Annotated in this window: 376 protein-coding genes, 4 tRNA genes, 36 pseudogenes and 3 riboswitches (2 of these 419 only partly in view); of the genes and pseudogenes, 192 read left to right on the top strand and 224 right to left on the bottom strand. The window is 76.2% G+C overall.

All coding sequences use genetic code 11. The features are described from left to right. The 6 genes and pseudogenes from GC089_RS06805 to GC089_RS06780 form a co-directional block, all read right to left on the bottom strand. Positions 1–574, bottom strand: a pseudogene (locus GC089_RS06805) (LLM class F420-dependent oxidoreductase); it reaches 202 nt to the left of the window's first position. Positions 575–800: 226 nt separating this feature from the next. Continuing rightward, positions 801–1,994 (bottom strand): hypothetical protein, encoded by a 1,194-nt coding sequence (locus GC089_RS06800; RefSeq protein ID WP_155376984.1) that lies wholly within the window; start codon positions 1,992–1,994, stop codon positions 801–803. 149 nt (positions 1,995–2,143) lie between these two features. Then, the gene (locus GC089_RS06795) at positions 2,144–3,376 is read right to left on the bottom strand and encodes a 26S protease regulatory subunit (RefSeq protein WP_155376983.1); all 1,233 of its coding nucleotides are present in this window, start codon (positions 3,374–3,376) and stop codon (positions 2,144–2,146) included. Between the two features lie 138 nt (positions 3,377–3,514). Further along, positions 3,515–3,634: pseudogene (locus tag GC089_RS06790) on the bottom strand (LLM class F420-dependent oxidoreductase); the annotation flags it as partial. Positions 3,635–3,727: 93 nt separating this feature from the next. Beyond that, complete coding sequence (locus GC089_RS06785) at positions 3,728–4,564, bottom strand: aldo/keto reductase (protein ID WP_155376982.1); 837 nt, start codon at positions 4,562–4,564, stop codon at positions 3,728–3,730. A 54-nt stretch (positions 4,565–4,618) separates the two neighbouring features. Then, a complete protein-coding gene (locus tag GC089_RS06780; protein WP_155376981.1) occupies positions 4,619–6,457 on the bottom strand; it encodes a hypothetical protein in 1,839 nt (612 codons plus the stop codon). 242 nt (positions 6,458–6,699) lie between these two features. Between GC089_RS06780 and GC089_RS06775 the strand changes: the two genes are divergently transcribed. From GC089_RS06775 to GC089_RS06745, 10 genes and pseudogenes are all read left to right on the top strand, one after another. After that, positions 6,700–7,719: a glutathione S-transferase family protein gene (locus tag GC089_RS06775; RefSeq protein ID WP_155378997.1), complete on the top strand. Its 1,020-nt coding sequence runs from the start codon at positions 6,700–6,702 to the stop codon at positions 7,717–7,719. Beyond that, entirely contained in the window at positions 7,716–8,636 is a 921-nt protein-coding gene (locus GC089_RS06770) for a CHAD domain-containing protein (protein ID WP_196250849.1), read from the top strand. Before GC089_RS06775 ends, GC089_RS06770 begins: the two co-directional genes overlap by 4 nt. Before the next feature lie 63 nt (positions 8,637–8,699). Continuing rightward, the gene (locus GC089_RS06765) at positions 8,700–9,059 is read left to right on the top strand and encodes a hypothetical protein (protein ID WP_196250848.1); all 360 of its coding nucleotides are present in this window, start codon (positions 8,700–8,702) and stop codon (positions 9,057–9,059) included. Positions 9,060–9,156: 97 nt separating this feature from the next. Beyond that, positions 9,157–9,279, top strand: a riboswitch (TPP riboswitch). Between the two features lie 135 nt (positions 9,280–9,414). After that, the gene (locus GC089_RS06760; protein ID WP_155376979.1) at positions 9,415–10,113 is read left to right on the top strand and encodes a YkoF family thiamine/hydroxymethylpyrimidine-binding protein; all 699 of its coding nucleotides are present in this window, start codon (positions 9,415–9,417) and stop codon (positions 10,111–10,113) included. Then, positions 10,110–10,808 (top strand): ECF transporter S component, encoded by a 699-nt coding sequence (locus tag GC089_RS06755; RefSeq protein ID WP_230685120.1) that lies wholly within the window; start codon positions 10,110–10,112, stop codon positions 10,806–10,808. Before GC089_RS06760 ends, GC089_RS06755 begins: the two co-directional genes overlap by 4 nt. Beyond that, positions 10,730–11,797: pseudogene (locus tag GC089_RS06750) on the top strand (ATP-binding cassette domain-containing protein); the annotation flags it as partial. The gene GC089_RS06755 and the pseudogene GC089_RS06750, both read left to right, overlap by 79 nt. An 80-nt stretch (positions 11,798–11,877) precedes the next feature. Beyond that, positions 11,878–12,060, top strand: a pseudogene (locus tag GC089_RS19980) (ABC transporter ATP-binding protein); the annotation flags it as partial. Between the two features lie 15 nt (positions 12,061–12,075). Next, on the top strand, positions 12,076–12,204 hold the full coding sequence (locus GC089_RS19615; RefSeq protein ID WP_255449046.1) for a hypothetical protein: 129 nt from the start codon (positions 12,076–12,078) through the stop codon (positions 12,202–12,204). Then, on the top strand, positions 12,201–12,446 hold the full coding sequence (locus GC089_RS18965) for a hypothetical protein (protein ID WP_230685119.1): 246 nt from the start codon (positions 12,201–12,203) through the stop codon (positions 12,444–12,446). Before GC089_RS19615 ends, GC089_RS18965 begins: the two co-directional genes overlap by 4 nt. Beyond that, positions 12,443–13,279: an energy-coupling factor transporter transmembrane protein EcfT gene (locus tag GC089_RS06745; RefSeq protein ID WP_155376978.1), complete on the top strand. Its 837-nt coding sequence runs from the start codon at positions 12,443–12,445 to the stop codon at positions 13,277–13,279. Before GC089_RS18965 ends, GC089_RS06745 begins: the two co-directional genes overlap by 4 nt. 43 nt (positions 13,280–13,322) lie before the next feature. Here GC089_RS06745 and GC089_RS06740 read toward each other — a convergent pair whose 3' ends face one another. Both GC089_RS06740 and GC089_RS06735 read right to left on the bottom strand, forming a co-directional pair. Continuing rightward, positions 13,323–14,279 (bottom strand): VOC family protein, encoded by a 957-nt coding sequence (locus GC089_RS06740; RefSeq protein WP_155376977.1) that lies wholly within the window; start codon positions 14,277–14,279, stop codon positions 13,323–13,325. Between the two features lie 52 nt (positions 14,280–14,331). After that, complete coding sequence (locus tag GC089_RS06735) at positions 14,332–14,967, bottom strand: hypothetical protein (RefSeq protein ID WP_155376976.1); 636 nt, start codon at positions 14,965–14,967, stop codon at positions 14,332–14,334. 333 nt (positions 14,968–15,300) lie between these two features. Between GC089_RS06735 and GC089_RS06730 the strand changes: the two genes are divergently transcribed. Then, positions 15,301–17,352: a polysaccharide lyase family 1 protein gene (locus GC089_RS06730; RefSeq protein WP_155376975.1), complete on the top strand. Its 2,052-nt coding sequence runs from the start codon at positions 15,301–15,303 to the stop codon at positions 17,350–17,352. A 140-nt stretch (positions 17,353–17,492) separates the two neighbouring features. Here the strand turns inward: GC089_RS06730 and GC089_RS06725 are convergent, their stop codons facing one another. Then, complete coding sequence (locus GC089_RS06725; protein WP_230685118.1) at positions 17,493–18,620, bottom strand: sigma-70 family RNA polymerase sigma factor; 1,128 nt, start codon at positions 18,618–18,620, stop codon at positions 17,493–17,495. Positions 18,621–18,810: 190 nt separating this feature from the next. Here GC089_RS06725 and GC089_RS06720 point away from each other — a divergent pair, with 190 nt between their 5' ends. From GC089_RS06720 to GC089_RS19975, 3 genes and pseudogenes are all read left to right on the top strand, one after another. Then, positions 18,811–19,200, top strand: coding sequence for a VOC family protein (locus GC089_RS06720; RefSeq protein WP_155378989.1), 390 nt, complete (start codon positions 18,811–18,813; stop codon positions 19,198–19,200). Between the two features lie 37 nt (positions 19,201–19,237). Continuing rightward, a complete protein-coding gene (locus tag GC089_RS06715) occupies positions 19,238–19,753 on the top strand; it encodes an NUDIX domain-containing protein (protein ID WP_155376974.1) in 516 nt (171 codons plus the stop codon). A 59-nt stretch (positions 19,754–19,812) separates the two neighbouring features. Then, a pseudogene (locus GC089_RS19975) lies at positions 19,813–20,964 on the top strand (AAA family ATPase); the annotation flags it as partial. A 440-nt stretch (positions 20,965–21,404) separates the two neighbouring features. On the opposite strand, the gene GC089_RS06705 reads toward GC089_RS19975, so the two are convergent. Both GC089_RS06705 and GC089_RS06700 read right to left on the bottom strand, forming a co-directional pair. Beyond that, entirely contained in the window at positions 21,405–24,080 is a 2,676-nt protein-coding gene (locus GC089_RS06705) for a phosphoenolpyruvate carboxylase (protein WP_155376973.1), read from the bottom strand. 79 nt (positions 24,081–24,159) lie between these two features. Continuing rightward, a complete protein-coding gene (locus GC089_RS06700) occupies positions 24,160–25,704 on the bottom strand; it encodes a threonine/serine exporter ThrE family protein (protein WP_155376972.1) in 1,545 nt (514 codons plus the stop codon). Positions 25,705–25,832: 128 nt separating this feature from the next. On the opposite strand from GC089_RS06700, the gene GC089_RS06695 reads away from it, so the two are divergent. From GC089_RS06695 to GC089_RS06685, 3 genes are all read left to right on the top strand, one after another. After that, positions 25,833–27,533: a BCCT family transporter gene (locus GC089_RS06695; RefSeq protein WP_370514082.1), complete on the top strand. Its 1,701-nt coding sequence runs from the start codon at positions 25,833–25,835 to the stop codon at positions 27,531–27,533. Positions 27,534–27,695: 162 nt separating this feature from the next. Further along, positions 27,696–29,090 carry a chromate efflux transporter gene (gene chrA, locus GC089_RS06690; protein WP_155376971.1) on the top strand — a complete coding sequence of 465 codons (1,395 nt, stop codon included), beginning with the start codon at positions 27,696–27,698 and terminating at the stop codon, positions 29,088–29,090. Positions 29,091–29,174: 84 nt separating this feature from the next. Then, positions 29,175–29,813 carry a hypothetical protein gene (locus GC089_RS06685; RefSeq protein WP_155376970.1) on the top strand — a complete coding sequence of 213 codons (639 nt, stop codon included), beginning with the start codon at positions 29,175–29,177 and terminating at the stop codon, positions 29,811–29,813. 12 nt (positions 29,814–29,825) lie between these two features. On the opposite strand, the gene GC089_RS06680 is transcribed toward GC089_RS06685, so the two are convergent. Further along, on the bottom strand, positions 29,826–30,311 hold the full coding sequence (locus tag GC089_RS06680) for a GNAT family N-acetyltransferase (RefSeq protein ID WP_196250847.1): 486 nt from the start codon (positions 30,309–30,311) through the stop codon (positions 29,826–29,828). A 149-nt stretch (positions 30,312–30,460) separates the two neighbouring features. Here GC089_RS06680 and GC089_RS06675 point away from each other — a divergent pair, with 149 nt between their 5' ends. Then, on the top strand, positions 30,461–31,240 hold the full coding sequence (locus GC089_RS06675) for a GNAT family N-acetyltransferase (protein WP_155376968.1): 780 nt from the start codon (positions 30,461–30,463) through the stop codon (positions 31,238–31,240). A 36-nt stretch (positions 31,241–31,276) separates the two neighbouring features. On the opposite strand, the gene GC089_RS06670 is transcribed toward GC089_RS06675, so the two are convergent. Next, a complete protein-coding gene (locus GC089_RS06670; protein WP_155376967.1) occupies positions 31,277–31,687 on the bottom strand; it encodes a hypothetical protein in 411 nt (136 codons plus the stop codon). Between the two features lie 221 nt (positions 31,688–31,908). Here GC089_RS06670 and GC089_RS19970 point away from each other — a divergent pair. Both GC089_RS19970 and GC089_RS19965 read left to right on the top strand, forming a co-directional pair. Then, positions 31,909–32,160, top strand: a pseudogene (locus tag GC089_RS19970) (FAD-dependent monooxygenase); the annotation flags it as partial. 134 nt (positions 32,161–32,294) lie between these two features. Continuing rightward, on the top strand, positions 32,295–33,110 hold the full coding sequence (locus GC089_RS19965) for an FAD-dependent monooxygenase (protein WP_370514104.1): 816 nt from the start codon (positions 32,295–32,297) through the stop codon (positions 33,108–33,110). Between the two features lie 21 nt (positions 33,111–33,131). On the opposite strand, the gene GC089_RS06660 is transcribed toward GC089_RS19965, so the two are convergent. The 5 genes from GC089_RS06660 to GC089_RS06640 all read right to left on the bottom strand — a co-directional run bounded on the left by GC089_RS06660 (position 33,132) and on the right by GC089_RS06640 (position 42,566). After that, positions 33,132–35,003 carry a BCCT family transporter gene (locus GC089_RS06660; RefSeq protein WP_230685116.1) on the bottom strand — a complete coding sequence of 624 codons (1,872 nt, stop codon included), beginning with the start codon at positions 35,001–35,003 and terminating at the stop codon, positions 33,132–33,134. Positions 35,004–35,306: 303 nt separating this feature from the next. Continuing rightward, positions 35,307–36,383: a glycosyltransferase family 2 protein gene (locus GC089_RS06655; protein WP_155376966.1), complete on the bottom strand. Its 1,077-nt coding sequence runs from the start codon at positions 36,381–36,383 to the stop codon at positions 35,307–35,309. After that, positions 36,380–37,009 (bottom strand): hypothetical protein, encoded by a 630-nt coding sequence (locus GC089_RS06650; protein WP_155376965.1) that lies wholly within the window; start codon positions 37,007–37,009, stop codon positions 36,380–36,382. The genes GC089_RS06655 and GC089_RS06650 overlap by 4 nt, the downstream gene beginning before the upstream one ends. A gap of 48 nt (positions 37,010–37,057) precedes the next feature. Further along, entirely contained in the window at positions 37,058–39,499 is a 2,442-nt protein-coding gene (locus tag GC089_RS06645) for a glycoside hydrolase family 3 C-terminal domain-containing protein (RefSeq protein ID WP_155376964.1), read from the bottom strand. A 112-nt stretch (positions 39,500–39,611) separates the two neighbouring features. After that, a complete protein-coding gene (locus GC089_RS06640; RefSeq protein WP_230685115.1) occupies positions 39,612–42,566 on the bottom strand; it encodes a glycoside hydrolase family 3 C-terminal domain-containing protein in 2,955 nt (984 codons plus the stop codon). A 314-nt stretch (positions 42,567–42,880) separates the two neighbouring features. On the opposite strand from GC089_RS06640, the gene glf reads away from it, so the two are divergent. Continuing rightward, entirely contained in the window at positions 42,881–44,044 is a 1,164-nt protein-coding gene (gene glf / locus GC089_RS06635) for a UDP-galactopyranose mutase (protein ID WP_155376963.1), read from the top strand. A 14-nt stretch (positions 44,045–44,058) separates the two neighbouring features. Here glf and GC089_RS06630 read toward each other — a convergent pair whose 3' ends face one another. Both GC089_RS06630 and GC089_RS06625 read right to left on the bottom strand, forming a co-directional pair. Next, a complete protein-coding gene (locus tag GC089_RS06630; RefSeq protein ID WP_155376962.1) occupies positions 44,059–45,393 on the bottom strand; it encodes an ATP-binding protein in 1,335 nt (444 codons plus the stop codon). Next, on the bottom strand, positions 45,390–46,106 hold the full coding sequence (locus GC089_RS06625) for a LytTR family DNA-binding domain-containing protein (protein ID WP_155376961.1): 717 nt from the start codon (positions 46,104–46,106) through the stop codon (positions 45,390–45,392). The genes GC089_RS06630 and GC089_RS06625 overlap by 4 nt, the downstream gene beginning before the upstream one ends. A gap of 228 nt (positions 46,107–46,334) precedes the next feature. On the opposite strand from GC089_RS06625, the gene GC089_RS06620 reads away from it, so the two are divergent. Beyond that, entirely contained in the window at positions 46,335–46,718 is a 384-nt protein-coding gene (locus GC089_RS06620) for an MmcQ/YjbR family DNA-binding protein (RefSeq protein ID WP_155376960.1), read from the top strand. A gap of 106 nt (positions 46,719–46,824) precedes the next feature. Here GC089_RS06620 and poxB read toward each other — a convergent pair whose 3' ends face one another. Continuing rightward, positions 46,825–48,552, bottom strand: a complete 1,728-nt coding sequence (gene poxB / locus GC089_RS06615; RefSeq protein ID WP_230685114.1) for a ubiquinone-dependent pyruvate dehydrogenase — start codon at positions 48,550–48,552, stop codon at positions 46,825–46,827. Between the two features lie 126 nt (positions 48,553–48,678). On the opposite strand from poxB, the gene GC089_RS06610 reads away from it, so the two are divergent. Together GC089_RS06610 and GC089_RS06605 are read left to right on the top strand one after the other, a co-directional pair. Then, the gene (locus tag GC089_RS06610; RefSeq protein WP_155376959.1) at positions 48,679–49,392 is read left to right on the top strand and encodes an HAD family phosphatase; all 714 of its coding nucleotides are present in this window, start codon (positions 48,679–48,681) and stop codon (positions 49,390–49,392) included. Next, positions 49,389–51,893 (top strand): glycoside hydrolase family 65 protein, encoded by a 2,505-nt coding sequence (locus GC089_RS06605; protein ID WP_155376958.1) that lies wholly within the window; start codon positions 49,389–49,391, stop codon positions 51,891–51,893. The genes GC089_RS06610 and GC089_RS06605 overlap by 4 nt, the downstream gene beginning before the upstream one ends. A 96-nt stretch (positions 51,894–51,989) precedes the next feature. On the opposite strand, the gene GC089_RS06600 is transcribed toward GC089_RS06605, so the two are convergent. Further along, positions 51,990–52,829 (bottom strand): DeoR/GlpR family DNA-binding transcription regulator, encoded by an 840-nt coding sequence (locus GC089_RS06600; RefSeq protein WP_196250846.1) that lies wholly within the window; start codon positions 52,827–52,829, stop codon positions 51,990–51,992. Positions 52,830–53,028: 199 nt separating this feature from the next. Here GC089_RS06600 and GC089_RS06595 point away from each other — a divergent pair, with 199 nt between their 5' ends. Together GC089_RS06595 and GC089_RS06590 are read left to right on the top strand one after the other, a co-directional pair. Further along, positions 53,029–54,384, top strand: a complete 1,356-nt coding sequence (locus GC089_RS06595; RefSeq protein WP_155376956.1) for an MFS transporter — start codon at positions 53,029–53,031, stop codon at positions 54,382–54,384. A gap of 20 nt (positions 54,385–54,404) precedes the next feature. Continuing rightward, positions 54,405–55,901, top strand: a complete 1,497-nt coding sequence (locus GC089_RS06590; RefSeq protein ID WP_155376955.1) for a mannitol dehydrogenase family protein — start codon at positions 54,405–54,407, stop codon at positions 55,899–55,901. Positions 55,902–56,074: 173 nt separating this feature from the next. Here the strand turns inward: GC089_RS06590 and GC089_RS06585 are convergent, their stop codons facing one another. Continuing rightward, entirely contained in the window at positions 56,075–58,213 is a 2,139-nt protein-coding gene (locus tag GC089_RS06585; RefSeq protein ID WP_155376954.1) for a SpoIIE family protein phosphatase, read from the bottom strand. Positions 58,214–58,531: 318 nt separating this feature from the next. On the opposite strand from GC089_RS06585, the gene GC089_RS06580 reads away from it, so the two are divergent. Then, positions 58,532–58,900 carry a YciI family protein gene (locus GC089_RS06580; RefSeq protein WP_155376953.1) on the top strand — a complete coding sequence of 123 codons (369 nt, stop codon included), beginning with the start codon at positions 58,532–58,534 and terminating at the stop codon, positions 58,898–58,900. Continuing rightward, the gene (locus GC089_RS06575; RefSeq protein WP_155376952.1) at positions 58,897–60,162 is read left to right on the top strand and encodes an RNA polymerase sigma factor; all 1,266 of its coding nucleotides are present in this window, start codon (positions 58,897–58,899) and stop codon (positions 60,160–60,162) included. Before GC089_RS06580 ends, GC089_RS06575 begins: the two co-directional genes overlap by 4 nt. 202 nt (positions 60,163–60,364) lie before the next feature. Here GC089_RS06575 and GC089_RS06570 read toward each other — a convergent pair whose 3' ends face one another. Together GC089_RS06570 and GC089_RS06565 are read right to left on the bottom strand one after the other, a co-directional pair. Further along, positions 60,365–60,733, bottom strand: a complete 369-nt coding sequence (locus GC089_RS06570; RefSeq protein ID WP_155376951.1) for a VOC family protein — start codon at positions 60,731–60,733, stop codon at positions 60,365–60,367. Between the two features lie 340 nt (positions 60,734–61,073). Next, on the bottom strand, positions 61,074–62,036 hold the full coding sequence (locus tag GC089_RS06565) for a phosphatase PAP2 family protein (protein ID WP_230685113.1): 963 nt from the start codon (positions 62,034–62,036) through the stop codon (positions 61,074–61,076). A gap of 459 nt (positions 62,037–62,495) precedes the next feature. Here GC089_RS06565 and GC089_RS06560 point away from each other — a divergent pair, with 459 nt between their 5' ends. The 5 genes from GC089_RS06560 (at position 62,496) to GC089_RS06540 (ending at position 65,657) form a co-directional block, all read left to right on the top strand. Further along, positions 62,496–62,642, top strand: coding sequence for a hypothetical protein (locus tag GC089_RS06560; RefSeq protein WP_155376950.1), 147 nt, complete (start codon positions 62,496–62,498; stop codon positions 62,640–62,642). After that, the gene (locus GC089_RS06555; protein ID WP_155376949.1) at positions 62,639–63,211 is read left to right on the top strand and encodes a MarR family winged helix-turn-helix transcriptional regulator; all 573 of its coding nucleotides are present in this window, start codon (positions 62,639–62,641) and stop codon (positions 63,209–63,211) included. Before GC089_RS06560 ends, GC089_RS06555 begins: the two co-directional genes overlap by 4 nt. A gap of 48 nt (positions 63,212–63,259) precedes the next feature. After that, positions 63,260–63,709, top strand: a complete 450-nt coding sequence (locus GC089_RS06550; RefSeq protein WP_155376948.1) for a DoxX family protein — start codon at positions 63,260–63,262, stop codon at positions 63,707–63,709. Positions 63,710–63,732: 23 nt separating this feature from the next. Beyond that, a complete protein-coding gene (locus GC089_RS06545; RefSeq protein ID WP_155376947.1) occupies positions 63,733–64,728 on the top strand; it encodes a VOC family protein in 996 nt (331 codons plus the stop codon). 77 nt (positions 64,729–64,805) lie between these two features. Further along, the gene (locus tag GC089_RS06540; RefSeq protein ID WP_155376946.1) at positions 64,806–65,657 is read left to right on the top strand and encodes an SDR family oxidoreductase; all 852 of its coding nucleotides are present in this window, start codon (positions 64,806–64,808) and stop codon (positions 65,655–65,657) included. Positions 65,658–65,788: 131 nt separating this feature from the next. On the opposite strand, the gene GC089_RS06535 is transcribed toward GC089_RS06540, so the two are convergent. The 4 genes and pseudogenes from GC089_RS06535 to GC089_RS06520 all read right to left on the bottom strand — a co-directional run bounded on the left by GC089_RS06535 (position 65,789) and on the right by GC089_RS06520 (position 70,748). After that, complete coding sequence (locus tag GC089_RS06535) at positions 65,789–67,942, bottom strand: biotin/lipoyl-binding protein (RefSeq protein WP_155376945.1); 2,154 nt, start codon at positions 67,940–67,942, stop codon at positions 65,789–65,791. Then, positions 67,935–68,855: a hypothetical protein gene (locus GC089_RS06530; RefSeq protein WP_155376944.1), complete on the bottom strand. Its 921-nt coding sequence runs from the start codon at positions 68,853–68,855 to the stop codon at positions 67,935–67,937. Before GC089_RS06530 ends, GC089_RS06535 begins: the two co-directional genes overlap by 8 nt. Before the next feature lie 56 nt (positions 68,856–68,911). Further along, positions 68,912–70,144, bottom strand: a complete 1,233-nt coding sequence (locus GC089_RS06525) for an ABC transporter permease (protein WP_155376943.1) — start codon at positions 70,142–70,144, stop codon at positions 68,912–68,914. Continuing rightward, positions 70,141–70,748: pseudogene (locus GC089_RS06520) on the bottom strand (ABC transporter ATP-binding protein). The gene GC089_RS06525 and the pseudogene GC089_RS06520 overlap by 4 nt, the downstream one beginning before the upstream one ends. Between GC089_RS06520 and GC089_RS19960 the strand changes: the two are divergent. After that, a complete protein-coding gene (locus GC089_RS19960) occupies positions 70,657–70,860 on the top strand; it encodes a hypothetical protein (RefSeq protein WP_370514123.1) in 204 nt (67 codons plus the stop codon). The pseudogene GC089_RS06520 and the gene GC089_RS19960 overlap by 92 nt on opposite strands. Positions 70,861–70,875: 15 nt before the next feature. On the opposite strand, the gene GC089_RS06515 is transcribed toward GC089_RS19960, so the two are convergent. From GC089_RS06515 to GC089_RS06500, 4 genes are all read right to left on the bottom strand, one after another. After that, entirely contained in the window at positions 70,876–72,120 is a 1,245-nt protein-coding gene (locus tag GC089_RS06515) for an efflux RND transporter periplasmic adaptor subunit (RefSeq protein WP_155376942.1), read from the bottom strand. Positions 72,121–72,345: 225 nt separating this feature from the next. After that, a complete protein-coding gene (locus GC089_RS06510; RefSeq protein WP_155376941.1) occupies positions 72,346–72,780 on the bottom strand; it encodes a hypothetical protein in 435 nt (144 codons plus the stop codon). A gap of 293 nt (positions 72,781–73,073) precedes the next feature. Then, the gene (locus tag GC089_RS06505; protein ID WP_230685112.1) at positions 73,074–74,576 is read right to left on the bottom strand and encodes a cell wall metabolism sensor histidine kinase WalK; all 1,503 of its coding nucleotides are present in this window, start codon (positions 74,574–74,576) and stop codon (positions 73,074–73,076) included. After that, positions 74,573–75,343 carry a response regulator transcription factor gene (locus tag GC089_RS06500; protein ID WP_155376940.1) on the bottom strand — a complete coding sequence of 257 codons (771 nt, stop codon included), beginning with the start codon at positions 75,341–75,343 and terminating at the stop codon, positions 74,573–74,575. Before GC089_RS06500 ends, GC089_RS06505 begins: the two co-directional genes overlap by 4 nt. Positions 75,344–75,518: 175 nt before the next feature. Here GC089_RS06500 and GC089_RS06495 point away from each other — a divergent pair, with 175 nt between their 5' ends. Further along, positions 75,519–76,871, top strand: coding sequence for a DUF3500 domain-containing protein (locus tag GC089_RS06495; protein ID WP_155376939.1), 1,353 nt, complete (start codon positions 75,519–75,521; stop codon positions 76,869–76,871). Between the two features lie 119 nt (positions 76,872–76,990). Here GC089_RS06495 and GC089_RS06490 read toward each other — a convergent pair whose 3' ends face one another. The 13 genes from GC089_RS06490 to GC089_RS06435 form a co-directional block, all read right to left on the bottom strand. Next, on the bottom strand, positions 76,991–79,144 hold the full coding sequence (locus GC089_RS06490; RefSeq protein ID WP_155376938.1) for a hypothetical protein: 2,154 nt from the start codon (positions 79,142–79,144) through the stop codon (positions 76,991–76,993). Positions 79,145–79,586: 442 nt separating this feature from the next. Continuing rightward, a tRNA-Ala gene (locus GC089_RS06485) sits at positions 79,587–79,659 on the bottom strand. Between the two features lie 69 nt (positions 79,660–79,728). Further along, positions 79,729–80,445 (bottom strand): histidine phosphatase family protein, encoded by a 717-nt coding sequence (locus GC089_RS06480; RefSeq protein ID WP_155376937.1) that lies wholly within the window; start codon positions 80,443–80,445, stop codon positions 79,729–79,731. Further along, complete coding sequence (rsfS, locus tag GC089_RS06475) at positions 80,442–80,828, bottom strand: ribosome silencing factor (RefSeq protein ID WP_155376936.1); 387 nt, start codon at positions 80,826–80,828, stop codon at positions 80,442–80,444. The genes GC089_RS06480 and rsfS overlap by 4 nt, the downstream gene beginning before the upstream one ends. 70 nt (positions 80,829–80,898) lie before the next feature. Further along, positions 80,899–81,159 (bottom strand): hypothetical protein, encoded by a 261-nt coding sequence (locus GC089_RS06470; protein WP_155376935.1) that lies wholly within the window; start codon positions 81,157–81,159, stop codon positions 80,899–80,901. Between the two features lie 952 nt (positions 81,160–82,111). Next, entirely contained in the window at positions 82,112–82,723 is a 612-nt protein-coding gene (gene nadD, locus GC089_RS06465; protein WP_155378977.1) for a nicotinate-nucleotide adenylyltransferase, read from the bottom strand. Between the two features lie 5 nt (positions 82,724–82,728). Next, positions 82,729–82,884 carry a hypothetical protein gene (locus tag GC089_RS18380; protein ID WP_196250845.1) on the bottom strand — a complete coding sequence of 52 codons (156 nt, stop codon included), beginning with the start codon at positions 82,882–82,884 and terminating at the stop codon, positions 82,729–82,731. 105 nt (positions 82,885–82,989) lie between these two features. Beyond that, positions 82,990–84,324, bottom strand: coding sequence for a glutamate-5-semialdehyde dehydrogenase (locus tag GC089_RS06460; RefSeq protein WP_155376934.1), 1,335 nt, complete (start codon positions 84,322–84,324; stop codon positions 82,990–82,992). A gap of 56 nt (positions 84,325–84,380) precedes the next feature. Beyond that, complete coding sequence (gene proB, locus GC089_RS06455) at positions 84,381–85,520, bottom strand: glutamate 5-kinase (protein WP_155376933.1); 1,140 nt, start codon at positions 85,518–85,520, stop codon at positions 84,381–84,383. 68 nt (positions 85,521–85,588) lie between these two features. Beyond that, positions 85,589–87,103: a GTPase ObgE gene (obgE, locus tag GC089_RS06450; protein ID WP_155376932.1), complete on the bottom strand. Its 1,515-nt coding sequence runs from the start codon at positions 87,101–87,103 to the stop codon at positions 85,589–85,591. A 180-nt stretch (positions 87,104–87,283) separates the two neighbouring features. After that, a complete protein-coding gene (rpmA, locus tag GC089_RS06445; protein ID WP_136519493.1) occupies positions 87,284–87,538 on the bottom strand; it encodes a 50S ribosomal protein L27 in 255 nt (84 codons plus the stop codon). 56 nt (positions 87,539–87,594) lie between these two features. Next, the gene (rplU, locus tag GC089_RS06440; RefSeq protein WP_230685207.1) at positions 87,595–87,903 is read right to left on the bottom strand and encodes a 50S ribosomal protein L21; all 309 of its coding nucleotides are present in this window, start codon (positions 87,901–87,903) and stop codon (positions 87,595–87,597) included. A gap of 217 nt (positions 87,904–88,120) precedes the next feature. Continuing rightward, positions 88,121–91,834 carry an Rne/Rng family ribonuclease gene (locus tag GC089_RS06435; RefSeq protein WP_230685110.1) on the bottom strand — a complete coding sequence of 1,238 codons (3,714 nt, stop codon included), beginning with the start codon at positions 91,832–91,834 and terminating at the stop codon, positions 88,121–88,123. 452 nt (positions 91,835–92,286) lie between these two features. Between GC089_RS06435 and GC089_RS06430 the strand changes: the two genes are divergently transcribed. From GC089_RS06430 to GC089_RS06410, 5 genes are all read left to right on the top strand, one after another. Continuing rightward, positions 92,287–93,813: a cytochrome ubiquinol oxidase subunit I gene (locus tag GC089_RS06430; protein WP_155376930.1), complete on the top strand. Its 1,527-nt coding sequence runs from the start codon at positions 92,287–92,289 to the stop codon at positions 93,811–93,813. 11 nt (positions 93,814–93,824) lie between these two features. Continuing rightward, entirely contained in the window at positions 93,825–94,871 is a 1,047-nt protein-coding gene (gene cydB, locus GC089_RS06425; RefSeq protein ID WP_155376929.1) for a cytochrome d ubiquinol oxidase subunit II, read from the top strand. A gap of 60 nt (positions 94,872–94,931) precedes the next feature. Next, positions 94,932–96,596 carry a thiol reductant ABC exporter subunit CydD gene (gene cydD / locus GC089_RS06420; protein WP_155376928.1) on the top strand — a complete coding sequence of 555 codons (1,665 nt, stop codon included), beginning with the start codon at positions 94,932–94,934 and terminating at the stop codon, positions 96,594–96,596. A gap of 101 nt (positions 96,597–96,697) precedes the next feature. Beyond that, a complete protein-coding gene (cydC, locus tag GC089_RS06415) occupies positions 96,698–98,485 on the top strand; it encodes a thiol reductant ABC exporter subunit CydC (RefSeq protein ID WP_230685109.1) in 1,788 nt (595 codons plus the stop codon). Continuing rightward, on the top strand, positions 98,482–100,254 hold the full coding sequence (locus tag GC089_RS06410; protein ID WP_155376926.1) for a GAF domain-containing protein: 1,773 nt from the start codon (positions 98,482–98,484) through the stop codon (positions 100,252–100,254). The genes cydC and GC089_RS06410 overlap by 4 nt, the downstream gene beginning before the upstream one ends. Before the next feature lie 71 nt (positions 100,255–100,325). On the opposite strand, the gene GC089_RS06405 is transcribed toward GC089_RS06410, so the two are convergent. After that, complete coding sequence (locus GC089_RS06405; RefSeq protein ID WP_155378975.1) at positions 100,326–100,952, bottom strand: response regulator transcription factor; 627 nt, start codon at positions 100,950–100,952, stop codon at positions 100,326–100,328. On the opposite strand from GC089_RS06405, the pseudogene GC089_RS06400 reads away from it, so the two are divergent. Further along, a pseudogene (locus GC089_RS06400) lies at positions 100,885–101,975 on the top strand (NAD(P)-dependent oxidoreductase). The gene GC089_RS06405 and the pseudogene GC089_RS06400 sit on opposite strands and share 68 nt — an antisense overlap. Positions 101,976–101,987: 12 nt before the next feature. On the opposite strand, the pseudogene mutM reads toward GC089_RS06400, so the two are convergent. The 6 genes and pseudogenes from mutM to coaD form a co-directional block, all read right to left on the bottom strand. Continuing rightward, positions 101,988–102,973: pseudogene (mutM, locus tag GC089_RS06395) on the bottom strand (bifunctional DNA-formamidopyrimidine glycosylase/DNA-(apurinic or apyrimidinic site) lyase). 4 nt (positions 102,974–102,977) lie between these two features. Then, positions 102,978–103,754, bottom strand: a complete 777-nt coding sequence (gene rnc / locus GC089_RS06390) for a ribonuclease III (protein ID WP_155376925.1) — start codon at positions 103,752–103,754, stop codon at positions 102,978–102,980. Between the two features lie 13 nt (positions 103,755–103,767). Next, positions 103,768–103,965: a 50S ribosomal protein L32 gene (gene rpmF, locus GC089_RS06385; RefSeq protein WP_155376924.1), complete on the bottom strand. Its 198-nt coding sequence runs from the start codon at positions 103,963–103,965 to the stop codon at positions 103,768–103,770. 2 nt (positions 103,966–103,967) lie between these two features. Then, a complete protein-coding gene (locus GC089_RS06380) occupies positions 103,968–104,543 on the bottom strand; it encodes a DUF177 domain-containing protein (protein WP_155376923.1) in 576 nt (191 codons plus the stop codon). 222 nt (positions 104,544–104,765) lie between these two features. Continuing rightward, positions 104,766–105,281: a hypothetical protein gene (locus tag GC089_RS06375; protein WP_155376922.1), complete on the bottom strand. Its 516-nt coding sequence runs from the start codon at positions 105,279–105,281 to the stop codon at positions 104,766–104,768. After that, positions 105,278–105,781 (bottom strand): pantetheine-phosphate adenylyltransferase, encoded by a 504-nt coding sequence (gene coaD / locus GC089_RS06370; protein WP_155376921.1) that lies wholly within the window; start codon positions 105,779–105,781, stop codon positions 105,278–105,280. Before coaD ends, GC089_RS06375 begins: the two co-directional genes overlap by 4 nt. Before the next feature lie 112 nt (positions 105,782–105,893). On the opposite strand from coaD, the gene GC089_RS06365 reads away from it, so the two are divergent. Then, positions 105,894–106,532, top strand: coding sequence for a GNAT family N-acetyltransferase (locus tag GC089_RS06365; protein WP_155376920.1), 639 nt, complete (start codon positions 105,894–105,896; stop codon positions 106,530–106,532). Positions 106,533–106,554: 22 nt separating this feature from the next. Here GC089_RS06365 and rsmD read toward each other — a convergent pair whose 3' ends face one another. The 5 genes and pseudogenes from rsmD to GC089_RS06340 all read right to left on the bottom strand — a co-directional run bounded on the left by rsmD (position 106,555) and on the right by GC089_RS06340 (position 113,500). Next, entirely contained in the window at positions 106,555–107,127 is a 573-nt protein-coding gene (gene rsmD, locus GC089_RS06360; RefSeq protein ID WP_155376919.1) for a 16S rRNA (guanine(966)-N(2))-methyltransferase RsmD, read from the bottom strand. After that, entirely contained in the window at positions 107,124–108,044 is a 921-nt protein-coding gene (locus GC089_RS18955) for a DUF6297 family protein (RefSeq protein WP_370514081.1), read from the bottom strand. The genes rsmD and GC089_RS18955 overlap by 4 nt, the downstream gene beginning before the upstream one ends. An 857-nt stretch (positions 108,045–108,901) precedes the next feature. Then, positions 108,902–109,432, bottom strand: a pseudogene (locus GC089_RS06350) (ATP-binding cassette domain-containing protein); the annotation flags it as partial. 74 nt (positions 109,433–109,506) lie between these two features. Then, the gene (locus tag GC089_RS06345) at positions 109,507–111,768 is read right to left on the bottom strand and encodes an ATP-dependent DNA helicase RecG (protein ID WP_155376918.1); all 2,262 of its coding nucleotides are present in this window, start codon (positions 111,766–111,768) and stop codon (positions 109,507–109,509) included. 55 nt (positions 111,769–111,823) lie between these two features. Further along, positions 111,824–113,500, bottom strand: a complete 1,677-nt coding sequence (locus GC089_RS06340; RefSeq protein ID WP_155376917.1) for a DAK2 domain-containing protein — start codon at positions 113,498–113,500, stop codon at positions 111,824–111,826. Between the two features lie 324 nt (positions 113,501–113,824). Between GC089_RS06340 and rpmB the strand changes: the two genes are divergently transcribed. Next, a complete protein-coding gene (gene rpmB, locus GC089_RS06335) occupies positions 113,825–114,016 on the top strand; it encodes a 50S ribosomal protein L28 (protein WP_135974635.1) in 192 nt (63 codons plus the stop codon). 143 nt (positions 114,017–114,159) lie between these two features. Next, on the top strand, positions 114,160–114,684 hold the full coding sequence (locus tag GC089_RS06330; RefSeq protein ID WP_155376916.1) for a GNAT family N-acetyltransferase: 525 nt from the start codon (positions 114,160–114,162) through the stop codon (positions 114,682–114,684). Between the two features lie 25 nt (positions 114,685–114,709). On the opposite strand, the gene GC089_RS06325 is transcribed toward GC089_RS06330, so the two are convergent. Beyond that, positions 114,710–115,687 carry a thiamine-phosphate kinase gene (locus tag GC089_RS06325; protein ID WP_155376915.1) on the bottom strand — a complete coding sequence of 326 codons (978 nt, stop codon included), beginning with the start codon at positions 115,685–115,687 and terminating at the stop codon, positions 114,710–114,712. Positions 115,688–115,764: 77 nt separating this feature from the next. Here GC089_RS06325 and GC089_RS06320 point away from each other — a divergent pair, with 77 nt between their 5' ends. Next, positions 115,765–116,232, top strand: coding sequence for a DUF3515 family protein (locus GC089_RS06320; RefSeq protein ID WP_155376914.1), 468 nt, complete (start codon positions 115,765–115,767; stop codon positions 116,230–116,232). A 42-nt stretch (positions 116,233–116,274) separates the two neighbouring features. Here the strand turns inward: GC089_RS06320 and GC089_RS06315 are convergent, their stop codons facing one another. Beyond that, positions 116,275–117,441 (bottom strand): D-alanine--D-alanine ligase family protein, encoded by a 1,167-nt coding sequence (locus GC089_RS06315; RefSeq protein ID WP_155376913.1) that lies wholly within the window; start codon positions 117,439–117,441, stop codon positions 116,275–116,277. Between the two features lie 61 nt (positions 117,442–117,502). Here GC089_RS06315 and GC089_RS06310 point away from each other — a divergent pair, with 61 nt between their 5' ends. After that, positions 117,503–118,735 (top strand): PLP-dependent aspartate aminotransferase family protein, encoded by a 1,233-nt coding sequence (locus tag GC089_RS06310; RefSeq protein WP_155376912.1) that lies wholly within the window; start codon positions 117,503–117,505, stop codon positions 118,733–118,735. Between the two features lie 30 nt (positions 118,736–118,765). Here GC089_RS06310 and GC089_RS06305 read toward each other — a convergent pair whose 3' ends face one another. From GC089_RS06305 to leuC, 5 genes and pseudogenes are all read right to left on the bottom strand, one after another. Then, positions 118,766–119,785: an NAD(P)H-dependent glycerol-3-phosphate dehydrogenase gene (locus tag GC089_RS06305; protein ID WP_155376911.1), complete on the bottom strand. Its 1,020-nt coding sequence runs from the start codon at positions 119,783–119,785 to the stop codon at positions 118,766–118,768. 28 nt (positions 119,786–119,813) lie between these two features. Then, positions 119,814–120,521: pseudogene (locus GC089_RS06300) on the bottom strand (lysophospholipid acyltransferase family protein); the annotation flags it as partial. A gap of 77 nt (positions 120,522–120,598) precedes the next feature. Beyond that, positions 120,599–121,930 carry a UDP-N-acetylglucosamine 1-carboxyvinyltransferase gene (murA, locus tag GC089_RS06295; RefSeq protein WP_155376910.1) on the bottom strand — a complete coding sequence of 444 codons (1,332 nt, stop codon included), beginning with the start codon at positions 121,928–121,930 and terminating at the stop codon, positions 120,599–120,601. Positions 121,931–122,125: 195 nt separating this feature from the next. Next, complete coding sequence (gene leuD / locus GC089_RS06290) at positions 122,126–122,794, bottom strand: 3-isopropylmalate dehydratase small subunit (protein WP_155376909.1); 669 nt, start codon at positions 122,792–122,794, stop codon at positions 122,126–122,128. Positions 122,795–122,824: 30 nt separating this feature from the next. After that, positions 122,825–124,288, bottom strand: a complete 1,464-nt coding sequence (leuC, locus tag GC089_RS06285; RefSeq protein WP_155376908.1) for a 3-isopropylmalate dehydratase large subunit — start codon at positions 124,286–124,288, stop codon at positions 122,825–122,827. A 116-nt stretch (positions 124,289–124,404) separates the two neighbouring features. Between leuC and GC089_RS06280 the strand changes: the two genes are divergently transcribed. After that, the gene (locus tag GC089_RS06280) at positions 124,405–125,124 is read left to right on the top strand and encodes an IclR family transcriptional regulator (RefSeq protein ID WP_155376907.1); all 720 of its coding nucleotides are present in this window, start codon (positions 124,405–124,407) and stop codon (positions 125,122–125,124) included. A 284-nt stretch (positions 125,125–125,408) separates the two neighbouring features. On the opposite strand, the gene GC089_RS06275 is transcribed toward GC089_RS06280, so the two are convergent. From GC089_RS06275 to GC089_RS06255, 6 genes are all read right to left on the bottom strand, one after another. After that, positions 125,409–125,481: transfer RNA gene (locus tag GC089_RS06275), tRNA-Glu, on the bottom strand. Between the two features lie 139 nt (positions 125,482–125,620). After that, positions 125,621–125,692, bottom strand: a tRNA-Gln gene (locus GC089_RS06270). A gap of 194 nt (positions 125,693–125,886) precedes the next feature. After that, positions 125,887–126,345: a hypothetical protein gene (locus tag GC089_RS06265; protein ID WP_155376906.1), complete on the bottom strand. Its 459-nt coding sequence runs from the start codon at positions 126,343–126,345 to the stop codon at positions 125,887–125,889. Positions 126,346–126,369: 24 nt separating this feature from the next. After that, positions 126,370–127,377: a hypothetical protein gene (locus GC089_RS06260; protein WP_230685107.1), complete on the bottom strand. Its 1,008-nt coding sequence runs from the start codon at positions 127,375–127,377 to the stop codon at positions 126,370–126,372. Between the two features lie 225 nt (positions 127,378–127,602). After that, positions 127,603–127,749: a hypothetical protein gene (locus GC089_RS19955; protein WP_370514080.1), complete on the bottom strand. Its 147-nt coding sequence runs from the start codon at positions 127,747–127,749 to the stop codon at positions 127,603–127,605. Further along, entirely contained in the window at positions 127,746–128,282 is a 537-nt protein-coding gene (locus GC089_RS06255) for a hypothetical protein (RefSeq protein WP_370514079.1), read from the bottom strand. Before GC089_RS06255 ends, GC089_RS19955 begins: the two co-directional genes overlap by 4 nt. Positions 128,283–128,458: 176 nt before the next feature. Here GC089_RS06255 and GC089_RS06250 point away from each other — a divergent pair, with 176 nt between their 5' ends. Next, positions 128,459–128,686 carry a helix-turn-helix domain-containing protein gene (locus GC089_RS06250; protein ID WP_155376905.1) on the top strand — a complete coding sequence of 76 codons (228 nt, stop codon included), beginning with the start codon at positions 128,459–128,461 and terminating at the stop codon, positions 128,684–128,686. 27 nt (positions 128,687–128,713) lie between these two features. Here GC089_RS06250 and GC089_RS06245 read toward each other — a convergent pair whose 3' ends face one another. After that, positions 128,714–129,238 carry a hypothetical protein gene (locus GC089_RS06245; protein ID WP_155376904.1) on the bottom strand — a complete coding sequence of 175 codons (525 nt, stop codon included), beginning with the start codon at positions 129,236–129,238 and terminating at the stop codon, positions 128,714–128,716. A gap of 267 nt (positions 129,239–129,505) precedes the next feature. Between GC089_RS06245 and GC089_RS06240 the strand changes: the two genes are divergently transcribed. The 4 genes and pseudogenes from GC089_RS06240 to GC089_RS18945 all read left to right on the top strand — a co-directional run bounded on the left by GC089_RS06240 (position 129,506) and on the right by GC089_RS18945 (position 132,859). Continuing rightward, the gene (locus GC089_RS06240) at positions 129,506–130,354 is read left to right on the top strand and encodes a LysM domain-containing protein (protein WP_196250843.1); all 849 of its coding nucleotides are present in this window, start codon (positions 129,506–129,508) and stop codon (positions 130,352–130,354) included. Further along, positions 130,351–131,004, top strand: a complete 654-nt coding sequence (locus GC089_RS06235; protein ID WP_155376902.1) for an Rv3235 family protein — start codon at positions 130,351–130,353, stop codon at positions 131,002–131,004. Before GC089_RS06240 ends, GC089_RS06235 begins: the two co-directional genes overlap by 4 nt. 170 nt (positions 131,005–131,174) lie before the next feature. Next, a pseudogene (locus tag GC089_RS18950) lies at positions 131,175–131,789 on the top strand (GAF domain-containing protein); the annotation flags it as partial. Next, positions 131,717–132,859, top strand: a complete 1,143-nt coding sequence (locus GC089_RS18945) for a methyl-accepting chemotaxis protein (RefSeq protein ID WP_304515656.1) — start codon at positions 131,717–131,719, stop codon at positions 132,857–132,859. The pseudogene GC089_RS18950 and the gene GC089_RS18945, both read left to right, overlap by 73 nt. A 16-nt stretch (positions 132,860–132,875) precedes the next feature. Here GC089_RS18945 and secA read toward each other — a convergent pair. From secA to mtrA, 7 genes and pseudogenes are all read right to left on the bottom strand, one after another. Next, positions 132,876–135,779: pseudogene (gene secA, locus GC089_RS06220) on the bottom strand (preprotein translocase subunit SecA). 134 nt (positions 135,780–135,913) lie between these two features. Further along, positions 135,914–137,242, bottom strand: a complete 1,329-nt coding sequence (locus GC089_RS06215; RefSeq protein WP_155376900.1) for a winged helix-turn-helix domain-containing protein — start codon at positions 137,240–137,242, stop codon at positions 135,914–135,916. 121 nt (positions 137,243–137,363) lie between these two features. Beyond that, a complete protein-coding gene (gene hpf, locus GC089_RS06210; RefSeq protein ID WP_155376899.1) occupies positions 137,364–138,032 on the bottom strand; it encodes a ribosome hibernation-promoting factor, HPF/YfiA family in 669 nt (222 codons plus the stop codon). Positions 138,033–138,317: 285 nt separating this feature from the next. Further along, positions 138,318–139,037 (bottom strand): ComF family protein, encoded by a 720-nt coding sequence (locus GC089_RS06205; RefSeq protein WP_230685106.1) that lies wholly within the window; start codon positions 139,035–139,037, stop codon positions 138,318–138,320. A gap of 175 nt (positions 139,038–139,212) precedes the next feature. Then, the gene (locus GC089_RS06200; RefSeq protein ID WP_230685105.1) at positions 139,213–140,874 is read right to left on the bottom strand and encodes an LpqB family beta-propeller domain-containing protein; all 1,662 of its coding nucleotides are present in this window, start codon (positions 140,872–140,874) and stop codon (positions 139,213–139,215) included. Beyond that, positions 140,871–142,616: an MtrAB system histidine kinase MtrB gene (gene mtrB / locus GC089_RS06195; protein WP_155376897.1), complete on the bottom strand. Its 1,746-nt coding sequence runs from the start codon at positions 142,614–142,616 to the stop codon at positions 140,871–140,873. The genes GC089_RS06200 and mtrB overlap by 4 nt, the downstream gene beginning before the upstream one ends. A 19-nt stretch (positions 142,617–142,635) precedes the next feature. Further along, positions 142,636–143,319, bottom strand: a complete 684-nt coding sequence (gene mtrA, locus GC089_RS06190) for an MtrAB system response regulator MtrA (protein ID WP_155376896.1) — start codon at positions 143,317–143,319, stop codon at positions 142,636–142,638. Between the two features lie 547 nt (positions 143,320–143,866). Here mtrA and GC089_RS06185 point away from each other — a divergent pair. From GC089_RS06185 to GC089_RS06165, 5 genes and pseudogenes are all read left to right on the top strand, one after another. Beyond that, complete coding sequence (locus tag GC089_RS06185; protein ID WP_230685104.1) at positions 143,867–144,775, top strand: glycerophosphoryl diester phosphodiesterase membrane domain-containing protein; 909 nt, start codon at positions 143,867–143,869, stop codon at positions 144,773–144,775. Further along, positions 144,772–145,428 (top strand): DUF4129 domain-containing protein, encoded by a 657-nt coding sequence (locus tag GC089_RS06180; RefSeq protein ID WP_155376894.1) that lies wholly within the window; start codon positions 144,772–144,774, stop codon positions 145,426–145,428. The genes GC089_RS06185 and GC089_RS06180 overlap by 4 nt, the downstream gene beginning before the upstream one ends. Then, a pseudogene (locus GC089_RS19950) lies at positions 145,425–146,069 on the top strand (DUF4350 domain-containing protein); the annotation flags it as partial. The gene GC089_RS06180 and the pseudogene GC089_RS19950, both read left to right, overlap by 4 nt. Positions 146,070–146,631: 562 nt before the next feature. Further along, a complete protein-coding gene (locus GC089_RS06170) occupies positions 146,632–147,666 on the top strand; it encodes an AAA family ATPase (protein WP_370514078.1) in 1,035 nt (344 codons plus the stop codon). Positions 147,667–147,669: 3 nt separating this feature from the next. After that, positions 147,670–148,986, top strand: a complete 1,317-nt coding sequence (locus GC089_RS06165; RefSeq protein ID WP_155376893.1) for a DUF58 domain-containing protein — start codon at positions 147,670–147,672, stop codon at positions 148,984–148,986. A 70-nt stretch (positions 148,987–149,056) separates the two neighbouring features. Here GC089_RS06165 and GC089_RS06160 read toward each other — a convergent pair whose 3' ends face one another. Beyond that, complete coding sequence (locus GC089_RS06160) at positions 149,057–150,046, bottom strand: stage II sporulation protein M (RefSeq protein ID WP_155376892.1); 990 nt, start codon at positions 150,044–150,046, stop codon at positions 149,057–149,059. Positions 150,047–150,093: 47 nt separating this feature from the next. Between GC089_RS06160 and GC089_RS06155 the strand changes: the two genes are divergently transcribed. Continuing rightward, entirely contained in the window at positions 150,094–150,945 is an 852-nt protein-coding gene (locus GC089_RS06155; protein WP_230685103.1) for an RDD family protein, read from the top strand. A gap of 99 nt (positions 150,946–151,044) precedes the next feature. On the opposite strand, the gene GC089_RS06150 is transcribed toward GC089_RS06155, so the two are convergent. The 4 genes and pseudogenes from GC089_RS06150 to GC089_RS06135 all read right to left on the bottom strand — a co-directional run bounded on the left by GC089_RS06150 (position 151,045) and on the right by GC089_RS06135 (position 153,406). Further along, the gene (locus tag GC089_RS06150) at positions 151,045–151,260 is read right to left on the bottom strand and encodes a Trm112 family protein (RefSeq protein WP_155376891.1); all 216 of its coding nucleotides are present in this window, start codon (positions 151,258–151,260) and stop codon (positions 151,045–151,047) included. Then, a complete protein-coding gene (locus GC089_RS06145) occupies positions 151,257–152,708 on the bottom strand; it encodes a phosphomannomutase/phosphoglucomutase (protein ID WP_155376890.1) in 1,452 nt (483 codons plus the stop codon). Before GC089_RS06145 ends, GC089_RS06150 begins: the two co-directional genes overlap by 4 nt. A gap of 55 nt (positions 152,709–152,763) precedes the next feature. After that, on the bottom strand, positions 152,764–153,027 hold the full coding sequence (locus GC089_RS06140; protein WP_155376889.1) for a hypothetical protein: 264 nt from the start codon (positions 153,025–153,027) through the stop codon (positions 152,764–152,766). Then, a pseudogene (locus tag GC089_RS06135) lies at positions 153,024–153,406 on the bottom strand (DUF3499 domain-containing protein). Before GC089_RS06135 ends, GC089_RS06140 begins: the two are co-directional and overlap by 4 nt. A 108-nt stretch (positions 153,407–153,514) precedes the next feature. On the opposite strand from GC089_RS06135, the gene GC089_RS06130 reads away from it, so the two are divergent. Both GC089_RS06130 and GC089_RS06125 read left to right on the top strand, forming a co-directional pair. Continuing rightward, positions 153,515–154,051, top strand: a complete 537-nt coding sequence (locus GC089_RS06130) for a metallopeptidase family protein (protein ID WP_196250842.1) — start codon at positions 153,515–153,517, stop codon at positions 154,049–154,051. A gap of 12 nt (positions 154,052–154,063) precedes the next feature. Further along, a complete protein-coding gene (locus GC089_RS06125; RefSeq protein ID WP_155376888.1) occupies positions 154,064–154,972 on the top strand; it encodes a glycosyltransferase family 2 protein in 909 nt (302 codons plus the stop codon). A gap of 79 nt (positions 154,973–155,051) precedes the next feature. On the opposite strand, the gene GC089_RS06120 is transcribed toward GC089_RS06125, so the two are convergent. The 3 genes from GC089_RS06120 to GC089_RS06110 all read right to left on the bottom strand — a co-directional run bounded on the left by GC089_RS06120 (position 155,052) and on the right by GC089_RS06110 (position 160,795). Further along, complete coding sequence (locus GC089_RS06120) at positions 155,052–156,653, bottom strand: DUF5719 family protein (RefSeq protein ID WP_155376887.1); 1,602 nt, start codon at positions 156,651–156,653, stop codon at positions 155,052–155,054. Next, positions 156,650–160,384 (bottom strand): glycosyltransferase, encoded by a 3,735-nt coding sequence (locus GC089_RS06115; protein WP_155376886.1) that lies wholly within the window; start codon positions 160,382–160,384, stop codon positions 156,650–156,652. Before GC089_RS06115 ends, GC089_RS06120 begins: the two co-directional genes overlap by 4 nt. An 84-nt stretch (positions 160,385–160,468) precedes the next feature. After that, entirely contained in the window at positions 160,469–160,795 is a 327-nt protein-coding gene (locus GC089_RS06110; RefSeq protein ID WP_155376885.1) for a WhiB family transcriptional regulator, read from the bottom strand. A gap of 257 nt (positions 160,796–161,052) precedes the next feature. On the opposite strand from GC089_RS06110, the gene GC089_RS06105 reads away from it, so the two are divergent. Then, positions 161,053–161,790 (top strand): TIGR03089 family protein, encoded by a 738-nt coding sequence (locus GC089_RS06105; RefSeq protein ID WP_155376884.1) that lies wholly within the window; start codon positions 161,053–161,055, stop codon positions 161,788–161,790. Positions 161,791–161,869: 79 nt separating this feature from the next. Next, positions 161,870–162,739 carry a glucose-1-phosphate thymidylyltransferase RfbA gene (gene rfbA, locus GC089_RS06100; RefSeq protein ID WP_155376883.1) on the top strand — a complete coding sequence of 290 codons (870 nt, stop codon included), beginning with the start codon at positions 161,870–161,872 and terminating at the stop codon, positions 162,737–162,739. A gap of 81 nt (positions 162,740–162,820) precedes the next feature. On the opposite strand, the gene GC089_RS06095 is transcribed toward rfbA, so the two are convergent. The 6 genes from GC089_RS06095 to rfbD form a co-directional block, all read right to left on the bottom strand. Beyond that, positions 162,821–163,807, bottom strand: a complete 987-nt coding sequence (locus tag GC089_RS06095) for a Gfo/Idh/MocA family protein (RefSeq protein WP_155376882.1) — start codon at positions 163,805–163,807, stop codon at positions 162,821–162,823. Further along, entirely contained in the window at positions 163,807–164,898 is a 1,092-nt protein-coding gene (locus tag GC089_RS06090) for a DegT/DnrJ/EryC1/StrS aminotransferase family protein (protein ID WP_155376881.1), read from the bottom strand. The genes GC089_RS06095 and GC089_RS06090 overlap by 1 nt, the downstream gene beginning before the upstream one ends. After that, on the bottom strand, positions 164,895–165,512 hold the full coding sequence (locus tag GC089_RS06085) for an acyltransferase (RefSeq protein WP_155376880.1): 618 nt from the start codon (positions 165,510–165,512) through the stop codon (positions 164,895–164,897). The genes GC089_RS06090 and GC089_RS06085 overlap by 4 nt, the downstream gene beginning before the upstream one ends. Positions 165,513–165,705: 193 nt before the next feature. Next, positions 165,706–167,037, bottom strand: a complete 1,332-nt coding sequence (locus GC089_RS06080; RefSeq protein WP_155376879.1) for a hypothetical protein — start codon at positions 167,035–167,037, stop codon at positions 165,706–165,708. Positions 167,038–167,077: 40 nt separating this feature from the next. Further along, positions 167,078–168,154 carry a glycosyltransferase family A protein gene (locus GC089_RS06075; protein WP_155376878.1) on the bottom strand — a complete coding sequence of 359 codons (1,077 nt, stop codon included), beginning with the start codon at positions 168,152–168,154 and terminating at the stop codon, positions 167,078–167,080. A 122-nt stretch (positions 168,155–168,276) separates the two neighbouring features. Further along, on the bottom strand, positions 168,277–169,122 hold the full coding sequence (rfbD, locus tag GC089_RS06070; RefSeq protein WP_155376877.1) for a dTDP-4-dehydrorhamnose reductase: 846 nt from the start codon (positions 169,120–169,122) through the stop codon (positions 168,277–168,279). Positions 169,123–169,205: 83 nt separating this feature from the next. Here rfbD and GC089_RS06065 point away from each other — a divergent pair, with 83 nt between their 5' ends. Next, positions 169,206–169,832: a dTDP-4-dehydrorhamnose 3,5-epimerase family protein gene (locus GC089_RS06065; protein WP_155376876.1), complete on the top strand. Its 627-nt coding sequence runs from the start codon at positions 169,206–169,208 to the stop codon at positions 169,830–169,832. 39 nt (positions 169,833–169,871) lie between these two features. Here the strand turns inward: GC089_RS06065 and GC089_RS06060 are convergent, their stop codons facing one another. Both GC089_RS06060 and GC089_RS06055 read right to left on the bottom strand, forming a co-directional pair. Further along, entirely contained in the window at positions 169,872–171,008 is a 1,137-nt protein-coding gene (locus GC089_RS06060; RefSeq protein WP_155376875.1) for a glycosyltransferase family 1 protein, read from the bottom strand. A gap of 51 nt (positions 171,009–171,059) precedes the next feature. Beyond that, positions 171,060–172,646, bottom strand: coding sequence for a DUF2142 domain-containing protein (locus tag GC089_RS06055; RefSeq protein WP_155376874.1), 1,587 nt, complete (start codon positions 172,644–172,646; stop codon positions 171,060–171,062). Positions 172,647–172,765: 119 nt separating this feature from the next. Here GC089_RS06055 and GC089_RS06050 point away from each other — a divergent pair, with 119 nt between their 5' ends. After that, positions 172,766–173,509 carry a glycosyltransferase family 2 protein gene (locus GC089_RS06050; protein ID WP_155376873.1) on the top strand — a complete coding sequence of 248 codons (744 nt, stop codon included), beginning with the start codon at positions 172,766–172,768 and terminating at the stop codon, positions 173,507–173,509. Further along, positions 173,506–173,985 carry a DUF2304 domain-containing protein gene (locus tag GC089_RS06045; RefSeq protein WP_155376872.1) on the top strand — a complete coding sequence of 160 codons (480 nt, stop codon included), beginning with the start codon at positions 173,506–173,508 and terminating at the stop codon, positions 173,983–173,985. Before GC089_RS06050 ends, GC089_RS06045 begins: the two co-directional genes overlap by 4 nt. A 27-nt stretch (positions 173,986–174,012) precedes the next feature. Here the strand turns inward: GC089_RS06045 and GC089_RS06040 are convergent, their stop codons facing one another. Both GC089_RS06040 and GC089_RS06035 read right to left on the bottom strand, forming a co-directional pair. Then, the gene (locus tag GC089_RS06040; protein WP_155376871.1) at positions 174,013–175,089 is read right to left on the bottom strand and encodes a UDP-N-acetylglucosamine 2-epimerase; all 1,077 of its coding nucleotides are present in this window, start codon (positions 175,087–175,089) and stop codon (positions 174,013–174,015) included. A 109-nt stretch (positions 175,090–175,198) separates the two neighbouring features. Continuing rightward, the gene (locus GC089_RS06035; RefSeq protein WP_196250841.1) at positions 175,199–177,697 is read right to left on the bottom strand and encodes a glycosyltransferase; all 2,499 of its coding nucleotides are present in this window, start codon (positions 177,695–177,697) and stop codon (positions 175,199–175,201) included. Positions 177,698–177,831: 134 nt separating this feature from the next. Here GC089_RS06035 and GC089_RS19945 point away from each other — a divergent pair. The 3 genes and pseudogenes from GC089_RS19945 to GC089_RS06025 all read left to right on the top strand — a co-directional run. Continuing rightward, a pseudogene (locus GC089_RS19945) lies at positions 177,832–178,290 on the top strand (glycosyltransferase family 1 protein); the annotation flags it as partial. Between the two features lie 62 nt (positions 178,291–178,352). Beyond that, positions 178,353–178,922, top strand: a complete 570-nt coding sequence (locus tag GC089_RS18935) for a glycosyltransferase family 1 protein (protein ID WP_230685102.1) — start codon at positions 178,353–178,355, stop codon at positions 178,920–178,922. Continuing rightward, positions 178,919–179,983, top strand: a complete 1,065-nt coding sequence (locus tag GC089_RS06025) for a glycosyltransferase family 2 protein (protein ID WP_196250840.1) — start codon at positions 178,919–178,921, stop codon at positions 179,981–179,983. Before GC089_RS18935 ends, GC089_RS06025 begins: the two co-directional genes overlap by 4 nt. On the opposite strand, the gene GC089_RS06020 is transcribed toward GC089_RS06025, so the two are convergent. Genes GC089_RS06020 through GC089_RS06010 form a run of 3 tightly spaced genes read right to left on the bottom strand, consistent with a single transcriptional unit; the run spans position 179,973 to position 184,212 of the window. Beyond that, the gene (locus GC089_RS06020; RefSeq protein WP_230685101.1) at positions 179,973–181,130 is read right to left on the bottom strand and encodes a glycosyltransferase family 1 protein; all 1,158 of its coding nucleotides are present in this window, start codon (positions 181,128–181,130) and stop codon (positions 179,973–179,975) included. The genes GC089_RS06025 and GC089_RS06020 overlap by 11 nt on opposite strands. Continuing rightward, positions 181,127–183,649, bottom strand: a complete 2,523-nt coding sequence (locus GC089_RS06015; RefSeq protein ID WP_155376869.1) for an N-acetylmuramoyl-L-alanine amidase — start codon at positions 183,647–183,649, stop codon at positions 181,127–181,129. The genes GC089_RS06020 and GC089_RS06015 overlap by 4 nt, the downstream gene beginning before the upstream one ends. After that, complete coding sequence (locus GC089_RS06010) at positions 183,628–184,212, bottom strand: hypothetical protein (protein ID WP_155376868.1); 585 nt, start codon at positions 184,210–184,212, stop codon at positions 183,628–183,630. The genes GC089_RS06015 and GC089_RS06010 overlap by 22 nt, the downstream gene beginning before the upstream one ends. 396 nt (positions 184,213–184,608) lie before the next feature. Here GC089_RS06010 and GC089_RS06005 point away from each other — a divergent pair, with 396 nt between their 5' ends. The 4 genes from GC089_RS06005 (at position 184,609) to GC089_RS05990 (ending at position 189,516) form a co-directional block, all read left to right on the top strand. Further along, a complete protein-coding gene (locus GC089_RS06005) occupies positions 184,609–184,893 on the top strand; it encodes a hypothetical protein (protein ID WP_155376867.1) in 285 nt (94 codons plus the stop codon). Then, positions 184,890–187,304 carry a hypothetical protein gene (locus GC089_RS06000; protein ID WP_155376866.1) on the top strand — a complete coding sequence of 805 codons (2,415 nt, stop codon included), beginning with the start codon at positions 184,890–184,892 and terminating at the stop codon, positions 187,302–187,304. Before GC089_RS06005 ends, GC089_RS06000 begins: the two co-directional genes overlap by 4 nt. Before the next feature lie 119 nt (positions 187,305–187,423). Continuing rightward, a complete protein-coding gene (locus GC089_RS05995; RefSeq protein ID WP_155376865.1) occupies positions 187,424–188,326 on the top strand; it encodes an ABC transporter permease in 903 nt (300 codons plus the stop codon). Further along, the gene (locus tag GC089_RS05990) at positions 188,326–189,516 is read left to right on the top strand and encodes an ABC transporter ATP-binding protein (RefSeq protein ID WP_155376864.1); all 1,191 of its coding nucleotides are present in this window, start codon (positions 188,326–188,328) and stop codon (positions 189,514–189,516) included. Before GC089_RS05995 ends, GC089_RS05990 begins: the two co-directional genes overlap by 1 nt. Positions 189,517–189,585: 69 nt before the next feature. On the opposite strand, the gene GC089_RS05985 is transcribed toward GC089_RS05990, so the two are convergent. Together GC089_RS05985 and GC089_RS05980 are read right to left on the bottom strand one after the other, a co-directional pair. Then, positions 189,586–191,145 (bottom strand): glycosyltransferase, encoded by a 1,560-nt coding sequence (locus tag GC089_RS05985; RefSeq protein WP_155376863.1) that lies wholly within the window; start codon positions 191,143–191,145, stop codon positions 189,586–189,588. Continuing rightward, on the bottom strand, positions 191,142–192,161 hold the full coding sequence (locus GC089_RS05980) for a class I SAM-dependent methyltransferase (protein WP_196250839.1): 1,020 nt from the start codon (positions 192,159–192,161) through the stop codon (positions 191,142–191,144). The genes GC089_RS05985 and GC089_RS05980 overlap by 4 nt, the downstream gene beginning before the upstream one ends. 200 nt (positions 192,162–192,361) lie before the next feature. Between GC089_RS05980 and rfbB the strand changes: the two genes are divergently transcribed. The 3 genes from rfbB (at position 192,362) to GC089_RS05965 (ending at position 196,255) form a co-directional block, all read left to right on the top strand. Beyond that, entirely contained in the window at positions 192,362–193,357 is a 996-nt protein-coding gene (gene rfbB, locus GC089_RS05975; RefSeq protein WP_155376861.1) for a dTDP-glucose 4,6-dehydratase, read from the top strand. 97 nt (positions 193,358–193,454) lie between these two features. Further along, the gene (locus GC089_RS05970; RefSeq protein ID WP_230685100.1) at positions 193,455–194,711 is read left to right on the top strand and encodes an LCP family protein; all 1,257 of its coding nucleotides are present in this window, start codon (positions 193,455–193,457) and stop codon (positions 194,709–194,711) included. Between the two features lie 635 nt (positions 194,712–195,346). After that, positions 195,347–196,255, top strand: coding sequence for an LCP family protein (locus GC089_RS05965; protein WP_230685099.1), 909 nt, complete (start codon positions 195,347–195,349; stop codon positions 196,253–196,255). Here the strand turns inward: GC089_RS05965 and GC089_RS05960 are convergent. The 6 genes from GC089_RS05960 to GC089_RS05935 all read right to left on the bottom strand — a co-directional run bounded on the left by GC089_RS05960 (position 196,228) and on the right by GC089_RS05935 (position 202,649). Further along, positions 196,228–197,490, bottom strand: coding sequence for an acyltransferase (locus GC089_RS05960; RefSeq protein ID WP_196250838.1), 1,263 nt, complete (start codon positions 197,488–197,490; stop codon positions 196,228–196,230). The genes GC089_RS05965 and GC089_RS05960 overlap by 28 nt on opposite strands. 112 nt (positions 197,491–197,602) lie before the next feature. Then, on the bottom strand, positions 197,603–198,139 hold the full coding sequence (gene purE / locus GC089_RS05955; RefSeq protein ID WP_155376858.1) for a 5-(carboxyamino)imidazole ribonucleotide mutase: 537 nt from the start codon (positions 198,137–198,139) through the stop codon (positions 197,603–197,605). Continuing rightward, the gene (locus tag GC089_RS05950; protein ID WP_155376857.1) at positions 198,136–199,323 is read right to left on the bottom strand and encodes a 5-(carboxyamino)imidazole ribonucleotide synthase; all 1,188 of its coding nucleotides are present in this window, start codon (positions 199,321–199,323) and stop codon (positions 198,136–198,138) included. The genes purE and GC089_RS05950 overlap by 4 nt, the downstream gene beginning before the upstream one ends. 18 nt (positions 199,324–199,341) lie before the next feature. Further along, a complete protein-coding gene (gene manA, locus GC089_RS05945; RefSeq protein ID WP_155376856.1) occupies positions 199,342–200,538 on the bottom strand; it encodes a mannose-6-phosphate isomerase, class I in 1,197 nt (398 codons plus the stop codon). Positions 200,539–200,598: 60 nt separating this feature from the next. Next, on the bottom strand, positions 200,599–201,918 hold the full coding sequence (locus tag GC089_RS05940) for an ATP-binding protein (protein ID WP_155376855.1): 1,320 nt from the start codon (positions 201,916–201,918) through the stop codon (positions 200,599–200,601). A 2-nt stretch (positions 201,919–201,920) separates the two neighbouring features. Further along, entirely contained in the window at positions 201,921–202,649 is a 729-nt protein-coding gene (locus tag GC089_RS05935) for a response regulator transcription factor (protein ID WP_155376854.1), read from the bottom strand. Positions 202,650–202,831: 182 nt separating this feature from the next. Between GC089_RS05935 and GC089_RS05930 the strand changes: the two genes are divergently transcribed. The 5 genes from GC089_RS05930 to GC089_RS05910 all read left to right on the top strand — a co-directional run bounded on the left by GC089_RS05930 (position 202,832) and on the right by GC089_RS05910 (position 212,662). After that, positions 202,832–204,205, top strand: coding sequence for a sensor histidine kinase (locus tag GC089_RS05930; protein ID WP_155376853.1), 1,374 nt, complete (start codon positions 202,832–202,834; stop codon positions 204,203–204,205). Further along, positions 204,202–204,945, top strand: coding sequence for a response regulator transcription factor (locus tag GC089_RS05925; protein ID WP_230685098.1), 744 nt, complete (start codon positions 204,202–204,204; stop codon positions 204,943–204,945). The genes GC089_RS05930 and GC089_RS05925 overlap by 4 nt, the downstream gene beginning before the upstream one ends. A gap of 178 nt (positions 204,946–205,123) precedes the next feature. Next, complete coding sequence (locus tag GC089_RS05920; protein WP_155376852.1) at positions 205,124–205,933, top strand: ABC transporter ATP-binding protein; 810 nt, start codon at positions 205,124–205,126, stop codon at positions 205,931–205,933. After that, entirely contained in the window at positions 205,933–208,464 is a 2,532-nt protein-coding gene (locus tag GC089_RS05915; RefSeq protein ID WP_155376851.1) for an ABC transporter permease, read from the top strand. The genes GC089_RS05920 and GC089_RS05915 overlap by 1 nt, the downstream gene beginning before the upstream one ends. Before the next feature lie 253 nt (positions 208,465–208,717). Further along, a complete protein-coding gene (locus GC089_RS05910) occupies positions 208,718–212,662 on the top strand; it encodes an FtsK/SpoIIIE domain-containing protein (protein WP_155376850.1) in 3,945 nt (1,314 codons plus the stop codon). 99 nt (positions 212,663–212,761) lie between these two features. On the opposite strand, the gene GC089_RS05905 is transcribed toward GC089_RS05910, so the two are convergent. Next, positions 212,762–213,169: a hypothetical protein gene (locus tag GC089_RS05905; RefSeq protein WP_155376849.1), complete on the bottom strand. Its 408-nt coding sequence runs from the start codon at positions 213,167–213,169 to the stop codon at positions 212,762–212,764. 528 nt (positions 213,170–213,697) lie between these two features. Between GC089_RS05905 and GC089_RS05900 the strand changes: the two genes are divergently transcribed. Beyond that, positions 213,698–213,946, top strand: coding sequence for a WhiB family transcriptional regulator (locus GC089_RS05900; RefSeq protein WP_013117620.1), 249 nt, complete (start codon positions 213,698–213,700; stop codon positions 213,944–213,946). A gap of 130 nt (positions 213,947–214,076) precedes the next feature. On the opposite strand, the pseudogene GC089_RS05895 reads toward GC089_RS05900, so the two are convergent. Continuing rightward, positions 214,077–215,557 (bottom strand): annotated as a pseudogene (locus GC089_RS05895) (sensor histidine kinase). A gap of 140 nt (positions 215,558–215,697) precedes the next feature. On the opposite strand from GC089_RS05895, the gene GC089_RS05890 reads away from it, so the two are divergent. From GC089_RS05890 to GC089_RS05860, 7 genes are all read left to right on the top strand, one after another. Then, positions 215,698–216,273 (top strand): DUF2505 domain-containing protein, encoded by a 576-nt coding sequence (locus tag GC089_RS05890; protein WP_230685097.1) that lies wholly within the window; start codon positions 215,698–215,700, stop codon positions 216,271–216,273. 370 nt (positions 216,274–216,643) lie between these two features. Further along, positions 216,644–217,957: an ABC transporter substrate-binding protein gene (locus GC089_RS05885; protein ID WP_230685096.1), complete on the top strand. Its 1,314-nt coding sequence runs from the start codon at positions 216,644–216,646 to the stop codon at positions 217,955–217,957. 139 nt (positions 217,958–218,096) lie between these two features. Then, positions 218,097–219,131: a carbohydrate ABC transporter permease gene (locus GC089_RS05880; protein ID WP_155376848.1), complete on the top strand. Its 1,035-nt coding sequence runs from the start codon at positions 218,097–218,099 to the stop codon at positions 219,129–219,131. Next, a complete protein-coding gene (locus tag GC089_RS05875) occupies positions 219,128–220,042 on the top strand; it encodes a carbohydrate ABC transporter permease (protein ID WP_155376847.1) in 915 nt (304 codons plus the stop codon). The genes GC089_RS05880 and GC089_RS05875 overlap by 4 nt, the downstream gene beginning before the upstream one ends. Positions 220,043–220,187: 145 nt before the next feature. Further along, positions 220,188–221,228: a LacI family DNA-binding transcriptional regulator gene (locus GC089_RS05870; RefSeq protein ID WP_155376846.1), complete on the top strand. Its 1,041-nt coding sequence runs from the start codon at positions 220,188–220,190 to the stop codon at positions 221,226–221,228. 251 nt (positions 221,229–221,479) lie between these two features. After that, positions 221,480–221,983: a hypothetical protein gene (locus tag GC089_RS05865; protein WP_155376845.1), complete on the top strand. Its 504-nt coding sequence runs from the start codon at positions 221,480–221,482 to the stop codon at positions 221,981–221,983. 37 nt (positions 221,984–222,020) lie between these two features. Next, positions 222,021–223,394, top strand: a complete 1,374-nt coding sequence (locus GC089_RS05860; RefSeq protein WP_155376844.1) for a Glu/Leu/Phe/Val dehydrogenase — start codon at positions 222,021–222,023, stop codon at positions 223,392–223,394. Positions 223,395–223,450: 56 nt separating this feature from the next. On the opposite strand, the gene GC089_RS05855 is transcribed toward GC089_RS05860, so the two are convergent. The 3 genes from GC089_RS05855 to GC089_RS05845 form a co-directional block, all read right to left on the bottom strand. Further along, on the bottom strand, positions 223,451–223,924 hold the full coding sequence (locus GC089_RS05855) for an META domain-containing protein (RefSeq protein WP_155376843.1): 474 nt from the start codon (positions 223,922–223,924) through the stop codon (positions 223,451–223,453). A 193-nt stretch (positions 223,925–224,117) separates the two neighbouring features. Beyond that, positions 224,118–224,768 carry a hydrogen peroxide-dependent heme synthase gene (gene hemQ / locus GC089_RS05850; RefSeq protein WP_155378959.1) on the bottom strand — a complete coding sequence of 217 codons (651 nt, stop codon included), beginning with the start codon at positions 224,766–224,768 and terminating at the stop codon, positions 224,118–224,120. A gap of 97 nt (positions 224,769–224,865) precedes the next feature. Beyond that, positions 224,866–226,053 carry a ferrochelatase gene (locus GC089_RS05845; RefSeq protein WP_230685095.1) on the bottom strand — a complete coding sequence of 396 codons (1,188 nt, stop codon included), beginning with the start codon at positions 226,051–226,053 and terminating at the stop codon, positions 224,866–224,868. Between the two features lie 269 nt (positions 226,054–226,322). Here GC089_RS05845 and GC089_RS05840 point away from each other — a divergent pair, with 269 nt between their 5' ends. Further along, entirely contained in the window at positions 226,323–227,210 is an 888-nt protein-coding gene (locus tag GC089_RS05840) for a serine/threonine-protein kinase (protein WP_155376841.1), read from the top strand. Between the two features lie 13 nt (positions 227,211–227,223). Here GC089_RS05840 and GC089_RS05835 read toward each other — a convergent pair whose 3' ends face one another. Together GC089_RS05835 and GC089_RS05830 are read right to left on the bottom strand one after the other, a co-directional pair. Then, positions 227,224–227,745, bottom strand: coding sequence for a flavodoxin domain-containing protein (locus GC089_RS05835; RefSeq protein ID WP_155376840.1), 522 nt, complete (start codon positions 227,743–227,745; stop codon positions 227,224–227,226). 100 nt (positions 227,746–227,845) lie between these two features. After that, a complete protein-coding gene (locus GC089_RS05830) occupies positions 227,846–228,376 on the bottom strand; it encodes a MarR family winged helix-turn-helix transcriptional regulator (RefSeq protein WP_155376839.1) in 531 nt (176 codons plus the stop codon). Positions 228,377–228,774: 398 nt separating this feature from the next. On the opposite strand from GC089_RS05830, the gene GC089_RS05825 reads away from it, so the two are divergent. Further along, a complete protein-coding gene (locus tag GC089_RS05825; RefSeq protein ID WP_155376838.1) occupies positions 228,775–229,347 on the top strand; it encodes an NYN domain-containing protein in 573 nt (190 codons plus the stop codon). A gap of 63 nt (positions 229,348–229,410) precedes the next feature. Here the strand turns inward: GC089_RS05825 and GC089_RS05820 are convergent, their stop codons facing one another. Beyond that, positions 229,411–230,208: a hypothetical protein gene (locus GC089_RS05820; RefSeq protein WP_155376837.1), complete on the bottom strand. Its 798-nt coding sequence runs from the start codon at positions 230,206–230,208 to the stop codon at positions 229,411–229,413. A gap of 128 nt (positions 230,209–230,336) precedes the next feature. On the opposite strand from GC089_RS05820, the gene GC089_RS05815 reads away from it, so the two are divergent. Together GC089_RS05815 and nhaA are read left to right on the top strand one after the other, a co-directional pair. Beyond that, positions 230,337–230,783: an HIT family protein gene (locus tag GC089_RS05815; protein WP_155376836.1), complete on the top strand. Its 447-nt coding sequence runs from the start codon at positions 230,337–230,339 to the stop codon at positions 230,781–230,783. A gap of 47 nt (positions 230,784–230,830) precedes the next feature. Then, positions 230,831–232,164, top strand: a pseudogene (gene nhaA, locus GC089_RS05810) (Na+/H+ antiporter NhaA). 5 nt (positions 232,165–232,169) lie between these two features. Here the strand turns inward: nhaA and GC089_RS05805 are convergent. The 4 genes from GC089_RS05805 to GC089_RS05785 are packed head-to-tail and all read right to left on the bottom strand — an operon-like array spanning position 232,170 to position 236,434. Continuing rightward, positions 232,170–232,604 carry an SRPBCC domain-containing protein gene (locus GC089_RS05805; protein WP_196250837.1) on the bottom strand — a complete coding sequence of 145 codons (435 nt, stop codon included), beginning with the start codon at positions 232,602–232,604 and terminating at the stop codon, positions 232,170–232,172. A gap of 52 nt (positions 232,605–232,656) precedes the next feature. Then, positions 232,657–234,123 (bottom strand): SDR family NAD(P)-dependent oxidoreductase, encoded by a 1,467-nt coding sequence (locus GC089_RS18925; RefSeq protein WP_230685092.1) that lies wholly within the window; start codon positions 234,121–234,123, stop codon positions 232,657–232,659. Further along, positions 234,120–235,187 carry an NAD-dependent epimerase/dehydratase family protein gene (locus GC089_RS05790; RefSeq protein ID WP_155376834.1) on the bottom strand — a complete coding sequence of 356 codons (1,068 nt, stop codon included), beginning with the start codon at positions 235,185–235,187 and terminating at the stop codon, positions 234,120–234,122. Before GC089_RS05790 ends, GC089_RS18925 begins: the two co-directional genes overlap by 4 nt. 50 nt (positions 235,188–235,237) lie before the next feature. Continuing rightward, a complete protein-coding gene (locus GC089_RS05785) occupies positions 235,238–236,434 on the bottom strand; it encodes a zinc-dependent alcohol dehydrogenase (RefSeq protein ID WP_155376833.1) in 1,197 nt (398 codons plus the stop codon). Positions 236,435–236,590: 156 nt separating this feature from the next. On the opposite strand from GC089_RS05785, the gene GC089_RS05780 reads away from it, so the two are divergent. After that, positions 236,591–237,580, top strand: coding sequence for an alpha/beta fold hydrolase (locus GC089_RS05780; protein WP_196250836.1), 990 nt, complete (start codon positions 236,591–236,593; stop codon positions 237,578–237,580). After that, the gene (locus tag GC089_RS05775; protein ID WP_155376832.1) at positions 237,577–238,953 is read left to right on the top strand and encodes an MFS transporter; all 1,377 of its coding nucleotides are present in this window, start codon (positions 237,577–237,579) and stop codon (positions 238,951–238,953) included. The genes GC089_RS05780 and GC089_RS05775 overlap by 4 nt, the downstream gene beginning before the upstream one ends. 175 nt (positions 238,954–239,128) lie before the next feature. Here the strand turns inward: GC089_RS05775 and GC089_RS05770 are convergent, their stop codons facing one another. From GC089_RS05770 to GC089_RS05745, 6 genes are all read right to left on the bottom strand, one after another. After that, entirely contained in the window at positions 239,129–239,524 is a 396-nt protein-coding gene (locus tag GC089_RS05770) for a hypothetical protein (RefSeq protein WP_155376831.1), read from the bottom strand. Between the two features lie 210 nt (positions 239,525–239,734). Further along, positions 239,735–240,301 (bottom strand): DUF1697 domain-containing protein, encoded by a 567-nt coding sequence (locus GC089_RS05765; RefSeq protein WP_155376830.1) that lies wholly within the window; start codon positions 240,299–240,301, stop codon positions 239,735–239,737. A gap of 25 nt (positions 240,302–240,326) precedes the next feature. Then, the gene (locus GC089_RS05760; protein WP_370514077.1) at positions 240,327–240,911 is read right to left on the bottom strand and encodes a methylated-DNA--[protein]-cysteine S-methyltransferase; all 585 of its coding nucleotides are present in this window, start codon (positions 240,909–240,911) and stop codon (positions 240,327–240,329) included. 4 nt (positions 240,912–240,915) lie between these two features. Continuing rightward, complete coding sequence (locus GC089_RS05755) at positions 240,916–241,632, bottom strand: DUF6518 family protein (RefSeq protein ID WP_155376829.1); 717 nt, start codon at positions 241,630–241,632, stop codon at positions 240,916–240,918. A gap of 154 nt (positions 241,633–241,786) precedes the next feature. After that, positions 241,787–242,611 carry an ABC transporter permease gene (locus tag GC089_RS05750; RefSeq protein WP_155376828.1) on the bottom strand — a complete coding sequence of 275 codons (825 nt, stop codon included), beginning with the start codon at positions 242,609–242,611 and terminating at the stop codon, positions 241,787–241,789. Continuing rightward, positions 242,608–243,624 (bottom strand): ATP-binding cassette domain-containing protein, encoded by a 1,017-nt coding sequence (locus GC089_RS05745; protein WP_155376827.1) that lies wholly within the window; start codon positions 243,622–243,624, stop codon positions 242,608–242,610. Before GC089_RS05745 ends, GC089_RS05750 begins: the two co-directional genes overlap by 4 nt. A gap of 177 nt (positions 243,625–243,801) precedes the next feature. Between GC089_RS05745 and GC089_RS05740 the strand changes: the two genes are divergently transcribed. The 3 genes from GC089_RS05740 to GC089_RS05730 all read left to right on the top strand — a co-directional run bounded on the left by GC089_RS05740 (position 243,802) and on the right by GC089_RS05730 (position 246,175). Continuing rightward, a complete protein-coding gene (locus GC089_RS05740; RefSeq protein ID WP_155376826.1) occupies positions 243,802–244,413 on the top strand; it encodes a hypothetical protein in 612 nt (203 codons plus the stop codon). Between the two features lie 85 nt (positions 244,414–244,498). Next, entirely contained in the window at positions 244,499–245,482 is a 984-nt protein-coding gene (locus GC089_RS05735; protein ID WP_155376825.1) for a YafY family protein, read from the top strand. A 273-nt stretch (positions 245,483–245,755) separates the two neighbouring features. Continuing rightward, a complete protein-coding gene (locus GC089_RS05730) occupies positions 245,756–246,175 on the top strand; it encodes a hypothetical protein (RefSeq protein ID WP_155376824.1) in 420 nt (139 codons plus the stop codon). A gap of 141 nt (positions 246,176–246,316) precedes the next feature. Here GC089_RS05730 and GC089_RS05725 read toward each other — a convergent pair whose 3' ends face one another. Further along, on the bottom strand, positions 246,317–248,035 hold the full coding sequence (locus GC089_RS05725; protein WP_230685091.1) for a mechanosensitive ion channel family protein: 1,719 nt from the start codon (positions 248,033–248,035) through the stop codon (positions 246,317–246,319). Between the two features lie 332 nt (positions 248,036–248,367). Between GC089_RS05725 and GC089_RS05720 the strand changes: the two genes are divergently transcribed. From GC089_RS05720 to GC089_RS05710, 3 genes are all read left to right on the top strand, one after another. Further along, positions 248,368–248,982: a polysaccharide deacetylase family protein gene (locus GC089_RS05720; RefSeq protein ID WP_230685090.1), complete on the top strand. Its 615-nt coding sequence runs from the start codon at positions 248,368–248,370 to the stop codon at positions 248,980–248,982. A gap of 71 nt (positions 248,983–249,053) precedes the next feature. Next, on the top strand, positions 249,054–249,905 hold the full coding sequence (locus GC089_RS05715) for a DNA-3-methyladenine glycosylase (RefSeq protein ID WP_230685089.1): 852 nt from the start codon (positions 249,054–249,056) through the stop codon (positions 249,903–249,905). A gap of 130 nt (positions 249,906–250,035) precedes the next feature. Beyond that, positions 250,036–252,765 (top strand): HAD-IC family P-type ATPase, encoded by a 2,730-nt coding sequence (locus tag GC089_RS05710; RefSeq protein WP_155376821.1) that lies wholly within the window; start codon positions 250,036–250,038, stop codon positions 252,763–252,765. A 119-nt stretch (positions 252,766–252,884) separates the two neighbouring features. On the opposite strand, the pseudogene GC089_RS19940 reads toward GC089_RS05710, so the two are convergent. After that, positions 252,885–253,943: pseudogene (locus tag GC089_RS19940) on the bottom strand (MFS transporter); the annotation flags it as partial. Positions 253,944–254,021: 78 nt separating this feature from the next. Here GC089_RS19940 and GC089_RS05700 point away from each other — a divergent pair. Next, the gene (locus tag GC089_RS05700; protein ID WP_155376820.1) at positions 254,022–254,441 is read left to right on the top strand and encodes a MerR family transcriptional regulator; all 420 of its coding nucleotides are present in this window, start codon (positions 254,022–254,024) and stop codon (positions 254,439–254,441) included. A gap of 496 nt (positions 254,442–254,937) precedes the next feature. Here GC089_RS05700 and GC089_RS05695 read toward each other — a convergent pair whose 3' ends face one another. Next, positions 254,938–257,274, bottom strand: coding sequence for an esterase-like activity of phytase family protein (locus GC089_RS05695; protein WP_155376819.1), 2,337 nt, complete (start codon positions 257,272–257,274; stop codon positions 254,938–254,940). Positions 257,275–257,419: 145 nt separating this feature from the next. Here GC089_RS05695 and GC089_RS05690 point away from each other — a divergent pair, with 145 nt between their 5' ends. The 6 genes and pseudogenes from GC089_RS05690 (at position 257,420) to GC089_RS18910 (ending at position 267,228) form a co-directional block, all read left to right on the top strand. Further along, positions 257,420–258,190 carry a glycerophosphodiester phosphodiesterase gene (locus tag GC089_RS05690; RefSeq protein ID WP_230685087.1) on the top strand — a complete coding sequence of 257 codons (771 nt, stop codon included), beginning with the start codon at positions 257,420–257,422 and terminating at the stop codon, positions 258,188–258,190. Between the two features lie 89 nt (positions 258,191–258,279). Next, a complete protein-coding gene (gene recC, locus GC089_RS05685) occupies positions 258,280–261,780 on the top strand; it encodes an exodeoxyribonuclease V subunit gamma (protein WP_230685086.1) in 3,501 nt (1,166 codons plus the stop codon). Then, positions 261,777–265,244 (top strand): UvrD-helicase domain-containing protein, encoded by a 3,468-nt coding sequence (locus GC089_RS05680; RefSeq protein WP_155376817.1) that lies wholly within the window; start codon positions 261,777–261,779, stop codon positions 265,242–265,244. The genes recC and GC089_RS05680 overlap by 4 nt, the downstream gene beginning before the upstream one ends. A gap of 431 nt (positions 265,245–265,675) precedes the next feature. Beyond that, positions 265,676–266,095 (top strand): annotated as a pseudogene (locus tag GC089_RS18915) (AAA family ATPase); the annotation flags it as partial. A gap of 113 nt (positions 266,096–266,208) precedes the next feature. Further along, positions 266,209–266,322 (top strand): annotated as a pseudogene (locus tag GC089_RS19610) (AAA family ATPase); the annotation flags it as partial. 156 nt (positions 266,323–266,478) lie between these two features. Continuing rightward, entirely contained in the window at positions 266,479–267,228 is a 750-nt protein-coding gene (locus tag GC089_RS18910) for an ATP-binding domain-containing protein (protein ID WP_230685201.1), read from the top strand. Positions 267,229–267,276: 48 nt separating this feature from the next. Here GC089_RS18910 and GC089_RS05670 read toward each other — a convergent pair whose 3' ends face one another. The 3 genes from GC089_RS05670 to GC089_RS05660 all read right to left on the bottom strand — a co-directional run bounded on the left by GC089_RS05670 (position 267,277) and on the right by GC089_RS05660 (position 270,225). Beyond that, a complete protein-coding gene (locus GC089_RS05670; protein WP_155376816.1) occupies positions 267,277–268,266 on the bottom strand; it encodes a LacI family DNA-binding transcriptional regulator in 990 nt (329 codons plus the stop codon). Between the two features lie 44 nt (positions 268,267–268,310). Then, positions 268,311–269,303 carry a LacI family DNA-binding transcriptional regulator gene (locus tag GC089_RS05665; RefSeq protein ID WP_155376815.1) on the bottom strand — a complete coding sequence of 331 codons (993 nt, stop codon included), beginning with the start codon at positions 269,301–269,303 and terminating at the stop codon, positions 268,311–268,313. 175 nt (positions 269,304–269,478) lie between these two features. Then, positions 269,479–270,225, bottom strand: coding sequence for a ThuA domain-containing protein (locus GC089_RS05660; protein ID WP_255449045.1), 747 nt, complete (start codon positions 270,223–270,225; stop codon positions 269,479–269,481). A gap of 140 nt (positions 270,226–270,365) precedes the next feature. Between GC089_RS05660 and GC089_RS05655 the strand changes: the two genes are divergently transcribed. The 4 genes and pseudogenes from GC089_RS05655 to GC089_RS19605 all read left to right on the top strand — a co-directional run bounded on the left by GC089_RS05655 (position 270,366) and on the right by GC089_RS19605 (position 274,252). Then, positions 270,366–271,982 carry a UxaA family hydrolase gene (locus tag GC089_RS05655; RefSeq protein WP_370514076.1) on the top strand — a complete coding sequence of 539 codons (1,617 nt, stop codon included), beginning with the start codon at positions 270,366–270,368 and terminating at the stop codon, positions 271,980–271,982. Positions 271,983–271,992: 10 nt separating this feature from the next. Further along, entirely contained in the window at positions 271,993–272,994 is a 1,002-nt protein-coding gene (locus tag GC089_RS05650) for a LacI family DNA-binding transcriptional regulator (protein ID WP_155376813.1), read from the top strand. Positions 272,995–273,359: 365 nt separating this feature from the next. Further along, positions 273,360–273,962, top strand: a pseudogene (locus GC089_RS18905) (SDR family NAD(P)-dependent oxidoreductase); the annotation flags it as partial. A gap of 158 nt (positions 273,963–274,120) precedes the next feature. Further along, the gene (locus GC089_RS19605) at positions 274,121–274,252 is read left to right on the top strand and encodes a hypothetical protein (RefSeq protein WP_255449071.1); all 132 of its coding nucleotides are present in this window, start codon (positions 274,121–274,123) and stop codon (positions 274,250–274,252) included. Positions 274,253–274,318: 66 nt separating this feature from the next. Here the strand turns inward: GC089_RS19605 and thyX are convergent, their stop codons facing one another. Then, complete coding sequence (thyX, locus tag GC089_RS05640; protein WP_155376812.1) at positions 274,319–275,062, bottom strand: FAD-dependent thymidylate synthase; 744 nt, start codon at positions 275,060–275,062, stop codon at positions 274,319–274,321. A gap of 233 nt (positions 275,063–275,295) precedes the next feature. On the opposite strand from thyX, the pseudogene GC089_RS05635 reads away from it, so the two are divergent. After that, positions 275,296–275,643, top strand: a pseudogene (locus tag GC089_RS05635) (Fur family transcriptional regulator); the annotation flags it as partial. Between the two features lie 104 nt (positions 275,644–275,747). Here GC089_RS05635 and GC089_RS05630 read toward each other — a convergent pair. Then, positions 275,748–277,028: a YibE/F family protein gene (locus GC089_RS05630; protein WP_155376811.1), complete on the bottom strand. Its 1,281-nt coding sequence runs from the start codon at positions 277,026–277,028 to the stop codon at positions 275,748–275,750. Positions 277,029–277,242: 214 nt separating this feature from the next. Here GC089_RS05630 and GC089_RS19935 point away from each other — a divergent pair. The 5 genes and pseudogenes from GC089_RS19935 to GC089_RS05615 form a co-directional block, all read left to right on the top strand. Further along, positions 277,243–277,575 (top strand): annotated as a pseudogene (locus GC089_RS19935) (hypothetical protein); the annotation flags it as partial. Positions 277,576–277,610: 35 nt separating this feature from the next. Further along, the gene (locus GC089_RS18900) at positions 277,611–278,129 is read left to right on the top strand and encodes a hypothetical protein (RefSeq protein ID WP_230685084.1); all 519 of its coding nucleotides are present in this window, start codon (positions 277,611–277,613) and stop codon (positions 278,127–278,129) included. Positions 278,130–278,190: 61 nt separating this feature from the next. Beyond that, positions 278,191–278,511: pseudogene (locus GC089_RS19930) on the top strand (hypothetical protein); the annotation flags it as partial. 38 nt (positions 278,512–278,549) lie between these two features. After that, positions 278,550–279,218: a PAS domain-containing protein gene (locus GC089_RS18895; protein ID WP_230685083.1), complete on the top strand. Its 669-nt coding sequence runs from the start codon at positions 278,550–278,552 to the stop codon at positions 279,216–279,218. After that, positions 279,170–280,732 carry a PP2C family protein-serine/threonine phosphatase gene (locus GC089_RS05615; protein ID WP_230685082.1) on the top strand — a complete coding sequence of 521 codons (1,563 nt, stop codon included), beginning with the start codon at positions 279,170–279,172 and terminating at the stop codon, positions 280,730–280,732. The genes GC089_RS18895 and GC089_RS05615 overlap by 49 nt, the downstream gene beginning before the upstream one ends. A gap of 90 nt (positions 280,733–280,822) precedes the next feature. Here GC089_RS05615 and GC089_RS05610 read toward each other — a convergent pair whose 3' ends face one another. Together GC089_RS05610 and GC089_RS05605 are read right to left on the bottom strand one after the other, a co-directional pair. Then, entirely contained in the window at positions 280,823–281,401 is a 579-nt protein-coding gene (locus GC089_RS05610; protein WP_155376810.1) for a hypothetical protein, read from the bottom strand. A gap of 12 nt (positions 281,402–281,413) precedes the next feature. After that, positions 281,414–282,561: pseudogene (locus tag GC089_RS05605) on the bottom strand (zinc-dependent alcohol dehydrogenase). A 151-nt stretch (positions 282,562–282,712) separates the two neighbouring features. Between GC089_RS05605 and GC089_RS05600 the strand changes: the two are divergent. Further along, positions 282,713–283,616 (top strand): annotated as a pseudogene (locus tag GC089_RS05600) (ribonuclease Z). Between the two features lie 356 nt (positions 283,617–283,972). On the opposite strand, the gene GC089_RS05595 reads toward GC089_RS05600, so the two are convergent. From GC089_RS05595 to GC089_RS05585, 3 genes are all read right to left on the bottom strand, one after another. Beyond that, entirely contained in the window at positions 283,973–285,454 is a 1,482-nt protein-coding gene (locus tag GC089_RS05595; protein ID WP_155376809.1) for a PP2C family protein-serine/threonine phosphatase, read from the bottom strand. Continuing rightward, positions 285,455–286,171, bottom strand: a complete 717-nt coding sequence (locus GC089_RS05590) for a GAF and ANTAR domain-containing protein (protein WP_155376808.1) — start codon at positions 286,169–286,171, stop codon at positions 285,455–285,457. Between the two features lie 85 nt (positions 286,172–286,256). Continuing rightward, positions 286,257–286,949 carry an NUDIX domain-containing protein gene (locus GC089_RS05585; protein ID WP_155376807.1) on the bottom strand — a complete coding sequence of 231 codons (693 nt, stop codon included), beginning with the start codon at positions 286,947–286,949 and terminating at the stop codon, positions 286,257–286,259. A 44-nt stretch (positions 286,950–286,993) separates the two neighbouring features. Between GC089_RS05585 and GC089_RS05580 the strand changes: the two genes are divergently transcribed. Then, entirely contained in the window at positions 286,994–287,767 is a 774-nt protein-coding gene (locus tag GC089_RS05580) for a DeoR/GlpR family DNA-binding transcription regulator (protein WP_370514075.1), read from the top strand. 31 nt (positions 287,768–287,798) lie between these two features. Further along, positions 287,799–288,167, top strand: a complete 369-nt coding sequence (locus GC089_RS05575) for a VOC family protein (protein ID WP_155376806.1) — start codon at positions 287,799–287,801, stop codon at positions 288,165–288,167. 57 nt (positions 288,168–288,224) lie between these two features. Here the strand turns inward: GC089_RS05575 and GC089_RS05570 are convergent, their stop codons facing one another. Further along, on the bottom strand, positions 288,225–288,572 hold the full coding sequence (locus GC089_RS05570; RefSeq protein WP_155376805.1) for a hypothetical protein: 348 nt from the start codon (positions 288,570–288,572) through the stop codon (positions 288,225–288,227). 176 nt (positions 288,573–288,748) lie between these two features. Here GC089_RS05570 and GC089_RS05565 point away from each other — a divergent pair, with 176 nt between their 5' ends. Then, positions 288,749–289,390, top strand: a complete 642-nt coding sequence (locus GC089_RS05565) for a superoxide dismutase family protein (RefSeq protein ID WP_155376804.1) — start codon at positions 288,749–288,751, stop codon at positions 289,388–289,390. A gap of 6 nt (positions 289,391–289,396) precedes the next feature. Here GC089_RS05565 and GC089_RS05560 read toward each other — a convergent pair whose 3' ends face one another. Next, positions 289,397–290,881: a DNA polymerase domain-containing protein gene (locus GC089_RS05560; RefSeq protein ID WP_230685081.1), complete on the bottom strand. Its 1,485-nt coding sequence runs from the start codon at positions 290,879–290,881 to the stop codon at positions 289,397–289,399. Between the two features lie 285 nt (positions 290,882–291,166). Between GC089_RS05560 and GC089_RS05555 the strand changes: the two genes are divergently transcribed. The 3 genes from GC089_RS05555 (at position 291,167) to GC089_RS05545 (ending at position 293,538) form a co-directional block, all read left to right on the top strand. Next, the gene (locus GC089_RS05555; protein WP_155376803.1) at positions 291,167–291,979 is read left to right on the top strand and encodes an endonuclease/exonuclease/phosphatase family protein; all 813 of its coding nucleotides are present in this window, start codon (positions 291,167–291,169) and stop codon (positions 291,977–291,979) included. A 103-nt stretch (positions 291,980–292,082) separates the two neighbouring features. After that, the gene (locus tag GC089_RS05550) at positions 292,083–292,706 is read left to right on the top strand and encodes a sulfite oxidase-like oxidoreductase (RefSeq protein ID WP_155376802.1); all 624 of its coding nucleotides are present in this window, start codon (positions 292,083–292,085) and stop codon (positions 292,704–292,706) included. 109 nt (positions 292,707–292,815) lie between these two features. Continuing rightward, positions 292,816–293,538 carry an FAD-binding oxidoreductase gene (locus GC089_RS05545; protein WP_155376801.1) on the top strand — a complete coding sequence of 241 codons (723 nt, stop codon included), beginning with the start codon at positions 292,816–292,818 and terminating at the stop codon, positions 293,536–293,538. A gap of 14 nt (positions 293,539–293,552) precedes the next feature. On the opposite strand, the gene GC089_RS05540 is transcribed toward GC089_RS05545, so the two are convergent. Then, a complete protein-coding gene (locus GC089_RS05540) occupies positions 293,553–294,803 on the bottom strand; it encodes a cation:proton antiporter (protein WP_230685080.1) in 1,251 nt (416 codons plus the stop codon). A gap of 96 nt (positions 294,804–294,899) precedes the next feature. On the opposite strand from GC089_RS05540, the gene GC089_RS05535 reads away from it, so the two are divergent. From GC089_RS05535 to GC089_RS05520, 4 genes are read left to right on the top strand one after another with little or no spacing between them, the layout of a single operon-like run. Beyond that, positions 294,900–295,271, top strand: a complete 372-nt coding sequence (locus tag GC089_RS05535; RefSeq protein WP_155376800.1) for a hypothetical protein — start codon at positions 294,900–294,902, stop codon at positions 295,269–295,271. Positions 295,272–295,320: 49 nt separating this feature from the next. Beyond that, positions 295,321–297,135, top strand: coding sequence for a thiamine pyrophosphate-requiring protein (locus GC089_RS05530; protein ID WP_155376799.1), 1,815 nt, complete (start codon positions 295,321–295,323; stop codon positions 297,133–297,135). Positions 297,136–297,175: 40 nt separating this feature from the next. Then, entirely contained in the window at positions 297,176–298,252 is a 1,077-nt protein-coding gene (locus GC089_RS05525; RefSeq protein ID WP_155376798.1) for an L-dopachrome tautomerase-related protein, read from the top strand. Next, the gene (locus GC089_RS05520; protein ID WP_230685079.1) at positions 298,249–299,700 is read left to right on the top strand and encodes an MFS transporter; all 1,452 of its coding nucleotides are present in this window, start codon (positions 298,249–298,251) and stop codon (positions 299,698–299,700) included. The genes GC089_RS05525 and GC089_RS05520 overlap by 4 nt, the downstream gene beginning before the upstream one ends. A gap of 24 nt (positions 299,701–299,724) precedes the next feature. On the opposite strand, the gene GC089_RS05515 is transcribed toward GC089_RS05520, so the two are convergent. Together GC089_RS05515 and GC089_RS18370 are read right to left on the bottom strand one after the other, a co-directional pair. Then, positions 299,725–300,282: a DUF488 family protein gene (locus GC089_RS05515; protein ID WP_155376797.1), complete on the bottom strand. Its 558-nt coding sequence runs from the start codon at positions 300,280–300,282 to the stop codon at positions 299,725–299,727. Between the two features lie 49 nt (positions 300,283–300,331). Continuing rightward, the gene (locus tag GC089_RS18370) at positions 300,332–300,718 is read right to left on the bottom strand and encodes an STAS domain-containing protein (RefSeq protein WP_196250834.1); all 387 of its coding nucleotides are present in this window, start codon (positions 300,716–300,718) and stop codon (positions 300,332–300,334) included. A gap of 364 nt (positions 300,719–301,082) precedes the next feature. Between GC089_RS18370 and GC089_RS05505 the strand changes: the two genes are divergently transcribed. From GC089_RS05505 to GC089_RS05500, 3 genes are all read left to right on the top strand, one after another. Next, positions 301,083–301,760: a GAF and ANTAR domain-containing protein gene (locus GC089_RS05505; protein ID WP_196250833.1), complete on the top strand. Its 678-nt coding sequence runs from the start codon at positions 301,083–301,085 to the stop codon at positions 301,758–301,760. Positions 301,761–301,859: 99 nt separating this feature from the next. Next, entirely contained in the window at positions 301,860–302,150 is a 291-nt protein-coding gene (locus tag GC089_RS18890) for an FAD-dependent oxidoreductase (RefSeq protein ID WP_230685078.1), read from the top strand. Next, the gene (locus tag GC089_RS05500; RefSeq protein ID WP_370514074.1) at positions 302,123–303,049 is read left to right on the top strand and encodes an FAD/NAD(P)-binding oxidoreductase; all 927 of its coding nucleotides are present in this window, start codon (positions 302,123–302,125) and stop codon (positions 303,047–303,049) included. The genes GC089_RS18890 and GC089_RS05500 overlap by 28 nt, the downstream gene beginning before the upstream one ends. Positions 303,050–303,092: 43 nt before the next feature. Here GC089_RS05500 and GC089_RS05495 read toward each other — a convergent pair whose 3' ends face one another. Further along, positions 303,093–304,439 (bottom strand): M1 family metallopeptidase, encoded by a 1,347-nt coding sequence (locus tag GC089_RS05495; protein WP_196250832.1) that lies wholly within the window; start codon positions 304,437–304,439, stop codon positions 303,093–303,095. Next, positions 304,436–308,353: pseudogene (locus tag GC089_RS05490) on the bottom strand (Pls/PosA family non-ribosomal peptide synthetase). Before GC089_RS05490 ends, GC089_RS05495 begins: the two are co-directional and overlap by 4 nt. A 252-nt stretch (positions 308,354–308,605) precedes the next feature. Between GC089_RS05490 and GC089_RS05485 the strand changes: the two are divergent. From GC089_RS05485 to GC089_RS05475, 3 genes are all read left to right on the top strand, one after another. After that, complete coding sequence (locus GC089_RS05485) at positions 308,606–309,178, top strand: MOSC domain-containing protein (RefSeq protein WP_155376793.1); 573 nt, start codon at positions 308,606–308,608, stop codon at positions 309,176–309,178. A gap of 101 nt (positions 309,179–309,279) precedes the next feature. Further along, positions 309,280–311,205, top strand: a complete 1,926-nt coding sequence (ggt, locus tag GC089_RS05480; protein ID WP_155376792.1) for a gamma-glutamyltransferase — start codon at positions 309,280–309,282, stop codon at positions 311,203–311,205. 82 nt (positions 311,206–311,287) lie between these two features. Further along, a complete protein-coding gene (locus GC089_RS05475; protein WP_155376791.1) occupies positions 311,288–312,007 on the top strand; it encodes a bifunctional 2-polyprenyl-6-hydroxyphenol methylase/3-demethylubiquinol 3-O-methyltransferase UbiG in 720 nt (239 codons plus the stop codon). A 60-nt stretch (positions 312,008–312,067) separates the two neighbouring features. Here GC089_RS05475 and GC089_RS05470 read toward each other — a convergent pair whose 3' ends face one another. Continuing rightward, positions 312,068–312,742 (bottom strand): hypothetical protein, encoded by a 675-nt coding sequence (locus GC089_RS05470; protein WP_230685077.1) that lies wholly within the window; start codon positions 312,740–312,742, stop codon positions 312,068–312,070. A gap of 140 nt (positions 312,743–312,882) precedes the next feature. Continuing rightward, complete coding sequence (locus GC089_RS05465) at positions 312,883–313,578, bottom strand: DUF2382 domain-containing protein (RefSeq protein ID WP_155376790.1); 696 nt, start codon at positions 313,576–313,578, stop codon at positions 312,883–312,885. Between the two features lie 186 nt (positions 313,579–313,764). Here GC089_RS05465 and GC089_RS05460 point away from each other — a divergent pair, with 186 nt between their 5' ends. Continuing rightward, positions 313,765–314,124 carry a DUF2200 domain-containing protein gene (locus GC089_RS05460; RefSeq protein ID WP_155376789.1) on the top strand — a complete coding sequence of 120 codons (360 nt, stop codon included), beginning with the start codon at positions 313,765–313,767 and terminating at the stop codon, positions 314,122–314,124. 116 nt (positions 314,125–314,240) lie between these two features. On the opposite strand, the gene GC089_RS05455 is transcribed toward GC089_RS05460, so the two are convergent. The 3 genes from GC089_RS05455 to GC089_RS05445 all read right to left on the bottom strand — a co-directional run bounded on the left by GC089_RS05455 (position 314,241) and on the right by GC089_RS05445 (position 318,593). After that, positions 314,241–314,314 (bottom strand) — tRNA-Met (locus GC089_RS05455). 83 nt (positions 314,315–314,397) lie between these two features. Then, entirely contained in the window at positions 314,398–315,369 is a 972-nt protein-coding gene (locus GC089_RS05450) for a DMT family transporter (protein WP_155376788.1), read from the bottom strand. Positions 315,370–315,551: 182 nt separating this feature from the next. Next, positions 315,552–318,593: a UPF0182 family protein gene (locus GC089_RS05445; RefSeq protein WP_155376787.1), complete on the bottom strand. Its 3,042-nt coding sequence runs from the start codon at positions 318,591–318,593 to the stop codon at positions 315,552–315,554. Positions 318,594–318,721: 128 nt separating this feature from the next. On the opposite strand from GC089_RS05445, the gene GC089_RS05440 reads away from it, so the two are divergent. Further along, entirely contained in the window at positions 318,722–319,300 is a 579-nt protein-coding gene (locus GC089_RS05440) for a PPA1309 family protein (protein WP_155376786.1), read from the top strand. Positions 319,301–319,372: 72 nt separating this feature from the next. Here GC089_RS05440 and GC089_RS05435 read toward each other — a convergent pair whose 3' ends face one another. Then, the gene (locus GC089_RS05435; RefSeq protein WP_370514073.1) at positions 319,373–320,443 is read right to left on the bottom strand and encodes a PDZ domain-containing protein; all 1,071 of its coding nucleotides are present in this window, start codon (positions 320,441–320,443) and stop codon (positions 319,373–319,375) included. Between the two features lie 137 nt (positions 320,444–320,580). Between GC089_RS05435 and GC089_RS19925 the strand changes: the two are divergent. Beyond that, positions 320,581–321,015, top strand: a pseudogene (locus tag GC089_RS19925) (zinc-dependent metalloprotease); the annotation flags it as partial. A gap of 134 nt (positions 321,016–321,149) precedes the next feature. After that, a complete protein-coding gene (locus GC089_RS19920) occupies positions 321,150–322,094 on the top strand; it encodes a zinc-dependent metalloprotease (protein WP_370514072.1) in 945 nt (314 codons plus the stop codon). A gap of 10 nt (positions 322,095–322,104) precedes the next feature. Here GC089_RS19920 and GC089_RS05425 read toward each other — a convergent pair whose 3' ends face one another. After that, on the bottom strand, positions 322,105–322,821 hold the full coding sequence (locus GC089_RS05425) for a M48 family metallopeptidase (RefSeq protein ID WP_155376785.1): 717 nt from the start codon (positions 322,819–322,821) through the stop codon (positions 322,105–322,107). Positions 322,822–323,027: 206 nt separating this feature from the next. On the opposite strand from GC089_RS05425, the gene GC089_RS18365 reads away from it, so the two are divergent. Beyond that, positions 323,028–323,186, top strand: a complete 159-nt coding sequence (locus tag GC089_RS18365; RefSeq protein WP_196250831.1) for a DUF5679 domain-containing protein — start codon at positions 323,028–323,030, stop codon at positions 323,184–323,186. Positions 323,187–323,315: 129 nt separating this feature from the next. Beyond that, the gene (locus GC089_RS05420) at positions 323,316–324,365 is read left to right on the top strand and encodes a ThiF family adenylyltransferase (protein ID WP_155376784.1); all 1,050 of its coding nucleotides are present in this window, start codon (positions 323,316–323,318) and stop codon (positions 324,363–324,365) included. Positions 324,366–324,494: 129 nt separating this feature from the next. Here the strand turns inward: GC089_RS05420 and GC089_RS05415 are convergent, their stop codons facing one another. From GC089_RS05415 to GC089_RS05405, 3 genes are all read right to left on the bottom strand, one after another. Next, positions 324,495–324,839 carry a WhiB family transcriptional regulator gene (locus GC089_RS05415; RefSeq protein ID WP_155376783.1) on the bottom strand — a complete coding sequence of 115 codons (345 nt, stop codon included), beginning with the start codon at positions 324,837–324,839 and terminating at the stop codon, positions 324,495–324,497. 147 nt (positions 324,840–324,986) lie between these two features. Further along, positions 324,987–325,157: a hypothetical protein gene (locus tag GC089_RS05410; RefSeq protein WP_196250830.1), complete on the bottom strand. Its 171-nt coding sequence runs from the start codon at positions 325,155–325,157 to the stop codon at positions 324,987–324,989. 191 nt (positions 325,158–325,348) lie between these two features. After that, on the bottom strand, positions 325,349–327,400 hold the full coding sequence (locus tag GC089_RS05405) for an ATP-dependent DNA helicase UvrD2 (protein WP_155376781.1): 2,052 nt from the start codon (positions 327,398–327,400) through the stop codon (positions 325,349–325,351). A gap of 137 nt (positions 327,401–327,537) precedes the next feature. Between GC089_RS05405 and GC089_RS05400 the strand changes: the two genes are divergently transcribed. Continuing rightward, on the top strand, positions 327,538–327,798 hold the full coding sequence (locus GC089_RS05400; protein ID WP_155376780.1) for a mycoredoxin: 261 nt from the start codon (positions 327,538–327,540) through the stop codon (positions 327,796–327,798). A gap of 60 nt (positions 327,799–327,858) precedes the next feature. Here GC089_RS05400 and nudC read toward each other — a convergent pair whose 3' ends face one another. Further along, a complete protein-coding gene (gene nudC, locus GC089_RS05395; RefSeq protein ID WP_155376779.1) occupies positions 327,859–328,854 on the bottom strand; it encodes an NAD(+) diphosphatase in 996 nt (331 codons plus the stop codon). A 164-nt stretch (positions 328,855–329,018) separates the two neighbouring features. On the opposite strand from nudC, the gene GC089_RS05390 reads away from it, so the two are divergent. Next, a complete protein-coding gene (locus tag GC089_RS05390; protein ID WP_155376778.1) occupies positions 329,019–329,957 on the top strand; it encodes a phosphotransferase in 939 nt (312 codons plus the stop codon). Between the two features lie 85 nt (positions 329,958–330,042). Here the strand turns inward: GC089_RS05390 and GC089_RS05385 are convergent, their stop codons facing one another. The 3 genes and pseudogenes from GC089_RS05385 to GC089_RS18880 all read right to left on the bottom strand — a co-directional run. After that, positions 330,043–333,471, bottom strand: coding sequence for a UvrD-helicase domain-containing protein (locus GC089_RS05385; protein ID WP_155376777.1), 3,429 nt, complete (start codon positions 333,469–333,471; stop codon positions 330,043–330,045). Further along, the gene (locus GC089_RS18885) at positions 333,468–335,534 is read right to left on the bottom strand and encodes a PD-(D/E)XK nuclease family protein (RefSeq protein ID WP_230685075.1); all 2,067 of its coding nucleotides are present in this window, start codon (positions 335,532–335,534) and stop codon (positions 333,468–333,470) included. The genes GC089_RS05385 and GC089_RS18885 overlap by 4 nt, the downstream gene beginning before the upstream one ends. A 287-nt stretch (positions 335,535–335,821) precedes the next feature. Next, positions 335,822–336,568 (bottom strand): annotated as a pseudogene (locus GC089_RS18880) (UvrD-helicase domain-containing protein); the annotation flags it as partial. 269 nt (positions 336,569–336,837) lie between these two features. Here GC089_RS18880 and GC089_RS05375 point away from each other — a divergent pair. Both GC089_RS05375 and GC089_RS05370 read left to right on the top strand, forming a co-directional pair. Further along, the gene (locus GC089_RS05375) at positions 336,838–337,548 is read left to right on the top strand and encodes a TetR/AcrR family transcriptional regulator (protein ID WP_155376776.1); all 711 of its coding nucleotides are present in this window, start codon (positions 336,838–336,840) and stop codon (positions 337,546–337,548) included. Positions 337,549–337,604: 56 nt separating this feature from the next. Beyond that, positions 337,605–337,832, top strand: a complete 228-nt coding sequence (locus GC089_RS05370) for a DUF3107 domain-containing protein (RefSeq protein ID WP_155376775.1) — start codon at positions 337,605–337,607, stop codon at positions 337,830–337,832. A gap of 115 nt (positions 337,833–337,947) precedes the next feature. Here the strand turns inward: GC089_RS05370 and GC089_RS05365 are convergent, their stop codons facing one another. Beyond that, positions 337,948–338,715: a ferritin-like fold-containing protein gene (locus GC089_RS05365; protein WP_155376774.1), complete on the bottom strand. Its 768-nt coding sequence runs from the start codon at positions 338,713–338,715 to the stop codon at positions 337,948–337,950. 305 nt (positions 338,716–339,020) lie between these two features. Between GC089_RS05365 and GC089_RS05360 the strand changes: the two genes are divergently transcribed. Then, positions 339,021–340,868 (top strand): DEAD/DEAH box helicase, encoded by a 1,848-nt coding sequence (locus GC089_RS05360; RefSeq protein ID WP_370514071.1) that lies wholly within the window; start codon positions 339,021–339,023, stop codon positions 340,866–340,868. Positions 340,869–340,949: 81 nt separating this feature from the next. Here the strand turns inward: GC089_RS05360 and GC089_RS05355 are convergent, their stop codons facing one another. Next, positions 340,950–341,573 (bottom strand): MarC family protein, encoded by a 624-nt coding sequence (locus GC089_RS05355; protein ID WP_155376773.1) that lies wholly within the window; start codon positions 341,571–341,573, stop codon positions 340,950–340,952. Next, positions 341,570–342,412 (bottom strand): PHP domain-containing protein, encoded by an 843-nt coding sequence (locus tag GC089_RS05350; RefSeq protein WP_155376772.1) that lies wholly within the window; start codon positions 342,410–342,412, stop codon positions 341,570–341,572. The genes GC089_RS05355 and GC089_RS05350 overlap by 4 nt, the downstream gene beginning before the upstream one ends. A gap of 114 nt (positions 342,413–342,526) precedes the next feature. Between GC089_RS05350 and GC089_RS05345 the strand changes: the two genes are divergently transcribed. Further along, positions 342,527–344,053 (top strand): aminopeptidase P family protein, encoded by a 1,527-nt coding sequence (locus GC089_RS05345; RefSeq protein WP_196250888.1) that lies wholly within the window; start codon positions 342,527–342,529, stop codon positions 344,051–344,053. Positions 344,054–344,151: 98 nt separating this feature from the next. Here the strand turns inward: GC089_RS05345 and GC089_RS05340 are convergent, their stop codons facing one another. After that, positions 344,152–344,826 carry a general stress protein gene (locus GC089_RS05340; protein WP_155376770.1) on the bottom strand — a complete coding sequence of 225 codons (675 nt, stop codon included), beginning with the start codon at positions 344,824–344,826 and terminating at the stop codon, positions 344,152–344,154. Positions 344,827–344,982: 156 nt separating this feature from the next. Here GC089_RS05340 and GC089_RS05335 point away from each other — a divergent pair, with 156 nt between their 5' ends. From GC089_RS05335 to GC089_RS05255, 17 genes and pseudogenes are all read left to right on the top strand, one after another. Beyond that, on the top strand, positions 344,983–345,633 hold the full coding sequence (locus GC089_RS05335; protein WP_155376769.1) for an ECF transporter S component: 651 nt from the start codon (positions 344,983–344,985) through the stop codon (positions 345,631–345,633). Then, positions 345,630–347,369, top strand: a complete 1,740-nt coding sequence (locus GC089_RS05330) for an ABC transporter ATP-binding protein (protein WP_155376768.1) — start codon at positions 345,630–345,632, stop codon at positions 347,367–347,369. Before GC089_RS05335 ends, GC089_RS05330 begins: the two co-directional genes overlap by 4 nt. Then, the gene (locus GC089_RS05325; protein WP_155376767.1) at positions 347,366–348,166 is read left to right on the top strand and encodes an energy-coupling factor transporter transmembrane protein EcfT; all 801 of its coding nucleotides are present in this window, start codon (positions 347,366–347,368) and stop codon (positions 348,164–348,166) included. Before GC089_RS05330 ends, GC089_RS05325 begins: the two co-directional genes overlap by 4 nt. Before the next feature lie 70 nt (positions 348,167–348,236). Next, the gene (locus GC089_RS05320; protein WP_155376766.1) at positions 348,237–349,052 is read left to right on the top strand and encodes a siderophore-interacting protein; all 816 of its coding nucleotides are present in this window, start codon (positions 348,237–348,239) and stop codon (positions 349,050–349,052) included. A gap of 92 nt (positions 349,053–349,144) precedes the next feature. Then, entirely contained in the window at positions 349,145–350,446 is a 1,302-nt protein-coding gene (locus GC089_RS05315; RefSeq protein ID WP_155376765.1) for a magnesium transporter MgtE N-terminal domain-containing protein, read from the top strand. Beyond that, positions 350,439–350,978 (top strand): DUF1003 domain-containing protein, encoded by a 540-nt coding sequence (locus GC089_RS05310; RefSeq protein ID WP_155376764.1) that lies wholly within the window; start codon positions 350,439–350,441, stop codon positions 350,976–350,978. Before GC089_RS05315 ends, GC089_RS05310 begins: the two co-directional genes overlap by 8 nt. A gap of 137 nt (positions 350,979–351,115) precedes the next feature. Then, a pseudogene (locus GC089_RS05305) lies at positions 351,116–352,249 on the top strand (Mrp/NBP35 family ATP-binding protein); the annotation flags it as partial. 75 nt (positions 352,250–352,324) lie between these two features. After that, complete coding sequence (locus GC089_RS05300) at positions 352,325–353,173, top strand: DeoR/GlpR family DNA-binding transcription regulator (protein WP_155376763.1); 849 nt, start codon at positions 352,325–352,327, stop codon at positions 353,171–353,173. After that, entirely contained in the window at positions 353,170–354,372 is a 1,203-nt protein-coding gene (gene galT, locus GC089_RS05295) for a galactose-1-phosphate uridylyltransferase (RefSeq protein WP_155376762.1), read from the top strand. The genes GC089_RS05300 and galT overlap by 4 nt, the downstream gene beginning before the upstream one ends. Before the next feature lie 32 nt (positions 354,373–354,404). Further along, positions 354,405–355,661, top strand: a complete 1,257-nt coding sequence (gene galK, locus GC089_RS05290; protein WP_155378947.1) for a galactokinase — start codon at positions 354,405–354,407, stop codon at positions 355,659–355,661. Between the two features lie 179 nt (positions 355,662–355,840). After that, on the top strand, positions 355,841–356,842 hold the full coding sequence (locus GC089_RS05285) for a hypothetical protein (RefSeq protein WP_155376761.1): 1,002 nt from the start codon (positions 355,841–355,843) through the stop codon (positions 356,840–356,842). A 7-nt stretch (positions 356,843–356,849) separates the two neighbouring features. Then, positions 356,850–358,505 carry a hypothetical protein gene (locus tag GC089_RS05280; RefSeq protein WP_230685073.1) on the top strand — a complete coding sequence of 552 codons (1,656 nt, stop codon included), beginning with the start codon at positions 356,850–356,852 and terminating at the stop codon, positions 358,503–358,505. Beyond that, complete coding sequence (locus tag GC089_RS05275; protein WP_155376760.1) at positions 358,502–359,221, top strand: ABC transporter ATP-binding protein; 720 nt, start codon at positions 358,502–358,504, stop codon at positions 359,219–359,221. The genes GC089_RS05280 and GC089_RS05275 overlap by 4 nt, the downstream gene beginning before the upstream one ends. Further along, complete coding sequence (locus GC089_RS05270; RefSeq protein WP_155376759.1) at positions 359,218–360,465, top strand: ABC transporter permease; 1,248 nt, start codon at positions 359,218–359,220, stop codon at positions 360,463–360,465. The genes GC089_RS05275 and GC089_RS05270 overlap by 4 nt, the downstream gene beginning before the upstream one ends. Positions 360,466–360,638: 173 nt before the next feature. Next, positions 360,639–361,667, top strand: a complete 1,029-nt coding sequence (locus GC089_RS05265) for a biotin/lipoyl-binding protein (RefSeq protein WP_155376758.1) — start codon at positions 360,639–360,641, stop codon at positions 361,665–361,667. Beyond that, entirely contained in the window at positions 361,664–362,461 is a 798-nt protein-coding gene (locus tag GC089_RS05260; protein ID WP_155376757.1) for an ABC transporter ATP-binding protein, read from the top strand. The genes GC089_RS05265 and GC089_RS05260 overlap by 4 nt, the downstream gene beginning before the upstream one ends. Further along, positions 362,458–363,660 carry an ABC transporter permease gene (locus tag GC089_RS05255; RefSeq protein WP_155376756.1) on the top strand — a complete coding sequence of 401 codons (1,203 nt, stop codon included), beginning with the start codon at positions 362,458–362,460 and terminating at the stop codon, positions 363,658–363,660. The genes GC089_RS05260 and GC089_RS05255 overlap by 4 nt, the downstream gene beginning before the upstream one ends. 84 nt (positions 363,661–363,744) lie before the next feature. Here GC089_RS05255 and GC089_RS05250 read toward each other — a convergent pair whose 3' ends face one another. From GC089_RS05250 to GC089_RS05230, 5 genes are all read right to left on the bottom strand, one after another. Next, the gene (locus tag GC089_RS05250) at positions 363,745–364,566 is read right to left on the bottom strand and encodes an exodeoxyribonuclease III (RefSeq protein ID WP_155376755.1); all 822 of its coding nucleotides are present in this window, start codon (positions 364,564–364,566) and stop codon (positions 363,745–363,747) included. A 68-nt stretch (positions 364,567–364,634) separates the two neighbouring features. Further along, positions 364,635–365,114 carry a VOC family protein gene (locus GC089_RS05245; RefSeq protein ID WP_155376754.1) on the bottom strand — a complete coding sequence of 160 codons (480 nt, stop codon included), beginning with the start codon at positions 365,112–365,114 and terminating at the stop codon, positions 364,635–364,637. 185 nt (positions 365,115–365,299) lie between these two features. Continuing rightward, complete coding sequence (locus GC089_RS05240; protein ID WP_155376753.1) at positions 365,300–366,181, bottom strand: bifunctional methylenetetrahydrofolate dehydrogenase/methenyltetrahydrofolate cyclohydrolase; 882 nt, start codon at positions 366,179–366,181, stop codon at positions 365,300–365,302. A 13-nt stretch (positions 366,182–366,194) separates the two neighbouring features. Next, positions 366,195–367,475 (bottom strand): serine hydroxymethyltransferase, encoded by a 1,281-nt coding sequence (gene glyA / locus GC089_RS05235; protein WP_155376752.1) that lies wholly within the window; start codon positions 367,473–367,475, stop codon positions 366,195–366,197. Positions 367,476–367,551: 76 nt separating this feature from the next. Next, a riboswitch (ZMP/ZTP riboswitch) is annotated at positions 367,552–367,641 on the bottom strand. A gap of 12 nt (positions 367,642–367,653) precedes the next feature. Continuing rightward, the gene (locus GC089_RS05230) at positions 367,654–368,169 is read right to left on the bottom strand and encodes a MarR family winged helix-turn-helix transcriptional regulator (protein WP_155376751.1); all 516 of its coding nucleotides are present in this window, start codon (positions 368,167–368,169) and stop codon (positions 367,654–367,656) included. Positions 368,170–368,209: 40 nt separating this feature from the next. On the opposite strand from GC089_RS05230, the gene GC089_RS05225 reads away from it, so the two are divergent. After that, positions 368,210–369,139, top strand: a complete 930-nt coding sequence (locus GC089_RS05225; protein WP_155376750.1) for a DMT family transporter — start codon at positions 368,210–368,212, stop codon at positions 369,137–369,139. Between the two features lie 3 nt (positions 369,140–369,142). Here the strand turns inward: GC089_RS05225 and GC089_RS05220 are convergent, their stop codons facing one another. The 3 genes from GC089_RS05220 to GC089_RS05210 form a co-directional block, all read right to left on the bottom strand. Further along, a complete protein-coding gene (locus tag GC089_RS05220; RefSeq protein ID WP_155376749.1) occupies positions 369,143–370,135 on the bottom strand; it encodes a hypothetical protein in 993 nt (330 codons plus the stop codon). Continuing rightward, positions 370,135–370,782 (bottom strand): SigE family RNA polymerase sigma factor, encoded by a 648-nt coding sequence (locus GC089_RS05215; protein WP_155376748.1) that lies wholly within the window; start codon positions 370,780–370,782, stop codon positions 370,135–370,137. The genes GC089_RS05220 and GC089_RS05215 overlap by 1 nt, the downstream gene beginning before the upstream one ends. A gap of 64 nt (positions 370,783–370,846) precedes the next feature. Then, the gene (locus GC089_RS05210; RefSeq protein ID WP_155376747.1) at positions 370,847–371,353 is read right to left on the bottom strand and encodes a GNAT family N-acetyltransferase; all 507 of its coding nucleotides are present in this window, start codon (positions 371,351–371,353) and stop codon (positions 370,847–370,849) included. A gap of 47 nt (positions 371,354–371,400) precedes the next feature. Here GC089_RS05210 and purU point away from each other — a divergent pair, with 47 nt between their 5' ends. Both purU and GC089_RS05200 read left to right on the top strand, forming a co-directional pair. After that, positions 371,401–372,267: a formyltetrahydrofolate deformylase gene (purU, locus tag GC089_RS05205; protein WP_155376746.1), complete on the top strand. Its 867-nt coding sequence runs from the start codon at positions 371,401–371,403 to the stop codon at positions 372,265–372,267. A 128-nt stretch (positions 372,268–372,395) separates the two neighbouring features. Beyond that, entirely contained in the window at positions 372,396–372,905 is a 510-nt protein-coding gene (locus GC089_RS05200) for an aromatic ring-opening dioxygenase LigA (RefSeq protein ID WP_155376745.1), read from the top strand. Positions 372,906–372,929: 24 nt separating this feature from the next. Here GC089_RS05200 and GC089_RS05195 read toward each other — a convergent pair whose 3' ends face one another. The 6 genes and pseudogenes from GC089_RS05195 to pulA form a co-directional block, all read right to left on the bottom strand. Continuing rightward, entirely contained in the window at positions 372,930–373,730 is an 801-nt protein-coding gene (locus tag GC089_RS05195; RefSeq protein ID WP_155376744.1) for an ATP-binding cassette domain-containing protein, read from the bottom strand. A gap of 65 nt (positions 373,731–373,795) precedes the next feature. Next, positions 373,796–375,061, bottom strand: a complete 1,266-nt coding sequence (locus tag GC089_RS05190) for an ROK family transcriptional regulator (RefSeq protein ID WP_155376743.1) — start codon at positions 375,059–375,061, stop codon at positions 373,796–373,798. A 39-nt stretch (positions 375,062–375,100) separates the two neighbouring features. Further along, positions 375,101–376,336, bottom strand: coding sequence for a multiple monosaccharide ABC transporter permease (gene mmsB / locus GC089_RS05185; RefSeq protein WP_155376742.1), 1,236 nt, complete (start codon positions 376,334–376,336; stop codon positions 375,101–375,103). Further along, positions 376,333–377,880: a multiple monosaccharide ABC transporter ATP-binding protein gene (mmsA, locus tag GC089_RS05180; protein ID WP_155376741.1), complete on the bottom strand. Its 1,548-nt coding sequence runs from the start codon at positions 377,878–377,880 to the stop codon at positions 376,333–376,335. The genes mmsB and mmsA overlap by 4 nt, the downstream gene beginning before the upstream one ends. Positions 377,881–377,987: 107 nt before the next feature. Further along, complete coding sequence (gene chvE, locus GC089_RS05175) at positions 377,988–379,124, bottom strand: multiple monosaccharide ABC transporter substrate-binding protein (RefSeq protein ID WP_155376740.1); 1,137 nt, start codon at positions 379,122–379,124, stop codon at positions 377,988–377,990. A 366-nt stretch (positions 379,125–379,490) separates the two neighbouring features. Next, positions 379,491–385,419: pseudogene (pulA, locus tag GC089_RS05170) on the bottom strand (pullulanase-type alpha-1,6-glucosidase). A 236-nt stretch (positions 385,420–385,655) separates the two neighbouring features. Between pulA and GC089_RS05165 the strand changes: the two are divergent. Then, positions 385,656–386,987, top strand: coding sequence for an alkaline phosphatase (locus GC089_RS05165; protein WP_155376739.1), 1,332 nt, complete (start codon positions 385,656–385,658; stop codon positions 386,985–386,987). A 30-nt stretch (positions 386,988–387,017) separates the two neighbouring features. Here GC089_RS05165 and GC089_RS05160 read toward each other — a convergent pair whose 3' ends face one another. The 3 genes from GC089_RS05160 to GC089_RS05150 all read right to left on the bottom strand — a co-directional run bounded on the left by GC089_RS05160 (position 387,018) and on the right by GC089_RS05150 (position 389,678). Continuing rightward, positions 387,018–387,278, bottom strand: coding sequence for a DUF167 domain-containing protein (locus GC089_RS05160; protein ID WP_255449044.1), 261 nt, complete (start codon positions 387,276–387,278; stop codon positions 387,018–387,020). A gap of 20 nt (positions 387,279–387,298) precedes the next feature. Continuing rightward, positions 387,299–388,288, bottom strand: coding sequence for a malate dehydrogenase (locus tag GC089_RS05155; protein ID WP_155376737.1), 990 nt, complete (start codon positions 388,286–388,288; stop codon positions 387,299–387,301). Positions 388,289–388,460: 172 nt separating this feature from the next. Beyond that, the gene (locus GC089_RS05150; RefSeq protein ID WP_155376736.1) at positions 388,461–389,678 is read right to left on the bottom strand and encodes an NADP-dependent isocitrate dehydrogenase; all 1,218 of its coding nucleotides are present in this window, start codon (positions 389,676–389,678) and stop codon (positions 388,461–388,463) included. A 258-nt stretch (positions 389,679–389,936) separates the two neighbouring features. Between GC089_RS05150 and GC089_RS05145 the strand changes: the two genes are divergently transcribed. Next, a complete protein-coding gene (locus GC089_RS05145; RefSeq protein WP_230685071.1) occupies positions 389,937–391,097 on the top strand; it encodes an aquaporin in 1,161 nt (386 codons plus the stop codon). Positions 391,098–391,207: 110 nt separating this feature from the next. On the opposite strand, the gene GC089_RS05140 is transcribed toward GC089_RS05145, so the two are convergent. After that, on the bottom strand, positions 391,208–391,792 hold the full coding sequence (locus tag GC089_RS05140) for a hypothetical protein (protein WP_230685070.1): 585 nt from the start codon (positions 391,790–391,792) through the stop codon (positions 391,208–391,210). 54 nt (positions 391,793–391,846) lie between these two features. On the opposite strand from GC089_RS05140, the gene GC089_RS05135 reads away from it, so the two are divergent. Continuing rightward, positions 391,847–393,112: an NAD(P)/FAD-dependent oxidoreductase gene (locus GC089_RS05135; protein WP_230685069.1), complete on the top strand. Its 1,266-nt coding sequence runs from the start codon at positions 391,847–391,849 to the stop codon at positions 393,110–393,112. 123 nt (positions 393,113–393,235) lie between these two features. Here the strand turns inward: GC089_RS05135 and purH are convergent, their stop codons facing one another. After that, the gene (gene purH, locus GC089_RS05130) at positions 393,236–394,849 is read right to left on the bottom strand and encodes a bifunctional phosphoribosylaminoimidazolecarboxamide formyltransferase/IMP cyclohydrolase (RefSeq protein WP_155376735.1); all 1,614 of its coding nucleotides are present in this window, start codon (positions 394,847–394,849) and stop codon (positions 393,236–393,238) included. Between the two features lie 31 nt (positions 394,850–394,880). Beyond that, positions 394,881–394,969, bottom strand: a riboswitch (ZMP/ZTP riboswitch). 154 nt (positions 394,970–395,123) lie between these two features. On the opposite strand from purH, the gene GC089_RS05125 reads away from it, so the two are divergent. Then, positions 395,124–396,110: a hypothetical protein gene (locus GC089_RS05125; RefSeq protein WP_196250829.1), complete on the top strand. Its 987-nt coding sequence runs from the start codon at positions 395,124–395,126 to the stop codon at positions 396,108–396,110. A 72-nt stretch (positions 396,111–396,182) separates the two neighbouring features. Here the strand turns inward: GC089_RS05125 and GC089_RS05120 are convergent, their stop codons facing one another. Beyond that, on the bottom strand, positions 396,183–396,956 hold the full coding sequence (locus tag GC089_RS05120; RefSeq protein WP_155376733.1) for a TetR-like C-terminal domain-containing protein: 774 nt from the start codon (positions 396,954–396,956) through the stop codon (positions 396,183–396,185). A 129-nt stretch (positions 396,957–397,085) separates the two neighbouring features. Between GC089_RS05120 and GC089_RS05115 the strand changes: the two genes are divergently transcribed. Beyond that, on the top strand, positions 397,086–398,060 hold the full coding sequence (locus GC089_RS05115) for an NAD-dependent epimerase/dehydratase family protein (RefSeq protein WP_155376732.1): 975 nt from the start codon (positions 397,086–397,088) through the stop codon (positions 398,058–398,060). Positions 398,061–398,081: 21 nt separating this feature from the next. Here the strand turns inward: GC089_RS05115 and purN are convergent, their stop codons facing one another. After that, the gene (gene purN / locus GC089_RS05110; RefSeq protein ID WP_230685195.1) at positions 398,082–398,702 is read right to left on the bottom strand and encodes a phosphoribosylglycinamide formyltransferase; all 621 of its coding nucleotides are present in this window, start codon (positions 398,700–398,702) and stop codon (positions 398,082–398,084) included. A 109-nt stretch (positions 398,703–398,811) separates the two neighbouring features. Between purN and GC089_RS05105 the strand changes: the two genes are divergently transcribed. Continuing rightward, the gene (locus GC089_RS05105; protein ID WP_155376730.1) at positions 398,812–399,453 is read left to right on the top strand and encodes a hypothetical protein; all 642 of its coding nucleotides are present in this window, start codon (positions 398,812–398,814) and stop codon (positions 399,451–399,453) included. A gap of 22 nt (positions 399,454–399,475) precedes the next feature. Here the strand turns inward: GC089_RS05105 and GC089_RS05100 are convergent, their stop codons facing one another. From GC089_RS05100 to GC089_RS05055, 10 genes and pseudogenes are all read right to left on the bottom strand, one after another. Further along, positions 399,476–400,762: a DUF6350 family protein gene (locus GC089_RS05100; RefSeq protein ID WP_196250828.1), complete on the bottom strand. Its 1,287-nt coding sequence runs from the start codon at positions 400,760–400,762 to the stop codon at positions 399,476–399,478. 268 nt (positions 400,763–401,030) lie between these two features. Further along, on the bottom strand, positions 401,031–401,918 hold the full coding sequence (gene sucD, locus GC089_RS05095; RefSeq protein ID WP_155376729.1) for a succinate--CoA ligase subunit alpha: 888 nt from the start codon (positions 401,916–401,918) through the stop codon (positions 401,031–401,033). Between the two features lie 38 nt (positions 401,919–401,956). Beyond that, the gene (gene sucC, locus GC089_RS05090) at positions 401,957–403,138 is read right to left on the bottom strand and encodes an ADP-forming succinate--CoA ligase subunit beta (protein ID WP_155378942.1); all 1,182 of its coding nucleotides are present in this window, start codon (positions 403,136–403,138) and stop codon (positions 401,957–401,959) included. A gap of 181 nt (positions 403,139–403,319) precedes the next feature. Continuing rightward, positions 403,320–403,670, bottom strand: coding sequence for a type II toxin-antitoxin system PemK/MazF family toxin (locus GC089_RS05085; RefSeq protein WP_155376728.1), 351 nt, complete (start codon positions 403,668–403,670; stop codon positions 403,320–403,322). Beyond that, positions 403,667–403,897: a ribbon-helix-helix domain-containing protein gene (locus GC089_RS05080; protein WP_155376727.1), complete on the bottom strand. Its 231-nt coding sequence runs from the start codon at positions 403,895–403,897 to the stop codon at positions 403,667–403,669. Before GC089_RS05080 ends, GC089_RS05085 begins: the two co-directional genes overlap by 4 nt. A 56-nt stretch (positions 403,898–403,953) precedes the next feature. Next, positions 403,954–406,512, bottom strand: coding sequence for a DNA helicase PcrA (gene pcrA, locus GC089_RS05075; protein WP_155376726.1), 2,559 nt, complete (start codon positions 406,510–406,512; stop codon positions 403,954–403,956). 123 nt (positions 406,513–406,635) lie between these two features. Continuing rightward, positions 406,636–407,130 carry a DUF456 domain-containing protein gene (locus GC089_RS05070; RefSeq protein ID WP_155376725.1) on the bottom strand — a complete coding sequence of 165 codons (495 nt, stop codon included), beginning with the start codon at positions 407,128–407,130 and terminating at the stop codon, positions 406,636–406,638. Between the two features lie 73 nt (positions 407,131–407,203). Then, positions 407,204–407,548, bottom strand: a complete 345-nt coding sequence (locus tag GC089_RS05065; protein ID WP_155376724.1) for a hypothetical protein — start codon at positions 407,546–407,548, stop codon at positions 407,204–407,206. A 163-nt stretch (positions 407,549–407,711) separates the two neighbouring features. Beyond that, a pseudogene (locus tag GC089_RS05060) lies at positions 407,712–408,322 on the bottom strand (LuxR C-terminal-related transcriptional regulator). A 35-nt stretch (positions 408,323–408,357) separates the two neighbouring features. After that, positions 408,358–409,716, bottom strand: a complete 1,359-nt coding sequence (locus GC089_RS05055) for an ATP-binding protein (protein ID WP_155376723.1) — start codon at positions 409,714–409,716, stop codon at positions 408,358–408,360. 160 nt (positions 409,717–409,876) lie between these two features. On the opposite strand from GC089_RS05055, the gene GC089_RS05050 reads away from it, so the two are divergent. Genes GC089_RS05050 through GC089_RS05040 form a run of 3 tightly spaced genes read left to right on the top strand, consistent with a single transcriptional unit; the run spans position 409,877 to position 411,707 of the window. Next, a complete protein-coding gene (locus tag GC089_RS05050) occupies positions 409,877–410,731 on the top strand; it encodes a PspC domain-containing protein (RefSeq protein ID WP_196250827.1) in 855 nt (284 codons plus the stop codon). Next, entirely contained in the window at positions 410,719–411,351 is a 633-nt protein-coding gene (locus GC089_RS05045; protein WP_196250826.1) for a LiaF domain-containing protein, read from the top strand. Before GC089_RS05050 ends, GC089_RS05045 begins: the two co-directional genes overlap by 13 nt. Next, a complete protein-coding gene (locus GC089_RS05040) occupies positions 411,348–411,707 on the top strand; it encodes a hypothetical protein (protein ID WP_155376720.1) in 360 nt (119 codons plus the stop codon). The genes GC089_RS05045 and GC089_RS05040 overlap by 4 nt, the downstream gene beginning before the upstream one ends. An 84-nt stretch (positions 411,708–411,791) precedes the next feature. Here GC089_RS05040 and GC089_RS05035 read toward each other — a convergent pair whose 3' ends face one another. The 5 genes and pseudogenes from GC089_RS05035 to GC089_RS05015 form a co-directional block, all read right to left on the bottom strand. Then, a complete protein-coding gene (locus tag GC089_RS05035) occupies positions 411,792–412,259 on the bottom strand; it encodes an aromatic ring-opening dioxygenase LigA (protein ID WP_155376719.1) in 468 nt (155 codons plus the stop codon). 211 nt (positions 412,260–412,470) lie between these two features. Continuing rightward, a pseudogene (locus GC089_RS19915) lies at positions 412,471–413,510 on the bottom strand (glycosyltransferase family 4 protein). Between the two features lie 119 nt (positions 413,511–413,629). Beyond that, positions 413,630–414,067 carry a DUF3817 domain-containing protein gene (locus GC089_RS05025; protein ID WP_155376718.1) on the bottom strand — a complete coding sequence of 146 codons (438 nt, stop codon included), beginning with the start codon at positions 414,065–414,067 and terminating at the stop codon, positions 413,630–413,632. A gap of 49 nt (positions 414,068–414,116) precedes the next feature. Next, on the bottom strand, positions 414,117–415,703 hold the full coding sequence (gene guaA / locus GC089_RS05020) for a glutamine-hydrolyzing GMP synthase (protein ID WP_155376717.1): 1,587 nt from the start codon (positions 415,701–415,703) through the stop codon (positions 414,117–414,119). Positions 415,704–415,763: 60 nt separating this feature from the next. Beyond that, positions 415,764–415,913 carry a hypothetical protein gene (locus GC089_RS05015; RefSeq protein WP_155376716.1) on the bottom strand — a complete coding sequence of 50 codons (150 nt, stop codon included), beginning with the start codon at positions 415,911–415,913 and terminating at the stop codon, positions 415,764–415,766. A 279-nt stretch (positions 415,914–416,192) separates the two neighbouring features. Between GC089_RS05015 and GC089_RS05010 the strand changes: the two genes are divergently transcribed. Both GC089_RS05010 and GC089_RS05005 read left to right on the top strand, forming a co-directional pair. Beyond that, on the top strand, positions 416,193–418,049 hold the full coding sequence (locus tag GC089_RS05010) for an ABC transporter ATP-binding protein (RefSeq protein ID WP_155376715.1): 1,857 nt from the start codon (positions 416,193–416,195) through the stop codon (positions 418,047–418,049). Then, positions 418,046–419,806, top strand: a complete 1,761-nt coding sequence (locus GC089_RS05005) for an ABC transporter ATP-binding protein (RefSeq protein ID WP_155376714.1) — start codon at positions 418,046–418,048, stop codon at positions 419,804–419,806. Before GC089_RS05010 ends, GC089_RS05005 begins: the two co-directional genes overlap by 4 nt. Positions 419,807–419,854: 48 nt before the next feature. Here the strand turns inward: GC089_RS05005 and GC089_RS18865 are convergent, their stop codons facing one another. Together GC089_RS18865 and GC089_RS05000 are read right to left on the bottom strand one after the other, a co-directional pair. Beyond that, positions 419,855–420,097: a hypothetical protein gene (locus tag GC089_RS18865; RefSeq protein ID WP_230685068.1), complete on the bottom strand. Its 243-nt coding sequence runs from the start codon at positions 420,095–420,097 to the stop codon at positions 419,855–419,857. Beyond that, positions 420,061–420,720: an SURF1 family protein gene (locus tag GC089_RS05000; RefSeq protein WP_230685067.1), complete on the bottom strand. Its 660-nt coding sequence runs from the start codon at positions 420,718–420,720 to the stop codon at positions 420,061–420,063. The genes GC089_RS18865 and GC089_RS05000 overlap by 37 nt, the downstream gene beginning before the upstream one ends. A gap of 187 nt (positions 420,721–420,907) precedes the next feature. Between GC089_RS05000 and GC089_RS04995 the strand changes: the two genes are divergently transcribed. From GC089_RS04995 to GC089_RS04980, 4 genes are all read left to right on the top strand, one after another. Next, positions 420,908–423,463 carry a phosphoketolase gene (locus GC089_RS04995; RefSeq protein WP_155376713.1) on the top strand — a complete coding sequence of 852 codons (2,556 nt, stop codon included), beginning with the start codon at positions 420,908–420,910 and terminating at the stop codon, positions 423,461–423,463. A 97-nt stretch (positions 423,464–423,560) separates the two neighbouring features. Continuing rightward, positions 423,561–425,747 carry a phosphate acetyltransferase gene (pta, locus tag GC089_RS04990; protein ID WP_155376712.1) on the top strand — a complete coding sequence of 729 codons (2,187 nt, stop codon included), beginning with the start codon at positions 423,561–423,563 and terminating at the stop codon, positions 425,745–425,747. A gap of 5 nt (positions 425,748–425,752) precedes the next feature. After that, positions 425,753–426,970 carry an acetate kinase gene (locus GC089_RS04985; RefSeq protein ID WP_155376711.1) on the top strand — a complete coding sequence of 406 codons (1,218 nt, stop codon included), beginning with the start codon at positions 425,753–425,755 and terminating at the stop codon, positions 426,968–426,970. Between the two features lie 118 nt (positions 426,971–427,088). After that, a complete protein-coding gene (locus GC089_RS04980; RefSeq protein ID WP_155376710.1) occupies positions 427,089–428,780 on the top strand; it encodes a GON domain-containing protein in 1,692 nt (563 codons plus the stop codon). Between the two features lie 80 nt (positions 428,781–428,860). Here the strand turns inward: GC089_RS04980 and GC089_RS04975 are convergent, their stop codons facing one another. From GC089_RS04975 to GC089_RS04945, 7 genes and pseudogenes are all read right to left on the bottom strand, one after another. Then, entirely contained in the window at positions 428,861–430,474 is a 1,614-nt protein-coding gene (locus GC089_RS04975; protein ID WP_155376709.1) for a succinic semialdehyde dehydrogenase, read from the bottom strand. 301 nt (positions 430,475–430,775) lie between these two features. After that, a pseudogene (gene ptsP / locus GC089_RS04970) lies at positions 430,776–432,496 on the bottom strand (phosphoenolpyruvate--protein phosphotransferase). Next, positions 432,493–432,810, bottom strand: coding sequence for an HPr family phosphocarrier protein (locus GC089_RS04965; protein ID WP_155376708.1), 318 nt, complete (start codon positions 432,808–432,810; stop codon positions 432,493–432,495). Before GC089_RS04965 ends, ptsP begins: the two are co-directional and overlap by 4 nt. 40 nt (positions 432,811–432,850) lie before the next feature. Further along, a complete protein-coding gene (locus GC089_RS04960) occupies positions 432,851–434,392 on the bottom strand; it encodes a PTS fructose transporter subunit IIC (RefSeq protein ID WP_155376707.1) in 1,542 nt (513 codons plus the stop codon). Further along, positions 434,389–434,856 (bottom strand): PTS sugar transporter subunit IIA, encoded by a 468-nt coding sequence (locus GC089_RS04955; protein ID WP_155376706.1) that lies wholly within the window; start codon positions 434,854–434,856, stop codon positions 434,389–434,391. The genes GC089_RS04960 and GC089_RS04955 overlap by 4 nt, the downstream gene beginning before the upstream one ends. A 1-nt stretch (position 434,857) precedes the next feature. Then, positions 434,858–435,811, bottom strand: a complete 954-nt coding sequence (pfkB, locus tag GC089_RS04950; RefSeq protein ID WP_155376705.1) for a 1-phosphofructokinase — start codon at positions 435,809–435,811, stop codon at positions 434,858–434,860. Continuing rightward, the gene (locus GC089_RS04945; RefSeq protein WP_155376704.1) at positions 435,808–436,569 is read right to left on the bottom strand and encodes a DeoR/GlpR family DNA-binding transcription regulator; all 762 of its coding nucleotides are present in this window, start codon (positions 436,567–436,569) and stop codon (positions 435,808–435,810) included. Before GC089_RS04945 ends, pfkB begins: the two co-directional genes overlap by 4 nt. Positions 436,570–436,866: 297 nt before the next feature. Here GC089_RS04945 and GC089_RS04940 point away from each other — a divergent pair, with 297 nt between their 5' ends. Genes GC089_RS04940 through GC089_RS04925 form a run of 4 tightly spaced genes read left to right on the top strand, consistent with a single transcriptional unit; the run spans position 436,867 to position 440,927 of the window. After that, positions 436,867–437,922, top strand: a complete 1,056-nt coding sequence (locus GC089_RS04940; protein WP_155376703.1) for an iron-siderophore ABC transporter substrate-binding protein — start codon at positions 436,867–436,869, stop codon at positions 437,920–437,922. Positions 437,923–437,938: 16 nt separating this feature from the next. Continuing rightward, the gene (locus tag GC089_RS04935) at positions 437,939–438,988 is read left to right on the top strand and encodes an iron ABC transporter permease (protein WP_155376702.1); all 1,050 of its coding nucleotides are present in this window, start codon (positions 437,939–437,941) and stop codon (positions 438,986–438,988) included. After that, positions 438,985–440,037: an iron chelate uptake ABC transporter family permease subunit gene (locus GC089_RS04930; protein WP_230685066.1), complete on the top strand. Its 1,053-nt coding sequence runs from the start codon at positions 438,985–438,987 to the stop codon at positions 440,035–440,037. Before GC089_RS04935 ends, GC089_RS04930 begins: the two co-directional genes overlap by 4 nt. Beyond that, a complete protein-coding gene (locus GC089_RS04925; RefSeq protein ID WP_304515655.1) occupies positions 440,034–440,927 on the top strand; it encodes an ABC transporter ATP-binding protein in 894 nt (297 codons plus the stop codon). The genes GC089_RS04930 and GC089_RS04925 overlap by 4 nt, the downstream gene beginning before the upstream one ends. 86 nt (positions 440,928–441,013) lie before the next feature. Here GC089_RS04925 and GC089_RS04920 read toward each other — a convergent pair whose 3' ends face one another. The 5 genes from GC089_RS04920 to GC089_RS18855 all read right to left on the bottom strand — a co-directional run bounded on the left by GC089_RS04920 (position 441,014) and on the right by GC089_RS18855 (position 446,044). Continuing rightward, positions 441,014–442,138 (bottom strand): GuaB3 family IMP dehydrogenase-related protein, encoded by a 1,125-nt coding sequence (locus GC089_RS04920; protein ID WP_155376701.1) that lies wholly within the window; start codon positions 442,136–442,138, stop codon positions 441,014–441,016. An 82-nt stretch (positions 442,139–442,220) separates the two neighbouring features. Beyond that, positions 442,221–443,741: an IMP dehydrogenase gene (gene guaB, locus GC089_RS04915; RefSeq protein ID WP_155376700.1), complete on the bottom strand. Its 1,521-nt coding sequence runs from the start codon at positions 443,739–443,741 to the stop codon at positions 442,221–442,223. Positions 443,742–444,053: 312 nt separating this feature from the next. Beyond that, positions 444,054–444,740 (bottom strand): response regulator transcription factor, encoded by a 687-nt coding sequence (locus GC089_RS04910; RefSeq protein WP_155376699.1) that lies wholly within the window; start codon positions 444,738–444,740, stop codon positions 444,054–444,056. 180 nt (positions 444,741–444,920) lie between these two features. After that, complete coding sequence (locus tag GC089_RS18860; RefSeq protein WP_230685065.1) at positions 444,921–445,370, bottom strand: hypothetical protein; 450 nt, start codon at positions 445,368–445,370, stop codon at positions 444,921–444,923. After that, the gene (locus GC089_RS18855) at positions 445,349–446,044 is read right to left on the bottom strand and encodes a MerR family transcriptional regulator (protein WP_230685064.1); all 696 of its coding nucleotides are present in this window, start codon (positions 446,042–446,044) and stop codon (positions 445,349–445,351) included. The genes GC089_RS18860 and GC089_RS18855 overlap by 22 nt, the downstream gene beginning before the upstream one ends. A gap of 363 nt (positions 446,045–446,407) precedes the next feature. Between GC089_RS18855 and GC089_RS04900 the strand changes: the two genes are divergently transcribed. Further along, positions 446,408–446,704, top strand: coding sequence for a WhiB family transcriptional regulator (locus tag GC089_RS04900; RefSeq protein WP_136519591.1), 297 nt, complete (start codon positions 446,408–446,410; stop codon positions 446,702–446,704). A 220-nt stretch (positions 446,705–446,924) separates the two neighbouring features. On the opposite strand, the gene groES is transcribed toward GC089_RS04900, so the two are convergent. Continuing rightward, positions 446,925–447,218 (bottom strand): co-chaperone GroES, encoded by a 294-nt coding sequence (gene groES / locus GC089_RS04895; protein WP_155376698.1) that lies wholly within the window; start codon positions 447,216–447,218, stop codon positions 446,925–446,927. 251 nt (positions 447,219–447,469) lie between these two features. Between groES and GC089_RS04890 the strand changes: the two genes are divergently transcribed. The 4 genes from GC089_RS04890 to GC089_RS04875 all read left to right on the top strand — a co-directional run bounded on the left by GC089_RS04890 (position 447,470) and on the right by GC089_RS04875 (position 450,878). After that, positions 447,470–448,660: a class I SAM-dependent methyltransferase gene (locus GC089_RS04890; RefSeq protein ID WP_155376697.1), complete on the top strand. Its 1,191-nt coding sequence runs from the start codon at positions 447,470–447,472 to the stop codon at positions 448,658–448,660. Further along, positions 448,660–449,808 carry a glutamate--cysteine ligase gene (locus tag GC089_RS04885; RefSeq protein WP_155376696.1) on the top strand — a complete coding sequence of 383 codons (1,149 nt, stop codon included), beginning with the start codon at positions 448,660–448,662 and terminating at the stop codon, positions 449,806–449,808. Before GC089_RS04890 ends, GC089_RS04885 begins: the two co-directional genes overlap by 1 nt. Positions 449,809–449,904: 96 nt before the next feature. Next, positions 449,905–450,342, top strand: coding sequence for a PadR family transcriptional regulator (locus GC089_RS04880; protein WP_155376695.1), 438 nt, complete (start codon positions 449,905–449,907; stop codon positions 450,340–450,342). Further along, a complete protein-coding gene (locus GC089_RS04875) occupies positions 450,339–450,878 on the top strand; it encodes a hypothetical protein (RefSeq protein WP_155376694.1) in 540 nt (179 codons plus the stop codon). The genes GC089_RS04880 and GC089_RS04875 overlap by 4 nt, the downstream gene beginning before the upstream one ends. Before the next feature lie 10 nt (positions 450,879–450,888). Here the strand turns inward: GC089_RS04875 and GC089_RS04870 are convergent, their stop codons facing one another. Beyond that, positions 450,889–452,145 carry a hypothetical protein gene (locus GC089_RS04870; RefSeq protein ID WP_155376693.1) on the bottom strand — a complete coding sequence of 419 codons (1,257 nt, stop codon included), beginning with the start codon at positions 452,143–452,145 and terminating at the stop codon, positions 450,889–450,891. A gap of 102 nt (positions 452,146–452,247) precedes the next feature. Then, positions 452,248–453,288: a tRNA (adenosine(37)-N6)-threonylcarbamoyltransferase complex transferase subunit TsaD gene (gene tsaD, locus GC089_RS04865; RefSeq protein ID WP_155376692.1), complete on the bottom strand. Its 1,041-nt coding sequence runs from the start codon at positions 453,286–453,288 to the stop codon at positions 452,248–452,250. Between the two features lie 127 nt (positions 453,289–453,415). Between tsaD and GC089_RS04860 the strand changes: the two genes are divergently transcribed. After that, the gene (locus GC089_RS04860) at positions 453,416–454,057 is read left to right on the top strand and encodes a malonic semialdehyde reductase (RefSeq protein WP_155376691.1); all 642 of its coding nucleotides are present in this window, start codon (positions 453,416–453,418) and stop codon (positions 454,055–454,057) included. Positions 454,058–454,095: 38 nt separating this feature from the next. Here the strand turns inward: GC089_RS04860 and GC089_RS04855 are convergent, their stop codons facing one another. From GC089_RS04855 to GC089_RS04825, 7 genes are all read right to left on the bottom strand, one after another. Further along, a complete protein-coding gene (locus GC089_RS04855; protein WP_155376690.1) occupies positions 454,096–455,007 on the bottom strand; it encodes a sulfurtransferase in 912 nt (303 codons plus the stop codon). 85 nt (positions 455,008–455,092) lie between these two features. After that, on the bottom strand, positions 455,093–455,593 hold the full coding sequence (gene rimI / locus GC089_RS04850; protein ID WP_230685063.1) for a ribosomal protein S18-alanine N-acetyltransferase: 501 nt from the start codon (positions 455,591–455,593) through the stop codon (positions 455,093–455,095). Beyond that, complete coding sequence (tsaB, locus tag GC089_RS04845) at positions 455,590–456,276, bottom strand: tRNA (adenosine(37)-N6)-threonylcarbamoyltransferase complex dimerization subunit type 1 TsaB (RefSeq protein ID WP_155376689.1); 687 nt, start codon at positions 456,274–456,276, stop codon at positions 455,590–455,592. The genes rimI and tsaB overlap by 4 nt, the downstream gene beginning before the upstream one ends. Then, complete coding sequence (gene tsaE / locus GC089_RS04840) at positions 456,273–456,821, bottom strand: tRNA (adenosine(37)-N6)-threonylcarbamoyltransferase complex ATPase subunit type 1 TsaE (RefSeq protein WP_155376688.1); 549 nt, start codon at positions 456,819–456,821, stop codon at positions 456,273–456,275. The genes tsaB and tsaE overlap by 4 nt, the downstream gene beginning before the upstream one ends. Beyond that, entirely contained in the window at positions 456,818–458,056 is a 1,239-nt protein-coding gene (alr, locus tag GC089_RS04835; RefSeq protein WP_155376687.1) for an alanine racemase, read from the bottom strand. Before alr ends, tsaE begins: the two co-directional genes overlap by 4 nt. Before the next feature lie 52 nt (positions 458,057–458,108). Continuing rightward, on the bottom strand, positions 458,109–458,792 hold the full coding sequence (locus tag GC089_RS04830; protein WP_155378937.1) for a nucleoside/nucleotide kinase family protein: 684 nt from the start codon (positions 458,790–458,792) through the stop codon (positions 458,109–458,111). 8 nt (positions 458,793–458,800) lie between these two features. Further along, positions 458,801–460,369, bottom strand: a complete 1,569-nt coding sequence (locus GC089_RS04825) for a bifunctional ADP-dependent NAD(P)H-hydrate dehydratase/NAD(P)H-hydrate epimerase (RefSeq protein WP_230685062.1) — start codon at positions 460,367–460,369, stop codon at positions 458,801–458,803. Between the two features lie 99 nt (positions 460,370–460,468). Here GC089_RS04825 and GC089_RS04820 point away from each other — a divergent pair. Beyond that, positions 460,469–461,373: pseudogene (locus tag GC089_RS04820) on the top strand (LLM class F420-dependent oxidoreductase) (it continues 81 nt past the right edge of the window).

Below are 461,373 nucleotides of genomic sequence, written 5' to 3'. Positions count from 1 at the left end.
ACGGCGCTCTTGCGCCGCAGCGTCTCCGCGTCGCCGAACGAGTGCCAGACGTCGGCGTGCTCGGCGACGACCCGCAGCGTCTTGCGCTCCCCGCCGCCGCCGATCATAACGGGGATGTCCCGCGTCGGCGTCGGGTTCATCGCCGCCCAGCGGGCCTTGATGCGCGGCATCGCCTCGGCCAGGTCGGCGATGCGCGCGCCCGCCGTGCCGAACTCGTACCCGTACTCGGTGTAGTCGCGCTCGAACCACCCCGCGCCGATGCCCAGGATCAGGCGACCCCCGCTGATGTGGTCGACCGTGCGCGCCATGTCGGCGAGCAGGTCCGGGTTGCGGTACGAGTTGCACGTGACGAGCGCGCCGATCTCGACGCGGCTCGTCTGCTCCGCCCACGCGCCGAGCATCGTCCAGCACTCGAAGTGCTTGCCGTCGGGTCCCCGCTGAGGGGGAAGAAGTGGTCCCAATTCATACAAATATCAACACCGACATCCTCAGCCCTTCGCAATGCATCCCGAATCTGACTGTAGTCCGCGTGCTGCGGCTGCAACTGCACTGCGATCTTGACTCGATCTTCCACTTGACCTCCTCCTTCGTTGGACCTGACCCGTAACGCAGCACCGTCACTGCACACTCATCGCCTGTTGACGTTCATACAGCGGGAGGACGTGGGAGGCGAATAGTGGGAACTCTTGCCGGCCAATTCATTGTGCTCAATGTGATGCCACACCGCAGCCGCTCTACGGGGTGGCGCGAGCCGAGCCAACGGCGGCCGACATGCCCCCGGTACGGAGCGTTGCCGATTACTACCAGTAGATCGCCACGATCTCGATATCAAGGAAGCGCCCATGGTCGCCGCGCGTTCCGTTGCCTTCTGCGCTGGTGGTGGTCGCGGACGGACCCGTGGAAGCGCTAGGGAACAGGCTGACTCCAGCAGCAGCGCGCGCCATAGTACGGGCGGCTAGATCGTCCTCAGGCGAGATGGAGGCGCTGCCGGCGCTCGCCAAGGTGATGCTTCGCACCTCATCGAACGCCTGCCTCTGCTGAGCTGCCGTCTCGACTCCTGCCCCAAGCAGCGAGAGAACGAACTCGCTTCCACTCGGCCAGAGTGCTCCGGGAACATTGGCAACAAGGTGATCCTTGTACATGCGCAGTGCCTCAACCATTGGACCGCTGCCGTCGAATCCTCCGCTCGTGGTCGAAGTTGCACTCGGAGCCTCAATAGCATTGATATTGTCAACCAAGTCGGGCGAGACATCGCTGAACAAGTCGGCGAGCTTTACCGGAGTCCACGAATCGTGTAGACCATCGCGCGCAATACGACCGAGGACCCTCACGCGCGAGTCCGAGAAGAGGACTCGCCGCACGTCCTTCCAGTAGTTCTGCTGCTCCGTGACCCCCACGATCCGCAACGGTCGCTCGCGCACATCAGGGCCAGCGGAGCCGGACTCGGCCACGTACTCCTGACCCTCATGTTCGATCACCACGATACTCGCGGCCGTTGCTCGAATCGGAATCAAGCCAGCGAGAAAGCGCTGTAGCACCTTGATGATCGGCTGCGAGCCTCGAAGGAATCCCAAGACTCCGCCTTCGAACATCTGCGGGTACGCGTTCGCCATCTCGGAGTATTCCGACACCATCGCGGCGAGTTTGTAGACCGGGTCGACCTCTAAGATGACCTCGATCTCAACCAACTCGCCTCGACGAAGTCCGTCAGCCTTCACCCCAAACTCGGAGAGCATGCTGAAGCCACCGGCCGTTCGCTTGTCAAACTCCGACAATTTGAACTCGAGCGGCAGTTCTCGAAACTCCTTGAATGAGCTCTGGATCAACGCGCGGCGTGATACTTCTTGGCTGCTAGAACTCATAGTCTGATAGCGCGCGGCGACTTCGCCACTACCTACCAGAGCGTCCGCCGAGAGGGAACTCGAGATCTCCGCCTCGCTACCGCGCCCCGCGGCAAGCATCACCGACTCGGGGATAGTCATCGCTTGCGACACGAGAAGACTCTGGAGACTCACCGCATCGAGGTAGACGAACTCTCGCAAAGGTGGGGTCTCTGCCTGGGACCCAGCCGCGCTCTTGAGACGCTTCGAGCGCTGGCGCTCGAAGCGCCACCTCCTGAACCTCGACGGCCACTGACGAATGTTCACGAAGTTCCCCCGGATCGAACGCGCTCCGGGCGGGTAGCAACGCGCTCAAATGCTAGAGCGAGATCCTCCGCCGAGATGGCACGGCGCCGATCCTTCGCTGCCGCAAGAGCGGCCTCGGTCCAGATAGCGGACAATTCGGCCCCAGACCACCCTTCTGTCATCGATGCCAACTCGTTCAAGGGGAGATCCTGTTCGGTCGATAGCGAAGCCGACCGGACGCGGAGTATCTGTAAGCGATCGTCTCGGCTGGGCAGACCGAATTCGATTTCCCAATCGAACCGCCCTGGCCGAAGGAGAGCTTCATCGACATCTTCGATACGGTTTGTCGCGGCGATGACGATGATGTTGCCGGTCTCCGTGAACCCGTCCAGCAGCGTTAGCAACTGTGCTACGAGCCGCTTAGCGTCGCCCTGCGAGTCACTGCTCCGCTTGGCGGCAATGCTGTCGATCTCGTCGAAGAATATAATCGCTCGATCATCCTTCGATGCTGCTTCAAAGAGTCTCCTGAGCGTCTGCTCACTGTCGCCCACCCACTTGCTGACCACCGCGGGGCCGCTGACTACGTAGAACTCCGCTGAAGCTTCCGCAGCAATCGCGCGTGCGAGGTGGGTCTTTCCGGTTCCGGGAGGGCCGGTGAAGATGACGCCACGAACCGGTTGGGCGCCGATCGAATCTAAGTCCTCACGGCGTTCAAGTTGCGTCTCGATCAGTTCACGAGCGCGGGCGATGACGTCCTTATAGCCCCCGAACGAGTGGAATCCGGACTCTCCGCCCGTCCCGACGCTCGCGCGGTATTCCGCGAGGGACTCGTCCAGGTCGTTCTCGCGCGGCCTCAACGGCGTTGATGAGACCACCTGCCGAATGCCACTGTAATCGTCGTATTGGACCGTGTTTCCGACTTGGAGGTTCGGATCCACCTGCCCATCGAGCATTTGGAGACCGGTCGGCCCGTCGACGACTACCGCGTCCTTCGTGATCCGCCTAACGATCCCGATGCGCGTGTCGTCGGGCCACGACTTTGAAGGAGCAAGCCTCCATGCCTGATCGTTGGCCACGATGACGTCACCGCGCTCGAATTCGACCTCATCCTCGTATTGAAACCGTGCAACGTTCCCATTCAGGTATCGACCCAAGAAGGCACGTCGATCATCTTCGACGGCAAGGACTTTGATGAGGACTCCGCTGAACGCGTCTTCGAGCTCTGGCCATGGTGTTGGGTCGTTCGCCACGCGCCTTCCTTCCCATATGTCGCTGCGCTGCGCTGCGCTAGCCGCGCAGGCGTTCGCGTGCGCCTCTGCCCTCAATCGGCCGGTGTATTGGGAGGCGCGAGCGTCTGCAGTCTTATACCCACTCTGGGTCAGCAACTAGTCCCAGTTGAAGATCACGTCGACCCCGAGGTCCTCGGCGCGCAGGACGGCGTCGCGGATCTGGGCGTAGTCGGCGTGCTGCGGCTGCAGCTGGACGCCGATGCGGACGGGTGCGGTCATCGGTACTCCTCCGGTCGGGGGCACGCTCGCGCGCGCCGCGTCATCGTGGCACCCGCGGATCCCTCCCGGGCGACGGACGACGGCGGACGGGTCTCAGAACTCCTCGTACTCCGCCGGGTCCTGGTCCTGCAGGCGCCCGTCCGGCCGGTCGAGGGCGGTGATCGCGCCGACCTCGTCGTCGGAGAGCGTGAACGACAGCACCCCGAGGTTGCGGCGCTGCCGCTCGGGGTCGGCCGCCTTCGGCAGCGGCACCGCGCCGAGCTGCGTCACCCAGCGCAGGATCACCTCGCCCGGTCCGACGCCGTGCGCCCGCGCGATCTCGACGACCGTGGGGTCCTCGAGCACGTCCGAGCCGCGGCCCAGCGGGCTCCAGGCCTCCGTGACGACGCCGAGCGTCTCGTCGGCCGCGCGCTGCTCGCGCTGCACGAAGTACGGGTGCAGCTCCACCTGGTTCACGCTGGGCACGCGGCCCGTCGCGTCGAGCAGGGCGTGCAGGTGCTCGGGCAGGAAGTTCGACACCCCGACGGAGCGGATCAGCCCGGCCTGCTGCAGCTCGAGCAGGGTCGCGAACGCCTCGACGAACAGCCCCTGCTTCGGGTTGGGCCAGTGGATGAGGTAGAGGTCCCAGTGGTCGAGGCGCGCACGGAAGAGCGACTCGTGCACGGCGCGCACCGCGTCGTCGTGCCGGTGGTAGCGGCCGGGCAGCTTCGAGGACAGGACGAGCTCGTCCCGCGGCACGCCGCTGCGGCGCACCGCCTCGCCGACCGACCCCTCGTTCTCGTAGTTGTACGCCGTGTCGATGAGCCGGTAGCCGACGTCGATCGCGGACCGGACCGCCTCCACCCCGTCGTGCCCCTTGAGCGGGTAGGTGCCGAAGCCGATGACCGGCAGCTCGAGGCCGTCGAGGAGCGTGCGCGTGGGGACCGTCATGCCCGCCACGCTAGGCACGAGGGCGCCGCCCGCGCACGCGGGCGCGCCGCCGGGTCACTGGTAGGTCACGAGGTCCGGGACGGGCTGCACCTGGTACGTCTGGACCGGGTCGAGCATCGGCTGGTCCTCGTCGTAGAAGTTCTTCCAGCCCCAGTGCACGGGCGGCGCGCCCGCGCGCAGCGTCGCCCACGTCCCGGCCTTCGCCGGCTGGGTGCCCTGGCCGTCGACGTGGATGACGGTCGCGAGCTCGTCGTGCGACGTGTCCAGCCGCTCCCGGTCGCCGATCATGCGCAGCTGGAACTGGTGCAGCACGAACATCTTCTGCGGCAGGTCGCGATCGCGCGTGAACTGCGCGAGCCACGCCGCGGTCGCGTTGACCTCGTCGGCGCTCACCGAGCCGATCTGGCGCAGGTGCACCTGGTCGGGTGCGAGCCGCCACTCCGGGTCGAGCGCGAGGCCGACGTGCGGCATCGCGAGCAGGTCGGCGTAGCGCTGGGCCTGCGTGACGAAGTCTGTCCTGCCGGGCTGCAGGTCCAGGACGACGTACGTGCCCGCCGCGCCCGCGGCCTCGACCAGCGGACGCAGGTCCTCCACGGGCCGCTCGGCGGAGTAGTCGCCGTCGTCACCGGCCCCCGCGGACGCGATCGTCGCGATGATCTCGACCATCGGCACCACCGTGTCGGTCGTCAGCGCCCGGTACGGCGCCGCGTGCTGCTCCGCCCGGGCGAGCGTGGCGGGCACGTCCTGCTCGCCCAGCACGCCCAGCGCCGAGGAGCCGGGCGTCCCGTACAGCGCCACGTACCTCTTGCCCGGCTGCCCCTGCGCCGCGGGGAACACGAGCTGGCCGCCGCCCGGCAGCTGCACACCCGTGGCCGCCGTCGCGACGCGCTGCGCCAGGTGGTCCGCGGGCCCGAACGCCGCGCCCAGCGCGACGACGGCGGCCGGCTTCACCTGGGCGACCTGGTCGACGGACGCCGCCGTCGCCCGGGGGTCCGCCCCGGGCACGTCGAGGACGCCGGCGCCCGCGGCGCGCAGGGTCGCGAGCGCCGCGAGCGGCTGCGGGCCGGCGACGAGGCCGAGGACGACCGGGCCGGTCGCCGGGGACGCGGTGGCGGGCAGCCGGGCCGGCCCGTCCTCGTCGGCGTCGTCCCGACCGGCCGGTGCGGACGTGGTCGCGGACCCGCTCGGCGCGGGCGTGGCCGTGTCGCCGGACCCGCCGTCCGCCGGCGTCCCGCTGGTCGCAGCCCCGTCGGCCGCCGCTCCGTCGGCCGCCTGCGGTCGCAGCACCGCCACGTCACCCGGGGCGAGCGCCCGCACGGCGGCGGCCTCCCCGCCGGCGGCGACGGGCGTGTCGGCGCCCACGGGGCGCCCGGTGACGTCCGCGAGGGCGTCGGCGTCCGCGCCGGCGGGCAGCGGGACGGCGTCGACGTCGTCGGGCAGGACGGCGGGATCGGCCGCGCCCACGACCAGCGCGGCCCGCGGCTCGAGCCGCTCGACCTCCGCCGCGACGTCCGCACCGGCGCCGGTGAGCAGCACGGGCGCGCCGACGGCGACGGCCGCCGTGGCGGCCGTCAGCTGACCCGGCACGTCCGCGACGTCGGCGAGCACGACGACCGGCGCGGACGCGAACAGCGCGGCCGACGTCTGCACGGCCGCGACGGCCGCGTCGTCGTCGGTCACGGTCGCGGGGGGCGGGGACGCCTGCAGCGTCGCGGCCGTGGGCGTCGGGGACGGCGACGACGTCGCGGCGTCCGTCCGTCCCGACCCGTCCGGCGTCCCGTCCGTGCACGCCGCGAGGAGCGCGAGCGAGCCCGCGAGCGCGGCGACGCACAGGCGCCGGGCGCGTCGGGTGGTGCGGGGGTGGTCGGTCGGCTGGGGTCGGACCGGCTGCACGCAGTCCCCTCCCGTGTCGTCGGGCGGCGGTGCCGCTGCTCGCACGGCCACCGGCCGCGGCCGGCGTCGGGCCGACGCCCAGCCACTGTAGGCGGCGCCGCCTGCGACCGCAGGCCCGCTGGTCACGGCCCTCCTGCGGGCGCGGCGGACGCGGGGCATGATCGGCGGGTGGACGACGCGACGACCTCCGCCCCTCGGCCGGCACCGACGTGCCGGGCACGGCCGCGCACGACCGGCCGGGCGTGTACGTCACGCCCGGCGCGGACTACGACCGCGACACCCGGTACATCACCACCCGGATCACCGCGGACGGGCGCGACGGGTGGCCCGTCGAGCCCGGGCGGTACCGGCTCGTGGTGTCCCGGGCGTGCCCGTGGGCCAGCCGGGCCGTGATCGTGCGGCGCCTGCTGGGCCTGGAGGACGCGCTCTCGATGGGCGTCTGCGGCCCGACGCACGACGAGCGGTCCTGGACCTTCGACCTCGACCCGGGCGGCGTCGACCCGGTGCTGGGCATCCCCCGCATCCGCGACGCCTACCTGCGCCGGGACCCGGAGTACCCCCGCGGCATCACCGTCCCGGCGATCGTCGACGTGCCGTCGGGGATGGTCGTGACGAACGACTTCGCGCAGATGACGCTCGACCTGGAGACCGAGTGGACGGCGTACCACCGCGCCGGGGCGCCGGACCTGTACCCGGACGCGCTGCGGGACGAGATCGACGAGGTGGCGCAGCGCGTCTACACCGAGGTCAACAACGGCGTGTACCGGTGCGGTTTCGCCGGCTCGCAGCGCTCGTACGAGCGGGCCTACGAGCGCCTGTTCGCGGGCCTGGACTGGCTGAGCGAGCGCCTCGCGGACCGCCGGTACCTCGTCGGCGACACCATCACCGAGGCCGACGTGCGGCTGTTCACGACCCTCGTGCGGTTCGACGCCGTCTACCACGGCCACTTCAAGTGCAACCGGTCCAAGCTCACGGAGATGCCGGTGCTGTGGGCCTACGCGCGCGACCTGTTCCAGACCCCCGGCTTCGGCGACACCGTGGACTTCGTCCACGTCAAGCAGCACTACTACGAGGTGCACCGGGACATCAACCCGTCGGGCGTCGTGCCGCGCGGTCCGCTCCTGGCCGGCTGGTTGACGCCGCACGGGCGCGAGGCGCTCGGCGGTCGGCCGTTCGGCGACGGGACGCCGCCCGGGCCGGTGCGGCCGGAGGAGCGCGTCCCCGCGGGGCACGGTGCAGCGGGCGACGAGGCCGGGGAGTGAGCGCGCCCGAGCTCGCGCACGCCCCCGTCGAACCCCGCGACGGCACCGCGCGCGAGCACGTGCGCGCCGCCGTCGCCGCGGGCGTCGCGGCCCTGGTCGCCGCCGGGCCCGGGCTCCAGGACGGCGACGACGAGGCCGTGCACGACGCCCGGGTGGCGACCCGGCGCCTGCGCGCCGCGCTGGGCGTGTTCCGCCCGGTGCTCGACCGCGAGCACGTCGCGCCGCTGCGGGCGCAGCTGCGCACGCTCGGGCGGCTGCTGGGGGACGTGCGCGACCCGGACGTCGAGCGCGCGGCGCTGCTGGACCTGCTCGACGCGGAGCCGGCCGAGCTGGTCGTGGGGCCGGTCCGCCGTCGCGTCGACGACGACCGGCGGACCGCGCGCACCGACGCGCTCGAGCGCCTGCACGCCCACCTGGCCTCCGGCGAGCACCGGCGCCTGCTCGCAGCGCTCGCCTCCCTGGCGGAGGACCTGCCGCCGGGGCCGCGCGCCGACGAACCGGCCGAGCGGCTGCTCCCCCGACGGGCACGCAAGGCGTGGCGCCGCTTCGACGCGGCCGTGGAGCGGGCGACCGCGGTGCCGCCCGGTCCCCGACGGGACGAGGCGCTGCACGCCGCCCGCAAGGACGCCCGCCGTGCCCGGTACGCGGCCGAGGTCGCGGCATCTGCCGTCGGCGCCCCGGCCCGGCGCTCGGCGCGCCGGGCGAAGGCGGTGCAGGCGGCGCTCGGGGACCAGCACGACGCGCGGGTCCGCCAGGCGTCGCTGCGCAGGGTCGCGATGCAGGCCCACCTCGACGGGGAGAACGCGTTCACCTACGGGCGGCTGCACGCCCTGGCGCAGGTCGCGGCCGACGCCGCCGAGCGGGACGGCCTCGTGGCGATCGAGCGGGCGCGCCGCGGGCGGGGCTGGCTCGGCTGAGACGCGTCGCCCGTACCGGCTCCCGGCGCGCCGCGGCGCGGGCCGCTCCGTAGCGTGGACGGCATGACGGAGCGCGCCGAGGTGGACCAGTTCTTCGACGAGTACCGCCGCGGGCTGCTCGCCCGCGACACGGCGGCGGTGGCGGGTCTGTACGCCGTGCCGGCGCTCATCGCGTTCCCGGCGCAGTCGCTGGCGGTCGCGGACCGCTCGCAGACGGAGGCGTTCTTCGCCAGCGCGTGGGAGCAGGACGACGGGGTCGACGACGTCACGTCCGAGGTGCGCGTCGTGGCCGAGACCGGGCACAGCGTGTGGGCCGACGTCACATGGCGCTACGGGGACGAGCGGACGGAGCGGTTCATGTACCAGCTCGTCCAGGACGGCGACGCCTGGCGCATCGCCGTCCTCACGCCGCTGACGTCCTGACGCTGCGGGCGAGGTGCGGCCGGCGGGCACGGGACGCCCCCGCCCGCCGTCCCGGGCACCCTGGTCACGGCGTCGCGGGGCGCGCTAGGGTCGGCGCCACACGCCCCCGGGGAGCGCAGGAGCGCTGAGAGTGCCGGCCGGACGCCCGTCGTCCCACCGGCTGACCCGTGGAACCTGATCTGGTCAGCACCAGCGTAGGGAGCAGGGCTCGTGTCGCGGCGACCCGCGGCGCGCCTCCTCCCGTCGCGCGCCCGCACGGGTGCACGACGGGCGGGCGCGTCCGCGTGCCGGCGGGGCTCGCCACCTCCTCCTGCCCGGTTGCGTCCTCCCCGGGGGCCCGACCCCGGGAGGACCCGTGACCCCGACCACCACCCCCGACGCCGCCACCGACGCCGCGGCCGACACCGGCACCGGCACCGCGAGCAGCGCCCCCGCCGCGCACGACGACCGGCGGACGCGCGCCGCCGCGCTCGGCGTCGGCGCGCGCGTGTCCGTGCACCCGCACCGCGACGACTTCGCGCCCGTGCTCCTCGCGGCGCTGGACGCGCTCGACCGCACGGGCGTCGACGTGGTGACCGACGACGTCTCGACGCTCGTGCGCGGACCCGAGCCGGACGTGCTGCGCACCGTCGTCGCGCTCGTGACCGCCGTCGCGCGCGCCGGCGGGCACGTGGTGGCGCACGTCCACCTGTCCCGCGGCTGCCCCGGCGAGGTCGCGTGCGACCTCGGCGACGACGTCGTGCTCGCCCCGGTCGACCTGCCGCTGCCCGCACCGGTCGGCCTGCCCGCGAGCGCGCACTGGGCGCTGTACCCGCTCGGCGTCGACGGGCACCTGGACGCGGTGCTCGCGGCCGTCGAGGAGGCGGGCACGCGGGTGCGCGTGACGCCCGAGCACTACGTCACCCGGCTGGACGGGGACCTCGCGGACGTGCTGGGCGCCGTGGCGCTCGCGTGGGCCCGCACGGGTGAGCACGTGCGGCACGTGGTGACGCACGTGACCGTCTCGGTGGGCTCGCCGTCCGCCGCCCCGGCGCACGTGGCGGTGACCCGGTGAGCGCGCAGGACGCCGCGCCCGCCGACGTGGACGCGCCGGTCGTCGACGTCCGGGCCCGCCGCGGGCTCACGCTGTCCGAGCTCGTGCTGCTGACCGTCCTCGCGGCCGTCTTCGGGTTCCTCTACTGGGCGCTCGTGCAGGCCTGGGGCGCCCTGCAGCTGGCGATGGGACCGTTCGGCGACCTCGCCCAGCACGTGCTCGTCGGCGGCTGGATGGTCGTCGCCCCGCTCGCGCTGTACATCGTGCGCAAGCCGGGGGTCGGGGTGGTGGTCGAGCTCGCGGCCGCGCTCGTCGAGGTGGCGTTCCTGGCGTCGCCCGTGGGGCCGATGCTGCTCGTCGTCGGTCTCGTGCAGGGTGCGGGCGCCGAGCTGGCGTTCACCTTGACCCGGTACCGGCGCTACGGGTGGTGGGTGTTCGTGCTGAGCGGCGTGACGGCGGCCGTCGCGAGCACCCTGCTCGGCATGGTGCGGTCCGGGTGGCACCTGCAGGACCTGTTCGCGCTGCGGGTCGCGCTGCAGCTCGTCAGCGGCGTCGTCCTGTGCGGGCTGCTGGCGCGCGTGCTCGGGGACGCGCTCGTGCGCACGGGTGTGCTCGACGAGACGGCCCTGGGCCGCGCGTGGCGGGCCCGGGTCGCGCGCGACGCCGGCGCGCCCGTCCCCGCGGCGGGCGCCGCCGGCGACGGGGCGCCCGCGTGATCGAGGTGGGCGGGCTGCGCGTGCGCTGGCCGCACGCCGACGAGGACGTGCTCGCCGGCACCGACCTGACGGTGCGGGCCGGCGAGCACGTCCTCGTGCTGGGCGCCTCGGGCTCCGGGAAGAGCACGCTCCTGCGCACGCTCGCGGGGGTCGTGCCGCAGCAGGTCGACGCGCACACGTGGGGCCGCGTGCACGTCGCCGGCCGACGCGTCCTGGCACCGTCGGGGCCGGGGCGGCCCTCCGTCCCCACCACCGCGACCGCGCACCTCGCCCGGGACGTCGGCACCCTCACGCAGGACCCGTGGGCGCAGCTGTGCCTGCCGACCGTGACGGACGAGGTCGCGTCCGGCCTGGAGCACCGGGGCGTGCCGGCCGCGGAGATCGACGCGCGCGTGGCGGACGCGCTGCGGGCCGTCGGGGCCGCCCACCTCGCCGGCCGGCGGACCGCCACGCTCTCCGGCGGTGAGGGGCAGCGGGTCGCGCTGGCCGCCGTGCTCGCCGCCCGTCCCCGGGTGCTGCTGCTCGACGAGCCGACGGCCCTGCTCGACCCGGCGGGTGCCGCCGGGGTGGCCCGCGCGCTGCGAGCCGCCGGCGGTCCGGACCCGACCACGCTGCTCGTCGAGCACCGGCTGGACGAGCACGACGGGGCCGGTCCGGGGGGCGCGGGCGGGCTGCCCGAGCGGGTGGTCGTGCTCGGCGCCCGCGGCCACGTCGTCGCCGACGGCCCGACGGCCGAGGTCCTCGGGGACGCCGGCGCGCACCTCGCCGGGCTCGGGACCTGGCTGCCGTGGGCCGCGGAGCTCGCGGCGGCCGGCGCGCGCCGGCTCGCCGACGTCGAGGCCGCCCCCACGCCCGCGCGCCGGCCCGAGGGTCGGGTCCTCCTCGAGGCGCGGGGCCTCGTCGTGCACCGCGGCGGACGTCGGGTGCTGGACGGCGTGTCCCTCGCCGTCCGCTCCGGCCGCGTCACCGCCGTCGTCGGGCTCAACGGGTCCGGCAAGAGCTCGCTGCTGCTCGCGCTCGCGGGGCTGCTGCCCGCCGAGGGGTCGTCCGCGGCGGCCGTGCGGCCCTCGTGCTGCAGCGGCCCGAGCAGCAGCTGCTCACGCGGACCGTCCGGGACGAGGTCGCGTGGGGCCCGCGGCGGGCGGGCGCGCGGGACGCCGAGGCCCGCGCGGACGCCGCCCTGGAGCGCTACGACCTCGCCGCACTCGCCGGAGCCGATCCGTTCCGGCTGTCCGGCGGGCAGCAGCGCCGGCTCGCGCTCGCGTCGGTGACGGTGTGCGACCACGAGGTCGTGCTCGCCGACGAGCCGACCTTCGGCCAGGACCGGGCGACGTGGCGCTCCTGCGCCGTGGCGCTGCGCGCGCTGGCGGACGAGGGCAGGGGGTGGTGCTGGTGACGCACGACGTCCGCCTGGTCGCGGAGGTCGCCGACGACGTGCTGGTGCTGCGCGACGGGCGCGCGCTCGCCCACGGGCCCGTCGAGGCGGTCCTGCGCTCGGGCGTCCTCGACCGCGCCGGCCTTCCCCTGCCGCCGGCGGTGCGCGCCGCGGTGGACGACGGCCGTGGTGCGGCGCGGGTGCTCGCCGGGGTCGCCGCCGCGACGGCGCGGGCGGGCGTGACGGCCGGGGTCGCGCCGTGACCGCGGCTCCCGTGGGCACGCCGCCGGACGCGCAGGCGCCCCCGCCCGCGCGCCGGCCGACGCTCGCACGTCGCGACCCGACCGTCGTGCTCGCGACCCTGCTCGTGGTCTCGCTGCTCCTGCTCGTGCCGGTCGACCCCTGGACCCCGCTCACCCTGCTCGTGCTGGCCGTTGCGGCGGCCCGCGCCGCGGCGGTGCCGTGGTCCACCCTGGGGCGCGGGCTCGCGTCGTTCGGGCCGTTCGCGGTGTCGGTGCTCGCCGTGAACCTCGTGACGCGGCCGGGCACGCCGGTGGCCCGGGTCGCGGGTCTCACCGTGACCGACGTGGGTGTGCTCGTGGGCACCGGTCTGGCGCTGCGGACGGTGCTGGTCGGCACGCTCGCGGTCGTCGTGGCGGCGTCGCTCGACCCGGTACGGCTCGTCACGAGCCTGCACCGGCACGCTCGGCTCGGGGCCCGGGGGGCCGCCGCGCTGCTCGCCGCGCACCGCGTCCTCGAGCAGCTCCCCGTCCGGTGGGTCGCGGTGCGGCAGGCGCAGGCGGCGCGGCTGCCCGGTCCGCGCCCGACCCGGGCGGGCGCCCTGCCCACCTCACCGGACCTGCTGGTCCGTGCGGCGTTCACGCTGCTCGTGGTGACGCTGCGGCAGGCGCAGCAGATGGCCGTGACGCTGGAGACGCGCGGCGTCGGGAGCGGCCCGCGGACGGTGCACCGGCCGGCCCGCCTCGAGGCGGGTGACGCCGTGCTCGCGGCCGTCGCGGTCGGCACGACGGTGGCGGTCGGTGCGGCCCTGTGGCGCCTGGGGCTGCTGGAGACGTGGGCGTCGGTGGGCGGGTGAGGACGGGCGGTGCGCCGCCCTGCGATCGCTCCGCCGGACCGGCTCAGGCGGCGTGCGCCTCGCCGGCGCTCACGCGCACGACGTTGCGCCAGGGGTCCTCGAAGCGCAGCGTCGCCCCGTCGTCGTCCGGGACGACGCCCGCCGACCGGACGCGCTCGCGCAGCGCACCGAGGTCGTCCGCGGTCGGCACGACGACCCGCACCTCGCCCAGCCCGAGCGACGACGCGCGCGGACCGGCACCCGCGGTGCCCCACGTGTTCATCGCCAGGTGGTGGTGGTACCCGCCGGCGGAGACGAAGAGCGCGCCGTGCCACTCGGCCGTGACGTCGAAGCCGAGGGCGTCGACGTAGAACGCGCGCGCGCCGGGGACGTCGCCGACCTGCAGGTGGACGTGGCCGACCACGGCCGCCTCGTCGCCCGGTCCGGGGTGCGCCAGGTGCTCGGCGAGGAACTCCTGCGGGTCGAGCCGCAGGGAGTCCATGACGACGCCACCCTCCGGGGTGCGCCGCCACTGGTCACGGGCGCGGTCCCAGTACAGCTCGACGCCGTTGCCCTCGGGGTCGGTGAGGTAGAACGCGAGCGAGACGAGGTGGTCGGCCGAGCCGACGTAGGTGTGCGGGGCGTGCCGCGCGACCGAGGCGAGGGCCGCGGCCAGCCCGGCGCGGTCCTCGAAGAGCAGCGCGGTGTGGAACAGGCCGGCCGAGCCCCGCGTGCGCGGGGGCAGGTCCGCGGCGTGCTCGAGCACGACGAGCGGGACGCCCCGCCGGCCCAGCGCGACGCGGGTCGGCCCGGCGCCGCCCGCGTCGCCGGCGAAGCGCTCCCCCGGCTGCTCGACGACCTGCAGGCCCAGGACGTCCCGGTAGTAGCGCAGCTGCAGGTCGAGGTCGCCGACGAGGAGGGTCACGGCGTCCATCACGGTGCCGGCGGCGATGGGCTCGGACGCCGAGCGGCGGGCGCGCAGCGGCGCCGGGCCGGTGCCGGGCAGGGGTGCGGTGGACATGACCCCCACCCTACGGTTGAGAGTTCAACAGTTCAACACTCAACCAGTGTCGTCAGGTGCCGGACATGCGGTGGTCGTGGCCGAAACCCGGCAGGAAGCGCGGGCCCGTCCGCGCGAGCTCGGCCTCGTAGGCCTCGGCCCAGCCGCCGAAGGGCGTGAGCGCGAGGGCGTCGTTGGCGAACCGCGCGTCCTCGGTGACCTCCGTGAGGCAGAACGACGGGATCGCGAGGTCGGTCACCGGGCCGCCCCGCTCCACCTCCGCCACGAGCAGCGGCGCGTTGCCGCCGGCGAACACGTCGACGACCCAGCCGTCGTCGCCCAGCCACACCGCGTGCCGCAGCTTGGCGACGCGCGCCCCGCCACGCCGGACCATCTCGACGCCGACCTGCGGGTCGATCTCCCGCTCGGCCTCGTAGCGGGTGCCCCCGGCCATGGGGCCCTTGACGGTCACGGCGCAGAAGTCGACCCGGTCGGCGAAGCGCTCGAGGAGCGTCACCTCGTCGAGGCGGGTGTCCACGGGGACGCCGACCGACGACGCCTGCGCCCGCACGCGCAGCGCGTACCCCCCGTCGGCCAGGTAGTAGCTCTGCACGATGAGCGCCGGCGCGGCGTCCAGCAGCTCCTCGGGCACGTCCCGCACGAGGAAGCGCCGCTCGAACTCGAAGTCCCCGTACCCGGTGTCGCTCATGTCCGCCCGTCCGCCGGTGACCGCGCGCCCGGCGCGCGCCCGTCGGGCACCACGCTAGCGACCGCGGGCGGCCGGGGCGCCGCACGCACCCCGCGTGGTCACCCGACGGGCGCGTGGCGCCCCCTGGTCCCTTCGGGCGACGACGCAGCACGACCGTGCTGCAGGTTGCACAAGCGCCGTGCACGCACCTGCGCTCCGCCCATGGTCGTGCGGCACCACGCGACGACGGACCCCTCCGGCGGGATTGCGCTTCCCGCCGGAGCCGTGCGAGGCTCGGGAGTGACGTCGAGAAACCGGTTTCTCGCGTGGCCACCGCGACGAAGGAGTCCCGGCATGCCCCCTGTCCCCAGGTCCGCACGGACCACCTCTTCCCTGTCCCGACCGGGCCGCGGCCTGCTCGCCGCGGCGCTCGTCGGGACGCTCGCCACCGCGCTCGTCGCGGCCCCCGCCGGGGCCGCTCCCCCGTCGCCCACCGCACCCGCCGCGCGTGACCTGGGCCGGGAGGTCCTGCCCGCCGGCGACGGCTGGGCCTCCTGGTCCGGGACGACCCGACCCGACGGACGCGTCGTCCAGGCGACGGGCACGACCGGCGGCGCCGCCGCCGACCCCGCCGAGGTGTACGTCGTCGACACGTGGACGGAGCTGCGCGACGCCCTCGCCGGCCGTCCGGGCGGGTCGCAGACCGACGCGCGGCGGAGCACCACGCCCCGGATCATCTACGTCCGCGGCACCCTCGACGCCTTCACGCAGGCCGACGGCACGCGCCTGACCTGCGACGACCTCGCCGCGCAGGTGACCGTCGCCGGCACCGGCGCGCCGTTCTCGATGGACGACTACATCGCCCACTACGACCCCTCCGGGCCGTGGGGGCGCGAGGACCCGAGCGGTCCCCTCGAGGACGCGCGCGTCGCCGCCGCCACCGTCCAGGCCCGGCAGACGCAGCAGCACGTGGGGTCGAACGTGACGATCGTGGGCGTCGGCGACGACGCGCGCATCGTCGGCGCGAACCTGCGCATCCGCGACGCGTCCAACGTGATCGTGCGCAACCTGCGCCTGTCCGACGCGTACGACTGCTTCCCGCAGTGGGACCCGGGCGACGGTGAGACGGGCAACTGGAACTCGGCCTACGACAACCTCTCGGTGTGGACGTCCACGAGCGTCTGGGCGGACCACCTGACCCTCGACGACGGGGACAACCCCCCGGCCTCCCTGCCCACGGTGTACGGGCGCCCGTTCGAGGTGCACGACGGCCTGCTCGACGTCACGCACGGGTCCGACCTCGTCACCGTGTCGTGGAACCACTTCGTCGACCACGACAAGACGAGCATCGTCGGCTCCTCCGACTCGCGGCTGCAGGACCGCGGGCAGCACCGCGTGACGTACCACCACAACCGGTGGACCGACGTGGGCCAGCGCGCACCGCGCGTGCGCTTCGGCGACGTGCACGTCTACAACGACCTGTACGAGCAGACGCGGCCCGGCCTGTTCTCCTACTACTGGGGCGCGGGCATCGAGTCGAGCATCGTGGCGGAGAACAACGCGGTCGAGCTCGCGGACGGGGTCGACCCGGCCCGCGTGGTCGCGGAGTGGAAGGGCACGCAGCTGCGGGAGACGGGCACGCTCGTGAACGGCGCGCCCCTCGACCTGGTCGCCGCCTTCAACGCGACCGCGGCGAACCCCCTCGCCGACACCGCCCGCTGGACGCCCGCCGACCACTACGACCCGGTCGTGCAGCCGACCGAGGAGGTCGCGGCGACGGTCCGCGCCGGCGCCGGGGCGACGCTCCCGTCCGGGACGCCCGTCGCGTCCCGCGCGCCCGACGCCCCGCGCCTGTCGCACGACAACGGCTGGGACACCGGCCTGCACGACGGCGACTACACCGTCACGTCGACGCTGTGGTGGGGGCAGAACGCGACCGTCGTGCGGTTCTACGAGAACGACGTCCTGGTCGACGCGCAGTGGCTGGACGGGCGCTCGCCCGCGCGGCAGACCGCCGCCCTGGACGTCCGCGGCAAGCCGGACGGGACCTACACCTACGTCGCCGAGGTGCTCAACCCCTGGGGCACGGCACGGTCGGCGCCGCTCACCGTGCACGTGCGGGACGCGGCACCCGCACGGCCCACCGTCACGGCGGGTCGCGTCGTGGACGGCTCCGTGACGGTGACGACGACCCTCTGGTGGGGCACGAACGCCACGGAGTACGTGCTCCTCCTCGACGGCGCGGAGGTCGACCGCCAGGACCTGGTGGCCGCCACGCCGCAGCGGCAACGGGCCACCACGACCCTGACCGGTCTGACGCCCGGCACGCACACCGTGGTCGCGCGGCTCGGCAACGCCGCGGGCACCACCGACAGCGCGCCGCTGCGGCTCACCGTCCGCGGCTGACCACCGGCGCCGGTCCCCCGCCCGGCGCGGGCGGAGGGACCGGCGCCCGCGCCGGGCACGGGGCCGGCTCCGGGCACGGGGCCGGCTCCGGGCACGGGGCCGGCTCCGGGCACGGGGCCGGCTCCGCGCCTGGTGCGGCGTCAGTCGGCGGGCGCCGGCTCCTGCGGACCGAGCTCGGCGGGGAGCCCGAACCGCGCGAACAGCTCGGCGCCGAACCACACCGTCACGTGCCGCACGCCGTCCTCGCCGAGCGTCACCTGCTGCACCTGGAACGCGCGGTGCACGCCGTCCTCGCCGCGCATGTAGAGCCCGTACGCGGGCAGGCCGTTCGCCGCCGTCGGCAGCAGCCGCATCGAGCCCGGCCCCGTCGCGGGGCACCAGGTGGCGATGAGCTCGCCCACCGCCTCCGGCCCCTGGTACCAGCCCGGGAACGGCGGCATCTCCCAGACGACGTCGGCGGCCAGCAGCTCGACGATCGCCGCGACGTCGTACGCCTCGAAGGCCGCGACGTAGCGGGCGAGCAGCTCGCGGTGCCGCGGGTCGGTCGGTTCCAGCGGCGGGACGTCCTGCACGTTCGCCATGTGCGCGCGGGCACGCTGCAGCGTCGAGTTCACCGCCGCCACCGACAGGTCGAGCGCGTCGGCGACCTCCGCCGCGGACCACGCGAGCACGTCGCGCAGCAGCAGCACCGCGCGCTGCTGCGCGGTCAGGTGCTGCAGCGCGGCGACGAACGCGAGGCGGACGGTCTCGCGTCCCACCGTCGTGTCCGCCGGGTCCGCCGGTGCGCTCGACCACACCAGGTCGTCGGGCAGCGGCTCGAGCCACGGCACGCTCGTGTCCTCCCGCGGCTGCTCGCGCGGGTCGGCGGCGGGTGCGCCGATGCCGGTGGGCAGGGGCCGGCGCTTGCGCCCCTCGAGGTGGGTCAGGCACGCGTTCGTGGCGATCCGGAACATCCACGTGCGCAGCGAGGACCTGTTCTCGAACCCGCGCATGGCGCGCCACGCCCGCAGGTACGTCTCCTGCAGCATGTCCTCCGCGTCGTGCACGGAGCCCGTCATGCGGTAGCAGTGCGCGAGGATCTCGCGGCGCAGGGGCGCCAGGCGCGCCGTGAACTCCTCCTCCGAGAGCTCCGCCCCGCCCGCCACGGGCGGCTCAGAGGTCGGCTCCGACGTCGGCGCGGACGTCGGCTCCGACGTCGGCTCGGACGCCGGCGCCGAGGCCGGTGCGGACGTCGCGACGGGGGCCTCGTGCGGTGTGGTGGTGGTCACACGTCGACGGTAGCGGCGACCACCGACAGCCCGGAACCCCGCCCTCGGGCACCGGTGTCGCCACCCGGCCGATGAGTCCGGCGCGCGGCACCGGTCGGCACGGGTGACGCGCCGGACGTCCGTCGCGCCGCCGCCCGCCGGACCGGTCCGCGCGGGACGTCCGACCACCGAGGAGCCCGTCGTGGACCGCATGATCTTCGTCAACCTGCCGGTGTCCGACCTGGCCGCCGCCCGCGCGTTCTACGAGGCCCTCGGGTTCGGCGTCAACGAGATGTTCTCCGACGAGCACGTCGTCAGCGTCGTCGTGTCCGACACGATCTGCGTGATGCTGCTCGACCACGAGCGCTTCGCCGCGTTCACCCCCCTGCCGATCGCCGACGCCCGGACGAGCACGCAGGTGCTCAACTGCCTGTCGGCCGCCTCGCGGGACGAGGTGGACGACCTCGTCGAGCGCGCGCTCGCCGCCGGTGGCACGGAGTTCCGCGGCGCGCAGGACGAGGGACCGATGTACGGGCGGTCCGTCGCCGACCCCGACGGGCACGTGTGGGAGATCCTGCACATGGACCTCGTCGGCGCCTGAGCCCCGGGGGCCGCGGTGCCCGTGCCACACTCCTGCCATGCCCGTCGACCCCGCCGGCCCCGTGCGCTACGCACCCGACGACCACCTCGGCGGGCGCTCGCTCCTCGTGGCGGCGGCCTACGTCGTGCTGCGCCGCCGCCACGCCGGGCACGATGAGGTGCTGCTGCAGCTGCGGCACGGCACGGGGTACATGGACGGGTTCTGGGCCACGCTCGCCGGCCACGTGGACCCCGGCGAGTCGGTCCACGAGGCCGCCGTCCGCGAGGCCGCCGAGGAGGCGGGCGTCGTCGTCGCCCCCGACGCGCTGCGCCCGCTCACGGTCCTGCACCGCTTCCAGCGCGGCGGGCCGGCCGTCGAGCAGCGCCTGGACGCGTTCTTCGAGGTCGCCGCGTGGAGCGGTGAGCCCGGGGTGCGCGAGCCCGCGAAGACCGCGGCCATGGCCTGGTACCCGCTCGACGCCCTCCCCGACCCGGTCGTGCCGCACGAGCGTCTCGTGCTCGAGCACCTCGCCGCCGGTGACGCGCTGCCCGCCGTGGTGTCGCTGCCGTCCTGACCGGCGGGTCGCACCGACGGCGGTCCCGCGTCGGCCGCGGGTCCCGTTAGCGTGCGCCCATGCTCCACGCGCCGGCGGTCACCGCGACGGACGACGACCTGGCGGCCGTGCTCGCCGCCCGCACGCCGCTGGTCGTGCTCGAGACCGACGACGAGGCCGGCGCGGTGGCGCTCGTCGCGGCCGCCGCCGCGCGCGGCACCGGGACCGCACCTGCCCGCCCCGTGTTCCGGTGGAGCGTCACCGAGGGCCTGCGCCGCGCCGACGTGCCGGGCGCCGGGGCGCAGCGGCACAACGCCGACCCGACGACGGTGCTGCGGTCGGTCGTCGACTCCACCGTGCCCGCCGTCTACGTGCTGCTCGACCTGCACCCGTTCCTCGACGACCCCGTGGTCGTGCGGCTCCTCAAGGACGCGGCACAGGTCCCGCCGGCCCGGCGCAGCACCCTCGTGCTGGTGTCGCGTGCGCTGCGCGTGCCGCCCGAGGTCGAGCACCTCGCGGTGCGCCTGCCCGCCCTCGTCCCGACCGCGGCGGAGCGCGCGCGCATCGTCGACGAGGTCGTCGCCCAGTGGTCCGCGACCACGGGCCGTCTCGCGCACGTCGACCCGCACGCCCGGGACCTGCTCGTCGCGCGGCTCGCCGGGCTGTCGCACGGCGACGTCGCGCGGCTCGCGCACGGCGCCGTCGTCGACGACGGCGTGCTCTCGGTGCGCGACGTGCCCGCCGTCGAGCGTGCCCGCGTCGAGGCCCTGGCCGGCGACGGCGTCCTCGCGTACGAGTACGCGACGGTCGGCCCCGACGACGTCGTCGGGCTCGACGCGGTCGTCCGCTGGCTCGCGCTGCGCCGGCCGGCGATGGACGGCACGGCCGCGCACCTGCCCGCACCGCGCGGCATGCTCCTGCTCGGCGTCCAGGGGTGCGGCAAGTCGCTCGCCGCGCGCGCCGCCGCGGGCGTGCTGGGCGTGCCCCTGCTGCGCCTGGACCTGGCGGGCGTGCACGACAAGTACGTCGGCGAGTCCGAGCGGCGGCTGCGCGAGGCGCTCGCCGCCGCCGAGGCGCTCGCGCCGTGCGTCGTCTGGGTCGACGAGCTCGAGAAGGCGGTGGGCACGACGGACACCGACGGCGGCGCCTCGCGCCGCGTGCTCGGCACGCTGCTGTCCTGGCTGGCCGACCGCCGCGCGCCGGTCTTCGTCGCCGCCACCGCCAACGACATCTCGGCGCTGCCGCCCGAGCTCGTGCGCAAGGGACGCTTCGACGAGCTGTTCTTCGTCGACCTGCCCGACGCGCCGACCCGCGCCGCTCTGTTCCGCCTGCACGCGCGACGCCGCGGCGTGGAGCCGCCGGAGGCGGACCTCGCGGTCCTCGCCGCCGCCGCCGAGGGCTTCTCGGGGCGGAGGTCGAGCAGGCGGTCGTGGCCGCGACGTACGCCGCGCACGCCCACGGCGTGCCCGTGGACGCCGCGACCGTCCTGGCGGAGGTCCGCGCCACGCGCCCGCTCGCGGTCGTCATGCACGAGCAGGTCGCGGCGCTGCGCCGGTGGGCCGCCGGGCGGACCGTCCCGGCGCGCTGACCCGACGGGCGGGGCCGCCGCCCGGAACGGCCGGACCCCCGCCGGCGGGTGCCGTGCGGGGGTCCGGGAGCGTCGGCGGTGCCGTCACCCGGTGTTCTGCAGACCCGCGGCGACGCCGTTCACGGTCAGCAGCAGCAGCCGGCGCAGCTCGTCCACCTGCTCGCCCTCCGCGCCGGTGCGCAGGCCGCGCAGGGCGCGCAGCTGCAGCAGCGACAGCGCGTCGACGTACGGGCTGCGCAGCTGCACCGCCCGTCCCAGGATCCGGCGGCGGCCGAGGATCGCGTCCGAGCCGGTCGTCGCGAGCACCCAGCGACGCGTCAGCCGCATCTCCTCGAGCACGGCGTCGGCCAGGTCGTCGCGGTCCCCGAGGGCGAGGTAGCGGGCGGCGATCCGCTCGTCGGTCTTCGCCAGGGACATCTCGACGTTGTCGATGATGGTGGCGAACAGCGGCCACTCCGCGTACGCGGTGCGCAGCTCGTCGAGGTCGCCGACCGCGTCGAGGGCCGTGCCGAGCCCGTACCAGCCCGCGAGGTTGATGCGGGCCTGCGACCACGAGAACACCCACGGGATGGCGCGCAGGTCGTCGAGCGAGGAGACGGACAGCCCACGGCGCGCCGGGCGGGAGCCGATCGGCAGCAGCCCGAGCTCCTCGAGCGGGGTGACCTCGGCGAACCAGGCCGGGAACCCCTCGGCCCGCACGAGCGCGTGGAACCGCTCGCGCGACGTGACGTCCAGACGACGTGCGAGGTCGGCGAACCGGGCCGCTGCGGCCTCGTTGCGCCGCACCACGCTCGGGGCGTCCGCGAGCAGGGTCGCCGCCGCCACCTGCTCGATGTGGCGCGTGGCGATGTCGGGGTCGCCGTACCGGGCGAAGATGACCTCGCCCTGCTCGGTGAGCTTGAACCGGCCGTCGACGGAGCCCGGCGGCTGCGCGAGCACAGCACGGTTGGCGGGACCGCCGCCGCGGCCGAGCGCGCCGCCGCGGCCGTGGAACAACGTGAGCACGATGTCGTGGCGGCGGGCCCAGTCGGCGATGCGGCGCTGCGCGTCGTCGAGCGCGAGGGTCGCCGACAGCGGGCCGACGTCCTTCGACGAGTCGGAGTAGCCGAGCATGACCTCGACCCGACGGCCGTTCTGCGCGAGGCGCTCCTGCACGCGCGGGTGCTGCAGGGCCTCCTCGAGGATGTCGACGCTGGCCTGCAGGTCCGCGAACGTCTCGAACAGCGGGATCGCGTCGATGACCGGGGCGTCCTCGGCGCCGCCGAACGCCAGCTCCGCGAGCCGGTACACCGCGGCGAGGTGCTCGGCGGACTGCGTGAACGACACGATGTACCGACGGGCGGCGGCGACGCCGAACCGCCGCTGCACCGCGCCCAGCGCGCGGAAGGTGTCGAGCACCTCGAGCGTGCGCGGCTCCAGCGGACCGTCGACGCCGTTCGCCTCGATGTCCGCGAGCGCCGCGGCGTGCACCTGCGAGTGCTGGCGGACCTCGAGCTCGGCGAGGTGGAACCCGAAGGTCTGCACCTGCCAGAGCAGCCGCTGCAGGTCGCCGTAGGCGGCGCGGCGCGCACCGGCGGCGACGAGCGAGTCCTGCACGACGCGCAGGTCCGCCTCGAGCTCGTCCGCGGCGGCGTAGGCGAGGTCGGCGTCGCGCCGGCGCGTGGCCGCCACGCGCTCGGCGACGACCAGCAGGGCCCGGCGGTGCGGCTCGTTCGGGGCGTCGTTGGCGGCGCGCGCGGCGATCTGCTCGGCGAGCGAGCGCTGCCGCTGCCAGAGGGCGTTGAGCTCGGGCGACGGCGGCGTGCCGACCGCGTCGAGGGTGAGCCCGGCGGCCGTGCGGCGCACCGACGTCAGGAGCGCGTCGAGCGCGTGCTCCGACGCGGCGACGGCGGCGGCGCGCGTGACCTCCGCCGTGACGTTCGGGTTGCCGTCGCGGTCACCGCCGATCCACGTGCCCAGCCGGGCGAACGGCGCGACGACGGGGGCGGTGGTCCCGGCGTCCGCGGCGAGCAGCCAGTCGTCCAGCCGCCGGTACACCTGGGGCAGCACGTCGGCGAGCGTCGCGTCGACGATCGACAGCACGGTCTCGACCTCGTCGAGGACCGTGGGCTTCTCCGCGCGCAGCGGGGAGGTCCGCCACAGCGTGTCGATCTCCGCCAGCAGGCGCCGCTCGTTCTCCGCCAGGGTCGTCCCGCCGATGTGCTGGGCGTCGCGCTCCGCGACGAGCTCGGCGACCCGGCGGATCGACCGGGCGACCGCGCGGCGCCGCGCCTCGGTGGGGTGGGCCGTGAAGACGGGCCGGAACTCGAGCGTGCGCAGCCGCTCCCGCGCGACCTCGGGGCCGACCTCCTCCTCCAGCCGCTGGTAGGCCGCCGGCAGCGAGTCGTCGGGCGCGAGCTCGTGCGGCGCCAGACGCGACTCGCGCTCGTGCAGCACGCGCACCCGGTGGTACTCCTCCGCCAGGTTCGCCAGGTGGAAGTAGCACGTGAACGCGCGGGCCACCTGCTCGGCACGCTCGGGCGAGAACGACGCCACCAGGTGCTCGGCCTGGGCGAGCGCGTCGCCGTCCGGCTCGCCGTGCGACCGGATGGTCAGCTCGCGCAGCCGCTCCACGTCCGCCAGCAGGTCCTCGCCGCCGGACTCGCGCAGGACGCGTCCGAGCAGCTCGCCGAGCAGCCGGACGTCGTTGCGCAGGGGTTCGGGGACCTCGTGGCTGGCGACGCCGCGCGGGACCTCGGCCGCCTTCTCCGCTCCACTCACGGGGCCGAGGGTAGAGGACGTCCGGACGGGGTCGTCCCCGGCGACCGACCGGTGGTCGCCGCCGTGCGCGGTCGCGCGGTCAGGCGCCCGCGTCGTCGTCGGGCGCCGCGGCGTCCGCGGTGTGGCGCACGTCACCCGGGTCGGGTGCGGCCTGCACCGGTCCCCCGGCGGTCCGCGTCCCGTCGCCGCGCCCGGGGCGCCGGACGACCTGGACGCCCACCCGCTGGACGGGCCAGGTCGCCCGGCGCACCCGCTCGCGCAGGGGACGCGCGAGCAGGCCGCCCAGCGTGACGCCGGCCGCGAGCCCGAGGGCCACCATGGCGGCGCCCAGCAGGACGGGCGTCGCCGGACGGGCGGGGTCGGCCTGCACGAGGCGGAACAGCCCGCGGTAGATGGCGAGGCCCGGCAGCAGCGGGACGATCGCGCAGATCGACGTGACGATCGCGGGCACACGCAGCCGGCGCGCCAGCGACTCCGCGAGGAAGCCCACGAGCAGGGCCGCACCCGCGCCCGCGACCGCGGGCCCCAGGCCGAGCGCACCGAGCGCCGCGGACGTGAGCCAGGCCGTGCCGCCCGCGAGCGCGGCGACCACCGCGGCCCGGGCCCGCGCGTACGACGCCAGCGCCCACGCGCCCGACACGACGCCGGCCGCGACCGCCTGCACCCCCGTCGGCAGCGCCCCCTGCGGCACGTCGACGACCTCGAGGGTCACGCCGAGCCGCTGCGCGACGTCCAGCACGCCACCGATGCCCACGACGATGCCCAGCGTGAGCAGGAGCACCTCGAACATGCGCCCGACGGCGGTGACGGGGAAGCCGTCGATCGCGTCCTCGGCGGCACCGACGAACGACAGCCCGGCCAGCAGCACGACGATCCCCGACGCCACGACGAGCGCGGGCGGCAGCGTCGCGAGGCCGACGGGCAGCAGGGGGACCAGCACGAACAGCGCCACCGCGACGAGCGTCGCGACGGTCGCCCCGGCCGCCTGCTGGAAGAACGGCGGGATCGCCCAGCGCTGCAGCCGCAGCAGCACCCGGTCGACGACCGCCGTCGTCGCCCCGGCGAGCACCGCGACCGCGAGCCCCCCGCCGAGGAGCACCGCGACCCCGGCGGCCATGACGGACAGCAGGACCGTCACGAGCCGGCGGTGGTACGGGTGCGGGGCGGCGACGATGACGTCGAGCCGCTCGTGCGCGTCGCGCAGCCGGGCGACGACGGCGGCGTGGTCCTCCGGCCCGTCCGGCCCCGCACCGACCTCCTGCGCGAGCTCGAGCACGCGCGTGAGGCGGCCGTAGTCCGCGGTCCGCGCCGCCACGACGCGCAGCACCGTGACGGGGGCACGGCTGCCGCCGGGGTCGTGCGAGACGAGGATGGCCGTGAACGTCAGGTCGACCTCGCACTCCAGGCCGAAGGCGTGCGCCAGACGCCGGATCGTGGCCGTCACGTCGGCCGCCGACGCCCCGAGCGACAGCATCGTCTCGCCGACCCGGACGGCGAGCTCCAGGACGTCACGGACGAACGCCTCGTCGCGCCCGCCACCGCGTGTGCGCCGCCCGACCTGGACCGTCGGCGGGCCCCCGACCCCGCGGCGCGCCAGCCGCCGCACCACGCCCACCGCACGCACGCCTCGAGGCTAACCCGGCACGGGGGCGGCGCCCGGCGGGTGTGACGCGTCCGGGCGGTCCGGGGTGCGTGCACGGGCCCGCCCTGTGACCCTGGGGGCGCACGACCACGAGAGGGAAGGCTGAGCACGTGACCAGCGGCACCGACAGCAGCGGCACCGACGACCTCGCCCCCGGCACCGGGGGCGCCACCGGCAGGTACGGGACGGGGCGGGGCGGGATGCACCCGGCGGTCTACTGGCCGGCCCTCGTGGTGATCGTCCTGGTGGCCGGGCTGGCGATCGCCTTCCCCGACCGGGCCGGCACCGCGATCGACGCGCTCCAGGACAACGTCGTGGGCGCGTTCGGCTGGTACTACGTGCTGCTGGTCGCGGCGTTCGTGGTCTTCGCCCTGTGGGTCGGCCTGGGCCGCTGGGGCGACATCGTGCTCGGCGACGACGACGCGCAGCCCGAGTTCGGGATCGGTGCGTGGTTCTCGATGCTGTTCGCCGCCGGCATGGGCATCGGTCTCGTCTTCTGGGGTGTCGCCGAGCCGCTCTCGCACTTCGCCTCGCCGAAGCCGGGGGTGGTCGGGGCACCGGAGCGCCTCGCGGAGCAGGCCATGGCGCAGACGTACCTGCACTGGGGTGTCCACGCGTGGGCGATCTACGTGGTCGTCGGGCTCGCGCTCGCGTACGCGATCCACCGCCGTGGCCGGCCCGTCTCGATCCGCTGGGCGCTCGAGCCGCTGTTCGGCGAGCGGGTGCGCGGCCGCCTCGGTGACGTGATCGACGTGACCGCCGTCGTCGGCACGGTGTTCGGCGTGGCGACGTCGCTGGGTCTCGGCGTGCTGCAGATCACCGCGGGCCTCGACCACATCGGGGTGCTCACGCCGTCCACGGGCGTGCAGGTCGTGCTCATCCTCGTCATCACCGCCGCGGCGACGGTGTCGGTCGTCTCGGGGCTCGACCGGGGGCTCAAGTGGCTCTCGAACGCGAACGTCACGATGGCGGGCGTCCTGCTCCTCGCGATCCTGGTCCTCGGCCCGACGCTGTTCCTGCTGCGGGAGTTCGTGCAGTCGCTCGGCGTCTACCTGGCGAACGTGCTGCCGCTCACGTTCAACGTGAGCGCCTACGCGGGCGAGGCGGGCGAGGCGTGGCAGGCCGCGTGGACCACCTTCTACTGGGGGTGGTGGATCTCCTGGGCGCCCTTCGTCGGCGTCTTCATCGCACGCATCTCCCGCGGGCGGACGGTCCGCGAGTTCGTGGGCGGCGTGCTGCTCGTCCCGACGCTCGTGACCTTCCTCTGGTTCTCGGTGCTGGGCGGCAGCGCGGTGTACCGCGAGCTGTTCGGGCAGGGCGGCATGGTGGGCGCCGACGGCACGGTCGTCCCCGAGAACGCCCTCTTCGACCTGCTGGGCGACCTGCCGTGGGGCTCGGCGCTGTCGGTGCTCGCGATCGTGCTGGTGGCCCTCTTCTTCGTCACGTCCGCCGACTCGGGGTCGCTGGTGGTCGCGATGCTCGCGTCGGGCGGCGACCCGCAGCCCCGCGTCGCGATCCGCGTGACGTGGGCGGTGCTGTCCGGGGTCCTCGCCGTGGCCCTGCTCCTCGCCGGCGGTCTGGTGGCCCTGCAGACCGCGGCCATCCTCATCGCCCTGCCGTTCAGCGTCGTGATGATCGGGATGGGCGTGGCGACGTCGCGTGCGCTGCACCGCGAGCACACGGAGCTGCTGCGGGCGGAACGGCGGCTGCGGCGCGCGCAGCTCGTCGAGCACGTGACCGAGCAGGTCACCGCGCGGGTGCAGGGGCGTGAGCGCGAGCGGCCGGGCCGCCGCGGGGGCGCGCGCGGCTGACGACCCCAGGACGCGACGGGGACGAGCGCGCCCGGGACGAGACGGGGCTTCCCCCGCTGCCGCCACCGTGGTTGCCTCACGGACGTGACGGGCGGCGGCGGGCCGCAGGACGGCGGGTCGCGCCCAGGCGGCCGAGAAGAGGCCCGGAGGGCGCACGACGCCATGAGCGCGGACGAGACCACGACGTCGGACCGCCCCGCACCCGGCCGGGACCTCGTCCCGTTCGGCACCGCCGTGCGCACGTGGTTCGCGATCTCCCTGCAGACCTTCGGCGGCCCGGCCGGGCAGATCGCCGTCATGCAGCGCACCCTCGTCGACGAGAAGCGCTGGATCGGGCAGCAGCGGTTCCTGCACGCGCTCAACTACTGCATGCTCCTGCCCGGTCCCGAGGCGCAGCAGCTCGCGGTCTACACGGGCTGGCTGCTGAACGGGTTCCGGGGCGGCCTGGTGGCGGGCAGCCTGTTCGTGCTGCCGGGCGTCGTGGCCCTGCTCGGCCTCGCCGCGGTGTACGTGGCGTTCGGCGACACGACCGCGGTCGCGGCGCTGTTCGCGGGCCTGGCGCCGGCCGTGCTGGCGATCGTCGTGCAGGCGGTCGTGCGCGTGGGCCGGCGCGCCCTGGCCGGGCCGGCGCTGGTGGCGCTCGCGGTGGCCGCGTTCGTCGCGCTCACGGTCCTCGGCCTGCCGTTCCCGCTCGTCGTCGTCGCCGCGGGCGTGCTCGGCTGGCTCCTGCACCGCGTCGCGCCCCGCCTGCTCACCACGGCCGGCGCGGACGGCGCGCAGCCCGCCGGTCCCCCGCCGCTCATCCCCGACGACGCGCTGCACAGCGCGCGGCCCTCGGGCCGGCGCACGGCCCTGCTGCTCGTGCTGGGCGTCGCCGTGTGGCTGGCTCCCGTCGCGGCGGCGGCGATCACGACCGGGGGCGACGGCGTCCTCACGCAGCAGGGCCTGTTCTTCTCGGGGACCGCCGTCGTCACGTTCGGCGGCGCCTACGCGGTGCTCGCCTACGTCGCCCAGCGGGCCGTGGAGACCTACGGCTGGCTCGCGCCCGGGGAGATGGTCCGGGGGCTCGCCCTGGCCGAGACGACGCCGGGACCGCTCATCATGGTGGTGCAGTTCGTCGCCTTCCTCGGCGCGTACCGCGACCCGGGCGGCCTCGACCCGTGGGTGGCGGCCCTGCTCGGTGCGCTGCTGACCACGTGGGTGACGTTCGTGCCGAGCTTCCTGCTCATCCTGCTCGGGGCTCCCTACGTCGAGCGGCTGCGCGGGAACAGGCCGCTCGCGGCCGCGCTCACGGGGATCACCGCCGCGGTCGTCGGCGTGATCGCCAACCTCGCGGTGTACTTCGCCCTGCACACCCTGTTCGCGTCCACCACGACCGTGCAGGCGGGACCCGTGCACCTCGAGCTCCCGGACCTCGCGTCCGTCCGTCCCGTCCCCGTCGTGATCGCCCTGGTCGCGGGCGTGCTCGTCCTCCGCCTGCGCTGGTCCGTCCTGCGCACCCTCGGCGCGTGCGCGCTGCTCGGGGGCGTCGCCGGCGTGCTGGGCCTGGTCGACTGAGGGCGCACGAGCGGCAGCGGGGCCGGCGCGACGCCGCGTGGTCCCGGGCTGCGGCCACGGCGCGCGCGCACCACGATGACCGGCATGAGGCTCTACGCGCAGGACGGGCGCCGTCGCACCCGTCAGGTCCTCGGCGACGTCGCGGTGCTCGTCTGGGTGGCGGGGTGGCTGTGGGTGGCCCGGTGGCTGCACGACCTCGTCGCGCGGCTCGGCGCGCCCGGGCGCACGCTCGAGGACGCGGGCACGTCGCTGCGCGACAGCCTCGGCTCCGCCGGGGAGTCCGTCTCGCGCATCCCGCTCGTCGGGGACGAGGTCCGGTCGCCCTTCGACGCCGCGGGGGGCGCGGCCGGCTCCGTCGCCGCCGCCGGCGTGCAGGTGCAGGACGCCACCGCACGCCTGGCGCTCGCGGTGGCCGTCGCCGTCGCGCTCGGCCCGGTGCTCGTCGTGCTCGTCGCGTGGCTGCGCGCGCGGTGGGCGTTCGCGCGCAGGGCCGGTGCCGCCGCGCGCCTCGTCGACTCCGCCGCCGATCTCGACCTCTTCGCGCTGCGGGCGCTGGCCACCCAGCCCGTCACGCGCCTCGCCCGCGTCGGTGACGACCCCGCCGGCGCGTGGCGACGGGGCGACCCGGCGGTCGTGCACGCCCTCGCGGCGCTCGAGCTGCGCGCGCTCGGGGTCCGCCCGCCGGCCGCACCCGACGGGCGGCGCGTCGCCGCCGACGGCTGACGGGGCGAGGGGTCACGGGGACGTCGGTGCCGCCGCGTCGGACGGGCGGCGCATGTGGAACCGCGTCAGCTCCACCGCTCCCCTGCGGACCGTCTCCTCGTGGACGACGTGGAACCCGGCGCGCTCGAAGACCGGTCGGGCCACCAGGCTGGCGTGCGTCGTGAGCTCGGGCAGGCCCAGGGCGTCGGCCGTCACCAGGACGTGCTCCAGCAGCGCGCGGCCGACGCCCCGCCGACCGTGGTCGGGCGAGACGAAGAGCCGGTCGACGTAGCCGGCGTCGTCGAGGTCGGTGAACCCCGCCACGGTGCCGGCGTCGTCGGCGACGAACGTGCGCACGCGCAGCCGTGCCGCGTTCCACGGCGCGAGGTCGCGCGGCCCGCCGAGCCACGCCTCCACCTGCTCCGCGGAGTACCGGCTGCGTGCGGTCCGCCGGATGGCGTCCTCGAACACGGCCAGCGTCGGTGCGGCGTCGGCCGCCGTGTAGTCGCGGATCAGCACGACCCCGTCCTCCCCTCGTCCCGGACGTCCTCGCGACGTCGCGGACGCCATCGTGGCCCGGGACGCGCCGCGCGCCCAACCCGTACCGGTGCGGGCTGCGCCCGGAAAAGTCCTTCGCCGGCGGCGCGACCGCGTGCTTCGGTCCTCCCGTGGAGAACGCACCCGGCGGCCCGGACGCCGCCGACCCGTCGCCGGCCGCCCGTCGCGCCCGCACCGCCCACGCCGACGCCTGGGAGCAGCAGGCGCTCGTGCGCCGCGCGGCCGGCGGCGCGACGGCGCACCTGCCCGGCATCCGTGTCATGACGAGCGGCCTCGACGACGCCCGCTGGAACCACGGCGACGTCACCGACCCGGGGCTCGTCGACGTCACGGCGGTGAGCGCGTGGTTCGCGTCCCGCGGCGTGCGCTGGGGCGTCCGGGTCCCGGCCGGCACCCCGTGGACGCACGGGCGGCTCCTCCTGCGGACCCGCCTCATGACCCTCGACGCGCCCGACCTGCGGCCCGTCGCCCCTGTCCCCGGGCTCCGTGTGCGGGCGGCGGGCCCGCAGGACCTGCCCACGGTGCTCGACGTCGACGCGGCCGCCTTCGGCGGCGCCGTCGCGCAGGAGTGGATCCGCCCGCACCTGGTCTCGTCCGAGATCACGACGGCGCTCGCCGAGCTCGACGGCGTGCCCGTCGCCACGGCGTACGTCGTGCGCTCCGACGGGCTCGCCGGACCGGCGGCGTACCTGGCGGGCGTGGGCGTGCGACCCGAGGCGAGGCGCCGCGGCGTCGCGGCCGCCGTGTCGGCGTGGCTGCTGCGGGACGCGTTCGGTCGCGGCTGCCGGTTCGCGCACCTGCACCCGGACGACGACGCCGCCGCCCGCGTCTACGCCCGGCTCGGGTTCACCGAGGTCGACGGGCTGGACGTGTACGTCGACGTGGCGTGAGGGAGGCGGACCGGTCGAGGTGCGGTCCGGCCCCGCTCACGTGAGCGCGGCGTGCGCGAGCCAGCGTGCGACCCCCACGAAGGTGTCGTCGTCGACGGGCTCACCGGACCGCGCGCCGGCGACACGCTCCAGGAGCACGCCGTCGAGCGCGGCCACCAGCCAGTCCGCGCGCTGCTGCGGCTGCGGTGCCCCCAGGTCGGCCAGGACCGCGGCGACCGCGCGCCGCACCGCGGCGCCGCCCTCGTGCAGCGCACGCGCCAGCTCGGGGCGGCGCAGCGCCTCGAGGAACAGGGCGTACCGCCCGAGCTGACGCGTGCGCTCGGTCGTGGCCCAGCGGTGCAGCACCTGCGCGAGGACGGCGGCGAGGGACTCCTCGTCGCCGGCCCGCAGCAGGGGGCCGTCGCCGCGACGTCGGCCTCGTCCTGCCGCACGAGGTCGTCGAGGCACGCGTCGAGCAGCGCCGCGCGGGTGCGGTGGTAGTACGACGTCGACCCGGGCGGCAGGCCCGCGGCCTGGTCGACCGCGCGGTGCGTGAGCCCGCGTGCTCCCTGCGTCGCCAGGACCTCGAGCGCGTGCCGGGCGATGAGGCGGCGACGGTCGGGCTCCACGTGACGACTCTACCGCCGTAGAGTTGTGGATCCTTCCTCTACGTCCGTAGAGTCACCGCCATGACCTCCTCCGCGCCCGTCACCCGAGCACGCTCCGCCGCCGTCGTCGGGGCGGGGATCGGCGGGCTGGCCGCCGCCGTCGCCCTGCGACGCTCCGGCTGGTCGGTGCTGGTCCACGAGCGCGCGGCGAGCCTGGAGGCGCTCGGCGCCGGGCTGGTGCTGGCCCCCAACGCCGTGCACGCGCTCGACGCCCTCGGGCTCGGGGACGCGGTCCGCGAGCGCGGCGTCGCGCTCACGGCCTCCGCGCTGCTGCGTCCCGACGGTGCGCCGCTCGCGCGGCTCGACGCCCGGCGGGTGGCCGCCCGCCACGGCGCACCGGTGCTCGGCGTCGGGCGCGCCGCGCTGCACGCCCTCCTCGCGCAGGCGCTCGGCCCCGACGCCGTCCGGTGCGGCTGGCCGGTGCGGGACGTCGGGTCGCTGCTCCCGCAGCACGACCTGGTCGTGGCGGCCGACGGGATGCGGTCGGCGGCGCGCGCGGCGGTCGCACCGGCCGCGGTCACGCCCGCGTACGCCGGCTACACGGCCTGGCGCGCGGTGGTGCGCACGCCGGCGGCCGTGACCGAGGCGTCGGAGACGTGGGGCCGCCGCGAGCGCTTCGGCGTCGTCCCCGTCGGCGACGGCCTGGTCTACGTGTTCGCCACGGCGACCGTCCCGAGGGCGGGCGCGCACCCGACGGCGCCACCGAGCTGGCCGAGCTGCGGCGGCGCTTCGGGCACTGGCACGCGCCGATCCCGGCCCTGCTCGACGCGGTCGACCCGGAGACCGTGCTCCGGCACGACGTGCACGCGCTGTCGGCGGTCCCCGCCGCGCTGCACCGCGGCACCACCGTGCTGGTGGGTGACGCCGCGCACGCGCTCGAGCCGAACCTCGGCCAGGGTGCCGGCCTCGCGCTGGAGGACGCGGTCGTGCTGGCGCACGTGCTCGCCGGCGGGGCACCGGTCGAGCCCGCACTCGCCCGGTACACCGCGTCCCGGCGGCCGCGGGCCGCGCGGCTCCACGCCACCTCGGGGCGGCTGGGCCGCCTGACGCAGCACACCGGACCCGTCGCGGCCCGCGTCCGGGACGCCGCCGTGCGCCTCACCCCCGCGGCCCTCGCGCTGCGCGGGACCGACGCGACCATGGGCTGGCGACCGCCGACGTCGTCCCGTGCGCGGGCCGCGGGGGCGCCGGCGTCGGCCGCCGCCCCCGGGTCGGCACGCTGACGGCACCGGCCCGGGCGTCGGTCACCCGCGCCCGCGCTCCGGGTGCGCCGGCGTCAGGACCGCGGGCCGCGCCGACGAGCGCGCGGCGGCGTCGGCCTGCTGGCCGTCCGCGCCGCCCGCGTGCGGCGGCCGCGGCGCGCCGTCCTCGCCGTCCGGCCGGTACCACTCCGTCAGCGCGGGGTCCTGCGTGTCGAGCCACGCACCGGCACCCTCGTTCGGCTCGGTCGGCACGACCCCGAGGACGAAGTCGTCGCCGTGCTCCTCGATGCCGGCCCGCACACCCTGGTCGAGGGCCTCGCGGGCGTACCGGCGACGCAGCGTGAGGGGGTCGCGCGCCAGGTCCTTCGCCCACGCGACCATGACGAGGACCACCACGACCGCGAACGGCAGGGCCGAGACGATCATCAGGCTCTGCAGTCCGGAGAGCGCCACCTGGCCGCCGCCCACCAGCAGCACCGCGGCGATCGTCGCGAGCGCGATCCCCCACACCACGGTGGTCGCACGCCGGGGCTCGGGGTTGCCCTGCTCCGACAGGCTCGCCATGACGATCGAGGCCGAGTCGGCGCTGGTGACGAAGAAGATGACGACGGAGACCACGGCGAGCACGGACGTCACGGCACCGAGCGGCAGCTCGTGCAGCAGGGCGAAGAGCATGTCCTGGCCGGACGCGGCCGCGCTCATCGACGCACCGGTCTGCTCCAGCCACATGGTGGTCCCGCCGAGGACCGTGAACCAGACCAGGCACACCGCGCTGGGGACGACGATGACGGCGGTGACGAACTCGCGCAGCGTGCGGCCGCGGCTGATCTTGGCGACGAACATGCCGACGAACGGCGTCCAGGACACCCACCACGCCCAGTAGTACGTGGTCCAGGCGCTCATGAACTCCTGCGCGCCGGGCGCGGTCGCGGCGGACTGCGCCATCAGCGCCGGGAGCTCCCCGAGGAACGTCATGAGGACGCCCGGCACGAGGTTGAGCAGGAGGACCGTCGGGCCGACGACGAGGACGAACAGGCCCAGGAGACCGGCGAGGGCCATGTTGACGTTCGACAGCGCGCGGATGCCCCGCTTGAGGCCGGAGACGGCCGAGAAGATGAACGCGACGGCCAGCACGGCGATGATCCCGACGACGACGGCGTTGCCGAGGGGGCCGACGCCGGCGACGATCTCGGCGCCGCGCCCGATCTGCAGCGCCCCGATGCCGAGCGACACCGCGGTGCCGAAGAGCGTGACGACGATGGCGAAGACGTCGACGACCTTGCCGAGCACGCCGTGGCTGCGCCGGCCGAAGATCGGCTCGAGCAGCGCGGACATCAGCGGGGTCCGGCCCTTGCGGTAGGCGGCGTACGCGACCGCCCCGCCCACGAGCGCGTAGTACGCCCAGGCGACCGGCCCCCAGTGGAACAGCGTCTGCGCGAGCGCGACGTGCATCGCCCGGTCGCTGCCCGCCTCGGTGCGCGCGAACGCCGGCGGCAGCTCGTGGAAGAAGCTCATGGGCTCCAGCGGCCCGTAGAACAGCAGGCCGATGCCCATGCCGGCGGAGAACAGCATGGCGATCCAGGACAGCGTGGAGAACTCCGGCTTTTCCTCGTCCTGGCCCAGGCGCACCGCGCGGTGGCGGCCGAAGCCGAGCCACATCATGAACAGGAAGACGGCGACCGTGAGGACGCCGAAGAACCAGCCGAAGTCCGTCGTGACGAACGCGAAGCCCGAGGCGGCGACCTGCGCCAGCCCCGCGGGCGAGGCCACGCCCCAGGCGATGACGCCCGCGACCACCGCGATCGCCGCGGCGAACACGACCCGGTCGACGCCGAACGACCGGTGGGTCTGCTCGACGCCGATCCCCGGCAGCAGTGCGGGGTGCGGACCGCCGACCGTCTCCGGGGACGTCACCTCCCGCAGGATCCGGGCGGCGCGAGCGCGCTGCGTACCGGAGGCGTCGGCCCCGCGCCGCTCGTGGTCGGTGCGCGTCGGGTCGGTGCGCGCTGGGTCGGTGCGCGTCGGGTCCGTGCGCGCTGGGTCGGTGCGCGTCGGGTCGGTCCGGACCCCCTCGGTCCGGACCGTGGTTCGGGTCGGATCGGTCGGATGGTCGCTCGGCACAGGCCATGCCCTTCGTCGGCAGTCAAGAAACGGTCAAGCACTGTACAGGACCGTTTCCGTGCCACCGTCGCCGCGGTGCTCCCGCCACCGCCGGGCTCAGCTGAAGCCGACGACTCGCTGCGCCACCCGGTACGCGAGCAGCGAGGCACGCTGCCCCGCCCTTCCGGGCAGGTTGCTGAGCGCCCCCACGGCCGACCAGCGCACCCGCCGGTACAGCCAGGCGTCCTCGGCGCGCAGCTCGTCCCAGAGGTGGTCGCGGGCGGCGAGGTCGGCCGGTGTGCCGGAACGCAGCAGCAGGATCGACGACACCGCGCAGACGATCTCGACGTGGTGCAGCAGGTAGTCGCGCAGCCGCCCGTCGGGGACCTCGAGCCCGCGCAGGTGCCGCAGCATCGCCCAGTTGACCCGCAGCTGCTGGTCGAGACGACGCAGCATGACCGCCTCGTGCACCGACTGGTCGTCGCGGCCGATGAAGTACCGGTAGAGGTCGACGTCCAGGTAGTACAGCGTCCGCACGTGCTGCAGCGGCAGGAAGGCGTACAGGTTGTCGACGTAGAACGTGTGCTCCGGCAGCCGCAGGCCGCAGTCCCGCAGCAGCCGGGTGCGGTAGACGAGGGCGTGCATGAGCAGGTACCGCCCCTTGCGGAAGCGACGCGTGCCGTCCCAGGTGGTCACCCGCCGGCGCGGCAGGGCGGCGCCGAACCGGACGACGTGCGGCCGGCGGCCGACCTTCTCGTACACGAAGTTGCTCACGACGAGGTCCACGTCGTCGCCGCGCGACACGAATCCGCGCAGCGTCGCGACCAGCTCGGCGAGCGCGTCCTCGTCGACCCAGTCGTCGCTGTCGACGACCTTGAGGTAGGTCCCGCGGGCGTGCTCGAGGCCGACGTTGATCGCCGACCCGTGACCGCCGTTGGCCTTGCGGACGACGCGCACGGACGGGTGCCGGTCGGCGTAGCGCTGCGCGAGCGCCGCCGTCCCGTCCTGCGAGCCGTCGTCGACGACGACGACCTCGACCTCCGGGCCCGCCGCGCCCACCGTGTCCAGGCAGCGGTCGAGGTACGCCTCGGAGTTGTAGGCGGGGACCACGACCGTCAGGACCGGGGTCGCCACGGCGACGCCGTCGACGGTGCGCGGGGAGGCCGACGTCGCCGGTGCGGTGGTCGTGCTCATGCCGTCCTCGAGTCCTCCGTCGCCACGGCACCAGCCGGCTCGGGCTCGCGCTTGAAGATGACCTTGAAGATCGGGAAGAACACCCAGAACGAGATCGCGCTGTTGATGATCATCGTCAGCACGTCCGCGGCCGTCTCGCCGGTGCGCCCCATCCCCCACGTGTCGATCAGCAGCTCGTACAGCGGCGCCTTGTACAGGCCCTGGGCAGCGGCAGCCCCGAGCGTGATCACGACGTAGGCGATCGCGTACCAGGCCGCCGCACGCGCGACCGAGCTGTTGGACTTGAAGGTGATGCTGCGCTGGGCGAAGAAGTTGATGACCTGCGCGATGAGCAGGGTGATCTGCACCGCCAGGAAGTATGCCAAGCCACCCCCGCCCTCGGGGAGGCTTCCGGCCGCGTAGTCGAACACGTGGTACGCGGTGCCGTCCGGGTTGGTGCCGACCTGCCACACCTGGAAGTCGGTGCCGACGAGGGACGTGCCGTCGAAGGCGGCCCGGAAGAGGGGCATGAGCGCGAGCTGCAGCACGGTGATGCCGTTGCTCAGCACGAGGAAGACGAGGAACTGCGCGGTGCCGGGACGGCGTTCGACGAACGACGCCCACAGACCGCGGAGACGGGTGACCACGGGCAGGGACCTCTCAGGGGACGGGACGGGCGGGCGGGCCGGCGCCGGTCAGTGACCGGTCGCGAGGTCCCGGCGGGTGCGGCGGTCGGCGAGCGCGGTGCGCACGAGGGCGCGGACCGTGCGCCCGAGGCCGACGAGCGTGCGTCCGTTGACGGCGGTGAGGATCGCCTCGACGGCGGCGTCGCTGACGACGCCGTTCGTCATCTTCGCGATCGCGCGGAACGGCATGTGGTAGACGAAGAGGGCGTTCAGGTCGGGCTTCCCCCGCCGGTCCGCGCGGCGCCGGACCGCGACGAGCACGCGGTGGACGAACCGCGCGAGCGGCGACCGGGCACCGTCCATCTGGCCGAGGGTGTCGTTGACCCCGAGCGGCCCGCGGGTCGCCGGGACGGGCACCGGCCGGCCGAGGAGGGCGGCGAACTCGGCGTCCGGGACGCGCTGCACGCGTGCGGCGCGGTAGCTCGGCAGCGCGTCGGCGGCGCCCGCGCGGGCGGGCGCGGTCCCGGTCACCCGGGCGACGCCCTCGAGGCGCACGTCGGTGACGCTCGCCCCGACCAGCACGTCGTACTCCGCCGTCTCCACCTGCCAGGAGCCGCTCGCGGTGTCGAAGTGCCGCAGGGCGGTCGGGTCGAGCGCCACCGTGACGGTGCGGCGCTCCCCCGGCGCGAGCTCGACGCGCGCGAAACCGGCCAGCACCCGCTCGGGGCGCAGCACGCCGTCGCCCCGGCGGCGGACGTACACCTGCGCGACCTCGGCACCTGCGCGGGCACCGGTGTTCGTCAGGGTGAACCGCACCTCCCGGTCCCCGACGACGAGGTCGTCGTACGCGAAGGTCGTGTACGTCAGCCCGAAGCCGAACGGGAACGCGACCGCGACCCCCGCGGTCGTGTAGTAGCGGTAGCCGACGAACGGCCCCTCGCGGTACTCGACCGTGCGCCCCTGGGCGGGGAACGTGTCCGCGGTGGGGGTGTCCGCCAGGCGCACGGGGTACGTCTCCGCGAGCCGGCCCGCGGGCGCGACGCGGCCGGTGAGCACGTCGAGCACGCCCGCGGCGCCGGCCTGGCCGCCGAGGTAGGCGTGCAGCAGGGCGGTGCACTCGTCCAGCCACGGGACCTCGACGACGCCGCCGGCGGAGAGCACGACGACGACCCGGTCGTGCACGGCCGCGACCGCCCGCAGCAGCGCGACCTGGTCGTCCGCGAGCCGCAGGTGGGTGCGGTCGACACCCTCCGACTCGGCGATCTCGGCCAGCCCGAGGTGCACGAGCACCACGTCCGCCCCGGCCGCCGCCTCCACGGCCTCGCGCACGAGGGCGGGGGCGGGGGTGCCGTCGCGGCGGAAGCCGGGCGCGTAGGAGGTCAGGACGAGACCGCTGCCCGCGACCGCGCCGAGCACCGAGTCCAGCCGCGTCGGGTTCACCTGCGACGACCCGGCGCCCTGGTAGCGCGGCGTGGCGGCGAAGTCGCCGACGACCGCGACGCGCGTGCCGGGCGCGAGGGGCAGCAGGTCGCCGTCGTTCTTCAGCAGCACGGCGCTGCGGGCCGCGGCCTCGCGCGCCAGCGCGTGGTGCGCGTCGGCGTCCACGGGGCCCGGCAGCGGCCGCTCGCGCAGGGCCAGCGCGAGGACCTCGCGCACCCGGGCGTCGAGGTCCGCCACGTCGAGCTCGCCGTCCTCGACGGCCCGGACGAGGCGCCGCGCGACGTGCAGCCCGGGGGCCGGCATCTCGAGCGAGCCGCCGGCGCGCACGGCGGCCACGGAGTCGTTGGCGCCGCCCCAGTCGCTGACGACGGCGCCGTCGAAGCCCCACTCCTCGCGCAGGACCTCGGTGAGCAGGTGGTGGTTCTCGTGCGCGTACGTGCCGTTGACGAGGTTGTACGCGGACATGATCGCGCCCGGCGCGGACTCGCGGACGACGATCTCGAACGCGGTGAGGTAGACCTCCCGCAGCGTGCGCTCGTCCACCACGGAGTCGCTGGCCATGCGGCGCAGCTCCTGGCTGTTGGCGGCGAAGTGCTTGGGGCACGCGACGACGCCCTGGTCCTGGATGCCGCGCACGTACGCGGCCGCGAGGCGGCCGGACAGCAGCGGGTCCTCGGAGAAGTACTCGAAGGCACGCCCGCACAGCGGGCTGCGCTTGATGTTCAGGCCCGGGCCGAGCAGGACGTCGACGCCCTGCGCCGCGGCCTCGGCGCCCAGGGCACGGCCGATCCGCTCGGCGAGGACGGGGTCCCAGCTGTTCGCGACCGTGGCCGCCGTGGGGAAGCACGTCGCCGGCTCGGAGGCGTGCAGGCCGAGGTGGTCGGACGAGCCGACCTGCTTGCGCACGCCGTGCGGCCCGTCCGCGAGGAAGGCGGACGGGACGCCGAGCCGCGGCACGTCGCGCGTCTGCCAGACGTTCTTGCCCGCCAGCAGGGCGGCCTTCTCCAGCAGCGTGAGCCGCGCGAGCACGGCGTCCACGTCGGCGCTCGTGCGGAGGGACTGGTCGGTCATGGTGCGTCGGATCCGTTCCGTGCGCGGCGGTGCGAGGAGGGGGCGCCGCCCCGGCCCACGCCCCGCTCTCGGGCGGGGCGTGGCCGGGGTCGGCGGAGGGTCGGACGGGGCGTCAGACCCGGGAGGCGTCGACCGTCTCGACGGTCGGCGCGGCGGCCTGCGCCGCCCGGTGCCGCCGCACGCGGCGGACCACGCGGTAGGCGCCGAACCCGATGAGCAGGGCGAGCAGCGCGGTCGCGCCGATCTGCACGTAGCGCCACGTCGGCGGCGTGTAGTGCATCTCGGCCCCGCTGGCGACCCCGTTCATCGCGTTGGAGTTCGCGACGGGGAACAGGATGTTGTGCGTCGCCTCGCGGATGTGGGCCACGCCCGCGGCGCTCGTCGTGTCGGCGAGCTGCTTCATCGGCTGGAACGTGAGCATGAGGTCCGAGCCGGCCGCGATCCCCTGGTCCGGGTACATGTACTCGTACAGGTTGAAGTCCGTGATCGCGATGCCGCGGAAGCCCCACTCGTCACGCAGGACCGTGCCCATGAGGGCCTTCGACCCGCCGGCCCAGGTGTGACCGATGCGGTTGAACGAGCTCATGACCGCCATGGCGCCGATCTCGCGCGTGGCGACCGTGCCCTCGTCGTCCGCGACGTAGCGCATCTCGGCCGAGGTGTTCTTCAGCGGCAGCTCGAACGCCTTGAGGTAGATCTCGCGCATCGTCTGCTCGTCCGCCCAGGTGGCGACGCCGTGGTTGACGCGGTTCGTCTCCTGGTCGTTCAGGGCGTAGTGCTTGACGTAGGAGTACACGCCCTTCGACGCGGCCCCCGACATCACCTCGGTCGCGAGGTGACCGGACAGCACCGGGTCCTCCGAGTAGTACTCGAAGTTGCGGCCCGCGAACGGCGAGCGGTGCAGGTTGACCGCGGGCGCGTACCAGCCGTTGGCGTCGAGGGTCAGCGCCTCGTTGCCGATGGAGACGCCCATCTCGCGGGCGAGCTCGGTGCTCCACGTCTGCCCGAGCAGGTACTCGGACGGGTAGGCGACACCGGAGATCGCGTCGTTGATGAACGAGCTGAACCCGGCGGGGCCGTCGTAGTCACCGGTCGCCTGCTTCGCGATCGAGTTGATCGCGCCCGTGTTGTACGCGCCGTTCAGGATGACGTTGGTCATCTCGTCGACCGTCAGCTGGTCGAGCAGCTCGTCCCAGAGCGGGTCGTCGTAGTCCAGGCCGCGCACGTCGATGAGGCCCAGGCCGTTGTCGGCGCCCGTCGTCGGCATCTCGGCGTCCGCCTCGGCGTTGACCGCCTTGGCGTCGTACGGCTCGAACGCGGCGACCGTCTCGTCCGAGGCGACGAGGTCGGCCTCGGTCGGTGCCGTCGGGAACGTCCCGGCGAAGTCGGCGCGCGACATCAGGTGCGGCCGGCCCTCCTCGGGCGTGGCCGTGAAGGCGGACGACACGTCGTCGAACTGGTTGGTGACCTCGGTCGCGTCGGACGCGCGGTGGTCCTCGCCCGAGTAGGTGACGGTCTCGGCGACGGTGTAGGTGACCGGCTCCGTGCCGGCCTTCACCGTGTGCGAGTCGCTCTGCACCGTCAGGCGGTAGTCGCCGGCCTCGAGGACGTACGCCTGCGCACCCTCGTGGTCGTAGGACGCCATGTCCTCGACCGCGAGCTCGAGCGTGAGCGTCTGCGACGCGCCCGGTGCGAGCAGGTCGGTCTTGGCGAAGTCACCGAGGACGACCGAGGACTTCTCGATGCCGCCCGGCGTGTAGGGCGCGGAGTAGTACAGCTGGACGACGTCCTTGCCCGCGACGTCCCCGGTGTTCGTGACCTCGACGTCCACCGCGACGGTCCCGTCGACCTCTCCGGCCCGCGTGCCCGTCACGGCCCAGTCGAACGAGGTGTAGCTCAGGCCGTAGCCGAACGGGTAGACGACCGCCTGGTCGTAGTCGAGGACGCCCTCGGCGGCCGCCGTCTCGTAGTACCGGTAGCCGACGTAGATGCCCTCCTCGTACTGCACGAAGTAGGCACCGCCGTCCACGCCGCGCCCCGGGTCCGTGCCCAGGCCGTCGATGTTGGAGTACCGGTACGACCCGACGTTCACGAACGTCGGGTCGGCCGTGAAGTCGCGCGAGAACACGTCCACCGTGCGGCCGGACGGGTTGGTCTCGCCGGTCAGCACGCGGCCGAGGGCGTTGAGGCCGGTCGCGCCCGGCGAGCCGACCTGGAGGACCGCGTCCACGCCCGGGTCGTCCTGCACGAGGCCGAGCTCCATGCTCGTCGACGCGTTGACCACCACGACGACCGTGTCGAAGCTCTCCGTCGCGAGGGCGAGCAGGTCGCGCTCGTCCTTGTTGAGCTCGAGCTGGTGCTGGCCGGGCTCGTAGTTCTCCTCCGAGCCCTCCATGTCGGTGGCCAGGTCGCCGCCCTCGCCGCCACCGCGGCCGATGACCACGACCGCCGCGTCCGCGTACTCCGCGAACGACGCGCGTGCCTCGTCGGAGTAGTCCGCGACCGGCATCTCGCCGACCTCGTAGCTCGACTCGCCGGGCTTGTCCATGACGATGTTCGCGCGCGGCGCGTCCTCGGCGAACGTCGCCAGCTCGTCGTACACCGTGCCGTTGACCTCGACGCCGGCGTTCTCCAGGCCCGCCCGGAAGTCGACCGCCGACGAGGTGTCGACCGAGCCGGAGCCGGCCCCGCCGTACACCGGGTCCGCGGCACCGCGGCCCAGCAGCGTCACGCGCGGGGCGTCCCCGAGCGGCAGCGCCTGCCCGTCGTTCTTCAGCAGGACGATGCCCTCGTCCGCGATGCGCTCGACGAGGTCGGTGGCCGCGGCCTCCGCCTCCTCGGCCGTCGCGTGGTCGGCCGTCGAGTACTCGGTGTCCCACCCCTGCGTGGACTCGTCGTTCACGAGGTCGAACGTGCCCGTGCCGAGCTGCGAGGACACCCAGTTGCTGAACACGCCGAGGGCGATGTTCGCGCCCACCACCAGCACCACGGCGACGGACAGGACGGGGACCCAGATCGACAGGTACTTCTTGTTCGACATCGGCGTCTTTGCCGCCTTGCTGCTCACGGTTCTCCTTCGACGATGAGGTCCGGCTCGCGCACGACGGGCGCGCACGGGCCGCCCGACCGGTCGACCTCGACCGGACGGGGCGTGCTCGCCGGCGAGTCAACCTGCTGCCCGTGGGCCGCCCGGGCGCGGACGCACAACCTGTCGCCCAGGACGCACAACCTGTCGTCCACGCGGCGTCCACCGGGCGTTCGCGGACCGGGTCCGCCCCGCCGCGGGGCGCTGCCTACACTCGGCGTGCTCGACGCGGCCCGGACCGGGACCCCGTCCGCCGGGCGCCGGCGCGCCCACCGTCCCACCCCTCGGAGGCACCCATGGACCTGCTGGTCGTCGGTGCGGGCCTGTTCGGCCTCACCGTCGCCGAGCGCGCCGCGCAGGCCGGCCTGCGGGTCGTGGTGATCGACCGGCGTGACCACCTGGGCGGCAACGCGTGGTCCTCGGTCGACGAGCGCACGGGGATCGAGGTGCACCGCTACGGGTCGCACATCTTCCACACCTCGCACGCCGGGGTGTGGGAGTACGTGCAGCGCTTCACGCGGTTCACCGACTACCGGCACCGTGTGTACACGCGGCACCGCGGCACGGTGTACCCGCTGCCGATCAACCTCGGCACGATCAACCAGTTCTTCGGCACGGCCCTCGGCCCCGAGGCCGCGCGGGCCCTCGTCGCGGAGCAGGCGTCCGAGGTCGAGCCGGGCGGCGGGACAAACCTGGAGGAGAGGGCGGTCTCGCTCATCGGCCGCCCGCTGTACGAGGCGTTCGTCCGCGGGTACACCCTCAAGCAGTGGCAGACCGACCCGCGGGAGCTGCCGGCGTCCGTCATCACCCGCCTGCCGGTGCGCTACACGTACGAGAACCGCTACTTCTCGGACACGTGGGAGGGCCTGCCCGTCGACGGGTACGGCGCGTGGTTCGCGCGCATGGCGGACCACCCGCGCATCGAGGTGCGGCTCGGCACGGACGTGTTCGACACGACGCAGCCGCTGCACCGCGACGCGGTGCGCGGCCAGGTGCCCGTCGTCTACACGGGCCCCGTCGACCGCTGGTTCGACCACGCCGAGGGACGTCTGACGTGGCGCACGCTCGATTTGAGCACGCGCGTCGAGCCGGTGCGGGACTTCCAGGGCACGAGCGTCATGAACTACGCCGACGCCGACGTGCCGTGGACCCGTGAGCACGAGTTCCGCCACTTCCACCCCGAGCGGGAGGACCGGCACGCGCAGGACGCGACGGTCGTCATGCGCGAGACGTCGCGGCTCGCGGTCGAGGGCGACGACCCGTACTACCCGGTCAGCACGGCCGCGGACCGCGAGGTGCTGCGCGCGTACCGGACGCTGGCGAAGGACGAGCCGGACGTGCACTTCGGCGGCCGGCTCGGCAGCTACCTGTACCTCGACATGCACATGGCGATCCAGTCGGCGCTGCAGCTGTGGGCGAGCGGCCGCGTGACCGGCGACCGGGCCCTGACGAACCGCTGAGCCGCGGGCCGCCGTCACGCGGCGGACGCGTCGGTGGCGGGCCGGGGCAGCAGCACGCGCAGCGTGAACCAGCCGTCGGCGGCGCGCACGGTCATCGACCCGTCGTACTTCTCCGCGGTGTGCCGGATGCTCTTGAGGCCGTAGCCGTGCCGGGTGCGGTCCGCCTTGGACGTCGCCACCCGGTCGTCCTCGACGCGCCGCTCCCCCGCGAACCGGTTCTCCACGACGAGGAGCACCAGGTCGCTCTGCGCGAACAGGGCCATGCGGATCAGCCGCTCGTCCGCCGGCTCCACGACGCAGGCCGCCTCCACCGCGTTGTCGAGGGCGTTGCCGATCACCGTCGCCACGTCCATCGCCGACATGAACGACAGCAGGGCCCCGTCGGCGACGCACGTGAGCTCGACCCCGCGCTCCGCGCACTCGCGGCTCTTGGTGGTGAGCAGCACGTCCAGCACCGGGTTGCCCGTGCGCACGTACGCGGTGTGGTCGCGGATGCTCGCCTCGAGGTCGTCGAGGTGGGCGTGCGCGCGGGCGGGGTCCGCCTCGGCACGGATCACCTGGATCTGGTGCTTGAGGTCGTGGTACGTCCGGTTGACCGCGTCCATGGAGCGCTTGGAGGCCAGGTACTGCTCGTGCTGGCTGCGCAGCACCGCGTCGATCGCGCCGAGCTCGGCGCGCGCGTGCGCCTCGAGCCGCTGCCCCTGCTGCGCGTGCAGCGCGACGAAGCCGCACAGGTCCACGAGCGTGCGGATGTAGAACACCTCCTGCCCGAGGCGTCCGCTGAAGGGCGTGCTCGTCGACAGGAACGAGACGTTGCTCATCGCGAACGTGACCAGCGCGATCGCACCGGCCTGGAGCAGGTCGCGCGTCCCCACGCCGACGACGGAGTCGCGGGTGACGTTGCGCCGCTCGACGGCCCACGCGCCCGTGTAGGCCGCGGCGTGCACGAGCACCGCGAAGCCGACCTGCGCCGGGGTGTCGGGGACGGGGTCCGCGCGGAAGAAGAAGACGTGCAGCTGCCAGTGGAACGACGCGACCAGCTCGGCGAGGACGAGCGCCCGCGCCGTGAGGTACCCCGAGGCGCGCAGCGGGAGCCGGGCGGCGTGGTGCACGAACGCGAGCATCACCACGACGGCCGCGGCCATGCCGACCGGCCACAGGCGCAGCGGCAGGAGACCCGCGGCGACCTGGACGCCCACCTGCAGGACGAGCGCGACACCGGCGGTGACGGCGAGCCGCGCCGACGGCCGGCGGCGCGCGACGACGAGCAGGTACACGACGCACGCGCTCCACTCGGCGAGACCGGTCAGCGCACGGGGGATGTCCGGCAGCGTCTCCGCCGGGTTCACGCGTGCCGCCCGCCGACGTGGTCGGTCAGCGCCGCGAGGAACGCCTTCTTGCGGGGCCGGCTGACCACGAGCTCGTGCCCGCCGTGCAGCACGCAGGTGCTCTGCCGCACCGCCCGCACGTGCCGCATGTTCACCAGGTAGCAGTTGTTGCTGCGGAAGAAGCCCTTGTCGGCCAGCTCGGCCTCCATGTTCTTCAGCGCCCCGACCAGCTGGTACCGCCCGTCGACGGTGTGCACGACGAGGTGGTGGCGGATGCTCTCGACGTACAGCACGTCGGCGAGGTCGAGCCGCACGAGGTCGCCGTTCACGGTGAAGGACAGGCGGTCCACGGACGCCCGCGCGCGCACCCGCTCCACCGACCGGCGCATCTGCTGCGAGAACGCGTAGTACGGCACCGGCTTGAGGAGGTAGCTCAGCGCCTCGACCTCGTACCCGCGGATCGCGTACTGCGCCATGTTCGTGATGAACACGATGACGACGTCCTGGTCGACGGCGCGGACGCGTTCGGCGGCGCTGAACCCGTCGAGGTCGGGCATCTCGACGTCCAGCAGGAGGATGTCCTGGTCGGACCGGTAGCGCTCGACCAGGTCGGCGCCGTCGCCGTACGTGGTGGTGCGGAACGCGACGTCGTGCTCCTGCTCGTACCGGTCGAGGTAGGACCGCAGCAGGGCCACGCTCGCGGCGTCGTCCTCCGCGATGCCGACCCTGATCATCTCCCGCACTTCCCCACGGACGGCGGGCGCCTGCCTACGTCGCGCCCGCGTGGACCGGCGACAGGCTAACCCGGCCGGCCGGGACCACGGCTGTCGCCCCCGTCACGTCAAGGCGGAGGGCCGGGCCCGGCGCGCACCGGCTGGCAGCGCCCGCGGGGCGTGACCAGACTTGCGGGGTGCGCGCTCCCGCCTCCCTGCCCGCCGCCCACGCGCGGTCCGAGGCCCGACGTGCACGGTGACGCGGTCCGGCAGACGGCGGTGCGGACGGCCGCCGACCTGCCGGGCGCCACCCACGAGCACCCCTTCGGCCCCGAGTGGGACGTCTTCAAGGTCGCCGGCAAGGTCTTCCTGCTGCTCACCGACGTCCCCGGCGAACCCGTCGCCGTGCTCAAGTGCGACCCGGAGGACGCCCTGGCGCTGCGCGAGCAGCACGCGGGCATCACGCCCGGCTACCACATGAACAAGCGCCACTGGATCACCGTGCACGGTCGGGACGACGTCACCGCCGACCTGGTGCAGGAGCTCGTGCGCGAGTCCTACCTGCTCGTGCGCGCCGGGCTCCCCCGCGACCGACGGCCGGTCGTGCCCGACGACCTCGGCCGGAGCGGCTGACGCCACGGCGAGGTCGACGGCCGGCTCGGCACCGGCTCGGCACCGGCGCGGCCACCGCGACACGCCTCGAGACCGACGAACGGGCGGCGCGCGAGGCGGCCACCCGCTAGAAGAGCTGCCGGTAGTTGGCGCTCGCCAGGTCGAGCAGCTCGTCCCCGCGGCCGGAGAGCACGGTGCGGATCGCGTAGAGGGTGAACCCCTTGACCTGCTCCGCCGTGACCTTCGGCGGGATCGACAGCTCGTCGCGCTCCGTGACGACGTCGATGAGCGCGGGGCCGTCGTGCGCGAACGCCTCCGCGAGGGCGCCGCGCAGGTCCGCCGACCGCTCCACCCGCACGCCCCGCACGCCCATCGCCTCCGCGACGGCGGCGAAGCTCGGGTTCTGCAGGCCGGTGCCGTAGTTGACGAAGCCCGCGGCCTTCATCTCCAGCTCGATGAAGTTCAGCGACGCGTTGTTGAACACGACGACCTTCACGGGCAGCCGGTGCTGCGCGAGCGTCATGAGCTCCCCCAGCAGCATCGCGAGCCCGCCGTCGCCGGCGAGGGCGACGACCTGCCGGCCGGGGAACGCGCTCTGCGCGCCGATCGCGTGCGAGAGGGCGTTCGCCATCGTGCCGTGGGTGAACGAGCCGATGAGCCGGCGGCCGCCGCCGGTGTGCAGGTACCGGGCGGCGTAGATGACCGGCGAGCCCACGTCGGGGATGAGGACGGCGTCCTCGGACGCGAGCTCGTCGACGAGCCGCGCGACGTACTGCGGGTGGATCGGCCGGTTGCCGCGGGACTCGGTGGCCAGGTCGTCCAGGCGGGCGCGCGTCCTCGCGTAGTGGTCCACGGCGTCGTCGAGGTGCCCGCGGTCGCGGCCCCCGTCGATCAGGGGCAGCAGCGCCCGGGCCGTCTCCCCCACGTCGCCCACCAGGCCCAGCGCGAGCGGCGTGCGCCTGCCGAGCTGCTCCCCGCGGATGTCGACCTGCACGACGCGCGCGTCCTGCGGGAAGAACTGCTGGTAGGGGAAGTCGGTCCCCAGCATCAGCAGCGTGTCCGCGCCGTCCATCGCCCGGTAGCCGGAGGCGAACCCCAGCAGGCCCGTCATGCCGACGTCGAACGGGTTGTCGTACTCGATGCGGTCCTTGCCGCGCATCGTGTGGACGATCGGGGCGGCCAGCTTGTCCGCGAGCGCGACGACGTCGTCGTGCGCGTCCCCGACGCCCGCTCCCGCGAGGATCGTGGTGCGGCGTCCGGCGTTGAGCAGGTCGGCCGCCGCGGCCAGCTCGTCGGCGGCGGGCACGACCCGCGGCCGGGCCTGCGGGACCACGACCACGCGCTCGCTCGCGGCGCGCTGCAGGGCGACGTCGCCGGGCAGGACGAGGACGGAGACGCCGCGCTGCTCGATCGCGCTGCGCATCGCGATCTCGAGCATCCGGGGCATCTGCGCCGGGTCGGACACGAGCTCCCGGTAGACGCTGCACTCGCGGAACAGCTCCTGCGGGTGGGTCTCCTGGAAGTAGCCGCTGCCGATCTCGGTGCTGGGGATGTGCGCGGCGATCGCCAGCACGGGCACCCGGCTGCGGGCGGCGTCGTACAGGCCGTTGATCAGGTGCAGGTTGCCCGGGCCGCCGCTGCCCACGCAGACGGCGAGCCGGCCGGTCAGCTCGGCCTCGGCGGCGGCCGCGAGCGCCGCCGCCTCCTCGTGCCGCGTGAGGACCCACTCGATGGAGCCGTCCCGCCGGATCGCGTCGGTGAAGCCGTTGAGGGAGTCGCCGGGGATGCCGTAGACGCGTTCGACGCCGTTGGCTCGCAGGGTGGCGACGATGGTCTGGGCGATCGTGGCAGCCACGGGTTCTCCTTCGCCGAGGGGGGTGTCCCACCTTCCTAGCACCGCCCGTGCGGCCCTGCCGTCCCGCTCGACCGGCCCGCCGCGCCGGCCGCGGCTACCGTGGGCGCGACCGCCGACGGGAGGCGCATGGACTGGGACCGGTACGACGCCGCGCTGTTCGACCTGGACGGGGTCCTGACGCCCACCGCGCTGGTGCACATGCGCGCGTGGGACGCGACCTTCACCGCCCTGTTCCGAGCACGTGGGATCGAGCCGCCGTACGGCGACGACGACTACTTCCGGTTCGTCGACGGCCGGCCGCGGTACGACGCCGTGCGGGCGGTCCTGGCGTCCCGGGACGTGGTGCTGCCCGAGGGATCGCCGCAGGACCCGCCCGGCGACGGCACCGTGCACGCGGTCGGCAACGCCAAGAACGCGCACGTCCTGCGGCTGCTCGCCGCCGGCGTCGAGGCCTACCCGGACGCCGTCGCCCTGCTCGACCGGCTCGCCGCGGCGGACCTCCCCTGCGCCGTCGTCTCCAGCTCCCGCAACGCGCGCGCCGTGCTCGACGCCGCCCGCCTGACGGACCGGTTCCGGCTCGTCGTCGACGGGGTGGTCGCCGCGCGCGAGCGTCTGGCCGGCAAGCCCGCGCCCGAGACGTTCGCGTACGCGGCGCGCGCGCTGGGCGTCCCGGCGGACCGGTGCGTCGTGCTGGAGGACGCCGTCTCGGGGGTCGCCGCCGGTGCGGCCGGCGGCTTCGGGCTCGTCGTCGGGGTGGACCGCGGGGCCGGCGCCGACGCCCTGCGCGCCGCGGGCGCGGACGTCGTCGTCACGCGGCTGACGGACCTGGTCGGGCCGTGACCCCGTTCGCGGACGACGAGGCCGGGCCGCCCTCGCCCCTCGACCGCGTGCGCTTCCCCGTGGAGCCGTGGCGCCTCGTCGAGACGTCGTTCGCGACCCACGACCTCGGCACGACCGAGACCCTGTTCGCCGTCGGCAACGGGTACCTCGGCATCCGCGGCAGCACGACCGAGGGCCGCCCGAGCCACGCGCACGGCACGTACGTGAACGGGTTCCACGAGACGTGGCCGATCCGCCACCCCGAGGAGGCGTTCGGCTTCGCCGAGGTCGGGCAGACGATCGTCAACGTCCCCGACGCGACCGTGATGCGTCTGTACGTCGACGACGAGCCGCTCGTGCTCGGCGTCGCCGACCTCGTGGAGTACGAGCGCGCGCTCGACCTCGCGGCCGGCCTGCTGACGACCGAGCTCGTGTGGCGTACGCCGTCGGGCAACCGCGTGCGGGTCCGCTCCCGGCGGATGGTGTCGATGACGTCGCGGCACCTCGCCGTCATGACGCTCGAGGTGACGCTCCTCGACTGCCCGGCGCCGGTGGTCGTCTCCTCGCACGTCGTCAACCGCCAGGACGGCGCCGACGAGTACGCGGACCAGCCGGACGACGAGGAGCCGGCGCGCGACGACCCGCGCCGCGCGCCGACGCTGGGCGACCGGGTGCTCGAGCCGCAGCTGACGTCGGACGAGGCGGGGCGGATCGTCCTCGGCTACCGGTGCGCCCGGTCCCGCATGACGCTGGCCGTCGCGGCCGACCACGACGTGCGCACGCCCGACGAGCACGACGCGGCCACCGAGGTGGGACCCGACGACGCCAAGCACGTGGTCCGCGTGCGCGCGCAGCCGCACCGGACCCTCACCATCACGAAGACGGTCAGCTACCACACGGCCCGGACCGTGCCCGCGCGCGAGCTCGCGGACCGCTGCCGGCGGACCCTCGACCGGGTGCGCGGCGAGGGCGCCGAGGCGCAGCTCGCGCAGCAGCGCACGTGGTTCGACGCGTACTGGCACCGCTCCGACGTGCAGGTCGAGGGCGACCCGGAGGTCCAGCAGGCGGTCCGCTGGAACCTGTTCCAGCTCGCGCAGGCGGCCGCCCGCGCCGACGGCGACGGCATCCCCGCCAAGGGGGTCACCGGCTCCGGGTACGAGGGGCACTACTTCTGGGACACCGAGATCTACGTCCTGCCGTTCTTCACGTACACGACGCCGCAGGTCGCGCGGAGCGCCCTGCGGTTCCGCTACACGATGCTGCCCGCGGCGCGGCGCCGGGCACGCGAGCTGACGCAGGACGGCGCGCTGTTCCCCTGGCGGACCATCAACGGCGAGGAGGCCTCCGCCTACTACGCCGCGGGGACGGCGCAGTACCACATCGACGCCGACGTCGCGCACGCCGTCGGCACCTACGTGGAGGTCACCGGCGACGAGGAGTTCATGGACCGCGAGGGCCTGGAGATCCTCGTCGAGACCGCACGGATGTGGACGGACCTGGGCTTCTGGCGTGGGAACGGCGGGGGCGACTCGTTCCACATCCACGGCGTCACCGGGCCCGACGAGTACACGACCGTCGTCAACGACAACCTGTTCACCAACGTGATGGCCCGCTCGAACCTGCGACGGGCCGCGCGCGCCGTGCGGGACGTCGCCGCACGCCGCCCCGAGTGGTTCGCCCGGCTGTGCGCACGCCTGGCCCTGGACCTGCAGGAGGCGGCGGAGTGGGCGCGCGTGGCCGACGCGCTCGCGGTCCCGTACGACCCGCACCTGGGCATCCACCCGCAGGACTCGCAGTTCCACGAGCGGGAGGTCTGGGACCTGGCCGGCACCCCGCCGGAGAAGCGCCCGCTGTTCCTGCACTACCACCCGCTCGTGATCTACCGCTTCCAGGTGCTCAAGCAGGCGGACGTCGTCCTCGCGCTGTTCCTGCAGGGCGCGGACTTCACGCCCGAGCAGAAGCGGGCGGACTTCGAGTACTACGACACGATCACCACCGGTGACTCGACCCTGTCCGCGGTGGTGCAGTCGATCGTCGCGGCCGAGGTCGGTTACCAGGACCTCGCCCTGCACTACTTCCACCGCTCCCTCTACGTCGACCTCGCCGACCTGCACGGCAACGCGTCCGACGGCGTGCACGTCGCGTCCGCCGGCGGGGTGTGGAGCGCGCTGGTGTGCGGGTTCGGCGGGATGCGCCACCACGACGGGGTCCTGACGTTCGACCCGCGCCTGCCCGCGTCCTGGGAGGCGCTGGGCTTCCGCCTCGCGGTGCGCGGCAGCCGGCTGCGGGTGCGCCTGCGCCGCGACGCGCTCGAGCTCGCGGTCGAGGACGGCCCGCCGCTGACCGTCCAGGTGCGCGGCGCCGCCGTCGACGTCGGTGACGAGCCGGTCGTCGTGCCGCTCGCGGACCAGGGTCCGCGCATCGAGGGCGTGCCGGACCCGAAGGCGCGGCTGGGGACGCGGCGACCGGACGGCACGGTCGTCACCGCGTCCGTCCCGCACGAGACGGGACGCAACGCCTGACGCGACCGGGTCACCGACGCCGTGACCGCTGCCGGCCTGCGGGCACCGGCTCGCCGGCGCCGCGTGCCGGCTCACCCGGCGCGGCCGGGCGGCGTGCTACGCGCCGACGAGGTGGAAGCGCGCGTCCGTGTGCTCGCGCAGCTCGTCGATCCGCTCCCGCCCGGCCGACGCGTCGATGACGACGTCGTGGAACTCGTCGAGCGCGGCCACCCGGTACAGGCCGGGGCCGGAGAGCTTGGTGGCGTCCACGAGCAGCACGCGACGCTCGGCGACCTCGAGCAGCGTCCGCTTGGTCAGCGCCGCCTCGTAGTCGGGGTGGTACAGGACGCCGGCGCGCAGCGCCGTCGTGGACACGAGCACGGTGTCCGCACGCAGCTCGCGCGCCTGGTTCGCCACACCGGGGCCGAGGAACGACTCCGTCTCCGGGTAGTAGTCGCCGCCGAGACCGATGAGCGCCATCCGCGGGGTCAGCGCCGCGACGTCGCGCATGAGCGCGAGCGAGTGCGTGATGACGGTCAGGTCGTGCCGCACCGCGAGGTGGTCCAGCACGAACGCGACCGTCGAGGAGTCGTCGAGCGCGAGCACGTCGCCGTCCTGGACCAGGTCGGCGGCGCGCTCGGCGAGCGCCGCCTTGATCTCGCGGCGCAGGCCGCTGCGCACCGTGAGGTCGGACTCGGTGACGCGCGGGTGGACGCGGCGGATGCCGCCGTGCACGCGCACGACGAGGTTCTTCTCCGCGAGGTGCTGCAGGTCGCGGTGCACGGTCATCCGGCTGACGCCGAGGCGGTCCACGAGCTCGTCGACGCGCACCGTGGAGCGGCGGGCGACGAGGTCCAGGATGTCCTGCCGCCGCTGCGCCGCCGACGCGGCGCCGGCTGACCCGGCCGCCGTCGTCGGGGGTCCGGCTCCGGCGTCCTCCTGGGTCGGCGTGCTCATGGCCCGACCGTACTGCACGCGCGTTACATCGGGAAGCCGGATGTCACATCGCATGGGCCGCGCTCACCGCTCCGTCGCATTAGTCCTGGTCAACGGGTTGTGTGACCCACCGTCTTGCTACATCCCGTGTTACGCATGTTATATCTAGAGTTACATCCAGGCCGCGCTCGTGCGGCCACCCCACGGCAAGGACGCTGACATGACCATCGATGTGACCAGGGCGGCGTCGGGCGGCCCCACCACCACGCAGCCGGCCCCCAGGACCACGCTCCTCGACCGCCTCGGCCTGCCCCGCCCGCTGATCTGGGGCTTCGTCGGGCTCGCCCTGTTCATGACCGGCGACGGCGTCGAGACCAACATCCTGGCGCCCTACCTGACCGGGGAGCACGGCTTCTCCGTCGCCCGGGCAGGCACGCTCGTCACCGTCTACGGCGTGGCGGTCGCGCTGGCGGCGTTCTTCTCGGCCGCCCTGTCCGACCTGTGGGGACCGCGGCGCGTCATGATGGCCGGCGCCGCGATCTGGGTGACGTTCGAGCTGGTCTTCCTCTGCCTCGCGCTGACGCAGAGCAGCGAGACGCTCATCTTCCTCAGCTACGGGATCCGCGGTCTCGGCTACCCGTTCTTCGCCTACGGGTTCCTCGTCTGGATCGGCGCCACCGCGCCCGCCGCACGCATGGCCGGCGCGATCGGCTGGTTCTACGTGGCGTTCACCGCGGGCCTGCCGACGCTCGGGGCACTGGTCGCCACGACGAGCCTGGACCTGTTCCACCTGGACTACTACCAGACGCTGTGGGTCTCGCTCGCCCTCGTCGTCCTCGGCGCCGTCGTCGCGCTCGTCGGCGTGCGCGAGAAGACCGGCCGGGGCCCCCTGGTGCAGAACCCCGAGGAGGTCCTCCACACGCTGACGCAGGGGCTGCGCCTGCTCGTCCGGGACGGCCGGGCGCGGCGCGTGATGCTCGTGCGCACGATCAACTCCGTGCCCACCTACGGCATGGCGATCTTCTTCCCCGCCCTCTTCGTCGACCGGTTCGACTGGTCCGTCGGCCGGTTCCTCGTCCTCACCACGGTCATCTACGCGGTGAACATCCCGTTCAACCTGTTCTTCGGCTGGCTCGGCGACCGGATGGGCTGGAGCCGCACGGTCGTGTGGTTCGGCGCCGTGCTGTGCGCGGTCGCGATGCTCTCGCTGTACCTGGTGCCCGCCTGGGCGGTCGACCACGGCTGGGGTGCCGCCTACCCCCTGACGCTCGTGTGCGGCGCCGTCTTCGGCATCGGCCTCGCCGGCTTCGTGCCGCTGTCGGCCATCGCCGTCTCGCTCGCACCCGAGACGCCGGGCGCGGCCATGAGCTCCTACAACCTCGGCATCGGTGCCGCCGTGTTCGCCGGCCCGCTGCTCGTCGCGCTGCTCTACGGGCCGCTCGGTCCCCTCGGCCTCGTCGTCCTCTTCTCCGCCCTCTACCTCGTCGCCGCGGTCATGTCCGCCACGCTGCGCGGCACCCAGCCCGGCTTCGACGGCGTGCCTGCCCGCACGGCGCCCGCCCTCCGCGCCCACTGAACCCCTGCCAGGAGACCACCATGAAGCTCGACAACGCCCACCTCGCCGACCTGCCCGCCGGCGTCGCCCGCCCCGCCTACGACCGCAGCCGGGTCACCCCCGGGATCGTCCACATCGGTGTCGGTGGCTTCCACCGCGCTCACCAGGCCATGTACCTCGACCGCCTCATGAACGCCGGCACGGCGCTCGACTGGGGCATCGTCGGTCTCGGGATCCTGCCGGGCGACGCCCGCATGCACGAGGTGCTGCAGGCCTCCGACGGCCTGTACACGCTCGTCGTGAAGCACCCCGACGGGTCGCGCGACGTGCGCGTGATCGGCTCGATCGTCGACCACGTGCACGCCCCCGCGGACCCGGCGGCCGCCGTCGAGCGCCTCGCCGACCCCGCGATCCGCATCGTCTCCCTCACCATCACCGAGGGCGGCTACAACTACGACCGGGTCACCGGCGAGTTCGACCTCGACGACGAGGGGGTGCAGCACGACCTCGCCCACCCCGAGGCGCCCCGCACGGTCTTCGGCCTCGTCGTCGCCGGCCTGCGCCTGCGCCGCGAGCGCGGCGTCCCGGCGTTCACCGTCATGAGCTGCGACAACATCCAGGGCAACGGCCACGTCGCCCGCAGCAGCTTCACCGCGTTCGCGCGGGCGCTCGACGAGCGCCACGGCACCGACCTGGCCGCGTGGATGACCGAGCACGTCGCGTTCCCCAGCTCGATGGTCGACCGGATCACCCCGGCCACCACGGACGCCGACCGCGCCGACGTCGCCGAGCGCCACGGCGTCGACGACGCGTGGCCCGTCGTCACGGAGGACTTCGAGCAGTGGGCGCTGGAGGACACCTTCACCGCCGGGCGCCCGCCGTTCGAGCAGGCCGGCGTCCAGGTGGTCGCCGACGTCGAGCCGTACGAGCTCATGAAGCTGCGGCTGCTCAACGCCAGCCACCAGGCCCTGGCCTACGTCGGGTGGCTCGCCGGCTACCGCGCCGTGCACGACGCCGTGCGCGACCCGCTGATCGCGCGGCTCCTGCGCCGGTACATGGACGAGGAGGGCACCCCGACGCTCGCCCCCGTGCCCGGCGTCGACCTCGACGCGTACAAGGACCGGCTGATCGAGCGGTTCACCAACGAGCACGTCGCCGACACCGTGGCGCGCCTGGCGGCGGAGAGCTCCGACCGCATCCCCACCTGGCTGATGCCCGTCGTCCGGGAGAACCTCGCCGCGGGCCGGCAGGTCGAGCTGTCGGCGGCCGTCGTCGCGAGCTGGGCCCGCTACGCCGAGGGCGTCGACGAGCACGGCGCGCCCATCCGGGTCGTCGACCGCCTCGCCGAGCGCCTCACCGCCGTCGCGCAGCGCAACCGCACGGAGCCGACCGCGTTCCTCGCCGACCGCACCCTGTTCGGCGACGTCGTCGACGACGAGCGCTTCACCGCGCCCTACGTCGCCACCCTCACGTCGCTGCACGAGAAGGGCGTGCGCGCGACGCTCGAGGCGCTCCTGACCGCGCCCGTCGGCGCCTGACGCGTCCCGCGTGGGCGAAGGCTCCGCCGGCGCGGGCGTCGCGACCGCGCCGGCGGAGCCTGGTCAGGGTCGTCGTCACCCGTCGAGCCGTCGCAGCCTCGCAGCTCGCGGCGCGGTTCCCGGGACTCGGCGCCCCCGCGGCCCGCGACCCCTGCGACGCGGGCAGCCCGCGGCTACGCCGAGCGCGTGGTCACGTCCCAGGACGACGGCGAGGGGACGACCGGTGCGCCCACCGGCGCGGTGCGGCGCAGCGCGAGGACGGTGAGGTCGTCCTCGGCGTGCCCCGTGTCGCCGACCAGTGCGAGCACGGCCTCCGCCGCGGCGTCGGCCGTGGTCGCCCCCCGTACCGCCCGCGGCACCTGGTCGAGGTCGGCGACGGACCCGCCCAGGGCGTCGAGCACGCCGTCGCTGAAGGTCAGCAGCAGGTCGCCGGGGCGCAGGCGGGTGCGCGCCTCGACCCGCTCGGGCCCGGGGGCGACACCCAGCGGCAGCCCCGTCGCCGCCAACCGCTCGACGCCGCCGTCCGCCCGGACGACGAGCGAGAGGCCGTGCCCCGCGTCGGTGTAGGCGACCTCCCCGTCGCGGACGTCGACGAACGCGTGGAACACCGTCACGAACGCGCCGGTGTTCACCAGGTCGACGTCCATCGCCTGCTCGGTGGCCGTCAGCGTGCCCGCCACGTCCTGGGGGTCCGAGTGCGCGTGCAGGACGGAGCGGGTGGTGGCCGCCAGGATCGCCGCCGCGGGCCCCTTGCCCATGACGTCGGCCATGGTGAGGACGAGCCCGCCGGGCAGCCGCTGCCAGTCGTAGAAGTCGCCGCCGACCGAGCCGGCGGGCACGAAGCGCGCCGCGAGGTCGAACCCGGGGACCTCCAGGCGGCGCGCGGGCAGCAGGCTCGCCTGGACCTGCGCGGCGCGGCGCAGCTCCGTGCGGTGCAGCGTCACGTCGCGCAGGACGGTGACCACACCCCCGCCCGACTCCGCCGGGATGGGTGTGGCCGAGAAGCTGACGAAGCGGGGCTCCGACTGGCCGGGCACACGCACGAGCAGGTCGACGTCGCGTACCTCGTGCCCTGCCAGCGCACGCCGGAAGGGCAGCTCCTCCTCGCGCAACGGAGACCCGTCGGGCCGCGCCAGGCCCACGAGGTCGCTGGTGCTGTCGGCGGGGTCCAGGTGCGAGGTCCCCGCCAGCAGCCGCGCCGCGATCGGGTTGCGCACGACCACCCGACCGGAGGCGTCGACGACGCGCACGCCCTCCGACATCGTGTCGACGACCGCGGTCAGCAGCGCGGCCTGCTCCTGGGCCCGGTCGCGCGCCGTCGACAGCTCCCGCACGAGCTGGCGGCGCTCCTCGCCCGCGAGGGCGAGCGCCAGACCGATGACCGCCAGGAGACCCACGTACAGCTGCGCCACGCCGATCTGCGTGACCGGGTCGTCCAGGTGCGCGAACGGGCCGCTGCCCATGAGGGTCAGCTGGACGACCACTCCTCCGCACAGCGTCGTGTGCAGGACGACCCAGCGGGCCGGCAGCCGCGACCCCGCCCACACCGTGAGGCCGATCAGCGGGAACACCACCGCCGGCTGCGTGCCCTGCAGGAACCACAGCAGGTACGCCACAGGAGCGAGCACGAGCGCGACGAGGCGGTCCGCGGCACGGCCGTCCGTCCGCCGGTCCGAGGGCTGCCGCAGCGTGCCCCGCGCGCGGCGCCCGACCAGCCAGGCGCCGAACGTCCAGCCGAGCGGCACGATCGTCACGACGCTCACCGTGTTGCGCGCGAACCACAGCAGCGGGGTGTCCCACGTCGAGCCGCCGGCACCCACGTGCACGGCCACCTGGGCGAGCGGCGCGCTGAGGACTGCCGCTCCCCCGGCACCGAGGAGGAGCCACCACAGGTCCGACAGGCGTCCCAGGGGCACGCGTCCCCGCCCGGCCCACAGGTGCGGCGCGAAGCGTTCGAGCACGGCGACGCACAGCACCGCCTGCAGCGTCACCGCGGTCGCCAGCAGCAGCGCGGAGGCCGCCCCCTCGCCGGTGAGCACGAGGACGAGGAGGCTGGTCAGCCAGAGCGCCGCGACGTCCACCCACGGCCACGGCCGCGCACGCGCGACCAGCCACAGCACCGACACGCCGGCTGCGGGCGACACCAGGCTCACGCCCGCGTCCCCGACGACGGTCATGCGGCCCAGCGCCGCGGCCGCGGAGTACACGAGCGCCCAGGCGAGCGTGCGCACGAGGTCACGCTCGCCGGGCCCGCTCCCGCCCGCGTCCCAGGCCTCCGCGCCGGTGCGCCGTGCCGCTCTCCCCGCCCCCATGTCCGCAGGGTACGAGCACGTACGTGAGCACGCCCGGCCGCACACGCGCGCCGGTCACACGGTCGAGGGATCGCGGCGCTACCGTCCGCGACCGGAAGGCCCAACCACGGCCCCCCCTGGTCCCGACGGCCCTCGATCCGGCTCAGGACAGACCTCGGGGCCGTCACGAGCCGCGGCTCGCTCCGCACGCCCAGCGGACGCGGAGCGGCACCGGAGGGAGGGACCGGCCACGTCGCCGTGGTCGTGTCCTTCTGGCGGCGCCCCGTTCGTCATCAGACTGGTGCGAGAGGTCCTCGCGCTCGCGGAGAAGGAGTCGGCATGAACCAGTACCTGCTGTCCGTGCACGAGGTCGATGGCGTGGTCGAGGGCGCACCGACGACGCCCGAGGAGATGCAGGCCTTCATGTCCGAGGTCGTCGCACTGGAGGAGCAGATGGACGCAGCGGGCGCCCTCGTCTTCGGCGGCGCGCTGCACGGCCCCGACACGGCGACCGTCGTCCGCAGCGGTCTCGACAGGGTGACCACCGACGGACCGTTCGTGGAGGGGAAGGAGCACGTCGCCGGGTTCTACGTGATCAACGCGGCGGACCTCGACGAGGCCCTGGACTGGGCGGCCCGCACGAGCGCAGCCACCGGCCACCCGGTCGAGGTGCGCCCGTTCCGCGCCACCGGACGCCTGCAGGGGTGAGCTCGGTGGGGGCGGACGAGCTCACGGCCGCCTTCCGTCGCGCCCACGGCCGGGCGGTCGCCACGCTCGTCCGCGTCTTCGGGGACGTCGCACTCGCCGAGGACGCCGTGCAGGACGCCTTCGTGCGCGCCATGGAGACCTGGCCGCGGGACGGCGTCCCGGCCAACCCGGCGGGGTGGATCGTGGCGACCGCACGCAACCGCGCGGTCGACGTGGTGCGCCGCGAGACGCGAGGACGGCAGCTCACCGAGGAGCAGGCGCGGGACCCGCTGCGCCAGGACCGGGTGGAGCCGGTCGACGAGGGGGAGGCGGAGGGCGTCGTCGACGACGACCGGCTGCGGCTGGTCTTCACGTGCTGCCACCCGTCGCTGCGCCCCGAGCACCAGGTCGCGCTCACCCTCCGGCTGATCGCCGGCCTGACCCCGGGCGAGATCGCCCGCGCCTTCCTCGTGAGCGAGGCGACCATGGCCAAACGGCTGACGCGAGCCAGGACCACGATCAGGGCGGCCCGCATCCCCTACCGAGTGCCGACCGAAGCCGAGCTGCCCGGCCGCCTGCAGGCCGCCCTCACCGTCATCTACCTGATCTACAACGCCGGGGCCGACGACCCCGCTCGCGCAGGGCTCCGAGCGGAGGCCGTCCGTCTCGCGCGCGAGCTGCGCGCGCTCATGCCCGACGAACCCGAGGTCGACGGGCTCCTCGCCCTCGTGCTGCTGAACGACGCACGCCTGCGCGGCAGGTCGGACGCCGACGGAGAGGTGGTGCTCCTTGCCGACCAGGACCGCACCCGGTGGGACCCGACCCTGATCAGGGAGGGGCAGCGGCGCGTCCTGGCCGCCCTGCGCCACCCCCACCCCGGCTCGTTCGCCCTGCAGGCCGCCATCCAGGCGGTCCACTGCGCCGCACCGTCCCACGGCGAGACCGACTGGGCGACGATCGTCCGGCTCTACGACCGGCTGCTCTCCCGCACGCCCACCCCGGTCGTCGCGATGAACCGGGCGATCGCCCTGGCCGAGACGGCTGGACCGCAGGCCGCGCTCGCCACGCTCCAGGCGCTGACGCCCGACCTCGACGGCTACCACCTCTTCCACGCCGCGCAGGCCGGGATGCTGGAGCGCCTCGGAGAGGACGAGGCCGCGTCCCTGGCCTACGACCGGGCGATCGCGCTGGCGCCGGCCGCCGCCGACAATGCCCTGCTGCGCCGACGCCGCGCAGCGCTCAGGCGCGAGCCGTCGGCGCCCGCCGACGCCCCACCGGGCTGACCGCTCGTACCGGCTCCGGGCCGCCGAGGCGACGTCCCCGCCCCGCCGTTCCGACGGTGCACCACTGCGGCGCCCCGAGGACCGCGACGACGGAGGACGTCGACACCACGGCGTGGACCCGCCGCCGGGGAACCGGCCGAGGGCGGCGAGCAGCCCCCGCACCCGTGGACCCGGCCGAGGTGGAGCGTCGCGAGCGCCCGCCCTACCCGCCAGCGGCACCCGGCGGCGCCGGCCGGACCAGGCACCACTCGTTGCCCTCCGGGTCGTGCAGCACCTGGAACGAGCCGGCCCGGTCGTGGTGCACGTCGCCCACGCGCCGTGCGCCGACGGCCTCCGCCTGGGCGGTGGCGCTCGCGATGTCGTCGACGCGGACGTCGAGGTGCACGCGGTTCTTCACCGTCTTCGGCTCCGGCACCCTCTGGAACGACAGCTGCGTCCACCCCGGCGGCAGGACGTACCACCACGCGTCGTCGCGTCGGACGGGCTCGCCACCGAGCACCGTCGACCAGAATGTGGCGAGCGCGCCCGGGTCCGCGCAGTCGATGACGACCTCGTCGATGCTCCCGATCACGGGAGGACCGTAGCGCGGCCCTCGAGCACCGAGCACGGACCCCCAGCGGCTGAGGAGGGTCCCACCCGCTGGTCGGCGCACGGCAGTCCTCGCGCGTACGTGCGGGTCCTGGCGCTCGGCCTCGTCCGCCAGCTGCCGGTCTCCGTCGCGGTTGTGCAGAGCCACCCTGACGAGGACCGTCCCGGGTCGGGGCGCAGCGCCAGCCCCTTCCCGCGGTCGCGTCGAGGCCCCCGCGCACGGGCGACGACGAGCACGGGCGAACCGGTTCATGCCGACCACCCCGGCGACGAGGCCGTCCAGCATCAGCGCCCCGGGTCGCGCCGCAAGGCCGTCGGGCGGGTCACGCGGTGGCGTCCTGGGTCGCCTCGGCCGCCGTCGCCGGGGGTGGCGGTGGGGCCGGCGTCACGACCTCGAGACGGTGCCAGCTCCACCACAGGGCGAGTGCGGTCGCCGTCGATCCCGCCACGGCCAGCAGCTGGAACGCCAGGAACACGTTGTCGTCCGTGACGGGGTCCCGGTCGAGCAGGTCCCCCGTGAGCACCAGCAGCGCGCCACCGAGCCCGACGGTCGCGAGCAGCGACAGGACGAGCGGGGCGACGACCAGGACCAGACGCGCGCGGTGCCCGCCGGCCGTGACACGTCGGACCATCCCGCGCCGGTGCAGCCACAGCGCGGCGAGGGACGCCACGACGAGCGTGATCCCTGCCGACCCGAGCGTGTCGCTGAGCCGGTGCCACTTCGACGTGATCGTGTACCCCGCGATCGCCACCGCCCAGCTCGCCAGGAAGAACATCACGACCCCGCGGGACCGCCACGTCGCGAGCAGCAGCGCGGCGGCGAGCACGCCGAGGGCGATCGCCGTGTGCCCGCTCGGGAAGCTGTTCCCGGTGTACCCCGGCGTCGCCTCCACCAGCGCCGGACGCGGCAGCACCACGCGCTTGAGCGCCTCGGCGACGAGCAGCCCGACGACGACCGTCCCGAGCGCCGCGGCGGCGAGCGCCACCGAGCGGCGCAGCAGACCGACCAGGGCGATGAGCGCGCACGCGACCGCGAGCGAGAACACGGTGATGCCGGCCAGGGCGTCGTCGGACTCGACGCGCTCCTGCGCGCCGACCTGGTCGGCGCCGCGCAGCGCGGCGTTCTCGACCGCCTGTCCCGCCGGTGTCAGCACCAGCCCGACGTAGGAGGCGACGAGCACCACCGTGCCGACGCCGACCAGCAGCCACCACCGCCGTACGACCGCACGGCTCGCGGACTCGTCCAGCACGGCGTGATCCGTCGATGACTCGGTGTGATCGTCCACGCGCCCACTCTGGCAGGGCCGCCCAGCGCCGCACACCGGTGACGGCGTTCTCCCCGACGGTGCCGACGGCGGTGCCCGGGCGGCCGGGCTCACGTCCCGGTCCGCGGTCGGTGGCGCTCACCGTCGGCGGCCTCCATGCCGGCGGTCCGTGCACCCGTGTGCCGTCCGCCGTACCCCACCCGGAGACGTCGAGGCACGTGCCCCGAGTGCGGGCGGACGATCGCGCCGGTGCCCGTCGCGGCAGTGACGGTCCGCACCTCGACGGTGCGCGTCGAGGACGCGACGGCCACGCGCGCGACGGGGCGCCGTGGTGCGGACCCTCGACGGACTCACGGCACCGTTCGCCCTGGCGCGGACCGCGGGTGCTTGACACTTCAAGCTCGTGACGTACGGTGTTGTTGAGGTTTCATGCATCGCCTGGCGGTGCCCGATGCCGTCACCGCCACCGTGAGGAGCCGCATGACCCGCACCCGCCTCCTGCGCAGCCGCGCCGACGTCGCGATCGCGCAAGCCGAGGACGCCCTCGGCCGCCACCTGGAGCGCTTCGGCGCGCGTGACGCGCTCGTCGTCACCTGGGAGCGGGACGCGCCCGTGAGCGGCCGATGACCGCACCCGAGGGAGCCCAGGCGGTCGGCACCGGGGGCGGCGAGGACCAGCCCGCGGCGGCCCCGCCCACCGGGGCCGGGACGCGCTGGCTGGACGAGACCGAGATGCAGGCGTGGCTGCACGTGCTGCGTCTGGTGATGCTGCTGCCCGGCTCCCTGGACCGTCAGCTGCGGCGCGACGCCGGCCTGACCCACGTGAGCTACATGATCCTCGCGACGCTGTCCGACGCGCCGGGGACCGCGATGCGGATGACCGAGCTCGCCCGGGAGACGGCGACGTCCCAGAGCCGGCTCTCGCACGCGGTCTCCGCCCTGGAGCAGCGCGGCTGGGTGGCTCGCCGCCCCTGCCCGCAGGACCGGCGCGGCCAGGTCGCCGCGCTCACCGACGCCGGCCGCCGACTCCTCGAGCAGACCGCCCCGGGACACGTCGCCCAGGTGCGCGCCACCGTGCTCGACCCGCTCACCCCGAGCGAGGTCCACCAGCTGTCCGCGCTGCTCGCCAAGATCGTCACCCCCCTCGAGACCGACGACGCGCGCGCCGACGGCGCCGTGCCGCCCGTCGCGCCCTGACCACGTGCCGGCCACCCGGCCGGCGCACCCCCCACCACCGGGAGAACCGTGCTCACCCTGCTCCGCCCTGCCCGGACCACGCCCGTCCTCGGCGACATCGCCCTCCTGCTCGCCCGCGTCGCCCTCGGTCTCGTGCTGCTCGCCCACGGCTGGCAGAAGTACGACGAGTACACGCTCGACGGCACGACGGCCGCCTTCACCGACATGGGCGTGCCCGCCCCCGGCGCGGCTGCCCTGTTCGCCACCGTCGTCGAGGTCGTCGGCGGCGTCCTGCTGATCCTCGGGCTGCTCACGCCCGTCGCCGCGGCCCTGAACGTCGTCAACCTGCTCGGCGCGCTCGTCCTCGTGCACGCGGGCAACGGCGTCTTCGTCGACGACGGCGGGTACGAGCTCGTGCTCGCGCTGATCGCCGGGCTGCTCCTCGTCCTCGCGCTCGGCGCGGGCCGGTTCAGCATCGACGAGCTCCTGGCCCGGCGGACGACCGCCGGACGCCCCTGACGTCCCAGCAACCGGGAGAAGCCATGCCGAAGAACGCCCTCCGTCGGACCTCGACGGCCGACGACCGCCGGCGGCGGCGTCGTCACACCCTGGTCGGCGCCGCCGCGGCTGCGTCGCTCGCCGTCGTGGCGGTGGCCGTCGGGATCGGCACGCGCGGCAGCGAGGACGGCTCCGCCCAGCCCCTGCACGCCGACACGCGGCTCGGTGCCGTCGAGCTGCACGTACGCGACCTCGACGCGCAGCGGTCCTTCTACGCCGGCACGCTCGGCCTGGAGGTCCTCGACGAGCAGGACGGCCGCCTCAGCCTCGGTGCCGACGGCCAGGAGCTCGTCAGGCTCGTCCGCACGGACGCCCCCGCACCGTCCCCGCGCGAGGCGGGTCTGTACCACTCGGCGATCCTGTACCCGGACGCCGCCTCCCTCGCCGCCGTGCTCCGGCAGGTCGCGGCCACGGCGCCCGGCTCCTACCAGGGCGCCTCCGACCACTCGGTCAGCCAGGCGTTCTACCTCAGCGACCCCGAGGGCAACGGCGTCGAGCTCTACGTCGACCGCCCCCGCAGCGACTGGCGGTGGCGCGGTGACCGCGTCGAGATGGGCAGCGCACCGCTGGACCCGAACGCGTTCATCGCCCGGCACGGCAGCGCTTCGGCGGCCGGCACGCCGACGGTCGGCCACGTGCACCTCAAGGTCGGCGACCTGACGCAGGCACGACGCTTCTACGTGGACGTCCTCGGCTTCGAGATCACCAGCGAGACCGACGGCGCCCTGTTCATGTCCGCCGGCGGCTACCACCACCACCTGGCCGCCAACACGTGGTCGAGCCGCGGCGCCGGCACCCGCTCGACCACCGCCGGGCTCGGGTCCTTCTCGGTGCTGGCTGCCACGGCCGGGGAGATCGACGCCCTGGCCGAGCGCCTGACCGCCGCCGGGCTCGCGCACGAGCGGACGGCCGCCGGGCTGTCCGTCGCCGACCCCTGGGGCACCGAGGTCCTCGTGTCGGTGGCGCCCGGCGCACGGTGACCGCCACGTCCGGCCCGAGGGGTGGCCGCGCGCACGCGACCCGAGCAGCATGGACCGAGCGAGCCGAGGAGCACCGCATGCCGCAGGACACCATCGCCGTCACCGGCGCGACCGGCCACGTCGGTCGGCTCGTCGCCTCCCACCTGGACGCCGTGGGCCGAGGACAGCGACTGCTCGTGCGCGACCCGTCCAGCCCGCGGCTCCCCGCGTTCACGACGGTCACCGACGTCGGCCGCGTCGACTACGCCGACCACGACCTGTCCCTCGCCGCGCTGCGCGGGGTCGACGTGCTCTTCATGGTCTCCGCGCACGAGAGCCCCACCCGCGCCGCCGACCACGCCACGTTCGTCGACGCCGCCGCCGCGGCCGGTGTCCGGCACGTCGTCTACACCTCGTTCGCCGGGGCCGGCCCAGCGGCCACGTTCACCCTCGCCCGCGACCACCACGCCACCGAGGAGCACATCGCGGCGTCCGGCATGGCGTGGACCTTCCTGCGCAACACCTTCTACATCGACTTCATGGAGGAGCTCGTCGGCGCCGACGGCGTGATCCGGGGTCCCGCCCGCGACGGACGCTGCGCCGTCGTGGCGCGCGCCGACGTCGCCCGCGTCGCCGCCGCGGTGCTCACGGCGCCCGACGCGCACGCGGGACGCACCTACGACGTCACCGGTCCGGAGTCGCTGTCGCTCGCCGACGTCGCACGGACCATCAGCGAGGTCCGCGGGCACTCCGTCTCGTTCCAGGACGAGACGCTCGAGGAGGCGTACGCCTCCCGCGCGTCCTACGGCGCACCGCCCTGGGAGCTGGACGCCTGGGTCAGCACCTACACCGCCATCGCCAGCAACGTGATGGCGCAGCCGTCGGACGTGGTGGAGCGCGTCACCGGCACCGCTCCGACGACGCTCGAGGACTTCCTCCGCGCGAGCTGACCGTCGTGACGGCCGTGGAGTTCGGGAGTGGGCACCTCGGCTGGAGTGACCCGCGAGGTCAGCTGCTCTGCCGGCCGGGCAGGGAGCGGAGCGACAGCACAGCGCGCCGCTACGCGGGGCCCCGGACGCGATCACCCTCCCGTCTGCGCCCCGCGCTGTCCCGCCGGTGGGCCACCCGCCGGCCGCCCGCCTCCGGGCACCTGTGCGTCGTCGCCTCCGAGGCCGGACAGGCCACTGCCCTGCTGCTCGTCGCCCGCGTCGAGGGTCGCGGCGAGGTCGGCGAGCACCACGCGGGCGCCGGCGTCCAGGCCGGACGTCACCTCGGTGAGCTCGCTGCCGATCGCGCCGACCTCCACCTCGGCGGTGCGCACGGTGCCGTCGTCGGCGAGGACCTGGACCGAGGCCGTGCCCGCGGACGTCCGAAGGGCCGAGGTCGGCACCGTGAGGACGTCCTCTGCTGCCGCGACCGCGACGTCGACCTGCGCGGACGCGCCGTCGAGCACGCGCTCCTCGGTCGGGTCGAGCGTGACCAGCACCGTGTACGCGGGCGTGGACGTCTCGGAGACGTCGAGGACGCCGACGCTGCTGACCGTGCCGGTCAGGTCCGCGTCGGTGGTGCCGACGCGCACGCGCGCGTCCTGACCGACGGCGACCGCGTCGACCGACCGCAGCGGAACGGTCACCGTGACGACGAACCCGTGGCCGCCGAGCACGGTGACGACCTGGGTGGTGGACGACGCGCTCACGCCGTCGCCCGGTGCGATCGCCACGGCGCCGACCGTGCCCGCGACAGGACTGGTCAGGGTGGCGAGCGTGGCCTCGTGCTGAGCGACGGCGAGCTCCTGCTCACGCAGCGCGACCTGGGCGCGGTCCGCGAGCACCGTGGCGGCGGTCGCGACGCCGGACGCGGTACCTGCCGCGGCGCTCCCCGACGTGCCGCCCGCGGACCCGGTGCTGCCGGCCGCGCCCGCGGTGCCTCCCGTGCCCGTGGTCGCGTCCGGGGCGGAGGTGTCGCTGCGGCCGGAGCCGGCAGCGGCCGTGGCGCCCGCGCCGCCTGCCGAGCCGGTACCGGTCCCCGCACCGGCCCCGGCGCCCGCGGCGGTGCCTTCCTCGGCCGCCGCGCCGACCGCCGTGGCGAGGTCCTGCACGGCGGAGTCGAGCGCGGCGCCGGCCTCGTCGAGCGCCGCGAGCGGCTCGGCGAGCGCGTCCCCGGCCGAGGCGAGGGCCGTCTGGCACGCGGCCAGCAGCGCCTGCGCGTCGTCGACCGTGACCGCACCGGGCGCCGCCGCGGGGTTCGACGCCTCCGCCGTCTCGCCGCCCGGCTCGGCCGTCGAGCCCGCCTCGCCCGGCGTCGTGACGTCGGACTCCTCGGCCGGCGCGTCGTCGGCGGACGTGACCACCGCGTCCGGGTCGAGCGCGAGGAACGCCGTGCACGTGTCGCCCGACCAGGCGTCGGACACGCCCGTGACCGCCGCCTCCAGCGCGTCGTACGCGGCGAGGAGCCGCTCCTGCGCCGCCGTGACGGCCGCCCGCGCGTCGGTGACGGCGCTCGTCCGCGACGACGTCGCAGCGCCGGTCGCCGGCGTCTCGGCGGCTGTCACGACCTGCGTCTCGGCGGCTGTCACGACCTGCGTCCCGTCCGCCGTGGTGGCCACGGAGGCGACCGATGCCGGGTCGGTCGTCGCCGCGAGGGTGCGGATGACGGCGGCGTCGGCGGCGGTCGCGGCGGCCGGAGCGACCGTCGTCGCCGACGTCGCGGTGCTCGTCCCGGTCGACCGGGAGCTCGAGCCGCCGCCCGTCGACGCGCTCGCCGACGGCGTGCCGGTGGCCTGCGACGTCAGGTCGTCCTCGAGCCGCTGCTGGGCGTCCGCGAGCGCGGCCTCGGCGTCCTCGACCGCGGCCGTGAGACCGCTCGGGTCGAGCGTCGCGAGGGTCTGCCCGGCGGTCACGGCGTCGCCGACGGCGACGTCCACGGTCGCGACCGTGCCGGCCACGGCGAAGGCGGCGTCCCGGCGGGTCGCGGACGAGACCGTGCCGACGGCGGTGACCGTCTGGGTGACCGTGCCCGTCGCGGCGGTGGCGGTGCGGTACCTGCCGGTGTCGTCCCCGCGGCCGAGCGCGACGGCCGTGCCGCCGCCGGCGACCGCGAGCGCGAGCACGCCCGCCGTCACCGCGACGACGACCCGCCGACTCCCACGGCGGCGGTCCCGGCGCGCGCCGCGATCCAGGCCCGTGCCCGCCACCGGCGCCGACCGACCGACGACGCCCGTCCCCGGCTCACGCATCGGTGCCCTCCCCCGCCGTCGTGTCGTCGCCACGGCCGCCGCCGAACCCGCCGGGGCCGCCCGGTGCGGTACTGCAGCCCTCGGAGCCGGGGTCCGTGAGCGCCACGGAGGTCGCGGTGACCGCGCCGGCGTCGTCGGCCTCACCGCGGACGGTCGCGCAGCGCCCGACCGTCAGTGCCGAGGCGTCGGCGGTCACGGTGCGCGTGTAGGTCGTCCGGTCGTCGACGGTCACGTCCTGCGAGGTCGACGTCCCGTCGGTCGCCGTGACGGACACCGTGAGCACCGTGCCCGCCACGGCGGTGACCGTGCCCGTCGTGCCGCCCGGCCGGCCGCCGCGGCCGCCGGAGCCCGCGCCGTCGGCTCCGTCCGGTGCGTCGGCGGGCGGCTGCGGGGCGTCGGTCGGCCGGTCCGTCGGGGCGCCGTCGGGGACTCCGCCTGCGGGCGGCGTGCCGCCGGGACCGCCGGCGAACCCGGCGGCGCAGGAACCGTCGACCGGGTCGCTGACGGTCACCGCGGTCGCGGTCCGGGTCGTGGCGTCCGCGTCCTCCCCCGCCGTCCCGGTCGTCACGGTGACGCACGCGCCGGTCGTCACGTCGCCGAGCGTCGCGACCGCGGTCGTGGTGAACGTCGTCGCGTCGGTCCACGTGACGGCCGTCTGGCTGTCGGCGCCCTGGACCTGGGCGGTCGTGCCGTCGACGGCGACGACCTCACCGCGCACGCCCCCGTCTCCGCGGGGCGCGTCGCCGGCCGGCACCTCGCCGGCCGGCGCGTCGGCGGCGGTGTCGGAGGTGGGCGCGGCGGTGGGGTCGTCGGCGGCGGTGGCCTGCTGGCCGCAGCCGGCGAGCAGGACCGCGAGGACGGCGGCGCTGACCGCTGCAGGCACCGCGGCACGGCGCCGGGTGGTCGGGTGCATGGGGGTCTCCTCGAGGGACGGGCCCGGACGGGCAGGACGGTGGGTGCGCGCCGACGTCACTGCGCGCGCAGGGCGTCGATGGGCGCGAGGCGGGCGGCGCGGGCCGCGGGGTAGACGCCGAAGACGAGGCCGATCGCCACCGCGACGACGACCGAGCCGGCGACGGCGAGGCCGGAGACGACGACGGACGAGCCGAGGACGGACGGCAGCACGTGCGCGGCGACGACGCCGAGGGCGACGCCGAGCACGCCCCCGGTCAGTCCGAGCACGGACGCCTCGACGAGGAACTGCCGCCGGATCGCGCCCGGCGGGGCGCCGAGCGCCTTGCGCAGGCCGATCTCCCGGGTCCGCTCGGTGACGGACACGAGCATGATGTTCATGACGCCGATGCCCCCGACCAGCAGGGACAGCGCTGCGACGCCCGTGAGCAGGACGGTCAGCGTGCGGTAGACCGCGGTGGCGGTCGAGACGAGCGCGTCCTGCGAGGCGACGGTGAAGTCGGCGGCGTCCGCGTCGGCGGCGCCGTGCAGCGCGAGCAGCAGCTGCTCGACCTCCTGCGCCGCGGCGGACAGCCGGTCGCCGGACGCCGCCTGCACGTAGATCGTCGAGACGGCGGTCCGCGACGACCCGCCGACGAGCCGCTCGGCTGCTGTCGACAGCGGCACGAGGGCCACGTCGTCGAGGTCGCTGGACCCGCTCGCGCCGGCCTCGGCCAGCACGCCGACGACCGTGAGGTCGGTGCCGCCGACCGAGACGACCTGCCCGACCACACGTGTGGTGCCGAACAGCTGGGTGGCGGTCTCGGGGCCGAGCACGACGACACCCGCCCGGTCGAGGTCGTCGTCCCCGGTGAGGAAGCGGCCGGACGCGACCTCCCGCCCCCGCACGTCGAGCCACGCGTCGGTCGTGCCGGTGACGGACGTCGTCCAGTTGCTGTCGCCCGACTCGAGCGTCAGCTGCGCGGTCTTCTCGGCCGCGACGCCGGCGACGTCCGGCGCGACGACGGACGAGTCGATCGCCTCCGCGTCGGCGCGGGTCAGCGTGGTGCCGCTGCCGAACCCGCCGCGCACGCCGGAGGCGTCGGTGCTCGACCCGGGCGTGACGATGAGCAGGTCCGACCCGAGCGCGCTGATCTGCGCGCTCACGTCCTTCTGCGTGCCCAGCCCGAGGCCCACGGTGAGCACGACCGCGGCGATGCCGATGAGGATGCCGAGGACCGTCAGGGTCGAGCGCAGCGCGTGCGCGCGGACCGCCGCGAGGCCGGTGCGCAGGGTCTCCGTCCAGCTCACGGCGCCACCGCCCCGCCCGGCCCGTCGGCGACGACCTCGCCGTCCGCGACGCGCACGACCCGTTCCGCTCGGGCGGCGACGTCGTGCTCGTGCGTGATGAGCACGACCGTGCGACCGGCCGCGTGCAGCGCGTCGAGCAGGCCCAGCACGTCGGCGGTGGACGTCGAGTCGAGGTTGCCCGTCGGCTCGTCGGCCAGCACGAGTGCCGGGTCCCCGACGAGCGCCCGGGCGACCGCGACCCGCTGCTGCTGGCCGCCGGAGAGCTCCCCGGGACGGTTGTCGACGCGATCACCGAGGCCGACGTCCGCGAGCGCGGCGTGCGCGCGCTCGCGGCGCTCGGGGCCGGCACGCCGGCGTAGACGAGGGGCAGCTCGACGTTGCGCCAAGCAGGCAGCGCGGGCAGCAGGTGGAACTGCTGGAACACGAAGCCGATGTGCCGGTTCCGGATGCCGGCCAGCTCGACCTCGTCCAGCGCGGACACGTCCTCCCCGGCGAGCCGGTAGGTGCCGGCGGTGAGGGTGTCGAGGCAGCCGAGGACGTTCATCAGCGTCGACTTGCCCGACCCGGACGGACCGACGACGGCGACGTACTCCCCCGCCGTGATGCGCAGGTCCACCCCGCGCAGCGCCTCGAACTCGACCGCACCCGTGCGGTACGTCTTGCGCGCGCCGGCGAGCTCGATGACGGGGGCGCCGGTGACGTCGCCGTGGACGTGAGGGGCGAGGAGCAGCTCAGTCATCGCCGCCGCCCGTCCGGCCGCCCGGGAACCCGGCCCCGCCGTCGGGTGGGGTCCAGCCCTCGGGCGGCGCGCCCGGCGCCTGGCCCTGACCGCCGTCGGTGCCGCCGCCGGTCTGCCCGGCACGGCCGGTGAAGACGGTCACGACGACCTCGTCGCCCTCGGCCAGCCCGGACACGACCTCGACCACGTCCCCCGACGCCTCGCCGACCTCGACGGTGACGTCCTCCTGCGTCCCGTCGGCGGCGACGCGCGTGACGGTCGTCGTGCCGTCGTCCGCCGTGGCCACGGCGGCCGAGGGGACCGTCAGCACGTCGGTGCGCCGCTCGTAGACGATCGCGACGTCGACCTGGACGCCGTCGTGCAGGCCCGCCGGCGCGCCGGTCACCGCCACCGTCACGGGGTACGCCGCGGTGCCGGACGTGCTCGTGGAGACCAGCCCGACCTCCGCGACCGTGCCGAAGACCGTGCCGTCGAGGTCGTCGGAGGTGATCTCCACCTGGTCGCCGACGTCGACGTGCGCGACGTCCGCCTCGCCGACGGTGGCGTCCACCTGCCAGCCGTCCGTCCCGACGACTGTGAATGCCGCCGTCGAGGTCGTGGAGGTGCCCGACGTGCCGCCCGGCGCCGCGGTGGACGAGCTCGCCGATCCCGTCCCGGACCCGGAGCCGGAGCCGACGCTGTCGCCGACCGCCACGCCGACCGACGTGACGACGCCCGCGACGGGCGAGACGAGCGTCGCGGCCGAGACGTCGGCCACGGCGGCGTCGACGTCGGCCTGCGCGACCGCGACCTGTGCCGCGGCCGCGTCGACGGCCGCCTGCGCGGCGTCCGTGCCGTCGTCGGCGTCCTGCGCCGCGTCGAGGTCCGCCTGCGCCGCGGCGAGCGTGGCCCGTGCCTGCAGCACGGCGGCGTCGAGGCGCAGCGTGTCGACGGTGGCCAGCGTCTGGCCGGCGGTGACCGTGTCGCCGGCGGCGACGCCCACAGCGGTGACCGTGCCCGCCACGGTGAACGACACGTCCTCGTGGACGGCGGGCGTGAGCGTGCCGGTCGTCGTGACCGTCTTCTCCAGCGTCGACAGCGATGCCGCGACCGTGCGCGTGGCCGGAGCCTCCTGCGCGCTCGCGTCCGTGCCGCCGCGCCACCACAGCCACCACACCAGCGCACCCACCGCGGCGAGCGCCACGACGCCCGCAACGACGCGGGTGCGCGGGCGGCTCCTCCTCCAGACGCCGACCATGATCTCCCTCCCCGCCCCGCAGGGCTGGTCCCGGCCGGTGGGGTCCGGCCGTCGAGGACGCTAGGGAGCGCGCCTGGGGCCGCCGTCAGCCGCCGCTGTGCGCGGGCTGTGGAGGGAACGCCGGCGCGGGACGGGTCGCCGCTGCGGACTCAGGGCGCGTCGACATGCCCGTCACAGCGGCGGCACAGCCGCGGCCCGGACCGTGGACCGCGAGGTCGGTGGGGGTCACCGGCCGGAGAGGACACGACCATGAGGATCACGACGAGGATCGCGACGGCCGGTGTGGCCGGTGCCCTGGCCGTGGCGTGCGTCGCCGTGCTGGCGGCGCCGGTCTCGGCGGCCGCCCCCGAGGACGGGACCGTCACCACGCGGGCGCAGGCCGTCGTCGAGGCGCTGTCGGGGCTGATCGAGGACGGGACGCTCACCCAGGACCAGGCCGACGCGGTCGCCACCACGCTCGACGCGTCCGACGCGCTGCGCGGCGGGCACGGCCGCGCCGGTGGCCGCCACGTCGACCTCGCCGCTGCGGCCACGGCGCTCGGCATGACGCAGGACGAGCTGCGCACGGCGCTGGAGGTCGACGGCACCTCCCTCGCCGACGTCGCCGCGGCGCAGGACGTCGAGACGTCCGCGCTGGTGGAGGCCCTGGTCGCCGCGCACACCGAGCGCCTGGCGCAGGAGGTCGCGGACGGCGACCTCACCCAGGCGGAGGCCGACGAGCGGGTCGCGGCGCTGCCCGAGCGGGTCGCCGCCCTCGTCGAGGAGGAGGCCGGACCCGGGGGCGCGGGCACGGCCCGCGCGGCGGTGAGCGGTCGGACGGCGCCGCGGCGGACGAGCCGGCGACCGACGGCACCGCCTCCTGAGTCAGTGCGACGGCCCGGTGCGCGTGGGCGTACCGGGCCGTCGCGTGTCGCACCGTCGTGCTGCGCCGGGGTCGTCCTTCCGGCCGCGGCTCAGGCCGGTGGACCTGGTGGGGCCGCGGGCAGTGCGACGGTGAAGGCGGCTCCCGGCCCTTGTCCGACGTCGACCCGGCCACCGTGGGCGCGCACGACGGCGTCGACGATCGCCAGCCCGAGACCGCTGGACCCCGACCCCGGGGACCGGGCGGCGTCGCCGCGCGCGAAGCGCTGGAAGAGCCGGTGCCGCAGCTCGTCGGGGATCCCGGGGCCGTCGTCGCGGACACTCAGCTCGACGCATCCCTGCGCACCCGGGGCGACGGAGGTGACCACCGTCGTCCCGGGTGGGGTGTGCACGCGGGCGTTGGCGAGCAGGTTGACCAGGACCTGACGGAGCCGGTGCTCGTCACCGAGCACCACGGTGCCGGCAGAGCCCTCGTCCTCCGGGTCGGGCAGCTCGAGGCGCCACACGTGGTCGGGCCCGGCAGCGTGCGCGTCCGACACCGCGTCGAGGGCGAGCGCCGTCAGGTCGACCGGCGCCTCCTCCAGGGGACGCCCGGCGTCGAGGCGGGCGAGCAGGAGCATGTCCTCCACCAGCGTGGTCATGCGACGCGACTCGGACTCGACCCGCTCCAGCGCGCGCACCGCGTCGGCAGGGAGCTCGTCGGGCATCCGCCGGACCAGCTCGGCGTACCCACGGATCGAGGCGAGCGGGGTGCGCAGCTCGTGGCTGGCGTCGGCGACGAACTGACGGACGTGGGTCTCGCTCTCGTGCCGGGCCGCCAGCGCGCCCTCGACGTGGCCGAGGAGCCGGTTGAGCGCGAGGCCGACCTGCCCGACCTCCGTCGCACGGTCGGTGTCCGCATCGGGGACACGCTCGAGGACGGCGACCTCCCCGCGGTGCAGGGGCACGTCGGACACGCGTGTCGCGGTCGCGGCGACCCGGTCCAGCGGGCGCAGCTCACGGCGCACCAGCACTCCGCCTGCGACCGCTGCGAGCAGGATGCCGAGCGCCGCGATCACCACCTCGGCGGCGACGAAGTCCTCGACCGTGCCGAGGGCGTCCCGCAGCGACAGACCGGTCACGACCAGGCGCCCGTCGCTCGTCGTGGCGCCGACGACGCGGTAGCGACCCAGCCCCGGCAGGTCGACCGCCCGCGGCTCGCCGTCGGTCGGGACGCCCCCGAGGACGTCCGCCTGCTCGGCGGTCAACGACCGGTACTCGCCGTCGTCGTCGATGTAGGCGGCCCTCGTCGTGCCGTCGACGACCTCGAGGGCGATCGTGCCCGCCGCCTGCCCCGGCGCGCCCAGGCCCGGAGGTGGGCGGCGCGCCTGCGTGCCGTCGACGGCCTGCGGGTCCGGCGACCACGGGACGCCGGCGCCCGGCCCGGCGCGCACGCCACCGGCCCGCTGCCCCGCGGCGCGCACCTGGTCGTCGAGCTGCGCCACGAGCGTGGCACGCAGCGCGAGGGTGGAGATGGCGCCCGTGGCCGCCGTGACGCCCACGAGCAGGGCGACGAGGACGGTGACGAGCCGGCGCCGGAGCGTCCAGCGCGTCACGTCGACGGGACGGCGTCGCCCGTCGCCGGCTCGGCGGGACGCAGGACGTACCCGACGCCGCGCACGGTGTGGATCATCGGGGCGCGTCCGGCGTCGATCTTGCGCCGCAGGTAGGAGACGTACAGCTCGACGATGTTGGCCTGACCGCCGAAGTCGTACTGCCACACCCGGTCGAGGATCTGCGCCTTGGACAGCACCCGACGCGGGTTGCGCAGGAAGAACCGCAGGAGCTCGAACTCCGTGGCGGTCAGGTGGACCGGCTCACCGTCGCGCCACACCTCGTGACCGTCCTCGTCCATCCGCAGACCGCCGACCACCAGGTCGGTGTCCTCCGCGGGGGCCGTCGCCCCGGACCGGCGCAGCAGAGCCCGCAGCCGGGCGACGACCTCCTCCAGGCTGAACGGCTTCGTCACGTAGTCGTCCCCGCCGGCGGTCAGGCCCGCGACACGGTCCTCGATCGCGTCCTTCGCCGTCAGGAACAGCACCGGGACGTCCGGGTGCACCTGGCGGATGCGGTGCAGCACCTGCAGCCCCGTCATGTCGGGCAGCATCACGTCCAGGACGATGACGTCGGGGCGCTCCCCACGCGCCGCCCGCAGGGCCGCCTGGCCGGTCGCCGCCGTCTGCACCTGCCACCCCTCGTACCGCAGGACGGTGGCCAGCAGGTCCCCGATCGCCGGCTCGTCGTCGACGACGAGGGCCTGGACAGGCGATCCGTCGGGGCGCACGTCCGTCCGGCGGGCGGCGGCGCGGGTGTTCGCGGTCATGCCGCCCAGCCTGCTGGTCCGGCCGGTGCGCCGCCTGGGTCGTCCCTGTGAAACGGCTGTGGACCTGTGCCTCACCTCCCGCGGCGTCGTCGGCCTCGACGCGCACCGCGGCTCTCACCGACGTCGCACACCCGTCCCACAGGAGGCACCAAGAGAGGATCCGCACGATCGAGCCATGACGACGAACACCGAACCCACCCAGCGCCCCCGGCGCACGACCAGGGCCCTCGCAGGTGCGACCAGCCTGCTCCTCCTGGGCGGCCTCCTGCTCAGCGGCTGCGCCACCGAGACGGCCGCCTCCTCGACCTCGACGTCGAGCACGACGACCTCCGCCACGACGGCGTCCGGCTCGAGCTCCGGCTCGACGGTCGCGGCCGCCGCCCGGCAGGTCACCAGCTCGACCGCGAGCACGACCGCCGAGACGATCACGAACACCTCCGCCGCGGTCGAGGCGTTCCTGGCGACCCTGTCGGACGAGCAGGTCGAGGCGGTGACCTACGACTACGACGACCCGACCAAGTCCACGTCGTGGTCGAACTTCCCCGTCACGTTCGTCGACCGGGCCGGCCTCAACGTCGCCGACCTGACCGAGGAACAGCAGGTCGCCGCGCTGCAGGTCCTCGAGGCGCTGCTCAGCGACGAGGGCTACGCGACGGTGTCGAACATCATCGCCGGCGACCAGTACCTCGCGGACGCCAGCAGCAGCACCGAGGACTCCCTCGGCCAGTACTACCTCGCGGTCTTCGGCGACGCGTCCTCCGGCAGCGCCTACGAGGTCCAGTTCGGTGGCCACCACCTCGGCATCAACGCCACCCTCGACGCCGGCGCGGACGCCATCACGTTCGCCCCCACGCACCTGGGCACCCAGCCCGAGGTCTGGACGAGCGCCGACGGCACCCAGGTCGAGACCTTCGGCACCATGTACACGACCGCGTTCGCGTTCTACGACAGCCTGACCGACGAGCAGAAGGCCGCCCTCTACCAGGGCGAGGACGTCCAGGCCATGGTCTGCGCCCCCGGCAGCACCTGCACGTACCCGACCGGCACCGGCCTGGCCGGTTCCAGCCTGACCGACGAGCAGAAGCAGCTGCTGCTCGACGTCGTCGCCAACTGGGTCGGCCTGGCCGACGAGCAGACCACCGCGGCCGCCCTCGCCGAGATCGAGGCCACCCTCGACCAGACGTACGTCAGCTGGTCCGGTGCCACGGTCTACGACATGACGCAGGGCGACGGCATCTCCTTCCAGATCTCCGGCCCGGACGTCTACATCGAGTTCGCCTCCCAGCAGGGCTCGGCCGGCGCCGACGTCGAGGGCGTGGTGACCTCCGGCTGGGGCCACGTCCACACCATCTACCGCGACCCGGGCAACGACTACGCGAACAGCGTCGAGCAGCAGGAGGCCACGGGCGGCATGGGCGGCGGCGCACCGGCGGGCGGAGGGCCCGCCGGCGGCGGCACTCCCCCGGCCGGCGGCCCCGGCGGCACGCCGCCGGGGCCGGGCGCGGACCTGCCTGCGACAGAGGGCTGAGCCGGCACTCGAGCACCTCAGCGGCGGCGCGGACCCTCCCTCGGTCCGCGCCGCCGCCCGCGTGCGCGGGCCCGCGGCGACCGAACGACGCCGACATCGCGGCCGGCCGCTCCTCACGGTCAGCGGCGCGGTTCGCGCCCGTAAAGGAGCTCGCGCAGGTCGAGCGCCGTGACCAGCGCCCAGTCCTGGTCGTTCGCCAGCGGGTCCCACCGGGCCCCGCGCACCCCGTCGACGCTCAGCGGGTTGGAGTACGCGCAGCTGGCCGAGCCGTCGGCGAAGAACGTCAGGAGCGTGGCACGCGAGGTCGCCCGGGCCCGGTCGGCCCGTTCCGGCTCGCCCCACGCGCGCGAGGCGAGCCCCTGCACCCACGCGCTCTGGGCCGCCCAGTGGTGCGGCATCGTGTCGCCCCAGATCGGGTCGATGCCGAACCAGTAGCCGTCCCAGTGCCGGATCGGCACGCCGTGCGTGCGGGCGTCGGGCTGGTCGCCGTCGAACTGCTCGAGCAGGTGCACGTGCTCCCGGGCACCGTCTGCGTACGCCCGGTCCCCCGTCGCGAGCGCGACCTCGAGGAGGACGGCGGCCGCCGGCGCCACGATCGACTGCTCGTACGGCACCTCGGACGTCGGGTACGACGTCCCGTGGGCGAGCAGGGCGTCCCCGTGCCGGCGGAACAGGTCCAGGAGCTCGGCCTCGGCGTCGGTCCGGCCGGCGCGCCGCACCGCCTCGACCCCGCGCAGCACAGGCAGCGCGATCGGGTAGAAGTGCGTGCCGCCGCGTGCGTAGAAGGCCCGCACGGTGCGCAGGAAGCGGTCGAGGTGCTCCGTCGAGCCGTCGAGCTCGAAGCACTCCAACCACAGGCGGGCGACCCACGGGTAGTTGTACAGCCGCACGAAGGTCCGGTCCGTCGACGAGTCGTGCACGGTGCCGTCGGGGTCCTGCAGGTACCCGGCGACGAAGCCGGTGTAGCGCTCGAGCGCGGGGCGGAGCGTGTCGTGCCCCGCGGCGACGGCCTGCGCGAGCAGCACCCCCATGCCGAGGCGCTCCCGGCCCTCGTTGAGGTCGGCGCGCGTGCTGCGCACCATGCCGCCGGCCCGGTTGTCGTACGGCAGGAGGGCCCCGTGCAGCGGGGTGGACGGCTCGTCGACCTGCTGGCGGTCGGCGACGAACGTCGCCCGGCGCGCGACCAGGTCGTCGAGGTCGGGCAGGAAGCCGACCGTCGCGACCGCGTCCGGCGCCGACGGGTCGCCGAGCGCGACCTCGACCAGCCCCGGCGCATCGGCCTCGAGGACGATCCGACCGTCGTCGGCGGTCGTCGCGGGCGTCCAGCGCTCCGCGCCGACCGGCCGGACGTGCGCGGGGACGTCCACCGGCGCCTCGACGACGAGGCGCGAGCCCACGGTCGTCGTCGCGCCGTCCGCGAGCACGAGGTCCGGACTGCCCGCGATGGTGCGGCGCCGCCGGTGGAAGTCGTCCGGGCCTGTGTGCCGGAAGACGGCCCAGGCCAGGGTCAGCACGCCGCCGGGCTGGAGCACGACGGGCTCCGCTCCAGGGCTGCCCGCCGGCTGCATCGAGTCCCGCACGACGAGCGCGAGGTCCCCGCGGACGGCGGAGCCGGTCAGGACGCCCGCGCCGTCGAGCGCGTACCCCGCGACGGCTCCCTCGGTCAGCGCCAGCCCCAGATGGTCGCCGCGGCCGGACATGCGCCCGGCCCGGACCCAGGAACGACCGCCCGCCGCGTGCACGTGGGCGTGCGCGTGCGTGTCTAGGCCCGCCGCGCCCGCGACCAGGTCGGTGCGGAACGGCACGTAGACGGCGAGCCGCCCGACGTCGAGCGGCGCCGAGGTGGTGCGCAGGTCGTAGCGCTCGCGCAGCACGCCGTCCTCGAGTGTCCGAGTGACGTCGACGGCGACGCCGGCGACCCGGTAGCGCGACACCACCTCGTCGCGGGACGTGCGCTCGACGTGGACGGCGCGCTGCCAGCGCCGCAGGAGCACCTGCTCCCGCAGCGGCTCGCTGACGTAGCCGAGGCCCCACCCGTGCCCGGCCGGCTGCCACGGGTCGTCGGGGCCGGTCACCCAGTTCATCGCGTGCGGGTCGTCGGGCATCTCCAGCCGCGTCACCGCACCGGTGACGGGGTCGATCTCGACCCGCAGCGACGCGTCCACGAGCGTGACGGGCGACGTCGCGCGGAGGGCCTCGCCACTCACGCGGCGTTCCGTGTCGCGGGCGTCGGCCCCCGACGCGACGCCCGCCTCGTGACGCGCTCGCGCCATGTCTGCTCCCCCGATCGCGACGCACCGCGACGCGCGTCAGTGCGCGTCCACTCCGGGCGTGCGACCGACGGTAGCGGCGCGACCACGCCCACGGGAAGCATGGGTTTGAAACGTCTCAAGAGCCCCGGCGAGACCTCTTCCCGCGCGTGCGACCGGGCCGTGGCGGCCGGGGGCGGGCCGTCGCCACTCATCGGCGCCGCGCGTTTCGACCAGCAGTTCGAGTCTTCGGTCTCGTGACCCGCTGCGACGCGCTCCACGCCGATGCGGGCGCCGGGCGGACGCGGACCTCCTGCGCACCTGCGCTGCTGTTACCCGACGAGTTCCGGGCTCACCTAGGCAGACACGTATGCGGGCACACCGCCATCCGCGTCCATCTTCCGTCCACAGCAGCACAAAGGCCGCCCCTCCGTACGGAGGAACGGCCTCTGACCTGCTCTTTCGGTGGAGCTGAGGGGACTCGAACCCCTGACCCCCTGCATGCCATGCAGGTGCGCTACCAGCTGCGCCACAGCCCCGTGGTCCTCGCGGACCCCGTGCGCCCCGTGAGGCGCTCAGGAAGCATAGGACGTCTTGGCCCCGAAACGCTAATCGGGGTCGCGCGTCTCGGCGTCGGCGCCCTCGTCGGCGGCCGGCAGGTCCGGTCCCGCGTTCCAGTCGGAGGACGCGTCCGTCGGCCCGAGGTTGTAGCCGTGCAGGCGCCAGCCCGGCTCGGCGTCGGAGCGGTCGGCCGCGAGCTCGGCCCAGTGCGCGTTGAGCATGCCGACGACACCGCGCCAGTGCGGCGGCTGCCCGAGCAGGTCCGCGACGACCGAGCCGATCGCGGCGCCGTGCGACACGACGACGACGGTCCCCTCCCGGCCCACGCGGGCCGCGTGCTCGCGCACGGCGGCGCCCACCCGCGACGCGACCTCCGCCCGGCTCTCCGCGCCGACCCCGGCCGGGTCGCCCCCGGCGCGCCACACGGCGAACTCCTCGGGCCAGCGCGCCTCGATCTCGTGCCCCGTCAGGCCCTCCCACACGCCGAAGCCGCGCTCACGCACCCGCGGGTCGCGCTCGACGGGCATGTCGAGGACGCGTCCGAGCGCGTCGGCCGTCTCGGCCGCGCGGGACAGGTCGGAGCTGACGACCAGCGTCGGGGTGTAGCGGGCGGCGATCCGGGCCGCCGCCGTGCGCGCCTGCCACCGGCCGGCGTCGTCGAGCGGGATGTCGACCTGCCCCTGCAGGCGGGCGGTCGCGTTGTACGCCGTGCGGCCGTGCCGCCACAGCAGGAGACGTCCGGCGCGGGCGCCGGCGGTGCTCACGCCTCGCCGTCCTGCGCGCCCCGCTCGTCCGCCGGCAGCTCGATGACCGGGCAGTCCTTCCACAGCCGCTCGAGCGCGTAGTAGACGCGGTCCTCGGCGTGCTGCACGTGCACGACCACGTCACCGAAGTCGATCAGCACCCAGCGCCCCTGCCCCTTGCCCTCGCGCCGCACGGGCTTGGCGCCGATCTTGTGCAGGGCCTCCTCGACGGCGTCGACGATCGCGCCGACCTGCCGCTCGTTGGTCCCGGAGGCGATGAGGAAGACGTCGGTCAGCACGAGCTGCTCGCTGACGTCGAGCGCGATGATCTCCTGCGCCTTCAGGTCGGACGCGGCACGGGCGGCCGCGTGGGCCAGCTCGATCGCACGGGTGCTCGCGGGCACGGGTCTCCTCGGGGTCGTCGGTGCCGGGCGGCGCCGGGTCGGTGGCGGGCGACGTGCGCCCGCGCGACGGTCAGAGCGGTGGTGCGCCCCCGCCCAGCAGCAGCGACAGCGCCGGGACGACAGCCGCCGTCTCGTCGCCGCGCGCCCTGATGAGCAGCAGCATGATGAGGAAGCCGAGGACGAACGCGACCAGCGCGAGGACCAGCAGGTGCAGCCACGTGTACGGGTGGCGGCGGCGCTCCCGCTCGTCCTCGAGGTCGTCCTCGTCGTCGTGGTGCTCGTCCGCGGGGGCGGCCGGGCGGCCCCACGGCGTCGACGCCTCGTCCCGCACGGGGACGACCGGATCCGGCGCGCCGGCAGGCGTCCGGGACGGCGCGGCCGGTGCCGGCGCGCCGGCCGCGGCTGCCGCCTCGGGGCGCGCGCCGGCGCCGGCGAGGCCCTGCGGACCCGGTGCCGCGGAGGCCGTCGTGCCGGCGCTCGCCCCCCACACCGGCCCCGGCTGCGCGGGCGCCGGGACGGGACGCGGCGCGGACGACGCGGTGCGCCCGCCCGTCGGCGCCGAGGGCGCCGCCGCGGGCGGCGCCTCCGTCGGCGTCCATGTGCCGCTCGCCCCGCCGCTGCCCCCCGTGCCACCCCACGCCGAGGTGCGGGGCGGGGTGGGCTGGGCGGCCGGCGGCGCGGACGAGGCCCAGCTCGGGCCGGCGGGCGTCCCGCCGTCCCGCGGGCCCCAGGGACGCGCGTCGGGCGCCGCCGTCGGTCGCGCCTCGGGTGCGCTGGTCGGAGCCCAGCCGCGGGGCGCGCCGGCCCCCGGGGCGCCCGGGGCCGGCACCGGCCCGCCGGGCGCGGCCGTCGGACGAGGACGAGCCTCCGGGCGCGGTGCGGCCGCGGGCGGCGGCGCGGAGGCCTGCCACGTGCCGGGCGCCGGCCGCGCGGGCGACGTCGGGTCCAGCGAGGGGTCCCGGTAGGAGCGTCGGGAACGGGCGGCCGCGTCGGCGGCGCCGCCTGGGCCGGGCGCGGGCTGCGGCGCCGGGACCGGACCGCGCGGGGCCGGTGCGGACGGCGCCGGCGGACCGGCGCTCCACGACGGCGTGCCGCCCTGCGGCGGGGTCGCGCTCGTCCCCGCGGGCGGGGTGACCAGGCGACTGCGCATGGCGCGCCGCGACCCCGGTGCGGGCGACTCGCCGCCCGGCGTGCTCACCGGGGCCGGACCGCCCGGCGCGGTCGTGGGCGCGCCCTCCAGGGCGGCCCGCTCCATCTCGCGACGGCGGCGACGCTCTCCGGGTTCACTCATCACGACCTCGATACAACCTGTGCTTGGCGATGTACTGGACCACCCCGTCCGGGACGAGGTACCACACCGGCTCCCCCGCACGAGCACGTGCACGGACGTCGGTCGAGGAGATCGCCAGGGCGGGGACCTCCGACACGTCGACCCGCCCCGCGGGCAGGCCGGCGACCGACAACGCGTGGCCGGGACGGGTGACCGCCACGAACCGCGCCATGTCGAAGAGCTCGGCAGCATCCTTCCACGTGAGGATCTGGGCGATCGCGTCGGCTCCGGTGATGAAGTAGAGGTCGGCGTCCGGACGCTCCGCCTTGAGGTCCCGCAGCGTGTCGACCGTGTAGGTGAGCCCCGGACGGTCGACGTCCACGCGGCTCACGGTGAAGCGCGGGTTCGACGCCGTGGCGATCACCGTCATGAGGTAGCGGTGCTCGGCCGCCGTGACCGCCGTGTCCTGCTTGAACGACGGCTGGCCGGTGGGCACGAACACGACCTCGTCGAGCGCGAAGCGCGCGGCGACCTCGCTCGCCGCGACGAGGTGACCGTGGTGGATGGGGTCGAACGTGCCGCCCATCACCCCGATGCGCGGCGCGTGACCCTCGGCTGCGGACAGCACCGTCAGTGGCGCGACCCGACGCTGCGGAAGGCGTACGTGATGAGCAGCAGCGCGAGCAGCCCCACGAAGCCCCCGACGCCGAAGACGACGGGCGGGAAGGGGAGCTCGGTCCCGTGGGCGGCGGCCTCCTCGGCCGCAGCGATCAGGGTGGCGTGCACGTCGTCCTCCTGGGGTCGTCGGGTGGCGGTGGCCGGTGCGTCGTGGCCCGGCCGGCGGTCGGCGCCACGGCGTCCCAGTGTCGCACGGGCGCCGCGGCCTGTCGGTCAGGGCCGCACGTGCCCGTCGCCGTGCACCACCCACTTGGTGGTGGTGAGCTCGGCCAGGCCCATAGGGCCACGCGCGTGGAGCTTCTGCGTGGAGATGCCGATCTCGGCGCCCAGCCCCAGCTGGCCGCCGTCCGTGAAGCGGGTGGACGCGTTGACCATGACCGCGGCCGAGTCGACCTCGGCGACGAACCGCTCGCTCGCCGCGAGGTCACGCGTGACGATCGCCTCCGTGTGGCCCGAGCTCCACGTGCGGATGTGCTCGAGCGCCTCGTCGAGGTCGTCGACGACGCGCACGGCCAGGTCGAGCGCGAGGTACTCGGTCGCCCAGTCGTGGTCGGTGGCGGGGACGACGGCGACGCCCGCGGGGGCCAGCTCCTGCGTGCGCGCGTCCCCGTGCAGCGTGACGCCCGCCTCGGCGAGCGCCGTCAGCGCGGACGGGAGGAAGCCCTCGGCCGCGTCCCGGTGGACGAGCAGCGTCTCCGCCGCGTTGCACACGCCCACGCGCTGCGTCTTCGCGTTGAGCAGGATCGGCAGCGCGACGGCCGGGTCGGCGGATGCGTCGACGTACACGTGCACGTTCCCGACCCCCGTCTCGATGACGGGCACGGTGGACTCGCGCACCACGGTGGCGATGAGGTCGGCGCCGCCGCGCGGCACCAGGACGTCGACCAGCCCGCGCGCGTGCATGAGCGCGACGGCGCCCTCGCGGCCCCACCCGTCGATCGACTGCACGAGGTCGCCCGGCAGCCCCCGGGCCTCGAGCGCGCCGGCGAGGACCGCCACGATCGCCGCGTTGCTGCTCGCCGCGGCGGACCCGCCGCGCAGCACGACCGCGTTCCCGCTCTTCAGCGCCAGGCCCGCGGCGTCGACGGTCACGTTCGGCCGCGCCTCGTAGATCATCCCGACCACGCCCATCGGGACCCGCAGCTGGCGCAGCCGCAGCCCGTTCGGCAGCGTCGCGCCGCGCACGACCTCGCCCACGGGGTCCGGCAGGCCCGCCAGCTCGCGCAGCGCGTCCGCGATCGCACCGATGCGCGCCGGGTCGAGGGCGAGCCGGTCGAGCAGCCCGGGCGACATGCCGGCGGCACGGCCACGCGCGAGGTCGTCCGCGTTCGCGGCGACGATCGGGTCCGCCGCGGCCACCAGCGCGTCCGCCATCGCGTGCAGGGCGGCGTCCTTGGTCGCCCGGGTGGCGGTCGCGAGGCTGCGCGCGGCGACCTTCGCACGGCGCGCGACCGCGAGCACCGCCTCCTGCGCACCGCCCGCCGCACCCGGTGCCGGCGCCGCGCCGGACGCGGTCGACGGTGCCGTGGGCTCGAGCTGCGTCGTCATGAGGCCAGGGTAGTCCGCGGGCGGGGGCCGGCCGGGGGCCGTCCGGCGGGTGGCCGTCAGCGCCGGCGGCGGACGAGGACGAGGTCGTCCCGGTGGACGAGCTCACGGTCGTAGCCCGGGCCGAGCGCGTCCCGCAGGTCCCCCGTCGAGCGCCCCAGCAGCTGCGGCACCTCGTCGGCCGCGTACGACACCAGGCCCCGCGCCACCACGGCGCCGGCGCCGTCCACCAGCTCCACGGGGTCCCCCGCCTCGAACGCACCCTCGACGCCGGTGACGCCGGCCGGCAGCAGCGACGTGCCGCGCTCGACGACGGCGCGCACCGCCCCGTCGTCCAGCACGAGCCGCCCGTGCGTGCGGGCCGCGTGCGCGAGCCACAGCCGACGGATCGACGACCGCCGCCCCGTCGCCGCGAACCACGTGCCGACGTCCTCCCCGGCCAGCGCCTGCCGCGCCAGCACGGCCGAGGTGAGCACGACCGGGATGCCCGACTGCGTGGCGATGGCCACCGAGTCCAGCTTGGTCACCATGCCGCCCGTGCCGACCGCGCTCCCCCGGGACGACACGTCCACGCCCGCGACGTCCGCCGGCCCGCGCACCTCCGCGATGCGCCGGGACCCCGGCCGCGACGGCGGGCCCGTGTACAGCGCGTCGACGTCCGTGAGCAGCGCGAGCGCGTCCGCGTGCACGAGGTGGGACACGAGCGCCGCCAGCCGGTCGTTGTCGCCGAACCGGATCTCGTCCGTGGCGACCGCGTCGTTCTCGTTGATGATCGGCACGACGCCGAGGTCGAGCAGGCGCGTGAGCGCGCGGTGGGCGTTGCGGTACTGCCCGCGCCGCCACGTGTCCTCGGCGGTGAGCAGCACCTGCGCGACGCGCAGCCCGTGCGCGCCGAACGCCCGCGTGTAGTGCGCGACGAGCAGCCCCTGACCCACGGACGCGGCGGCCTGCTGGGTCGCCAGGTCCCGGGGGCGCGCGGCCAGGCCGAGCGGTCCGATGCCGGCGGCGATCGCGCCGGACGAGACGAGCACGACCTGGGTGCCGGCGGCGCGGCGCTCGGCCAGGACGTCGACGACGGCGCGCAGCCGCTCGGGGTCGAGGTGACCGTCGGGCGTCGTCAGGGACGACGACCCGACCTTGACGACGAGCCGGCCCGCGGCCGGCAGCTGGTCACGGCCCTGCAGGGCGGCGGAGCTCACCCGGCCATGATGCCGCCCCACCGCCGCGCGACCCGACGCCTTTCCGGTGCCCGGACGCGCGGCGTGCGTCACTCGGGCTCGGTCCAGACGCCCTGCTCGCGCTCCGTCCACAGCTCGGCGCGCGCGGCCGCCTTGGCGTCCATCCGCTCCTTGTACTCCTGGCGCTTCTCGCCGCGCGTCGGACGCGCGCGCTCCTCGAGCCGCAGGTCGGACCCGCGCGGCCCGCCGAGCAGCTCCGAGCCGGTGAGCAGCGTCGGCTCCCAGTCGAAGACGACGGCGTTCTCCTCCGGGCCGATGCGCACCTCGTCGCCGGCCACGGCGCCCGCCTCGTAGAGCTTGTCCTCGACGCCGAGCCGGGCGAGCCGGTCGGCGAGGTAGCCCACGGCCTCGTCGTTGGAGAAGTCGGTCTGACGGACCCAGCGCTCGGGCTTCTCACCGCGCACCGCGAACCAGACCTGCCCGCCCGCCTCGCGCCGGGTGACGGTGAACCCGGACTCGTCGACGGCACGCGGACGCAGCACGACCCGCGTGGGCTCGGGCGCGGGCGCCGCGCGTCGCGCCGCCTCGACGCGCTCGGCGAGCGCGAACGTCAGCGGGCGCAGGCCCTCGTGGCTCGCGGTGGAGACCTCGAGCACCGGCAGGCCACGGGCCTCGAGCTCGGGCCGGACCAGGTCGGCGAGCTCGCGCGCCTCGGGGACGTCGATCTTGTTGAGCACCACGACGCGCGGACGCTGCGCGAGCGGCACGCCGCCGGCGGCCACCTCGAGGTCCTCCGCGTAGGCCGCGAGCTCGGCCTCGATCACGTCGAGGTCGGTCAGCGGGTCGCGGCCGGGCTCGAGGGTCGCGCAGTCGAGCACGTGCACGACGACGGCGCAGCGCTCGATGTGCCGCAGGAACTCCAGGCCCAGGCCCTTGCCCTGCGACGCGCCGGGGATGAGCCCGGGGACGTCGGCGACCGTGAAGCGCGCGTCACCCGCCTGCACGACGCCGAGGTTCGGCACGAGCGTCGTGAACGGGTAGTCCGCGATCTTGGGCCGCGCGGCCGAGATCGCCGCGACCAGGCTCGACTTGCCGGCGCTCGGGAAGCCGACGAGCGCGACGTCGGCGATCGTCTTGAGCTCGAGGACGACGTCCGCCTCCTCGCCCGGCTCGCCGAGCAGGGCGAAGCCCGGGGCCTTGCGCCGCGGCGACGCGAGCGCCGCGTTGCCCAGCCCGCCCCGCCCACCGGCCGCGACCACGTAGCGCGCGCCGGCGCCGACGAGGTCGGCCAGGACGCGCCCGTCGGTCGACTTCACGACCGTGCCGTCCGGCACGCCGAGGACGAGGTCCTCCGCCGTCGCGCCGTTGCGGTGGTCCCCCATGCCCTGGGTGCCGTTGCCCGCGTGGCGGTGCGGCAGGTGGTGGAACGGCAGGAGGGTCGTGACCTGCGGGTCGACCTCGAGGATCACGGAGCCGCCGTTGCCCCCGTTCCCGCCGTCGGGGCCCGCCAGGGGCTTGAACTTCTCGCGGTGGACGGACGCGCAGCCGTGCCCCCCGTCACCGCCGGCCGCGTGCAGCACGACCCGGTCGACGAACGTCGCCACGGTGTGTCCTCCTCCGGCGCGGGTGCGCCTGCCTCGTCCTGGCCGGCGCCCTCGGTCGGGCCCGGTCCACGTGCGGGTGAGGGGGCGGCGGGTGCCGCTCCGCCTCCTCGATCGTCACACACGACGAAGGGGCGCACCGCACCGGTGCGCCCCTTCGTCAGCGATCGGGTGTGTCGCGCCTCAGAGGTCCGCGACGACGTCGACGACCTTGCGGCCGCGACGGGTGCCGAAGGCGACCGCACCGGCGGTCAGCGCGAACAGCGTGTCGTCGCCGCCACGGCCCACGTTGGCGCCCGGGTGGAAGTGCGTGCCGCGCTGGCGGACGAGGATCTCGCCGGCCTTGACGACCTGACCGCCGAAGCGCTTGACGCCGAGGCGCTGCGCGTTCGAGTCGCGACCGTTGCGCGAGGAGCTCGCGCCCTTCTTGTGTGCCATGACTGACCTGCTCTCTTGCTACGGGACGACGGGGAGAGCCGCTCGCGCGGCCCCGCTCACTGGATGCCGGTGACCTTCAGGCGGGTCAGCTTCTGGCGGTGACCCTGGCGCTTGCGGTAGCCGGTCTTGTTCTTGTACTTGAGGATGTCGATCTTCGGGCCCTTCTCGTCCCGGACGACCTCCGCCGTCACCGTCACCGCGGCCAGGGCCGCGGCGTCGGTCGTGACCTTCTCGCCGTCGACGAGCAGGAGCGCCGGCAGCTGGACCGTCGACCCCGTCTCCGCGGAGAGGCGGTCGACGACGACGACGTCGCCCACGGCGACCTTCTCCTGGCGGCCGCCGGCCTTCACGATCGCGTACACCACGTTGCTGCTCATCTCTGCTCGTCGGACCTTCGGTACTGCTCGTACGGTGCCTCGCCCCCGCCGGTGCCCGCGCACCACCCGGCCACAGGGCCTCGGGGGTTCGCGTCGGCGGACGACGGCGCGTGCACCGGCACCGGTGACGCGGCCTCGGGGCCGTCGGACACCGGTGCGCACGCGGCGCACCGACGTTCTAGGGTACGGAACCCGCTCCGCCGGGTCAAACGGGCCCGGACGTGACGCGGACCGCGTCAGGCGTCCCCGTCCCCGGGCTCGTCGGCGTCCGCCGCACCCGGCTCGTCGCCCGGCTCGTCGTCGTCGGCCACCTCGAAGACCTCGGGCGCGACCGCGTGCAGCTCGAGGGGGGCCTCGTCCGCAGCGGGCGCGGACGTGTCCTCCCCCGCCGGGGCGACGTCCCCCGGCCCTGCGTCGCCCGCGGGGGTCGCGACGTCGGCCGCTCCCCCTGGGCGCCACCGGCCGGCGCAACCCCGGCGGCCGCGAGCTCGGCGAGCACGTCGAGCGTCGGCTGCGCGCCGGTGGCGTCGCCCCCGGCGCCGGCGTTCGACGCGGCGTCGTCGGCCGCGGGGACCCGCGCCTCGACGACGACGTCCGTCGTCACCGACACCGTCGACTCCTCGACGACGACCACGTCGGCCGTCGCCTCGTCGGCCGCGGCCTCGTGCGTCGCCCCCACGGGCGGCGTGCGCCCGGCGTCGTCCTTGTGCTCGTGCTCGTGCTCGTGCTCGTGCTCGTGGGCGTGCGCCGCGGCCGCGGCGATCGTCGCGAGGGTCGCCTTGACGGCCTCGCGGGCCTCGGGCAGGACCGGCACCGCCGGCGCGGGTGCCGGCGCGGGCTCCGCCGCGCCACCGCCGTTGCCGCGCTTGCGCCGCGACCGCTTGGACTCGCCCTCGGCGGCCTGCGGCGCGCCCGCGTCCGGCCGCCCGTTCTTCTCGACCGGGTCCGCGTGCACGACGAAGCCGCGCCCGTGGCAGTGCTCGCACGTCTCGCTGAACGCCTCGACCAGCCCCTGGCCGACGCGCTTGCGCGTCATCTGGACCAGGCCCAGCGACGTCACCTCGGCGACCTGGTGCTTGGTGCGGTCGCGGCCCAGGCACTCGACGAGACGGCGCAGCACGAGGTCGCGGTTGGACTCGAGCACCATGTCGATGAAGTCGATGACGATGATGCCGCCGATGTCGCGCAGCCTCAGCTGGCGGACGATCTCCTCCGCCGCCTCGAGGTTGTTGCGCGTCACCGTCTCCTCCAGCGTGCCGCCGGCACCCGTGAACTTGCCGGTGTTGACGTCGATGACCGTCATCGCCTCGGTGCGGTCGATGACGAGCGACCCGCCCGAGGGCAGCCAGACCTTGCGGTCCATGCCCTTGGCGAGCTGCTCGTCGACGCGGTGCACCGAGAACACGTCCTGCGTGCCGGTCCACTTGGTGACCTTGGCGGCGAGGTCCGGCGCGAGCTCCCCGACGTAGGTCGAGATCGTCGTCCACGCGTCGTCGCCCTGGACGACGAGGGACGAGAAGTCGTCGTTGAAGATGTCGCGCACGACCCGGATCGCCATGTCGGGCTCACCCTGCAGCAGCGCGGGCGCGGAGGCGGTGCGGGCCTTCTTCTCGATGGCCTCCCACTGCCCCTGCAGACGGGCGACGTCGGCGCGCAGCTCCTCCTCGCTGGCCCCCTCGGCCGCCGTGCGCACGATGACGCCGGCGGAGTCGGGGACGAGGTCGCGCAGGATCTTCTTGAGCCGGGAGCGCTCGGTGTCGGGCAGCTTGCGGCTGATGCCGGTCATGCCGCCGCCCGGCACGTACACGAGGTAACGGCCGGCGAGCGTGATCTGGCTGGTGAGCCGCGCGCCCTTGTGGCCGATCGGGTCCTTGGTGACCTGGACGAGCACCGAGTCGCCCGACTTCAGCGCCTGCTCGATGCGCCGCGGCTGGCCCTCCAGGCCGACCGCGTCCCAGTTGACCTCGCCGGCGTACAGCACCGCGTTGCGGCCCTTGCCGACGTCGACGAAGGCGGCCTCCATGCTCGGGAGCACGTTCTGCACGCGGCCGAGGTAGACGTTGCCCACCATCGACGACTGCTGCTGGTTCGACACGTAGTGCTCGACGAGCACCCCGTCCTCCAGCACGCCGATCTGCGTGCGGCCGTGCCGCTCGCGCACGATCATCGAGCGCTCGACGGACTCCCGCCGGGCGAGGAACTCCGCCTCGGTGATGATCTGGCGGCGGCGCAGCGCGTCGCGGCCCTCGCGCCGGCGCTGGCGCTTGGCCTCCAGGCGCGTCGAGCCGCGCAGCGCGGTCACCTCGTCACCGGACGACCGCGAGCGCCGCGGCTCCTCGCTGCCCTCCGCGCGCGCACCGCGGCGACGACGACGGCGACGACGGCTGGAGCCGCCCGCCTCGTCCTCGCCGGCGGCGTCGTCGCCGGCGCCCTCGTCGGGCTCGGCCTCGCCGTCCTCGTCGGCCGTGTCGCCCTCGGGCTCGTCACCGTCGCCAGCACCGCCCTCGGCGCGACCGCGGCGGCCGCGGCCACCCCGGCGGCGGCGACGGCGGGGCGTGCCCTCGTCGTCCTGGTCGGCCTCGTCGGCGCGCGCGTCGGCGTCCTGCCCGTCCTCGACGCCCGCGACGTCGTCCGGCTCGGGCGCATCCTCGGCGGGGGCGGCGTCGTCGTCCGCCGGTGCGCCCTCGGCGGGCTCGGCGGCCTCGTCGGCCGTGCGGCGCGTGCGGCCGCGACCGCCCCGTCCGCGGCGGCGCGAGCGGCTGCCGCCCTCACCCTCCTCGGCGGGCGTCGTCGGCTGCTCCTCGACGACGGGCTGCTCGGCGGCGGCCTCGTCCTCGGCCACGGCGTGCGCGGCCTGCGAGATCTCCTCGGGCGAGCCGGCGGCGACCTGGGCGCGCCGGCGCCGGGGGCGCGAGGCCGGGTCCGGCGCCTGGAACAGCACGGCCGTCGTCGCGAGCCGCGCCCGCGGCGGCGTGCCCCCCTCGGGCGCCGGGGGCGTGCGCACGGGCCCGAGCTCGGCGAGCACGTCCAGCTGCTGCCCGGTGGCGTCCTCGGTCGTCGTCCGGGCGGTCGACGGCGCGGCGCTCGCCGCGGTCGTGGCGAGGGCGGTGTCGATGCTCGCGTCGTCCACGGACGCGGCGCGGCGCGAGGCGCGGCGGCGGCCGGTCCGCGGGGCGGGGGCGTCGACCGCGCCCTCGGACGCGGGCTCGGCAGGGGTGGACTCGACGGGCGCGGGCTCGGCGGGCGAGGGCTCGACGGGCGCGGGCTCGACCGGGGCCTGGGCGCCGGCCTCCTCGGCCGGTGCCTCGGGCGTGGTCGCCGCGCGGCGGCGGCTGCGCCGCGGCTTCTTCGCGGGCGCCGGCTCCTCGGCGGGAGCCGGACCGGCGTCCGCGGCCTGCAGCTGCTCCGCGGCGTCCTGCGGCTCGGCGTCGGGGGCCTCGAGGCCTTCGGCCTCCGCGGTCGCGGCCTCGTCCTCGGCGGCCTCGTCCTCGGCGTCCTCGCCCGGCACCTGCGCGGGCGGCTCCTCCTCGGGCGCGACGGCCGGGGCGTCGGAGGGCTGCGTCGGGTCCGCGGGCGCGTCCTGCCCCGCGTCGGGCAGGACGACGGTGCGCGTGACGCGCCGCGACCGGCGGGGCCGGGCAGGAGCTGCGGCGGGCCCTGCGGTGGACTCCGCGGCGGGCTCGGCGGCGGACTGCGGTGTCGCGGCCTCGGAAGTCGGCTCGGCCGCGGGCTCGGCGGCGGGCGCGGCCGTCACAGCGGCCGGCTCGACGGTGGTCGGCTCGCTCGCGGCCTCGGTGGTCGGCTCGGCGGCCGGCGGGGTCACGACGTCGCGGACGACGCGGCGGCGGCGCCGGGGCGTCGCCTCACCCCCGCCCGTCGTGGGTCCGGTCGCGGTCTCGGGGGTGTTCTCGGGGGTCACGCGCGGTGCTCCTGTGTACCGGAGGCCCCGTCCACACGTCGTGCGCCCCCGGGCGGTCGTCGTCGCTCGTCCGGGTCTGCCGGTACGGCGACGGAAGTCGTCGGTCGCGGCGGCCGCACGGTGTCCGGCGCCATCGCCGGCCGGGCCGTCTCGGGGCTCCGGGTGGGAGCGGCGCCGAGGAGGGCGGCGGTGAGGCTGCACGGACCGCCGGTGCGGCGGCCGTCGGCCCCGGCGGTGTGGCGCCAGGACCGGGACGAGTATCGCACAGCGACGCGCCGACGCCCGGGCTGCGCCCGCACCGCGGCGCGTCCCCGACGTGACGACGTCGTGTCAGCACTCGGGACCTTGGTCCCCCGTGGCGCGGGACCCCCCTTCCTACGGTCGAGCCAGGCGGCCGACCCCGCCCCGCTCGCCTTGCCCGAGCCGCCCTCCTCGCACCGTCGGAGACCGCAGTGGACGCCCTCGACCTGGCCCGGTGGCAGTTCGGCATCACGACCGTCTACCACTTCGTGTTCGTGCCGCTGACGATCGGCCTGTCGCCCCTCGTCGCGATCATGCAGACCGCGTGGGTGCGCACCGGCAACGAGCGGTGGCTGCGCCTGACCAAGTTCTTCGGCAAGCTCCTGCTCATCAACTTCGCGATCGGCGTCGCGACGGGCATCGTGCAGGAGTTCCAGTTCGGCATGAACTGGTCCGAGTACTCGCGGTTCGTCGGCGACGTGTTCGGCGCGCCGCTCGCGATGGAGGCGCTCGCCGCGTTCTTCGTCGAGTCGACGTTCCTCGGCCTGTGGATCTTCGGCTGGGACAAGCTGCCGAAGCGGATCCACCTCGCGTGCATCTGGGCGGTCGCGATCGCGACGAACCTGTCGGCCTTCTTCATCCTCGCCGCGAACTCGTGGATGCAGCACCCCGTGGGCACGACGTTCAACTTCGAGACCGGTCGCGCGGAGATGACCGACGTCGTCGCCGTGCTGACGAACCCCACGGTGCTCGCCGCGTTCCCGCACACCATCGCCGCGGCGTTCCTCACCGCCGGCACGTTCGTCGCCGGCATCGCGGCCTGGTGGATGGTGCGGCTGGTGCGCTCGGGCCAGGCGGACACGGCGCGGGACGTCTACCGCCCCGCGGTCGTCCTCGGCCTCGTCACGATGCTGGTCGCCGGTGCCGGCGTCGCCGTCAGCGGCGACTGGCAGGCCAAGCTCATGTTCCAGCAGCAGCCCGCCAAGATGGCTGCCGCGGAGGGACTGTGCGAGTCCCAGGACGGGGCGCCCTTCTCGATCCTGGCGATCGGCGACCTGACGAACGACTGCGAGGGCGTGCGGCACCTCATCGAGCTGCCCGGCGTCACGTCCTACCTCGCGACCGGCGACTTCAGCGCCCCCATCCGCGGCGTCGAGGAGCTGCAGGAGCACTACGCGCAGTGGGTCGGCGACTGGGAGGAGGAGAACGGCGTCCCGCCGACCTTCGACGAGGACACCCGCTTCTACCCGAACCTCGCGGTCACGTACTGGTCCTTCCGGCTCATGATCGGCCTCGGCGCCGGGTCCGCGGCGCTCGCGCTCGCCGCGCTGTGGCTGCTGCGGCGCTCGGGGTCCGTCACCGACCGGCCGTGGTTCGCGACGCTGGGCCTCGCCGCGATCCCCACCCCCTTCCTCGCGTCCGCCTTCGGCTGGGTCTTCACCGAGATGGGCCGCCAGCCGTGGGTCGTGGCCCCCAACCCGGACGCCTCGGGCGTCGACGGCGTGTGGCTGCTCACCGCGCGCGGCGTCAGCGAGGTCGTCAGCCCGGGCATGGTCGTCTTCTCGATGGTCGGCTTCACGCTGCTGTACGGCGTGCTCATGGTCGTGTGGTTCCGGCTCATGCGGCGGTACGCCGTCGAGGGCGTCGCCGACACCGAGCGGGACCCCAGCCCCGACGCGAACCCGCCCGCCGACGACGACGTCGACGGCACCGCCCGCCCGCTGTCCTTCGCCTACTGAGGAGACCCGCCATGGACCTCCCCGTCATCTGGTTCCTCCTCATCGCGGTCCTGTGGACCGGGTACCTCGTGCTCGAGGGCTTCGACTTTGGCGTCGGCATGCTGCTGGCCGTCCTCCCCCGCGGCGACCGTGCGCGGCGCGAGAAGGAGCGGCGCCTGCTCATCAACACGGTGGGGCCGGTGTGGGACGGGAACGAGGTGTGGCTGCTCACCGCCGGCGGCGCGACGTTCGCGGCGTTCCCCGAGTGGTACGCCACGCTGTTCTCCGGGTTCTACCTGCCGCTGTTCCTCATCCTGCTCGCGCTCATCGTGCGCGTCGTCGCGTTCGAGTGGCGCGGCAAGATCGACGACGACCGCTGGCGCGCGTGGGCGGACCGCGCGCTCATGGTGGGCTCGTTCGTGCCGTCGCTGCTGTGGGGGGTCGCGTTCGCGAACCTCGTGCGCGGCGTGGAGCTGGACGCCGACCACCAGTACGTCGGCGGCCTCCTCGCGCTGCTGTCGCCGTTCGCCCTGCTCGGCGGGCTCGTCACGCTCAGCCTGTTCCTCACCCACGGCGCGGTGTTCCTCGCGATGAAGGTCGACGGCGAGATGCGCGAGCGCGCCGCGACGTTCGCGGAGCGCAGCTCGGTCGTCACCCTCGTCGCCGCCGGGGTGTGGGCGCTGTGGGCGCAGGTCGCCCACTCGGTGGCGTGGACGTGGGCCGCGGTCCTCGTCGCCGCCGTCGCCCTGCTGACGGTCGTGCGTGCGACGCGCGTGCGCCGCGAGGGGATCGCGTTCACCGCCTCGGCCGTCGCGATCGTCGCGGCCGTGGTGCTGATCTTCGGCTCGATGTTCCCGGCCGTGATGCCGGCGCTCGACCCCGCGAACTCGCTCACGGTCGAGAACGCGTCGTCGACGGACTACACGCTCACCGTCATGACGTGGGTCGCGGCGGTCCTCACGCCGCTCGTGCTGCTGTACCAGGGGTGGACGTACTGGGTGTTCCGCAAGCGTCTGACCCTCGAGCACATCCCCGAGGCGACGGGCCTGACGTTCGCCCGCGTCACGTCGCGGTCGTGAGGCGGGCATGAGGACGGGCGTGAGGACGGGCATGAGGACGGGCGTGACGGGCCGGCGGGCGTGAAGCCGCTCGACCCCCGCCTGCTGCGGTACGCGCGCTCGGCCCGCGGCTACCTCGCCCTGACCGTCGCCCTGGGGCTGGTGACCGGCGCCCTCGTGGTGGCGCAGGCGCTGCTGCTGGCGCACGCGCTGGGCTCGGCGGTCGCGGACGGCGCGTCGCTGCCGGACGTCGCGCCGCTCGTCGGCGGCCTGCTCGCCGTCGTCGTGGCGCGCACGCTCGTCGCGGGCGTGCAGGAGCGGTACGCGCACCGGGCCGCGACGCGCGCCGTCGGTGAGCTGCGCGAGCGCGTGGTCGTGCACGCCGCCGCCGGCGCACCGCGGCGCACGGGCGAGGACGGCGCGGCGCTCGCCACGCTCGCGACGCGGGGCCTCGAGGCGCTCGAGCCGTACTTCGTCCGGTACCTGCCGCAGCTCGTCCTCGCGGCGACCCTCACTCCCGCGACGCTGCTCGTCGTGCTCGGGCTGGACCTGGTCTCGTTCGCGGTGCTGCTCGGGACGCTGCCGCTCGTGCCGGTGTTCATGTGGCTCGTCGGCGTCATGACGCAGGGCCGGTCCGCCCGCGGCCTGGCGACCATGGAGCGCCTGGGCTCCCAGGTGCTCGACCTGCTCGCCGGGCTGCCGACGCTGCGGGCGTTCGGCCGCGAGCGCGGCCCCGAGGTGCGGGTCCGGGCCCTGGGCGACGCGCACCGACGGGCCACCACGGGCACGCTGCGCATCGCGTTCCTGTCGGGCATGGTCCTGGAGCTGCTCACGACGCTGTCCGTCGCGGTCGTCGCCGTCGGCGTCGGCCTGCGGCTCGTGTACGGCGGGATGGACCTCGTGACCGGCCTCGCCGTGCTGGTGCTCGCCCCCGAGGTGTACGCGCCGCTGCGGCAGGTCGGCGCGCAGTTCCACGCGTCGACCGACGGCGTGGCCGCCGCCGAGCGCGCGTTCGCCGTCCTCGACGCACCGCTGCCCGAGCCGGGCACGCGCCCGGCCCCGGACCTCGCGCGCGGCCGGGTCGAGGTGCGCGGGCTCGGCGTGCGCACCCGCGGCGGCTGGGCGCCGCGGCACGTCGACCTGGACCTGCGGCCGGGGCGTGCCGTCGCCCTGGTCGGGCCGTCGGGCGCGGGCAAGACGACGACGGTCGAGGCGCTGCTGGGGCTGCTGCCCGCCGACGCCGGGACCGTGCGGCTCGTCGGCGCCGACGGCGCGGCCGTGGACGTGGCCGACGTGGACCCCGGCAGCTACCGGCGGCAGGTCACCTGGCTGCCGCAGCGCCCGGTGCTCGAGCCCGGCACCCTCGACGCGCTGCTCGGGTCGCCCGCCCCCGCCGAGCGCGACCGGGCGGCGGCCCGCACCGGCCTCGACGCGGTCGTGGCGGGCCTGCCGGACGGCTGGGGCACGGTGCTCGGTGCGGGCGGCAGCGGGCTCAGCGTCGGCCAGCGGCAGCGCCTGGCGCTCACGCGCGCGCTGCTGCGCCCGACCCCCGTCGTCGTGCTCGACGAGCCGACAGCGCACCTCGACGCGGCCGGCGAGCGGGTCGTCCTCGACACCGTCGACGCGCTGCGTGCACGCGGCTGCGCGGTGCTGCTCGTGGCCCACCGCCCGGCCCTCGTGGCGCGCGCCGACGACGTCGTCACCGTGGCGCCCTCGCCCGCAGCGGTCCCGGCGGGGGCGGCGTGAGCGCGCACCCGGCGGCGTCGGCGCGGGGCCGGGGGCCCGGCACCCCGCCCGCGCGCGCCGGCACCGCGACCCGGCCGCCACGCGGCACGCTGCGCCGCGCCGTGCGGCTGCTGGACGTCGACGCGCGCCGCGTGGCGCTCGCCGTGCTGCTCGGGACCCTCGCCCTCGGGTGCGCGGTCGCGCTGGCCGCCGTCTCCGCGTGGCTCATCGCGCGCGCGTCGCAGATGCCGCCCGTGCTCACGCTGTCGGTCGCGACGGTGGCCGTGCGGACGTTCGGCATCGGGCGGGGGCTGCTGCGCTACCTGGAGCGCCTGGTGTCGCACGACGTCGCGCTGCGGGGCATGGTCGCGCTGCGCACGACCCTGTACGCGCGACTGGCGGCCGGACGGCCGCAGGCGGTCCTCGCGGTGCGCCGCGGGGACCTGCTCGCGCGCGTCGGCGCGGACGTCGACGCCGTCGGCGACGTCGTGGTCCGCGGGCTGCTGCCCGCGGCGGTCGCGGCCGTGCTCGGCGTCGGCGCCAGCGCCGCGATGGCGCTGTTCTGGCCGCCGGCCGGGATCACGCTCGCCGTGTGCCTCGTCCTCGCGGGCGTCGTCGCGCCGTGGGCGACGGCCACCGGCGCACGCCGCGCCGAGGAGCGCGGGGTGCGGGCGCGGGCCGACATGACGGCCACCGTGCTCGGCGTGCTGGAGGACGCCGGCCCGCTGACGGTGGCGGGGCGGCTGGACCGCGAGCTGGGCGCCCTGCGCGACGCGGACCACCGGCTCGCCGCGGCGGCGGACGCCGGGGCGCGACCCGCCGCGCTGGGCGCCGCCCTCGGGCAGCTCGCGGTCGGTCTCGCCGTGGTGGCCGCGCTCGTCACCGGCGTCCCGGCGGTGGGCGCGGGCCTGCTCGCGCCGGTCGAGCTGGCGGTCGTCGTGCTGACCCCGCTCGCGGCCTTCGAGGCGACGTCGGTGCTGCCGGCCGCCGCGGTCCAGGTGCAGCGCTCGCGCGCGGCCGCGGCCCGCGTCCTGGCGCTCCTCGACGCGGCCGGTCCGGACCCTGGCCCGTCGGGCGGTGCCGCGGCGACACCGCGGACCGGGCGCACCACCGCGGACGCCGAAACCGCCGACGCGGGTCCGGTGCTGCGCGCCACGGACCTGACGTGCGGCTGGCCCGGGCGTCCGCCGGCGCTCACCGCGGTGGACGTCGTCCTCGCGCCGGGGCGGCGCGTCGCCGTGGCGGGGCCGAGCGGCGCCGGCAAGACGACGCTCCTGCTCACGCTCGCCGGTCTCCTGCCGCCCGTCGCGGGCAGCGTCCGCCTCGACGGCGAGGACGTCGCCGCGCTCCCCCGCGACCGTGTCGTCGCGGCCGCGGTCGCCACGACCGAGGACGCGCACCTGTTCGGCACGAGCGTGCTGGAGAACCTGCGGGTCGCCCGGGGCGACGTGAGCGCCGCCGAGGCGGCGGACGCGCTCGAGCGGGCGGGTCTGGGCGGCTGGCTCGCCGGCCTGCCGGACGGGCTCGGCACGCTCCTCGGGCCCGACGGACGCACGGTCTCGGGCGGTGAGCGCCGGCGCCTGCTGCTCGCCCGCGCCCTCGTCGCGGACGCACCGCTGCTGCTCGTCGACGAGCCGGCCGAGCACCTCGACACCGCCACCGCCGACGCCCTGCTCGACCGCCTGTGGCAACTGCCGCCGACCCGCCGCGGGGACGCGCGCGGCGTGCTCGTCGTCACGCACCGGCTCGCGACGCTCGCCGCCGCCGACGAGGTGCTGTGGGTGCAGGACGGGCACGTGGTGGCCCGCGGGACGCACGCGCGCCTCCTGCGGGACGTCCCCGGCTACCGTGAGGCGGTGCGGAGCGAGCGGACCACCCAGCCCGTCCCTGCGTCCGGGGGCGTGGCGTGAGCGCGCGGCACGTCGAGCCGCCCCGGGACGCGCCCGGCCGGGACGCGCCCCCCGCGGCCCCCTTCGCGGGCGGCGAGCTGGTCGAGGTCGAGCCGGTGCCCTCGCCCCTGACCGGCGACGCCCTGACCGACCTGCTCAACGCGATCCTGGCCGTCGCGGGCCAGCTCGAGCTGCCCGCGGTGCTCGACCGGTTCGTGCAGGTGAGCGCGGAGCTCACGCGGGCCCGCTACGGCGCGATCAACGTCCTCGACGAGGGCGGCGCGTCCACCACGTTCGTCTACACCGGTGTGCCGACCGCGGTCGCCCGGATGCTCGACCACCCGCCGCACGCGCAGGGCGTGCTCGGGCAGATCCCCGTGGACGGTGCGCTGCGCCTCGACGACCTCACGCAGCACCCCGCGTTCCGCGGCTGGCCGGCGCACCACCCGCCGATGGGCTCGTTCCTCGGGGCGTCGGTGCGGGTCGGCGAGCAGGTGTACGGGCAGCTGTACCTGTCCGAGAAGGAGGGCGGCCCCTTCGACGCGCACGACGAGGAGATGGTCGTCGCGCTCGCCGCGGCCGCCGGCGTCGCGGTCGCGAACGCCCGGCTGTACGCCGACGCCGAGCGCCGCGAGCACTGGCTGCGCGCGGGGCAGGACATCACGACGATGCTGCTCGAGGGCGTGGACGAGGAGGACGCGCTCGCGCACATCGCCCGCACCGCGCGGCAGGTCGCGAACGCGGACACGGCCGCCCTCGCGCTGCCCGGTCTCGGCGGCGAGCTGTTCGTCGAGCTCGCCGACGGCTACCGCGCCGAGGAGCTCACCGGCCTCGTGATGCCGCGCGACGGCCGCGCGTGGACGGCCCTCGAGGAGGGCGTGGGGCTGCTGACGCCGTCCCTGAGCGCCTCGCGCACGGTGAAGGTCGAGCAGATGCGCGCGTTCGGCCCCGCCATGTACGCGCCGCTGCAGTCCTCCGGCCGCGGCGTCGGCGTGCTCGTGCTGCTGCGCCGCATCGGCTCGACCCCGTTCGACGAGAGCGACCTGGCCACGGCGGAGTCCTTCGCGTCGCAGGCCGCCCTCGCGTACGTGCTGGCCGAGGCGCGGCACGCGCAGGACGTCGCCGCCCTGCTCGACGAGCGCGAGCGGATCGCGCGCGACCTGCACGACCTGGCGATCCAGCAGCTGTTCGCGACGGGCATGCAGCTGGAGACGGTGCGCCGGCGCGCGGCGCGCGGCGTCGACGCGACCGAGCTGACGGACATCGTGGAGGCGGCGCTCGACAACGTCGACAGCTCCGTGCGCCAGATCCGTCAGATCGTGCACGCGCTGCGCGACCCCGACGCGGCGACGGGTCTCGTCGAGCGGCTGCGGCGCGAGGCGTCGCTCGCGCGCACCGGTCTGGGCTTCGCCCCGTCGCTCGTCCTCACGCTCGACGGCGCGTCGCTGACGCCCGGCGACGGGGAGGCGGAGGACCTGCTCGACGAGCGGCTGGACGCCGACCTCACGGACGACGTCGTGGCGGTGGTGCGCGAGGGGCTGGCGAACGCCGCCCGGCACGCCCACGCGTCCTCCGTCGCGGTGCGCGTCGCCGTGCGCGGGCGCGGCCCGACCGGGTCGGTCGAGGTGGAGGTCGAGGACGACGGCGCCGGTCTGCCCGCGGTCCGCGACCGCAGCTCCGGCACGGGAAACCTCGCCTCGCGGGCGCGGCGCCACGGCGGCACGTTCACCCTCGGTGCCGCGCCGAGCGGGCGCGGTGCGCTGCTGACCTGGCAGGTGCCGCTCGCCTGACGGCTCGCCTGACGGCCCGGCGCGCGGACGTCGGTGCCCGGGCTCGGGCGGCGGTGCCCTCGCTCGGGCGGTCAGTGCCCGGGCTCGGACCGCCAGCCCGCGTGCTTGCGCGAGGCCACCCACGCGGCGACCTGCGTGCGCCGCTGCAGGCCCATCTTCGACAGCAGCGACGTGATGTGGTTCTTCACGGTCTTCTCCGCCACGCCCAGGCGCTCGGCGATCTCGCGGTTCGACAACCCCTCGCCGATGAGGTCCAGCACGCGCAGCTCGCTGGGGGTCAGGCCCTCGGTCGGGTCCTCGTGACCCGCGCGGCGGCGCGCCACCGTGCGCTCGTCGAGCAGCGTGCGGCCCGCGGCGACCGCGCGGATGACGTCCGTGATCTCCGCGCCGCGCACGCTCTTGAGCAGGTACGCGACGGCGCCCGCCTCGAGCGCCGCCGCCAGCGCGTCGTCGTCGTCGAACGACGTCAGCACGATCGCCCGCGCGGTCGGCAGCTGCTCGCGCAGCGCCGTGATGAGGTCGATGCCCGTGCCGTCCGGCAGCTGCAGGTCGACGAGCAGCACCTGGGGCCGCACGAGCGAGGCGCGCCGCACGCCGTCGGCCACCGAGCCCGCCTCGGCCACGACGGTCATGCCGTCGGTGCGCTCCACGACCTCCGCGATCCCCCGCCGCACGACCTCGTGGTCGTCGACGATCATCACGGACACGGGGGCCTGGCGCGTCCCCGGCGAGGGCTGCGTCGAGTGGCTGGTCGCGGGCACGGTGGCATCGTATCGAGCCATGAGGACGATCCTGCTGCCCACGTCGGTCGACGGCGCGCCGCGCCTGCCGGAGGGCCTGCGCGCCGTCCGGTACGACGTCGACGCGCCTGCTCCGCCCGAGGCGGCGGACGCGCAGGCGCTGGTCGTGTGGGGCAACCCGCGTCACCGGCTCCACGAGCTCGCCGCCGCCGCGCGGCGCGTGCGCTGGGTGCAGACGCTCATGGCCGGGCCGGACGCCGTCCTGGCCGCGGGCTTCCCCGACGACGCGGTCGTGACCTCGGGCCGCGGGCTGCACGACGCGACCGTCACCGAGCACGTCCTCGCGCTCGTCCTGGCAGGCCTGCGGCGCGTGCCCGACCTCGTGCGGGCGCAGCAGGAGCACCGCTGGGCGGGCGAGCTCGGCGGGCTGCAGCCGCTGCACCCGGCGGGCGAGGTGCGCACCCTGCTCGGGGCGCACGTCACCGTGTGGGGCTTCGGCTCGATCGCGGCGCGGCTGGCCCCGGTGCTGCGGGCCCTCGGCGCCGAGGTCACGGGCGTGGCGCGCACGGCCGGCGAGCGCAACGGGACGCGCGTCGTCACCGCGGACGACCTGCCCGCGGTGCTGCCCGGCACGGACGTGCTCGTCGGGCTGCTGCCGGACCTGCCGGCGACGCGGCACGCGATCGACGCCCGGGTCCTCGCCCTGCTCCCCCCGGCGCCTGGGTCGTGAACGCCGGCCGGGGCAGCACCCTGGACGAGGACGCGCTGCTCGCCGCCCTGGCGGACGGGCTCGGCGGCGCCGCGCTCGACGTGTTCGCCACCGAGCCGCTCCCGGCGGACTCCCCGCTGTGGGACCACCCCCGCGTCCTGGTCAGCCCGCACGCCGCGGGCGGCCGGCCCGTGGGCTGGGCGGACCTGGTCGCCGACAACGCCGCGCGCTGGGTCGCCGGGGAGCCGCTGCGCAACGTCGTCGAGCGATGACAGCCGCGGTCGCTACCAGCGCCCGTTGCGGGGCCGCGGCTGGCAGCGCGGGCACGTGTACGACGAGCGGTTCATGAACTCGTCGCGACGCACGGGGGTGCCGCAGCGCGGGCACGGACGGCCCTCCTGCCCGTACACGGCGAGCGACCGGTCGAAGTAGCCCGACGCGCCGTTCACGTCCACGTACAGCGCGTCGAAGCTCGTGCCGCCCGCCGCGAGCGCCGCCGTCATGACCTCCGCGGCGCCGTCGAGCGCGCGGGCGACCTCGGGCCGGCGCAGGGTGTCGGTCGCGCGCGCGTAGTGCAGGCGGGCCCGCCACAGGCCCTCGTCGGCGTAGATGTTGCCGACGCCGGAGACGAGCGTCTGGTCGAGCAGCGCGCGCTTGAGCCCGGTGCGCCGGCGCCGCACCGCCTCCACGAGCGCCGGCCGGTCGAGCGCGGGGTCCAGCAGGTCGCGCGCGATGTGCGCGACCGGTGCGGGCACGACGGCGCGCTGCGACCCCTGCCCGCCCGGGCGCCCGTCGGCCGTCGGCACGAGGTCCGGCACCGAGAGGTGGCCGAACGTGCGCTGGTCGACGAAGTCGAGCGCGGAGCCGTCGTCGAGCACGAGACGCACGCGCAGGTGCGGGTGGTCCACCCAGCCGGCCGGTCCCGGCGCGGCGACGGGGTCGGCGGGCGCACGGCCCGGCCCGTGCGGACGACGGGCGCGGGCGCGGCCGCCGGTCCGCGCACGAGGAGCTGGCCGCTCATGCCGAGGTGCGCCATGAGCGCGTCGTCGCCGCGACCCGCACCCTCGTCGAGCAGGAGCCACAGGAACTTTCCGCGCCGCACCGCGGCCTCGAGCCGGCGACCGGTCAGCCGCGCCGCGAAGTCCGCGGGACCGCCCTCGTGGCGGCGCACCGAGTAGTCCCGGTGCACCGCGACGTCGACGACCGTGCGGCCCAGCACGTGGCGCGCCAGCCCGTCCCGGACGGTCTCGACCTCGGGGAGCTCGGGCACGCGCTCAGGCCCCGGCGGCGCTGCCGTCGAGGTCGGGTGCCGGGGCGGTCGCCGTGGCGTCGCGCGCCGCCGACAGGGCCGCGTACGCGGCAGCGGCGGCCTCCTGCTCGGCGAGCTTCTTGGCGGTGCCCGTGCCCGTCCCGCGCACCTCGCCGCCCACCACGGCGTGCGCCGTGAACGTGCGCGCGTGGTCCGGCCCCTCGCCGGTCACGTCGTAGGTCGGCGCGCCGAGACCGAGGAGCGCGGACAGCTCCTGGAGCGAGGTCTTCCAGTCGAGGCCGGCGCCGAGGTCGGCCGCCGCCTCGAGGGTGGGGCTGACGAGGCGGTCGACGAGCTCGCGCGCCGTCTCCAGCCCGTGCGAGAGGTAGACCGCGCCGAACAGCGCCTCGAGCGTGTCCGACAGGATCGAGTCCTTGTCGGCACCGCCCGTGGCGAGCTCGCCCTTGCCGAGCAGCAGGTACGCGCCGAGGTCGAGGGTGCGGGCGACGCGCGCCAGCGCGCGCTGCGAGACGGTCGCCGCCCGCATCTTCGCGAGGTCGCCCTCGGACAGGTCGGGGTACGCCCGGTACAGGTGCTCGGTCACGACGAGACCGAGGACGGTGTCCCCGAGGAACTCGAGGCGCTCGTTGGTCGGGATGCCACCCGCCTCGTGCGCGAACGACCGGTGCGTCAGCGCCAGCACGAGAAGCTCGGGGTCCAGGCGGACCCCGAGCTTCTCGAGGAGCGAGTCGGCAGCCGAGACCGCACGCGCGCCACGCTGGGCGTCAGGTGTGCCGGTCATCGGGCCGCGAGGGTCAGTGCGCCTCGTGCTCGCTGCGCACGGCCTCCGCGTACCGGCGGCCGTTGTAGGCACCGCAGGACGGGCAGGCGACGTGCGGCTTCGTCTGCGACTTGCACTGGGGGCACGTCGTGAGCGTCGTGGCAGTGGTCTTCCACTGCGACCGACGCGCACGGGTGTTGCTGCGCGACATCTTGCGCTTGGGAACCGCCACGGTCAGCTCTCTCTCTGTTCGTCGTCAGTGCTCAGCAGGCCGCCGAGGGCCGCCCACCGAGGGTCGATCGTCTCGTGCTGGTGGTCCGGGTCGTCCGCGAGCCGCGCGCCGCACTGCGGGCACAGGCCCGGGCAGTCCGGCCCGCACAGGGGCCGGAACGGCAGCGCGGTCACGACCGCGTCCCGCAGCGCGGGCTCGAGGTCGACCAGGTCGTCCTCCAGCTCGCGCACGTCCTCGTCCTCGTCGCCCTCCTCGACCGCCGCCTCGGCACGCTCGGGGTAGACGTACAGCTCCTGCAGCGGGACGTCGATCGGCTCGACGACCTTCTCCAGGCACCGCACGCACTCCCCGACGGCCTCGCCGCGGATCGAGCCGGTGACCAGGACGCCCTCCATGACCGCCTCGAGCCGCAGGTCCAGCTCGAGGTCGCTCCCGGAGGGGACGCCGATCATGCCGGTGCCGAGCTCGTCAGGCGCGGGGAGCGTCCGCTGCACGGTCCGCGTCGATCCCGGACGTCGGCCGAGCTCGTGGGTGTCGAGCACGAACGGCGAGCGGGGATCGAGGTGGGTCGGGCGCACGGTGCGGTCCCCCTCGTTCCTGGGTGACCGCCGGCGCGCAGGCGCGCCGGACGGTCGGGTGCGATGTCATGACGAGTCGGCCCCGCCGCGACCGGCCGGACCAACCGTCAACTGTACGGCACCGGAGCGGGCGCCCCAAACCGCGGGTCCTGTGACGTCGTGCCGGCCCGGGGGCGCGCGGTGCACCCCGGCAGGACGTGCCGGGGTGCCGGGCAGCACCGGTCAGGCGCCCTCGCCGGGCTGCAGACGGCCGGCCAGCTTCGCGCGGCCCGCCTGCACCTGGCTCAGGACCTTGCCGAGGTCGATCTCGAAGTCGGCCAGCCGCCGGTCGCAGTAGTCGTCGGCGTCGCGGCGCAGCGCCTCCGCGTTCTCCTGCGCCTCGGCGACGATCTGGGCCGCGCGGCTGCGCGCCTCGGCGACGACGGCCTCCTGCTCGACCAGCTCGGCCGCGCGGGCGCGTGCGCGGGCGAGGACCCCCTCCGCCTCGGCGTGCGCGGCCGCCCGCGCCGCGTCGGCGTCGGCGAGCACCGCGTCCGCGCGGTGCAGCTGGGTCGGCAGCGCGGCGCGCACCTGCTCCACGAGCTCGAGGATCTCCGCCCGGTTCACGAGGACCGAGGACGACATCGGCATGGCCCGCGCCGCGAGCACGGCCTGCTCGATCGCGTCGAGCACGCCGGCGACCCCGCCCGTGCGCTCCTCGTCCCCCTCGTGCACCGTGCCGTCCACGTGCTCCGTCATCGTCCGTCCCCTCCCTGGCGGTCGGGCCCCGCGAGAGCGCGGTGCACCGCCGCGGCCACCGGCGCGGGCACCAGGTCGTCGATGCGACCCCCGTGCCGCGCCACGTCCTTCACCAGCGACGACGCGACGTGCGCCAGCGCCGGGTCCCCCAGCACGAAGACCGTCTCCACGCCCGACAGGTGCCGGTTCATCAGCGCCATCGGCACCTCGGCGTCCACGTCCGCCCCGCCGCGCAGGCCCTTGACCACCGCACAGGCCCCCACGTCCCGCACGAGGTCGACCAGCAGGCCCTGCGTGCCGACGACGCGCACGCCGTCGACGTCCGCGAGGACCTGCGCGGCCAGGGCCACGCGCTCGTCCGCACCGAGCAGGGGCTGCTTGCGGGAGTTGTGCGCCACGGCGACCACGACCTCGTCGAAGAGGGTGCGCGCGCGTCGCACGACGTCCACGTGACCGAGCGTCAGCGGGTCGAACGACCCGGGGCACACCGCGATCCTCACGCACGCCAACCTACGTCACGGACCCGTGACGGCACGCGCGCTCGGCGTCGGCGCGGCGCGCCACCCGCGCGGTCGTCGTGCCCGACGGGCACCGGCGCTACGGTCCGGACGCATGGACGACCCGCGACCGGCACGGGCCGAGGACCTGCCCGCCATCCGGACCGTGTGCGCCCTGGCGTACGCGGAGGACCCCCTGATGGCGTGGGTGCTGCCCGTGCGCTCGACCCGCGAGGACGCGTGCGCGGCGTGGCTCGGCCCGGCGCTCGAGCGCCACCTCGCGGTCGGGCACGTCGACGTGCTGACGGCCGGGGCGGTCGGCGCACCCGCCGGGGACGTCGACGAGGTGGTGGCGGTCGCGGCGTGGCGGCCCCGGGCAGCCGACGGCGCGCCCGAGCCCCCGCTGCGGCTGCCGCGCCCGGGCGGCGTCCTGCGCGCCCTCGTCGGGCCCTCGCGGGCCGACGAGGTGCTGTCCGCCCTCGCCGCGACCGGCGCCCACGCCCCCGCCCGTCCGGGTGCGTACCTCAACTACCTCGCCGTGCACCCGGCCTACCAGCGCCGCGGCCTCGGCGGCGCGCTCCTGCGGCACGGGCTGCGCGCGCTGGCCGGCACGCCGTGGCGCGGGACCCCCTGGCTCGCGACGAGCGACCCGGCGAACGTGCCGTTCTACGCCCGGCACGGGTTCGCCCCGGCGGGTGCGTTCACGCTCGGCTCGGACGGACCGCGCCTGACCGTCATGCACGGGCGCGGCTGAGCACGCCACCAGGGCGTCCCGGTCAGGCCGGTGCCTCCTGCGCGGCCGCGTGCTCCGCGAACCACACCTGCGTCTCGCCGTAGCGCCGGTCGTCGAGCGGCACGAGCGGCGCCGGCCAGACGGGGGCGGACGCGCGCGCGGAGCGCTCGACGACGACGACCGCCCCGGGCGCCGTCCCGCGCGCCACGCCCTCGAGCGCCGCCGCGAGCGCGCCGTCCCCGAGGTCGTACGGCGGGTCGAGGAGGACGAGGTCGAACGCCGGCCCGTCGAGCCGCGCCACGTACCGGTCCACCGTGTCGGCGACGACGTCCACCCGCCCCGCCATCCCGAGCGCGCGCACGTTGCGTCGGCACGCGTCGACCGCCACCCGAGCGCTGTCGACCAGCACGACGTGCGCGGCACCGCGGCTCGCGGCCTCGAGCCCGAGGGCGCCCGAGCCGGCGTAGAGGTCCAGCACGCGCGCACCCTCGACCGCGTCGAGGTGCTCCAGGCGCGAGAACAGCGCCTCCCGGACGCGCTCGCTCGTCGGACGCGTGCCCTTGGCGGGGACGACGAGCGTCCGGCCGCCGGCGGTGCCGGCCACGATGCGCGTCACGGCGTCCTCCCCGCGTCCCCGGTGCGCGCGTCCCCGGTCCGTGCGTCCCCGGTCCGTGCGTCCCCCTCGAGGCTGCGCTCCAGCCAGCCCTTCTCGTGCGTCGACGAGCCGACGGCGACCGCGACCGCGGACAGCACGAGCTGGGCGTACACGACCGGGGTCGTCACGGCGGCCAGCCCGATCGCGACCCACAGCGGCAGCAGGCACAGCGCCACGAGGTCGGGCCCGCGCGAGAGCACGGCCAGCGCACCGAGCGGCACCGCGCCCGCCTCCGTCACGACGAGACCCCTGCCCCACTCCGGGGCGGGGCGGTACGCCGCCCGCACCGCTGCCGCCGCCCACACGGGCACCGACACGACACCCAGGACGAGCCAGTCCACGAGGGCTCCGTCCGACCAGAGCGCGACCGCCGTCAGCGTCGCGGTCGTCCACACCAGCGCCACCAGCCCGGGCAGGACCATGCGCAGGCGGCGCACGGCGGTGTGCCCAAGCGGCAGCGCACGGTCGAGGACGGGCGCCATCTGCGCCCAGCGCGCCCCCTCGGCGCCCGCGCTCACGGCGGCGGCCCCGCCGACGACGGTGGCGAGCAGCACGCCGACGGGGCTCGCCAGCTGCGGGACGACGGTCGCGAGGACGGGCACCAGCACGGCGACGGCGAGCTGCACGAGGTGCCGCGGCGAGCGACGCAGCAGCACGAGGTCGGCGGTGACGAGCGCGGACGCAGGCCCGCGCACGGTCCGCAGCCGCGACGACCACCGCCGCGCGGGCCGCAGCACGGCCCCCGCCAGAGCGCGGCCCAGCTCACGCGAGTCGAGGGCCACGACCGCGCCGACCGCCTGCGCCGCGACCGACCCGCTGTCACGGACCGTGCGGGCCGGCAGCCGCTCGAGCCGGGTGTCGAGGAGGACGGCGAGCACGGCGACCACGAGCGCGGCGGCCGCCACGACGGCCCAGCCCGGCACCGGCAGCGTCGTGGGGCGGCCCCGGAGAACGCCAGCACCGCGGCGCCGACGGGCGCCGCGACCAGCAGCAGGTCCCCGACGAGCGCCGTCGCGCGACGCGGCACGCCGGCCGACTGCACGAGGCCGGCAGCCAGCACCACGGCGGCCGCCACGAGCGCACCCACGAGGGCCGACCGCACCAGCCCCGCGCCGCCCTGCACGAGCAGCCCCGCGGACAGGAGCACGACGAGCACGGCGGCCGCGGGCGCCGCCAGCAGCGGCAGACGGCGTGCCGCGGGCCGCAGCAGACCGCGCCGGGCCACCGGGAGCGTCAGCCACCACGCCGCCTCCGCACCACCGGCCCCGACCGGCCCGAGCCGCCCCGCCAGCGACAGCAGCGCCCCGGTCGCGCCGAGGAGCACGACGGCCACGACGACGGGCAGGCTCAGCCCCACGGGCGGGGCGACCTCGGGGGTGGCGGCAGCGCGACGCGCAGCTGCTGCACGGCGCCGAGCCCCACGCCGACCGACACGGCGACGCACAGCAGCGCGGTGTACAGGTCGCCGAGCAGCGCGCCCACCCGGCCCTCGGCGCGTGCACGGGGTGCCTGCGCGGTGAACCGGCGGATGGACCGGGCGGCGGGGACGGCGCCGAGGTCGAACGTGCGGACGGCCGTCACAGCACGACCCGCGCGATCCGCGCCGCCGCCTCCGCGGGGTGAGCACCTCGACGGCCTGCTCCCCCACGTGCACGGCGGCGTCGCACACCTCCACGACGAGGTCGGGGTCGTGGGTCGCGAGCAGCACCGCACCGCCGCCGGCGGTCTCGTCGCGCAGGCGCGCGGCCAGGCGCGTGCGCATGCGCTGGTCGAGGCGCTGCTCGGGCTCGTCGAGGACGAGCAGCGACCGCGGCCGCACGAGGCCGGCGGCGAGCAGCAGCCGGCGCCGCTGCCCGGACGACAGCGCGACAGGCAGCGCCTGCGCGTGGTCGGTCAGCCCGAACTCCTCCAGCAGCTCGGCGACCCGCTCGCGCGCCGCGAGCACGCCGTGACCGCGCGCCGTCAGGTAGAGGTGCTCGGCGACCGTGAGGGCGGGGAAGTACGCGTCGTCGTCCAGGACGCCCGCCACCGCGCGGCGGAAGTCCGCCTCGCGCTCGTCGACGTCCCGGCCCAGCACCTGCACACGCCCCGACATCGGCGGGAGCAGACCGAGCACGGTCTTGAGCACCGTGGACTTGCCCGAGCCGTTGGCGCCGACGAGCGCGAGCGCGCTGCCCGGGTCGAGGGTGAAGGAGACCGGCGGGCACACGGGCGCCGACCCGTAGCCCACGGTGACGTCCTCGAGCCGGACCACGGGTGTCGCCATGCGGGTCAGGGTAGTTGGGCCCGCGAGCGCGCCCGTGCCGTCCCGGTGCCCGCGCCGGGCCGCGCCGAGCCGGGTCACGTCCGGTCGAGGTACTCCTCGCGCTCCCCCGCCAGCTGCTCCTCGATCGCCGCGACGAGCGCGGGCCACGCGCTCAGGTCGCCGTCCTGCTCGACGAGCGCACGGGCGTCCGCCCGGGCCCGGTCGATGACGTCCGCGTCGCGCGTCACGCGCAGCAGCCGCAGCGAGCTGCCGCGCCCGTGCTGCGCGGCGCCGAGCACGTCGCCCTCGTGCCGCAGCTCGAGGTCGAGCGCCGCGAGGCGGAAGCCGTCGGTCGTGCTCGCGAGGGTCTCCAGGCGCGTGTGGGCGTCGGTGCCGGGCTCGGCGGCGCTCACGAGCAGGCACAGCCCCGGTCGCGTGCCACGCCCCACGCGTCCACGCAGCTGGTGCAGCTGCGACAGCCCGAAGCGGTCCGCGTCGAGCACGACCATCACGGTCGCCTCCGGCACGTCGACACCGACCTCGACGACCGTCGTCGACACGAGGACGGGTGCCGCGCCCGACGCGAACGCCGCGAACGCGCGGTCCTTCTCCTCGGGGCTCAGGCGCCCGTGCAGGATCCCGACGCCCACCCCCGCCAGGTCCGGCCGGGCGCGCAGCTGCTCGGCGACCTCGGTCACCGCGCGCAGCGGCCGGCGCGGCGGGGCCTGCGCGCCGACGGTGTCGACCGCGACGGCGAGCAGGTCGGCGCCCTCGTCGTCACCGGCGCCGGTGCCCGCCGCGTCGCCGTCGGGGGCGTCGTCGGCGTCGATGCGCGGGCAGACGACGTAGGCGCGCCCGCCGCGGTCGACCTCCTCGCGCACGCGCTGCCACGTGCGGTCGGTCCAGCGGGGGTTGTCCGCCGGGACCGTGTGCGTGGTGATGCCCTGCCGCCCGGCCGGCACCTGGTCCAGCACCGACGTCTCGAGGTCGCCGAACACCGTCATGGCGACCGTGCGCGGGATCGGCGTCGCGGTCATGACCAGCGTGTGCGGGGTGCGCGCGGCCTTCGCGCGCAGCGCGTCGCGCTGCTCGACGCCGAACCGGTGCTGCTCGTCGACGACGACGAGGCCGAGGTCCGCGAGCTGCACCGTCTCGGACAGCAGCGCGTGCGTGCCCACGACGATGCCCGCGCGCCCGCTGGCCGCGTCGAGCAGCGCCTCGCGCCGCGCCGCGGCGGGCAGCGAACCCGTGAGCAGCGCCACTCGCGTCGCCTGCTCGGCCCCGCCGAGGAACCCGTCCTCCGCGAGGTCGCCGAGCAGGGCGCGCAGCGTCCGGGCGTGCTGCGCGGCCAGCACCTCGGTCGGGGCGAGCAGCGCCGCCTGCCCGCCCGCGTCGACCACCTGCAACATCGCGCGCAGCGCGACCACCGTCTTGCCGGACCCGACCTCGCCCTGCAGCAGCCGCTGCATCGGACGGGGCGCGGCGAGCTCCGCGGCGATCTCCTCCCCGACCGCCCGCTGCCCCGCCGTCAGCGTGAACGGCAACCGGGCGTCGAACGCGTCGAGCAGCCCGCCGCTCCGCCGCGGCCGCGCCACGGCCTCCTCCCGCGCGACGCGGGCGCGCCGGCGCGCGAGCTCGGCCTGCAGCACCAGCGCCTCCTCGTAGCGCAGCCGGTCGCGTCCCCGCCGCCAGTCGTGCTCGTCGGCGGGCAGGTGCACCAGGCGCAGCGCCTCGAGGAGGGTGGGCAGCCCGTGCGCGGTCCGCAGGTCCGCCGGGACCGGGTCGGGCACGTCCTCCTCGCGCAGCGGGTCGAGCACCGTGCGCACGGCCTGGCCCACCTTCCACGACTCGAAGCCCGCGAGGGCGGGGTACACCGGGACCGGACGGCTGGCGTCGAGCAGCGCCTCCTCCTCGTCGTGCGCGTCGTCCTCGCTGCCGAAGAGGCGGCACTCGGGGTGCATGAGCTGCAGCGTCCGGCGGTAGAGGGACACGACACCCGTGAACAGCCCGCGGCGCCCCGCGCGCAGCTGCGCCTCGCGCCACTCGAGCTTGCGCCGGTGCGTGGCGAAGAACGTCAGCTCGAGGCGGCTCGTGCCGTCGGTGATCGTCGACTGGAGCAGCCCCTTGCCCTGCGACGTGGTCCGTAGCGACGTGCGCACCACCTCCGCCACGACCGTGACGTGCTCGCCCACCGCGAGCCGCGAGACGTCGGTCAGCGTCCCGGGCTCCGCGTACCGCCGGGGGTAGTGCCGCAGCAGGTCCGCCGTCGTCTCCAGGCCCAGCTTCGCGAGCGCCTTGCCCGTGCGCGGGTTCGTCGCCCGCGCGAGCGGCACCGCGAGGGGGTCCGTCGTCAGCATCCGCGTCCCACCTCTCGTCCCGTCCGTGCTCCTGCGTCCCCGGTGCGCACGACCGTCAGTCCACCCCGACCCACCAGCCCGCCTGCGCGGCGGGCCCGACGACGACGACCTCCTGCTCGGGGTGCGCCGCGCGCACGGCGGCGGCCGTGGCGTCCACCGCCGCCGGCGGCGCGCCGGCGCCGTGCACGAGGGTCACGGACTGCGCCTCGGGAGCGTCGAGGACGAGCGCGGCCACCGCGGCCTCGACGGCGGTGTGCGGGGCGCCTCCGGCGTCGCCGGACCCGGGCGGGTCCGTGGCGGCGGGGTCCGCCGGCAGCCGCGCCTCGCGCAGCCGGTGGAGCACGGCCCGTGCGGCGCGGGCGCCCGCCTCGGGCTCGGCCAGCACCGCGAGGCACGCCACGACCGCGGGGCCGTCGGACGGTACGGGCAGCACGACGAGGCGGCGCGTCGCGTCCCCGGGAGCGCCGTCCGGCGGGACCGGTCCGGGCACCGTGGCCGGCACCGTGGCCGGCAGAGTGGCCGGCACTGTGGCCGGCAGCGCGGCCGCGGCGTCGAGCACGAGCACCGGCCCCTCCCCCGCGTCCGTGACCGCGCGGTCCACGTGCGCGGGCGTGACCACGGTGCCCGGCTCGGCCACGAGGGTCACCGCCCCGGCGGTCGCGTACCACGCGGCCAGGCCGGGCGACGGCGTGAGCACGACCAGCGCCGCGCCGTCGTCACCGCGCGCGTCCACCGTCCGCACGACCACCTGCGCCCGCTGCGGTGCCGGCACGAGGGCGAGGGCGGCCGCCGGGTCGTCGGTGTGCACGTGCGCGTGCAGGCGCCCGCCCACCGCGGCGACCGCGACCGCGTCGCCGACGCCGCCCAGCGCCTGCGCGAGGGCGTCCGCGTCCGCGGACGGCGCGTCCGTCCCGCCGGGCCCGGGCACGACCTGCAGGACCACCTCGTAGGCGCCGTCGCCGCCGTGCGCGTGCGCCGCGGCGACGGCGGGCGACGGACCGTCGGCGGGCAGCCACGACAGGTCGAGGTCGGCGGCGGCCGCGGGCGTCCGGGTCCGCAGCGCGTGGGCCAGGGCGTCGAGCAGGACCAGCAGCGCGCAGGCGCCCGCGTCGACGACCCGGGCCGCGCGCAGCACCTCGTGCCCCGCGCTCACCCGACCGAGGTCGGCGCGTGCGGCGGCCGTCGCCGCGGTGAGCGCGTCGACGTGACCGGTGCCCGCCGACGTGGCACGCGCGACCTCCCGCGCCACGTCGCCCGCGACCGTCAGCACCGTCCCCTCCTGCGGGTCCGCCACCGCTGCACGCGCCGCGGACGCCGCGCGCCCGAGCGCGGTCGCGAGGTCCGCACCCGCGTCGACCGCCGCGGCGAGACCGCCGAGCCACTGGCTCACGATGACGCCCGAGCTGCCGCGCGCCGCCTCGGCGGCGCCCGTGGCGAGCGCGCGGGCGACCGCGGCCGCGTCGGCGTCGTGCCCGGTCCGCGCGACCGCGTCGGCGCCGCCGGCGAGCGTGAGGTGGACGTTCGAGCCCGTGTCCGCGTCGGCCACCGGGAAGACGTTCACCGCGTCGACCCGCTCGCGCGCGGCCGCCGACGCGGCCCGCGCGCCGACCGCCCACGCGCGCAGCGCCTCGGGGTCGTGCAGGGCGTCCCGCCCCGGCGCACCCGGAGCACCGGGCGCAGCCGACGCCCCGGGTGCGCCACGCTGCGCGTCGTCCGCCCCCAGCACCGCCATCCGCACCCTCCGTCGTCCGGCCCGACCGCCCGGCCCACGCCCGATGGTGCCGCCGCGCGACGGCACCGGTCCGTCGCGTCCACGGCGCGAACCACCGGAGCACTGTGCCTCACACCGCCCACATTTGGGCGCCACCCCGTCGATGGGCTAGCCTTGTCCGGTTGCCCGGACCCCGTCCGGCATCCCCACCGACTTCCCGACGCACCGTCGTGCGGTCGAGGCCGGTCACCTGCGGGTGACGGGCCCGGCCGAGGCCGTGTGCGCGGGTCGTGCACGAACCGGGCCGCGCGCCGGTCCGGGACAGACCAGAACCAGGAGAAGACCGTGGCTGCCAACTGCGACGTCTGCGCCAAGGGCCCGAGCTTCGGGCACAGCATCTCGCACTCGCACGTGCGCACGAAGCGCCGCTGGAACCCGAACATCCAGCGGGTGCGCGTCGTCGTGGCGGGGACCCCGAAGCGCCTCAACGTGTGCACCTCGTGCCTCAAGGCCGGCAAGGTCCAGCGCGCCGTCTGAGACGCACCCCCGCGGCGCCGTCGGGCGTCCGCGACGCAGGAACCTCACGAGGGCCCGCGAGCAGCTGCTCGCGGGCCCTCGTGCTGCGCCCGGAACGGGCGGTATGCCTCGTGCCCCCTCGGGCCGTGTGGCACCCTGACCTCATGGTCGAGCCCATCGACGAGGTCACCATCCGCCCCGCCACGCCCGACGACGCCCCCGACATAGCCGACGTGCACGTGCGGTCCTGGCAGGAGGCGTACGCGGGCATCGTGCCCGACGAGTACCTGAGCTCGCTCGACCCGCAGCAGCGCGCCCACCGCTGGCGTGAGCTGCTCGCGGCCGGCCCGGAGGACCGCGTGCACACGCTCGTGGCGCACGCGGGCGACCGGCTGCTCGGGTTCGCCTCGTACGGACCGTCCCGGGACGAGGACGCACGCCGCGGCGAACGCGAGATCTACTCCCTCTACCTCGACCCCGGGACGTGGGGACAGGGCGTGGCGCGCGAGCTGATCCGCAGCGTCGTCGCCGAGGTCGGCGAGCAGACCCCGCTCACGCTGTGGGTGCTCGCCGCGAACGAACGTGCGCGGCACTTCTACCGCCGCCACGGCTTCCAGCCCGACGGCGTCGAGCGGCTCGACGACGTGGGCGGCGCGCAGCTGCTCGAGATCCGCTACCGACGGGGCTGAGCACCGGCGGACCGCACGGCCCGCGTCAGGCGCCGAAGTGGTCCCAGCCGACCGAACCCGGCCGGGGCGGCGCTCCGTCGACGAGCACGAGCTCGTCGCCGCGCTCACGCACGGACCCGACGGGGCGGAACCCGGGCGGCAGCGCGACGTCCGGCGGGAACGTCGCGAGCAGGCCGTGGTCCTCACCGCCGGCGAGCAGCCAGTCCTCGACGGCGACGCCCAGCGCCTCCGCGGCCGGACGCAGCCGCCGGACGTCGTCCGCGAGGACCCGCGCGGGCGCGTCGAGCGCGAGCGTGACGCCGCTCGCGCGCGCCATCCGCCGCCCGTCGCGCAGCAGCCCGTCGGACACGTCGAGCATGGCCGTCGCACCCGCCCGCGCGGCCGCCGGACCCGCGGCCACCGGCGGCTCCGGCACCCGGTAGGCCTCGACGAGGTCGGCGTCGACGTCCTCGCGGCCGGCGGCGAGCAGGGCCCAGCCGGCGCCGGACCACCCGCAGCGGCCGGCGAGCGCGAGCACGTCGCCCGGGCGCGTGCCCGTCCGTCGCACCGGCGGACGCCCCTCGAGGTCCCCGTGCGCGGTCACCGACACCACGAGGACCGGCCCCGACGAGAGGTCGCCCCCCACCACGCCGACGTCCAGGGGACGGCACGCGTCGCCGAGACCCTGCGCGAGACCCTCCACCCAGCTGACGGGCGTGTCACCGGGCACGACGAGACCCACCACCAGCGCCGTCGGCCGAGCCCCCATCGCGGCGACGTCGGCGAGGTTCTGCATCGCGGCACGGCGGCCCACCGCGGTCCCCGTCGACCACGCGCGGCGGAAGTGGACGTCCTCGACCAGCACGTCGCACGTGATCACGACCCGGCCGTCAGCTGCGGCCACGACCGCCGCGTCGTCCCCCGGCGGGACGAGCGTGCGCGACCCGACGGGAAGGTGGGGGAAGATCCGGTCGAGCAGGTCCTGCTCGGCGAGGTCACGGACGCGGGGACTCTCGGCGGGCACCCGCACACGCTAGACGCTCCCGCGGCGGCCTCGCAGCCGCGCCCGGACGGCGACGCCGCGGCGGGTACGGTGGTCACGTGCCCGCCCGCCGTGCCCTGCCCGTCGTCGCCGCGGCGCTCCTGACCCTGACGGCCTGCGCCCCGGTCGTCGCCGTGGACGTCGCCCCGCACGCGACCGACCCGGTCTGCGCGTCCGTGGTGCTCGCGCTGCCCGCCCAGCTGTCGCAGGACCTGCCGCGCCTCGACACGGACGCGCAGGCGACGACCGCGTGGGGCCGCCCGGACGCCGCGGTCGTGCTGCGGTGCGGGGTGGAGCCGCTCGGCCCGACGACGGACCGGTGCCAGTCGGTGAGCACACCGAACGGACCGACCATCGACTGGGTCGTCGTGGAGGAGTCCGGCGACTGGCGCTTCACCACCTACGGCCGCGTGCCCGCGGTGGAGGTCCTCGTCCCCGAGGAGGTCACCGAGTTCAGCTCGACGTCGTTCGTCGACCTGCTGGGGCCGGCCGTCGCGCTGACCCGGCAGGACCGCTCCTGCCTGTGACGCGGCGGCGCCGCACGGGCGGGCGCCGGCGGAGGTGCGGGGTCAGCGCAGACCGGTCGGGCGTGCGAGCGCCAGGCCGACGAGCTCGTCGACGAGCTCGGGGTACGACATGCCCGTCGCCTCCCACATCCGCGGGTACATGGAGTACGGCGTGAAGCCGGGCATCGTGTTGATCTCGTTGACGACGACCTCGTCGTCGGGCGTGACGAACACGTCGACACGGGCGAGGCCCTCGCAGCCGACCGCCTCGAAGGCGCGGACCGCCGCCTCGCGGACCCGCGCCGTGACGTCGTCGGGCAGGTCGGCCGGGCAGGAGAGCGTCACGCCCGCCTCGTCCAGGTACTTGGCCTCGAAGTCGTAGAACGTGTGGCGGGCGTCGGTGACGACGATCTCGCCGGGCAGGGACGCGCGCGCCGGTGCCCCGTCCCGGCCGCCGAGCACGCCGCACTCGACCTCGCGGCCCGTGAGCGCGGCCTCGACGACCACCTTGGGGTCGTGCCGGCGCGCCTCGGCGACGGCCGCCACCAGCTGGTCCCGGTGGTCGACGCGGGAGATGCCGAGGCTCGAGCCCGCGCGGGCCGGCTTGACGAAGAGCGGCAGGCCCAGGTCGGCCACGAACCCGTCGAGGGTCGCCGCGTCGGCGGGCGCGCCGCCGGGCAGCACCCGGAACGGCCCCACGCGCAGGCCCGAGCCGGCCAGCACGAGCTTCATCATGTGCTTGTCCATGCCGACCGCCGAGGCGAGGACGCCGGAGCCGACGTAGCGCACGTCGGCGAGCTCGAGCAGGCCCTGCAGCGTCCCGTCCTCCCCGAACGGGCCGTGCAGCAGCGGGAACACCACGTCGACGGCACCGAGCGAGCGCGCCAGGCGGCCGTCCTCGACCACCTGCACGTCCCGCTCGACCGTGCCCTGCGGCAGCAGCACACGGGTCGCCGTGTCCTCGACCTCGGGCAGCCGCCCCTCCGTGATCGCCCAGCGGGTGGGGTCGTCGTCGGCCAGCACCCACTGGCCGGCGCGCGTGATACCGACGGCGACCACGTCGTAGCGGTCGCGGTCGATGGCGCGCAGCACGCCCCCGGCGGTCGCGCAGGAGATCGCGTGCTCGCCGGAGCGGCCGCCGAACAGGACCATCACGCGGGGTCGACCTCCGCCCGCGTCCGGGTGGCCGGGGGCCGTGGCGTCGGTGCGGGGGGAGTTCGTGGCGTCCATCGCCGACCGACCCTACCGGGCCGCGGCGCGGGAGGGGCCGGGCGCGGGCTACCCTGCGCGGGTGGACCGTCCGCACACCCCGTCGCACCCCGCCCGCCTCTCCCCCGGCACGCTCGCCGTCAGCGCCGGCCGTCCCGACCGCGCGCCCGGCGGGGCCGTGAACCCCGCCCTCGTGCTGTCGTCGACGTTCGTGTCCCAGGGCGCGCCGGTCGCGGGCGAGCACCTGTACGGACGCTCGGGCAGCCCGACGTGGGAGCCGTTCGAGGAGGCGCTCGCGGCGCTCGAGCGCGCCGGGCACGCCGACGCCGGACGTCCCGTCGACGGTCCCCCCGCGGTCGTGCTCGCCTCGGGGATGGCGGCCATCGCCGCGGTCCTCGCGCTCGTCCCGGTGGGCGGACGGGTGGTCGTGCCGCGGCACGCGTACCAGGTGACGCTCGTGCTGCTGCGCGAGCTCGCGGAGCGCGGCGCCCTCACCGTCGACCTGGTCGACGTCGCGGACACCGAGGCCGTCGCGGCGGCCGTGCGGGGCGGGGGCGACGTGGCGCCCGCGGCCCTGCTGTGGCTGGAGTCGCCGACCAACCCGATGCTCGAGGTGGCCGACGTCGCGGCGCTCGTCGCGGCCGCGCACGAGGTGGGCACGCTCGTCGCCGTCGACAACACGTTCGCGACGCCGCTCGTGCAGCGTCCGCTCGCCCTCGGTGCGGACCTCGTCGTGCACTCGGTCACCAAGTACCTCGCGGGGCACTCCGACGTCGTGCTGGGCGCCGTCGTGACGGACGACCCGGACCTGCACGCCCGGGTGGTCGCGCACCGCACCACCCACGGGGCGATCGCCGGCCCGTTCGAGGTGTGGCTCGCGCTGCGCGGGCTGCGCACGCTCGCGCTGCGCGTCGAGCGCGCGCAGCGCAACGCCGCCGAGCTCGCGCACCGCCTCGCCGCGCACCCCGCCGTCGTCGAGGTCCGCCACCCGAGCCTGCCCGGCGACCCCGGGCACGCCCGTGCCACCGCCCAGATGGACGGGTACGGCTCCGTCCTCGGCGTGCGTCCCGTGGGCGGCACGGCCGGCGCCGACGCGCTCGTGGCGGCGGTGCGCCTGTGGGTGCCGGCGACGAGCCTCGGCGGGGTCGAGTCGATGCTCGAGCGGCGCCGCCGGTTCGCCACGGAGTCGCTGACCGTGCCCGAGGACCTCGTGCGCATGAGCGTCGGCATCGAGGACGTCGACGACCTGTGGGCGGACCTGGAGGCCGGGCTCGCGGCGGCGCAGGCGACCACCGCGGCAGGTGCGGAGGGCTGACCCTCGGGTGGGCCGCCGCCGCCCCGCCGGTCAGACGCCCTCGGCCTTGTGCGGCCGCGCGAGCAGCAGCCCGGCGAGCCGGTCGACCGGCAGCCCCTCGTGGAGCACCTGGACGACGGCGGCCGTGATCGGCATGTCGACGCCGAGCGACGTGGCCAGCTCGAGCACCGAGCGGCACGACTTCACGCCCTCGGCCGTGCCGCCGGTCGCGACCAGCGCCTCGTCGAGGCTCATGCCGCGTCCGATGTGCACGCCCAGGCTGTGGTTGCGCGAGTCCGGGGACGCGCACGTGGCCATGAGGTCGCCCATGCCCGCCAGGCCCGGGAACGTGTCGGCGTCGGCGCCGAGGGCCAGACCGAGCCGGGTGATCTCGACGAGCCCGCGCGTGATGACCGTCGCCATGGTGTTGTAGCCCATCCCGCGGCCCTGCGAGATCCCGACGGCGAGCGCGATCACGTTCTTCACCGCACCGCACAGCTCCACCCCGACCACGTCCGGGTTCGTGTACGGGCGGAAGTAGGAGGACGCGCAGGCCCGCGCGACGAGCCGCGCGGTCGCGTCGCTCGTCGAGGCGACGACGGTCGCGGTCGGCTGCCGCAGCGCGATCTCGCGCGCGAGGTTGGGCCCGGAGAGCACCGCGACGCGCTCCGCCGGCACCCGCAGGCTCTCGGCCACGACCTCGCTCATGCGGCGGTCGGTGTCGAGCTCCACACCCTTCATCAGCGAGACGACGACGGTGTCGGGGCCGATCGCGTCCGCCAGCGGCACGAGCACCGCACGGGCCTGCTGCGAGGGCACGGCGACCGCCACGACGTCCGCCCCGCGCACCGCCTCCCGGGGGTCCGCCGTCGCCGTCACGCCCGCGGGCAGCTCGATGCCCGGCAGGTAGCGGCTGTTGCGGCGCTCCTCGGCGATCTCGCGCACGGTCGCGGCGTCCCGTCCCCAGACCGTGACGGAGCAGCCCGCGTCGGCCATCACCGCGGCGAACGTGGTCCCCCAGCTGCCGGAGCCGAGTACGGCGGCGTGCAGGCCCTCCCCCGTCGCGCTCACGCCTGCTCCTGCCCTCAGCCGACGCAGCGCGGCGGCGCCGGACGTCGAACGGCTCCGCGGGCGCCTGCTCGCCGCGGACCTGCTCGAGCTGCCGGGTGATCGCGGTCATGACGCGCGCGGTCGCCTCGCGCAGCGTCGCCGCGTCCTGGGGGCGGTCGTAGAGGTCGTCGAGGTCGACCGGCGGTCCCGCGACCACCGTGACCTTCTTGCGGGGGACGGGACGCAGCACCTTGCCGTACCGCGCGAGCAGGTCCTGGGGCCCCCACTGCGCGATGGGCACGACGGGGGCGCGCGTGGTCAGCGCGAGCCGCGCCACGCCGGTGCGGGCGACCATGGGCCACAGGTCGGGGTCGCGCGTCAGCGTGCCCTCCGGGAAGACGGCCACGCACTCGCCGGCCTGCAGGGCCTCCACGGCCGAGCGCAGCGAGTCCCCCGCGGCGGCGGTCTCGCGGTGCACGGGGATCTGCCCGGTCGCGCGCAGCGCGGGCCCGACGACGGGCACGGAGAAGAGCGAGGCCTTGGCCAGGATGCGCGGCACGTGCCCGTGGTCCCACAGGAAGTGCGCGAGGGTCAGCGGGTCGACCTCGGTCATGTGGTTGGACGCCGCGATGAACCCGCGGTCCGAGGGCAGGTGCTCCGCGCCGCGCCAGTCGGCCCGCGTCGTCGCGAACAGGAACGGCCGCACGATGCGCGCGACGTTGCGGTAGGCACGGTTGGAGCGCAGCGGCGACGGCACGGGACAGGATCGTAGCCGCCGCGCGCACGGGGCCGGCCACGCGGACGCGCGGCCGGCCCCGTGCGGGTGCCGGTGGGTCAGTGCACGGGCGCGGACTCCCGGCTGAACTGCGCGCCGAGCGCCTCGAGCTTCTCGGTGAAGCGCTCGTAGCCGCGGTCGATGAGGCTGATGCCGCGCACGGACGACTGCCCCTTCGCCGTGAGCGCCGCGATGAGGTGGCTGAACCCGCCACGCAGGTCCGGCACCTCGATGTCGGCCGCGGACAGCGGCGTCGGTCCCGAGATCACGGCGGAGTGGTAGAAGTTCCGCTGGCCGAAGCGGCAGGGCCGCCCGCCCAGGCACTCCTTGTAGACCTGGATCGTCGCGCCCATGCCGAGCAGCGCGTCGACGAAGCCGAACCGGTTCTCGTACACCGTCTCGTGCACGATCGACAGCCCGCGCGCCTGCGTGAGCGCGACGACGAGCGGCTGCTGCCAGTCGGTCATGAAGCCGGGGTGCACGTCCGTCTCGAGCTGGATCGAGCTGAGGTCGCCGCCCGGGTGGAAGAACCGGATGCCCTCGTCGTCGATCGTGAACTCGCCACCGACCTTGCGGAAGGTGTTGAGGAACGTCGTCATCTCCGGCTGCGTGGCGCCGCGCACGTACACGTCGCCGCCGGTCGCCAGCGCCGCCGAGGCCCAGGACGCGGCCTCGATGCGGTCCGCGAGCGCGGTGTGCTGGAAGCCGACCAGGCGGTCGACGCCCTCGATCCGGATCACGCGGTCCGTGGCGACCGAGATGATCGCGCCCATCTTCTGCAGGACGTTGATCAGGTCCATGATCTCGGGCTCGATCGCCGCGTTCGACAGCTCCGTGATGCCCTCGGCGCGGACCGCCGTCAGCAGCAGCTGCTCGGTGGCGCCGACGCTCGGGTACGGCAGCGCGATCTTCGTGCCCTGCAGCCGGCGCGGGGCGCGGATGTGGATGCCGTTGTGCGTCTTGTCCACGACGGCACCGAACTGGCGCAGGATGTCGAGGTGGTAGTTGATCGGCCGGTCGCCGATCCGACACCCGCCCAGGTCCGGGATGAACGCCTCGCCCAGCCGGTGCAGCAGCGGGCCGCAGAACAGGATCGGGATCCGGCTCGATCCCGCGTGCGCGTCGATGTCGGCGACGTGCGCCTGCTCGACGTCGGTCGGGTCGAGCCGCAGGACGCCGGCCTCGGCGTCCGCGTGCACCCGGACGCCGTGCAGCTCGAGCAGCCCGGTGACGACGGCCACGTCGCGGATCTGCGGGACGTTGCGCAGCTCGCTCGGGGTCTCGCCCAGGAGCGCGGCGACCATCGCCTTGGAGACGAAGTTCTTGGCGCCGCGGACGGTGATCTCCCCGCGCAGGGGGTTGCCACCGTCGACGTACAGCAGGTCGGTCATGGTCCCATGCTCCCCTACGCCGCGACCGCGCCGCGCCACCGCGGTCGCGGCGTGCACGGTCCTCGCGAAACTCTCACATCCCTCGTGGGGACCCGGGGGGGCGACGTGCTCCTCCCGGACCCGCGCGACCACCGCGCACGAGGCCACGGTAGCGGCGGGTCCGGGAGGTGCACCGTCACGCGTCGGGGTGGCGCGTCACCCGCGGCGCGTCGCACCCAGCTCGAGCCCGACCACCGGACGCGCAGGGCGCACCTCGACGGGCGGCAGGTGCTTCGCCGGCAGCGTGCGCGGGCGCCACGCCTCGCGCCGCTCCTCGAACGCGGTGATCTCGTCCGCGTGCTGGAGCGTCAGGCCGATGTCGTCGAGGCCCTCCATGAGGCGCCAGCGCGTGTAGTCGTCGACGTGGAACGGCACGACGACGTCGTCGCACGTCACCGTCCGCGCGTCGAGGTCGACGGTCACCTCGGTGCCCGGCCGGGTCTCGAGGACCTTCCACAGCAGCTCGACGTCCTCCTGCGCGACCTGCGCCGCGAGCAGGCCCTGCTTGCCCGAGTTGCCGCGGAAGATGTCCGCGAAGCGCGAGGAGATCACGACGCGGAAGCCGTAGTCCTTCAGCGCCCACACCGCGTGCTCGCGCGAGGACCCGGTGCCGAAGTCGGGGCCGGCCACCAGGACCGAGCCGGCACGGTACGCGTCCTGGTTGAGGACGAACGACGGGTCGCCCCGCCACGCCGCGAACAGCGCGTCCTCGAAGCCCGTGCGCGTGACCCGCTTGAGGTAGACGGCCGGGATGATCTGGTCGGTGTCGACGTTGCTGCGCCGCAGCGGGACGCCGACGCCGGTGTGCTGGGTGAACTTCTCCATGGCGGTGTTCCTGTCCGGGGTCGAGAGGCGTCAGGCGGACTGCAGCGCGTCGGTGCGCACGAGCGGGCTGCCGTCGGGCACGGGGACGTCCGGGCCGAGGTCGGCGACGGACGAGAGCGTGCCGCGGATCGCGGTCGCGGCGGCGACGATCGGCGAGACCAGGTGCGTCCGGCCGCCCTTGCCCTGCCGGCCCTCGAAGTTGCGGTTCGACGTGGAGGCCGAGCGCTCCCCCGGCGCGAGCTGGTCCGGGTTCATGCCCAGGCACATCGAGCAGCCCGCGTTGCGCCACTCGGCGCCGAAGTCGAGGAAGATCTTGTCCAGGCCCTCGGCCTCGGCCTGCAGGCGCACGCGCGCCGAGGACGGCACGACGAGCACGCGCACGTCGTCGGCCTTCTTGCGCCCCTCGACGAGCTTGGCGACCGCGCGCAGGTCCTCGATGCGGCCGTTGGTGCACGAGCCGATGAAGACCGTGTCCACCTTGATCGACCGCAGCGGCTGGCCGGGCGTCAGACCCATGTACTCGATGGCGCGCTCGGCCGCGACGCGCTCGTTCGCGTCGGCGATCTCCTCGGGCACCGGGACCGAGCCCGACAGCGGCAGGCCCTGGCCCGGGTTCGTGCCCCACGTGACGAACGGCTCGAGGTCGGCCGCCTCCAGGACGACCTCGGCGTCGAAGACGGCGTCGTCGTCCGTGCGCAGCGTGCGCCAGTACTCGACCGCCGCGTCCCAGTCGGCGCCCTCGGGCGCGTGCGGGCGGCCCTTGAGGTACTCGAAGGTCGTCTCGTCGGGCGCGATCATGCCGGCGCGCGCACCGGCCTCGATCGACATGTTGCAGATGGTCATGCGGCCCTCCATCGAGAGGGACCGGATGGCCTCGCCGCGGTACTCGAGGACGTAGCCCTGCCCGCCGCCCGTGCCGATCTTCGCGATGATCGCGAGGATGATGTCCTTGGCCGTCGCACCGGGGGGAAGCTGACCGTTGACGGTGATCGCCATGGTCTTGAAGGGCGCCAGCGGGAGGGTCTGCGTGGCGAGCACGTGCTCGACCTCGCTCGTCCCGATGCCGAACGCCAGCGCGCCGAACGCGCCGTGGGTCGACGTGTGCGAGTCGCCGCAGACCACCGTCAGGCCGGGCTGCGTGAGGCCGAGCTGCGGGCCCACCTGGTGGACGATGCCCTGGTCCGCGTCGCCGAGGGAGTGGATGCGCACGCCGAACTCGGCCGCGTTGCGGCGCAGCGTCTCGATCTGCGTCCGGCTCGTCGTGTCGGCGATCGGCCGGTCGATGTCGAGCGTCGGGGTGTTGTGGTCCTCGGTGGCGATCGTGAGGTCCGGACGGCGGACCGGGCGGCCCGCGAGCCGCAGGCCCTCGAAGGCCTGCGGGCTGGTCACCTCGTGGACCAGGTGCAGGTCGATGTACAGCAGGTCGGGGGCGCCGTTCGTGCCGCGGCGCACCACGTGCGCGTCCCAGACCTTCTCCGCCAGCGTGCCGGCCATGTCCTCAGTTCCTCTCCTCCGGGCGGGGGCTCCCGGTCGTCGCCCGCGACCGGGTCTCGGGCGGGCGTCCTGCGTGCCGTCTTGCATCTCACTGACCGAGACGGCAATATCGAACCATGGACAACTCTAGCGGAGTCGGCGTGCTGGACAAGGCCGCCTCGGTGCTGAGCGCTCTCGAGGCCGGACCGGCGACGCTCGCCCAGCTCGTCGCCGCCACCCACCTCGCGCGTCCGACCGCCCACCGCCTCGCCGTCGCGCTCGAGCACCACCGGCTCGTCGCCCGCGACCTGCAGGGCCGGTTCATCCTCGGCCCGCGCCTGTCGGAGCTCTCGACGGCCGCCGGCGAGGACCGCCTGCTCGCCGCCGCGGGACCGGTGCTGGCGCTGCTGCGCGACCACACGGGCGAGAGCGCGCAGCTGTACCGCCGCCAGGGGGACCAGCGCATCTGCGTCGCCGCCGCCGAGCGGCCCATCGGGCTGCGCGACTCGATCCCGGTCGGCGCGACGCTGACCATGCAGGCCGGCTCCGCCGCGCAGGTCCTGCTCGCGTGGGAGGAGCCGGACCGCCTGCACCGCGGCCTGCAGGGCGCCAAGTTCACGGCGACGATCCTGTCCGGCGTGCGCCGCCGCGGGTGGGCCCAGTCGGTGTCCGAGCGCGAGGTCGGCGTGGCCTCCGTCTCGGCCCCCGTCCGCGGGCCGTCGGGCCGTGTCGTCGCCGCCGTGTCGGTCTCGGGCCCGCTCGAGCGCCTCTCGCGCCAGCCCGGCCGGCTGCACGCCGCGGCGGTCGTCTCGGCCGCGAACCGGCTCACCGAGGTGCTGCGCCGCACGGCGGACTGACCGGGCGGCACGGCACGCGGCCCTCGCCCGCGGCGAGGCACGGCGCAGGAACGACGGGGCGTCCCGGCGACGAACGGCCGGGGCGCTCCGCTGCGCGTCGCGGGAGCCCTCCCCGGCCGCGGGGAGTGACACGTGCAGGCGGTTCGCCGGTGGGCCCCGACCGACACACCCCGCCCCCTCCCTCACCGTCCCGCCCTCCGCTGCCCCGCACGCAGGAGCCTCAGGGTGGACGGCGGGCGCAACGACAGAGGCCCGGTCACCTGATGGTGACCGGGCCTCGGACGTACCCCCGACCGGATTCGAACCGGCGCTACCGCCGTGAGAGGGCGGCGTGCTAGGCCGCTACACAACGGGGGCCTTGCTCACGACCCGTAGGCCGTGTGCCGTGGTGACACTCTACCGGACTTCCCGTCCGAGTCGAAAACTCGGCCGAGGCGCCCGGTCCGCCGCGTACGACGGGTGTCCGAGCCACCCACGGATCGCTCCGCGGGTTGCGCTGGGGTACCAGGACTCGAACCTAGACTAACTGAACCAGAATCAGTCGTGCTGCCAATTACACCATACCCCAGGGGCTGTGACCTGCACCGATGCGCCGCCGTCGGCCGACGAGGTCGGCGTCCGGGTCGCACGCCGTGGCGTCCGCAGCTCCGTGGTGCCGCACCCGTGGGCGCCGCACCGGCCGTGAACATTACCCGAGCGACGGGGGCCGGGTCCAACCGGCACCGTCTCTGCGGGGCCGGTACGGCCGGTTCGTGACGGACCTCACCCGCGCGGGATGTCCCGCACCTCCGTGACGTCGTACCAGAGCAGGTCGCGCTCCTCCAGACGCTCGACCGCTGCCTCGTCCCCCGCGGCGGCGGAGGCGACGTCGGCCGCCGCCTCGGGCTCGTCGACGTGCACCGACGCGACCTGGTCGAGCCCGACCCCGCACACCACCTCCACGGCGGACGGGACCGCCGGGTCGGACGCCGCGGCCACGCACGCGTCGGGCACGTCGGCCGCCACGACCACACGCAGCCGGGGGGCGTCGGGCCGCGCGGCCAGCAGCGCGAGGCTGTCGTCCGCGGCGCTCGCCTGCGCCGCGTACTCCCACCCCTCCTCGTCCTCGTCGGTCCACGCCGCGCGCAGAGCGGGCGTGACGGCGTGGGCGGGCCGGGGGGCGAGGAGGACCGGAGAGGGGTCCTGCAGCTCGTCGAGGGTCACGGGCAGGTAGACGCGCACGTGCCCAGTGTGCCGTCCCACGCGTCAGACGGCGGCGACGCGCGCCTCCACGGCGAGCTCCGACGCCACACGTGCTGCGAGCGTCGCGACCGCACGTCGCGCCGGTGAGCCCGGCGCGATCTCGCGCAGGGCGCGTCCCTCCAGCAGGGCGGCGTCCGCGGCGGCGCGGTCGTCGGGCACGAGGACCACGTCGTGCACGCCGGCGTAGCGGGCGAGCGCCGCCGTCACGGCGTCCGCGGGCCGCGCTCCCGCCACCGTCGGTCGCAGCCGGTTGACCACGACCGTCCGCTGCAGGCCCAGACCCCTGTCCGTGAGCTCGCCGAGCGCACGCACGAGGCGCTGGACGCCCACGGGGTCGGCCGCCCCGACGACGACCACGAGGTCGGCCTGCTCGAGCACGGTGAGGGTCGCGGCGTTCCGCGCAGGCGCACGCGTGTCGTAGCTCAGCACCTCGTCCTGCTCGAGGCAGAACCCCGTGTCCACGACGGTCACGTCCGCGAGGCCGCGCGCCACCCGCAGCACCTCCTGCGTGGACGAGGCGGGCAGCTCGGGCCAGCGGTCGGCGCGCGCGACGCCCGTGAGCAGCCTGAGCCGGGGCAGCACGACCGGCGCGAGACGTGCCAGCGACGGCAGGTCCAGGGCGCCCTGGCCGGCGGCACGGGCGGCGGCGGCCAGGCCGGGCGACTCGTCGAGGACCCCGAGCACCTGGGCGACGACGCCCCCGTAGGTGTCCGCGTCGACGAGCAGGGCGTCGTGCTCGAGCGCGGCGAGCTCCGCGGCGAGGTTGACCGCGACGAACGTGCGGCCGGGTGCTCCGGTGGGGCCCCAGACCGCGACGGTCGCGCCGCGGCGGGTGGCCGGAGCCGGCTCCGGCGCCGACGCCGGGCGCGCCGGCGCCGCACCGGCGAGCACACCGAGCGCCTCCCGGACGACGGCGTCGGCGTCCGCGGGGACCTCGACGACGACGTCCGCCCCGTGCGCGGCGAGGCGCTCGGCCAGCCACGGGCGCGTCGGGTCGCCGAGGCCCACCACGCGCACACCGCAGCGGTGCAGCTCGGCGACGGCCTCACGGTCGAGCCGGTCGAGGTCCGCCGAGACGACCGCGAGCCCCCGAGGCCGGCCTCGGCGGCGGCGAGGAGCTCGGTCAGGTCCGCGCAGCGTCGCGTGACCGACAGCCGGCCCCCCGACCCCTCCACGGCCTGCACGATCGCCGACTCCGCGGCCCCCTGGACCGCGCAGAGCACACCGACGCCCACGTCAGCCCCCGCTGCCGGGCACGGCGACGACGGCCACGACGCCGTCGCCCGCGAGCGCGCCGAGGACCGCGGGCAGCTCGTCGAGCGGGACGAGGACGTGCGCGGTCCGCGCACCGCCCGCGCCGAAGGCGCCGTCGGGGCCGCTCACCTCCGCCACGGTGAGGGCGGACGCGAGCTGGCGGGGTGCGCGGTCCGCGGCGCCGGAGTCGTCCGCACCCGTGGCGCGCTCGTCCTGCGGCGGCGTCCACCAGACGTCGACGGAGGCACCGGCCACGAGGTCGCGGGACGCGGCCCCTCGAGCGGGACCGGCACCGGCCGGACCTCCAGCGCGTCGGCGCGACCGACGGCGCGCAGGGGCACGAGCTCGCCTGCCCCGACGGTGCGCAGCACGACCCGGTCGTCCGGCAGCCCGCGGTCGGCCCGCAGGTAGCCGTCCACCGCTGCGCCGATCCGCACGTCCGCGACCACGAGGTCGGACGCACGCAGCGTGTCGCCCGGGGCGAGCACGTCGCGGGCGACCCAGACGGGCACGGTCCGCTGGGCGGCGCCCACCGCCCAGCTGCCCAGCGCCACCGACGCCGCGACGAGCACGACGCCGACGAGCAGGCGCGGGTCGCGCCAGCCGGGACGGCGCAGCCGCGCCGCCACGGGTGCGGGCAGGTCGAGCACGGGGGTCTCCATCGGGTCCTCCGGGGTCCTCGGGACGGTGCCGCCGCGGTGCGGCGGGACGGGCTCAGGCGGGCGCGACCGGACGACGCGCAGGGCGAGTGTGGCGGACCGGACGGCACCGCCGGGGGCCGGCCGGCGCGGCCTGTGGACGACGCCGTCGTGCGGGGCGTGCGTGCCAGACTGCCGCCATGGCCCCGCGCTTCCTGACGCTCGCCGACGTGTCCGAGATCCTCAACATCTCGGCCCCGCAGGCGTACGCGCTCGTGCGCTCCGGCGAGCTGCCGGCCATCCAGATCGGCGGCCGGCTGCAGTGGCGAGTCGAGGCGACCGAGCTGGAGAGGTACATCGAGCGGATGTACGAGCAGACCCGGGCCCGCAACGCGCACACCGCGTCGCCGGGGGACGCCGCGCGCTGACGCCCCGCCCCGCGCCGGACCCGGTGCTCACGCGGACACCACCGCGCAGAGAGCGGCGAACGGCACGCTGACGGTCCGCGCGGCGGGCTGGTCGGGCGTGAGGTCGACGTGGTCCGCGCCGACGCGCTCCAGCCGCCCCGTGACCGCTCCTCCGCGGGTGCGGACCTGCACGGTCGCACGGTCGCGCGCGAGCGCCCGCAGGGCGTGCCCGAGGCCGAGCGCACGCTCGACGTGACCGGCCGGGGGTGCGACCGCGTGCGGCAGCCCGGCGACGACGTCCACGGCGCAGAGCGGCACCAGGGCACGACGTCGCTCGGACAGCGCGAGCAGCACCCAGTCGTCACCCGCCTCGAGCAGCTCCCCGTCGAGGGGCTCCCCCGCGTCCGCCAGCAGGACGCGGACACGTGCCCCGGCGCCGGCGCGCGCACGGTCGGCGAGCCGCACGTGCGCTCGCTCGGCACGGACGAGGTCGGCGACGTCCCACCGTCCCTGCGCTGCGGCCCCCGCCGCGAGCTGCCCCTCGAGGTCGGCGAACAGCCGCTCCCACCGCATGGGGCGTGACGGTAGCGGGGGCTGTGCGCGAGATGGCCGCGCGGCCACGGATCGGACATCTGTGGACAGATTGCACGCCGACGTCTACACCTAAGGCACTCTTCCTGCATCAAACGACACCAAATTGCATGATCGAGAGGCTCACGTGACCGGTCCCCGTCCAACCGCCGCGCCCCTGCACGGCGCCGTCGCCGCGACCCTGCTCCTCCTGGCGGTCTGCTGGCGCTCGCGGCCGCCGCCCTCCTCGTCGGGCGGACGCTCGGCACGGTGGCCACCGCCGCCCCGTGGCGCCCGGACGCCGCGGTGGCGTGCGCCGTCCTCGCCGCGGGGGCGCTGGCCGCCGCCTGGGTGGGGGCGTCCGCCGTCGTCGCCGCCACGTGCGTGGTCGCCCGGGCCGGCGGGCGGACGTGGGGCGTCGGGGAGGCCGCCGTGCGGCGGTGGGCGCCGGTCCTCGTGCGACGCACCCTCGCCCTGGCGGTCGCCGCCGCCGTCGGTGCGGGCGCGACGACCGCCGCGCACGCGAGCGTCACGGACGCGCCCCCGGTCCTCGACCTGGGATGGGCGCCCACGTCCGACGTGCTGCCCGCGGCACCGGCGAACGGCGGGGTCGGCTCCCCCGCGGCGCCGCCCACCGCCTCCCCCGCACCGGCGACCGGCGGGGACGCGACGGCGCCGCCCGTCGGACCGTCCGCACCCGCCGCCGCACCCGCCGCACCCGCCGCCACCCCCACGGCCGGACCCGGCGCGCCGGCCGGGGCGTCCGCGTCCGACGGACGCTCGCCGCACCCCGCCGACGCACCGGCGAGCGTCGCGCCGGAGGCGACCGCCGTCGCCGGCACGACGGTGCCCGCGTCCGCCGCACCGGCACCCTCCGCGCCCCCCGGGTCGGTGCGCGAGGACCCCGCCGCGGCGCGCACCGTCGTCGTCGCACCCGGCGACACCCTCTGGTCGATCGCGGCACGGCACCTCGGTCCCGACGCACCCGACGCGGCCGTCGCCGCCGCCTGGCCCGCCTGGTACGCGGCGAACGCGTCGACGGTGGGCCCCGACCCCGACCTCATCCACCCCGGTCAGGTGCTCGTCGTGCCGGCCGACGTCGACGGGAGCACGCGATGACCACCCTGCTCGAGGACACGGCCGACGCCACCGTGGTCGAAGCGGCGCTGCGCGCGCTGCACCCCGCGCCGACCCGACCGCGCGGAGCGGTCGCACCGGCGCCCGCCGGCCACGCCGCCGCCCACCCGACGCGCGGCCGTCGGGCGGCGGAGCGGCCGCCCGCGGCGCCGCGTCTGCGCCTGGTCCCCGCGCTCCCGGTCGCGCCGGGCCCGCGCGCCGAGGCGCGGCTGACCCCGCCGCCACCGGTGGCCGAGCGCGTGCGCCTCGTGGCCAGCGACCGCGCTCTGGTGGTCGAGTCGGCCGACGAGGGGCCCGGTCCCGCTCCGGACGTCGACGCGACCCGGTTCGCGCACGGCGTCGGCCTCGCGTGCGTCGAGGTCGTGCTCGGCCGCCGTCCGGCCGCCCAGCTCGCCCGGTGGCTGACGCCGGGTGTCCTCGTCGCGGTGCAGGAGCGGGCCGCCCTCACGCGGCGCGCCGCCGGTCCCGCCGCCGCGCGGGCCCGGGTGCGCCGCGTGCGCGTGTGCCAGCTCGACGACCGGACCGCGGAGGCGTGCCTCGTCGTCGACGACGGCTCCCGGGTCCGGGCGGTCGCCCTCCGCCTGGAGGCGCACCGGGCCGCGTGGCGGGTGACGACGCTCGAGATCGGGTGACGCCCGCGTCGTCGGCTGTCTCGTGCACCGCCGACAGCCGTGAGGGCGTCACCCGTGCGGGCCCCCGATTCCCGCCCGTCCGTCCGGTTCGGCACGTGCACGCGCTGGGCCGCACGGATGAACCTCCGGACGGGCGTCCGCTCGCCGCGCGCGCGGGCGCCACGGACCGCATGCTGTCGCCGCGCCGCCACCCGGCGGTCGCGTCGAGGGCGACCCGCGGGGGCACGGTCGCGCGCTGCCACGCGGGAGCGCTGCCACCGCCGGCGTCGGCGGTGCCCCACCGTGACGAGGGAACCCGCCATGCTCCGCTCCGCCGCCCTGCGGTCCGAAGTCCGCCGCCTGACCGCCGAGACCGCCGCCGCCCGTGCCGACCTGCACGCGGTGACACGCCTCGTCCGTGCCCTGACGGACGTCGAGGACGTCACCGCCGGCCTCGAGGCCGCGGTCGCGGTGGTGCGCGAGCAGCTCGGCTGGGCGTACGGGTCGGCCTGGACCGTCGACACCGAGGCGCGCGTGCTCCGGTTCGTCGCCGAGTCGGGCGACGCCGGCGAGGAGTTCCGGGACGTGACGCGGCAGGCGACGTTCGCGGAGGGGCCGGGCTCGCCGGCCGCGCGTGGCGCGCCCGCGAGCTCGTGGCGGTCAGCGACCTGGGTGAGCTCACCGACTGCGTGCGCGCCCCCGCGGCGCAGCGGGCGGGGGTCCGGTCGGGCGTGTGCGTGCCGCTGCTCGTCGAGGGCGACGTCATCGGGACCATGGACTTCTTCACGACGGAGGTCCTCGAGCTCTCACCGGAGCGGCGGGCGGTGCTCGAGGCGGTCGGCGCGGTCGCCTCGCAGGCGCTCGAGCGGCTCGTCGTCGCCGACCGGCAGGCGGAGGCGGCGCGCGAGACGGCTGCGAGCACCGCCGTGCTGCACGCGGTGACGTCGGCGGTCAGCGCGCAGGACGCCCTCGCGCGGGCGCTCGACACGATCCGCACGGGCTTCGGCTGGGCCTACGGCTCGTACTGGCTGGTCGACGAGGGCGACGGGGTGCTGCGCTTCGTGCAGGAGTCCGGCGACGCCGGCGAGGCGTTCCGGCGCGTGACTCGAGAGGCGACGTTCGCGCAGGGGTCGGGCTCGCGGGCCGCGCGTGGCTCGCCCGGGAGCTGGTGTTCGTGCCGGACCTCGCGGACGTCACCGACTGCGTGCGCGCCCCTGCCGCGCGGGCCGCCGGGGTGCAGTCGGGCGTGTGCCTGCCCATCCTCGTCGACGGCCGCGTCGTCGGGACGATGGACTTCTTCGTCCTCGAGCGCCTGGACCTCACCCCGGGCCGGCGCCGCGCGCTGCAGGACGCCGCCTACCTGGTCGGCCAGGCGCTCGGCCGCTTCACCGCCGCCGACCGGCTGCGTGCCGCCGGCCGCGAGCTGGTCGCCTCGATCGAGGAGGTCGAGCGCAACGTGCTGGCCGCGACGTCCGTCGCGGCGGAGGGGCAGCGGCTCGTCGTCGCCGCCGACCGGGACGTGGCGGGGCTGGGCCGGTCCGGGGAGGAGATCGGCCAGGTGGTCCAGACCATCGGCACGATCGCCGCGCAGACCCACCTGCTCGCGCTCAACGCGACGATCGAGGCGGCGCGCGCCGGCGAGGCGGGACGCGGCTTCGCCGTCGTGGCGCACGAGGTGAAGGAGCTCGCGAACGCGACCGCGCTCGCCACGACGGAGGTCGGTGACAAGGTGGCGGAGGTGCAGCGGCAGGTGGGCACGGCCGTCACCGCGCTGAGCGGCATCCGCGACGTCGTCGAGCGGATCAACGGCACCCAGGAGGTCATCGGCGCCGTGCTCACGGAGCAGTCGGCGGTGACCCGGTCGATCGTCGCCTGACCCGTCCGTCCGCGGGTCACCGTCGCACCGAGCGGCGTGGCGGCACCCGGGGCGGAGCGCCCGACGGGCGGCACGGCGCCCGCCGCGCACGGTGGCGGGCGGGCGCCGTGACCGTCAGCGCTTGCGCTGCTTGGCGGCCTTGCGTCGCTCGGCACGGTTGCCGCCGTCGCCGCCGGCCGAGGCGGGGCACCGTCCTCACGGCGGGTCACGACGCCGTTGTCGCCGTCGGTCGACGGGGCGCTGTACTGCAGCGGCGTGCGCTGCGCCGGCCCGTCGATGCCCTTGGCCACGAGACGTCCGGCGGGTGCGCCCTCGGCACGCGGCGCCGCGGCGGCCGCGCCCGCGGAGCCGGCGGCCGTCGCCGCCGACTCGACGCTCACGACCGGGCTGCCGGCGGCGGCGTCCTGCGTCCCCTCGGCCGGCGCGACCTGCACCTCGAGGTTGAACAGGTACGCGACCGACTCCTCCTTGATGGCGTCCGTCATCGCGTTGAAGAGCTGGAAGCCCTCGCGCTGGTACTCCACGAGAGGGTCGCGCTGCGCCATCGCGCGCAGGCCGATGCCCTCCTTGAGGTAGTCCATCTCGTACAGGTGCTCACGCCACTTGCGGTCGAGGACCGACAGCACCACACGGCGCTCCAGCTGGCGCATGTTCTCCGCGCCGAGCTGCTCCTCGCGCTCCGCGTAGGCGTGCTCGGCGTCCGAGAGCACCTCACGCGTGAGCAGCTCCGCCGACAGGCGCGTCGGACCGCCGGCCTGCTCGACGACCTCGTCGGGGGTGATCGACACGGGGTAGACCGCCTTGAGCGCCGTCCACAGCGCGTCGAGGTCCCAGTCCTCCGGCCGGCCCTCCGCGGTCGCCGACGCGACGTAGTCCGTCAGGACGTCGGTGCGGAAGTGGGCGACCTGCTCGTGCAGGTCCTCGCCCTCGAGCACGCGGCGGCGCTGCTCGTAGATGACCTCGCGCTGGCGCGAGAGCACGTCGTCGTACTTGAGGACGTTCTTGCGGATCTCGAAGTTGCGCGCCTCGACCTGGGCCTGCGCGGACTGGATGCCGCGCGTGACGATCTTCGACTCCAGCGGCATGTCCTCGGGGAAGCCGGCGCGCGTCATCATCGACTCGGCCAGACCCGAGTTGAACAGGCGCATGAGGTCGTCCTGCATCGACAGGTAGAACCGCGACTCACCCGGGTCACCCTGACGCCCGGACCGTCCGCGCAGCTGGTTGTCGATGCGGCGCGACTCGTGCCGCTCGGTGCCGAGGACGTACAGGCCCCGAGCTCGACGACCTCGTCGTGCTCGGCCGCCACGGCCGCCTTGGCCTTCGCGAGCGCGTCGGGCCACGCGGCCTCGTACTCCTCCGCGTTCTCGGCCGGGTCCAGGCCGCGCTCCGCGAGCTCGGCCACGGCCATGAACTCCGCGTTGCCGCCGAGCATGATGTCGGTGCCGCGGCCGGCCATGTTCGTCGCGACCGTGACCGCACCCTTGCGGCCCGCCTGCGCGACGATCGCCGCCTCGCGTGCGTGCTGCTTGGCGTTGAGGACCTCGTGCGGGACGCCCTGCTTCTTCAGCTTCGACGACAGCAGCTCCGACTTCTCGACGCTCGTCGTGCCCACGAGGACCGGCTGGCCCTTGGCGTGCCGCTCGACGATGTCGGCGACGACCGCGTCGAACTTGCCCTCCTCGCTCTTGTAGACGAGGTCCTTCTGGTCGATGCGGACCATCGGGCGGTTCGTGGGGATCGGCACGACGCCGAGCTTGTACGTGCCCTGGAACTCGGCGGCCTCGGTCTCGGCCGTACCGGTCATGCCCGAGAGCTTGGTGTACAGGCGGAAGTAGTTCTGCAGGGTGATCGTGGCGAGCGTCTGGTTCTCGGCCTTGATCGCCACGCCCTCCTTGGCCTCGATCGCCTGGTGCATGCCCTCGTTGTACCGGCGGCCGGGCAGGATGCGGCCCGTGTGCTCGTCGACGATGAGCACCTCGCCGTTCATCACGACGTAGTCCTTGTCGCGCTTGAACAGCTCCTTGGCCTTGATCGCGTTGTTCAGGAAGCCGATGAGCGGGGTGTTGAGCGACTCGTACAGGTTGTCGATGCCGAGGTAGTCCTCGACCCGCTCGATGCCCGGCTCCAGCACGCCGACCGTGCGCTTCTTCTCGTCCACCTCGTAGTCGCGCTCGCGCTCGAGGCGGCGCACGACCTTGGCGAACTCGCCGTACCAGCGGTTGGCGTCGCCCGAGGCGGGCCCCGAGATGATGAGCGGCGTGCGTGCCTCGTCGATGAGGATCGAGTCGACCTCGTCGACGATCGCGAAGTGGTGGCCGCGCTGGACCAGGTCGTCGACGCTCCACGCCATGTTGTCGCGCAGGTAGTCGAAGCCGAACTCGTTGTTGGTGCCGTACGTGATGTCGGCCGCGTACTGCTCGCGCCGCTGCGCCGGCGTCATGTTCGCGAGGATGGTGCCGGTCGTCAGGCCGAGGAAGCGGTACACGCGCCCCATGAGGTCGGCCTGGTAGCCCGCGAGGTAGTCGTTCACCGTGACGACGTGCACGCCCTTGCCGGACAGCGCGTTGAGGTACGCCGGCGCCGTGGCGACGAGGGTCTTGCCCTCACCGGTGCGCATCTCGGCGATGTTCCCCAGGTGCAGGGCCGCGCCGCCCATCAGCTGGACGTCGAAGTGGCGCAGACCCAGGGTGCGGCGGGACGCCTCGCGCACGGCCGCGAACGCCTCGGCCAGCAGGTCGTCGACCGTCTCGCCGTCGGCGAGGCGGGCGCGGAACCGGTCGGTCTCCTCGCGCAGCTCGGCGTCGGACAGCGCGGTGAAGCTGTCCTCCAGGGCGTTGACCTGCGCGGCGATGCCGGAGAGCTTCTTGAGGACCCGTCCCTCGCCGAGCCGGAGGACCTTCTCGAGGATCGCCGTCACGCATCTCTCCCGACGTGCTGCGCCCCGTCCGCGCGCAGCGCCGGGGCGGTCCGTGTCCCGGCCGCTCGGCCGGGCCCGACCATCGTAGGCGAGCCGCGCCGCACGGTGGGGCGTCCCGTCGCCCCGGTGCGCGCTCACCCCGGCGGCGACGGCTCCTGCACCAGTGCGGCGACGAGCTCGGGGACGAGGTCGCCGGCACCCTCCGCGGCGTGCACGTCGTCGAGCCCGAGCCAGGCGGCCAGCGTCCGCAGCTCGGCCGCCAGCTCGCGGGCGACGCTGCGTCCGTCGGCGCCGGTGCCGGTGCCGCCCGCTCCGCCGGGCGCGTGGTGCGCGGCCGCCACCCGCAGCACGCCCGACGCGCGGTCCGCCTTGAGGTCGACGAGCGCCGCCAGCCGCTCACCCAGGAGGAACGGCAGGACGTAGTAGCCCCACACGCGCTGCGGCGCGGGCACGTAGATCTCGATCCGGTACCGCAGCCCGAAGAGGGCCTCCGTGCGCGCCCGCTCCCACACGAGGGGGTCGAACGGGCTGAGCAGCGCCCGTCCGGTCGCACGCCGCGGCACCGTGGCGTCGCGGTGCCGGAAGGCGGGGGCCGACCAGCCCTCGACCGCGACCGGCACGAGGACGCCGTCCTCGACGAGCTCGTCCACCGCCTGCCGCGTGCGCGCGACGTTCGTGCGCCAGTGGTCGGCGAGCGTGCGCACCGTCGCGATGCCGTGCGCACGCGCCGCGACGGCGACGAGGCGCCGGCGTGCGGTCGCCTCGTCGACGGCGGGTCGTTCCCGCACCGCCCGGGGCAGCACGCGGTCGGCGCGGTCGTACCGGCGCTCGAACTGGGCGTTGCGACCCGCCGACGTGAGCTCCCCGACGTCGAACAGGTACTCGAGGGCACGCTTCGCGACCGTCCAGTTCCAGCCCCAGTGGTCCGTGGGGCGGGCGTGCCGCGCGCCCATCAGCGCGTGCGCCTCCCGCGCGGTCACCGGCCCGTGCGCGTCGACGAGCGCGCGCACCTCGGCCACCTCCGGTGCGCTGTCGATCGGCACGCCGTGGATGTGCACCCCACGGCGCCGGCTCTCGGACCGCAGGTGCTCGTGCTTGAACCACAGGTCCCGGAACGTCTCCGGCGGCACGAACGACGCCTCGTGCGCCCACGTCTCGACCAGGCGCCGCGGCGGCGCCCCTGCGGCACGGTCGAGCGCCGTGACGTCCCACGGGCCGACCCGCGAGTACACGGGCACGAGGTGGGCCCGGGCGAGGACGTTCACCGAGTCGATCTGCAGCAGCCCGAGGCGGTCGACCACCGTCTGCAGCCCGCGCGTCCCGGCCGGCACGGCACGCTCGGCGCGCGGCCGGTCGAGCCCGGACGCGCGCAGCGCGGCGCGGCGCACCTCGGCGACCGTGAGCACCTCGCGGACGGGGGCCGTGGCCCGGCCGGCGGCGGTGCGGGCGGTGAGGTCGCTCATGGGCCCATCCTGCCGCCCGCCTCCGACACCGCCCGGGCCGGCCCGTGACGCTCGGACGGGGGCGGAGCGCCCTGTGCGCCACCGCCCCCGCCCCGGCGTCCACCGCCGTGCGGCGCGACCCTCAGCCCGCGACCGGCTCCGCGGACCCGGCGTCCCGGACGGCCGTGTCGAGCTTGATCACGCCGTAGCTCCAGCCGCGCCGGCGGTACGCGACCGCCGGCTGGGCCGTCTCGGCGTCGACGAACAGGAAGAAGTCGTGGCCGACCATCTCCATCTCGTAGAGCGCGTCGTCCACCGTCATCGGGACGGCGCGGTGCACCTTCTCCCGGATGACGACCGGGGAGTCGCCGAGCATCGTCTCGGTGACGCCGTCCTGGTCCGGCACGGGCTCCGGCACGTCCGCCGGCGTCGGGACGTCGTCCCCGACGGTGTCGCCCGCCTCGGCGGGCGGGAGCACCTCGACGGGCGCCACCGGAGCGTGGTTGCGGTGCGCCTTGCGCCGGTCCCGTGCCCGGCGCAGCCGCTCCTGCAGCCGTCCGAGCGCGAGGTCGAGGGCGGCGTACGCGTCGTCGGCGCAGGCCTCGGCACGGATCACCGGACCCTTGTCCACGACGGTGATCTCGACCCGCTCGCTGCTGTCGGACTGCCGGGGGTTCGGCTCGTGCGACACGATGACGTCGACGCGTTGGGCGCGCGGGGCCAGCTGCTCGACCTTGGCGAGCTTGTTCTCGAGGTGGGCGCGATACCGCGGGGACACCTCGGTGTGCCGGCCGGCGACCACGATCTCCATAGGGGCCTCCTGAGGAGGTCAGGGGCGGGTGGGACCCGCCCGGGCGGGACGTGCGTCTGCGACCCCGTGCGGGGCCGGGGGCGGCATCACCTCCTCGCCGCGCGCGTCCCACCAGCGAGGACGAACGCGCGGGGCGTCGTTCCCAGGCACTCACGCTAACCCCCGCGGCCCTCGTGCCGCACTTCACCCGGGCCCTTCGGTACACCCGGACGGGTGTACCCCTCGCCGGTCCGTCCGCACCCCGGGACGTCGGTCCCCCCTCCCCGCCCCGCGTGCACGGGCCGCTCACGCAGGCCGACCCGAGGGCGGCGGTGTCGCCGCGAGGACGCAGCACGCGACGACGTCGGCGCGATGTCGCCGCAGGACGTCGACGCACGCCGCGATCGTCGCGCCGGTGGTCAGGACGTCGTCCACGAGCAGCACGCGCCGGTCGTGGACACGGACTCCGGGACGCACGCGGACCCGTCCGTCGAGCGCGGCGACGCGGGCCTGCGCGCCCAGCCCGGCAAGGTCCGCACCCCGGCCCCGGACGAGCGCCGGCGCGGCCGCGGCGCGGTACCCGGCGCCGGCGAGACCGTCCGCGACGCCGTGCGCGAGCACCTCCACCGGCGCGCGGCCACGCCGTCGCCGGGCCGCCGCCGTGGAGGGCACGGGCACGACCAGCAGCGGCGGTCCCGGGCTGCGGGCGAGCGCCGCCTCGCGGGCCACGTGCGGGGCGGCGCGGGCGAGCGCCGCCCGCAGGGCGCGGTCGAGGTCGGCCCGGCCGCCGTCCTTCCACGCGCCGACCGCGGCACGCACGCGCCCGGTGTACGGGGCCAGGGCCCACGCGGGCAGCAGGACGCGGTCCACCAGGTCGAGCCGCGGGGCGGCGCGCTCGCACCGCACCGGCGGCCCCGTCAGCAGCGCGGCGCACGCGGCGCACCACGGCACGTCCTTACGCCCGCAGCCGGCGCACGCCACGGGGACGACGAGACCGAGCAGGTCCGCGAGCGCGCCGCGCACCACCGCCACCACCCCCGCGGCGCGGGCACGGGGGCGACGGACGGCGGGCGACGGTCGGCGGACGGCACGTGCCCGAGCCTCGCGGGCACAGGCGGTGCCGAGGCGGTCGGACGCCGCCGCACGGGAGCCGGCACCGTCCCGCCCGGGCTGAGGGTGGGTCGGTGCGAGGACGGCAGGCTCAGCCGGGGAACGCCGCGCCCGTCACGCCCGCCACGCCCGGCACCGCCACCCACGTGCGCCCGTCGTAGCGGAGCAGCTCGCCCTCGGAGGTGACCACGTGCAGCGTGCGGTCGCCACGCTCGGCGGCGAGGGCGACCGCGCCGGCCACGGCCGGCAGGGGCGAGCTGCTCGCCGAGAGCGGCACGAGGACCGGCACCGTCCCGGCCTCGTCCTCGGCCAGGACGGCGAGGGTGACCTCGTCGACCCACACCACGGACGTGGTCGGCACGGCCTGTGCGCCCACCCGCACGGGCTGCTGCCCCAGCCGCAGCGGTGCACCCGCCTCGTCGCGCACGACCCCGGCGACGTCGAGCGTGACGCCGTCGGCCCCGGCCGACACCACCGCGACCCGGGTGCCGTCGGGCGAGACCCGCAGCGCCTGGACCGTGCGTCCCGCGAGCCAGTCCCCCGTGACGTCGACGACGGGCCCGCCCGGGCGCGCCGCCACGAGCGGTGCCGCCGTCGGGGACCGCGCGGTCCACACCCACCCGTGCCGGTCGACCGACGGCGCCGCGAGCGCCGTCCCGGAGGCGAGCACCTCCCGCACCTGCCCCGGGGCCGCCACGGTGACGAGGGTGCCGGGGTCGGCGAGCGCGACGTGCACGCCGCCGGCGCCGTGCGCGAGCGCCTGCGGTGCCGCGCCGTCGACGGGTGCGAGGTCCTCGACCGGCGTCACCTGGCCGTCCGTCAGCGTGACCACCCGGCCGCCCGTGAGGACCTCGAGCTCGCCGCGCGGGGGTGCCGTGGGCAGCGTCTGGGCGCCGCTGCGCAGGACGACACCACCCGCACGGACCTGCACCGACGCCACCCCGAGCGGCCGCAGCGACGCCTCGAGCTGGGCGAGCAGCAGGCCACGGTCCGCCTCCTGCACCGCCTGTGCGGGCTGGAGGGACACCTCGGCCACCCCGCCCTCGAGCAGCACGGCCTCCGGCTCCAGCTCGACGCCCGCGGGCACCGCGGTCCGGACCGAGTCGCGCAGCCAGGGCGAGGGTCCGGCCAGCAGCGCCTTGACCACCGCCGTCTGCAGGCTGCGCTGCGAGAACCACCGGACCTCGGGCACGAGCATGTCCGCGTCCGGGGTGAGGAACCACAGCTTGACCGGCCGGTACTGCTGGTCCAGGTTCGCGGGCGTCAGCAGCAGCCCGTCCGGCGCGTGCGCGATGCGCCAGTGCCCGTCGGCGTCCTCGACCAGCTCGAAGCGCAGGGACTCGCGCGCGTCCGCGGACGTCTCCGTGAACCGCCCGCCCGGGTCGAGCTTGCCCTCGACGGAGACCTCGACGTTGACCTGCGCGTCGCCCGTCACCTCGAACTGCCGGGTGGTGGCGACGACCGCGCCCGCGGTGGGGTCCCACTCCTCGCGCGCCTGCCCCACCAGGAACTCCCGGGCGACCGCGAAGTCGCCCGTCACCTCCGCCGCCCCCGCGAGCAGGAACCCCTCGACGATCTCCGCCGGCCCCGCGTCCGCCTGCGGTCCCTGGGCGAGCACCACGATGCCCTCGGGCTCGCGGACCTCGCCGTCACCGGCGGTGACCGGTCCCGACGTCGGCAGCGCGACGCAGCCCGCGAGCGCGGCGACGGCCACGGCGGTCAGGGCGGCGCGCAGCCGCCGGCGCGCGCTCACGCGGCACCCCCCGGTCGCGCGGGCAGCCGCTCCACCTGTCCCTGCAGGTCGGCCCGCGCGGGGTCGCGCAGGTCCCCGACGACGGCGATCTCGCCGGTCATCGGCGGCAGCTCGGGCAGGGCGGCCGGGTCCGTGCGCGGCCGCGGTGCGGTGTCCGCGGGCTCCGGGGACTCCTCGGGCACGAGGGGCAGCGGGGACCCGTCCAGCCGGATGCCGGCGCGGCGGGGAAGCGTGAGCCGGAAGCACGCGCCACGGCCCGGGCGTCCCCACGCCTCGAGCTGCCCGCCGTGCAGGTGCGCGTCCTCGAGCGAGATCGCCAGCCCGAGCCCGGTGCCCCCGGTCGTGCGGGCGCGCGCCGGGTCGGCGCGCCAGAAGCGGTCGAACACGTGCGCGGCCTCCTGGGGTGTCATGCCGACGCCGTGGTCGCGGACGGTGACGGCCACCGCGCGCGCGTCGGCGGCCACGGCCACCTCCACGGCGCTGCCGTCCGCGTGCTCCACGGCGTTGACGAGCAGGTTGCGCAGGACGCGCTCGACGCGGCGCGGGTCCAGGTCCGCGTCGGCGGGCGCCTCCGGCAGGCGGACGCTCAGCCACGACCCGCGCCGCTGCGCGAGCGTCGCCGTGTGCTCGACCGCCTGGAGCACGACGTCGCGCACGTCCCGGCGCTCGGCGTCGAGCACGGCCGCGCCGGCGTCGAACCGGCTGATCTCGAGCAGGTCCGCGAGCAGGTCCTCGAACCGGTCGAGCTGCGCGGCCAGCAGCTCGGCGGACCGCTTGACGGCGGGGTCGAAGTCGTCGCGCGCGGCGTGGATGACCTCGCCCGCCATGCGGATCGTCGTCAGCGGCGTGCGCAGCTCGTGGGACACGTCGGAGACGAACCGGCGCTGCAGCGTCGAGAGCTCCTCCATGCGCCGGATCTGGTCCTGCAGCCCCTCGGCCATCTCGTTGAACGAGCGGGCGAGGCGTGCCATCTCGTCCGCACCGCGCACGGTCATGCGCTCCGCCAGGTCACCGTCGGCGAGGCGCTCGGCCACCTGGGCCGCGGCGCGCACGGGGTGCACGGTGCGTCGCGTCACGAGCCACGTCATCGACCCGAGCAGGACGACGAGGGCCGCGGCGGCGAACGCCAGGGTGCGCAGCAGGAAGTCCAGCCGCTCCTGCTCGGCCTCGAGGCTGTAGAGGAAGAACATCTGGTACCGGCCGACGACGGGGACGGTGACGTCCTGGCCGACGAGGATGCCGGGGACGACGCGCCCGTCCTCGCCCGGGATCCCCACGGACTGCCACTGCTGCCCGCCGGCCGCCGTCGCCTCCTTGATCTCGCGGCCGACGAGGTCGACGAGCGAGGGGTCGGACGCGGTCGCACCGACCTCGACGGCCGAGCGCTGCCCCGGTGCCCGCAGCAGGAACACGTCCCGCTCCGAGGAGCCTCCCCCGCTCTGCGCGAGCGTCACGCCGCGCAGCAGCTGCTGCACGTCCGGGCGTGTGATGGCGGTCGACGACGTGAACACCTGCTGGGCCTGCTGGGTGCTGCGGGCGCTCTCCGCGAGCACCTGCTCGCGGCGCGCGTCGAACAGCCCCGCGCTGATCCGCTCGCCCACGTAGACCCCGAGGAGCGCGAGCGCGACGAGCCCGATCGCGAGCGTCGACGTCAGGACGCGCACCTGCAGCGACGAGCGCCACCAGCGCGTGACGCGGTGCACCCGGCGGCCGAGCCGCCCGCCCCCCTGCACGGTCCTCATGCCGCCCACGCCACGGCCTTCACGTCCCCGGCACGCCCGCCTTGTACCCGACCCCGCGCACCGTCACGACGATCTCGGGCCGCTCCGGGTCCGTCTCGATCTTCGAGCGCAGGCGCTGCACGTGGACGTTGACCAGCCGGGTGTCGGCGGCGTGCCGGTACCCCCACACCTTCTCCAGCAGCACCTCGCGCGTGAAGACCTGCCACGGCTTGCGCGCGAGCGCCACGAGGAGGTCGAACTCGAGCGGCGTGAGGGAGATCGGCCGGCCCGCGCGCTCGACGCGGTGCCCCGGGACGTCGATCGTGAGGTCGCCGATGGTCAGGTGCTCGGGTGCGGGCTCGTCGCTGCGGCGCAGCCGGGCGCGCACGCGTGCGACGAGCTCCTTGGGCTTGAACGGCTTGGAGATGTAGTCGTCGGCGCCGGACTCCAGGCCGAGCACGACGTCCACGGTGTCGCTCTTGGCCGTGAGCATGACGATCGGGACGCCGGACTCCGCGCGGATCTGGCGGCAGACCTCGTTGCCGTCGCGGCCGGGCAGCATGAGGTCGAGGAGCACGAGGTCCGGCTGGGTCTGGCGGAAGACCCCCAGGGCCTCGTCGCCGTCCTCGCAGAACACCGGCTCGAAACCCTCCGAGCGCAGCACGATGCCGATCATCTCGGCCAGCGCGGTGTCGTCGTCGACCACGAGCACGCGTCCCCTCATGGGCGTGATTCTCTCATCGCCGGACGGCCGTCCGGGTGCACCCGGCGCGCGCGACCGGGTGACGTCCCCGGTGCGGGGGCACCTCGGAGCCGCCGTGCACAGCCGCGGCGCTGACCTGCCCGGTCGTGCGGGTGCCGCGTGGCACGATGGGCGCGCACCCGCACCCGCACCGAGGAGCCCGGACAGCATGACCTCCCCGCAGGACGACGGCCCGCCGCCCGCCGGCTGGGTGAGCCCGTCCGCCCGGCCCCCGGAGAGCCCGGGCGCGGCGCCCGTCGGCGCATCGCCCGCTGCGGCCCCCACCGGCGCTGCCCCCTCCGGCGCTGCCCCCTCCGGCGCGGCCCCCACCGGCGCGGGTCCCACAGGCGCGGGTCCCGCCGGCCCGGTCCCGCCGGCCCCGGCCCACGGTGCGCCCGCCGCGCCACCGGGGTGGGGCGCACCCGCCGCACCCCCGGGATGGGGCACGCCGCCCGCGGCGGCCGGGACCGCGCCGCCCTCCCCGTACGGGGCGGCGGCGTGGCGGCCCGCACCCCTGCAGCCCGGCATCGTGCCCCTGCGTCCGCTCGGGCTGGGCGAGATCCTCGACGGCTCGGTGCGTGCCGTGCGCGCGAACCCGATGGTCATGTTCGGGCTCGCGGCCATGGTCGTGACGGTCGCCGTCGCGCTCCAGACGCTCCTGCAGCTGTACGTCGCCGGGCTGCTCGCCGGCGCGCTCGGCGACGCCCTCGTGGGCGTGGACGGCACCACCGACGCCGCCGCGGTGAGCGAGGTGTTCTCCCTCAGCCTGGCGGGCACGGCGAGCGGCCCGCTGCTGCTGCCCGTGTCCAGCGTGCTCACCGGGCTGCTCATCGTCTCGGTCAGCCGCAGCGTGCTCGGACGTCGCGTCAGCATGCGCGAGGTGGTGCGGTCCCCGCGCGTGTGGTGGGTGCTCGGCTTCACCCTGCTCGTGCTGCTCGCGCAGGTCGTGCTCGCCGCCGCGTGGGTCGGGCTGTCGGTGCTGCTGTTCGCGCAGCAGCAGGAGGGCGCGGCGTTCGCCGTGGTGCTCGTCGGCGCCCTGCTGCTGGCGGCGGCGTTCGCGTGGCTCACGGTGCGCACGCTGCTGGTGCCGCCCGCGCTCATGCTCGAGGGCAAGCCGTTCTGGGCGACCGTGGCGCGCGCGTGGCGCCTCACGCGCGGCAGCTTCTGGCGTCTCCTCGGCATCTACCTGCTCGCGTCCGTGCTCGTCGCGGTCGTCGGATCCCTGTTCGTCTTCCCGGCCTCGCTCCTCTCGGGCGTCGTCCTGGGGATGACCGGGTCGACCTCGCTGACGATCGTGCTCACGGCCGTGGGCACGATCGTCGGGATGACGATCTCGACCTCGTTCCTCGCCGCGGTCGTGGCGCTGCTGTACGTCGACGTCCGGATGCGTCGTGAGGGGCTCGACCTCGAGCTCGCGCGCGCGGCGAGCGAGCCGTGACGCCCCTCGGCGTCCCGGTCACGCCCGACGCGCCGACGGCCCGGCGCTGGGTCCTGGAGGAGCTCGCCGACCCCGCGTACAGCCGCGGTGAGTCGCTCCTCGACCGCTTCGTCTCCTGGGTGCTGGAGCAGCTCGCGGGGATGCAGGGCGTCGGGCTCCCGCCGCGCGCCGCGCTCCTCGTGGTCGTGGCCGTCGCGGTCGCCGTCGTCCTCCTCGCGCTCTGGGTCGCCGGGCCGGTCCGGGGCCGCCTGGCACGACGGCGCGTCGCACGCGAGGTCCTCGCGGGGGACGACCGCCGGTCGGCCGCGGCGCTGCGTGCGGCGGCCGACGCGGCCGCCCGCGCGGGCGACCACTCGACCGCGGTCGCCGAGCGCTTCCGTGCCGTGGTGCGCGGGCTCGAGGAGCGGGGTCTGCTCGACGAGCGCCCGGGCCGCACCGCGCACGAGGCCGCGCAGATCGCCGGACGGACGCTGCCGGACGTCGCCGACGCCCTGGCCCGCGGCGGCGACCGCTTCGACGACGTCGTCTACGGCGAGCGCCGCGCGAGCGCCGAGGACGACGCCGCGATGCGCGCGCTCGACGACGCCGTGCGTGCGGCACGTCCCGCCCGGACCGACGCCGTCGCGGCCGCCGCACCGGGCGGCGGCTCGTGAGCGCCCCCGTCGCCGGCCCGGCGCTGCGTCCCGGGGAGGTGCTCGGCGACGGCACGACCGGGCGGACGCGCACGGCCGGCCGCTGGCGGCGGCTGCGACCGTGGCTCGCGGTCGCGGCGGTCGTCGCGCTCGGGGTCCTCGTGCTCCTGCTGCCCGCGCCCCACTCCAGCACGACCGCCGGTGCACCGGACAACACCGGCGCGGCCGGCTCCCACGCGCTCGCCCGCGTGCTCGAGCGCCGCGGGGTCGAGATCAGCTACGTGCGCACGACCGCCGACGCGGAGTCCGCCGCCGCACGCGGCGGCACGGTCCTCCTGGTGGGCGACGCGCTCCTGCTGCCGGAGCAGGTCGACCGCGTCGCGGCGCTCGACAACGACCTCGTCCTGGTCGACGCCGAGTGGGCGCTGTCCTCGGTCGCACCGGGCCTGGCGACGGGCGGCGACGTCTCCGCACGCGGCGTCCGGACCGCGTCGTGCGACGACCCGGACGCGCTCGCCGCGGGCACGGCCACCCTCAGCGGCTCCGTCGAGGACCTGTCCGGCACGGCCACGGTCTGCTTCCCGCCCGCCGGTGGACCCGCCACCGAGGGCGCGTACGTCGTGCTCGAGCAGGACGGGCGGCGCGTGACCGCGCTGACCGACCTCACGCCGCTGACGAACGACGCCGTCGCGCAGGAGGGGAACGCCGCCCTCGCGCTGCGCGCGCTCGGTCGCCACGAGCACCTCGTGTGGTACGTGCCGAGCTACGACGACCTCGGGACGGCCGCGCCGCCCGAGGACGCCGGCGCGTCGCTCACGGACCTCGTCCCGTGGGTGCGTCCGGTGGCCCTGTGGCTCCTGCTCGTGCTGGCCGTGGTCGTCCTGTGGCGCGGTCGCCGGCTCGGGCCGGTGGTCGCCGAGCAGCTGCCCGTGGTCGTCCGCGCAGCCGAGACCACGCGCGGCCGTGGCCGGCTCTACCGGCGCGGCCGCGCGCACGGGCACGCGGCGGCGGCGCTGCGCGCCGGCACGGCGACCCGCGCCGCGCAGCGCCTCGGGCTCCCCCGCTCGGCGCCCGCACCGGCCCTCGTGGACGCCCTCGCACGCGCCACCGGCAGGGCGAGCCGCGACGTCGAGCAGCTGCTGTACGGACCGCCCCCACCGACGACGCGGGCCTGCTGCGGCTCGCCCACGACCTGCACCACCTGGAGAGCGAGGTTCACCGACCGTGACCGACCAGACGCCGTTCCCGCCGGCGCCCGCGCCGCAGCCCGTCGCGACGCACGAGCCGGGGCCCGTCCCACCGACGCCGACCGCCGACCTGCGGGCCGCCCTCGCCGCCGTCCGCACCGAGGTCGGCAAGGCCGTCGTCGGGCAGGACGCCGCCGTCACGGGCCTGATCATCGCGCTCCTGTGCCGGGGGCACGTCCTCCTCGAGGGGGTGCCGGGCGTCGCGAAGACGCTGCTCGTGCGGAGCCTGTCCGGCGCGCTGTCGCTCGGCACCAAGCGCGTGCAGTTCACGCCCGACCTCATGCCGGGCGACGTCACGGGGTCGCTCGTGTACGACGCGCGCACCGCGGAGTTCTCGTTCCGCGAGGGCCCCGTCTTCACGAACCTGCTGCTCGCGGACGAGATCAACCGCACGCCCCCGAAGACGCAGGCCTCCCTGCTCGAGGCGATGGAGGAGCGGCAGGTCTCGGTCGACGGCGTGCCGCGGCCGCTGCCCGACCCGTTCGTCGTCGTCGCGACGCAGAACCCGGTCGAGTACGAGGGCACCTACCCGCTGCCCGAGGCGCAGCTCGACCGCTTCCTGCTCAAGCTGACGCTCCCGCTGCCCGAGCGGGCGGACGAGGTCGAGGTGCTCGCACGGCACGCCGCCGGCTTCGACCCGCGGGACCTGGCGGCGGCGGGCGTGCGCGCCGTCGCCGGCGCGGGCGAGCTCGGCCGTGCCCGCGCCGAGGTCGCGCAGGTGCAGGTCGCGCCGGAGGTGCTCGGCTACGTCGTCGACGTGTGCCGCGGCACGCGCACGTCGCCCTCGCTCGCGCTCGGCGTCTCGCCCCGCGGGGCGACGGCCCTGCTCGCGACCTCGCGCGCCTGGGCCTGGCTGTCCGGGCGCGGGTACGTCACGCCCGACGACGTGCAGGCCCTCGCGCACCCCACCCTGCGGCACCGCGTGCAGCTGCGTCCCGAGGCCGAGATCGAGGGCGTCACGACCGAGTCCGTGCTCGACACGGTGCTCGCCTCGGTCCCCGTCCCCCGCTGAGCCGTGGCGATCACGTCCCGCGCCGTCCTGGTCGCCCTCCTCGGGCTCGTGCCCGTCGCGGTGCTCCCGGCGCCCGTCACCGTGCTCGCGTGGGCCCTCGTCGTCGTGGTGCTGTGCGCCGTCGACGTCGCACTCGCGGCGTCCCCGCGCGACGTCGCGCTCTCCCGCGACGTGCCGCGCTCGGTGCGGCTCGGCCAGCCCACGGCGTCGGCCGTCACGCTGCGCAACGTGGGCGGGCGCACGCTGCGCGGTCTCGTGCGCGACGCGTGGCCGCCGTCGGCGCTGCCCGACGGTGACGCGCCGACCGGCGCGCGCACGCCCCGGCACCAGGTCGACGTCCCGGTCGGCGAGGCCCGCACGGTGCGCACGCCGCTGCGGCCGACCCGCCGCGGCGACCTCGTCGCCGACCGGGTCACCCTGCGCACGGTCGGTCCGCTGGGGCTCGCCGGGCGTCAGGTCTCGCTCGCGGTGCCCGCGCGCCTGCGCGTGCTGCCCGAGTTCGCGTCCCGCCGCCACCTGCCCTCCCGCCTCGCGCGGCTGCGCGAGCTCGACGGGCGCGCGGCCGTGCAGGTGCGCGGCGCGGGCACCGAGTTCGACTCGCTGCGCGAGTACGTCGACGGCGACGACGTCCGCTCGATCGACTGGCGTGCGACCGCGCGACGCCAGGAGGTCGTGGTCCGCACCTGGCGGCCCGAGCGCGACCGGCACGTGCTCCTCGTCGTCGACACCGCTCGGACCAGCGCCGCGCGCATCCTCGACGCGACCCGACTGGAGGCGAGCGTCGAGGCCGCGCTGCTGCTCGGCGCGCTCGCCGCGCACGCGGGCGACCGCGTCGAGCTGCTCGCGTACGACCGCCGCGTGCGCGCCCGCGCGGTGGACACCCACCAGAGCCGGGTCCTGCCCGCCCTCGCGGAGGCCCTCACCGGGATCCAGCCGGAGCTGGTGGAGACCGACTGGCCGGGGCTCGTGGCGCAGGTGCGGTCGCGGCTCAGCCGGCGCGCGCTCGTCGTGCTGCTGACGTCGCTCGACCCGGCCGCCGTCGAGCAGGGCCTGCTCGAGGTCGTCGGGCGGCTGACCCGGCGGCACCTCGTCGTGCTCGCGTCCGTGGCCGACCCGGAGCTCGAGGACCTGCGCTCCGCGCGCGGCACGGCGGAGGAGGTCTTCGACGCCGCCGCGGCGGAGCGGGCGGGCCTGGAGCGCGCCGCCGTCGCCGCGCGCCTGCGCCAGCGCGGTGTCGAGGTGGTCGAGGCGTTGCCGGACGACCTGGCACCACGCCTCGCGGACACGTACCTGGCGCTCAAGGCGGCGGGCCGCCTCTGACCCGCCCGGGCCCGGCTCCGGCGCCCCGGCACACGTGCCGGGCGCGGCGGGCAGCGGGCGGCGGTACGGGTCAGCCCGCGGTCGCGACGGCGTACCCGCCCCGGTCGGCGGCGAGGTCGCCGGTCTCCCCGGCCAGGACGGCGCGCCGGCCGGGCACGAGCGTCCATGCCCAGAACGCGGCGAGCACGACGACGCCGACGGCGACCTTGACCGGCCACGGCAGGTCCGACCCGGTGACGAAGCCCTCGACCAGACCGGAGACCGCGAGCACGCCCACGAGGCCGAGCGCCACGGTGAACAGGGCGCGCCCCTCCTGCGCGAGCGCGCGCCCGCGGGGTCGCGGCCCGGGGTCCACCAGCGTCCAGAACAGCCGCAGCCCCGCCGCGCCGGCGACGAAGATCGCCGTGAGCTCGAGCAGGCCGTGCGGGGAGATGAGCTGCAGGAACACGTCCAGGCGGCCGTGGGCGGCCATGAGCCCGCCCGCGGCGCCCACGTTCACGGCGTTGTTCACCAGCACGTACACGGGCAGCACCCCGGTGATCCCGGTGCCCACGCAGATCGCCGCGATGAAGGCGTTGTTGGTCCACACCATGGTGGCGAAGCCGGCGCCCGGGTCGTAGTACTCGGCGAACTGCTCCTCGACGTACTGGCGCTGCGACTCGGGCGTCCCCATGAGCGCCCGCGCGTCGGGGTCCAGCGCGACGAGGGTGCCGGTGGCGACGCCCACGACGAGGAAGGCCGCCATGACGGCGACCGTCCACCACCGGATCCGGTACAGCGCGGCCGGGACGGCGACGACGACGAAGCGCGCGACGTCCGTCCACGCCGGCGCGTGCGTGCCCGCGAGCCGCCCCCGCGCGCGTCCCAGCAGCTGCGACAGGCGGGACAGCGTCTCGGGGTCCGGGGCCGCCGAGCGCACGGCGGACAGGTCGGTCGCGGTCGACTGGTAGAGCCGCACGAGCTCGTCCGTCTGCGCCCCGTCCAGACGCCGCTCCCGCACCAGCGCGTCGAGCCGGCTCCACAGCGGCGTGCGTGCCCGGGTGTACGCGTCGAGGTCCACGGGCACAGCCTGCCATCCGCACGGCGCGTCACGGCTAGTCTGCCCAGGTGAGCACGGTGACGGGGTGGCAGCACGGCGGACCGGCGGACGGCGTCGTCATCGGCGAGGGCGTGCGGCTCGACACGCGGCCCGCGTCGGTCGCGTCCCGGCTGCTCGCGGCCCTGCTCGACGTGCTGGCGCTGCTCGTGGCCGCGATCGTCGTCGACTTCGTGCTCGGTCAGGTGCAGCTCCCCCTCGACGAGCACACGGGACGCATCCTGTCGGTCGTGTCCCTCGTGGCCGTCGTGCTGGTCCTGCCGACGACGGTGGAGACCCTCAGCCGCGGACGCTCGCTCGGCAAGCTCATCGCGGGCGTGCGCATCGTGCGGGACGACGGCGGACCGATCACGTTCCGGCACGCGTTCGTGCGCGCGCTGACGGGCGTGCTCGAGCTGTGGGGCACGCTCGGCTCGGTCGCGCTGCTCGTCGCGCTGGTCCACCCGACCGGCAAGCGCATCGGCGACGTCCTCGCGGGCACGCACGCCGCGCGTGTGCGCACGCCCGCGCCCGTGCGCCGGCCGGTGGAGATGCCGCTGCCGCTGGCGGGCTGGGCTGCGCACGCCGACGTCGTGCGCCTGCCCGACGGGCTCGCGCTCGCCGTCCGCCAGTTCCTCGCCCGCGCCGACCGCCTGCACCCGGCGTCGCGCGTCGAGCTCGGCACGCGCCTGTCGGCCGAGCTGGCGACGTACGTCAGCCCGCCGCCCCCGCCCGGCACGCACCCCGAGGCCTTCCTCGCGGCCGTGCTCGCCGAGCGCCGGCGCCGGGAGACGGACGTCGAGCTCGAGCGCGTGCGCCGGGTGGAGGAGGAGGCGCGGCTCCTGCGCCGGCTCCCCCACGGCGTGCCGGACCCCGCGGCCTGAGCCGTCCACCCGGCGGGCGTCGGCCGGCGACCGCGCGGCGTCGACGAGCGGGCCGACCCCGGCCGGGGCGGCCCGGGCACGGCGGCCGACGCGTACCGGTCAGGCGGGGCGCGCCTCGTCCGCGAGCAGCACCGGGATCCCGTCCCGCACCGGGTAGACCAGCGGCCGCTCGGCGTCCTGGCTCACGAGGACCGGCCGACCGTCCGCGTCCGTGCCGTCGACGAGCTCGGCGCCCGTGACGGGGCAGCGCAGCAGGGCCCGGGCCCAGGGCTCCAGCGTGGTCGCGGCCTCCTCGTCCTGACGGTCCCCGCTCACCGGACCTCCTCCTCGCGGACGAGCGCGAGCACGTCGTCGCGCACCTTCTCCATGATGTCCTCGTCCGCCGCCTCGACGTTGAGCCGCAGGAGCGGCTCCGTGTTGGACGCGCGCAGGTTGAACCACCACTGCGGGTGCCCGCCCCAGTGCGAGACGGTCAGGCCGTCCAGCTCGTCGACGTCCACCGGGCCGCCGCCCTGCTGCGTCACGTACGCCTCCACGACGCGTGCGCGAGCCGCCGCGACGTCGTCCACGCGCGAGTTGATCTCGCCGCTCGCGACGTACGGCTGGTACTGGTCCGCGAGCGCCGACAGCGGGTGCGGCTGGCCGCCGAGCGCCGCGAGCACGTGCATCGCCGCGAGCATGCCGGTGTCGGCGAAGAAGAAGTCCCGGAAGTAGTAGTGGGCGCTGTGCTCACCGCCGAAGACCGCGTCGTGCTCGGCCATCTGCGCCTTGATGAACGAGTGCCCCACACGCGTGCGCACGGTGCGCGCACCGGCGGCCTCGAGCAGGTCGGGCACGACGCGGGAGGTAATGAGGTTGTGGATCACCGTCGGGGTGCGCCCGGCCGCGCGCTCGCGCTCGACCTCCCGCAGCCCGACGAGCGCCGTGATCGCCGACGGGCTGACGGCGTCGCCGTTCTCGTCGACCACGAAGCACCGGTCGGCGTCGCCGTCGAACGCCAGGCCCAGGTCCGCGCCGTGCGCGACGACCGCGGCCTGCAGGTCGCGCAGGTTCTCCGGCTCGAGCGGGTTCGCCTCGTGGTTGGGGAACGTGCCGTCGAGCTCGAAGTAGAGCGGGACGACCTCGAGCGGCAGCGCGGGCAGGCCGGCCGCCGTGCCGAGGACCGCGGGCACCGTGTGACCGCCCATGCCGTTGCCGGCGTCGACGACGACCTTGAGCGGTCGGACGCCCGACAGGTCGACGAGACCGCGCAGGAACCGCGCGTACGCGCCGAGCATGTCCTGCTCGTCCACGGCGCCCCCGTCCGCCGCGGCGGGGACGCCCTCGGCGAGGTACCGGCCGGCGAGCTCGCGCACGTCCACGAGGCCGGAGTCCTGGCCCACCGGCCGGGCACCCGCGCGGCACAGCTTGATGCCGTTGTACTGCGCCGGGTTGTGGCTGGCGGTGAACATCGCCCCGGGCACGCCCAGCGAGCCCGACGCGTGGTAGAGGCCGTCGGTCGAGCACAGGCCGATGAGCAGCACGTCGACGCCCCGCGTCGTCAGACCCTCGGCGAACGCGCGGACGAGCTCCGGCCCGGACGGGCGCATGTCGTTGCCGACCACGGCCCGCGGCCGTGTCCCCGCCGGCGCCTCGGGCAGGACCACGACGTCGGCGAACGCCGCGCCGATCGCGCGGGCGACGTCCCCGTCCAGCTGGTCCGGGTAGGTGCCCCGGACGTCGTAGGCCTTGATGAGCGCGGAGAGGTCGACGGGTGTCGGCACGGAGGGTCCTTCGGTGGGTGGCGGGATCGGTCCCCCACCCTAGCGACCGGGCGGGTCAGACGGCGTCGCGCGGGGTTCCGTCCGGCCCCAGGGGCGTGCCGTCGCCGCCGACGACGTACCAGGCCCGGCTCTCGCACGCGCCGCACGAGGCGAACACGGCGGGCCGGCCGTCGGGCAGCGCCAGCCGCACGCGCGTGAGCCCCGCCGACCCGCAGCGGTGGCACGCGGGCACCACCGAGGAGTCGTCGACGAGCGGACGCGTGACCGAGCCGAGGGGCTCGTCGGCCGGCGTGCCGCGCGAGCGGCCGCGGCCCGTCACGGCGCGTCGCCCGGCACCACGCGCAGGTGCCCGCGGCGGCGGCCGTCGGCGGCGGGCGGCGCCGGTGCGGGCACGGGCGCCAGGGGCTGGGCGGGCTCGGGTGCCCGGCGCCGCCCGGCCTCGCGCACGGCGTCGGCCAGCGCGAGCAGGTCGTCGTGGCTCGGCGCCGCGGCCTCCAGGTCGGGGAGCAGCCGGACGACCTCCCAGCCGCGGGGGCGGTCAGCCGCTCCGCGTGCTCGACGCACAGGTCGTACGAGTGCGGCTCCGCGAGCTGCGCGAGCGGGCCCAGCACGGCCGTGGAGTCGGCGTACACGTAGGTGAGCGTCGCGACCGCAGCGTGCGGGCACGCCGTGCGCGAGCACTGCCGGACGGATCTCACGGTGCAGACGGTACCGCGCGGCGCGCGCCGAGCAGGTGCGCCCGCGCCGCTGCGGCGTCGTGTCGTGCACGGCGCCGCCGCTGCGGTCCCCCGTCGTACAGTGGCCGGATGAGCCCCGCCGGCCCTCACCGACCCGCGACCGGGCCCGTGCCGGGACCGTCCGGCGGCGCCGACCGCGCGCTGCCCGCCCGCCGGGGCGCGGCCGTGCCCGCGCCCGTCCCGCGCGTCGGCGCAGGGCGCCGGCGCGACCGCCGGGGCCGCGGCCTGCGGGGACCCGTGCTGCCGATGACCAGCCCCGGCTACCGCACACGCGCGGAGCGGTTCGACGACCTCGTGCTCGACGCCGTCGAGGACCTCGAGCGCCGGTGGGCGCGGCAGCTCGACGGCGTCGAGTTCGCCGTCGAGGACGTCCCTCCGTCCGACCCGGCGCCCTGGGAGCACGGCGGCGTGCCGCTCGGGCGGTACTTCCCCGCCGACGCCGGGCTCCCCCACCGCATCGTCGTCTACCGCCGGCCCGTCGAGGCGCGGGCGCACGACGCCACCGACCTGCCGGACCTCGTGCGCGACGTCGTCGTCGAGCAGGTCGCGCACCTGCTCGGACGCGCACCGGAGGACGTGGACCCGGGGTACGACGACGGCCACTAGGCTGGGTCGTCGATGAGCACCCCCTCTCCCTCCCCCGGGCCGGCCACGCCCCGCGTCCGCGTCGTGTGCGTCGTGTTCCACCCCGGGGACGAGCTGCGCACGTTCGCCCGCACGCTCGCGACCGCCTCACGGCAGCCCGTCGAGCTCGTCGTCGTCGACAACGGCACCGACCACGCGGTCGCGCAGGCCGTCGTCGACGAGTTCGGCGGACGGCTCGTCGTCCCCGGCGCCAACGTCGGCTACGGCGCCGGCGCGAACGCGGGCGCGCGCGGTGCGACGACGCCGTGGCTGGTCGTGGCGAACTCCGACCTGGAGTGGACGCCGGGGTCGCTCGACCAGCTCCTCGACGCGGGCGACGAGCAGCCGCGCGCGGGCTCGCTCGGCCCGATGCTGCTCAACACCGACGGCACGATGTACCCGTCCGCGCGCGCCCTGCCGTCGCTGCGCCAGGGCGCCGGGCACGCCGTGTTCGCGCGCGTCTGGCCCGGCAACCCGTGGACGCGCGCCTACCACGCCCGGCAGGAGTCGGTGGGCGGCTACCTGCGCGAGGCGGGTTGGCTGTCGGGCGCGTGCCTGGTGCTGCGGCGCGAGGCGTTCGAGCAGGTGGGCGGCTTCGACGAGTCGTACTTCATGTTCTTCGAGGACGTCGACCTCGGCGAGCGGCTGGGGCGCGCCGGCTGGGAGAACCTGTACGTGCCGGACGTGCGGGTCACCCACGTGGGCGGCACGTCGTGGCGCGAGCGGCCGGCGCCGATGATCCGTGCGCACCACGCGAGCGCGCGCCAGTACCTGCACCGGCGGTACCACCACTGGTGGCAGGCGCCCCTGCGCCTCGCGATCGGCGCCGGTCTCGCGACGCGTGAGCGGGTGCAGCTGCGGTCGGCGGCGCGCCCGGCACCCGTGGGCGGCTCCGGGCACTGACGACCGGGCACTGACGAGCGCGCGCTGACGACCGGGCACTGACGACCGCGCACGCGCGGCTGCCGTCCCGGCCGGCACGTCAGCCGCGGGTCGCGCGCCCGTCCTCGCGCACCCGCAGGGCGCCGTCGCCGTCCACGACCGGCACCGGTGCGAGCACCGACACCAGCGCGCCGTCCTCCTGCAGGACCTCCAGCTCGACCGCCCAGTCCACCCGGGCGCCGGGCAGCACCTCGAGCTCCAGGCCCGCGGCGCCCTCCGCGAGGTCGGCGACGGGCCACGAACCCGTCGTGCCCGCGTCGACCGTCACGTCGTGCTCCGACAGGACACCGCCGTCCTCGTCGAGGACGCGCAGCCGTGCACGCCCCTCCCCCGTGGCCGTCGCGTCGTCACCCTCGGCGACGGCGCCCACGACCAGCCGCGCCGCCGCCTCCCGCGGCAGCGCCACGACGCCGTGGCGGGCCGCCGCCGACGCCGCGGACCAGGCGCGCTCGACCCGCGGCCGGTCGTCGAGCTCGCCGGCGGTGCCCGTGCGGGTGACCACGGCCGCGGCGACCACCGGCGCGGACGCGTCCACGACGACGGTCCAGGCACCCGCGGCCAGGCCGGACAGCGGCACGTCGACCACGGTCCCGGCCGCGAGCTCGACCTCCTCGACGCCCGCCGGCTCGACGGGTCCGTCGGCCCCCAGCAGCGTCACACGCGCGGTCGTGGCCTCGTCGCCGGGCGCGAGGAGCCGCAGTGCGGGACCGACCTCGGCGCCCACCTGGGACTCCTCGACGACGACGCCCGGCACGACCTGACGGGTCGCCGGCGCGGCACCCGGCACTACCAGGTCCGTGCCCGCCGGCGTGAAGCCCTCGACGACCGAGGCCTGCAGGTGCGCGACCACCTGCCCGCCCGTCGTCGTGACGTGCACGACGAGGGCGCGCTGCTCGGCCGCCGCCCCGCCGAGGTCCACCGTCTGGGTCGCCCCCGGGGCGACGACGTGGCGGGCCGCCGCGGACTCGACGGGCCCGTTCGGCCCCCAGACCTCGGCGGTCACCTCGGCGGTCGTCAGGCCGGGGTTGCTCAGCACGAGGACGGCGGAGGAGCCGACCGTCGTCGCACCGCCCACGAGCCAGTCGTCGACGCCGGGCGCGACGCACGACGCGGCCGACAGCCCGCGCAGGTCACCGGCGGTCACCAGGGAGGTCGTGGCGGCGGCGACCACGGGCGCCTCGTCCGCCGGGGCGGCACGCACGACCAGCGGGGCCTCGACGTCCTCGACGCGCAGCGAAGCGCCACCGGCGCCGGCGCGCTCGACCTCGCCGCCCGTCCCGCCGAGGACGGTCAGGGCACCCGCCCCGGGACCGGTCGGCACGACGGCGTCGAGCGCGGTGACCGGCGCGACCGGCGAGGGGTCGAAGGCGGCGTCGCCGCGCCGGCGCTCGTCGGGCGGCTGCAGCGTGCCGACGCACCCGAGCGTCGTGGGCGCCGGCGGTGCCTGCACCTCGACGGCGCCCACCGGCACCTCGTCCGCCGCGCCCAGCTGCGCACCCGCCGCGACGGCACCCGCCGCGAGGGTCAGCACCGCCAGGCCGCCGACGACGCGCGCCGCGCGTCCCCGCCGGGCCGGCCGGGTGGCCTCCGGCTGCGGTCCGCTCCCGGTCGCGGCGACCGCCGCCGTACCGTCCGTCGTCACGTCCGCACCCCCCGTCGCCGCCGCAGGGGCAGCGCCAGCAGCACCGTCACCAGGGTCGTCGCGCCCAGCGCGGCGAGCCACGCCCCGCGCGCCGGCGCGACGTAGCGCACCTCGAGGCGCCCGCCGTCGGCGCCGACGCGGAACGCCTGGCGCCACCCGGCGTCCGCCCGGTCGAGCGGCCGCCCGTCGAGCCACGCCTGCCAGCCCGGGTCCGCCCGCTCGGCGAGGACGAGGACCCGGTCCTCGTCCCCGGGCGGGACGACGGTCGCGACGGTCCGGCCCCGGGCGGCGACGGCGCTCGCGCTCGTCCCCGGCGCCGACACGTCCGCCCCGGCGGGCACGAGCCGGGCCCATGCGGCGACGACGTCGCCGGAGGCCGGGCGGACGCGCCACAGGGTGCCCGTGCCGTCGTGGGTCACGCGCTCGAGCCCCGCGGTCGCGTCCAGCGCCCCGACCAGACGCGCCCGTGCGGCGCGCTCGCGCGGGTCGTCGCCGAGCGGCGCGGGGACGAGCACGTCGGCCACACCCAGCGCGGCGAGCGCGGGGGCCACGTCGTCGGCCGTGCCACCCGCGAGCCGGGCTGCCACCGCCGCGACCTCCTCGGCCGCGGCGTCCGTGGCGGCCGCCGCCGGGTGCACGAGCCCACCCTCCGCGCGGCGGGTCGCCACCGCGGCGGCGACGTCGACGAGCTGCTCGCCGTCGGCGCGCAGCAGGCTCCAGGCGACGGTGCCGGCCGCGGCGTCGCCGGGCAGCAGCGACAGCGCCAGGACGCGCGACGCGGCCGGGGACGTCGCACCCTGCTGCCCGACGACCGGCACGACGGGCGCCGCCGACGCCCGCAGGGCCACCGCGTCCTGCGTGCGCGCGGCCCACGCCCACGACACCGGCGCGGCGAGCGCGGCGACGACGGCCACGGCGGTGAGCAGGCCCACCACGGGCTGCCGCCAGCCGAACGCGTGTCGCGCGAGCCGCTCCGGCAGACGGTCGGCGCCCAGCACCGCGGCCCCCAGCAGCCCGAGCGCGGCGAGCGAGACCGCCGGTCCGGTCCACGCCGGCGCGACGGCCTCGGGCCCGACGGACGCGGGCAGCGCCGCGACCGCGGTCGCGGTACCGAGACCGCACGCGGCGACGGCCCAGCACGTGCGCACGCCGCGCGCGACCGGACGGCCGCGCCACAGCGCGAGCAGGGCGAGCGCGACGAGCACGGCGCCGCCCAGGAACGGCCAGAACGGCACGAGGGCGTCCGGGAGCGCGGCGGGGACGAGCGCGGTCGCGTCGGCGGGCAGCCCCAGCAGGCGGGCGACGGCGTCACCGGGCGCCACGGCCACGGCCGGGCCCGGTTCGGCGAGCAGCAGGCGGACGCCGGCGGGCCCGCGCCGGACCGCCTCCACGAGCAGCGGGGCGAGGAGCACGAGTCCCGGCACGGCCACCAGCAGGACGCGTCCGCGCCGGCGCGGCACGACGACGGCCACGAGCACGAGCACGAGCAGCGCCGGCACGAGCAGGACGGGCGCACCGGCGACCACGAGCGCGAGCGCGAGCGCCGCACCGGCGGCCGCGGTCACCGACCCGGTCGGGTCGGGCGCACCGACGAGGACGCCCGGACGGTCCGTGCCGTCCGAGGACTCCGTCGCGGTCGACGCGGCTGCCGGTGCCGCGGCCGGGGCGTCGGCGGGAGCCACCTCGGCTGCCGACACGGGCGCGGTGAGGCGGGGCGCGCCCCCGGCCGCCACGGCCGGGACGGCCCCGGACGGTGCGGAACGCGGCTGCGGCAGCGCCGGGACGCCCCGCACGGGGGTCACGACGTCGCTCTCGTCGGCCAGGACCGGCTCCGGGGTGACCGGCACCGCGGCGGGCGGCCCCGTCACCGGCGGCTGCGCGGCGGGACCGTCCTCGACGTCGCGCACCTCCGGCTCGTCGAGGTCGCGGCGGACCGTGGCCAGGCCCGAGAGCACCTGGTCGACCCGCTGCACGCCGACCGCGCGTGCGAGACCGAGCGCGACCCACGGCAGCGCGGCGTGCGCCAGGACGGCGCCGACCCGCCCGTCCCCGACGGCGAGCAGCAGCGCCGGCGCGGCCGCCCACGTGACGGCGGCCCAGGCGCGCACGCCCGTCGAGCGGGTCGCGGCCCCGGCGGCGGCCCAGGCGCCGAGCCCGGACAGGAGGACGCCGCCGAGCACGACGACCGCGACGGCGGCGCCGAGGTCGCCGTCGAGCACGGCGGCGAGCGGCAGGAGCGCGAGCAGCAGCGGGTCGGCCGGACCCGGCGCGCCCAGACCGCCGGCCACCCAGCCCGACGTGGCCGCCCACCAGGCGTCGGCGACGCCGGTGGTCGCACGCGCGAGCGCCGGCCCCACGAGCTGCGCACCGGACAGGACGGGCCCGACGAGGCCCCCGAGCGCGACCGCGGTGACGAGCAGCAGCGCGCCCGTGACCACCGCGAGCGTCACCCGCCGGCGGGACGCCAGCGCGGCCAGCTCGCGCAGCTCGAGCTCGCTGGGCGCCCGGACGACCCGGCGGGCCTCGCGCCGCGCGAGGCGGCGGTCGCGCGCCTGGCGCCAGACGTCGCGCCAGGTCGCCTGCAGCGGCCGCAGCGTGCGCCGCGGCAGCACGCGCGACGCGCGGGCACGGCGGCGCGCGCGCACCACCGCCGCCGGGCGCAGCACCGCGGCGAGCGCGACGCGCACCTCCGCGACCGCGAGCCCGGGCTGCTTGACCGCGAGCTGGCCGAGCGCGCGCAGCGCACCGGCGGCGAGCGCCATGAGCACCACGAGGGGCAGCAGGGGCAGCGGGCAGCCGACGAGGCGCGAGTGCAGCAGCGCACGGCGGCGTGCCGCGAACGAGCGGTTCGGGTCGGCGCCGTCGGGCTCGCCGTCGCCGTCGAGGTCGACCTCACGGGCGTCGCCGCCCGGCGCCGCGGCCCCGTCGCCCGGCCCGGACCCGCGGACGGGACGCAGGCCGTGGTACGCCGCCTGGGCGTGGCGGACCACGGCGGTGGGCACGACCACGACGCGGTGCCCGGCGAGGCGTGCCCGGCGCGAGAGGTCGAGCCCGTCCCCGAACGGGCCGAGGGCGGGGTCGGTACCACCGAGGGCGTCCCACACGTCGCGGCGCACGAGCGCACCGGCGAGGCCGACGCCGAGCACGTCGGTCCGCCCGTCGTGCTGACCCTGGTCGAGCTCGTTCTGCTCGACGTCCGTCACGCGCCGGCCCGACCGGGTCGTGCGCAGGCCGACCTCGAGCAGCCGCTCGGGCTCGGTCCACGTGCGCTGCTTGCAGCCGGCGACGGCGACCGAGGGGGCGTGCCCGACGGTCTTCACCAGCTGCGCGAGCGCGGCGGGCGCGGGGGCGCTGTCGTCGTGCAGCAGCCAGAGCCACGGCGTCGGCCGCTCGTCGAGCGCGTCCGCGAGCGTCGCGAGCCCGGCGGACACGGCCTCGCCGAACGAGCGGGCGCGCGGCGCCGCGACCGTCGACAGGCGCGGCACGGGCGCGGGGGTCGTGGCGAAGGCGTCCTCGAGCAGGGCGCCGAGCGCGGGCCCGTCCCCGTCGGCGTGCTCGGCGACGTCGACGACCAGCACGCGGAACGGCCGGCGTGTCTGCGCCGCGAGCGCTCGCAGCGTCGTGCGCAGGTAGCCGGTGCGCCCGTGGGTCACCACGACGGCCGTCACGGGTGTCGTCACCGGTACGGCCGCGGTCGTGGGGACGTCCACGGGGGACAGCGTGTCAGTCATGCTCGCGTCATCATGCCGTCGCCCCCGCGCCCCGGCCGGCAGCGACACCCGGCGTGGCGGGACCCGGACGGGGTCGACGTGGCGTCAGACGACGCGCCGCTTGAGCTTGCGGCGCTCGCGCTCGGACAGGCCGCCCCAGATCCCGAAGCGCTCGTCGTTGGCGAGCGCGTACTCGAGGCACTCGGCGCGCACGTCGCAGGACGCGCACACCTTCTTGGCCTCACGGGTCGAGCCGCCCTTCTCGGGGAAGAACGCCTCGGGGTCGGTCTGGGCGCAGAGCGCGCGCTCCTGCCACCCCATGGGCCCGTCGTCCTCGGGCGTGCCGAACAGGGACAGCACGTTGCCGGTCGGTGCGGTGACGGGGGTGGCGACGTCGTCGGGCAGTCCCTCGTCGTCGAGCAGGTGCCACATGCGTGCCTCCGCGGGAGTGATGCTGATGTCCTCGTGCTGGCTGGTCCGGTCGACGCCGGCCGTGCGGCGCGGAGGCCGCGACGATCGCGCTCGATGAAGCAGTTCTCAGGAATTACACGCGTGTCGTTCCCGGTCGTCAACCGGAGCCGTGCTAGATGCCCGAGTTGTCCGGGTGAAAGTTCGGTGTGCGCGGCGTGGCGTCCCGCACACGACCCACGAGGCGACCCGCGGCACGCCCGCGACCTAGCCTGAGGTCCATGACGACCACGCGCCCCACCGACGTCGCCGCCGTCCTCCACGGGCTCGTCCGCGACCCCGGTCGCCCGCGCGTGACGTGGTACGGGCCGGACCACGAGCGCGTCGAGCTGTCGGGCGCGGTACTCGTCAACTGGGTCGTGAAGACCACCAACCTGCTCGTCGAGGAGCTCGACGTGCAGCCGGGGACGCGCGTGCTGCTCGACCTGCCCGCGCACTGGCGCGCGCTGACGTGGGCGACCGCGGCATGGCGTGCGGGCGCGTGCGTCGTGCGGGCGGAGAGGTCGGGCGCGCCGCAGGACGGGCACGCCGTCGACGTCGTCGTCACCGACCGCCCCGACGCGCACAGCGGCACTGTCGTCGCGGTCACGCTCGCCGCCCTCGCCCGGTCGTGGCCCGGCACGCTCCCCCGCGGCGCGGTCGACGCCGCCGCCGCCGTCATGACCTACCCCGACGCGCTCGGCTGGCTGCCCCCGGCCGACCCGCAGGCACCGGCGGTGGCCGGCGGAGCGGACGTCGTGCCGCACGCCGGGCTGACGGCGGCCGCGCTCGCCGACGCGCCGTCCGCGGGCGCCCGCGTGCTGCGCGACGCGCGCGGCGACGACGCGGTCGGGCTCGCCCTCGCCGCGCTCGGCACGTGGGCCGTCGGCGGCTCGCTCGTCCTGGTGGACGGGGCCGCGCTCGACGACGCCGCACTCGCGCGCGTGCGCGAGACGGAGCGGGTCACCGCCGCCGACTGACCCCGGCGCCCCCCTCCCCCGCCCTTCCCGCTCGGCGCACGGCCGCGCCGGGCGCCCGGATGGGCCAGAATGGCGACCCATGCGCGGAATCATCCTGGCCGGCGGCTCGGGCACCCGGCTGCACCCCATCACCCTCGGCGTGAGCAAGCAGCTGGTCCCCGTCTACGACAAGCCGATGATCTACTACCCGCTCTCGACGCTGATCCTCGCGGGCATCCGGGACGTCCTGGTGATCACGACGCCGCACGACGCGGACCAGTTCCGCCGCCTGCTCGGCGACGGCTCGCAGTTCGGCATCTCCATCACCTACACGGTGCAGGAGCAGCCGAACGGGCTCGCGCAGGCGTTCGTCCTCGGCGCCGACTTCGTGGGGAACGACTCCGCGGCGCTCGTGCTCGGCGACAACATCTTCTACGGGCCCGGGCTCGGCAGCCGCCTGCAGCGGTTCGAGGACATCGACGGCGGCGCCGTGTTCGCCTACCGGGTCGCGGACCCGACCGCGTACGGCGTCGTGGAGTTCGACGCCGCCGGGCGCGCGCTCTCGCTCGAGGAGAAGCCGGCACAGCCCAAGAGCAGCTACGCGGTGCCCGGCCTGTACTTCTACGACAACGACGTCGTCGCCATCGCGCGCGACCTGGAGCCCTCGCCGCGCGGCGAGTACGAGATCACCGACGTGAACCGGGCCTACCTCGAGCAGGGCCGCCTGCAGGTCGAGGTGCTCCCCCGCGGCACGGCGTGGCTCGACACCGGCACGTTCGACTCGCTGCTCGAGGCCTCGGACTTCGTCCGGACGATCGAGCACCGCCAGGGCCTCAAGGTCGGCGCGCCGGAGGAGGTCGCGTGGCGCCGGGGCTTCCTGTCGGACGACGAGCTGCGCGAGCGCGCCGAGCGCCTCGTGAAGTCCGGGTACGGCGCGTACCTGCTGGGGCTGCTCGAGCAGGAGCGCTGACGGCCCCGCCCGCGTGCCTCTCGCCCGGCCGGCCGTACCGGCCGGGCGAGAGGACGGGCGTGGTGGCGTCGGGTGGTCGCGTCAGAGCGCGACGGTCTGCCCCGCGGCCGCCGAGCTGAGCACGGCCTCGGCGACGCGCACGGTCGTCGCACCCTCCGCGAGCGTCACGACGTCGTTGCGCACGCCGAGGACGGCGTCGCGGAACGCCTCGTGCTCGAGCAGCAGCGGCTCGCGCTTGCCCAGCGCGAACCGCACGGTGTCGCCCTCGCTGACGCCGCGGAAGCCCGCCAGGGACTCCCACGTCGTCTCCACGGTCCCGTTGGCGTGGTACGTGAGGTCGGCCGTCAGCGTGTCGGCGATGAACGAGCCTCGCTCGCCGGAGACGACGGTCGTGCGCTCCTTGAACGGGGAGAGCCAGTTGACCAGGTGGCTCGTGACGACGCCGCCGCCCAACGTGCCGACGACGGCCACGAGGTCCTCGTGCGTCCGTCCGCTCTTGTGCGCGACGTGCGCTGTGACGCTGGTATAGGGCGACTGCGTGATCCACGCGGTCAGGTCGATGTCGTGCGTCGCGAGGTCCTTGACCACGCCCACGTCGGCGATCCGCGACGGGAACGGGCCCTGGCGGCGCGTCGCCACCTGGTACACGTCGCCGAGGTCGCCGTTCTCGAGCCGCGCCCGCAGGCTCTGCAGCGCCGGGTTGTACCGCTCGATGTGCCCGACGGCACCGACGAGGCCGCGCTGGGCGAACGCCTCGACGATCCGGTCCGCGGCCTCCGTCGACGGCGCCAGGGGCTTCTCGATGAGCACGTGCACGCCCGCCTCGGCCAGCGCGAGCGCCACCTCCTCGTGGTACGCGGTCGGCGCCGCCACGACGGCGTAGTCCACGCCGGCGTCGACCAGCGACTGCACCGAGTCGCCCACGGGCAGGCCCGCGGCGACACCGTGCGGGTCGCCGCCCGGGTCCGCCACGGCGGCGAGCGTGACGCCCTCGAGCGAGCGCAGCACGCGCGCGTGGTGGCGACCCATCATGCCGAGGCCGAGCAGCCCGGCGCGCAGCCCGGCCATCAGGCGCCCGCCTTTGCGGTCGCGTTGACGGCCTCGACGACGCGGTCGAGGTCGGCCTCGGTCAGCGCCGGGTGCACCGGCAGCGACAGAACCTGGTCGCACGCCTGACGCGTGGCCGGGAGGTCCAGCGTGAGGCCGAACGACGGCAGCTCGTGGTTGGGGATCGGGTAGTAGACGCCCGAGCCCACGCCGTGCTCGGACAGCAGGGCCGCCGCGAACCCGTCGCGGTCGTCCTCGACGCGGATCGTGTACTGGTGCCACACGTGCTCGGCGCCGTCCGCGACGACCGGCACGCCGACGCCCTCGAGGCGCTCGGACAGGTACCGGGCGTTCTCCTGGCGCGTGCGCGTCCACGCGTCGAGCTTGCCGAGCTGCACACGGCCGATCGCCGCGTGGATGTCGGTCATACGGGCGTTGAAGCCGACGACCTCGTTCTCGTAGCGGCGCTCCATGCCCTGGTTGCGCAGCAGCTGCACCGAGCGGACGACCTCGGGCGTCGCGCACGAGACCATGCCGCCCTCGCCCGACGTCATGTTCTTCGTCGGGTAGAGGCTGAACATCGCGAACGTACCGAACGTGCCGACGCGGTGCCCCTGCCACCGGGCGCCGTGCGCCTGGGCGGCGTCCTCGAAGAGCTGCAGGCCGTGCTCCTGCGCGAGCGCGCCGAGCGCCGTCATGTCCGCGGGGTGACCGTACAGGTGCACCGGCATGATCGCGGCCGTGCGCTCGGTGATGACCGACGCCACGGATGCCGGGTCGAGGCAGTACGTCGCGGGGTCGATGTCGGCGAACACCGGCGTGGCGCCCGTCAGCGCGACCGAGTTGGCCGTCGCCGCGAACGTGAACGACGGGACGATGACCTCGTCGCCCGGGCCGATGCCCGCCGCGAGCAGGCCCAGGTGCAGACCCGTGGTGCCCGAGCTCACCGCCACGCAGGACCGGCCCTCGACGAGGTGGTCCGCGAACTCGCGCTCGAACGCCGCGACCTCCGGGCCCTGGGCGATGACCCCGGTCCGCATGACCCGGTCGACGGCAGCCCGCTCCTCGTCCCCGATCAGGGGCTTGGCGGCGGGGATCACATTCGTGCTCATGCCTGCTCTTCCTCCTCGGACCGCTCGACGAGCGCGAGCCCAGCCTCGGTCTCCTCGTAGCTCTCTCCCGTCGACGGGCACCGCCACCGCCCGCCCTCGGCGGGCTCGAGCGGCACGCCCGCCCGGCCCACCCAGCCGACCCGGCGGGCCGGCACGCCGACCACCAGCGCGTGGTCGGGGACGTCACGCGTCACGACGGCACCGGCGGCGACCGTGGCCCACCGACCGACGACCACCGGCGCGACGCACACGGCGCGCGCCCCGATCGAGGCGCCCGTGCGCACGGTCACCCCCGTGGCCTCCCAGTCGGCCGCGCTCTTCAGCGACCCGTCCGGGTTGACCGCCCGGGGGAACGTGTCGTTGGTGAACACGACGGACGGACCCACGAAGACGCCGTCCTCGAGGACCGCCGGCTCGTACACGAGCGCGTAGTTCTGAATCTTGCAGCGGTCGCCGACGCGCACGCCGCTGCCGATGTAGGCGCCGCGCCCGACCACGCACTGCTCACCGAGCGCGGCGCCGTCACGGACCTGGGCGAGGTGCCAGACCGACGATCCGGCGCCGATGGTGGCGGTGGGGTCGACGTCGGCCGAGTCGGCGATGCGGACGTTCACGTTCCTCCTCGGGTCGGCGGCGCGGTCCGGTGCCGGCCGCTCGCGGGGCCGCGCTCAGGATGCCCGAGCCCTGCCGGCACGGAGCGGGACCAAGTACCTCGCGCCGTCCACGAGCTCCGGCCGGGTCGGCCCGGCCGGGACCGGTGCGCCCGTCCGCGCCGTGGACGCGCGTCGTCGGCCGCGCCCCGGGGAATCATAGGGGCACCCCCGGGGTGGCGCCCGGACCGCCCGCCGGGTCGGTGGGGGCCTGCACCGTGCGGCCGGCCTGCCGCACGAGGCGCAGGTGCACGACGAACATGCACCCGAGGGCCACGGCCCCCACGCCCGCGTTCACCACGACGAAGGCGTCGACGTCCGGCAGGACCAGGCGCCCCAGCACCCACTGCGCTGCCGCGACCAGCACAAGGACCACCAGCGACCACCGGGACGCCGCCGCCGTGAGCCGGATCAGCAGGCTCTGCGCCATCGCCCACGGCACCCACGCCAGCGCCAGCGCCGGCAGGACCGCCGTCGCCTGCTCGTAGCCCCCGCCGAAGACCCGCACGACGAGCCCGCCGGCGACCGTCACCACGACCCACACCGCGAGGCCCGTGACCAGGGCGAGCGCGAGGCTGAGGTTCACCCCCAGGCGCACCGACGCCGTGTCGTCACGCGCCGAGACGAAGCGGGGCAGCAGGTACAGCGAGAGCGTCGTCGGGACGATGAGGGTCGTCTTCACCAGGACCGCGGCGGCCGCGTAGGCGCCTGCGTCGGCCTCGAGGGCGCCCGACCGCACGAGGACGACGTCGACGCTCGTGAGCCACGCGAAGGCGATCGTCAGCGCGATGACGACGAGCGCGTCGGCCGAGAACGGCCGCGCCCCGGAGACGAGCCGCCGGACGCGCGCCTGCGCCGAGGCGCCGAGGGCACCCACGACGCCGACGCCCAGGAAGACCAGGAGGACGCCGAGCGCGCCGCCGCCCAACCGGACCACGAGCGCGCTGAGCAGGAACTGCGCGACCTGCGCCGCGGTCGACCAGAGCACCACCGCCCGCGAGTCCCCCGCCCCCTGCAGCAGGCCCTGCGAGCGGGAGAAGACGAAGTACGGCAGGGCCGCGGCGGCGACCACCAGCACGGGGACGACCGTCGTGTCGAGCGACGCCGTGAGGTACGGCGCGGCGACGACGCCCGCGACCGTGCACACCAGCCCGAGCACCAGCGCCTCGACCGCCGACCCGTCCAGCAGCCGCCTCGCCGGCGTCCCCGCGGTGCTCCCCGCGGCCCGGGACGCGGCCGTGTCCACCGCGACGGAGTTGCGCAGTGCGCCACTGCCGATGGAGGCGACGTTGAGGAACGCGAGCAGCGAGGCGAACAGGCCGTACTCGACGGGTCCCAGCCCGCGGATGACGACCAGCTGGAACCCCGCCGTCGCGACGACCCCCACGACGGTGACGACCCCGAGCCCGGCCAGCGCGCGCCCGTGCGCGCCGACCAGGGCGGCACCGCGCGCGCGCCACCCGCCCGGTGCGGGCGCCGGGCCGGTCACCGCGTGGACCCGGCGCGCGCGGCCCGGGCCGGGGACGGCGTCACGCCACCTCGCCGACGGCCGCGTCGGCGGCCGTGCGCAGGCGTCCGAACGCCGTGCGGTGCAGCACCACGCCGCGCAGGAGGCCGCGCCAGAACACGACGCCGAACGGCAGCACGTACGTCAGGTACGAGGCGATCGCGCGACGGCTGGCGCGGTGCCGTGCCGCGAGGACGGCCGGCGCCGCCAGCCCGGCGGCCCCGACCCCCAGGAGCGCGGCCACGACGCCCCACCGGCCCGAGAGGGCCGCCCCGGCGAGACCCACGGCGGCGACCGGCGGTGCGAGGACGAGCCCGACGAGCGCTGCGTTGCGCGCGTGCGACGTCCCCGCGTAGCTGTCGACGAACATCGTGCCGCGACCGGCGGCGTGCGCCAGGAACTTGCGGACCGTCGTCCGCGGCCGGTACGTCGCCGAGAAGCCGGGCTCGAGGCGGATCGGCCGCCGGGACGCGATGTGCCGCAGGAGCTTCGTGTCGTCGGAGGTGTACCGGGTGCCCTGGTCGGGCCAGCACGCGCGGTACGCCTCGACCATGAGGTCGCGCGGCACCAGGAAGCAGCCGGTGCCCTTCGGGACCCGGTCGAAGTTCTCCGGCGTGATCTCCGTCGGGCGCGGGTCGCCGAGGTAGTCGCCCCAGAACACGTGCGTCGGCACATCCCAGAAGACGCCGACGAGGGGGGTCGCCGGGTCGGTGACGACGTGCCCGTTCCACGCCTGCCCGCTCGCGAGGGCGTCCTGCTCCTCGAGGTGGCGCAGGGCCGTCGGGTCGAGCAGGAGGCGCGAGTTCAGGATCAGCACGTGCTGCGAGCGAGCCTGCTCGAGGCCGGTCCACACGGCGACGAACACGCCCTGGTTGGCCTGCTCCACCACGCGCAGGTCGTAGGGGTAACGCGGGGCCAGGCCGCGCAGGAGCTGCGGGGACCCGTCCGTCGACCCGTCGTCGACGACCACGACCTCGGCGGACCAGGACGTCGCCTCGAGCGCCGTGCGCAGCGCGTCGAGGGTCGTCTCCAGCCACGGCCCCGAGTTGTAGGCGGGGATGACGACGGACAGGTCCGGGATGGCGGAGGTGGGTTCCATCGGAAATCTCTCCTGGCTGGGGCGCACGGCGGTGCGCGCTGCGCGGGCGGCGGTGGGAGGGGTGCGGTGCGACCGGTGGGAGGCGGCGGCCGCCCTTCGCGGCCCGGGAGTCTACCGGCGGCTCAGGCGAGCACCGCGGGAGCGGCCGCCCGCCAGCGCTCCCGCCAGTCGCCGATCGGGGTGACGCCCGCGGCGCCGAGCGCGTCGTGCCCGAGCACCGAGTAGGCAGGGCGCGGCGCCGGCCGGACGTACGCCTCGCTCGTCGTCGGCTGCACGAGGGAGGGGTCCATGCCGGCCGCCTCGACGACCGCGCGGGCGAACTCGAACCACGAGGTGCTGCCGGCCGACGTGCCGTGGTAGGTGCCCGACGGCGCACCGGCGCGCACCAGCCGGTGCACGAGGTCCGCGACGTCGACGGTCCACGTCGGCTGGCCCACCTGGTCGGCCACGACGTCCAGCGACCCGCGCTCGGCGGCGGCACGGGCGATGGTGCGCGGGAAGCACGAGCCGTGCGCGCCGTACAGCCAGGCGACCCGGACGACGAGGTGGTCGGCGCAGTGCGCGCGCACCGCCCACTCCCCCGCGGCCTTCGTCCGCCCGTACGCGGAGCGCGGCGCGGGCGGATGGGCCTCGTCGTACGGCGCGGTCGCCGTCCCGTCGAAGACGTAGTCGGTCGAGGGGTGCACCAGGCGGGCTCCGGCCCGGGCGGCCGCCCGGGCCAGCAGGGCGGGCCCGACGGCGTTCACCGCGAACGCGGTGGACTCGTCGGTCTCCGCCGCGTCCACCGCGGTGTACGCGGTGCAGTTGACCACGACGTCCACGTCCCGCACGACGGCGTCGACGGCCGCCGGGACCGTCACGTCGACGTCGTCCCGCGTGACGCCCCGGACGTCCTCGCCGAGCTCGTGCAGACGCGCGACCACGTCCTGCCCGAGCATCCCCGCGGCACCCACGACAAGCCAGCGCACGTCCACTCCCCGCTCTCGACGACCAGGGCCAGGGTAGGCGCTCGGTAGGGTGGCGGACGCACGCACACGTCGAGAGGGAGACGATGACCTACCGTGAGCTCGCCGTTCCCGGCGCCTGGGAGATCACCCCGCAGCAGCACGGTGACCCGCGCGGCGTCTTCCTGGAGTACTTCCAGGGCGCGCCCTTCGCCGCCGCCACCGGCCACCCGCTCACCCTCGCGCAGGCGAACTGCTCGGTCTCCGCCGCCGGTGTGCTGCGCGGGATCCACTTCGCGGACGTCCCGCCCGGGCAGGCGAAGTACGTGACCTGCGCGCGCGGCGCCGTGCTCGACGTCGTGGTCGACCTGCGCGTCGGATCCCCCACGTTCGGCACGTGGGACTCGGTGCTGCTCGACGACGTGGACCGGCGCGCCATCTACCTGTCCGAGGGCCTCGGGCACGCCTTCCTGTCCCTCGAGGACGACTCGACCGTGCTCTACCTGTGCTCCACGCCGTACGCGCCCGGCCGGGAGCACGGCGTGCACCCGCTCGACGAGGAGATCGGCATCGCGTGGCCGACGACCGCGCGGGACGGCTCGCCGCTGCACGTCCAGCTGTCGGCAAAGGACGAGGCGGCACCGACGCTCGCCGAGGCGCTCGCGTCAGGCCTGCTGCCGCAGGCCGCCGCGGTGGCCGACCACGTGGAAGGGCTGCGGCGGGCGGCCCGCTGACGCTCGCCTGCGCGGCCTGCCGACGCCCGCGTCCGCGCGTCAGGCGCCTCGCCGCGTGCCGCCCAGGGCGTCCTCGTACGCCCGCACGTGCGCCTGCGCCGAGGCCGCCCACGTGAACGCGTCAGCCCGCGCCCGGGCGGCCGCGGCGAGCCGGGCACGCTCGTCCGGCCGGTCCAGCAGCGCGCGCAGGGCACGCGCGATGGCGGCGTCGTCCACGTCCGTGTACGCCACCGCGTCACCGCCAACCTCCGGCAGCGAGAGCTCGCGGGTGGTGAGCACGGTCGCACCGCACGCCATGGCCTCGAGCACCGGCAGACCGAAGCCCTCCCCGAGGCTCGGGTAGGCGACCACGGCAGCGCCCGACAGGAACCCCGCGAGGTCGTCGAGGGGCAGGTAGCCGGGACGCAGTGCGGTGAGCCCTGCCGGCACCGCCGCGAGGGTGGGCCCGATCTCCGTGTCCCAGCCGGCGCCACCCGCGAGCACGAGCGCGGGCGGGTCCGGGGTGCCCCGGACGGCCTCGACCCACCCCCGCACGAGGGCGGGCGTGTTCTTGCGCGGCTCGAGCGTGCCGAGGAAGGCGACGTACGCGCGGCCCTCGAGGCCGAGAGCCCGCGCCACGCGTGCCCGCTCGGCGGCGTCGACGGGGTGGAAGCGCGAGGTGTCCACGCCGTGGTGCGCCACGTGGAAGCGCTCGGGCGTTCCCCCGGCGTACCGCAGCACCTCGTCGCGCGTCGCCCGGGACGGCACGACGAGTGTCGCGGCGCGTGCCACGGCGACCCGCGTCGCCGCGCGGAAGAAGCGGGCCTTGACCGGCGAGTGGAGCTCCGGGTGGCTGAAGAACGTCGCGTCGTGCAGCGTGACCACCACGGGGACGCTCGCCGCGAGCGGCAGCGTGTAGTGCGGGCTGTGCAGCACGTCGGCACGGGTCCGCCGCGCGAGCGCGGGCAGGCCCGACTGCTCCCAGGCGAGCCGCGCGGGGCGACGGGCCACCGCTGCGGGGGCCGCGACGACCTCGGCGCCCGGGGCGCCCGCACTCAGCCGCTCCGCCACCGCCGCCTGGCAGACGACGACGAGGTCGACACCCTCGTCGACGAGGGCGGGCACCAGCGCGTCGACGTAGCGGCCGACCCCCCCGAGGTCGGCGGGGACGGCGGTCGCGTCGAGCAGCAGGCGCACCCCGGCATCCTAGGTGGACCCGGACGGCCCCCCGTGCGGCCTCCGCCGGGCTCAGTGCGCGCGCTGCACCGTGCTCGGCTCCGGGGGCACGCCGGCCGCGTCGGTCCGCTCGACCTCGGGCACGTCGTGGCCCGGGTCCGCGGGCGTGGGCCGCACCTCGGGGAAGGCCGCGTCGCGCGGCCCCACGAGGGAGAGCGTCAGCAGCCCGACGGCCACGACGAACGCCGCCGACGCGACGACCCAGAGCGCGGTGGGACCGAGGGGCAGCCCGGGCCACCACCACTCGGCGCCGGCGTCGAGGTCGGGGTCCACCACGTCGGCACCGGTCACGTACCGGCGCACGTTGGTGTGCAGGGCGACAGCGTGCGCGACTCCCAGCGCCAGCACGACCAGGGCCCACTGACCGCCCGACCAGCGCACGGCCGGTCCCTGGGTGCGCGACAGCGCGACGACGGCGAGCACGACGATGATCGGCAGCACGTAGCGGGGCTGGATCGCCGCCCCGACGGGGTAGCCGGACAGGTACTGCATGTACGTCGGCACCACCCACACCGCGACGCCGCCCACCAGCAGGGCGGCCAGCCGGCGCAGGTCGGCGCCCGCCAGCGCGGCGAAGACGGTGCCCACCAGGACGCTCCACGCCGCCACCCACACCACGGCGGGCATGTAGGTGTCGAGCCAGCCGAGGCCCCAGCTACCGAGCGCGCCGGTCCACAGCGACGGCACGTCGCCCATGAGGCGGACGAACGCCGGCAAGGACATCGAGGTGGGACCGCCGCCGGCGCTCACCGATTCCGACTGACCGGCGGAGAAGAACAGCAGGATCGCGACGACCCCGAGGAGGGCCGGGTAGACCAGCCTGCGCACGTGTGCCCACCCCGGGCGGAGCGTCGCGATGCCCGCGAGACCGATGGCCAGGGCGCCGTAGAGGGCCGCGTCGGCGCGGGCGCCGGCGCCCACGCCCAGCGCGACCGCCGCGAGCACGCCCAGCACCCACCGGCGGCGCCGGTCGGCGGTCGTGATGTAGCCGAGCACCGCGACGGGCAGCGTCATCGCCGAGAGCAGTGCCCAGCTCGACGGGTTGACCGACGGGAGCAGGAACATGCCGAGCGGCACGGCCGTCACGACCGCGCCGCCCACGAGCCCGCCACGCAGGCCCGGCGGCGACGCGAGCCACACCGCGGCCACGAGCAGCACGACGAGCAGGGCGTTGACGGCGCGCATGACCAGCACGGAGTCCGCGACCTCGTCGCCGACGAAGATGCTCATGACGAAGTAGAAGACGGGCGGGTACGCCCCGACGAAGTTGCCGCGCTCGCTGTCCACGAGCTCGGTGTCCTCCGTCATGACCGGGCCCTGGCAGGCCGCGCTCTCGGCCGGCTCGAACGCGTAGCAGGGCGACGACAGCAGCCGCTGCTGCACCTCGCGGGACGTCTCCCCGTCCCCGGCCTCGCACAGGCCGTCGCGCTCGCCCTGGCCGCACCAGATGCTCGCCAGGTGGTAGTCCTCGTCCGGCGTCGCCCCGACCGGGGACGCCAGGGCCCACCCCAGCAGCGCGACGAGGAGGGCGGCGAGGCCGACGACGCCCGCCGCACGCGACACGGGTCCGCCGGAGGGCAGCACGACGGGCGACTTCACGCGGCGACCCTACCAAGCACCGTCCCCACCCCCCGTAGGCCGACGCGGCCGCGTCCGGGCACGCGGGGGCGAGGCCGCGGGCGGGGCCGGGCCCGGTCGTGCGGCTATCCTTGCCCGTCGTGGAACAGGACGCGCCCGGCAGTCTGCTCGTCATCGTCCCCGCGTGGAACGAGGAGGAGTCGCTCCCCCGGGTCCTGGAGGAGCTGGCCACGGCCGTGCCCGACGCCGACGTCCTGGTCGTCAACGACGGGTCGACCGACCGGACCGCGGAGGTCGTGCGCCGGTCCGGCAGGGCGATGCTGCTCGACCTGCCGCTGAACCTCGGCGTGGGCGGCGCGATGCGCGCGGGCTACCGGTTCGCGCTGCGCCAGGGGTACCGCCGGGCCGTGCAGGTGGATGCGGACGGTCAGCACGACCCCGCGGACATCGCGCGCGTCGTCGGGCTGCTCGACGAGGGGGCGAACGTCGCGGTCGGCGCCCGGTTCGCCGGCGAGGGCGACTACCGTGCCCGCGGACCGCGCCGGTGGGCCATGTCAATGCTCTCGTTCGTCATCTCCCGCATCGCGCGCGTGCGTCTGACGGACACCACGTCCGGCTTCCGCGCCAGCGACCGCCGGGCCATCGAGCTCTTCGCCGCCGACTACCCCGCGGAGTACCTCGGGGACACGGTCGAATCGCTCGTCATCGCGAGCCGCGCGGGCCTGACCATCCGGCAGGTCGGCGTGCGCATGCGCGTGCGCTCCGCCGGGACACCGTCGCAGAGCCCCCTGCGCGCGGCCGTCTTCCTCGGACGGGCGGCGCTCGCGCTGCTCGTCGCCGTCACGCGGCCGATGGCGGCCCGCCTCCCGAAGGACGAGTCATGAGCGGGTACCCCTTCGCGATCACGGCGTCGGTCGCGGTCGTCCTCTTCCTCGTCGTGCTGCTGCGCTCGCGGCGCGTGCGGGAGAAGTACGCCTTCATCTGGATCCTCGTCGGCACGGTCGTCGCCGTCCTGGCCGCGTTCCCCGACCTCGTGCTCGGCCTGACCCGCCTCGTAGGGATCCAGACGCCGATCAACCTGCTCGTGTCCGCGTCGCTGATCGTGCTGCTGTTCGTCTGCATCCAGCTCAGCGTGGAGGTCTCGGGCCTCGAGGAGGAGACGCGGACCCTCGCGGAGGAGGTCGCGCTGCTGCGCCTCGACATGGAGCGCGAGCGGGCCACGGTCTCGGACCTCGGTGCCACCGCTCAGGACGCCCCCCGCGCCCCTGCCGCGGCGGACACCGGCGCCCGTCCGGTCGTGCCGGAGCCGACGGCCGAGGTCGTCGACTCCGGCGAGGGCGAGCGCCGGCCGCGCGCGTAGGTCCGGACGTCGCGACCTGCTCCGGCGTCAGCGCCCGTAGCCGCGGGCCAGCAGGTCGTCGACCACCACCTGCGACGGCGACACCGCGGGCGGCGGGACGTCCACCCGGTACGTGCGGTAGCCCGTGAGGAAGTCACGGACAACCTCGGGCTTCCAGTAGGACAGCAGCGCATTGGCGCCGAGTCCCTCGGAGCGCTCGGTCGCCATGCGGTGCACGAGCGTCGGCACGCCGTACAGCGCGGCCTCCTCCTGCACGCCGCCCGAGTCGGTCACGACCAGGGCGGCGTCGCGCAGGGTCTGGATGAAGTCGCCGTGCGAGAGCTTGGGCTGCACGAGGAGCCGGTCCCCCGCACCCAGCTCGTCGATCGCCGCGACGATGGCGTCGCGGGCGTACGCGTCCACGAGCACCTTGAGCGGGACGTCCGCGTGCTCGGCGAGCAGGCGCAGCGTGTCGCGCACGCGCGCCGGGTCGGAGATGAACTCGAACCGGTGGAGCAGCACGACGCCGTACGGGGCCCCGTCGTGCGCGACCGCACCCGTGCTGTCGAGAGCCGCGTCCATGACCGTGTTGCCGTGGGTGTGCACGACCCCGCTGCGCCCCCGCAGGTTGGCGCAGGCCTCCTCCGACGGCGCGTAGTGCACGCTCGCGAGGCGGCCGACGATGCGCCGGTCCAGCTCCTCCGGGAACGGGTGCCGCCAGTCGCCCGAACGCAGCCCGGCCTCGACGTGCGCGCTGCGCAGGCCCACGCAGCGCGCGAGGAGGGCCCCGACGACGCTCGTGACCGTGTCGCCGTGCACGACCACGACGTCGCGCCGCCGGTCCAGCCGCCGGCGCTGGCGCAGGGCGTTGCGCACCGTCCACCCGGCCACCGACAGCAGCCACACCACCATGTCCACCGGCGTCTTCAGGGGCGCCCCGCGCCGACCGCGGGCCACCACGACGTCCGCACGTCCCAGGCCCAGCGTGCCCATCGTGGCGTCGAGGGCCTCGGTGTGCTGGTAGGTGAGCCACTGCTCGACCGGCACACCGCGCTCACGCAGCCGCGAGACGACCGGGGCGAGCTTGATGGCCTCGGCCGTGGTGCCGTAGACGAAGATGATCACGGGACGCTGTTCTCCGCTCGGGGTCGTGGTGGTGGCGCCGGGCACGCACGAGGGGCCGCGGCGGCCGCGGCCCAGCATAGGCGCCGGTGCGCGGCCGCCCCGCCCGGCGTCAGCGCCCGACGACCCGGCGCACGCGGCCCGACGCGCGGCGCACGACCTCGGCCACGCCGCCGTCCTCCAGGTACTGCCGGAGCAGGGCGATGTCACCCCGCACACCGCCCCACGGCGGCGGCGGGACGCTCGACTCGGGCTCGGGCTCGCCGAGCTCCGCCGCGAGGTCGGCCGCCCGGCGCGGCGACCGGCAGAACTCGACGAGCGGCGCGAGCGTCCGCGACCAGGCGAACTCGGGCGCGATCGCCGCGACCGCGGAACGGGCGGCGTCCCGGGCCGGCTCGTCGAAGAGCATCCGGTCGAGCGCGGCGACCAGCGCGTCGACGTCCTCCGACGGCACGGCGACGCCGAGCCCGCGCTCGCGGACCAGCTCGCCGAACGCGTCACCGTCGGTGGCCACGACGGGCAGGCCCGCCCAGAGGTAGTCGAGGATCCGGGTCCGGAAGCTGTAGGCGGTCTCCACGTGCTGGTAGTGCGTGGACACGCCGACGTCGGCGTCCAGCAGGTAGTCCGCGCGCTCGGCATAGGGCACCCAGCCGTCGTTGAAGAACACGACCCGGTCGGTCAGGCCGAGCTCGTCCGCCAGACGTCGCGTCTCGTACGCGACCTGCATCTCCGGCACGCCGGGGTTCGGGTGCTTCGTCCCGAGGAAGAACAGGCGCACCTCGGGGCGGGACTGCGCGAGGCGCGCGACTGCACGCACGAGCGTGAGGGGGTCGAACCAGTTGTAGATGCCGCCGCCCCAGAGGATGACCTTGTCGTCCGGACCGATGCCGGGCACCGTGCCCTTGATGGCGTGGCGTCGCTGCACGGGCGGCTCGTCGGGGATGCCGAACGGCACGATCGAGATGAGGTTGTCGAGCGACGCGTCCTCGTCGTACACCGCGGGGTTCACCCGCCCGACGCCGGCGAGCTGGCCGAGCCAGAAGTCGCGCTGCTTCTCGGACGCGCAGAGCAGGAAGTCCGCGCGCCGCAGCTGGTCGTTGAGCACCTGCGTGACCGCGCGCACCTGCGCGCGGCGCCCCTCGGGCCCGAGGTCGCGCGCCTGCTCCAGCTGCTCGAGGTGCATCGGGTCGTAGACGTCGGCGACCAGGATCTGCTTGCTGCGGTGCAGCCAGCGCGCCCCGTCGAGCAGGAAGCCCTGGAAGACGATGACGTCGGCCCAGTCCGTGACCTGCCGCAGCTCCTTGGGCCGGACGTGCTCGACCGAGAAGCGCGGGTCGCTCACCTCCGCGCCGCGCGACGACACGAGCCGCACCTCGTGGTCCGCCGACAGCGCGGCGGCGATCTCCCAGGCCCGGATGGCCGGGCCGGCGATGCGCTCGGTGAGCGGCTCCCCCGTCACGACCAGCACCCGCAGGCGCGACACGAAGTGCCCGGCGATGCCGAACGCCTCGACGAGCGCGTCGTGACCGCGCACGTACGCCGGGTGCGGGTACGCCGGCTCGAGCGCGCGGCGGAACAGCGGGAACAGCTCGCGGTCGGTGCGGCGCCGGCGGGTCTGCAGCTCCGCGCGGGTGGCGGCGAGGCCGGGCATCTGCTCGACGAGGTAGTCGATCGCGAAGGGACCCGTCAGCGCCATCTTCGGCAGGGTCAGGGTGTCCTCGTCCTCGCCGCCGGGGCTGCGCTGCAGGTCCAGCACCGTCGCGTCCGTGCCCGTGCGCGCCACCGAGCGGCGCACCGACAGCGCCATCGCGGCGGGCAGGGCACGCGCCAGCGAGGCGTCGTCGAGGTTCTTGTACAGCGACATCAGCGCGTTGCGCTCGAGCAGGTAGCTCTCGCGGTAGCTGCCGAACTTGTCCATCGTCGCGTGGTGCTTGTGGTACGCCAGGGAGCCGGGGACGAACCGCACCCGGTGGCCGAGCAGGTTGAGGCGCCAGCCCAGGTCCACGTCCTCGTAGAACATGAAGAACCGCTCGTCGAACCCGCCGACCTCGCGGTACAGCGCCGCACGCACGAACATGGCGGCCCCCGTGCCGAACAGCACGTCCCGCGGCCGGTCGTGCGACCCGTCGTCGACGTCCTCGACCTCGCGCTTGTACCCCATGCCGAACCAGGTGAGCGACCCGTCGACGTAGTCGATCCGCTCGCCCTCCCAGTCCAGGACCTTGCTGGCGACGGCGCCGACGTCGGGCTCGGTCTCGAGCACGGCGACCGCGGCGGACACCCACGCGGGATGGGGACGCGCGTCGTTGTTGAGGAACGCGACGTACTCGCCGCTCGCGTGCGCGACGCCGAGGTTGCAGCCGCCCGCGAAACCGGTGTTCGAGCCCGCCTCGACGAGGAGCACGTCCGGGCAGGCCGCCCGGATCCGCTCGGCCGAGTCGTCCCCCGACGCGTTCTCCACCACGATCACCTCGAGGCGGTCCGCGGGCCAGTCGAGCTCGCCGAGGCCGCGCACGCAGGCGATGGTGTCGTCCGCGCCGCGGTAGTTCACGACCACCACCGAGACGACGCCGGGGCGCACCGCGGGCTCCTGCTTGGGCGATCGGCTCACCGGTCCTCCGTCCTGGCCGCCCCGAGGAGGTCCCTCGACCTGCCGGCACCGGGACGCCGACGCGCGAGTCTAGTCGGACCACGTGCACCCCCGGCCGGGACAGGCGGTCCGCGCCGCCGTGGGATCATCGCGGCGTGCGGATCACCCTGGACGCCACGCCCCTGCTCGGGCCCCGCACCGGCATCGGCCGGTACGCCGCCCACCTGCTCGCCGAGCTCCCCTCCGCGGCACGGCGCGCGGGCCTCGACGCGGACCTGCGGGTGTCGACCTGGACGATGCGCGGCCACCGCCTCACGGACCTGCCCCCGGGCGTGCGTCAGGTCGGCCCGCCGGCGCCGGCCCGCGCCCTGCGCAGCGCGTGGGGCACCGCCGCGTTCCCGCCCGTGGAGGCCCTCGTCGGGCGCACGGACGTCTTCCACGGGACCAACTTCGTCTCGCCGCCCGCCCGACGCGCGGCGGAGGTGGTCACGGTGCACGACCTGACGTACGTCCACCACGCCGACACGGTGGCGCCCGCCGACCTCGCCTACCGCCGGCTCGTGCCGCGGGCCCTCGACCGGGGTGCCCACGTGCTGACGCCCTCGGAGCACGTCGCCGCGCAGGTGCGGGCGCACTACGGCCTCGACGCCGGCCGCACCACCGCCACTCCCCTGGGGTGGACCCCGCCTGGTCGCGGGCCGCACCACCCACCGCGGACTGGTGCCGCGCGCACGGGATCCCGGGCGACTACGTGCTGTTCGTCGGCGCGCTCGGTCCCCGCAAGAACCTGCCGCGCCTGCTCGCCGCCTTCCGGGCCGCGCAGGTGGCGGGCCTCTCGCTCGTGCTCGCGGGGCCCGCCGGGCGCGGCGCCCCGCCCGACGACGTCCCGCACGTCGTACCGACCGGGTGGCTGGAGGACCGGGAGCTGCACGACCTCGTCGCCGGCGCCCGCGCGCTCGCCCTGCCGTCGCTCGACGAGGGGTTCGGCTTGCCGGTCCTCGAGGCGCTCGCCGCGGGCAGGCCCGTCCTCGCCGCGGACGTCCCGGCGCTGCGCGAGGTCGCGGGCGGTCACGCGGTGCTGGCGGACCCGCGCGACGTGGACGCCCTGGCGCAGGGACTGCTGAACGTGCTGGCGGCCCCGGACGACGAGGCCGCCCGGAGCGCGCGCCGCACGTGGGCCGGCCGCTTCACCTGGGCGGCGACGGCGGACCGCACGGTCGAGGCGTACGTCCGGGCGGCCGCGTGAACGGCGTCGCGACCGCCGACGTCACGGTGGTCGTCGTCACCTGGCGCGCGCGCGCTCTCGTCCTGCGGTGCCTCGAGGGCCTGGCGCGGCAGGAGCTGGACGGCCTGCGCATGCACGTCGTCGTCGTCGACAACGACTCCCGCGACGGGACGGCGGAGGCCGTGCACGCCGCGCACCCCGAGGTGCAGGTCGTCGTCTCCGACGTCAACCGCGGCTTCGCCGGCGGCAACAACCTCGCGCTGCGAGCGGTCGACTCCCCCGTCGTCGTGCTGCTCAACAACGACGCCGTGCCGGAGCCCACGTTCGTCGCGCGGCTCGTCGGGCACCTGCGGGCGGCGGCGCCCGAGGTCGCCGCCGTCACCGGCCGCGTCCTGCTCGCCGACCGCTTCCGCCCGGCCGCCGACGGGGAGAGCGCAGTCGTGGGTCCCGACGGGCGCTGGGTGGCCGACCCGGCCGGCGACGTGCTGCTGGTGAACTCGACCGGCAACGTGCTGCGCACCGACGGCTACGGGGTGGACCGGGGGTGGCTCGCGCGTGCCGACGGCCACCACCCGCCACGTGAGGTGTTCGGGTTCTGCGGGGCGGGCGTGGCGCTGCGGACGGACGCGCTGCGCGACGTCGGACTGTTCGACGAGGACTTCTTCCTCTACTACGAGGACTCCGACCTGTCCTGGCGGCTGCGCCTGGCCGGCTACCGGGTCGAGTACGCGCAGGACGCCGTGCTGCACCACGAGCACGCGGCGTCCACGCGGGAGGGCAGCGACCTGTTCCGGTTCCACGACTGGCGCAACCGCCTGCTGCTGCTCACCAAGGACGCGACCGCGCGCCGCGCCGTGGCGGCCGTGCTGCGGTTCGTCGTCACGACCGCGTCGGTCGCGCTGCGCCGGCACGGGTCCCGAGGGGAGGTCCGCGTCCGCCTGCGCGTCCTCGCGTCGTACGTGCGCCTGCTACCGGCGATGCTCGCGCGCCGGCGGACGATCGGCCGGCGGGCGCGCGTGACGCGGGCGGAGGTCGAGCGCCTGCTCGTACCGCCCGCGCCGAGCGGCGGGCTCAGGGCCTGACGGACCGGTAGACGGCGGCGTGCGCCTGCGCGCTCGCCTCCCAGGTGCACGCGGCCGCGTGGGCGCGGATGCGCTCGCGCACGGGCGCAGGGGTCGCGCACGCGCGCACGAGCCCGGCCGCGAGGGCGTCGACGTCCGTCGGCTCGACGAGCTCGGCGAGACCGCCGGCGACCTCGGCCATGGCGCTGGCACGGGACGTGACGACGGGGACCCCGTGAGCCATCGCCTCGAGCACGGGCATCCCGAACCCCTCGCGCAGGGACGGGAAGGCGAACGCCTCGGCCTCGGCGTACGCGACCTGCAGGTCTGCGTCCCCGAGCCGTCCCAGCAGCCGCACCGCTCCCGGCGGCAGCGACGCCAGGGCACGTTCGACCTCCGCACCCGCCGTGCCCCAGCCCGCGGGACCCACCAGTACGAGCGTGCGGTCGGCGAGCTCGCCGGCGGCCCGGGCCCGCGCGAAGGCGTGCACCAGGGCGGGCACGTTCTTGCGCGGCTCGAGCGTGCCGCACCACAGCACGTAGGGCCCGGTGACGCCCGTCCCCGCCCGCCATGCGGCACGCGCCTCGCCGTCGACGACGGCGGCGCGCACCCCGTGCGGGACGACCACCAGCCGCGACTCCTCGATGCCCTCCGCGACGCACTCGTCCGCCGTCACGCGGGACGGCACGACCACGCGCGCGGCCTCGTCGCGCACCACGCGCAGAGCACGCCGGAAGAAGGCGTTGCCGCGCCGCGTGAAGTGCGCCGGCTCGCGGAGGAAGGCGAGGTCGTGCACGGTCACCACGAGGGGCCGGCGGGTACCGGGCACCGCCCACGTCGTGGCGTGCACGACCTCCACGTCGACGGTGGCCTCGGCCCGCGGCCGCCGCGTCCGGTTCCACGCCTCGTACAGCAGCGCGCGCGGCAGCGTGGCGTGCCGCACGGGCAGGCCCGGCGGGACGGCCGGGACGTCTGCCGCGTCGTGCCGTGCCGCGAGGCCGACCGGCGCGACGTCGGGCACGCCGCGCAGCGCACGCGCCAGCTCGGCGATGTACGTCCCGGAACCGCCCGGGACCGGCTGCCAGCACTGCTCGACGGTGAGGGCGACCGCGAGCGGCGCGGTGGCCGCCAGGGACGGCGCGCCCCGCTGCTCCACCGGGTCCGTCACCCGACCACCACGCGGCAGCCGAGCGACGTGTGCGGCGCACCCCAGCCGTTGATGGCGTAGACGCAGACCTCCTGCGGCTCGCGCCGGGCCACCGGGACCGCCACGTAGAAGCCCACGCGCGGGTCGCGCCCGTAGGCGCGACCCACGTCGGTCCGCTCCCACGTCGCAGCCCGTGCGATACCGCGGCCGTTCACGTAGACGTGGACGTCGGTCGGACCCGGGAGGTCGGGGTCGAACGCCCAGCCCCACACGTCGACCGCGCCGCCGGAGCGCTCCACCCACTCGACGCGCTCGAGCGCACCCACCGGCGGCGCGTCCCGCAGGACCACCTCGCGGCACCCGAGCAGCGCGTGCGGTGCACCACCGGTGTTGATCGCGTACGCGCACACCGAGTTCGCGCCGACCTGCAGCGCGCCGGTCGCGGTGAAGCCGGTGCGCGGGTCACGCGCGTACGCCGTCCCCACGTCGGTGCGCTGCAGGTCCGCCGCGACGGCGACCCCGGTCGCGCCGACGTAGACGTGCACGCTGGTCGGGCCTGCCGAGTCCGGGTCGAACGCCCAGCCCTGCACGACCACGGACCGACCCGAGACGTTCACCGACTCGAGCACCCCGACGGGCGCGGCGTCGCGCACCTCGACCGTGCGGCACCCGAGCGCCACGGGCGGCGCGCCGCCCGAGTCGATCGCCCACGCGCACACCTCGTGCCGGCCGGCCCCGACCGTGCTGGTCGCGGTGAACCCGACGCGCGGGTCGCGTCCGTAGGCGGTGCCGACGTCCCGGCGCTCCACGTCCGCCGTGAGCGCGGTGCCCCGGCCGTCGACGTAGAGGTGCACGGTGCCGGGGCCGTCGTCGTCGGGGTCGAACGCCCACCCGCTCGCCCGCAGGGTGGTGCCCTGCAGCGTCACGGCCTCCAGGGCGCCGACCGGCGAAGCCCCGACCTGCACGTCCGTGCAGCGCAGCACCGTCGGCGGGCCGCCCGCGGAGTCGATGCCGTAGACGCACACGGTGTGCCTGCCCTCAGGCACGGTCGTCGTGTACTCGAACCCGTGCCGGTCGCCGCGCCGGTAGGCGGCGCCCACGTCCGGACGCGAGCGGTCCGCGGGTACGACGGCACCCCGTGCGCCCACGTAGACGTGGACGCTGGTGGACTCGCGCGTGTCGGGATCGAACGTCCAGCCGGACACCTGCAGCGTCCTGCCCTGCAGGCGCAGCACGTCGACCGCGCCCAGCGGGGCGCGGTTGACGACGTCCGCCGTGCGGCAGCCGAGCGCGACCACGCCGACGCCGCCGGGCCGGACGACCTCCACGCAGACGACGTGGCGCCCCGGCGTCTGGGGCAGCGTGAGCGCGAACCCGTGCCTGCTGCCGGAACCCGGGTAGGCGGCACCGATGTCCGGACGGTCCTGGTCGGCCGTGATCGTCGTGGGCCGTCCGTCGACCCGCACGACGACCGAGAGCGGGGAGGTGTCTCCCCGGGCGAGCGCCCACCCCGAGACCGTCAGCGACGAGGGGGTCGTGTCGAGCTGCTCCCAGTTGCCCACCGGCGTCGCGGCGACGGCGGCGTTCGCGGCCGCCGCGACGCGGGCGCGGATCGTGGGCAGCAGGTCGTACAGGTTCTGCCCGGGGCACGACGTGTACTGCGCGTCGCGGTGGCCGAAGATCGTGTGGAACGACACCGGCGTGCCCGCGGGGAACTTGGTGTCACCGCCCCCGGACACCAGCGTCACCTGCTGGTCGCCGGGGATGTTGTGGATCGCCGCCTTCCAGGAGATGACCGACACGAGGCCGTCGAGCAGCGCGCCCGGCACGCCCGTCGACCCGTAGTCCCCGATCGCCGCGACCCCGACGGTGCGGCTGTTGAAGCCGCCGGTGTGCACCCCCACCACGGTCGAGGTCAGACCGCCCGCGCGTCCCTCGAAGACGCGCCCGAACCGGTCGACGAGGACGTTGTAGCCGATGTCGCACCAGCCCCGGCTCTGCACGTGGTAGGCGTAGAAGCCGCGGATGATGCCGGGCACGGCGTCGGCGGAGTAGCCGTTGGCGGAGGCGGTGTGGTGCACGACGACCGCCCGCATCGCGGGCGAGTAGTCGGGCTGGCAGGGCCGCAGCGACTCGTCGGCGCCCCACCCCGCGCGCTCCACGATCGCCGGCTGGCCCGGCACCGCGACGGTGGCGGCGGCGACGGCGTCCGCGGAGTCCTGCGGGAGCACGCCCGGGTCGACGAGCACCGCACGCAGGCCGGTCACGGCGCCGGTCGGCGAGTCCGCGTAGACCTGCAGCCCGTCGGCGCCCGTGGTGACCACCGGGTCGGTGCCCGCGCGCGTGCTGCGCGCGGCGTCGAGCGAGTCCGCGTCGGGCACGACGTCACCGCCGCCGACCGGCTGCCAGTCGGACCACTCCCCCGCCTCGCGGACCCGGAAGGCGACCGTCACGTCGGTCGGCCCCGGGTCCCACGTGAAGCCGAGAACGCTGAACTCGCGCGTGTCCATCTCGTCGGTCAGGACGTCGGGCGTGGGCACCGGAGCGGCGCTGCGGGCGGCCGTGGCCGGCGCCGCGGGCTGCTCACCGGCCCCGCGGCGCCCTCGATCTCGTTCTCCGCCGCGTTCTCCGTCTCGATCTCGGCCGCGTCGTCCGCCGTCGACGCGGCCGCGGCCAGGGCGTCGGCGGCCGCCGGCTCGTCCGCGGCCCGCACCCCCGTCCCCTCGTCCGGCGCCTCGTCCGGCGTACCGGCCGCGCCGCCCTCGGCCGGGGCTCGCCCCGTGTCGCCGGGCGCGGGGTCGGTGGCCGGGTGCCCGCCCTGCGGCACCGACGACGGCACCACCGGGACCACCGCCTCCTCGGCGACGAGTGCGGCCGCCTCGTCCGGCAGGTCCGGCAGCGCGGCCGGGTCGACGCCCGCGAGCGGCACCTCCTCGAGGACCGGCCGGGTGGCGGGCCCGGGCGCAGTACGCGACGGCGCAGTGCCGGCGGGGGCGAGAGCGCCGCCCGGGACGGCTGCAGGGTCAGGTCCGGCCGCGGTGGTCGCGCCGGGGACGGACCCCAGCGCGACGGACGCCGCGACGAGCAGGACGACAGCTCGCACGTTCACTCCCGTTGGTCCCCCCGGACGTGGCGCAACGGCGCGCACGCGATGACATGTGATCATGACACGCGTCAGTGCTGGACGATCGGAGGCCAGGTGCAGGTCAACAGCCCGCGTGTCGCGACGTCGTCGCGACACGCCCGTCCTCCGCGCGGGTGGCGCGCCGCAGTCCCGGCCGTCGCCGTCGTCCTGGTGCTCGTGGGCTGCGTCGACGGCACCGCCCAGCGGCCCTCGCCGTCCGCGACCGCGTCGCGCACGTCCGCCCCCACCGTGACGGCCACGCCGTCCGCGACCGCCGACGTCCCCGCGCCCGGCGCTGCCCCGACGGCTCCGGACCAGCCGGTCCCGGCCGACCCCGGCGCCGTGCCCCCGGCGGCGCCCGGTACGGCTGAGGTCGTGGTCACCTCCGCGCAGTGGCAGCCCGGCACCGCCGCGGTCGAGGTCAGCGCGTACGTGTCGGTCGTCGAGCAGGGCGGCGAGTGCACCCTCACGCTCGAGGGCCCCGGGGGCGCGTCCGCGCGCACCTCCCAGCCCGCGCTCGCCGACGCGTCGACGACCAGCTGCGGGCTCATGTCGGTCGCGCGTGACCGTCTCGCACCGGGCACCTGGACGGGCTCGGTCCGTTACGTGTCCCCGACCACCTCAGGCGAGGCCCGCCTGACGCCGATGGAGATCCCGTGACCGTCAGCACCACGCCGTCCCGCCGTCCCCCGACGGTCCTGCGCCGCGGCACCAGCACCGTCCTCGCCGTCCTCGCGCTGCTGGCGCTCGTCACGGTGCCGTCCACCGAGGCGAGGGCCGCGGACCTGTCGCGCTTCGACCCGGGACTGATCATCACCGACCGCGCGTTCACCGACGCCGGGGCCATGACCGCCGCGCAGGTGCAGGCGTTCCTCGACGCACGGGCACCGTCGTGCGTGCCCGGACCGGACGGCACCCCCTGCCTGCGGCACGCGCGGTTCGACACGACCTCGCGCCCCGCCGACGACCGCTGCCGCGGCGCCTACCAGGGGGCGGCGGGCGAGACCGCCGCCCAGATCATCACGAAGGTGGCCGTGGCCTGCTCCATCAGCCCGCGGGTGCTCCTGGTGACGCTCCAGAAGGAGCAGGGGCTCGTCACCGCGAGCGGCTCGTCCCTCACGGCGACGCGCTACCGGTCCGCCATGGGCTTCGGCTGCCCCGACACCGCGGCGTGCGACGCGCGGTACTACGGCTTCTTCAACCAGGTGTACCAGGCCGCCTGGCAGTTCAACAGCTACGCCCTCAACCCCACCCGGTACGCCCACCGGCCGGGCGTGACGGTCAACGTGCGCTTCCACCCGAACGCGGCCTGCGGCTCGGCACCCGTGTTCATCGCGAACCAGGCGACGGCGAGCCTCTACAACTACACGCCGTACCAGCCCAACGCCGCGGCCCTCGCCGCCGGCTACGGCACGGGCGACGCGTGCTCGTCGTACGGCAACCGCAACTTCTGGTCCTACTACACGGACTGGTTCGGCCGGCCCGACGCCGGCGACCCGACCGGCCGGGTCGAGTCCGTCACGACGACCGGCTCGTCCGTCACCGTCTCCGGGTGGGCACTGGACCCCGCGACCTCGACGAGCAACGAGGTCCACGTGTACGTCGACGGTGTCGGGACGCGGGTCGTGGCCGACCAGGTGCGGCCCGACATCGCCGCCGCCTTCGGCATGGGCGACCGGCACGGCTTCCGCGCGACCGTCCCGGCGGCGCCCGGCGTGCGCTCGGTGTGCGTCTACTCGATGGGCGTCTCCCGCGCGCCGTTCTCGCTGCTCGGCTGCACGCAGGTGACGGTCGTCGACCAGGCCCCGCGCGGAGCCCTCGAGTCCGTCCACGTGACCGGCACGCGCATCGACGTCTCGGGCTGGACCTGGGACCCCGACACGAGCGACCCCACCGACGTGCACGTCTACGTCGACGGGGTGGGCACCGCGGCCCGGGCCGACCTCCCGCGCGCGGACGTCGCGGCCGCGTACGGCACGACGCCCACCCGCGGGTTCGCGCACTCGCGCACCGTCACCCCGGGCCGGCACACGGTCTGCGTGTACGCGATCGGCGTGGGCGGCGGCGCCAACACGCTCCTGGGGTGCCGCGACGTCGACGCGGTGGCACCCGACCGCGGGCTCAGCCCGGTCGGCGCGCTGGAGTCCGTCCAGGTGACCGGCACGCGTATCGACGTCTCGGGCTGGACCTGGGACCCCGACACGAGCGACCCGACGGACGTGCACGTGTACGTCGCCGGCGCCGGCACCGCCACGCGCGCCGAGCTGCCCCGCGCCGACGTCGCGGCCGCGTACGGGACGACGGCCACGCGCGGGTTCGCGCACTCGCGCACGGTCGGCCCCGGTCGGCACACCGTCTGCGTCTACGCCATCAACACGGGTGCGGGACCGCACACCCTCCTCGGCTGCCGAGACGTCGAGGTCCGCGTGCCCGATCGCGGCCTCAGCCCTGTGGGTGCCCTCGAGTCGGTCGAGGTGACCGGCACCCGCATCGACGTCTCGGGCTGGACCTGGGACCCCGACACGAGCGACCCCACCGACGTGCACGTCTACGTCGACGGCGTCGGGACGGTGGCACGGGCCGACCTCACGCGTGGTGACGTCGCCGCCGCCTACGGGACGACGGCGACGCGGGGCTTCGGGCAGGCCCGCACCGCGGCCCCGGGGCGGCACACCGTGTGCGTCTACGCGATCAACACCGGACCTGGCGCGCACACGCTGCTGGGGTGCCGCGACGTCGAGGTCCCGCCGACCGACCCCGGACGCACCCCCGTGGGCTCCCTCGAGCAGGTCCAGGCGACGGGCGACCGCATCGACGTCTCGGGCTGGACCTGGGACCCCGACACGAGCGACCCCACCGACGTGCACGTCTACGTCGACGGGGTGGGCACCGCGCTGCGGGCCGACCTCGTGCGTGCCGACGTCGCGGCCGCGTACGGAACCACCGCCACGCGCGGCTTCGGGCACTCGCGGACGGTGGCACCGGGTCGGCACAGCGTGTGCGTGTACGCCATCAACACCGGTGCGGGACCGCACACGCTGCTCGGCTGCCGGGACGTCGTCACGTCCTGACGCGCGTCCCCCGGCCGGTCCGCGACGACCCTCGCGGACCGGCCGGACCAGGACCCGACGGCGGGTAGCCTTCTCTGGCCGGTCCCCCGGTCCACCCGCCCCGACCCCCGAGAGGTCCCATGACCACGCCTGCCGATGTCCGCGCTCAGGAGCTGTCCGCGCTCCCGTTCCGCGACTCCGGGACGCGTCAGGGCTTCTTCCGCGGCACGGTCGCGTCGCTGCGCGACATCGTCCGGCACCGCGAGCTGCTGTCGCACCTGGTGCGCCGCGAGCTGAAGTCCCGGTACAAGGACAGCACCCTCGGGTTCGTCTGGAGCCTGGTGCGTCCCCTGACGATGCTGCTCGTCTACTACGTCGCGCTCGGCCAGTTCCTCGGTGCGGCACGCGGCACGCCGCAGTTCGCGATCTTCATCTACTGCGGCATCACCGCCTGGACGCTCTTCTCGGAGGTGCTGAGCTCCTCGACGGTGTCCGTCGTGCAGAACGCCGGGCTCATCAAGAAGGTCTACGTCCCGCGCGAGGTGTTTCCCCTCGCGGCCGTCGGCTCGGCGGGGTTCAACTTCCTCGTGCAGCTCGTGATCCTGCTCGGCGCCACCGTCGTCGCGCAGCAGGTACCCGGCGGCACCCGCTGGATGTACCTGCCCCTGTCCGTGGCGGTGCTGCTGACGTTCAGCACGGCCCTCGGGCTGCTGCTGTCCGCCGCCAACGTCTACCTGCGGGACGTGCAGTACCTGGTCGAGGTGGCCCTCACGCTCCTGTTCTGGGCGTCGCCCATCGTGTACCCCTGGCGCCTCGTGCAGGACAACGTCGGCCCGCTGGTCGAGCAGTTGTACCTCACCAACCCGATCACCCTGGCGGTGCTCGGCTTCCAGCAGACGTTCTGGGTGGCCGGCGACGGCCAGCCCGTGCCCCCCGACCTCACTGCGCGCCTTGGTGTGGTGCTCGCCGTGGGTCTCGTCCTGCTCTGGGTCGGGCAGCGCGCCTTCGCCCGCCTCCAGGGCAACTTCGCTCAGGAGCTGTGATGAGCAGGCCCGTCGTCGTCCGCGTCGACAACGTCTCGAAGCGCTTCGTCATCCGCAAGGACAAGTCGCTCAAGGAGCGCGTGGTCAACCGCCAGCGGTCGAACACCTACAAGGAAGACTTCTGGGCCCTGCGGGACGTGGACCTCGAGATCCACTCGGGCGCCACCGTCGGGCTGATCGGCCCGAACGGCTCCGGCAAGAGCACGCTGTTGAAGATGGTCAGCGGGATCCTGCTGCCCGACCGCGGGTCCGTCCAGGTGCGCGGCCGGCTCGCGGCTCTGCTCGAGCTGGGCGCGGGCTTCCACCCCGACCTCACCGGCCGCGAGAACGTCTACATCAACGCGTCGATCCTCGGCCTGTCGCGCTCGGAGATCGACCGCTACTTCGACGCGATCGTCGACTTCTCGGGCATCGAGCAGTTCATCGACACGCAAGTGAAGTTCTACTCGTCGGGCATGTACGTGCGGCTCGCGTTCGCCGTGGCCGTCCACGTGGACCCGGACATCCTGCTCGTCGACGAGGTGCTCGCGGTCGGCGACGAGCCGTTCCAGCGCAAGTGCCTCGAGCGCATCCGCACGTTCCAGAGCGAGGGCCGCACGATCGTGCTCGTGACGCACGGCCTGGACCAGGTGGCGGAGTTCTGCGACCGCGCGGTGGTGCTCGAGCAGGGGCAGGTCGTCGCCGACGGCAGCGCGCGGGAGGGGCTGAAGAAGCTCCGCGCGGACTTCGAGGCGCACCGGCAGGAGGAGTCCGCACGCAGCGCGGGCGGGGCCGGCACCCCGAAGGCCGTCTTCACGGGCATCTCGCTGCGCACGCCGGAGGGCGACGAGCAGCACCCGACGATCGAGCCCGGCGGCACCCTTCTCGTCGCCATGGAGACCCGTGCCGAGACCCGGGTCGAGGCGGCGGAGATCGGCGTCGCCATCACGACGCCCCTGGGGCTGACGCTCTACTCCACCACCAGCTCGATGCTCGACTCGGGCCCGGTCGCGCTCGACGGCACCCAGCACTTCGTGTTCGGGTTCCCCGGTCTGCCCCTCGCGCCCGGCGAGTACGCGGTCCGCACGACGCTCACGACGCCGAACGGGGACGAGCTGCACACCGTCCCCGTGGCGGGCGAGTTCTCGGTCGAGGGAGCCGAGCGCTCGCGCGGGCCGGTGGCGGTCGACGCCTCGTTCAACAAGATGTGAGGGACGGGCCGCGGCCTCCCCGGGGGCCGCGGCCCGTGCCGCTCACGACGCGCGCCGTCGCGGGACGGCTCAGAAGTGGCTGCCCTCCGGGAAGTACACGTCCTCGACCGGGACGCCCCAGCGGTGCCGCACGAACGACACCTCCCACGCGTGCACGGACGGCGTCCGCGTCTGCGACTCGAAGTGATAGGCCGTGACCTCGGGCAGCCAGAGGATCCGGTAGCCGAGGTGACGCACCTTGTAGCAGAAGTCGACGTCGTTGAAGTTGACCGGCAGCTGCTCGGCCATCCCCCCGGCCTCGACGTAGACGTCGCGTCGGACCGCGACGAGCGCCGCCGTCACCCCTGACGCCTCCCGGCCGACGTGCAGCCCCGCGAAGGGGCCGTGCTCCTGGGGTCCCGCGCCGAGCAGCACGTGGTGCCAGTCGCCGTGCTCGTACACGTGCCCGCCGTGCTGCAGGCGGCCGTCCTCGAACAGCAGGCGGCAGCTCACGGCCCCCACACCGTCCTCCAGCGCGGCCGCGGCCAGCTGGTCCAGCGACCCCGGCTCCGTGAGCCGTACGTCGTCGTTCATCAGCACGATGACGTCCCCCTGGGCCGCGGCGACCCCGACGTTGCACTTGCGGCTGAAGTTGAACGGCTCGTCGTAGGGCACGAGGACGAGCGCGTCGCCGCAGCGGTCGCGCAGGGCGTCGAGCACGGACGGCTCGGTCACCGTGTCGTAGACCACGACGACCTCCACGGGCACCGTCGTCGTCGCCATGACCGACGCGACCGCCTCGACCACGTGCACGGCCCGCTCGCCCCAGATCATGCCGGCGCCGCCGCGGGTGGGGATCACGACGCTCACGCGGACGTCCGGGGTGGCCCGGCGCACCCAGTAGGTGCCGGGCACCGGCCCGAGCTCGGCCGTCCCCGCGATGCCCACGCGCTCGAGGTGCTCCGCGACGGCGCGCCGCCCGGCCTCCCACGCGTACGGCTTGGCCCCCGGGTCGGCGGCGGTCGAGCCCTGCACGGTCATCCAGTGGTAGAGCACCTGCGGCACGTGCACCACGGCGCGTGCCCGTTCGGTCACGCGCAGCGCGAGGTCGTGGTCCTGCGAGCCGTCGAACCCCGTGCGGATCCCGCCGACCTCGCGCACGAGCGACGCGCGCATGACGGACAGGTGCCCGGTGTACATCTGGTGCCGCAGGCGCTCGGGCGACCACGTCGGCTTGCGGAACGCGTCGAACCGCCGGCCCGTCTCGTCGACCTTGTCCTCGTCCGTGTAGATGTAGTCGACCTCGGGGTCGGCCATGGGCGCCGCGAGGACGCGCAGCGCCTCCGGCGCGAGCCGGTCGTCGTGGTCGAGGAAGGCGACGAACTCGCCGGTCGCCGCCTCGAGCGCGTCCTGCGAGGCCGCGACGATGCCGCCGTTCGTGGCGCGCTCGACGACTTTGACCCGCGGGTCCTGCGCGCTGCGGCGACGCAGCAGCTCCCGCACACGGGGGTCCGTGGAGCAGTCGTCCACCAGCACGTGCTCCCAGTCCGCGATCCCCTGCGCACCGACCGAGTCGAGGCACGCGGTGAGCGCCTCGAGCGGGGGGTCGTAGACGGGTGTGACGAACGAGATCCGGGGCGCCGCACTCACTGCCCGCCACCCCGCACGACGCGGGCGACGGGGCGCATCACGAGCTGGCCGAGGCGGTACGACCGCGACGCCAGCAGCGCCTCGGCGTGCTCGAGCGCCTCACGCCCGCGCACCTCCGCGCGGTGCGCCCTCGCCTCCGCCGTGCCGGCCTGCGCCTGCGCGCCGACCACCTGGTCGCGCAGCGTCATCACGGTGTGCCGCAGCTCGCGCACCTCGGCGACGAGGGCCGCCCGCTCGGCGTCCCACGCCGCCTGGCGCTGTGCCGCGAGCGACCGCTCGGGGTCCTCGGCAGGAGGCACGACCGGTGGCGCGACCGCGAGCTGCAGCGGCGGCACGACGTCGCCGCTGCCCCGGCGGGCGCGCACGACGTACTGGTACACCGCGGTGTCCTCCTGGCGGCGTACCCAGTCGACCACCCCGTCCGGCAGCACGCCCTCGTCGACCTCGACCTCCGACCCGAGGGGGTCCATGACCGTCCCCCAGAGCTCCACGACCTCCAGCCCGGCCTCGGACACCAGGCGCAGCAGCGACTCGCGCGTGAAGAAGCGCAGGTGGGTGCCGTCGAGCAGACCGGTCTCGGTGTAGCGCCACCGGCCCTGCAGGAGCGCCAGACGCAGCGCCCCGTGGGCGACGTTCGGGACGGAGATCACGACGTCGCCGTCCTGACGCAGCAGAGGCAGGCACCGGCGCAGCACGGCGGCCGGGTCCGCGAGGTGCTCGAGGACGTCCCCGAGCACGAGGACGTCGAAGGTGGCACCGTCGAGCTCGGCGGCGAGGTCCAGCGTCGCCACGTCGCCGACGACGAGACGCTCGAGGTGCGGGCGGGCCTCCTCGGCCGCCGCCGCGTCGAGCTCGACGCCGCTCACCCGGCAGCCGCGCTCGCGCAGCGCACGCGCGAGGTCGCCGCTCGCGCAGCCGACGTCCAGCACGTCCTTGTCCGCGCCGGTGAGCTCCAGGGCGAGGACCTGGCTGGAGTTGCGGGCGGCGGGGTCGACGGTCGTGCTGTAACGAGACACGGGGAACCTTCTCCTCGGCTGATCGGTCGGCGCGGGCGTGGGCACGGCACGTGGACCACGACGTCCGCAGCAGCGCAGGCCGCGGACGCGACCGATCTCGGAGGCTACCCGACCACCGTCCGGTACCGGCGTCACGTGCACCCCTGCCCGTCGGTCCCGGCGCTAGGCTACTGGGACACCACCGCCAGGGAGAGGCCCGCATGCGCTTGCTCGTCACCGGCGGAGCCGGCTTCATCGGCTCCAACTTCGTCCACCAGACCGTCCGCGAGCGCCCGGACGTCCACGTCACCGTGCTCGACGCGCTGACCTACGCGGGCGACGAGCGCAGCCTCGACCCGGTCGACGGCAAGGTGGTCTTCGCCAAGGGCGACATCGCCGACCCGGACGTGGTGGACAGCCTGGTGAAGGACGTCGACCTCGTCGTGCACTTCGCGGCGGAGTCGCACAACGACAACTCCCTGCACGACCCGTGGCCGTTCGTGCGCACGAACGTCATCGGGACGTACCAGCTGCTCGAGGCCGTGCGCCGGCACGACGTGCGGTTCCACCACATCTCGACGGACGAGGTCTACGGCGACCTCGAGCTCGACGACCCGGCCAAGTTCACGCCGGACACGCCGTACAACCCGTCGAGCCCGTACTCCTCGACGAAGGCCTCGTCCGACCTGCTCGTGCGGGCGTGGGCGCGCAGCTTCGGCGTGCGCGCCACGATCTCCAACTGCTCGAACAACTACGGGCCGTACCAGCACGTCGAGAAGTTCATCCCGCGCCAGATCACGAACGTCATCGACGGCGTGCGCCCCAAGCTGTACGGCACGGGCGAGAACGTCCGCGACTGGATCCACGTCGAGGACCACAACTCCGCGGTGTGGTCGATCATCGAGAAGGGCCGCCTCGGCGAGACCTACCTCATCGGTGCCGACGGCGAGAAGGACAACAAGAGCGTCATCGAGCTGATCCTCGAGCTCATGGGCCAGCCCGCGGACGCGTACGACCACGTCAACGACCGCCCGGGCCACGACCTGCGCTACGCGATCGACGCGACGAAGCTGCGCACCGAGCTCGGCTGGGAGCCGCGCTACACCACGTTCCGCGACGGCCTCGAGGCGACCATCGAGTGGTACCGCGGGCACGAGGCGTGGTGGCGCCCCCAGAAGGACGCCACCGAGGCGAGGTACGCCGTCCTCGGCCGCTGACGCGCCGAGCTGCCGTCCGGGCATCTGCACAGATCATTCACGGTGCTCCTGCGGGGGCTGCCCCGCTGCACGCCGACGCGCTCCTACCATCTGACACGTGACATCCCGCCACGCCGCCCCTCGACGCCGTCGTGCGCCCCGGCACGCCCGCAACCTCCGCGCGCACGGCGTGCTGCGCGGCGTCGCGCTCGTGGCGACGAGCGTGCTCGTGTTCGGGGCGGCGGGCGGCGTGGCCGTGGCGGCGCGCCTGAACGGCAACGTCGACCGGGTCGACCTGTCGGACCTCGTCGCCGCGGCCCCGACGCCGACCGACGCGCCCGACCCGACGGACGCCCGCGCCGGGCAGCCGGTCAACATCCTCGTCCTGGGGTCGGACCAGCGGGACGGCGAGAACGGCGCCATCGGCGGCGACGAGGAGGGCATGCGCTCCGACACGACGATCCTCGTGCACATCTCGGCCGACCGTACGCGCGTGGAGCTGGTGTCGATCCCCCGGGACTCGCTCGTCGACATCCCGTCCTGCACCATGACGGACGGCACGACGACCAAGCCCCGGCACGGCCAGTTCAACGCGGCCTTCGCGCTCGGGTGGGACACCGGGAAGAACATCGAGTCCGCGATGGCGTGCACGTGGAGCACGGTGGTCGAGAACACGGGCGTCCCGCTCACGAACATCGTCGTGGTCGACTTCGCGGGCTTCCAGAACATGATCAACGCGGTCGGCGGCGTCGAGATGTGCATCGAGAACGACATCAAGGACCGCTACACGGGCCTGGACATCACCGCCGGCCTGCACCGGCTCGACGGCACCACGGCCCTGCAGTACGCCCGCGCGCGGCACGGCACGGGACTCGACGGGTCCGACATCATGCGTGCCGGTCGCCAGCAGCAGCTGATCGCCAACCTCGCCAACGAGGTGCTCTCGAAGAACCTGCTCACGGACGCGGGGCAGCTCCTGCAGTTCCTCAGCGCGGCCACGCAGTCGGTGACCACCGACATCGCCGTCACGGACCTCACGGGTCTCGCGTTCAGCCTGCGCGGCATCACCCGCGAGAACATCACGTTCACGACGGTGCCGTGGGCGCCCGCACGCAGCGACAAGAACCGCGTCGAGTGGACGTCGGCGGCCGACGAGCTCTGGGCGAACATCGCCGCGGACCGCCCCATGCTGGGCACCCCCGAGCCGGTCGCCACCACCCCGCCGCAGGCCGCCGGTGACCCCGCCGCACCCGCCGCGCCCGACGCCGGTGCGCCCCCGGCGGGCGAGGCACCCGTCGCCGAGCCCACGCCGACGCCGACCAAGACCCCCGGTCGCGAGGCGTTCACCGCCGCCGACGTGACCGCGACCTGCTGAGGTCCCGTGGCACCGCGCACCCCCTCCGACGGGACCCCGCCGCCGAGCTTCCGCCCGGCCGGGGGCCGTGCCCGGCCGGACGCCGACGACGCCCGCGTCGTGGGTGCACCCGGTGCGCCGTCCCGGCCGGTCCCGCCCGCGCGCCGCGCCCCGGCCACCCCTCCCGCGGGGGCGGCCGGCGCCCGCGAGCCGCGCCCGGCGGCGCCGCCCGTGCGCGACGGCGGCACCGCGGGCGCTCCCCCGCGCCGGCCGGCGACGAGCGGCACCGGGCCGGCGTCGTTCGCCCCCGCCGCACGCCCGCGCCCCGCGGCAGCCGACGCGATCCCGGTCGGCGGACGCACCGGCGGGCCGCGCGCCGACGACCCCGCGGCAGCGGGCCGCGGCACGCCCGGCGCCGCCGCTGCACCCGCCGTCCCCCGGCGCACCGAGGGCGCCCCCGCACGCGGGACCGCCGGGCGGCCGGCGCCGGTCCGCCCCGCTCCCGCGCGTCCCGCCGCCGCCCCGCGCGCCCGGCCGCCCGTCCCGCCGCCGCTTCCGCGCGGCCCGGCACCCCGCCCGCGGGCACCGGCCCGGGCACAGCGCCGACGCGACGGCCGCGCCGGGGCCGCCGTGCCGCCGCGCTCGTCCTGGCGCTCGTGCTGGTGGCGCTCGTCGTGTGGCCCGTCGGTCTCCTCGTCTGGGCGAACGGCAAGCTGCGCCACACGCCGGCGCTCTCGGGCGCGCCCGACACGCCCGGCACGACCTACCTCCTCGCCGGCAGCGACGCGCGCGGCGACGAGGGCGGGATCGCGCAGGACGGCACCGAGGGGCAGCGCACGGACACGATCCTGCTGCTGCACGTCCCGGCGGACGGGCCGACCGCGCTGATCTCGCTCCCCCGCGACACCTACGTCGAGGTGCCGGGGCACGGCGGCGCGAAGCTCAACTCCGCCTTCGCCTGGGGCGGTCCTCCCCTGCTCGTGCAGACGGTCGAGGGCCTCACCGGCATGACGGTCGACCACTACGCCGAGATCGGCATGGGCGGCGTCGCGAACGTCGTCGACGCGGTCGGCGGGGTCAACCTCTGCTACGACCACGCGGTGGACGACAAGGACTCCGGGATGGTCTGGCAGCCGGGCTGCCACGACGTCGACGGCACGCAGGCGCTCGCGTTCGCGCGCATGCGCAAGGCCGACCCGATGGGTGACGTCGGGCGGGCGCTGCGTCAGCGGCAGCTCATCGGCGCCGTCGTCGGCAAGGTCGACCCGAAGGCGCTCGCGCTGCGGCCCGGTGCGCAGGTCGCGCTCGTCGACGCCGGCACGGGTGCGCTGACGTTCGACGAGAGCACGGGCGTGGTGGACGTCGCCCGGCTCGCCCTCGCGTTCCGCGCCGCGAACGGTCCGGGCGGCGTGACCGGCACGCCGCCGATCGCGACCATCGACTACCGGCCGGGCGGCATCGGGTCCGCGGTCCTGCTCGACGAGGCCGCCGCTCCCGACTTCTTCACGGCCGTGCGCGACGGGACGCTGCCTCCCGGTCAGGTGGGCGGCGTCCCCGGCAGCTGACCCGGGGCGATCCCCAGGCGGCGCGCCTCGTGCAGGGCGCGCGGGCCGTGGTTCACGCGGCCGAGCAGCCGGTCCCGCAGGTCGGTGAGCGTGCGCTCGGCGCGGCGGCGCAGGGCCGGGGCGTACGGCGCCTCGACGAGGCGGTGGACCGCCCACGCGAGCGCGACCGAGACCGCGACGGCGGCCGCGACCGCCACCCACGCCGGCACGTGGTCGGCCACGAGACCGATGGTCCACAGGCCCCAGTACTGGTGCACGAGGTACAGCGGGTAGGTCAGCGCGGCGGCGGCGACCACCGCCGGCCGGTCCAGGCGCGCCAGCGGCGTCAGCGCCACGGCCGCCACGAGGACGACGCACAGGACGACCCCGGCCGCCAGACCCGCCGTGGACGGCACGATCCCCGTGACGCGCTCCAGGACGGCCGCGCGCGACGGCGTCACGAGGACGACCGCCAGCGCGGTGTTCGCGGCCACCGCCGCCCACGGCAGCGGCGCGTGACCCTCGCGGTGCACGACGAACAGCGCCATGCCTGCGGCGAACAGGGGCGCGTAGTCCGCGACGAGCAGGGACGCCAGGTCGTCGAGGCCGAGGTGCGCCACGCCGAGCGCGACCGGCGGCCACAGGAAGGCCACGGCGAGCACGCGCCGCCGGGTGACGCCGACGAGGACGAGGACCCCGACCAGGACGTAGAACCGCAGCTCGGTCCAGAGCGTCCAGTACACGCCGTCGACGTGCGGCACGCCGAGCGCGGACTGCAGCATCGTCAGGTTCACGGCGACCTGGCCGGGTGTGACGTGCTTGCCCTCGGGCCACACGACGAGCAGCAGCAGCCCCGTGAGCAGGACCGCGACCCAGTACGACGGGTACAGCCGCCCGATGCGCGAGGCGACGACCGCCACCGTGGTGCGTCCCCAGGCCGACATGAGGATGACGAAGCCGGAGATCACGAAGAAGAGCTCGGGCCCGAGGGACCCGTACGAGGTCCAGGGTGCCACCGCACCGAGCACCCGGTCCTGGTCCGGTCCCCACACCGAGGACTCGCGCGCGGTGAAGTGGTAGACCACGACCGCCAGCGCGGCGACCAGGCGCAGCGCGTCGAGGGCGACGAGGCGGGAGGCGGCCCGCCCCGCGGGGCGCGGATCGGCGGGGCGCGTGTCGGCGGCGCGCGGGTCGGCGGGGCGTGCGTCGACGGGGCGCGGGGTCGGCGCGCCGGACGCGGGGGGCGCGGACGTCACCGCACGACCGTAGGCACGGCGCGGCGCGTCCGCAGCGCCAGCGCCGCGCCCGGACGCCAGCCCGCCGGGTGCGCGGTGCCGACGGCCCGCGGCCCCCCGGCGGGCGCGTCCGTCAGGCGGTGAAGCCGGTGGGCGGGCGGTGCGCGAGGGCGCGCAGTCGCTCCCCCTTCGCGTCGGCCTGCGCGCGCAGACCCTCCTGGAAGTCCACCATCGCGGCACGCAGGCGCACGGCCTCCTCGTCGACGCCCGACGCCAGGACGCGCACCGCGAGCAGCCCCGCGTTGCGCGCGCCGCCCACGGAGACCGTGGCCACGGGCACGCCGGCGGGCATCTGGACGATGGACAGCAGCGAGTCCATGCCGTCCAGGTGCGCCAGCGGGACGGGCACCCCCACCACCGGCAGGGGCGTGACGGCCGCGAGCATGCCCGGCAGGTGCGCGGCGCCGCCCGCACCCGCGACGAGCACGCGCAGGCCGCGCTCGGCGGCCTGGCGACCGTAGGCCACCATCTTGTCGGGCTGGCGGTGGGCCGAGACGACGTCCACCTCGACGGGGACGCCGAACTCCGCGAGGGCGTCCGCGGCCCCCTGCATCACGGGCCAGTCCGAGTCCGAGCCCATGACGATGCCGACCAGGGGTGCGCCGCTCATGCCGTTCCTCCGTCGCCGGGTGCGGACGCCTCGCCGCGCAGGAGCGCGACGGCGGCCCGCGCACGTGCGCGGACGTCCTCGAGGTCGTGGCCGCTGACGTTCACGTGGCCGAGCTTGCGCCCCGGCCGCACCTCCTTGCCGTAGAGGTGCACCTTCGCGGCCGGGTCGGCGGCCAGCACCGCCGCGAGCGCGTCCGTGGGGTCGTCGAGGGCGCTGCCGAGCAGGTTCACCATGACCGTCCAGGGGGCGCGCGCGTCGGTGGCGCCCAGCGGCAGGTCCAGCACGGCCCGCAGGTGCTGCTCGAACTGGCTGGTCACCGCACCGTCGATCGTCCAGTGGCCCGAGTTGTGGGGCCGCATCGCGAGCTCGTTCACGAGGACCCGCGGGGCACCGCCGTCCGGGTCGTCGACCTCGAACATCTCGACCGCGAGGACGCCCGTGACGTCCAGCCCCTCCGCCACGCGGCGCGCGACGTCGGCGGCCGCGGCGGCGGTCGCCGGGTGCAGGTCCGGCGCCGGCGCGACGACCTCCGCGCACACGCCGTCGCGCTGCACGGACTCCACCACGGGCCACGTCGCCACCGCGCCGGAGGGCGTGCGCGCGACGAGCGCGGCGAGCTCCCGGCGGAAGGGCACCAGCTCCTCGGCCAGCAGGCGGGGACCGGTCCCGTCGGCGGCCGCGGCCAGCCAGTCGGCCACCTCGGCGGGGTCGTGCACCACGCGCACCCCCTTGCCGTCGTAGCCGCCGCGCGCCGTCTTGACGACGGCACGGCCACCACCGGCGGCCAGGAACGCGGCGAGCTCGTCGGCCGTGGCCACGGGGGCCCACCGGGGGCACGCCACGCCGAGCGCGGTGAGCCGCTCCCGCATGACCACCTTGTCCTGCGCGTGCAGCAGCGCGTGCGGTCCGGGCCGGACCGGCACGCCGCGCGCGGCGACGGCGTCCAGGACGGCGCCGGGCACGTGCTCGTGCTCGAACGTGAGCACCTGGGCTCCCGCGACGAGCGCGGTCACGGCGTCGACGTCGCCGGCGGCCCCGACGGGCGCGTCGGCCACGGCCTGGGCCGCGGACGACCCGGGAGCCTCGACGAGGACGCGCAGGCGCAGCCCCAGGGCGGTCGCGGGTCCGGCCATCATGCGGGCGAGCTGTCCGCCGCCCACGACGGCCACGGTGGGAGGGGTCACGGGCGACGAGCCTAGCCGTCAGGGGACGGAGGCCTGGACCAGCTGGCCGAACCCCTGGACGACGAGCGGCCCGTCGGCCGCCTCGACGAAGACGGCCTGGCCGCTGCGGACCTCCAGGTGCTCGCCGCCGTCCGCGCTGAGCGAGCAGGTGCCCTCGAGGCACAGCACGATGCGCGGGCCGACGCCGGGCAGGCGCGCGGGGCGGCCGTCGGTGAGCCGCGTGACGGACAGCTCGAAGTCGTCGACGGGCGCGTAGAAGACCTCGGTCGCGTCGAACGAGCGCTCCGCGGCGATGCGGATGGGGGGCGCGGCGACGCAGTCGACCGTGCGCAGGAGCTCCGGGATGTCGACGTGCTTGGAGGTCAGACCGGCGCGCAGCACGTTGTCCGAGTTCGCCATCACCTCGATCGCCGACCCCTGCAGGTACGCGTGCACGGCGCCGGCGGGGACGAAGCACGCCTCGCCGGGGCGCAGCGTGACGGGGTTGAGGAGGACGGCGGTCACGGCGCCGGGGTCCCCCGGGTACGCCGCAGCCAGCGTCGCGACCGCCCGGTCCGTGCGCGGCGAGGGCGACCCGTCCCGCAGCCGGCGGGCGAACACCTGGGCGAGGGCGTCCACCTCCTCCGGCGCGGGGCGAGTCTCGGGGCCGACCAGCTCGGTGAACGCGGCACGCACGCCCTCGGACGTGGCGTCGGCGGTGACGAGCTCCAGCAGCCGCTCCGCGACGGGGTGGTCGACGCCGGCGAGGATCTCCGCGGTCCGTCGCGGCGCACGGAACCCGACGAGCGCCTCGAAGTGGCTCAGCGCGTACACGAGCTCGGGCTTGTGGTTGCGGTCCTTGTAGCTGCGCCGCGGGTCGTCGACGGCCAGGCCGCGCGCCTCCTCGGCGTCGAAGCCCGCGGAGGCCTGCTCGCGCGTCGGGTGCACCTGCAGCGACAGCGGCGCCGCCGCGGCGACGAGCTTGAGCAGGTACGGCAGCCGACCGCCGAACCGGGCGACCACGTCGTCGCCGAGGGTGCGACGGGGGTCGCGAACGAGGAACCGGTCGAGGGTCGTCGGGCCGCCGTCGACGTGCACCGGCGACGGGGCGGACGAGTGCGCCCCGAACCACGCCTCCGCGACCGGTGTGCCGTCGGGGACGGACCCGAGCGCCTCCGGGATCGCCGTGGTCGAGCCCCAGGCGTAGTGCTGCAGCACCGGGTCGATCGCCCGCACGCCACCCTCCTGCCGTCGTCGTGGAAGCCCCCACCCTAGGGGGCCCGGCGGTCCGCGCGGTCAGCGCCGCCGGTCGCGGCGCACCGACACCATGGCGCCGCGCGGGAGCACCACCTCGGGCCGCAACGACGCCGGCACGCCGGACAGGAACACCGCGAACACCGCCGGGCGGCGCTGCGCGAGCTCGAGCCGGCCCCCGTCCGCGCTCGCGAGGTCCCGTGCCAGGGCCAGCCCGAGGCCTGTGCCGGCGCCCGAGGTCACCTCACGCTCGAAGATCCGCGGCGCGAGGTCGTCGGGCACGCCCGCGCCCTCGTCGCCCACCTCGACGACGACGCTGCGCGCGGCCCCCCCGGAGCGCGAGCGGACGGTCGTGGTGCCCGCGCCGTGCTTGAGGGAGTTCTCGATGAGGGTCGCCAGGACCTGCGCGAGCGCGCCCGGGGTCGCGAGCACCTGCGTCGCCGGGTCGACCTCCACGACGAGCCGGCGGCCGGCCGCCGCGAACGTCGGCGCCCACTCCTCCTCCTGCTGGCGGACGACCTCGACGAGGCGGACCGCCTCGGTCGTGCCGCCCTGCGTGCGTCGCGACCGCGTGAGCAGGTCGTCGACGACGCGCACGAGCCGCTCGACCTGCTCGAGCGAGATCCGGGCCTCCTCGCGGACCTCCGGCTCGCCCGCGGTGAGCATGATCTCCTCGAGCCGCATGGACAGCGCGGTCAGCGGTGTGCGCAGCTGGTGCGAGGCGTCCGCGGCGAACTGCCGCTCGGCCGCGAGCCGCCCCGCCATGCGGTCCGCGCTGCGCGCGAGCTCCGCGGCGACGAGGTCGATCTCCTCCACGCCGGACGGCTCGAGCTGCGGGCGCACCTGGCCCGAGCCGAGCTGCTCCGCCGACGCCGCGAGGTACACCAGCGGCGCCGCGAGGCGGTTGGCCTGCCAGATGGCCATCGCGATCCCGGCGCCGAAGGCCACGACCGCGGCGACGACGACGAGCCCGATGACCCGTGCGGACAACCAGAAGACGTCCCACCAGGACACCTGGAGCACCACCGTGGCCAGGGTGTCCGAGGTGAGGCGCACGGCGATCGTGCGGTCCTCGACCGCGGGGCCCGCCCGGTACGTCTCGCCGTCGGCCGTCCGGACCTCCACGGACGCGGCGATCTCCCCGTCACCGCCCGTGTAGGGCTCGAGCATGCGGTCGCTCAGCCCGATCTCCTGCTCGAGGCGGAAGTCGACCGTGCGGGCCACGGACTCCGCACGCACCTCGAGCCCGCGCACCTCGTTCTCGCGCACGAGCTGGGCCCCGAGGAACGCCAGCGGGAAGCCGAGCAGGACGACGGCCACCGTGACGGCGGCGATCGTCGCCTGCAGGACGCGACGGCGCACGGTCAGACCTGGTCGACGCGCTCCGCGGCCGGCACGCCCGCGGCCGCCGTCGCGGCACCCGCCTCGAACCGGAAGCCCATGCCCCGGACGGTGGTGACGTAGCGCGGCGCGTTCGCGTCGTCGCCGAGCTTGCGGCGCAGCCAGGAGACGTGCATGTCGAGCGTCTTGGTCGAGCCCGTGGGGTCCGAGCCCCAGACCTCGCGCATGAGGGCGTCGCGGGACACGACGGTGCCCGCGGCACCGACGAGCACGCGCAGCAGGTCGAACTCCTTGGCCGTCAGGTGCAGCTCGCGCTCGCCCTGGAAGGCGCGGTGCGCGGCGACGTCCACGCGCACGTCCTGCGCGTGCAGCTCGTCCTCGTCCTGCGGGTCCCCGACCGTGCGGCGCAGCAGCGCCCGGACACGCGCGAGCAGCTCGGCGAGGCGGAACGGCTTGGTCACGTAGTCGTCGGCACCGGCGTCGAGGCCGACGACGAGGTCGACCTCGTCGGCGCGGGCCGTGAGCACGAGCACCGGCGTCGTGAGGCCCTGGCTGCGGATCGCGCGCGCCACGTCGAGGCCGTCCATGTCGGGCAGGCCGAGGTCGAGGACGACGAGGTCGGCGGTCGCGGCGCCGTCGATCGCCCCTTGACCAGTGCCTTGCACGCGCACGTCGTACCCTTCACGACCCAAAGCCCGCGCCAAAGGCTCGGCAATCGCGGGGTCGTCCTCCGCCAGCAGCACCTGGGTCATCCGGCCATGTTAGGTCACGGACTCCCCACGTCCGCCAGACCCAGGTCCCACCTGTCCCCGGACGTGTCGGCGTGTCCGGGACACGCCGGGCGCCCGCGTGCGTCCGCGGGGGGAGGCCCCGCACGCTCCGGTCCGTCCGCGGGTGCACGCGTGCGCCGCCGGTCCCCGCCTACGCTCACCACGTGACGTGGTGGGACCGCCTGCTGCGGTGGGAGGACTCCCACCGCTTCGCCGTCGACGCCGGCGGGGCCGCGCTGCTGTGGCTCGTCCTCGGCACGGTCGCGACCGACCTGTCCGCCGCCGGTCCCGTGACGGACCCCGGCACCCGCCTGGCTGCCTTCGCGACGATCGCCCCGCTGGCGTGGCGGCGCGTGCGTCCCGTGGCCAGCGTCGCGGCGGTCTACACGGCCACCCTCGGGCACATGGTGCTCGGGATGCCGATGCTCTTCCCGGCCGACCTCGTCGTGCTGCTCGCGCTGTACTCCGTCACCGTGCACGGGCCGCGCTGGGCCTACCGCGTCGCCTTCGCCGGTGCCGCGGCCGGCACGATGCTGCTCAGCGTCCTGCTCAGCGTGCAGGGCGCGTTCTACTGGCCCGCGACGATCATCCTGTCGCTGTTCGTCGGCTCGATGTTCGCCGCCACGTTCGCGTTCGGCCTCGTGCGGCGCAGCCGGCGCGAGCACCTCGAGGCGCTCGTCGACCGCGCCCGGCGGCTCGAGGTCGAGCGCGACCAGCAGGCGGTCATCGCCGCCGCGGCCGAGCGCGCGCGCATCGCGCGCGAGATGCACGACATCGTGGCGCACAGCCTCACCGTCATGATCGCCCAGGCCGACGGCGGCCGGTACGCCGCCGTCGCCGACCCCGACGCCGCCACACGCGCCCTGGGCACCATCGCCGAGACGGGCCGCGCGGCCCTCACCGACATGCGGCGGCTGCTCGGCGTGCTGCGCACGGACGCCAGCCGACCGCTCGGCGGCGCCCCCGCACCCGACGGTGCCCCGGCCGGTGCCGCCCTCGCGCCCACGGGGACGGCCGGCGCGGCGGGCGGTCCCGCGACGACCCCGCAGCCGGCGGTCGACGACCTGGAGACGCTCGTCGCGCACATGCGCACGAGCGGGATGAGGGTCTCGCTCGTGCGCCTGGGCACGCCCCGGCACCTGCCGCCCGGCGCCGGGCTCACGGTGTACCGGATCGCCCAGGAGTCCCTCACCAACGTGCTCAAGCACGCGGGCCCCGACCCGTCCGTCACCGTCATGCTGCAGTGGCTGCCCGCCGCGGTCCGGCTCGAGGTCAGCGACGACGGACGGGGCGCCGCCGCCGACAGCGACGGGCTCGGCCAGGGCCTGGTCGGCATGCGCGAGCGGGCCGCCATGTTCGGCGGGACGGTGACGGTCGGCCCACGACCGGGCGGTGGGTACCGTGTGCGCGCGGAGCTCCCCACGCCGTCGTCGGCCCGGCCCGGCGCCGCGGCCGGGTCCGCGCCGCCGGCCCCGGCCCCCGCGGCACCGACGTCCCCCACCGCCTCCCCCAGCTCCTCGGAAGGAACCCGCGCGTGACGCTCCCGGACCCCGCCCCCGGCCTCCCCGACGGCCGCGTGCGCGTCGCCCTCGTCGACGACCAGCAGCTGGTCCGCGCCGGGTTCCGGATGGTCATCGACTCCCAGCCGGACCTCGAGGTCGTCCTCGAGGCGGGCGACGGGGCGCAGGCGGTGCGTGCGCTCGACCCGGCCGCGCGCACGGCGACCGGCCCGGTCGACGTCGTGCTCATGGACGTGCGCATGCCGACGATGGACGGCCTGGAGGCGACCGAGGCGATCGTCGCGCGGGGCACGCCCGAGCACCCCGCGCCGCGCGTCATCGTCCTGACCACGTTCGACCTGGACGAGTACGTCCTCAGCGCGATCCGGGCCGGTGCGAGCGGGTTCCTGCTCAAGGACGCGCCGCCGGAGGAGATGCTCGCGGCCATCCGCACGGTGCACCGCGGGGACGCCGTGATCGCCCCCTCGAGCACGCGCCGCCTGCTCGAGCACCTCGTCACGGCCCTGCCCACCGACGAGCCGGCGGCCGCGGACGACCCGGCGCACCGGGCGGTCGCCCAGCTCACCGACCGCGAGCGCGAGGTCCTCGTGCTCATGGCCCGCGGGCGGTCCAACACCGAGATCGGGCAGGACCTGTTCGTCGCCGAGGCGACCGTCAAGACCCACGTCGGCCGCATCCTCGCCAAGCTCGGCGCACGCGACCGCGTGCAGGCGGTCGTGGTGGCCTACGAGACCGGTCTGGTCCGGCCCGGCGCCTGACCGCGGGCGGGACGCCCCGGGGAGCACGGCTCCTCGCCGCCGTCCGCCCGCCGACGGGCCGGCGCGTGCGGCCTGGGTATGACGTACCGCCGGGGGCGACCCACCGCCGGCCGGACGCGGGGCACGCCCCCGGCCGAGCAGGCTGGTGCCGTCCCCAGCAGAACAGGAGCACCACCCCGTGGGAACCACCGTGCACCGTCCCGCCGACCAGCCGCCCGCGGCCGCGTCGCCGCACCGCCCCGCCGCGTCCTGCGCCCGTGACCTGACCAAGGTCTACGGGTCAGGGGCGGCGGCCGTCCGCGCGCTGGACGGCGTCGACGTCGACTTCGCCGCCGGCGCGTTCACCGCGATCATGGGTCCGTCCGGGTCGGGCAAGTCCACGCTCATGCACCTGCTCGCCGGTCTCGACCAGGCGACGTCGGGCAGCGTGCACCTCGGCGCGACCGACATCACGCGGCTCGGCGACGACGAGCTGACGCGCCTGCGCCGCGACCGCGTCGGCTTCGTCTTCCAGTCCTTCAACCTGCTGCCGATGCTCACGGCGGAGCAGAACATCGTCCTGCCGCTCGACCTGGCGGGCGCGTCCGTGGACCGCGGCTGGTTCGACACGCTCGTCGAGACGCTGGGCCTGCGCTCGCGCCTGTCGCACCGGCCCAGCGAGATGTCCGGCGGCCAGCAGCAGCGCGTCGCGATCGCGCGCGCCCTCATCGCCCAGCCGGAGGTCGTCTTCGCCGACGAGCCCACCGGCAACCTCGACTCGCGCGCCGGCGCCGAGGTGCTCAGCTTCCTGCGCCGCTCGGTGCGCGAGCTCGGGCGGACCGTCGTCATGGTGACGCACGACCCGACGGCCGCCGCGTACGCGGACCGCGTCGTGCTGCTCGCCGACGGACGCATCGCCGGCGACGTCGGCGACCCGTCGCCCGAGTCGGTGCTCGCCGCGCTCGACGGTCTGCGCAGCCTCGAGGCGCCGGTCGGGAGGGACGCCTGATGCTGCGGCTCACCCTGGCCCAGATGCGCCGCAGCCTGGGCCGCCTCGTCGCGGCGGGCGTCGCGATCGCGCTCGGCGCGGCGTTCGTCGCCGCGACGCTCGTCGCCGGCGACGTCATCACGCGCACCGGCTACGACGCCGTGACGGCCTCGTACGGCGACGCGGACCTCGTCGTCGCGGGGGACGACGGGTTCTCCGACGAGGACCTCGCGCAGGTGCGCGGCACCGCCGGCGTCCGCGGTGCGGACCCGGTCCTCATCGGCTTCACGCGCCTCTCCCACGGGGCGCGCGAGACGAGCGAGCGCCTCGTCGCCACCCCCTCCGACCCCCGTCTCGGCACCCTCGAGGTGGTCGAGGGGGCGTCGCCCGCCGGTGACGACGAGATCGCCCTGAGCGCGGCGACCGCCGAGCGGCTGGGCGCGGGGATCGGTGACGAGCTGCGGGTCACGTGGTGGCCCGTCCCCGACGACGCGAGCGAGGACGAGCCCGCGGAGCAGTCGTCCGACGTGCGGCTCGTCGGCCTCGTCGAGGACCCCGCGGGCGCGTGGAGCCAGTACGGCGGCGCCGCGCTGGTGAGCCCGGGCTCGGCGCTGCGCTGGAGCGGGTACCGCTCCGTCGAGGACGCGGGCCCGCTGCGCCTGCTCGTGGCGACCGACCCGGACCGTGCCGACGCCGTGCGCGCGGCCCTGCAGGCGCAGCTCCCGAGCGCCTCGGTGCTCACCCGCGACGAGGCCGCCGCGGAGTCGGTCGAGGAGATCGGCAACGGCGGCAACGTGCTCGTCATGGTGGCGCTGGGCTTCGCCGCGGTCGCCCTGCTCGTCGCGGCCCTCGTCATCGCGAACACGTTCCAGGTCATCGTCGCCCAGCGCACCCGCACGCTCGCGCTGCTGCGCTGCGTCGGCGCCCGTCGCGGCCAGCTGCGCGCGTCGGTCCTGCTCGAGGCCGCCGTCCTCGGCGTCGGCGCCTCCCTGGCGGGGCTGCTGCTCGGGGTGGGGCTGGCGCAGGCCGCGCTGTCGGTGCTGTCCCGCATCGACCTGGGCGTGCCCCTGCCGACCACGGTCACGCTGACGCCCGCGGTCGTGCTGCTGCCGCTGCTGCTCGGCACCGCCGTGACGGTGCTGGCCGCGCTCGTCCCGGCGCGCATCGCCACGCGTGTCCCGCCGATCGCCGCGCTGCGGCCGGTGGACGCGCCGACGCTGCGGGCGGGCGCCGGGCGCGTGCGGCTCGTGCTCTCGCTGCTGCTCACGGTCGGCGGGGTGGCGCTGCTGCTCGGCGCGGTGGCGATGGCCGCCGCGGGCGTGGGCGTGGGCCAGATGCTGCCCCTGCTCGTCGGCGTGCTGGGCGGGGCGGCGTCGTTCGTCGGCATCCTGCTCGGCGCCGTGCTCTGGCTCCCCCGCGTCGTCTCCGGCGTGGGCGCCGTCCTGCGCCGCGGCGGCCCCAGCACGCGGCTCGCCGCGGCCAACACGATCCGCAACCCGCGGCGCACCGCGGCGACGAGCACGGCCCTGCTGATCGGGGTGACGCTGGTCGCGATGATGAGCACGGGGGCCGCGTCCGCGCGGGTCTCCCTCGCCCAGGAGCTCGACGAGCGCTACCCGGTGGACGTGCTGCTCGCCCCGACGGACGACGAGGGCTCGGTGCCGGCGGAGGTCGAGCGACGGGTCGCGGACACGCCCGGCATCGACGCCGTGGTCCGCGTCCCGACGGCGTACGTCTCCGCCGACGACTCGCTCCTGGCGGCGTTCGTCGTGGACGACGACGCCGCACGGACCGTGCTCGCGGAGGAGGGGGTCGCCGCGGCCCTGCTCGACGGGGTGTCCGTCGTCCCCGACTGGGTCGAGGCCGACGGGAGGGCGTCGATGACCCTCACCGACGCGTCCGGCGAGTCCGAGCTGGGGCCGCCGGTCGACCTCGAGGTGCGTGCAGGCCGCAACGGCGAGGTGTACCTCACGTCGGAGGCGGCGCGGGCGCTCGGCGTGCAGGCCGACCGGACCGTCCTGCTCGCCTCGATGGCGCCCGGGGCGGGCGCGGGGGACGTCCTCGCCGGCGTGCAGGAGGCCGTGGGTGACGCCGACGTGTACGTCGTCAGCGGCGGGACCGAGCGCGAGGGGTACGAGAGGGCCATCGACACGCTGCTGGCCGTCGTGGTCGGGCTGCTGGCGGTCGCCGTCGTGATCGCGCTGGTCGGCGTGGCCAACACGCTGTCGCTGTCGGTGATCGAGCGCCGGCGCGAGTCGGCCACGCTCCGGGCGATCGGGCTGTCCCGACGCGGCCTGCGGTGGATGCTCGCGGTCGAGGGCATGCTCATCGCCGGCGTCGGTGCGGCGCTCGGCGTCGGGCTCGGGCTCTTCTACGGCTGGGCGGGCGCGGCGACGGTGTTCGGCACGACCGGTGACCTGCACCTGGCGGTGCCGTGGTCGGACCTGGGCATCGTCCTCGCGGTCGCGCTGCTGGCGGGTCTGGTCGCGTCCGTGCTGCCCGGCCGGTCCGCGGCCCGGACGCCCGCGGTCGCCGCGCTCGCCGTCGACTGACGGCAGCGCCGGCCGCGCCGGCGGTCCCGCGCCCCGGGGGCGCCCTCGTCGAGGACGAGGGCGCCCCCGGGGCGTCCCGGCCGGCACTCCTCGGCGGTGGGCGTCCGGTCGTCTCCACCCGACCCCAGCCCCGCACCTCCTCCCCGTCGTCCCCAGGACGCGGCACGGACGGTCCCGGGCCCGGTCCGCACGGGCGACCGTGGCGCGTGCGCATCCTCGCCCAGGCGCCCCCCGCCCCGCCGCCGACGTCCACGTGGAGCCCGGCACGTCCGCGGGCGCCGTCCGCCGGCACCTGGCCCTGCTCACCGGCGACCCGCGCTGGGCCGCGAGCGCGGTGCGGCTGGCGGTCGACGGCACTGTGCTCGACGACACCCACCCCGCCGGGGTGCCCCCGCTCCTGGTCGGCGCGTGCGCCTCGCTCGCCCCGACGCGCGACGACCCGGTGGCGGCCGCGGCGCGGGCCGACCGGCACGTCGCGGTCGTGGCCGGCCCCGACGCCGGCCACGTGCACGCCCTGCCCCCGGGCAGCCGCGTCGTGCTGACCGCCGCCACGGCCCCGCCGCAGGGCACGTGGTGCCTGGCGGACGACGCGCTCGCCGGTGTCCGGCTCGAGGTGCGACGCTCCCGGCGCACCACGCGCGTACGCGTGCGCGTGCACGGCGGCGGCGCGCTGCTCGTCCGTGCGCCCGGCGCGGCCACGGCGCTCGGGCGCGGGCTGCCCGGCCGTGCTCGCGGGACGCAGGTGGGCCCGGCGGACGGGCGGGGCGCCGTCGGACGGGCGGGGTGCACGCACGTCGGGCGCCTGTGGCGGACGTGGCGGCCGCGACGCGCGCTGCGCGTCGGGGGGACCGTGCTCGCGCTGCGGGACCCCGAGGGGGCGCTCGTCCACGGCCGGCACCACCGCCCGCGCCGGCGCCTGGCGCCCTGGGCCTGGTCGGCACTCGCCTCCGGCCTCACCGGTGCCGTCCTCGCGGTCGCGCTGCGCCAGCCGCTGCTGCTCGTCGGCGCCGCGGTCGCCGCGGTGACCCTGCTGGCGTCGCGGGGCTCCGCGGACCCGGAGCCCGCCGGACCCGCACCCGCGCCCCGCCCGGCGCTGCCCGACGTCGCGGCCGTCCGCGTCGCCTGCGTGCTCCGCTGCTGGGGGCGGGGCCCCACGGGACCGGACGCGAGCGCACCGCCGTGGCCGGCGGACGGCACCCTCGCCCTCGTCGGCGACCGCAGCGTGACGCTGGCCGCCGCCCGCGCACTCGTGCTGCGCACGCTCGCCGCCGCACCCGCAGCCGGGCTGCACGTACGGACGGACCACCCCCGGGACTGGTCCTGGGCCCGCTGGCTCGACCCGCGCCGCGACCTCCCGCAGCCCGCCGCGGTCACGGACGCACCCGCCCGCAGCGGGACCGACGCGCCCGACGCGGAGCCGCCGACCGTCCTCGTGGTCGCCGACGGCCCCGACGACGCGTGCACGGGCTGGCGCGCGAGCGCCGCACCCCACCACCGCCTCCTGCTCCTGGTGCCACCGGGCGCGCCGGTGCCCGCGTGGGCCACCACCGTCGTGCGGGTCGCCGCACACGACGCGGTCCGGGAGGAGCCCGACGGGCGACGGCGGCGCGAGCCCGCGGAGCTGGCCGGTGCGGCGGTCGCGGAGGACGCGGCCCGGCGCCTCGCGGCCCTGCGGCACCGACCGTCCACGGGGCCGGACGCAGGGCCGGATGCAGGGCCGGTCGCGGGGCCGGTGGCAGGCGCGCCTCCCGCCCCGGGCGCACCTGCGTCCCCGCCGTCCTCCGCCGGGCGGCGGCTGCCCACCTCGGTGCCGCTCGGCACGCTGCCGGGCGTGCCCGCCCCGGACCCCGCCGCGGTGGCCGCGCGCTGGGCCCGGTCGAGCGCCGACGCCAGGCTGCACGTCCCGCTCGGGCGCGGCGCGCACGGTGCGGTGGTCGGGCTCGACCTCGACGCCGACGGGCCGCACGTGCTCGTCGCCGGCACCACGGGCGCGGGGAAGTCTGAGCTGCTCACCACGCTCGTCCTCGCACTCGCGCTGCAGCACCCGCCGCACCGGCTCGCCGTGCTGCTCGCCGACTTCAAGGGTGGCACCGGGCTCGGGCCGCTGGCCCGGCTGCCGCACGTCGTGGACCACGTCGACGACCTGGACGCCGACGCGGCCCACCGGACCCTCGTCGGGCTGCGCGCGGAGCTGCGCCGCCGCGAGCGGGTCCTCGCCGCGGCGGGCGTCGCGGACCTGCGCGTGCTCGACCCCGACGACCCCGCCGTGCCGCCGCGCCTCCTGGTCGTGGTGGACGAGCTGCGTGCGCTCGCGGAGGACGTGCCGGACGCGGTCGACGTGCTGACCCGGCTCGCCGCTCAGGGACGGGCGCTCGGGATGCACCTCGTCCTCGCCACCCAGCGTCCGGCGGGCGTCGTGACCGCCGACCTGCGGGCGAACGTCACGCAGCGGGTCGCGCTGCGGGTCGCGGACGAGGCCGACGCCCGCGACGTGGTCGACGCGGTCGACCCCGCCCACCTCGACCCCGGCGTGCCCGGCCGGGCGGTCGTGCGGGTGGGGGCCCGGCCGGCCCAGTGCCTGCAGGTCGCACGGGCGCGCCGGGCCCGCGACGTCGCACCCGTGCGCCTGCTGCCACCGGTGCCCGGCGACGCCCCACGGTGGCGCCCGTCGGGACCGGGCGAGGTCGAGGACGACGTGCGTGCGTGGGTCGAGGCCGCGCGCGCGGCCGCGGCGGGTCGCCGTGGCCCCGACGTCCCGTGGTGCGCCGCGCTGCCGGACCGTGTGGCGGTGCGCGACGTGCCGGCCGGACCGGGCCTCGCGCTGGCGCTCGCGGACGTGCCCGAGGAGCAGCGCCGGGCGGCCGTGCGGTGGGACCCGGGCACCGGTCCGCTGCTCGTCCTCGGCGGCCCGCGCTCGGGCAGGACCACGACCCTGCTCACCGTCGCGGCGGAGGCCGGGCACGCCGGCAGGGACGTGCACGCGCTCGGCGTCCCGACGGCCGACCTGCGGGCCGTCGTGGCCGCCGGGCGGCTCGGGACCGTCGTGCCCGCGCCGGACGCGCACCGCACCGGGCTGCTGCTGCGTCGCCTGCTCACGCCCGCCGACCCGCCGCGGCCGGCCCTGCTCGTGGTGGACCGGCTCGACGTCGTGCTCGAGCAGCTGGCACACCACGCCCGCGGTGCGGTCGTCGACCTGCTCACGGCAGCCTGGCGCGAGCCCGTGCCCGGTCTCGCCGTCGCCGTCTCCGCCGCGGTGGTCCCGCAGGTGACCCGCCTGCTCGGTGCCTTCCCGACACGCCTCGTCCTGCCGTCGGCCGACCCGTCCGCCGACGCGTCCGCGGGCGTCCCTGCCGGCCTCGGCGCCGACCGGCGCCTGCCCGGCCGGGCCGTGGTGTGCGACGTCGCGGGGGCGCGCGTGTGCCAGGTGGCGCTGCCGCCGCGCCCGACCGACGAGACCGGCCCGACCGACGAGGCCGGGTGCGGTCCGGCCGTCGGCGCCGGGCGCGCCGTCGCGGGCGGCCCCGTCCGCGTCGTGACGCTGCCCGCCTCGGTGGCGCCCCCGGAGGACCCCGCACCCGCGGGTCCGCTCGCGCTCGGCGTCGGCGGCGACGCGGGGGACGTCGTGCACGTGGACGAGCGGCGCACGCTCGTCGTGGCGGGACCGCCCGGCAGCGGTCGCACGCAGGCGCTGCGCACCGTCGCCCGCGGCTGGGCCGGCCGCGGCCACCGCGTCCTGCGCGTCGCCGGCGACGCACCCGCCCCCGGTCCCGAGGCGGACGGCGTGTGGACGACCGTCGACGCCGCCGGGCTCGCGGACAGCGGCGCGACCGGCCCCGCCGACGGGCGGCCCCGTGCCGTCGTCGTGGTGGACGACGTCGACGAGCTCGAGCGGACGCGCCCGGCCGTCGCGGACGCGCTCGAGGCACTCCTGTCCGACGACGCCGTCCACGTCGCGGCCCTCGCGACGACGACCGCGCACGCCGCCGGCGCGTTCCGAGGGCCCGTGGCGCGGGCGCTGCGGGGGCGGCAGGTGCTCGTGCTCGACCCGCACGACGTCGACGCGGCCGCCCTGCTCGGACCGTCGGGCCTGCTGCACGCCGACCCCGCCCGGCGCGTACCGGGGCGCGGCGTCCTGCGACGTGGGCGCGAGCTGACGCGGGTGCAGGTGCACGCGCACCCGGCGGACGGAGGGGCGTGACGCGGGGTCGGTACCTCGGGGCGCCGGTGCCCGTGGGCCGCGTCGCGCACGGCCCGCCCACGACGGGCTCCCGTGCGGCGCGTCCCGAAGGGCCGGCCCTCAGCGCCGGGTGTCGGTCCCCTCGTCGCCCCCGGTGCGCCCGGTCACGGCCACCACGGCGGGCGCGAGGACCGCGACCGCGACGAGGAGCCCGAGCGCGACACCCGCCCCGGCCGCCGCACGCGCACCCGCGCCCCAGAGCGTGGTCGAGACCACGACGAGGAGCACCTGTGCCGTGAGGACCGGCCCCCGACCCCACCGCCGCCCGCCCCAGAGGGCACGGGCGGCCGCACCGAGGAGCAGCGCCGCGCCGAGCGCGAGCGCGACGAGGAACGCCGCCACGGCCGGCGCGTCCGCACCGCGCACGAGGACGACGACACCGGCGACGGCCGCGGCGACGAGCGCCAGCGCCTCGAGCAGGACGAGCCCGCACGCGACCACGAGCAGGGCGGGACGGGGGGTCGACATGCACACGACCCTAGGGCGACCCCGGCGGGCCCGCGGACCCCGGCGCGGCGGGGCGACACGCCGAGCCGCGTGGTGCATACCAGATCGCAGGGGCGCTTCTTACCATGCGGCCGCCCCGCGCGATCGCGAGGCGGGGAGCCCGGCCCTCGTGACGGTCGTCACGCGCGCCGACCGCACAGGTCGCCTGCTGCCCGGTCGTGTGCGGCGTGCGCCACGTCACTCCCCCGCGCGGGGGACGACGTTGCAGGTCATCGGCCCGCAGCGGCCCTCGCCGCCGTGACCTGGACGTTCGCCCGACGGGCGGGGCGAACCGGACCGCGGGGCCACCCGCGCGGACGCAGGACCGTTGCACAGATGTGACCAAGACCTCACCGGCCACCGTGAGGAAACCTCCTCGTAACCCTTGTCTCGGGTGGGGACGGGTGTGACGCTGGATGTCAGCACGTCCCCCCACCACTGACTCCACGTCGTCCGCCGCGCCCTCGACACCGAGAGGCGCCGTGTTGACGCGTGCCAAGGAGAGATCCCATGGACTGGCGCCACCGCGCAGCCTGCCTCGACGAGGACCCCGAGCTGTTCTTCCCGATCGGCAACACGGGGCCGGCGCTCCAGCAGATCGAGGAGGCGAAGGCCGTCTGCCGTCGCTGCGACGTCGTCGACACGTGCCTGAAGTGGGCGATCGAGACCGGTCAGGACGCCGGCGTCTGGGGCGGCCTGTCCGAGGACGAGCGCCGCGCGCTCAAGCGCCGCACCGCCCGGCAGCGCCGCGCCGGCTGACACCGCACCCGTCCCCGCCCACCCGGCGGGGCACCACGCGGCCGGGGCACACACCTCCCGGCCGCCGCCGCAGGGCCGCTCGCGACACGTGCGAGCGGCCCTGCGGCATGTCGGAGGAGCGGCGGTCCCGTCAGGCGACCGTCGCCGCCTCACGCCCCTGCCGCAGCCGCGCCTGGATGACCACCGAGGTCCCGCCGCCCTCCCGCGGCCGCCACACGATCGACCCGCCCAGCTCGTTGCGCACGAGCGTGGAGACGATCTGCGTGCCCAGTCCCGTGCCGGCGCCCTGGTCGGCGGGCAGCCCGGCCCCGTCGTCCGCCACCTCGACGCGCAGGCCGTCGCCGTCACGGTCGACGACGATCTCGACGGACCCGCGCTCACGCCCCGCGAACCCGTGCTCGACGGCGTTCGTGACCAGCTCGGTCAGGACGAGCGCCAGCGCCGTGGCGTCCTCGGCGGGCACCGCGCCGAACGACCCCCGCACGGTCGTGCGCACGTGCGCACCCGCGGTGGCGACGTCGGCCGCGAGCCGCAGGCTGCGCCCGACGAGGTCGTCGAACGGCACGCTCTCGTCGAGGGTCTGCGAGAGGGTCTCGTGCACGAGCGCGATCGTCGCGACCCGCCGCATCGCCTCCCCGAGCGCCTCGCGCGCCTCGGGGGAGCTCATGCGTCGCGACTGCAGGCGCAGGAGGGCCGCGACCGTCTGCAGGTTGTTCTTCACGCGGTGGTGGATCTCGCGGATGGTCGCGTCCTTGGTGATCAGCTCGCGCTCGCGCCGGCGCAGCTCGGACACGTCGCGGCAGAGCACGACCGCGCCGACCCGCTCGCCGTGCTCGGTCAGCGGCACCGCGCGCAGCGACAGCGCGACACCGCGCGCCTCGACGTCGGCACGCCACGGGGCGCGGCCCATGAGCACGAGCGGCATCGACTCGTCGACGGTCGCGTTCTGCTCGATGAGGTCGGACGTCACCTCGACGAGCGAGCGGCCGACGAGGTCCCCGAGCGCGCCGAGCCGGTGGAAGCACGACAGGGCGTTCGGGCTGGCGTACAGCACCTCGCCCTCGCCGTTGAGGCGCACCAGCCCGTCCCCCACGCGCGGGGCACCGCGACGGGGTCCGGTCGGCGCGTCCGGGCGGGGAACTCGCCGCGCGCGACCATGCCGAGCAGGTCGTCGGCCGCCTCCACGTAGTTCAGCTCGAGCCGGCTGGGCGTGCGGGTGCCGCCGAGGTTGGTCTGCCGCGCGAGCACCGCGATCGAGCGCCCCTCGCGCACGACCGGCACCGCCTCCTCGCGCACCGCGTACGAGCCGAACCAGCGGGGCTCGCGCGAGCGCTGCGGCGCCTGCTCCACGAGCGCGCGCATGAGCTGCGGTCGCTGGCCGTCCGGCGGGTGGGACCCCACGACGTCGTCGTAGTGGACGGTCGCCCCCGTCGACGGCCGGCACTGCGCGACGGCCACGAAGTCCCCGTCGGCCGTCGGCAGCCACAGCACGAGGTCGGCGAAGGCGAGGTCGGACACCACCTGCCAGTCGCCGACGAGCAGGTGCAGCCACTCCAGGTCGGCGGGGACGAGCGGCCCGTGACGTGCGACGAGGTCGCTCAGCGTGGACACCGCCCCAGGGTACGCAGCGCGCGTTACGCTCGACCTCGCCGGTCCACGGGTGGACGGCGGCGCGGCGGCTGTAGCCCCCGTCGACGGGCCGGCGCCTCACGTCCTGCCAGGGGCGGGACGGCTCCGACGACGGCAGGGGGGTGCTCGCAGTGCGGCTGAGCGTCACGCACGAACTGCCGGCCGACCCGGCGGCGGTCGCGCGGCTGCTCGCCGACCCCGCCTACGTCGACGCCAAGGTGCGGGCCTCGGGCGCGCAGGACCGCCACGTCGACGTCGCCGGCTCCGCCTCCGACGCGTTCACGGTCACGACCCGCCGGTCGCTGCCCACCGCGCAGATCCCCGCGCACCTCGCGGGGCTCGTCGGCGCGAGCATCGAGGTGCGGCAGGTCGAGGCGTGGGAGGCGCCGGCCCCGGACGGGACCCGCACGGGGACGGTCGTCGTGGAGATCGTCGGCGCGCCGGTCCGCGTGACGGGCCGCACGGCGCTCACGTCGAGCGGTGCGGACGCCAGCACGCTCACCTACGACGGCGACGTGCGGGCGGCGCTGCCGCTGTTCGGTGCCGCGGTGGAGGCCGCCGCCGCGCAGGCCGTCCGGGCGGCCCTGGACGCCGAGGCCGTGGTCGCGCGCCGGTGGCTCGCGGGCGACGCACCACGGGCGGCGGGGACGAGCACGGGCGAGGCCGTCCCCGGGCGCCGCGACGGACCGACGGCGTGAGCGCGGGCCCCGCGCCCGCCTGCTTCCGAGCAGCTCCTCGAGACCACCGTCCACCGGCGGGTCACGCGCCGGTCCCGCAGCCGTAACGATTGGGTAACGCGGGCGGCACTTCGGCCCTCTGACCTGCGAAGACACATTCGTGGGATCGCTACCACCCGGTCGGCGGACACCGCGCTCCTTGACACTCGCCCATGAACCGGACGAAGGTGTCACCCAGCGCGTGGGAACGCTCCCGCGAACGACCACGGGAGGCCCACGGCGGGGCCCGACGGCCCGACGCGCGTCGCCCGACGCGGCCCCTGCGGCGTCCGGGTGCCGGGTGGACACAGGGGTACGGCGACGCCGCCGTCCGACTGACAAGGGAGTCACAGTGCGCAAGACCACACGCAAGTCGTGGGCGCTCGCCGCCGGCATCATGAGCATCTCGATGCTCGCCACCGCCTGCTCCGGCGGCGGTAACGGCGACGAGGGCGGTGACGCCGCGAGCGGCGACGAGAAGATCACCCTCACGGTCGCGACCTTCAACGACTTCGGCTACACCGAGGAGCTCCTCGCGGAGTACAGCGAGGAGAACCCGAACGTCACCGTCAAGCAGACGCGTGCCGCCCGGTCCGAGGACGCGCGGACGAACCTCACCACCAAGCTCGCCGCCGGCGGCTCCGGCCTGGCCGACATCGAGGCCATCGAGGTCGACTGGCTGCCCGAGCTCCTGACGAGCGCGGACGCGTTCGCCGACCTGACGAGCGACGCCGTCGAGGGCCGCTGGGAGGACTGGAAGGTCCAGGCGGCCACGTCCGAGGACGGCCGCCTCATCGGCTACGGCACCGACATCGGCCCCGAGGGCATCTGCTACCGCGCCGACCTCTTCGAGGCCGCGGGCCTGCCGTCCGACCGCGAGTCGGTCAAGGAGCTCCTCGGCGGCGACAACGCGACGTGGGAGTCCTACTTCGAGGCCGGTCGCCAGTTCAAGGCCGCCTCGCCGGACGTCGCCTGGTACGACTCCGCCACCTCCATCTACCAGGGCATCGTGAACCAGATGGAGAACGCCTACGAGGAGTCCGACGGCACCCCGAAGCCGCTCGCCGAGAACACCGAGGTCCAGGAGGCGTTCACGCAGGTCGTGACCGCGTCCGCCGACCTGTCGGCGCACCTGCAGCAGTGGTCGCCCGACTGGGACGCCGCGTTCCAGAGCAACGGCTTCGCGACCATGCTCTGCCCGGCGTGGATGACCGGCCCGGTCGAGGAGCGCTCCGGCGGGGTCACCGGCTGGGACGTCGCGGACGTCTTCCCCGGCGGCGGCGGCAACTGGGGCGGCTCGTACCTGACCGTCCCGGCGACGGGCAAGAACGTCGAGGAGGCGCAGAAGCTGGCGGAGTGGCTGACCTCGCCCGAGACGCAGATCAAGGCGTTCCTCAACGCGGGCACGTTCCCCAGCCAGATCGAGGCGTGGGAGAACGAGGAGCTCACGGCTGCGACGAACGAGTTCTTCAACAACGCGCCGGTCGGTGAGATCTTCGCGAACCGCGCCGCGGCGATCGACGTCACGCCGTTCAAGGGTCCGAACTACTTCCAGATCCACCAGGCGGTGAGCGACGCGATCCTGCGCGTCGACGTCGAGCAGTCCCAGAACCCCGAGCAGGGCTGGCAGAGCGCCGTCGAGGCGTTCGAGAACCTGGGTCTGTGATCGACCGGACCGGCCGGGGACGACGTCGTCCCCGGCCGGTCCTCCGTGCGGGGGGAACTCCCCCGCGTCTGCCGTCCGAGGGTCTGCGGGTACGACGCGACCCTGAGCCCCCGGGGTCACCACCCACGCGAGGTCCGCCATGTCCGTCCAGTCCCCACCCGCACCCGAGCGCGTCGCGCCCTCCGGCGCACCCCGTCCCCCGCGGCGGGTCGGCTTCTCCCAGAAGCTGTCGCGCTGGGACGTCAAGCTCTCGCCCTACCTGTACATCTCGCCGTTCTTCATCGTCTTCGCGATCACCGGCCTGTTCCCGCTCCTGTACACGGCGTACGTGTCGGTCTACGACTGGGCGCTGCTGGGCGGTCAGGGCGACTACATCGGCTTCCAGAACTACCTCGACGTCTTCGACCAGCCGATGTTCTGGCGGTCGCTGCGCAACACGTTCTCGATCTTCCTGCTGTCGTCCGTGCCGCAGGTGCTCGTCGCGATCACGCTGGCCGCCCTGCTGGACCAGAACCTGCGCGCGAAGACCTTCTGGCGCATGGGCGTCCTGCTGCCGTACGTCGTGGCCCCGGTCGCCGTCGGCCTGATCTTCGGCCGCATGTTCGCGGACCAGTCCGGCCTCATCAACACCGCGCTCGGCGTCGTCGGGATCGACCCCGTGCGCTGGCACGTGGACCCGCTCGCCAGCCACGTGGCGATCGCCTCGATGGTCAACTTCCGGTGGACCGGCTACAACACCCTCATCTTCCTCGCCGCGATGCAGGCCGTCCCGCGCGAGCTCTACGAGGCCGCGATCATCGACGGCGCCGGCCGCGTGCGGCAGTTCTTCTCGGTGACCGTGCCCCAGATCCGGGCGACGATCATCTTCGTCGTGCTGACCTCGACCATCGGCGGTCTGCAGATCTTCGACGAGCCGCGCGTGTTCGACGAGATCGGCCGCGGTGGCGCCTCGCAGCAGTGGATGACCACCACGCTGTACCTCTACGACGTCGGATGGGGCACGCAGCGCGACCTCGGCCGCGCCGCGGCCGTCGCGTGGATCCTCTTCATCATCGTCGTGCTGATCGGCCTGGTGAACTTCGCGGTCACGAACCGGATCTCGACCTCGGGCGGCAACCGACCGTCCCGCCGTCAGCGGCGTGCCGCCGCCCGTTCCTCGAGGAGGTCGGCATGAGCTCCGTCCCCATGATCCGCCAGTCGGCCGGCCCCGGTGCGGCCCGCGCCGCCGCCCGCAGCACGAAGGGCAGGGTCGGCGGGTACGACCGCCGACCGGGGGTCGTGACGTACGTGCTCCTCGGCGTCGCGGTCCTCGTGGGTCTCGGTCCGATCTACTACACGCTGCTGCTCGGCTCCTCGGACCCGGCCGCGATCTCCCAGAGCGCGCTGCCGCAGCTGCTGCCGGACGCCTCGCTGTTCGACAAGTTCTCCCAGGTCATGAACTCCGACGCCTTCGACTTCTGGAAGGCGTTCACCAACTCGGTGATCATCTCGGTGGTCACCGCCGCGGCGACGGTGCTGTTCTCGACCCTGGCGGGGTTCTCGTTCGCGAAGCTCAACTTCCGCGGACGTCGGCCGCTGCTCGTCTTCGTCATCGCGACCATGGCGGTCCCGACGCAGCTCGGCGTCATCCCGCTGTACATCATCATGGCGAAGATCGGCTGGATCGGGACGCTGCAGGCGGTCATCGTGCCGGCGCTCGTCACCGCCTTCGGCGTGTTCTGGATGACCCAGTACCTCGAGGAGGCGCTGCCGTACGAGCTCATCGAGGCCGCGCGCGTGGACGGCGCCTCGATGTTCCGCACGTTCTGGTCGATCGCGCTGCCGGCCGCGCGTCCGGCGGCGGCCATGCTGGCGCTCTTCACGTTCGTCACCCAGTGGACCAACTTCTTCTGGCCGTCGATCGTCCTGAACCAGGACAACCCGACGCTGCCCGTGGCGGTGCGGCTGCTCCAGGCGAACTACTTCGTCGACTACTCGCTGGTCATGGCGGGCGTCTTCCTGGTCACGCTGCCCCTCATCATCCTGTTCATGTTCGCCGGTCGACAGCTGGTCGCGGGGATCATGGCGGGAGCGGTCAAGGGCTGAGGCGCTCCTCACCCGGCCGGACGCGCGGTGCGTCCGGCCGGGCGGGAGTCGTCCGTCCGGGTAGCCTCGCTGTGCCTCGCACGGTCGGGGCAGCAGGACGTCGACGCGCTGCTCGCCGAGCAGCCACAGGAGGGGATGACCAACGGTGGTCGAGAACGTCCCGACGGGAGCGGAGCGGGTGCGCCCGAGCGCCCCGACGCTCGAGCAGGTGGCCGAGCGCGCCGGTGTGTCGAGGTCGACGGCCTCGCGCGCGATCAACGGGGGCCTGCGGGTCTCCCCCGAGGCGCTGTCGGCGGTCGAGGCGGCGGTGGCGGACCTCGGCTACACGCCCAACCGCGCCGCCCGCTCGCTCGTCACACGGCGGACGGACTCGATCGCGCTCGTCGTCCCCGAGCCGGACGAGCGCGTGCTCTCCGACCCGTTCTTCGCGGGCACGCTCAACGGCCTGAGCACGTCGCTCGCCGACTCGGACATCCAGGTGGTCCTCGTCATCGCCCGTCCCGGTGAGAGCGAGCGCACGATCCGGTACCTGCGCAACGGCCACGTCGACGGCGCGATCGTCGTCTCGCACCACCGCGACGACGAGCTGGACCGCGCGCTGCTGACCTCGCGCGTCCCCAACGTGTTCGTCGGACGTCCGCTGTCCGCCCCCGACGAGGACGTGCAGTACGTCGACACCGACAACACCGAGGGCGGGCGCATCGCGACCCAGCACCTCGTGGACCGCGGCTGCCGCCGCATCGGCACCATCGCCGGCCCCCAGGACATGTCCGCGGGCATCGACCGCCTCGCCGGCTGGCGGCGTGCCATGCAGGACGCGGGGCTCGACCAGTCCGCGGTCGTCCACGGCGACTTCACCATCACGTCGGGAGCGCGGGCGGCGCGCGAGCTGCTCGCCCGGCACCCCGACGTCGACGGCATCTTCATCGCGTCCGACCTCATGGCGGCCGGTGCGCTGGGCGTGCTGGCCGAGCTCGGACGCGACGTGCCCGGCGACGTGGCGGTCGTCGGCTACGACAACCTCGGCGTCGCCGCGTCGACGAACCCGCCGCTCACGAGCGTCATCCAGCCGGTCGTCGCGATGGCCCGCGCGGCGGGCGCGCGACTGCTCGACCAGCTGCACGGCGCACCCCCGAGCGAACCGCTGATCTTCGCCCCGGAGCTCGTCGTCCGCGCATCGGCCTGACGCACCGCGCGCCGGCCCGCGCAGAGGTCTGACGCACGGCCCGCGGCTCCCGAGCGGGTCGGCGGCCCTCCTCCGTGGCGCCCCGGTCGCGGCCGCGGCGCGCGCCCACCGGCTGTCGAGGGGATGCATGACGTTCGTCGTACCGTCCTTGACATGTCCGGGTCGGGTTTGTGAGGGTGGCTCCGGCGCCGCCCGACGACGTGCGGCGCACTCCCCGCCGGCTCCTGTGCCGGCCGACGAGAGGAGCGCCCGTGCGCCGCACGTCCTCCCCGGTCCCCCGTCCCGCGCCGCTCAGCGGCCCGACGCCGCACCGTGCGAGGACGCCGCACCGGGGCCGCCCGCTGCGCACCCTCGTCGGTGCCGCGGTCGTGCTCGTCGCCGCCGTCGCCGCGCTGACCTCCCCCGCGGTCGCAGCACCGGCACCGCCGCCTGCCCCGGTCGACCGCGGCACCGTGGTCGTCGCGCCCGGCGCCGAGGGGGCCGGTGCCGACGGCGGCGCGGCCGGCACCGGCGGGGTCCGTCCGCTGGCGACGGTGGAGGACGAGGAGGCGTGGTGCTCCTACCTGTCGTCGTACTACCTGGCGTTCCCGTCGCCGTGGTCCGCGCGGCTCTACAACTGCCAGCACCGTGCGATGTCGGTCGCCCCCGTGTACTCGAACGGCAGCGTCGGCGCGTGCGTGCGCGTCCCCGCACGGCACAGCCGTCACCTCGGCGGGAACGTCACGAAGTGGGTCACCGACATCCGCGTCTGCTGACCTGCCCGGGCCGGGGGCCCGTGCCAGGGTAGGTGACATGGATCACCCTCCTGCCGGCACGCCCCCGACCGACGACGCGACGGATCGGACCGCCACCGGGACCGACCCCGTCCCCACCCCGGCCGCCCGTCCCACGACCGACCGCGACCCCGCCCCGCCCGGTGCGCTCGACGCCAGCCCGCTCGCCACGGCGCAGCACCAGCTCGCGCGTGCGGTCGAGATCCTCGGCTACGACGAGGGTCTGCACGCCATGCTCGCCACTCCGCGCCGCGAGATGCGCGTGGCCGTCCCGCTGCGCCGTGACGACGGCCGGACGGAGGTCTTCACGGGCTACCGCGTGCAGCACAACATCTCGCGCGGCCCGGGCAAGGGCGGCCTGCGGTACGCCGCCAGCGTGGACCTGGACGAGGTCCGGGCCCTGGCGATGTGGATGACCTGGAAGTGCGCGGTCGTCGACGTGCCGTACGGCGGCGCGAAGGGCGGCGTGACGATCGACCCGCACGCGCACTCGCGGCCCGAGCTCGAGCGGGTCACCCGCCGGTACACGAGCGAGATCATGCCGATCATCGGCCCCGAGCGGGACATCATGGCGCCCGACATCGGCACCGACGAGCAGACCATGGCGTGGGTCATGGACACGTACTCCGTGAACCGCGGCTTCACGATCCCGGCGGTCACGACCGGCAAGCCGCTGACGGTGGGCGGCTCGCTCGGACGGGCCACGGCGACGTCCCAGGGGGTCGTGCACACCGCACGTGCGGCGCTCGCACGCGACGGCGTCGGCCTGGCGGAGGTGACCGCCGCGGTGCAGGGGTTCGGCAAGGTCGGCTCGCACGCGGCGCGCCTGCTGCACGAGGCGGGGACGCGCGTCGTCGCGGTGACCGACGCCGTCGGCGGGGTGCACCGCAGCGAGGGGCTGGACGTGCCGGCGCTCCTCGCGCACGCGACCCGCACCGGGACGGTCGCCGGCTTCCCCGAGGCGGACCCCATCGACAACCACGGCCTGCTCACCCTCGACGTCGACCTGCTCGTCCCGGCCGCTGTCGAGGGCGTCCTCGACGGCGAGACCGCGGCCCAGGTCAAGGCCCGGTGGGTCGTCGAGGGCGCGAACGGCCCGACGACCACCGAGGGCGACCGCGTCCTCGCCGACCGCGGCGTCGTCGTCGTCCCCGACATCCTCGCCAACGCGGGCGGCGTGGTCGTGAGCTACTTCGAGTGGGTGCAGGCCAACCAGGCCTACTGGTGGACCGCCGAGGAGATCGCGGACCGGCTCGAGCACCAGATGACGGCGAGCCACGACGCCGTGGCCGCGCTCGCGCGCGCCGAGGGCATCACGCTGCGTGACGCCGCCCTGACGATCGGCGTCCGGCGTGTCGCCGAGGCGCACCAGATCCGGGGGCTCTACCCCTGACCGGGACACGCCCGCTCCCCGACGGGCCCTGACCACGACGGGCCCGTGCGTGCGCCTCAGCCGAGCACGTGCGGGCCCGCCGTCGGGTCCGGCTCCGGCGCGTCCGGCTCCGGTGCCGGGGTGAGGCGGAACACGCGGCCCGACGGGGTCCGCACGCGCACCTCGGCACCGGTGCGCTCGGCCGAGCCGCCCTCCTCGAGCAGCGCGGTCACCGCCTGCTCGGTCGCCGTCGCCTCGGGCGGCCCGGCCATCATGGTCTGCACGACCGGGCCCACCTCGAGCCTGCCCTCGGTGAGGCGCCAGGTGCCACGCACGTGGTTGACGCCGGCGTAGCCGTACACCTGCCCGTCGCCCTCGAAGGTCAGCCGCGGCGGCCCCTGCAGGCCGTCGGCGAGGGCCGCGTCGTCGACCTCGGCGACGCGCCACGTCCCGTGCAGCCAGTCGACGTCGCCGCCGGCGACCCCGTCGGGCGTCGGGTCGCCCGGTGCTGCCTCGGCGTCGTCCCCGTGCGTGTCGTCGTCGTCGCGCATGCGTCGATCATGGCACCGGCACGCCGCGGCCGCCCGACCCGTGGCGCCGGCCGACCGTGGCGCCGGCCGGCGGCCGCCCGAGGACGGCACCGGGAGGACGGCGTCGGGAGGGGACCGCGCGGCAGGCGACGGCAGCGGCAGGCGACGGCCGCGGGAGGGGACGGGAGCGGGACGGGACGGGAGCGCGCCGCGCTCAGGCCCGGGGCAGGCGCTCCGCCCAGTCCTCCAGCTCGACGCGCGGACCCGTGTAGAACGGGACCTCCTCGCGCACGTGCAGGCGCGCCTCGGTGTTCCGCAGCTCGCGCATGAGGTCCACGATGCGGTGCAGCTCCGGCGCCTCGAAGGCGAGCAGCCACTCGTAGTCGCCGAGGGCGAACGACGCCACGGTGTTCGCGCGCACGTCCGGGTAGTCCCGCGCGGCGTGCCCGTGCTCCACCAGCATGCGGCGGCGGTCGTCCTCGGGCAGCACGTACCAGTCGTACGAGCGCACGAACGGGTAGAGGCACAGGTAGTCGCCCGCAGGCTCCCCGGCGAGGAACGCCGGCACGTGCGCCCGGTTGAACTCCGCCGGGCGGTGCAGCCCCACGACGGACCAGACCGGGCGCAGGTGAGCCCCGAGGCCGCTGGCGAGCAGGCGGCGGTACGCGCCCTGCACCTGCTCCACCGTCTCCGCGTGCCACCACACCATGAGGTCGGCGTCGGCCCGCAGGCCGCCGACGTCGTACCAGCCGCGCACGACGAGCCCCGCGTCCTCGCCGACCGCCGCCCGGGCGCCCGCGACGAGCGCGGCGCGGGCCGCGTCGTCCGCCGGCAGGGGGCTGTCCACCGCGAGGACGGACCACATCGTGTAGCGGACGGTGGAGTTGAGCGCGTCGTGGTCGGGGGCGTGGCTGGTCACGGTGTCCTCGTGGTCGGCGGGGCGGGTGGGGCGGTGCGGGTCGTCAGGACCAGGGGTCGACCGAGCAGGCGGCCGGGATGCCGGAGTCGACGCCGGCGCGCTGCCGGCAGCAGCCCGGCACGCACACGGAGCGGAACGCCGGCAGGTCGCCGACCGTCGCCTGCTCGGGCAGCGGTGCGTCCGCGTCGAGCGCGCGCTGCACGGCGGCCCGCTCGAGCAGCAGGTCGACGAGGCCGCGCACGAACGGCTCGCGCGTGCCCACGGAGTCGGCGCGCACGGCCGCCATGCCGAGCTCCTGCGCCGTCTCGAGCGCCTCGGTGTCGAGGTCGAAGGCGACCTCCATGTGGTCGGAGACGAACCCGATCGGTGCGAGCACCACCGAGGTCGTGCCCGCGGCGTGCAGGGCCTCCAGGTGGTCGTTCACGTCGGGCTCCAGCCACGGCTGGCTGGGCGGGCCGGAGCGCGAGCAGTAGACGAGGTCCCACTCCAGCGCGCGACCGAGGCGCTCGGCGGCGGCGGCGCTCACGCTGCGCGCGACGTCGCGGTGCTGCTCGGCGTAGGACGCGCCGGCGACGACCGACGCCTCCTCCATCGTGTCGGGGATCGAGTGCGTGACGAAGACGAGCCGCGGCCACTGCGCGTCCGGGTGCTCGGCCTGCAGACGCGCGTACGCCTCGACGACCGCGTCGACGTTCGCCGCGACGAAGCCGGGGTGGTTGAAGTAGGAGCGGACCTTGTCGACGGCCAGCGGCGGCTCGCCCTCGGTGGCGGCCTCCTGCGTGCCGAGGTCCTCGAGCGCGGCCCAGAGATTCTCGCGGTACTGGCGGCAGCCCGAGTAGGAGGAGTACGCCGACGTCACGAGCGCGAGCACGCGGCGGGCGCCGAGCTCGCGCGCCTGCGCGAGCGCCTCGGCGGTGTACGGCTCCCAGTTGCGGTTGCCCCACAGCACCGGCGTGGCGAGCCCGCGGCGGTCGAGCTCGGCCTGCAGCGCCGCCTGCAGCGCGAGGTTCTGCTCGTTGATCGGGCTGCGGCCGCCGAAGTGGTGGTAGTGCTCGGCGACCTCGGCGAGGCGCTCGTCCGGGATGTTCTTGCCGGCGGTGACGTTGCGCAGGAAGGGCAGCACGTCGTCCGGGCCGTTCGGGCCGCCGAAGGAGAAGAGGAGCACCGCGTCGTACGGGGCGAGGCCGTCGACGGCCGTGCTCACGGTCGGGTCGGTCACGGGGGGCGTCACGGGGGGCACCTCCCGATCATCGCACCGCGCGAGGCGCAGCTCTCGGCGCGGACGACCGCCACGGGCAGTGATGTTGTCGCGACGCCGCGTCACCTCCCGCGCGCCCCTGCACGTCAGCCCGTCGCGGCCTCCCGGTGGCCTCACCCGTCCGGCTGCCTCGAGGTGCGGTCGCCCGCCGGGGCCCCTAGCGTCGGCTCGCGGGGCGCGGATCCCCGCGCCCGGACCGACGACCCGACGGACCCGGAGCCTTCGATGACGGTCGAGCAGCCGTGAGCAGGACCGGCCGGCACGCCGCGCCGGAGCTCGCGCACCGCTACCTGCTGGGCGAGCCCCTGGGCCGCGGCGGCTCGGCCCAGGTGTTCCGTGCCACCGACACCCGGCTGGACCGGCCGGTGGCGGTGAAGATCTTCCGGCTCGACGACGCCAGCCCCGTGCAGGTGCGCCGCTACGCGCAGGAGGCGCGCGTGCTGGCCGACCTCTCGCACCCCTCGCTCGTCGCCCTGCTCGACGTGGGTGCGGACGTGCTGCCCGGCGTGGGACCGGTGGCGTTCCTCGTCATGGAGCTGGTCGAGGGACGCACGCTGCGCGACCTGCTCGACGACGGGCCGATGGACCCCGGGACGACCGCGGACGTCGGACGACAGCTGGCGAACGCGCTCGCGCACGCGCACCGCGCCGGCGTGGTGCACCGCGACGTGAAGCCGTCGAACGTGCTGGTCGCCGCCGAGCTGCCGGCGACGGGCCGGCGGGACGCCCCCGCACTGCCCGTGGTGCTGGCCGACTTCGGGATCGCCGCCAGCGCGGCCTCCGCCGGGGACGCCGACACCGGCGACACCGGGGCGGACGTGCGCGCGACCGCGGGCTACCAGAGCCCCGAGCAGGCCCTCGGCGAGCAGGTGGGGCCGGCGAGCGACGTCTACTCGCTCGGTCTCGTGCTGCTCGAGTGCCTCACGGGAGAGCGGGCGTACCCGGGCGACCCGCTGACGGCCGGCCTGGCGCGGCTGCTGCGCGTGCCCGAGATCCCCGCGGACCTGGACGGCGACTGGCACCGCCTGCTGCGGGCGATGACCCGGTCGGCGCCGGGGCAGCGACCGGCGATGGCGGCGGTGGCCGCCGAGCTGCGCGCGCTGCGCGGCGGCGTGCTGCGCGCCTCCTGACGACGGGGCCGGGTCAGACCGCCACCGGCACGTCGGGCGCGACCGCCCCGGACGCGAGCCCGTCGGCGATCTCGCCGGCCCACGCCGCCACGGCCGCCATGTCCCGGTGGTCGCCCTCGCGCGCGCGGCCGCCGGCGATGATCGCCCGCTCGGCGAACGACAGCACCGCCCGGTCGAGCCGACCCCGGAAGCTGCGGTGACCGCGTGCGCCGACGCGCTCGCGCAGCGCCTGGATCTCGAGCGGCGAGTTCGCCGCGTTGGCGGGCTGCGTCGCGAGCCCCGACGAGAAGAGCCACACGGGCCGCTCCCGCAGCCCGTCGGCGCAGCGCCGCGCGAGGTCGCGGGCGGCGGGCAGCCAGTGGGCCGTGTACACGGCCGAGCCGAGCACGACCGCGTCGTAGCCGTCGAGCGAGGCGACGTCCTCGGGCGCCCGCTGGTCGACGTCGTGCCCGCGCGCCCGCAGCACGTCGGCGGCGACCTCGCCGATCTCCCACGTCCCGCGGTGCCGGGACGCCACCGCCATGAGGATCCGCACGTCCGCTCCTCTCCCTCGCGCCGTCGGGGCTCCGCCGGCCCCACCATCCTCGTGCGGCCGGACGCCGCCGGCGTGGGTCCGAGGTCCCCGTGGCCGCGCGCTAGGGCGTCGCGGTGGCGCGGCGCGGACCGGGGTCGGGCAGGTCCGCCTGCGCGAGGCGCAGCTTGTCGCACAGCCGCTGCAGCGTGGCGAGCTCGTCGGTGTCGAGCGCACCGCCCACGAGGGCGTGGATCGAGCGCACGTGCCGGCGCCCGATCTCGCGCTGCAGGGCGGCACCGGCGTCGGTGAGGTGGACGGCGGTGCCCCGGCGGTCCCCCTCGACGGGCCCGCGCCGGACCAGGCCGGTCTCCTCGAGCCGCTCGACCAGCCGGGACAGGCTGGGCTGCGTGAGCAGGCTGCCCGCCGCCAGCTCGCGCAGGCGCAGCGCCCGGCCCGGGGCGCGGGAGAGGGTGAAGAGCACGTCGTACTCGCGCATGCTCAGGCCGCCCCAGACGTCGTCGCGGGCGAAGCGCCGCAGGAGCGTCACCTGCGCCCGGAACAGCGCCTCCCAGGCCTCGGACGAGGCGCGCACGGCAGCCGCGTCCGCGTGCGCGGAGGCCGTCGGGACGGGATGGAGATCGTTATCGACCATAAACGGTTCACCTCTCGCGGGCGTCGCGAGGCCTCGCCCATCCTCGTCGTCGTCGCAGCTCGACGAGGAGGAATCATGTCACCCACCCGTGCCGGGCACCGCCCGGGACCGACCGGGGACGGTGCGGTGCGGGGCAGCTCCTCGTCGGGGGCCGGGCGACGACGCAGAGCGGCACGCGGGCGTCGGCGACGGACGCCGCCCCGGACGCACGCATCCCGGCCGGCGGGACCGTGCGGTCCGGGCTCGGGTCGTGACCGGGCGTCCACGCCCGGCGCGACCGCGTCCGCCGGACGGCGCCTCGTGCACCGTGCCGTGACGGGAAGCTGACGCCCGTCCGGCACACGGTGGGCCGCGACGACCTCGTGTCGTCGCGGCCCACGCGCGTCTAGCCTGGGGCGATGACCGACGCGGCGCCCACGGGCACGACCTACCTGCTGGTGGACGGCGAGAACATCGACGCCACCCTCGGCTCCTCGATCCTGGGCGGGCGCCCGACGCCCGAGCAGCGGCCGCGGTGGGAGCGGGTCCTGACGTTCGCCCAGCAGGCGTGGGGCCAGCCGGTGAAGGCGCTGTTCTTCCTCAACGCCTCCAACGGCAACCTGCCGATGTCCTTCGTGCAGGCGCTGACGGCGATCGGCTACGTGCCGATCCCGCTCGCCGGCGAGTCGTACGAGAAGGTCGTCGACATCGGCATCAAGCGGACGCTGGAGGCGATCGCGGCGCGCGAGGGCGACGTGCTCCTGGCGAGCCACGACGGCGACTTCGCCCCGGAGGTCGAGGCGCTCGTCGACGGCGGCCGGCAGGTGGGGCTGCTGGCGTTCCGGGAGTTCACGAGCCAGCAGCTGGCCACCCTGACCGCGCGGGGACTGCGGACCTACGACCTGGAGACGGACGTGGCGGCGTTCAACGTCCAGCTGCCGCGCCTGCGGATCATCCCGCTCGAGGAGTTCGACCCGCTGCGCTACCTCTGAGCGCGCGGACGCCCGGCACCCCCAGGGGTGCCGGGCGTCGTCGCGTCCGGGCCACCGGCGGCGTCAGGCGCCGAAGCCCTCCTGCAGCGACTGGTCGACCACGGTGCGCACGTGCTCGAGGTGGTAGCCGTCGAGGAACTCGATGCCGTGCGCGGTGCCGGAGACCTCGGTGACGACCGACGTCTTGTCGTTGCGCACGACCTGGGCGCTGTCGGCGGCCGGGACCTGCGGGTCCTCGGTCGAGGCGAACACCTGCAGCGGACCGGTGAAGGTGCTCGACGCGGCGCGCGCGTCGACGTCCTCCCACTGGGCGGGCGGGCTGAGCGCGACGACCGCGGCGGCCTCCAGGTCGTCGGCGAGACCCGCGGCCAGCGCGCCGCCCGCCGACGCGCCGACGAACGCGACCTGCGTGGCGCCGGTCGCCCGGAGCAGCTCGACGCCGCGCTCGAACGCCGCACGGCCGCCGGTGCCCCAGGAGTACGTCGCGACGAGGTAGCCCTCGCCGGCGAGGCGCACGACCTCCTCGGCCCACTGGCAGACGTCGCCGTCCACCTGCGGGGCGAGCAGGACGCCGCGGTCGCCCGCGCCCGCCCACGCGACGGTGGTCGTGGCGCCGGGCTCGCCGACCTCGGCGGCGGCGACGCCCTCGGGCAGGCACTCGGGCAGGTCCACGGGGGTCATGGTGACCGGCGCGCTCTCGAGCACGGTCGTCGTCGGCTGGTCGCCGGCCGCGGTGGGCGCCGGCTCGGCGGACTCGTCGGGGGTGCCCGTGGAGCACGCGGCGACGAGGGCGAGGCCCGCGGCGCCCAGCAGGGCGGCGGTGCGGGAGGGGCGGGGGCGGGAGGGGGTGAGGGCAGGCACACCCGATTCCTACGGGTTGGTCCTGGTCGGGAACAACGCCCGTCCGGCGATTAAACGTTTCGACAGCGCCGCCCCCACCCGTCCCGGTGCCCGGGGACGACGACGGCGTCGGCCGCTAGCGTGACCCCATGAGCACGCTGTTCACGCGCATCATCGACGGCGAGATCCCCGGCCGCTTCGTCTGGGCGGACGACCGCGCCGTGGTCTTCACGACCATCGCGCCGATCACGGACGGGCACGCGCTGGTCGTGCCGCGCGCCGAGGTCGACCAGCTGACCGACGCGCCCGACGACCTGCTCGCGCACCTGGTCCTCGTCGCGAAGGCCGTCGGCCGGGCGCAGCAGGCGGCCTGGCAGGCCCCGCGCGCGGCGCTGCTCGTCGCCGGCTTCGAGGTCCCGCACCTGCACCTGCACGTGCTCCCGGCGTGGGACGAGTCGAGCCTGACGTTCGCGAACGCGCGGCACGACGTGCCGGCCGAGGCGCTCGACGCGGCGGCGGAGCGGCTGCGCGACGCGCTGCGGGCGCAGGGGCACGGCGCCCACGTCCCCGCGTCGCCGACCTCCCCCGCCCTGTGACGACGACCGCGGCGGCGCGCGGCGCCCGTCCCGCGCTGCGCGCCCGGATGGGCACGCTCGCCCCGTCGGTGCGCGCGTTCCTGTCGACCGAGGCCGGCAGCGCCGTCGCGCTCCTCGCGGCCACCGTGCTCGCCCTCGTGTGGGCCAACTCCCCCTGGCGCGACGGGTACACGGCGTTCTGGCACACGCCCGCCGGCGTGTTCCTCGGCGACGCCGGGCTCAAGCTCGACCTGCAGCACTGGGTCAACGACGCGGCGATGGCGCTGTTCTTCGCGGTCGTCGGCCTCGAGATCAACCGGGAGGTGACGCGCGGCGAGCTGCGCGACCCGCGGACCGTCGCGGTCCCGGCGCTCGGCGCGCTCGGCGGCCTGCTCGTGCCGGTCGCGATCTTCCTGCTCGTCGAGGGGGCGGCGAGGCCGCGCACGGGTGGGGCGTGGTCATGTCGACGGACACGGCGTTCCTCGTCGGCGTGCTCGCGCTGTTCGGGCCGCGCTGCCCCGACCGGCTGCGTCTGTTCCTGCTGACCCTCGCGATCGTCGACGACATCGGCGCCATCACGGCGATGGCCGTCTTCTACACCGACGACGTCGACCTGCGGGCGCTCGCCGCGGCCGCGGTGCTGGTGCTCGTGCTGCTGCTCCTGCGCCTGCGCGGCGTGTGGCAGCTCACCCCGTACGTCGTCGTGGGGCTCGCGCTGTGGGCCGCCGTGCTCGCGTCGGGCGTGCACGCGACGATCGCCGGGGTGCTCGTCGGGCTGCTCGTGCCCACCTCCCTGCCGCAGGACGGCCGCCGTGCGGCGGTCGCGGCGCACGCGCGACGGTTCCTGCACGAGGGCGGCGCGGACCGCGAGCACGCTGCCGAGCGGGCGGGACGCGCCGCCGTGCCGACGGGCGACCGCCTGCAGCGCGTCCTGCACCCGTGGAGCGCGTTCGTCGTCGTGCCGCTGTTCGGGCTCGCGAACGCCGGCGTGCGGCTCGACCCCGAGACGCTCGCCGACGCGTTCCGCTCGCGGCTGACGATCGCGGTGGCGGTCGCGCTCGTCGTCGGCAACGCGATCGGCATCACCGGCGCCGCGAGCCTCGCGCTGCGGCTGCGCCTCGGCGAGCTGCCGGGGCGCGTGCGGTGGGGCCACCTCATGGGCGGCGCGGTGCTCGCGGGCATCGGGTTCACGATCTCGCTGTTCATCGCGGGCCTCGCGTTCGACGACCCGGTGCAGCTCGAGCAGGCGAAGATCGGCGTGCTCGCGGGGTCGCTGGTGGCGGCCGTCGCCGGCTCGCTGCTGCTGCGCTGGCTGGGCGAGCGGCTGCCGCTGTGCTCCCCGCCGCGGCTGCCGACCGAGCTGCCGCCGCTGCCGTGGCGGGGTCCGACCGTCGGGGGCTGACGCCGTCAGGCGCGGCTGTCCGCCAGCGCGGCGAACCGGTCGAGGAGCAGCGGCCACTCGCCGAACTTCTGCCGTACCCCGGCGAGCGACGGGTGCCACCCGCCGTGCTCGAACAGCAGCGTCGTGCCGTCCGCCGACGGGACCAGCTCCACGCGGATCCGGGTCGGGTGCTCGGCCGGCTGCCCGAGCACCGAGGTGTGCACGAGCAGCCGCGGCCGCTCGACCTGCTCGACCCTGCCCCACACGACCGTCCCCGTCGCGTCGCAGGTGAACGAGACCGCACCGCCGACGACCGGCTCGACGCGTGCGTCCCGGAACGTGGCGGCGTCGGGCGTGTAGTCCGGGTGCCACCAGAGCGCGATGTCCCGGACCCAGGTGTCGAAGGCCGTGACGGCGTCGCACCGCAGGGCGCGGCGGTGCCGGACGGCAGGGATCTGCACGGGCGTCAGTGTCCTGCGGCACCGTCGGCGCGACAAGCACCTCGCCGTGGCGTCAGGCGACCGGGTCGTCCGGCCCCCACGTCGTCAGCGCCAGACGGCGGGCGTCCGCCGCGAGGATCGCGGGGGTCGCCGCCCGCAGGGACTCCACGGTGTCGGCGCCGGCGCGCACGAACCGCCCCGACAGCTCGTCCAGCTCACCGTCGGCGAAGCCGACCGCGAGCGCGACGACCTCGGCCGGCTCCGTCCAGTCGGTGCGGTCGTCGTGCACCGGCATCCCGCGGGTCATGTCGGTGCGCACGACGCCCGGGGCGAGGTCGAGCACCCGCACGCCGCGGCTGCGGTACTGGTGGTCGAGCTGGGTGGAGAAGCGCGCGAGCGCACCCTTGCTCACCGTGTAGCCGGTGTACGTGGGCTGCGCCCGGTGCCCGGACCCCGAGTTGATCTGCAGGACGCGCCCGCCGCCGCGCGCCAGCATGCCCGGCAGCACCGCGTGGGTCACGAGCAGCGGACCGCGCACGTTCGTCTCGACGACGCGCCAGACGTCCTCGACGTCGTCCTCGGCGAACGGCAGCTCGTCCTCCTCGATCACGCCGGCGTTGTTCACGAGCAGCCCGACGCCGCCGGGCAGCCCCGCCTCGACGCGCGCGACCGCGTCGGCCACGGCGGTCGCGTCCACGAGGTCCGCCGCGGCGACGGCGACCGCGGCGCCCGTCGCGCGGACCTCGTCCGCGACCTCGTCGAGCCGGGAGCGGGTGCGTCCGACGAGCCCCACCGCGTACCCCGCGCGGGCCAGGCCGAGCGCGAGCTCGCGGCCGATGCCGCGACCGGCGCCCGTCACCAGCGCCGTGCGCGGCACGGGCGGCCCCTCGGGCGTCGTCGGGGCGGTGGTGCGGGGCAGGGCGGCGTCGTCGCTGGTGGTCACCCGCCCATCGTCGCGCACCGGGGCGGGTCCCGGCCGCGGGGACGTCCGGGCCCGGTGCGCCGCAGCCTCAGAGCGCGTCGACGACCTCGCGCAGCGCGTCGAGCTCGATGCGGCCGCGGTACCGCACGCCGTCGACGAAGAGGGTCGGCGTGCCCGGCACCTCCAGTGCGAGCCCGTCGGCGTAGTCGGCGCGCACCGCCTCGGCGAAGCGCTCGGCCCGCTCCCCACGAGGTCGTCGGGGTCGAGGCCCAGCGCGGTCGCGTGCGCGCGCAGGTCGTCGTCGGTGAGGCGGTCCTGCTGGTCCAGCAGACGGTCGTGCAGCTCCCAGAACCGCCCCTGCGCACCGGCGGCCTCCGCGGCCAGCGCGGCCGCGAGCGCGTGCGGGTGCACCTGGAACAGCGGGAAGTGCCGCCACACGAGCCGGACCCGGCCGTCCGACTCCTCGACGAGCCGGCGCAGCACCGGCCCCGCGGCGCGGCAGTACGGGCACTCGAGGTCGCCGAACTCGACGACGGTGACGGGCGCGTCGAGGTCCCCGAGCACGAACCGCTCGGGGTCGACGGCGGTGGGCGTGACGGACGGCGTGGGCGCGGTCATGCGTCCGTGGCCTCCCGGACGAACCGGCCGCGGCGCGGCGTGAGCGGCGGGCTCGCCGTTCCCGAACCCTGCGCCATGCCCTCGACGACCTCCTGCAGGGCCTGGACCGCGGTGTACCGGGGACGCCACGCGAGCATCTCCTCCGCGCGGCTCGTGTCGAGCAGCGGGACCGACCCCGCCAGGTCCAGCCAGCCGGGGTCGATCGGTGCGACACGCGCGTGCCAGGCGGCCGACAGGGCCGCCCGCGCCACCGGGCGCGGCACCTCGCGGATCTTGGCCTGCGACAGCACCGCCGCGACGTCCGGCCCCCGCAGGATGCCCGGGCCCGCGAGGTTGAACGCGCCGCGCACCTGGCGGACCACCGCCTCGCGGGCGGCCTCGGCGAGGTCGTCCGCGTGCACCGCCTGCACCCGCACCGCGCGCGGCCACGGCAGCACGGGCAGGCGTCCGTCGAGCAGGCGCGCGGGGACGAACGGGCCGAGGAAGATGCCCTTGATCTCGTTGCCCGCGGCGCGCTGGAACACCAGCGCGGGCCGCAGGCGCGCGATCGCGAGGCCCGGGTGCGCCTCCTCCGCCTCGTCGAGCACGCGCTCCTGGGCCGCCTTGTCCACGCTGTACCGCGACGACGGCACGCCCACGGCGGGGAACAGCTCGTCGTGCAGGTCGTCGTCCACCGCCGGCCCGTACACGCCGACCGACGACGCGACGACGAGGTGCGGGACCCCGGCACGGCGCGCGGCCTCGACCACGCGGCGCGTCCCCTCGACGTTGACCTGCCGCTGGTAGGCGCGGGCGTGGCTGGGCTGGATCGCCCACGCCAGGTGCACCACCGCGGCCGCGCCGGCGAACGCGTCGGCGAGCGTGCGCAGCACCGTCTCCTCGTCGTCGTTGCGCGCGCTGATGTCGCACGCCACCCACTCCGCGACGTCGTACGGCGGCGGCGGCGCCTGCCGGGGCGCGCGGCGCGTGACCCCGACGACCGACGTGATGGTGCTGTCCGCGCGGAACCGGCGCAGGATCGCCGTCCCCAGGTTGCCGCTCGCCCCCACGACCACGACGCGCATGGTGCCTCCGTCCGTCCTCGTCCCCGTGCCCTGCCCGCGTGCCGTGGCGCTCAGGCCGCGGGGTCGAGCACGACCTTGATGCAGCCGTCCGCCTTGCGCTGGAACACGTCGTAGTACTCCGGCGCGCGCTCCAGCGGCACGCGGTGCGTGCGCAGGTCCAGCACGCCGAGCGGGTCGGAGTCGTCCGTGACCAGCGGCAGGATGTCGTCGACCCAGCGCCGCACGTTGGCCTGGCCGAAGCGGACGGTGAGCTGACGGTCGAAGACGTCCATCATCGGGAACGGGTCGATCGCGCCGCCGTAGACGCCCACGACCGACACGGTCGCACCGCGGCGGGCCACACCGATCGCGGTCTGCAGCGCGGCCATCCGGTCGACGCCGGCCTTCTCGATGAACGGCTTCGCGAGCGCGTCGGGCAGGAAGCCGGCGCCCTTCTGCGCGAGCTCGAAGACCGGCGACCCGTGCGCCTCCATGCCGACGGCCTCGACGACGGCGTCCGCGCCGCGGCCCTGCGTGCGGTCGCGCACGACCGCGGGGACGTCGTCGCACGTGGAGGCGTCGAGGACGTCGACGCCGTGCCGCGCCGCCATCGCGAGCCGCTCCGGGATACGGTCGATGCCGATGACGCGGCCGGCGCCGCGGTGCAGCGCGATGCGTGCGGCCATCTGCCCGATCGGCCCGAGGCCGACGACGGCGACCGTCCCGCCGGGCGGCACGTCCGCGTACGCGACGGCCTGCCACGCGGTCGGCAGCACGTCGGACAGGTAGAGGTACGTCTCGTCGGGGCGGCCGTCGTCCGGCACGACCACGGGCCCGTACTGCGCCTGCGGCACGCGCAGGTACTGGGCCTGCCCGCCGGGGACGCTCCCGTACAGCTCGGTGTACCCGAACAGCGCCGCGCCCTTGCCCTGGCTGCGCACCTGCGTCGTCTCGCACTGGGACTGCAGCCCGCGCGTGCAGAAGAAGCACGTGCCGCAGGCGATGCCGAAGGGGACGACGACGCGGTCGCCGACCTTCAGCCGGCCCGCGGCCTCCGGCCCGACCTCCTCGACGACGCCCATCGCCTCGTGGCCGAGCACGTCCCCCGGGGAGAGGTAGGGCCCCAGCACGCCGTACAGGTGCAGGTCCGAACCGCAGATCGCGGTCGACGTCACCCGGATCACCGCGTCGGTCGGCTCCTGGACCCGCGGGTCCGGGACGGTCTCGACGGTGACCTTCTCGCGGCCCTGCCAGGTCAGTGCGCGCACGCTGCCTCCTCGTGGGTACGGGCCCCCCGCTCTCGGCGTCCACCGTCGCACCGGGCGCGGCGCGCTGCATCCGGAGGGGCGGCCCCCTGCCGCTGCCGTCGCGCGCCGTCCTCGATACGGTCGACGAGGACGCCGCCGCCCCGCGAGGAGGTCGCCGTGACCGAGACCGCCGCCGCTCCCCCGCGTCGCCGTCGTCGCCGGTGGCTCGTCACGCTCGGCGTCGTCGCCGTCCTGGCGCTCGTCGTGGCGCTGCTCCTGCGTCAGCCGTCCCCCGTGGGCCACTGGCGCAGCGCCGACGGGCACGACCGGTACCTCGCCGCGTACGACGAGGCGTTCGCCGACCTGCCGGAGCCGGAGCGGACGCGCGACGTCCGCACCGACTTCGGCGTCGTGCGGGTCTACCGCTTCGCCGGTGCCTCGACGCGGACGACGCCGCTCGTGCTGCTGCCCGGCACGGCGTCCGGCACGCCCGTCTGGGCGGACAACCTGCCGTCGCTGCTGGACGTCGCCGACGTCTACGCCCTGGACCTGCTGGGCGAGCCGGGGCGCAGCGTGCAGGAACGGCCGATCCGCGACCACGGCGACCAGGCCGCGTGGCTCGACCAGGTGCTCGCCGCGCTCCCCGAGGACGCGTTCCACCTCGTGGGCCTGTCGATCGGGGGGTGGACGGCCACCAACCTCGTGCTGCACGCGCCCGAGCGGGTGGCGAGCCTGACGCTGGTCGACCCCGTGCGGGTGTTCGCGGACATCCCCGCCGGCACCGCGGTCCGCTCGCTGCCGGCGTCGGTGCCCTGGCTGCCGCGCGCGTGGCGGGACTCGTTCGCCTCGTACACGGCCGGCGGCGCCCCGGTCGAGGACGTGCCGGTGGCCGAGATGATCGAGGCCGGCATGCAGGGGTACGCCATGCGGCTGCCGCAGCCGTCGCTCGTGCCGGAGGAGGACCTCGGGCGGATCGACGTGCCGGTGCTCGCGATCGTCGCCGAGGAGTCGGTCATGCACGACGCGTCGCGGGCCGTCGAGGTCGCCGAGCGCGCGCTGCAGGACGGCACGGTGAGCCTGTACGAGGGCGCGTCGCACGCGGTGAACGGCGAGGAGCCGGAGCGGATCGCGCGGGACGTGGCGGCGTTCCTGCCCGCGGACCGGTGAGCGGGACGACCGGCCGCGCGGGCGCCGGCCCCGGCCCGCGCGGGGTCCTCGCCGTGACGGTGACGCTGTGCCTCGTCCAGCTCGTCGACGTGCTCGGCGTGACGGTCGTCGTGACGACGCTGCCGTCGATGCTGCGCGACCTCGACGCGAGCGCCGGCGAGGGCACGTTCGTGGTGACCGCGTACGCGATGTTCTTCGGCGGGCTGCTCATGGTCGCGGCCCGCCTCGGGGACCGGCTCGGGCACCGGCGCGTGCTGCTGGCGGCGATCGTGCTGTTCGGCCTGGCGTCGGTGCTGGGGGCCGTGGCGGGGGGCGTCGCGCTGCTCACGGCCGCGCGGGCGCTGCAGGGTGTCGCCGCCGCCGCCTCGGTGCCCGCGGCCCTGCGGCTGCTCACGACGCTCGTGCCCGAGGGGCCGCTGCGCCGGCGCGCGGTGGCGGCGTGGAGCGCCGCGGGGGCCGCGGCCGGGGCCACCGGGTTCGTGGTGGGCGGGGCCGTGACCGAGGTGGCGACGTGGCGGGCGGTGTTCTGGCTGACGCTCGCGCTCGCGGCGGGCCTGCTCGTGGCCGTGCGGCTCGCGGTCCCCGCCGACGGCGCCCGGCGCACCGACGTGCGCGTGCCGTGGACGTCCGCGGCGCTGCTGACCACCGGTGCGATGGGGCTCGTCGCCGGTCCGACCCTGCTCGCCGAGAGCGGGGCCGTCGTCACCGGGGCGTTGGTCCTCGCCACCGGCGCCGCCGCGACCGTCGGCGTCGTGGCCGTCGAGCGCGCGGCGCGGGAGCCGCTCGTGGCGCGCGAGGCACGAGGGTCGTCGCGGCTCCGCTGGGGCACCCTCGGCTCGTTCGCGAACACGGCGACGACCAGCTCGTCCGCGACCGTGGCGACGCTGCACCTGCAGGACGAGCTCGGGCTGACGCCGCTCGCCGCAGCGTCGGCGCTCGTGAGCGTGAGCGTGCTCGCGGTCGTGGGGTCGGCGCTCGCACCGCGGGTCATCGCCCGGCTGACGTGGCGGCGGACCATGGGCGCGGGGCTGCTGCTGGTCGCCGTCGCGAACGCCGTGCTGGTCGCGTGGGCCACGCCGGCCGCGGTCGCGCTCACCGCGGCGCTCAGCGGCCTGGGCCTGGGCGCCTCGTCCGTCGCGGCCAACGACATGGGCACCAGCGTCGCGGAGCACCTGCGCGCGACGGCCGCGGGCGTGCTCAACACCGCGGCCCAGCTCGGGACCGCGCTCGGGACGGCCGCGGTGCTGCTGGTCGCGTCGGCCACGTCGGCGCGCGTGGGCTGGGCCGTGGTGGCGGGGCTGGCCGCGGCGGCCGGCGCGGCGTGCGCCCGCCGGCGGTCCCCGGCGGTCGAGCCCGCGGCGGCCCAGGCGTGAGCCGCGACCTTTCTGGAGACCTTCGCCCGCCGGCTGCGGGCCGGCGCGCCGACCGCCTCCTCGACCTACGGGCCGACCACGCGGCGCGCGGGGTCGGCGTCGTGCCGCGCCGCGGTCTCGCGCGGCCTGCGCGGACAGTCAGGTCGGCACGGCGCGACGCTCCGCCGGACGGCGCTCAGCCCGACGTGTGCAGCCCGTCGAGCCCGCCGACCACCTCGTCGCGCTGCCGCGCGGTGAGCGCGTCGGAGGTGAACACCACGGCGATCCGCCCGGAGCGGCGGGCGTCCTGCACGCTCGCGTCGACGAACGCCTGGGCGTCGTCCTGCGACCTGAACATCAGCAGGTCCGCGGTGTCCGCCGCGACCGCCCAGCGGCACGACACGTCGTCACACGTGCTCGACGTGATGTCCCGGGCGTTCGGGAGGTACGGCGCGAAGACCGAGTCCTCGCGCAGCACTGTCTCCTGAGGGATGTCGTCGCGCCCCTCGAGGAGCGTGCCCACCCCCCACACGGCGACACCGAGCGCGAGGGCGGCGCCCACGCCGACCCCGACCCACCGGATGCGCGTCACCGGGTCACCCGTCGCACTCGTCGTCCGTCGGACGTGTTCGGGTGCGCCTTCTCCAGGTCGCCGTGCAGGCGAAACCGGGACACGATCCCCTCGACCACCTCCCGATGATCCCGGAACGGCTGCGACCGCCCCGCGACCCGCGGCGCCATCGACGCGATCCGCTCCTACCGGGGATCGCCGAGGTCCGCTGCGCGACTCGCCCGGCCACCATCACCCCGGCACCGCGCCCGACTGGGGAGACGCGCCCGAGCGGGCGTCGGCCATCGCCGACAGCGTCGTCACCGTGCGCCAGTTGCGGGCGGTGCCGGCAGGACCCGGCAGGCTCGCGAGGCGCTGCGCGAGCCGCGAGCGGCCCATCCCGCCCGGCAGGAACAGGTAGACCTCGCGTCGGCCGACGGCCAGGTCCTCCGGGTGGAACGCGGCGACGTCGAGGTCGGGTGCGGCCGCCGGTCCGGGGCCGGGGAGGAACACGACGTGGTGGTGGGTCGGGTCGGCGTCGCGGTCGAGGAACGGGTTGCCCGCCACGACGCCGCGCGGCTCCTCGGCGGTGCGCACGACGACGTCCGGCCGGACCGCGGGGAACGCCTCCGCGCACGCGGCCCGCAGGCGCGCGGCGACGGCCTCGGCGTCCGGATCGGGCGACGTCAGGACGACGTTCCCGCTGTTCACGTACGTGCGCACGTCGCCGAAGCCGCTGTCCGCCACGACGCGGCGCAGGTCGGCCATGGGGACCTTCGTCGCGCCGCCCACGTTGACGCCCCGCAGCAGGGCGACCATCACCGTCACCGTCGGGCCCGCCGGCTCAGAACAGCAGCGCGGGGCCGCCGACGACCCGCCGCTCGAGGTCGAGCAGCGCGCGCTTGCGGTCCAGCCCCGCGGCGAAGCCGACCAGCTTCCCGCCCGCGCCGATGACGCGGTGGCACGGGACGACGATCGCCATGCGGTTCGCGCCGTTCGCCGCGCCGACCGCGCGGGCGGTCGTGCGCGGGTCGAGGCCGACCGACTCCGCGAGCGCGCCGTACGACGTGGTCGTGCCGTACGGGATGCGCCGCAGGCCGTCCCAGACCTTGCGCTGGAACGCGGTGCCGGCGTACCGCAGGGGAAGGTCGAAGTCGCGCAGGTCCCCCGCGAAGTAGGCCGTGAGCTGACGCACCGCCTCGGCCAGCAGCGGGTCGTCCCGCGGGTCGACGCGCTCCCCCACGTCGTCGGCGGCGGGCGTGCCGTCGGTGCGCGGCAGGCGCAGGTGCGTGACCGCCCCCTCCTCCACGGCGACCACGACCGGCCCCACGGGTGAGCCCAGCACGGCGTGCACGAGGCCCGCCTGCGGGGCACCCTCCGGCACGGCGGCCTCCGGCACGGGTCGCGTCGTCCCCGTCGTCACGTCCACGTCCTCATCCTGCCCCTCGCCCCCGACATCGCGGCACCCGCTGCGCCGCCACCCGAGCAGACGCCGCGGGACAGCGCGGCGTGAGGTCACGCGAGCGCGTGCAGCGCGAGGAAGCCGCCCGCCCCGCGAGCAGCGCGGGCCCGAGCCACGTGAGCACGAGCACGTGCTGCCGGTGGCGCAGCCCCAGCAGCACGAACGCCAGCGCCCCCACGACCGCGAACGTCACGGCCTCGGCGGTGTACCGCAGCACGACGCCGTACTGCACGACCGCCTCGGCCAGCCACACCGCGACGAGCACCGCCGCACCGCGCCCGCGCTCGCGACCGTCCCCGCGCCACCACGACTGCCCCGCCAGCCCGGCGACCGCGCCGCCGACGACGCCCAGCACCGCCCACACCAGCACCCACGGCAGCGACGCGGGGTAGCCCCGCAGCGACGCCGTCAGGTAGTACCCGGGCACCTGCGCGAGGCACGCGAGCAGCCCGAGCAGCGCGCCCCCGCGGCGGCTGCGCGCCGTCGCACCGGCCAGGAAGGGCAGCACCAGCCAGGGGCTCACGGCGTTCGCGAGTGCGGCCACCCCGGGGAGGGTCAGGTACGTCTGCGCGAAGGACGTGAGGCCGCCGGACGCGAGGCCGGCCACGACGGCGAGCGCGCCGTGGGCGGCGCCGCGGGTGGCGGAGGGGACGGCGGGGCGTGCGGGCGCGAGGGTGGAGGACGTCACGTGCCGAGGGTCGCGTCCGGGAACGGCGCCGCGCGTCCGGCCGCGGGCGTCACGTCCTCACGGCCGGGTCCGCCCACGGTCGGACCCGGCCGCGCCCCGCGGACGACGGCGCCCGCACCGGACCCACCGGTGCGGACGCCGCCACGCGTCGCGGTCAGTCCGCCGAGCGCAGGATCGTCCGCACCCCGACGACCAGGCCGAGCCCCGCGGTCGCCGCCGCCGCCAGGACACCCCACAGCACGGCGGACGCCGTCAGGTCCCCCGCGAACAGCGCACGCTCGGCGTCGACGACCCAGCGCAGCGGGTTCACCTGGGCCGCGGCCTGCATCCACCGCGGCCCGCTCTCGAGCGGCAGCAGCAGGCCGGACAGGATCATCAGCGGGAACAGGACGGTCTGCTGCACGGCCCAGAACATCCACTCCTGCTTGCGCACCGCGATGGCGAGGGCGTAGCTGAGCGAGCCGAGACCGACGCCCAGGACGGCGAGCAGCGCGAACCCCAGGACGGTGCCGACGGGGTCCGGGCGGAACCCGAACGGCAGCATGACCGCCACGACGATCAGCGCCTGCGCCACCAGCGGCACCATCTCCTTCAGGGACCGGCCGACGAGCTGCGACGAGCGGGACAGCGGCGTCACGAGCAGCCGCTCGTGCGCGCCGGTCTGCATCTCGTACTGCAGGTTCGAGCCCGTCGTCGACGTGCCGAACAGGGTCGTCATCACGAGGATGCCGGGCACGAACCACTGCCACACGCCGCCGCCGGGCAGCGCGCCGCCGGCCGACCCCGCGAGCAGCGGGCCGAACAGGGCGAGGAACACCAGCGGCTGCACGAGCCCGAACACCACCGAGAACGGCTCGCGCACCACGGGCCGCAGCTCGCGGGCCATGACGAGCCACACGTCCGACCACCACGAGCGGCGGACCTCCGGCGCGGGGGGCGCGTCGACGCCCGCCGCCTCCTGCGTCGTCGTCGTGCTCATGCCGCGTCCTTCCCGGCGGCCGCGGCCGCCTGCTGCTCGTCGGGGTCCGCGACGGCGGGGCCGCCGTCGCGCAGGCTGCGCCCGGTCAGGGCGAGGAAGACGTCGTCGAGCGTCGGGCGGACGGCCTGAGCCGCCACGACGCCGACACCGGCCGCGTCCGCGGCGCGCACGACGGCGGGGACGGAGGCCGGCCCGTCGGCGACCCGCCCCGACACGTGCGCTCCCGTCACCGCGACCTCGCGCGCGCCGGGCAGCCGCTCGACCAGCGCCGCGAGCCGCGCGGCGTCCTCGGGCGAGCCGGCGGTGAGCTCGACGCGGTCGCCCGCGAGGTCGCGCTTGAGGCCGTCGGCGGTGTCGTCGGCGATGACGCGGCCGTGGTCGACCACGACGACCCGCTCCGCCATGGTGTCGGCCTCGTCGAGGTAGTGCGTCGTCAGCACGATCGTCATCTCGTGCTCGCGCCGCAGCCGCAGCACGTGCTGCCACAGGTTGGCGCGGGTGTGCGGGTCGAGGCCCGTGCTGGGCTCGTCGAGGAACAGCAGCCGCGGGGCGTGCACGAGGCCGAGCGCGACGTCGAGGCGGCGACGCTGGCCGCCGGACAGGTCGGTGACCTTGCGGCGCGCGAGGTCACCGAGCTCGAGCGCGTCGAGCAGCTCGCCGGCGCGACGGGGGGCGCCCGCGCGGTCGAGCCCGTACACGCGGCCCTGGACCACGAGCTCGTCGCCGACGCGCTGGGCGTGCCCGGCGCCGTTGCCCTGCCCGACGTAGCCGATGCGCCGCCGGACGGTGGCCGGCGCGGTCGTCACGTCGGCGCCCGCGACGGTCGCGGTGCCGGCCGTGGGACGCAGCAGCGTGGTGAGCATGCGCATGGTCGTCGACTTGCCGGCGCCGTTCGGGCCGAGCACGGCCACGAGCTCGCCGGGGGCGACGTCGAGGTCGACGCCGCGCACGGCGTGCACGGTCTCGGTGCGGCTGACGACGAAGTCCTTCGTCAGTCCTCGGGTGCGGATCATCGGGTCTCCCTGCGAGGCGGTTCGGCGGTGGGACGTCCCCACGTTCCCGCCGGAAGAGGTCAGATCCTGTCCGGCACCGCGGGCCGTCTGCTCCGTCCTTCGGAGGAGGTGGTCGACGCGGTCTCGGCCGTCCGCGGGACGACGGACGGGGCGTCGACGGGGTGGGCTGGAGGCACCATGGACGACCACGACGACCACGCCCCGGACCCCGACCGCGCCGACCGCCTCCGGGTCTTCCGACCGGTCCGCGGGTGGTCCGTGCTGTGGCGCGGCGCGTTCGGGGTCCGCCACGTCGGTGCCGAGTGGGTCGTCGACGTCGACTACCTCGACCCCGACGAGCGCGTGCGCCTGTACCGCGACGGCACGCTCGTGGACGAGCGCCGCTCCCCCGCGCGGTTCCCCCTCGGTGACGGCGCGCGGGTCGAGGCCGCGCTGAGCACGTGGGGCATGCGGCGCGTGCGGCTGGTGACGCCGGACGGCGCCCGCGACCTCGAGCCGCTGCCCGGGACCGCCGAGGCGTGGCGCGACCGGGTGGACCGTGAGCACCCGGCGGCGAGCCGGCTCGTGGCGGCGGCCGCGTGGTGCGTGCTCGCCGTCGGCGCGGTCGCCCAGCTGCCGGCCCTGCTCGGGCTGGTCGAGCGTGGCCTCGGGATGGTCGGGGCGTCGTGGGACGCACCCGCGCTCTGGGAGCCGTCCGGACGGTGGGTGCCGTGGCTCGCGGCGGCGGCGGTGGTGGCGGCGCTGGACCGGGGGCTGCGCCGTCGGTGGTCGCCCTGGCTGGACGACTGAGCGGGGCGGCGAAGCCGGACGACCGAGCTGCCCGGCGCGCCAGAAGCGGTCACGTCCTGTCCGCCACCGGTGCGAGTCTGGTGCCATGTCCGGACCGTCCGCCCGCCTGCTGTCGCTGCTGTCGCTGCTGCAGTCGCGGCGCGACTGGCCCGGGGAGGTGCTGGCCGACCGCCTCGGCGTCAGCCCCCGCACCGTGCGGCGCGACGTCGACCGGCTGCGCGAGCTCGGCTACCCGGTGCACGCGACGAAGGGACCCGACGGCGGCTACCGCCTGGAGGCGGGCAGCCACATGCCGCCCCTGCTGCTCGACGACGAGCAGGTGCTCGCCCTGACGCTGGCCCTGCAGACCGCGTCCACCGGCGTGGACGGCGTCGACGACGCCGCCGGGCGTGCCCTCGCCACGCTGCGGCAGGTCATGCCCGCGCGGCTGCGTGCGGCGGCCGACGCCCTCGCCGTCACCGTCGTCCCGCGCGACGAGCGCCCTGCGCGACCTGCCGTGCCGCCCGACGTGCTGCTCGCCGTGGGCGCCGCCGTGCGCGCACGCGAGGTCCTGCGGTTCGACTACGAGGGCGGCAGCGGACCGGTCCTGGGCAGCGGGGACGGCGCCTTCCGGCCCCCACGCCGCGTCGAGCCCCACCACCTCGTCACCTGGGGCGGGCGCTGGTACCTCGTCGCCTACGACCTCGACCGGTCCGACTGGCGCACGTTCCGCGCGGACCGCATGTCGCCGCGCACGCCGACCGGACCCCGGGTGGCCGCACGCACCGTGCCGGGCGGCGACGTCTCCGCGTTCGTCGCCGCGCGCCTGGGGGCACGCCCGGCGTGGCCGTGCCGCGGCGAGGCCGTGCTCGACCTGCCCGCCGCCGAGGTGGCGCGCTGGGCGGGGCGGGACGCGCTGGTCGAGCCCGTCGCCGACGACCGCGCCCGCCTCGTGACCGGCTCGTGGTCGTGGGACGGGCTCGCCGCGATGCTCGTGATGTACGAGGTGCCGTTCGAGGTCGTGGGGCCCGACGAGCTGCGGGACGCGGTGCGGCGGGTCGCGCGCAGGCTCGAGCGCGCGCTCGGCTGACCGGCTTCCCGCACCCGTGCGCTCAGGACGGCCACCAGCCGGCCGATGGGCAGCGGGGACGGGAGGACGCGTGGAGGGCATCACCGCGATCGGGGCGCGCGTCGGCGCGATCCAGCAGACGCTGGCGTCGCTGTCGCCACGGACCGCGTCCGCACCCCCGCGGGGGCCACGGGCACGACGGGCGGCGACGGCTTCGCCGCCGCGCTCGCGTCGCAGGTCGCGCAGGCCACCTCGCCGCAGGGGCCGGGGACGGCCGCCGGGGCCCTGCCGGACGTGCCCGGGCTCACGGCGGAGCAGGTCGGCAACGCACGCGCGGTCGTCGCGGCCGGTGCGGCGACGGGCCTGTCGCTGCGGGACCAGGCGATCGGCGTGATGACGGCGATGGGCGAGTCCTCGCTGCGCGTGCTCGACCGCGGGGACGCGGCGGGTCCCGACAGCCGCGGGCTGTTCCAGCAGCGCGACAACGGGGCGTGGGGCACGTACGCCGAGCGCATGGACCCGACCGCGAGCGCGACGAGCTTCTTCCGCGCGCTGGCGCGCGTGGGCGGCCGGGACGCCATGGCGCCGACGCTCGTCGCGCACGCCGTGCAGCGCAACGCCGACCCGCAGCACTACGCGAAGTACTGGGACCAGGCGGTCGCGGTCGTCGCGCGGCTCACCGGCGCGACGCGCGCGCAGGTCGCGGCGTCCTGACGGCGCCCGTCCGCGGCGCGACGTCGCGACCGCGTCGGCACTGCGTCCGCACCCGTCCGCACCGCGTCCGCACCGCGTCGGCACCACGCCGGCCACGCCGGTACCGCGTCGACACGGCGCCGGCACCCGGCCGACGCTGCGTCACTCGCTCCCCGGGTCGCTCTCGCCGCGCGTGCGCGTGGACCGACGCGTCGGCGGGGTGGGCCGCTCACCCGCCGCCTCGAGGCGGGGCTGCGGCCGCGTGCGCGTCTCGGGCTCGTGCCCGCCGGGCACGGGTCCGCCGCGCCCCTCGTGGACGGGCGGGCCGCCCGGCGCGTCCCCGAGGCCGTCACCGGGGGCGTCCGCGTCCGCTGACGGGCGGGGCCGGTCGCCGTGCGCGGGCCCCTCGACCGTCGGCACGCCGCCGCTCGCGGCCTGCTCCCGCTCGTCGATGGCCTCCTGGCCGGGGCCCGAGAACGCCTGGGACCGCGCGACGGCGTCGATGCTGCCGGTGAACAGCCGCGCGTCCTGACCCGCCGGCGCCAGGCGCTGGGTGTCGTCGGACGCCCACTCGCCGGGGACCGGCAGGACGACCGTCGCCCCCTGCCCCGGCCGGGACGGTGTGCGGACGCGACCCTCGACGGGCCGGGCCGAGGGGGCCGGCGGCGGCTCGGGGCCGTCGTGCCGCGGCCGGCCGCCCGTCGGCGTCGGCGCCTGCGTGCCTGGCGGGGTCGGGACGCCCGACGCACGGAGCGGGGCCTCGCCGCCCTCCCACCGGGTGCGCGGCAGGCCCTGCGGCGCCTCGCGCTGGAGCCAGGCGACGAGTCCCTCGCGCACGTAGCAGCGCAGGTCGAACAGGGTGGGGGCGTCGACGGCGCTCGCGAGGGCCCGCACGCGCACGACCCCGCCGACGGCGTCGGTGACCTGGAGGATGCCGACGCGCCCGTCCCACAGGTCCGTGACGGACAGCAGCCGCGTGAGCTCGGCGCGCATCGCCTCCACCGGCACCTCCCAGTCGACGTCGAGCTCGACGGTGCCGAGCAGCTCCGCGGCGCGGCGGGTCCAGTTCTCGAACGGGGTCGTCGTGAAGTACGTCGACGGCAGGATGAGCCGCCGGTCGTCCCACACGTGCACGACGACGTAGGTGAGCGTGATCTCCTCGATGCGGCCCCACTCGTCCGCCACGACGACCACGTCGTCCACCCGGATGGCGTCCGTGAACGCGAGCTGCAGGCCGGCGAAGACGTTCGCGAGGGAGCTCTGCGCGGCCAGGCCCGCGACGATCGACAGCAGGCCCGCGGACGCGAACACGCTCGCGCCAACCGCACGCGCGCCCGGGAACGTGAGCAGCACGGCGGCGGCGCCGATGACGACGAGCACCGCGACGGTGATGCGGCGCAGCACCTGCACCTGCGTGCGCACGCGGCGCGCGTGCCGGTTGTCCTTGACGTCGACGCGGTAGCGCTGGAGGGCGAGGTCCTCGAAGACGAACGCGAGCGACCCCACGAGCCAGGTGACGGCGACGATCGTGGCGATGAGCAGCGCGTGCTCCACGCCCGGTCGCCACGCGTCGGACGGGTCGGTGCTCAGGCGCAGCGCGACCCAGACCGAGACGACGAGCAGCGTGACGCGCAGCGGTCGCCGGGAGCGCCGCGAGAGGTCGGCGGCGAGCACGCTGCGCGGGGCCAGCCGCCGCACGAGCGCGCCGACGGCCGTCGCGAGCAGGTAGCCGACGACGACGCCGCCGGCCACGGCGAGCAGGGGCACCACGACGGTGCCGACGTCACGCACGACCTCGACGACCTCGGGCGACGGGCTCGGGGTCGCGGCGGCGCGGAGCGGGGCGGGAGGAGGCGCAGGGGTGTGGAGCAGACCGGGCACACGTCCAGGTTAGGAAGAACGACCCGGTCCCGCCCCCGGCGCTGGGGGCGGGACCCGGTGCAGGAGCCGTCTCGCCGGCACGAGGCGTGGCGGACTCCTTGACCCTGACGGGCGGCCCGGCTCTCGCCGGACCCTCTTCGTGCGCGGACGGACGTGAAGGTCGTGACCCGCGGGCGGCCGGTCGGCTGTGGTCCGATCGGCTTCCTGCAGCATGGCACCGTCACTTCACCCGCGCATCTCGAACGAGCGACCTGCTCTCGACCTGCCACGTACCCGCCCTTGACGGTCGGTTCGTCGGCGACGCGGGACGGCGGACCGGGAGGATGGGCGCCGTGAGCACCGGTCCCCTCTCCCGCGGCGACGTCCTCGAGGTCGTCCCCTCCCCCGCCCCCGCCCGCACGGTCGTCCTCACGTTCGACGACGGCCCGAACCCGCCGGACACCCCCGCGCTGCTCGACGTGCTCGCACGCGAGGACGTCCGCGCCGTCTTCTGCCTCGTCGGGGAGCAGGCGCAGGCGCACCCGGACCTCGTGCGGCGGATCGTCCGGGAGGGGCACGTGCTGGGCAACCACTCGTTCCACCACGACGACCTGGAGGAGTGGGAGCCCGACGCGGTGCGCGGCGACCTCGAGCGCACGCTCGCGGCGATCCGGGCCGCGGTGCCGGACGCCCCCGTCCCGTTCTTCCGGGCGCCGTTCGGCCACTGGGGTCGCGCGATCCCCGTCGCCGGGGAGCTCGGCATGCGCCCGCTGGGGTGGCAGCTCGCCGTGTGGGACTGGGAGCCGCCAGGGGTCGAGGAGCTGGTCCGCCGGCTGAGCGGCGTGGTGCCGGGCGGGATCGTCCTGCTGCACGACGGCGGCGGCGACCGCAGCCAGACCGTCGAGGCGGTCGCGCGGCTCGTGCCCCGCCTGCGGGCCGAGGGGTGGACGTTCACCGTCCCGGCATGAGGACGGCCGGCTCCGCAGGGTGGACGCCGGCTCCGGCCCGGGTGTCGGCACCGGCCCGTACCGTGGCGGGCGTGCACGCCGCCGCCCGCCTCGACCCGCTCCCCGCGCTGTCCTCGGTCGCCGCACGGGCCGTGCCGGGGGTCGAGGAGGTCGACGCCGCCGCGGGGACGGTGCGGCGGCTGGTCGACCTGGGGGCCGGCCCCGTCCCGGTGACCGTGACCCTGGCACCGGACGGTGCCACGGCACAGGTGGCGGGCCCGGGCACGCCCCCGGACGGCACCGACGCGGCCCTGCGTCGCCTGCTGGCGCGCTGGTTCGGCGTCGACGACGACCTCGACGCGGTGCACGCCGCGCTCGGCGCCGACCCGGTGCTCGGCCCCCTGCTGCGCACCCGTCCGCACCTGCGGGTGCTCGGGCACCCGGACGGCTTCGAGGCCGCGGTGCAGGCGGTGCTGACGCAGCAGGTGTCGCTGCGCGCGGGGCGCACGCTGGGTGCCCGCCTGGCCGAGGCCTACGGGCGGCCCCACCCGAGCGGTCTGCGCGCGTACCCCACGCCGGAGGCGGTCGCGGCGGCCGACCCCGTGACGCTGCAGGCGGTCCTGCGCGTGCCGCACGCCCGCGCCGGCGCCGTGCACGCGATCGCGGTCGCGTGCGCCGACGGGCTCGCGCTGGCGCCCGGCGCCGACGTGGGGCAGGTGCGACGCGCGCTGCTCGCGCTGCGCGGTGTCGGGCCGTGGACGGCGGACGTGGTCGCGCTGCGGGCCCTCGGCGACCGCGACGCCTTCCCGTCGGGCGACCTGGTGCTGCGCCGGGCGCTGGCGGTGCCGCACGCGCGCGACGTCGCTGCGGCGGGTCTGGCGTGGGCGGGGTGGCGGGGGTGGGCCGCGACGCACCTGTGGGCGTCCGTGGGCTACGCGGACTGACGCCGGTCACGCCCGTGCAGCTCCCCCGCGCGGTGCGGGGCAGCGCCCGCCGGCCCCGGCCGGACCTCCGACCCAGGACAGGAGCGTCCGCGGGTGCCACGCTGGCAGGGTCCGGTCCGGCGCACCCGAGGTGAGGCATGAGCGCGACCAGCCCCGACACCACCACCGCCCCGCCGGGCCCCCGGCCCCGTGGGCGGGGACCCCCGACGAGGTGCTGCGGGCGCTGCGGGCGCGGCCCCGCGGGCTCACGGACGACGAGAGCGCCCGCCGGCTGCGGGAGCACGGGCCCAACCGGCTGCCGACGCCGCCGCGGCCCCACCCGGTCGTGCGGTTCCTGCGGCACTTCGACGACGTCCTCATCTACATCCTGCTCGCGGCCGCCGTGCTCAAGGCGTTCCTCGGGGACTGGGTCGACTTCACCGTGATCCTCGTGGTCGCGGTCGTGAACGCCGTGGTCGGCATGGTGCAGGAGGGGCAGGCGGAGCGGGCGCTCGACGGCATCCGCACGATGCTCTCGCTCGAGGCGACCGCGCTGCGGGACGGGTCCTGGACCGCCGTCGACGCGGAGGCGCTCGTGCCCGGGGACGTGGTGCGGGTCCGCTCGGGCGACAAGGTGCCGGCCGACGCGCGCCTGCTCGAGGCCACCGGCCTGCAGGTGGACGAGTCCGCGCTCACCGGCGAGTCCGTGCCCGCCGCCAAGGACGTGGCGCCGGTCGGTGCCGACGCCGGTGTCGGGGACCGCTCGAGCATGCTCTTCTCCGGCACCATCGTCGCAGCCGGCACCGCGGTGGCCGTCGTCACCGCCACCGGGGGCGGCACCGAGATCGGCCGCATCCAGTCGCTCATCGCCGACGTCGACCGCACCGAGACGCCGCTCAAGCGCCAGCTCACGCGGCTCGGCACGCTGCTCTCGCGCGGCATCCTCGCGATGGCGGCGCTCATGCTCGTCGTGGGGCGCGTCATCCACGCCTGGGACCCGCCCGAGCTGATCTCCGCGGCGATCGGGTTCGCCGTGGCCGCCGTGCCCGAGGGCCTGCCGGCGCTCGTCACGGTGACGCTCGCGCTCGGCGTGCAGCAGATGGCGCGCCGCCACGCGATCACGCGCAAGCTGCCCGCGGTCGAGGCGCTGGGGTCGGTCACCACCATCTGCTCGGACAAGACGGGCACCCTCACGCGCAACGAGATGACGGCGCGCACGGTCGTCACCGCCGCCGGCACCTACGACGTCGAGGGCCTGGGCTACGAGCCGGCGGGCCGCGTGACGCGCGACGACGGGGCGGCCGCGCCCCTCGCCGTGCACGGCGACCTGCGGGCGCTGGTCGAGGCGGCGGCGCTGTGCAACGACGCCCGCGTGGTCGCGGACGACGCCGGTCACTGGCGGGTCGTCGGCCAGCCCACCGAGGGTGCGCTGCGCACGCTCGCGCTCAAGGCGGGGGCCGACGTGGAGGGTGCCGAGCGGCTCGCCGCCCTGCCGTTCGAGTCGGCCAACAAGTTCTCGGCGACCCTCGACCGCCTGCCGGGCGGCGCGCTGCGCCTGCACGTCGTCGGGGCCCCGGACCGCCTGCTGGAGCGGGCCGTCGCGCAGCGCGGCCCGGACGGCGCGCCGGGGCCGCTCGACGTCGCGCACTGGGAGGCGACGGTCGACGCGCTCGGCGGCCAGGGGCTGCGCGTCCTCGCGGTGGCGTACCGCGACGCCGCGTCCCCCGCGGCGCACGTCGCGGTCGACGACGTCGCCGACGGTCTCGTGCTGCTCGGCGTCGTCGGGATCGTCGACCCGCCCCGGCCCGAGGCGGTCGCGGCCATCGCCGAGTGCCACCGCGCGGGCATCGCCGTGAAGATGATCACCGGCGACCACGTCGGGACCGCCGTGGCGATCGCCCGCGAGCTCGGCATCGTCCCGGCCGGGGAGCAGGTGGACGCGCTCACCGGCGCCCAGCTCGAGGCGATGAGCCAGGAGGAGCTGCGCACCCGGGTCCGCGACGTCGACGTGTACGCGCGCACGAGCCCGGAGCACAAGATCCGCATCGTCCGCGCGCTGCAGTCCCACGGCGAGGTCGTCGCGATGACCGGCGACGGCGTCAACGACGCCCCCGCGCTCACCCGCGCCGACGTCGGCATCGCGATGGGCATCAAGGGCACGGAGGCGACGAAGGAGGCGGCGGAGATCGTCCTCGCCGACGACAACTTCGCGACCATCGAGCGTGCCGTCGAGGAGGGCCGGCGGATCTACGACAACATCCGCAAGTCCGTCGTCTTCCTGCTGCCGACCAACGGCGCGCAGTCGCTTGTCATCCTCGTCGCGGTGATGCTCGGGCTGGCCCTGCCGCTCTCGCCGGTGCAGATCCTGTGGGTCAACCTCGTCACGGCCGTGACGCTGTCCCTCGCGCTCGCCTACGAGCCGGCCGAGCCGGGGATCATGGACCGCCCGCCGCGCTCCCCGCGCGAACCTGTGCTGTCCCGCCGGGCGCTCGTGCTGGTCGTCGCGGCGTCGCTGCTGATCGGCGGTGCGACGCTCGCCGTGTACCTCGCGGAGAAGCAGCTGGGCGCGGGCGACGGCGTCGCGCAGACGTCCGCGGTCACCGTGCTGGTGCTCGGCCAGGTCGCGTTCCTGCTGTCCTGCCGCTTCCTCGGCCGCTCGAGCCTCACGCCGCGCGTGCTCGTCGGCAACCGCGTCGTCTGGCTGGCCGTGGGCGTGCTGCTGGCGCTGCAGCTCGTCTTCACCTACGCCCCGTTCATGCACGGCTGGTTCGAGTCCGCACCGATCGGGCTGCGTGACTGGGGGCTGGCCGCGGGGGCCGCGGTGGTCGTGCTGCTGCTGGTCGAGGCGGTCAAGGCGCTGACCCGTCGGACCGGTCGCTGACGCGCCGTCAGCGCGACGAGGCCCGCGGCGCCCGCCGCGGCGACGAGGGCGGCGGGCAGTGGGACCGCGCCGGCGCCGGCGCGGTCGACGACGACGCTGCCGAGCGCGGCGCCGGCGGCGATGCCCCCGTTCATGACCACGGGGATCACCGCACCGGCCGCCGTCCGCAGCGACTCGCCGGCAGCCCGCATGACCGTCGTCTGGGTGAGCGGCGGCAGCGCCCCCGTCGTCAGGCCCCACGCGACGACGACCACGAGGCCGGCGACGGGGTGGGCCCCCGCGGCGGGCACCGCGGCGAGCACGACCGCGACCGCGACCGCCGTCAGGGGCAGCGCGACCGCGGTGCCGCGGTCCCCGAGGCGCCCGACGACCGCGACGCCCACGGCCGAGGCCACGCCGAGCACCAGCAGCAGACCCGTCATGCCGCCGGGCAGCGCGGCCGCCGGCCCGGCGAGCAGGCGCGTGACGAACGTGTACGCGGCGAAGTGCCCCACGAGCACGACCCCGACCAGCCCGACGACCACGAGGATCGGCCCGAGCGAGGCCCGCGGGGCGTCACCGCGGGCCGCGGTGGCGTCCGGGCGGCCCGGCAGCACGACCGTGCGGACGAGCACGGCGGCGACCAGCGCGAGGACGGCGAGGCCCGCGAACGCCGCGCGCCAGCCGCCCGCGGCCGACGCGAGGTTCGCGAGGGGCACGCCCAGCACGGTGCCGAGCGTGGCCCCGCCGAGCACGACGGCGACCGCCCGCCCCAGCCCGGCCGCGGGCACGAGCTGCGCGGTGTGCGCGTTGACCGTGGACCACAGCAGCCCGCACGCGGCGGCGCCGAGCAGGCGCGCGGCGAGGACGAGCGCGTAGGCGTCCGCGAGCGCCGTCACCGTGGCCGAGGCCGCGAAGACGACGAGCGCGGCGGCGACGACGTCACGGCGGCCCCACCGGGCGGTGAGGCGCACGAGCGGGACGCTGGCGAGGACGACGGTGAGCGCCCACGCCGAGACGAGCATGCCGGTGCGGCCCGGCGGCACGCCGAGGTCGGCGCTCATGGCGGGGAGCACGGCGGTCGGCAGCATCTCGCCGGTGACCAGGACGAACGTCGACCCGGCCAGGACGAGCAGGCTCGGCCACGGCAGGGCCGCGGGCGGTGCGGAAGGGCTGTGCGGAGCGGCTGACGGTCTCATGTCCGCGACGCTAAAGTCTGACATCAGTGTGAAGGTCAAGGGGTGACGCCGACGTCGCCACGGGCATGGGGAGGACCGATGAGGATCGGCGAGCTGGCACGGCGGACCGGCGTCTCCACCCGGCTGCTGCGCTACTACGAGGAGCAGGGCCTCCTGGCGCCGGCCCGGTCGACGAACACCTACCGCACCTACGGCGAGGAGGACGTCGCACGCGTGGACCGCGTCGCGGGGCTCGTGCGCGCCGGCGTCCCGACGCGCCTCATCAAGGTCCTGCTCGACCTCGAGGAGACGCAGGCGACGGACCTGGCGGCGTCGTGCCCCCGCACCGTCGCCGAGATGCTCGCCGCCGAGCTGGCGGGCCTCGACGAGCGCATCGCGTGCCTCACGCGCAGCCGCCGGACCCTGCACGACTACCTGGTGCGGACCGAGCACGACGTGCTCGTCGCGGACGCGGCGCGCGCGACCCGCGACGCCGACGGCGCACCCGCGCCGGTCTGACCGGCGCGGCCTACCCCGGCCGCCCGTCGGTGCCGCCGCCGCGCCCGGCCCCCCGCCCGCGCCGCCCCCACCGCGCTCGGGCGGGACGAACCAGCGCACGGACCGGGCGACGTCACCCGCGCGCAGCCACGTGTGCCGCTCCGAGCGCGGGTCGCCCGGGTCGTCGCGCCACGCGACCATCACGTGCCCCCGGGTCCAGCGGACGGCACGCGCCGGGCGCCACTCCTCGTCGCCGTCCGTCCAGACGACGCGCACGATGACGGGCACGTCCCCCTGCGGACGCGTCGGGATCCCCTCCGGGATCTCGCTGTTGGCCACCTCCCGACGTCCGGGGGGTGGTGGTGCGAGGGGGGCGGCGCGGTCGTGCATGGCGCCATCGTATCGAACAGGTGTTCGACCGCACGCCACCGCCCGGGTGGGAGGTCGGGACCCCGTGCGGCCACCCCGACCGGTGCCGGCGGCGCCTCCTGCCCCGCGGAGGCGCCGCCGGCGGTCCTCAGCCGACCGTCGCCACCGCGACGTCGGGGTGGTCCGAGAACACGGCGTCGACGCCCGCGTCGACGAACGCGCGGATCTCCGCGGGCAGGTCCCCGTGCGCGGCCGGGTCGGCGCTGCTGCGCAGGTCCGCGGGCAGGAACTGGTTCTCGGCGCGGAACGTCCACGCGTGCACCTCGAGGCCGGCGCGGTGCGCGTCACGCACCACCGTGGTCGGGGCGCCCAGGGAGCCGTCCGCCTCCCGCGGGACCACGACGTCCTTGCACGCACCGAGGCCGTCCGCGTAGCGGGCGATCTCGCGCAGGCCCTGCCGCGTGACGAGGTCCGCGTACGTGCGGGGGTCGCCCGCCGCGACGAGGTCCCACGGGGCGCCGCTGCAGCTCACGAGCTGCGCGAGGCGCACCTTCGTCATGCGGTCCAGCTCGCGCAGGTTGCCCGTCTCGAAGCTCTGCACGATCACCGGGGCCTTCTTGTGGTCCAGCCCCGCCGCGCGCAGCTCCGCCACGAGCGGCTCCTCGAGCGAGAGACCCACCGAGTCGAAGTACGACGGGTGCTTCGTCTCGGGGTACACGCCGACCTGCTCGCCGTCGCACGTGACCGAGTGCCGCGCGAGGTCGAGCACCTCGGCGAGCGTCGGCACCTCGTACAGGCCGTCGAACGCGGCACTGCCCGGGCGCAGGGCCGGGATGCGCTCCTTCGCGCGCAGGGTGCGCAGCTCCGCGAGCGTGAAGTCCTCGGTGAACCAGCCGGTGACCTGCTGGCCGTCGATGCTCTTCGTCGTCCGCCGGTCGGCGAACTCCGGTCGCGTCGCGACGTCCGTCGTCCCGCCGATCTCGTTCTCGTGCCGGGCGACGAGCACACCGTCCTTCGTGGCCACGACGTCCGGCTCGATCCAGTCGGCGCACTGCCGGATCGCGAGCGCGTACGCCGCGAGGGTGTGCTCCGGGCGGTACCCGCTGGCACCGCGGTGCGCGATGACGTCGACCTCGGCCGGGCGCACGCGCTCACGCCGCAGCTCGACGAGCGCCATCTCGGTGTCGTCGGGCGTCCCCGGCACGCGCGCCGCGTTGCCCGGGTAGTTGTTGTCGTTGCCGATGAGCAGGCGGCCGTCCCGCAGCTGCACGACCGTCTCGAACGACTGCACCGGCAGGCTGAACGGGTCACCCGTGCCGTACCCGTCGCCCGCGCCGATGCCGTGCGGGTTCGCGATGTCGAGGGCGTCGAGCACGAGCTCCTTCTCGAGGAAGCCCTGCCGGTCCTCGCGCCGCAGGTCGACGCGGTACACGCGCTTGACCACCGACGCGGCGCCGTCGAAGTTGTCCCGCTCGACGAGCAGCATCTCGTGCTTCCCGACCCAGAACGCGTCACCCACGAGGTCGCCCTCGCGGTCCGCGCGGTAGTCCCACGTGCGGCCCGTGTAGGCGTTGCGGCGCGTGTCGAACTCGTGCACGACGCGGCGGCGCTGGTCCGGGTCGGCCGTGTAGGCGTTCTCCAGGACCGGGTACAGGTACCGTCCGTCGCGCAGACCCGCGAGCGCCTCGAAGCCGGCCGACGCGCGGACGGTCGGCTGCTCACCCGGTGCGAGGTAGGGGTTCTGCGGCGACGCGGCGCCGGGCAGCGGGACCGGCGGCGCCAGCAGCTTGCCCGTCGCGTCGACGTGCAGCAGGAACGGGCCGAACTCCTCGCCGATCCAGAACGAGCCGTCGCGCGCCCGCACGATCGACTCGACGTCGAAGTCGGCACCGGTCAGGAGCCGGTCCGGGGTGTCACTGTGCGTGATCGGGAAGTCGACGTGCCGGTCCGGGTCGCGCAGCGCCAGGTGCTCGCCCAGGCGCAGCTCGCCGCTGCCGCCGTCCGCGGTCTGCCAGTCGGGCGTCACGCGGTTGATCCGGAGCAGGAAGTCGGCGGAGTTGGCCTTGGTGCCGAACCCGTTGTCCGGCAGCGCCCAGAACGTGCCGTCGCCTGCGTCGACCACGCCGGAGAACCCGGGGACGACCTGGCCGGCGAAGGGCCCCTGCCGGCCGTTGGCGGCGGAGGCGAGCGCGCCCGACGGCGGCCCCTCGGCGAGGAAGTCGGCCGACAGCGTCGCCCGCGCGACGAGCGTCGGGACGGTGACGGTGGCACGACCACGGTCGTGGCCGCGGTCGTGTCCCCGGTCGTGGCCGCGGCCGCCGTCGAGCGTGGCGGCGTCCGCGGACGCGCCCTCGGCACCCGCCGCGTCGACGGCCGTGTCCGCGGCCGCCGACGGCACGGCCGCCGAGGCTGCGGTGGGGAGGAGGCCGGCGCCCAGCGCGAGGGCGGCGGCCAGGGCGAGCGGAGGCACGACGCTGCGTCTCATGCGTCCCAGTGAACGACTCATGGGCGTCACTGAACAGGACCAATCCGACAGACCGCCGTCCCGGTGGTGCGCGGCCGGTGACGACCGGGTGAACGGGCGCCCGCCGCGCGTGCGCGGGGACGCCGGGTCGGGCGAGGCTGGCCCCGTGCCGCACCCCTACCTGGACGACCCGTCGGGCGTCGTCGCGCTCGCGCACCGCGGCTTCTCCCGCGACGGGCGCGAGAACTCCATGGCGGCGTTCGCGGCCGCCGTCGACCTCGGCTTCCGCTACGTGGAGACCGACGCGCACGCCACCGCCGACGGCGTCGCGGTGGCGCTGCACGACGCGACGCTCGACCGCACGACGGACGGCCGCGGTGCCGTCGCGGACCTGCCGTGGTCGACCGTCGCCCGCGCGCGCATCGGGGGCGTCGAGCCGGTACCGCGCCTCGACGAGCTGCTCGGCACGTGGCCCGACCTGCACGTGAACGTCGACGTCAAGGACGCGCGCGCCGTCCGGCCGGTGGCCGAGGCGGTCGAGCGCACGCGCGCGCACGACCGCGTGTGCGTCGCGTCCTTCTCGCACGCGCGCCGCCGCGCCACGCTCGCGCTCCTGTCGCGTCCGGTGGCGCGGTCCGCCGGGACGCTCGAGGTGGCGCGGTTCGTGGCGGCGCACCGGCTCCGGTTGCCCGCCGCGGCGGCCCGCGCCCTGCGCGACGTCGACGCGCTCCAGGTGCCGGCGCGGCAGGGGCCCCTGCGCGTCGTGGACGCCGGCACGGTCGCCGCGGCGCACGCGGGCGGCACGGCCGTGCACGTGTGGACCGTGAACGAGCCGGCCGAGATGCACCGCCTGCTCGACCTCGGGGTCGACGGCCTGGTCACGGACCGCGCCGACCTGCTGCGGGACGTGCTGGTCGCGCGCGGCACCTGGCGCTGAGCCGACCACAGCCCCGGGCGCCCGCCGCGACGTCCCCACCGCGGGCCGCGGCGCGGGACCTGTCGGGCGGCTCGGCTAGCGTGCGTCGCGTGACGGGGCCCGGACGCGACGGCGGACGCCTGCGCGTGCACACCGCCGCGCGGGCGGACGTGCTCGTCGACGCCCTGGCCGAGCTGCTCGCCGAGCAGCCACCGGACGCCGACCCGTTCGCGCCGGAGGTCGTCGCCGTGCCGACCCGGGGGGTCGAGCGGTGGGTCGCCCAGCGCCTGTCGTTGCGGCTGGGTGCGGGGCCCGAGGGCGAGGGCGGCGTGTGCGCGCGGGTCGACCTCGCGTCGCCCGCGCGCCTGGTCCGTGGCGTCGTCGCCGTCGCGACGGGCGTCGACCCCGACGAGGACCCGTGGGAGCCCGAGAGCCTCACGTGGGCCGTCCTGCGCGCGCTCGACGAGGGCGTCGGGGCGGGCGCCGCGTGGGCGGCCCCGCTCGCCCGGCACACCGACGGCGCGCCCGACGCCTCGCCCGCACCCCGGCGCCTGCGGCTCGCGCAGCGGCTCGCCGGGACGTTCACGGCGTACGCCGCGCAGCGACCGGCGCTCGTCACCGCGTGGGCGCGGGGCGAGGACCACGACGGGTGCGGCGTCCCCCTGCCGCAGGACCTGCGCTGGCAGCCCCCGCTGTGGCGGGCGGTGCGGGCGGCGCTCGGCGTCCCCGACCCCGCGGAACGCCTCGCACGGGCCGTGGACGCGCTGCGCGCCGCACCCGCGGTCGCCGACCTGCCGGCCCGGCTCTCCGTGCTCGGCGCGACCCGCCTGCCCGAGGCCCACCTCGACGTGCTGGACGCGCTCGCGGCGCACCGCGACGTCCACCTGTGGCTGCCGCACCCCTCCCCGGTCCTGTGGGACCGCGCCGCGGCGGCCACGCGTCCCGGCCCCGCGCCGCGACGCCGCGACGTCCCCACGCACGCGCACCACCCGCTGCTGGCCTCCACCGGCCGCGACGCGACCGAGCTGGGCGTGCGCGTCGCCGCCCGCGACGCGGCCGTCACGCACCACGCCGTCCCACCACCGCCCACGACCGCGCTCGGCGCCCTGCAGGCCGCGCTGCGCGCGGACGCGGCCCCGACGGGCCGCGTCGTGCTCGCGGCCGACGACCGCACGGTGCAGGTCCACGCGTGCCACGGCCGCTCCCGGCAGGTCGAGGTCCTGCGCGAGGCCCTGCTCGCGCTCCTCGCCGACGACCCCACCCTCCAGCCGCGCGACGTCGTCGTGCTCTGCCCCGACGTCGAGGCCTTCGCCCCGCTCGTCGTCGCGGCGTTCGGCGCGGCCGAGGCCGAGGGCGCGGACGCCGCACGGGGCGACGACGACCCGGTCCACCCCGGGCGCGCGCTGCGCGTGCGCGTGGCCGACCGCGCGCCGGCACGCACGAACCCCGTGCTGCGCGTGCTGGCCGACCTGCTCGCGCTCGCGGGCTCACGGGTGACCGCGTCGGCCGTCCTGGACCTGGCGGGGCTCGAGGCCGTCCGCCGCCGGTTCGGGTTCGACGACGCCGCGCTCGAGCGGGTGCGGGCGTGGACGCTCGCGTCCGGGGTCCGCTGGGGCGAGGACGAGAGCCGCCGCGCGCGGTACGGCCTGGGCGCCGTCGCCCAGGGCACCTGGCGCACGGGGACCGACCGGCTGCTGCTCGGCGTGGCGATGGCCGAGGACGACCACCGCTTCGTCGGCTCCGCGCTGCCCCTCGACGACGTCGACAGCACCGAGGTCGACCTCGCCGGCCGTGTCGCCGAGCTCGTGGACCGGCTGACCGCGCTGCTCGCCGAGCTCGACGGGGTGCGCCCCGCGCAGGCGTGGTTCACCACCCTCGAGCGCGCGCTCGGGCTGCTCACCGACGTCGCCCCGGGCGACGCCTGGCAGCAGGTCGAGGCGCGTGCCGTGCTCGCGGACGCCCGCGCCGCCGCCGCCGGGCACGGCGAGGTGCCGCTGCGCCTGGCCGACGTGGTCGCGCTGCTCGAGCCGCGCCTGGCGGGGCGGCCGACCCGGGCGGGATTCCGCACCGGCGCGCTGACCGTGTGCGCGCTCGAGCCGATGCGCGCGGTCCCGCACCGCGTGGTCGCGCTGCTCGGCATGGACGACGGCGCGTTCCCGCGGCCCGCGCACGGCGCGGGCGACGACGTGCTCGCACGCGATCCCCTCGTCGGCGAGCGGGACCGTCGCTCCGAGGACCGTCAGCTCTTCCTCGACGCCGTGCTGGCCGCCGGCGACCACCTCGTCGTCGTGCACACGGGCGCCGACGAGCGCACGGGTGCGCCGCGGCCCCCGGCCGTGCCGGTCGGCGAGCTCCTCGACGCGCTGGAGGAGACGGTCGAGCTCGCCGACGGGCGGCCCGTGCGTGTCGCGCTCGTCGTGCAGCACCCGCTGCAGACGGTCGACGAGCGCAACTTCACGTCGGGTGCGCTCGGCCGTCCCGGGCCGTTCAGCTTCGACGAGGTCGACCGGCGCGCCGCGGTCGCCGCGCGGGGGCCGCGCACCCCGCCGCCCCCGCTGCTCGTCGGCACGCTGCCGCCGCCCGAGCCGGACGCGGTCGACGCCGGCCGGGCCGACGGGCGGGCGGACGTGGACCTGGACGACCTCGTCGCGGTCCTCGAGCACCCCGTCCGGGCGTTCGTCCGGCAGCGGCTGCGGGCGGTCGTGCCCCGCGACGCGGACGACCGCGACGACCGGCTCCCCCTGCGTCTGGACCCGCTGGACGCGTGGGCGATCGGCGACCGCCTGCTGACGGCGGTGCTCGACGGCGAGGACCTGGGCCGCGCCGCCGCGGCCGAGCGGCGCCGCGGCGACGTGCCGCCCGGTGCACTCGGCTCCGCGGCCCTCGGTGACGTCGGCGCGCGCGTGGAGGCGGTCGCCGCGGCGGCCCGCCCGCTGACCGTCGCACCGTCGACCGCGGTCGACGTCACGGTCGCGCTGCCCGACGGGCGTGCGCTGACCGGGACCGTGGCCGGCGTGCGCGGCGACGTGCTCGTACGGGCGGTCTACGCCCGCCTCGGGGCGCGCCACCGGCTGCGCGCGTGGGTGCAGCTGCTCGCGCTCGCTGCGGACGCGGGCGCCCCGGCCTCTCCCCCGGACCGCGCGCACGGGTCGGGGGCGGCCGTCGTCCCCCGGGTCCCGGTGCGGGCGGCCGCGACCGTCGGCCGCGGGCACGGCACCCGCCCGTCCGCCGCCACGTCGTGGCTGCGCGCACCCGACGCCGCGACGGCCCGGGACGTCCTGGGGCGGCTCGTCGCGCTGCGCGACCGCGCCCTGTGCGCCCCGCTGCCCCTGCCCACCGCCGCGGCCGCGACCTACGCCCAGCGCCGGCACGGCCACGACGACCCCGTCGGCGCGCTCGTCGACGCGGAGCAGACCCTGCGCGCCCGGCACGAGGACGAGGACGAGTACCACCGCCTCGCGTGGGGCGACGCGTTCCGCCTCGCCGACGTCGCGGGCGAGCCCTCGCCCGCGGACCGCGTGCCCTGGCCGGACGAGCCCACCCTGCTGGGCGTCCTCGCCCGGACCCTGTGGGAGGACCTGCTCGCCCACGAGACGGCGGAGGCGTCATGACCGCGCCCGCACCTGCCGCACCCCGCGTCTTCGACGTGTGCGGCCCCCTGCCGACGGGCACGACCGTGCTCGAGGCGAGCGCGGGCACCGGCAAGACGTTCACCATCGCCGCGCTCGCGGCGCGCTGGGTCGCGGAGGGGCACGCGCAGCTGCCCGAGCTGCTCGTCGTGACGTTCGGCCGGGCCGCGACGACCGAGCTGCGCGACCGCGTGCGCGAACGGCTCGTGCGCACCGAGCGCGCGCTGCGCGACCCCGCCGCCGCACGCCTCGGCGAGGACGCGGTCGTCCGGCACCTCGCCGACGTCGACGACGCGGAGGTGCGCCGCCGGCGCGAGCGGCTCGCGGTCGCGCTGACCCAGGTCGACGCGGCGACCATCACCACGACCCACGGCTTCTGCCGTCAGGTGCTGCGCTCGCTCGGCACCGCGACGACCACCGGGGACGTCGACCCCGACGCCGAGCTGCTGCCGGACGTCGCCGACCTCGAGGCCGAGGTGGTCGACGACCTCTACCTGGCCGCCTACGCCGGCACGCCGGCACCCCCGCTCACGGTCGAGGACGCGCGCCAGGTCGCCCGGGCCGCGGTCAGCGACCACGCCGCCGTCCTCGCGCCCGACGAGGCCGAGCCCGGCACTCCCCCCGACCACCGCGTGCGTCTCGCGCGCGCCGTCCGGCGCACGCTCGTGCGCCGCAAGCGGGCGCAGCACGTCGTCGACTACGACGACCTCCTGGTGCTGCTGCGGGACACGCTCGCGGACCCCGTGTCGGGTGCCCAGGCCGCGGCGCGCGTGCGCGCCCCGTACCGGGTGGTCCTCGTCGACGAGTTCCAGGACACCGACCCCGTGCAGTGGGACGTCCTGCGCACGGCCTTCCACGGCCACCGCACGCTCGTGCTCATCGGCGACCCGAAGCAGGCGATCTACGCGTTCCGCGGTGCCGACGTGCACACGTACCTGGCCGCCCGGTCCGTCGCCACGACCGCGACGCTCGGCCGCAGCTGGCGGGCCGACCCGGCGGTGCTCGACGGCCTCGGGCACGTGCTCGGCGGGGCCGCGCTCGGGGACCCCCGGATCGTCGTGCACCCGGTCGAGGCCGGCCGCACGGGGCGACGGCTGGAGGGCGCCCCGCCCGTGGTGCTGCGCCGCGTCACGCGACGGGCCGTGCGCGCGGGCAGCGCGGCACCGCGCGTCGACACGGTGCGCGCCCTCGTCCACCGTGACGTCGCGGCGGAGGTGGTCCGCGCGCTCGGACGCACCCGGCTGCGCGACGGGGACGACTGGCGCGCGCTGCGGCCCGGTGACGTCGCCGTCCTGGCGCGCCGCAACGCGGACGCGCTGGCGGTGCGCGAGGCGCTCGTCGCCGCGGGCGTCCCGGCGGTCGTCTCCGGTCTGTCGAGCGTGTTCGCGACCCCCGCGGCGCGCGAGTGGCTCGTGCTGCTCAGCGCGCTCGCGGGCACCGGCGACGCGGCGCGCGTCGCGGCCGCGGCGCTCACGCCCTTCGTGGGCTGGGACGCGCGGCGCCTGGCGGGCGCCGACGACGCCGAGCGGGAGGACCTGGCCGACCGGCTGCGCGGGTGGGCGCACGTGCTCGCGGCCCAGGGCGTGGCCGCGCTCGTCGAGGCCACGGCCGCGGCCGGCCTGCACGAGCGGCTGCTGCGGCGCGACGACGGCGAGCGGGCGCTGACGGACGTGCGGCACGTGGGCGAGGTGCTGCACGCCGTCGCCCGCGAGCGCGGGCTGGGCGCCGCCGCGCTCACGGAGTGGCTGCGGGCCCGCATCGACGAGGCGGCCGTCGACTACGCCGAGGAGCGCAGCCGACGCCTGGAGACGGACGCGGCGGCGGTGCAGGTCGTGACCGTGCACGCGGCCAAGGGCCTGGAGTTCCCGGTCGTGCTGGTGCCGTTCGCGTGGGACCGGTTCGTGCCGCGGGACCCGGCCGTCCTGCGCTACCACGACGCGGACGGCACCCGCCGGCTGCACGTCGGTGGTCGCGGCAGCCCGGGCTACGAGGACGCACGCGCCCGGCACCAGGCCGAGGAGGCGGGCGAGGACCTGCGGCTCGCCTACGTGGCGCTGACGCGCGCGAGCAGCCAGGTGGTCGTGTGGTGGGCGCCGAGCACCGTGTCGGCCGCGGGCGCGGTGGGCCGGCTCGTGCTCGGGGCCCGGGACGCCGACGGCAGCCCGCCCGCGACGGTGCCGGTGCCCCGCGACGACGAGGCGGCCGCGGCGCTCGACGCCCTGGCGGCACGCAGCGGCGGGACGGTCGTGCACGAGGTCGTCGACGCCGCGCCGCCCGCCGTGCGCTGGCAGCCGCCGTCGACGGTGCGTGCGCCGCTCGCGGTCGCACGGCTCGGGCGTGCCGTCGACACGGGCTGGCGGCGCACCTCGTACTCGGGCCTCACCGCGGCGGCGCACGCGGCCGCGCCCGGCGCCGTCGCCGCGGTACGCGACGACGACCGCCCGGGCGTCGCCGACGAGCCCGAGACCCCGGGGACGACCGACGAGCCGGACGACGCCGGTCCCCCGCTCCCGGCGGCTCAGGGCCAGCCGGACGACGCGCCGGAGGACGCGCGGCTGCGCGCCGTGCCGTCGCCGCTCGCGGACCTGCCCGGCGGGACGGCCTTCGGCACGCTGGTGCACCACGTGCTGGAGCAGGTCGACACCGCGGCACCGGACCTCGCCGCCGAGCTCGCCGCGCGGTGCCGGCGTGCCGCGGTCGCGTCCGGCGTGGACCCGGACCGCCTCGCCGCCGGCCTGCTGCCCGTGCTCCGCACGCCTGCCGGGCCGCTGCTCGGGGGGCGGACGCTGGCCGACGTGCCCCCGCGCGACCGGCTCGCCGAGCTCGACTTCGAGCTGCCGCTCGCGGGCGCCGACGACGCGCCCGTGCGGCACCGCGGCGCAGGGACGGACCGCCCGGCACGGCTGCGCGACGTCGCCGCGCTCGTCGCCGCCCACCTCGCGCCCGACGACCCGTTCCGCCCGTGGGCGGACCGGCTCGCCGCGCTGGACGCGTCCGCGCCGCAGGCGGGCCACGGTCCCGGCGTGCTGCGCGGCTACCTCACTGGCAGCATCGACGCGGTCCTGCGCGTCGCGGGTCCCGACGGGCCCCGGTTCGTCGTCGTGGACTACAAGACGAACCGCCTCGCGCCGCCCGACGATCCGCTGACGGCCTGGCACTACCGCCCGGCCGCGCTCGTCACGGCGATGACCGACGCGCACTACCCGCTGCAGCTGCTCCTCTACACCGTGGCACTGCACCGCTACCTGCGCTGGCGGCTGCCGGGGTACGACCCGGAGCAGCACCTGGGCGGGGGCGCGTACCTCTTCGTCCGGGGCATGTGCGGGCCGGCGACGCCGCTCGTCGGGGCGGACCCGTGCGGGGTCCTGTCCTGGCGGCCGCCCACGTCGCTGGTCGTCGCGCTGTCGGCGCTGCTCGGCGGTCTGCCGCACGGGAGGGACGCGTGAGCGCCGTCGTGCCCGGCCACCCCCGCGTCCCGTGGCGCGCCGGCCCGCTGCTCTCGGCGTTCGCGTCCGCGGGTGTCCTCACGTCGGCGGACGTCCGGGTCGCCGAGCGCCTGGGGGCGCTCACCGGCGAGCGTGACGAGACCGCGCTGCTCGCGGCCGCGCTCGCCGTGCGCGCCGTGCGGGCCGGGTCCGTGTGCCTGCCGCTGGCGGACGCCCCGGCGCTCGTCGACGTCGCCGACCCCGAGGCGGACGGCCCGGGTGCGGGGGTCCGCGCGGGCAGCGGTGCGGGGATCGGTGCGGCGAGCGGCGCGGCGAGCGGCGCGGCGAGCGGCGCGGCCGACGAGGACGGCGACCTGCCGCGTGCGGACCTCGTCGCGGCGCTGCCGTGGCCGGACCCGACGGGGTGGCAGGACACGGTGCGCCGCAGCCCGATGGTCGCGGACGGTCCCGAGGGTCCGGCGGACCGCCCGGTGCGCTGGGTCGACGGCCGCGTGTACCTCGACCGGTACTGGCGCGACGAGCAGCTCGTGCGGCACGCGGTGGACGCGCGCCTCGCGTCCGTCCTGCCCGTCGACGACGACGCGGTGCGGCGGGCCGTCGCGGTGCGGTTCCCCGACCCGCGCGACGGCCGGCAGCGGGTGGCGGCGGCGGCCGCGGCCGTGTCGCGGCTCACGGTGCTGACCGGCGGGCCGGGCACGGGCAAGACGACGACCGTGGCGCGTCTGCTCGCGGCGCTGCGCGACCTGCACGGACCGGACCTGCGCATCGCGCTCGCGGCACCCACGGGGCGCGCCGCGGCGCGGTTGCAGGAGGCCGTCGACGCCGAGCTCGCCGCGCTCGCCGCGGCGTCGGGTGGCGCACGGCCGCCGACCCTGCGCGCGTCCACGCTGCACCGCCTGCTGGGCCCCGTCCCGGCGGTGGCACCCGGTTCCGGCACGACCGCACGCACCGCCTCCCGCACGAGGTGGTCGTCGTCGACGAGGCCTCGATGGTCTCGCTGCCGCTGCTGGCGCGGCTCCTGGACGCGCTGCGCCCCGACGCCCGGCTCGTGCTCGTGGGCGACCCGGACCAGCTCGCGTCGGTCGAGGTCGGGGCGGTGCTCGGCGACCTCGTGGCGCGGGTACCGGCCGTGCACGCGCTGCCCGCCCGGCTCGCCGCGCTCGTGCCGTCGGACGTGCCCGCCGCGCCCGACGTCGACGCTCCCGCCCTGCGCGCGGGCGTCGTCCGGCTCACGGTGCCGCACCGGTTCGGCGCCGACCTCTCGGCGCTCGCCGAGGCCGTGCGCGGCGGGCGCGCGGACGACGTCCTGACCCTGCTGCGTGCCGGTGGTCCGCACGTCGCGTTCGTCGAGACGGCCGGCGCCCTGCCGACCGAGGCCGAGCTGGTCCCGGTGCGGGACGCGGTGGTGGCGGCGGGCACCGCGGTCGTCGCCGCGGCGCGCGCGGGCGACCCGGGCGCCGCGCTCGACGCCCTCGCGCGGCACCGGCTCCTGCTGGCGCACCGCCGCGGTCCGTCCGGCGTCGCGCGCTGGGCCGCGCAGGCGCAGGTGTGGGTCGAGGCGGCCACCGACCCGGGGCACGGACCGCGGGGCCCGTGGCCGGTCGGCACACCGCTGCTCGTCACGACGAACGACCGCACGACCGGGCTGGCGAACGGCGACACGGGGGTGGTCGTGGACGACGGCGCCGGCGGCGCCGTCGTCGCGTTCGGCACGCCCGCCGCCCCGCGGCTCGTGCGCCCGCACCGCCTGCCGCCGGTCGAGCCGGTGCACGCCATGACCGTGCACCGCGCGCAGGGCAGCCAGTACGGCCGGGTGTCCGTGCTGCTGCCCCCGGCGGCGTCGCCGCTGCTCACGCGCGAGCTGCTGTACACCGCGGTGACGCGGGCCCGGGACGCGGTGCACGTCCTCGGTACGGCCGAGGCCGTCGCGGCAGCCGTCGAGCGCCCGGTGCGGCGCGCCAGCGGGCTGCGCTTCGCCCGCTGACGCCGGTCCGCGCCCACCGCTCCCGACGGCCCGGACCGCCGTCGTGCGTCAGGTGCTCGCGCGTGCGACGAGGTCGATCGACGGCTCGTCGTCGGGCTCGGGCAGACCGAGGCCGGGGTCGAGCTGCCGCAGCAGGTGCCGCGCCAGACCGGTGCCCGTGTCGTCGGTGTGCACGCGCACCGTGGTGATCGGCGGCTGCGCGAGGCGCGCCATCGGCACGTCGTCGACGCCGACCACCGCCAGGTCCTCCGGCACGCGCACCCCGACGGCGTGGGCACCCGCGAGCAGCGCGAGCGCGACCTCGTCGTCGTAGGCGACCGCGGCCGTGACGGGCTCCTCACGGTTGCGCAGCCGGCGGACGGCGCGGGCCGCGGCGTCGGGGTAGAGGGGCACGTCCACGACGACCGGCTCCGGCAGCCCGTGCGCCGCGCAGACCTCGCGCACGCCGGCGAGCCGTCCGCGCAGCAGGAGCACCGCGAGCGGGTCCGCCGACGCGGCGTACCCGAGGCGCGTGTGCCCGCGCTCGACCAGGTGCGCCGCCTGGATCTCCCCCACGCGGTGCTGCGGGATGCGGACGACGTTGCCGTTCGTCCCGTCGATCGACACGCCGACGACCGGGATGCCGCGCTGCCGCGCGGGCGCCAGCTCGTCGGCCGAGAACGCGGCGAACTGCGCCACGCCCACCGGCGTCAGCGCCTGGAGGATCTCGTCGAGCGACCGACCCCGTCGGCGCTGGAACATGACGCTGTAGCCCTGCGCCTCCACGGCCTGCCCGAACGCCTCGAGGACCTGCACCACCACGGCCCCGAGGGGTGCGTCGGCGAGCACGCCGACGACCACGCCCGTGGTGCCGCTGCGCAGGGCGCGCGCGGCCGCCGACGGCGTGTACCCGAGCTCCTCGGCGGCCTGCAGGACGCGCTCGCGGGTGGCCTCGCTGATGCTCTGGCCCGGTGTGCGGTTGAGCACGTAGCTCACCGTGCTCTGCGAGACGCCCGCCCTGCGGGCGACGTCCCTCGAGGTGACCCGTCGCTCCGACATCGCCGTCCTCCCGTCGTGGGTGCCGCGACCGTGCCGGGTCGCGGTCAGCTGCTGGCCCGGACCACGAGCTCGATCGACGGCTCGTCGTCGGGCTCCGGGAGGCCGAGTCCCGGTTTGAGGCGGCGCAGCACGTGCCGGCCGATGGTCGAGCCGACCTCCTCCGGCCGGATGTCGACGGTCGTCAGCGGCGGTGCCGCGAGCCGGCCGGCGACGAGGTTGTCGACCCCGACGACGGCGACCTCCGCGGGGACGGCGACACCCGTCTCGCGCAGGCCGGCGAGCACCGCGAGCGCGACCTCGTCGTTGTACGCGCAGATGCCCGTGACCGGGTCCTCCCGCTCGCGCATGCGCCGCACGGCGCGGCCGGCGGCGTCGGCGTGGAGCGGCACGTCCACGACGACCGGCTCGGGCAGCCCGAGCGCCTCGCACGTCTGGCGGACGCCGGTCAGCCGGCCCTGGGCGAACGCCTGCAGGTGCGGGTCGGTGGGCGCCGCGAAGGCGAGCCGGGTGCGCCCCGTGCGCACCAGGTGCTCGGCCTGCGTGCGCCCGATCAGGTCCTGCGGCACGCGCACCGTGCGGCCCGAGCCGCCCTCGAGCGACACCCCGACCACGGGGATCCCGGCCGCCTCCATGGCGGCCTCCTCCGCGGGCGGGAAGGCGGCGAGGTTCGCGATCGCCGCGGGCATCAGCTCCTGCCAGAGCTGACGCAGGCTGCTCGTGTCGCGCTGGCGCCGCGACACGACCGTGTGGCCGTGCGGCTCGAGCATGTCGCTCATGCCCCGCACGAGGGCGATGAGCGCCCCGCCGACCGGCGCGTCGGGCAGCACCGCGAGGACGGTGTCCGTGGAGCCGCGGCGCAGGGCGCGCGCGGCGGCGGACGGCGCGTAGCCGAGCTCCTCGGCGGCCTGGCGCACCCGCTCGCGCGTCGCGCGGCTGATCGACTGGTTGGGCGCGTCGTTCAGCACGTAGCTCACGGTGCTCTGCGACACGCCGGCACGGCGGGCGACGTCCTTGGAGGTCACGCGTCGGGCGGGCATGCATCTCCCCTGGTGTGCGCGGCGGCGGGACCAGTGTGCACCCGTGTGGGTGCTTTCGTGCCGTTTCCGTGCCGATCATCGCGCATAACCTGGTCACGCGCCCAACGACCGGGGTGAGACGTATCGGCAGCAGCCAGTGGCGCCGGCCGCCGCCGGGCGCGGACGACGGCGCGCGTCACGCGGCGCCGGAGGCGAGCCACGCGACCTCGCGACGCACGAGGGCGCGCCGCGACGGGCTCTGCCAGGACCGCACGTCGTGGCCGAGTGCGTCGTAGAGCACGCGTCCGGGGCCCGGCGCGACCCACACGACGGGGTGGTCGCGGCCCTCGTGCCGGGTGGTGAGCAGCACGCGTGCGCCCGGGTCGACGACGAGGTCGCAGTACCGCTCGTCGAACGCCTCGACGCCGGCGAGGCCGGCGGTCACCGGGTGCTCGCCGTCCGCGACGTCGAACCGCGCCGTGCCGATGGGCGGGTGCCAGGACGTGCCGTCGACCCAGCGGCCGCCGATCGTGCGCGACCACCCCGGGGCGTCGTGGAAGGCGTTGGCGCTCGCGTGCAGCGCGAGCAGCGGCACGCCGTCGCGCACGAGCCCGGCGAGTGCGGCGTGGAAGCCGGCCCAGTCCTCGTCGGTCCCGTCGAAGTCGGCGTCGCTGCGCCCGTTGCCCGCCGCGACGACCACGAGGTCGGGCCGGCCGAGGGTCGCGGCCACGAGGCCGTCCTCGGCGAGCAGGTCCGGGAACGTTCCGTGCACGCGCACGTCCCAGCCGTCGTCGGCGAGCAGCGGCTGGAGCACGCCGGCGGTGGCGGCCCCGTCGTGCCACGGGTCCTCGTAGCGGCCGCGCCCGACCAGGACGAGGGCGCGTCGGACGGGGGCGGGGCGGCGGAGGCGTGGCGCACGCGGGCAGTCTGCCCGTCGCGGCACCCGGCGGGGCACCCCCGACCGGACCGTGGGCACCGGCCTCGACATCGCCGGTCCGCGGTGCGAGGATCGGTGCAAACGTTTGCAGTGTTCCACCGTCGTTCCACCGACGACGGACCGGTCCCCCGACCCGACGGAGCGTCGTGACCACCACCCCCGCCGAGGGCCCCGCCCGCACCACCGCCACCCCCGCGGGCCCCGACCTGCGCCCCGACCCGCACCCCGTGCCGCTCGCGCACGTCGCGCTGCTGCTCGCCGCCGACGACGACGTCGCGGTCACGACCCGCGACGTCGCCGCGGGCACGTCGCTCGCCCTGCCGTCGGCGCCGGACGCGCCCGTCACGGTGCCGACGGACGTCCCGCGCGGGCACAAGGTCGCCGTGCGCGACCTGCCCGTCGGTGCGCGCGTGCACAAGTACGGCCAGGTGATCGGGCGCACCACCGCGCCCGTGCGGGCCGGCGAGCACGTGCACGCGCACAACCTCGGCATGGACGCGGTCGCGCACGCGTACGAGTTCGGCACGGCGCGGGTCGCCGTGCCGCCCGCCGCCACGTCGCGCACGTTCGAGGGATTCCGGCGCGCCGACGGCCGCGTCGGCACGCGCAGCTACGTCGGCATCGTCACCTCCGTGAACTGCTCTGCGTCGACGGCCCGCATGATCGCCGACCAGTTCCGCGGGCCGGTCATGGAGGCCTGGCCGCACGTCGACGGCGTCGTCGCCCTCACGCACGACTCGGGGTGCGGGCTGGTCCCCACGTCCGAGGGCGGGCAGGTGCTGCGCCGCACGCTGCGCGGGTACGCGTCCCACCCCAACGTCACCGGCCTGCTCGTGCTCGGCCTGGGCTGCGAGATGCTCGCCGTGCAGGGGCTGCTGGCGGACCTGCCCGCGTCCCCCGACACGCTCGTGGAGCACATGACGATCCAGGACGAGGGCGGCGTGCGCGCCACCGTCCGCGCGGGCGCCGCGGTCGTCCGGGGCATGCTCGACGAGCTCGAGACCCGCCGGCGCGAGACCGTGCCCGCGTCCGAGCTCGTCCTCGGCCTCAACTGCGGCGGCTCGGACGGCTACTCGGGCATCACCGCCAACCCCGCGCTGGGCCGGGCGTCGGACCTGCTCGTCGCCCAGGGCGGCACCACGGTGCTGGCCGAGACGCCCGAGGTCTTCGGCGCCGAGCACCTGCTGACCCGCCGCGCCGTCAGCGAGGCCGTCGGGCGGCGGCTGCTCGACCGCATCGACTGGTGGCAGGAGTACATGACGCGCGGTGGCGGCACGCTGGACAACAACCCGTCCCCCGGCAACAAGGCAGGCGGGCTGACGACGATCCTCGAGAAGTCGCTCGGCGCGGTCGCCAAGGGCGGCACCGCGGAGCTGACCGCGGTGTACGAGTACGCGGAGCCGATCACCGACCGCGGCTTCACGTTCATGGACACCCCGGGCTACGACCCCGTCTCGGTGACCGGGCTCGTCGCGGGCGGCGCCACGGTCGTCTGCTTCACCACCGGCCGCGGGTCGGTGCTCGGGACCAAGCCCGCACCGTGCGTGAAGATCGCCACGAACACCGAGATGTACGAGCGCATGCGCGAGGACATGGACCTCGACGCCGGCCGCATCGTCACGGGCACCGCGACGATCGACGAGGTCGGCGAGGAGATCCTCGACCTCGTGCTCGCCGTGGCGTCCGGGCGCACGACCGTGAGCGAGGAGCTCGACCTCGGACGCGACGAGTTCGTGCCGTGGCAGCTCGGCGCGGTCACCTGAGCGGGGCGACGTGCCCACGACGCTGCACGACGTCGCCCGGGAGGCCGGCGTCTCGGCCGCGACCGCGTCGCGCGCCCTGACCGGCGGCACCGTCAGCGCCGTGACGCGCGCGAGCGTGCGGGCGGCCGCCGAGCGGCTCGGCTACCGGCCGAACCGCGCCGCCCGCGGGCTCATCACCGGCCGGGCCGGCGCGCTCGGCCTCGTCGTCCCCGACCTGACCAACCCGTTCTTCGCGGACGTGGCCAAGGGCGTCGCGGCGCGCGCCCGCGCGGCCGACCTGCCGGTGTTCGTCGCCGACGCCGACGAGGAGGCCGGCCTGGAGGTCGAGGCGGTCGCGTCGCTGCGTCGCAGCACCGACGGGCTCCTGCTGTGCTCCCCGAGGGCCACCGACGCGCAGCTGGTCGACGTCGCCGACGCCCGGGCGACGGTGCTGCTGCACCGGCGCGTCCCGGGGCTGGCCTCGGTGGTCGCGGACCTCGCCGACGGGACGCGCCAGGCCGTCGAGCACCTGCGGGCGCTCGGGCACCGCCGCATCGCCTACGTCCCGGGCTCCCCCGGGTCGTGGGCGGGTGAGCAGCGCGACGTGGGCCTGGCGGCAGCGACCGCGGACGGCGGCGTCGAGGTGGTCCGCTTCCCGCCGGTCGCCCCCACCGTTGCCGGTGGCGTCCAGGCGGCGGACCTCGTGCTGGCCGACGGCGCGACCGCCGTCCTCGCCTACAACGACCTCGTCGCGGTCGGCCTGCTCGGCCGCGCGACCGCGCGCGGCGTCCGCGTGCCCGAGGACCTCAGCGTCGTCGGCCACGACGACACGGTCGCCACGATGGCGCACCCGACGCTGACGACCGTCGACGTGCCGCAGCGCCGCGCGGGTGCCGCCGCCGTGGATCTGCTCCTGCGCCTCGTCGCCGCCGCGCGCACGCCCGGCGCCCCGCTCCCGGACGACGCCGAGGTCACGCTGACGACGCACCTCGTCGTCCGCGCCTCCACGGCCGAACCCACCCGCCCCCGCTGACCCACCACCCACCGCCCGCCGGGGTCGCACCACCCGACCCACCCCGCTGACCCCACCCACCCGCCCCGGACCCGTCTGCGCTCCCCTGCCGCCGAGTTCGGCACTTCTGTCGCGAGCTCGCGACCCGCAGCCCCCGATCTCGGCAGCGAGCTGCCGAACTCGGCGGACGGACGGTGGGGCCGGTGGGGCGGTGGGCCGGAGGGGCTGCCCCACGCACCCGCACCAGCGCGTCCCGCTCCCCTGCCGCCGAGTTCGGCACTTCTGTCGCGAGCTCGCGACCCGCAGCCCCCGATCTCGGCAGCGAACTGCCGAACTCGGCGGAGGGGCGGGGCGGTGGTCGGGGCGGGCGGGGTGGGAGCGGGCGGATGGTGTCCCGGGATGCCGGGGGCGGGGGCGCCCGTAGCGTCGTGGGCAGTCGACCGGGAGGTGCTGCCATGGAGAACGACCTGTCCGTCCGTCCGCTCGCGCTCGTCACCGGCGCGTCCAGCGGGATCGGCCTCGAGCTGGCCCGCGAGCTCGCCGAGCGCGGCTTCGACCTGCTCATCACGGCCGAGAACCCCGAGCTGACGCTCGCCGCGGACGGCCTCGCCCAGATCGGCACCGCGGTCCGCGCGGTCCAGGCCGACCTCACGACCGTCGAGGGCGTGCAGACGCTCCTCGACGAGGTCGCGGCCGTCGGGCGCCCGCTCGACGTGGCCGCGCTCAACGCGGGTCGCGGCGACGGCGGCGCGTTCGTCGAGATCCCGCTCGAGAACGACCTCGCGACCGTCCAGCTCAACATCGTCGCGAACCTGCGCCTGGCGAAGGCCGTCGTCCCCGCGATGGTGCAGCGCGGCGCCGGGCGGCTGCTCATCACGTCGTCCGTCGCCGGCCTCATGCCCGGCCCCGGCTACGCGACGTACGCCGCGAGCAAGTCGTTCCTCACGTCCTTCGCGGAGGCCATCCGCCACGAGCTCAAGGACACGGGGGTCACGGTGACCGCGCTCATGCCCGGGCCCACGGACACCGACTTCTTCGAGCGCGCCGACATGGTCGAGACCGTCGTTGGCCAGGGCAGCAAGGACGACCCCGCGGACATCGCCCGCCAGGGGTCGAGGGCCTGCTCGACGGCAAGGACAAGGTCGAGGTGCACACCGTCAAGGCGCGCATGCAGTCGGCCATGGCCGCGGTGCTGCCCGACGCCGCGAAGGCGAAGGTGCACAGCGCGTTCACGAAGCCGACGGGTGAGAAGGCCGAGCGCTCCGAGCTGGGCGACTGACGGGCCGACCCGCGCGAGCCGACGGCCGGTCGCACGCCCGCGGGCGGCGGCCGGCCGTCGGGCGTGTCAGGGGGCGACGCGCCCGTGCTCGACGAACGCCGCGTGCGTGAGCGGCATGAGCTGCGCCCACGCCGCCTCCATCTGCTCGGCGACCATCTCGATCTCGCGCTGCGGGAACGAGGGGACCTTCGCGTCCTCGCTCTTGGTGCGCAGCGAGAGAAAGTGCATGAGCGAGCGCGCGTTGCACGTGGCGTACATCGACGAGAACAGGCCGACCGGCAGCACCGCGCGGGCGACCTCGCGCGCCACGCCGGCGGCGAGCATGTCCTGGTAGGCCGTGTACGCGTGCTCGTACGCGCCCCGCATCGCGGCGTCGACGACCGCGTGCTGCTCGTCGCTGCCCTCGAAGAACTCGTACCGGCCCGGCTTGCCGCGCTGGACCAGCTTGCGGTCCGCGCCCGGCACGTAGAACACGGGCTTCAGCTCGCGGTAGCGCCCGCTCTCCTCGTTGTAGGAGAAGCCGACGCGGTGGCGGTGGAACTCGCGGAAGACGAAGATCGGCGCGCTGACGAAGAACGTCATGGAGTTGTGCTCGAACGGCGTGCCGTGCCGGTCCCGCATCAGGTAGTTGATGAGGCCCTTCGAGCGCGAGGCGTCCGCGTCGATGTTCTCCAGCGTCGCCTCGCCGGCCGTCGACACGCGTGCCGCGAACAGGACGTCGGCGTCCCGCGCGGCGTGCCGCACCAGCTCGACGGTGACGTCGCCGCGGTACGTCGGCTGCTCCTGCGGGACCTCGTCGGCGACCGTCATCCGTGCGTCCTCCCGGGCTCACGCGCGTGCACCGCGCACACGTCCGCACCCGCGGACCGGCCGGCGGGTGCCGCGTGCGAGCGTACCGCCGGGACGGCGCCCCTCCCGCGCACCCCCGCGGCACGCCCCGGACCGTGGCGGGCACGTCCACCGACCCGCGAGGAATTCTCAACTACGGTGGTGGCGTTGAGAACAGGACCGTGGGACCGTCCCGCGGCGCGGAGGGCAGGGACATGATCGGTCAGCGCGTCACCCGGCAGCGGACGGCGATCGCCGGGCTGCTGGACGACCTGGGCGAGTTCCGCAGCGCCAAGCAGATCCACCTGGCGCTGCAGCAGCGCGGCGACGACATCGCGCTCGCGACCGTCTACCGCACGCTGAACGCGATGGCCGAGGCCGGCGACGTGGAGGTGCTCCTCAACCCGTCCGGGGAGCACACGTACCTGCGCTGCGCACCGGCGGCCGAGCACCACCACCACCTCGTGTGCCGCACGTGCGGCCGGACGGTCGACGTCGACGCCCCCCAGCTCGAGGAGCTCGCCGCCGCGCTCGCCGCCGAGCACGGGTTCACCGAGCTCGAGCACTCCGTCGACTTCGTCGGCGTGTGCGCCGCGTGCGCGGGGGCACCGCGCGCTGAGCCCGGCCGGCGTGCCGCGCACCGCCACGGCGCAGTGCACGTGACGGGTCAGTGCACGTGGCCCCGGTCGGCGGCCACCTCCGCGTGCGGCGTCCCGCCGGCCACCACGGCCGCGATCGCCGTCGTCAGCGGGATGGCGAGCACGAGCCCGATGGACCCCGCCAGCGTCCGGACGATCTCCTCGGCGAACGCCCCGCTCGTCAGCGTGCGGGCCAGGGGCTGGCTGTAGACCTCCAGCAGCAGCAGGACGGGCAGGGACGCCCCCGCGTAGGCGAACGCGATCGTGTAGACCGTCGACGCGATGTGGTCGCGGCCGATCCGCATGCCGCGCGCGAACAGCTGGCGCACCCCGGCCGTGGGGTCCGCGGCGCGCAGCTCCCACACCGCGGAGGCCTGCGTGATCGTGACGTCGTTGAGCACGCCGAGGCCCGCCAGCACGACCCCGCACAGGAACACGCCGCGCAGGACGTCCAGTCCGTCGTCGCCGAGCAGGCGCGACAGCTGGAACGTGTCCTCGCTCGTGACGGGCTGCAGGTGCGCGAGCGCCGCCCCGGCGACACCGAGGGCCGTGACGAGCGCGAGCCCCGCGAGGGTCCCGACGAGCGCCGTCGTCGTGCGCAGCGACACCCCGTGCGCGAGGTACAGGACGGTGACGACGATCGCCGCCGACGCGCACAGCGCCACGACGAGCGCGTTCTCCCCCGCCACCACGGCGGGCAGCAGGTAGCCGCCGAGCACGGCGAACGCCAGGACCAGCCCGACGAGCGCACGCAGCCCGCGCACCCCGGCCACGAGCACGGTGAGCAGCGCGAACACCACCGCCAACGCGAGCAGCGGGACCCCGCGGGCGAAGTCGCCCCACGCCCAGACCTCGGGCTGCCCGTCGGCGGCCGGGTACCGCTCGAGGACCACCCGGGTGCCCTCCGGCACGTCCGCGGGCGCGAGGCCGGCGGTCGCGACGACCTCGACGGTCCCGTCCGCACCGCCGTCGGGGACCTGGGCGGTGACGCGCAGGCAGCGCACGTCGTCCGGCACGGTGCCGTCCGGCTCGACGTCCTCGACCGTCCCCTCGCAGGTGGCCCAGCGGCTCTCGACGACGCGGCCCGTGACGAAGTCGACCGCACCCGCCTCGGTCGGGTCCTGCGCCTGGCGCGGGCCGGTCGGCCACGTGAGCGCGATGCCGGCGGCGGCGGCCACGGCGACGGCGAGCACGACGAGCACGAGCCACGCCCCGGCGCGCGGCCGCTCGCCCGCGCCGCGCCGCGGGCGCGACGCGGGAGCGACGTGGCGGTGGTGGGCGGTCTCCGGCGCGGCGTCGTCGGGGTGCACGCCCCGATCCTGACAGCCCGGACCGCGCCGCCACCGCGCGCCGCGCGGTCGCCGTCCCGGCGCGCCGCGCGGTCGCCGTCCCGGCGCGCCGCGCGGTCGCCGTCCCGGCGCGCCCGGGCGAGACTCGACCCGTGCCCGCGCTGCCCGACCTGGTCCGCCCGATGCTCGCCGTGCCGGGTGAGCTGCCCCCGGCGACGACTCCGGCTGGGCGTACGAGATGAAGTGGGACGGCGTGCGGGCCGTCGCGTACGTGCAGGACGGCGGGGTGCGGCTGCTGTCCCGCAACGACCGGGACGTGAGCCGCTCGTACCCGGAGGTCGCGCCGCTCGGTGCCGCGCTCGGCACGCCGGCCGTCCTCGACGGCGAGCTCGTGACCTTCGACGCCCGTGGCGCACCGGACTTCGGCCGCCTCCAGCAGCGCATGCACGTGGCCGACCCCGCCGTGGCCCGGCGCCTGGCGCGGACCGTGCCGGTGGTCTACCTCGTGTTCGACGTCCTGCACGTCGGGGACGAGCCCACCCTGACGCTGCCCTACGACGAGCGCCGGGCCGTGCTCGCCGGCCTCGGGATCACGGGACCCGCGTGGCAGGTGCCGCCCTCCTTCGACGGGCCGGGGCCGACGTCCTGGCGGCGAGCCGCGAGAACGGGCTCGAGGGCGTGGTGGCCAAGCGCCGCCGCGCGACGTACCGGCCCGGCGCGCGCTCGCCGGAGTGGCGCAAGGTCAAGCACGTGCGCACGCAGGAGGTCGTGGTGGTCGGGTGGCGGCCCGGTCAGGGGCGGCGGGCGGGCACCGTGGGCTCGCTCGTCCTGGGCGTGCACGACTCGGCGGGCGTGCTGCGGCCGGCCGGCGGCGTCGGCACGGGCTTCACCGGCCGGGCCCTCGACGAGCTCGGGGCGGTGCTGCGCCCGCTGGAGCGGCCGACGCGGCCCGTGGTCGGGGACCTGCCCGCGGCCGACGTCCGCGACGTGCACTGGGTGGAGCCGCGCCTGGTCGGGGAGGTCGTGTACACCGGGTGGACGCAGGACGGTCGCCTGCGCCATCCCTCCTGGCGGGGCCTGCGCCCGGACAAGCACCCGGATGCGGTGATCCGGGAGGGGTGACCCCTATCCTTGGCTTCCGCGGTGCGCACGGTCCGAGCAAACGGCCCTCCCCGCGATCCTCGTGGAGGGCGGTCCCGTGTCCGGTCCTGGCGCGTCGCGTCCCGACACCGCCGCCGTGACCCCTGCCGACGTCGCGGACGCGGCGCTCGGCCGGCTGACCCAGCTCGCCGTGCGCCTGCTCGGTGCGGCGTCCGCGCACCTGTCGCTCGCGGACCGGCCCGACCAGGTCGCGGGGATCACGTCCCTCGTCGTCGCCGACGACCTGTGCCGCGCGACGGCCGACGCCGGCGCACCCGTCGTCGTGCCGGACGCCCGGACGGACGCACGGCTCGCGGGCGTCCCGCACGCGGCCGACGGCCCCCTGGGGGCGTACCTCGGGGTCCCTCTCGTCGGACGGGACGGGCACCCGCTCGGCGCGCTGTGCGTCAGCGACGCCCACCCCGGGACTGGACGGACGGCGACGTCGCCCTGCTGCGCGACCTCGCGGCGGCCGCCGTCACCGAGCTCGAGCTCGCGACCCTCTCGCTGGACTACGAGGCCGACCGCGTGCGCTGGCAGCTCGCGGTGAGCGCGGGCGGTGTCGGCAGCTTCGACTGGGACCTCGTCAGCGGGCACATCGACTGGGACGAGCAGATGCACGTGCTGTTCGGCATCCCGCGCGAGCAGTTCGGCGGCACGATCGAGGAGTTCCGCGCGGTCGTCCACCCGGACGACGTGGCGGGCGTCGAGCAGGCGATCGACGCCGCCATCAGCACGTGCTCGCAGTACGACGCCGAGTACCGCGTCCTGCTGCCCGACGGCACGGAGCGCTGGGTGCAGGCGCGCGGGCAGGCGCTCGCGGGCGAGGACGGCAGGGCCGTGCGCATGCTCGGCGCGGCGTACGACACGACCGCGAAGCGCGACGCCGAGGGCCGGATCGCGCGTGTGCTCGAGACCATGTCCGCCGCGTTCTTCCTCCTCGACGACGCGTGGCGGTTCACGTACGTCAACGCCGAGGCGGTGCGCCTGCTGGGCCGGCCCGCGACGAGCTCGTCGGGGGCGTGGTGTGGGAGCTGTTCCCGGCGGCGCTGGGCTCCGACTTCGAGGTGAACTACCGCGGTGCGGCGGCCGACGGCGAGCCGCGCGCGTTCGAGGCGTACTACCCGCCGCCGCTCGACGCCTGGTACGAGGTGCGCGCCTGGCCGGGGCAGGACGGGCTGTCGGTGTACTTCCTCGACATCACGGCGCGGCGCACGTCGCAGGAGGAGGCGGCGCGGGCGCAGCGGCGCCTGCGGGCGGCGTCCGCCCGGCTGCAGCTGCTCTCGGCCGTGAGCGACGACCTCAGCTCCACGCTCGAGACCGAGGACGCCGTGCGCCGGCTCGCCCGCCACCTCGTCCCCGGCCTGGGCACCTGGTGCCTCATCACCATGGTGGACGAGCACCACCAGCTGCACGACATCGCGAGCTGGCACGCCGACCCGGCGATGCGGGCGACCGTCGAGCACTACGCCGCGCTGCGCATGACGGCGCTCTCGCCGCGCTCGTACCTGTTCGAGGCGGTGCGCACCGGGCGGCTGGTCGAGGTGCCGGACGCGACGCGCACCATCACGGAGGCCCTGTCGGGCGAGGCGCGCGAGGTGCTGCGCGGGCTGGCCCCGCAGATGGCGTACGCGATCCCGATGCGCGCCCGCGGCCGCACCCTCGGCGCGATCACCCTCTTCCTCGACGCCGAGCGCGGCACGCTGCCCGAGGACGACCTGGCCATGCTCGTGCAGCTCGCCGACCGCGCGGGCCTCGCGCTCGACAACGCGCGCCTCTACGAGGAGCAGCGGCACATCTCGGAGACGCTGCAGCGGGCCCTGCTGTCGGCGCCCGTCGAGCCGGACCACGTGCACGTCGTCGCGCGCTACCTGCCCGCGACCCAGGCGGCCGAGGTGGGCGGCGACTGGTACGACGCGTTCCTGCAGCGCGACGGCGCGACCGTGCTCGCGATCGGCGACGTCATCGGCCACGACACGCGGGCTGCCGCGGCCATGAGCCAGGTCCGCACGCTGCTGCGCGGCATCGCCTACACGAGCGGGGACAGCCCCGCGGAGGTGCTCGCGAGCCTCGACGACGCGATGCGGGCGCTGAACGTGGACACCATGGCGAGCGCGGTCGTGGCGCGGCTCGAGCAGACGCCGCCCGAGCGTGCCCGCGGTCAGCGCCGCCTGCGCTGGTCGAACGCCGGCCACCTGCCGCCGCTGCTCGTGCTGCCCGACGGCACGGTGCACGAGCTGCACGGCCGTGAGCCGGAGATGCTGCTGGGCGTGGTGCCCGGGCGTCCGCGCACCGACGCGGACGTGCTGCTGGAGAACGGGTCGACGGTGCTGATGTTCACCGACGGGCTGGTGGAGCGGCGGACCGAGCACGTGCGCGACGGGCTGGACCGCCTGCGCGAGGTCGTCGCCGCGGTCATCCCGCACGCGACGACGCCCGACGGGCTGGACCTCGAGCTGCTCGTGGACGAGGTCCTCGCGCGCATGCTGCCCGGCCCCGCCGACGACGACGTGGCCGTCGTCGCCGTGCACCTGTTCCCCGAGGACCTGCCCCGCCCGCCGCAGGCGGGTCCCGAGCACTCCTAGGCCACCTCGGCGGCGGACGCCGGCGCGGCCGTCGAGGACGCGACGGTCAGGGTCCGGGTGGACCCCGCCGGCGGTGCGGCCCCGCCGAGGTCAGGTCGTGGACCGCGCGCGTCGCACGAGCGCCCGTACCGCGAGCGCCCCCGCGACCGCCGCGAGCACCCACGGTCCCGCGACGACGACCGGGTCGACCGCCTGGTGCGGCAGGTCCACGCGGTGCGGGTCGCGGCGCGCGGCGAGCCCGTGCCGGCGCCCCTCGGAGAGCACGCCGGTCTCCGTGACCGGGTTGTCCGGGCGGCCCGAGGCGAACGACGCGAGGTGGTTCTCGATCGCGTCGACCCGGTCGGCGGCGATGAGCAGGAGCCAGTGCGCGGCGCGTCCCTCGCTGTAGCGCGCGTAGGCGAACCGGCGGATCGCCCCGGAGGCGCCGTGCAGCGGCTGCGCCGTGCCGAACACCGGGGTCACGCGCGCGTGCTCGATGGAGCGCTCGCGCCCCTCCGCACCGGGCTGCTGCTCGGGCTCGTGCCAGTGCGCCCCCGTCTCCAGGTCGCGCCGCTCGCGCGGGTAGGACGGGCGCACGGCGGGGTCGAGGTCGACGCCCCAGCCGGGGATGCGGGCACGCAGCTGCTCGGGCGTCTCGGGCAGCGGGGGCTTCTCGGGCGTGTAGGGCACGGTCCGCTCCTCTCAGGCGTCGCCGGGGACGACGACGGTCTTGATGCAGTCGTCGAGCTTCGCGGAGAACATGTGGTAGCCCTCCGCGATGTGCTCGAGCGGGATGCGGTGCGTGATGATGTCGCTCGGCGTGAGGTAGCCGGCCCGGATGTGCTCGAACAGCCGGGGCCACTGCCGCTTCACGGGCGCCTGGTTCATCCGCAGCGTGAGGCCCTTGTTGACGGCGTCGCCGAACTTCACGGCGCTGAAGATGGGCCCGTACGCGCCCATGACGGACACCGTGCCGCCCTTGCGCACCGCGTCGATGGCCCAGTTCAGCGCGGTCGGGGAGCCGCCCTGGAGCTTGAAGGTCGCGCCCGTCAGGTGCTGGGTGAGGTTGCCGTCGGCCTCCGCGCCGACCGCGTCGATGACGACGTCGGCGCCGAGGTGCTCGGTCGCCCGCTTGAGCGTCACCACGACGTCGTCGACCTGGCTGAAGTTGATCGTCTCGGCGTACGCGAACTCGCGCGCCTTCTCGAGGCGGTAGTCGAGGTGGTCGACGACGATGACCCGCCCGGCGCCCATGAGCCACGCGGAGCGCGCCGCGTACAGGCCGACCGGCCCGGCACCGAGGACGACGACGACGTCCCCTCGGCGATCTCCCCGAGCTGGGCACCGAAGTACCCGGTCGACAGCGCGTCGGTGCACATGAGCGCGTCCTCGTCGGCCATCCACTCGGGGATCACCGAGGGGCCGACGTCCGCGAACGGGACGCGCACGTACTCGGCCTGCCCGCCGTCGTACCCGCCGGTCGTGTGCGAGTACCCGTAGATGCCGCCGACCGCCGTCGCGTTCGGGTTCACGTTGTGGCAGTTGGACCACAGGCCGCGCGCGCAGAAGAAGCACGAGCCGCAGTAGATGTTGAACGGGACCATGACGCGGTCGCCGACCTGCAGGTTCTGCACCGACGGCCCGACCTGCTCCACGACGCCGATGAACTCGTGGCCGAACGTGTGCCCGACCCGGGTGTCCGGCATGAGGCCGTGGTAGAGGTGCAGGTCCGACCCGCAGATCGCGGCCATGGTCACGCGCACGATCGCGTCGTTCGGGTGCTCGATCCGCGGGACGTCCTTCTCCTCCACGCGGACCTTGTACGGACCTCGGTAGACCATGGCACGCACGGGCGGCACCACCCCTCGGGCGTCGGGGACGCGCCCCGATCTGGACGCGCCGTCCAGGCTGGCACGGGCACCGGTCCCCGCCTCCCGACCCGGGCCACCGGGGCACGGCTAGCGTGGGCGGGGTCCGGACGGTGCGACGCGGGGAGGGCGGGTGCGCGAGCTCGTCGTGCTCGGCACGTCGTCCCAGGTGCCCACCCGCACGCGCAACCACAACGGCTACCTGCTGCGGTGGGACGGCCAGGGCCTGCTCGTCGACCCGGGCGAGGGCACGCAGCGGCAGATGATCCACGCGGGCGTCGCCGCGTCCGACGTGACGCGGATCTGCCTCACGCACGTGCACGGCGACCACTGCTACGGGCTGCCGGGCGTGCTCTCGCGCATGGTGCTGGACGGGGTGCAGCACCCGGTGCACCTGCACTACCCCGCCTCCGGGGAGCCGGTCGTGCGGGCCCTCGTCGCGCTCGCGACACCCGGCCTCGACCTGCGCCTGCACCCGCACGGCGTGGCCGGGCCCGTCGCCGACGGGCTGGAGGTCGTGCCGCTGCGGCACCGCGTGGAGACGTACGGGTACCGCCTGACCGAGCCGGACGGGCGCACGTTCCTGCCCGAGCGGCTCGCGGCCGCGGGGATCACCGGGCCGGACGTGGGCCGGCTCGCGCGCGAGGGCGGCTCGGGTCGGTGCGCGTCGAGGACGTGAGCGTGCCGCGCCCGGGCCAGCGGGTCGCCGTCGTCATGGACACCGCGGTGTGCGACGGGGCGGCCGAGCTCGCGGACGGCGCCGACCTGCTGCTCGCGGAGTCGACGTTCGCCGACGCCGACGCGGACCTCGCGGAGGCGTACCTGCACCTGACGGCGGGCAGGCCGGTGCGCTCGCCGCGGCCGGCGGCGTGCGCACGCTCGTGCTCAGCCACTGGTCGTCGCGGTACCCCGACGTCGCGCCGCTGCGCGCCGAGGCGGAGGCGGCGGTGCGCGCGGCCGGTGCGGCCACGCACGTGCACGCCGCGCTGGACGGCGACCGGGTACGCGTCCCGCCGCGGCGGGCGTCCGCCGGCTGACCGTCCGGTGAACGGTCGCCGTCCCCGGTGGCGGGCGCCGCGCACCCCCGGTAGTCAGGAGCCATGTCCCAGGCCGAGCCCCTGATGCCCCACCTGCCCGAGACGCGCGAGGAGGTCGCCGCCGCCGACCCCGGGCACGGCGCGCCCGACCCGGCCCCCGGCACGGGGATCGGCGGCGAGGACCCCGACACGCAGGTCGGCGACCACGACGGTCCGACGACGCGCGCGGTCGACACGGCCCCGCCAACGTGCGCGAGGACGACGAGCCCCGGTTCCGGACCCCGGACCCGCAGGACGTGCGCCGCCCCGCCGACGACGCCTGAGGCGGCACGCCCCGCGGACCGCTGACCGGTCCGTCAGCGGAGCACGCTCGGCCGCAGCGCCGCCTGCCCCTCGCTCGTCCAGTGCGCGAGCAGCAGCGTCGCGTCGTCCTGCAGCACGCCCTGCTGGTGCCGCAGGATCGTCCCGACGACGCGCCGGACCACCTCCGGCAGCGGCAGCTCCTCGGCGATCCCCCGCTGCAGCGCGTCGCCCAGCCGGCGCTCGCCGAACTGCTCGCCCGTCGCGTCCCGCGCCTCGGTGATGCCGTCCGTGTAGAGCACGAGCAGGTCGCCGGGCTGCAGCTGCTCCTCGCCCAGGGCGGCCTCGCGCGGCTCCAGGCCGAGGACCGGGCGACGACCGCCGGTCAGCGCCTTGACGACGACGCCGTCGCGCACCAGCAGCGGCGCGTGGTGCCCGGCCGCCAGGTAGCGCAGCCGGCCCGAGCGCAGGTCGAGCTGCGCCAGCACGCCGGTCGCGAGGCTCATGTCGTCGAGGTGGTCGGCCAGGGCGCGGTGCACCGCGTCCGCCTGGGCGAAGAGGCTGTCCCCGCGGCGCCGCGCCGTGCGGTACGCGGCGAGCGCCGTGGCGGCCGCGAGGCCGGCGTGCAGGTCGTGCCCGGTCGCGTCGAGGACCGCCAGGTGCGCGACGTCCTCGTCGAACGCGTAGTCGACGACGTCACCGCCCATGTCGTGGACGGGCTCGATGCGGGCGCTGACCAGCACGCGGTCCGTCCCCGCGGTCATGGGCGGCAGCAGACCGGCCACGAGCTCGGCCTCGACGGTGCGGGGCACGGTCTGCCGGGCACGCTCGAAGCGGTCGCCGTACCGGCCCACCGCACCGACGAGGTGCCCGAGGTAGTGCGCGAGCAGCCAGCACTGGCGGTGCAGCACCGGGTCCTCGAGGTCGCGCGGGTCCTCCACCATGACGTCGAGGACGCCGACCCGCTCGACGCCGTCGACGACCGGCACCCACAGCCGGGCCTGCCCGTCGCCGCTGACCGTCGGCTGCGTGCGCAGCAACCGGAACGCCCGCCCGGGCACGGTCGCGTCGACCCCGAGCGAGGGCCGGTCGCGGCCGTGCTCGCCGGGAAGCGGCACGAGGACCTCGCGCAGGTGGTCGGCGAGGTAGAGGACGGCCCGCACGCCGAGCAGCGCCGCGGCCGCGTCGAGGGCCGCCGGCAGGGCGTCGGGCGGGACGAGGTGCGTGCGCCGCAGCAGCTCCACGACGGCCGCCAGCGGCCCGCTGGTCGGCTCCAGCTCGCGCACGGTGCGCGAGTACGGCGCCCGCGAGCGCCGCGTCAGGTCGTCGAGCTCCTCGTTCACGGACAGCGCGACGCGGTCGCGCTCCGGTGCCGTGAGCTCGAGCGCACCGTGCAGGAACGCGTCCAGCTCGACCGGCGCGGCGTTGCCGCCGAGCGCGAAGTAGCGCAGCCACAGCTCGTCGTCCGTCAGCCGCGCCCCGGCCTGCGCCGCCCGGATGAGCCGGCGCTGGCGGTCGGCGCCGGCCGGGGCCGCCACTCAGCGTCCCCGGGGGCGTGCGCCGAGCAGCTCCGCGGCGGTGTCGTGCACGCCGCGCTGGTCACGGCGGGCGAGGGCGAGCAGGTGGGTGAACGCGGCGTCCTCGGAGACCCCGTCCTGGCCCATGAGGAAGCCGGTTGCCCGTGCGACCAGGTCCCTGCGGCGCAGCACCTCCCGCAGGTCGGCGCCGAGGTCGCCGCCGCGCCGGAACCCCTCCGCGGCGGCGAGGAGCACGCCGGCCTGCGCGGCGAACATCGCGGTGGTCGCCTCCTCCTCGACGGTGAACGCCGACTCGCCGGCCGCGTAGAGCTTGATGGCACCCACCGCGCTGTCCGCCGCGACGAGGGGCGCACTGAGGCTCGACGCGACCCCGAGCCCGCGCGCCGCGGGCCCCCAGCGGGGCCACCGCTCGTCGTGCGCGACGTCGTCCACGCGCACCGTGCGCCGGTCCCGCCACGCCGTGAGGCACGGGCCCTCGTCGAGCTCGTACTGCAGGGCGTCCGCGGCGAGGACCGTCCGGTCCGTGCCGACAACGGTCGTCCGGCTCCCGTCGGGTGCGGACGTCGTGATGCCCGCACCCGTGGCCGTCGGCACCGTGTGCAGCGCCGTGGCCGTGAGCAGCCCCAGGACCGCGTCGACGGCGTCCTGCCCGAGCAGGAGACCCGACGTGCGGGCCATCGTCCAGCCGAGCGCGTCGCGCCCGTGCGAGGCGTGCATGCCTCTCCCGTCGTCGGCGCCAGGACTCCTCACGCTACGCGCGGTCCCGCGCCGGCGCCGGGCCAGGCCCGGAACCGGTCGACGGTCAGCGGTCGCGGAAGGGGCCGTGCAGGGCCGCCCACTGCAGCAGCAGGATCGTCTTCGCGTCCGCGATCTCGCCCGTCAGCGTCATCGCGAGCGCCCGGGCGAACGGCAGCTCGACCACCTCGACGTCCTCCCCCTCCTCGGCCACGCCGCCGCCGGCTCCCGTGCGCCGCGCGGGCGTGTACGGCGCCGCCCAGAAGTGCAGGCGCTCGGTGACCGACCCCGGGCTCATGTACACCTCGAAGACACGCTCGAGCGCCCCGACCCGCACGCCCGTCTCCTCCTCGGCCTCGCGCCGCACGGCGGTCTCGGGGTCGTCGTCGTCGAGCAGGCCCGCGGCCGTCTCGAGGAGCATGCCGTCGGGGTGGCCGTTGACGTAGACCGGGAAGCGGAACTGGCGCGTGAGCAGCACGGTCGCGCGCTCGGGGTCGTAGAGCAGGACGGTCGCGCCGTCGCCGCGGTCGTACGTCTCGCGCTGCTGGCGCGTCCAGCGGCCGTCCGTCCCGAGGTAGTCGAACGTCGTGCGGCGCAGCACGTGCCAGGCCGCGGCGAGGAGCTCGACGGCCACGACGCGGACGCGTGGGTTCCCTGTCAGGTCGAGGCCGGTGCGGTCGAGGTCGGTGCGGCCGCGGTGGTCGGGGACGCGGGTGCCGGGCTGGGCGGAGTCGGTGGCGGCGGTGGACGTGGTCGGCATGTGTGCGACACTAGGGGCAGGAACGTGCAACAACAAGATCAATCGTGCAGAAGGGTGTCCCCGTGCTCACCGCCCAGCGTCGTGACCTGCTCCTCGACCGGCTCCGCCGGGACGGCCGGATCGTCGCCAAGGACCTGGCCGCGGAGCTCGGCCTGTCGGAGGACACCGTCCGCCGGGACCTGCGCGACCTCGCCGCCGCCGGGCTGTGCCAGCGCGTGTACGGCGGCGCCCTGCCGGCGTCCCCCGCGGTCGGCGACCTCGCGACGCGCCGCGACGTCGCGGTCGACAGCAAGCAGCGGGTCGCCGCGGCCGCCGCACGCCTCGTCGCGCCCGGCAGCACGGTCGTCCTCGACGGCGGGACGACGGCCCTCGCCGTGGCGCGCGCGCTCGCGCCCGGCCTCGACGCGACCGTCGTCACGCACAGCCCCGCGGTCGCGGCGAGCCTCGTCGAGCACCCGCGCGTCGAGGTGGTCCTGCTGGGCGGGCGGATCTTCAAGCACTCCGGGGTGGCGTGCGGGGCCGCGGCGGTCGAGGCGGCCGAGCGCGTCAGCGCCGACGTCTTCCTGCTCGGCGTCACCGGCGTCCACCCCGTCGCGGGCCTCACCACGGGCGACGCGGACGAGGCGGCGATGAAGCGGGCGCTCGCCCGCCGGGCGGCCGACACCTACGTGCTCGCGAGCGCCGAGAAGATCGGCGCGGCGTCGCCGTTCGCGGTGCTGCCGCTCGCGGACGTCGCGGGGGTGGTGACCGACGTGCCCGCCGACCACCCGACGCTCGTCGACCTCGCGGCCGCGGGCGTGCCGCTCCTGCACGCCTGAGGCGTCGGACCCCACCGCTAGCCTCCCGACCATGACTGCGTCCCCGCTCCGCAACCGCATCGGCCAGGTGTTCGTCCCGGTGCGCGACATGCCCGCTGCCGTCGCCTGGTACTCCGCCCTGCTGGGGCTCGACCCCGGCGACACGAGCCACGAGGGGCGGATCCACGACCTGCCCACGGAGGGCGAGGTCGGTCTCGCGCTCGACGCGCACCACCCCGGGTTCACCGCGGACGGCCCGCCGCGGTTCATCTGGTGGGTCGACGACCTCGCCGCCGTCCGGGAGCATCTGGACGCGCTCGGCGTCGAGCGCGTCGGCGACGTCACCGACATCGGGTCCGTGGCGTTCCTGCAGTTCCGCGACCCCGACGGCAACCTGCTGATGGCCTGCGAGCGCCGCTGACGCACGACCGCCCGCCGCGGTGCCGGGCACCGGGCGGGCGGTCGTGAGCCCGTCGCGTCAGCCCCGCGGCTGCGCCGGGTTGGTCGGGACACCCTGGGACGGCGGGTTCTGCGGCGGGCCCGTCGTCGCCGGGGACGCCGTGCTGCCGCCCTGCGGCGCGGGTGCCTGCTCCGGGGCGATCCCCGCGGGGTCCCCGCCGGACGGCTCGGCACCGTCGGCGAGCTCCCGCAGACGCTGGTCGAGCACCTGGATCACGGGCAGCCGGTTGCCGTGCGCTTCCTCGTACCGGCGCAGGACCTCGACCTCGTCCGCCTCCAGCGAGCGGATCCGGTGCCCGAGGCTCCCGACGGGCAGGTGGTCGTAGTCCGGGACGGGCAGCGCGTCACGCGCGACGTCGTCGGTCATGGCTCTCCTCCGGGTCGGGGGTGGTCCCCCCAGCATGTGCCGCGTGCCGCGGGCGCGCACCCGGGGCCCGCCGCCCCGGGCTGCGCACGAGGCCGGACGGGCCCACGCTGGACCCGTGGGGTCGGGCCGCGTCGGTGCCCCGACCCGCGACAGGGGACCGTCACGAGGGGGCGACGATGAGGAACCTGGTACGACGCACGTCCGTGGCCGCGCTCGCCGCGCTGGCGCTGGCCGGCTGCGCGGCGGACGACGGCGGGGGCGACGGTGCGGCCCCGGACGCGACGGCCGGCGGCACGCCGGCCTCGACGCCGGTGGTGACCGGCGTGCCGGTGGCGACCGCGACTCTGCAGGACGTGGACGGCGAGGACGTCGGCGACGTGCAGCTGATCCCGGAGGGCGAGGGGATGCGGGTCGTCGTGCACGTGCACGGCGGCCTGGAACCCGGGTTCCACGGGTTCCACGTGCACGCCGTCGGCGAGTGCGACCCGGAGAGCTCGCCGCCGGACGACCCGAGCCGGACCGGCGCGTTCCTGTCCGCCGGTGGGCACCTGGGCGCGGACGAGGGCGACCACGGCGCCCACGCCGGGGACCTGCCGAGCCTGTACGTCACCGAGGACGGCACCGCGCACCTCGAGACCGTGACCGACATGCTGACCGACGCCGACCTGCTCGACGACGACGGCAGCGCGGTCATGGTGCACTCCGGCCGCGACAACTTCGCGAACGTCCCCGAGCGGTACGCGCCGCAGGGTCCCGACGACGAGACGCTGCGCACCGGCGACTCCGGCGACCGGGTCGCGTGCGGCGTGCTGGAGTGACGCCGGTCAGCGCAGCCGCGGCAGGCGCTGGTCGCGCGCGAGCACGGCCCGGAACGGGTCGCCGCGCTCGGCGATCCGGTCCAGGACCGTGCGGACGGTGAACGCGTCGGGGCGCAGCCACGGCTCGTCGAGCTCGTCCCACGTGATCGGCGCCGACACGGGCGCGCCGGCGGCCGCGCGCGGGCTGTAGGGCGCGACCAGCGTCTTGTTGATGGCGTTCTGCGTGTAGTCCAGGCGCGCCTGGCCGCCGCGCTCGCGCACCTCCCACCGCCAGCTCACGAGGTCCGGCACCACGGCGCCGACCGTGCGGGAGAGCGTCTCGACCCACGCGCGCGTCTCGTCGAAGGACGGGCCGACGGCGATCGGCACCCACACCTGGATGCCGCGCCGGCCGGTGAGCTTCGGCTGCGCCGTCACGCCCAGGTGCGCGAACGCGTCCCGGTGCAGGCGGGCCAGCAGCAGCACGTCCTCCCACGGCGTGGACGTGCCGGGGTCGATGTCGACGAGCGCGTACGTCGGCCGGTGCGGGTCGGCGGTGAGGGACGTCCAGGCGTGCCACTCGAGCGCGCCGAAGTTCGCCGCCCACACCAGCGCCGCCGGCTCGTCGACCACGAGGTACGTCGTCGTCTCCCCCGGGTCCGCCTCCGGGTTGTCCCAGCGCGGCACCCAGTCGGGCGCGTGCTCGGGCAGCTGCTTGTGCCAGAACCCCTTCCTGCCCGCCCCCTCCGGGTAGCGGTGCATGTTGAGCGGGCGCCCGCGCAGGTACGGCAGGACGACGGGCGCGATGCGCGCGGCGTACCGCACGAGCTCGCGCTTCGTCACGGGCTCCTCGCCCTCGCGGCCGGGGAACAGCACCTTGTCGAGGTTCGTCACGCGCAGCGCACGGCCGAACACCTCCCACGTGCCGTCGCGGCGGATGTCGTCGAGGGCGGCGAGCTCGTCGTCGGTCGGGCCCGGCGGCACGGGCGGGTGCAGCGCGACGGACGCCTCCGACGCGGGCAGGTCCGACCGCCACAGCCGGTCGGGGTCCGCCTTGACCTCGTCGTTGGTGCGCCCGGAGACGACGGACGTGGGGTGGTCCTCCGCGTCCCAGCCCGTCACGGCGTGCTCGTCGTGCTTGTGCAGCATGAGCCACTGCTCCTTGCCGCCGTCCCCCTCCCCGCGGCGCACCAGCAGGAACTTGCCGCGCAGCCGCTCGCCGTACAGCTCGGCGTGCAGCTCGCCGCGGGCCACGTCCGCCGCGGGGTCGTCGCCCTTGTACGGCTCCCACGTGCCGCGGTCCCACACGATGACGTCCCCGCCGCCGTACTCGCCGGCGGGGATCACGCCCTCGAAGTCCTCGTACTCGAGCGGGTGGTCCTCGACGTGCACGGCCATGCGCCGCACGTCGGGGTCGAGGGTCGGCCCCCGCGGCACGGCCCAGCTGACGAGGACGCCGTCGATCTCGAACCGCACGTCGTAGTGCAGCCGGCGCGCGCGGTGGCGCTGCACGACGAACCGGCGGCGCCCGTCGGGGCGGGCTCGGGCGTCCCGCCGGCGGGCTCCGGCGTGCGGTCGAAGTCGCGCATCGACCGGTACGTCTCGAGCTCGCCCGGCCGCTCCCCCGTCCGCTCGTCGCGCCGGCGCGCCATCGTCCACCTCCGTCCCGGCCCCCGGCCGTGCTCGCGCGCCCGTCGGGGACTGCGTCCGTCGGGGACAGCGTGGCCGACCCGCGCCCCGTCCGCGCCCCGAGCGGCCGGGACTACCGCCGGTCCGGGGTGGTCGTAGCGTCGGCGCGTGCGCGTGGCGACGTGGAACGTGTGGTGGCGCTTCGGCGAGGCGTGGCCGGCCCGCGAGCGCGCGATCCGGTCCGTGGTCGCGGACCTGCGCCCCGACCTCCTCGGGCTCCAGGAGACCTGGCGCGACGCGGACGGGAGCCAGCCCGATGAGCTCGCCGCGCTGCTGGGCGGGCACGGGGTGTTCGTCCCCGTCGGCGTGCCGCCGGCGCCGCAGCCGTCCGAGCACGCCGTGCAGGAGGGCGTCGAGATCGGCATCGGGCTCGTGAGCCGGTGGCCGGTGCGGACGACGACCGTGCACGACCTGCCCGCGCACGTGCACGCCCCGGCGCGCGCGCTGCACGCCGTCCTCGACCACCCGGCCGGCCCGCTGCACGTGCTCGTCGCCTGCACCGAGTGGGAGCCGACGCCCGGGGCGAGCGCCGACCACCGCGCGCAGACCCGCGCGCTCGCGGACCTGCTCGCGGACCCCGCGCTCGACGGCGACCTGCCCGTGCTGCTCGTCGGCGACCTCAACGCCGCGCCCGGCACGCCGGAGCTGGCCCCGCTCGAGGAGGTCGCGGAGGACCTGTGGCTCCTGGGCGGCGGCGACCCGGACGCCGTGACGCTCGCGTCGGACACCCCGGTGGCGCCGCTGGAGGCCGTCAAGCAGATCGACCGGCGCATCGACCACGTGCTGGCCCGCCGCGGGCGGCCGGACGCCCCGCCGCTGCACGTCACGCACGCCGCGCTCGCCGGGCACGAGCCCGTCCACGGCGTCCTGCCGTCCGACCACCGCGCCGTCGTGTGCGACCTGGACCTGCCGACCGCCTGACGCCGCGCACGCGGGACGGGACGTGCCGGTCACGCTGGAGGTCGTGACCGGCTGACGCGCCGGGGGCTGTCGCTCACGGCCCTGCGGCGTGTTCGATGGCCCCATGCCGCCGGAGGAGCCCGTCGCCGCCACCGACCTCACACCCGGGTTCCGCGGCCGCCCGCGGCCCGCCGGCATCGCGCTGCCCCCGGGCCAGTACGAGGAGCACGGCTTCCCGGTCCTGACGGCGGGCACCACGCCGCACGTCCCCACGGAGCGGTGGCGCCTGACGGTCCGCAACGAGGACCTCGAGGAGTGGTCCTGGTCGTGGACCGACCTCATGGCCCTGCCGCAGGACGAGCCGACCGTCGACCTGCACTGCGTGACGCGCTGGTCGAAGTTCGGGACCCGCTGGCGCGGCGTGAGCCTGGACGTCCTGCTCGCCGACGTGCGCTCGTCCGCGCAGTACGCGCTCGTCGCCTGCCACGGCGGGTACACGACGAACCTGCCCGTCGCCGACCTGCTCGGCGGCCGGGCGTGGGTCGCGCACACCTACGACGGCCGTCCGCTGCACGCCGAGCACGGCGGGCCCGCGCGCCTGCTCGTGCCGCACCTGTACCTGTGGAAGTCCGCGAAGTGGGTGAAGGAGATCCACCTCGTGCGCGACGAGCAGCGCGGCTTCTGGGAGCGGTACGGGTACCACGACTACGGCGACCCGTGGCGCGAGCAGCGCTACCAGGGCGACTGAGGGGGCGCGCGATGGCGGAGGCGGTGACGACGGGACCGGCGGGCGCGCCCGCGGGGCGGCACGTCTCGGGGAGCGGTTCGCGGTCGCGTCGGGCTGGCGGGTCGCGACGATGGTCGACGCGCACGCCGAGAGCGCGTCGGCGCGCACGCTGGTGCTCGACGTGCCCGGCTGGGGCGGGCACCGTGCGGGCCAGCACGTCGACCTGCGCCTGACGGCCGACGACGGCTACACGGCCGTGCGCGCCTACTCGATCGGCGCGCCGTGGGACCCGGACGCCCCCACGCGCGTCGAGGTCACCGTGCAGCGCGTGCAGGGCGGGGAGGTCTCGCCCTACCTGGTCGACGAGTTCGCCGTGGGGCAGCGCATCGAGGTGCGCGGCCCGGTCGGCGGCTGGTTCGTGTGGGCGCCCGGCGCGGCCGGCGGAGCGCCCGTGCTGCTGCTCGCGGGCGGGTCGGGCGTCGTGCCGCTCGTGTCCATGGTGCGCGAGCGCCGGCGGCGGGCGGACCGCACCCCGTTCCGCCTCGTCTACTCGGTGCGGATGCCCGGGGACGCGCTGTTCCTCGACGAGCTGACGGGGCCGCGACGGCGTGACGACGGCGTCGACACGCACGTCGTCTGGACGCGCGGCGTCCCGCCGGACGACCCGTCCGGGCGTCCGCCCGGGCGCCTCGACCTGCGCGGGCTCGCCCGCCACGGCTGGCCCGCGGACCTGCGGCCGCTGGTCTTCGTGTGCGGCCCGACGGGCTTCGTGGAGGCCGTCTCGCGCATGCTGCTCGTGCTCGGGCACGACGCGTCCGCGATCCGCGCGGAACGCTTCGGCCCGTCCACCTGACGCCACAGGTCGGTCTAGCCGGGCGTGCGGGCGATCGGCGGCCCGTCCGCCTGGTCGTCCGCCTCGTCGTCCGCCTCGTGGAACTGCCGCGCGACGACGACGTCGGTCGAGGAGTGGGCCAGGATCGACAGGACGATGACGAGCGCCACGAGGTGGAAGAGCTCGTCGGCGCGCGCGATCCCGGACTCCAGCACGATCAGGCCGTACACGACCGACGCGAAGCCCTTCGGACCGAACCACATCGCCGCGGCCTGCTGCCGCGCGGGGATGCCCGACCCGGCGAACGAGATCGCCAGCGCGACGGGCCGCGCCACGACCAGCGCCAGCACCGCGAACACCCAGCCCGCCAGGGTGATCTCCTCGAAGAGGAACGCGGGCGTGACCAGCGCGCCGAAGACGAGGATCGCGGCGAGCTTGAGCAGCTCGGTGACGAGCTCGCCGAACTGCTCGAACTCGTGCCGCAGGTCGGGGCTCGCGCTCGCCAGCGTGATGCCCGCGGCGAACGCCGCGAGGAACAGGTTCGCGTGCGTCACCTGGCTGACCGCGAGGACCAGCAGCCCGGTCACGACCGCCACGAGCGGCTGGAGCGCCCGCGACGCCTGGAGGAACGGCAGCCGCTCCAGGCGGACGACCACCAGCGGGATGCCGATCCCGACGACGAGGCCCAGGGCGATCTCCTCGGCCAGCACCCATCCGCTCGGCGTGCCCTCGCCCCCCACCGTGCCGAGGAGGACGAGGACGAACGGCAGCGCCAGGCCGTCGTTGACGCCGGACTCGACGTTGAGCAGGTGCCGCAGCCGCATCGGCACCTCGCGCCGTCCGACGATCGCGGCCGCGAAGACCGGGTCGGTGGGCGCCAGGACGGCACCGAGCAGCAGCGCCTCGAGCCAGGGCAGACCCGCCACGAGGTGCGCCAGCGCCGCGGTCACGAGCAGCGTGAGGGGCAGCCCCAGCAGCAGCGCGCGTCCCGGTTCCCGCCACGCCGCGCGCAGGTCCCGCCACCCGACCCGCATGCCGTCGGTGAACAGCACCGAGAACAGGGCGAGCTCGGCGAGCTGCGACACGACGGGGTCGCCGACCTCGACGTCGATCACGTCCAGGACGCCCGGGCCGAGCGCGAAGCCGCCGAGCAGGAACAGCACGGCCGTCGAGAGGACCGTCCTGTTGGCCCGCTCGGACACCAGGACGGCGACGAGCAGGAGGGCCGCGAACGCGAGCAGGAGCACGGGTGCCTCCGGGCGGTCGGCGAGGTCGGGCGGGGCCACCGGCCCGCCCGGGCTGCGTCGTCATCCTCACGCGCCTACCGTCGGGAGGCACGACGTCGGGCCGTACGGGCCCCGGCACGGGACGCAGGAGGCGGCATGACGGACGCGGCGACGGCGGGCGGTGCGGGCCCGATCGGGCAGGTCACCGAGGGGATGGACGTCGTGGACGCCGCCGGCGAGCGCGTCGGCACGGTCGCGTCCGTGGCGATGGGTGACCCGGGCGCCGCGACGGGCGCCGGGCAGGACACGGGCGGGACCGGCGGGATCGTCGGTGCGGTGGTCGACGCGATCGTCGGACCCTCGGACCTGCCCGAGCAGGAGCGCGAGCGGCTGCTGCGCGTCGGGTACGTCCGCATCGACGCGCGCGGCCTCTTCACGGGCTCCCGCTACGCCGCCGCCGACGAGATCGCGTCCGTGGAGGGTGGCACGGTCCACCTCGGCGTGCCCGCGGACCGCCTCGTCGGCTGAGCGCCCGGGCGGCCGGGGCGGGACGGATCCGACGACGAGGACGGCGTACATGGTGACGGTGGCGGACGGGATCGTGCAGCGGCTCGCGCAGTGGGGCGTGCACCGCGTCTTCGGGTACGCGGGTGACGGCATCGACCCGATCCTCGCGGCGCTGCACCGCGCGCAGGACGAGGTCGAGCTCGTCACGGCGCGGCACGAGGAGATGGCCGCGTTCATGGCGACGGGCCACGCGAAGTACGGCGGCGGGGTCGGCGTGGCCCTGGCGACGCAGGGGCCGGGCGCGGTGCACCTGCTCAACGGCCTGTACGACGCCAAGCTCGACCGCACGCCGGTCGTCGCGATCGTTGGGCAGGTCGTGACGACGGCGCTCGGCAGCGGGTACCTGCAGGAGGTCGACCTGCCGGTGCTGCTCAAGGACGTGTGCGGGCAGTACGTGCAGACGGTCATGGCGCCCGAGGCGATGACGCACGTGCTCGACGACGCGATCCGCACGGCGCTCGCCACGTCGAGCCCGACGGCCGTGATCGTCCCGCACGACGTGCAGAAGGCGGACCTGCCCGAGCCCGAGCAGTCCCACGGCGTGGTGACGACGTCCCCGGCGCACGCCCGCGCGCGCAGCGTCCCGTACGACGACGACCTCGACCGGGCGGCCGAGCTGCTGGCCGCCGGCGAGCGCGTCGCGGTCCTGGCCGGTCGCGGCGCCGCGCACGCGACGCGCGAGGTGCTCGAGGTCGTGCAGCGCCTCGGCGCGGGCCTGACGACGTCGCTGCCCGCCAAGCCGCTGTTCGACGAGGGCCTGCCGTTCCACTGCGGCGTCATGGGCCACCTCGGCACGACCGCGTCGGCGGACCTCATGGCCCGCTGCGACACCCTGCTCATCGTCGGCAGCAGCGACCCGTGGACCGAGTTCTACCCGCCGCTCGGGCAGGTGCGGACCGTCCAGGTCGACGTCGCGGCGCGCAACCTCGGCGCGAAGTACCCGGTCGACGTGCCGCTCGCGGGCGACGCCGGGACGACGCTCGCGGCGCTGCTCGCGCGGCTGCCGGAGCGCAGCGCGGACGAGCGCCGGCCGTGGCGGGCGCACGTCGAGGAGTCCGTCGCGGCGTGGCGGCGGATCGCCGACGAGCGCGTCGCCGCACCCGCGACGCCGCTGAACCCGCAGCGCGTGCTGCACGAGCTGTCGGCGCACCTGCCCGCGGACGCGCAGGTCGCGGTCGACGTGGGCTCGGTCGTGTACTGGTACGCCCGGTTCCTGCGCCTGCCGCCGGGCGTGCCGGCGCACCTGTCGAGCACGCTCGCGTCCATGGGGTCGGCGATGCCGTACGGGATCGCCGCCAAGCTGCTGCACCCGGACCGGCCCGTCGTGGCCCTGTCCGGCGACGGCGCGGCGCAGATGAACGGCATCAACGAGCTCGTCACCGTCGCGCACCGCTGGCGCGACTGGGCCGACCCGCGGTTCGTCCTGCTCGTGCTCGACAACGGCGACCTGGCCGAGGTGTCGTGGGAGCAGCGCGAGATGGAGGGCGACCCGCGCTTCCCCGTCTCGCAGACCGTGCCGGCGTTCCCCTACGCGCAGTACGCGGAGCTGCTCGGGCTCCGCGGCATCCGGGTGGACGAGCCCGGGCAGCTCGCCGACGCGTGGCGCGAGGCGCTCGCGGCCGACCGGCCCTGCGTGCTGCACGCCGTGGTCGACCGCGACGCCCCGTTGCTCCCGCCGCGCGTGCCCGCGTCGAAGGTGGAGCAGATGCGGCAGGGGCTCGCGCAGGAGCCGGACGGCGCGCACGGCCGCGACCTGCTCGACCGGCAGCGCGCGGGCGAGGCCGGCGACGACCCCGCGGGCCTGTCCGCGGAGCACGCCGGATGACCCCCGCCCCGATGGCAGGAGCCCGACGACAGGAGCACCGATGACCGACCTCGAGCTCGTCCACGAGTTCCACGGCCCCATGCCCACCGGCGTCACGGTGTCGCGCACGGGCCGGGTCTTCGTCAACTACCCGCTGTGGGGCGACGACGTGCCCGCGACCGTCACCGAGCTGCGCGACGGGCAGGCCGTGCCGTACCCGGACGAGCGGTGGAACAGCCCGTCCGGGCAGGACGACGCCGGGGCGTTCGTCTCGGTGCAGAGCGTCGTCGTCGACCCCGCCGACCGGCTGTGGGTGCTCGACACCGGCAGCCCGATGTTCGAGCCGACGCAGCCCGGCGGGCCGAAGCTCGTCCGCGTCGACCTCGCGACGGACACCGTCGCGCAGGTGATCACGTTCGCGCCCGACGTCGCGCTGCCCAGCACCTACCTCAACGACGTCCGGTTGGACCTGCGCCGCGGTGACGCCGGGTACGCGTTCATCACCGACTCCTCCGACTCCGGGCCGAACGGCCTGGTCGTCGTGGACCTCGCGACGGGGGACGCGTGGCGGCGCCTGCACGACCACCCGTCGACGAAGGCGCTCGGCTGGCAGGACTTCCGCCCGCTCGTCGAGGGACGCCCGTTCGTCCAGGCGCCCGAGCCCGACGCGGACGCGCAGCCCGTCGCGATGGGCGCCGACGGCATCGCGATCTCGGCCGACGGCGAGCGGCTGCTGTACTGCCCGCTGGCGAGCCGGCGCTGGTGGAGCGTGTCCGTCGACGCGCTCGTCGACCGGTCCCTCGACGACGACGCCGTCGCGGCGAGCGTCGTGGACGAGGGCGACAAGGGCACCGGCTCCGACGGGCTGGAGACCGACGACGCAGGACGGGTGTACCTCACGGCGTACGAGCAGGACGCGGTGCTGCGCCGGCTGCCGGACGGCACGTTCGAGACCGTCGCCCGCGACCCGCGGCTGCTGTGGCCCGACACCCTGTCGGTCGCGGACGGCTGGCTGTACGTCACGGCGAACCAGCTGCACCGGCAGGCGACCTACCAGCGCGGGCAGGACCGGCGCGAGAAGCCGTACGCGCTCTTCCGGGTGCGGATCGACGCCGGTCCCGTCCGCCTCGCGCCGTGACGGCGGCGCGTCCGGAGGCCGAGCCCGACCCGAACCGGTGGAAGGCCCTCAGCGTCTGCCTCACCGCGGGGTTCATGACGCTGCTCGACGTGAGCATCGTCAACGTCGCCCTCCCCTCGATCGCCGACCAGCTCGACGCGTCCGCCGCCGCGCTGCAGTGGGTGGTGTCCGGGTACGCGCTGACGTTCGGGCTCGTGCTGGTCAGCGCGGGGCGTCTCGGGGACGCCCGCGGCCGGCGGGCGCTGTTCATCGCGGGCGTCCTGGTCTTCACGCTCGCGTCGCTCGCCGCGGGGCTCGCGCAGTCGGCGGCGTGGCTCGTCGTGGCGCGCCTCGCGCAGGGCGTCGGCGGCGGCATCATCAACCCCCAGGTCTCGGGGCTGATCCAGCAGCTCTTCCAGGGGGCCGAGCGCGGGCGGGCGTTCGGGCGCCTCGGCGCGACCATCGGCGTGTCCACCGCGATCGGTCCCGTGCTGGGCGGCGTGATCCTCGCCGTCGTCGGGCCGGAGCACGGGTGGCGCTGGGTCTTCCTCGTCAACCTGCCCGTCGGGGTGCTCGCGATCCTGCTGTCCCTGCGCTACCTCGCGCCGCGGCGCGACAAGGAGCCGGCGCGCGACCTCGACGCCGTGGGGGCCGTGCTGCTGGGCGCAGGCGTCGTCGGCGTGCTCTGGCCGCTGGTGAGCGAGCAGTGGGAGCCGGTCGACGCGGCGCTGCTGGTCGTGGGGCTCGTGCTGCTGGCGGTGTTCGTCCTGTGGGAGCGCCGCGTCGACGCGCGCGGCGGTACGCCCATGGTGCGGCTGTCCCTGTTCCGCGTGCCCGGGTACGCGTCCGGCGCCCTGCTCGCGCTCGCGTACTTCTCCGGGTTCACGGGCATCTTCTTCGTCCTCACGCTGTACCTGCAGGACCAGCTCGGCTACACCCCGCTGCAGGCGGGCCTGGCGATCACGCCGTTCGCGCTCGGCTCGGCGGTGACGGCGGCGATCGGCGGGCGGGTCGTCAGCACCCGGGGACGCGCCGTCGTCGTCACCGGGCTGGTGCTCGTCGTCGCCGGCCTCGTGCTGACCGACGTGCTGCTCGACGCGGCGGGCGGCCGGTCCGTCACGGGGTGGTGGACCGCCGCGCCGCTGCTGCTGGCCGGCCTGGGCAGCGGGCTCGTCATCGCCCCGAACCAGACGCTCGCGCTCGAGCACGTGCCCGTCGACCAGGCGGGTGCGGCGGGCGGGGTGCTGCAGACCGGGCAGCGGCTGGGGTCGGCGGTCGGGATCGCGGTCGTCGGTGCCCTGTACTTCGCCGGGGCAGCCTCCGGCGACGGCACCGCGGGCGTGACGAACGGGCTGATGGCGACGGTGGCGCTGCTCGTGGTCGCGCTCGTCATCGGCGTCGTCGACCTCGTGCGACGCCGGCACGGGGTCACCGCCGGCGGCGCGGGCTCCCCCGCCCGGCCCGGCTGACCGGCCCCACCCGGGGACGGCCGCTCAGCCGGCGTCCGCCGGGGCGTCGTAGACGAGGCCCTCGTCCGTGACGCGCGCCCCCGCCGCCGGCCGGTGCGGGGCGAGGCGCCCGTCGTGGGCGAGGTGCAGCACCTCGACGTCGTGCAGCAGGACGGCCACGTCGCCGACGAGCCGGCGGTGGCAGCGCCACCACACCGTCTCGCTGCACATCACCGCGACGCGACCGTCACCTGCCGCGGCGACCTCGGCGAGCAGGTCCCCCATGCCCGCGCGGAAGGCGTCGGTGCGCGTGTGGGCGGCGTACGCGCGGAACGCCGCCACCTGCCACCACGTGTCCACCGCCTCCGCACCGCGCACCGAACGCCGCCCGCCGAGCCGCTCCTCCCAGCGGTACGCGACACCCGCGTCGGGCAGCCACCCGGCCAGCGCGTCCCGCCCGACGTGCGGGTGCCGGCGGCTGCCGGGGAACCGGCGGACGTCCACCACGGACCGCACGCCTCCCGCGCGCAGCGCCGCGACGATCCCGTCCTGGTCGAGCGTGCCGTGACCGAAGGTCAGCAGGGGCGGCGGACTGTCGGGCACCGGACCACCGTGCCACCGGCCGGCGCGGCGCGCAGCGGCGCTGCCGCGGTCAGGACCCGCGCGGGCCCGGCCGACCCGGCCGCTCCTCGGCCGCGAGCAGGTCCGGGGCGACGACGCGCGCGACCTCCCGCAGGAGCGGCCGCACGTGCAGCAGGACGAGGCGGGCGCCGCGGGCGGCGGCGGCTCGCTGCACCCGGCCGAGCAGCCGGACGCCCTCGACGTCCACGAACGTCAGTGGTCCGAGGTCGAGCCGCACGACGTGCGGCCGGTCGCCGGAGAGGGAGGCGCGCAGCACGGCCTCGACCCGGGGTGCGGCGTCGCGGTCCAGGTCGCCGTGCAGGCGCAGCAGCGGCTCGGCGCCGCCCACGCGTTCGACGGTGCACCCCGCGCCGACCGTGGGGACGTCGACGGGAACCGGGACCGGCGTGTTCGCCACGGGGCCTCCTCGGCCGGGCGCCGGCGGTGCGGCGCGAGCGGGGCCGCCGGTGGTCACCGGCGGGACGGCTGCGTCCCAACCGGGACCACGGTAACCCTTCGGACAGGGCGGGCGGAACCACCAGCCGTCGACCGGGCGCGCGCAGGGGTACCGTGGACGGTGACCGGGGATCCCCGAGCGGCGGGGCAACCGCCGCCGTCTGCGGCCGAACGTCCATCCGTGACGCGACCCGCCGCACCCGTGCCGTGGCTCCGCCACCGAGATCGGTGATCGACGTGCCCGCTGACCACGCCTCCGCGCCCGGCGCCCTGCCCTCGGGCGGCCCGGCGCCCCCGTCGACCAGACGGCCGCCCTGCTCGACCTGGTGCTGCGGACCGACGCGGTCGAGGAGCAGCTCCAGCAGGTGGCCGACGCCGCCGCCGCGCTCCACCCCGACGTCGCCGCGTGCGGCATCACGGTCCGCCGCGGCCGGCGGGCCCTCAGCGTCGGGTCGAGCGACCCGCTCTCCCAGGTCGCCGACGAGCTGCAGTACGACGAGGAGGAGGGCCCCTGCCTCGAGAGCCTCGTCCACGGGGTGGTCGTCGTCGTCGACGACTACGCGCGCGAGAGCCGCTGGGGCGTCTACCCCGCACGCGTCGCCGAGCACGGCCTGCGCAGCAGCCTGTCCCTGCCGCTGGCACCGGCCGGCCGGCCGGTCGGGGCGCTCAACGCGTACGGCACCAGACCCGGCATGTTCGCCGGCGCGCTGCGCGACGACCTCGCGGCGTTCGCGGCCCGCGCCCAGAAGGTCGTGGCGGTCGCGCTGCGGCACGCCGAGCAGGCCGAGATGGTCGACCACCTGCACGCCGCGATGGAGTCGCGCAGCGCCATCGACCAGGCCCTCGGCATCCTCATGGCCCAGCAGCGCTGCACCGCGGACGAGGCGTTCGCCCTGCTGCGCCGCGCCAGCCAGGGCCGCAACCGGAAGGTCGCCGACCTCGCCGCCGACATCGTCGCCTCGGTCAGCGGCGGGCCGCCCCGCACCGGCCGGTTCACGCCCTGACGCCGGTCCGCGCCCACGCCCGCGCCCGGCGGGCGGACGCGGGGACGGTCGCCTAGCGTGGCGGACGTCCTCGTCCTCGAGCCCGCGGGAGCGTGCCGCATGAGCGTGCGTCGTCACGACGTCGTCGTCGTCGGTGGCGGGAACGCCGGCATCTCCCTGGCGGCGAAGCTGCTGCGCGACGGGTGCCGTGACGTCGCCGTCGTCGAGCCGAAGGACGTGCACCACTACCGCCCGCTGCTCTCGTACGTCGCGGGCGGCACGGCGACGCTGGACGACCTGACCCGCCCGCAGGTCGAGGTCATGCCCGCGGCGTGCACTGGTACCGCGACCGGGTCACGGCCGTGGACCCGGCGGGACCCGCCGTGCACCTGGCGGGTGGCGACGAGCTGACGTGCGGCGACGTCGTGCTCTGCCCGGGCTCGCAGGTCGACTGGGCCGCGGTCCCGGGGTCGCGCGAGGCCGTCGCCGGCCCGCACGCCTCGACGAGCTACCTGCCCGAGCACGCGCCGGACGCGTGGCGGATGCTGTCGTCGCTGACGTCGGGGCGCGCGGTGTTCGCGCTGTCGGCACGGCACGTGCCCTGCATGCCCGTCGGCCTCAAGCCCCTGCTCATGGCCGCCGACCACTGGCGGCGCACGGGGGTGCTGGGGGACGTCACGGTCGACCTGCTGGTCGAGGGCGACGCGCTCGCGGGTCTCGCCCGCGCGGACCGCGAGCTGCGGGCCGCGGCGGAGTCGTACGGCGTCCGCGTGCGCACGGGCACGACGCCGACGTCCGTGGACCCCGGTGCGCGGACCGTCCACGTCCGCACCCCGGACGGCCCCGACGCCCTGGCCTACGACGTCCTGTTCCTCGTGCCGCCGCACCGCGCACCCGGCTGGGTCGCGGACAGCGGCCTCGACGGCCCGGGCTCGGACGGCTTCGTCGCCGTCGACCCGCAGACGCTGCAGCACCGCGTGCACCCGCGGGTGTGGGCGCTCGGCGACGTGGCGACGGTCGAGACCTCGCCGTCCGGGGGCGCGCTGCGCAAGCAGGTGCCCGTCGTCGCGCACAACCTCGCCGCGCGCCGGACGGGCGGGCCGGTGCGGCGCTACGACGGCTACACCGTCGCCCCCGTGACGACGTCCCGCCGCAGGCTCCTGCTCGCCGAGCACGACCGGGACGGGAACGCCGAGCCGAGCGTGCCGTTCCCGGACCTGGTGCGTCCCGGGCGCGGGCTCTACCTGTTCGACCGCTACCTGGAGGTGCAGGTCTACTGGCACCGCCTGCTGCGCGGCACGGTGTCCTGACCCGGGCGGTGCCGGCCCTCCCCCGGGGCCGTCGGGCCCCGGGTCAGCCCGCGGCGGGCAGCGGCGGCAGCGCGGGCCGGTCCAGCCAGTCGACGAGCAGGTCGGCCACGCGCCGCGCGAGAGCGTCGCCCCCGGTCGCCGCGGCGTGCTCCGCGGCCAGCGCGCGCAGGTCGTCCGTCGTGGCCGTCGCGTGCCCGTACCGGGACGTCCACGCGCGCAGCAGCCCGAGGAAGGCGTCGGTGCCGAGCACCGCGCGCAGGGCCTCGAGCGTCAGCGCGCCGCGCTTGTACACGCGGTCGTCGAAGATCCGGTCGTAGCCGGGGTCGGTCAGCACCAGGTCCTGCGGCCGCGCGGCCAGGCGGCCGTGCCACGTGCGTGCGAGGGTCCGCGCGTCGGGTCCGCCGGACGCCTGCGACCACCACCACTCGGCCCAGCAGGCGAAGCCCTCGTTGAGCCAGATGTCCTGCCAGGTCCCCAGCCCGACGCTGTTGCCGAACCACTGGTGCGCGAGCTCGTGCGCCACCAGGCGGTCGTCGGCGTCGGGACCCGTCAGGTGGTTGGCGCCGAACACCGCCGCGCCCTGCGCCTCGACGGGGATCTCCAGGTCGTCGGGCGTGCACACGAGGGTGTAGCCGGCGAACGGGTACGGGCCGAACGCGTCGACGAGGCAGGACAGCAGGGCGTCGTGGTGCGCGAGCCGGCCCCGCACGGCCGGCACGAGCGCGGCCGGGACGAGCGCGCGCTGCGGCGCCGCGCCGTCGCCGAGCACCAGCTCCTCGTAGCGGCCGACCTGCACGGTGGCCAGGTAGGTGGCGGTCGGCCGGTCCTCCTCGTGCACCCACGTGGTGGTGCTGGCGCGGGTGCGCCGCCCGACGAGGCGCCCGTGCGCGAGCACCCGGTACGGGGTGTCCACCGTCAGGGCCGTGCGGTACGTCGCGCGGTCGTCGGGGCGGTCGTTGCAGGGGAACCACGACGGGGCCCCGGTGGGCTGGCTCGCGACGATCGCCCCGTCCTCGAGCTCCTCCCACCCGACCTCGCCCCAGGGGCTGCGCACGGGCCGCGGGGTCCCGCCGTAGCGGACCGTCACCGTCAGGCGCGTGCCGGCCCCGACGTCCCGTCCGAGCCGCAGCGTGAGCCGTCCGCCGCGGTGGTCGTGGCGGACGAGCGGGGCGCCCGTCACCTCGACGCGCTCGACCGCGAGGCCGACGAGGTCGAGCACGAGCGCCCGGGTCGGGGCGAGCACCTCGACGTCGAGCGTGGCCGTCCCCCGCAGGCGGTTCGGCGCGACGCGGTACGTGAGGTCCAGGTCGTAGTGCGCGACGTGGAAGGCCGGGTCACCGTGGCCGGTGGCGTAGGGGTCGGAGGACGACGTGCGGTCCGCGGGCCTCACGCGGACGCCCGCTCGTCCCGCCAGGGGGCGATCGGGTTGCCGACCCACCGGCTGCCGGCGGGCACGCGCTCGCCGCGCAGCACGAGCGAGGCCGGCCCGACGCTCGCACCGGCGCCCACGACGGCCGCCGGCAGCACGACGCCGTGCGGCCCCAGGGTCGCGCCGTCCTCGAGCGTCACCGCGTCCAGGCTCATCACGCGGTCGTGGAACAGGTGGGTCTGCACGACGCACCCCTGCCCGACGGTGGCGCCGTCGCCGAGGCGCACCAGGTCCGCCTCGGGCAGCCAGTACGACTGGCACCACACGCCCCGCCCGATCCGGGCGCCGAGCCCGCGCAGCCACCACACCAGCGCGACGGTACCCGTCGCCGGGTCGGCCGCGAACGGGGCGGCGAGCATCTCCGTGAACGTGTCGGCGAGCTCGCCCCGCCACACGGCCGCGCTCCACAGCGGGTGGTCGCCGGGCCGGTGCCGCCCGACGAGCAGCCACTTCGCGACGATCGTGACGAGCGCCGCGACGACGCCCGCGGCCACCAGCACGAGCCCGCCGGCCGCGACGGCCGCCCACCAGCCGGCCGCGAGCACGACGGCCTGCAGCGCCAGCAGCGTCCCGAGCGCGAGCGTGCCCACCGCGAGCGCCGGGACGACGCGCGCGAGCTCCACGGCGGCGCGGGCCCGCCGCAGGCGCGGGGCGGGTCGTACGTGCGCGCCGGGTCGTCGAGCGTCGCCGCGCGCGGCAGCGGCGCCGGGGGCTGCCGAGGTAGCTCGAGCCCGGTCGGGTGCGCCGGGGCGTCGCGGACAGCACGGCCACGAGCCCGTTCTTCGGCACGGCGCGTCCCGGTGCCGTCATGCCGGAGTTGCCGAGGAACGCGCGCCGCCCGACCTTGGCCACGGCGACCCGCAGCCACCCGCCGCCCAGCTCGTAGGGCGCGACCATCGTGTCGTCCGCGAGGAACGCACCGTCCTTGACCCGCATCATCGACGGCAGGCCGACGACGGTGGAGATCTCGGTGCCGGCGCCGACGCGCGCGCCCAGCAGGCGCATCCACGCGGGCGTCGCCACCGACGAGTACAGCGGGAAGAGCGTCGTGCGGGCGGCGTCCACGACGCGCTGGGTCGTCCACGCGCGCAGCCCCTGGCCCGAGCGGACCGGGTGGTACCCCTCCCGGAGGCCGCGGCCCAGCACGCGCACCGCGACCACGACGAGGACCGCGTACAGCGCGTACGCGAGCAGGCCCGCGGGCACGCTCGCGAGCAGCGCGGGGCCGACCGCCGCGCCGAGCGTCGGTGTGCCGCGCACCGCCCACGCGACGACGGCCAGACCGGCGGCGACGGCGACGACGGGCAGGGCCGCGACGAGCGCGCCGGCGGCCGCGTACCCCGCCACCCACGCCCGCGCCCGGTCCCGCGCGGGGCGACGGGAGGGCCACGGGTGCCGCGCCTCGTGCGCCCGGGTGGCGGGCGAGCCGGTCCAGTACTCGTCCTCCCCCGTCGCCCCGTGCACCGCCGAGCCGGCGGCCACGTCCGTGCCGGCGCCGACGTGCGCACCGGGGTAGAGGACGCTCCGGGCGCCGACGGTCGCCCCCGCGCCGACCGTGACGTGCCCGACGTGCAGGACGTCGCCGTCCACCCAGTGCCCGGACAGGTCGACCTCCGGCTCGACCGCGCACCCCCGCCCGAGCGTGAGCATGCCCGTGACGGGCGGCACCGAGTGCAGGTCGACGTCGCGGCCCATGCGCACGCCGAGCGCCCGCGCGTACAGCCCGACCCACGCGGCCGTCGCCGGCGTCACGGCGCCCATGCCCTCCGCGAGCCGCTCCGCCGCCCACAGCCGCAGGTGCACCGAGCCGCCCCGCGGGTACGTGCCCGGGCGGACGCCCGCGAGCAGCAGTCGGGCGCCGAGCGCGCTGACCCCCATACGGCCGAGCGGGCTGACGGTGAGCAGCCAGCCGACGGCGACCCACCACCAGGACACGGGCGGCAGCCACGGCAGGGGCGCCACGAGGTGCGCGACGTTCGCGGCGGCGGCGAGCGCGGTCAGCCAGCGCAGCGCGACGAGCCCGCGCAGCGGCAGCAGCGCGAGCAGCTGCACGGCCTGCGCCGCCACGGGCACGGGGCGCACGGCCGCGGCCGGGCCGCCGGCCGCCGGGCCCTGCGCCGCCTCGGGCCACGTCGTGTCGAGGAAGTCCGCGAGGTCCCCGACCTCCGGGTGCGCGTACACGTCCGCGACGGTCGCCTCGGGGTAGCGGGTGCGCAGCGCGGACACCAGCTGGGCGGCGGTCAGCGAGCTGCCGCCGCGCAGGAAGAAGTCGTCCTCGGCGTCGGCGGGGTGCACGCCGATCACGTCCGCCCACTGCTGCCCCACCCAGGCCGCCGTCCCCGTCAGGCCGGCCTCGGGTGGGCCGTGCCGGCGCCCGGCACGGGCCACGGCAGCGCGTCGCGGTCGACCTTGCCCGACGTGCGCGTCGGGATGTCGGCCACGGGTGCGAGCAGCGGCACCATCGACCCGGGCAGCACCGCGCGCAGCCGCGCCAGCAGGTCGGGGGTGTCGAGCGGCGCGCCGTCGGCGGCCACCACGTAGCCGACCAGCAGCGCCGCGCCCGTGACGGACCGGCGCACCGCCGCGGCGGCACCGGCCACGCCGGGCAGCGCGAGCAGGGCGGCGTCCACCTCGGCGAGCTCGATGCGGTGCCCGTTGACCTTCACCTGGTCGTCGGCGCGCCCGACGAAGACGAGACCCTCCTCGTGCCGCTCGACGAGGTCGCCCGTGCGGTACGCGCGGTCCCAGCCGAGCCCGGGCGCGGGCGCGAACCGCACGGCGTCGAGCTCCGGGTCGAGGTAGCGCGCGACGCCGACCCCGCCGATGACGAGCTCCCCGGTCTCCCCCTCGGGCACCTCGGCACCGTCGGGCCCGACGACGGCGAGGTCCCAGCCGTCGAGGGGCAGGCCGATGCGCACCCGCTCGCCGGGGACGAGCGGCGCGGCGCAGGCGACGACCGTCGCCTCGGTCGGCCCGTAGGTGTTCCAGACCTCCCGGCCCGGTCCGGCGAGCCGCGCGGCGAGCTCCGGCGGCACCGCCTCGCCGCCGAAGATCAGCAGCCGCACGCCCGCGAGCGCGTCGACGGGCCACAGGCCCGCGAGCGTGGGCACGGTGGACACCACGCTGATCTCGCGCTCGACGAGCCACGGCCCCAGCTCGGTGCCCGCACGCACGAGGGAGCGCGGCGCCGGCACGAGCGTCGCGCCGTGCCGCCAGGCGAGCCACATCTCCTCGCAGGAGGCGTCGAAGGCGACCGACAGGCCGGCGAGCACCCGGTCGCCGGGTCCGATCGGCGCCCCCTGCAGGAACAGCCGGGCCTCGGCGTCGACGAACGCGGCCGCGTTGCGGTGCGTGACGGCGACCCCCTTGGGCCGCCCCGTGGAGCCGGACGTGAAGATGACCCAGGCGTCGTCGGACGGACGCGGCGGCTGCGGGTCCGTGCCCGCGCGCCCCCCGCTCGCCGGGACGGCGGGCAGGACGGCGCCGTCGGCGTCCGTCAGCTCCGGCCCGTCCCCCTGCACGACGCGCACGCCGGCCTCCGCGAACACGGTCCGCGCCCGCTCGTCCGGGTCGTCGGCGTCGACCGGCACGTAGGCGGCGCCGGCGCGCAGGGCGGCCAGCACCGACAGGTACAGCCCCACGGTGCCGGACGTGACCCGGACCCCGACGCGGTCGCCCCGCCGCACGCCCGCCGCGGCGAGCCGTGCGGCGCGCAGCCGCACCGCGTCGTCGAGCGCGGCGTACGTGAGCACCTCGTCCCCGTCGTCGATCGCGACCGCGTCGGGGTGCCGGCGCACGGTCTCGGCGAAGACGTCGACGAGCGTGCGGGCCACCGGCGCGCGCTCGCCGGCGCGCAGGGACGACGGCGCGGACACGGGGGTGGTCACGGGCGGTCAGCTCCTCCCCGGCGCGCGGGCACCGTGGTCTGCTCGGCATGTCGGCCGGACGGCCCGGTGCGCGCGGCGGGCGGACGCACCGCCGTCGGCCGCGGGATGGTGGCACAGCCCGGTGAACGGAAGGCAGACGGAGGGCGACGGGCTGCCTCCCGGGCCGCTCCGTCGGGTGCGCCGCGCCACCCGCGCGGCTCCGCTGGTGCCGTCACCACGGGACGACGGACACTGGGCCGCGTGGTGACGCCGTACCGGTACGAGGTGGAGGTCCTGCACCTGCTCGTCTCCCCGGAGCACGCGTACTTCGGCCGCCCGCGGGACGGCGCCGTCGACGTCCCGACCACCGACGCGGACCGCGTCGAGGTCGTGGCCGACAAGGGCGTCGTCGGCGACCGCTTCTTCGGCAGGGCGGCCCACATGGACGCCGCGATCACGCTGTTCGCGGTCGAGGCGCTCGAGGCGATCGCGGACGAGCTCGGCGCCGGTCCGTTCGACCCGCTGCTGACCCGGCGCAACGTCGTGCTGCGCGGCGCGGAGCTGGCCCCGCTCGTCGGCGAGGAGGTCGTGCTCGAGTCCGGCGGCGACGCGGTGCGCCTGCGGGTCGGGCGCCCCGCGCACCCGTGCGCGTGGATGGACCGCGTTCTCGCACCGGGCGCGCACCACGCGATGCGGGGTCGCGGCGGCGTGCGCTGCCGCCCGCTGACCAGCGGCTGGCTGCACCGTGGCCCGGCGACGCTCGTCAGCCCCGTGCCCCTCGACCCGGGCCGGGCCGGGGAGGCCGTCCGACGGCTGCCGTCCCGGCTGCCGTAGCGGCGCCCGCGCCCGCGCCGTCGAGTTCCCGCGGAGGGCTGGGCGGGCGGGGCGCGCGGTGGTAGGACGGACACCTGACGTCGCACCACCCGGGGGCCACCATGCGCACGTCCACGCTCGTCCGACCGCTCGGGGTCGCCGCCGCCGCGGCGCTCGCGCTCACCGCGGGGGTGCTGCCCGTCGCCGCGGCCCCGCCCCGGGCCGCGTCCGTCCCGGACGAGGTCGCCGTCGACGAGGGGACCGTCGACGCCGAGCTCGAGGCGCTCGTCGCGGGGCCCGAGGCGGAGCTGGACCACCGCGGGCGCGGCGGCTGGCACGGTGGCCGGCCCGGCCGCCCGCCCGTGAAGGTGCCCGTCGCGGTGGGCACCGGCGGCGCCGTCGCGACCGTCGACCCCGACGCGACGCGCGTCGGCCTCGACGTGCTGCGCCGCGGCGGCAACGCGGTCGACGCGGCCGTGGCCGCCGCCGCGACCCTCGGCGTCACCGAGCCCTACTCGGCCGGCATCGGCGGCGGCGGGTTCTTCGTCTACTACGACGCCCGCACGGGGCAGGTCCACACGATCGACGGCCGCGAGACCGCACCGGCGGCGATGGGCCCCGACGCGTTCGTGGAGGACGGGGTCGCGCTCCCCTTCGAGGAGGCGGTCACGTCCGGGCTGTCGGCCGGTGTGCCCGGCACACCCGCCACGTGGCAGGCGGCGCTCGACGCGTGGGGCACGTTCAGCCTGCGCCGGGCGCTCGCCGGGGCGACGCGGGTCGCGCACCACGGGTTCGTCGTCGACGAGACGTTCGCGCAGCAGACCGCGGACAACGCCGAGCGGTTCGCGGACATCTCCTCGACCGCCGAGCTGTTCCTGCCGGGCGGCGCGCCGCCGGCCGTCGGCTCGGTGTTGCGCAACCCGGACCTCGCCCGCACGTACGCACTGATGGCCCGGTACGGGGCGGACGTGCTCTACCGGGGCCCGCTCGCGCGCGAGATCGTCGCCACCGTCCAGGACCCGCCGGTCGTGCCCGGTGCGGACCGCGTCGTGCGCCCGGGGCTGCTCGAGCGGTCGGACCTCGCCGCCTACGAGGTCGTGCACCGCGACCCGACGCACGTGTCCTACCGCGGCCTGGACGTGTACGGCATGGCCCCGCCCTCCTCGGGCGGCTCCACCGTGGGCGAGGCCCTGAACATCCTCGAGACGAGCGACCTGGGGGCGCTCGACCGTACCCAGGCGCTGCACCGCTACCTCGAGGCGAGCGCGCTCGCGTTCGCCGACCGCAACCGGTACGTCGGCGACCCCGCGTTCGTCGACGTGCCCCTCGCCGAGCTGCTGTCCGACGGGTTCGCGGCGGAGCGCGCGTGCCTGGTCGACCCGGCCGCGGCGCTGCCGAAGCCGGTCGCCCCGGGCTCGCCCGACGGCGACTACGCCGGCTGCCCGGGCGGCGGCGAGCCGGGCGCGGAGGCACCGGGCGGCACGTCCACGACCCACCTGACGACGGCCGACCGCTGGGGCAACGTCGTCGCCTACACGCTCACGATCGAGTCGACGGGCGGCAACGCGATCGTCGTCCCCGACCGCGGGTTCCTGCTCAACAACGAGCTGACCGACTTCAGCTTCACGGACACGCAGGGCGGCGCGGACCCGAACCTGCCCGGTCCCGGCAAGCGCCCGCGCAGCTCCATGGCGCCGACGATCGTCCTGCAGGACGGCCGCCCGCTGCTCGCCCTCGGCTCCCCCGGCGGCTCGACCATCATCACGACCGTGCTGCAGGTGCTGGTGGACCGGCTCGACCTCGGCACACCGCTGCCCGAGGCCGTCGCCGCACCCCGCGCGACGCAGCGCAACACCGCCGCGGTGCAGGCCGAGCCGGGCTTCCCGCGCGAGGGGCTCGCCGCCCTGGGGCACACGTTCGCGGACAACCCGGAGATCGGGGCGGTCACGGCGATCGAGTTCGTCGGACGCCGGACGCTGCTGTCGGTCGCCGAGCCCGAGCGTCGTGGCGGCGGCAGCGCGGGCGTGGTCCACCCGCGTCACCGCTGAGGCCGCGGCCCCGCCCACCGGGTCCTTGCCGTTCCCGCACGGCACCTTGTGCGCGGGCCCGCGCCGCGCCGAGGCTCGACGGGTGACCGACGACCAGGACGTGCGCGCGGACCTGCTCCCCGGAGTGCCGACGCCGCCCCCGCCGCCCGCGCACCCGCGGGGGCGCGCCGCCGCCCCGCCGACCGACGCCGCGGAGTGGGACGCACGGTACGGCGGTGCCGAGCGCGTGTGGAGCGGGGAGCCGAACGGCGCGCTCGTGCACGAGGTGCGCGGCCTGCGCCCCGGGCGGGCGCTCGACGTGGGGTGCGGCGAGGGCGCCGACGCGGTGTGGCTCGCGGGGCACGGCTGGGACGTCACGGCCCTCGACGTCTCGGGCGTCGCGCTCTCGCGCGCCCGTGCGCACGCGACCGCCGCCGGTGCCGCCGTGACCTGGGTGCACGGCGGCCTCCTGGACGCCGCGCTGCCCGCCGGCGCCTTCGACCTGGTCTCCGCGCAGTACCCTGCCCTGCGCCGCACCCCGGACGCCCGGGCCGAGCGTGCGCTGGTCCGCCTGGTCGCCCCCGGCGGCACGCTCCTCGTCGTCCACCACGACACGCGCCACGGCAGCGGCGAGCACGGCGGCGGCGAGCACGGCGGCTTCGACCCCGACGACTGGGTGCTCCCCCGCGACGTCGCGCCGCTGCTCACGGCGGGCTGGCTCGTCGAGGTCGACGAGGTGCGCGAGCGGGCGGTCCGGGGCGGCGCCGGCGCGCACCACACGCACGACGTCGTGCTGCGCGCACGACGCCTCGGCGGTGGCTGAGGCCGGCAGCGGACGTGGCGACGGCCCGCACCGGGCGGTGCGGGCCGTCGTCGGGAGGGGTCAGCGGCCGAGACCGGCGCGGTCGACCTTCCGGTGGAAGCGCATGCCGGCGAGCCCGCCGAGGACCGCGCCGACGAGGCTCACGACGGCGATGGCCAGCAGCGTGATGATGCCGCCGGTCGTCACGTCGCCCTCGGCGATCGGGATGCGCGGGAAGCTGTCGAGCCGGCCCAGCACGTTGAACTGGTCGCCCGCGACGGCGGCGAGGACGGCGACCGCGATCGCGATGACGACGGCCCACAGCCACACCGCGATGCCCTGCTTGGCGCCGTCGAACCGCGCCATCCGGCCGGCCACGTAGCCGCCGCAGTAGTACGCGACGAACAGGATGACGGCGAGGACGATCCCGCCGACGAGGCCGACCGAGCCCGGGTCCGACGCGGCCTGGTCCGCCGCCTCGCCGAGGCTCGTGTCGTTCGCGACACCGACGGCCGTGCCTGCGGCGGCCGCGAGCGCGGTGAGCAGCACGGCGGTCCCGGTGGCGGTCAGCCAGCCGAAGAACGCCGAGCCGAACTTCATGCCTCCGTACTCCTCCTTCTCCCGCGCGACCACGCTCTCGCGGTCGCGGCCGAAGGCACGGGCGGAGACGGCCCCGCCGGACGGGGCGTGCGGGTCGGCCGCGCTCGCGCCGTCGGCGCTCGGGCGGTCGGGGGTGCTGGCGTCGTGTGTGCTCATGGCTGCTCCTGGTCTGGGTGTGCCGCGCCCCGCGCGGCGACGGACGGACCCGGGGTGCGCCCGGGTGCTGGCCGCCTCGGCGGCCGTGCGCGTCCGGACCGGCCCGGACCGGCCGGACGGCGAGGTGGACGGCGCCGCGGTCAGCGCCGCTCGCCGGCGGTGCCGGCGTCGTCCGGCCCCGGCGTGGGCTCCACGCGCACCTCCTCACGCGTGACGGGCACGGTGACCGTCTGCTCCTCGGTGACCACGTAGCGGCGCAGGCGTGCACCACCCGTCGTCACGCTCCCCTGACCGGCGTCCGCGTCCGAGGCGTCCCTGCGGACGGCCGGCGGCGCGTCCACGGGCGTGTCGGCCGCGTGGCGCCCGCCCGTGCCCGCTGAGCCGTCGGTGTCGTCGGTGCGGTCCGTGCCCGCCCCGACCCCGGACGTCGCTGCGTCGGTCCGGTGCTCGTCGCGTCGCCGGTCCTCGTCGTCCGCGTCGCCCGTGGTGCCGGCGCTCGCGCTGACGCCCTCGCCGTCCGCCACGCCGTAGTAGCGGTAGAGCTCGCGCTCCTCGTCCGGCGACAGGTGCCCCTCGGAGTCCTCGACCCGTGGCGCCCCCTTCACCTTCGCCTTGTCGTAGGGCACGACGATCTCGTCGCCGCGGACCGACGCGTCCGCGAGCGGGACGAAGGACTCCGCGCGCCCGAACAGGCCCGTGCTGACGGTGACCCACTCGGGGTCCCCGGTGCGGTCGTCGAGGAAGAGCTGCCCGACCTTCCCGATCTTGTCGCCGTCGGTCCCGACGACCGTGCCGCCGCCGACGAGCAGGTGCCGGATGTCGTCCGTGCTGATCATGGTGGTGTCTCCCCGGGGTCTGGGTGAACGACCTCTGATCTGGGCAACGTACGACCGACGGGGCGCGACGGCGACCGTAGCGGGCACCCCGGTGCCGGGAGCGGCTGGCCGTAGGCTCCGGACGTCGGCCGTCCCGTCCTCGCACGAGCGCCGCCGACTCAGCCGTCCGCCGTCGGGAGGAACCCCGTGCCGCGTCACCGCATCTTCACCACGAGCCTCGCCAGCATCTACCCCCACTACGTCGCGAAGGTCGAGCGCAAGGGCCGGACGCGGGCGGAGGTGGACGAGGTGATCTGCTGGCTCACCGGCTACGACGCGGCCGGCCTCACGGACGTGCTCGCGCGCGAGGTCGACCTCGAGACGTTCTTCGCGCAGGCTCCCGCGATGAACCCGAACGCCTCGCTCATCACCGGCGTCATCTGCGGCACGCGGGTCGAGGAGATCGAGGACCCGCTCATGCAGCAGATCCGCTGGATGGACAAGCTGGTGGACGAGGTCGCACGCGGCAAGCGCATGTCGTCGATCCTGCGCACGCCGGCGAGCTGACCGCGCCCGGGTCGGCCTCCGAACCACGTCCGGCACGACGTCCGGGACGACGTCCGGAACCACATCCGGAACGACGAAGGCCCGGACCTGTCGGTCCGGGCCTTCGTCCTTCTGAGTAGCGGGGGCAGGATTTGAACCTGCGACCTCTGGGTTATGAGCCCAGCGAGCTACCGAGCTGCTCCACCCCGCGTCGGTGTCTCTACTCTACGTCAGGCCGCACGGGCGTCCAAATCGCACGGACGTGCTCCCGGTCACACCACGGCCACCTGCCGTTCAGCGGCGCGGTGCCCCGGGTGCGGGCACGCCCACCGTCGTCGCCGGCGGCACGACCGCACCCGCTCCCCCGGCCGCCCGCGCGGCGCGCTGCGCCACGACGATCCCGAGCACGACCAGCAGCCCGCCCACCGGCTCGTACCAGTGCAGCCGCTCGTCCAGCACGAGGATGCCGAGGACGACGCCGACGACCGGCGTGAGGTAGGTGACGGTCGACGCCCGCTGGGCGCCCCACGCGTCGACGACCCGCGTGTTCCACACGTAGGCCATGCCCGTGCCGAGCGCACCGAGGCCGACCATCGACAGCACGACGGGCCAGGTCAGCGACACGGTCCCGCGGGCGACGACGGGCGAGAGCGCGAGCATCACGAGCGCCGCCACCACGATCTGACCCGCCGCGACCGTCTCCGCGGGCAGGCGCAGCGGCGTCACGAACCGGCGCAGGTAGGTCATGCCGAGCCCGTAGCACGCGGTCGCGCCGAGGCACGCGAGCACCGCGGGCAGCGGCGCCGCGACCCCGCCGGTCCCGAGGTACGTCCACGGCGCCATGATGACGACGACGCCCGCCGCACCGACCCCGAGGCCCGCGCCCTGCCGCGCCGTCAGCCGCTCCGCGGGCAGCAGCAGCGCGACCGCGAGCGACGTCATGAGCGGCGTCGTGGCGTTGAGGATGCTCGACAGCCCGGACGCCAGGTGCTGACCGGCCCACGCGAAGAGCTGGAACGGCACGACGCAGAGCAGCACGCCGACCACCGCCAGGTGGCCCCACGTGCGTCCGTCCCGGGGCCACCGCCGGCGCAGCACCGTCATGACCACCACGAGGGTCAGCGCCCCGAGCAGCAGCCGCGCGAGGGCGACCTGTGCCGGTCCGAGGCCCTCCAGCCCGACCTTCATGAACAGGAAGCTCGAGCCCCACACGAGGGCCGCCCCCAGGTACAGCACGACCGTGCGTCGGTCCCCGGTCGCCGTCATGGGCCCAGCCTGCACCCGACCACCCACACGCACCCAACCGGCCATGCCGCTCCCCTCCCGCGCCGGACCGGCGCCGTCGTCCCTCATCGAAGACGCGCGGGAGGACCGGGAGGTGAGGCGCACACGGCGCGAGGCCGGCACCCGTGCGGGTGCCGGCCTCGCGCCGCGCTGGTCGCCGGACGTCAGCCGCCCAGGCGCCCCTCTGCCTCGATCGCCCGCTGCAGCGCCTCGTCCAGCCGCTGCTGCGCCTCGCCGTACGCGGCGAAGTCGCCCTCCGCGAGCGCGGCCTGACCGGCCTCGATCGCGGCCTGGGCCTCGCGCAGCGCCGTCTCGAGCTCCGTGCGGGCGTCACCCGCCGGGGCCGCGCCACCCTCCGTGGGTGCGGGGGTCGCGGTCGCCTCGCCGGTCGGGGCCGGTGTGGCACCCGTCCCGCTGTCGCCACCCTCGACGGGCTCCTCGCCCTCGCTGGGCGGCTCCACGGGTCCGGCACCGGCGTCGCCCGCCGCCGCTCCGGAGTCTCCGCCGAACACCTGGTCGAGGGCGCCGTCGAGCGTCTGGGCGAAGCCGATCTCGTCGCCGAACGACACGAGCACACGCTGCAGCAGCGGGAACGTCGTGCCGCTGGACGCCTGCACGTAGACCGGCTGCACGTAGAGCAGACCGCCGCCGACGGGCAGCGTCAGCAGGTTGCCGCGCCGCACGAGGGAGTCACCGCGCGCCAGGATGTTGAGCTCGTTCGACACGACCGGGTCGGCCGTGAAGTTCGCGCTCGCCTGCCCGGGGCCGGGGACGGTCGAGTCGCGCGGCAGCTCCAGGAGCCGCAGCGTGCCGTACCCCTCGGCGATCTCGCCCGGTGTCGAGCCGGCGTCCGCGTCGACCGCCAGGTAGCCGGTCAGCACGTTGCGCGCGTTCGCGCCGCTCGGGATGAACGTCGACATGAGCGAGAACGTCGCCTCGTCCGTGCCGGGCATCTGCAGCGTCAGGTAGTACGGCGGCTGCGCCACCTCGGCGTTGGACGCCGTCGGGTCGGCCGGGCTCTGCCAGAAGTCGTTCCCCGAGAAGAACTGGCCGGCGTCCGTCACGTGGTACTGCCCCAGCAGCGCCCGCTGGACCTTGAACAGGTCCTCCGGGTAGCGCAGGTGGCTCATCAGGTCGCCGCTGATGTCCTCGAGCGGCTGCAGCGACGTCGGGAAGACCTGCGCCCACGCCTGGAGCACGGGGTCCTCGGTGTCCCAGGCGTACAGGTCGACCGAGCCGTCGAAGGCGTCCACGGTCGCCTTCACCGAGTTGCGGATGTAGTTCACCTGCTTGGGCAGCAGGGCCTCGACCGTCGCGGCGCGCTCCGTGAGGGAGTCCGTCGTCGCCTCCTGGAGGGAGCGCGTCGCCGCGTACGGGTACTGGTCGGACGTCGTGTAGCCGTCGACGATCCACTTGACCCGCCCGTCGACGACGGCCGGGTAGACGCGCCCGTCCAGGTCGAGGTACGGCGCGACCTTCGCCACGCGGTCGCGCGGGTCGCGGTCGTACAGGATCTGCGAGTGCTCGTTGACGCGCTCGGAGAACAGGATCTGCTCGTCGCCGAACTTCAGCGCGTACAGCAGCTTGTGCCAGACGTTGCCGACGGACGGACCCGCGGAGGTGTCCTGCGTCGGGAACCGGTAGGGCACGGAGCCGGTGCCCGTCTCGTCGTCCGGGTAGTCGAACTCCCAGCCGTCGGTGCCCTCGGGCCCGCCGACGATCGAGTACTCGGGCGACGACTGGCCGAAGTAGATGCGCGGCTCGTACTCGCCGAGCTGGTCCGACGTGGCCGCCTCCGCCGTGGGGATCCCGCTCTCCCAGAACTCGGGGGCGCCGCGCGCACCGCGCGTGTTGCCGTACGCCGCGACGACGCCGTACCCGTGCGTGTACACGGTGGTGTCGTTCGTCCAGTTGCGCTGCTGGGCGCTGAGGCCGGCCTGGTTGAGCTCGCGCACCGCGATGACGGTGTCCCGGCTCTCGCCGTCGATGGTGTAGCGGTCGACCGCGAGCGAGTCGGGGAAGTCGTAGAAGCCGCGGATCTGCTGGAGCTGCTTGAACGACGGCGAGACGATGTTGGGGTCGAGCAGACGGATCGACGCGGTGGTCTCCGCGTCCTCGCGCAGCGCGCCCGGCTCCGCCGTCACCGTGGCGTCGTACTCGCTGGTCTCGACCTCGTCGAGCCCGTACGCGGCGAGGGTGGCGTCGATGTTGCGCTGGATGAACTCGGCCTCGGCGTCCTGCTGGTTCGGCTGCACCTGGAAGCGCTGCACGACCGCCGGGTACACGCCGCCGACGACGATCGCCGCGACGACCATGAGGCCGACGCCGATGGCCGGCAGGCGCCAGTTGCCGCTGAACGCCGTGGCGACGAACGCGGCCGCCACGACGACCGCCGCGACCGCGAGGATCGCCTTGGACGGGATGACGGCGTTGACGTCGGTGAACCCGGCGCCCTGCCAGCGCTGACCGCCGGTCTGCTGCTTGGTCAGGATCGAGTACCGGTCGAGCCAGTAGTTCGCGGCGATGAGCAGCAGCACGAGCGCGCCCAGCACCGACAGGTGCACGCGTGCGGCGCGCGTCGCGCGCGGTGCGCCGCCCTGCCGCCCGCCGATGCGCAGGCCGCCGTACAGGTAGTGCGTCGCGACCGCCGCGATGATCGACAGGACCACGACCGCCATGAGGAACGAGACGACGAACCGCAGGCCCGGCAGCGTGAAGAGGTAGAAGCCGATGTCCATGCCCCACTGCGGGTCGCTCGTCCCCACCTCACGGCCGTTGAGCCACAGCTGCACGGTCGTCCACTGCTGGGACGCCGCCCCGCCGGCGAACAGGCCGAGCACCACGGGACCGACGACGAGCACGAGCCGGCGCAGCGGCTCGATGGCCTCGCGGTACTGGTCGAGGCTCGCCTGCTCCGGCGTCGACGGCGCGTAGACGGGACGCGACCGGTAGGCGTAGCTCAGCGAGAACCCGACGGCGGCCGCCATGACGAGGAAGCCGAGCACGAACAGCACCGCGCGGGTCAGCCACTCGGTGCGGATCACCTCGGTGAAGCCGAGCTGGGAGAACCAGAGCACCTCGGTCCAGACCTGGGCGAGCACCAGGACGAGCACCACGAGTGCGGCGAGCGTGATCAGCGTCGGGACCAGCGGACCGCGGCGGCGCGGCGCGTCCGGACGGGGGCGGGGTGGGGAGGCGAAGGTCACGGCGTGGCGTTCCTCGTCGTTTCTCGGGAGTTCCTCGGGCCGGCGTGCGGACCGTGCTGCCGACGGGCGTCACCCGTCGCCTGGCGAACGCGCCGGCGGGCTCACAGGTTCCCACACCGGGTGCGACCATGGGCGGCGTGAGCACTCCCCCTTCCCCGGACCCCGCCGACGACGTGCGCGCGGCCCGTGCCCTCGCCGACGCCGTGCGCGAGATCGAGCACCACGTCGCGGGCGCCGGCTGGGACGCCCCGGTGCGCGTCTTCGCCCTCGTGCGCACGCGCGCCGCCCTGGCCTCCGAGCCGGGCCTGGCCGAGCAGCTCGACCCGGCGGTGCTCGCGGCGGCCGAGGCGGACGACTGGCACCTCACGTCCGTCGAGCAGGAGGGGCTGCCTGACGCGCAGGACCTCGAGGGACTCCTGGGCGGGCTGTCGTGGCCGCCGACGGTGGACGGGGCCGCGGTGACCGTCGAGCGGGTCGTGCTGCCGCCCGAGGCCGAGGCCGACCTGCCGGCCGACCCGGAGCAGGCCCTGACCGCCCTCCTCGCGCACCCGGCCCGCCAGGACGTGCGGCTCGCCGTCGGCGTGCTGCGCGACGGTCCCGCCTGGTGCGCGCTGCGCACGCGCGCGCACGACAGCGACGACGCCGTCGGGCAGGGTCCCGACCTGGTGCCGGGGCTCGTCGCGGCCGTGCGCGCCACGCTGGACTGACCGCCGGCGCCGACGGGTCTCAGCCGGCGGTGCAGGTCGGCAGGTCGTCCGCCTCGCCGGCGCCGATCGCCGTCATCGCCTCGCGCGCCTCGTGCAGCGTGGCCACCCGCACCACGCGCAGCCCGTCGGGCACGTGCCCCACGACCTGCTCGCAGTTGCCCGCGGGGCGAGGAACCAGGCGGCGCCGTCCCGGCGCGCGCCCGCGAGCTTCTGGCGGATGCCGCCGATGGGCCCGACGTCCCCCGTGACGTCGATCGTGCCCGTGCCCGCGATGACCTCGCCGTCCGCCTCGTCCTCGGGGGTGAGCAGGTCGACGATCCCCAGGGCGAACATCGTGCCCGCGCTGGGCCCGCCGATGCCGTCGATGCTGATCGTCACGTCGACGGGCAGGTCGAACGACGGGTTGACGTACACGCCGATCTGGGCGCCGCCGTCCTCGCGCTCCCCCGTGGTCACCTCGACCTCCGTCTCCTGCCCGTGGCGCGTCACGGCCAGGGTCACGACGTCGCCGGGGGTGATGTCCTGCAGGCGGCGCACGAGCGTCTGGTAGTCCGGCAGCGCCTCGCCGTCCATCGCCGTGAGCACGTCGCCCTCCTCGAGCCGCCCCTCGGCGTCGCTGCCCTCGACCGTGCCGGCCACGACGAGCGTGGCGGGCACGTCGTAGCCGAGCTCGGTGAGCGCCGCCACGGTCGCGTTCTCCTGCGAGGACACCATGAGCTCGGTGTTCGACTCGTCGATCTGCTCCTGCGTGGCGTCCGGCGGGAAGACCTCCTCGACCGGCCGGACGACCGACGTCCGCGACGCCCAGCCACGCAGCACCGCCGACACGTACGAGGGGTAGCCGGGCCCGCCGGTGCCCGAGATCGTCGTCAGCCGCAGCTCCCCGCTCGACGGGTACGTCTGCGCGCCCTCGACCTGGATGAGCGGCGTGCCGTCGGCCTCCCCCAGCACGTCGCGGGTCGGGCCCGGGCTCGTCACGGCGTACGGCGCCGGGAGCACGACGAGGACGCCCGCGAGCGCGGCCGTCAGGAGCATCCCGACGGACAGCACGAGCGCGCGGGGCGTCGCGCGCGGACGCTCGGGCGGCTCGGCGGGGAGGACGGGGTCGGCGGGCCCGGGCGGGGTCGGCTGGTCGTCGAGCACGCACCGATCATCCCGCACCGCGTCCCACCCGCCCGCCGGTCCGCCCACCGGTCCGCCCTGAGCGAACCGCGCCGTGCCGTCCTGCCGGGCGCGCGCCGCCCCTGGTTACGGTGGTGCCCCCGAGCCAGGAGGCCCGCATGAGCCCCGACGTCCCCGCCACGGGCGGTCCCCAGCCGGATCCCGAGCAGTGGGAGCAGGTCCTGCGCGCGATGCTCGGCCCCGCCGCCGACGACGCCATCGCGCAGATGCGGTCCATGGGCGTGGACCCCGCCGCGATGGCCGCCGCGTCCGGGCTGCCCGCGGACCCCGCCGCCCTGCAGGCGGCGATCTCGCAGGTGCAGCGCATGCTGGCGACGTCGGGCGACGAGCCGGTCAACTGGGCGATGGCGCACGACCTGGCGCGCCGGCAGGCCGCGCAGGGCGGGGACCCGTCCCTGTCGCCCGGCCGGACCCGCGAGGTCGTCGACGCGCTCTCCGTCGCCGAGCTGTGGCTCGACGCCGCGACCGCCCTGCCGCCGTCGCCGCACCCGGCGCGCGCCTGGAGCCGTGCCGAGTGGGTCGAGGCGACGCTGCCGACGTGGCGCACGCTCACGGAGCCGGTCGCGGTCTCGCTCGCGGAGGCGCTGGCCGATGCGCTGCGTCCCGCGCTGGGCGAGGGCGACGACGCGCTGGGCCTGCCGGGCGGGCTCCCGGGGGCTTCGGCGGCATGCCCTTCGGCGACCCCGCGCAGCTGCTGCGCGGTCTGGGCTCGGCGGTGTTCGGGCTGCAGGTCGGCCAGGCCGCGGGCACGCTGGCGCGCGAGGTGTTCGGGACGACGGACATCGGCCTGCCGCTGCTCGACCGCCCCGCCCCGGCGCTGGTGCCGACGAACGTCGACGCCTTCGCGGAGGGCCTGGACGCCCCCCTCGAGGAGGTGCGGCTGTACCTGGCGCTGCGCGAGGCCGCTGCGAACCGCCTGTTCGCGCACGTCCCGTGGCTGCGGGCGCACCTGCTCGAGGCGGTCGCCGCGTACGCGCGCGGCATCGAGATCGACGTGGACCAGCTCGAGGAGGCGGTCCGCTCGATCGACCCGACGGACCAGGCCGCACTGCAGGAGGCGCTGTCGGGCGGGGTGTTCGCCCCGCGGACGACACCCGTGCAGGAGGCGGCCCTCGCCCGTCTCGAGACGGCGCTGGCGCTCGTCGAGGGGTGGGTCGACGAGGTCGCGACCGCCGCTGCGGCGCCGCATCTGCCGCACGCCGTGCCCCTGCGGGAGATGGTGCGCCGCCGCCGCGCGGCGGGTGGGCCGGCCGAGCAGACGTTCGCCAGCCTCGTCGGCCTCGAGCTGCGTCCGCGCCGGCTGCGCGACGCCGCCGCGGTGTGGGCGCACCTGGGCGCGACGCGCGGTGTCGACGGCCGGGACGCGATCTGGGCGCACCCGGACCTCGTGCCCACCTCGCAGGACCTCGACGACCCCGCCGGCTACGACGCGCGCCGGCAGGCCGAGGCCGACGGCAGCGCGGACCTGGACCGCGCGCTCGCCGAGATCCTGGACGCCGACGCGCGCGGCGACGCGCAGGGCGGCGGCACCGGGGGCGACGGCACCGGGAACAGCGGCACCGGGAACAGCGGCACCGACGAGCCGCGGGACGACGGGACCTCGCGGGGCTGACCCCTGGCGGTCACCGGCCGCGCGGTACCGCCGTGTCGCCGACGTCGGGCCCGCCCACGGCCGGGTCGGGGGCGTCCTCCCCGTCGACGTCCGCCTCGAGCGCGGCGCCGTCGTCGACCTCCCCGCCGACGGGCTCGTCGTCGCCCGGCTCGTCGTCCGGCCGCGGCTCGCCCGGGCCGTGGTCGTCCGGTGCGCCGTCGCGCAGGAACGCGTACCCCTCCAGGAACCCACGGGCGCGCTGCGTGTGCGGGTACGCGGTCAGCTCCGCCCAGAAGTCGGGGCCGTGACCGGGCTGCAGCAGGTGCGCGAGCTCGTGCAGCAGCACGTAGTCGAGGACCCACCGCGGCATGCCGCGCAGCCGGTCGCTGATGCGGATCGTCCCGTCCGACGGTGTGCAGGACCCCCAGCGTCGACCCTGGTTGGAGGACCACCGGACCGTCGACGGCACGGCCCGCCCGCTCAGGTAGCGCCGCGACAGGTCCTGCGCGCGTGCCAGGAGCTGCGCGTCGGACGGACGCCGGCGCCGCTCCTGCGCGGCCAGCCGCTCCACCATCCGGCCGACCCACTCGCGCTCCTGCGCGCGCGTGAACCGCGCGGGGATGGCGACCACGGTGCGGTCGCCCTCGCGCCACGCGCTCACGGTGCGGACGCGGCGGCGCGAGCGGCGGACCTCCACCGGGGGCGCGGCCGCGCCGCGCGGGTCCGGCGGCTCGGGCGGCGTCGGCATGGACGCACGCTAGCGCCCCGGCACGCGGACGCGGGCCGGGGCCACGCGGGCGGAGGCGTTCACCCGACCGGGACGGCGCGGCGGCGCCGGAGCACGGCGGGGGCGCCACCGCCGCGGTCTACTGTGAGACCCGCACGGTGGCCGTCGACGGTCCGGTGCCCGGGCGGCCCCCGCCGTGCCGGTGACGGAGGACGAGGAGGGACCACATGGCTGAGACCTGGGCGGGCGAGTTCTACTGCGTGAAGTGCAAGGAGAAGCGGGAGGCCGAGGGCGACGTCGTCGTCTCCGAGTCCGGCCGCCGGATGGCCAAGGCGACCTGCCCCGTGTGCGGCACCAAGCTCAACCGCATCCTCGGCAAGGCCTGACCCCGCGGCACCGTTCCGCGTCCACGCTCTCGAGGGCACCGTCGGTCACGGCGGTGCCCTCGGCGCGTCCGGCCCGGACCCTGTGGACGACGCACCGCGTCCGGGGCGGCCTCCTGCGAGGGTGGCGCCGTGACCCGTACCCCGCTCCGCCTGCGCCCCGGGCTGCGCGTGCTGCCCCGTGGGGACGACGCCGTCCAGGTCGGGCTGGACCCCCGCTGGGCCGTCGTCGTCGAGGGGCTCGACCCCGCCGAGGTGGCGCTCTGGTGCTCGGTGGACGACACGACGGACCTCACCTCCCTCACGCGGGCGTCCGCCGTGACGGCCACCGTCGCCGCGCTGCGCACCGCGGGGCTGCTGCGGCCCGACCCGCCCCGTGCCGACGTCGTCCGGGGCCCGACAGCGGGCGACGCCGCGGCGTGGGCGCTGCTGCGCCCGGACGGCGCGGGCGAGTCCGTGGTGCGGGCCCGGGCGGCCGCGGTCGTCGGTGTCGTGGGCCTGGGTGCGACGGGCGCGCAGGTGGCGCGGCTGCTGGCGACGGCCGGCGTCGGCACCCTGCTGCTCGACGACGAGGCGCCCGTGCGCTCCACCGACGTCGCCGCCGGCGCGCACCGCTGGAGCGACGTCGGCGCACCCCGTGCGACCGCCGTGCGCCGCGCCCTGCGCGACGTCGCGCCCGACGTGCGCGTGGACCACGACGCGGAGCCGGACGCCGTCGTCGTGGTGGAGCACGATGCGGCCGACCCGGCACGCGCGGCGATGCTCACGTCGGCGAGCGTGCCGCACCTGTCCGTGGTGGTCCGGGCCGCCGACGCGGTCGTCGGGCCCTGGGTCCGCCCGGGTGACGGCCCCTGCCTGCGCTGCCTGGACCTGCACCGCGCCGACGCCGACCCGGCCTGGCCGCGGGTGCTCGCGGCGGTCGCCGGCCGCCCCGCACGCGGCACTGCCCCGGCGGGCGGCGCGGCGGGCGAGGTCGGTGTGCTCGCGGCCGCCTGCGCGGCGTTGGCGTCCGCGCAGGTCCTCACGATGCTCGCCGGTGCCGTCCCGGCGCTGTGCGGGACGACCGCGGAGATCGGCCTGCCCGACCTCGTGCCGCGGCTGCGCACGTGGTCGCCCCACCCGGACTGCGGCTGCACGAAGCCGCCGGGGGCCGTCCCCGCGGAGCCGGCCCGAGACGGGTGAGCCCGGCCGCGACGGCGGATCGGGGCGGGCGTCGCCGGAGCCGCGCCGGGTGCGCAGGTGGGACGACGACGGGCCCCGTGCGCGGTGCGCACGGGGCCCGTCGTGGGGATGACGGCGACGGACCGCCGGTCAGGCGGCCGCGTCCTTGCGGGGCCGGCCGCGCCCGCGCTTGGTGGGCACGACCACACCGCCGACGAACACCTGACCGCCCCACACCCCCCACGGCTCGGCGCGCTCGACGGCGCCGGCCAGGCAGCCGTCGATGAGCGGGCAGCTGCGGCACAGGGCCTTGGCCCGCTCCACGTCGGCCTGGCGCTCGGCGAACCACAGCTCGGGGTCGTTCGACCGGCACGGGATGAGATCGGCGACCAAGCGGTCGAACTGTCGGTTGTCGTCCGTCGTCGCGGTGCTGCCGGTGGGCCACGGTCCGGATCCGCCGTGGTCCACGGTGTCGAGCAGCGTCGTGAGCCGCACGATGTCCTCCTGGTGTCCTCGCTGGGTGAGCTGTGGTGCGTCGAGGTCGGATCGACGGGCCTGTGCCACCCGGCGAGGTGCCGGAGAGACGAGAAAGGCCGCGGATCCGAGTTCGGACTCCGCGGCCGTCGCGTACGCGTACGGGGTCTACGGAGTCCTGCGGTGCAGATCGATGCCGGACGTGGCGGTGCGCCGACGGCGGGCAGGCGTCCCGGCGGTGGGCACACGGCCCCCACGGAAGGTCTCGGTGGTGGGCGCGAGCGACCGCACGTACGTCTGCTGCGCGACGGCGATGCCGGTCATCGTCATGCTCTCCATCTCTGCACCCACCTCCTTCCGGATCAGGTCCCGCCTCTTCGGCAGCACCTCGCGAACAAGGACGGGGACCACCCTAGGGGCCCTGCGAGCAGGGTCACAAGGAATTAACGACGATCTCGGGAAGCAGTTCATCCGGGCGTCTGCGACCGCCCCCACCGGCGTGGTGCGGGGCCGCCGCGGACCGCCCGTGATCAGACGCGGGGCCGCCTCGCGCGCCCCGCGACGACGTCCTCACCGGCGACGACGCGCAGCAGCTCGGCGCCGTACTCGCGCAGCCGCGTCTGCCCGAGGCCGTGGACCCGCTGCAGCTCCGCCGGCCCCGTCGGCACCGCCGCGGCGACCGCCTCGAGCGCGACGTCGGGCATCACCCGGAAGGCCGGCACGCCGCGCTCGGCCGCCACCCGCGCCCGCCAGGCCCGCAGCCGGTCGAGGACGGCCGCGTCGGGCTCGCCGTCCCCGCGGCGGGCGCCCGCGTCCCCCGCCACCCACGCGCGCACGCCCGCGGCCGTCGCACGCGCGCCACGTCCGCCCTCGCCCGCCCACAGACCGTCGAGGAAGCGGGAGCGGCGCCGCGTGGCTCGCGACCCGGGGGTGCGGGCGGCGGCGTAGGAGAGCTCGAGGTGCCGGCGTGCGCGGGTGACGCCGACGTACAGCAGCCGGCGCTCCTCGGCCACGGCCGCGTCGGTCTGCGCGAGCGAGATCGGCAGGAGGCCGTCGCTCAGCCCGACGAGGAAGACGGCGTCCCACTCCAGCCCCTTGGCGGCGTGCAGCGACGCGAGCGTCACCCCGTCGACGGTCGGCGCGTGCTGCGCGGCGGCGCGCTCGTCGAGCTCGGCGACGAGGTCGACCATCGTCGCCCCCTCGCGCGCGGCGGCGAGGTCGTCGGCGAGCCCGACGAGCGCCTGCATGGCGTCCCAGCGCTCGCGCGCGGCACCGCGGGCCGCCGGCGGCTCGGGCGACCACCCCGCCGAGCGCAGGACGTCCCGAGCCGCCTCGCCGAGCGGCACGTCGGGGTCGGCGGCACGAGCCCCGCCGCGCAGCAGCACGAGCGCGTCGCGCACGTCGCGGCGCGAGAAGAACCGCTCGCCGCCACGCACCTGGTAGCCGACGCCGGCGGCCGCGAGCGCCTGCTCGAGGGCCTCGGCCTGCACGTTGGTGCGGTACAGCACGGCGATCTCGCTCGCCGGCACGCCGGACGCGATCAGCCGGGCGGCCCGTGCCGCCACGCCGGCGGCCTCCGCCTCGTCGTCGTCGTACGCCGTGAACCGGACGGGCGGACCGTCCGGCTGCTGGGCGACCAGGTGCAGCGGGGCGGGGTCCCCCGGGCGGCGCGTGGCGGTCAGCACGCGGTTCGCGAGGCCGACGACCTGCGGCGTGGAGCGGTAGTCCCGCACCAGGCGCACGACCGTCGCCCGCGGGTGCCGGCGCGTGAAGGTGAGCAGGTGGTGCGGCGTCGCCCCGGCGAAGGAGTAGATGGTCTGGCTCGGGTCGCCCACGACGCACAGGTCGTGGCGGCCGCCCAGCCACTGCTCCAGCAGGTGCTGCTGCAGCGGGCTGACGTCCTGGTACTCGTCGACGACGAGGTGCCGGTACTGGGCTCGCACCTCCTCGGCGATCTCCCCGCGCTGGCCCAGCATCGCGGCGAGCAGCAGCAGGACGTCCTCGAAGTCGATGACGCCGCGCTCCGCCTTGACGTCCTCGTAGGCCGTGAGCAGGCGCGCCACCACCTGCGGGTCCTGACCGGCCGGGGCGGGGCGCCGGACGACCTCGGCCGCACGCTGGTAGTCGTCCGCCGTGACGAGCGAGACCTTGGCCCACTCGATCTCGGACGACACGTCCCGCACCGACACGCGGTCGAGGGTGACGCCGACGCGACGGCCCGCCTCGGCGACCAGCGGGGCCTTCTGCTCGAGCAGCCGCGGCGGCGCGCCGCCCACGACCCGGGGCCAGAAGTGCCCGAGCTGGCGCAGCGCGGCCGCGTGGAACGTGCGCGCCTGGACACCGGAGGCACCCAGGTCGCGCAGCCGCACGCGCATCTCCCCCGCGGCGCGCGCGGTGAACGTCACGGCGAGCACCGACGCCGGGCGGTACACGCCGGTGCGCACGCCGTACGCGATGCGGTGGGTGATGGCACGGGTCTTGCCGGTGCCGGCACCGGCGAGCACGCACACGGGCCCCGTCAGGGCGGTCGCGACCGCGCGCTGCTCGGGGTCCAGCGCGTCGAGGAGGGCGTCGGCGGACATCGTCCCCAGTGTCGCAGCCGCCACCGACAGGGTCCGCGCGCCCGCGCCTGCCCCCGGCGCCGCCGGTCGCTACGCCGCGCGCGAACGGCCCGGCCGCGGCGCGGTCCCCGTCGGTGACGCGTGGCAGGGTTGCCGTCATGACGCAGACGACCCCTGCCCCGGGCACCGTGACGATGTACTCCACGACCTGGTGCGGCTACTGCCACCGGCTGAGGACGCAGATGGACTCCGCCGGCATCGCGTACGACGTCGTCGACATCGAGCAGCAGCCCGACGCCGCCGCGTTCGTCGAGTCCGTGAACGGCGGCAACCAGACCGTGCCGACCGTCGTGTTCCCCGACGGCTCCGCCGCCACCAACCCGTCGCTGGCCGAGGTCAAGGCGCGCCTGGGGCTCTGACGGCACGGGCCGCGCCCGGCGCCGGCCCGCCCCGCGCCGCCGCGGCCCGTCCCGGCGCCGTCAGTCCGGGAACGGGCGGCCGAACCACTCCTCGACGAGCGCCCGCGCGATCGACGCGCGTCCCGGCAGCAGCACGCTGCCCTCGTCGACCGCGCGGGCCAGCTCCTCGCGGCTGAACCAGCGCGCCGCGGCCATCTCCTGTCCGTCCACCGTCACCTCGGTGCGGACGGCGTGCGCCCGGTAGCCGAGCATGAGCGACGCCGGGAACGGCCACGGCTGGCTGCCCCGGTACTCGACGCGGTCGACGACGACGTCCGTCTCCTCGCGCACCTCGCGGCGCACCGCCTGCTCGGCGGACTCGCCGGCCTCGACGAAGCCCGCGAGCGTGGACCAGCGCCCCTCCGGCCACGCCGCGGCGTGACCGAGCAGCAGCCGGTCGTCGTCGTCGACGACCGCCATGATCACGGCGGGGTCGGTGCGCGGGTAGTGCTCCGAGGCGTCCACGTCGCACACGCGCGACCAGCCCGCCTGCGCCACCCGCGTGGCGGCGCCGCACCGCGGGCAGCGCGGGTGCCGGTCGTGCCACGCGTCCAGGGCCACGGCCGTCGTGGCCAGGCCCGCGTCGCGGGCGTCGAGCGCCGCGCCCACGACCCGCAGGGAGCGCCACCCGTCGCCGGCCGCTCCCGCGGACGCGACCCGGGCCGCGTGCACCGCCGCGTCCGCGGGTCCCGGACGGGTCGCCGGCGGCGTGCGGTCCGGCAGGCGCAGCGCGAGCACCCGCGTGCCGTCGTCGTCGGCGCCCAGCAGCAGCCAGGCGTCGTCCGGCGCGCCGCCCTCCCCGAGCACCGCGCGCGCCTCGGTGCGCGCCTCGTCCGGGGTGTACCAGCGGACGCGGTCCGGGCCCTGCGTGCGCACCCCGCCGTCGTGCACGACGAGCACGCGCGTGCCCGCGTCCGCGAGTGCGGCGGGCAGCACGTCGGGGTCCTCGCGCAGGAGGGCGGCACGGTCGGTGCGGCTGCGGGCGAGGGGGAGGTCGGCGAGGAGGTCGGGCGTCACGCCGTCACGCTACGCGCGGCCCCGCACGGCTGCCCGCCCCGCGGCGGGCCCCCGCGGCACGCGTGCGCAGCCCCGCCCTCCGGGTCCACCGGGGACGAAACGGACCGCCAACACGCCCGGGCGGCACCGCGGCCGGGACGCCCGGCCCGCCTACGCTGGCGGGCGTGACCCGTTCGCCCCTCGCCCTCGCCGCCCTCGCGACCGTCGCGATCCCCGGGCTCGACGCGTACGACGTGCGCCGGCCCGGCGTGGCGGGCGCCGACTTCGACGTCGCCGTGGTCGTGGACTCGGTGCGCCGGCGCTGGGTCGTGCGCGCGCCGCAGAACGCCGCCGCCGGTGCGGCCCTCGAGGCGGAGGTCGCGCTGCTCGAGGCGCTCGCGCCGCACGTCGACGAGGGACGTCTGCCGTTCGCCGTGCCGCGCCCCGCCGGGTTCGCGCACCTGCCCGAGGGCGGGCGGGCCTGCGTGCACCGGGAGGTGGCGGGTCAGCCCCTGCGGCTCGAGACGCTGCGGCCCGGTCCCGGTCTCGCGGCGTCCGTCGGACGCGCCCTCGCGGCCGTGCACGAGCTGCCCACGGCGATCGTCGAGGACGCGGGCCTGCCGGTGTACGACGCGGGGGGCTACCGCGAGCGGCGGCAGGCCGAGGTCGACGAGGCCGCGCGGACCGGCCTGGTGCCGCCGACGCTGCTGCGTCGCTGGGAGGAGCAGCTCGAGGACGTCGCGCTGTGGCGCTTCCGGCCGACGGTCGTGCACGGGGACCTCACGAGCGCGCACGTGCTCGTCGCCGACGGCGCGGTGGCGGGGGTCCTCGACTGGGGCAGCGCCATGGTCGCCGACCCCGCGGACGACCTGTCGTGGCTGCTGGTGGCGGCGCCGCAGGACGCGGTCGAGTCCATCCTCGAGGCGTACCTGCTGCGCCGGACCGAGCTGACCGACCCGCACCTCGCCGACCGGGCGATGCTCGCGGGCGAGCTGGCCCTCGCGCGCTGGCTGCTGCACGGCGTGCGCTCCGGACGCCAGGACGTCGTCGACGACGCCGTGGGCATGCTGCACGACCTCGACCAGCACACGCGCGTGGAGGACGAGGCCGCCGCGGCGCTGTGACGGCCGCTCGGGCCCTGGCGCCGTGACGGTCGCTCAGGACCCGGCGTGGTGGCGGCTGCTCAGGACCTGACGCGGGGACGGCTGCTCAGGCCGTGGCGACGGGAGCGGCCGCCGCGAGCAGCGCGGCGATCTCGTCCTCCTCGGGCAGGCGGTCCGGCGTGACCGTGACGCCGGCCCCGACGTAGCAGAAGGCCGCCCGCACGAGCCCGGGGTCGGTGCCCGTCCAGCGGGCCCACGCGAGCCGGTACACGGCGAGCTGGAGCGCGCGCGACTCCCGCTCGGCGCGGTCCGACGGCGGGGCGCCCGTCTTCCAGTCCACGACCACGACGGCCCCGTCCACGCCGGGCCGGTCGGGGTCCGCGAAGACCGCGTCGATGCGCGAGCGCAGCACGTAGCCGCCGATCGTCGTCTCGACGTCGACCTCCACGGCCAGCGGGACCCGGTGGGCCCACGGCGTGCGCAGGAACGCCGCGCGCAGCTCGGCCTGGTCGGCGTCCACGGGCAGCGAGTCGTCGTCCGCGCCGGGCAGGTCGTCGAGGTCGACCAGGGTCGCACGCCCGTACCACGCCTCGACCCAGGCGTGGAACGCGGTGCCGCGGCGGGCCTGGCGGGACGGTTCGCGCGGCACGGGCCGGCGCAGGCCGAGCGCGAAGGCGTCGCGGTCGGCGTCGAGCCGGACGAGCGAGGACGCCGACAGGTGCGCCGGCAGGGCGACCCGGGCGTCGCCCCGGCGCCGCTCGGCCTGCTCGGCGAGCAGGCGGTCGGCCAGGGCGTCCCAGTCCTCGCCCTCGGGCCCCGGGTCGTGCTCGGCGCCGCGGTCGCCCCCGGGGGTCGCGGCGTCGGGGGCGTGCGGGCCGCCCGGTGCGTCGGCGAGGGCGTCCAGCACCGCTGCCGCCGCCGCCTCCACGGCCGGTCGGCGCGGCGCGCTCCCGTCCCGTGCGAACGGGTCGGCGGGCCACACGGCGCTCTCCACGAGCGCCGCGCGGGGGTTGGTGGCGTCGGCCGGCGGCTCGTCGGCCCAGGCCGTCACCTCGGCGAGCCCGGCGTCGACGAGCTCGGACAGGAACGGGGAGACGCGTCGCGGCGCCTTCGCGTCCGCCCAGCGCGCGGCGGTCAGCAGCAGCCGGTCACGGGCGCGCGTGACCGCGACGTAGGCGAGGCGGCGCTCCTCGGCCACCTCGTGCTCGCCGGCGTCCCGCGTGAAACGGGTGAGGCGCTCGGCCAGCTCCTTGGCGTCGGCCGCGCCCGCGCACTCGAGGCGGGGCAGGTCGTCGGCGTCGCCCCGCAGGGGGTACGGCAGGACGCCGAGCCCCGTCAGCCAGCCCGAGTCCTTCGGTCCGTCGGGCCCCAGCACCGCGGTCGCCGGCAGGCCGCCGTCGACCATCCCCGCGACCGCGACCGCGTCCCACTCCAGCCCCTTCGCGGCGTGCACGGTCATGAGCTGGACGGCGTCGGGGTCGGGCTCCGTGACGGGCAGCTCGAGGCCGTCCTCGCGGGCGTCCGCGGCCTCGAGCCAGGCGAGCAGCGCACCGAGGCTCGGCCGGTCGGCGCCCCGGGCGAAGTCCGCGACGACGTCGGCGAACGCGTCGAGGTTGGCGCGCGCGCGGCCCGCGTCGACGTCCGGCCGGGCCTGCACCTCGATGTCGAGCCCCAGCAGCCGCTCCGCCTCGTTGACCAGCTCGGGCAGCGACAGGCCCTGGTGGGCGCGGACCGCGCGGAGCACCGCGGCCAGGTCGCGCAGCCGGGCGCGCCCCACGGGCGTGAGGGAGCGGCCGGCAGCGCTGCGCCAGCCCTCGGGCGGCAGGTCGTCGAGGGCGTCGACGAGGCTGCGCTCGTCGACGACGTCCGCCTCGACGCCCGTCGCCCGGGGGTCGCGCCCGTGCGTGCGAGCGCCCTGGCGCGCCCAGTCGCCGAGCGCGTGCAGGTCGGCCGCGCCGAGGCGCGTGCGGGCACCGGTGAGCAGCCGCACGAGGGCGTCGCCGCGCGTGGGGTCGTGCGCCGCCTGCAGCACCGCGACGAGGTCCACGACCTCCGGCGCCGCGAGCAGCCCGCCCAGGCCCACGACCTCGACCGGCAGACCCTCGGCGCGCAGGGCGCGCCGCAGCGGCTCGAACTGCGAGCGCTTGCGGCACAGCACGGCTGCCGTGCGGCGGCCCTCCGGGTGGGACCCGGACCGCCACTGCCCCGCCACGAACGCGGCCACGGTGGCCGCCTCCTCCTCGATCGTCGCGGTCACGGCGGCGAGCACGGTGCCGGCCCCGGCACCGGGTCGCGGGCGCAGCTCCGGCACCTCGACGCGGCCGCCCGCCGCCCGCAGCGGCATGGCCACGAGGTTCGCGGCCGCCAGGACGGCGACGTCGTTGCGCCACGAGGTCGACAGCTCCACGACGTCCGCGGGGCGGCGGCGGGCGCGCGACCCGCGTCCGCCGGGACCGGGCTCGACGACCGGGAACGTCTCGGGGAACCGCGCGAGCCCGCCCGGGCTCGCGCCCCGCCAGCCGTAGATGGACTGGTGCGGGTCCCCCACCGCGGTGACGGGGTGCCCGCCGGAGAACAGCGCCGAGAGCAGCACGAGCTGGGCGTACGACGTGTCCTGGTACTCGTCGAGGAGCACGACGCGGTACCGGGCCCGCTCCCCCGCCCCCACCTCAGGCGCGTCGCGGGCGATGCGCGCCGCGAGCGCGACCTGGTCGCCGAAGTCGAGGGACTCGGCGGCGCGCTTGCGGGCCCGGTACTCCACGACGAGGTCGAGCACGCGCGCACGCTCCCCGAGCGAGGCCACCAGGTCGCGCGCCTTCGCGCGCGGCGCCCGCCGGTCCTCGCCCACCGGCGTGGCGGCGAGGTCGGCCGCCAGCTGCTCGACGCGGGCCCGCGCGTCGGCCGGGTCGAGGAGGTGCTCGTCGAGGGCGCCCGAGAGGGACAGGACGGCGTCGACCACGGTGGACGTCGCGGCCGCCGTCCCGAGGTCGCCCGTCCACGACTCGACCACCTGCGCGGCGAGCTGCCACTGGGCGGCCTCGCCGAGCAGCCGCGCACCCGGCTCGACGCCGAGTCGCAGCGCGTGGTCCGAGACCAGGCTCGCGGCGTAGGCGTGGTACGTCGACACGTGCGGGCGCGCGAGCTCGTCGAGCACGTCCGCACCCGTGGGCAGCGTGACGCCGTCGCGGGCCGCCGCCCGGGCGAGCGCGCGCAGGCGCCGCCGCACGCGCTCCGCGAGCTCGCCCGCCGCCTTGCGCGTGAACGTCAGGCCGAGCACCTGCTCGGGTGCGACCAGGCCGTTCGCGACGAGCCACACGACGCGCCCGGCCATCGTCTCCGTCTTGCCCGAGCCCGCACCCGCGACCACGAGCGACGGCCGCAGCGGCGCCTCGATGACCCGACGCTGCTCCTCGGTGGGCGGGTGCTGGCCCACGAGCCGCGCGATGCGCTCGGCCGACAGCGCCGGCGCGACGGCGGGCTCGGCGCCGGGCTCGGCGTCGGGCGTGCCGACGCGTGCCGCGACGTCCTCGCTCACGCGACCACCTGCCCGCCCTCGGCGCGCAGCGGGCAGGCACGCCGCACCGGGCACCGGTCGCACAGGTCGTTGCCGCGCGCCTCGAACGCCGACGCCGCCATCCGCCCGGCCACCTCGTCGACGAGCACGCGGGCCCAGCTCGGGCCCTCGGTCTCGGGGCCGAGCGAGGCCTGCCGCCGCTCGGTGGGCCTGCCGGAGCCCTGCGAGAGGTAGACGAGGTGCGCGCCGGTGCTCACCGCTCCCTCGGGCAGGCCCGGCACCGCGCCCGCGTCCACCGCGAGCTGGTACGCCCCGAGCTGCGGGTGCTCCGCGGCCTGCGCGGTGGTGGGGACGCGCGAGCCCGTCTTGAGGTCGACCACCCGGACGGCGGGCCGCTGGTCGCCCTCGTCACCCACCCGCCCGACCAGCTCGACCCGGTCCACCGAGCCCCGCACGACCGCACGGTCCGTCTCGAGCGCGAACGGCGCCTCGACCAGCACCGGCTCGCCGGAACCGCGCAGGTACGCCGCGAGACGCTCGACCATCGCGTCGGCACGGCGGCGGGCGGCGACGGCCGGCCAGCCCTCACCGAGGCCGAGCTCCGGCCAGCGCCGGTCCAGCTCCGCGGTGAGCGTCTCGCGGTCGGCCGTCGGGTGCTCCTGCGCGATCGCGTGCACGAGGGTGCCGAGGGACTGCAGCGCCGACGAGGCCGGCGTGCCGCCGGCCGACTCCAGCGCCCAGCGCAGCGTGCAGCGCTGGGCGGTCTCCAGCCGGGACGGCGAGACCGGCACCTTCTCGTCCGCCGCCCACAGCGGCGCCGTGCTCGAGGGCGCCGCGAGCCCGAACCAGGCGTCGGGGTGCGCCCCCGGCACGCCGGCGCGGGCCAGGCGGGCCAGCGTCCGCGCGGCCCGCGGGTCCGGCACGCCGGTGTCCCGGGCGCTGCGCTCCAGCGTCGCGCGCAGCCGCGCGACGAGACCCCGCAGGTCGAGCGGCGCGGGCGCGGACGCGCGGCGCGGGTCCGGTCCGTCGCCCGGCGGCGGCTGCACGAGGTCGAGGAACGGGGACGGGTTCGTGTCCTGGTCGTCGACCGCCGTCACGAGCAGGTGCGTGCGGGCGCGCGAGCACGCCACCGCGAACGCGCGCAGCTCGTCGGCGAGCACGGCCTCGCGGGCCGCGGCGCCGGCCTCGGCACCCGGTGCCGTCGCCGCGGTACGCCCCGCCACGACGTCCGCGAGCGCCTGCGCCCCCAGCAGCGAGTCCCGCAGGCGCAGGTCCGGCCAGGCGCCGTCCTGCACGCCGACGACGGCGACGACGTCCCACGCGCGCCCGGCCGCACCGGCGGGCGTCAGCACGCTCACGCCGGCCGCGCGCGAGCTCGGCGCGAGGGAGTCCGCGGGGAGGTCCTGCGCGAGCACCCAGTCCACGAACGTGCGCGGCGCGGCCTGCGGGTTGCGGTCGACGAAGGTCTCCGCCGCCTTGAACAGCGCGAGCACCGCGTCCAGGTCGCGGTCCGCCCGCTCACCGGCGGCCCCACCCGCGAGCGCGACGCGCCGCCACGGCTCCGCGAGCCCCGCACGGTCCCACACCGCCCACAGCACCGACTCGACGTCGCTGCCCGGCTCCGCGGCGGCCGTCCGTCCGGCCTCGAGCACCGCCGCGAGGCGCTCGACCGGTCGCGCGACGTGCGGGGGGAGGGTCGCCGCACGGCCGGGCGCCTCGAGCACCTCGACGAGCAGGGCGTCGCTCGAGCGGCCCCCGCCACCGGCCAGCTCCTCCGCGCGCAGCGCACGCCGCACGCGGCGCAGGCCCACCGTGTCGAGCCCGCCGAGCGGCGAGCAGGCGAGCCGGGCGGCCGTCTCGGCGTCCAGCGGCTCGCCGACGGCGACCCGCACCGCGTCGAGCAGCGGACGCACCGCGGGCTCCTCGCGCAGCGGCACGTCGGAGCCGACGACCCGCACCGGGACGCCCGCCTGCGCGAGCGCACGGCGCAGCACGGTGACCCGCGCGCCGGACCGGGCGACCACCGCCATCTCGTCCCACGGCACGCCGCGCCGCAGGTGGGCGGTCCGCAGCTCGTGGGCCACCCACGCGGCCTCCTGGGCGCCGCTCGGCAGCACCGCGACGCGGGGGCCGGGCCGTCCGGGGCGCCGGCCGGCGCCGTGGCCCGCCGGTGCGCGGCCGTCCCGACGGCGCCGATCCGCTCCGTCACGCGGGCGGTCACGGCCCGCAGGGCGGGCGTCTGCCGCCAGACGGTGGGCAGCACGACGTGGTCCGCGCCCAGCTCACCCGTCCCCGTGCCGTCCACCGTCGCCCGCGCCACGAGCGCGGGGTCCGCGCCCCGGAACGTCTGCACGGCCACGTCCGGGTCGCCGAGCAGCAGCAGCCGCGCGCCGCGGTCCGCGAACGCGCGCAGCAGGCGCGCGGTGGCGGCGGTGCTCTCCTGGTGGTCGTCGACCACGACGAGCGCGCGCTGGGGGCACCGCACGCCGGGCACCTCGTCGTCCCAGCCGCGCAGCGCGGCGACGGCGGCGTCGACGACGACCGCCGGGTCGAGCCGCTCGCCCGCGTCGGGCGTCGCGGCCGCGAGCGCCATGACGTCGAGGTACTCCGCGTACACGGCCGCCGCCGCCACCCAGGCGGGTCGTCCGTGCCGACGACCGAGCGCGGCCAGGTCGGCCGGCGCGAGGCCGCGCTCAGCCGCGCGCATGAGCAGGTCGCGCAGCTCGTCGCGGAACGCCCGCGCCGTGCGCGCCTCGGCCGGCACGCCCGCGGGCCACGCCGGACCCGCCACCTCGCCGGACGCGTGCCCGGCGAGCAGCTCCGCGAGCGCGAGGTCCTGCTCGGGACCGGAGACCAGCACGGGCGGCGGCTCCCCCAGCGCACCGGCGCGCGCCCGCAGGACCGCGAACGCGACGGCCGCGGGCGTCTGCACGAGCGGGCGGCCGGCGGTCCGTCCCAGGCGCACCGCGAGCCGGTCCCGCAGCTCGCCGGCACCGCGGCGCGTGGCGGCCAGCACGAGCACGTCGTCGGGGGCGAGCCCGGACTCCACCGCCGCGGCCGCCGCCTCGAGCGCGACCGTGGTCCGCCCCGTCCCGGGCGAGCCCGTCACGAGCAGCACGCGGTCCCGCCCCGCCGCGACCCGGTCGACCACGGCGCGCTGCACCTCGTCCAGCACGGGCACGACGGCGCCGGCCGCGCGGGCGCGCACGGTCGGCGGCGGCAGCAGGCGCGTGGTGGCGGCGGTCGTCACGGGCCCGATCCCACCACGAGCCACCGACAGGACCGCGCACGCCGCCCGCGCGCCCGGGCCGTCGTGCACCGCCCGGCACCCTCGTGCGGTCGTGGACGTCCCGGAACGCCCGGGTACGCGTCAGTACCATCGCCGCCATGACCGAGCCCCGGGACCTGCCGGACGGTGCGGGCGCCGCGCACCGGCCCCCCGGCGTGCCGCGCCCGCGCGCGGCCCGTGGCACGCGGATGTCGCGCACCGACCGACGCCGGCAGCTGCTCGACGTCGCCCGCGACCTGTTCGCGTCCGAGGGGTTCCACCACGTGTCGATGGACGACATCGCGGACCGGGCCGAGGTGAGCAAGCCGGTCCTCTACCGGCACTTCCCGTCCAAGCTCGACCTGTACCTCGCCGTCGTCGACGCGCAGGGCGCGGACCTGCTCGCCGCGGTCGAGCGGGCCGTGGCGCCGATCGAGGCCGGGCCGGTCGTGCGGGGCGCCGGCCGCGACGTCGTCGCCGCCATCGTCCAGGCCTACCTGGCGTTCGTGCAGGTCGCGGGCGAGTCCTCCACCCTGCTGTTCGAGTCCGACGTCACCCACGACGCCCAGGTCCGCACCCGCGTCCAGCACGCGACCGCGGAGACGACGCGGCGGATCGCCGAGGTCCTCGCGCAGGTGACGGGGCGCGGGCCGGCCGACGCGGACGTGCTCGCGGCGGCGCTCGTCGCGACGGCCCAGGGCGCGGCGACGTACTGGCTGCGCCACCGTCCGGAGAGCGACACCGGCCGCGTCGTCGACCTGGTGTCCGACCTCGCGTGGCGCGGGGTCGCGGGGCTCGTCCGGCCGGACTTCGTGTACGAGGACGCCTAGGATCGAGCCCGACCCCCGCCACCCGCGGCGGGACCCCGGCGTTCGGAGGAGTACCCGTGGAGATCACGATCGGCGTGCAGAACCTGCCGCGCGAGATCACGCTCGAGTCGGACAGGGGCGCCGACGAGATCGCCGCCCTCGTGCAGGACGCGCTGACCGGCTCGTCGACGACGCTCGAGCTGACCGACACCCGCGGCCGGCGCGTGATCGTGCCGTCCGCCGCGCTCGGCTACGTCGAGATCGGCGTGGAGACCAAGGGGCGGGTCGGCTTCGGCACCCTCTGACGCGCACGACGGCACGACGCCCCGGTGGCAGGACCGCCGGGGCGTCCGCGCGTCCGGACCGTGCCGCGCGCCGGGCCGACCCCCGCAGCTCCTCGGCCGGCGCCGGCCGAGGAGCTCAGGCGGTCAGGTGCAGGCGCGACATGCGCCGGGTGTGCTCGGCCGTCAGCTCGTTGAAGACCGTGGCGGGCACCTCCTGCTCGGCGGCCACCTCCGCGCGGTCGAGCACGCGTGCGACCTCGGGCCGCTGCACGAGCCGCTGCACGACGCCGAGCGCCTCGCCCACCAGGCGCCGGCCCCACAGCGCGAGCCGCGCCGAGAGCACCGTGTCCTGGGCGCACGCCGCGTCGAGCTCGCGCACCGCCAGCTCGGCGTGGGACGCGTCGCCGAGCGCCTCCGCGACGAGCTCGCGCGAGCGCGGGTCGAGCCCGCGGGCGACGAGCCGGCAGAAGTCGTCGGCGACGCCGTACCCGACGTAGGCCTTGAGCAGCCGCTCCGACCAGGAGGTCGGCGGCGTGCGGGCGTCGAAGTCGTCGAGGACCCGGTCGAACCGGCCGAGCGCGGCGACGGGGTCGCCGTCCAGCTCCGCGATGCGAGCGAGGACGCGGTCGCGGCGCTCGCCGCAGCGCGCCGCGAGCCGGCTGAGCGCGAGCGACTGCTCGAGGTCGGGGGCCTGCGCGCTGTCGGCCGCGAGCCGCGCGAACGCCTGGTGCTCGAGCGCGGCGACGAGGCCGAGCACCTCGACCGCGTCGGCCGTGTCGGGCGTCGGGCCGGCCGGCACGTCGGCGGGCGCGCCGGCGCCCTTGCCGGGGGCCCGGTTCGACGAGCGCTCGGCCGACGGGGCGTCGGACGGCACGGGGGCGGCGTTGCCGGCGTCGGAGGTCATCCGCGCATGCTAACGCCGCGTCGGCACGTCCACCGCGGCGGCCGCGGACCCGCCCTGTAGAGTGGCGGGGTACAACCCGTACATCGGTTGCCCGGTCGTCCTGTTCCCCGGTCCTCGCGGACCACCTCGCACGACGCGGCCGCTGCGGCACCTGCCGCTCCCGCGCCCCGCGAGGCGACCTCCACGATCGGCTGCCGGCCAACCCGCGTGGCGCCGCCCCGCCCGCCGCCGGGCCCCGTACGCCACGCGCACGGAGGGCCCGGTGCGGTGCGCGAGCCGCCACCCCGCCCAGTGAAGAGTCCCGCGTGACCACCGACACCACCGTGAACGACGACGCGGCCGAGCAGGTCCCGGCCGCCACCACCGACCACGCCGACGACGTCACCGCCGACGAGCACCGCACCGTCGCCGACGCCGTCCCCACCGCCGTCCCGACCGGCACCCGCCGGGCCGCCTCCGTGCAGGCCGTGGACGCCTCCTTCGCCGACTTCGGCATCCGCGACGAGATCGTGCGCGCGCTCGCCGCCGCGGGCATCAGCCAGCCGTTCCCCATCCAGGCGATGACGCTGCCCGTGGCGATGTCCGGCCACGACATCATCGGCCAGGCCAAGACCGGCACGGGCAAGACCCTCGGCTTCGGCGTCCCGCTGCTGCACCGCGTCGTCGCCCCCGGCGAGGAGGGCTACGACCGCCTCGCCGCCCCCGGCGACCCGCAGGCGCTGGTCGTCGTGCCGACCCGCGAGCTCGCCGTCCAGGTGGCCGGCGACCTCGCGATGGCCTCGACTCAGCGCAAGGTCCGCATCGTGCAGGTCTACGGCGGCCGCGCGTACGAGCCGCAGATCGAGGCGCTGCAGCGCGGGGCCGACGTGGTCGTCGGCACCCCGGGCCGCATGATCGACCTGCTCAACCAGCGGCACCTGCGCCTGAAGCACGTGTCCGAGGTCGTGCTCGACGAGGCCGACGAGATGCTCGACCTGGGCTTCCTGCCGGACGTCGAGAAGCTGCTCGCGGCGACCCCGCCGACGCGCCACACCATGCTGTTCTCGGCCACGATGCCGGGTGCGGTCGTCGCGATGGCCCGCCGCTACATGTCGCAGCCGACGCACATCCGCGCGCAGGACCCCGACGACGACGGCCGCCAGACCGTCAAGAACATCAAGCAGGTCGCGTACCGCGCGCACGCGCTGGACAAGGTCGAGCTCCTCGCCCGCATCCTGCAGGCGCGGGACCGCGGCCTCACGATCGTGTTCGCCCGCACCAAGCGCACCGCCGCCAAGGTCGCCGACGAGCTCGTCGAGCGCGGGTTCGCGGCGGGTGCGCTGCACGGCGACCTGGGCCAGGGCGCGCGCGAGCAGGCGCTGCGCGCGTTCCGCAACGGCAAGGTCGACGTGCTCGTCGCCACCGACGTCGCGGCACGCGGCATCGACGTCGAGGACGTCACGCACGTCGTGAACTACCAGTGCCCCGAGGACGAGAAGACGTACCTGCACCGCACCGGCCGCACCGGCCGCGCGGGCAACAAGGGCACCGCGGTGACGTTCGTCGACTGGGACGACCTGCCGCGCTGGGGCCTCATCGACAAGGCGCTCGGCCTCGGCATCCCCGAGCCGGTCGAGACGTACTCGTCGTCGGACCACATCCACACCGACCTCGACATCCCCGAGGGCGTCACGGGCCGCCTGCCGCGCGACCAGCGCACGCGTGCGGGCCTGCAGGCGGAGACGCTCGAGGACGTCGGCGAGACGGGCAAGCGCGGCGGCGGTGCGCGCCCGGCGCGCGACGGCGGCGAGGGTCGCGGACGCGGCGAGGGCCGGGGACGCGGCGAGGGCCGGGGACGCGGCGAGGGCCGGGGCGAGGGTCGCGGACGCGGCGAGCGTCCTGCGGGCGAGCGCCGGCCGGACGAGCAGGGCCCCGAGGGCGACGCGACCGGCGAGGGCCGGTCGCGCCGGCGCCGTCGTGGTGGCCGCGGCGGTGCCGCGGGCGAGGGTGACGCGGCGGGCGCGGGTGCGACGGCCGCCACCGACGCCCCGGCCGCCGAGGGCGAGGGCACCGGCGAGGGCGGTCAGCCCCGGCGCCGCCGTCGTCGTCGCGGCCGCGGCGGCGCGGGCTCCGGCGAGGGCGCGGCCCCCGAGGCGACGCCCGCCGACGCCTGACGGACGGCACGGGCACGACACGGCCCCGGTCGGGATCCCCGACCGGGGCCGTGCTCCGTCCCGAGGGTGGCCGACGCGGGGTCAGGCCTCCCCGCGGACGAACGCCATCACGGCGTCCGCGAGCAGCTGCACCGCGATCGCCGCGAGCAGCAGACCGGCGATGCGGCTGACGAGCATCGTCCCGGAGTCCTTGAGGACCCGGTGGATCGCGTTCGCGAACCGCATGGACAGGTACAGGCACAGGTGCACGAGCACCACCGCGAGCGCGATGGCGACCCAGTGCGGCGGCTCCGACGCCTGCTGCACGAACACCATCGTCGCGACGATCGCGCCGGGACCGGCGAGCAGCGGCGTGCCGAGCGGCACGAGCGCGACGTTGCCCTGCGTGCCGAGCTCGGTGTCGGAGCCGTCCATCTTGCCGGTCAGCAGCTCCATCGCGACGAGCAGGAGCAGCAGACCACCCGCGGCCTGCAGCGCGGGCAGCGACACGTGCAGGTAGTCGAGCAGCGACCGCCCGAACAGCGCGAAGCCGACGATGACGCCGAAGGCGACGAGGATCGCCTGGCGGGCGGCGCGCGCCCGCTGCTGGCGGGTCATCGAGCCGGTGAGCGCGAGGAAGATCGGCACGGTCCCGGGCGGGTCCATGATGACGAAGAGCGTCACGAAGGCCGAGATGAACAGCTGTACGTCGAGCACGCCGCTCACGCGGCCACCACCTCCGTCGTCCCCTGCTCCGCGATCGCGGCCAGCACCTGCGGGTCGGTGAGATTCTCCCCCAGCCGGTTGGCCTTGCCGGTCCCGTGGTAGTCGCTCGAGCCGGTCACGAGCAGCCCGAGGCGCGCGGCGATCGCGGTGAGGCGCTCGCGCTGGGCCGGCGTGTGGTCGCGGTGGTGCACCTCGAGGCCGGCGAGGCCTGCGTCGGCGAGCTCGTCGAACACGCGGTCGGGCACGATGCGGCCGCGCGCGTCGGCCCCGGGGTGCGCGAACACCGGCACGCCGCCGGACGCGCGGATCGCCGCGACGGCGGCGGGCGCCTCCGGGGCGTAGTGGTCGACGTGGTACGGCCCGCCGGTCGCGAGCAGGTGGGCGAAGGCCGCGTCGCGGTCGGGGACGACGCCCCGCGCGACGAGGGCGTCGGCGATGTGCGGGCGGCCGACGGCGACCGCGTCCCGCGCCTGCTCGAGCACGTCCGCCCAGGTGATCGGCACGTCCCGGGCGAGCCGCTCGACCATCCGCTCGGCGCGGTGCGCGCGCGAGTCCCGGGCGCGCGCCAGCTCCCCGGCGAGCGCGGGGTGCGCGGGGTCCTGCAGGTAGCACAGGAGGTGGACGCTGATCCCCCGCGAGCGCGCGGACACCTCCGTGCCGCGCACGAGACCCACGCCGAGCTGCCGCGCCGCGGCGGCGGCCTCGTCCCAGCCGGCGGTCGTGTCGTGGTCGGTGAGCGCGACGACGTCGAGGCCCGCGGCGCGCGCGGACGCGACGAGGTCCGCGGGCCGCTCGGTGCCGTCGGAGGCGGACGAGTGCGTGTGGAGGTCGATGCGCACCCGCCGAACGCTAGCGCCGCGACCGGGCTCGGGTCGTGGGACCCCGCCTGCCGTCGACCGCCCGGGACGGTGCAGACTGGACGGGTGAGCGCCGACGACGTGACCCCCGAGACCCTGACCCCCGAGACGCCCGTGCCGGCGTCGGGCGAGGAGCAGGACCTGGCCGACCGCAACGCGAACCGGTCGCACCGCCCGCAGTCCGAGCGGTTCCTCGAGTTCGTCACGTCGGGCTGGGGCGAGCGCCCCGAGGGTCGCGCCGAGCGCTCGCGCGCCGCGGACTTCACGGCCGCGCGCCGCTCGCGCCTGTCGGCCCTGTTCCCCGGCGCCCGCCTCGTGGTCCCCGCCGGCACGTTCAAGGTCCGCTCCAACGACACGGACTACCGGTTCCGCCCGCACGCGGCCTTCACCCACCTGACCGCGCTGGGCACGGAGCAGGAGCCCGACGCCGTCCTCGTGCTGCACCCGGTCGACGACGGCACGGGCGACGACGGCTCCGCGCACCGGGCGGTGCTCTACATGAACCCGCTCGCCGGGCGCGACACGCCCGAGTTCTTCTCCGACTCGCGCTACGGGGAGTTCTGGGTGGGTGCGCGTCCGACGCTCGAGGAGGTCGCGACGACGACGGGGATCCGCACCGCGCACCTGGACGACCTGCGCGACGCGCTCGCCAAGGACGTGGGCACCGGCGGCGTCGAGCTGCTCGTGGTCCCCGAGGCCGACCCGACCGTGGAGGCGGTCGTCGCCGATATCCGCGCGCAGGAGGCGGCGGGCGAGCGGGACGAGCGGCTCGCCGAGGCGCTCTCGGAGCTGCGCCTGGTCAAGGACGCCTACGAGGTCGAGCAGATGCGCGAGGCCGTCGACGCGACCGTGGAGGGCTTCGCCAAGATGGTCCGCGCCCTGCCGGCCGCGGTCGCGCACCGCCGGGGCGAGCGGGTGCTCGAGGGCACGTTCATCGGGCACGCGCGCCAGGAGGGCAACGACGTCGGGTACACGACGATCGCGGCCGCCGGCGAGCACGCGACGACGCTGCACTGGACGGACAACGACGGCCGGGTCGAGCCCGGTCAGCTCGTGCTCATCGACGCGGGCGTCGAGGCGGACTCGCTGTACACGGCCGACGTGACGCGCACGCTGCCGGTCGACGGCACGTTCACCGAGGTGCAGCGCCGCGTCTACCAGGCGGTGCTCGACGCCGCCGACGCCGGGTTCGCGGCCGCCGTCCCGGGGGCCCGGTTCCGGGACGTGCACGACGCCGCGATGCGCGTGCTCGCCGCCCGCCTGGCCGACTGGGGCCTGCTGCCGGTGAGCGCCGAGGAGTCGCTGCTGCCGGAGAACCAGCACCACCGCCGGTGGATGGTGCACGGCACGAGCCACCACCTGGGGCTCGACGTGCACGACTGCGCGCAGGCCCGCGGTGAGCTCTACCTGGACGGCGTCCTCGAGCCGGGCATGGTCTTCACGATCGAGCCGGGCCTGTACTTCAAGTCCGACGACCTGCGCGTGCCGGCCGAGCTGCGGGGCATCGGCGTGCGCATCGAGGACGACGTGCTCATCACGGCGGACGGCAACGAGAACCTGTCCGCGGCGCTCCCGCGCGACCCCGACGCGGTCGAGGCGTGGATGGCGGCCCTGCGGGGCTGACCCTGCGGGGCTGACCCTGCGCGGCTGACCGCTGCCCGGGCGTCACGACGACGGGCCGCCCCCGACCGCTGCGGGGGCGGCGGCCCGTCGTCGTGACGTCAGGCCTGCGGCGGCGGCTGCGGCGTGCCGGGCGGCGGGGTGCCGGGCTGCGGCGGGGCGGGCTGCGACGGCCCGGGGTACGACGGCCCGGGCTGCGGGGCCGCCCCCTGCTGCGGGGGTGCCGGGTACGACGACCGCGGGTCGGACGGCGGCGGACCGACGGGCGCCACGGGTGCGGGGGCGGTGCCGACCACGCCGCCGACCTCCTGCAGGATCGCGCGCGCCCGGTGCGCGTGCTCCTCGTGGCAGAGCACGGAGTACGACGACGCCACGATCTGGCTCGCGGACGCGAAGTCGCGCCGGTTGCGCGTCATGGCGTACGTGATGACGGAGAAGAGCAGGCCGAACGCACCGCCGAAGAGGATGGCGGGCAGCAGCACGCTCGCGCTGTTGGGCGGCGAGAACAGCGTGAGGAGCAGGCCGACGAACAGGCCGAACCAGGCGCCGGACGCGAAGCCGCCGAGCGCCGCGCTCGGGTAGGACAGGCGCCGCAGGACGCGCTCGACCATGCGCAGGTCGGTGCCGACGATCGTCACGTGCTGCACCGGGAACGCCTTGTCGGCGAGCACGTCGACCGCCTTCTGGGCCTCGAGGTAGGTGCGGTACGACGCCACCGTCTCGCCCGTGGGCAGCGTCGGGGTGCTGGGGATCCGACCGGATTGCGAGAAGGCCATGCGCCGATCCTCCCGCAGGCCGCCGGGCCCCGCCAGGCATGCGGCGACGACCCTGGACACCCGTTGACGCTGAGGTGAGCCTTACCTCACACTTGCGCGGGCCGCACGACGCGGCCACCCGACCCGGCACCGCCGGAGGCGACGGAGGAACGCGCGATGACCCGCTGGAGCACCCGCCTGCTGCTGTCCTGCGCCGCGATCGGCGTCGGGGGCGGCCTCGTCGGCATCCCCAGCTTCTACCTCTTCACGAGCCTCGCCACGGCGGCGCCGTTCCTCATGGGCCTCGCCGCCGGGTTCTACCTGCTCCCGGGCACGATCGCGCTGGCCGCGTTCCGCCGCCCGGGCGTGGGCTTCCTGTCGACGATGCTCGCCGCGGTCGCCGCCGCCCCGTTCGTGCCCGGCAGCTTCACGACGCTCTACGGGTGGCTCTACGTGGCCGTGCTGCTCGAGGTGCCGTTCGCGCTGCTCGGCTACCGGTGGTGGCGCGCCCCGGTGTTCTACGTCGCGCCCCTGGTCGGGACGGCGTTCTACACCTGGACCTGGTGGACGTACTACGACATCGGCGGCTACCAGGTCTGGGCGCAGGTGGCGCTGCCGACGCTGCTGCTCGGGACGATGCTGCTGTTCACGTGGCTCGCGCGGGTCGTCGCCGCGCGGCTCGCGGCCACCGGCGCGATGCGCGGGCTGCGCCTGCCGGAGGACCGCCGCCGCCGGGCGACGGCCCCCGCAGCGCCCGCAGCGTCCGCACCGTCCGCGGCGCCCTCGGCGTCCGCCCCGGCGGCCGACGTCCCGGCACCGACCGCGTGAGCGTCCGCGTCGAGGACGTCCGCATCCGGCACGAGGGCCGCACGGCCTGGACGCCGGACGGGGTGACCTTCGAGGTGCGGCCCGGGGAGGTCGTGCTGCTGCTCGGCCCGAGCGGGTCGGGCAAGTCGACGCTCGCCCTGGCGCTCGACGGGCTCGTCCCGCACGCGGTGCCGGCCGAGCTGGCGGGACGCGTCCTCGTGGCGGGCACGCCGACGACGAGCACCACGGTCGCCCGGCTGTCCGAGCACGTGGCGATGGTCTTCCAGGACCCCGACGCGCAGGTCGTCACCGGGACCGTGCTCGACGAGGTGTGCTTCGGCCCCGAGAACCTGTGCGTCCCCGCCGACGAGGTGCTCGCACGCGCCGAGCAGGCGCTGCGTGCCGTCGGGCTGTGGGAGCGGCGGTCGGACGCGCCGGACGTGCTGTCGGGCGGCGGCCGGCAGCGCCTGGCGATCGCGTGCGCGCTCGCGCTGGGCTCGCCGGTGCTCGTCCTCGACGAGCCGACGGCCAACCTCGACCCCGTGGGCACCGAGGAGGTGTACGCGGCGCTGCGCGCGGTCGTCGCCGACGGCACGCGGGCCGTCGTCCTCGTGGAGCACGACCTCGACGCGGCCGTCGACCTCGTCGACCGCGTCGTCGTGCTGGACCGCGGCGGCCGGCTCGTGCTCGACGGGCCGACGCGTGCGGTGCTGGCGGACCGCGCCGAGGAGGTGGCCGCGCTCGGCGTGTGGCTGCCGGTCGCGACGCTGGCCGCGCTGCGGCTGCGGGCGGCCGGCGTCCCGCTGGACCCGCTCCCCCTGACCCCGGCCGAGCTCGCGGCAGGGCTCGACGCGTGCGAGGTCCTCCCCGCCCCGCAGGTGCCCGCGGCGCCGGCGGGCGCGCCCGAGGTCGAGCCCGCCGTGCAGGTGCGCGGCCTCACGGTCCGGCGCGGCGGACGGACCGTGCTCGACGACGTGCACCTCGACGTCCCGGCGGGCGCGGTGCTCGCGCTCGTGGGCGTCAACGGCGCGGGCAAGACGACGCTCGCGCAGGCGGTCGCCGGCGTCGTGCCGCCGCCGAGCGGGACGGTCCGCGTGGGCGGCGTCGACCCGGCGCGCACGCCGCCGCGCACGCTCGTGCGGCACGTGGGGTTCGTCTTCCAGAACCCGGAGCACCAGCTGGTCCGCGGCACGGTCGCCGACGAGCTCGCGCACGGGCTGCGCCTGCAGGGGACCGACGAGGCCACGACGGGCGCCGCCGTCGACGACCTCCTGCGCCGCCTCGACCTGACGGCCGAGCGCGACGTGCACCCGTTCCTGCTCTCCGGCGGGCAGAAGCGGCGCCTGTCGGTCGGGACGGCGCTCGTGACCGGGGCGCGCGTGCTCGTGCTCGACGAGCCGACGTACGGGCAGGACCGCGCGCGCGCCACGGAGCTGCTCCTGCTCCTCGAGCGCCTGGTGGCCGACGGCACGACCGTCCTGCTCGTGACGCACGACCTGCAGCTCGTCGCCGACCACGCCACGCACGTCGCGGTGCTCCGGGACGGGCGCGTGCTCGCCGCCGGCCCGACGTCGCAGGTGCTCGCGGGCACCGCCCTGGACGACGCGGGCCTGCTGCCGCCGCCGCTGGCCCGCGCGACCCGCCGGGTGCGCCGCCACCCCGCGTGGCGTGCGGTGGCCCGCCTCGCGGACCTGCCGCCCGCGGCCACGGCGCAGGTCGCGCCGCGCCCCGGGGCCGGCGTCGGGGTGCGGTCGTGAGCGCGGCGGCCGCCGTGGCGCAGGCGTGGGCGCCCGACGTGCGTCCCGGCGTCCTGCGCCGGCTCAACCCGTTGTCGAAGGTCGCCGCGACGCTGCCGGCGACCGTGCTGCTCGTGGTGTGGCACGAGCCGGTGGCCGCGCTCGTGCTCGCGGCGGCCGCGGCCGCGGTGCTCCTCGGAGGCGGTGGCCTGCCCGCCCGGGTGCTGGTGGGCCTGCTGGTCGTCGGGCCGCTCGCCGCCGTGGCGGTCGGCGTCGCCCTCGGCCTGTGGGTCGCGCCGACGGTGACGGCGGGCTCGCCCGTCCTCGTCCGGCTGGGGCCGCTCGCCTACACGCAGGCGGCGCTCGCCGAGGGGCTCGGTACGGTCGCGCGCCTGTACGCCGTGCTGCTCCTGGCGTCCGTGGGCGGGCTCACCACGACCGGCCCGGACCTGGTGCGGGCGGCCCAGCAGCACCTGCGCGTGCCGTACCGGGTGGGCTGGACCGCGCTGGCGGCGTTCCGGTTCGTGCCGCGGTTCGGGCACGAGCTGGCGGTCATCCGCGCCGCCCACCGGGTGCGCGGCACCGACACGGGCACGGGCCCGGTCGCGGACCTGCGCCGCTACGTCGGGTACGCCGTGCCGCTGCTCGCGGGGGCGCTGCGGCACGCCGAGCGGGTCGCGCTCGCGATGGACGCCCGCGGCTTCGGCGCGCACCCGACCCGCACGGAGCGCCACCGCGTGCCGTGGCGGGCGCGGGACACCGCGCTCGTCGCGCTGACGTGGGCCGGCACGCTGGCGACCTGGCTCCTGCTGCGCTGACCCGCGCCGCCGTCCCCCGACCCCTTCCCCCGGCCACGCCCCGAGCACCGGCCCGACGACGAGGACCACCGTGACCCGTTCCAGCACCCTGCTCAAGCCCGTGGACCAGCGACTCCTGCGTGGCGAGGTGCTGGCCCGCCGGCGCGTCACGCCGCACATGCTCCGCGTGACCGTCGGCGGCGGCGAGCTCGCCGCGGCCTTCGAGCCCCGCGGCGCCGACCAGTGGTTCCGCCTGTTCGTGCCCCGGCCCGGGCAGGACGCGCTGCACCTGCCGTCGGGCGTGGACCTCAAGGGGTACGCCCGCTACCTGACGATGCCCGAGTCGCGTCGCCCGCTGCTGCGCAACTACACGGTGCGCGCCACGCGGCCGGGTGAGGTCGACGTCGACCTGGTGGCGCACGGCGACCTGACGCCCGGCACGGTGAGCGCGGCCGGGTGGGCGGCCCGCTGCGAGGTCGGCAGCCCCGTCGCGCTGCTCGACGAGGGCGTGACGTTCGCGGACGACGGGACGCAGGACTGGACGCTCGTCGTCGCGGAGGAGTCGGGCCTGCCGGCGGCCGCGGGGGTGCTCGCGGCGCTGCCCCGTGACGCGCGCGGGATCGCGTTCCTCGAGGTGCCGACGCGTGAGGACGTGCAGCCGCTCGAGGCCCCGGACGGCATCGAGGTGCGCTGGCTGGTGCGGGACGACCCGCACGCCGTGCCCGGAGCGCTCGCGCTGCGGACGGTCACGGCCGCGGCGCTGCCCACCGGGCGGCCGTACGCGTTCGTCGTGGGTGAGCAGGCGCTGCCGCAGGGGGTGCGGCGGCACCTCGTCGCCCAGGGCGTGGCGAAGACGGACATCGCGTTCTGCGGCTACTGGAAGCACGGAGCAGGGCCGGCGCGCTGACGCGGTCGGCGTGGCCGCCGCGGCGCCGTCGGCGGTGGCGCCCGGGGGTCCGCACCGGGTCGCGCAGGCCCTGCGGCACTAGGCTGACGGGCGTGAGCAGCGTCGGGACCAGGGTGTTCGTCGCGCGCCTCGCCGGCACGAGGGTCTTCGACCCGCTCGGGGACGAGGTCGGGCGGGTGCGCGACGTCGTCGTGCTCGTGCGGCTCAAGGGTGCCCCGCGCGCGGTGGGCCTCGTCGTGGAGGTGCCCGGCCGGCGCCGCGTCTTCCTCCCGCTCACGCGGGTGACGAGCATCGACGCCGGTCAGGTCATCTCCACGGGCCTGGTGAACATGCGGCGCTTCGAGCAGCGCGCGTCGGAGACGCTCGTCGTCGGCGAGCTCCTGGACCGCACGGTCGAGCTGGCCGACGGGTCCGGCAGCGCCCGCGTCGAGGACGTCGCGATGGAGCAGCAGCGCAACGGCGACTGGCTGGTCGCGAAGGTGTTCGTGCGCCGGGCGGACCACCGGGCGGGGCTGCTGCGCCGGCGCGGGGAGACGCTGCTGGTGCCCGTCGACCAGGTGCGCGGGCTCGCCCGGCCGAGCGCCGACCAGGGCGCCGAGCTGCTGCTCGCGCAGTACGAGGACATGAAGGCCGCCGACCTCGCCGACGTGCTGCACGAGCTGGGGCTGACGCGCCGCCTCGAGGTGGCGAGCGCACTCGACGACGAGCGCCTCGCGGACGTGCTCGAGGAGCTGCCCGAGGACGACCAGGTCGCGATCCTGCGTGCGCTCGAGCTGCCCCGTGCGGCCGACGTCCTCGAGGCGATGCAGCCGGACGACGCCGCGGACCTGCTCGGCGAGCTGCCGCAGGAGCAGGCGGCCCAGCTGCTCGAGCTCATGGAGCCCGAGGAGGCGAAGGACGTCCGCCGCCTGCTGGCGTACGAGGACAACACCGCGGGCGGTCTCATGACGACCGAGCCGGTCATCCTGGGCCCGGAGACGTCGATCGCGGCGGCCCTCGCGCACGTGCGGCGCCAGGACCTCACCCCTGCCCTCGCGTCGCTCGTGTTCGTGGCACGTCCCCCGCTCGAGACGCCGACCGGCCGGTTCATCGGCGTCGTGCACCTGCAGCGCATGCTGCGCGAGGCGCCGCACGAGGCGATCGGGCAGATCGTCGACACCGACCTCGAGCCGGTGGCCGTCGGCACGCCGCTGCTGTCCGTGACGCGTCAGCTCGCGACGTACAACCTGCTCGCGCTGCCGGTGGTCGACGAGCAGCGGCGCCTGCTGGGCGCCGTCTCGGTCGACGACGTCCTCGACCACCTGCTGCCCGAGGACTGGCGCGAGACGGACGACGAGAACGCCGGTCCGCCGACACGGCCGACGCCGGTCGTGCGGGGGGTGCGTCGTGGCTGACCGCCTGGACCAGCCGCGCGAGGGCCGGCGGTCGCTGCTGCCGCGCGTGCACGTCGGCGAGGACGCGTCGGGGCGCGTCTCGGAGTCGATCGCGCGCTTCCTGGGTACCCCGCGCTTCATCTTCTACCTGACGGTGTTCTGCGCGCTCTGGCTGCTGTGGAACGCCGACTGGGGACCGGACCGCTTCCGGTTCGACGACCCGGCGAACGGCTTCACGGCCCTGACGCTCATGCTCTCGCTGCAGGCGTCCTACGCCGCGCCGCTGATCCTGCTCGCGCAGAACCGGCAGGCGGACCGCGACCGCGTGCAGGCCGAGCAGGACCGGCAGCGCGCGGAGCGCAACCTCGCCGACACCGAGTTCCTCGCGCGCGAGATGGCGTCGCTGCGCATCGCGCTGTCGGAGGTGGCGACGCGCGACTTCGTGCGCTCGGAGCTGCGCAACCTGCTGGAGGAGCTGCAGGCCGAGCAGGACGACGACGCGTCCGGCGACCGGGTGCGCGGCGAGGGCGCACCGCGGGCCGCCGACCGCTGACGCCGCTCCGCGCACGTCCGCCCCGGACGGGCGGCCTCCCCGGTCGAGGGCCGACCGTCCCGGACGCCCTCCGGGCCCGCGACCTACGATGGCGGCATGCCCGCCCCGTCGACCCCCCGTCCGGCACGCCCGCGGACCCCCTCGTCCAGGCGGTCCGCACCGCGCTGGACGGCGTGCAGGACCCCGAGATCCGCCGGCCGGTCACCGAGCTCGGCATGGTGCGCTCGGTGCACGTCGAGCCCGCGGCGGGGGGTGCGCTCGTGGTCGTCGGCCTCGACCTGACGACGCCCGGCTGCCCCCTGAAGGACACCCTCACGCGCGACGTGACCGCCGCGGTCGAGCCGCTCGACGGCGTCGTCGGGGTGCGCGTCGACCTCGGGGTGATGACCGCCGAGCAGCGCCAGGCGCTGCGTGCGCAGCTGCGGGGCACGGACGCCGAGCCGCAGATCCCGTTCGCGCAGCCCGGCTCGTTGACGAAGGTGATCGCGGTCGCGTCGGGCAAGGGCGGCGTCGGCAAGTCGTCCGTGACCGCCAACCTCGCCGTCGCGATGGCGGCCGAGGGACTGCGGGTGGGCGTCGTCGACGCGGACATCTACGGGTTCTCGATCCCCCGGATGCTCGGCGTCGACCGTCCGCCGACGAAGGTCGACGACATGCTCCTGCCGCCCGTCGCGCACGGGGTGAAGGTCGTCTCGATCGGGATGTTCGTCCCGGCCGGGCAGCCGGTCGTGTGGCGCGGGCCGATGCTGCACCGTGCGCTGCAGCAGTTCCTCGCGGACGTGTTCTGGGGCGACCTCGACGTCCTGCTGCTGGACCTGCCGCCGGGTACCGGCGACATCGCGATCTCGGTGGCGCAGCTGCTGCCGGGCTCCGAGATCGTCGTGGTCACGACGCCGCAGGTCGCGGCCGCGGAGGTGGCCGAGCGGGCCGGGTCCGTCGCGGTGCAGACGCGCCAGCGCGTGGTGGGCGTCGTGGAGAACATGGCGTGGCTGACGCAGCCGGACGGCTCGCGGCTGGAGCTGTTCGGCTCCGGCGGCGGCGCGCGCGTGGCCGAGAACCTCACCCGCCTCACCGGGTCGGACGTGCCGCTGCTGGGGCAGGTGCCGCTCGACGTGCGGCTGCGCGAGGCCGGGGACACCGGCACGCCCGTCGTCCTGGCCGACCCCGGTGCGGAGGGTGCGCTGGCCCTGCGGGAGGTGGCGCGCACGCTGGCCGCCCGGCCGCGCAACCTCGCGGGACGGCCGCTGGGGCTCTCCCCCGTCGGGCGCTGACACCCGGGCGGCACGGGCCGCCCCACCTCCGCCGGGCATGTTGGTTTCTGTTCGGTCCTGGTGAATACTGTTGGCATGCTCGCGTCGCAGCGTCAGGAGCGGGTCCTCGCCCACGTGCGGACCCACGGGGCCGTGCGCGTCGCGGACCTCGTGCGCACGCTCGGGGTCAGCGACATGACGGTCCGGCGCGACATCGCCGAGCTCGCCCGCGCGGGCCTCGTGCGCCGCGTGCACGGCGGCGCGGTCGCCCCCGACACGCCCGCCCGGTCGACCGACGAGCCCGGGTTCGAGGCGAAGCGCACGTGGGCCGGCCCCGAGAAGGCCGCCGTGGCCCGGGCGGCACTCGCCGACGTCGAGGCCGGCCAGGCGCTCGCGCTGTCCGCGGGGAGCACCACGTGGCTGCTCGCCTCCCTGCTCGCCGCGGACCCGGCGCTGCGCCCGCTCACGGTCGTCACCAACGGCCTGCGCGTCGCCGACGTGCTGCACGCCGCCGGGGACGACGCGCTGGAGGTCGTGCTCACCGGCGGGACCCGGACGCCGTCCGACGCGCTCGTCGGCCCGGTGGCCGACGCCGCCCTCGCCGCCCTGCGCGTCGACCGCACGTTCCTGGGCGTGCACGGCCTCGACGCGGACGGCGCCACGACGCCCAACCTCGCCGAGGCGGCGACGGACCGCGCGCTCGTGCGCTGCGCCGCCGCGACCACGGTGCTCGCCGACCACACGAAGTGGGGCATCGTCGGCCTCGCCCGCATCTGCGGGTACGACGACGTCGACACGCTCGTCACCGACGCGGGCGTACCGGACGACGCGCGCACGCACCTCTCGGCGTCCGTCGGGCGCCTCGTCGTCGCACCGGTGGACGCACCGGCCGACTCCCCCGCCCGCACCCCTGACGCCGCCCCGACCCCCGGAGACCAGCCGTGAGCACCCCGCAGCCCGCACCGCAGGCCCGCGTCCGCCGCACCAGCACCCGGCTGGCGGACGGCCGCGAGCTCATCTACTTCGACGACTCCGAGCCGTACGTGTCGGGTGCCGCGACGCGCCGCCTCGACGACCCGCGCCCGCTGCCCGACAGGTTCGCACCCGTCCCGGGCCCGGACGGCAGCCCCCAGCCCGTCACCGGGCCGGAGCTGCGGCGCGACCCGCTCACGGGCGAGTGGATCCCCATGGCGGCGCACCGCATGAACCGCACGTTCCTGCCGCCGGCCGACGCGAACCCGCTCGCCCCGGCCAAGCCCGGCGCGACGTACCAGGACGGCGAGATCCCGGACACCGACTACGACGTCGTCGTGTTCGAGAACCGCTTCCCGTCCCTGCTCGCGGTGCCCGGCCTGGACGACACCACCGAGGACGTCGACGGCGAGGCGCTGTGGCGCCGACGGCCGGCGGCGGGGCGGTGCGAGGTCATCTGCTTCTCGTCCGACCCCACCGCGTCGCTGTCGAGCGTCACGCCGCACCGCATGCGCACGATCGTCGAGGCGTGGGTCGACCGCACGCAGGTGCTGTCCGCGCTGCCGGGCATCGAGCAGGTCTTCTGCTTCGAGAACCGCGGCAAGGAGATCGGGGTGACCCTGCACCACCCGCACGGGCAGATCTACGCGTTCCCGTACGTGACCCCGCGCACGCGGGCGATGCTCGCGCAGGCGCAGGAGCACGCCGAGGGCACGGGCCGGCTGCTGGGCCGCGACGTGCTGGACGCCGAGCTGCGGCACGGCGAGCGCGTCGTGCTGGAGTCCGAGCACTGGGTGGCGTACGTGCCGTTCGCCGCCCGCTGGCCCGTCGAGGTGCACCTCGCCCCGCGCCGCGACGTGCCGGACCTGCCGGCGCTGACCGACGCCGAGCGGGCGGACCTCGCGGTCACGTACCTGACCCTGCTGCGCCGCCTCGACCAGTTCTTCGTCGACGGCGACGGCGCGGCGATCCCGCTGCCGTACATCTCCGGCTGGCACCAGGCCCCCGTGCACGAGGGCCGGGAGGTCTCCCGACTGCACCTGCAGGTGTTCTCGGTCCTGCGCGCCCCCGGCAAGCTGAAGTACCTCGCCGGCGTCGAGTCCGGCATGGGCGCCTGGATCTCCGACACGACGCCCGAGCGCATCGCCCGCCGCCTGCAGGAGCTGGCGTGAGCACCGACCCGACCCCCGCACCGGAGCACGCCATGACGACCGACGCCCCCGCCCCGCAGCCCACCTGGACCCCCGCCTGGGACCGCGCCGAGGGCGAGGAGCGGGCCCGCGCGCTGTTCGCCGCGACGTTCGAGTCCCCGCCCGACGGCGTGCGGTCCGCACCGGGCCGGGTCAACCTCATCGGCGAGCACACCGACTACAACGGCGGGCTCGCGCTGCCGATCGCACTGCCGCACCGCACCTACGCGGCCGTCGCACGTCGGGACGACGACCTCGTGCGGCTCGTCTCGGCGCAGGAGCCCTCGGGCGTGCGCGAGGTGCGGCTGGCCGACGCGGTGCCCGGTGCGGTCACCGGCTGGCCGGCGTACGTGGTCGGGGTGGCGTGGGCGCTGCGGGAGGCGGGGCACGCGGTCGGCGGGTTCGACGTCGCGATCGACTCGTGCGTGCCGTTCGGCGCCGGCCTGTCGTCGTCGGCGGCGCTCGAGGCGGCCGTCGCGGTGGCGCTCGACGCGCTGTTCGGCCTCGGCCTGGCCGGCACGGTCGTCGACGGCGCGGCGGACGACGACGCGGGACGCGCGGCGCTCGCCGACCTGTGCGTGCGCGCGGAGAACGAGATGGCGGGCGCCCCGACGGGCGGCATGGACCAGGCGGCGTCGCTGCGCGCGCGCGCCGGGCACGCCCTCCTGCTCGACTGCCGCGACGGCGCGGTGCGCCACGTCCCGTTCGACCTGGCGGCCCACGACCTGGCGCTGCTGGTCGTCGACACGCGCGCGCCGCACTCGCACGTGGACGGCGAGTACGCGCAGCGGCGCGCGGCGTGCGAGCGGGCGGCGACGCTGCTCGGTGCGCCGGACCTGCGCGAGGTGGCGCAGGACGCGGACCTGCGCGCCCGTGCCGACGCCGCGCTGGCCGACCAGCCGGACGGCGAGGTGCTCGTGCGCCGCGTCCGGCACGTCGTCACCGAGATCGACCGCGTGACGGCGTTCGTCGGACGGCTCGAGGACGGGGACGTCCGCGGCGTCGGGCCGCTCATGGACGCGTCGCACGCGTCGCTGCGCGACGACTACGAGGTGTCCTGCCGCGAGCTGGACGTCGCGGTCGCGGCCGCCCGCGAGGCCGGTGCCCTGGGCGCGCGCATGACCGGCGGCGGGTTCGGCGGCTCCGCCGTGGCGCTGGTGCCGGCGGAGCGGCTCGACGCCGTGGCCGGCGCGGTCGCGGCGGCGTTCGACGCGGCCGGTCTGCGCGCACCCGCGTTCGCGGTGGCCGTGGCGGCGCCGCCCGCGGGCTGAACGATCCCGCCGGAGGAGGCGGCGGGCGGCGCGTGCGCCGGGAGGGCCAGGTCACGGCTTCACAACTCATCCCCCGGTCGGACCCGCCCGCACGGGTCACGCGACTAGGGTCGCCTTGACCGCAGTCGTCCGCATTCGTGACGACTCGTCCTCCCCTGGTGCCGCCGAAAGGGCTCGTCATGCGCTCGAACATCACCGCCTCCGTCGGCGCCCTCGCCGGCGCCGTCGCCCTGCTCCTCGCCGGCTGCACCGGCGGGGACGGCGACGGTGGGACCGCTCCCTCCGACACCGAGACGGGCCCGCTGACCGCCTTCTTCGAGCGCGTCGGCGGGAGCATGGACTCCGAGGACGGGAAGGCGCAGCAGCGGCGCATCGAGGAGCTGGTCGCCGAGTGCATGGCGGAGCAGGGCTTCGAGTACACGCCCGCCGAGCCGATGGACATGGGCCCGGTGCCGGGCGAGGGCGACGTGCCCGCGTGGGACACGCTGGAGTTCGCGAAGACCTACGGCTACGGCGCGACGACCGGTGACGAGCTGTGGGGCAGCGGCGACGGCGAGGAGTGGGTCGACCCGAACCAGGACTACGTCTCCGCGATGTCCGAGACCGAGCAGCAGGCCTACTGGACCGCGCTGTACGGCGAGATGACCGAGGAGACCCTCGACCCGGAGGCCGAGGCGGAGGTGCCGGACTGGACCGAGCAGGGGTGCACGGGCGCGGCCTCGCACGAGGCGAGCGGCGCCATGCAGATCTGGGAGGACCCGGGCCTGCGCGAGGCGATGGACGAGATGAACCGCGAGTTCGAGAGCCTCGCGGACGACGAGCGCGTGCGCGAGGCCACGACCGAGTGGGCGCGGTGCGTGGGTGAGGCGGGCTACGACTTCGCGACGCCGCAGGACGCGCAGAACAGCATCTTCGAGGAGTACAACGCGGTGATGGGCTTCGACGCGGAGCCGCCCGCGGAGGGCGAGGCGCCGCCGGAGCCGGACCAGGCCGCGCTCGACGCCCTGCGCGAGAAGGAGATCGCGCTGGCCACCGCCGACCGCACGTGCCAGGACGAGACCGGCTACGCCGACGTCCAGCGCACGGCGCAGGCCGCGATGGAGGAGCGGCTGTGGGAGAAGTACGGCGACCAGCTCGAGGCCGCGGCCGAGGCGCACGGCATCTCCGCCGACGAGGAGTGACGGCGGCGTGAGCGCGCACGTGAGCGGCGGACGCCGCACGATCGTCGCCATGGCCGTCGTGGCCGTGCTGTGCCTGACGGCCGGGGTGCTGCTGTCCCGGGTGATCGTCTCCCCCGGCGCCGCCGCGGCCGACGCCGCACCCCCCAGCGCGGGTCCCGTCACCGTCCCGGTGGAGCGCCGGGCGATCGGCAACGAGGTCGTGCTCCGCGGCGACGTCGGGTACGACGACCCGGTCGAGCTGCGGGTGGAGACCGGCGGTACCGAGGGTGGCCCGGCGGTGGTGACCGGCCAGGTCAAGGAGGTCGGTGCGACGCTCGACGCGGGCGCCGTCGCCCTCGAGGTCGTGGGGCGCCCGGTCGTCGTGCTGCCCGGCGAGCTGCCGACGTACCGGTCGCTGCGCGCCGGCGTGTCGGGTCCGGACGTCCAGCAGCTGCGCACCGCGCTGCGCGCCCTGGGCATCGACGGCGGCGACCCGGCGAACGCGACGTACGACGCGGCTGCGGCCGCCGGCGTGCGCGCGCTGTACCAGCGGGTCGGCTACCCGGCACCCACGGCCGGCGACGAGGCCACGGAGGCCGTCGAGGCCGCGCGCGAGGCCGTGACCGCGGCGCAGGAGGGTGTGCGCACGGCGCAGTCCGCCCTCACCGCGGCCGGCCGGTCCGACGCCCGGACCTCGGTGACGGAGCTCGACGGCGCGGTGCGCGTCGCCGAGGCGCGCGTGACGTACCTGGCCGCGCAGTGCGCGCTGCCGCTCGAGCAGCGCGACCCGGCGGCAGCGGACTGCTCGCCGCCCGCCGCCGTCGAGGCGGACGCCGCTCTGCAGAGCGCGCGCGCCGCCCGCGCCGCCGCGGACGCACCGGTCGACACGAGCGCCGAGCGGGCCGCCGTCCGCGCCGCGCAGGAGCAGCTGGCGGCGGCGCGCAGCGCCCTGGCCGAGGCCGAGGCGGACACGCTGACCCCGTTGCCCGCCGCGGAGGTCGTCTACCTGCCGTCCCTGCCCCGGCGCGTCGACGAGGTGCAGGTCCGCCGTGGCGGCACCGTGTCCGGTGCCTTCATGACGGTCTCGGGCGCCACGGTCCAGGTGACCGCGACGGCCACGCGTGCGGACGCGGAGCTGCTCGCTCCCGGCACCGCCGGCACGATCACCGTCGACGACGCGGAGATCCCGGTCACCGTGGCCGAGGTGAAGGACGCGCGCGCCGGCTCCGGAGGCGACGCCGGGCAGACCGACGGCGCCGCCGCCGACGACGCGACGGGGGGCGGCGCGGCCGGCGGCTCGGAGGAGGGGACGCGGCCCTCCGGGGACCGCCGCACCGTGGTCTTCGCCGTCGGCGCGGCCACCCCCGAGCAGGTCGCCGCACTCCAGGGGACGAACGTGCGGGTGCGGGTGCCCGTGAGCTCGACCGACGGCGAGGTCCTGGCGGTGCCGCTCGCGGCGCTCACCGCGGGGCCGGGCGGCGAGAGCCGCGTCGAGGTCGCCGACGGGGGCGCCACGCGCCTCGTCGAGGTGACGACCGGACTCGCCGCCGAGGGCTACGTCGAGATCACCGGCTCGGACGAGCCGCTCGAGGAGGGCGACCTGGTGGTCGTGGGCGCCGCCGGTGACGACGCCGGGGCCGGGGACGACCCGTCCCCGGACGACGCCGAGACGGAGGACCGGTGACCGTCCTGGACCTGCTCGGGTCGCCCGAGCAGGTCCAGGACCGCGCCCCGGTCGTCGAGCTGCGGGCCGTCGCCCGCCAGTTCTCCGGCGACCCGCCCGTGCACGCGCTGCACCCCACCGACCTGCGGGTCGACGCCGGGGAGTACGTGTCCGTCGTCGGACCGTCCGGCTCGGGCAAGTCGACGCTGCTGCACCTGCTCGGCCTGCTCGACAGCCCGACCGACGGCGAGTACCTGCTCGACGGACGGCCGACGTCGGGTGTCGGCGAGCGCGAGCGCGCCGCGCTGCGGGCCACGCGCATCGGCTTCGTGTTCCAGGCGTTCCACCTGCTCCCGCACCGCACCGTGCTCGAGAACGTGCTGCTCGCGACGGTGTACAGCGGCGTGCCGCGGGCCGAGCGCCGGGACCGGGCGGTCGCGGCGCTCGAGCGGGTCGGCATGGCGCACCGCCTCGACTTCGTGCCCACGGTCCTGTCGGGCGGTGAGCGGCAGCGGACGGCCGTCGCCCGCGCGGTCGTCGCGCGGCCGGCCGTGCTGCTCGCCGACGAGCCGACGGGCAACCTCGACTCGGAGAGCTCGCAGAGCGTGCTCGCGCTGTTCGACGAGCTGCACGCCGAGGGGCTCACGCTCCTGGTCATCACGCACGACGACGACGTGTCCGCCCGCGCCCAGCGCCGCGTGCGCATCGCGGACGGCCGCCTGCGGGAGATCGCGTGACCGCGGTGGCCGTCCGCGTCGCCCGCGCGGACCGGTACGGCGTGCGCGACCTGCTCGCGGAGGCGGCGGCCGGCGTCGGCGCACGTCCCGGCCGGCTGCTGCTGACCATCCTCGGCACGGTGCTCGGCATCGCGTCCGTGGTCGTCACCGTGGGCCTGGCGCAGACCGCCGCGGTGCAGATCAACCAGCAGTTCGACGCGGTCGCGGCCACGCAGGCGGTCGCGTCCGCCGCGACGAGCCAGAGCCGCGACGGCCAGGAGCGCGCGCTCACCCGCCTGCCGTGGGACGCGGCCGACCGGGCCGAGCGGATCGCCGGCGTCGCGGCGGCCACGCTCGTCAGCGAGGTGGACCTCGCCGGCGCGGACGTCTCGGCGGTGCCCGTGCACGACCCGTCGGCGCCGCGGACCACCGCCCCCCCGGTGCTCGCGACCGGCCCGCACGCGCTCGAGGCCCTCCAGGGGCACCTGCAGCAGGGGCGCTGGTTCGACGCCGGCCACGACGCACGCGGCGACCGCGTGGCCGTGCTCGGCGCCGACGCCGCCCGGCGGCTGGGGGTGCAGCGGGTCGACCGGCAGCCGTCGGTCTTCGTCGGGGACCGCGCCTACCAGGTCATCGGCATCCTCGACGACGTCGCGCGGCGCACCGACCTGCTGGGCGCGGTCGTGCTGCCCACCGGCACCGCGCGCGCCGACCTGGGCCTCGAGGCCGCGGACGAGCTGCACCTGCACGTCGCGATCGGGTCCGGCTCGGTGGTGGGGGCGCAGCTGCCGGTGGCGCTGGACCCCAACGAGCCCGACGCGTTCACCGTCGGCGTGCCGCCGTCGACGTCCCGGGTGCGCGAGAGCGTGCAGGCGGACGTCAGCACGATCTTCCTGGCGCTCGGCGGCGTCGCCCTGCTCGTCGGCGGCGTCGGCATCGCCAACGTGACGCTGCTGTCGGTGCTCGAGCGCGTCGGCGAGATCGGCCTGCGGCGCGCGCTCGGTGCGACGCGGCGGCAGATCGCCGCGCAGTTCGTCGTGGAGTCGGTCGTGATCGGGCTGCTGGGCGGGCTCGTGGGTGCGGCGCTCGGTGTCGCCGTCGTCGTCGTGGTGTCCGCGGCGCAGACGTGGACGCCGGTGCTCGACCTCGCCATGGTCGGCCTGGCCGTGCTCGCGGGCGGTGCGATCGGCCTGCTGGCCGGCCTGTACCCGGCGCTCAAGGCAGCGTCCGTCGAGCCGATCGCCGCGCTGCGTGGCGGCGTGTGAGCCCTCCCGCCCGCCGTCGTCGCGGCGCTCGGAACGCCCACGCGCGCCCGGGCCGCACCGGTACGGTCCGGGTCTGACGGGCGCGTCCGGTGACGCCACGTCCCACCGGGTCGTCGTGACCCGTGTCCCCCGGCGGCCGTCCGGCCGCCGTCCCCTCGTCGTGAGGAGCCCCCGTGGTCCGCCGCCACGTCTTCCCCGCCCTGCGCCTGCTCGTCTGGGCGGTGATCGCGGTGGCGCTGGTGAAGATCGCCTTCACCGGTGCCGACGTCACCGCCCAGGCCTCCGGCGCCCAGCCCACGGGCACCGTGACCGACCGGACGGTGGAGGTCACCACCGGCACCGTGACGAACGCCGTCACGGTGCGGGGCTCGGTCGTCGCCGACCCCGCCGTGCCCGTGCGCGCCACGCTGGCCGGCACCGTGTCCAAGGTGCTCGCGACCGACGGCCAGCGTGTCGAGGCCGGCGCCGCGCTGCTCGAGGTGCGGCAGGAGACACCCCAGGAGCCGCTGACCCGCACCGACCCCACGACGGGCGAGACCACGGTGACCGAGCGCAAGCCGAAGGTCGTCGTGCAGCAGGTGACGGCGCCGGTCGCCGGCACCCTCAGCCTGCCGACCCTGAAGGACCAGGTCGTCGCGGTGGGCGACACGGTCGGGCAGGTTTCCCCCGGCACCCTGTCCGTGTCGGGCACGCTGACCCCCGACCAGCAGTACCGCCTCGTCGGCGCGCCCGCGGAGGCGGCGGTCACGCTCAAGGGCGGTCCCGCACCGTTCACGTGCACCGGCGTGCGCATCGGCGCGGCGCCGGCGACTCCCAGGGCGGTGCCCGGGACCGACGCCGACCCGGCCGCACCCACGTCCGGGACCCTCACGTGCGCCGTCCCCGCCGACGTCACCGCGTTCCCCGGCCTCGGCGCGGACATCGAGGTCGTCAACGGCACGGCGGCGGACGCGCTGGTCGTGCCGGTGACGGCGGTGCAGGGGTCCGTCCAGCGCGGCAACGTCTGGGTGGTCGCCGAGGAGGGCGCGGAGCCCGAGGAGCGCGCGGTCGGGCTCGGCCTGACCGACGGCCAGCTCGTGCAGGTCACCGAGGGCCTCGCGCTCGGCGACCGGGTCCTCGAGTTCATCCCGGTGCCCGGCGCGGCCGGCGAGGTCGACTGCGCCGACCCCGCGCAGTACGACCCGGCGGTGTGCGGCGGATGAGCATGCTCGAGCTCCGCGACGTCACGCGCGACGTCCTGCTGCCGGACGACCGCGTGCTGCACGTCCTGCGCGGGGTGACGCTGAGCGTCGCCGCGGGTGAGCACGTGGCGGTGGTCGGCCGCTCCGGGACGGGCAAGTCGACGCTGCTCAACATCCTCGGGCTGCTCGACGCGCCGACCTCCGGCGACTACCTGCTCGAGGGCACGCCCGTCACCGCGCTGTCGAGCCGTCGCCGCACCCACCTGCGCGGCCGGGACTTCGGGTTCGTGTTCCAGCAGTTCCAGCTGCTGCCGGGCCGCACCGCGCTGGAGAACGTGGCCGCGCCGCTGCTGTACGCGAGCGGGCGGCAGTTCTGGCGCCGGCGCGACCTCGCGGCGGCGATGCTGGACCGGGTCGGCCTCGGTGACCGGCTCGACACCATGCCCGACAAGCTCTCCGGCGGCGAGCAGCAGCGCGTCGCGGTGGCGCGCGCGCTGGTCCGCGGGCCGCGCGTGATCCTCGCGGACGAGCCGACCGGCGCCCTCGACGTCGAGACCGGGCAGCAGATCATGGACCTGCTCGACGACGTCGCGTCGGAGACCGGCGCGGCGCTCGTCACGATCACGCACGACCTCGCGGTCGCGGCACGCGCGCAGCGGCACTACCGGCTCGCCGACGGCGTGCTCGTCCCGGTGGACGTCGGCACCGCCGGGCGCGTCGCGGACTGGGTGGGGGACGTGCCGACGCACCTGCCCGCGGCCCGCGGCGGCGTCCCCGAGCTCGGCCCGTCCGTGCCCGCGGCGGTGCAGCCGTGACCGGGTTCGTCGGTGCGCTCGTCGAGGCCTGGGACGAGCTGCGGATCCACAAGCTGCGGGTGCTGCTCGCGCTCATCGGCGTCGCGGTGGCCGTCGCGGCCATCACCGGCGTGACGGCCGCGGTGCAGATGCTGACGCAGGCGTTCCAGGAGCAGTCCGACCGGGAGATGGGCCGGCGCGTGACGATCGCCGTCGACGCGTGGTCGCAGGGCGAGCAGTCGGCGGCCCCCGCCGCCCTGACCGCCGAGTACGCGCGGGTGCTGGAGCGGTACGACATCACGTGGGCGAGCCGCGACTGGAGCACGCACGTGCCCTTCCGGTTCCCCGACGGCACGCGTGCGGCGGCCGTCCGTGCCGTCGACCCCGACCTGGGCACGATGCAGCGCATCCAGGTCGTGGAGGGCCGCTGGTTCGCCGAGGCGGACGTCGACGCGCTCGCACCGCTGCTCGTCGTCAACCGGGCGTTCCTCGACCAGGTGGGGGCGCGCGACCTCGCGGAGCCGCTGACGGTGGAGCTCGGCGACGTGACGCCGGTGCGCAGCCGGGTCGTCGGGCTGGTGGAGGACCGCTGGCCGAACGCGGACCCCGAGGCGTACGTCCTGTACGACCAGCTGATGCGCTGGTACAGCCCGGAGGCCGCTCCCGGCTACCAGCAGGCCCCCACGCTCAAGCTGTGGGTCCCGCCGGAGATCGTGGACGACCTCGTCCAGCGGCTGCGCGCCGAGATCAGGGCGGCGGTGCCCGGCTGGGAGGTCGGCACGTACGACAACCGGAGCACGGGAGCGGCTGTGCTCGACGGCGCCGCCCGGTGGGTGGCGCTCGGCGTCGGCACCTTCGCGCTCCTGCTCGGCGGTCTCGGGCTCGTGAACATCGCGCTCGTCACCGTGCGGTACCGGATCCGGGAGATCGGGATCCGCCGCTCGTTCGGGGCGACGTCCGGGCGCGTGTTCGTGGGGGTGCTGCTGGAGTCGGTCGTCGCGACGGTCGTGGCTGGCCTCGTCGGGGTCGTGCTCGCGGTCGCGGCGGTCAAGGCGATCCCGGCGGACGTGCTGTTCGGCGGGCTGCAGGACCGTCCGCCGTTCCCGGTCTCGGCGGCGCTGATCGGCATGGCGTGCGCGACGGCCGTGGGGGCGCTGGCCGGGATCCTGCCCGCCACGGTGGCCGTGCGAGTCAAGGTGATCGACGCGATCCGGTACTGAGCGCCCGGCCGGCGCCGGTGCGGCACGCCGAGGGGGTGGGACGGCGGACGTCCCACCCCCTCCGCGTGCGCGGGTCCGGCGACGTCAGAGGTCGTACTCGACGACGAGCGGGGCGTGGTCGCTGAACCGCGCGTCGTACGTGGCGGCCCGGTCGACGGTCGCGGTCCGTGCGCGGGAGGCGAGCGCGGGCGTGGCGATCTGGTAGTCGATGCGCCAGCCCGCGTCGTTGTCGAACGCCTTGCCGCGCCAGGACCACCACGTGTAGGGACCGGGTCCCGGTCCGCCGAGGTCGCGGCCGAGGTCGCGCCAGCCGAGCTCGTCGAACCAGCGGTCGAGGTAGGCGCGCTCCTCGGGCAGGAAACCCGCCTTCGTGAGGTTGCCCTTCCAGTTCTTGATGTCGACCTCGCGGTGCGCGATGTTCACGTCGCCCGCGACGACGACCAGCCGGTCGTCGCGCTGCAGCTCGCGCATCCGCTCGGTGACCCGCTCGAGGAACGCGTACTTCTCGTCGAGGGACGGCGTCCCGGCCGTGGCCGAGTGGATGTAGGCCGAGACCACCGTGAGCGACCGGGCGGGGCGGTCCCCCTCGGCCGGCAGCTCGAGGTCGGCCTCGACCCACCGTCCGGAGTCACCGGTGACGCCCGTGCCGAGGCCGATGCGCACGGCTGTCATCGGCACGCGGGACGCGATGGCGACGCCGGCGCGCCCCTTCACCTCGGCGGCCTCGTGCGCGAGGTCCCACGCGTCGGCAGGCAGGTGGTCGGCGAGGATCTCGTCCGAGCCCCGGACCTCCTGCAGCAGCAGCACGTCCGGCTTGCGGACGTCGAGCCACTCCTGCATCCCACGGCGGAACGCGGCACGGATCCCGTTGACGTTGACGGAGGCGACGGTCAGCACGCGTGCCATCCTCCCCCACCGCACCGACACGCCCGACCGCCGGCCCTCCCCTCCACGGCCGGCGGTCGGGAACTGCGTCACTCCCCGGCGTACGCCGCCTCCAGCGGGGCGATCTCGAGCTTCGTCATTGTGAGCATGGCCTTCGTGGCCCGGGCGACGCCCTCCGCGTCGGGCCGGGTCATGATGTCGTCGAGCGCCTTCGGCACGACCTGCCAGGACACGCCGAAGCGGTCCTTGAGCCAGCCGCACTGGCCCGGCTCCCCGCCGTCCGCCTGCAGCGCCTCCCAGTAGTGGTCGACCTCCTCCTGCGTCTCGACGGAGAGGTAGAACGAGAACGCCTCGTCGAGCCGGAACGCGGGCCCGGCGGTGAGGATCGTCACGGCGTGCCCGTCGAGCTCCATCTCGACGACGAAGGGCTCGCCCTCCGGGACGTCGGGCACGCCCGCGGGTGCCGGGACGACCGACGTGATGCGGGACCTCGGCACCACGGACGCGTAGAACTGCGCGGCCTCGTGGCCGCGCTCCGGGAACCACAGGTGGGTGCGGACCATGCCCATCGTCGTGCTCCTTCACGTGCGTGCGGACGGTCAGGAGGGCAGACCGCCGGCACGTCGTCGACTCATCGGCACACGACGCACCGGCACGCGACGCATCGGCACGAGACGCCCCGACTAGCGCCCCGGCCCGGGACGCACGAGGGCCCCGGGTGCGCGCACCCGGGGCCCCGTGACGGCGTCCGCGGTCAGCCGGCCAGCCGCTCCGCGGTCTCGACCACGTTCTGCAGCAGCATCGCGCGCGTCATCGGCCCGACCCCGCCGGGGTTCGGCGAGACCCAGGACGCGACGTCCCAGACACCGGGGTCGACGTCGCCGACGACCCGGCTCCTGCCCGTCTCGGCGTCGACGGCGCGCGAGACGCCGACGTCGACGACGACGGCGCCCGGCTTCACGAGGTCGGCCGTGACGATGCCCGGCACCCCGGCGGCCGCGATGACGACGTCCGCGTGCCGTGTGTGCTCGGCCAGGTCCACCGTGCCGGTGTGCGTCAGCGTGACGGTCGCGTTGATCTCGCGCCGGGTGAGCAGCAGGCCGATCGACCGGCCGACCGTGACCCCGCGCCCGACGACCACGACGTCGGCGCCCTTGAGCTCGACCCCGTGCCGGCGCAGCAGCTCGACGATGCCGGCGGGCGTGCACGGCAGCGGCGAGGTGACCGGCTCGTTGACGCGCAGGACCAGGCGCCCGAGGTTGGTCGGGTGCAGGCCGTCCGCGTCCTTCGCCGGGTCGACGAGCTCGAGCACGCGGTGCGTGTCGATGCCGGCCGGCAGCGGCAGCTGCACGATGAACCCGGTGCACGCCGGGTCGTCGTTGAGCCGGCGCACCGCCGCCTCGATGTCCTCCTGCGTGGCGTCGGCCGGCAGGTCCTCGCGGATCGAGGCGATGCCGACCTCGGCGCAGTCCTTGTGCTTGCCGGCGACGTACCAGCGCGAGCCGGGGTCGTCACCGACGAGGAGCGTGCCGAGCCCGGGCACGACGCCGCGCTCCGCGAGGGCGGCGACGCGCTGCGTCAGCTCCGCCTTGATCACGGCCGCGGTGGCCGACCCGTCGAGCTTCTGTGCCGTCATGGGGCTCCCCCGCTCAGTACTGCTGCAGGCCCGCGTACAGCGGGAACGCCTCGGTGAGCTTCTGCACGCGGGCGCGCAGCGCGTCGACGTCCGCCGCCGTGCCCTCGACGAGCGCGGTCGCGATGATGTCGGCCACCTCGGTGAACTCGGCGTCGCCGAAGCCGCGGGTCGCGAGCGCGGGCGTGCCGATGCGCAGGCCCGACGTGACGCGCGGCGGGCGCGGGTCGAACGGCACGGCGTTGCGGTTCACCGTGACGCCCACGGAGTGCAGGAGGTCCTCGGCCTGCTGGCCGTCGAGCGCGGAGTGGCGCAGGTCGACGAGCACGAGGTGCACGTCGGTGCCGCCCGTGAGGACGGAGACGCCGGCCGCGGCGACGTCGGGCGCGGTGAGGCGCTCGGCGATGATCCGCGCGCCGTCGATCGTGCGCTGCTGGCGGTCGCGGAACTCCTCGGAGCCGGCCACCTTGAAGGCGACGGCCTTCGCCGCGACGACGTGCATGAGCGGGCCGCCCTGCTGGCCCGGGAAGACCGCGGAGTCGATCTTCTTGGCGTACTCGCCCTTGCTCAGGATGAAGCCGGAGCGGGGGCCGCCGATGGTCTTGTGCACGGTGGACGAGACGACGTCCGCGTGCGGGACGGGCGACGGGTGCAGGCCCGCGGCGACGAGGCCGGCGAAGTGCGCCATGTCGACCCACAGCTTCGCGCCGACCTCGTCGGCGATCTCGCGGAACGCGGCGAAGTCGAGGTGGCGCGGGTAGGCGGACCAGCCGGCGATGATGACGTCGGGGCGGTGCTCGAGCGCAGCCGTACGGACCGCCTCGGGGTCGACGCGGAACGTCTGCGGGTCCACGCCGTACGCGGCGACGTCGTAGAGCTTGCCCGAGAAGTTGATGCGCATGCCGTGCGTGAGGTGGCCGCCGTGCGCGAGGTCCAGGCCGAGGATCTTGTCGCCGGCGTTGATGAGCGCGTGCAGCACGGCTGCGTTCGCGGTGGCGCCGGAGTGCGGCTGGACGTTCGCGTGCTCGGCGCCGAACAGGGCCTTGGCACGGTCGATCGCGATGGTCTCGGCGACGTCGACCTGCTCGCAGCCGCCGTAGTAGCGGCGGCCGGGGTAGCCCTCGGCGTACTTGTTGGTCAGCACCGAGCCCTGCGCCTGCAGGACGGCGCGCGGGACGAAGTTCTCGCTCGCGATCATCTCGAGCGTGTTCTGCTGGCGCGCGAGCTCGCCGTCGAGGACGGCGGCGATCTCGGGGTCGAGGTCGGAGATGTTCTGGTCGAGCAGGCTGTCGCTCATGCGGGTGCTCCTGTCGCAGTGAACCGTGCGGGCGCGCCCGGCACCCGCACACACGGAGTGCCGGTGTGGAGGGTGACCGAGGGGCCCAGGCGTCCGACCCGTTGGTCCAGCTGCTGCGTCGCTCCCCGGTGGTGACCCACCCGTTGCGCCAGTCACGACCCCGTCAGCCTACCAACCGTCACGGTCCCGCCGGCGGCTCCTCCAGGTGCGCGAGCCAGCGCCGCAGCACCCGGTCGAGCACCTCGGCGTCGCCGTCGTCCAGCATCGCCAGGAGGCGGTGCTGGTTGGCGACGTGGTCGGTGAACGCGGCGTCGATGAGCGCGCGCCCCTGCTCCGTGAGCTCGACGACCCGCCCGCGCCCGTCGGTCTCGCTCACGCGCCGGCGCACGAGGCCGGCCGCCTCCAGGCGGTCGATCCGCTTGGTCATGCCGCCGCTCGTGACGAGCGTGTGCTCGGCGAGCTCGCCGCACGAGTGCGCGTACGGGGCGCCCGCGCGGCGCAGGGTGGCGAGCACGTCGAAGTCGCCCTCGGCGAGGCCGTGCTCGCGGTAGACGGCGACGAGCTCCTCGGTGACGCGGTGGGTGACCCGGCGCAGCCGTCCGAACACGCCCTGCGGGGTCACGTCGAGGTCGGGGCGCTCGCGCACCCAGGCGTCGTGCACCTGGTCGACGAAGTCCGGCGGGAGGTCGCTCACGCGGTGGATCTTACCTTCCGGGTCAGATACTTTGTCTTCCGTGGAAGAGAACACCGGCCGCTGGTCGCTCCTCGCCGCGCTGGCGCCGATCTCGTGGGGCGCCGCCTACTACGTCACCCGGCACACGCTGCCCGCCGACGCCCCGCTGTGGGGCTCGGTGCTGCGCGCCCTGCCCGCCGGGCTCGTGCTCCTCGCCCTCGCCCGCCAGGCGCCGCGCGGGCGGTGGTGGTGGCGCTCGCTCGTCCTCGGCCTGCTCAACATGAGCGCGTTCTTCGTGCTCGTGTACGTCGCGGCCCAGCTGCTGCCGTCGTCCGTCGCGTCGACGGTCATGGCCGTCTCGCCGTTCGTGCTCATGCTCGTCGCGTGGCCCCTGCTGGGGCAGCGCCCCCGGGTCGCGGGGCTCGTCGGCGCCGTCGTCGGTCTGGCCGGCGTCGTCGCGATGCTCGTCACCGGCGCGGTCACGGTGAACCCGCTCGGCGTGCTGGCCGGCGGCACGGCGATGGTGATGTCGTCGGTCGGGTTCGTGCTCGCGACCCGCTGGAAGGACGACGTCGACGTGCTCGCGTCGACGTCGTGGCAGCTCGTCGCCGGCGGCCTGCTGCTCGTCCCCGTCGCCGCGCTCGCCGAGGGCGCTCCCCCGGCGCTCGACGCCCGCGGCTGGCTCGGCATCGCCTACGTGTCCCTGATCGCGACGGCGCTCGCCTACGTCGCGTGGTTCACCGCGCTGCGGCACCTGCCCGCGGGCGCCGTGGGGCTCGTCGGGCTCCTGAACCCGCTCACCGGCGTCGCGGTCGGGCTGCTGCTGGGCGGCGAGCACCTGACGCCGCTGCAGGTGCTGGGCGTCGCCGCGGTCGTCGCGGGCGTGGCGGTCGGCCAGCCGGCGGCGCTCACGGCCGTCCGCCGGCTGCGCGGGCAGCTCGGCCCCGCCGCAGCGCCCGCGCCCGCGCAGCCCCGTTCTCCCGTGCCCTGACGCTCAGCACGTCGCCCACGAGGTGCAGCCGGCCATCGCCAGCGTCGGCTCGACAGGCGGAGGGCCGGCGGGCCCCTGGTCGACGACGACACCGCCGGGGCTGCCGAGCGAGCCGTCCTCGAGGAGCAGACCCGTCACGGGGTCGCGCACCAGCCGGTAGGACGCCCCCTCCGGAGCCTGCGCGCGGTAGGTCAGGACCTCGGCCGCCCGGCCCCGGCTCTCACCGGGCACGACCTCGGCACCGGGCAGGAGCACGGCGGCGTCCCAGAAGGCCGTCCGCAGGTCACGAGGGAGCAAGCCCCCCTCGAGCAGGGCGTCACGCGCCATCGACATGGCCTTGTCGTCGTCCGTCCCGGCACGGCGGTCGGGCTCGGTCCCGTTCCGCAGCACCCGCTCCAGGGCGACCGGGTCGACCGGCAGGGCTCGCGGGTCCGTCAGGACGTCGTGCACCTGCCCGTCGAGGACGAACCGCCCGAGGACGACCACCGGGCCGATGGCGGTCGCCGTCGCCACGTCCCGGTCGCTCATCAGCAGCCCGGGCCGCTCGCGGCTCTTCCACGACTCGCTGCGCCGCACCTGGCCGTCCGTGCCGACGTACTCCGTGACCGTGTACCAGTACGGCGCGTCGCCGTCCCAGGGGTCGCCCGGGACGCCGCTCACGCTGCCGTCGTCCGCCACCACGGCCTCGCCCGGCACGTCGCCAGGGACGCCGGGTGCGGTCACCGGACCCGCCGACCCGCTCGTGGCCGCGGGCGCCGGCGTGGAGGCGTCCGCGGGGGCCACCACGTGCGTCGGGCCCGCAGCCAGGACCGATCCCACGCCCCACGTCGCCGCGACGAGCGCCGACACCGCCACCGCGCCGGCGGCCGCCCGCGTCCTCCCGCGTCGTCGCCTCGCGCGTGGCACCACGGCGTCGAGGTCGACGTCGACGCGCGGCACGAGGAGCTCCGCACGCTCGCGGAGGGTCTGCGCGTAGCTCTCGTCCGTCGTCACCATCACGCACCCGCCTCTCGCACGCCGTCCCGCGTGCCCGCGTCCCGTTCCAGCACCTGCCGCAGCGTCCGCAGCGCCCGCGAGCCCGTCGACTTGACCGTGCCCACGGAGACGCCGAGGTCGTCCGCGACCTCCTTCTCCGACAGACCCTCCAGGTGCCGCAGCACGACGACGCGCCGCTGCCGCGGCGTGAGCAGCGCCAGCGCGCGCACGAGCTGGTCCCGCTCGGCGTGCAGGTCAGCACCGGCGGTGGCGGCCCCCTCCGGCAGGCCGGCGGGCTCCGTCAGCACCTCCCGCCGGCGTCGCCGCCACGTCGAGATCCGCTGGTTCGCCAGCGTCCGGCGGGCGTAGGCCAGCGGGTCGCGCTCACGCGCCCGTGGCCAGGCCAGGTACGTCCGCACGAGCGCCTGCTGCACGAGCTCGTCGGCCTGGTGGGTGTCACCGCAGAGCAGCCACGCCGTTCGGGCGAGGGCCGGGGCCGCCTGGGCCATGAACGCGGTGAACTCCGCGTCGCGGTCGCGCCCGTCGACCAGGACGAGCGGCACGTGCTCGTGCGCGGGCGCGGCGAGCGCCGCGGACCGCTCGGGGAGGGCCGGCCGCCCGGACGCGAGGCGCAGCCCCGCCCCGGACGCCGACGTCGTGATGTCCATGCCCTCTACACGCCGCACGCCCCGTGCAGGTTGCGTCAGGGGCGTGCCGGGTGGCCGGACGACGTCAGGCCTGCGCCGGCTCCCCGTCGCCGAGCAGCTTGCGCAGGTACGCGTAGGTGAGGTCGCCGGCGGTCTGGTCGTGCTGGTGCTCGTAGCCCGCCTTGTTGTAGAGCGCGATGTTGTGCACCGAGTCGCGGCCGGTGAACACCCAGACCTCCTCGATGCCCTCCGGCAGGTACGGGAGGATCGCGGTCAGCAGCTCGGTCCCGATGCCCCTGCCCTGCAGGTCCGGCGCCACGGCGAACCGCCCGAGGGTCGCCTTCGCGCCCTCCAGGAGCACGCGGATCGAGCCGATGAGCCGGTGCCCCTGCCAGGCGCCGAGCGTGATGACGCCGTCCGCGCGCAGGTCCGCGACGAGCTCCTCGAGCGTCTGCGTCAGCGGCGGGATGTGCGGGTCACCGTACTGCTGCGCCTCGGTGACGAACGCGGCCCGGCGCAGGGTCAGCAGCTCGCCGGCGTCCTCGGCGGTGACGGGGCGGATCTCGAGGCCGGGCTGGTCGGACTGCGTCATGCGGTCATCGTCTCAGCCGCCCGGCGCGGCGCACTACTCTGGACCCCGTGTCCCACACCTCGGAAGAGTCGACCACGCACTGGGTGCTGACGCTGTCGTGCCCCGACCGTCCCGGCATCGTCGCGGCCGTCGCGGGCCTGCTCGCCGAGCACGGGGGCAACATCACCGAGTCCCAGCAGTTCGGCGACGAGCTGTCCGGGCTGTTCTTCATGCGCGTCCAGGTCACCTCCGCCGCGACGCACGCGGAGCTGAGCACCGCGATGGCCGACCTGGCCGGGCGGTTCGACATGCAGTGGCACCTCGACGTCGCGGGCCGCAAGGTGCGCACGCTCGTCATGGTCTCGACCGCCGCGCACTGCCTCAACGACCTGGCGTTCCGCCAGCGGTCGGAGGACCTGCCGGTCGACCTGGTCGCGGTCGTCTCGAACCACGAGGTGCTCGCGCCGCTCGCGGACTTCTACGGGATCCCGTTCCACCACGTGCCCGTGACGCGGGAGACCAAGGCCGACGCCGAGGCGCGGCTGCTCGCGCTCGTCGAGGAGCTCGACGTCGAGCTCGTCGTCCTCGCGCGGTACATGCAGATCCTCTCCGACGACCTGTGCCGCCGCCTCGAGGGGCGGATCATCAACATCCACCACTCGTTCCTGCCGTCGTTCAAGGGCGCCCGCCCCTACGCGCAGGCCCACGACCGCGGCGTGAAGCTCATCGGCGCGACCGCGCACTTCGTCACCGGCGACCTCGACGAGGGGCCGATCATCGAGCAGGACGTCGAGCGGGTGGACCACACCCGCTCGGTCGAGGACATGGTGCGCCTGGGCCAGGACGTCGAGCGGCGCGCCCTCGCCCGGGCCGTGCGCTGGCACGCCGAGCACCGCGTGCTCCTCGACGGGCACCGCACCATCGTCTTCCGCTGACCCGGGCACCCGGTCTCGCCCCGCACCGCACGTCCGACCCCTGCACGAACCGTTTCGGGACGGTGCGGCACCCTGCCGGCGCAGGCCAGGGTGGGCCCCGCACCACCGCCGACCGTCAGGGGGTCCCCATGACCAGCACGCCCGCCACACCCACCACGCCCGCCGCCACCGGCGGCACCGCACTGACCGACCGCTTCGCCGGGTCCGACCGTCCGGGCGCGCCCGTCCCGCGCACCGCACGCCTCGTCGCGACGCTCCTGCTCGTCCTGGGCACGCTGTTCGTCGTCGGGGGCGCCGGCACCTGGGCCGTGACGGCCGCGGGCCTCGCCAGCGAGGGCGTCACGGTCGCCGAGAGCGCTCCCGCGTTCGTCGGCGCGCCGCTCGACACGCCGTGGGAGGCGTGGGCCCAGACGGAGGCCATCCGCACGGACCTGCACGAGGCGACGGGGGGACGCACCTACGCGGACATGGACCGGGACGACCCGCAGCGGGACATGGTCGCCACCGGCACGTTCCTGCGCGCGTCGCTGCTGACCTCCGTCGTGGCGTTCGGCGTCGCGACCGCCCTCGTCGGGATCGGCGTGGGCTTCCTGCTCGGCGGGCTCGGCCTGCGCTCGGTCACCGCGCGCGGCGCGTGACCTCGTCCGCGAGGCGGCCGGCCGTCAGCGGCCGGCCGCCTCGCGGTCCGCGGGCGCCGACGGGCGCGCCGTCGCGGGGGTCGTCTGCCACGCACCCGTGATCGCGCCGATGATCTCCTCGTAGCTGGACCGCTGCGCGTCGAAGGACCCGTTGTTGCGCCCGTGCCGCAGCACCTCGATGCGGTCCGACACGGCGCGCACGTCGTTCATGTTGTGGCTGATGAGGATGACCCCCAGCCCCATCTCGCGCAGGCGCTCGATGTGCGTGAGCACCTCGGCGGTGTGCGCGACGGACAGCGCCGCGGTCGGCTCGTCGAGCACGACGATCCGCGGGGAGCCCAGCAGGGTGCGGGCGATCGCGACCGACTGCCGCTGCCCCGCCGACAGGTGCGACAGCGGCGTGCGCACGGACGGGATGCGGCTCGACAGGTCGCGCAGCACGGAGCGCGCGATGTTCTCCATGCGGCTGTCCTGCATGACGCCCGCGCTGCGCATCTCCCGGCCGAGGAACAGGTTCGCCGTCACGTCGAGGTTGTCGCACAGCGCCAGGTCCTGGAACACCGTGGCGACGCCGAGGCGCTGGGCGGCCTTCGGGCTGGGGATCGACACCGGCTCGCCGTCGATCTCCACCAGGCCCGAGTCGGGCACCACGACGCCGGCGACCACCTTGGCCAGCGTCGACTTGCCGGCGCCGTTGTCGCCGACGAGCGCGACCACCTCGTGCGCGTGCACCTCGAAGTTGACGTCCACCAGCGCCTCGACGGCCTTGTACCGCTTGGTGATGCCGCGCATCGTCAGCAGCGGCGTGCGCGTCCTCTCGACCATCCCCGGTCCACCTGCTCCTCGTCGGGCACGTGTCACGTGCAGCGAATCCCCCGGCTCCGGCATCGTCAACCGACTGCCGCCCGTCTGTCTTCCTGGTCGTCCCGGTCGCTCCGGTCGCGGGCCTGCGTCGGGTCGGCGGGCTCGAGGTCGCCGACGTCGTCGACACGCACCGGCACGTCGGCGGACTGCAGCGCGAGCACGAGCGCGCCCATGACCTCCGCCCGGGCCCCCAGCTCGGCGGGCACGACCTCCAGCGGCGCGATCTGGTTGAGCAGCACGCGCCGGCGGATCGCGTCGCGCATCGGCTGCAGCAGCACCTCGCCGGTCTCGGCCAGCTCGCCGCCGACGACGACGCACTGCGGGTTCACGGCCATGCCGAGCCCGGCGACGACCGCCCCGATCGTCGCGCCCGCGTCCGCGACGACCTGCGCCGTGCCGGGGTCGCCCGAGCGGGCGCGGCCGACGACGTCGCGCAGGGTGAGCGTCCCGTGGCTCGCGCGCAGCGGCTCGACGAGCGCCGCCGCCCCCACCACGGTGTCCAGGCAGCCGCGCGACCCGCAGCGGCAGATGTGCCCCTGCGGGTCGACCTGCACGTGCCCGATCTCGCCGGCGGTCCCGGCGAAGCCGCGGTGCACGCGCCCGTTGATGACGATGCCGGCGCCGGTGCCGTACGACGCGCGCACGTACACGGCGTCCTGGTAGCCGCGCGCCGCGCCCAGCGTGGACTCGGCGAGCGCCCCCAGGTTCGCGTCGTTGTCGACGTGCACGGGGCGTCCGAGCCGCTTGTCGAGCACCTGCGCGAGGTGCTCGCCCTCCCAGCCCCGCAGGACCCCGGGCACGGAGACCATGCCGGTGCTGGTGTCGACCGGCGCCGGGACGCCGACACCGATGCCGACGACCTCGTCCAGCTCGCTGCCGATGCGCTCGAGCAGGTCCACCACGAGCAGGGCCGCACGGTCCAGGCTCGTGTCGGAGCGGTGCTCGTGCGGCAGGGGCAGGCTCTGCTCGGCGACCACCTCGTGGGCGAAGTCGCCGAGCACCACCCGCAGGTGCCGGTTGCCGATCTGGAGGCCCACGGCGAGACCCACGCGGCGGGCGAGCGTGACCATCTGGGCACGCCGCCCGCTGCGGGTGGTGACGGCGGTGTCGACGACCCCCGCGGCCAGCAGGTCGCGGACGATCGTCGACACCGTCGCCGCCGACAGGCCGGTGGCGGCCGCGAGCTCGACCTGCGTGAGGCCGCCGTAGCGCTGCACCGTGGAGACCACGAGCGCCTTGTTGGCCTCACGCAGGGACGACTGCGAGCCCGCTGCCGCCGCTCGCCTGCTCACGGGGGAACCTACCCGCTTCCGTACCGGCCGGTCGTGGTGCTACTGGGTGCCGGCGCGGCGCTTGTTCAGCAGGTCGAACGCGACCGCGAGGAGCAGGACCAGGCCCTTGATGGCCATCTGCCACGCCGGGTCGACCGACATGATCGACAGGCCCATGTTGAGCACGCCCATGATGAGCGCGCCGATGATCGCGCCGGAGATGCGGCCGATGCCGCCGGTCACCGCCGCGCCGCCGATGAAGCAGGCGGCGATCGCGTCGAGCTCGAAGTTCTGGCCGGCGGCCGCGATGGCCGCACCCGCACGCGCCGTCGTGACGATCGCCGCGACGCCCGCGAGCAGGCCCATGTTGACGAAGATCCAGAAGTCGACGCGGCGCGTGTTGACGCCGGACAGGCCGGCCGCGAGCCGGTTGCCGCCGATCGCGTAGATGTGCCGCCCGAAGACCGTGCGGCCCATGAGGAACGAGTACGCGACGACGAGGACGCCGACCACGACCAGGACGATCGGGGTGCCGCCCGCCGAGAACGACAGGATGACCGTGAGGATCCCGATGCCGACCGCGATGAGCGCGAGCTTGGCGACGAACAGGCCGCCGGCCTCGACGTGCAGGTCGTGCTTGCGCATGGACGCGCGGGCGCGCAGCTGGGAGATGACGATCGCGGCGACCGCGAGCGCACCGATGAGCAGCGTGACGACGTCCATGTTGGAGGCGAAGCCGAGCACGTTGGGCAGCGAGCCCTTGGAGATGGCGATGAACGACGACGGCAGGCCGGCGACGGTCTCACCGACGACGACGAGCGCGAGGCCGCGGAAGACGAGCATGCCCGCGAGGGTCACGATGAACGCCGGGATGCCGACGTAGGCGACCCAGAAGCCCTGCCACGCCCCGACGACGCCGCCGATCGCGATGCCGAGCAGCACCGCGACGGGCCACGACAGGTCGAAGTCGCGCATGCTGACCGCGACGACGCCGCCGACGAACGCGACGACGGACCCGACGGACAGGTCGATGTGCCCGGCGACGATCACCATGACCATGCCGATGGCGAGGATCATGACGTACGCGTTCTGCTGGAACAGGGCCGCGACGTTGTTGGCGAGCAGGAGCTTGCCGTCCGTCAGGACCTGGAACAGCAGGACGATGACGATGAGCGCGCCGAAGATGCCGTACTGGCGGGCGTTGCCGCCCAGGCCCTGCAGGCGCTGCGCGATCGACTGCCGCGGGAGGTCCGGCGGCGTCGGTGAGGAGATGTTGACCTCGGTCCTGGTGCTCATCGGGCGATCCCGTCCTTGTCCATCGTCATGTACTGCATGAGTCGCTCCTGCGAGGCCTCCGCGCGGGCGACCTCGCCCGTCACGCGGCCCTGGCTGAGCGCGTAGATGCGGTCGCAGATGCCGAGCAGCTCGGGCAGCTCCGAGGAGATGACCAGCACGCCCTTCCCGGCGTCCGCGAGCCGGTTGATGATCGTGTAGATCTCGTACTTCGCACCGACGTCGATGCCGCGCGTCGGCTCGTCGAGGATGAGCACGTCGGGATCCGCGTAGATCCACTTGCTCAGCACGACCTTCTGCTGGTTGCCGCCGGACAGCTTGCCGACGACCGACGCCACGCTCGGCGCCTTGATGTTCATGTCGCGGCGGTACTGCTCGGCGACGCGGCCCTCGCCGCGGCGGTCGACGACGCCCAGGCGCGCCAGCTTGTTCAGCGCGGACGCCGACACGTTGCGCTCGATGGTGTCGATGAGGTTGAGGCCGAACCGCTTGCGGTCCTCGGTCGCGTACGCGATGCCGTGCGCGATGGCCTGCTGGACGTTCGCGACCTTGATCTCCTTGCCGTCCTTGTAGACGCGCCCGGAGATGTTGGCCCCGTAGGAGCGGCCGAACAGGCTCATGGCGAGCTCGGTGCGCCCGGCGCCCATGAGGCCGGCCAGGCCGACGATCTCGCCCCGGCGGACCGTGAGGTTGGCGCCGTCGACGACCTTGCGGTTCTGGTCGACGGGGTGGTGGACGGTCCAGTCCTCGATGCGCAGCACCTCGTCGCCGATGTGCGGCGTGTGCTCGGGGAACCGGTTGTCCAGCGAGCGCCCGACCATGCCGCGGATGATCCGCTCCTCGGTGACCGGCTCGGCCCCGTGCATCGGCATCGTCTCGATCGTGCGGCCGTCGCGGATGATCGTCGTGGTGTCGGCGATCGCCTCGATCTCGTTCAGCTTGTGGCTGATGATGATCGAGGTGATGCCCTCGGCCTTGAGGTCGCGGATGAGGCCCAGCAGGTGCGCGCTGTCCTCGTCGTTCAGGGCGGCGGTCGGCTCGTCGAGGATGAGCAGGCGCACCTCCTTGGACAGCGCCTTCGCGATCTCCACGAGCTGCTGCTTGCCCACGCCGATGTCGACGATCTTGGTGTCGGGACGCTCGTCGAGGCCGACGCGCGCGAGCAGCTTCGCCGCCTCCGCGTTCGTGCGGTTCCAGTCGATGACGCCGCGCTCGACGCGCTCGTTGCCGAGGAAGATGTTCTCGGCGATCGACAGGTACGGGGAGAGCGCGAGCTCCTGGTGGATGATGACGATCCCGCGCCGCTCGGAGTCGCGCACGCCGCGGAACTCCTGGACCTCGCCGTCGAGGACGATGTCGCCCTCGTAGGAGCCGTGCGGGTAGATGCCCGAGAGCACCTTCATCAGCGTCGACTTGCCGGCGCCGTTCTCGCCGCAGATGGCGTGGATCTCGCCACGCCGCACGGCCAGGTTGACGTCGGACAGCGCCACGACGCCGGGGAACTTCTTGGTGATGCCGCGCATCTCGAGGATGTGCTCGGTGTCCATGTGTCCTCGCTGGGGTCCGGGCGGGCCGGCCCCGGCACCCGCCGCGAGGGCGGGTGCCGGGGACGGCCGGGGGTGTGCCGGTTCCGGTCGGGACGGGCAGGTGCCCGTCAGAGACCGAGGTCGTCCGCGGAGTAGAAGCCGGACTCGACGAGCGAGGACTCGACCGTGTCGGGCGTCACGACGACCGGCGGCAGGAGGAAGGTCGGCACGACCTTCTCGCCGTTGTCGTAGGTCTCCTCGTCGTTGACCTGGACCTCCTGGCCCTCGATGATCTGCTCGACCATCTTGGCGACCTGGTCACCCAGGGTGCGGGTGTCCTTCCAGACGGTCATGGACTGCTTGCCCGCGATCATGTTGAGCACGTTCGCCTGGTCGGCGTCCTGGCCCGTCAGGACCGGGTACTCCTCGCCCGGCGCGTAGCCGGCGCCCTCGAGCGCCTGCGCGATGCCCAGCGCGAGCGAGTCGTTGGGCGACAGGACGACGTCGACCCGCTGGCCGCCGCCGTAGAACGAGTTGAGGCGGTTCTCCATCTCGGCCTGGGCGGTGTCGGAGCCCCAGCCCTGGATGCCGATGCTCTGCCACTCGTCGTTCGAGGCCGGGGCCTTGCCCGACGGGACGACGAGCTTGCCCTCGTCGACGTACGGCTTGAGGACGTCCCAGGCGCCGGAGAAGAAGAACTTCGCGTTGTTGTCGTCCGGCGAGCCGGCGAAGGGCTCGAGGTTGAACGGCCCGGCCTGGTTCGCGAGGTCGAGCTGCTCGACGATGAACTCGCCCTGCATCTTGCCGACCTCGTAGTTGTCGAACGTCGCGTAGTAGTCGACGTTCGGCGTGTTGTTGATGAGGCGGTCGTACGCGATGACCTTGATGTCCTGCGACGCCGCCTGGTCCAGGACGGGGCCGAGCGCGTCGCCGTCGATGGGGGCGATGACGAGGACGTCGGCGCCCTGGTTGATCATGTTCTCGATCTGGGTGATCTGCTGGTCGACCTTGTTGTCGGCGTACTGCAGCGCGGTCTCGTAGTTCGCGCCCTGCAGCAGCTCGTCCAGGTGCTGGCCGTCGCGGTTCCACCGCTCGAGGCTCTTCGTCGGCATCGAGATGCCGACGAGCGTGTCCTCGGGGGCCGCCGTGGCCCCGTCGCCGCCACCGGACCCGCTCTCGCGCTCCTGGCTGCACGCGGCCAGCGAGCCGACGAGCAGACCGGCGGTGACCAGACCTGCTGCAGTCTTCTTCCAACCCAGTGACATCGTTGTCCGCTCCTTCTCGTGCCGCTCGGACCCGGGCACCCGTTGCCCGGCCCGTCCGAGACGCCGGATGCCTCACCGGCGCCGTCACGCGGCGTTCGGTTGGATTCAAGACCTGAAGGCACGTCGATGGCAACTTTCGTTACCACATCGTGTCCTGCGTGTTCCGGCGCCTGAACAGGGCGAATACGACGTCCTCGACAGCGTTTCAGCGGCCCACGCCTTCGACCTGCGAACTCAGGCGTCGACCTGACTTCCGTCATCCGCGCGGCGACGCCCAGTCGTGGCGCGGCGAACGCGTCGAGCGCGGGCGTCCGTGGACGCCCGCGCTCGACGGGGTGCTGCCGCGCCTCGCGCGGCCGGCGGTGCTCAGCCGCCCAGGCCGCGCCACCAGTCCCGCAGGAGGTCGCGCACGTCCTGCCCGGAGCCGTGGGACGTGCGCTCGACCAGGACCGCGACCGTGCGCGGCGGCACGGTGACCGTGCCGGTCCCCCGCTGCCACGTCGTCGTGCGCACGACCGGGTCCTGCCCGTGCGCCTGCACCGGCGAGAGCGCGTACCGCCGGCCCGCGAGCGCGGGGACGGTCTGCGTCGTCGGCTCGTCGGAGGCGTTGACGACCACGAGCACGCCGTCCAGCCGGCGGTCGACGTCGGCGCGCCAGCGGCGCAGCCCGCGGTCCCAGCCCGTCCGGTCGTCGACGTGCATGACGACCACGCCGGGAGCGGCGTCCGGGCCGGACCCCGGGAAGGTCACCTTCTGCCGGATCAGGTCCGCGGACCCGAGCCGGAACAGGCGGGTCGAGGAGCGCAGCTCCAGCAGCTCGGCCGCGGCCTCCCGCGCCGTCGCGACGTCCTGCGGCGTCGGGACGAGGGCCGGGTCGGCCAGCAGCGGCTGCTGGTAGGGCCACTTGGGCTCGTTGTCGGCCGCCGGCGGCAGGCCGCGGCCGAACCCGTTCGTCCGCCCCGACCAGTCGAGGACGTTGAACCAGTCGCCCGAGTCGTAGCTGTTGCGGTCGAGCGACTTGCTGCGCAGCAGGTCCGCGCCCGCGTGCCAGAACGACGGCGTCTGGGCGAGCGCGGTCGTCGCGAGCGAGACGGTGTTCATGCGCACCCGGTCCGCCATCGGGGTGTCCTGCGGCAGCTTGAGGTACAGGTTGTCGAACAGGGTCTCGTTGTCGTGCGCGTCGACGTACGTGACCACCTCCTCCGGGGAGTCGGCGTACCCGGCCGGCTGGCCGTTGTAGTCGATCTCGTCGCCCTGCTGGACCTCGCCCGCGCTGGTCAGGAACGCGTAGTCCCGCAGGTTCCCGGCCATGCCGAGGCGGACGAGGTCGGCCTGGTGCCGCACCCGTGCGAGCTGCTCCTCCGGCGTCCCGTTGCCGGGGTCGCCGTTGGGGTCGGTGTACGCGCCGGAGCCGAAGCCCTGGATGGCGCGGGGGTTCTCGTCGAACGGTCCGCCGCCGCGCACGGCGTCGCGGAGCCGGTCGGAGAACGTGCCGATCCCGGTGCCGCCGAGCTGCCCCTGCGTGGCCTGCTCGAACAGCCGGTTGTCCGCCACCTCCCCGAAGTTCCAGCCCTCGCCGTACAGGTAGACCCGGGAGCCGTCGACGCCGTCGCGCCGCGGGGTCAGGTCGTCCAGCGCGGCCCGCACCTTCTCCATCGTCTGCCGGGAGTGGTGGCCCATCAGGTCGAAGCGGAATCCGTCGACCTTGTGGTCCCGGGCCCACGTGACGACCGAGTCGACCATCATCTTCTCGGCCATCGCGTGCTCGGTCGCGACGTTCTGGCAGCAGGTGGAGGTCTCGACCTGTCCGGTCGCGTTCAGCCGGTGGTAGTACCCCGGCACGACCCGGTCCAGCACGCTCCTCGCGTCCTGGCCGCTGGCCGCGGTGTGGTTGAACACCTGGTCGAGCACGACCTGCAGGCCGTCGGCGTGCAGCGCGCCGACCATGGACCGGAACTCCGCGATGCGCGCCCCGCCCGTGGCGTCCACGGCGTACGAGCCCTCCGGCACGGTCCAGTGCCACGGGTCGTAGCCCCAGTTGAACGCGTCCTGCCCGGCGACAGCCGTCACGCACGCCTGCTGCTCCGGCGAGTCCGGCGGCAGGGACGCGAGGTCGCACTGCGGTGTCGCCTGCTGCGACCGGTCCTCCTCGATGGACGCGATGTCGAACGTCGGGAGCAGGTGCACGGTCGTCAGCCCGGCGTCGGCGAGCCGGCGCAGGTGGTCGCGCCCGTCGCTGCTGCGCACCGCGAACGCGCCGTAGGTGCCGCGCAACCGCTCGGGCACCGTGGCGTCCGAGATCGAGAAGTCGCGCACGTGCAGCTCGTAGATCGTCTGGTCCACGGGCCGCACCACCGGCTGCCTCGTGCGCTCCCACTGCCTCGGGCGGTACCGGGGGTCGTCGAGGTCGACGAGGACGCCGTGCGTGCTGTTCAGCGTCAGGGCGACCGCGTACGGGTCGGTGACCCGGTTGACCTCGACCTTCCCCGTGGTGGGCGCGTAGACCGTCACCTCCCACAGGTAGGCGGCGCCCGCCCACGCCCTCGGTCCGGAGGCCGTCCAGGCCCCGTCCCGCTGCCGCTCGGCGGCGACCCGCGTCGGCTCGGCGGACGTGTCCAGGCGCCCGCGCCGGTCCGCCGGCCACACCAGGAGGTCGACGTCCTGCGCGGTCGGGGCCCACAGCGCGAGGCTCGGGGCGCCCTTGCGCCACGTCGTGCCCAGCGTGCGGTCCGTCGCGCGGTCGGCGTACAGGTCGTCGAGGACGCCCGGCACCTGCACCGCGGTCACGGCCTGGCCGGTCCCGTCCGGGCCGGCCTGGCGCACCAGGAGCTCACCGGCGAGCAGGCGCTCGACCGTCGCCCGGTCCGCGTCCGCGAGCCGCAGGGCCAGGTACCCCTCCAGGGCCGGGAAGCGCGCGAGCACGTCCTCCCCCAGCCCGTCCGGGTCGAGCGCGAGCGCGTGCGTCTCACCGCCCGTCACCTCGCCCTCGACGACCTCGAGGGCCCCGGCGGGGTCGCCGTGCAGCGTGAACGCCAGGTCCGCGGGGGCCGTGACCGCCGGGACCAACGACGTCGGCCACGCGAGCAGGTCCTGCTCGACCCAGTGCGCGGCGGCCTGCCCAGTGCCGGGCAGCGGCGGGTCGGCCACGCCGACGGTGAGCACGTGCGTGGCGAGGTCGTACGTGAAGGTCACGGGCTGCCCGCCGGGCGTCGCGAACGCGATGTTCGCACCGCCCGCCGCACCGCCGGCGCCGTAGTTCTCCGCCCAGGACAGGCCGTGCGCGACCTTGACCTCGTACGTGCCCGCGGGCAGGTCGGGTGCCGTGAAGACGGCGGTGCCGTCCCCGTCGCCGTCGATCAGGACGGCCGCCAGGCACGCCGGGTCCCAGTCCGCGGCGCAGCCGAGCTCGCTCTGCGCGCTGCCCGGCAGGGTGATCAGCGCGCCCTGCGCGGACGAGGTGACCTGGTGCGTCGCGTGGTCGTAGACGAAGGTCACCTGCTGGTCCGCGTCCCCGGGCACGGTGTACGTGATGTTCGCGCCGCCGGGCGCACCGCCCGCGCCGTAGTTCTCGTCCCACGTGCCGCCGATCGCGACCTTGTACTCGTAGGAGCCGGGCTTGAGCGTGAACGTGCCGGCGTACACCGAGCCCGCGACCTGCTCGAGGCGCGCGGCCTCGCAGTCCGGCTGCCAGTCGCCCGGGCAGCCCATCGCGGCGTTGTGACTGCCGGGGACGCTCACGACGAGGTCCGTCGGGTCGGTCGGCGGCACGACGCCGTCGACCGCGACGCCGACGCTCGCGTACGTCGACGCCGCGCTGCGCCCGCCCGCGACGTCCTCGCGCACCGCGCGGTACTCGACGAGCGTGCCCGGGGCGAAATCGTCGACGTCGTGGTAGACGCGCGGGGCGGTCGTCTCGGCGGTGCCGAGCGGCGTCCACTCGTCCGAGCCGACGACGCGGTACGCGAACGACGTCGTCGCCAGGACGTCGTCGGCGACGTCGGCCGCGACCGGGGCCGAGCCCGTGACCGCCGCACCCGCGCCGGGCACGGTGAGCGTGATCGCGTCGTCGCCCGCCGCGACGGGCGCGTCGGCGCGCAGCACGACCGCACCGAGCGCCGGGACCGTGAGCTGCACCGTGCCGTCCGCCGCGGCGGTGACCGGTGCCGCGTCCGCGGTCGTCGTGCCGGTGGTCGCCAGCAGCGGCGCGAACGTGGCACCGGGGGTGAGGGTGTCGACCGTGACGGTCGCCGCCGTCGTGGCGTTGTTCGTGGCGACGAGGTGCTCGACGTCGTCGTCGCCGACGCGGGAGAACGCGTAGACCGGGCCGTCGGCGTACCGCTCGACCTGGGCGCCGCTCGTGAGCGCCGGCGTGCTCGCCCGCAGCTCGGCGAGGCGCCCGATGTGCGTGTACAGCGCCGTGTCCGTCCCGTACCGGTCCACCGAGCCCGCCGGCGTGCCGTCGAGCAGCGTCTGGTCGGCGTACTCCGGCACCTGCGTCGCGAACAGCGACTGCCGCGCGTCCTTGTCCTTGCCGCCGAGCGAGCCCGCACCCACGAAGCCCTGCTCGTCGCCGTAGTAGACGACCGGCTGGCCGCGGGTGAGGTACATGAGGGCGTGCGCGAGGCCGGAGCGGTCCTGCGGGCGCGTGGCCCCCTCACCGCGTACCCGATCCGGCCCATGTCGTGGTTGCCGAGGAACGTGGGCAGCGCCTGCGCGTTGCTGGTCGGCGTAGTGTACCGGTCGTCGCTCGCGTACAGCGCCTGCAGGCCGGCGGCCGACAGTCCCGTGGCGTAGCTCGCCGCCGCGGCCTGGAACGAGAAGTCGAGGACGGCGTTCATGTCCGTGTCGCGCACGTAGGGCGCGGTCTTCGCGGAGTCGGCGTCGTACACCTCGCCGAACATGAAGAAGTCGGGGTTGCCCACCGACGCCGCGTGCTCGGCGATCGCCGTCGTGAACGTCTCCCAGAACTCCCCGTTCACGTGCTTGACCGTGTCGATGCGGAAGCCGTCGATGCCGAGGTCGACCCACGCCTCGTAGACGTCCACGAAGCCCTGGACGACGTCGGGGTGCTCGGTCATGAGGTCGTCGAGCCCGTCGAAGTCCCCGTAGGTGACGGACTCCCCCGTCCACGTCGAGTTGCCGCGGTTGTGGTACAGCGTCGGGTCGTTCAGCCAGGCCGGGACCTTGAGGTCGGCGTCGGCCGGGTCGACGACGGGCGTGTACGGGAAGGACCTGGCCGGGTCGAGCGCCGGGAAGTCGTCGGTGCCGGCGAAGTCCGCGGGGTCGAACGCCTCGCCCGCGGCGTCGCGGTACGGCTCCGCGGACTTCTCGACGTACGTGTACTGCTTCTCGGCGTAGTCGATGACGTCGGCGGTGTGGTTCGTGATGATGTCGAAGTACACCTCGATGCCGCGCGCGTGGGCCTCGTCGATGAGCGCCTCGAGCTCGGCGTTCGTGCCGAGGTGCGGGTCGATGCGCGTGAAGTCGGTGACCCAGTAGCCGTGGTAGCCGGCGGACGCGTCCGCGCCCTCGCCCTGCACGGGCCGGTTGAGGAACGACGGCGTCAGCCAGATCGCCGTCGTGCCGAGGCCCTCGATGTAGTCGAGCCGCTCGCGCAGCCCCGCGACGTCGCCGCCGTGGAAGAAGCCCTTGTCGGTGGGGTCGAGGCCCGTCGCGAGGCGGTCGCCCTCGAGGCCGCCCGTGTCGTTGGACGGGTCCGCGTTCGCGAACCGGTCGGTCATGACGAAGTAGAACTGCTCGCCGGCGCCCGGGTCGCGCACGGGCTCGGCGACGAGGTCCGCGTCGGCGTCCGTGTAGCCGCCGCGCAGGTCGGTGACGGTCACGGCCGTGCGGTGGCTCGTGTCGTCGTACGTGAACGTCAGGCGCGCCGGGCCGGCGAGCACGAGCGGGGTGTTCGCGTCGGTGCCGTCCGCGCCGTACGAGGCGTCCCAGGCGTCGTCGAGCGCGACCTTCCACTCGTGGGTGCCCTCGGGCACCTCGAACGTGGCGGAGAACCGGCCGGGGACGTCGGTCGGGGCCAGCTCGGTCGCGGGGCACGCGGGGTCCCAGTCGGCGGCGCAGCCGAGCTCGCTCTGGAGGCTCCCGACGAGCGCGACGCCGCCGGGTGCCGCCGAGGCGGCGCTGGGCACGAGCGCTGCCGCCGCGCCGACGGCGCCCACGGCGAGCGCGGTGCCCGCGGCCGAGAGCCGCCGGCCGAGGCGGGGACGGTGGGACGGGACCGGGCGGGGCCGGCCGGGGGCAGGGACGAGCCAGGACGCGTGCGGGCGCCGACCATCGGGACTCCTTCGTCACGGCACGACGTCGTGCCGGAGGTGGGCAGTCCCGCGACGGTAACCGTTTGCGTCAACTTTCAGCAAGGGATTCCGGCGAAGTCGTCGTACCGGTCGATCCGGACGCCCCGCGCAGACCCTTGCGGGCCGTGCGCGACGGACGGAGCATGGCCCGCAGGGGGGCACGTGCCCCCGGCCGACGTCAGGGTGAACGACGAGGTTCGACGACGGGGGCGGGACGATGGGCGGTCTGCGTACGGCACGGGGACGAGGCACGGCGCTCGGGGCGACAGCCCTCACGCTGGTGCTCGCGGCGAGCGGCGCCACCGGGGCCGCGGACGGGACGGGTGAGCGGGGCGCCGCCCCCGACGGCGGCTGGTGGGGCGGCGGGTCACGGCCGGCACGGAACGTCGTCCTCCTGGTCGGCGACGGGCTCGGCATCGCGGCCCGCGACGCGATCCGGCTCGCCACGGTGGGACGCGACGGCGAGCTGGCGATGGACGGCCTGCGGTACGCGGGCTGGACGCGCACCGACCCCGCCGACCCCGAGGAGGCGGTGACCGACTCGGCCGCCGGCGCCACGGCGTTCGCCACCGGTGTGCGCACGTACAACGGCGCCGTGTCCGTCGACGTCGACGGCACCCCGGTCCCGACCCTCCTCGAGCACGCAGCGCGGCTGCGCAAGGCGACCGGGCTCGTCACGACCGCGCAGGTCACCGACGCGACCCCGGCGGCGTTCGGCGCGCACGTCCCCGACCGTGGCGACCAGAGCGAGATCGCCCGGCAGTACCTCGACGACACCCGCCCGGACGTGATCCTCGGCGGCGGCGAGGACTGGTGGTACCCGGAGGGCGACGAGGGCGCCTACCCCGACGACCCGGCGGACCCGCGGCCGGAGGTCAGCCGCAGCACCGAGGGCGACCTCGTGGCCCGCGCCGAGGCGATCGGCTACGACTACGTCACGACCGCCGAGGAGCTCGCCGCGACCCGCGCCGACCGGGTGCTCGGCCTGTTCGCGAACGAGGAGATGTTCGAGCAGGCACCCGAGGGCCAGGGCGACGAGTACGCACCCGTCGTGCCGCTCGCGACCATGACCGCGAAGGCGCTCGACGTTCTCGCGCGCGACCGGCACGGCTTCTTCCTCGTCGTCGAGGAGGAGGGCATCGACGAGATGGCGCACGCGAACAACGCGGCCCTCACCATCGAGGCGGGGCAGGCGTTCGACGAGACCGTGGCGCTGGTGCGCGACTTCGCGGCGCGGCACCGCGACACTCTCGTCGTCGTCGTGGGCGACCACGAGACGGGCGGCCTCGCGATCGAGAACGTCGACGCCGAGGACGAGTCGGGCGACCCCGCCGCCACCGACCCGGGCGTCCTGCAGAGCCTGGAGGACGGCCCGTTCCCGATCGCCGGCAGCGACCTGCAGTTCACGGTGGACTGGACCACCGGCGGGCACACGGGCGCCGCGACGCCGCTGTCGGCCGAGGGGCCGCGGGCGGAGCGTCTCGCACGCGCGCAGGACAACACGGACGTGTTCACCGTGGTGCTCGACGCGATGCGGGGACGCCGCTGACGCACGGGCGGGCCGGCCGGGGCGCCCCGGTCAGCCCGCCCGCAGGCGCGCCAGGGCGTCGAGCACCGGCGGGGTCACCGCGTCCTCGTCCACGTCGAGGACCTTGTCGCGGCTCGTCGCCCCGGCCACGAGCCGCACGTGCCGCGGCCGCACGCCGAGCGCGTCGGCCACAGCCCGCAGCACCGCCTCGGTGGCCGCCCCCTCGACGGCCCGCGCCGTCACGGCCACGACGAGCCGGTCGTCGTACGTGCCCCCCACCCGCGTGCGCGACGCGCCGGGGCACACGCGCACCGCTAGCCGCACCCGAGCCCTCAGACGAGCCCGAGCGCGTGCACCGCCTCGCGCTCCTCGACGAGCTCCGCCACCGACGCGTCGATGCGGGAGCGTGAGAACTCGTCGAGCTCGAGGTCGGGCACCACCGTGAACGCCCCGCCCGAGGCCGTGACCGGGAACGACGACACGAGGCCCTCCGGCACGCCGTACTCGCCCTGCGAGACGACGCCGGCCGAGGTCCAGTCGCCCTCGCGGGTGCCGTGCACCCACGTGTGCACGTGGTCCACCGCGGCGTTGGCGGCCGACGCGGCCGACGACGCGCCACGGGCCTCGATGATCGCCGCGCCGCGCTTGGCCACGGTCGGGATGAACGTCTCCTCGACCCACGTGCGGTCGTCCACGACGTCCAGCGCGGGTCGCCCGCCGATCGTCGCCTGCGTCAGGTCGGGGTACTGGGTCGCGGAGTGGTTGCCCCAGATCGTCACGCGGCGGATGTCGTCGATCGCCGCCCCCGTGCGGTGGCGCAGCTGGGCGAGCGCGCGGTTGTGGTCCAGGCGCGTCATGGCCGTGAACCGGTCCTTCGGGACGTCGGGTGCGTGCGCGGCCGCGATGTACGCGTTCGTGTTGGCCGGGTTCCCGACGACGAGGACGCGCACGTCGTCCGCCGCGCCCGCGTTGATCGCCGCGCCCTGCGGCCCGAAGATGCCGCCGTTCGCGCTCAGCAGGTCGCCGCGCTCCATGCCCTTCGTCCGCGGACGCGCGCCGACGAGCAGCGCCACGTTGACCCCGTCGAACGCCGCCCTCGCGTCGTCGGTGATGTCGATGCCGTCCAGCAGCGGGAACGCGCAGTCGTCGAGCTCCATCGCGACGCCCTCCGCCGCCGTCAGCGCGGGCGTGATCTCGAGCATCCGCAGCCGGACGGGCGTGTCGGGGCCGAGCAGCTGGCCCGAGGCGATGCGGAAGAGCAGCGCGTAGCCGATCTGGCCGGCGGCGCCGGTGACGGTGACGACGGCGGGGCTGACGGGCACGGGGGTCTCCTTCGGTCGGCGCACGCGGCGGCGCGGGTGCTCGGCGACGGTGGGCGGCGCGCACGTCGCCCACCGGTCCGAACCTACCCCGACCACGCCGCCGCAGCCCGCACGCGCGGACGGCGCCCTCCCCGGTGCGGGGAGGACGCCGTCGGCGCGACGTCGTGCCAGGTCAGCCCAGGCGCGCCGCGAGGTTCTCGTCGAGCGCCGCGAGGAACTCCTCCGTGGTGAGCCACGGCTGGTCCTTGCCGATGAGCAGCGCGAGGTCCTTCGTCATCTTGCCGCTCTCGACGGTCGTGATGACGACGTCCTCGAGCGTCTCCGCGAACTGCGTGACCTCGGGCGTGCCGTCCAGCTTGCCGCGGTGCTTGAGGCCGCCGGTCCAGGCGAAGATCGACGCGATCGGGTTCGTCGACGTCGGCTTGCCCTGCTGGTGCTGGCGGTAGTGGCGCGTGACCGTGCCGTGCGCCGCCTCGGCCTCGACGGTCTTGCCGTCCGGGGTCATGAGGACCGACGTCATGAGGCCGAGCGAGCCGAAGCCCTGCGCGACGGTGTCGGACTGGACGTCGCCGTCGTAGTTCTTGCACGCCCAGACGTAGCCGCCCTCCCACTTCATCGCGGCGGCGACCATGTCGTCGATCAGGCGGTGCTCGTAGGTGAGCCCGGCGGCGTCGAACCGCTCCTTGAACTCGGTGTCGAACACCTCCTGGAAGATGTCCTTGAAGGCGCCGTCGTACGCCTTGAGGATCGTGTTCTTCGTCGACAGGTACACGGGGTACCCGCGCTGCAGGCCGTACGCGAACGAGGCGCGCGCGAAGTCGCGGATCGACTCGTTGAAGTTGTACATGCCCATCGCGACGCCGCCCGCCTCGGGCATCGTCACGACCTCGAACTGCTGCGGCTCCGAGCCGTCGGCCGGCTCGAACGTCATCGTGATCTTCCCGGCGCCGGGCACCTTGAAGTTCGTCGACTTGTACTGGTCGCCGTGGGCGTGGCGGCCGATGATGATCGGCTTGTTCCAGCCCGGGACGAGCCGCGGGATGTTGCTGATGATGATCGGCTCGCGGAAGACGACGCCGCCGAGGATGTTGCGGATCGTCCCGTTGGGCGAGACCCACATCTTCTTCAGGCCGAACTCCTCGACGCGCGCCTCGTCGGGCGTGATCGTCGCGCACTTGACGCCGACGCCGTGCTCCTTGATGGCGTGGGCCGCGTCGATCGTGACCTGGTCGTCCGTCGCGTCGCGGTTCTGGATCGACAGGTCGTAGTACCGCAGGTCGATGTCGAGGTACGGGTGGATCAGGCGGTCCTTGATGAACTGCCAGATGATGCGCGTCATCTCGTCGCCGTCGAGCTCGACGACAGGTCCGACGACCTTGATCTTCGCCATGCGAGTCCTGCCTCTTCAGTGCCGGGGTTGTCGCGCCCAGGTTACTCGACGTCGAGAGACCTGGGGCGGGGCGGCGGGCCCGGTCCTCGTCGCCGCGCACCCCCGCCGCGAGCGGACCCCGCGCACCCCGTGCCCGGCACAGCCCGGGCTGGCATGCTGGCCCGCGCACACGACAACGTGCCCCGCACGTCCGGATTCGTCCGGGTGCGGCCGGCACCTCGCACGGTGGCGACGTCACCTCGAGACGACAGGACCGACATGTCCCAGCAGAAGCCTGACAGCCCCGAGGGCACTCCCCTGCCCGAGGACCCGAACGCGACGGCCGCGACGACGCCCGCGGACGCCACCCTGCCGGCCGCCGCCGCGGGCACGCCCGCCCCGGCCGCACCCGGCGCCGGCACCTCGGCAACCGCGTCGGCAGCCGCACCGGGCACGACCGCCGGGTCGACCGCGGGGTCCACCGCCGCGTCCACCGCGGGGTCCGCCGCCGGGTCCACCGCCGGGTCCACCTCGGCGACGCCGGCCCGCCCGGCCGTCGACGAGGTCGCCGAGGAGGACGCGTACGTCGTCCCGGCAGGCACGGTCGTCACCGCGACGCCCGGCCTGCTCGCCCGCCTGGGCGCCGAGGCCCTCGGCACGTTCTTCCTCGTGCTCGCCGGTGTCGGCATCGCGCTGTACGCGACGTTCAGCAACGTCGGCGGCGGGCTGGCCGTCGCGCTCGGCTTCGGCATCGCGCTGCTCGCGAGCATCGTCGCGTTCGGCGCCGTCTCCGGCGGCCACTTCAACCCCGCGGTCACGTTCGGGGCGTGCCTGGCCGGCCGCACCCCGTTCCGCGACCTGCTGCCCTACTGGCTCGCGCAGGTCGTCGGTGGCGCCCTCGCCGCCGCCGTGCTGTACCTGACCATCCCCTCGGGCCTGCCCGGGCTCGTCAGCCAGACCGGCGACACGTCCCGCCGCGGCCTGTTCAGCGGCACGGCGAACGGCTACGGCGACCACTCCCCGCTCGCGCGCCTGTCCGGCGAGCAGGCCGAGTTCACGCTCGTCGCCGCCCTGCTCGTGGAGGTCGTCGCGACGGCCGTGTTCGTCGGCGTCATCCTCGGCGCCACCGACCGCCGGGCGAACAAGGCGCACGTGCCGTTCGCGGTCGGCCTGTCGCTGACGGTCCTGCTGCTCGTCGCGACGCCCGTCACGAACGGCTCGCTCAACCCGGCCCGCTCCCTCGCGGCCGCGATCTTCTCCGAGAGCTGGGCGCTCGAGCAGGTGTGGCTGTTCTGGGTCGCGCCGCTGCTCGGTGCCGCGATCGCGGCCCTCGTGTACCGCGCGTTCGCGGCCGAGCCCGCTGAGGACTCGCTGTTCGGCGAGGACGAGACGTACGTGGTCGAGGACGACGTCGTCGTCGTCGACGAGCGCCGTCCCTGACGGGCCGCACTCCCCGCACGCCGACGAGCGTGCGACCCGGCACCGGCCGGGTCGCACGCTCGTCGTGCGTCCGGGGCCGCGTGCCCCGGCGTCAGCCGGTGGGGGCGGTGTCAGCCGGTGGGGGCGATGGACGCGAGGGTCGCGAGCGCGGCCGCCGCGAGCAGGAGGACGGTCAAATCGAGGCCCTTGGCGCGGACGGTCACCGCCGCCGGTCCCGGCGACGGCAGCACGGCGCGGACCACGGCGAAGACGACGAGCAGCCCCGCCAGGGCGTACGCGCCCGCGGCGGCACCGGCGAGGAAGGCCGCGCCCACCGACGCGGCCACCCCGCCCAGGGTCCAGAACAGCGACGCGTTGCGGCCCGCGGCGAGCGAGGCGCGGGCGATCGCGCGCGGGTCGAGCGGACGCTCCTCGGGCGGGACGTCCTCGGCGTCGACGGGTGCCGGTCCCGGGTCCGCGGCACGGGCGGGGTCGGCGTTCGGCCCGGGGCCGACCCGCGGCTCCGCGACGGCGTGCGCGCCCGCGACTGCGTCTGCGGCGACGGGCCGCGCCACGGCGGGCGGCGGCGCGACGGGCGGACCGACGCCCCACGGCGCCGGACCACCGGCGGCGGGACCGGGCCCCGGGGTCGCGCCGGGACGGGGCGGCCAGGAGGGCGCGGCGGTGCCCGGAGCCGCGTGCCGCGACGTGGTCATGGCGGGCTCCCTCTCCCGTCGGACGGACTGCGCGGCCAAGGCTAGCGTTACCGCGTGAGCGCGCCCACGACCTCCACGACCTCGTCACACGTGTCGGCGCCACCGGCCGACGTCCTCGTCGTCGGGGCCGGGCTCGCGGCCGCGCAGACCGTCGCCGCGCTGCGCGCCCACGGCTACGACGGCGTGGTCCGGGTGCTGGGCGCCGAGGACGTGCCGCCGTACGACCGCCCGCCGCTGTCCAAGCACCTGCTCGACCGCACGGAGCCGGCGTGGCTCACCGACGAGCTGGGGCTGGACCTGCACGGCCTCGCGGACGAGGTCCGGCTCGGCGTCGCGGCACGCGCCCTGGAGGTCCGGCCCGGTCGGGCCGGCGCCGTCGTGCGCACCGACGACGGGGAGGTCGACGCGTCCTGCGTGGTCCTCGCCACGGGCGCGCACGCGGTGCGCGTGCCGGCGTGGCCGACCGCGCTGACGCTGCACACCGCCGCCGACGCCGAGCGGCTGCGCACCGCCCTCGACCACGGTCCCCGCCGGCTCGTCGTGGTGGGTGCCGGCTGGATCGGCGCGGAGGTCGCGGGCGTCGCGGCGGCCGCCGGCCACCACGTCACGGTGGTCGAGGCCAGGGACGCGCCGCTGGTGACGGGCCTGGGCGCCACGGTCGGCGCGCTCACGGTCCCCTGGTACGCCGCGGCGGGGGTCGACCTGCGCCTGGGCGCCACCGTCACCACGGTGGGCCCGGACGGCGTGCGGCTCGCGGACGAGGCGCACCTGCCCGCCGACGTGGTGCTCGTGGCCGTGGGGGCACGGCCCGCGACGGGCTGGCTCGCCGGCGCCGTGCCGCTCGTGGACGGGGCGGTCGCCGTCGACGAGGCGTACCGCGTGCTGGGGGCGGACGGTCCGCTCGACGGGCTGCTCGCGGTCGGCGACGTCGCCCGCCGCCGGTCGGCCCGCTACGGGTGGGTCCCGGGCGGGCACTGGGACGAGGCGCTGCGCGGCCCGGACCTGCTCGTGCGCCGGCTGCTCGGGGCCGACGACGACGGCGGGGAGCTGACGCCGTACGTCTTCTCGACCCAGCTCGGGCACGACCTCGCGATGTTCGGCCTGCCGGGTGCGGGCGACGTGCCCACCGTCCTCGGGGACCCGGAGGACGGCGGCTGGTCGGTGCTGTGGACGCGCGGCACCGACGGGCCCGTCACGGCCGCCCTCGCGGTCGACAGGCCGCGCGACGTCGGCGCCGCGCGGCGCCTGCTGGCCGGCCCCGACCTCCCGCGCGTCCCCCTCGACGGGGCGACGAGCCTGGCCGCCCTCCCCCGCCGCTGACCGTCGCGCCCCCGCGCCCTGTCGGCGTCCGCCGGACGGCCGGCCCCACCCGCGGCCGCCGGCCCCGCACGTGTCGGGGCCGGCGGTGAGCAGGTCGACCCGGGCGCGCCCGGACCGGGCGGGTCAGTGCGCGAAGTGCCGCGTGCCCGTGAGGTAGAGGGTGACGCCGGCCGCGGCCGCAGCGGCGACGACCTCCTCGTCCCGCACCGAGCCGCCGGGCTGCACGACCGCGCGCACGCCGGCGTCGAGCAGCACCTGCAGGCCGTCGGCGAACGGGAAGAACGCGTCGGACGCCGCGACCGCACCGCGCGCCCGCTCGACGTCGCCGGCGTTCGCACGCTCGACCGCCAGGCGGCACGAGTCCACGCGGTTCACCTGGCCCATGCCGACGCCCACCGACGCGCCGTCGTGCGCGAGCAGGATCGCGTTCGACTTCACGGCCCGCACGGCCCGCCAGGCGAAGCGCAGGTCGGCGAGCGTCGCCTCGTCCGCGGGCTCGCCGGCCGCCAGCGTCCACGCCGACGGGTCGTCGCCCGGTGCGTCGAGCCGGTCCACGGACTGCAGGAGCAACCCGCCCGACACGGGGCGCATCTCCACCCCTCCGGCCGGCGGGGTGTCCACGACGAGCAGGCGGATGTTCTTCTTCTGCGACAGCAGCGCGAGCGCGTCGTCGTCGAACCCCGGCGCGACGACCACCTCGGTGAAGACGGGGGCGATCTGCTCGGCGGCGGCGAGCGTGACGACGCGGTTGGTGGCGATCACGCCGCCGAAGGCGGAGACGGGGTCGCACGCGTGGGCCTTGGCGTGCGCGTCCGCGACGTCGGTGCCGACGGCGATGCCGCAGGGGTTCGCGTGCTTGATGATGGCGACCGTCGGCGCGTCGTGGTCGTGCGCGGCGCGCCAGGCGGCGTCGGCGTCGACGTAGTTGTTGTAGCTCATGGCCTTGCCGTGCAGCTGCCGGGCCTGGGCGAGCCCGCCCGGTCCGTGCCCGGACGTGTAGAGCGCGGCGCGCTGGTGCGGGTTCTCGCCGTAGCGCAGCACGTCCGAGCGCTCCCACGTGGCGCCCACCCACGCGGGGAAGCCCGTGCTCACGCCGTCGACCTCGTCGGTCGTCGTCGCGACGTTGCCCATCCAGGACGCGACCGCGACGTCGTAGGTCGCGGTGTGCACGAACGCCTGCGCCGCGAGGCGCGTGCGCTCCGCCAGCGTGAAGCCCCCGGCCGCCACCGCGGCGACGACCTCGTCGTAGCGCGCGGGGTCGACGACGACCGCGACGCTCGGGTGGTTCTTCGCGGCCGCGCGGACCATGGACGGGCCGCCGATGTCGATCTGCTCGACGCACGCGTCGACGTCCGCGCCGGACGCGACGGTCTGCGTGAACGGGTACAGGTTGACGACGACCAGCTCGAACGGCGCGACGCCGAGCTCGTCGAGCTGCGCCAGGTGCTCGGGGCGGCGGGTGTCCGCGAGGATCCCGGCGTGCACCCGCGGGTGCAGCGTCTTGACCCGGCCGTCGAGGCACTCGGGGAACCCGGTGAGGTCCTCGACGCGCGTCACCGGGACGCCGGCCGCGGCCACCGTGGCGGCCGTCGACCCGGTCGAGACGAGCTCCACGCCCGCCGCGTGCAGCGCGGTGGCGAGCTCGACGAGGCCGGACTTGTCGTACACGGACAGCAGCGCGCGGCGCACGGGGCGGCGCGTGGCGTCGGAGGCGGGGGACGTGGGCGCGTCGGACATGGCGTCTCCAGGGGCAGCGTCGGGCCGGGGCCCCGTGCACCCAGGCGGGCGGTGCAGGGGAAGAGCGCTGCGGCCGCTCCCCGGTGGTTGCCTCCACCTGCGCCAGTCACGACCGGCGTCGAGTGTACCGGCCGGTCCCGCGGCGTCGGTCGGCCCCGGCCCGCCGGGACCGCGGGGTGAAGTCCGCGGCCGCCCGTTGTGCCGGGTTCGCACCGGGCGCACCATCGGTACCGGCCCACCCGGGGGCGGTGGGCGCGAGCACCCGGGGGGCACCATGTCCGCACTCGTCACGGCCGCGCTCGCCGCGGTCCTCGTCACGGGGGCCGCGGGTCCGGCGACGGCGCCGCCGGACGGGGCCGTCGACGCGCCCGCGAGCGCCACGGCCGCCGCGGAGCGCCGCACCGGCGGCCTGGTCGACCTCGGGGTCGACGAGTGCGCGACCGACGTCAACGACAGCGGCGTGGTCGTCACGGCGACGCACCTGCTGCACGGCGGGCGCGTGCTCCCGCTGCCGGGCGGGCTCACCGGTGCGCAGCTGGTCAACGACCGCGGGCAGGTGGCCGGCACGGTGGACGGGCAGGCGGCCTTCTGGGACGGCCGCCGCACGTGGCTCATCGGCACGCTGGCCCCCGACCACGTCCTCACGTCCCTCACCGGGCTGAGCGACCGCGGCGAGGTCGTCGGGACGTCGAGCGCCCTCGGCGGCGAGCCGGCCGCGTTCCGGTGGCGCCGCGGCGTCATGACGCCCCTCGCCGGGCTCGGGGGGCGCACGGACGCGAACGACGTCAACGACCGCGGGCAGGTGGTCGGCGCGGCGTGGCTCGACGGCACGCAGCACGCCGTGCGCTGGGAGCCCGACGGCCGGCTCGTGCGGCTGCCGGGCCTCGGGGACGACACCGGTCACAGCCTCGCGACCGCGGTCGACGCCTCCGGGCGCGCCGCCGGCTACAGCTACACGGGCGCCGGGACGGGCGACATGCGCCTCGTGCGCTGGTCCCGCGCGGGCGCCGTCACCGACGTCAGCCCGGCCCCGGGCGCCCTGGGGCTCGTGTCCGACCTCAACGACCGCGGACGGGTCGTCGGCTCCGTCACCGTGCCGGGCGGGCCGCAGCAGTCGTTCGTCGCCGACCAGTGGGGACCCGCGCGGCTCGTGCCCGCGGACGCCGACGCGACGACGCTGCTCACGGCGGTGAACAGCCACGGCGTCGCGGTGGGCTGCACCTACCGCGGCGAGACCGAGCGCGCCGTGCTCTGGCGCTGAGGGTCGCGCCGGCGCCGACCGGGGTGCCGGCACCGGTGACCGTGCGCACCGCCGGGCCGCCCGCCGACGCGGTCAGCCCGTCGTCGCCGCCTCGGCCCAGGCGGCCGCGAGGTCGACGTGCAGGCCCACGCCCGCCGCGGCCGTCGCGACCGTGACGTCGAACGTCCGGCCGGCGTCCTGGTGCACGCCGCGCAGGTGCCCGAACAGCTCCGCGCTCACCGCACCGAGCATGCTGCAGAACAGCGTGAGCGAGCGGACGGCCGCGCGTCGGCGCTGCACGTCGTCGAGCTCGGCCCACGCGCCGCGCTCCGCGCCGAAGGCGTGCACGGCGGCGGTGACCACGCCGTCGGGGTCGAAGTCGGGGCCGCCCGGCCGCAGCGAGCCGTCGGCCGCCGCGTCGACGACGACGTCGACGAGGACGGCCCACACGCGCAACGCGGGGGCGACGGTGTCCGGGGGGGCGGCGTAGCCGGGCAGGGGCGTGCCGTAGATGAGCTCGTACGCGTGCCGGTCCGCGAGCGCCCACGCGCGCACGGCGCGGGCGACCTCGAGCCAGCGCCGGGCGGGGGCGTGCCCGGCCGCGCGGGACGCCGCGGCGGCGTCCTCGCAGACCTGCCCGACCGCGTCGTAGGACTCCGCGACGAGGAGCGTGAGCAGGGCGTCGCGCGAGGGCACGTACCGGTAGACGGCGGACGACGCGAGCCCGAGGTCGCGGGCGACGGCGCGCAGCGACAGCGCGCCCGCCCCCTCCGCGACGAGCCGGGCGCGTGCGGCGGCCAGGAGGTCGCGCATGAGCTCCGCCCGCGCGCGCTCCCGCGGCGTCGGGCGGGGGACGGCGCTCGTCATGCCGCGATGGTGCCCTTCGCGAGCACGCGACGCAAACGAGAGCACCGCTCTTGACGCCGCGCTGACGACGCTGCGAGCATCGATCGCGAACGAGAGCACTGCTCTCCCACTGGGTCGGAGGAGACCGCCATGGCACGCCACACCGTCCTCGGCAAGGGGCCCGTCGGCCGCGCCCTCGCCGCCCACCTCGCCGACGCGGGCCACGAGGTGCACGTCCTGTCGCGCACGGGCCCCCGCACCGGGACGCCGGCCCGCACGACGACCGCCGCGGGCGGGAGCGTCGAGCACCACCGCGTCGACGGCACCGACGGCGAGGCCCTCACCCGGCACGCGCGGGGGTCCGTCGCCCTCTACAACTGCGTGAACCCCGCCTACCACCGCTGGGTGACGGACTGGCCGCCCGTCGCCGACGCGCTGCTCACGGCCGCGGAGCGCACGGGCGCCGTGCTCGTCACCGCCGGCAACCTCTACGTGTACGGCGCCGGCAACCAGCACATGCACGAGGACGACCCGCTCGCGACACGCGAGACCAAGGGCCGCGTCCGGGCCCGGATGTGGCACGACGCGCTCGCACGGCACGAGGCGGGCGCGCTGCGGGCCACCGAGGTGCGGGGCAGCGACTACCTCGGACCCGGCGCCGAGGCGCACGCACACGCCGGGCCGCGCATGCTCGCGCCGCTGCTCGCCGGCGGCACGGTGCGGCCGATCGGCGCGGCGGACCAGCCGCACACGTGGACGTACCTGCCCGACTTCGCGGCGGCGCTCGCCGCCGCGGCCCGCACCCCGGACGCGTGGGGCCGGCCCTGGCACGCGCCCTCCCCCGAGCCGCTCACGTTCCGCGCGCTCGTGACCCGGTTCGCGCAGGCGGCCGGCGTGCCCGTCCCGCGGATCGCGCCGGTGCCCCTGGCGGCGGTGCGGGCGCTCGGCGTGGTGCAGCCGATGATGCGCGAGCTGGCCGCGGTGGGGTACCAGTTCACCGCGCCGTTCGTCGCCGACGACGCCGCGAGCCGGCGGGTCCTCGGGCTCGAGCCGACGGGCTGGGACGACGTCGTGGCGACGACGCTCGACGCCCACCGGTCGACGCAGCGGGCCGCCGCGGCCTGACCGTGACGGACGGGCGGCGCGTCAGCCGACGACGACGCGCCGCCCCTCGACCCGCATGCCGCCCCGCGCGACCTCGCCGACGGCCCGCACGAGCAGCTCGCGCTCCACGACCTTGATGCGCTCGTGCAGCGTCGCCTCGTCGTCGTCGGGCTCGACGGCCACCGCCGCCTGCGCGACGATCGGGCCGGTGTCGACGCCGTCGTCCACGACGATCACCGAGCACCCCGTCACCTTGACGCCGTAGGCGAGCGCGTCACGCACGCCGTGCGCACCCGGGAACGACGGCAGCAGCGCGGGGTGCGTGTTCAGGGTGCGCCCGCCGAAGCGGGCGAGGAACGGCGCGCCCAGGAGCTTCATGAACCCCGCGAGCACGACGAGGTCGGGCTCGAACACCCCGACCGCCTGCGCGAGGGCCGCGTCCCAGGCCGTCCGGTCCTCGAAGTCGCGCAGCCGCACGACCGCGGTCGGGACGCCGGCCTCGCGCGCGCGCTCGAGCGCGAGGGCGTCCGCCCGGTCCGAGACGACGCCGACCACACGGGCGCCGTACGCCGGGTCCCCGTGGGCGGCCAGCAGCGCGGCGAGGTTGGAGCCGGTGCCCGACACGAGCACGACGACCCGCCGGGTGCCGTCCGCGCCGCGCACGGGGGGGCTCGGCGGCGGTGGGGTGGGGCGTGCGGAGGTCACGGACCCGAACGGTACCCGTGCGGCGGCCGGGGCCGGGGCCCTCCCGCGGTGCGGGATGATGGGCGCCATGGGAAACCCCTGGGCACCGCCGGAGCACCCCCGACCGCAGGGGGCGCCCCCGCAGGGCCCGCGCGAGGACGTCCCGCCCCCGCCGCACCCGGCGCCCGCACCGGGCGCGGCGCAGCCGCCGGCGGCCCCGCCCGCCGGTCACGTCCCGGCCGGTCCGCCCGCCCCGCACCCGGGCGCCGGCGGCGGCCCCGCGCAGGGCGGCACCCCGTCGCGTCCGACACCCCCGGAGCCGGACCGGGCCGGCCTGGTCCGCAGCACCCGCACCTCCGCCTGGGGCGCGGTCGCGCTGCTCGTCGCGGTCCTGCTCGTCTCCGCGCCGTACCCGTGGGCGTACGCGACCCCGGTGGCGTCGCTCGCCGCCCTCACGCTCGGCGTGGTCGCGGTGGTGCGCGGCGTGCGTGCGCACGCACGGGGCGCGACGGTCGTGCTCACGGCCGTGCTCGTCGTCGCGTCGGCGCTGTGGACGCTCATGAGCGTGCAGGTCTTCGTCTACGCCTCGGCCCGGGAGGCGCACCAGGAGTGCCGGGCCCGCGCGCTGACCGTGCAGGCCGAGCGGGTGTGCGACGCACGCCTCGTGGAGGACGTCGAGCGGACGACGCGCTCGCTGCTGCCGACCGTGCCCGAGGGCGGCACGCGCTAGTCCTCCGGTCGCGCCGCGGCGGCTACCGGGCGGCGTCGGCGCGGTCGCCCTCCGCCGTGGCATCGCCGGCGCCACCGGTGGCCCCCGCGGCGCCGCGGCGGGCGCGTGTCGCCGCCCAGCGCGCGCGGACGGCCGCGCGGACGGCGGTGTCGGCGGGCACCGCGAGGAGGAGCGCACCGAGCCCCACCCCGGCGGCCACGGCCAGGCCCACGAGCCACGCGCTGGCCCCGACCTGGGCCATCCGACCGGGCCCCGCGGCGCCCGCGGCGAGCAGCTGCAGCACGGCGGTCCCCAGGCCGCTCGTGACGGCCACGGCACCGACGGCGACGAGGACGTCGCGCGCCCGGACCGTCACCAGCCGGCGGTGCACCGCGGACCCCGCCAGCAGCCCGACCGCGACGAGCACCGCCGGCACGGCCACCAGCGCACCGCCGGCGAGGTCGGGGGCGGGCAGGGCACCGAGCATCGGCACCGCGGGCAGCGGCCCGTGGACGACCTCGGCGGGTGCGAACCGCGTGCCGGTGCCGACCGCGAAGCCGGGACCGGCGAGCCAGGCCAGCGCCCACACGACGAGGTTCGGCAGGTACGCGAGCTCCGCGACCGCCAGGACGACGCCGCCGACCGCGTCGAGCCCGAGCATGCCGACGACGTCGCCGACGGTCGCGCGACCGGCGACCACCCACAGCGCGGCGAGCAGACCCGCGACGGCGACGAGGGCCGCGACGGCGAGCGCACCGCCGCGCACGCCGACCAGCACGGCCGCCGGCAGCCGGCGCGCCAGCGGTGCCACGAGGTCCTCGAGCGCGGGCGCCTCCGCCCGCCGCAGCAGGCCGCGTCCCAGGCCCACGGCACCGACCACGAGGCCGCCCAGGAGCGCGCGCAGCACCCCAGACCCGCCCGTGCCGCAGACCAGCGCGACGAGCGCCGCGAGCAGGGCGTAGGCGGTCACGGACGCGAGCGCACCGGTGCGTGTGGCGACGCCCGAACGTCGCGCGGACGCCGCGCACGTGAACGCCGCGAGGAGCGTCAGCCCGAGGGGCACGAGGCTCACCTCGGCACCTCCCACCGCCGTCGGGACGCCGTGCGCGAGCAGCCACAGGTGCGCCGCGACGACGACCGCCCGGGTCCACGCCACCTCGGCGTTGGACGGGTCCGCGGACGTGGCCACGAAGACCGCCACGGCGGGGACCGCGAGCACGAGCAGCGACAGCGCGGCGCCCTGCACCGCCGCGAGCGCGCCGACGGCCCACCGCGGGGCGCCGTCGATCGCGCTGGTGAAGAACGACGGGCGCGGGTCGTCCTGCAGCACGCGGCGGGCGCGTCCCGTTACGGGGACCGGACCGGTGGAGGGGGGCACGTCCCCATGGTCGCGGGTCGGCCGCGCCGGTCGCGGCAGCGGCGGCGGCGCGTCGCCCGCGCGCTCGCCCCACGGCCGACGGCGCGCGCGGCCCCCGGCCGTCGCCGCCGCGCACGTGAGCGCTGCCCGCGCGCGCACGGCCCCGGTCCGCGAGGTGCGGACCGGGGCCGTGCGGGGGCCGCCGCGACGGGCGGTGCGGGGCTGATCGAGCCCCGTGCGCTCAGGAGAGCAGCGCGCGGGCGAGCTCGGCCGTCTCGGACGGCGTCTTGCCGACCTTGACGCCGGCGGCCTCGAGGGCCTCCTTCTTGGCCTGCGCGGTGCCCGACGAGCCGGAGACGATGGCGCCGGCGTGGCCCATGGTCTTGCCCTCGGGCGCGGTGAAGCCGGCGACGTAGCCGACGACCGGCTTGGTCACGTTGTCCCGGATGAACGCGGCCGCACGCTCCTCGGCGTCGCCGCCGATCTCGCCGATCATGACGATGAGCTCGGTCTCGGGGTCCGCCTCGAACGCCGCGAGGGCGTCGATGTGCGTGGTGCCGATGATCGGGTCGCCGCCGATGCCGACGGCCGTCGAGAACCCGAAGTCCCGCAGCTCGTACATCATCTGGTAGGTCAGCGTGCCGGACTTCGACACGAGGCCGATCCTGCCGGGGCCCGTGATGTCGGCCGGGATGATGCCGACGTTCGACTTCCCGGGGCTGATGAGGCCGGGGCAGTTGGGGCCGACGAGGCGCACGCCCTTGTCCTGCGCGTACGCGAAGAACTCGGCGGTGTCCGCGACCGGGACGCCCTCGGTGATGATGACGACGAGCGGGACGCCGGCGTCGACGGCCTCGATGACGGCCGCCTTGGTGAACGCCGGCGGCACGAAGATGACGGACACGTCGGCGCCCGTCTTCTCGAGCGCGTCGGCGACCGTGCCGAACACGGGCACGTCGACCGTGCCCTCACCGGCGGGGAACGTCACGGACGTCCCGGCCTTGCGGGGGTTCACGCCGCCGACCACGTTCGTGCCGGACGCGAGCATGCGGGTCGTGTGCTTCTGCCCCTCCGACCCGGTCATGCCCTGGACGATGACCTTGGACTCCTCGGTCAGGAAGATCGCCATGGTGGTGTCTGCTTCTCTCGGTTCGTGGGTGGCGGGCGTCAGGCGGCGGCGTGGGCGAGCTCGGCCGCCTTGGCGGCGCCGCCGTCCATCGTCTCGGCCAGGGTGACGAGCGGGTGCGCGGCCTCCGCGAGGATCGCGCGGCCCTCGGCCACGTTGTTGCCGTCCAGGCGGACGACGAGCGGCTTGGACGCCTCGTCGCCGAGGATCCGCAGCGCCTCGACGATGCCGCGCGCGACCTCGTCGCACGCCGTGATGCCGCCGAAGACGTTGACGAAGACCGACTTGACCTGGGGGTCGGTGAGGATGATGTCGAGGCCCGCCGCCATGACGGCCGCGGACGCGCCGCCGCCGATGTCGAGGAAGTTGGCGGGCTTCACGCCGCCGTGCGCCTCACCGGCGTACGCGACGACGTCGAGCGTGCTCATGACGAGGCCGGCGCCGTTGCCGATGATGCCGACCTGGCCGTCGAGCTTGACGTAGTTGAGGTCCTTCTCCTTGGCGCGGGCCTCGAGCGGGTCGGCCGCGGCCTTGTCCTCGAGGGCCGCGTGGTCCTCGTGGCGGAAGTCCGCGTTCGCGTCGAGGGTGACCTTGCCGTCGAGCGCGACGACCTGGCCGTCCTCGGTGAGGACGAGCGGGTTGACCTCGACGAGCGTGGCGTCCTCGTCGCGGTAGACCGTCCAGAGCTTCTGCAGGACGTCGGCGACCTTCGGTGCGACGTCGGCGTCGAAGCCGGCCGCCTCGACGATCTCCTGCGCCTTCGCGGCGTCGATGCCCGTGCGCGGGTCGACGGCGACGCGCGCGAGCGCCTCGGGACGCTCGACCGCGAGCTGCTCGATCTCCATGCCGCCCTCGACGGACGCCATCGCCAGGTAGCGACGCTCGGCGCGGTCGAGCAGGAGGGAGAAGTAGTACTCGGTGGCGATCTTCGCGCCCTCCGCGATCATCACGCGGTGGACCGTGTGGCCCTTGATGTCCATGCCGAGGATCTCGCCGGCCTTCTCGGCCGCCTCCTCCGCGGACCGGGCCAGCTTGACGCCGCCCGCCTTGCCGCGGCCCCCGGTCTTCACCTGCGCCTTGACGACCACGACGCCACCCTCGGCCGGCAGCAGCCGCTCGGCTGCCGCACGCGCCTCCTCGGGGGTCGTGGCGACGATGCCGCCGAGCACGGGCACGCCGTGCTTCTCGAAGATGTCACGTGCCTGGTACTCGAACAGGTCCACCTGGTCCGGTTTCCTCTCGTCGACCGCGCGGGCGGCCCGGTGCGGCCGCATCGCCCGGCCCAGCGTATCGCCGGGACCCAGGTCCCTCGACATCGAGAGATGTGGCCGCGCTCACCCGGCGGGCGCAGGTTCGACCGGGGGACGGGCCCTCGCCCTCGCCGGGGAGCCCGAGCCGCCGCCCTCACAGCGACAGGTGGAGACGCAGGGCCCGGTCGACGTCGCGCATCAGCACGGGAGGCACCACGCCGACCAGCTCGACGAACCGCCCCACATCCACCGACCGGACCTGCTCGGCCTGCGCCTTGGAGTCGACCTCGAGGCCCGTGTCGCTGGCGGGGAGGTACGCCTGGAACGGCAGCACGCGTGCCACGTTCGACGTCAGGGGCACGACGGTCACCACCCCACGGTCGGCGGCGAAGGCCGACGTGACCGCGGCCTGGTTGCTCACGACGACGACCGGGCGGGTCCTGCTCGCCTCGCGTCCGCGCGCCGGGTCGAGATCCACCAGCCAGACGTCGCCCCGACGGCTCACTCGGGCGCGCCCTGGTCGAGCCCGTCAGCGACCGCCCCGTCCCACGCGACGGCGTCGTCCGAGCCGTCCCACTCGCGGAAGGCCTCGTCGTACTGCTCGACCAGGTTCCGCTCGCGGAGCAGGCGCACCGCCTCGTGCAGGGCGCCTGACCGCGTCGTGCCGTGCCTCTCGACGTAGGCGTCGAGCGTCGCAACGTCGCCCTCCGGGAGGCTCACACTCAACTTCATACTCGCGATGCTACTCCCGGTAGCACCGCGCCGCCGGGCTCATGCGGTCCGGACGTCTACAGCTTGGTGACCGGCGAGTACCGCAGCAGCAGGCGCTTGGTGCCGTGGGAGCCGAAGTCGATCTTCGCGACCGCGTTCGCCCCGGCACCCTCGAGCGCGACGACCGAGCCGAGGCCGTAGGAGTCGTGCGTGACCTTGTCCCCGACGGCCAGGTCCGGGACGTCGCCGGCCGCGCGCGGCGTGGCCGACCCGAAGGACGCGCCGGTGCGCGGCAGCGGGGGGCGCTGCTCCGTGCGCACCGGGCCGTTGCCCGACCCGCTGCCCCGCTCGTTCCAGCCCGAGCCGCGACCGCCGCCGGCGCCGAACCCGGAGCCCCAGCCGCCGCGCAGGCGCGACGTCGAGGACTCCCGGCGCCGCCAGTCGACCAGCTCCTCGGGGATGTCGTCGAGGAACCGGCTCGGCGGGAACTCGTTCGGGACGCCCCACGCGGTGCGCACGGCCGCGCGCGACACGTACAGCCGCTGCCGCGCGCGCGTCAGCCCGACGTACGCCAGCCGCCGCTCCTCCGCGAGCTGGTCGGGGTCGGCCAGCGACCGCATGTGCGGGAACGTGCCGTCCTCCATGCCGGTGAGGAAGACGACCGGGAACTCCAGGCCCTTCGCCGTGTGCAGCGTCATGAGGGTGATCACGCCCTGGTCGGCGCGCCCGTCCCCGTCGCCGTCGGCCCCGTCGGGGACGGGGATCTGGTCGGAGTCGGCGACGAGCGAGACGCGCTCGAGGAAGTCGGCGAGGTCGCCCTCGGGGTCGCTCTGCTCGAACTCGGACGCCACGGCGTGCAGCTCGGCGAGGTTCTCGACGCGCGAGGCGTCCTGCGGGTCCTCGCTCGCGCGCAGCTCGGCGAGGTAGCCGCTGCGGTCGAGCACCGCGCCCAGCACCTGAGCCGGGCCGGCCGTCGAAGCGAGGTCCCGCAGCTCGTCGAGCATCGTGGCGAAGGCGGACAGCCCGGTGAGGGCGCGCGTGCCGAGACCGGGCACCTCGTCGAGACGCGCGAGAGCGGCGCCGAAGGAGATCCGCTCCCGCTCGGCGAACGCGGCGACCATGGCCTCCGACCGCTCCCCCAGCCCGCGCTTGGGCACGTTGAGGATGCGGCGCGTGCTGACGTCGTCGTCCGGGTTGGCGACCGTGCGCAGGTAGGCGATCGCGTCGCGGATCTCGCGCCGCTCGTAGAACCGGGTGCCGCCGACGACCTTGTACGGCAGGCCGACCCGGACCAGCACCTCCTCCAGGGCACGCGACTGCGCGTTGGCGCGGTAGAAGATCGCCACGTCCCCCGGCCGCACGCCGTCGGAGTCGCCGAGCCGGTCGATCTCCTCCGCGACGAACCGCGCCTCCTCGTGCTCGGAGTCCGCGACGTAGGCGACGATCTGCGGCCCGGCCCCGGAGTCGGTCCACAGCCGCTTGGGCCGCCGGTTCGGGTTCTTCGCGATGACCGCGTTGGCCGCCGAGAGGATCGTCTGCGTCGAGCGGTAGTTCTGCTCCAGCAGGATCGTGCGCGCGTCCGGGTAGTCCGCCTCGAACTCGAGGATGTTGCGGATGCTCGCACCGCGGAACGCGTAGACCGACTGGTCCGCGTCGCCGACGACCGTCAGCTCGCCGCGCTCGACCCCCTCGCCGTCCGCGCCACCGTCCACGCCGACCAGCTCGCGGACCAGCACGTACTGCGCGTGGTTCGTGTCCTGGTACTCGTCCACGAGCACGTGCCGGAAGCGGCGCCGGTAGTGCTCGGCCACCTCGGGGAACGTCTGCAGCAGCTCCACCGTGCGCACGATGATGTCGTCGAAGTCGAGGGCATTGGCCTGCTGCAGCCGCTGCTGGTAGCGCGTGTACACCTGCGCGAGCACGGTGTCGAAGTCGTTCGCGCTGCCGCCGCCCGACGTCGCGGCGAACGACTCGGGGCTGACGAGCTCGTCCTTGAGGTTGGAGATCTTCGCGCCCAGCGCCTTGGGCGGGTAGCGCTTCGGGTCCAGGTCGAGCTCGCGGGCGACGAGCGTGATGAGGCGCTGCGAGTCGGCCTGGTCGTAGATCGAGAAGCTGGACCGCAGGCCGAGCGTCGCCGCCTCGCGGCGCAGGATGCGCACGCACGCCGAGTGGAACGTCGAGACCCACATCCGCTGGGCCGACGGGCCGACGAGCGCCTCGACGCGCTCGCGCATCTCGGCCGCGGCCTTGTTCGTGAACGTGATGGCCAGCACCTCGCCCGGCCGGGCGCGGTGCGTGGCGAGCAGGTGCGCGATCCGGTGCGTCAGCACGCGGGTCTTGCCCGACCCGGCGCCGGCGACGATGAGCAGCGGGCCCCCGGCGTGCAGCACGGCCTCGCGCTGCTGCGGGTTCAGCCCCTCGAGGAGGGCCTCGGCCCTCGCGGCGTCGCGCTCGGCGCGCGCCCGGACCGCGGGATGCTCCTCCTCGGCGTCGTCGCCGCGGGGCGGGACGACGAGCGGCAGGCCGGACGACTCGCCCGCGTGCGAGCGCGCGACGGCGGCCCGCGCGTCCGGACGGGGGCGCGGGGTGGCGCCGGCGGGGACGGGCAGGGAGAGGCTCTCGAACAAGGACGTCATGACCCCACCAGGGTAGGTCTCCCCACCGACACGGCGGACCGTGCGACCACGGCCGAGGGCCCCGCGGGCGGACGGCCCGACGCCGTCAGCGGACGGTCACGCCGTCAGCGGAGGACCAGGCCGTCAGCGGAGGACCAGACCGAGCACCCACGCGCCGACGACGAGCATGGCGCCCGCGAGCTCGACCAGGATCGTCAGCCCGGTCGCCTGCAGGGCACGCACCGTCGAGCGCCACGCCGTGGCGTGCTCACCCAGCCGCAGCCGCTCGGCCACGTAGACGGCGGCGACGAAGAACACGAACAGCCCGAGCACGGGGATGACGAAGAAGCCGACCACACCTGCGACGGCGCCCCACACCAGCGTCCGGTTCGGCACGCCCGCGCGCTGCAGGTGCCGGCCCGCGAGCAGGTACTTCGCGACCTGCGCGGCGGCCGTGAGGACGACCGCGGCGACCGCGACGCCCCATCCCAGGCCCGTGCCCTGCAGCACGCCCCACAGCACGACGGCGCCCGCCACGAGGAACGCGCCGGGCAGCACCTGCACCACGACGCCGACGAGCCCGACGACCACGAGCACGGTGGTGAGCAGGTCGAGCTCGGCGCCCCAGTCGATCGTCACGGCGCCGACCGTAGCGGTCGGTCAGCGGCAGCGCCCCGCCGGGGCGCGCACGACGCCCCGGCCGTGGCCGACGTCACCAGAGGACGGCGACCGCCACGTTGAGCGCGGTCAGGCCGGCGATCGCGCCCAGCCAGCCCTTCGTCACCTTCTCGCCCTGGCGACGGCCCAGGACGACCAGCACGGTGACCGCGAGCGCGACGACGAGCTTGACGGCGATCTTCGTGGTGTCGACGTCCCGGTCGACGACGTCCGCCGAGGCGAGACCGGTCAGCAGGATGCCGGTGAGCAGCGCGGTGAGGATGCCGTGGAGCACCCCGGGGTTCAGGGTCGCCGTGCGCATGCCGGCGAGGGCACCGCCGAAGACCATGGCCCAGCCCAGCAGGTGGAGCACGACGAGGATCCCGTAGACGACGTCCATGGCGTCATCCTAAGCCAGCGTGCACCACGTTCTGACGTACCGTCAGATCCCTGGATGCGCTCCTGGCGCACCCCCGCGCGCGGGACCGGCGTCGTGGCGTCCCCGCGCCGGGGCCGCCCCGCGCCGGCCCGGCGCCGTCCGGCCTCCTGCTGGGCGCCGCCCGTCACAGCAGCCGACGTGCCGCCGCCCAGCGCGTCAGCTCGTTGCGGTTGGACAGCTGGAGCTTGCGCAGCACCGCGGACACGTGGGTCTCGACGGTCTTCACCGAGATGAACAGCTCCGCCGCGACCTCGCGGTACGTGTAGCCGCGGGCGATCAGCCGCATGACCTCGCGCTCGCGCGCCGACAGCCGGTCGAGCTCGTCGTCTCCCGTCGCGACGTCGCCCGCGGCCGCGCCGAACGCGTCGAGGACGAAGCCGGCGAGCCGCGGCGAGAACACCGCGTCGCCGCCCGCCACGCGCAGCACGGCGTCGGACAGCGCCGCCGGGTCGATCGCCTTCGTGACGTAGCCGCGCGCGCCGACGCGGATCACCGCGACGACGTCCTCCGCGGCGTCGGACACGGACAGCGCGAGGAAGCGCGTGCCGGGCACGTCCACGCAGCGGCGCACGACCTCGGCCCCGCCCCCGCCGTCGCCGCCGGGCAGGTGGACGTCGAGCAGGACGACGGGCGGCGCGAGCTCGTGCACGACCCGCACGGCCTCGTCGACGCTCGCCGCCTCCCCCACGACGCGCACGCGCTCGTCCAGGGACGCCTTCACCCCGCGCGGAACATGTGGTGGTCGTCCACCAGCACGACGTCGACGGCGCTCACGCGTCCTCCTGCGGGTCGGGGCGGCGGTCCGCCGCGGGCTCGGTGTCACCGGCGCGGGCACCGGCGGGGTCGGACGGCGCGGCGCCGCCGACGGGCATGCACAGGTGCACCTCGGTGCCGCGCTCGGGGCTGCTCGTCACACGGGCCGTCCCGCCGCGGCGGCGCACCCGGCCCATGATCGACTCGCGCACGCCGAAGCGGTCGGGTCCGACCGCGTCGAGGTCGAACCCGTCGCCGCGGTCGCGCACGAAGACCTCGACGACCGAGGGTCCCACCTCGAGGTACAGCGACACGGGCGGCCGCCCGTGCACGACGGCGTTCACGAGGGCCTCGCGGGTCGCCTGCAGCAGGGCCTGGGTGTCCGCGTCGGGCACCCGGTCCCCGACCACGACGACGTCGACCGCCACGGGCTCGCCCGTGGGCCCGGACCGCGAGTCCTCCACCTCCGCGACGACCGAGCGCAGCGCGGCCGCGAGCGACGTGCCGGGCTCGTGCCGGTCGTCGTACAGCCACTCGCGCAGCTCGCGCTCCTGGGCGCGGGCCATGCGCGCGACCTCCGCCGGCTCGTCGGAGCGGGCACGGATGAGGGCGAGCGTCTGCAGCACCGAGTCGTGCAGGTGCGCGGCGATGTCGGCGCGCTCGGCCTCGCGGGCACGGGCGGCGCGCTCGTCGCCGAGCTCCCGGACGAGGCGCACCCACCACGGCGCGAGCACGAGCCCCACGCCCAGCAGCACGGCCAGCGCACCGATCCCGGCCTGGACCATGAGAGCGGGCTCCACACCGCGCCCCACGCTCTCGCCCACGAGGAGCAGCACGCCGGCCGCGGCGAGCAGCACGCCGCCGATGAGCCGCAGGACGCTGATCCGCCGCCCGTCGCGCTGCCGGCGCTGCACCGCGTCCAGCTGGCTCCACGCGAGCCCGAGGCCCACGAGGACGAGGAGCGCCGGGAGCACCCACGTGGAGTCGACCTGCACACCGAGGCGGACGGCCACGAGCACGCCCGCGGCGAGCACGAGCAGCGCCCCCAGCCCGAGGTCGGCCAGCGGGACGCGGCGCCCGTCCGCGAGGGTCTGCCGGCGCGCCAGGCGCTGCAGCGCGCTGGGTCGCGAGCCGGCGGCGACCGCGGCGGGGTCGCCCACCGGCACGGTCAGCCACCAGAAGACGTAGAGCACGAACCCCGCGCCCGCGACGGGGACGAGCGCGACGAGCGCGAGGCGCACGACCACCACGGGCACGTCGAGGTGCGCCGCGAGCCCCACCGCGACGCCGGCGAACCACCGGCCCCGGTCGGGGCGGCGCAGGGGCAGCCGCGCGGGGACCGCCGGGGCGGGCGCGGGTGCGGGTGCGGTGCTCACGCACCGATCGTCACACGTCCGGCGCGTGCCGCCGACCCCCGTCCGGGCGGGTCCGGGCCCAGATCAGGGGCGCGGGCACGCCGGGCCCGGGTACGGGCCAGGGTCGGGTCAGGGACGACCCCCGATGCCCCGGGGACGGTGCCGGGGACAGGATCGAGCCATGGACACGCAGACCCCTGCCGGCGGCGGCGCCGGCACCCCGGGCCCCGGGCCCGGCACCGGCCCCGGCTTCGCAGCCGGCGGCCCCGCCCCCGCCTCGGGCGGACCCGGTCCCTCCGGCGCGCAGGGCTTCTGGGACGGCGTGCGCCGTACCGGCCTGTACCGGTCGGACGACCGCTGGATCGGCGGCGTCGCGGGCGGCCTCGCGGCCCGCCTCAACGTCGACCCCCTCCTCGTGCGCGGCATCCTCGCCGTGACGTTCCTGCTCGGCGGGCTCGGCCTGGTCGTGTACGGCGTCGCGTGGGCCCTGCTGCCCGAGCAGCGCGACGGGCGCATCCACCTCGAACGGCTCGTCGCCGGCGACGGCGACATCGCGCTGCTCGGCGCCCTCGGCTTCGTGCTCGTCGGCCTGGCCCGCGGTGACGGCTGGTGGTGGTTCTGGGACGGCACCGGCTGGTTCTCCGGGCTGCTCTGGCTCGCGTTCGTCGGCGGCCTCGTCGCCCTCGTGGTGCTCGCGGTCCGTCGTCGGCCCCGGCCCGGCCCGCCGCCCCACGGTCCGTGGACCGGCGCCTCCTACGGTGCGCCGTACGCCCCGCCCCCCGTCGCGACGCACGGCGCCCCGGCCGCGGCGCCGCCCGCCCCGACGCCGGCGTGGGGGGCACCTGCCCCGGCCGGCGAGCGCGTGGGCCCGCCGGCGCCCCCGCCCCCGGCTGGGCCGCACCTCCGCCGCCCGCCGGCGGCTGGACCCCTCCGCCGGCGCCGCCCGTGCCGCCGGCCCCGCCCGTGCCCCCGCGCCCGTCCCGCCCGCCCCGCAAGGGCGCCGACGCCGCGACCGTCGGGGTCGTGGTCGGCCTGAGCGTCCTCGGCCTGGCCGTGCTGCTGCTCGGCGAGCGCACCGAGCTCTTCGACGGCCCGGTCGGGCTGACCGCGGGCGGCATCGCGCTCGTCCTCGCCGGGCTCGGCATCGTCACCCTGGGTCTGCGGGGCCGCACGAGCGGTGCGGTCGGCTTCCTGGCCGTCGTCGCCGCGCTCGTCTGGGTCCCGCTCGCGCTGGCCACGCAGGGTGAGCGCGAGAACTGGTGGGACGGTCCGGGCGACTGGCGCGACAACCGCATCGAGGCGACGGTCACGACCCGCGAGGACGCGCAGCGCGGTCTCGACCTGGGCATCGGGCAGGCCACCGTCGACCTCACCGCCGTGCCGCTGGAGGGCGGGCCGCTGCACGTGCCGCTCTCGCTCGGCGCCGGCGACCTCACGGTCGTCGTGCCGTCCGAGGCCGCGGTCGAGGCGCGCGTCTCCGCCGGCGTCGGCTCGGTCGTGTGGGAGCTGGACGACGAGCGCCGCACGCAGGACGGCGTCGGGATCGGGGACATGACGTTCCGTGACCGCGACGCCACGGCCGGCGAGCCCGACCTGGTGCTCGACATCAGCTCGGGCGTCGGCGAGGTCCGGATCATCGAGGAGGACGCAGCATGAGCACCGACGAGACCCGGCCGCTCCCGGTCGGCGAGACCCAGCCGCTGCCGCTGGACGAGACCCGTCCGCTGCCGACGGACGCGGGCACCGCGGCCGCCCGCGACGCGGACGGCCCGGACGGCGACGAGGACGCCGCGGACGGCACCCGCCGCGACCGCGTCCGGGTCGGCACCGTCGTGTGGGGCGTCGTGATCGCCCTGCTCGGGGTGGGGGTGCTGCTCGTGGCCGCGGGCTACACGATCGACCTGGAGCTCGCGGCGATCGGCCTGCTGGTCCTCGCCGGGCTGGGCCTGATCGTGGGGCCGCTGCTGGCCAGCGCCCGCCGGCGCGGCGGGGACGACGCCGCCCGGCGCTGACGGAGCCGCCGCTCCTGCCCGAGCGCGCACGACGAGGGCCGGTACCCCCGACGGGGTACCGGCCCTCGTGGCGTGCGCGGCGCGTCAGACCGTGACCGGCTCCGCGGCGTCGAGCACGGGGGCGTCGACGCGGGCCGCGACCCGGCGCAGCGCCTCACCGACGACGATGAAGACGACGCCGAGGCCGAAGACCAGCAGCGCGACGCCGAAGGCGACGATCGAGGTGAACAGCGACGCCCGCAGGAACGAGCCGTTCATCATCGTCTCGCGGACCGGGTCCTCGCGGTCCAGCTGCGAGTACGTCTTGCCACCCGAGGCGTCGAGCGCGTGGTGGTTGATGATGTCGGCCTGCGCCCACGCCTCCCACGGCGTGTCGACGAGCTCGCCGGCGAACATCGACGCGTCCTCGGCGACGGTGATCTGCTCGTTGCGCAGGTTGCCGGACACGAGCGCCCACGTGGCCGTGCCGGCGACGGCGAAGACCACGCCGAACACCATCACCACGACGGCGAGGGCCTTGAGGTGGGCGGGCTTGCGGACTGCTGCGGACATCGGACTCCCCGATCCTTCTGTTCTCCCCGAGACGGCTCCGTCTGTGGGGCGGTGCCGGTGAGCTGTCGTGCTCACGTGACAACTCTCGACCCGCCGGGAGCGGCCTCGGTAGGACCCTGGTCCCCCGTCCAGGACCGTCCGGCGGCCGCCCCGCGCCCGGTCGCGCCCGTTCTGGGACCTTCGGCCTGACCTGCGCGAACGCGTCCGGGACCTAGGACCCGGAGGTGACGAGCGCGGCGGCGCGGGCGTACTCCGCCTCGGCCGCCGCGAGCACGTCCGCCCACGCGAACGCGGGCCGCACGGCGCGGTTGTGCGTGCGCATCCGCGCGAGCAGGTCACGGTCCTGCGCGAGCAGGACGACGGCGGTCGCCATCTCCGCGTCGTCGGCGACGAGGAACCCGTCGCGCCCGTCCGTCACGAACTCCCCGATGCCCGTGCCGCGGTGGGCGAGCACGACGAGGCCGGCGGTCCGGGCCTCGAGCGCGGCGATGCCGAACGCCTCGAGCCGCGCGGGGCGAGGAAGACGTCGGCGTCGACGTACGCCGCGCGGACCTCCTCCCGGGAGAGGCGGCCGGGCAGCGCGACGACGTCGTCGAGGCCGAGCGCCCGCACGCGCGCGGCGAGCGCGTCGCGCAGGGGGCCGTCGCCCGCCACGGTGAGGTGCAGCGCGCCGGCCGGCAGGTGCCGCGCCGCCGCCGCGACCACCTCGACGAGCGGCACCGCGCGCTTGCGCGGTGCCAGGCGCATGGTCGCGACGAGCCGGAGCGGCCCGTCGTCCTCGGCACGGCCGGACCCCGGCGCCGGCGCCCAGCGGTCCGCGTCGATGCCGTTGGGGACCACCGCGACGTCCGCCCCGCCGAACAGCTCGCGCACGCGCTCCGCCGCCGCCGAGCTCACCGCGCTGAGCGCCGCGCGCGGCCGGGACCAGCGTGTCCGGGCCACGAGGTGCGCGGCCGGTGCGGCGACGCCGTCGAGCATGCAGTGCCACGTCACCGCCGTCGGCAGGCCCGCGGCCATCGCGAGCCGGGCGCCGTCGAACGCGAACGGCGAGAGCACGCCGGCGTGCACGTGCACGACGTCGGGACGCAGGTCCGCGTACGCGTCGCGCAGCAGGCGCGGGCCCGCGAGCGGGTTGACGGGCAGGTCGAACGGCAGGCGCGCACCCAGCCGGTGCACGTGCACACCGTCCTCGACGTCGACGACGCCGCCGCGCTCACCGCCCTCGCCGAGGGTCGCCGTGAGCACGTGCACCTCGTGCCCGGCAGCCGCCTGGTGCCGGGCCAGGTCGCCGACCTGCGTCTCGATGCCGCCCGTGCGCGGCGCGAAGCAGTCGGAGACGTGGACGACGCGCACGCGTCAGGCCGCCCGGCTCAGGCCGCCGCGCCCGGGGCGGCGGGGCGCGCGGACGCCGCGGCGTCGATGCGCGCCTGCGCCTGCGCGTGCACGCGCCGCTCCAGGACGAACGACATGACGGGCACGACGCCCGCGAGCGCCATCGTGACGAGCCGGCCCAGCTTCCAGCGCAGCGTGGACCACAGGTCGAAGACCGTGACGAGGTAGACGACGTAGATCCAGCCGTGCGCGAACGGGATCCACTCGAGAGCGCCCATCACGGACTCGGGGGCGTGCACGACGTACTTGAGGACCATCTCCACGCACAGCACGAGGAGCATCACGCCGGTCACCCAGGCCATCACGCGGTAGCGCTTCAGCGACCCGGTGGCCTTGCGGACCCAGGTGGCGGTGGACGCCGCCCGGGGGCCGGCGGTCGCGCTCGTCGCGGTGGCGGGGTCGGGCTGGGTGGTCACGTCGTCCTCTCGTCGGTCCGTCGGGTCGGCCCGGGGGTGCCCGTGCGGGTCACTCCCACTCGATGGTGCCCGGCGGCTTGCTCGTGACGTCGAGGACGACCCGGTTGACCTCGGGGACCTCGTTGGTGATGCGCGTGGAGATGATCTGCAGCACGTCGTACGGCAGGCGGGTCCAGTCGGCCGTCATCGCGTCCTCGGACGAGACGGGCCGCAGCACGATCGGGTGGCCGTAGGTGCGGCCGTCGCCCTGGACGCCGACGGAGCGCACGTCGGCGAGCAGCACGACCGGGCACTGCCAGATCTCGCGGTCCAGGCCGGCGCGCGTGAGCTCCTCGCGGGCGATGGCGTCGGCGGCGCGCAGCGTCTCCAGGCGCTCGGCCGTGACCTCGCCGACGATCCGGATGCCGAGGCCCGGGCCGGGGAACGGCTGGCGCCAGACGATGCCCTCGGGCACGCCGAGCTCGAGGCCGACCGCGCGCACCTCGTCCTTGAACAGCGTGCGCAGCGGCTCGACGAGCTCGAACTGCAGGTCCTCCGGCAGCCCGCCCACGTTGTGGTGCGACTTGATGTTGGCCGCGCCCTCTCCCCCGCCGGACTCGACGACGTCGGGGTAGAGCGTCCCCTGGACGAGGAACTTCACGGTCTCGCCGTGGGCGCCGGCGTCCTCGACGACCTCGCGGGCGGCGTCCTCGAACACGCGGATGAACTCGCGGCCGATGATCTTGCGCTTGGTCTCCGGGTCGCTCACGCCGTGCAGCGCGTGCAGGAACCGCTCGCGCGCGTCGACGACCTTCAGCTGCACGCCGGTCGCCGCGACGAAGTCCTGCTCGACCTGCTCGGCCTCGCCGGAGCGCAGCAGGCCGTGGTCGACGAACACGCACGTGAGCTGGTCGCCGACGGCGCGCTGCACGAGCGCGGCCGCGACCGAGGAGTCCACGCCCCCGGACAGGCCGCAGATGACCCGCGCGTCGCCGACCTGGGCGCGGATGCGCTCGACCTGCTCGGCGATGACGTTGCCGGGGTTCCAGTCGGGCGCCAGGCCCGCACCCTTGTAGAGGAAGTTCTCGAGCGCCTTCTGCCCGAGCGGCGAGTGCTTCACCTCGGGGTGCCACTGCACGCCGTACAGGCGCCGCTCGCGGTCCTCGAAGGCGGCGACGGGGCTGCCCGCGGACGTCGCGAGCACCTCGAAGCCCGGGGGCGCGGCGTGCACGGCGTCGCCGTGGCTCATCCACACGGTCTGCTGCTCGGGGCTGCCCTCGAGGACGGTCCCCTCCGCCGCGACCTCGACCGCCGTGCCGCCGTACTCGCGCTGTCCCGTCTGCGCGACCGTGCCGCCGAGGGCCTGCGCCATCGCCTGGAAGCCGTAGCAGATGCCCATGACGGGCACGCCGGCCTCGAACAGCTCGGGCCCCACGAAGGGGGCGCCCGCGGCGTACACCGACGACGGGCCGCCGGACAGGATGATCGCGGCCGGGTCCCGGGCGAGCAGGTCCTCGACGCTCGCCGTGTGCGGCACGATCTCGGAGTAGACGTTCGCCTCGCGCACCCGCCGCGCGATCAGCTGCGCGTACTGGGCGCCGAAGTCGACGACCAGGACGGGGCGGTGGGTGGTGGCGGGCTCGGGGGGCTGCGTCACGGGACCCAGCCTAGTTGGCCGCCCGGGGCACTCCGCGCCGGGTCCGGGGCGCCGTCGGTGTCAGCCGCCGACGAGCCGCGTCGCGCCCAGGTGGCCGGTCAGCGGCGCGACGAGGACGACGAGCAGCGGCGCGTACACGGCGAGCACGGGCCGCTCGAGGTCGGGGCGGTCCAGGAGGACCGAGCCCGGCCGGCGTGGGACCTGGACCACGGGCACCACCTGCCCCGGCCCGGTACTGCACGGCCGGCCGCCGCCGCACCCGCGGGGAGGCTCGTGCCGTCCGCACCGCCTCCCGCCGCGGTGGTGGTGGCGTCCACCGTGCTCCGGCGAGCCGGCGGACGCCCGGTCCGGACCCCGGGCCCCGGTCGCGGCCGCCACGCGGAGGCGCGTCCCGGGTGTCCTGGATCCGGCGTGGGGCGTCCCGGACCCGGCGCCGGGGCGCGGAATTGGCTTTCCCCGGTGTCGGTGGCCGCCCGTAACGTGAGTCGGGTGCGTTCCCTGCCCCTCGCCGACCCCGGCACCCCGCCCCTGCGCGGCCCCGTCGCGTACCTGTGGTGGGTCGCCCGCCGGCAGTGGGGCATCCTGCTCGCCGCCGTGCTGTGCGGCGTCGTGGTGTTCGCCTGCCAGGCGCTGCTGCCGTACCTGACCGGGCAGGCGATCGACGACGGCCTGGCCAACGGCTTCGGGCCGGGCCTGTTCCGCGCGACGGGCCTGCTGCTCGTGCTCGGCCTGGTCAGCGCCGCGGCCGGCGCGTTGGGGCACCGGTACGACGTGCAGAACTGGCTGCGGGCCGCGTTCACGACGTCGCAGCTCGTCGGCCGCACCGCCGCGCGCTCCGGCCCGGCCATCACGGCCGAGCTGCCGACCGGTGAGGTCGTGTCCGCCGTCGCCAACGACGCGCTGCGCGTCGGCGAGGTCTACGCCACGCTCGCGCGGTTCGTCGGCTCGCTCGTCGCGTACGCCGCGGTGGCCGTGCTCATGCTGCGGGTGTCCGTGCCGCTGGGCGTCATCGTGCTCGTCGGCCTGCCGACGGTCGCCGCCGTCCTCGGGCTGCTCGTCAAGCCGCTGCAGCGCCGCCAGGCGGCGCAGCGCGAGGCGTCCGGACGTCTGACGACGCTGGGCGCCGACACCGTCTCCGGGCTGCGGATCCTGCGCGGCATCGGGGGCGAGGAGGTGTTCACCGGCCGGTACCGGGAGCAGTCGCAGCTCGTGCGCCGCCGCGGCGAGGAGGTCGCCGTCCCGCAGTCGTGGCTCGACGCCCTCCAGGTGCTGCTGCCGGGCCTGTTCGTCGTCGCGCTCGTCTGGGTGGGCGCGCACATGGCGCTCGAGGGGACGATCACGCCGGGCGAGCTCGTGACGACGTACGGGTACGCCGCGTTCCTGGGCTGGCCCGTGCAGAACGCGACGATGATGCTGCAGTCGACCACGCGGGCCGTCGTCGCCGCCCGCAAGGTCCTGGCCGTGCTGCGCGTGATGCCGTCGACCGGCGCACGGCCGGGGACGGCCGCCGTCCCGCCGCCGGGGTCCCCGCTCGTCGACGAGGTCAGCGGCGTGACGCTCGAGCACGGCCGCGTGGTCGCGCTCGTCAGCGCCGACCCCGACGAGTCGGCCCGCATCGCCACGCGGCTCGGCCGGTTCGACGACGAGGCGGAGGCCGCGACGCCGGTGCGCCTGGGCGGCGTGCTGCTCGCCGACCTGCCGAAGGACGCCGTCCGCGAGCGCGTCGTCGTCGCCGAGGCCATGCCGCACCTGTTCTCGGGGCCGCTCGCCGGCGAGCTCGACGTGCGCGGCGCCGCCACGCGCGACGACCTGCTCGAGGCCATCGCGCTGGCGGACGCGCACGACGTGCTCGACTCGGTGCCCGACGGCCTCGACGGCGAGCTGCCCGAGAAGGGCCGGTCGCTGTCGGGCGGGCAGCGCCAGCGCGTCGCGCTCGCGCGGGCGCTGCTCACGGGCGCGGAGGTGCTCGTGCTCGTCGAGCCGACGAGCGCGGTCGACGCGCACACCGAGGCCCGCATCGCCGCCCGGCTCGCCGACGCGCGCCGCGGCCGCACGACGCTCCTGGTGACCGCGAGCCCGCTCGTGCTCGACCACGTCGACGAGGTGCAGCTCGTGCGCGACGGCGTGCTCGTCGCGCGCGGCACGCACGCCGAGCTGCTCGACGGCGCGGCCGGCCCCGCGGTGGCGGCGGAGTACCGCCGCGTCGTGGGGCGGCGCATGGACGACGACACGAGCGTCGAGCAGGCGTTCGAGGTGCAGGACGAGACGGTCCCGGAGCCCGCCCTCGCGCGCCCGGGCGGCCGCGAGTGCGGCACGGACGGCGAGCACGGCGGAGGTGAGGCATGAGCACGGCCACGACGCTGCCCGTCGCCGACACGGCGGTGGTGCGCCGGTACGCCGGTGCGCTCCTGCGCCGCAACGGGCGCCCGCTCACCCGCATCGCGGTGCTGCACACGCTCGCCGCCGTGGCCGGCCTGGCCGGTCCGCTGCTGCTCGGGCGCCTGGTCGACGCGGTCACCGCCGGCACCACGGCCAGGTACGTCGACACGCTCATCGTCGTCGGGGTCGTCGCGGTGCTGCTGCAGACCGGGCTCATCCGGTACGCGCAGCGCGCGTCGATGCTGTTCGGCGAGGAGGTCTTCGCCCAGCTGCGCGAGGAGTTCGTCGACACCGTCACGGCGCTGCCGCTGTCGACCGTCGAGCGCGCGGGCACGGGCGACCTGGTGGCGCGCACGACCAACGACGTCAACAAGCTGCAGCACGCGGTGCGGTTCGGTGTGCCGCGCGTCATCGTCGCGGTCGTCACGATCACGCTCACGGTGGCCGCGTCGCTGCTGCTGTCGCCGCTGGTCGCGCTCGGCCTGTTCGTCGGCGTGCCGACGATGCTGCTGGTGGTGCGCTGGTACCTGCGCCGCGCCACGCCCGCCTACGTGCGCGAGGCAGCCACGTACGCCGTCCTCAACGGGACCATCACCGAGACGGTCGAGGGTGCGCGCACGGTGGACGCGCTGGGTCTGACCGCCCGGCGGGAGCGGCGCATCGACGCCGACCTCGCCGACGCGTTCGCGGCCGAGAAGGTGACGCTGAACCTGCGCACCGTGCTGTTCCCCGCGATCGACCTCGCCTTCGTGCTCGCCCCCGTCGCGGTGCTGGTCTGGGGCGGCTGGCTGGCCGCTCAGGGGCAGGTCTCGCTCGGCGTGGTGACCACGATCGTGCTGTACGCGTACCAGATGGCCGGCCCCGTCTGGGAGCTCATCTTCTGGGTCGACGAGATCCAGGTCGCCGCGACGGCGCTCGCGCGCATCGTCGGCGTGCAGCTCGTCGCCCCCGACCGGGAGGCCACCGGGGCGCGCCCCGCGGACGAGCGCATCGGGACGCGCGGCCTGCGCTACGCGTACCGCGAGGGCCACGACGTGCTGCACGGCATCGACCTCGACCTCGCCCCGGGTGAGCGGCTCGCGGTCGTCGGCCCGTCCGGTGCGGGCAAGTCGACCCTCGGCCGGATGCTCGCGGGCATCCACCCGCCGACGGGCGGTACGGCGACGGTCGGCGGCGTGCCGCTGGTCGACCTGCCGCTCGACGAGCTGCGCCGGCACGTCGCCCTGGTCACCCAGGAGCACCACGTGTTCGTCGGCACGCTCGCCGACAACCTCCGCCTCGCCCGGGTCGGCGCGGACGACGCCGAGCTCGAGCGCGCGCTGCGCGCCGTGGACGCGTGGGACTGGGTCCAGGGCCTGCCCGACGGACTGGCGACCGAGGTGGGTTCCGGCGGCACGCCGCTGACGCCGGCGCAGGCGCAGCAGGTCGCGCTCGCGCGCCTGGTGCTGCTCGACCCGCACACGCTCGTGCTCGACGAGGCGACCTCGCTCCTGGACCCGCGGGCCGCGCGGCACCTGGAGCGGTCGCTGTCGGCGGTCCTCGAGGGCCGCACGGTCGTCGCGATCGCGCACCGCCTGCACACCGCGCACGACGCCGACCGCGTCGCCGTGGTCGACGGCGGGCGCATCAGCGAGATCGGCCCCCACGAGGAGCTGGTGGCCGCGGGCGGCGAGTACGCCGCGCTGTGGCGCTCGTGGCAGCACGAGTCCGCCGACCAGGGCTGAGGGGGCGCACGCCCGGCCGGTGACGCGGCCGGGTGTGCCGGCCGGCCGTCAGCGGGCGCGCGCCACCCGTCCCGCGTCCGCTGTCGCCGGTGCGTCGTCCCCCGGCGCGCCGTCGTCGCCCGGGGCCTCGTCGTCCTCGTCGCCCGGGACCGGCGGTCGGCCCGCGGCCTCGTCGCGCACGAGCCGCCACCACAGGCCGACGGCGAACAGGCCGAAGATCCACCACTGCGCGGCGTAGGCGAGGTTCTGCACGTTCAGCCCGGTGCCCGCGCGCGTCGGCGGGTCGAGCATCTCGAGGTCCGCCGGGTCGCCGGGGTCGAGCGACTGCACCACGAGGTAGCCGGTGTAGACCGGCGCCCCCAGGTGTGCACCAGCTGGGCCGGGCTGATCGCGTCCGTGCGTCCGTCGACGACGGCCGCGCCGGCCTCCTCGCCGCCCTGCAGCCAGCCGACGACCGTCACCGGCCCGGCCGGCGGGTCGGGCACGGGCTGCGCCCCGGGCGTCCAGCCCCGCACGACCGGCAGCAGCGCGTCCCCCGCCGCGGTGTCGCCGGCGGCACCGACCCGCAGCGGCGTGAGGACCAGCGCCCCCTCGGTGACGCCGTCGTGCGCCCGCCCCTCGACGAGGAGAGTGCCGTCGGGCTCCCACGTGCCGGTCACGACGACCTTGCGCGCGACCATCTCGCCCGTCACCGACTCCCCGGGGCGCAGCACCTCGTCCAGCGGGACGGGCTGCGCGGCGGCGATCTGCTCCGCGCGCTGCTCCTCGGCAGCGTGCCCCCGCACCTCCGCGCGCTCCAGCTGCCACGCCCCGAGCCGTCCGCAGACCGCGGCGGCGGCCAGCAGCAGCACGAGCAGGCCGAGCATCCGCGGACGCACGGCGGCGCGCCACAGGGAGGTCGGTGCGTCGGCCACACCTCACGGTAACCCGCGCGCGCGAGGGCGCCGGACCCGCGCGCTGCGGGGCGGCGCCACCTGGGGTTGTATGGCATGTGGCCAGGAGCACAACCGCTCTGGGCCGGACGTCCCACGGCACGACCGGCGGGCACGGAAGGCTGGGTGACCAGGGACGACGCCTCGAACCACCAGCACCGGAGGGGACATGAGCACGAGCACCGACAGGGAGCTGCAGCACACCACCGAGAGTCCCGCCCCGGTGGCCGCCGGAGACTTCGCCGCCGCGGAGGCCAGGAGCGCGTGGCGCACGGGCAGCGGCAGCGTCGACGACGCCACCCTCCAGCGCATCGACAAGTGGTGGCGCGCCGCCAACTACATGTCGGTCGGCCAGATCTACCTGCTCGACAACCCGCTGCTGCGGCGCCCGCTGGACCGCGAGGACGTCAAGCCGCGCCTGCTGGGCCACTGGGGCACCACGCCGGGTCTGAACTTCCTCTACGCGCACCTCAACCGGGCGATCGCGGAGCGTCAGCAGTCCACCATCTACATCACCGGCCCGGGGCACGGCGGGCCGGGCCTCGTCGCGAGCGCCTACCTCGACGGCACGTACTCGGAGGTCTACTCCGACGTGACCGAGGACGAGGAGGGTCTGCGCCGCCTGTTCCGGCAGTTCTCGTTCCCGGGCGGCGTGCCGAGCCACGTGGCCCCCGAGACGCCCGGGTCGATCCACGAGGGCGGCGAGCTGGGGTACGCGCTGAGCCACGCGTACGGGGCGGCGTTCGACAACCCGCACCTGCTGGTCGCGGCGGTCGTCGGCGACGGCGAGGCGGAGACGGGCCCGCTCGCGACGAGCTGGCACTCGAACAAGTTCGTCAACCCGCGCCAGGACGGCGTGGTGCTGCCGATCCTGCACCTGAACGGGTACAAGATCGCGAACCCGACGGTGCTCGCGCGCATCCCCGACGAGGAGCTCCACGCGCTCATGGTCGGGTACGGCCACGAGCCGTTCACGTTCGTCGCGGGCTTCGACGACGAGGACGAGCTGAGCATCCACCGGCGCTTCGCGGAGCTGCTCGACCAGGTCCTGGACCGGATCGCGGAGATCAAGCAGCGCGCCGCCGAGGGCGACGAGTCGCGGCCCATGTGGCCGATGATCGTGTTCCGCACCCCGAAGGGCTGGACGGGCCCGGCGGAGATCGACGGGAAGAAGACGACCGGCTCGTGGCGGGCGCACCAGGTGCCGCTCGCGAGCGCGCGGGACACCCCGGAGCACCTGGCGGTGCTCGAGGAGTGGCTGCAGTCGTACCGGCCTGCCGAGCTGTTCGACGCGACCGGCCGCATCGACGCCGACATCCGCGCCCTGTCCCCGTCCGGCGAGCTGCGCATGAGCGCGAACCCGCACACCAACGGCGGGCTGCTCATGCGGGACCTGCGCCTGCCGGACTTCCGCGAGTTCGCGCAGGACGTGCCACGCCCCGGGGCGACGTTCGCCGAGGCCCCGCGGGTGCTCGGCCAGTACCTGACCGAGGTGGTGCGCCGGAACCCGGACAACTTCCGGATCTTCGGCCCCGACGAGACCGCGTCGAACCGCCTGCAGGCCGTCTACGACGCCACCGACAAGCAGTGGAACGCCACGTTCGAGGGGCCCGAGGTCGACGAGCACATGGCGCGCGTGGGGCGCGTCATGGAGATGCTGTCGGAGCACCAGTGCCAGGGCTGGCTGGAGGGCTACCTGCTCACCGGGCGGCACGGGCTGTTCACCAGCTACGAGGCGTTCATCCACATCGTCGACTCGATGTTCAACCAGCACGCGAAGTGGCTGAAGGTCACGAACGACATCCCGTGGCGCCGGCCGATCGCGAGCCTGAACTACCTGCTCTCGAGCCACGTGTGGCGTCAGGACCACAACGGCTTCAGCCACCAGGACCCGGGCTTCATCGACCACGTGGTGAACAAGAAGGCCGAGGTCGTGCGGGTCTACCTGCCGCCGGACGCGAACACGCTGCTGTCGACGTACGACCACTGCCTGCGCAGCCGGCAGTACGTCAACGTGGTCGTCGCCGGCAAGCAGCCCGCGCCGAACTTCCTCACGATGGACGAGGCCGTCGCGCACTGCACGCGCGGGCTCGGCATCTGGGAGTGGGCCGGCACGGAGGTCGAGTCCGAGGAGCCGGACGTGGTGCTCGCGGCCGCGGGCGACGTGCCGACGCTCGAGGTCCTCGCGGCGGCGGACATCCTCAAGCGGGAGCTGCCGCAGCTGAAGGTCCGCGTCGTCAACGTCGTCGACCTCATGCGCCTGCAGGACGAGCGGGAGCACCCGCACGGCCTGTCGGACCGCGAGTTCGACACGATCTTCACGACGGACCGGCCGATCGTGTTCGCGTACCACGGCTACCCGTGGCTCATCCACCGCCTCACGTACCGCCGCACGGGTCACAAGAACCTGCACGTGCGCGGGTACAAGGAGGAGGGCACGACGACCACGCCGTTCGACATGGTCATGCTCAACGACCTCGACCGGTACCGGCTCGTGATCGACGTGATCGACCACGTGCACTGGCTGCGGGCGTCGTACGCGGGCCTGCGCCAGAAGATGGTCGACGCGCGGATCGCGGCCCGCCAGTACACCCGCGAGCACGGGGAGGACATCCCCGAGGTGCGCGACTGGGTCTGGCCGGACGCCGGCGAGACGGGCACGGAGGTCGGCGGCCCGCAGGCCGACCGGCTCTCGGCGAGCGACACCGGCGGGGACAACGAGTAGCAGCCGGTGAGGCGGTGGGGTGCGCCGGGAGGCCGGCGCACCCCACCCACCGCCCGTCCGCGGGGGACGGGCGACCTTCGGGGAGGAAGAGCACGCAGTGGCGCGCACGATCTACGTCATGTCCGCCGAGGGCGACACCGGCAAGTCCGTCGTCGCGCTCGGCCTGGTCGACCTGCTCACGCGGTCGGTGCAGCGGGTGGGGGTGTTCCGGCCCGTCGCGCGCTCGACGGACGAGCCGGACTACGTCCTGGACCTGCTGCTCGCGCACGACGGCGTCGACATCGCCTACGACGAGGCCGTCGGGGCCACGTACGACGAGGTGATCGCCGACCCGGAGGAGGCGCTGTCGCGGATCGTCGCGCGCTTCCACGACGTCGAGCGCCGCTGCGACGCCGTCGTGGTGGTCGGCACCGACTACACGGACGTCGCCGGCCCGACCGAGCTGGCGTACAACGCCCGCATCGCGGCGAACCTGGCCGCACCCGTGCTCCTCGTCGTCAACGGCGCGAACCGTACGCCCGAGGACGTGCGCCACGCGGCGGAGGTCGCGGGGACCGAGATCGCGGCCAACCACGCGCAGGTCGTGGGCGTCGTGGTGAACCGCGTCGCACCCGGGGCGCTGACGGACGTCGTCGGCGGGCTGTCCGGGAACGTGCCCGTGTGGGCGCTGCCGGAGTCGCCCCTGCTGTACGCGCCGACGCTGCGCCAGCTCATGGACGCCGTCGGCGGCGAGCTCGCGGGCGGGGACGAGGAGCTGCTGGGGCGCGAGGTGCTCGACGTGCTCGTCGGCGCCATGTCGATCGAGCACCTGCTCGACCGGCTGCAGGACGGCGCGGTCGTCATCACGCCGGGCGACCGGGCCGACGTGCTGCTCGGGCTGCTGCTCGCGCACCAGGCCGACGGGTTCCCGTCGCTGGCGGGCATCATCCTCAACGGCGGCTTCGAGCCGGCGCCGACGATCCAGCGGCTCGTCGAGGGCCTCGGCTCGCGGCTCCCCCTCATCCGCACCCACCTCGGCACGTTCCGCTCCGCGAGCGCGGCGGCGGGGACGCGCGGGCGGCTGACGCGCGACGCGCAGCGCAAGGTCGACACGGCGCTGGCGCTGTTCGAGCGGCACGTGGAGGGTGCGGCGCTGCTGGCCGCGCTCGACGTGCAGCGCCCCGAGGTCGTCACGCCGCTGATGTTCGAGTACCAGCTGCTCGACCGGGCGCGCCGGGACCGCAAGCACATCGTCCTGCCGGAGGGCGGCGACGACCGGATCCTGCGGGCCGCCTCCACGCTGCTGCAGCGGCAGGTCGCGGACCTGACGATCCTCGGCGACGAGGCGTCGATCCGCGCCCGCGCCACCGAGCTCGGCCTCGACCTCGACGCCGCGCAGGTCATCGACCCGAAGAACGGCGAGCTGCTGGAGCGGTTCGCGGCCGTCTACACCGAGCTGCGCAAGCACAAGGGCATGACGGTGGAGCGCGCGCGGGAGATCGTGTCGTCCGTGTCGTACTTCGGCACGCTCATGGTCCAGCTGGGCCTCGCGGACGGGATGGTCTCGGGCGCGATCCACACGACGGCGCACACCATCAAGCCGTCGTTCGAGATCATCAAGACCCAGCCGGGGACGAGCAGCGTGTCGAGCGCGTTCCTCATGTGCCTGGAGGACCGGGTGCTCGTGTACGCCGACTGCGCGGTCATCCCGGACCCGACGGCGGAGCAGCTCGCGGACATCGCGATCTCGTCGGCGGGCACGGCCGCCCAGTTCGGCATCGAGCCGCGCATCGCGATGCTGTCGTACTCGACCGGCGCCTCCGGCACCGGCGCCGACGTCGAGAAGGTCCGCGCCGCGACCGCCCTGGTCCGCGAGCGCCGCCCCGACCTGTCGGTCGAGGGCCCGATCCAGTACGACGCCGCGGTCGACGCGTCGGTGGCGCAGACGAAGATGCCGGACTCCGCCGTCGCGGGCCGCGCGACCGTGTTCGTCTTCCCCGACCTCAACACGGGCAACAACACCTACAAGGCGGTCCAGCGCTCGGCCGGGGCGGTCGCGATCGGCCCGGTGCTCCAGGGCCTGCGCAAGCCCGTCAACGACCTGTCGCGCGGCGCCCTCGTGCAGGACATCGTCAACACCGTCGCGATCACGGCGATCCAGGCGCAGGCGCTGGCCGGCCCCACCGCCGGCGCCGGTGAGCCCGAGGTGGTGCAGCAGGAGCCCGGCGAGACGCCCGTGCCCGAGACGCGCGCGCCCTCCACCGACCCCGCGACCCCCGCCACGACCACCGACCCGGAGGCCTGAGCCCGATGTCCACCACCCCCGCGGGCACCCCCCGCGGCACCGTCCTCGTCGTCAACTCCGGCTCGTCGTCGGTGAAGTACCAGCTGGTCGACCCGGAGGGCGGGGAGGCGATCGCGTCGGGCCTCGTCGAGCGCATCGGCGAGCCGCGCGGGGCCGTCAAGCACGTGGCGCACGGGGAGACGACGCGGCGCGAGCTGCCGGTCCCGGACCACGCGGAGGCCCTGCGGATCGTGCTCGGCCTGTTCGAGGAGATCGGGCCCGACCTCGCGGAGGCGCACGTCGTGGCGGTCGGGCACCGCGTGGTGCAGGGCGGGTCGCGGTTCGACGGTCCCGTCCTGGTCGACGACCAGGTGGAGGCGACGATCGAGATGCTGTCGCCGCTGGCCCCGCTGCACAACCCGCCGAACCTCACCGGCATCCGGGTGGCCAAGGCGCTGCTGCCGGACGTGCCGCACGTCGCGGCGTTCGACACCGCGTTCTTCCGCACCCTGCCCGACGCCGCGGCGACGTACGCGATCGACCGGGAGGTCGCGGCGCAGCACCGCGTGCGCCGCTACGGCGCGCACGGGACGTCGCACCAGTACGTGTCGCAGAAGGTCGCGGAGGTGCTCGGGCGGCCGCTGGAGGACCTCAACCAGATCGTCCTGCACCTGGGCAACGGCGCGTCGGCGTCGGCCGTGCGGGGCGGCCGGGCGGTCGAGACGTCCATGGGCATGACGCCGCTCGAGGGCCTCGTGATGGGCACGCGGTCCGGCGACATCGACCCGGCGGTGATCTTCCACCTGCACCGCAACGCGGGCATGAGCTCGGCGGAGATCGACGACCTGCTCAACCGGCGCTCGGGCCTGAAGGGGCTGTCGGGCGAGAACGACTTCCGCGCGCTGCACGAGCTCGTGGAGAAGGGCGACGAGGGCGCGAACCTCGCGCTCGACGTGTACCTGCACCGCCTGCGCAAGTACATCGGCGCGTACCACGCGGTGCTCGGACGGCTGGACGTGCTGACGTTCACGGCGGGCGTCGGCGAGAACGACGCGCTGGTGCGCGCCCGTGCCGTCGAGGGTCTGGACGTCATGGGCATCGCCGTCGACCCGGAGCGCAACGAGGCCCGCACGTCGGGCCCGCGCGTCATCTCCCCCGACGGCGCCCGCGTCACGGTGATGGTCGTGCCGACGAACGAGGAGCTGGCGATCGCCCGGCAGGCGCTGGAGGTCATCGGCCGCTGAGGCCGGGGCCGGTTCACCCGCGCAGCGGTGCCGCCCGGACGGCGGCCGAGGGGACCATGCCTGGTCCGCCTGGTCCGCGCGTGCGCGAGACCGGGCTCCGCCCCGACGAAGGACCCGCGTGCTCCGACCCCGCCTGCCCTCCTTCCTGCTCGCCGCGGCCGTGGTCGTCGCACCGACCGCCCTGGCGGCCCCGGCCGCAGCCGTGGTCAGTCCCTTCGCGTCGTGCGCCGACGTCGCGGCGGCGGCACCGGGGGCGGGCGACGGCGAGTACACGATCACGGTGCACGGGCGCACGCTCGACGTGCACTGCGCCGACATGGCCACGTCGCCGACCGAGTACCTTACGCTGCCCGTCACCGGCGGATCGGCCAACTACGGCGAGGCGGTGGCGGGAGGGGCACGGCCGGGCACCACCGTCACGACGTCCTACTCCCGGCTGCGGCTCGGCCTGCCGGCCACGGCCGACGCACCGTTCCGGGTGGATGCCACCGACACCCGGTTCGCCACGAGCACGGGCGACATCGGTGGGACCACGACGGTCGCCTGGGCGACCGCGAGCGCGTGCGTCGCCCCGTACGCGGCGCCCGCCACGGCGGACGCGGACCTCACGGGCACGCCGTTCGGCCTCTCGGCGGCCGTGTTCCGGGTCGAGGGGTACCTCCCCGGCGGGTCGGCGACGCAGGTCGGGCCGCAGCAGGTGTCCGTGCAGGGGGGCGGCTTCTGCGGCGGCACCGGGCCGGCCGACGTCACCGCGGTCCCCCTGACCTGGCTCGCCGCGGTCGGGCCGCACGTGACGCGCGGCCCGGCCGACGTCGTGGCCGCCCCGGGTGCTGCCGCGTCCTTCTCCGTGGCGGCCGGCGGTGACGCCCCGCTGACCTTCCGGTGGCAGGTCTCCGACGACGAGGGCGCCACGTGGGAGCCCGTGGCGGACGCCGACGGCACGGAGCTCACCCTGCCCGCGGTCACCGCCGCCGCCGACGGCCTGCTCGTCCGCGTGCAGGTCACCAACGCGGAGGGCACGGTCGCGTCGGCCCCTGCGCGGCTGACGGTGCGCGCCGCACCGGTCGTCGTCACGCCCCCCGCGGACGTCACGGCGACGTCCGGTGACGCCGCCGTCTTCACCGTCGTCGCCTCCGGGTACCCGGCACCGGCGGTGCAGTGGCAGTCGTCGCCGGACGGCGCGACCTGGCACGACCTGGACGGGGAGACGAGCAGCACCCTGACGCTCGCCGGCGTGACCACCCGGCAGGACGGGCTGCTCGTCCGCGCGCTCCTGACGAGCCCGGCGGGGTCCGTGACGACCCGTGCGGCGACGCTCGCCGTCGCCGCCGCACCGCCGACGGTGAGCGACCCGGAGGCGGCGACGGCGGACGAGGGCGGCCGTGCGGTCTTCTCGGTCGACGTCACCGGGGACCCGGCACCGGCCGTCCGGTGGCAGCGGTCGACCGACTCGGGGGCGACCTGGCTCGACGTCGCGGGCGGCGACGGCGACACCCTCGTGCTCACCGACCTGCGCCGGCAGGACGACGGCGTGCTGCTGCGGGCCGTCGCCACGAACGCCGGCGGCAGCGCCACGAGCGGCGCCGCGCTGCTCCGGGTCGTGGCCGCGCCGGCACCCGGCGGGCCGGGCGCGGGAGGCGGTGCGCCCGCCCCGGCCGGGCCGGCCGCCCCGGCCGCGCCCGTGGTGCCCGCGGGTCCCGCGCTCGCCGTCACCGGTGGGGTCGGCACCGGGCTCGGTGCCCTCGCCTGTGCTCTCGTGCTCGCCGGAGCGGCGGCGCTGGCTCTCGTGCGGCGGGTGCGGCAGGGCTGACCGGCGCGCCTGGCCCGGGGGCCCGGGGCCGCGGCGGCCGTGCGCCGTCGCGGCGGCCGCCGGGAGCGCCGGTCGCGTGCTCAGGGCAGCCGCAGCGACCGCTGCACCTCCAGCGCACGCGTGAGCACCCGCGGCCACACCTCCGTGCCGAGCGCCTGCACCTGCGCGAGCCCGAGCCCGCGCCCGCCGTGCACCCCGCGCTGCACGACGACCGACCGCTCCCACGTCGCCGCCCGCAGGCCCTCGCGTCCGTGCCGGCGCCCGTACCCGGACGCGCCCACCCCGCCGATCGGTGCGCCGACGCTCCCCCACAGCGCCTGGTGCGTCTCGTTGACGACGACGGCACCGACCCGGAGGCGTGCCGCGATCCCCCGTGCGCGGCGCACGTCCCGGGCCCACACGCCGGCGACCAGCCCGTACTCGGTGTCGTTCATCGCGGCGACGGCCTCGTCGTCGGACCGCACGCGCTCCACCGCGACGACGGGCCCGAACGTCTCCTCCCGGAACGCGCGCGCCTCCGGCGGGACGTCCGCGAGCACGGTCGGCGCGTAGAACCACGGGCCCAGGTCGGGCCGCTGCACGCCGCCCGTCAGCACGGTCGCGCCGTGCCCCACGGCGTCCTCGACGTGCTCGACGACCCGGGCGAGCTGGTCGGCGGACGTGAGCGACCCCATGTCGCTGCGGTAGTCGAGCCCCGCGCCGAGCCGCAGCGCCGCGGTACGGCGCACGAACGCCGCGACGAACGCCTCGTGCACGTCGGCGTGGACGTACAGCCGCTCGACGCCCGCGCACAGCTGCCCGGCGGACCCGAAGCACGCGCGCACGGCACCCTCCGCGGTGGCCTCGACGTCGACGTCGTCGGCGACGTACATCGCGTTCTTGCCGCCGAGCTCGAGCGTCACCGGGACGCCGAGCTCCCCCGCCCGGGCGGCGAACACCCGGCCGGACCGGGTCGAGCCGGTGAAGACCGCGTGGTCGACGTGCTCGAGCAGCGCCATGCCGACGTCCGGACCACCGACGAGCACCTGGACGAGGTCCTCCGGCGCCCCGGCGTCCTCCAGCAGCTCCGCGGCCCACAGCAGCGTGAGCGCGGTCTGCGGGTCGGCCCGCAGCAGCACGGCGTTCCCGGCGACGACGGCCGTCAGCGTGTCGCCGAGGCCGAGGGACAGCGGGTAGTTCCAGGGCGTGACGACCCCGACGACCCCGTGCGGGACGCGCTCGACCCGCGCGGAGGTGAACCCGGGGACGAGCCCGCGCACGTGCCGCGGAGCGAGCAGCCGCCGTGCGCGCAGGGCGTGCCAGCGGGCCGCGTTCGCGACGTCGCCGACCTCCTCCCACGCGTGCGTGCGGGCCTTGCCGGTCTCCACCTGGATCAGGTCGAGCACGTCGCTCTGCCGCTCGAGCAGCAGGTCGTGGACGCGGAGCAGCAGGGCGGTGCGCTCGCGCGGCGGGCGGGCCGCCCACAGCCGCTGCGCGGCGCGGGCACGGCGCGCGGCCGCGGGCAGGTCGTCCGGCGTGGTGAGCGGGACGGCCGCGACGGGCGCTCCCGTGAACGGCGCCGTGGCGGCGTGCGTCGCGTGCCCGGGCCGGGCGACGACCCGGGCGAGCAGGGGCCGCACGTCGTCGGGTTCGAGGACGTAGGTGGCGAGCGGGTCGGTCTCCGGGTCGTGCAGGTCGGCATGCTCGTGCGCCATCGCGCCAGGCTACGCCGCACGTGCCCCACGCCCGCGCCCGCCCCCGGAACCCGGGGCCGACGAACGGGACGTGGTCCGCACGTGCTGCGCGGCACCGACGAGTCACGTCCCGTTCGGCGTCGGGGAGGTGGCGGCCGGCGACGGCTCGTGCGGTCGTGGGCGCTGCGGCGCGGCCCCGTCCGCCTCCTCGCCTCGCCGATCCTGGTCGAACGCGACCTGGTGCCCTTCACGGGCTGCGCCAGGGATGCACCGGAGCGCGCTCTCGCCGGGTCGCGCGACGCGGGCGGGTCGCGTCGGGACGTCAGAGGCCGAGCGTCGCCCGCACCTCCGGGTCCGCGAGCGCCAGCACCGCCGCCCGCGCGTCCGCCGCCGACCGGGCCGCCCGGGCCGCCGCCGCCATCGCGACGCACTGCTCGCGCGTGTGCCGGCGCACGGCGTACCGGACGGCGGGGAGCGCTCCGGCGGCCATCGACAGGCTCGTGACCCGAGGCCCACGAGGACCAGCGCCATCAGCGGGTCGGACGCGGACTCCCCGCAGACGCCGACCGGCTTGCCGGCCTCGACGCCCGCGGCGGCGGTCGCGGCCACGAGGTCGAGCACCGCGGGCTGCCAGGCGTCGAGCAGGTCGGCGAGCTCGCCGCGCAGGCGGTCGGTGGCCATCGTGTACTGCGCGAGGTCGTTGGTGCCGAGCGAGACGAAGTCGACCTCGGCGAGGACGTCGCGCGCACGCAGCGCGACGGCCGGCACCTCGACCATGACGCCGACCGTGGCGACGCCGGCCGCGCGGGCGGCGGCGGCGAAGTCGCGCGCCTCGTCGGCGGTCGCGATCATCGGCGCCATCACCCAGGGCGTGGTGCCCGTGGCCTCCTGGGCGCGTGCGAGCGCCTCCAGCTGCGTGCGCAGCAGCTCGGGGTGCGGGCGCACCAGCCGGTAGCCGCGCACGCCGAGGGCGGGGTTCTCCTCGTCGGGCTGGGTCGCGAACGCCAGCGGCTTGTCGGCGCCCGCGTCGAGGGTGCGGACGACGACCTTGCGGCCGTCGAGCGCGCGCAGCACCGCCGCGTACGCGTCGGCCTGCTCCTCCACGGTCGGCGCGTGCGTGCGCTCGAGGAAGAGCACCTCGGTGCGGAACAGCCCGACGCCCTCCGCACCGGAGCCGCCGAGCCGCTCGGCGTCGGCGGGCGTGCCGACGTTCGCGAGCAGTGCGACGGCGTGCCCGTCGGCCGTCGCACCCGGCGCGGTGTCCGCCGCGAGCAGGGCGTCCGCGGCGTGCCGCCGGTCGAGCGCGGCCCGCAGCTGCGCGTCCGGGTGCGGGGTGACGGTGCCCGCGGCGGCGTCGACGGCGACCTCGACGCCGTCCTCCAGGTCGGTGGCGCCGGCGACGCGCACGACGCACGGCAGCCCGAGCTGCCCGGCGATGATCGCGGTGTGCCCGGTGGGCCCGCCGAGCTCGGTGACGATGCCCAGCACGTTCGCGAGGTCGAGCGCCGCCGTGTCCGCCGGTGCGAGGTCGCGGGCGACGACGACCGACGGCCGCTCGAGGTGCGGCACGCCGGGGTCCGGCAGGCCCAGCACGCGCGCGACGACGCGGTCGCGCACCGAGCGCAGGTCGGTGACGCGCTCGGCCAGGTACCCGCCGGCCTGCGTGAACATCGCGGCGAACATGTCGACGACGCCGTCGAGCGCCGCGACCGGCGGCTCGCCCGCGTCGACGCGCGCGAGCACCTGCGTGCGCAGCGCGTTGTCGGCGGCCATCTGCGCGGTGGCCGCGAGGACGTCGCGGACCGTGCCGGTCGCGCCTGCGGACTGCGTGCGCAGGCCCTCGGCCACCTCGGCGAACGCACGCTCGACGGCGGCCCGCGTCTGCTCGGGCGTCGCCGGGCGCCCGTCGACGAGCACGGGCGCGTCCGCCGGGACCACGGGGGCCGGCCGCACCTGCGCGACCGGGCCGACCGCACCACGGCGGCCGACGCCGACACCGTGCAGCGCGCCGCCCGCCGGTGCGCCGACGGCCGCCGACGTCACGAGGACGCCCCCGCCGCGGGCGCGCCGGCGTCCTCGGCCCCGGCCTCGGGTGCGTCGAGGTCGGTGGACAGCAGCGCGACGAGCTCGTCGAGGACCCGGTCGGCGTGCGGCCCGTCGGCGTGCAGGACGACCTCCTCGCCGTGCGGCACGCCCAGGGACATGACGAACAGGATGCTGGAGGCGTCGACGGGGGCGCCGCCCCGGCGGGCGATCGTGACGGGCAGGCCGCTCGCCGCGACGGCCTGGGTGAACAGCATCGCGGGGCGGGCGTGCAGCCCGACGCGGGACGCGACGGCGACGGTGCGCTCGGCCATGAGGGCTCCTCGGTGGTGGGGTCGGGCGGGGTTCGGCAGGTCAGGACGCGGCGACGAGGTCGCGGTCGTCGTCGGCGGCGCGGTCGGCCGCGACGAGGGGGTCGCGCTTGGCCGTCTTGAGGACGACCACGAGCAGCGCGGAGACGAGGACGCCGGCGACGACGGCCGCCAGGAAGCCCAGCGGGTTGCCCATGAGCGGGAGCACCCAGACGCCGCCGTGCGGGGCGACCAGGGAGGACCCGAAGGCCATGACGAGCGCACCGGTGACGCTCGACCCGACGAGCGAGGACACGATGACCCGCCACGGGTCGGCGGCGGCGAACGGGATCGCACCCTCGGAGATGAACGACGCCCCGAGCAGCCACGCGGCCTTGCCGTTGTCCTGCTCGGCGTGCGTGAACAGGCGCTTGCGGACCGTCGTGGCCAGCGCGAGCGCGAGCGGGGCGACCATGCCCGCGGCCATCACGGCCGCCATGACCCGGTACTGCACGGCGCCGGTGGTCAGGCCCTCGGTCGCGAGGCCGGTGACGGCGAACGTGTAGGCCACCTTGTTGACCGGTCCGCCGAGGTCGAAGCCCATCATCGCGCCGAGCAGCGCGCCCATGAGCACGAGGTTCGCGCCGGACAGTCCGTTGAGCCAGCTCGTCAGCCCGTCCATGGCGGCGGCGATCGGGCGCCCGACGAGCACGAGCACGACGATCCCGACGACCGCGGACGACAGCAGCGGGATGACGACGACCGGCATGATGCCGCGCACACCCCTCGGGACGTTCCAGCGGCTGATCCACAGCGCCAGGAACCCGGCGAGGAACCCGGTGACGAGACCGCCGAGGAACCCGGCGCCGACCAGCACGGCGGTGGCGCCGCCGACGAAGCCGGGCACGAGGCCGGGCCGGTCGGCGATGCCGTAGGCGATGAACCCCGACAGCACCGGGACGAGGAACCCGAACGCGGCCTGCCCCGTGGCGAGCAGCACCACCGACCAGTCCTGCAGCGACGCGGGGTCGAACGCCGCCACGACCTCGGCGGCGTCGGCACCGGTCACCTCGATCGCGCCCTCGGCACCGCCCCAGGCGACCTGGGCGAGCATGAAGCTGACGGCGATGAGGATGCCGCCCGCGGCGACGAACGGGATGAGGTACGAGACCCCGGTCATCAGCCACTGGCGCACCTTGGTGCCCGCGCCCGCGCCGCTGTCGCGCGCCGGTGCCGGGGCCGGCGCCGTCGCCGCGGCCGTCGCCTCGGCGCCCCCGGCCGGCGTGCCGGCGGCGGGCGCGTGCTCCACCGCGTCGACGGCGGCCGCGATCACGCCGGGCGCGTCGTGCACGGCCTTCTTCACGCCGACGTCGACGAACGGCTTCCCGGCGAACCGCTGCTTGTCCTTCACCTCGAGGTCGGCGGCGTAGATGACGCCGTCGGCGGAGGCGACGAGCGCCGGGTCGAGCGGCGTCGAGCCGGCCGCGCCCTGCGTCTCGACGTGCACCTCGTGCCCGGCGGCTCTGCCGGCCTGCTCGAGGGCCTCGGCGGCCATGTAGGTGTGGGCGATCCCCGTGGGGCACGAGGTCACGGCGACGAGCTTCATGCGGGCACGACCTCTCGGGTCACGATGTCGGCGACGGTCCGCGCGTCCGGCGCCTCGAGCAGCGACGTCCGGAACGACTCGTGCACGAGGCGGCGGGCCAGCGCGGCCAGGATCTGCAGGTGGTCGGCGTCGCCGCTGGCGGGCGCCGCGATGAGGAAGACGAGCCGGGCAGGCCCGTCCGGGGCGCCCCAGTCGACGCCCTGCGCGAGCTTGCCGACGGCGAGGCTCGGCGCGGTCACGTGCTCGGAGCGCGCGTGCGGCAGGCCGACGCCGCCGGGCATGCCGGTGGCCATCTGCGCCTCCCGCGCCGCCACGTCGGCGGCGAAGGCGTCCGCGTCGGTGACCCGGCCCGCGGCGGCGAGCAGGTCCACGAGGGCCCGGGTGACCGCCACGCGGTCGGCCGCGGCGAGGTCGACCGCGACGAGCTCGGGCGTGATCAGGGGGGTGTCGGCCGAGGTGGTCATGTCAGAGCTCCTTGAGTGCCAGGTGCGGGTCGGGGTCGGCCACGACGCGCACCGCGCCGAGGTCGAGGTCCTGCGGGCCGGGCAGCTCGGTGCCGGGCAGGAGGACGGCGGCGCGTCCCCACGCCACCGCGGTGCGCAGCCGGTCGGGCGCGGGCCCCGACGCGGCGAGGAAGCCGGCCAGGGTGGCGTCGCCCGCGCCGACGGTCGACAGCGGCACGAGCGGCGGGCCGCCCGCCCACCACGCGTGCGGGGCGTCGCGGCAGACGAGCAGCGCGCCGTGCGCGCCGAGGCTGACGAGCACGCCGCGCGTGCCCTGCGCGACGACGTCCCGCGCGGCGCCGAGCACGTCGCCGACGGTGACGAGCTCGCGGCCGACGAGCTCGCCGAGCTCGTGCTCGTTCGGCTTCACGAGGGTCAGCCCGCCCGCCCGCACGGCCCGCGCGAGCGGCACGCCGGACGAGTCGAGGACGAGGGGCACGTGGTGGCGGTTGGCGAGCGCGGCGAGGCGGACGAAGAACGCGTCCCCGACGCCCGCGGGCAGCGACCCGGCCGCGACGACCGCCTGCGGACCGGTGGCGAGCTGCGCGTCGACGGCCGCGAGCAGCGCGTCGACCTCGGCCTCCGCCATGCGCGGCCCCGGGGCGTTCACCTTGGTCGTGCTGCCGTCGGCGTCGACGAGCGTGACGTTCGTGCGCGTGTCCCCGGCGACCGGGACGGGGACGGCGGCGACGCCGTGCTCGGCGAGCAGCTCGGTCAGGCGCGTGCCGTCCGGGCCGCCGGTGGGCACGACCGCGAGCGCCGCGACGCCGTGCCGCGCGAGCGCCCGCGCGACGTTGATCCCCTTGCCGCCGGGGTGCACGTGCGTGGTGTGCGCACGGTTGACCTCCCCGACCTCCAGGCGGTCGAGGTCGAGCGCCCGGTCGACGCTCGGGTTGGGGGTGACGGTGACGATCACGCGCGCACCACCCGCGTGCCGGCCTGCTCGATCTCGTCCGCGAGCTCGGGCTCGACGGCCGAGTCGGTGACGAGCGTGTCGACGTCGGCGAGGTCGACGACGCGCGCGAGGTCGACGCGCCCCACCTTCGTGTGGTCGGCGAGGACGACCGTGCGGCGGGCGGCCGCGACGAGCGCGCGCTTGACGGCGGCCTCCCCGAGGTCGGGCGTCGTGACGCCGTGCTCGGCGGTGATGCCGTTGGCGCCCAGGAACGCGACGTCGACGTGGATCTCGGCGAGGTCGCGCAACGCCCACGAGCCGACGGCGGCGAGGGTGCGGCCGCGCACGGTCCCGCCGACGAGGTGCAGCGTCGTGCCGGGGCGCGGCGCGAGCACGGTCGCGACGGGCAGCGCGTGGGTGACGACGGTCAGCTCGCGGTCCGTGGGGAGCAGCTCCGCGAGGCGGACGGTCGTCGTGCCCGCGTCGAGCAGGACGGAGCCGCCGTCGGGCAGCTCGTCGAGGGCCGCCTTGGCGATGCGCTCCTTCTCGCCCGCGAGCATGCCCTCGCGGTCGGCGAGGCCGGGCTCGAAGCCCAGGCGCTCGACGGGGATGGCGCCGCCGTGGACGCGCCGCACGAGGCCGTGCCGCTCGAGCGCGGTGAGGTCCCGGCGGATCGTCTCCGGTGTGACGTCGAGCTCGACCGCCAGGCGCGTGACGTCGACGCGCCCGTCGGCGCGGGCTCTGCTGAGGATCTGCTGGTGGCGCTCCGGTGCGTACACGTGAACTCCGTCGTCCCGAACTCCGTCGTCCCGGCCCGTCCGGGCCTCGTCGTCCCAGCATGCGCCGCCACACCGCGGAACGTCAACAGGTTCGGGCACGTCCGGACTTTTTCGGATGCCCGGATGTGTGGGACCGGACAGAACCGGAGCGGTCGACAGCCGGGGAGGCGGCGGGTCGAGGTGACCCGCGCCACGTACCGGCCGCAGCGCGGCGTACTCTAAGGTGAGCCTTACCTACAACGGCGGGCCTGCCCGCCGCCGGACGGCCCCGTGCCGACTCCCCCTGCGAAGGACACGATGCGCACTGCGCCCCGCCGCCGCGCCCTGCGACCCCTCGTCGCCGGCGCCGCCGCCGCACTCCTGCTCGCCGCCTGCAGCTCCGGCACCGAGGGCGGCACTGTCGATGCCACGCCCACCTCCGCCACCGGCGGGGGCTTCCCGGTCACGCTCGAGAACACCTACGGCGAGACGACCGTCGAGGAGCAGCCCGAGGCCGTCGCCAGCGTCGCGTGGGGCAACCACGACGTGCCGCTCGCGCTGGGGATCGTGCCGGTCGGCATGGCGGCCCAGACGTACGGCGACGACGACGGCGACGGGATCCACCCGTGGACCTACGCCGCGCTCGAGGAGCTCGGCGCCACCGGTGACGAGCTGCCCGTGCTGTTCGACGAGTCCGACGGGATCGACTTCGAGGCCGTCTCCGAGACCGTGCCCGACGTCGTGCTCGCGGCCTACTCCGGCCTGTCGGAGGAGGACTGGACGACGCTGTCGCAGATCGCGCCGACGGTCTCCTTCCCCGAGGTCGCCTGGGGCACCAGCTGGCGCGACATGGCGCTGGTGAACGGGCGCGCCCTCGGCCGCGAGGACGAGGCCCGGGCGGTCGTCGCCGACGTCGAGCAGCAGATCGAGGACGCCCTCGCCGAGCGGCCCGACGTCGCCGGCAAGTCGGTCGCGTACCTCTACGTCGACCCGACGGACCTCTCGTCGATCGGCGTCTACACCAAGATCGACGCCCGCGTGCAGCTCCTCTCGGACCTCGGCATGACCCTGCCCGAGAGCGTGGAGTCGTTCGAGGACGACGGCCTGTTCTACGTCGACCTGTCCGCCGAGCAGGCCGACCAGATCGCCGACGCGGACATGGTCGCGATCTACGGCGACGAGACGCTGCTCCCGACGCTGCAGGCCCACCCGCTGTGGTCGAAGATCCCCGCGATCGCGAACGGCGCCGTCGCGGTCCTGCCCGACAACACCCCGCTGGCGTCGGCCACGTCCGGCCCGACCGTGCTGTCGATCCCGTGGGCGCTCGAGGACTACCTGGACCTCTTCCAGGCGGCCGCCCAGAACGTGCAGTGACGCGGGCGCACCTCCCGTGACCACCACCCCCACGACGACGCCGGCGCCGCCCGCGGTGCGGCGGCCGGCGTCGTCGCGCCGGCGCGTGCTCGGCCTCGTCGTGTGCGTGCTGGCGCTCGTCGTCGTGTGCGTGCTGTCGGTGACGTTCGGCTCGCGCGTGGTCACCTGGTCCGACGTCGTCGCCGGTGTGCTGCACCCCGACCCCGACGACATCGCCCAGGCCGCCGTGGCGTCCCGCGTGCCCCGCACGCTGCTCGGCCTCGTCGTCGGTGCCGCGCTCGGGCTGGCCGGCGCCGTCCTGCAGGGCCTGACCCGCAACCCGCTCGCCGACCCCGGCATCCTCGGCGTCAGCTTCGGCGCCTCGCTGGCCGTCGTCGTCGGCATCGCCTGGTTCGGGCTCTCGACGGTGCTCGGCTACGTCTGGGTCGCGTTCCTCGGCGCCGCGGTGACCATGGCGGTCGTCTACGCGGTCGGCTCCGTCGGGCGCGGGGGCGCGACGCCGCTCAAGCTCGCGCTCGCCGGCGCCGCCGTGACGGCCGCCGTGACGTCGATGATCAGCATGGTCCTGCTCACGCGCACCGACGTGCTCGAGACGTTCCGCTTCTGGCAGGTCGGCTCGCTCGGCCGCGCCGAGACGGGCGCCGTCCTCACCGTCGCGCCGTTCCTCGTCGTCGGCGCCGTGCTCGCCGTGGCGGTCGCGCGCGGGCTCGACGCGCTCGCCCTCGGCGACGACCTCGCCACCGGGCTCGGCCAGCACACGGGCACGGTGCGGGCCCTCGGCGCGCTCGCCGCGGTCCTGCTCTCCGGCGCGGCGGTCGCCGTCGCCGGGCCCATCGCCTTCGTCGGCCTCGTGATGCCGCACCTCGCGCGCGGGTTCACCGGGCCCAGCCACCGCTGGGTGCTCCCCTACTCCGCGGCGTTCGGCGCCGTGCTGCTCGTCGCCGCCGACGTGCTCGGCCGCGTCGTCGCCCGCCCGCAGGAGCTGCAGGTGGGCATCATGACGGCGCTGCTCGGCGCACCGGTGCTCATCGCGATCGTCCGCCGCACCAAGGTGCGCGAGCTGTGAGCGCCGTCGTGGCCCCGCCCGTCCCGGCCGGCGCGGTCGTCGCCCCGGGCCGCCGTCGGCGCGCCCGGCACTGGTGGGCCGTCGTCGGCCTGCTCGCGGCGGTGACGCTCGCGGTCGCCGTGGTCTCGCTCGTCGTCGGCGACCGGGTGTACCCGCTCGGGGACGTGCTGCGCGTGCTCACCGGGCAGGAGGTGCCCGGCGCCTCGTTCACGGTCGGGCGCCTGCGCCTGCCGCGCGTGCTCACCGGCGTCCTGGTGGGCGTCGCCTTCGGGATCGGCGGCGTCGTCTTCCAGACGATGCTGCGCAACCCGCTCGCCAGCCCCGACATCATCGGCGTCACCGCCGGCGCCAGCGCGGCCGCGGTCCTGTCCATCACGTCGATCGGGCTCGTCGGCACCGCGGTGCCGGTCGTCGCCGTCGTCGCGGGCATCGGCGTCGCGACCGCGATCTACCTGCTCGCGTGGCGGCGCGGCGTGCACGGCGCCCGCTTCGTGCTCGTCGGCATCGGCGTCGGCGCCATGCTGCAGTCCGTCGTCCAGTACGCCCTGACGCGCGCGAACGTCTACGACGCCGCCGACGCGATGCGCTGGCTCAGCGGCAGCCTCAACAGCGCCTTCTGGGAGGGCTTCGCGCAGGTCGCGGTGCCCGTGCTGGTGCTCGCGCCGGTCGCGGTGCTGCTCTCGCGGCGCCTGGCGGCCCTGCAGCTCGGCGACGACCTCGCCGCAGGGCTCGGCGTCCGCCCGGACCGGACCCGCCTGGCGCTCATCGTGGTCGCCGTCGCGCTCATCTCGGTGGCGACCGCGTCGACCGGCCCGATCGCCTTCGTCGCGTTCCTCGCGGGCCCCCTCGCGCAGCGTCTCGTGCGCGGCACGGGCTCGCTGGTGGTGCCCGCGGCGCTCGTCGGCGCGCTGCTCGTGCTCGTCGGCGACCTCGTCGGCCAGCACCTGCTCCCCGCCCGTCTGCCCGTCGGCGTCGTCACCGGCGTCGTCGGCGCGCCCTACCTCCTCTGGCTCCTGGCCAGGTCCGACCGCTCGGGAGGCACCCTGTGAGCACCCGTCCCACCCCGCAGGAGCCGGCCGTGCACACCCTCGCCGTCGAGGACGCGACGATCGGGTACGACGACCGCGTCGTCGTGCACGACCTGTCGCTCGTCGTCCCGCCGGGCAGGGTGACGATCGTCGTCGGCGCCAACGCGTGCGGGAAGTCGACGCTGCTGCGCGCCATGGCCCGCCTGCTGCGCACCCGCTCGGGCCGGGTCCTGCTCGACGGCGTCCCCATCACCGACCGTCCCTCGCGCGAGGTCGCCACCGTGCTGGGCCTGCTGCCGCAGACGCCGGTCGCGCCCGAGGGCATCGCCGTCTCCGACCTCGTCGGCCGCGGCCGCTACCCGCACCAGGGCTGGCTGAAGCGCTGGACCGCCGAGGACGACGCGATCGTCGAGGAGGCGCTGCGCGCCACCGACACGCTCGAGCTCGCCGACCGACCCGTCGACGAGCTGTCCGGCGGGCAGCGCCAGCGGGTGTGGATCGCGATGGCCCTCGCGCAGCGCACCGACGTGCTGCTGCTCGACGAGCCGACGACGTTCCTCGACGTCGCGCACCAGGTCGAGGTGCTGGACCTGCTCACCGACCTCAACCGCGAGCGCGGCACCACCGTGGTCATGGTCCTGCACGACCTCAACCTCGCGGCGCGCTACGCCGACCACCTCGTGGCGGTCCGGCAGGGCCGGCTCTACGCCCAGGGCGACCCGGCGGACGTGGTCACCGAGCAGATGGTGCGCGACGTGTTCGGCATGGAGTCGCGCGTCGTGCCCGACCCGGTCGCCGGCTCGCCGCTCGTGCTGCCGCTGGGCCGCCACCACGGGGGCCCGCGTGGCGACGTCGACGACGCGCGGGCCTCCGTGGGCGGCGAGGAGCCACTGACGCAGCGCGTCCCCTGACACCCCCGACGCAGGGACGCGACGAGGGCGGCCACCCGTGCGGGTGGCCGCCCTCGTCGCGTCGGTGCCCGGCGTCCGGGCCGCCGTCAGTGCGGCTGGTAGGGCGAGACGACGACCTCGATGCGCTGCAGCTCCTTGAGGTCGCTGTAGCCGGTGGTCGCCATCGCCCGGCGCAGCGCGCCGATGAGGTTGACCGTGCCGTCGGCCGTCTGGCCGGGGCCGAACAGGATCTGCTCCAGCGTGCCGGCGGTGCCGACGTGCACGCGCTCACCGCGCGGCAGCTGGGGGTGGTGCGCCTCGGGACCCCAGTGGTAGCCCCGCCCGGGCGCCTCCTCGGCGCGCGCGAGGGCCGCACCGAGCATCACGGCGTCCGCACCGCAGGCCATGGCCTTGACGAGGTCGCCCGAGCGCCCGACACCGCCGTCGGCGATGACGTGCACGTACCGGCCGCCGGACTCGTCGAGGTAGTCGCGCCGCGCCGCGGCCACGTCGGCGACGGCGGTGGCCATCGGCGCGTGGATGCCGAGCGAGACGCGCGTGGTGTGCGCCGCTCCCCCGCCGAACCCGACGAGGACGCCCGCGGCGCCCGTGCGCATGAGGTGCAGCGCGGCCGTGTACGTCGACGCGCCGCCGACGATCACGGGGACGTCGAGCTCGTAGATGAACCGCTTGAGGTTGAGCGGCTCGGCCCGGCCGGACACGTGCTCGGCGGAGACGGTGGTGCCACGGATGACGAACAGGTCGACCCCGGCGTCCACGACGGTGCGCCAGTGCTCCTGCGTGCGCTGCGGGCTGAGCGCGCCGGCGACCGTGACGCCCGCGTCGCGCACCTCCTGGATGCGCGCGCGGATCAGCTCGGGCTTGATCCCCTCGGCGTAGATCTCCTGCATGCGGGCCGTCGCACGCTCCGCGTCGAGCGACGCGATCTCCGCGAGCAGCGGCTCGGGGTCCTCGTAGCGCGTCCACAGACCCTCGAGGTCGAGGACGCCGACGCCGCCGGCCTTGCCGAGCGCCACCGCGGTCGCGGGGCTGACCACGGAGTCCATCGGCGCGGCCAGCACCGGCAGGTCGAAGTGGTACGCGTCGATCTGCCAGCCGACCGAGACCTCCTCCGGGTCCCGGGTGCGCCGCGACGGCACGACCGCGATGTCGTCGAAGGAGTAGGCGCGCCGGCCGCGCTTGCCACGTCCGATCTCGATGTCGGTGCTCACCGTGCGAGTTTACCGGCGCGCGCACGCGGCCCGTGCGGCCACCCGCCGGGGCGACGGCACGGGCCGCGTGCGGCGCGACCCCTCAGCGGCCGGTGTAGTTCGGCGCCTCGACGGTCATCTGGATGTCGTGCGGGTGGGACTCCTTGAGGCCCGCCGGCGTGATCCGGATGAACTTCCCGCGCTGCTGCAGCTCCGGCACGGTGTGCGCGCCGACGTAGAACATCGACTGGTGCAGGCCGCCCACGAGCTGGTGCGCGACCGCGGACAGCGGGCCGCGGTAGGGCACCTGACCCTCGATGCCCTCGGGCACGATCTTCTCGTCCGTCGCGACGTCCGCCTGGAAGTAGCGGTCCTTGGAGTACGACACCCGCCCGCGGGAGGCCATCGCGCCCAGCGAGCCCATCCCCCGGTAGTGCTTGTACTGCTTGCCGTTGACGAAGACGAGGTCGCCGGGCGACTCGTCGCAGCCCGCGAGCAGCGAGCCGAGCATCACCGTGTCCGCACCGGCGACGAGCGCCTTCGCGATGTCACCCGAGTACTGCAGGCCGCCGTCGCCGATGACCGGCACGCCGGCCGGCTTGCAGGCCTGCGCCGCGTCGTGGATGGCGGTGACCTGCGGGACGCCGACGCCGGCGACGACGCGCGTCGTGCAGATCGACCCCGGGCCCACGCCGACCTTCACCGCGTCCGCGCCCGCGTCCACGAGCGCCTGCGCGCCCTCACGCGTCGCGACGTTGCCGCCGATGACCTGCACGTGCGCCGTCGCGGGGTCGGCCTTCAGGCGCCGCACCATGTCGAGCATGAGCCGGGCGTGGCCGTTCGCGGTGTCGACGACGAGCACGTCGACGCCCGCCTCGACGAGGGCGGTCGCCCGCTCCCAGGCGTCGCCGAAGAACCCGATCGCGGCGCCCACGACGAGACGGCCGTCGGCGTCCTTCGTCGCGTGCGGGTACTGCTCGGACTTCACGAAGTCCTTGACCGTGATGAGGCCGGCGAGCTTGCCGGCCGCGTCCACCAGCGGCAGCTTCTCCACCTTGTGCTTCGCGAGCAGCGCGGCCGCGTCCTGGCGGGCGATGCCCACCGGCGCGGTGACGAGCGGCATCGACGTCATGACGTCGCGCACCCGCCGGGTCTCGAACTCGCCGGGCGGCACGAAGCGCAGGTCGCGGTTGGTGATGATGCCGACGAGGCGCTCGTCGGCGTCCACGACGGGCAGTCCCGAGACGCGGTAGGTGCCGCACAGGCGGTCGAGCTCGGCCAGCGTCGCGTCCGGCGAGATCGTCACCGGGTCGCTCACCATGCCGGACTCGCTGCGCTTGACGCGGTCCACGTGGTGGGCCTGGTCGGCGATGGAGAGGTTGCGGTGCACGATGCCCACGCCGCCCTGGCGGGCCATGGCGATGGCCATGCGCGCCTCGGTCACGGTGTCCATCGCCGCGGAGAGCAGCGGCACGCGGACCGAGATCTCGCGCGTGAGCCGCGAGGTCGTGTCGACCTCGCTGGGGATCACGTCCGTCTCCCCGGGGAGGAGGAGGACGTCGTCGTAGGTGAGGCCGATACGGGCGAACGGGTCGGCCGGGGCGCCGGGTGCCAGCTCCGTCATCTCCCCAGGATACGACCCCCGGGGACCCCGTCCGCGCCGCCGGGAGGGGTCCGGGGGACCGTACCGAGGCGTGGACGCCCGGTCGCCCGCACGGTCCTGCAAGCAGCCGTGGTCCGGCGCGAGCGGCAGCAGGTCGCCACCGACCCGGTCGACGAGCGTGCGGTTCCCGCGGGCCTCGACGGGTCACGGGGAGAAGCGGTCCGGCTCGATCGGCACCGTCGCGCCGACGTCCTGCCACCGCCACGCGGAGGCCCCGAGCACCGGGCGAACGGCAGCCGTGCAGCCGCCCCGCGGCGGTCGGCCGCCCCGGGGTCAGTCGATGATGCCCCGGCGCAGGCCGATGGCCACCGCCTGGGCACGGTCCGCCGCGCCGAGCTTGCGGAACAGCCGGCGCGCGTGCGTCTTCACCGTGTCCTCGGACAGGAACAGCTCCTGGCCGATCTGGGCGTTGGAGCGCCCGTGGCTCATGCCCACGAGCACCTCGATCTCACGCTTGGTGAGCACCGGGGTGCCGTCGGCCGGTCGGGCACCGACGGGCGCCTCGACGCGCGACGGCGCGGCCTCCTGCAGCGACGGCACGGCGTGCGGGCCGGCGGGCGCCGCGGGCGCCGGGGCACCGGCGGCGGACGCCGCGGGGCTCGCCTGCACGTGCGCGGCGACGGCGGCCAGCTCGGCGCGGCCGACGTCCGGCGCGAGGAACCCCCGCGCCCCGAGCGCGAGCGCCCGGTCGAGCGCCTCGCCGTCCTCGGGCCCCGCGAGCAGCACGACGGCCGCTGCCGGCGCGACGGCCCGCAGGCGACGGATCGCCTCCGCCGGTCCCGCACCGGGCAGGTGCGCGTCGAGCAGCACGACGGTGGGCGCGATGCGCCGCGCGAGCGCGACGAGCTCGTCCGCCGTGGCGGCCGCCCGCACCGGTGCGAGCGACGGCACCCCGATCGACGTCACGACGAGCCGTTCCCGGACGGCCGCCGAGCCGTGGCACACCACGACGCCTGCCATGTGATCCTCCTCGCGCGCGCCGGTCACCCTCATGGCCGCATCGGCGTCAACGGTGCGTCACGTTAGCCCTGGTGGACGACGGCGGGCGCGTCGCGACACCCATTCCTCCCGCTTGGGAGGCCCCGTCCGGCTCGTGATCACGCGTTCGGGTGCGTCGACGTTACTGGACAGTCGCCCCGGTCACAGGGAGGACGACTCCCCGACCGCCGCGAGCGCCTCGTGCAGGAGGCCGACGAACGTGCGCGCGCGGTGCACCGACCGGTCGAGCGGCACCCGCTCGGCGGCGCCGTCCCGGACCATCACGTACTGCGGCAGGTCCGGACGCTCCTGCGCCAGGCGTGCGACGACGGACAGGTCCGGCGTCGCACGCTCGAACACCGTGACGACCGCCCGCGCCCGGGTCATGACCGCCAGCTCGCCCGCGTGCCGGGTCGACACCGGTCCCCCGACGAGCCGCGCGTCGACCCCGCCGCCCACGAGGGCGGCGGCGAGCGCGTGCACCACGAGCGGGCGGGCCTCGCCCGGGGCCGGCAGCAGCAGCACCACGGGCGCACCCGGTGCCGGGTCCTGCGCCGTGTGCGCCCGCAGCGCCCCCAGCGCCGCCGCGGTCAGCGTCGCCTGCGCGTCCACCCCGGGGCGCTCGACGACGGTCCGCTGCGCGAGGGCGCGCAGCGCGGGCTCGACGAGGCCGGTCCACCAGCCGGAGACCCCTCGGGCGCGCCGACCGTCAGGAGACCGGCGCAGCGGTCCGACCGGCCCGCGAGGGCCGCGTCCACGAGCGCGACGACGGCCGCCGCGGTGCTCGGCGTGGTGCCCGTGCGGGGCTCGACCGGCGCGCGCGGCGCGGTCTCCTGCGGCGACGGCGTGGCGTCGGGGTGCTGCTCGGCGGGGACGGGCGGCGCGACCTCGCCGGCGGGCAGCCGCGACGTGAGGTCGGTGCTGGTCTGCGCGGAGCGCGGGCCCTCGGCGGCCGAGGCGAGCGCGAGGCGTGCCGCCTCCGCCGGGGCCACGCCCTCGAGCGTCAGGCGCCGCATGACGAGCAGGCGCTCCAGGTCGTGCCCCGAGTACCGGCGGTGCGCACCGGCCGAGTGCTCCGAGGGCCCGAGGCCGTAGCGGCGGTCCCACGTGCGCAGCGTGGCGGGCGCGACGCCGAGCCGGCGCGCCACGGCGGCGACGGTCAGCGGGGCCGAGCCCGGCAGCGGGCCGGCGTCCACGTCCGGTGCCGCCCCGAGCCCGTCCGCCGTCCGGGGGTGGGTGCCCGGGGACGCCGGTGCCGCCGTGGGCGGGTCCTCCGGCTCGGTCATGGCGCGATTCTGCCAGCCGGCGGCCCCCAGGACGCCCCCGCTCCCCCGATCGCGTCACCCCCGCCCGTGCGCCGGCCCGAATCGCGCCAGAACCGCGCCAGCGAGCATGCGGCGCTGACGCGAGGGTGTCTGCCGTGCTCACCAGGACGGACGTCATGGTCACGGTCCCACGGGCCTCCTGACCGTCCGTCCAGATCGTTGCAGGCGATCGATTCAGAAGAGGGTCTTGAACAACTTCTGGCGCGGTTGTACGGTTGCGGCACATCGCAGGAACGCGCCACGGGGACCACGGTCCCGAGGCGCGGCCCCCGCAGCTTCCGTCCGGGTGTCACCCGCCGGACGACGTCGTACGAGGAGGAGCACATGGCCGAGATCTCGCGTCTGCCCGGACCGGTGATGGACCTGTGGGAGTGGCAGTTCGAGGGAGCCTGCCGCGACGCCGACCAGGACCTCTTCTTCCACCCGGAGGGCGAGCGCGGCTCGGCCCGTCGCCGTCGTGCGGAGGCCGCCAAGGCCATCTGCGCCACGTGCCCCGTGATCAACGAGTGCCGCGAGCAGTCGCTCGCCGTGCGCGAGCCCTACGGCGTGTGGGGCGGCCTGTCCGAGGACGAGCGTGCCGCCGTCCTGGCCGAGCGCGCCGGCCGCCGCGTCACCGCCTGACCCCGAGCCCGACCGCCCCGGAGCGGGGGCCGCTCGACGACGAGCGGCGCCAGCTCCGGGGCGGTCGTGCGTCCGCTCCCGGTCGCGCGTCCCGTGGGGGGACGAGCCGGCCGGGCGCGGGCACGGACCGGCGCACCCGCCCCGCACGCACGAGAGCCCCCTCCCGACCGGGAGGGGCTCTCGTGGTCACCGGGCTGCGCCCGGCCGGTGCGTCGCTGCGTCAGGCGACGACCGCGAGCACGTCGCGCGCGGAGAGGATGAGGTACTCCTCGCCGGCGTACTTCACCTCGGTGCCGCCGTACTTGGAGTAGATGACCTTGTCGCCGACCGCGACGTCGAGCGGGACGCGGTTGCCCTTGTCGTCGATGCGGCCCGGGCCCACCGCGAGGACCTCGCCCTCCTGCGGCTTCTCCTTGGCGCTGTCCGGGATCACGAGACCCGACGCCGTGGTCGTCTCGGCCTCGAGGGCCTTGACGACGATGCGGTCCTCGAGCGGCTTGATGGAGACCGACACAGCGGACCTCCCCTTCGCATGAGTTGTTCTTCAGCGGAAAATGTCTGCGCCGCACCGTCGGGCCGCCGTCGTCGCGGGTGCCGGGACCACTGGCGCGGTTGGCACACTCACCAGGAGAGTGCCAGTTCCTCACTCTAGGAACGCGTTAGCACTCGGTCAACCGGAGTGCCAGCGCGTCGCGTGCGCCGGGCGCGCGCCGCACCCCGGCCGCGACGACGCCCCAGGACCGTGGGCGTGGCAGGCTGGGCGCCGTGGACCACGCCGGGCTGGCCAAGCTGCTGCACCCCGAGGGGTGGGCGCTGCTGCAGGCGCTGCCGCCCTACGACGAGCGCCTGGCGCTGCCGCTCGCCGAACGGCTCCAGCGCGAGGGGCTCGACCCCGGTCTCGTCGCGGCCGCGCTCACGCAGTCTCGCCTGCGCGCGAAGGCACGGACCAAGCTCGGCGACTTCGCCGACGGCATGCTGTTCACGCCCGCCGGGCTCGAGCAGGCCACGCGCCTCGAGGTCGCGGCGCACCACGCCCGGCGGTTCCGTGACGCGGGCTGCACCCACGTCGCAGACCTGACCTGCGGTCTGGGCGCCGACGCGCTGGCGCTGGCCGGGGTGGGCCTGCGGGTCCTCGCGACGGACGTCGACGAGACCACGGCCGCGCTCGCCACCGTGAACCTGCGGGCCTTCCCCGAGGTCGAGGTCCGGCACGGCGACGGCCTCGCGCTCGACCTCGCGGCGGAGGGCGTCGACGGGGTCTGGGCGGACCCGGCGCGCCGCACCGGGACCGGCCGGCGCGTGTTCGACCCGCAGGCGTACGCCCCGCCCCTCGACGCGGTGCTCGCGGCACGCGCGAGCGTCCCCGCGCTCGGCCTCAAGCTCGGCCCCGGCATCGCGCACCGCGACCTGCCCGTCGACGCGGAGGCGCAGTGGGTCTCGGTCGACGGCGACGTCGTCGAGGTCGGCCTGTGGTTCGGTCCGCTGGCCCCTGACGGCCCGGGGCGGACCGCGCTCGTGCTGCGGGGCGGGCACGCGCACACGCTGCGCGCCGACCCCGACGGCGAGGACGCCGCTCCCCCGGTCGGCCCGGTCGGCGCCTACCTGTACGAGCCCGACGGCGCGGTCATCCGCGCCGGGCTGGTCGGCACGGTCGCCCAGCGCGTGCGCGGTCGGCTCGTGGACCCCACCATCGCCTACGTGACCGCCGACGCCCTCACCCCGGACCCGCTGGCCACCGCCTACCGGGTGCTCGACGACCTGCCGTTCGGGCTCAAGCGGCTGCGCACGTACCTGCGCGAGCGCGACGTCGGACGGCTCACCATCAAGAAGCGGGGCACGGCCGTCGTGCCCGAGACGCTGCGGCGCCAGCTGGACCTGCGCGGCGGCGCCGAGGGGACGGTGGTGCTGACGCGTGTCGCGGGGCAGCAGCGCGTCCTCGTGGTGGAGCCGGTCTGATGGCCGCGCCCGTCCCGCTGCCGTTCGCACGGTCGGAGCGCTCGACGGTCGGCATCGAGTGGGAGGTCGCGCTCGTCGACGTCGACTCGGGCGACCTGCGGCAGGCGGCGGAGGCGATCTTCGACGCCGTGCGCCCGGCGGACGGGACCGACCACCCGCACATCACGTCCGAGCTGCTGCTCAACACCGTCGAGATCTCCTCGGGCAAGTGCACCACCGTCGGCGAGGCCGGCGAGGACCTGCGCCGGGCGCTCGACGAGGTGCGCGCCGCCGCCGAGCCGCTGCGCATCGAGGTCATGGGCGGGGGCACGCACCCGTTCGCGAACTGGGCGACGCAGCGCGTCACCGACAAGGAGCGGTACGCCACCCTCATCGACCGCACGCAGTGGTGGGGTCGCCAGATGCTCATCTACGGCGTGCACGTGCACGTGGGCGTCGAGGACCGGGACAAGGTGCTGCCGCTGCAGCGCGCCATGCTCACCGTGCTGCCGCACATCCAGTCGCTGTCCGCGTCGTCGCCCTTCTGGGCGGGCAAGGACACGGGGTACGCCTCGAACCGGGCGCTGCTGTTCCAGCAGCTGCCCACCGCGGGGCTCCCGCCGCAGCTGCACGCCTGGTCCGAGCTGGAGCAGTACGTGGGCGACATGATGCACACCGGCGTGATCGACCAGGTCGACGAGGTGCGCTGGGACGTGCGCCCCTCCCCGCGGTTCGGCACGCTCGAGATGCGCATCGCCGACGGCGCGACGAACCTGCTCGAGGTCACCGCGATCTCCGCGCTGACGCACTGCCTCGTCGAGCACTTCTCGTCGCTGCTCGACGCCGGCGGGCCCGTGCCGACGATGCCGCCGTGGTTCGTGCAGGAGAACAAGTGGCGCTCGGCGCGCTACGGCATGGACGCGATCGTCATCACGGACGCGGACGGCGACGAGGAGCTCGTCACGGACTCGGTCGGCCGGTGGCTCACGACGCTCGCCCCGGTCGCGGAGCGGCTCGGCTGCACCGAGGAGCTCGAGCAGGTGCGCGTGATCCTGCGCCGCGGGGCGTCGTACCAGCGGCAGCGCGCGGTCGCGCGGCGGCACGCGGGCGAGCTGGAGCCTGTGGTGCGCGCGCTGCTCGCGGAGATGCGGGCGGGGCGCCCCCTCTGACGTCGTCGTGGCCTCCCGCGGGGTCGGCTCGTCTTCGCGGACCGCGTCGTGACCTGGTACTTGGCGACACCTACTAGCAGGCGATACCGTGCAGTCGTGGCCGACGCGCGGGACCCCCAGCTCCTCAAGGGCGTGCTGCCGATGCTCGTCCTCGCCGCCCTGGCGCACGAGGAGGCGTACGGGTACGCGCTCGTCGTCCGCCTGCGTGAGGCCGGGCTCGACGAGCTGTCCACCGGGACGCTGTACCCCGTCCTGAGCAGGCTGGAGCGCGAGGGGCTCGTCACGTCGCGCCTCGTCCCGTCCGCCAGCGGCCCGGCGCGCAAGTACCACCGGCTCAGCGCTCCCGGCGCCCTCGCCCTCGCCGAGCGGCGGGACGCGTGGCGCGACCTCGTCCGCACCAGCGAGGGCCTGCTGGCCCGCGTCCCCGGTCCGGACACGTACCCGTACGTCCCGGACCGCAGCGGCCCGCCCGGTGGCCCCGACGACCCCGGCACCGCCCTCGCACCCGTTCCCGCCCCCGGAGGACCCCGATGACCACGACCACCGTGCCCGTGCGTCCGCCGCTCGCGGACCGGCTGCGCCTGCGCCTGTGGGAGCTGCGGTTCGCCGCCGCCATGGAGGACTACCCGCGGCGCGAGGGCCGGCAGATCCGGGCCGACCTGCGTGTGGCGCTGCGCGACGACGCGGCCCGCGTCGGGACCCGCGCCGCCCTGCGCGAGGTCGGGCCGCCGCGCCGTCTCGCCGCCCGCTACTTCGCCGAGCTCGACCGGCCCCGGCCGCGGTGGAGCACCGGCGCCCTCGTGGGCACCCTGCTCGGCGTCGGGCTGCCGCTCTACCTCGCCCTGGCGTGGTCCTTCGGCGCCCTCGACGCGCTCGAGGCGGTCGGCGGCGGCACGGCCGAGCTGACGTGGCTCGGCTCGCCGGTCACGGCCACGTCGACGGACGGGTCCGTGGTGCTCGCGTGGACCGTCGGGTGGCAGGCGGTCGCCGTCGCCGCCGTGCTGGCCGCCGTGGGGTTCGTGCTCGGCGCCCGGGTGTGGCGCCTGTGGGCCGGCGGCCCGGCCGCCTGACCGCGCCGTCTCAGGCCACGCCGTCCCGCCACTCCCACGAGGCCAGCACCGCGTCCAGGGCCGGGCGCACCTGCGCCTCCTCACCGGGCGCGTGCGTGAGCAGCCAGGCCCAGGTCCTGTCCCCCCGGTCGAGCCGGACCTCGCCCCGCACGCGCCCGGGGCCCACGCGGAACGCCCGGGCCCACGCCGGCCCCGCCGCCGTCCGCACGGGCAGCGACTCGCGCAGGGGCACGACGTCCGGCCCGAACGGCAGCACGGGCGGCGAGTCGAGGTGCGCGCGCGCCGCCCGTCCCCCGTCGGACGCGCCCGGCGCCGAGGTCACCGTGAGGGACGCGGTCGGGGTCAGCCGCACGTAGGCGGCCGTCCACGTGCCGTCGGGCGCCGGGACGTCCCACGCGGTCGGCGGCGCCGCGCACCGGCAGCGGGCGACCGGACGGCCGTCGTGGCCGTGCACGGTGAGCACGCCGGGCGTCGCGGCGAGGTCCGCGGGGAGGTCGACGTGGGCGTGCGTGGCCCGGCGACCCGGGGCGTCCGGCAGCCACTGCCAGGTGCGCAGGACCGCGTCGGCGAGGCCGTCGACGTCGCTCTGGCCGGCGCGCCGCAGCACCCCCACGACGAACGCCCAGCCGTCGCGGTCGACGTGCGTGTCCGTCACGACCGCGTCGCCGACGGCGTACGTCACCCGCCACGCGGGCGCCCCGTCCGGCCCTGCGACGCGCTCCACGCCGGTGAGGTGCCGCACGTCCGGCGAGGCGAGCGCCCGGTGCGCGCCCGGCCGGTCGCTCGCCACCTCGAGCGGACCGGCCACGGACGCCCGCCCCACCCGGCCGAGGCACACGACCAGCAGCGCACGTCCCGGCCCGAGCGGTACGACGGCGTCCTGCCGGGAGCCGTCCTGCGACAGCGTGCCGCCGCGGGGGTCGGCCGGGCCGGGTGCGAGGAACCGCTCGCCGGGACGCCCGTCGCCGAGCGGCGGGACCTCGACCCGTGTCGTGGGGACCGACGGGTCGGTGCCGGGCGGGAGCGGCGCGAACGGGCCACCCCGCGCGGCCGCGCGCACGTCGCGGCGGAACTGGGCGCGGCGCTCCCGCGGGTGCCGCCGGGCGAGCCGGTGGAGCAGCCACTCGCCCAGGAGCCGGTCACGCAGCGACGGGACGAGGAGCAGGACGAGCGCCGCCACGACGACGGTGACGAGCAGCGCGAGGCGCACCTCCCGCAGGAGGGCCGGTGCCGCGACGACGAGGGGCTGCGAGGCGCTGACGGGCACCCCGGGAGAGTCGGCAGCCCGCGGCGCGACCTGAAGCGGGTCGACGTCGCCCGTCCGCGGTGCGCGCACCCCGGGCTGCGGGGCGCCGGTCCGGGTCGGTCCTCAGACGAGGACCTGCGTGAGCGGCATCGTCGAGTCGACCGGCAGGTCGAGCGGTGAGGCCGGCATGCCGCGCCGGACCACGGCCGACCCGAGCGCGGCGATCATCGCGCCGTTGTCGGTGCAGTAGCGGATGGGCGGGATGCGCAGGGTGATGCCCGCCTCGGCGCAGCGCCGCGCCGCCATGTCGCGCAGCTGGGAGTTCGCGGAGAAGCCGCCGCCGATGACGAGCGTGTCGACGCCCTCGCGGCGGCAGGCCGCGATGGTCTTGGCCGTGAGGACGTCCGCGACGGCCGCGGCGAACGACGCGGCGACGTCCGGGAGCGGCACCTGCTCGCCCGCGTCCTGGCGCGCCTCGACCCACCGCGCGACCGCGGTCTTGAGGCCCGAGAACGAGAAGTCCGTGGCGTGCCTGGCCTGGTCCTTCGGCGCCGTGAGCCCGCGTGGGAACCGGATCGCCTCCGGGTCGCCCTCACGGGCGAGCCGGTCGATGTGCGGGCCGCCCGGGTACGGCAGGCCGAGCAGGCGGCCGACCTTGTCGAACGCCTCGCCGGCGGCGTCGTCGAGCGTGGAGCCGAGCTCGGTGACGTGCACGGTGTCGTCGACGCGCAGCAGGGACGAGTGCCCGCCCGACACCACGAGGGCGAGGACCCGCTCCGGGAACGGGCCGTCGACGAGCTCGTCGACCACCGCGTGCCCGATGACGTGGTTCACGCCGTAGAGCGGCCTGCCGAGGCCCACGGCGAGCGCCTTGGCCGCGGCCGCCCCGATCGTGAGAGGTCCGACGAGGCCGGGGCCGGCCGTGACGGCGACGGCGTCCACGTCGGCGAGCGTCACGCCCGCGGTGGTCAGCGCCCGCTCGATCGTCGGCACCATGGCCTCGAGGTGGGCGCGGGAGGCGATCTCCGGGATGATGCCGCCGAACCGCGCGTGCTCGTCGACCGAGCTCGCGACGGCGTCGACCAGCAGGTCGTGACCGCGGACCAGGGCGACGCCGGTCTCGTCGCAGGAGGTCTCGATCCCGAGGACGAGGGGCTCGCTCACGGCGTCCAGGATAGGCGCCGTGCGCGGTACCGCCGGACCGGAGGGCGCACGCCCGGCGCGCCGGGCGCGTGACCAGCCTCACGGTGGCGGCGGGATCAGCCCCGCGAGGGCGGTTGTTGAAAACTGCATGACCAGCACCGACCTGCTCGACGACCTCGCCGACCTCGACCCCGACCGCGCCGGCGTCGACGACCACGTCGCCGACCTGCTGTTCCGCGACGCCCGCAGCGTCGCGCGCTTCCTCGACCGCGAGGTCCCCGAGGACCTCGTGCGCCGGGTCCACGACGTCGTGCGCTGGGGGCCCACCGCGCTGAACACGGTGCCGCTGCGCCTGCTGCTCGTCCGCTCCCCCGAGGCGCGCACCCGCCTCGCCGCGCACATGGCCGAGGGCAACCGCGAGCGCGTCCTCGCCGCACCGCTGACGCTCGTCGTCGCCGCCGACCCCGGCTTCCACCGGCACATGGGCCGCCTGACGCCGCACGCCCCCCAGCTCGCCGACGTGTTCGCCGCCGACGCCGAGGGCGCCGAGCGCACGGCACGCGAGAACGCGTGGCTGCAGGCGGGCTACCTCGTCGTCGGGCTGCGCGCCGCGGGTCTCGGCGTCGGCCCGATGGGCGGCTTCGACAAGGCGGGCGTCGACGACGACCTGCTCGCGGGCACCGGCTGGCGCAGCCTCATGGTCGTCAACGTCGGCTGGCCCGACGGCGAGGGCACCCACCACGCGCGCGCCCCGCGCCTGGAGTGGGACGAGGTCGCCCGCACCGTCTGACCCGACCCGACCCACCCGGCCGGTGGCCACGGCGCCCCTCAGCGCCCCGTGGCCACCGGCCGGTCCGCGTCGTGCGCCCACTGCGACCACGACCCCGGGTACAGCGCCGCCTCGACGCCGAGGGTCGCGAGCGCGGCCACCTCGTGCGCGGCGGTGACCCCGGACCCGCAGTAGACCGCGACCGCGCGGTCGCGCCCGGCACCGGAGCGGCCGGGCACCGGGACGCCGACGGCCGCGAAGCGCGCCGCGAGGGCGTCCGCGGGCAGGAAGCGCCCGTCGGCGTCGAGGTTCCCCGCCGTCGGCGCGCTCACCGCACCGGGCACGTGGCCCGCCCGCGGGTCGACCGGCTCGACCTCCCCCGCGTACCGCTCGGCGGCCCGCGCGTCGAGCAGCACACCGTCGTCGGCCAGCGCGGCCGCACCGTCCGCGTCGACGGTGGGCAGCGCGCCGCCCGCCAGCACGACGTCGCCGGGCTCGGGCAGCACGTCCCCCGCCTCGACGCCGTGCCCCGCCGCCGTCCACGCGGGCAGCCCGCCGTCCAGGATCCGCACGTCGCGCACCCCCGCCCAGCGCAGCAGCCACCACGCGCGCGCGGCCGACGTGCCGCCGACGGCGTCGTACACCACCACCGACTGCCCCTCGCGCAGCCCCCAGCGCCGGGCCGCCTGCTCGAGGTCGGCGAGCGCCGGCAGCGGGTGGCGCCCCAGGGCCGGCGACGGCGGCGCGGCGAGCTCGGTGTCGAGGTCGACGTAGACCGCGCCGGGCACGTGGGCCGCCAGGTGCTGCTCGCGGCCGTCGGTGCGGCCCAGCGCCCACCGCACGTCGAGCACGACCGGCGGGTCGTCGTCGGCGAGGAGCGCGGCGAGCTCGCCGGCGTCGACGAGGACGGCGCGGCGCAGCGCCGCCGGGTCCGCCGGGGGCGGCGCGGGCTTCGTCGGGGCGTCGGTCATCACGTCCTCCTCGTCGGTCGCCGAGCCCGGTCGCCGAGCCCGGTCGTCGAGCCGGTCGCCGAGCCTGGTCGTCGAACCCGGTCGCTCAGCGGGCGCGCAGCTCCAGCCGCATCGTCCAGGCGTCGACGCCCTCCGGCTGGTAGTAGCCGCGCCGGCGCCCCAGCCGCGTGAAGCCCAGGCTCTCGTACAGGTGGATCGCCGGGTCGTTGTCGACCCGGACCTCGAGCAGCGCCGACTCGGCGCCCGTCCCGCGGGCCTGCTCGAGCAGGTGCACGAGCAGGAGCCGGCCGATCCCGCGGCCCTGGTGCGCGGCGTCCGTGCCCACGGTCATCACCTGCACGTCGTACCCGTCGAACCACGTGCCGGCGTAGCCGACGAGGCGTCCGTCGGGGAGGACCGCACCGACGTAGGTGCGCCCAGGACCCGTGATCTCCTCGCGCAGCGACTCCCCCGACCACGCCCCGGCCCCGAACAGCTCGCCCTCCATGCGCACGAGCTCGGGCAGGTCGTCGGGCGTCAGCGGCCGCACCGTCACGGCGCCGTGCGCGGGCGTGCCCGCGGGGGCGCCCGGCGCGGCCGCCGTCACGCCAGGGCCCGCTTGCGCGCCGTCGGCGGCTGCGCGTCGGGGCGGCGCAGGTACAGCGGCTCGGTCGGCAGGTCCTCGCCCGCCGCGGCCCGCGCGACCGCGAGCCGCACGAGCAGGGCCGGGTCCGGCGAGCGCAGGCCCGCGGCGCGGTCCGACACGGGCGTCCGCACCACGCCGAAGACGTCGGGGTAGGCGTCGCGGCCCCCGCCGATGACGAGCTCACCGGGGCGGCGCGGCACGTCCGCGGGCGCCGCCACGTCCGGCCCGGCGACGACGACCGGCGCGCCGTCGCGCACGTCGTACGCCGTCCAGTAGACCTCCCGCCGGCGCGCGTCGGTGACGACCAGCAGCGGTGCGCCCTCGTCGACGACGTCGGCGGCCGCGGCCGCGAGCGCGTCGTGGCTCGGCACGCCCCAGACCGGCACGCCGAGCGCGAGACCCAGCACGCGCGCGGTCACCAGGCCGACGCGCAGACCCGTGAACGGCGCGGGACCGGTGCCGACCACGATCCCGGTGACGTCCCCCACGCCGAGTCCCTCCGCCGCGAGCGCGTCGCGCACGAGCGGCGCGAGCTGCTCCACGTGGCGGCGCGGCGCGTCGTCGCCCACGGTCCTGCTGGTGCCGTCCGCGTGGACGACCGCGACCGCGACGTCGCCCGACGTGTCGATGCCCACCCAGGTCACGCGTCCTCCTCCGTCGTCCCCGGCGCGGCCGGCAGCGCGACGCCGCGCCAGCGCTCCCCCACGCCCCGCGCGGTGAGCACACGCTCGCCCGCCGCGGCGTCCTGCACGTCGTCGTCGGCGGCCAGGCCGCCGTGCGGCCGCGCGAGGCGGACCTCCAGCCGGTCCTCGGCGAGCGGCTCGACCCAGCCCTCGCCCCACTCCACGACCGTGACCGCCTCGTCGAGGCTGGCGTCGAGGTCGAGCGCCTCCACCTCGTCGAACGAGCCCAGCCGGTACGCGTCCACGTGGACGAGCGCGGGGCCGCGCGTGCCGTCCGGGCGCGGCAGCGGGGGGTGCTCCCGCGCGATGACGAACGTCGGCGACGCGACCTGCCCGCGCACGTGCAGCCCCTCGCCCAGCCCCTGCGTGAGGGTGGTCTTGCCGGCGCCGAGGTCGCCGGACAGCACGACGAGGTCGCCCGCGCGCAGGACCTGCGCGAGCGCGCGCCCCCAGGCGCGCGTCGTGTCGGCGTCCGGCAGGCGCACGACGTGCTCCGCGCCGCTCACGCGGCACCTCCCGCGGGGACGGCGGCGGACACGGCGTCGGACACGGCGGCGGACCCTGCGGGGACCGGTGCGACGGTCTCGCGCTCGTGGTCCACGTACGTCCGCGGCACGCGCGCGCCGACGCGCGTGACGATCTCGTAGGAGATGGTGCCGGCGGCGTCGGCCCAGTCCTGCGCGGTGGGCTCGCCCGCGGTGCCGGGGCCGAACAGCACGACACGGTCACCGGGGACGTCGCGCGCACCGGCGCCGAGGTCGACGACGACCTGGTCCATGCACACCCGGCCCGCCACGCCCAGGCGCCGGCCGCCCACCTGCAGCGGCCCGCCGGGGCGCTCCTGCGTGCCCGAGGCGTGCCGCGGCACGCCGTCCGCGTACCCGACCGGGACGATGCCGAGGACGGTGTCGTGCGGCACGACGTACTGGTGCCCGTACGACACGCCCGCCCCCGCCGGCACGGCCTTGACCGTCGCCAGCTCGGCCTCGAAGGTCATGGCCGGCACGAGGCCGAACGCGTCCGGCCCGCCGACCTGCGGCACGGGCGACAGCCCGTAGACCGCGATCCCCGGACGCACGACGTCCCAGTGCAGCGCGGGGTCGGTGAGCGTGGCGGCCGCGTTCGCCAGGTGCCGGACCTCGAGGCGCACACCGGCCGCCTCGACGGCGGCGACGGCCTCGGCGAACACGACCGCCTGCCGGCGCACCACCGGGTGTCCCGGGTCGTCCGCGAGCGCGAGGTGCGAGAACACGCCGACGACGTCGACGACGCCCTCGGCCTCGAGCGCGCGCGCGGCCGCGAGCACGTCGGGCAGCTGCGTCGGCACGAGGCCGTTGCGCCCCAGCCCGGTGTCCACCTTCAGGTGCAGCCGCGCGGTGCGCCCGGCCTCCCGCGCGGCGCGCGCCACCGCGTCGAGCGCCCAGGGCGCCGCGACCGCGAGGTCGACGTCGGCCTCGACCGCCGCGCGCAGCGGGGCGGCGGGCGTGTACAGCCACGCCAGGACCCGCACGCCGGTGACGCCCGCGCGCCGCAGCTCCAGGGCCTCGTCGACCTGCGCGACGCCGAGCCACGTCGCGCCGCCCGCGACGGCCGCGACGGCGCTGGGGACGAGCCCGTGCCCGTACGCGTCGGCCTTGACGACGGCCATCACCTGGGCGGTCGGCGCGTGCGCGGCGAGGGAGCGGACGTTCTGGCGCACCGCGGCGAGGTCGACGACGGCGCGTGCCGGGAAGTCGTTCACGGGCGCCAGTCTCTCACCGCGGGCGCGTCGTCCGGCGGCACCGCGCACCCGCTCACCCCAGCAGGTCCGGCGTGACGACCACGTCCGCCCGGGTCGCGCCGTCCGCGACCAGGCGCGCGTTCGCCTCGTCCGGGCCGGTCGACCACGCCCGTGCCGCCTGCGGCGACTTGCCGAACCGCTCGTGCCGCGCGACGAGCCGCGCGAGGCGCACGTCGTCGTCCGGTGCGAGGAACCACGACTCGTCGAGCAGACCCGCCACCGGCCCGAAGCCGTGCGCGTCCAGCAGCAGGTAGTTGCCCTCGACGACGACGAGCGGCACGTCCGCCGGCACCGCGACGGCACCGGTGACGCCGTGCCGCAGGTCGCGCCGGTACTCGGGCGCCCACACCGTGCGCCCGGGCTCGGGCGTGCGCAGACGGCGCAGGAGCGCCACCCAGCCGTCCGCGTCGAACGTGTCCGGCGCCCCCTTGCGGTCGGCGCGCCCGAGGCGCTCGAGCGTGCTCTGCGCGAGGTGGAAGCCGTCCATCGGCGCGACGACGCACCGGGCGCCGCACGCGGCGGCGACCTGCGCCGCGAGCGTCGACTTGCCCGCTCCCGGCGGGCCGGCGAGCCCGAGCAGGCGGCGCCCGCCCCGGGCGAGCAGCGCGTCCACACGCGCGGCCAGCACCGGGTGCAGCGGGCCGTCCGACGCCTGCCCCGCGGCCTCGCTCACGCCTGCCCCCACGCCCGCGCTCATGCCCGCGCTCACGCCCGCACCAGGGCGGCGACGACCGCCGGCACCGCCGCCGCGACGTCCGAGGCCGCCACCGGTCCGCCGGGGTTCGCCTCGTGGGCCGCGCGCCCGTGCACGAGGGCCGCGAGCGCGGCGAGCGCCGCGGGCAGCGTCGGGTCCTCGACGGCGTCCGCCGACCGGCCCGCGAGCACGGCCCCCAGGACCCCGCCGAGCACGTCGCCGGCGCCGGCGGTCGCGAGCCACGCGGGTGCGTCCGCCTGGGTGTAGGCCGTGCCGTGCGGACCCACGACGACGGTCACGGCGCCCTTGAGCAGCACCGTCGCACCGGTCAGCTCGTGGGTCCGGCGGGCGTGCGCGAGCGGTGCGGCCTCGACGTCGGCGCGCGAGACGTCCTCCCCGCGTCCCCGCAGCAGCGTCGCGAGCTCGCCCGCGTGCGGCGTGAGCACGACGTGGGCGGGCACGCGTGGGGGCAGCAGGTCGAGCGCACCGGCGTCGACCACGGCGGGCTCGTCGTGCGCCACCGCGTGCGCGAGCGCGTCCCGCACCCGCGCGCGCTGCGCGTCGTCGTCCGGGGCGACGCCCGAGCCGAGCACCCACGCCTGCACCCGGCCCTCGCCGACGACGACCTCCGGGTGCGCGGCGAGCACCTGCGGACCGGCGTCGCCCACGTACCGCACCATCCCGACCCCCGCGCCCAGCGCACCGGACACGGAGAGCACCGCGGCCCCCGGGTACGCGGCGGAGCCGGCCACCACGCCGAGCACCCCCCGCGAGTACTTCTGCGCCGTGCCGCCGGGCACGGGCCACAGGTCGGCGGCGTCCGACGTCTCCAGCCGCGCCACGGCCGCGCGGGCGGGCAGCGCGAGGCCGATGTCGACCGTCTCCACGGCCCCCGCGGCCGCGGCGGCGGGCGGCAGCAGCAGCGCGGGCTTGGGCGTGCCGAACGTGACGGTGAGGTCCGCGTGCACGACGGGGCCGTCGGCCGTCCCGTCCGCGACGCCGACCCCCGAGGGCACGTCGACCGCGACCACGAGCGGACGCCCCGCCGTCCCGCGCACCCGCGCGAGGGCCGCGACGAGCGCCGCACCCGCACCGCGCACGCCGCCGCCACGGGCACCGATGCCGAGGAGCCCGTCGAGCACGACGTCCGCCGAGGCGAGCAGGCCGTCCACCTCCCGGCCGCCGTCCTGCCCCGCGTCGTCCCGTCCCGCGCCGCCGTCCCCCGCGCCGCCGGTCCCCGCCGCCACGGCGGTGAGCCCGTCGACCCGCACGACGCGCCCGTGCGCGCCGACGAGCGCCGCCAGCCCCGCGTCGTGCACCGCCGGGGACGCGAGGAGCGCGGTCACCCGCGCCCCGCGCCGCGCGAGGCGGGCACCGGCGTGCAGCGCGTCGCCGCCGTTGTTGCCCGCGCCGACGAGGAGGACGACGTGCGCCCCCCGGACGCGTCCGCGCACCGCACGCAGGACCTCGGCGGTACGCACCGCGAGCGCGAACGCGGCCCGGTCCATGAGCGGCACCCCCGCCGCGAGCAGCGGCTCCTCGGCCGCGCGGACGTCCTCGGGGTCGTGGGAGAGCAGCACCCGACCATCCTGGCCCGGGCGTCCACGCCGTGCGAGCGGCCCGCGCACGGCCCTGCCCTCGTCCGGGCCCCCGCCACGCCCCGGTATAGCGTGCGACGCATGCGCTTCGGACTCTTCATCCCCCAGGGCTGGCGGCAGGACCTCACGGGCATCGACCCCCGGCAGCACTGGCCGGTCATGCGCGGGCTCGCGCAGTGGGCCGACGCCGGCGACGCCTTCGAGTCGATCTGGGTCTACGACCACTTCCACGCCGTGCCCGAGCCGAACGGGGAGGCGACGCACGAGGCGTGGAGCCTCGTCACGGCGTTCGGCGCCGTCACCCACCGCGTCCGCCTCGGTCAGATGTGCACGTGCATGGCGTACCGCAACCCCGCCTACCTGGCGAAGGTCGCCACCACCGCGGACCACGTGTCCGGCGGGCGCGTCGAGATGGGCATCGGCGCCGGCTGGTACGAGCACGAGTGGCGTGCGTACGGCTACGGCTTCCCCACCGCGGGCGAGCGGATCGCCATGCTCGACGAGGGCGTGCAGATCTTCCGGCAGCTGTGGAGCGAGGGCACCGCGACGCTCGACGGGAAGCACTACCAGGTGGACGGCGCGCAGCTCTCGCCGCTGCCGCTGCAGGCCGGCGGCCCGCCGCTGTGGATCGCGGGCGGCGGCGAGCGCAAGACGCTGCGGATCGCCGCGCAGCACGCCGCGTACACGAACTTCGACGGCACGCCGGAGGGCTTCGCGCACAAGTCCCAGGTGCTGCGCGGGCACTGCGAGGAGCTCGGCCGCGACTTCGACGAGATCGTGCGGTCCGCCAACTACAACGTCGTGATCGGGCGCACCGAGGCGGAGGTCGCGGACCGGCTGGCGTGGGTGCGCGAGCACTACGCCGCCACCGTGCCGGCCAAGGCCGACGAGGTCGCGGAGCAGTTCCGGACCGGGCCGCTCGTCGGCACCCCGAGCAGATCGTCGAGAAGCTGCGCGAGCTGCAGGGCCTCGGCATGACCTACGCC

It is taken from the genome of Cellulomonas sp. JZ18, assembly GCF_009720485.1.
Classification (GTDB): domain Bacteria; phylum Actinomycetota; class Actinomycetes; order Actinomycetales; family Cellulomonadaceae; genus Cellulomonas.
Note: the sequence above shows the minus strand (reverse complement) of the source record. Positions and strands in the feature narration are given on the sequence as shown.

Excerpts from the sequence above, each read along its gene's own strand:
- thyX (WP_155376812.1), bottom strand. The coding sequence starts at position 275,062 with ATGACGGTCGCCGACGAGGTCCCGCAGGAGCAGCCGACGTACCGCGGC.
- GC089_RS05410 (WP_196250830.1), bottom strand. The coding sequence starts at position 325,157 with ATGGAGAGCATGACGATGACCGGCATCGCCGTCGCGCAGCAGACGTAC.
- GC089_RS04885 (WP_155376696.1), top strand. The coding sequence starts at position 448,660 with ATGGCCGCGCCCGTCCCGCTGCCGTTCGCACGGTCGGAGCGCTCGACG.
- GC089_RS05550 (WP_155376802.1), top strand. The coding sequence starts at position 292,083 with ATGCCGCCGGAGGAGCCCGTCGCCGCCACCGACCTCACACCCGGGTTC.
- GC089_RS05210 (WP_155376747.1), bottom strand. The coding sequence starts at position 371,353 with ATGACGCAGTCCGACCAGCCCGGCCTCGAGATCCGCCCCGTCACCGCC.
- GC089_RS06045 (WP_155376872.1), top strand. The coding sequence starts at position 173,506 with ATGAGCGGGTACCCCTTCGCGATCACGGCGTCGGTCGCGGTCGTCCTC.
- GC089_RS06555 (WP_155376949.1), top strand. The coding sequence starts at position 62,639 with ATGACCGCACCCGAGGGAGCCCAGGCGGTCGGCACCGGGGGCGGCGAG.
- GC089_RS05245 (WP_155376754.1), bottom strand. The coding sequence starts at position 365,114 with ATGGGCATGGTCCGCACCCACCTGTGGTTCCCGGAGCGCGGCCACGAG.
- GC089_RS06365 (WP_155376920.1), top strand. The coding sequence starts at position 105,894 with ATGGACGACCCGCGACCGGCACGGGCCGAGGACCTGCCCGCCATCCGG.
- GC089_RS06610 (WP_155376959.1), top strand. The coding sequence starts at position 48,679 with ATGGACTGGGACCGGTACGACGCCGCGCTGTTCGACCTGGACGGGGTC.
- galK (WP_155378947.1), top strand. The coding sequence starts at position 354,405 with ATGACGACCGACGCCCCCGCCCCGCAGCCCACCTGGACCCCCGCCTGG.
- rpmA (WP_136519493.1), bottom strand. The coding sequence starts at position 87,538 with ATGGCACACAAGAAGGGCGCGAGCTCCTCGCGCAACGGTCGCGACTCG.
- GC089_RS05570 (WP_155376805.1), bottom strand. The coding sequence starts at position 288,572 with ATGACCGACGACGTCGCGCGTGACGCGCTGCCCGTCCCGGACTACGAC.
- GC089_RS05935 (WP_155376854.1), bottom strand. The coding sequence starts at position 202,649 with ATGACCCAGGTGCTGCTGGCGGAGGACGACCCCGCGATTGCCGAGCCT.
- GC089_RS18865 (WP_230685068.1), bottom strand. The coding sequence starts at position 420,097 with ATGCTCGACCCGCCGACGCGCGCGGGCACCGGGCTGAACGTGCAGAAC.
- GC089_RS05405 (WP_155376781.1), bottom strand. The coding sequence starts at position 327,400 with ATGTCCGCCGACGCCCTCCTCGACGCGCTGGACCCCGAGCAGCGCGCG.
- GC089_RS06740 (WP_155376977.1), bottom strand. The coding sequence starts at position 14,279 with ATGTCCACCGCACCCCTGCCCGGCACCGGCCCGGCGCCGCTGCGCGCC.
- mtrA (WP_155376896.1), bottom strand. The coding sequence starts at position 143,319 with ATGAGGGGACGCGTGCTCGTGGTCGACGACGACACCGCGCTGGCCGAG.
- rfbA (WP_155376883.1), top strand. The coding sequence starts at position 161,870 with ATGCGCGGAATCATCCTGGCCGGCGGCTCGGGCACCCGGCTGCACCCC.
- GC089_RS04955 (WP_155376706.1), bottom strand. The coding sequence starts at position 434,856 with ATGACCACCTCGGCCGACACCCCCCTGATCACGCCCGAGCTCGTCGCG.
- GC089_RS04965 (WP_155376708.1), bottom strand. The coding sequence starts at position 432,810 with ATGGCCGAGCGCACCGTCGCCGTCGCGTCCCGCGTCGGGCTGCACGCC.
- GC089_RS06460 (WP_155376934.1), bottom strand. The coding sequence starts at position 84,324 with ATGACGACGCAGCTCGAGCCCACGGCACCGTCGACCGCGTCCGGCGCG.
- GC089_RS06735 (WP_155376976.1), bottom strand. The coding sequence starts at position 14,967 with ATGAGCGACACCGGGTACGGGGACTTCGAGTTCGAGCGGCGCTTCCTC.
- GC089_RS05340 (WP_155376770.1), bottom strand. The coding sequence starts at position 344,826 with ATGGCCTTCTCGCAATCCGGTCGGATCCCCAGCACCCCGACGCTGCCC.
- GC089_RS05855 (WP_155376843.1), bottom strand. The coding sequence starts at position 223,924 with ATGCGCGACGACGACGACACGCACGGGGACGACGCCGAGGCAGCACCG.
- mmsB (WP_155376742.1), bottom strand. The coding sequence starts at position 376,336 with ATGAGCACCAGGACCGAGGTCAACATCTCCTCACCGACGCCGCCGGAC.
- GC089_RS05150 (WP_155376736.1), bottom strand. The coding sequence starts at position 389,678 with ATGGCGAAGATCAAGGTCGTCGGACCTGTCGTCGAGCTCGACGGCGAC.
- GC089_RS06095 (WP_155376882.1), bottom strand. The coding sequence starts at position 163,807 with ATGGCCGGGCTGCGCGCCGGGCTGCTCGGCCTCGGCATGATGGGTCGC.
- GC089_RS18925 (WP_230685092.1), bottom strand. The coding sequence starts at position 234,123 with ATGACCGCGCCCACGCCGTCCGTCACGCCCACCGCCGTCGACCCCGAG.
- GC089_RS05425 (WP_155376785.1), bottom strand. The coding sequence starts at position 322,821 with ATGCCGACGCCGCCCGAGCCGCCGGACCCGCGCGGCGCGGCCGCGCCC.
- GC089_RS19920 (WP_370514072.1), top strand. The coding sequence starts at position 321,150 with ATGCCCTTCGGCGACCCCGCGCAGCTGCTGCGCGGTCTGGGCTCGGCG.
- GC089_RS05240 (WP_155376753.1), bottom strand. The coding sequence starts at position 366,181 with ATGACGGCACAGAAGCTCGACGGGTCGGCCACCGCGGCCGTGATCAAG.
- GC089_RS05125 (WP_196250829.1), top strand. The coding sequence starts at position 395,124 with ATGTCCGCACTCGTCACGGCCGCGCTCGCCGCGGTCCTCGTCACGGGG.
- GC089_RS06685 (WP_155376970.1), top strand. The coding sequence starts at position 29,175 with ATGAGGCTCTACGCGCAGGACGGGCGCCGTCGCACCCGTCAGGTCCTC.
- GC089_RS05695 (WP_155376819.1), bottom strand. The coding sequence starts at position 257,274 with ATGAGACGCAGCGTCGTGCCTCCGCTCGCCCTGGCCGCCGCCCTCGCG.
- GC089_RS06105 (WP_155376884.1), top strand. The coding sequence starts at position 161,053 with ATGACGACCACGCGCCCCACCGACGTCGCCGCCGTCCTCCACGGGCTC.
- purH (WP_155376735.1), bottom strand. The coding sequence starts at position 394,849 with ATGTCCGACGCGCCCACGTCCCCCGCCTCCGACGCCACGCGCCGCCCC.
- GC089_RS05860 (WP_155376844.1), top strand. The coding sequence starts at position 222,021 with ATGGATCACCCTCCTGCCGGCACGCCCCCGACCGACGACGCGACGGAT.
- GC089_RS06720 (WP_155378989.1), top strand. The coding sequence starts at position 18,811 with ATGATCTTCGTCAACCTGCCGGTGTCCGACCTGGCCGCCGCCCGCGCG.
- GC089_RS04910 (WP_155376699.1), bottom strand. The coding sequence starts at position 444,740 with ATGGCAGGCGTCGTGGTGTGCCACGGCTCGGCGGCCGTCCGGGAACGG.
- GC089_RS04960 (WP_155376707.1), bottom strand. The coding sequence starts at position 434,392 with ATGAAGCTCGTCGCCGTGACCTCGTGCCCCACGGGGATCGCCCACACC.
- GC089_RS05375 (WP_155376776.1), top strand. The coding sequence starts at position 336,838 with ATGACCGAGCCCCGGGACCTGCCGGACGGTGCGGGCGCCGCGCACCGG.
- GC089_RS06110 (WP_155376885.1), bottom strand. The coding sequence starts at position 160,795 with ATGTGGCACCTGCTCGACGACGAGGGACTGCCCGACGACGTCGCCACC.
- glyA (WP_155376752.1), bottom strand. The coding sequence starts at position 367,475 with ATGAGCGACAGCCTGCTCGACCAGAACATCTCCGACCTCGACCCCGAG.
- GC089_RS05065 (WP_155376724.1), bottom strand. The coding sequence starts at position 407,548 with ATGGACGTCGTCTACGGGATCCTCGTCGTGCTCCACCTGCTGGGCTGG.
- GC089_RS04995 (WP_155376713.1), top strand. The coding sequence starts at position 420,908 with ATGAGCACGAGCACCGACAGGGAGCTGCAGCACACCACCGAGAGTCCC.
- GC089_RS05195 (WP_155376744.1), bottom strand. The coding sequence starts at position 373,730 with ATGGTCGAGAGGACGCGCACGCCGCTGCTGACGATGCGCGGCATCACC.
- GC089_RS06490 (WP_155376938.1), bottom strand. The coding sequence starts at position 79,144 with ATGGCGCGAGCGCGTCACGAGGCGGGCGTCGCGTCGGGGGCCGACGCC.
- GC089_RS05880 (WP_155376848.1), top strand. The coding sequence starts at position 218,097 with ATGTCCGTCCAGTCCCCACCCGCACCCGAGCGCGTCGCGCCCTCCGGC.
- GC089_RS05145 (WP_230685071.1), top strand. The coding sequence starts at position 389,937 with ATGTCCCAGCAGAAGCCTGACAGCCCCGAGGGCACTCCCCTGCCCGAG.
- GC089_RS06125 (WP_155376888.1), top strand. The coding sequence starts at position 154,064 with ATGAGCACCCCCTCTCCCTCCCCCGGGCCGGCCACGCCCCGCGTCCGC.
- GC089_RS05545 (WP_155376801.1), top strand. The coding sequence starts at position 292,816 with ATGGTCGACGCGCACGCCGAGAGCGCGTCGGCGCGCACGCTGGTGCTC.
- GC089_RS05525 (WP_155376798.1), top strand. The coding sequence starts at position 297,176 with ATGACCGACCTCGAGCTCGTCCACGAGTTCCACGGCCCCATGCCCACC.
- GC089_RS05905 (WP_155376849.1), bottom strand. The coding sequence starts at position 213,169 with ATGTCGACCCCCCGTCCCGCCCTGCTCGTGGTCGCGTGCGGGCTCGTC.
- GC089_RS06130 (WP_196250842.1), top strand. The coding sequence starts at position 153,515 with ATGAGCCCCGCCGGCCCTCACCGACCCGCGACCGGGCCCGTGCCGGGA.
- GC089_RS05900 (WP_013117620.1), top strand. The coding sequence starts at position 213,698 with ATGGACTGGCGCCACCGCGCAGCCTGCCTCGACGAGGACCCCGAGCTG.
- GC089_RS06065 (WP_155376876.1), top strand. The coding sequence starts at position 169,206 with ATGACCTACCGTGAGCTCGCCGTTCCCGGCGCCTGGGAGATCACCCCG.
- GC089_RS06235 (WP_155376902.1), top strand. The coding sequence starts at position 130,351 with ATGACCACCCTGCTCGAGGACACGGCCGACGCCACCGTGGTCGAAGCG.
- chvE (WP_155376740.1), bottom strand. The coding sequence starts at position 379,124 with ATGTCACTGGGTTGGAAGAAGACTGCAGCAGGTCTGGTCACCGCCGGT.
- GC089_RS05080 (WP_155376727.1), bottom strand. The coding sequence starts at position 403,897 with ATGAAGTTGAGTGTGAGCCTCCCGGAGGGCGACGTTGCGACGCTCGAC.
- GC089_RS05750 (WP_155376828.1), bottom strand. The coding sequence starts at position 242,611 with ATGAGCACGACGACGACGCAGGAGGCGGCGGGCGTCGACGCGCCCCCC.
- GC089_RS05470 (WP_230685077.1), bottom strand. The coding sequence starts at position 312,742 with ATGAGCACACACGACGCCAGCACCCCCGACCGCCCGAGCGCCGACGGC.
- GC089_RS05700 (WP_155376820.1), top strand. The coding sequence starts at position 254,022 with ATGAGGATCGGCGAGCTGGCACGGCGGACCGGCGTCTCCACCCGGCTG.
- GC089_RS04940 (WP_155376703.1), top strand. The coding sequence starts at position 436,867 with ATGCGCACTGCGCCCCGCCGCCGCGCCCTGCGACCCCTCGTCGCCGGC.
- GC089_RS06540 (WP_155376946.1), top strand. The coding sequence starts at position 64,806 with ATGCCGCAGGACACCATCGCCGTCACCGGCGCGACCGGCCACGTCGGT.
- GC089_RS05990 (WP_155376864.1), top strand. The coding sequence starts at position 188,326 with ATGAGCAGGCCCGTCGTCGTCCGCGTCGACAACGTCTCGAAGCGCTTC.
- GC089_RS05165 (WP_155376739.1), top strand. The coding sequence starts at position 385,656 with ATGGGCGGTCTGCGTACGGCACGGGGACGAGGCACGGCGCTCGGGGCG.
- GC089_RS06340 (WP_155376917.1), bottom strand. The coding sequence starts at position 113,500 with ATGGCGGTGCTGGGGGCGGACGACGCGCAGCGTGGCGCACCCGGGGCG.
- GC089_RS05590 (WP_155376808.1), bottom strand. The coding sequence starts at position 286,171 with ATGCACGCCTCGCACGGGCGCGACGCGCTCGGCTGGACGATGGCCCGC.
- GC089_RS05050 (WP_196250827.1), top strand. The coding sequence starts at position 409,877 with ATGGACACGCAGACCCCTGCCGGCGGCGGCGCCGGCACCCCGGGCCCC.
- GC089_RS06530 (WP_155376944.1), bottom strand. The coding sequence starts at position 68,855 with ATGCACCCGACCACCCGGCGCCGTGCCGCGGTGCCTGCAGCGGTCAGC.
- rfbB (WP_155376861.1), top strand. The coding sequence starts at position 192,362 with ATGCGCTTGCTCGTCACCGGCGGAGCCGGCTTCATCGGCTCCAACTTC.
- GC089_RS06495 (WP_155376939.1), top strand. The coding sequence starts at position 75,519 with ATGACGACGAACACCGAACCCACCCAGCGCCCCCGGCGCACGACCAGG.
- GC089_RS05220 (WP_155376749.1), bottom strand. The coding sequence starts at position 370,135 with ATGGTGACGACGGACGAGAGCTACGCGCAGACCCTCCGCGAGCGTGCG.
- GC089_RS05465 (WP_155376790.1), bottom strand. The coding sequence starts at position 313,578 with ATGATCAGCACGGACGACATCCGGCACCTGCTCGTCGGCGGCGGCACG.
- sucD (WP_155376729.1), bottom strand. The coding sequence starts at position 401,918 with ATGGCGATCTTCCTGACCGAGGAGTCCAAGGTCATCGTCCAGGGCATG.
- GC089_RS05535 (WP_155376800.1), top strand. The coding sequence starts at position 294,900 with ATGACGGACGCGGCGACGGCGGGCGGTGCGGGCCCGATCGGGCAGGTC.
- GC089_RS05035 (WP_155376719.1), bottom strand. The coding sequence starts at position 412,259 with ATGTCCGCAGCAGTCCGCAAGCCCGCCCACCTCAAGGCCCTCGCCGTC.
- GC089_RS05440 (WP_155376786.1), top strand. The coding sequence starts at position 318,722 with ATGGGCGGCGTGAGCACTCCCCCTTCCCCGGACCCCGCCGACGACGTG.
- leuD (WP_155376909.1), bottom strand. The coding sequence starts at position 122,794 with ATGGAGAAGTTCACCCAGCACACCGGCGTCGGCGTCCCGCTGCGGCGC.
- GC089_RS18890 (WP_230685078.1), top strand. The coding sequence starts at position 301,860 with ATGAGCGTGCGTCGTCACGACGTCGTCGTCGTCGGTGGCGGGAACGCC.
- GC089_RS04875 (WP_155376694.1), top strand. The coding sequence starts at position 450,339 with ATGACCACGACCACCGTGCCCGTGCGTCCGCCGCTCGCGGACCGGCTG.
- GC089_RS06215 (WP_155376900.1), bottom strand. The coding sequence starts at position 137,242 with ATGAGCGACCTCACCGCCCGCACCGCCGCCGGCCGGGCCACGGCCCCC.
- GC089_RS06765 (WP_196250848.1), top strand. The coding sequence starts at position 8,700 with ATGACGGAGCGCGCCGAGGTGGACCAGTTCTTCGACGAGTACCGCCGC.
- cydB (WP_155376929.1), top strand. The coding sequence starts at position 93,825 with ATGGACCTCCCCGTCATCTGGTTCCTCCTCATCGCGGTCCTGTGGACC.
- GC089_RS05400 (WP_155376780.1), top strand. The coding sequence starts at position 327,538 with ATGACGCAGACGACCCCTGCCCCGGGCACCGTGACGATGTACTCCACG.
- purE (WP_155376858.1), bottom strand. The coding sequence starts at position 198,139 with ATGAGCGGCGCACCCCTGGTCGGCATCGTCATGGGCTCGGACTCGGAC.
- GC089_RS05665 (WP_155376815.1), bottom strand. The coding sequence starts at position 269,303 with ATGCCCGCCCGACGCGTGACCTCCAAGGACGTCGCCCGCCGTGCCGGC.
- GC089_RS06255 (WP_370514079.1), bottom strand. The coding sequence starts at position 128,282 with ATGGAGACCCCCGTGCTCGACCTGCCCGCACCCGTGGCGGCGCGGCTG.
- GC089_RS06730 (WP_155376975.1), top strand. The coding sequence starts at position 15,301 with ATGCCCCCTGTCCCCAGGTCCGCACGGACCACCTCTTCCCTGTCCCGA.
- mtrB (WP_155376897.1), bottom strand. The coding sequence starts at position 142,616 with ATGAGGACCGTGCAGGGGGGCGGGCGGCTCGGCCGCCGGGTGCACCGC.
- GC089_RS05260 (WP_155376757.1), top strand. The coding sequence starts at position 361,664 with ATGAGCATGCTCGAGCTCCGCGACGTCACGCGCGACGTCCTGCTGCCG.
- GC089_RS05680 (WP_155376817.1), top strand. The coding sequence starts at position 261,777 with ATGACCGCGCCCGCACCTGCCGCACCCCGCGTCTTCGACGTGTGCGGC.
- GC089_RS06595 (WP_155376956.1), top strand. The coding sequence starts at position 53,029 with ATGACCATCGATGTGACCAGGGCGGCGTCGGGCGGCCCCACCACCACG.
- GC089_RS05565 (WP_155376804.1), top strand. The coding sequence starts at position 288,749 with ATGAGGAACCTGGTACGACGCACGTCCGTGGCCGCGCTCGCCGCGCTG.
- GC089_RS04860 (WP_155376691.1), top strand. The coding sequence starts at position 453,416 with ATGACCAGCACCGACCTGCTCGACGACCTCGCCGACCTCGACCCCGAC.
- GC089_RS06405 (WP_155378975.1), bottom strand. The coding sequence starts at position 100,952 with ATGATCGTCGACGACCACGAGGTCGTGCGGCGGGGGATCGCGGAGGTC.
- GC089_RS04830 (WP_155378937.1), bottom strand. The coding sequence starts at position 458,792 with ATGAGCGCGGGCGTGGGGGCAGGCGTGAGCGAGGCCGCGGGGCAGGCG.
- GC089_RS05670 (WP_155376816.1), bottom strand. The coding sequence starts at position 268,266 with ATGTCGGAGCGACGGGTCACCTCGAGGGACGTCGCCCGCAGGGCGGGC.
- GC089_RS06560 (WP_155376950.1), top strand. The coding sequence starts at position 62,496 with ATGACCCGCACCCGCCTCCTGCGCAGCCGCGCCGACGTCGCGATCGCG.
- GC089_RS04855 (WP_155376690.1), bottom strand. The coding sequence starts at position 455,007 with ATGACCGACGCCCCGACGAAGCCCGCGCCGCCCCCGGCGGACCCGGCG.
- GC089_RS06545 (WP_155376947.1), top strand. The coding sequence starts at position 63,733 with ATGCCGAAGAACGCCCTCCGTCGGACCTCGACGGCCGACGACCGCCGG.
- GC089_RS04900 (WP_136519591.1), top strand. The coding sequence starts at position 446,408 with ATGGCCGAGATCTCGCGTCTGCCCGGACCGGTGATGGACCTGTGGGAG.
- GC089_RS06585 (WP_155376954.1), bottom strand. The coding sequence starts at position 58,213 with ATGGGGGCGGGGAGAGCGGCACGGCGCACCGGCGCGGAGGCCTGGGAC.
- leuC (WP_155376908.1), bottom strand. The coding sequence starts at position 124,288 with ATGGCCGGCACGCTGGCGGAGAAGGTCTGGGACGCGCACGTGGTGCGC.
- GC089_RS05745 (WP_155376827.1), bottom strand. The coding sequence starts at position 243,624 with ATGATCCGCACCCGAGGACTGACGAAGGACTTCGTCGTCAGCCGCACC.
- murA (WP_155376910.1), bottom strand. The coding sequence starts at position 121,930 with ATGACCGACCTGCTGTACGTCGACGGTGGCAACCCCCTGCGCGGGGAG.
- GC089_RS06345 (WP_155376918.1), bottom strand. The coding sequence starts at position 111,768 with ATGCTGACGACGGACCCCCTCGCGGTGCCGCTCGCGCGGGCGACGAAC.
- GC089_RS05250 (WP_155376755.1), bottom strand. The coding sequence starts at position 364,566 with ATGGCACGCGTGCTGACCGTCGCCTCCGTCAACGTCAACGGGATCCGT.
- GC089_RS05830 (WP_155376839.1), bottom strand. The coding sequence starts at position 228,376 with ATGGTCGATAACGATCTCCATCCCGTCCCGACGGCCTCCGCGCACGCG.
- GC089_RS05790 (WP_155376834.1), bottom strand. The coding sequence starts at position 235,187 with ATGCGCGTCGTGGTCGTGGGGGCGAGCGGCAACCTGGGGACGGCGATC.
- GC089_RS05765 (WP_155376830.1), bottom strand. The coding sequence starts at position 240,301 with ATGGTCGCCCTGCTGCGGGGCGTCAACGTGGGCGGCGCGACGAAGGTC.
- GC089_RS06645 (WP_155376964.1), bottom strand. The coding sequence starts at position 39,499 with ATGACCGACCAGTCCCTCCGCACGAGCGCCGACGTGGACGCCGTGCTC.
- GC089_RS05735 (WP_155376825.1), top strand. The coding sequence starts at position 244,499 with ATGTCCGGACCGTCCGCCCGCCTGCTGTCGCTGCTGTCGCTGCTGCAG.
- hpf (WP_155376899.1), bottom strand. The coding sequence starts at position 138,032 with ATGGAGATCGTGGTCGCCGGCCGGCACACCGAGGTGTCCCCGCGGTAT.
- GC089_RS05115 (WP_155376732.1), top strand. The coding sequence starts at position 397,086 with ATGGCACGCCACACCGTCCTCGGCAAGGGGCCCGTCGGCCGCGCCCTC.
- GC089_RS06090 (WP_155376881.1), bottom strand. The coding sequence starts at position 164,898 with ATGAGCACGAATGTGATCCCCGCCGCCAAGCCCCTGATCGGGGACGAG.
- GC089_RS06075 (WP_155376878.1), bottom strand. The coding sequence starts at position 168,154 with ATGGAACCCACCTCCGCCATCCCGGACCTGTCCGTCGTCATCCCCGCC.
- GC089_RS05120 (WP_155376733.1), bottom strand. The coding sequence starts at position 396,956 with ATGACGAGCGCCGTCCCCCGCCCGACGCCGCGGGAGCGCGCGCGGGCG.
- GC089_RS05200 (WP_155376745.1), top strand. The coding sequence starts at position 372,396 with ATGACCAGCACGCCCGCCACACCCACCACGCCCGCCGCCACCGGCGGC.
- GC089_RS05105 (WP_155376730.1), top strand. The coding sequence starts at position 398,812 with ATGGGAAACCCCTGGGCACCGCCGGAGCACCCCCGACCGCAGGGGGCG.
- rnc (WP_155376925.1), bottom strand. The coding sequence starts at position 103,754 with ATGACCGGCACACCTGACGCCCAGCGTGGCGCGCGTGCGGTCTCGGCT.
- GC089_RS05995 (WP_155376865.1), top strand. The coding sequence starts at position 187,424 with ATGACCACGCCTGCCGATGTCCGCGCTCAGGAGCTGTCCGCGCTCCCG.
- GC089_RS06590 (WP_155376955.1), top strand. The coding sequence starts at position 54,405 with ATGAAGCTCGACAACGCCCACCTCGCCGACCTGCCCGCCGGCGTCGCC.
- GC089_RS05825 (WP_155376838.1), top strand. The coding sequence starts at position 228,775 with ATGACCGACGCGGCGCCCACGGGCACGACCTACCTGCTGGTGGACGGC.
- GC089_RS05740 (WP_155376826.1), top strand. The coding sequence starts at position 243,802 with ATGGACGACCACGACGACCACGCCCCGGACCCCGACCGCGCCGACCGC.
- pcrA (WP_155376726.1), bottom strand. The coding sequence starts at position 406,512 with ATGACGTCCTTGTTCGAGAGCCTCTCCCTGCCCGTCCCCGCCGGCGCC.
- GC089_RS05450 (WP_155376788.1), bottom strand. The coding sequence starts at position 315,369 with ATGACGGCGACCGGGGACCGACGCACGGTCGTGCTGTACCTGGGGGCG.
- GC089_RS06625 (WP_155376961.1), bottom strand. The coding sequence starts at position 46,106 with ATGATCAGGGTCGGCATCGCGGAGGACGACGCCGCGAGCGTGGCCCTG.
- GC089_RS04985 (WP_155376711.1), top strand. The coding sequence starts at position 425,753 with ATGTCCACCACCCCCGCGGGCACCCCCCGCGGCACCGTCCTCGTCGTC.
- GC089_RS06515 (WP_155376942.1), bottom strand. The coding sequence starts at position 72,120 with ATGGTCGGCGTCTGGAGGAGGAGCCGCCCGCGCACCCGCGTCGTTGCG.
- GC089_RS06715 (WP_155376974.1), top strand. The coding sequence starts at position 19,238 with ATGCCCGTCGACCCCGCCGGCCCCGTGCGCTACGCACCCGACGACCAC.
- GC089_RS06250 (WP_155376905.1), top strand. The coding sequence starts at position 128,459 with ATGGCCCCGCGCTTCCTGACGCTCGCCGACGTGTCCGAGATCCTCAAC.
- GC089_RS18365 (WP_196250831.1), top strand. The coding sequence starts at position 323,028 with ATGGCTGAGACCTGGGCGGGCGAGTTCTACTGCGTGAAGTGCAAGGAG.
- glf (WP_155376963.1), top strand. The coding sequence starts at position 42,881 with ATGGACCTGCTGGTCGTCGGTGCGGGCCTGTTCGGCCTCACCGTCGCC.
- ggt (WP_155376792.1), top strand. The coding sequence starts at position 309,280 with ATGCGCACGTCCACGCTCGTCCGACCGCTCGGGGTCGCCGCCGCCGCG.
- GC089_RS18855 (WP_230685064.1), bottom strand. The coding sequence starts at position 446,044 with ATGACCGAGCCGGAGGACCCGCCCACGGCGGCACCGGCGTCCCCGGGC.
- GC089_RS06315 (WP_155376913.1), bottom strand. The coding sequence starts at position 117,441 with ATGGACGCCACGAACTCCCCCCGCACCGACGCCACGGCCCCCGGCCAC.
- guaB (WP_155376700.1), bottom strand. The coding sequence starts at position 443,741 with ATGACGGAGCTGGCACCCGGCGCCCCGGCCGACCCGTTCGCCCGTATC.
- GC089_RS06600 (WP_196250846.1), bottom strand. The coding sequence starts at position 52,829 with ATGAGCACGCCGACCCAGGAGGACGCCGGAGCCGGACCCCCGACGACG.
- GC089_RS06330 (WP_155376916.1), top strand. The coding sequence starts at position 114,160 with ATGGTCGAGCCCATCGACGAGGTCACCATCCGCCCCGCCACGCCCGAC.
- hemQ (WP_155378959.1), bottom strand. The coding sequence starts at position 224,768 with ATGTGGTCCGTCCTCGCGGTGGACAGCCCCCTGCCGGCGGACGACGCG.
- GC089_RS05575 (WP_155376806.1), top strand. The coding sequence starts at position 287,799 with ATGACTGCGTCCCCGCTCCGCAACCGCATCGGCCAGGTGTTCGTCCCG.
- GC089_RS04975 (WP_155376709.1), bottom strand. The coding sequence starts at position 430,474 with ATGGCGCACGAGCATGCCGACCTGCACGACCCGGAGACCGACCCGCTC.
- GC089_RS05875 (WP_155376847.1), top strand. The coding sequence starts at position 219,128 with ATGAGCTCCGTCCCCATGATCCGCCAGTCGGCCGGCCCCGGTGCGGCC.
- GC089_RS05215 (WP_155376748.1), bottom strand. The coding sequence starts at position 370,782 with ATGGACATCACGACGTCGGCGTCCGGGGCGGGGCTGCGCCTCGCGTCC.
- GC089_RS06245 (WP_155376904.1), bottom strand. The coding sequence starts at position 129,238 with ATGCGGTGGGAGCGGCTGTTCGCCGACCTCGAGGGGCAGCTCGCGGCG.
- GC089_RS06580 (WP_155376953.1), top strand. The coding sequence starts at position 58,532 with ATGAACCAGTACCTGCTGTCCGTGCACGAGGTCGATGGCGTGGTCGAG.
- GC089_RS06500 (WP_155376940.1), bottom strand. The coding sequence starts at position 75,343 with ATGACCGCGAACACCCGCGCCGCCGCCCGCCGGACGGACGTGCGCCCC.
- chrA (WP_155376971.1), top strand. The coding sequence starts at position 27,696 with ATGAGCGCGGACGAGACCACGACGTCGGACCGCCCCGCACCCGGCCGG.
- GC089_RS06655 (WP_155376966.1), bottom strand. The coding sequence starts at position 36,383 with ATGAGCACGACCACCGCACCGGCGACGTCGGCCTCCCCGCGCACCGTC.
- GC089_RS05915 (WP_155376851.1), top strand. The coding sequence starts at position 205,933 with ATGCTGCGGCTCACCCTGGCCCAGATGCGCCGCAGCCTGGGCCGCCTC.
- GC089_RS05140 (WP_230685070.1), bottom strand. The coding sequence starts at position 391,792 with ATGACCACGTCGCGGCACGCGGCTCCGGGCACCGCCGCGCCCTCCTGG.
- GC089_RS06535 (WP_155376945.1), bottom strand. The coding sequence starts at position 67,942 with ATGCGTGAGCCGGGGACGGGCGTCGTCGGTCGGTCGGCGCCGGTGGCG.
- GC089_RS05300 (WP_155376763.1), top strand. The coding sequence starts at position 352,325 with ATGCTCGCGTCGCAGCGTCAGGAGCGGGTCCTCGCCCACGTGCGGACC.
- GC089_RS05040 (WP_155376720.1), top strand. The coding sequence starts at position 411,348 with ATGAGCACCGACGAGACCCGGCCGCTCCCGGTCGGCGAGACCCAGCCG.
- GC089_RS05585 (WP_155376807.1), bottom strand. The coding sequence starts at position 286,949 with ATGCCGACCACGTCCACCGCCGCCACCGACTCCGCCCAGCCCGGCACC.
- GC089_RS06785 (WP_155376982.1), bottom strand. The coding sequence starts at position 4,564 with ATGACGGTCCCCACGCGCACGCTCCTCGACGGCCTCGAGCTGCCGGTC.
- GC089_RS06115 (WP_155376886.1), bottom strand. The coding sequence starts at position 160,384 with ATGACTGACACGCTGTCCCCCGTGGACGTCCCCACGACCGCGGCCGTA.
- GC089_RS05530 (WP_155376799.1), top strand. The coding sequence starts at position 295,321 with ATGGTGACGGTGGCGGACGGGATCGTGCAGCGGCTCGCGCAGTGGGGC.
- GC089_RS05005 (WP_155376714.1), top strand. The coding sequence starts at position 418,046 with ATGAGCACGGCCACGACGCTGCCCGTCGCCGACACGGCGGTGGTGCGC.
- mmsA (WP_155376741.1), bottom strand. The coding sequence starts at position 377,880 with ATGGACACCGAGCACATCCTCGAGATGCGCGGCATCACCAAGAAGTTC.
- GC089_RS05285 (WP_155376761.1), top strand. The coding sequence starts at position 355,841 with ATGCGCTCGAACATCACCGCCTCCGTCGGCGCCCTCGCCGGCGCCGTC.
- GC089_RS05365 (WP_155376774.1), bottom strand. The coding sequence starts at position 338,715 with ATGACCTCCGACGCCGGCAACGCCGCCCCCGTGCCGTCCGACGCCCCG.
- GC089_RS05815 (WP_155376836.1), top strand. The coding sequence starts at position 230,337 with ATGAGCACGCTGTTCACGCGCATCATCGACGGCGAGATCCCCGGCCGC.
- GC089_RS05335 (WP_155376769.1), top strand. The coding sequence starts at position 344,983 with ATGACCCGCTGGAGCACCCGCCTGCTGCTGTCCTGCGCCGCGATCGGC.
- GC089_RS06280 (WP_155376907.1), top strand. The coding sequence starts at position 124,405 with ATGGACAACTCTAGCGGAGTCGGCGTGCTGGACAAGGCCGCCTCGGTG.
- GC089_RS06375 (WP_155376922.1), bottom strand. The coding sequence starts at position 105,281 with ATGACGGAGCACGTGGACGGCACGGTGCACGAGGGGGACGAGGAGCGC.